Consider the following 461373-nt stretch of genomic DNA (forward strand, 5'->3'; position numbering starts at 1 on the left):
ACAAACTGTTATAGTTTAATTTACTACCAACCAACTGCCAACACCAATTCACATCTTCATATTTACTCTTGATCGTTTGGGATTCTTTATTCAATTTTTCCCATTCCTGCGTATTGGCTTTGTAATTTTCGTCTAATTTTCTTTTACTCCAGCCTTCTTTCGCATGTTGTTCCCATTTTTGTCGGGCAAATTCAAGTGAACTTTTCTTCTTTTGTTCTAATTCTTTTATTTTTTTTTCATCCTCTTGATACTGCTTGATAGTAACAAAAACAGAACCTTCATTATTTAAAATAACAGTTCCGGTTGAGGCATCATATGTCTGCCCTTTTTCTAATACAGGAATTAGGTGTAATTTGTTATCATTCATTTTGTTTACAGATTTGGTATTTGTAATTCCCCAACTTCATCAATACTTAAACTCATTGCCGGATTAATTACCTTGATAACTTCGGGATCAGAATTTTTAATGTTTTGCTTGGTAACTTCACATGTTTGTCCAGGATTTATGATTTCAATACACGCGCTTCCTGCGACAGCACAAGTTGCTTTACTATCTTCTAACAAAGGCTTACCTTTATTACTCAAAGTAATTTTATCATAAAATCCATCCCATTTAGTAATTGCTGGAGAACAAGGGCTGTTATTGGCTTTCGAACAACTTCCAAAAGTATTTTTTTCAAAAGTTTGTCCTATATCTTTATTGGTTGCCGTTAATTTTGATTTCCCCTCCCAATCATTTATATAATGTTTATCTTGAGTTTTTACTTTCAAAGTATCTGGTGCTGTACCAAATTGACACTTGCAAATTGCTCCTTGACAAACTAAATGTATTTCACTCATTATTATAATTTTGATATTAATAAATTTATTTTATGCAAAAATTAAGCTATTCAAGATCTACAATTTTTAACATTCCTGCCTCTTCAATAACACAATCTTGTCCAGAATTAACAATTGATATAAGACCTCCTTGTTTACAAAGCAATACTGATTTTGTTGTAATGTATTTCCCTCCGGTGGTTCCACTATTTGCTGTGTTTTTCCATTTTTTTTCTACCGCCTGAAATTCACATGCCTTTTTATGAAGACTGCAGAAAATAAAATCGCAAATATTTACATTGCTGTCAAGTATAAGATTTTTATCCTCAATCTTAAATCCATGATCTTCTGAATTTAGAAAAGTTGATTCTATACTCCCATATTTGCATTGCATTGTTGCACTATCTACCACTATATAATCTTCCATCTTATATAACAATTTAAAAAGTTAATTTGGTCTTACTTTGTTACATCTGCTAATTACCCCAAAATTCATCCCAAAATCCTCGCTTCGTTATCATCTTTTCATTGATAATTTCGGCATTCCAATCTATTTCTTCCGATGTCCGAGTTTGTACCTCCGTTTTTGGTTCTTTTTTCTTTACTCTTTCATATGTTTCAAATTCGAGAGTAGATATTGTTTTATTATTTTTTCTTGTATTTATAAAGCCAACAATAGAAAATATGCTGTTATTACTATGATGTAGCTTATATTGAAAATCCATATTGTTATGAATTCCTTGATCTAACTTTCCAATTTGAAATTCCGCTTTCTCTAAATTGATTTCTGTATTTTTCGAAGTATGATCATGTAACTGTGAATTTTCGTCAAAATTTACTTTGGATCTTACAACTCCCTTACGCCTAACAAGGATTTTAGATGTTGCGCTCTGAAATTCATCAATACTTTGGAATGTTTCTAATTCAAAATCATTATTTGTAAATGACAAATCAGGTGAGTAATTTTGATATATAGCCGCAAAATAAATAGTGTAAAAAGGATGCTCTACTAAATTTCTCTTCAATCGTGATGCTGATTGAATACTTCTTTCAAACGAAGAAAGCAACTTGGTTATAACATCACCTTTATAATATTCAAGAACAGAAGGTTTCAGTATTTCCCACCTCTTTTGTATAGCTTCAATATTAAGTATTTCATGTATTTCACCATTCTTATTCAAACTCATCACTATTGGATAGAGTACTTTTGAAGTTTTATCTGCTAATTGTTCAATAACCATTTCAGGTTCTTTATTGTTTATATATACCTGATTAATCTGATATTCTACAATAGAAAAATCATTATATCTTTTTAGAAACTCAATTTGTGAAGTAAAATGAAGTTTATTTATTAATCTATTATTTTCTTTATACAGTATAATAGTGCCATATTTCTGCTTTAGACCATTTTCAGCAATTAAGCGTAAACTATTATCTTGACCTAATTTTATTTTTTTTGGAGTACTAATTTCGGATTCCTGAATATCTGAATTGGACTTTAAAGGAGGTAATAATATATATTCTGCTCTTCTTATAGGCAATCCCAATTCTACTAAATCTGACAATTCGCAATATCTATTGTGATAAGCTCTTACATCAAAAGCAGGAATTCCAATCTTTGCTGCAATTATTTCTATTGTCTCACCTTTTTGAACTTTATACTTTCTAAAATTATTCATTTATTAAAAATCGTTGAAAAACAAATGTAAATAATTTATTATAAAACAAAAATAAAATTGACAGCGTATTTCTTATAAAAATTCAAATAAAAATTGTATTAAAAACAAAAAAGAACAGAATTTGTATACAACAAACTCTGTCACTTTCATAAAATTGTAACAATATGGTATATTGATTTGTAGCATCCCAAATCTAACAAGTGTAAAGAAATAAAAACTCTACCTATTCAAGAAGTGAATAATTTAGATAGTAAAATCTTAACCATTAGTTACGGTTTAATTATACATAAGAATTATCTCGAAATTATTTATTGATTAATTTTTCAAGTCTTTTCATCTTTTTCTTTCAGCATACGCTCGTATAAAGCTATTTTTTCTTCATGAAGTGAAATCAATTTTTTAATCGGATGAATATTAATTATTCCGTAATTAAATGAATTACTGAAAACGTGTCTTCCAAGTATTAGAAATAATATTTATTGCTTGCTACTCATCAAAATTCTGAAAAGCTTCAACAGGAATTTTAATGAGTTCGAGATTTGACTTAGTATATCATCTTCAATACTCATCAACATAGTTGTTATTATACACAAACTAGAACAGAAAATATCACTGTTATTATTTCACTTACTCTCCATTGAATTTACATACGCTTTTTTCATAAGTTTTTTAGTTTCTTTATTGTTATTATCATACATATACTCCCAAGCTTTTCTTATCCTATCATTTTGAATTTGTTGCATTTCAATTTCTTTATTATTATCGTTATAATGCATTCCCCATTTGTAAAGATTGCTTAGGGCTACCATTATAGCAAGCCATAAAAACCACCTGCCAAAAACAATTTTATAAAACAGTTTTGCATCCTGTTCTGGAAATAACAAAATCTGGAATTTCCTAACGATACTTTTAGGCTGCCTGCCAATCATATATTTTATGTCTAGAAAACCTTTTTGAAGGATAGCCTCAATTTGCTTAATATCCAATTTTTCTGAAACATTTTTTTCTATTTTATACTCGTTTTTAAATGCATCAATTTTATTCTCTACGTTTTTAACTGCATTAATAAGCGCCTCAATATGCTCATTGTTTGTTTTCTGTTCCAGTGTAAATTCCTCCAGTACTAATTGCAATGTCTCTCTTTCTATATGACCTTTTTTGTCTGTATTTGAATTTATTTCCATACTTTCTATTTTTTAATATCATCTCCTTAATGCTGATTTCTTCTTTTTCTTTTGAGGAATTCTCTGTAATTCAGGATCGATATAATCCGGCTCATATTCAGAATTCATTAATAGTCCCATAACTCCTAAAACCTCTTTAACAACTGTTTCTCCTGGTCTATCTAAACTATAGCCTTGCTTTTCTTTGTTTTGTTTTTCAGTGTTAAAAGAATTAGATATTGACTGACTTTCTCTATCATAATTTTTTTCTTCACCAGCATTTTTCATGGCATACTGTTGTTTCTGATGTAATATCTTTTCAATTTTTATCAATGAAAAACCAACTTCGCTTCCTTTTATTTTTACTTTTTTATCATCTATAAAAGAAATCCCCCTGCCCTTAAGAACTTTATAACCCAACTCCCTCATATGTCTTTCAAATGCTAAATAGGAACTGGCATACTTTAATGTCTGCTCGATATCTTCTGTAAGTTTTTCTTTTCTATTGTCATGGCGAGGCAATAACCTGTCTTTAGGAGAAAGGAATGCTCTTGGACTTAATACTTCTTGAAGACCGTATTTTTTTTCAAGCCGACGACAAAGTTCAGCCATCCGTTTATAGCTATTACTATCATTGGCAACTTTGCCGTCAAAGCCAACTCGATTGGCTGCTATATGAATATGCTGCTCTTTGGTATCCTTATGCAATACACAGATGTATTGGTGGTCTGCTATACCAAACTCCTTGGCGCATTCTCTTCCAACTTCTCTCAATTGTTCTTTGGTCAATGTATCTTCCGGAGCTAAACGTAAGGTCAGATGCAACATTGGTTTCTCAATACGCCTGCTTAATTTACTAACATCCTTAAACTGCTGTGTAAGCTCATACTTGTTGCCGAAGCATTTATTGTATTCCAATACTTCTGCACGACCTTTATGTTGCAAATGGTCTTTCAATTCAAGTGCAAGTTTTTTCTCTTCAGACAATTCTTTTTTATCTTCCAAACAGTAGCTAATGCAATGGTAAAAAGAGTTGCCTATACTTACATGACCTATCATGACATAAAGTTTTTAATTTGGACAGCAAGATCTTTAACCTGCCCCGACTGCACTTTTAATTCTGCCCGTTCAACTGGGTTTAATTCATCATTACTATTTCTCTTTTTAGCTATCTGGTTTAGGTTGGCTGCCATGTGGTTGAGCACTCCGGTAAAGCTTAGAATTTCTTTCGGAAGGGCTTTATTTCTGTAATCAATCTTTGCGGTAAGTCCTATTTCACGAAGGTATTCAGAAACGGTAAGATTCGATTTTTTAGCTTTGGCTTCAATTATTTTACGCTCGTAGAGTGTACATTTAATTGCCATAAGTTGGTCTCTTTTTATCGCCTTTTTCGGTCTACCTCCTCTATTTTTTTTAGTTTCATTCTGCTCTTCCATAGTCTCTTATCATTTATTTTTTGAATGCGATAGCATGAAAAAATTCTCTCAACGAATGCGATAGCATGAGGGGAGCCAGCGTTTTGGTTTTACCAAAACATAGCTGGCTACCACTCGGACGTCATATAAATCTCCTAAAACTATGACCTCGTTTAACTTGCTGTTCCCGGTTTAACCATTCGTTTAAATCTTTCTTTTGCTCATATAAAAAACTTTGATCGGTATATTTTGCAGAATCTCTTTGCAGGGCTTCGCTAGTAAATTTTATACCTCCCGTATCTCTGTCTAAATAAAGATCGACTCTCTCGTGTTTTTCCATTAACTTTAGTGACTTGTTAAAAAAAGATAGGGAATTTAGTATCAGGAAATTTGTTTGTAGTTTAACCGATTTTTGATTCATCATTTTATAAGAGAGGTAGTCAAAAAAGCCTTCAAAAACGACTACTGATTTTGCTTGGGCATTTATGAAAGTGATATCTTTTGGTGAGCTGCTACCTTTAAAATTTTCACTACGCAATTCATATCCTCCTGAAATATTCTGAAATCCAATAGCAGTATACTTTCGATTATTTAAACAAAAATCAACCTCTTTACAATGTTGCCTTGCAATCTCTTGTGAAATGCTTCGTTTGTCTAAATAAGCCATCAATAACTTATTTTCCAATGTGCGTACATCAACAATGACAATTTTATCAAGTGGATTATCTTTCTTTTCATTTGCAATTCTTAGATTTGAAGACTGTCGATTCTCATTCTTAAGTGATAAACTTATACCAGAGGATATACTTTTGCCATTTAAAAGCTGTAAAAATTCGGAAACTGTACATCTAAAATATTCAATCCCAAAATCAACTACATTTCCTCCCTTGCCTAATCCATGGTCATACCATGAATTTAATTTTTGATTCACTTTAAAAGAGGATGTGTTTTCATTTCTGAGTGGCGATAGATACCAATAATCCTGATTTTTTATTTTTGACGGCTCATGCCCTAACGTTTCAAGATAATTGACTAAATCAATTTGATTTGCACTTTTACAATTGAACTTTTCCATAATTGTTTTTTTTAAAATAAATCTTCTATTTGATTTCGTACAAGTCTGTTTTGCTAATGAAAAAAAGAATTATAATTTTTGCTTTTTTTGATGTTTTGATGCAAATCCCACCTAATACATTGATTATATTAAGATTACACTGCATCAATAGCTGCATCAATGCATCACTTTATTTTTGTCCTGCATCAATTTTGCATCAAAAAAGATTGTTTTTTAGTTTGATGCAGGGTTTGATGTAGATCTCTTTACCTCAATTACAAGACTTTACCTTAATTTTGCATCAAAGCATCAAATATTTTATAAAACAAAATCTTTTTGATAGTATAAAAACGTCCTCTTCGATCTACTTTTACATATTCACCATGCGACAATAATTCAATTCCACAATAAGACTTTGTATTATCTTCAGGTGTAAAACCCCATCGTTTGAGAATATTTCTTATTTCATTAGCAGAAATATTTATTCTGTTATTTTGCTTCCTCAGTAGAACGAAAACATCATTAGGAGCTAATTTCAACTCATCCTCTTCCATTTTCTCAAAACACTCATGTATCAATTCAAGAATAAGTATTTCTTCTTTATTTCGATTTACAAGCTTCAGTAAGGAAGCGGTCATAATTTGTTCGGGTTTAAACCACATTCTCGTTTTTTGCTCGGAAAAATAATTTCTCATTTGGAGGTACTTTAAGAAATATGGAATTTCTTTGTTCAGTTTTTTAAGAAAGAATACATCTTCTGTATTTATAGTACGAATTTTACGAATCCAAAAACGGATTTCTTCTTCATCTATTTGGATAAAATTATCTTCATTATTAGAACAAAGAATAAATTTTGCAAAGAATTCAATTTCTTGTCTATCCTTTCCTTTTGCTTCTACTTTATCTTTGTCCGTCGTAGAAAGGTACTTTAAACGTTCTGTAATTTCTTTTTTATCAAAAAAGACTTCATCAATCGCTACAACTAACATGCTCGCCCAATCTGAATTAAACTGCGAACCAAATGAATCGCCTTTTATGTAAGTCATATTCATTCCAAAAATTGCCTTCAACCACTTTATAAAAGAGCTTTTTCCTGTTGATCGCTCTTTGCTTACTAAACAAAGAATTGGCAATGTTTGCGTAGGTTTTTCATATAAAAGTTTTATGTAGTCTAAGCCTAATTCTGCTTGATTGCCAAAAATATGTTGAATAAATTGCAATGAATTCGGAATCAATTTTTCTAGTTCATCTATCGGAAAATCCTTAACGATGGGTTGGTTAGGGAGTTCATGATAGGTATTATAGAAATCATCTACAATTTGCTCGTAACCAAAATGATTAGGAATACAGCAAAAACCATCTAATTTGGATATGTTATTCAAAAATGATTTTCCATGATCCGAAATGATTGTTTCACGATTCCACCGAACCATTACTTTTACTTTATCGCCAGATATTAAAGGTTTATCAATAATTTTGAAATAGGAAGTCCCTACTCTGATATAAGGAATATCTAAGTCCATAAGATTCAAATTATAATCCTTACAATCTTGTCATAAGAATTTGATTAAAAAATAAAGGATTTTTATGCGTTAATTTACGGAAGTTGAGCGGCTTATTTTTTCCACAAAGTAGCATTTGTGTTCTCAAGATCTTCAGTAGTACTAATGATCTCTCCGTTTAAATAATCAAGAAGATCTGCTTTTCTAAAATAGATTTTCTTCTGACCTTTTTTCTTGGAATATCTAATCTTTCGTTGGTGGGTAAGCTGATAAATGTATTTGACCTCTATTGATAAAAACTCGGCAGCTTCTTCAGAGGAATAAACATCTTTATTATTTAAAGATAGTTTCATTAATGCCTTTTTAATAAACGCATCTTGTTTCTTTGCTAGTTCCATTACGATCAATTCCAATCGATCAATTTTGGAAGTAAAATTACTTGCATCCATGTTTCTAATTTTTAAATTATGAAACAAGTTTACGGAGGTTGGGCTATGTAAAAAATCGTGTAAAAACAATTTACATATTTAAAATAACTAATAATAATAAATTCTCAAACAGAACAAATCACTTTAGCTTATTTTATCTTTAAAAAACATATTTGAGTAATCAAATTTTACATAGCGATCAAGGCAATTTTTCAAATAATCGTGTAAAATCGTTAAGGTGTAAAATTTTATCTCCATCATTTATTCTAATATACTTATTAAAAAAATCAATAATTTTGGTGTTAGTTTTATCTTTAATATGTGAATTCCAATTTTTTTGAATATTGAAAAGTGATGTCAATATTTCAATTATGTTCTGTTTTGAATTTCTTTTGTTATTTATTCTTATTGAAATTGATCCTTCTTTTATTTCCATTCCATTGCATAACTTATAAAGATTTTCAATTGAAGAACTATCTCGAAAAATATTAATATACTTCTCTATTATTAGATCAAACTCTCTTTGATGAATCTGCTTAATAATATCTCCATTGGTCAAATTTATGGCATCTTTAAAATTCACACCATTCTGATTCATTGATCCAATTACATCACTTTCTTCAAAAACAACTTCCTTTTGTTTAAATATTTCGCTAGGGTTTTCAAGACAATCTTTTACTATTTTAAAAATACTCCTAGGTGTTTTTATTTCAAACATATAAAACAATAGAAACTGGGTAAAAACAAGCAAAAAGAGATTTAATAAGATTTTGTAAGTTTCTGAAACACTCAAAACTTCTTTACCAAGAATGACTCCTAATAAAAATGATAAAAGGAAAATTAGAACCAAGATCAACAACCTACTTTTATTGATTCCTACATAATATCTAAATTTCTCTTCAAAATATAAATTTACAAATAGAGGTTTAACTATGAAAAACAATCTAAAAAGCAGATATACAGGAATAACAATTCTCGCAAAAATCAGAATAAATGACAAGATGTAGATATAAATGGTCATATTATAATCAATTAAGTTATATAAAAGTAAACAAAACTAATTGATTATAAAACAATTGATGTTCGTCAAATGCTCGTCATACGAAAATAAAAAAGCCTTTACATCACTGTAAAGGCTTGATTTTATTAGTGGTCCCACCTGGGCTCGAACCAGGGACCACCTGATTATGAGTCAGGTGCTCTAACCAGCTGAGCTATAGGACCGGTTTAGAGGATGCAATATTACTACTATTTTTCATTCACTCCAAATATTTTAAGACATCATTTTAATTTAATTTTAAATCTTTCTTCGAATCTCAAAAATGAAATTGATTTTCAACATCTTATTCAAAAATTAAAATGACATCTTTTTATTTAATTTCTTGACAAAGCTCCACCAAAACGCCATTTGTGTTCTTCGGATGCAGAAAAACGACCAATTTATTGTCGGCTCCTTTCTTCGGAACTTCGTTAATCAAAACAAAACCTTCATTTTTTAGACGGATAATTTCAGCTTCGATATCATCAACGTCAAAAGCGATGTGATGAATTCCTTCTCCTTTTTTCTCCAGAAATTTAGCAATCGGACTCTCAGGATTTGTCGCCACCAAAAGCTCGATTTTGTTATTTCCAGTTTGAAAGAAAGAAGTTAAAACGCCTTCGCTTTCAACAGCTTCCATTTTATAAGACGGAACACCAAGCATTTTTTCGAACAAAACATTAGCATCATCCATGTTTTTTACTGCAATTCCGATATGTTCTATTTTATTTACCATCTTGCCAAAATTATTGATTCAAATATGTATTAAAATAACCGCACTCAGCAATTACATCCTGATAATATTTCGTATCCGAATAGTTTTTTCTTAAAGCTTTGAATGAGTTCCAAGCAATAAAATTAACCTTATCATCTTGAATCTCCCAATAGCTTCTTATGTTATTGTATTTTTTATTGTAATAATCATTTCGTTCGCATTTCGAAATTAGATACAAACATTTTGCTTTTTGCTCTTTGTTCGAAGCTGCTTCAAAAGCTTTTTGGTAATACATTTTAGAAACCGAATTATTCGTAATCATGTCTTTCATCGAATCTCTAAATGAATATGGACTTGATCCATAGCCTACAATGCTTATTTCGTAAAAAGTTCTTCCGTTTCCAAAATGAGAAATATTGTAAAATGCATTTCCTAACAAAAGGCTGTTAGTGTAAACATCTTCTTTTTGAGCCAATTTATCTTGCATAGATTTTATTGTCGTCAAGAAATCCATGTAAGTATATTTTTTCTTCTGATATGCAGCGTGCTCACAATCATGGCAATCTTTTATATTTCCGTTAAACGGATTTCCTAAGAATTTAACGTGCTGAACAGAATCTGTTTGTTGCATAAAAGCAATTGCTTCAGGAATTTTGTTTTTGAAAGTTGCCTGAACTGCTTGAAAATTATTAATATCCTTCAGTTTCAAACTATAAATTCCAGCACCAGCTTTCTCAATTTCTGATTTATTAGATTTTTCTAAGAACGATTTTATCGCCAACAAATTCTTTTCATTATCATAATACGCATTTCCATCATTCCAATAGCTATAACGTGATTCACCATAAATTTCAGCCATCACAAAATTGCCGCTTTCTTTATATAAATTTGACAAATAACTTCTGCTCCACGAAGAAGCATTCTGATAGCGAAATTCCTGTCCTCTATAATTTTTAGGAAGCTCATAATACAGCCAGTTCAAATCAGCTATAATTGTTTTTTCATTTCTATCAGTCAGCTTATCGATCTTGCTTAAGTTATTTACAAAACGCAATAATCGAAGTTGCATTCCCGCCAATTCTGTTTTAGGAAGTGTTTTTTCTGCTTTAGTATAATTCTTATCCGCATTGGCATAATCGCCTTTTAACGTTTGAAGATATCCAAGAGCAACATCCCATAAATAGGGTTTATCAGTATTTCCTGCAGCAGAAATTTTCGCAATTAAATCAACAGCGCTATTGTCAACTTTAGCTTTATTTTCTGTTTTATTTTCAGCAACAGTCTGCGGTTTAGGTTTCTGATTTTCTCCTCGCACGTCTACTTGAAACGAATTGTTTATTTTTTGTTCTAGCGAATTCACCAATCTCGTTCCTAAATAATTCAAATGTTCGCTTTTCGGATCTAATTCATAGATTTTTTCAATGGCCTGTTTTTCATCTTTATAATATCCGTGAATTGCCCACAGCGCCGCTTTTTCTTTATTGTTTTTAGCTAATGCCAAAGCCTTAGTCCAATCTGACTCGTTTTTTGGTTTAAAACTATAAGCCGTTACAACACGTAATTCTGGACATTTATCAAAAACTTGCGCATATAAATAATTTGAAGTCGCAAATTTTTTCTGCTTATAATTAATTCCAGCCACGTAAGCCAAAGCACGATAGTACAACGTATTTTTAGGAACAGAACTTTCTGTTTTATTAAAAAAGTCAATTGCTTTTTGTTTGTCATTACTATAAAAACGTGCTTTCATAGTCAAGAACCAATATCTGTTTTTCAAAAACGGATCTGACAACGTATTGTAAACATTCTCTATCGACTGAATCATTTTGGCATCATTGAAGGTTTTTGCCACAACAGGATCGTAGCTCCAATAATCTTCCCCGATAGAAACGGTTTCTATTTTCTGAGCTAAATACAGAAATTCGACAAAGTTTTTCACTTTCTCATCTTTCAGATTAAGCTTTTTGCTCCATTTCTGAGTGCTTTTATTTTCCTTTTTTGTTTTATAATAAAGATGCAAACCTTCAATTTCTTCTTTGTTTTTGATGGCATTTTTATCATCAGAATAATATCTTGGCTTTTCGTCTCCAATCAAAAAATAATTCACCGTAGTTGTGTCGGCTTTTCCTTGAAGATAATCTGCCCAATCTGATTTTATATTTTTATTAAAACGAGAATTATGTTGCGTATCAAAACCAATTCCGTAGAAAATTCCACCCGATAAAAACAAAGGCGAATACGATTTATCAGCAAAAGTTTCTGGAGTAAAATTTGAATTGTAGCCAAAGAAATCCCAGTCGTCTCCTCCGGCACAGGCGTATATAATTCCGAATGCAGAAAGCAAAACGGCACTAGAAGCAAGAAATAATCTGCTTAAAAGTATTTTTTTCATAATTGTTTAAATTGAATTCGTCTAAATCGTAAAATATAATTTCGTTTGGCTTTTCGACAAGATTATCTTGCAAATCTTCTGCCATTTCTTTTAAATCTTCTTGCTTTATTTCTTCTATTTTCAAGAGATCATTTTCTTCATAAAAAACGCCATTTTTATAATTGGATTGTTTTACTCTGAAAAAAATCGGACTTGTTTTTTCGAAATTGGAATCTTTCTCTAGTTCTCTACTATTGATTTTAGAACGAAGTCCGATCACTTTATTATTTCTGATATGAACTCCCCACGAATAAATTGGAAAAGCAAAATCAAGGTGCAGCGGATATCTTTTTAAACTTTTAAGATATCGTTCTGCTACTTTTTTATCATAAATAGAATTTAACGAATCTGGCGCAATCGATCCCATATTGTAATACATCAAAACTCCAGAATCGACATTTGGGATTTTTGTTTTTTTGAAATATTTCACCTGATGCAATCGAATTGTTGCGGAAAGTTTCTTCTTCGAAAGTTTTTTAAAAACCTCTATAAATTTCAAATAATTCCCTTTGCTTTTTAGCGTCCAGTCGCAATCAATTTGAATTTCCTGACACGCAATTTTATTTTTAGAATTAATCTGCTCTATAAAACCAAAAGTTTTTTGAGCCAGATCGTTTATATCCAAATTAGATTGTAGCATGACTTTGTTCTGAATAAAAACAACTGGAACAATAGCATATTCTTTCGGATTTTCTTCAAAACGAACAGGACTGATGGGAATCGGAAAATTTGTTTCCGGATGAAGTCCAATGTCAAAATACCTCACATACAATTTCTGAACATTGTTTTCTTTCAATGTTTCTTTTTCTTTTTCAGAAAACTTAAACATTGTTTTCCAGTAATAAAAGGAGATAACAGGTTTTTCGCTTTTAGTGCATGAAAACATTAAAAAGAGAAACAAAACTGGGAGAAATCGCTTGAACAAAACTTAGAAAAATTACATATTAATTCAAAAGTAAGAAATTATAGCATTTTAAACACTAAAATTTTTGAAGATTTCTAAAATGCCAAATCCTAATAAATGGCTAAAAAATTTCAATTAAAGCAAATATAATCGTTATTTTGTGCAATCAAATTGAAAAAACATTATGTTGAAAAACACTCTAAAATATATTGCATTTATAATTTTAATATCAATGATAAGCTGCGCCAAAAGAGGCAGTATTACCGGCGGTTTAAAAGATACTTTGGCTCCTGTTTTGGTTGGAAGTATTCCAAAAAATTATACTACAGATTTTAAAGGAAATACTATTACTTTATATTTTGATGAATATATCAAACTTAAAAACACAAACAAACAGCTGATTATTTCTCCTCCTTTAAAAAATGAGCCATTAATCACGCCTCAGACTGTCAGCAAATTCATAAAAATTGAACTTCGAGATACTTTACAGCCAAACACGACATATAGTTTTAATTTTGGGCAAGCGATTACAGACAACAACGAGGGAAATGCTTTGAATCAGTTCAAATATATTTTCTCAACAGGATCGCACATTGATTCGCTTAAATTGAATGGAAGAATTAAAGATTCTTACGGGAAATATGTAGAAAATTTCGTTTCTGTAATGCTGTACGAAGTAAATGATAAATTTAAAGATTCTACCATTTACAAAGAATTTCCGCGTTATATCACTAATACTTTGGATAGTATGAGAACTTTTCAGTTTGAAAATCTAAAAGAAGGAAAGTATCTTTTGGTGGCGCTGAAAGACAAGGGATCAAACAATAAATTTAATCCGAAAGATGATAAAATCGGATTTTTGAAAAACTATATCACAATTCCTTCTGACACTGTTTATGAGTTAGAATTATTTAAAGAAACGTTGCCTTTAAAAACCTTCAAACCTATTCAGGCTTCTGGAAACCGTTTGTATCTTCCGTATGAAGGGAAACAGAATTTCAAGAATTCAATACCAAAAGTTGTACTTAAAAACGGTAATGAAATTTTGGAAACGATTATAACGCAATTTCCTAAAAAAGATTCGCTACAAGTTTGGTACAAACCAGTAAAAGCTGATTCGCTATCGATGGATGTTGAAAAAGGAAGTTACAACAAAAAGTTTTCTTTCAAAATTAAAGCCTTGAAAAAAGACACATTAAACATTAAAGCGGTACAAAATGGCCAGATTAATTTTAGAGATCGTTTTACATTGGAAACAGAAACTCCATTAGTAAAATTTGACAATTCTAAAATCAAATTGGTTAATAAAGATTCTGTTGCCGTTCCTTACACAACAGAATACGACGAATTTGACCAAAAACTTTATTTTGATTTCAAAAAAGAGCCTTTAGAAAAATATAGTTTCACTTTCTTGCCAGGCGCTTTGACTGATTTTTATGAAAAATCAAACGATACTTTATCATACAAACTCAGCACTAAAGAGTTTGCCGATTATGGAAATATTATATTGACGCTGAAAAATGTAAAACGCTTCCCTATAATTGTCGAATTGACCAATAAAAAAGGAGATGTGGTTTTGGCTGAAGGATATTCTGAAGGGGCAACTACATTAGAATTTAATTTACTGCAACCCGACGTTTTTACAGTTCGTGTTATTTACGATGACAATAAGAACAAAAAGTATGATACTGGTAATTTCTTAGAAAGAAAATATGCCGAAGAAGTATTTTACAATCAAGAAGAATTTGATGTTCGTGCCAATTGGGATCGAAACGAGACAATTGACTTGAGTATTCCATTTAATCCAGAAGTTGAGAAAAAACAGGACGATAAAAAGAAAAAAGAAGCAGAAAAGAAACGAAAAGCGTTTTAAAGCTTGATTTCAAACTGATCTCTATCGCTTAAAAAGTCTAATTTTTTACGCGTTTCATACATGGTGTTTTTGTCTAATTCAATGACAAAGACACCATTTTTTTCTTGTGGTTCTAATATATAATTGCCTAAGAAATCTATCGCTTGCGAATGGCCGATATGTTCATAATCGTGCGCATCGTTTCCAATTCTATTTACCCCAACGACATAAGAAAGATTTTCTATGGCGCGAGCTTTTAGCAAAGCATCCCAAGCGTTGGTGCGTACTTTTGGCCAATTGGCAACATACAAAATAAGGTCGTAATTTTCTACATTTCGCGCAAAAACTGGAAATCTCAAATCGTAACAAATCTGAAGACATATTTTCCAATCTAAGTATTCGACTATTACTTTTTGATTTCCGCGCGTATAAACCTTGTCTTCGCCAGCTAGAGAAAAGGAATGCCGTTTATCATAATATTGAATTTCGCCTGACGGAAAAACAAAAATCATTCGATTGTAATATTTCTCGTTTTCTGTAATGACAACGCTTCCTGTAATCCCAGCATTTTTTTGTTTTGCTTTCAATTTCATCCATTCAACCGTTTCTCCTTCCATTGTTTCGGCAATCTCAGAAGCATTCATTGTAAATCCGGTCGAAAACATTTCAGGAAGCACAATTAGATTTACTTCCGACTGAATTTCATTGATTTTTGAATCAAAGTTTTCTCGGTTTTTGCTGGCATTCTGCCAAAAAAGATCGGTTTGAATTAAAGCTATTTTCATTTTTAATAGTATGAGAGTCGAAAAAAGTTTGAAGTTAGATTATAACCAAACTTGGAACAGCACTTTTATATGGCTGTAATTTTTCATGAGTTGGCTCTTGTTCGGTAATTACATAATTTAGCTCAGACAAACTCGCAATTTTCATTTTAAGAACGGTATTTAACTTTTCAGTAATGGTTAAAACAGCTGTCTTTTTTGAAGCCTGAATCATTGCTTTTTTTACCTGAACGGTTTCCCAATCAGAATCAGAATAACCGCCATCTACGTCTAGGGCATTTGTTCCTAAAACCAAAAGATCAGCTTTTATATTCGCCAATTGATGAAAAGCTTCTCCGCTCACACACATTTGACTGTAAGAAGAAATACTTCCTCCGATCATAATCGTTTTAATATTTGGTTTATCTAAAAGTTGAACGGCTGTTAAAGCAGTAATCGTAAAAACCGTAAGATTAAGATCGTTTGGAATCAGTCGGATAAATTCTCGAATAGTAGTTCCTCCATCAACGATTAAAACCATTCCGTCATGAAGAAGTCCAACGGCTTTTTCTGCAATAACTTGTTTCGCTTCGACAGCATAAGTTTGGTTAGAGGAAGAATAGTGATACCCTTTGGTCATGGCTCCGCCTTTCACTTTAATTAAAAGCAAATCTGCGTCCAATTCGTTAATATCACGGCGAACAGTGTCTTCGGAAACACCAAGTTTAGCCGAAAGAGTTTCAAAACTCACACGCGTATGCAAGTTGATCTCTTTTAGAATATGATTTTTACGTTCTTCTTTGCTGTAATTTAAAACTTCATTTTCAGTGCTCATGCCAATTGATTTTTACTATTTACAAAAATAAGAATTTAAATGTAGTCCGCGAAGCCGTTAAACCTTAAAAAAGGATTTCACAAACTGATTGTACTTGTTTAAAGAAACAATGAAAGACAAAACAACTTTCAGACAGCTACAACTGAAACCAACAAAAAAACGCATCCAAATTAATGAATGCGTTTTTTCAAATATACTAAATTGTGTATTATCCTTTTAAGCTTGCCGCTAAATACTCACGGTTCATACGTGCGATATTTTCAAGCGAGATTCCTTTTGGACATTCAATTTCGCAAGCTCCTGTATTTGTACAGTTTCCGAAACCTTCTAAATCCATTTGGTGAACCATGTGTAAAACACGGTCAGTTGCTTCAACTTTACCTTGAGGCAATAATGCATATTGAGAAACTTTTGCAGAAACGAATAACATTGCTGAAGAGTTTTTACAAGTTGCAACACAAGCTCCACAACCAATACAAGCAGCAGCATCAAATGATTTATCTGCGTCGTCTTTGTTGATCGGAATTGTATTTGCATCAATTGTATTTCCTGAAGTATTTACAGAAACAAATCCTCCTGCATGCTGAATTCTTTCAAAAGAACTTCTGTCAACAACTAAATCTTTAATTACAGGAAAAGCTTTTGCTCTAAATGGCTCGATAAAAATCGTATCACCATCTTTAAACATACGCATGTGTAACTGACAAGTTGTAACTCCTCTGTCTGGTCCGTGTGCTTCTCCGTTGATGAACAAAGAACACATTCCGCAGATTCCCTCACGACAATCGTGGTCAAATGCAACTGGCTCTTCTCCTTTGTTGATTAATTGTTCGTTAAGAACATCAAGCATTTCAAGGAAAGACATGTCTGGTTCAATTCCATCGATAGGATATTCTACAATCCCTCCTTTATCTTGAGCGTTTTTTTGACGCCATATTTTTAATGTAAGTTTCATAACCTTTTTCGTTTGAAAGTCATAAAGTCGAAAGTCGAAAGTCGCTTGGCACATTTTGCCTTTTGACTTTAAGACTTTGGCTTTCGACCAAATTCTTATTTATAACTTCTTTGAACTAATTTAATGTTTTCGTAATTCAGAGGTTCTTTGTGTAATACTGCATCACTTGGTTTCCCTTTGTATTCCCAAGCTGCAACGTATGCAAAGTTTTCGTCATCACGAAGTGCTTCTCCTTCTTCTGTTTGGTACTCCTCACGGAAGTGACCACCACAAGATTCGTTACGGTGTAAAGCATCTTTCGCGAACAATTCTCCTAATTCTAAGAAATCGGCAACACGAGTTGCTTTTTCTAATTCCTGATTAAATTCGTTAGCGCTTCCTGGCACTTTTACATCTTTATAAAACTCTTCACGTAAAGCAGCAATTTCTTCGATAGCTTCAGCTAAACCTTTAGCATTACGAGCCATACCTACTTTATTCCACATGATTTTTCCAAGTTTTTTGTGGAAGTAATCTACAGAATGTTTACCGTTATTATTGATAAATTTCTCAATTTGATCTTTTACCGCTTTTTCAGCTTCGATGAATTCTGGTAAATCTGTAGAAATTTCACCCATTTTAATATCTGGAGCTAAATAATCTCCGATAGTATAAGGTAATACGAAATATCCATCAGCCAAACCTTGCATTAAAGCAGAAGCTCCAAGTCTGTTTGCTCCGTGATCAGAGAAGTTAGATTCTCCAATTGAGAAACATCCAGGAATTGTAGTCATTAAGTTATAATCAACCCAAGTTCCACCCATTGTGTAGTGAACCGCAGGGTAAATCATCATTGGTGTTGTATAAGGATCCTCATCAACGATTTTGTAATACATTTGGAATAAGTTTCCGTATTTACTTTTCACGATTGCAGCTCCTAATTTAGTTACCAAAGCAGCATCTTTATCATCTAGACCTTTTACATAAGCATCTTCAGTTCCGTAACGTTTAATAGCCGCTGCGAAATCTAAGTAAACTGCTTCTCCGGTTTTGTTAACTCCAAAACCAGCATCACATCTTTCTTTAGCCGCACGAGACGCAACGTCACGAGGTACTAAGTTACCAAAAGCTGGATATCTTCTTTCTAAGAAATAATCTCTTTCTGCTTCAGACAAATCAGTTGCTTTTTTCTTTCCTTCACGAATAGCTTGCGCATCTTCTAATTTTGCAGGAACCCAAATACGACCATCATTACGTAACGACTCAGACATCAAAGTCAATTTTGACTGGTGATCTCCTGAAACCGGAATACAAGTTGGGTGAATTTGTGTATAACAAGGATTTGCGAAAAACGCTCCTTTTTTATGAATTTTCCAAGCTGCTGTTGCGTTACTTCCCATAGCATTTGTAGAAAGGAAAAACACGTTTCCGTATCCTCCAGAACCTACTACTACCGCGTGCGCAGAATGTCTTTCAATTTCTCCAGTGATTAAGTTACGAGCGATAATACCTCTCGCTTTTCCGTTCACGATTACAATGTCTAACATTTCATGACGGTTGTACATTTTTACTTTTCCACGACCAATCTGACGGTTCATTGCAGAATAAGCTCCTAACAATAACTGTTGTCCAGTTTGTCCTTGCGCGTAAAATGTACGAGAAACCAAAGTTCCTCCAAAAGAACGGTTATCTAATAATCCGCCATATTCACGAGCCAATGGTACCCCTTGAGCCACACATTGGTCAATAATATTACCAGAAACTTCAGCTAAACGGTAAACGTTTGCCTCACGAGCGCGGTAATCTCCTCCTTTTACAGTATCGTAAAATAATCTGTAAATAGAGTCACCATCACCTTTATAGTTTTTTGCCGCATTGATACCACCTTGTGCTGCAATAGAGTGCGCACGACGTGGTGAATCTTGGAAGCAAAATGCTTTTACGTTATATCCTAATTCTGCTAAAGTAGCCGCAGCCGAACCTCCAGCCAAACCTGTACCAACAACAATAATATCTAAATTACGTTTGTTAGCTGGGTTTACTAAATTAATATGATCTTTATAATTTGTCCATTTGTCCGCAATAGGACCATTTGGAATTTTTGAATCTAATGCCATTATAATTGATATTAATTATTGAAATGATGAAATAAAGCGATAATTACAAAAGCTGCTGGTACTACAACTGCAAACCAGTAACCAACTTTCGCCAAAAATCTAGAGTATTTGTTGTGCATCCCTACAGATTGAAGAGAAGATGCAAACCCGTGCCATAAATGGAATCCTAAAAGGACAAATGACACACAGTACAATGCCGTACGAATTGGATCATGAAATTTGTGAACTAACTCATCATAATACCTTGTAGCATCTGGCGCTGTACCTGCAATATATTTGTAGGTAACTTCAGGAAACCAGAAATCATAAAAGTGCAATCCTAAGAAAGCCAAAATAACCAATCCAGAAATAATCATATTTCTAGAACTCCAAGAAGCGTTTGCAGCTCCATTGTATTTAGCGTACGCAATTGGTCGTGCCGCGCTGTTTTGAGCCGTAAGAATAAATCCCATTACAAAGTGGAAAATTACTCCAAATGCCAAAACTGGCTGCATTACATACTGAATCAGCGGATTGTATCCCATAAAGTGAGAAGCTTCGTTAAAAACGTCTTTACTAATTATAGAAATAAAATTTAAGGAAACATGTAGCGCTAAAAACGTGATCAAGAATATTCCCGAAAGAGCCATAGCTACTTTCTTTAAGATGGAAGCATTCAATAGTGCAGATTGTGCCATAAGTGTTAAGTAGTTTGTTTTAAAAAATTACACAAAAATAATTCAATTACAAAAGAACTACAACCATTTCGCTGTTATTTATAATGATTTTAAAATAGCTTAATTCTACGTATTTTTACGTACAGAAATTGAGCTGCTAAAAAATAATTCACTATGAAGAACCTCAAAACCCTGCTTTTTAAGCTTTAACGAAAAATTAAGCCCTAAGTAGATTACCAAAAATTTATCATATTGTTATTTTATTCAAAGTTTTGATTTATTTTCTTCAAAAGTGTTCTTCGGCAGAAATTTAGTCTAAGTAAAAAATTGTCATTCCACAACATAGTTTTACCTTTAGCGGCTCAAAAAATAAAGAATGAAAACAGGAATTGATGCTATCTCATTTGATGTAGCAAACATACATTTACCCATAAAAACTTTGGCTGTTGCCAGAAATATTGAACCAGAAAAATTAGAAAAAGGTCTTGGATTGCTAAAAATGACCTTCCCAGACGTTCATCAAGACGCTGTTGTTTTTGGAGCAAACGCCTTAACAAAACTTATCACCGATAATAATATAAATCTAGACGAAATAAGCCGAATTTATGTTGGTACCGAAAGCAGCATTGACAGTTCGAAACCAATTGCTTCTTATTTAATTAGTCTAATGGAGCAAAAATTTGGCGAAGACACTTTGGCTGAATGCGATGTTGTAGATTTTACTTTTGCTTGTATTGGCGGTGTAGACGCGATGCAAAACTGTCTTGATTTTGTAAAATTGAATCCGACGAAAAAAGCAATTGTGGTTACTAGCGATTTTGCAAAATACGATTTAAATTCTGGTGGAGAATACACTCAAGGCGCTGGAGCGGTTGCAATGTTAATTTCTGCAAACCCTAAAATCATTGCTTTTGATGACAATTGGGCAACAAGCACAAAAGGTGTTTTCGATTTCTTTAAACCATACAGAACTATTTCTAAAGAAGAAATTAACAAAAACAGCAACAACGATTCTTGGTTTGACAACTTAGAAGCAGAAATCGAAATTCATAAAGATCAGCCGGTTTTTGATGGCCAGTATTCAAACCAATGTTACATGGATCGTACGCGTAATGCTTACTTTTCATTCAAGAAATTAAAAAATACAACCGAAACTTTATATAATACTTGGCATAGTATTGTAATGCACTTGCCATATTCTTTCCAAGGGCGACGAATGTTGTCTGAAATTTATGCTTTAGACAGTTCCGAAAAGATTATTGCTGATGATATTGCACCTGCTGATTATCAGACAAAAATTAAAGAAGTCGCAAAATCTGAAGATTACAAAACATTTGTAACGGAGAAATTGCAGCCTGCTGAATTAGCATCGTCTTTAATTGGAAACCTTTATACAGGTTCTATTTTCATGGGATTATTGTCGACTTTGGCTCATTTCTATGATACTAAAAAAGAAGTTGCCGGAACTAAATTCGGTTTCTTGGCTTACGGAAGCGGATCGAAATCAAAAGTTTTCGAAGGAACAATTCAACCAGAATGGCAATCGGCTGTAGCGAATGTGAAGCTTTTTGAAAATTTAGAAGAAAGCGTAGAAATTGATTTCAACACTTATGAAAGTCTTCATAAAAAAGAACAGAAAACAAGTTTAAGAACTCCGAAAAACGAATGGGTTTTAGAAAGAATCGAAAAAGAAATTCCTGTTTTAATTGGAGCTCGTTATTATAAATGGGTGGATTAATTAAAATTCCAATAAAAAAAATCCAAATTCCAAAACATAAAAAAACCGAAGCAATTATGCTTCGGTTTTTTTTTATTCTAATGAAATAGTTTGTCATCCTGAGCGAAGTCGAAGGACACAAGCAATTCCGCATGCTAAATCGTCAATCTGTGCAGAGCTACTGACGCGTCCTTCGACTTCGCTCAGGATGAAATACTTAACACATAAAAAACCTTTGCCAAAGTTTAAAATTTTGACAAAGGTGAGGTCAAATAATTTTAACGATTAAAAAGCATTCTCTAATTATCAAATTGTCACATTATCTAATTAAAATCAATCCTTCTTATGCTGTTCGGTATAATTTTGATTTCCTTTAATTCTGGTGTCTTCTGTATGCATTCCATTTGCCATTCCGAGCATGAAAGCGGTCATTATTAGAATTAATTTTCTTTTTAACCAATGAAGTCGTGGCTTAGATTGCTCTAAACCTTTTTTATGAGTTTGTTTATACATTTTAAAATGATAAATGATTAGACATTATGAATCATCTTATGCCATGAACTAGCATAATTGCTCAGAAAAAGAATTTTCTTAAGCTGTGTATAAACTTTCCGTGAAGTTGCTTGAAGTATTTATTTCATTTATAAAAACCGACCTCGCTATAAATAAATTTATATCTTGATAAGTCTTTTTAGAGATTTTCAGAATAACACGAATTTGAAAACTCAAAATTTCTTTTAAACTGAAACGTATTAAAAGAATAGGAAATAAAGTTTTTCCAGCTCTTTTAACTTGATTAAAAACATAAACTCGAAGATTTTTCAGATCTATTTCTTTCCTCGAAATAACAAAAGAGGACTGATAATATTCTGGAGAATTAGATTGAGCATACAAAACACCATCGCCCGCCATTACGACCAAAGCCACAAAAAGAGAAAGCAAGTATTTTAAATGGTTTTTCAAATCTATTTTAGTTTTATAAAATATTCCGCTACAATATTAATTCTTTGTTTTTAATTTCAATTACGTTTAAAATTTTTTCTTTTCCTGATCAAGCAACAATAATCCCAATCCTAAAACAAAAACTGCGCAACTCAACAGCATTAAAGCGCCATTTTTTAAAGCGAAAAAAGAAACCCCAACAGCAACCGCTCCAACAATAACCATCGAAGATTTTATGGTTTCCGTTTTTATAAAAACAAACGAATGCAGCGCCAAACCAAGAAATAGTAAAGACGGCCCAACCGCTATAAAAGGATAAAAAATCAATGGAGAATTAGTGATTTGCTGACTTAACGCCTCTTTTGCAATTTCGTTATCTCCATAACTTGACATTATAAAATCTATTGTACAAAGTCCGATATGCGCAATGACGCCTAAAGTTGTCAAGACAGAAGCAACCTTATTGGTTTTTGTTTTTGGAAAAACATCATTAAAAGACAACAAAAAACACGCGCCAATCAAGTTAAACCAATGTGCAAAATCTATTGAATCGCTAAAACTTGGCAGAAATTTTGAAAAGAATAAATAGCTGATTAGAAAAAATAGTAATCCGATTAAGCAACGGTGTTTTGTTTTCATCTTTCTTTCTTAAATTTTATTGTCTGGAAATCGTAAACTTATTATGGTTTAAAGTAAAACCAAGATTTTCATAAATAGCAACGTTTTCTATTCGCTTTTTTTTGTAATTCATCAATCATTTATCTTCTGAATCTTTTCCACGGTAGTTTTTATCAATAAAAAACTCTTGAATTCATCTTAACTTATATCAGTCAATTTTGAAATTTTTTCGCCCGAAAATTCAAAAACAGACTTTCCTTTCAAATTTAATTCGTCCCCTTTTTTCATTCCGTTTGGAAAATCCATTGCTAGAACCGCTTGATAATCGATTTCTATTTCTGTTTCAGATTCTAAATGATTGAAAGTTGTAATTGTTTGTGTTCGGCTTGAAAAATAATTTTTAGCTTGTTCAGCTTGTTCTTTAAATTCATTTATTCCTTTTAAAGACATATTTACTTCTCCATTGGCTACATTTTCAAAAACAACATTATCGCTAAAATCAGCAATCATTTTTTCAATATTGAATTGATTGTAACCTTCAATGTAATTTCCGATTATTTGTTCTCTTTCGATCATAATTTTAGTTTATAAGTTTCCATATACGGTAATATAATCAGCATATGCCAATTTATCGTTTAGCCATTTTATTGATTCAAAAAGAAATATTTTTTCTTTTTCATTATTCGGTTCAATGCTGCTTATTCTTTCCACAATTAATCTGCTGGTTTTATTATCGAAGAAGTTATGACCCGTTTTATCAAATTCATCTTCGCCGATTCCGTTCCAAGGATTTTTTATTGGAAAAACAGATTGAAATGCCTTCAAAATAATCTCAAAATCTTCTGATGAAATAAAAACATCGTTTCTTTTTTCGGTTTTATAAAACTCTCCTTCTGCATTTTCTGACCATAAAATAAAACCAATTTTTGAATCTGCATTATTACCTGTTGAAATCACAACTGGTTTCTGATTGATTCTTTCAATTGCTTTCGTTACATCGTAATTACAAATCTGATATTCCTTTCTTGCCGTTTCTTCTTCGCATTCTGTTATTTTACAGATTTCGGTAATATTCTCGTTATGAAAATCCTGTTCAGCAAGTGCAACATTCCCATTATTCTTTTTCAGCAATTCCATTGCCTTATTTAATGGAGCGGAAATCCTACTTCTTAGGATTTTTATATTTTCAGTATTCATTCATTTCAAAATAAACATTCAAAGTACCAAGATTACACAATTCTAAATTCAAAACCAATTCAATAGTCAGAAAAATTGTATTTTTACTTCTTGAAATATTTTTATAAATGTATCTCACAAGCAAAGTCTTGTTTTACACCAAAACTAAAAACGTAAAAGATTTTTAAATATCTTTGAACTATGAGCACAGCATTAAAACCAAGACACATTGGGCGAAACATAAGCCGAATTAGAGAACTGAGAGACATGAAGCAGGAAGCGCTTGCACAGGCAATAGGCACAAACCAGCAGGCTATTTCTATCATTGAAGGAAGCGAAACTGTGGATGAAGAAAAACTAAAGAAAATTGCGGATGCTTTGGGAGTTTCATCTGAAGCAATTAAGAATTTTTCTGAAGAAGCTGTTTTTAATATGATTGGAAATATCTACAATGATAATTCTTCTTCTGCAATTAATTTAGGATGTACTTTTAATCCTTTTGATAAACTTTTGGAAGTTATAGATAAAAATGAAAAACTTTACGAAAGATTGGTTGAAGCTGAAAAAGAAAAAGTGGCTCTTTTGGAGAAGTTACTTGATAAGAAATAGAAAATTATTTTTATAAAAGAAAAAACCGAAGCACTCTATTTGCTTCGGTTTTTTTATTGAAGATTTTTTAGCCAATCAACCCATTTTTTTTGAAGAACATTTAAATTTTCTGGAGTTGATTTCATCGAAACCGAACCAAAATTTTCTCCTGTTATTATTGTCAATAATCTATTAGCTCTTCCAGCAATTGTAAATAAATCATCATTTACTAGAAACCCATGCCCGTAGCTTTTTAAATCTCCACTTTCAATTCTTTCATATATGATTAAATCGGCGCTATTCACAAGACCAATTTCTTTTTTATTTGTAATTCTTTCTATTAATTGAGGAATTATCTTTTGGTAGTTAAATACTATCCAATATTCAGCATCAAATAAATAGGAATACTGCTGATTATTATCAATTTTATCTAAAATAAATTCTACTGTATAATTTCCGATCTCTTCTTTGCTACTCTTATAAACCCAATAGGATTTATTTTTTTGTTCATCAATTGCATTTTGGAATTTTTGAGAAATCTTTGGTTCTTTTGGAAACTTCAATTTTAAGACAGCTGTCTGCGCAAATGATATATTTGCGACAAATAATAATATAAGGAGATTTTTCATTCCCAATTAGTTTTAAATTATTATTAGCCAATATACAAAATCGTTTTAAAGATCTTTAATGTAAATCTGTAAAATTTGTGTGAAACGAAATCACCATTCTTTGTGGATTTCCTAGTGCGATTCTTCATTCCTCAGATGACAAAACATTGCGCTGATCCTTCGAATTCGTTCACGAAGACAAAACGAAACTTTGCGTCTTAACGTCTTCGTGGCAAAAACTCAAAACAAATAAGAAAACTTTAATAAATCAATTTCACACGATATATTTAAAATATGTAATTTTGAAATTCGAAGTTCAAAAACGAAATAATTATGAAATATCATCAAATAAACAGCGCTCTTTTTGTGAAGAACCGCAGAAAATTCATGGCAGAAATGAAACCTAATTCAGTTGCCGTGTTCAATTCAAATGACATTTACCCAATTAGTGCAGACAGTACTTTGCCTTTTGCGCAACACAGAGATATTTTTTATCTAAGTGGTGTAGACCAGGAAGAAAGTGTTTTGCTTTTGTTTCCAGATGCTCCTTATGAGCACCAGAGAGAAATTCTTTTCTTGAGAGAAACTAACGATCATATCGCAGTTTGGGAAGGTGAAAAATTGACTAAAGAACGTGCTTTTCAGGTTTCTGGAATTAGAACAGTTTATTGGTTGCAAGATTTTCATAAAGTTTTGAACGAAATGATGACGTATGCAGATACGATGTACATCAATACAAACGAACACTACCGCGCAACTGTTGAAACAGAAACTCGCGAAGCTCGTTTTGTAAAATGGTGGAAAGAGCGTTATCCTGCACACAACGTTGCAAAAAGCAACCCGATTTTACAAAGACTTCGTTCTGTAAAAGAAAGCGAAGAAATCGATTTGATTCAGCACGCTTGTGACATTACAGAGAAAGGTTTCCGCAGATTATTAGGATTCGTAAAACCAAATGTTACAGAATATGAAGTTGAAGCTGAATTGGTTCACGAATTTATCCGTAACCGTTCTAAAGGTTTTGCTTATACGCCAATTATTGCTTCTGGAAACAATGCAAATGTTTTACATTACATTGAAAACAATCAGCAATGTAAAGAAGGAGATTTGTTATTGCTAGATGTTGCCGCTGAATATGCAAATTATTCTAGTGACATGACAAGGACTATTCCAGTTTCAGGACGTTTTTCTGAGCGTCAAAAAGCGGTTTATAATGCCGTTTTAAGAGTTAAAAATGAAGCTACAAAAATGCTTGCGCCAGGAACACTTTGGAAACAATATCATATTGAAGTGGGTAAAATTATGACTTCTGAATTGCTTGGTTTGGGTTTATTGGACAAAGCTGATGTTCAGAACGAAAATCCAGAATGGCCTGCTTACAAAAAATATTTCATGCACGGAACTTCTCACCACATGGGACTTGACACGCACGATTACGGATTGCTTCACGAACCTATGAAAGCGAATATGGTTTTTACCGTTGAGCCAGGAATTTACATTCCAGCAGAAAAATTCGGAATCCGTTTGGAAGATAACGTTGTGGTTCAGGAAAAAGGAGAACCTTTCAACTTAATGCGCAACATTCCTGTTGAAGTAGATGAGATTGAAACTTTGATGAATGAGTAAATAAAAGAAAGCCCTTAATATGACTATTAAGGGCTTTCTTAATTTATAAATCGTTAATTATCCGATTTTTGAAATCTGAACGTCTAATTGGAATTTACCGTCAGCTTCGTTTCCGTTGATTAGTTCGAAAAGTTCTAACGCTCTTCTTGCGTTTTTCTCTTCTTCTCTTTGCTCAGCCACATACCACATCATAAAGTCTTCTGTAGCATAATCATTCTCAGCTCTACATTTTGCGATTACTTTATTGATTGCTTGAGTAACAGCAATTTCGTTTTGCAAAGCAATTTCAAATACTTCTCTAAAAGAAGCAAATTCTTGCTGTACTTCTGGAACAGATGGCGTAATTGCAATCCCTCCCATGTCTGTAATGAATTTGAAAATTTTTAGAAAGTGCTCTCTTTCTTCTTCAGCTTGCTTATACAAATATCCTGCTGTATTTGCAAAACCATTTCTATCCAACCATGCTGCCATAGCTAAATATTTGTTAGAAGCATCGCTTTCTAATTTCGCTTGTAAATTCAATATATTTTCTACGCCTTCAGTTAATGACGTGCTTGTTCTTAGTAAATCTTTCATAACATTAAGTTTTATAATGTAAAATTACAAAAACTTAAGCGAGTAGCCCTAAATGTCTGAAAATTTGGATTTAATCTAAGTAAGAATCTAAATAAGCTCAACATTTACCATGCTACAAAGCATAGAATGCAGATTTAGAGTAAATTTAGTTCCATTTAATAGTTCTCTAAGCTGGACTATTTCGCAGATAGTAAGATTTCTAGAAAAATTTCGTTTGGTAGTTTCAATTAACTGTGCATCAGATTGGTCAGACAAATCATAAAGCATATTAAGAATGTCAACACTATTGACTTTTCTTTGAAAAATCAAAAAATCTTGAACTTTATAACTTGACACCGTATCAACAAAATTGATGATTATACTATTGGTCAAATCACATTGGTAACTATATCCTTTTTCGGTTTCAAATAATACTTTGGTGGTCAAATCACTAACTAATGCCATTCTGATAAAATTATAACGATGCAAAAATATATAATTTAAGGCAAACAAACACGTAATTAAGACTAATTTAAAATAACAAACTTCATTTATATCTTTAAATATCTCATAAGAGCACCAAAAAATGTAACATTCTAAAGCAACATTCGACTAATTCTGAAACAAACCATTTAGAAATTATGCAGGCACACGAAATAGATTATCAGATTTTTGGAGAAGAAATGCAATATGTGGAAATAGAATTAGATCCGCAGGAAATTGTAATTGCCGAAGCTGGCAGTTTTATGATGATGGAGAACAACATCCAGATGGAAACCATATTTGGTGATGGTTCGCAGCAACAGGGATCAGGCATATTTGGCAAACTTTTAAATGCAGGTAAAAGAGTACTTACTGGCGAAAGTCTATTTATGACAGCATTTTTAAACCAAGGCAATACCAAAAGCAAAGTATCTTTTGCATCGCCTTATCCTGGAAAAATTCTTCCGATTGATTTAACGGAATTTCAAGGTAAATTTATCTGTCAAAAAAGTTCTTTTTTATGTGCTGCAAAAGGCGTTTCTGTTGGAATTGAATTTTCTCAGAAACTAGGACGTGGCTTATTTGGCGGTGAAGGGTTTATCATGCAGAAAATTGAAGGAGACGGAATGGCGTTTGTGCATTCTGGAGGAACAATGGCCAAAAAAGAATTGGCTCATGGCGAAGTTTTAAAAGTAGATACCGGATGTATTATTGGTTTTACCAAAGATGTCGATTATGATATTGAATTTATTGGCGGAATTAAGAATTCTATTTTCGGTGGAGAAGGATTATTTTATGCTACTTTAAAAGGTCCGGGAACGGTTTTCGTACAATCATTGCCTTTCTCAAGATTAGCAGATCGTATTATTGCATCGGCTCCAAGATCTGGCGGAAACAGCCGAGATGAAGGAAGTCTTCTTGGAGGATTGGGAAATCTTTTGGACGGCGATAATCGATTTTAAACAATAAGAACTGCTTTCAAAAATGGAGGCTGTTTTTTTTACATCATATAAGTAATATAAGTTCACTTAAATATTAAACTTGATCAATCAATATTTTTAACTCAAATGAACTTATATTTCTTATATGGTTTCTCAATTCCTACCTTTGCACTTTACATTTTAAAACATCATTTTGAAAAATATTCTTTATAAAAACACCAATATCTCTTTTACAGATTCAGGAAAAGGAAATACAATTGTTTTACTTCATGGATTTCTTGAAAACAAAAAAATGTGGTCAGAATATGTGGCTCTGTTTTCAGAAAAATATCGTGTTGTAACAATCGATTTATTGGGTCATGGCGAATCTGATTCTTTAGGCTATGTTCATAAAATGGAAGATAATGCCGATGCTGTAAATTCAGTTTTGGAAGATTTAAAGATTGAAAAAGCTATAATTGTCGGACATTCTATGGGCGGTTATGTTGGTTTGGCTTTCGCCGAATTATACCCAGACAAAATCCAGAAATTAGTTTTACTGAATTCAACTGCTAAAGAAGACAGCGAAGAGAGAAAACTAAACAGAACTCGCGCCATAAAAGCTGTAAAACAAAATTATGTGAGTTTTGTAAGTTTAGCAATTGCCAATTTATTCAGCGAAAACAACAGAACGCGATTGGCAGAAGAAATTGAAAAAGTAAAAACGGAAGCTTTAAAAACACCTTTACAGGGAATCATTGCTTCACAAGAAGGAATGAAAATTAGAAAAGACCGAGAAGAATTGGTCCGCAAAAATTTATTCCCAATTTTATTGATTTTAGGAAAAAAAGATCCCGTTTTGAATTACGAAGAAAGCCTTTCGCAAATCGAAGATACAACAGCAGAATTGGTTTCTTTTGAAGACGGACATATGAGCCAAATTGAAAACAAAGAAGCTCTAAAAACTGTTTTATTAGATTTCTTCGAATAAAAAACGAAACTATCAAAGTCAAAAAAGGCCATTTCTAACCGAGGTTGAAACAGCCTTTTTCTCATTCTTGGGGGCAAATATCGTTATAACTTAGAAGTAATGTCTTTCTTGTATTTAGATAAAGTCGCTCTTGTTAAACCAAGATTTGCTTTAGTTGAATCTACCGCTAAGTAGATAAAATATCTTCCATCTTCAGAAACATCAATGATGTGAATCTGATCAGTAAGTGTAATTAAAATGTCATTAATTTTTTGACTTAATCCTAAAGCATTGATTGCATTTAATTTAGCTTTTACAACTTCTAAATTATAAGCTGAAGCTAATTCTGGATCAAAATCAGATTTTACTGTTAAAGAGCAGTAAGACATACCTGTTTCAACTTCTGTAACAGAAACAGCGATAAATCCGTTAACATTTTCTTTTAAATCGTTTTGGAAATTTTGTAAAAAATCAGACATGTGTATTAAAATATTTGGTTTTAAATTAGTTGTTAAAAACAGAATCCATTCTTCTCAGCAATAGCCCCATTTTACTTAAATCTTTAGAAAGCAACGCGATGCAATCATCATCTTGATTTTTGCACGCTACAACAATTCCGTCGTTGTTTTTGATCATAACTTGTTTTAGATCGCCATTGTTAACATCTTCAGACATTTCAAGGCACATCTTTAAAATCATTCCAATCATTGCAGCAACATTCCCGTCGTATTCTAAATTTACAGACTCGTTTAAGATGCCATCAATATTAAAACTTAGTCCAGACTCTGCGCCAGTCTCTTGCACTAGTGCTTGTAAATCAATCATATTCTTATTTTTGTCATGTTTTGGAAGCGCCAAAGATATTTTTAATAATGGTAATTGCGCGATAAACACTTGTTAAAAAAAGATGCAGTATAACGTACTGAAGCACTTTTGTTTATCACTTAATTATTGCTGTTTTTTTGCAAAAAATATGCAAAAAAAATTAACATAAAAAACAAATAACACTAAAAACATAACATTTTGCTTAACAAAACTCATTTCTAAAATTAACATTTGAAGATTGTTGTATTTGACAAAAGTTTTTCTATAGTTTTGCAAAAAAAAATATTAAAATGAAAACTGTTGACGAATTACGCTTTGACTTAAATGTCAAGCTGGAGAAGTTTAGAAGATTTCGTATTGAAAACGGACACATTAACAACACGACTTCAGAAGAAAAATCTAAAAAGGGTTTCTTCAAAAAAATATTCAGCTAAAAGCATCTGAAATTTGCCGAACTTGTCTTGCACAAGTTCGGCTTTTTACTGATTATCTGACACTTAACTTCACGAAGAAATCTTTAAACTGTTGCAATTACTTATTACTTTTCTATAACTGCAATTAGTCACAACCATCCTTTTCCTTGAGATTTTTCTTTAATTAACTAAAGGAAAATTTTAATCATTTTGGAAGACAAACCACTAAATGATCCATTCAATAATATAAATTCTGGTTGATTAGAGGCACCTCTTTAACTTGGACAAACCATAATTCTTTAAAGCAGAAATCTTTATTTTTTTTAGAGTTAAAAAAGATTTTGCCAAATTGTATACGCAAACAAATTATACTTTTTGTTTATCGATAGATTACAAAAAACATAAAAAATAGAAAAAAAATTAAACAAACTGATTTTGACCCAAACAATTGTTAGATTTAAATAATTCCAAAAGATTATAATTTAATCAAAAACAGACTTAAATTTTCTCTTCAAAAGGAATACTTACATCAAAAATTTCACTCAGTAAATTGGCAATTTCTTCTAAATAAGAATTTAATATTTGAGGCGTTACTATAATATCCAGATCCTTTTCTTCCTTAAAACCAAAAGGCAAAAAACCCGATTTTAAGTTTTTGAATGAAATAATCCCAACTTCTACCGGAAGGCCTCCAGCTTCTTTTTCAAACATAAAAGCATAGGCCAAAACCTGAATGATTTTATCATTTTTAAGCTCTTGTGTCAAGCCGTTCCATGTTTTCAATATAACATTAGCCTTTTCTACTTTTCCTGTCTTATAATCAATAATTCGAATTTTCCCATCGCGACGCTCGATACGGTCGACGTTTCCTTTTATCAAAACAGGAAATGGCAGTTTTGGATGTATAAACTCACGCTGATAAGTCTGTTCTAAAGCAATAATTTGAATCGCCTCGTTGTTCTTCACTGCCTCTAATTCCATTTTTAGGAAGTTTGAAACATTTCGTTTTGCGACTTCAAAAGCCAAAAGATTTCGTCCTTTCTTAATTTCTCCTTCTTTATAAACCAATTTAAACTGCTTAAGAACTTCGTCGTCAAGCAATTTAAAGCAATTTGAAAGATCATCCTCAGAAATGAATTTCCCAATAAAAGGTTCATAAAGCGCTTTTAATGTTTCGTGAATAATTGTCCCTAGAGTATTCAAAGCGATATTCTCTTCTACTTCTTCTACTTCACGAATTCTCAATATCTTCTGAAAATAAAACTCAATCGGATTTCGAATATAACTAGTCAATGCCGATGGAGAAAAACCATTAACAGCAATTTCCTTCAAGCGCTGCATTACCAATTCAGACTTCGGGACAGAAATAGCTTCGTAAGCTGTATTTGGAAGCTCCGGATTATAAATATCAAAAGTAATATTGTGCTTTAATTTCCTTTCGACTTCGAGCTGCGTAATAAAACGGCTTCGTTCTCCGGCATCCAAACCATCATTTTCAGTATTATAGATCAGATAGATATTTTTGGCTCTTTGCAATAAGTGATAAAAGTGATAGGTATAAATAGCATCTTTTTCCTTGAAAGTAGGAAGCCCAAGTTCTTTTTTGACATCATAAGGAATAAATGAATTCTGTGATTTTCCAGCTGGAAATTTTCCTTCATTCATAGAAGTTATGATCACGGTTTCAAAGTCCAAAACACGACTTTCTAAAACTCCCATGATCTGTAAACCACGTAAAGGCTCACCTTCAAAAGAAACTTCTGCCAAATCTATGATCTGTTTGTAAATCGAATGAAGCGTATCGATATTATCAATATGATGATGTTTCGAATAATAATTTATAAGCTTATTAATTACTTTAAAAACTCCATAAACAAACGCTTTAGCAATTTTTTCTTCTTCATTATCATTACTAAAATGTTCCTTAATTGCAATTAGTAAAGCCGAAATATTTTTTAAAACCGCAACAGACCCATTTTCCCATTTTTCAAATAACAAATTAAAAAAAATTGAAGGTTCAGGATGAAGTTCTAAAATTTTGTGATGCGTAATAAAAGTATAATTATTCTCTTTTATAATCCTTACCAATCTATGCGCATTCGCGTATGGCTCAACCAAAGGATGAGTTAAAATATCAAGCACGTCTTTGTAATAAAAGACATAACTGCCGCCTTTTCGGGAAAGCGCATTAGTATGCATTTTAAATAATTTGGCAACAAATATCTGCGACGGATTATTCTTTCCTGAATATCCCATCGTAATATTCAAAGCTCCAACAGACGAAGGAAGCGAATACAAAACTGGAACTAACAAATTCTCTTCGCCAAGCACAACTGCAACTTTATCCAATGATGCATCAGGATTTTGATCTATCAAATTCTCAATAATACTTCCCGCTAGTTTTGCCTGTCCAATTGTTTTTGGAGTTCCGATAATTTGAATGTTTTTCGACTGTGAAAAATCATCCACAATCCATTCAAAAACATTTGACTTATAATGTTTCCAGCTTTCTTTAAAACGCCTTAAAAAAAGTCCTGCATCATGATACGGATCATTCAGAAAACTTTGATCGGCATCCCAGTAAATTCTAGCCTGATCCAAAGCTAGCAAATGCTGTACTATTTTTTCTTCAGCTGCATTCAAAGCATTAAAACCCGCAAAAATAAAAGTGCGGTTTCCAGTAGTATTTGAAAAATGATTAAGATTATTTACCGCTTCTCTATAAATCAAACCTTGATAACCGATCGACTTGAACAGCAAATGATTATACAATGACTCATAGTATAATGGAAGCAACTTCCAGAAGTCAATATAATTCTCTAGAAGTTTAGTTTTTTGGTCCACTTCTAGTCCCCATCTTTTTATATCCTCAATATCTTTTAGATAAGAAAGAACATGAGAAGGATCCAAAAGATACCTATCAATTTCATTAAAGTCTTGAAGAAGGGTCTTTGCCCAATTTGCAAATAATTCAAAAGACTGCTGGTGTTTCTTTTCTGTAATAGATAAATAAACTTCGTAAAATTCAAACAAAAGCTCGATTGAATCAACCGACCGGATTGAGGCAACATTTTGAACAAAATCTTCTATACTTGTAATTTCTGGAGAAATAATAGTTTTTGAAGTCTCTTTTTTAAGAGCTTCAATCAAAAAAACTTTCGCCCTTTTATTAGGGAGAATTATAGTTATTTCAGAAAGTTTATCTGCAAAATCCTGAATTACAACGGAGGCAATTTTTTGAAGAAAAGAAGTATTTACCATAGGATAAAAATAAAAAAAGCCATTCAATTAAGAATGGCTTTTCATATTTATTTAGAAAACTAATTATAGTTTACCTTGGTATTTAGAACCAATGTGTCTAATTTCAGTTCTTCTGTTTTGTGCTTTACCTGCAGCAGTTTTGTTACTTGCAACTGGTTGGCTAGAACCGAATCCTTTAGATTCTAAGTTCTCAGCATTAACACCTCTTTGGATTAAACCGTCCATTACAGCTTTAGCTCTATCCTCAGAAAGTTTTTGGTTTACTTTAGCAGAACCTGTACTATCTGTGTGTCCTTCGATTGAGAATTTCGCGTTTGGATAGTTTTTAAGGATTTCTTTAATAGCATCTAATCTAGCTTGAGTTTCTTTATCTCCAGTTTTGAAAGTAGCTTTTCCTGAGTTGAAGTATACCGCTCTAGCTTGAACTTTAAGATCTTCTAACGCCTCAGAAGTTACTTCTGGACATCCTCTGTTACTAGCAGGACCTGCAACTGTAGGACAGTCGTCATCTTTATCAGCAACACCATCTTTATCAGCATCTAAAACTGGGCAACCACCGTTTTCTTTAGGACCAGCAACTGTAGGACATTTATCGTCTTTATCAGCGATTCCGTCACCGTCAGTATCAGGACAACCTTTTAAAGCAGCTAAACCAGCAACATCTGGACAAGCGTCATCTTTATCAGCAATTCCATCACCGTCTGTATCAGGACATCCGTTTAATGCAGCTAAACCAAATACATCTGGACAAGCGTCAGAAGCATCAACGATTCCGTCACCGTCAGTATCAGGACATCCGTTGAATTGTTTTAAACCAGCAACATCTGGACAAGCATCGTCTTTGTCATAGATTCCATCTCCGTCAGTATCTTTACCACCGAATTTGAAAACTAAACCTGCAGTGTGTTGGAAGTGAGATGGAGCATCTGGAGTACCAGAAGCATCTTCTCTATCCCCACTAACTGACCATTTGTATCTTGTAGCTAATTCAAGACCAATAGCATCTGTAAACCAGAAAGTAACACCAGCACCTGGGTTAACAGTTCCGTAGCTGCTATCTCCGAAGAATGTATAACCACCACCAACAGATAACGAAGGATCAACCACTTTAGATTTGATTAATTCTTGGAAGCTATATTTGATAGTAGCATCAATTCCGTAGTACATTAAGTCACCAGGATTAGACACAACGTTACCTCTTGAATCGTGTCCAGGAGCAGCCGGAGCAAAAGTAACATATTTATCAATTTTGTTTACAGATCCTTGTAAACCAACTGAGAAACCGCTACCTACATATCTTGACACACCAATGTAAGATAAAGAAGGAAGAATATTCCAGTTGTCTTTTACAGCGAATGGCTGAGAGAAGTGCTGATCAAAAAATCCACTACCAGCTCCTGAACTTGTTCTAGTATCCACAGCATTAACCCCGAAAGAGATCGCCCATGGATTGTTACTGTCTTGCGCGTGGGCATTTAAACCCATCGCCATCAATACAGCAACTAAAAGTTTGTTAAGATGTTTCATACTTAATTTTTTTAATTACAATTTAGTTAATTACAAGCAAAAGTAACACCAAATTTTTTAAATACAAAATGAAATGTTAAAAAAAACCTACAAAAATTTAACAGATGTGGTAATTATATAACTTTTAACATTTTACCGACAACTACGAAGGCATTTATAGCTTTATCCAAGTGCTCTTTTTCATGTGCTGCAGATAGCTGTACGCGTATTCTAGCCTTGTCTTTTGGAACCACTGGAAAGAAAAACCCAATAACATAAATTCCTTGTTTTAAAAGTTCGTTTGCCATTGTTTGAGACAATTTTGCATCATACAGCATAACTGGAACAATTGCAGAATCTCCATCAATAATATCAAAACCTGCTTTTTTCATACCCTCTTTAAAATAATTGGTATTCCATTCTAATTTATCACGAAGCGTTGTATCTTTTTCTAATAATTCGAATACTTTTATTGAAGCCCCAACAATAGCAGGGGCTAACGAATTTGAAAACAAATAAGGTCGAGATTTTTGACGCAACAACTCAATTATTTCTTTTTTAGCCGTAGTATATCCTCCCATTGCTCCCCCCAAAGCTTTACCAAGAGTCCCTGTTATGATATCTACTCTTCCCATCACTCCTTTTGCCTCAAGAGTTCCTTTTCCTGTAGCTCCGATAAAACCAGCTGCATGACATTCGTCAACCATTACCATTGCATCATATTTATCAGCAAGATCACAAATTTTGTCTAATGGCGCTACAAGACCATCCATAGAAAAAACTCCATCAGTAACAATTAATTTAAAACGAGCTCCCGCTTCATTTGCTTTTATTAGTTGCTGCTCCAAGTCTTCCATATTGCTATTTTCATAACGATAACGAGCCGCTTTACACAAACGAACTCCATCAATAATAGAAGCATGATTTAAACTATCCGAAATAATTGCATCGTTTTCCCCAAGCAAAGGTTCAAACACCCCTCCATTCGCATCAAAAGCCGCTGCATACAATATAGTATCCTCTGTACCATAAAAATCTGCGATTTTTTTCTCTAATGTTTTATGGATATCCTGAGTTCCACATATGAAACGAACAGACGACATTCCGAAACCATGAGTATCCATAGCATCTTTGGCAGCCTGTACCACTTCTGGATGTGACGAAAGTCCCAGATAATTATTAGCACAAAAATTCAACACTGTTTCTCCAGTAGAAATTGTGATTTCTGCACCTTGAGGAGAAGTAATAATTCGTTCCTTTTTAAAAATTCCGTTTTCTTCAATTGTCTGCAATTCGTTCTGCAAATGTTCTTTTATTTTACCGTACATTTTTTTTATTTATTTAAAACGTTAAAAATTAACAACTTAACCAATATAAAGTTTCGTTTTTTCTTTAACATCTGATTAATTTTTTCACAAATTTACCACTTCGATTTCAGCCCCAATATAAACCAATGCTTTTTTCAATACTGTATATCCTAAATCTTCAATTGCATCCTGATACTCTTGAATCTGCTGCTGATATTTAGCATTAACTGCTCCAGTTTTATAATCCAGCAAATAAGCTTGTTTATTTTCTAAAAATACAACTCGGTCTGGCTTTAAAATTCTTCCTTCTTTTTGAACAATTGTCTGTTCATTTAAAACAATATCTTTTCCATCAAAACAAACATTCAGTTCTACATGATTTACAATTTCTTTTAAAGTCTGCAAAACCTGATCAACTTGATCATAAGTTATCAAACCATTTTCTAGCGCTTTTGTTACCGCCAAATCGATATCAGATTTATCTTTAACGAAAGCCAAAATCTCATGAATAATATTTCCATACGAAATAGCTTCTTGCTGATGTGTTCCCCACATTAAAGCTTCTCGCTGTGCAATTTTAATGTTTTTCGGATTTAAAACTTCCCTTACCGCCGGAATTGATTTTACAGTATCAACTGTTTTCGAAACCTTTGAGAGTCTATTTTTATTCCCAAATTCATAATTCAATTTTTCATCATCATATACCCCTTGACTGATCAAAAATTTAATAAAAAAAGAAGCCATGTTATTTGGGAATTCGCCATCAGTTTTAGCCTTAAGCGATTGAGAAATAACATATAATTGTTCTTCGGCACGAGTTAGAGCAACATAAAGCACATTTATATTATCTAAAAGCTCTTCTTGTTTTTTCAAATTAAAAACTGCCAATGCACTCTCTCCAAAACTTTCAACAGCACTACTGTTATCAACCAAAGCTTTTGGAACTCCTAAATCTATTTCTTCAGTATCGAGCCATAATTTGTCCTTTGGTTTTCGATTATAATCTTCATCTGCAAAAGGCATAATTACGACTGGAAATTCTAATCCTTTGGATTTATGAATGGTCATAATTCGAACGGCATTATTTCCTTCTGGAGACGGAATGCTAAATTTCTCCGAATTTTTATCCCAGAAAACTAAAAAGTCCGCAACACCAGATTGATTTCTAATATCTCTTTCTAAAACAATATCCAGAAAAAACTGCACATAAGCATTTCCTTCAGACGGAAGAATAAATTTAGAAATGATAATTTCCACAGCTTCATACAAAGATTTCTTTCTCACATCTTCAAAGGAAAAAGAAACATCAAAAGTCATAAGCCATTCTTCAAATTCTTTTTCAAATCTGTAGCTCATTCCTTTAGCAATGAAATCATGCACAGGCATTGACAAATCTTTTGTTGAAGAAAGAAAATGCAAAAAATTAGCCTTTGATTCTAAGTCGGCACTATTATTTAAATATCTTAAAAGATGAATAATCAAACGAACTTCTGATGCATTTTGAATCATTAAAGTTTCAGAAGACAATAACGGAATTCCTTGTTCTGTCAAATAATTGGCAATGGCAATTCCCTGACCTCTTTTTCTAGTCAGAATTACAATATCTTTATATTCGAACCCTTGCCTAACTACATCCTGAATTGTATTTAGAGTTGCCAAAACGTACAAATCAGATTTCTCCACAACTTCATCTTCATCTGCAAATTCATTTTTATCAACGCTTGGAAGAAAAGAAACATTTACATAACCGCCTTTTTTCGAATTCGTATTTTGAAAACTATGATTTTCATACAAATCCTTATAATCTTCATTTGAAAATTCAGCTGAAATCAGTTTAAAAAAAGCATTATTAAACTCAATTACTTCACTATAACTTCGGTAATTAGTATTTAAATGTTTGAGCTGTTTGTCTGGATTATTAAAAGGATTTACATCTTTACTTAATTCAATAAACTGTTCTGCCTTGCCTCCGCGCCAGCGATAAATAGACTGTTTGGGATCTCCAACAATCATCAAAGTTCCTTTATTTCCTAAATCATCTAACCCAGAAAGCGAGTTATCGATTAGCGGAATCAAATTCTGCCACTGCATTTCTGAAGTATCTTGAAATTCATCAATAAAGAAATTTCGATAACGCTCCCCCAAACGCTCATAGATAAAAGGCGCTGGCTGATTCTGAATTTCGCGATGAATAATCGCATTGAATTCTGAAATCGACAAAACATTTTGTTCAGATTGAATTTTAGCAAGCTCATTACTCACCGTATTCAGCAAAGAAAGTGGTGTTATATTTTTCAAGAAAGCTTTATAAAAATCTCTTTTTTCGAAATTTTGATAAACCTCTTTCAATATCTGAAGCAGTTCTGGAATAATATTTTCAATCAATGCTCGGTCTTTTGCCGTTTTGTTAATGGCAATGTCATCAAACTCATGAAAAGTTTTATTTTTTGGATTGAATTTTCCGCTTCGAATGCTCTCTAAATGATTTGGAAAAGTTCCTCTCGAAAATGATTTTGGGTCAATTCCGTTTTTATCAATTAATTCAATTGCTTTTGTTGCTAAGCCTTCATTAATTTCCTCCAGCTCTTTGCAAAGCGTTTGCATTTTCTTTTTAATCTCAACAAACTCCTCGATTGTTTTGTCTTGAAAATGCAGAATTTCATTTCGATTATTCTCATTCAAAACCAACCTTCCGGTATCGAGAATCTCGCGCGAAACATCCCAACTTTTGTCATCATCGGTTTTTTCCATTGTAAAATCGATAAGCAATTTGGTTAACGTTTCGTCCTCTCCTGCTTGCGCAATAATGGCGTCAACCGCTTCAACCAATAAGTTTTCGGTATCCAAAGTGACTTCAAAAGTCATCGGAAGATTCAAATCATGCGCAAAAGCACGAATAACTTTATGGGTAAATTTATCAATGGTAGAAATATCAAAAGCAGCATAATTATGAATTAAGTGCTTGATGATCTGTTGCGATTTGGTTTTAATTTTAATAATCGAAAGTCCCGTGTCTCGAGACAAATCTTCCATTAAATCTACTGCTTTTGAAGACGGATCGTCTTTTGCAAATTCAGACAGATTTCCAACAATACGGCTTTTCATTTCATGAACTGCTTTGTTGGTAAAAGTAATCGCTAAAATATTTCGGTATGCATCGTTTTTTGGTGAAGACAGAATAATTTTTAAATATTCTTTTACCAAAGTATACGTCTTTCCTGATCCCGCAGAAGCATCATAAATAGAAAAAGACGGACTTTGCATAGTTTTGATTTTTTATATTGTAAAAATAGCACTTATAGCGCACTATTAATTAAAAAACCAAATAAAATTGAGAAATCGATAAAACTTAGTGTTTTGGAAAAGCTCTTTTATTGAAAACCAAAAGTATACCTACACCTGTAGAAATTGCCACATCGGCAACATTAAAAATAGCATTAAAGAAAGCGAAATGTTTTCCGCCAAAAATCGGCAACCAAGTTGGAAGTTGGCCTTCCCAAATAGGAAAATAAAACATATCCACAACTAGTCCATGAAACCAAGTTCCGTATGGAACTGGAGAAAAGATAGTTGCCAAGTTGTGTGTACTATCATCGAAAATAACTCCGTAAAAAACAGAATCGATAATATTTCCTGCTGCTCCCGCAAAGATCAATGCGATAGCCGCTATTAAATAATTAGAATGACGTTTTTTTACTGAATCACAAAGCCACCAGCCAATTCCGACAACAGCAAAGATTCTGAAAACTGTCAAAATTAATTTTCCGTATTCGCCTGGTATTTTGGTTCCCCAGGCCATTCCTTCATTTTCAATGAAATGAATTCTAAACCAATCGGCAATAACAAACTCTTCACCCAAAACAAAATTTGTTTTGACATAAATTTTAGAAAGCTGATCAACAATTAAAACTAAGAATATAAGGAAATACGCTTTTCGTAATGACATTTTATAATTTTTTGATGGGCAAAAATAACAATTTAATCAAAAAAAACGCTCCCAAAGGAGCGTTAATTCTTTTGTAACAAACTAAACAAGTTTATCTGCTAATCTAAACCTTGTAAAGTTTACTTCTTCACCACGGCTTTTGCTGGTGTTTTTGGACTGTCGGAGAAAAACTCTGAAATGGACTTAAATATCCCTTTGCTTTCTTTTCCGGCCGCCAATTTCTTAGCTTCTCCCTTTTTTACATCAGCTTTAAACTTAACGCGCAGTTTTTCAAAATCTTTCACTCTGCGCTCTACGTCAGAATTTACTTCTTTGAATTTCAATACTTTAGCCATAATGTAAGTTTTTCGTAGTAAATAATTTAAATTATTACTGATTTGGTACTACAATGATACATAATTTAATTTATATTTGTTAATAAAAATTAACACTTGTTTAGCAAAACCAGTAATTATTTTTTAAATCCAAATACCAAATGAACAGAATTTAACATTCCTTCGAAAATCCTACAAAACCATGAACGAAATCACAACTACTCTAAATGACTTTCTTGTCAGCACAAAATCTACCGCTGCTTTAATATTAAACGGAAAAGGCAAATTGATCACCGCATTAAACCTTGATTACGGCGACAGCATAGCCGCTATGAGCGCAGCAATTTTATCTATGAGCGAAAAATTCTTAATTGATTTAGAAAAAGGCTCATTAAAGCAATTATACCTAAAAAGTGCTGAAGGCGTTATTGTTGGAAACAAAATAAGCGGCTCTAACTTCATTGTTGCCTTTTCTAAAGAAGGAAGCAACCTTGCGCTATTAATGCGTTCTACAGAAGAAGTTTCTGCAGAATTAAGCAAAAATTCACTATTGAAATAACATAAAATTCTACTAACAAATACCCAATGAACTATGAGCAATGATTTTTTAAACGTGTTTTTAAATGAAATGAAAACTAACGTAAACGGCTTTATCGCTGTAGCAGTAACAGAAATTGAATCTGGATTAAGCTTCGGAAATTTAACTATCGACCCTAGTTTTGATCCTGAACTTGCCGCTGCTTACAACCTAGAAGTTGTAAAAGCTAAATTAAGCGCTGTAAAAGCATTAAATTTAAACCAAGACATCGAAGATATTTTGATTACACTTTCTAATCAAATTCACATTATCGATATTTCTCCAAACAAAAAATTCATGATTTATTTGGCTGCTGATGCATCAAAAGCTAATTTAGGAATGACAAGAGCTATCTTAAGAAAACACAAAGCTGAAGTTGAAAAAAATCTAGCATAGTTTTTCCTCAATTTTAATTTACTATAAAAACCGTCTTTTAAAAGGCGGTTTTTTTGTTTAAAAAGACACCTAAAAACATAACAAGCCAGACAAAAGGCTCTTACAAAAAACAGAACTCTTTCTTTGAGTTTATTTTGATTAATTATAAATAATTTCTTTCAAAGTATAAATTTAGCAGTAAAACCAAACATAGTCAAATGTTAAACAAAAAAAACGCCCCTAAAAGGAGCGTTTTTTCTCTTATGTATTTCTACGTGAATTTTATCGTTGCAAGTTTTTAGCTTCGATACTCATTGTAGCATGAGGAACGATTTTAAGCCTTTCTTTACCAATTAATTTACCTGTTACTTTGCAGATACCGTACGTTTTGTTTTCTACACGGAATAAAGCATTTTTTAAGTCACGAATGAATTTCTCTTGTCTGATAGCCAACTGAGAGTTTGCTTCTTTTGACATGGTCTCACTTCCTTCTTCAAAAGCTTTAAAAGTTGGAGAAGTATCGTCAGTTCCGTTATTCAAATCGTTCATATAAGCACTTTTAATCAAATCAAGATCTTCTTGTGCTTTTTTAATTTTTGCTTGGATTATTTCTTTGAACTCTGCTAAATCTGCATCAGAGTATCTTGTAATTTCATCTATCATTTTCTACTATTTTGAAATTAATATAATGGTTCTAATGTCATCAAACTCAATTTCTGTGCCGTTTTCTAACGTGTCAGCAAAAACCAGTTCGTCTGTTAATGTTTCAGACTTAATATAGTCTGCGTTTTTTGAAACTGCATTTTCTAAAATACCGTCTCGTTTTATTTGAACTTTAATCTTATCCGTAACCTCAAATCCTGAATCTTTACGGATGTTTTGTATTCTATTAACTAATTCTCTAGCGATACCTTCATTTTTTAATTCTTCGGTAAGAGTAATATCAAGCGCAACTGTTATTCCGTTTGAATTAGCTACCAACCATCCTTCGATATCTTGTGATGTAATTTCCACATCTTCTAATGATAAAGTTACACTATTTCCTGCAATAACAATATCTAGCGTTCCTTGCTTGTCCAACTGGTTGATCTGATCTGCAGAAAAACCCTGTATCTCTTTAGAAATCAGCCCCATATCTTTACCAAAACGTGGTCCAAGCGCCTTAAAATTAGGCTTAATTTGTTTTACCAAAATACCAGAAGCATCGTCTAAAAGCTCGATTTCTTTAACATTTACCTCTGCTTTTACCAAGTCAGAGACAGCTTCGATTTCAGCACGCTGACTCTCGTCAAGTACTGGAATCATTACCTTTTGCAAAGGTTGACGTACTTTAATCATCTCTTTTTTACGTAGTGACAACACCAAAGATGAGATCGTTTGCGCCTTCTGCATTTTGCTTTCCAACGTTTTATTAACAAAGTTTTCGACAAATTTTGGAAATTCTGCCAAGTGAACACTAGCAAAATTCTCGGTTCCCGTAGAAGTTGTTAAATCGCGGTACAATTTATCCATAAAAAATGGAGCCACTGGAGCGCTCAATTTACTGATTGTAAGCAAACATGTGTAAAGCGTTTGATAAGCTGCAATTTTATCTTTTGCATATTCTCCTTTCCAGAAACGACGACGGCATAAACGAACATACCAGTTACTTAAATTCTCCTGAACGAAGTCAGAAATCGCTCTTGTTGCTTTTGTAGGTTCGTAATCTTCGTAGCATTCGTCAACAAATTTTATTAGCGAATGTAATTCAGAAATAATCCATTGATCGATTTCAGGTCTTTCGTTTAACGGAATTTCAGCTTCTTCGTATTTAAATCCGTCGATGTTAGCATATAACGAAAAGAATGAATAGGTATTGTAAAGTGTTCCGAAGAATTTACGTTTAACCTCAGCAATTCCTTCAAGGTCAAACTTCAAGTTATCCCACGGATTTGCATTCATTATCATATACCAGCGTGTAGCATCTGGACCGTTTTCTGCAATGGTTTTAAATGGGTCTATCGTATTTCCTTTACTCTTAGACATTTTAATTCCATTTTTATCCAAAACAAGACCGTTTGAAACTACATTTTTGTATGCTATTTTATCAAAAACCAAAGTTCCGATTGCATGCAAAGTATAGAACCATCCGCGAGTCTGGTCTACTCCTTCTGCAATGAAATTTGCTGGAAAATCTTTGTTGTCATCAATTTTTTCTTTGTTTTCAAAAGGATAATGCCATTGTGCATACGGCATTGCTCCAGAATCAAACCAAACGTCGATTAGATCACTTTCGCGCTTCATTGGTTTCCCTGAAGCTGAAACTAAAGTAAGTCCATCAACTACATTTTTGTGTAAATCGATTAAATCGTAATTTGACTCAGACATATTTCCGATTTCGAATCCTTTAAACGGATTTTCTTTTTGGAAACCTGCTTCAACAGATTTTTCAATTGCATTGTACAATTCTTCAACAGAACCGATAATAACTTCTTCCGTTTTATCTTCTGTTCTCCAAATTGGCAACGGAATTCCCCAATATCTAGAACGAGATAAGTTCCAATCGTTGGCATTTTTAAGCCAATTTCCAAAACGTCCTTCACCAGTAGATTTAGGTTTCCAATTGATAGTTTCGTTCAGGTCGAACATTCTATCTTTTACATCGGTTACTTTGATGAACCATGAATCTAGAGGATAGTATAATAACGGCTCGTCTGTTCTCCAGCTGTGTGGATAACTGTGCACGTATTTTTCAACTTTAAAAGCTTTATTTTCTTCTTTTAAACGAATAGCGATTTCAACATCTACAGATTTCTCTGGAGCTTGTCCTGCATCATAATATTCGTTTTTAACGTATTTACCAGCTAAATCACCTAAATGAGAAGTGAATTTTCCTTGTAAATCTACTAATGGAACTGGAGTTCCGTTTTCGTCTAAAACCAACATTGGCGGAACTTCTGGTTTTGCTTCTTTTGCTACTTTAGCATCATCTGCACCAAAAGTCGGAGCTGTATGTACAATTCCTGTTCCATCTTCAGTTGTAACGAAATCACCTGCGATTACTCTAAATGCGTTTTCAGCATTTTCATAAGGCAATACGTAAGGCAATAATTGCTCATAACGGATTTCTACTAAATCTTTTCCGTTAGCTTCAGTTAAGATTTTGTACGGAAGTTTTTTGTCGCCATTTTTCACATTGTCAAAATCAGCGTCGTCTTCACTTAAGAAAAATCCTTTTCCGAATTGTTTTCCAACTAAGTTTTTAGCCAAAACAACATTGACTGGTTCAAAAGTATATTGATTGAAAGTTTTAACTAAAACATAATCGATTTTTGGACCAACTGTCAAAGCGGTGTTTGACGGAAGTGTCCAAGGAGTTGTCGTCCAAGCTAAAATGTGGATATCTCCAAAACCTTGCAAGAATGAAGGCAAAGTTTCCGGAAGCGTTTTAAACTGCGCTACGATTGTAGTATCAGTCACATCACGATACGCTCCAGGCTGGTTTACTTCGTGAGAAGACAATCCTGTTCCCGCTTTTGGAGAATATGGCTGAATCGTGTATCCTTTGTACAACAAACCTTTATCGTAGATTTGTTTCAAAAGCCACCAAACTGACTCCATATATTTTGGTTTATAAGTCACATACGGATCTTCCATATCAACCCAATACCCCATTTTTTCGGTCAAATCATTCCATACGTCTGTATAACGCATAACGGTTTTTTTGCACGCTTCGTTATATTCTTCGATAGAAATCGTTTTGCCAATATCTTCTTTTGTAATTCCTAATTCTTTTTCGGTACCTAATTCAACAGGCAAACCGTGAGTATCCCACCCAGCTTTTCTTTTTACTTGAAAACCTTTTTGAGTTTTATATCTGCAAAAAATATCTTTAATCGCACGTGCCATTACGTGGTGAATTCCTGGCAATCCATTTGCTGAAGGCGGACCTTCAAAAAATACGAAAGGCTCAGCGCCTTCGCGAGTTGTTACACTCTTTTCAAATATATTTTCTTTCTTCCAAAAATCAAGAACTTCAGACGCTACAGTTGGCAAGTCAAGTCCTTTGTATTCAGTAAATTTTGTGCTCATTTTATCCTTTTCTTAAACGAGGTGCGAAAGTAAGAAATTTTGAACTATTGACCGCCAATTTCCTTAAATTTCACAAACTTTTGTTGAGATAATAAGCACGAAAATATAAAAATTGGTTACTTTCTGACATTATTCTCATTTTTCTGAGCTAATAAAATCAAAAAATAACCAATTCTAAAAATAGCTTTCTATAAGCTTTACATCTTATTTAAACCCTCCGAAATAGACTTCCTTCATAAAAATTCGATTTCCAAAAGCGGGATTTATTTCTACTTTTTCACGTGTTTCCTGATAAATAGTTTCACCGTTAAAATCTTCAATTTCATAATTAATCTTATGAGGAATTTTTCCAGAATTCAATCCTACTATAGGGCGATAATCACCAAATAATTTTCTTTCAAAAAAACTTTTATTACCATTATCAAATTCCGTTTTCTCAGTAGAAACTATATTAAAATTTTCTTTATCAATAAAAACGTGATAATCTGTTTTTGGGATTGTTCTGTTTCCGGAACTTAATGTTTTTTCAAAATAATTTAAGTGATAACATAATTTTCCTTCATACATTTCTTCGCCTAAAACTTCAAAATTATTCCACAAATCAAGCCTTAAATCAGTTAAAAAGTTAACAAGGTCAACATTCTTAGACAAATTGGTATAATCGTATGCCGTTAACTTTGACCATTTGGCATTTACACCAGTTTCACGATCATCATGGCTCCATGCTTCAGCTCCATTCACTATTTCGTAATAAGTTTCAGGCATTTTTTTCTTAAGAAGATAATGTGAAGTTGTTGCCCATTTTTCTTCCGTTTGAGGAATATTTGTTCCTTCTATCGAAATCTTAGAAAGCAAATGTGCTTTTTCTACTTTCTTCAATGCTTGGCTTCCTCCAAGATTATCGATTACTTTTGCCAAAAGAGCTGCATTTAATTGATACGGTACAGAATCAAGCAGATTAAGTCTTTGTGCTTTAATCTTTTCCAGATAAACTTCACGATTAGATTTTTCAATTTCCCATTCAGCGTCCTGCTGTTGGATTTTCTCAAAAAATGCTAACCTTTTCTCTTCTTTTTCTTCTTCTATTTTAAGTCCTAACTTTTTAAGTTCAGCAAAACGATTGGTATGGCTTCTAATTTTTTTATCTGCAAAATTGGCATTATTTACTCTTTCAATAATTGAAGATCCTCTCGAATCCTGTTTATCATTTTCAATTAACAAATTAGCGTAAAGCAATGCTTTTTCTTTATTTTCAAGTAAAAAATAAGTCTCAGCTAAATTATTTGTAACAATAAATCGAATGTTTACGTTTGCAGGCGACGGAGGATATTTAACCAACAGACTTTCCAGATATTGCAAATGTGGCGCCAACAATTTCTCGTCAAGACCTTTTTCGAGCGTTACTTTCTCCATTTGAGCCGTAATCTCCGTTTCGAAAGCCAGCATTTGTTTGTATTCTGAATGCCCTTTTGAAGTTACAAACTCAAATCTTTCTTTCGATTCGTCAGTTGTATATCCAAATTTATAGTTTAGAAAATCCTGAACTCTCCCTGCCGTTTTATAAATAACATTTTCAAAACCATCATCGGTATAATCTGAATCGCTAACTGCTGCCCTGATTTTTTTGTCATGTTCTGAAGCTGCAATTTTCATAGTACCCAAGCTACTTCCAAGACTTATTGAATACGATTCTGAACCTCCAAAATCTTTAGTCAATATCATTTTATCAGCATACTTAACATCTAATCTTACGTTTGTAATATAGTTCGAATGCGCACCATAGATCCATCTATTTTCTTTTTTATCAAAGGTACTATCTACTTGTGTTGTAGTATACCTCGGAAGTGCAAAAGTCAGATAGATTTTCAGCTTTCCATTTGCAGGATCTTTTATGTATCCGTTGATATTAAAATAATGTTTTTTCAGATTGGCTTCTTCTTCTTGCAATGATTTGTCCATCTGATAAAAAGCAGTTTGGGTAAATACATTATCAAGCACAGGAAATTCCGAATACTTAATTACGGGAATATAAAATTTCTTTTTTTTAGAGCTTATTTTTTCTTGCGCCTGAATTGAACCAATTACAAGCAAAGCAATAAGGAGTAGTCTTTTTTTCATAGGCAAAAAAAAGCCATCAGAATCAGATCCTGATGGCTGTGTTTTTTTATTTTACTTTCTTGTTGAAAATCTGTATTGACTTATCAGAAACATAAAAAATGTTCTGAGTTGCAGGGTCAATTTCATAAATTGGCTTGTTGTTGTTGAAAATAATCTTATCAACCTCAACTCCATCAGCTTTACTCACTTTTACAAGAACTTTTTCTCCAGAATCTGCTTTCGAGAAAATATAAGAGAAGTCTCTGTTTTGTTTCATTGCATTAAAACGAGTATTAAATTTAGCCGCTACTACACCAAGAGCCGCAGAACCAGCCGCATAAGCTTGTGCCTGATCTTTATTCGTTTTATCTTCTTTCTTCAAAACTGAAGTTCTCATGTTTCCGCTTTCATCACGATACGTCATTGTCACTTCAGCACCTTTGATATCGCTTGCTACAGAACCAACTCCTAAACCAATGCTTCCAACAATAGCAGCACTTTTTATAAGACGTCTTGTTCCTTCTCCAGGCTGTGAATAAGTAAGGTGGTATTTAACTGTACCATCCATATTAACACCCATTACTTCAAGTGGTCCAGAAAGCACAACTCCCCAAGGAAATTGCTCAATACTGTTTAATTCTTTTTCTCTTTTGATATTTACTTTAGCAAACGGCTCTGGTTTATCGTTGATACTTGGATCAAATTTGTATAATTTCTCATCATTATACACTAAGTAAGAATTTGTAGCTTCGTCATAAGTTGGTAAAACTGGACGGCTTTTTTCAAACTTAATATTACGTTTCCAAAGTTTAACTCCACTTTTATAATCTACCATGTTTCCGTAAGTTCCTGTAAGGTACATTACTTTTTCACCAACTTTTCCTAAGTAGTAAATTGGATCTTCTTTATCATCAGAAATTTCGATGAATTTTTTCCAAAGCTTTTCTCCATCTTTGTTGATCAACATCATTTCGTTTTCTGCAACATATAAGAAATCTTGATCAATTGGAATTACTCTTTTCAAACCATTTCCACGAGCATCTTTTTTCCAGATTTTCTCTCCTGTTTTTAAGTCAAAAAAATTGAAACCGCTATCATGAGCAATTAATAATTTTGTACCCCAATCTTCTAAATAAACAACATATTTAGTTTTAATAGATTCTTTCCAGATACTTTTTCCATCTTCTGTACTCAAAACATTAATATATTCTTTAGTTGAAAGAAGTCCCGCAGAATTAACTACCACAATATTTTTATCATTTTGCGTTTCATAAAATCTTGTGTAATCCTCGTCTGCTTTCCAGTTTAATTTTCCAGTTTCTTTATTAAAAGAATATAATTTTCCGTAAAGTAAATAATAAACGGTGTTACCATTAATTTTTGCTTTATTTGTAAGGCTTGAAGCTTTTAATGAAAAACTGATTAACGATTTTGCTTTATCAACTGTAGTATTCCATTTAATTTCTCCCGATGCCATATCTAGCAATGCAACCGCCATTTCTCCGTCTTTTTTAACAGTAAGAAGATATTCGTTTGTTTCAGGAATAAAATCTGATTGGAAAACCCAAAATGCTTCTTTTGAAGAATTGTAAACAATTTTACCTGAATCTGTATTGATAATCAAGTATTTTGAATTAATATACGCCTCAACGTAAGGACTTCCTGGAACTGTAGACAAATCTCTTTTCTCTTTGAAAATATTTCCAAATTCAGGATCTTTTAAAATATCTTTTGAAGTAATAGTTCCAAAATCATCTTTTGTTAAAGTCCAAATAACTTTTTTTGTTTCGGGATCTAACCCCCTTACTGTTCCGCCTTCTTTAAAGACAACAACTCCTGTGATTTCATTTTGAATCAAGTCTTGAACAGCATTTTCTGTAGTTACTATTTCATCATATTTTCTTTGAGCAATTGATGAAATCGTTACCGACAGAAGCAAAATAATCGAAAACGTAATTTTCTTCATGGTAGATTTTTTTTTTAATTATTGGCAATATTTATTTGTGAGAACGTACTTTCTTACTAAAAAATGGAAAATATTTTTAATAAAAATTTACTGAGCAAATATATAAAAATAGAAATGCGGTTATGAAAAAATTTCTTTCAAAATATCGAGCGATTTAGGTCGCTTAAATCCTTCTAAATGAGAAGAATAGAAGTCAATCAGAACTTTTAACAATAGTTGTCTTTCAATTACATGAAAAACTTTTTGACTGTTATCAAACTTTAAATCAATAAGTTTCTTAAATAAAGCGGTTTCATGTTCGGAAAGTGCTGTCGCAGTGTGGAAAACCGTAAAAATTCCTTCCTTCATTTCAAAAAAAGGCAAATCAATTTCAGAGACATCTGGATAAAAGCCGAGGTACTTTGTAATTTCTAAAAGGAGAATTAAATGGAAGTTAGAAATTTCGTCATGATGATCCAGCCAAGTCAATGCTGTTTCTAAAAAAAGAAAAAGCTGTTCGTTTTTTTCTTCTTCTTGAATGGAATGATGCAACATTTCAGAAAGAAACATTACCATAGTGCTTTTCACAATATCGGTGTGAATAGTCTGAAACGGAACAGCTGTTTTTATTTCCTTGAAATTTTCTAAAGTTCCTTTATTCTTATGAACGGCTTCAATTTCTAAAATAGAAAAAGGCTGAAAATAAGCAATCTTCTGACTTGCCTTCCTGCTAGAAAAAGCATCACGCACAAAATAAGATTTCAGTCCGCTAGAAAGCGTAAAGCATTTTACGATCAAGCTTTTTTCCTGAAATTTTAATGATGAAATTACTATGGCTTTGGTTTTGACTTGCATTTTAGATTATTAGACTTCTTAGATGTTAGACTATTTAGTTTTTCTGGCTTTGACTTTCGACTTTAAAACTTTTGACTAACGTATAATCATCACTTTTTTGACTTTAGTTTCGCCTCCATCTTCTGCAGAAATAAAAACCATGTAAACGCCAGACGCTACTTTATATTTACCAAAAGCGGTTGTATCCCATTCGATTGTTCCTCCAGAAGCTGTTACTTCGTAAACTAAATTTCCTTCAATATCTGTGATTTTAACATTCGCTTTATCAATTAATCCAGCAACTTTAACCGTTCCTGTATACGTTGGGCGCACCGGATTTGGATACACATATACGTTACTCAAATCGTCATTTGCTTCAGTTGCAATTCCGCCAAACGAAACCAATCCTTTGTTGGTCGCTATAAAAACTTCACCCGTTTTAGGATTTATTTTAATATCATTTACATAGTTACTTGGAAGTGGCGAATTATTTATTGTAAAATGATATTTTGTTTCTTGACCATTTGGCGAAACCATAAAAACACCAGAATCTGCAGTTGCGATCCATTTATTATTTGCTCCGTCGACCGCTATAGAAGTAATATATTGTTCATATAATAATTCTTGTGCCAAATCATCTTCTGTTATAATAATTGGGTTTGCTTTTAACTGACTTTCCGATTGAAAACTCGAGACATTAGACAAAACTCTCAAACCTTTTGTTGTTCCTATCCAAAGCTGATTTTTTGTATCTAAAGCGATCGTTCGAACATCAGCAATTGGCAGATTACCAGCATCAACACCTACAGTTATTTTTTTGAATGTACTAGTAGTTTCATTAAATCCAACAACTCCATTTTTGTAGGTTCCAAGCCACTTTACATTATTACGATCTACAACTATACTCGAATAATTTTCTTCTTCTACATCGTCCAAAATTGAAGTCATTGCATAGCTTCCCCATTGTCCATTTGTTTTTAAAACTTTCAACCCGTTTTTGATTCTACTGTTGGTAACCCAGAGATTTCCAGATTTATCAAAGGTTGTTGCATTAATTCTGACATCTATATAATTTGGACCTTCTGTCGTAATCGACTCTAAACCGCTATTCTCTTCATTATATAAAAGAGTTGGAACATCATTTTGAATTTTCAATAATCCAGAAAAAAAGGAACCGGCATAAACCTGCTTTTCATTATTAGGATTTACATATACTCTTGTAATCGATTTTGCATCAAAAACATCAGAATATGGAATATTCAACCATCCAGAAGCATTAAATCGACTCATTCCGTAGCTATCTAAAGGATATGGGTTATACACTGCATCGTAATCTCCATAAACAGCCCACAAAACACTTGTGCCCGCATCTATAGAAAAAATATTGTTGCGCACCGGACCGCTAGGCGTGGTATTTTCGAAAGCCGTTGCGTTGTTTAAAGAAGAAACAAACAAACCTTTTTCTTTTGTTCCAATAAAAATCTGATTTCCTACTGCGGTTGCACAGCTAAAATTCAAAGTATTATCTAAAACCTGAGAATTTGTAATCTGACGATTCAGCACCATCTGATTACTGTATACATAAACCGTATTTGCAGTTGCAACAAATAAATTATGATTTTTTGCTCTTATGTCAACAGCCGCTTGAGGCAATTGCGAAAAACCAACAAATGTGCTTGAATTGAATCGATGAATATATCCAGAATCATTTACCGCAATAAGTTCTGTATCTAAAGCCTCTACACCAGACCAGCTTCCCGCATTTACAACCGACCATTGCTTATAATCTATCAAATTAGCATTTGAACTTTCCGCTCTTCGAATCCCCGTGGATGTTGCTGCAAAAATAAATCCGTTAAATAATGTGGTTTGTCTAACGTTGATTTCAGCTCCATTATCTCCAATAAAATAAGTGTCGCCAAATTGTGAGGTTTTAAGATTAAATTGAACAATTCCGAAATCGCAAGAAACATATATCAATCCATTGTTTTCCATAAAATGATTGATCTTTTTAGTATTTGCTGGTAATTGTTTATTAATGATATCAACCACTTTTACAATACTTCCGTCGACATCATTTATCAAAATCATCAAACCATTTTCGTAACCGATTATTGTTTTTTTGAATGCCTCGCTGTAATAAACAGCAGAAATTGTCTGACCAGACAGTCCGTCAACAGTTGTAGTAGATTTTAGGATGTTTGCAGTTGTGTTTTTTGAAAACAATGCGTTTTCCGAAGCTGCAAATATACTGGTAGTCGATTCTGAAATATCTTTTATTTCATTAAATGAAAAATATCCTTGCCAAGACAATTTGCTCTGCGCCCCGCATAACTGAATTAGAAATAAAAACAAACCGCAGAAAAATACTTTTTTCATCATTTAATGTATTCGAATAGACAAATATAATACAAACGTGATTTTATTTAATTTTTAGCACAAATAAAATACCCTCGATATCTTATGAAGATAAACGAGGGCATTTATAATTATTGTAATTAATCTTAAACTACACCTTGTGCAAGCATAGCATCGGCAACTTTTACAAATCCGGCAATGTTAGCTCCTTTTACGTAATTAACATATCCGTCTTCTTCTGCACCGTATTTTTTACATTGATTGTGAATTCCAATCATGATGTCTTTTAATCTCAAGTCTACCTCTTCACTAGTCCAGTTTAAACGGATTGAGTTTTGAGTCATTTCTAGTCCTGAAGCAGCAACACCACCAGCATTTGCAGCTTTTCCTGGCGCGAATAATACTTTATTGTCTAAGAAAAGTTTAATAGCATCTAATGTAGAAGGCATATTTGCAGCTTCCGTTACACAAAGAACACCATTATCGATTAATTTCTGAGCATCGTCTCCATTCAATTCGTTTTGAGTAGCACATGGAATAGCGATATCTACTTTTACTTCCCAAGGGCTTTTTCCTTTATGGAAAATAGCGTTTGGATATTTCTCTAAATATCTTTCTGCTCTATTATCTCCAGTAGCTCTCATTTCAACCATATGGTCGATTTTTTCTCCAGAAATACCTTCTTCATCATAGATATAACCATCAGGTCCAGAAATAGTAACTACTTTACCTCCTAATTCATTTACTTTTAAAGCAACTCCCCAAGCCACGTTTCCGAATCCTGAAATAGCTACTTTTTTACCTTTAATTTCGTGTCCAATTGTACGAAGCATTTGATCTGTAAAGTAAACTACTCCATATCCTGTAGCTTCTGGTCTGATTAATGAACCACCATAAGCCAAACCTTTTCCAGTTAAAACTCCAGTAAATTCATTTCTAATTCTTTTGTATTGTCCAAATAAGTAACCGATTTCTCTAGCTCCAACACCGATATCTCCAGCAGGAACGTCAAGATCTGGACCAATATGACGACATAATTCTGTCATAAATGATTGGCAGAAACGCATAATTTCAGCATCAGATTTTCCTTCTGGGTCAAAATCAGAACCTCCTTTTCCACCTCCCATAGGAAGTGTTGTCAAACTATTTTTGAATACTTGTTCGAAAGCCAAGAATTTTAAAACAGATAAGTTTACTGAATGGTGAAATCTAATTCCTCCTTTGTAAGGTCCAATTGCAGAGTTCATTTGAATTCTGAAACCTCTATTTACAATAATTTCGCCTTTATCATCCACCCACGGAACTCTAAAGATTATAGAACGTTCTGGTTCTGCAATTCTTAATAGCAAGTTTTTTCCATCGTATTTTTTACGTTCTGAGATAAATGGAATAACTGTTTCTGCAAATTCTCTAACAGCTTGAAGAAATTCTGGCTCGTTTGGATTTTTTGACTCAATTAGAGCCATAAATTCATTTATTTTTTGTTCCATCTTTGAAATAAATTTTCAGATAATTTAGGTTTAATCTTTACTTCTTATAAAAATCACGAAATCACGTTTAAGAAAACGTTTTCGTTTTAACTGACAAAGATATATCAAATAATGATTCGATGTTATATTTTTCACTTTTTTGAAGCGATTTGTGTTTTTTTCAAACATTACAAAAAAACACATTTTACCTGTAGGCGTTTACATTCAAATCACCTTTTAAAAGTTAGTAAATTAAGTATTTTGCTACTTATTTTTCAATACATCAATTTAATATTTTGAATCGATTATGTTTTTTATATATTTGCCGAGATTTGTAAGCCCTAAAAAATGTCTAAACCCCTATTTTTCACATTACTTGCTCTATTTAGCATATCAACTGCTACTATATCGGCGCAAGGATTAGCTCAAGAGATTGGAATCTACGCTGGACCAGTAACTTTACAGTCTGATTTTGGCGAAAGGCACAACTTCGATACCAACGTTGGAAACACCGGTTTTGGCGTCGGCATCATGCACTTTATCAATTTTTCTGCAAATAATAATCGAGAAAATTATTTCACAGAACATTTTAAAGTAAGATCTGATCTATCTTTTAGCAGAACTACCTTAAAACATTTTGGAGAATGGGTTGAGAGAAAACCTAATGCATTATTTGCGCAGCAATTAAAAAACATGCACTCAAGTTCTAGCATATTAGGTTTAGGAGCTCAGATAGAATTTTCTCCTTTTATGAAAATTCACGACTTCGAAAACACAATTGGTAGCTTCAGTCCGTATGGAAGTCTTGGATTTCAAGTAAGCTATTATTCAACAAAAGTTAAATCTGACTTAGGCGACATGACTTTGACTAGCGTAACCCCAGCAAAATACTTAACTCCATCTGATGGACGCGCGCATGGATTTTCTTCAGAAAATGGCGTAGTTTTATCTGCAACAGCCGCTGTTGGTGTTCATTATAAACTGACTACGATGAGTGATTTAATGTTTGAAACTCGTTTCTCAATGTATAGTTCAGATTGGATTGACGGATTAAATCCTAATAAAGACATTTACAAAGAAAACGAATCTAACGACTGGCAGGTTTGGTTTAATTTTGGATACATCTATTACTTAGAATTCTAAATTCAGATAAATTACAATATAAAAAATCCCAAATTCCAAAACATTAATTGGAATTTGGGATTTTTATTTTTTTGGAATATTATTTAAGAAAGTGCCTGTTCTAAATCTGCAATTAAATCTTCTGCATCTTCAATTCCAACGCTTAAACGAACTAAATCATCTGTAATACCAACTTCAGCTCTCTTATCTGCAGGAATAGATGCGTGAGTCATTAAAGCTGGATGGTTAGCCAATGATTCAACTCCACCAAGAGATTCTGCCAATGTAAACACTTTTAGTTTTTCTAAAAACGCAATAGAATCTTCTTTTTTTCCTGATTTAAAATCGAAAGAAACCATTCCTCCAAAAGCTTTCATTTGCTTTTTAGCAATTTCATGAAATGGATGATTTTTTAAACCTGGATAATAAACCGTTTTAATTTTAGGATGGTTACTCAAATATTCAACCACTTTTTCTCCATTTTCACAATGTCTCTGAACTCTTAAAGCCAAAGTTTTAATTCCTCTTAAAACCAAGAAACTGTCCATTGGTCCAAGAGTTGCTCCTGTTGCAAATTGCTGAAAATGTAATTGTTCTCCAAGCGCATCATCTTTTACAATTAACGCTCCAGCAATAACATCAGAATGTCCTCCCAAATATTTTGTTGCAGAGTGCATTACAATATCAGCTCCTAAATCTAAAGGTTTTTGCAAATAAGGCGTTGCAAAAGTATTATCTACAGCAAGAAGAATTTTTTTCTCCTGAGTAATTTTTGCTATTTCCTGAATGTCCGCCAATTTCATCAACGGATTTGTTGGTGTTTCCACCCAAATTAACTTCGTGTTTTCGTTGATTAAACCTTTCAATTTTTCGATATTCGTCATATCAACAAAATGAAATTTAATACCCGAATCTTTGTAAACACGAGAAAACATTCTGTATGTTCCACCATATAAATCATCCATTGCAATGATTTCGTCTCCAGCTTTAAAAGATCTTAAAACGCAATCTGTAGCTGCAAGACCAGAAGAAAATGCCAATCCGCGAGTTCCGTTTTCAATACTAGCCAATGCGTCTTCCAAAGCCGTACGTGTCGGGTTTGAAGCTCTACTATATTCGTAATCTGCCAAAGGTTTTCCTGGACTTGTTTGCACAAATGTTGAAGTTTGATACACTGGCGGCATAACAGCGCCTGTACTTGGATCATGATGCTGACCTCCGTGTATTACTTTTGTATTGAATTTCATATAGTTATAAATTTTATTTCCTTAATTGTTTTACAAATTTACCGCTTAATTTATTTTATCGGGATACAACTGCTTATCTTTGTAGATAATTAACACTTTTTGATATGAAAAATTACATATTTACAATCTTTTTGTGTTTGATTTTTACAAGTTGCAAAAAAGAGCTTTCATTTGAAAGTGAAATGTTTGAAGAGAAATCTGCTGTCCAGTGCAAAAATGATTGCCCTAAAATTACAATAGAAGTTCCAATTGCTAAAAATATTAAAGTAATATCAGACAGCATCAATAAAAAAGTTTTTGCTGTTATTAAAGAGATTGTTTTTTTTGAAGAAGATTCGGTAAAAGTTGATGATTACAAATCATTAGCAAAATCTTTTATTGCTTCATACGAAGAAATGCATCAAAAATTCCCGAATGACACCTTTGGCTGGGAAGCTAAAATAATCGGAAATGTCGAATTTGAATCTGACCAGATTTTAAACCTTAAAATTAACCATTACACTTTTACTGGAGGAGCTCATGGTTATCAAGGCTATCGCTCGTTACTATTCAATAAAAAAACTGGAAAAACGATTTTCAACAATCAGTTATTTAAAAACGAAAACGAATTTAAGGCTTTCGCCGAAAAAACTTTCAGAGCAAAGTATAAAATTCCAGAAACAGCCAATATCAACGCGACAGGTTTAATGTTTGAAAACGATAAATTTCAACTGCCTCAAAACATTTTTTATACTTCTGCAGGTTTGCTTTTATATTACAATTCATATGAAGCCGCATCCTACGCAGACGGCCCAAAAGAATTGTTATTTCCATACGAAGAAGTAAAGAAATATTTGAATTTTCAATAAAAACATATTAATTGATATTCCATAGGAACATCTCGGCTACAGAAAAAAACCTTTGTAACTTTGTAACTCTGAACCTTTGCAACTATAAAAAAACTCAGCATCTTAGAACCTTAGAATCTTAGAATCTTTATTGCACATCATACTTCATTTTACGCAAAACCCTCAGCGCTTCTTTAAACGAAGAATAAATATTTTTATACGGTTTAAGAAGCATTTTTGCATCAATTAGTTTTTGTCTGGCATCTTCAAAACCGTTTAAGTAGCAAATCATGAAAGTTGAAGGCAGATTTTCTAGATCCTTCATTTCGCGTTCAGACAAGGCGATTTCTTTTTGAAGTTTTGCCAATAAAGCCATATTCGAGTTGTAGATATGATACAACATCTTTCTGTTGAATTCTGGCGGCTGAAAAAGCATCTGACGGTCAATTTTATAATAACCGTTATCGAAAAAATGAATGGTTTGTTCTTCTAAAGGGTAATAACTCGTTTTGTCATTTAGTCCCAACGGAACATATTCTGTAATGGTAAAAGTGTCATCATTATATTCGATTGTAACCACATCTTGCGCCGAATAAAAAAGCTTAATCTGTTCGTTAATCAATTCTATATCAACTCGAGAAAGAAAAGTTTTTTCTCTATTTGTTTTTGGAACTCCCGCCCAACAGATTACAAACAATTCTTTGAAAACATAATATTTCGGTGACATATCTTTATGCCTGAAATTCATAAAATCGATAACGCCGTCTAAAGTATACTGAATGCTGTTTCGAGAACTATTTTCGATTCCGATTACCGTTTCGGTGTTTTGATTGTTTTTTTCAACTTCCTCATACTCTTCGAGCGGAATTGAATTACTGCCGCGCCTTATGAAAATACTATTGGCAAGTATAGTGTGAATTCCTTTTTTAAAATAAGAAATTTTACTTTTAGGTTTAATGGTAACCAATCCGATTACTTTATCTTTTGGAAGATTGGGAAAAGGGACATTTTCGTATTGAATTTTTGGAGGATTTTCTAAAAATGCATTCACCAGATTCTGAATTCTACTATCATCAAAGAAATCATCTCCAACAATTTCATTGTCTTGATCTTCGACTCCAACCACGATATAAGAATTATTATTTGGGTTAGAATTGGATAATGCGCAAATGTGTTTTAGAAACTTGCCTTTTCCTTCGCGCGAATGAAGATTCAATTGCCTTTTTTTATCATAAAAACTGCTTTCGTCATTATGAGCGAGGAGATTTTTAATTAAAAGGCGCTTATTAATCATTTGCTTTTAGACTTACTTAGAAAAACTAGATTTTTAGACTTACTTAGAATATCAACTCCGCGACTAAATACTTCTTAGAATTTAGACTTCTTAGATTTATGATTTTCAGATTCCTAAGATAATCTAATGATCTAACTTTCTAAGAAGTCTAAGCATCTATTTTTAAATATTTTTCTTCACAATAGTTGAAGACGCCTGTGCCGTACTCATAACTACCAAATCAGCAATATTGACATGATAAGGTCTTGAAACCACAAAATGAATAATATCAGCAATATCTTCAGCCTGAAGCGGATCAAATCCTTTGTAGACATTTGCCGCTCTTTCGGCATCGCCTTTAAAACGAACTTCGCTGAATTCTGTTGCAACCATTCCTGGATGAATTCCGCCAACTCTAATTCCAAAAGGATTCAAGTCAATTCGCATTCCTGCAGTGATAGCGTCAACCGCGTGTTTAGAACCGCAATACACATTTCCGTTCGGATAAACTTCTTTCGAAGCAGTCGAACCAATATTGATGATATGCCCAGATTGTCTTTCAACCATCTGCGGAATTATTGCTTTTGAAACGTATAAAAGTCCTTTCACATTAATATCAATCATCGCATCCCAATCGTCTAAATCACCATTTTGAATCGGATCTAAACCGTGAGCATTTCCTGCATTATTTATCAAAACGTCGATTGTAGCAAAATCATTTGGTAAAGAACCTATTTTCTGCAGCACATCTTCTTTATCACGAACATCAAATGCCAAAGAATGCACTTCTGTAAAAGCAGAAAGTTCTTTTTGAAGTTCTTCTAAACGGTCTAAACGTCTTCCGCAAAGCACCACTTTATAATTATTTTTTGCTAAAATCTGAGCGGTTGCTTTTCCAATTCCGCTTGTAGCACCAGTAATTAAAACTGTTTTTTTCATTGTAAATATTTTGTTTTAACACATAGAAACATAGTTCAACTTTATCTAAAAAAGGCATTTCATTTTAAATCAATTCAAATAGCTATGTGAAAGTGAAACGCTAAAAAATCTCTTTTTAAAAAACATCAAAAATCTATGTTTCTATGTGTTTATATTTTTTTGCCACAGATTAAAGGATTAAAATGATTTTAAATCTGTGAAAATCTTGTAATCTGTGGCAAAATATTTTTAATTCTTATTTCTCCATTCCTCCAAATTCAACACCATATTGAGCGCTGTCCAAGTTTCTCCATCTACTTCTCTCATGTATTTTTTATCGGGATTTAAAGTAAATCCAACTTTTTCATAACACTTTTGAGCTCCGACATTAAAGTCGAAAACATTCAACTCAATATTTCTTTCTTTCCTGTTTTCAAAAATATATTGCAACAATAGAGCCACCATCTGCTCGCCAATTCCTTTTCCTCTTTGGTTTTCATCCATAATCAAGATTCGACCTAATTTTGCAGAATCATTGTTAAAATAAATTTCGCAATGCCCAATCGTATTACCATTAGAAGTATTAGCAACTCTAAAAGCAATTCTATTTTCATCAGAAAGTGTTTTATCTATTTGATCCTTTGTTAACGGAAAAGTAAATTCTGGCCCGCCAAATTGCATTAAATCTTTTGCATTTTTGACAGAATCGATCAATTCAGAATAATCTTTTTTCTCAAAATTTTCTAAGTGTATCATTTTTTAGAACAGTAAAAATTAAGGCACATCGTCACCCATACTTTCTGTCCAAATTGCAAACCAATCTTCTTTATCCATTTCTAACTCAATTGCTTTTGCTAAAGATTGAATTCTGGCAATATTTACTGTTCCAGCAATCGGAATTATTTTTGCCGGATGTTTTAAAATCCAAGCCAATAAAAGTGTATCTGCACCTAAATGATATTTTTCTAATAAAGTAGAAAACAGTTTTTTCAAACGGCGAGTTTGTTTCGTATCTTCTCTAAAAACAGTTCCAAGCGGATTCCATGATAAAGGACGAATTCCGTTTGTTTGCATGTAATCTAAACTTCCGTCTAGCATTGCGTCGTAATGCGTTGCAGAAAACTGCACTTGATTATAACTAATTTCTGTTTTCTGACGAATTAATTCTGTTTGGGAACTTGTAAAATTCGAAAGTCCAAAATCAATAATTTTTCCTTCTGCTTTTAATTTTTCAACTGCTTCTGCAATTTCATCAGCCTGCATTAGCGGACTTGGTCTGTGAAGTAAAAAAACATCTACATAATCTGTTTTCAAATTCTTCAAAGAAGTTTCTACCGACTTAAGAATGTAGTCTTTAGAATAATCATAATGTTTGATTTTGTTTTCAGGGCGTTTATCAGCAATCATCTGAATTCCGCACTTGGTAATTAATTGTAATTTTTCACGATCAATTTTACTGGCGTGAAAGGCTTTTCCAAAATCGGCTTCGGTCGTATACGAACCGTAAATATCCGCGTGATCAAAAGTCGTAATTTTGTTTTCGATACTTACCTGTATCATGTTTTCCATTTCTTTGGTTGTAAGGTTTTTATCCCAAACTCCCCAATTCATAGTGCCCGAAATTATAGGCGATAAGACTGTTTTGCTCATAATAGTTATGCGTTATTTTTGGTAATAATTATGCTTTCATAAAACATAATCATCAAAGTTCTTAAAAATATAAAAATAGATTCACAATTAGTCCTTAAAATTAGGTCTTTGGTCGAAGTTTTAACCATTCTTTAACATCTTACTTCTCAAAAAATATTCAATTTGCACTCTCAAAAATTAGGCGTAAAAATCAAGGTTTTAAAAATATTTATATGGAAGAAAATACAACGACTTTAGACATTAGAGCGATAAATGAAAAAATTGAGAGAGAAAGTGCTTTTATAGACCTTCTTACGATGGAAATGAACAAAGTTATTGTGGGTCAGAAACATATGGTCGAGCGTCTATTGATCGGATTACTTGGACAAGGGCATATTTTATTGGAAGGAGTTCCTGGTCTGGCAAAAACTTTAGCCATCAACACGCTTTCTCAAGCGGTTCAAGGATCTTTCAGCCGTATCCAGTTTACACCCGATTTATTACCTGCCGATGTTGTCGGAACCATGATTTACAATATTAAAGCAAACGAATTCTCTATAAAAAAGGGACCAGTTTTCGCCAATTTCGTACTTGCGGATGAGATTAACCGTGCGCCTGCAAAGGTTCAGTCAGCGTTATTAGAGGCTATGCAGGAGAAACAAGTTACTATTGGCGACACTACTTTCAAATTAGATCGTCCGTTTTTAGTATTAGCAACACAAAACCCAGTTGAGCAAGAAGGAACGTACCAACTTCCTGAAGCGCAAGTTGACCGTTTTATGTTGAAAACCGTTATTGATTATCCAAAAATTGACGAAGAGCGTTTTGTAATTCGTCAAAATTTAAAAGGAACTTACGAAAAAGTAAATCCTGTAGTTTCTGTAGATCAGATTTTACGTGCTCAGGAAGCTGTTCGTGAAGTTTATATGGATGAAAAAATCGAGAAATATATTCTTGATATTATTTTCGCTACACGTTACCCAGAAAAATACAAATTAGCCGATTTAAAACCGCTTATCAGTTTTGGAGCTTCTCCTCGTGGAAGTATCAACTTGGCTAATGCTGCTAAATGTTATGCTTTCATCAAACGTCGCGGTTACGTAATTCCAGAAGACGTTCGTGCAGTTGTTCACGATGTATTACGTCACAGAGTTGGAATCACTTACGAAGCAGAAGCAGAAAACATTACTTCTGTAGACATTATCAACAAAATCGTTAACGAGATTGAGGTACCTTAAAAATAGTTTTCAGTTTTCAGTCACAGTAAACACATTACGATTAACTGCGACTGAAAACTGCGACTGAAAACTAAAGAAATGGATACAAAAGAGCTTTTAAAAAAAGTACGGAAAATAGAAATCAAGACCAAAAGATTGAGTAATCATATCTTTTCGGGAGAATACCACTCTTCATTTAAAGGACGAGGAATGACGTTTAGCGAGGTGCGTCAATACCAATACGGAGATGATATTCGTAACATCGATTGGAATGTAACCGCACGCTATAACGAAGCTCATGTTAAAGTATTTGAAGAAGAACGCGAATTGACCATGGTTTTAATGGTCGACATTTCGGGTTCGGAATCTTTTGGGTCTAAAAATCAATTCAAGAAAGACATCGTAACCGAAATTGCGGCAACTATGGCTTTTTCGGCTACACAGAATAATGACAAAATTGGTTTAATATTATTTTCTGATACTGTAGAATTATATATTCCGCCAAAAAAAGGACGTTCGCACGTGCTTCGCATCATTCGTGAATTGATCGAATTTGAACCAAAAAGCCAGAAAACAGACATTGCGCAAGCTTTGAAGTTTTTATCTGGAACTCAGAAAAAGAAAGCCATCATTTTTATGATTTCCGATTTTATGTCTGATTCTTATGAGCATACTTTAAAAATTGCTTCTAAAAAACATGACATTACAGGTGTTCGCGTGTACGACATTCGCGAAGAGAAAATTCCAAATTTAGGAATGGTTCATATGCTTGATGCCGAAACAGGAAAAATTCAATTGGTTGATACTGGTTCAAAAGCTGTTCGAATGAACTACGAGAAACATTATCAAGAAAAGCTGAATTACTTTAAAGATACTTTCCGTAAATCTGGAGCAGGAATTGTCAATACCAGAGTTGACGAAAATTACGTTACTAAACTATTAGGCTATTTCAAATCGAGGTAAATATAATTTTAGATTGCAGATTTTAGATTTTAGATTTTTTAAAATTGAGAATTTAAATTCTGATAAATTAATGCCATTAAGCAATCATTTTAGACTAAAATCTGAAATCCAAATCAAATGAAATTTAAACTTTATATATTTTTATTGCTTTTTTCTACTATGGTTTTTGCGCAACAGAAACAAGTAGAAACAAGTATTGATACGACCAAAAACAAAATTGGTGCTGAGTTCAAACTGACGCTTAAAACAGTTGTGTCTTCAACAGCAAAGGTTGAATTTCCTAAACTTAAAAATATAGGTCCGTTAGAAGTTATTCAGTCTTATCCAATTGATACGGTTAAGAAAGATGCCACTAATTACGAACTTATCAAAAAATATGGTTTAACGCAGTTTGATTCTGGACGTTATACAATTCCGAGCATTAAGATTTTAATCGATAAAAAGCCTTTCTACACTGATTCAATTAAAGTTGAAGTCGCTGCTGTAAAAGTGGATACTTTACAACAGAAAATGTATGACATTAAAGATATTTCTTCTGTTGATGAAGGAATGGGAAATTGGTGGATTTATACTTTAATAATTTTAGCAATTTTAGGAATCGGCGCTTTCGTTTATTGGTATGTTAAAAAACGCCAGCTGAAAAAAATCGAAGAAGAAGTTTATAAAACACCTATCGAAAAAGCAACTAGTTTACTTAATAGTCTAGAGTCTAAAGAACTTGTTCAAAAAGGAGAAATCAAAGAATATTATAGTGAATTAACAGATATTGCGAGAAATTATATCGAAGAAGCAATTCACATTCCAGCAATGGAAAGTACAACTTCTGAGTTAATTACAGCAATTAGAGACGCTTCTACCAAAAAGAAAATGACGCTGACACCAGAAACGGTTGAAAATTTAGAGCGTGTTTTACGTCAGGCCGATTTGGTGAAATTTGCGAAATCGAAACCGCTTGATTTTGAAATTACGGATGATAGAAATAAAATTCAGAAAGTAATTTTGACTCTTGATAATGCGATTCCGACTGAAGTTCCAGAAGACATAGAAGATCAGTTATTGAATGAAGCTCAGAGACAAAAACAAATTCAGGCACAGCTTCGTAAAAAACGAAATGCTAGAATTGGTTACGCAGTTGCAGCCGTAGTATTTTTATTAACTGCAACTACAACTTATTTTGTGGTGACAAAAGGTTTCAATTATGTAAAAGATAATTTAATTGGTCATCCGTCAAAAGAATTATTAGAGGGCGAATGGGTAAAAAGCGCTTACGGAAGTCCTGCTGTTATCATTGAAACTCCAAAGGTTTTAAAAAGAATGGACGCTCAAAAAACACTTCCAAAAGAAGCAATGGCACTTATTAAAGAAATGCAGCTTTTCGCATACGGAAGCATGATTGACAATTTTTATGTAACCGTTTCAACATCTAAATTTAAACAGCCAACCGATATTGATTTAAATAAAACCTTAGAAGGCACTATAAAAATTATTGAGGCTCAAGGCGGACAAAATATTATTGTAAAACAAGAAGATTTTCAAACTAACGAAGGTATTCAGGGAGTAAAAGGTTACGGAACAATGACTGTTCTTAATCCTGCAACTAAAACGAGTACAAAAGCATATTACGAGTTATTACTCTTTAAGCAAGATCAAGGTTTACAGCAAATTTTGATTTTACACGAAGAAGGCGATACGTATGCAAATGAAATCACGACCCGAATATTAAATTCTGTTGAACTTCAAAGAGCAGGCAACTAATGAGCAAGATCACTTTTTTAAATCCAGAATTTCTTTGGTTGTTTCTATTAATTCCGATTGCAGTAATTTGGTTTTTCTGGAAACGCAACCAGCAGTCGGCTACTTTAAAAATGAGTTCGACAGCAGGTTTTCAGAACAGCGAATCATTGCTTACAAAATTAAAACCTTGCTTATATGTTTTTAGAATCTTAGCATTAAGCGCGTTAATTATCGCTTTAGCAAGACCAAGAACTGTAGACATCAGCAATCAGACTAAAACAACAAAAGGAATTGATATTGTAATGGCAATTGACGTTTCTGGATCTATGTTGGCAAAAGATTTAAAGCCAAACCGTATGGAAGCTTTAAAAAGAGTGGCAGCAGATTTCGTTGAAGAAAGACCAAACGATAGAATCGGATTGGTTTTGTACGCTTCTGAAGCTTACACAAAAACACCAGTTACAAGTGACAAAGCCATAATACTTGAAGCAATAAAAGGAATTAAATACGATACAGTTTTACAAGACGGAACCGGAATCGGAATGGGATTGGCAACTGCTGTAAATCGTTTAAAAGATAGTAAAGCAAAAAGCCGCGTTATCATTCTGCTAACGGATGGTGTTAACAATGCTGGTTTTATTGAACCAGAAACGGCCTCTGATATCGCAAAACAATACGGAATTAAAGTATACACGATTGGTCTTGGATCTAACGGAATGGCTGAATCTCCATACGCATATGCTCCAAATGGCGGATTTTTATTCAAAATGCAGAAGGTTGAAATAGATGAAAAGCTAATGAGAAGCATCGCCAAAAAAACGGATGGAACTTATTTTAGAGCAACAAGCACAGATAAATTAGCAGAAATATACAAATCAATCAATAAACTGGAAACAACCGAAATTGAAGAATTAAAATTCTACGATTACGACGAAAAATATAGGTTTTTTGTCTTATTTGCAGGTTTAATGTTATTGCTTGAAGTTGGATTAAGAAATACGGTTTACAGAAGCTTTATTTAATATTTTAGTCGCAGTCACGGTTTACAGTTAACAGCTGTAACTGAGACTGAAAATTGAGACTGAAAACTAGAATTAAAAAATGGAATTAGACGAAAAAAAATATTTATATCTCTTATTGCTTATCCCGATTGTGGTGTGTATTTTTCTTTTCAATATGTATTGGAAAAGAAGAACGCAGCGCGAATTTGGTGATTTGGAAATGGTAAAAAGATTGAGCCCCGAAAAATCGGTTTTTAAACCAGTTTTAAAAATTGTCGTGATTCTTTTGGCGCTAACTTGTTTGATTATTGGTTTGGTAAATCCGAAGATTGGAACCAAAATGGAGACCGTAAAACGAGAAGGTATTGATATTGTTTTTGCTGTTGACGTCTCTAAAAGTATGCTTGCTGAGGATGTTGTTCCTAGCCGTTTGGATAAAAGCAAGCAATTGGTTTCGCAAATCATCAATCAATTAGGAAGCGATAGAATCGGAATCGTAGCGTATGCAGGAAGCGCATTTCCAGTTTTACCAATTACATCGGATTACAGTGTTGCAAAAATGTTCTTGCAAAGTATGAGTCCAGGAATGGTTTCGTCACAAGGAACATCTTTAGACGAAGCGATTAAATTATCTTCGACTTATTTTGATGAAAAAAGCAAAACCAGCAAATTATTAATCCTAATTTCTGATGGTGAAGATCATTCTGAAGGTGCGTCGGCTGCGGCAGAAGAAGCCAATAAATTAGGAATGAAAATCATTACCATTGGTGTTGGAACAGAAAAAGGAGGAACAATTCCGTTAAAAGAAAATGGCGTTCTTAAAGGATACCAAAAAGACCAAAACGGAGAAACAGTAATTACCAAATTAAATCAAGAAGGTTTAAAAACTATTGCAAAAGCGACAAAAGGTGGTTATGTTTACGGCGGAAGCACAAAAGAAGTTTTAGAATATGTAAAAAATGCTTTAAACAATATTCAGAAAACAGAATTTGAAGCTACACAAATGGCCGAATTTCAATCGCAGTTTCAATGGTTTATCGGGTTTGCATTTTTATTGCTTTTCCTAGACATTTTCTTGTTGGAAAGAAAAACAAACTGGATCAAAGAGTTGGATTTATTTAATGAAAAGAAATAAAAAAAAGTTAGCCACTAATTGCTCGAATTTACACGAAAACAAATTGCAAAGTTTTGTGAAATTCAAATAATAAGAACCAAATTAATTAGTGCCAATTGGTGAAATTCGTGGCAAACAAAAAACAAAATTAGAATGAAAAATTTAATCCTTTATATTTTACTGACCGTTTCTTTTGCAGTTTCTGCACAAGAAAAAGATAAAGCGTTGCCAGCTGGAAATGAAGAATATAAACAGAATAAATTTGTTGATGCTGAGGCAAACTATAGAATTTCGGAATCTAAATTTACGAAACGATCAACAGCACCTTATAATTTAGGTAATACCATTTATAGGCAAAATCAGGTTTCGGAAGCTAAATTTGCTTACGCGAAAGCAATAAAAAATGCCAAAACAAGACCTGAAAAACACAAAGCTTATCATAATCTCGGGAACGTTTTCATGAAAGAGAAAGATTATACGCAGGCGGTTGAAGCTTACAAACAAGCACTTCGTAACGATCCAACCGACGATGAAACGCGTTATAATTATGCTTACGCGAAGCAAAAACTAAAAGAGAATCCTCCTAAAAACGATCAGAATAAAGATAAAAACAAGGACAAAGACAAGGATAAAAATAAAGACAAAAACAAGGACAAGGATAAAGATAAAGACAAGGATAAAAAAGACGATAAAGGCGACCAGGATAAAGACAAAAAAGATGGTAAAAACGATCCGAAGAAAGATGACAAATCTGACAATCAAGGAGAGCCAAAACCACAACCTGGAGGAATATCAAAAGAGCGTGTTCAGAATTTGCTAGATGCGGTAAACAATGAAGAAAAGAAAATTCAGGACAAAGTAAACGCTCAGAAAGTAAAAACTAATCCTAAGAAAACAGAAAAAGACTGGTAAAATTTGGTTAATCGTTTAACCGTTAATTTGTTTATTTGATCCAAACAATACAATTAAACAAATTAACGGTTAAACGATTACACATTAAAAACAACGATTAAACAAGTAATGAAAAGATATTTAATTCTATTTCTACTCACTTTTCAAGGACTTATGGCTCAAGTGCAATTTGAAGCCAGAGTCAGCAAAAACACACTTGGACTAAACGAAAGACTTCGTATAGATTTCATCATGAATGTCGATGGAGATAATTTCGAACAGCCTGCTTTTGAAGGATTTAAAATGGTTGCAGGCCCAAGCCAGCAGATTAGTCAGTCTTGGATAAACGGACGAAGCTCCTTTCAAAAAATATATTCTTATATTTTACAACCTGAGAGAAAAGGTGCTGTCACAATTAAACAAGCGGCAATAGAATTCAATGGTCAGGTTTACAAAACAAACCCGATAAAGGTTACTGTAACCAATGCCGTGGCTCAAGAAAGAGATCCAAACGACAGACCTCCAGGATCTGGAAATGAACTACTAACTCTTGTTGCCGAAATTTCAAAGACAAATCCGTACTTAAACGAACCGATTACAGCCGTTTATAAATTGTATTTTAACAATATTGGAGTAACTGGCTTCAAGGAAATTGCAAAACCTAAATACAATGATTTCTGGAATCAGAACATTGAAATTAAAAAACTTGAGATTGAAGAAGGAAATTTCCAAGGCCAAAGATGTTATTATGTAATCTTGAAAAAGACCATTTTATATCCGCAAAAATCTGGAAAACTTACTATTGAACCTCTTTCACTAGATATTGGCGTGCAATTGCCAACAAATCGTCGTGATATGTTTGGTCAAATGATTATTACAGAAGACAACAAAATAGTTTCTGCCGGAGCCAAAACAATCAATGTAAGACCGCTTCCTGAAAGCACAAAACCAGAAGGATTTACTGGTGCTGTCGGAAAATTGAATTTTACTGTGACTCCATCAAAAACAACACTTAAAAATGGTGAAGGTCTTGACTTAATCGTTAGTGCGCAAGGAACTGGGAATATGAAGTTATTTACACTTCCAAAACCAGTTGTACCAAATGCACTAGAAATGTACGATCCTGTTCACGACGAACAAGTAACGACTTCGTTAAGCGGAATGTTTGGAAGAATTACAGACAAATACACTATTGTGCCGCAATACCGTGGAAAATATGCGATAAAACCAATGCAGTTTTCGTATTTCGATTTGAGCACTGGCACTTATAAAACCATCACTTCGAAAGAAATTATGGTCGATGTTTTGGACGGACCAACGCCTGCAGAAGCAAATCCAAGCGCATCGGCTTCTAAAAATGCTATGGCAACAGCGGATCATTTCAAAAACATAAAATCCAGAACAGCATTGATTGCAATTGCTAAAAATGATTTTTACGATTCTAGTTTGTATTTAGGATTGTTATTCGCGCCGTTTATTATTATTCCGATTATCATTTTAGCTAGAAAGAAAAAAGAGGCTATGGATAGTGATGTTACTGGAAATAGAATTAGAATGAACAATAAGCTGGCTAAGAAATATTTGTCGCAAGCGAAGAAACATCTTAACAACAAAGAGCCTTTCTATATCGCACTTGAAAAAGCAATGCATAATTTCTTGAAAGCAAAACTGCATATCGAAACTTCAGAAATGAGTAAAGACAATATTAGAGAATTGCTGTTGTCTAGAAATGCAAATCCAGAAACGGTTCAGAATTTTATTGCTCTTACTGAAAACTGCGAATTTGCACGTTATGCACCGGCATCAAGCGCTTCAATTCAGCAGGATTATGATAAAGCTGTTTTGATTATTTCTGAATTGGAAAAACAGATTGTTTAATTTTTTTTACCGCAAAGTTCGCTAAGAAAATTGATTTAGATTGAGTCGAATTTGAGTTCGCAAAGTTGAGAATCTTATTATAAAAGAAAAATGAAAAACATACTATATCTCTTTTTATTAATCTCGCAGGTTTTCTTTGCGCAAGGGCGTTTTGAATCGGCTAATGCGTTGTACCAAAAGGGTCAATATAAAGAAGCAGCGCAGGTTTATGAAAACATCATCACAGAAGACAAATTACATTCTGCTGAAGTGTATTTTAATTTGGGGAACTGTTATTACAAACTAAATCAAGTTGCACCTTCGATTTATAATTATGAAAAAGCTTTGGTTCTAAAGCCAAACGATCCAGAGACTTTAAACAATTTAAAATTTGCCAAAAAACTGACTATTGATGAAATCAAAGAAGTTCCAAAAGTAGGTTTTGCCAAACTGATTCAGAACTTCACTTCTGTTTTTGATTATAATACTTGGGCTAAAATCTCTGTTGCACTTGGTTTTGTATTTTTATTGAGTTTTATTGGGTATTATTTTTCAAATGCTACACTGGCAAAAAGAATTTATTTTGTCGGAATGTTTATCATTTTGGTAGCTTTTGCTTTAAGCATTTCAGCAGGAATCTCTGAAAAAAATCATTTTGAAAACGACCGAGTTGCCATTGTTTTTTCTGAATTAAGCCAAGTTAGACATGAACCTAAAAATTCTTCAAATGGAATTATTTTATTGCACGAAGGAGCAAAAGTTTATGTATTGGAAAGTGTTGCTGGCTGGAAAAAAATTGAATTGACAGATGGAACTCAAGGTTGGATTGACTCTTCAACAATTAAAGAGGTGAAATAAAATCTTAGAAATATTTAAATTTAAAAATCCCAAATTCCAAAACAAGATTGGAATTTGGGATTTTTTATTTTTTAGAATTTAATGATTAATTCACAGCATCAACCAATCGTACAAATTCAGATCTGTAACCTTCTTCGTCATTCGACAAACCAGATTTTGCCAATCTTTTAATGTCCGAACTTGAGCTGTTTGCAATATATTTTGATTCACGCAATTTTAATCCAAACCAAGAAACAGCAGTTGTGAATTTGAAATCTTGAGAACTGTTTTCTAAGTCTGTTTTCCTGTCTGCAATTACATTTACGATTTCAACACTTTTGTTGCCATCAGGTTTTTTATACCTAAACTTTACTGTCGCCAACTCATCGCTATGATTTTCAGCTGATTTCTGCGTTTTAGTGTATTTTAAATCCGAAGGAACGTAATCACTGTCAACTCCAGTCGGAACAATCTCATAAAGAGCCGTAACCGAATGTCCGCTACCTAATTCACCCGCATCAATTTTGTCATTTTTAAAATCTTCAGCTTTTAATTTTCGATTTTCATAACCAATCAATCGATACGCTTGAACATGATTCGGATTAAACTCAATTTGGATTTTTACATCTTTCGCGATAGCAAACATAGAACCTTTAAATTCTTTTCCAAGAAAACGATTTGCTTCTTGAATGTTATCGATATATGCGTAATTTCCGTTTCCTTTATCAGCCAAGATTTCCATTTTGCTGTCTTTGTAATTCCCCATCCCAAATCCAAGAACCGTTAAGAAAACTCCAGATTCTCTTTTTTGTTCTATCAATTTCAACATATCATCATCAGACGAAGCGCCAACATTAAAATCACCATCGGTAGCTATCACTACTCTATTATTTCCTTCTTTGATAAAATTCTGTTGCGCGAGTTTGTACGCTAATTCGATTCCTTCTCCTCCAGCTGTGCTTCCGCCTGCATGCAAATCATCAAAAGCATCTATAATTTCATCTTTATTATCGCCAGAAGTTGGCTCTAAAACTACTCCTGCAGATCCTGCATAAACCACAATCGAAACTTTGTCAATGCTTCTAAGTTCTTTTACTAGAATTTTCATCGATTCTTTCAGCAATGGCAATTTATTTTGCTCATCCATCGAACCCGAAACATCAACTAAAAAAACTAAATTACTAGCCGGCAAATTTGCCATTGGAACGTCTTTTCCCTGCAAACCGATTTTTAGCAATCGACTGTTTTTATTCCAAGGACAATCGCTGTATTCTGAGTTTATAGAAAACGGATGTTCGCCATCTGGCTGCGGATATTTGTATTTAAAGAAGTTGATCATTTCCTCAACACGAACGGCGTCTTTTGGAACTTTTTGTCCTTCATTTATAAATCGGCGAATATTGGTGTACGATGCATTATCAACATCGATAGAAAAAGTAGAAAGAGGTTCTTTTAGCGGAGATTCAAACGGATTTTCTTCTAATTCTGCGTAACTTTCTGTGTTTGGTTCAGCATACATTTCATCTGGAATTGCTTCTATCGAAACAGCCGCAGAATCAGTTGTTTCATAACTTTGGTCTGGCCCATACGCTTTCTTACAGCTGAAAATAGTAAGTACAAGGAATGCCATCATAAAGAAATTAAGATTTCTCATAAAGTAAATTTTTAAAAATTAATAAATAGGTTATTGGCTTCAAATAAGGACTAGCATTCCGGATGTACTAGAGGTGATTATTTGCATTTTTTCGAGTATGCAAAATCGTGCCAAAAACTTTACAAATATTTTTCTTACGAGAAAATAAAATCAAAATCCCTTATTTCTAAAGGCTTTAAGCGGTGAAAATATTTTTTTGATTTTTGTAAAAATGAAGAATGTGAGAAATAAAATGTGGTATTTATTTTGCCACAGATTAAAAGATTAGAAAGGATTAATCATTTTAAATTCTTTAATCTGTGGCATTATTTTTTTCATGCAGAATTATAGATATGCATGCGTTGTCTTTCTACAATATTGAGAATATTAAATAAACTTATAAATTTTCTCAGGCGTTACGCAATAATCTAATTTGATATCCGATTCAAAAACATCATCGATTTGGTTTACAGATTCGAAAAAAGAAAGTCCGATTTTTAAGGTTTCAGGTTTGCATTCGGCAAGGAATTTATCATAAAAACCTTTTCCGTAACCAATTCGGTTTCCAAAAACATCAAAAGCCAAAAGCGGAACAAAAACCACTTCAACTTTAGAAGAAGGAACTTCGATTCCGTCAACGGGTTCTGGAATATTATATTCGTTCTTTCTGATTTTAGTATTATCCGTTAAAAGAAAATGCGTCATTTTTCTAGTATCGAAATCGCTTTTAGAAACTAAAATTTCTTTATCTTTTCCAGAAAGCAAATGCAAAATGTATTCGGTATTGACCTCTTTTTGTTCTTCAATAGGAAGAAAAACATGATAATAGATTTTATCCCAAATTGGCATTTGGATCAATTGATTTGCAATGGCCAGACTCTTCTCTTCTACTTCATCAAAAGAAAGTGCTTTACGGAAATTTTTATATTCTATTCGAAGTTCTTTTTTACTCGTCGGCATTATCGGGAATTTTAGATAAATGATAAATTGCGTCTCCTTCGTAAACAATTGGCGAATGATTGGCATTAATTACATAACCATCGTGCGGCGCTTTGATTTTTTGTTCAAACTTTCCAAACGGATCTGTAATAATGGCTAATATAGTGCCTTTGGTAACAAACTTTCCTATTAAATTAAAATCGTGAAGCAAACCAGAACATTTTGCTCGGATCCAAACCGATTGTTTAATATAAATAGAAGGCGTTAATGCAGGTTCCATGATTTGTTTAGAATCAAGCATTCCTAAATAATGAAGCAAACGTTTTGTTCCTAAAACACCTTGATTTGCAATTTCATTATTGATATCTAAAGATTTTCCTCCTTCAAAAAGCAGCATTTTTACATTCGCGGTTTCAGAGGTTTTTCTAAAAGAACCATTTATATTTTTGGAATAAAGTGTAAAAGGCGCGTTAAAAATATCGGCCAGAACTTTCAATTCAGAATTGTTTTCGGTAATTCTAATTTGCGGAGCATTAAAACGGCTTGCTCCACCGGCATGAAAATCGACAGCATAATCTAAAATCGGCAAAATTTCTTCGACAATATGATAGGCAAATCGGCTGGCAAGAGAGCCTTTTTTACTTCCTGGAAAAACACGATTTAAGTCACGCCCATCTGGAAATTCTCGAGATTTATTCACAAAACCGTACATATTGATTACTGGAATGCAAATTATCGTACCGCGAGCGGGTCTGTTTATTTTTTTACTGATGATCTGGCGAACGATTTCAACACCGTTAATTTCGTCGCCATGAATTCCAGCAGAAAATAAAACTGTTGGGCCTTCAAGCTTGGAACGGCGTACAATAACAGGAATATTCAACTTGGTTGTAGTATGCAGTCGGGCGATTTCGACATTTATGGTTCTGTGTTCTCCCGGCAAAATCGATTCGCCAAAAATAACCAATGGTGTACTATTTTTCATGTAGAATTATAAAATCTAAATATAGAAATTATATTTTAAATTCATACTTTTGGATTTAATACTCAAATTCCTAATAAACAAAAATAATAACCAATTTACCAAAGAATGAAAAAGACATTAATATTACTCGGCGCATTGACCCTTATGGCTTCGTGCATGAGCAAGGAAGAAAAAATGAAAGAAGCGGAAGAAGATGGAAATGAGGCAATTGCTGTAAAATCTAAATTAATCGAAGGTGCCGGAAAAGCGCTTCAGGAACAAGGAAAATCTGCTGCAGAAAGTGCTTCTAAAGGCGTTGGAGATGTCATAAAAGGAATAAATTCTGGAATGAATAAAAGCATCAATCAATCTGATGTAATTGCTGAAGCATCTTTTAAAGCAAATTTTGACGAATGCAAAGCTGAAAAAATTTATGCCTCTAGCGAAGACAAAGAAAAAAAAGTAACTATTTATTTAATTGCTAAAAATGATTTTAAAGGCGATCTAATTTTAAAAGCTTTCAATGCTGATAAAAAAGAAATAGGAAGAAGCCGATTAAATGTCGACATTAAAAAAGATGATGCTAAATATGTAGATTTTACTTTTGACGAAAGAACGCATTTACTTCAAACAGAATATTTTTCAATTAAATAAAAATATCTTTTATAAGGAGTCTTTTACATTTTAAAAGACTCTTTTTTTTTTCGAAGAAGAAACTCAAAAGAATTTTAAACTTTAAGCTCAATAGCTTAATTTTGTAATTATGCAGAGTCCTCTTGAACTTCAAATTATAACGTTACCCGATAATCCTGGGGTTTATCAATATTATGATAAAGACGGGAAAATCTTGTATGTCGGAAAAGCCAAAAATTTAAAAAAAAGGGTTTCATCCTATTTCAATAAAATTCACGATACTGCCAAGACAAATGTATTGGTAAAAAAAATCGTGACCATAAAACACATCGTAGTTCCAACCGAAACCGATGCGCTTTTATTGGAAAACAATTTAATTAAAACACTTCAGCCGCGATACAATGTATTACTTCGTGATGACAAAAGTTATCCGTGGATTTGCATTAAAAAAGAACCTTTTTCGAGAATATTTTCTACTCGAAGAATGGTCAAAGACGGTTCTGAATATTTTGGTCCGTACACAAATTTTAAAACGGTACACACCATTTTAGAATTAATCAAAGAATTATATCCGCTTCGAACTTGTAATTATGATTTGAGCGAATCGAATATCAACTCTGGGAAATTTAAAGTTTGTCTTGAATATCACATTGGCAATTGTAAAGGTCCTTGCGAAGGTTTAGAACCTTTGGAAGAATACCAAAGACAAGTCAATGCAATTCGCGAAATCTTGAAAGGAAATTTCAAAGAAAGTTTAAAGGATTTCAAGAAATTGATGAACAATTATGCGCAGAATTTACAGTTTGAAGAAGCGCAGAAAATAAAAGAAAAGATTGAGGTTCTGGAAAATTATCAATCTCGTTCGACCATTATCAATCCGAAGATTACCAATATTGACGTTTTCTCAATTGTTTCTGATGAAAGTGCGGCTTTTGTCAACTTCCTTCAGATTTCTCACGGTTCGATTATTCGTTCTCATACTTTAGAAATGAAGAAAAAGCTGGATGAAAGCGATGAAGAATTACTAGAATTGGCGATTGTAGAATTGCGTGAGCGTTTTCAATTATTGTCAAAAGAAATTATTGTTCCCTTTGAAATGGATTTGGGCGAGAACTTAAAAGTTACCGTTCCGCAGCTTGGCGACAAAAAACAGATTTTAGATTTATCGATTCGAAATGCCAAATTTTACAGAATCGAACAGCTGAAACAATTGCAAATTGTAGATCCAGATCGTCACGTTAATAGAATTATGGCTCAGATGCAGAAAGATTTACGTCTTCCTTCTGAACCTCGACATATTGAATGTTTTGATAACTCGAACATTCAAGGTACAAATCCTGTTGCGGCTTGCGTAGTTTTTAAAGATGGGAAGCCAAGCAAAAAAGATTATCGCCATTTTAATGTCAAAACCGTTGAAGGTCCAGATGATTTTGCTTCGATGACTGAAATTGTCGGCCGCCGTTATAAAAGATTATTAGAAGAAAATGAGCCATTACCGCAATTAATTATTATTGATGGTGGAAAAGGACAGCTTTCTGCAGCCCTAAAAAGTATTGACGAATTAGGCTTACGCGGAAAAGTAGCCATTATCGGAATTGCAAAACGTCTCGAAGAGCTTTTTTATCCAGGAGATTCGATTCCGCTATATCTGGATAAAAAATCGGAAACTTTAAAAGTAATTCAGCATTTAAGAAACGAGGCTCACCGATTTGGAATCACTTTTCACAGAGATAAAAGAAGTAAATCGGCACTTAATTCTTCTGTAGAAAGCATTCCAGGAATTGGAGAAAAAACAATGCTGGCCTTGATTCAGCATTTCAAAAGTGTTAAAAGATTAAAATTAGCCACAGAAAAAGAGATTTCAGACGTTGTAGGTGTTTCTAAAGCAAAAAAAATTGTCGATTTTTACAAAACCAATTAAAGTTTTTTATGCGTCCATTACAACTGTACATTTCAAATATTTGTTCTAAAGATTTTTTTTCTAAATCTGATAGACAGGTTTACTGGTTCGCATTATCATTTCTATTTTTAACTTCATTTTTCTTTTCGCAAAAATCTTTTTCGCAAGAAATAAAAAAAGACAGCGTAAAAAGACCTAAAATCGGATTAGTTTTAAGTGGCGGCGGTGCCAAAGGTTTTGCGCATATTGGAGTTTTAAAAGTTCTCGAAGAAGCCGGAATCAAAATTGACTATATTGGCGGAACCAGCATGGGATCTGTAATTGGCGGACTTTATGCTTCTGGTTACAATGCTTCTCAAATCGATTCGATTTTTAAACGAACCAATTTTGACGAATTAATAAACGATTATATTCCGCGTTCTTCTAAGAATTTTTACGGCAAGAAGAATGACGAATTATATGCAATCGTTTTGCCTTTCAGTAATTTTAGAGTCGGTATTCCAGAAGCGCTTTCAAAAGGAATGTACAATTATAATTTATTAAGCAGTTTGACCAGAAACGTGCGCCATGTTCGCGATTTTAATCAACTGCCAACTCCTTTTTTATGTATTGGAACTAATATTGAAACAGGCGAAGAAGTTTTATTGAACAAAGGAAATCTTGTTCAAGCCATGATGGCGAGTGCTGCTTTTCCTTCCCTATTTACTCCAGTTGAAATTGACGGAAATTTGCTTGTTGATGGTGGAGTTGTAAACAATTATCCGATTCAAGAAGTTCGCAAACTTGGTGCCGATATCATTATTGGTGTCGATGTTCAGGATGATTTACTGAAAAGAAAAAATCTGAAAAATGCCACGAGAATCTTGGTTCAGATTACCAACTTACAGTCTATTGATAAAATGAAAAGCAAAATAAAAGACACGGATGTTTACATCAGACCAGATATTCGCGACTTTGGAGTTATTTCGTTTGACAGAGGAGAAGAAATCATTAGAAAAGGAGAAGAAGCCGCTTTTGCTGTTTATGAAAAAATCAAATCTTTAAGCAATGAAAACAACTTTTATAAAAAACCAAAACTAAAAGTTGCTACAGATACACTTCATATTGAGAAAATAAATACAGACAGATTAGAAAATTACACCAAAGAATATATTCGCGGTAAACTTCGTTTCAAACCTGAAAGCACTATAACATATGATGGTCTAAAAACTGGAATAAACAATTTGAATGCTACGCAAAACTTTAGCACAATTTCGTATTGCCTTCAGCCAAATGGAGACAAAGATGATCTTGATTTAGTTTTAAAAGAAAATCCAACCCAGACCTATTTAAAACTTGGACTTCATTATGACGGACTTTACAAAAGTGGTATTTTATTAAATCTAACGCATAAAAAGACCTTTCTAAAAAATGATATCACTTCTATTGATATTATTCTGGGAGATAATTTCAGATACGATTTCAATTATTATGTAGAAAACGGTTTTAATATCAGTTTTGGTTTCCGTTCAAAATTGAATCAGTTTAATCGAAATGTAACTACGAGTTTGAGCGGCGTTCTTAATGAAAATCCGAATGTCAATTTGATCAATGTTGACTTTATGGACATCAATAATCAGGCTTATTTCCAGACTATTTTCGTGCAGAAATTTTTAATGGGCGGAGGTTTAGAATACAAATATTTAAAAATCAATTCGCCAACACTTGCTAACGAAGATAACATAATTGACAAAAGCAGTTATTTTAGCGCCTTTGCTTATTTAAAATACGATTCGCTTGATGAAAAATATTACCCAAGTTCTGGTTTGTATTTTTCTTCAGATGTGCAGACTTATATGGCATCTTCAGATTATACCAATACTTTCAAGCCTTTTTCAATTGCAAAAGCCGAAATTTCTTTTGTGAATACCTTATTTAGAAAAGCGACTTTTAAAATTGATGCCGATGCTGGTTTTACTTTCGGAAATAGCAGTGTGCCATTTTTTGACTTTATTTTAGGAGGTTACGGTTATAACAAAATCAACAACTTTAATTATTTTTATGGTTACGACTTTTTAAGTATTGCAGGCAATAGTTATATCAAAACTGGAATTACACTCGATTACGAAATTCTTAGAAAAAACCATATAAATTTATCTGCTAATTTTGCCAATCTTGGAAATGATATTTTCTCTGGTGTTGACTGGGTTTCTATGCCAAAGTATACAGGTTATGCAGTTGGTTACGGCTTAGAAACCATTATTGGCCCTATAGAAATCAAACAATCTTGGTCTCCAGAAATGTCAAAAAGCTTTACATGGTTTAGTATTGGATTTTTGTTTTAATGTTTTAACCGAGAATACTTCAATGAAATCAGGCTATTTTTTTGCTTTGTAAAAATTAAATCAAAAAAATCAGAATATTTTTTAGTTATAAATAATATAATTTTTATTTTTACTTCGAAAAAATTACGACATTTGTTATAATGAAAACAAATTGGACAGGTTTATTAGAATATCTTCAATTCCTCATCAAGAGAAATCCTGAATGAAGCTATCGAATTGAGATAATTAGTCAATACTAAATTGAACTAATTGTCTGTTCACACAATTCAAATTTTTCGAATTATCTAATTCTATAAATTATCTAATTGAAAAGCCATGCCATTATATCATAAACTTGGAGATTTTCCTCAAAAAAGACACACCCAATTCGAAAAACCTAACGGAGGTTTCTACTACGAACAATTGTTTGGTACCGAAGGTTTTCACGGACATTCGTCATTATCGTACCATGTTCACAGACCAACTCAGGTTAAAGAAATTCTAAATTCTTATTCGGTTGAACCCAAAATTGCAATCGGAAAAAACATAAAATCATTACTTTTTAAAGGTTTTGAATTAAAACCTGAAAATGACTTTTTAGACAGCCGAAAAGCCATGATGGTCAACAAAGACTGTATTATTGGTTTGGCTGCGCCGAAAGAATCGCTTCGAAATTATTTCTACAAAAATGCCGATGCCGATGAAATGCTTTTCATCCATAAAGGAAAAGGAAAATTAAGAACCATGTTAGGAAATATTCCTTTTGAATATGGCGATTATTTAATTATTCCACGTGGCATTATTTACCAAATTGATTTCGAAACCGAAGACAATAGACTTTTTTATGTAGAATCGTATTCTCCATTTTATACGCCAAAGCGTTATAAAAACCAATCGGGTCAGCATTTAGAACATTCTCCTTTTTGCGAGCGTGATTTTATTTTGCCAAACGAATTGGAAACGCACGACGAAAAAGGTGATTTTTTAATTAAAATCAAAAAAGAAGGCATGATTCACGAAGTGGTTTATGCAACACATCCTTTTGACGTTGTGGGTTGGGACGGTTACAATTTCCCATACGGATTTTCAATCCATAATTTCGAACCTATAACGGGGCGCGTTCACCAACCGCCACCAGTACATCAAACTTTTGAAACGGCTACTTTTGTCGTTTGTTCATTCTGCCCAAGACTTTACGATTATCATCCGAAAGCTATTCCGGCGCCATACAATCACAGCAATATAGATTCTGACGAAGTACTATATTATGTTGATGGCGATTTTATGAGCCGTAATAATATTGAGCAAGGTCATATTACTTTACATCCAAAAGGAATTCCACACGGGCCAGCACCAGGCGCAATGGAACGAAGCATCGGTCACAAAGAAACTCAGGAATTAGCAGTGATGGTTGATACTTTCCGTCCATTAATGGTTACTGAAGAAGCGATGGGATTGGATGATGGTCAGTACTACAAGTCGTGGTGTGAATAATTAGTGAATGTGGCAATTAAAAAATTAGAAAATGCTCTGAAAACGCATAAATGAAATAATTTCAAATAAATATTGTAATTTAAACCTACAAAAAAATTATCTCATTGACACATTTTCAAATTATCTAATTAAACTAAATGACCTTTAACGAAAAATATAAAGACAACGCTCTTTTGATTAAAACTTTCAATTTCGCCTTAAACATAATTGATTATACTACTGAACTTCAAGAACAGAAAAAGTTTGTTATAGCCAATCAATTATTAAAAAGCGGAACATCAATTGGAGCAAATTCAAAAGAATCGCAAAACGCAGAAAGTAAAGCCGACTTTATACACAAATTAAAAATTGCAATTAAAGAAGCAGACGAAACTGAATATTGGTTGTTTTTGTGTGACGCCCATAAAGATTATCCAAATTGCAAAGAACTGATAAATCAGTTAACAGAAATTTTAAAAATTTTAAATAAAATAATATCAACATCTAAGAGGAATTAGATAATTAGTCAATGTGTCAATTAGAAAATTATTTCAATTGCCGAATTTTCAAATTATCTAATTATCTAATTGACAAATTATCTAATTATGAGTAAGGAAGTAAAATCAGTAGAATACGGATTAGAGAAAATATTTGAAGGAGCTCAAGATTTCCTTCCATTATTAGGAACAGATTATGTAGAATTCTACGTTGGAAACGCAAAACAATCTGCACATTATTATAAAACAGCTTTCGGGTATCAGTCACTGGCTTACGCCGGATTAGAAACTGGAGTTAAAGACAGAGCATCTTACGTTTTGAAACAAGACAAAATCAGAATTGTTTTGACAACGCCTTTAACGCAGGATTCGCCAATTCATGCACATCTTCAAAAACATGGAGATGGCGTAAAAGTTGCGGCACTTTGGGTTGAAGATGCTACAAAATCTTACGAAGAAACGATGAAACGTGGCGCACGTTCTTTCATGGAGCCAACTGTTGAAGAAGATGAATTCGGCCAAGTGATTCGTTCAGGAATTTATACTTACGGAGAAACCGTTCACATTTTCGTAGAAAGAAAAAACTATAATGGTGTTTTCTTACCAGGTTATAAAGAATGGAAATCAGACTACAATCCAGAACCAACGGGATTAAAATATATTGATCACATGGTTGGAAATGTGGGTTGGAACGAAATGAATACTTGGGTAAAATTCTACGAAGATGTTATGGGATTTGTGAATTTCTTATCTTTTGACGACAAACAAATTACTACAGAATATTCAGCTTTGATGAGTAAAGTAATGTCGAATGGAAACGGAAGAATAAAATTCCCAATCAACGAACCGGCTGAAGGAAAGAAAAAATCACAAATCGAAGAATATTTAGATTTCTACGGTGGACCTGGAATTCAGCATATTGCCATTGCGACAGATGATATTATTAAAACAGTATCTCAGCTAAGAGCACGTGGTGTTGAATTTTTATCTGCTCCTCCTCATACTTATTATCAAGCAATTCCAGAAAGATTGGGTGTTCATATGGATATGATGAAAGAAGATTTAAATGAAATTGAAAAGTTAGCAATCATGGTCGATGCCGATGAAGATGGGTACTTATTACAGATTTTTACGAAGCCAGTTCAGGACAGACCGACGCTTTTCTTCGAAATTATTCAAAGAATGGGTGCAAAAGGATTCGGTGCAGGTAACTTTAAAGCTCTTTTTGAGTCAATCGAAAGAGAGCAAGAATTGAGAGGAACGCTATAAAATGTTAATTTTCATATAGAAAACAGTAGAATTCTCCAAAAAACGATGCTTTTTTTGCAAATGTTATGTTAAACTTGACTTTTGCTATTTGATTTTTGAACTTTCTATCTATCTTTGCACTCGCAAATCAGGAAGGGGTGGTTTCCTTCCGAATTGATATAAATTTCATAATTTATAGTTTTTTGGTTAGTTAATAGCATAAAAACTCAGTCATCCTTGACTGAGTTTTTTTGTTTTAGGACATTTGGAATAGAATTTGCATTTGTCTATCTTTATAATGAAATGTAAAGAATGTACTATGAAAAAGATCATCCTCGCTATATTTGCACTAACAATCCTTTCATTCGCGCCTCAAAAAGAAGATGCTTTCGATACTGGAGAATATTTTAAATTTAGAATACATTACGGAATTGTAAATGCCGGATATGCTACTCTTGAAATTAAAGACGCTACAATAAACAACAAAAAGGTATTTCACTCTGTTGGAAAAGGCTACACTACTGGAATGTCTAAATTTTTCTTTAAAGTAGAAGATTTGTATGAAAGCTATTTTGATAAAGAAACAGGAAAACCATATCGCTACGTTAGAAAAATTGACGAAGGCGGTTATACCAAAAATCAAGAAGGTTTTTTCAATCAAAATGAAAATAGGGTTTTAGTAAAAGATTACAAACGCAAATCAGAAAAAACGATTATTGTATCAGAAGACGTACAAGATATTGTGTCTGCATTTTACTTTTTGAGAAACCACCCAAACATCGATAAACTTAAAGCTGGTGAAGCCATTACAATCGATATGTTTTTTGATGATGAAATCACAAAATTTAAGTTAAAATATGTAGGTCGTCAAGATATTACGACTAAATTTGGAACCGTTTCTACGATGGTTTTTAAACCATTAGTACAGACAGGCAGAGTATTTAAAGAAAAAGAGAGCTTAACACTCTGGATAACAGATGATGTAAACAAAGTTCCTATTAGAATAAAAGCAGATTTGGCTGTAGGATCTCTTAAAGCTGATCTCGACGAATATAAAGGATTGCAAAGTCCACTTAAAGTAAAAAAATAATGAACCCTACAGATAATTCTGAAGCAATTTTAAAAGAACTTGATCTTAAATTTCAAGGCATAAATCAAAAAACTGATGTTCAATTAGAAGGATTGCTTTGGGGTAAACCCATCACATATTGGGATTATATTCAAACTGACGCACTTTTGAACCTGCAAATTCAGCGCACCACACTTCCTGATGAGATGGTTTTTATTATGTATCATCAGGTAAATGAATTGATCTTTAAAATGATTCTGTGGGAAATTGATCAGATTGCCGAAACAGAAAACATTCAGGTTGGCTTTTTCAGCGAAAGATTATCAAGAATTACAAGATATTTTGACATGCTTACCAACTCTTTCAGCATAATGGAAAATGGTATGGAAGTAGATCAATACATGAAATTTAGAAACACGCTTACTCCGGCAAGTGGTTTTCAGAGCGCACAATATAGAATGATCGAATTTGCTTCGACAGATGTTATCAATTTAACAGACCGCAGATACAAAGCAAACTTTGACGAAAATACCGATTTAGAAACAAGCTTTGAACATCTTTATTGGCAAGCTGCCGGAAAAGATTATCAAACTGGCAAAAAATCATATTTGCTTAATGAGTTTGAAAAAAAATACAAAGAGCAGTTTTTAAGACAAATGTCTTCGTTTAAAATAAAAAACCTTTGGCAAAAATTCATCCAGTTACCGATTGAAGATCAACAAAATGCAGAGCTAATCGATGCCATGCGCCATTACGACAAAACAGTAAATATTATTTGGGTAATGCAGCACCTTAATACCGCAAGAAAATACATTTTAGAAAGCGGAAAAGGCAATGGTGAAGCGACAGGAGGAAGCGATTGGCAAAAATATATGCACCCAAAATACCAAAGACGCATCTTTTTTCCTAAATTGTGGACCGAAGAAGAATTGTCCAATTGGGGAAATGAAAACGAAGTTTAATTTCTCTACAAAAATTTTAAAGTTTGAAAAAAGCAGTCGTAATTTTAATTGTCTTGTTTTCTATTTTTTCATGTAAAAAAGCAGAAGAAAAAGTAGAAACCAAAATTACTAAACCAGCAACCAAAAAAATAGAATTCGGTTTTAATTACGCAGACTTTAATGTTGTTAATGATACTATTTCAAAAGGAGATTCTTTTGGCTCAATTCTTCAAAGTCAAAACATTGGAGACAAAAAAGTACACGATATTGTTGAGCAGGTAAAAGATTCTTTCAATGTAAGAAGCATGCGCTACAACAAACCTTTTACTTTACTTCGCTCTAAAAACAAAACAAATAATCTTCAGGTTTTCATTTATCAGCCAGATGCTTTAAGCTATTATGTTATTGACTTTAGAGATAGCATCGCAAAAGCATACAAAAAAATAAAACCTGTTACTTTTAAAAGAAAGATGATTGGCGGCGTTCTGAAAAGTTCATTGTCTGAAACTTTAGGAAACGAAAGTGTTGAAACAGCTTTGGCAAGCCGAATTACAAAAGTATTTTCTTGGTCTATTGACTTCTTCAAAATAAAAAAAGGAGATCGTTACGGATTAATTTTTACCGAACGTTTCATTAACGGAAAAACTTATGACGGTGTTGAAGATCTTGAAGCCGCATTTTTTGAATATAAAGGAAAAATCATTTATGCTTTCCCTTTTGAAAGAGATACTACTTCTGGAAAGATTGAATATTACGACAGCGAAGGAAAAACACTGAAAAACTTCTTCTTAAAAACTCCAATCAAATTCAGCCGAATCACTTCACGATTCACAATGAACAGATTTCACCCGGTACAGCACACCTGGAAAGCACACAAAGGAACCGACTATGCAGCTCCAACCGGAACTCCGATTTCGACAACGGCTTCAGGAGTTGTGGAAGCAACTGGATACACAGCAGGAAACGGAAACTTTGTAAAAGTAAAACACAACGGAACCTACTCTACTCAATATTTACACATGTCTAAAATTTTGGTTCGCCGCGGACAACGCGTAACGCAAGGTCAGACAATTGGTTTGGTTGGAAGCACAGGTCTGGCTTCTGGACCTCACGTTTGTTACCGTTTCTGGAAAAACGGAGTACAAGTTGATGCGCTTCGATTGAATCTTCCAACTGGAGAATCTTTAACTGGAAATGACAGAACACGTTTCATGAGCCAGATTGAACCTTTAAAAAGAGAATTGGATAGTATTGGAAATCTGTAAATAATCTATTTTTGAAAATCATTCTGAATTGAAATCATGAAAAATGAACGTCTTAAAACCATTTACCATGAAACTTTTTCTGGTTTAAAATTATTTTACAGAGACACGAATCTTCCTGAAAGTTTAATTTTAAATTATAAAATCGGACAAATCATTCAAGAAAAAGGTTTTACTGATATGACTTCGATTGCCGGAGGACTTTCGGGCAATTGCAGATATTTGATCGCTAGCGCACATGCAAAAGATTTGTCTAAATTCAATCCTGCTTCTGCAAAAAACGGACATTTCCTTTTAGATTCAATCGCTTATTTCAAAGTATTGGACATCCAAAAAATTGAAGACAAAACACAAATTTTTCTTTTGAATATTCCAGACAATTCAATTTCGCTTTTCAAAAATTCATCTTCAAACTTAGAAGAAGAAATTATAGAAAAAGCTCAAAAACGCTTTCGCGAAAAAATCGATGCCACAATAATTCCAGAATTACAAACCGAAGAATGGAAAGAAAGAACAAAACTTCCTCTTGGAATGGACGAAAGCGGAAAATTGTTTTTTGATGATTCTAAAATTAAAACCGAATCGCCAAAAAGAATCGATGTTGATGTAACGAAGAAAATCATCGAAATCAATAAAAAGCCTTGGTGGAAATTTTGGTAATTTCAAAGATATCAATCATAACTTATATATAATTAGTGACTTATTTTTATTTCATAAAATGATCAACATTAAAATAATAGCCAGTTTAATAATTTTATTTTTCTTACAAACCTCATTTGGACAAACAATAAAAGACTGTTCAATATGTAAAACTCAATTAATAAAGAAAGAACAGGTTAAAAATCTAAATATAGATAACGTTAGGCTTTTAACTAATGAAATTTTTGCTAGAAACGGTTATTCATTTGAAAACTCAAGATTTCAAGAATACTTTGGAAGTAAATCTTGGTACAAATCAGCTGGCGACAATAAAAAAGTAGTTTTAAATGATATCGAAAAGAAGAATGTCTCCTTTTTAAAAGACGTTACTAAAACTCTAGTAGACGAAAAAAAAGAACTTATTGTTCAGCTTAAAAATTTAAAGGAGCTAGTTAACCAAGATAAGATTAGCGAATTAAAAAAAACCTATAATTTCAGCTACGAACAAAGAGACAATACTGATGAAAAAAAATTACTAAAAGAGGTTTTTAATAAAATAAACCTCAATGACATCAACTATTACAAAAGCAAAGGAATGTTTAAAACCGTTGAAGACAATGGTTTTGTTCAAATTGCATACTCTGTTTATATTGAAAATGACGAAATTAGAATCTCATATAATTTCATGACTCATTCTCAAATAATTGACGATTTTGACGAATATACCGATTATCATTCTGAAAATGAATACATGTATGAATGGCAATTTAAGTTTACGCAAAACAAACTCAAATTTATAAGACTGGCAGTTGCAGGATAACTTCGCGGAAACGAAATACGACATAAAACGTTTTCGTAACTAATTGTTATATAATCGCAAACCATTCCCCTTTTAAAAGTTATTTCAGTATTTTTGTGTTTCATAGAACAAACTCAATTATAGATAAAATGGCTTTAAACACAACAAACCCAACTGGGACTGAAGCGTGGAAAAATCTACAAAACCACTATAACGCAATTCACGAAACCACAATACAAGAATTGTTTCAACAAGATAGTGCACGTGCTGAAAAATTCAATTTGCAATGGAATGATTTTCTAGTAGATTACTCAAAAAATAATATCAATCAAGAAACTGTTTCTCTTTTATTAGAATTAGTAAGCTCGATCGGACTGAAAGATGCAATTGCGCAATATTTTGGAGGAGAATTAATCAATCAGACAGAAAATCGTGCTGTTTTGCATACTGCATTACGTGCTCCAGAATCAGCTGTTATTAATGTTGATGGAGAAAATGTAATTCCAGAAGTATTCGAAGTAAAAAACAAAATCAAAAATTTTACAGAAGAAGTAATCTCTGGACAAAGAAAAGGATACACAGGAAAAGCTTTTACTGATATCGTAAATATTGGAATTGGCGGTTCTGACCTTGGCCCAGTTATGGCCGTTGAAGCTTTGCAGTTTTACAAAAACCTTTTAAATACACATTTCGTTTCTAATGTTGATGGTGATCACGTAAATGAAGTTATCAAAAAACTAAATCCTGAAACAACACTTTTCGTGATTGTTTCTAAAACTTTTACTACTCAGGAAACACTTTCTAATTCAGAGACTATCAAAGAATGGTTTTTGAAATCGGCTTCTCAAGAAGATATTGCAAAACACTTTGTAGCAGTTTCCACAAACATTCAGAAAGTAACCGAGTTCGGAATTAACCCAAACAACGTTTTCCCTATGTGGGATTGGGTTGGCGGAAGATTTTCTTTATGGAGTGCAGTTGGTCTAAGCATTGCTTTAGCTGTTGGATTTGAAAACTATAACCAATTATTGGTTGGAGCAAACGAAATGGATGAGCATTTTAAATCAGCAGAATTTGACGAAAACATTCCAGTTATTTTAGCTTTATTAAGCGTTTGGTACAATAATTTTTATGGCGCAGAAAGCGAAGCTTTAATTCCATACACACAATATTTACACAAACTTGCTCCTTATTTACAGCAAGCTTTTATGGAAAGTAATGGAAAAAGTGTTGGTCGCGACGGAAAACCTGTTAACTATCAAACTGGAACAATCATTTGGGGAGAGCCAGGAACAAACTCGCAACATGCTTTCTTCCAATTAATTCACCAAGGGACAAAAAGAATTCCGACAGATTTCATCGGATTTGTAAAACCGCTTTATGGCAACGAAGATCATCACGACAAATTAATGTCCAATTTTTTTGCGCAGACAGAAGCTTTAATGAATGGAAAAACAGAAGCACAAGTTCAGGCAGAATTTGACAAGCAAGGACTTGCGGCTGACAAAGCATCTTACTTAAGATCTTTTAAAGTTTTTACAGGAAACAAACCAACAAATACCATTTTGATTCAAAAACTTACACCAAAAAGTTTAGGATCTTTAATAGCATTATACGAACATAAAATTTTCGTTCAAGGTGTTATTTGGAACATTTTCAGTTTTGACCAATGGGGAGTTGAATTAGGTAAGCAATTAGCAAATTCTATCTTGGATGAAATCAATTCTAAGACTGTTAAAGATCACGATAGTTCGACTTCATTTTTGTTAAATCATTTCTTAAAAAATAAATAGAAACATTTACTTAAATATTCTTTAACTTTTAAAACGTCCTAATTATCAGTAAAATTAGGACGTTTTTTACGTAAAATACCGACAAAAAACAGAAATCAACGTTCAATTGCACGACACAACTTACAACCTTGTTCAAATAATTACGTTTTTAACAAAAAAGCCTTGTATAAATTCAACAAACCAATATTTTTTCTAACAAAAAGAGAAAAATTCGTTTTAATGCGTAGCACAAAAAGCAAAACTTATTTTTCTTAACATTTTGATAACACTATCTGAGTTATTTGTTATAATTTTGCCAAAAACAATAAACTCAATAACAAAATGAAGAAAATGAAAAATTGGTTACTGACCGGACTATTCTTTATGATAGTTTCAACCGTATTTTCTCAAGGAAAAGTTACTGGTAAAATTACCGACGGAACAGGTGGTTTACCAGGAGCAAATGTGGTGATCAAAGGATCTACTACAGCAACTTCAACAGATTTTGATGGTAAATTTACTCTTACATCAACATCAAGCACAGGTGAGATTGTTATCTCTTTCTTAGGTTTTGACAGCCAAACTGTGAAATTTAATGTAGCAAATGGTGCAACTACAAACTTAGGAACTATCACTTTAGCTTCTAACTCTAACGAATTAACTGAGATTGTAGTTAAAAGTAGCACTGTAGATATTGCAAAAGACAGAAAAACTCCTGTTGCTGTATCAACAATTAAAGCTTCTGAAATTCAGGCAAAACTTGGAAACCAAGAACTTCCTGAATTGCTAAAAAGCACTCCATCTGTTTATGTAACTAAATCTGGTGGTGGATTTGGAGATTCAAGAATTACAGTTCGTGGATTTAGCCAAAACAACGTTGCGGTAATGGTTAACGGTATGCCGGTTAACGACATGGAAAACGGTTCTGTTTACTGGAGTAACTGGGCTGGTTTATCTGATGTTACTTCTGCTATTCAAATACAAAGAGGTTTAGGATCTTCAAAATTAGCTATCGCTTCTGTTGGGGGTACAATGAACTACGTAACTAAAGCTTCTGATTTAAAACAAGGTGGAACAGTTGGTACTTCTTTCGGTAACGACAACTTCTTTAAATCTAACGTTGCTTACAACACAGGAAAATTAGACAACGGACTTTCTGCTTCTGTTTTATTCAGCCACACTCAAGGTGATGGATATGTTGATGGAACTCAATTTAACGGAGACAACTACTATGTAGCTCTTGGTTATTCTTCAAAAAATAACAAACACGATTTCCAATTTACAGTTACTGGTGCTCCACAATGGCACGATCAAAGAAATACTTTCATCACAATAGCACAGTACCAAAAATATGGTTCAGTATCTGATCCAAACATTAAATATAACTCTGACTGGGGTTACAAAGATGGTCAAGCTTTCAATATGACAAGAAACTACTACCATAAGCCAGTTGTTTCATTAAACTACGATTTCCAAATCAATGAAACTTCTAAATTATCTACTGTAGGTTACGTTTCTTTCGGACGTGGAGGAGGATCTAGAGGAGCAGGTGGTGCTGGAAACAACAACTACGCTAGTGATGTATTTAGAACTGCAGATGGTTTAGTTGACTACGATAAAATCGTTCGTTGGAATACAGGTAACGAAGTTATCAGATTTAACAACACAGACAATACTCGTGCAACAAATGGTGCAAGCGGACAATTCCAAAACAGCTCTAACACAGGAAGAACTGGATCTGGAACAGCAACGTCTCCATACGTTTTCAATAATACTTCAGGTATTTCTCAGATTTCATCTATTAACTCTCACAACTGGTACGGAGCAATTGTTAACTTCAACAAAAAATTCACAGAAAATTTAACTTGGGATCTTGGAGTTGACGTAAGAGGATACAAAGGTCTTCACTACCAAAACGTAAACAACAGATTAGGAGCAGATGCTTACATTGACAATTTTGATGTTAACAATCCTAATAGAGTTTTATACAGCACAAATTCTACATACGCTCCTTGGAATGTATTTAAAGACACTGACAAAGAAGAAAAAATCAACTTCAACAATGATGGTGATGTTAGATGGTACGGTGGATTTACTCAATTAGAGTATTCTAATGACAAATTTACTGCATTCGTTCAAGGTGCTCTTTCTCAACAAGGATTCAAAAGAGTTGATTATTTCAAATATGCTGCTGGAACTCCATTGGCAAGTACAGATTACGAAAACATCTTAGGTGGAAACGTAAAAGGCGGTGTTAACTACAACATCAACGAGCACCATAATGTTTTTGTTAACTCAGGATACTACTCAAAACAACCATTCTTTAATGCAGTTTACCCAAACAATGCATCTCTTGTAAATGGTAACTTAACAAACGAAAAAATCTTCGGTATCGAAGCTGGTTACGGTTTACGTACAAGAATGTTCTCTGCAAACGTAAACTTATACCGTACTTCTTGGAAAGACAGATACCAAAGACAAAATGACGGAGCTGCTGATAACACTGGAGGTTACTATGACTTCGCTGGAATTACAGAAATTCACTCAGGTATCGAGATTGATGGTACTGCAAAAGTAATTGACAAACTTACTATTACAGGTATGTTATCTATTGGAGATTGGCAGTATGAAGGCACAAGTACAAGTAACCGTTTTGACTCTGGAAACAACCCTATTGGAGGAGGAACTCCTACTACATTATACCTTGACGGTGTAAGAGTTGGAGATGCTGCTCAAACAACTGCTGCTTTAGGAGCAACTTACGAAATTTTGCCTCGTTTTACTGTTGATGCAAACTACAACTACAATGATAAATTGTATGCTCAGATTTCTCCAGGAAACTTTACAAAAGAAGATAACAGAGGAGCATTACAATTACCATCTTACGGTACTGCTGATGCTGGTTTATCTTACAAATGGTTAGTTGGTAGAACTAAAAACAACTCTGTAGGTTTCAGATTAAACGTAAACAACGTTTTTGATTATACTTACATTGCTGAAGCAAAAACAAATATTTTTGCTGCTGATGTTCCTACTGTTTCAACATACAAAGGTATTGCTACTACAAACCAAGTATACTTTGGTTTCGGTAGAACTTGGAACTTCGCATTACGTTACGATTTCTAAGAATTTAGAATCTAAATAAATAATAAAACGGCATTGACTTTTAAGTTTAATGCCGTTTTTTTATAGCCTTTTTTGTTATATTTGTTTTAAACAAAAAACACAGTTTATGTATAATTTTCTACAAAAATTTCACTCTGGCTGGGCGTACTTAGCATTACTTCTTTTAGTTATTGCTGTTGTTAATGCTATCATCGGAGTAACTTCAAAAAAAGAATTTACTGGTAAAGATCGTAAAATCGCTTTATTTGCTTTAATCGGTACTCACACTCAATTATTGATTGGTTTAATCTTATATTTTGTTTCTCCGCTTGGAAAAGCAGCTTTTGGACAAATGTCAAATGCAGCACTTAGATTAACTTCACTAGAACACCCTTTAATTAACCTTATTGCCATCGTTTTAATAACTATTGGATGGTCTAAACATAAAAAATTAATCAATAGCGAAGCTAAATTCAAAACGTTTGCTATATTTTACGGATTAGGATTATTGCTTATTTTAAGTAGAATTCCTTGGAACCTTTGGTTCTAAATAACACCAATTAAAGCCCTCCTACAGGGCTTTTTTCATCTCGGCATATTATTTGTACAAACTCCCCCCAAGTCTGAAAAGAAATAACCCATGAGAAATAAAAAAAATATTTTATTCGCCACAATCGCTTTAACCCTAATTAGCGGCTTTACCTATGCTATAAGCCAAACCAAACCTACAACAGAACCTAAAATCATTCAAGATACTGTTAAAAATGTAAAACCAGCTATTATCCCATTACCGGATTCTGTTTTTATAGACAAAGGTTTAAAACTTAGACCATACAAGAAAAACGCTCACGCTTCTTATTATTCAGATAAATTTAACGGAAAAAGAACCGCTAACGGAAGCAGATTTAACAACAGCAAATATACTGCGGCTCACAAAAAACTTCCTTTTGGAACTAGAGTAAAAGTAACAAACGAAGCCAATGGCAAATTCGTTATAGTAAAAATTACTGACCGCGGCCCTTTTGTAAAAACCCGCGAAATCGATTTGTCTAAAAGAGCTTTTATGGACATTACAAAACATAAAGGTGCCGGAGCAATGAAGGTTACCATCGAAACCATAATCGAATAAAAAAATCCCGCTTTAAAAGCGGGATTTTTTTTAAACAAACTTTTTTAGAATCATTATCATTCCTGAATGAACACCTTCATGGTAATTATTAAAATCTAATGCGCTTTCAATATCTTTTAAGACATAACCTCCTCCTAAAGTTGTTTTATATTCTCTGTAATTCACAAACTTATTCTCTTTATAATTTTTAACAGTTTGATCTAAAGTAGTCAACAATAATTCTTTAATTTCATCAACTTCCTTTTGTGAAACAGGATTTTCAGGCTTAGTTCCTTGCCTATACTTCAAAATAAATTCGTCAGAAACAGTGGAAGGAAGTCCAGACAATTTATATACTACGCTTTGCTGAACAGCAATACAATGCGCAACATTCCAAATAATATTATTATTAAAACCTAATGGAACTTTATTTAATTGTTCCAAAGAATGACTATCTAATACATCAACTAAAATTTGTCTAATAGTGTATTGTATTTCAAAAATTGAATTCATATTTCTTAATTAAAATCAACTACAAAAGTAAGATTTTATTTATAAAATTAAACCAATTTTCTTAATGTCATTATAATTCCTGTATGAATTCCTTCGTGATAGTTATTAAAGTTTAAAGCATCGTGTACATTTCGAAGAGTGAATCCCATACTTGTTGTGTATTCATTATAATCAACAAAAAGTCCGCTTTCAAAATCGTTCTGGGTCTTTTCGAAGGTTGATAAAAGAAAAGTTCTAATTTCATCTACTTCGTCTTGAGAGACATCTCCTTCTGGCTTAGTCCCTTTTCTATATTTAGCTATAAAATCTTCAGAAACCATAGTTGGAAGTCCTGATAATTTATAAACCAAAGTTTGCTGTGCTGCTACGCAATGCCCAATATTCCAGATAATATTATTATTAAAACCTTGTGGAATCTTGTTTAATTGTTCTAATGAATGATTGTCTAAAATTTGTAAAAGAATTTCTCTAATTGTTTTCTGTGTTTCAAAAACTGAACTCATAACTGTATTTTTTTTCTAAAATTAGTCATTTTTAAGTTTCAAATGGATTTTCTTTGCATTCTAACAAATCCATAAAATAATGAACAAAATATACTACTTAGCATCATGCGATACTTGTCGCAAAATCATTAAAAGTCTACCAGAAAACGATCTTGTTTTTCAAGACATCAGGCAAGATCCGATTACGGAAGAACAATTGGAAGAAATGTATAAACTTTCTGGAAGCTACGAAGCATTATTCAGCAAGAAAGCTCAATTGTACAAATCAATGGGTTTAAAAGACAAATCTTTGACCGAAGCCGATTTTAAAAAATACATTTTAGAACATTATACTTTCTTAAGCCGTCCCGTTTTTATTATTGACGGAAAAATTTACATCGGCAACAGCCAAAAAAATGTAGCTGAAGTTATAAATGCTTTAACGTAAGAATTAACGCAGATTTTGATCTACAAAACTGATTCACAATTTACAACACAAGGCATCAAACTTTTAATTATCTTTGCGCCTTTATACTCAATTATATGATACAATCTATGACAGGGTTTGGCAAAGCTTCTTTGCAATTGCCTACAAAGAAAATTACCGTTGAAGTAAAATCCCTAAACAGTAAAGGTTTAGATTTGAACGTAAGAATGCCTTCGCTTTACCGCGAAATGGAACTTGGATTACGAACTCAGATTTCGACTAAATTAGAAAGAGGAAAAATTGATTTTGCAATCTATGTAGAAAGCACAGCCGAACAAACTTCAACAAAAGTAAACGTACCTGTTGTAAAAAATTATATTGCACAGTTAAAAGAGGTAAATCCTGATGCAGATGAAACTGAATTAATGAAAATGGCGGTTCGTATGCCAGATACATTAAAAACAGAACGTGAAGAAATTGACGAAAATGACTGGGAGCAAATTCAGGTTATTATTAACGAAGCACTTCAAAATATTTTGAATTTCCGTAAAGATGAAGGTCTTTCTCTTGAAAAAGAATTTAACCTGAGAATTGGAAATATCCGCCAATATATGAACGATACTTTGGCACTTGATCCAGAACGAGTACAAGCTATTAAAGACCGTTTGCAAACTGCTATTTCAGAATTGCAGGTAAATGTAGATGAAAATCGTTTTGAGCAAGAACTAATCTATTATTTAGAAAAATTAGATATCACGGAAGAAAAAGTACGTTTAGGAAACCATTTGGATTATTTCTTGGAAACTTTAAATGGAAATGAAGCTAACGGACGAAAACTTGGTTTTATCACTCAAGAAATGGGACGCGAAATCAATACAATGGGTTCTAAATCGAATCATGCGCAAATGCAGAAATTGGTCGTAATGATGAAGGATGAATTGGAGAAGATTAAGGAACAAGTATTAAACGTTCTGTAAATACTACACAAATTTAAAGCTTAGAGCATATTGCTTGAAGCCTAAAGCATACACAATGAACAAAGGAAAATTAATTGTTTTTTCGGCACCGTCTGGATCGGGGAAAACAACTATCGTAAAACATTTATTAGGCCAGGAAGATTTAAATCTTGAATTTTCGATTTCGGCAGCATCGCGCGCGCCACGTGGTGAAGAAGTTCACGGAAAGGATTACTATTTCATTTCGTTAGAAGAATTCAAAAAGCACATTAAAGCAGAAGATTTCTTGGAATGGGAAGAAGTTTACCGCGATAACTTCTACGGAACTTTAAAATCGGAGATTGAAAGAATCTGGGCTTTAGGAAAAAATGTCATTTTTGACATTGACGTAGTTGGCGGTCTTCGTATCAAACATAAATTTCCAGAAGAAACTTTAGCTGTTTTCGTGAAACCACCAAGTGTTGACGAATTAAAACGACGATTAAAACAACGTTCTACAGAAAGCGAAGACAAAATCAATATGCGTATCGCAAAAGCTTCTGTAGAATTAGCAACAGCGCCTCAGTTCGATGTGATTATTAAAAACTATGATTTAGAGGTTGCTCTTGAAGAAGCACATCAATTAGTGAAAGATTTCATTAGTAAATAATTTTTATTCCACAGAGATACACGAAGAAAAAACGCAAAGATTCGCGAAGTTGAAATAAAACTTTGCGAATCTTTGTGCTATCTTAGCGACTCTCTGCGAAACTATACAAAATGAAAATAGGTCTTTATTTCGGAACTTACAACCCTATACACGTTGGTCATTTAATCATTGCCAATCACATGGCAGAATATGCCGATTTAGATCAGATTTGGATGGTTGTTACGCCTCACAATCCGTTAAAGAAAAAATCAACTTTATTAGACGATCAGCAGCGCTTGCAAATGGTTTTTCTGGCAACAGAAGATTATGCGAAGATAAAACCGTCTGATATCGAGTTTAAATTACCTCAGCCGAGCTATACGGTTATTACGCTCGCTCATTTGCAAGAGAAATATCCAACTCATGAATTTTCTTTGATTATGGGAGAAGACAATCTGAAAACGCTTCATAAATGGAAAAACTATGAGGTAATTCTCGAGAATCATGATATTTATGTTTATCCTCGCATTTCTGACGAACCCGAAAATGTCGAATTAAAATCGCATCCAAAAATTCATGTTATCGATGCGCCGATTGTAGAAATCTCTTCGACTTTTATTCGAAATAATATTAAAGAAGGGAAAAATATTCAGCCACTACTTCCTCCGAAGGTTTGGGAGTATATCGATCATAATAATTTTTATAAGAAGTAAAATTTTTGAATTGCCTCCAGTTTTAACTGAAGGTTTTTTTTATTTTCAATGCTAAAATGGCTTTAGCCAAAATTGCCATAGTTTGGCTAAAGCCGATGTAGAATCATACTTTTACCTCCAGTTAAAACTGGAGGCAATTCATAACCATAGCAACAAAAAAAACTTTTGCCATAGTTTGAAATTTTGACAAAGATTTAAAAAACAATCATAAAAAAGCCTGAATTTTAAATTCAGGCTTTTTGCTATAATTAAGCTTCAACGTTTACTTCGCTTTTTACTCTTGTTCTGATTTCACTTAGCGATTGATCAATTAAAAGTTTTCCGTCTCTGAAAACCTCTTTCAATTCGCCTTGTTTTTCTTCTTCCCAAGAAACATTATCAGTTAAATGGTATTTCCCGTCGATTAAATCGATTTTCATTAATCCTTTAGCCGATTTTTTAGTTCCGTCATCTGTAATCGGATCTTTGAAGATTGCTCTTCCTTCGCCATTCACTTCTCCGTAAGTTGCTTTCATCGCAAATCCGAAAGTATCTCTGGTGTTGTATTGATAAGTGAAAGACCCAATTCCTAAAACAACATTTGTAGAAGCAAATCCTTTTTCTTTTAATCTTTCGCAGATTTGAGTTCCACGCGCTACTGTAATACTATCTCCATAAATCGCTCCGATTTGCGGAACCAATTCTTTAAATCCTTTAGCATTTGTAGTTCCGCCGAAAACATCCCAAAGCAATTCTATAACTCCTTTTTTCTCTTGTTCTGTTTTTCCGTTTGGATTTCCGCAGATGATATCTACTGGATCACCGCTATCAGGACGAATTACAACTTTACCTTCTCTTGAAACAATTTCTTCTTTTAATCTTGGAAGATAATCCGTTAGAACTTTCCATAAATCCCAAGTATCAGAAACGATAGAAACAATACCTTTTGGATAAACTTCTGTAATCAATCTTTTGAAAGTTTCGTACTCGCCTTCTGTCGTTCCCATACACATAACAGAATGTTCTGTCGCTGCCACTGAACCTGCAACAAGTTCTTGATCTGAATTAGCATTGTAATATTCTTCTAAGAAATCAATTGCTGGAATTGTATCAGACCCTGTAAAACTCAACAAGTGCCCTGCCGCAGAAGTTAAAGCTGCTTCGATTCCGCCCATTCCTCTCATTGAGAAATCATGTGCTTGCCAATCTACAAATTCAGGAACAGAAGAAGTTTCTCCTGCATATTTGTCTAATACTTTTCTGTATTCTTTTGCAATTGTTGCAGAGTTACAAGGCAACCAGATTACTGCAGAAAGTAAGGTTTCGAAATAATTTGTCAACCAGAAAAACTCTGGAATCGTGTTATACATTGTAAACATTGGCACTCTCAACGGAACGCTTGCTCCTTCTGGCAAAGCTTTAAAAACCATCGGAATATATCCTAAATCATGTAAATCTTCAATATGTTTAATTCCAACAAGGTTTTCGCCTAAATAATTGTTGATTCTGCGAGAATATTTTTTAATTACTTCTTCTTTTGGCTTTTTGAAAAAATCCTCTTCAAAATCGTGAATGATATATTTTTTAATGAAATACTGCAGTCCGAAAAAGATTACTTCATCAATTGTTTCAATTCTTGATTTTCTTGGTGTCCAGTTAGAATATACAATTGTCGTTCCTTCTGGGTATTGTCTTCTGTGGTCAACTTTGTAACCGTCAGTTAATAGTAATGGGTTCATATATAAGTTATTTATATTTTATTTGATAAGCGTTCTGCTAAATCTTTTATATCATTTGTTCTTGCTAAATTTTCAATCCATTTTTGCGGAATATCATCAAGTCCGTAATAAATTCCTGCCAATCCACCTGCGATTGCGCCTGTTGTATCTGTATCTCCACCTAAATTAACTGCTCGCAATACCGTTTCTTCATAAGAATCGGAATTCAGAAAACACCAAAGGCTTGCTTCCAAACTATGAAGTACATAACCAGAAGATTCAATTTCGCTTTCCACATACAAAATATCGTTTTTCAGAATTCTATCAAACAACTGAATTTCAGCAGGATTAAATTTTTTATCTTCCAAAAATTTTGAAAGAATACTTTTCATATCCTTATAAGCTTCGAATTTATCTTTATCTTTTAAGATTTCCAAACAATATACCACGTAAATAAAACAGGCAAATCCAGAACGAAAATGAGCGTGAGTTATCGACGAAACCGATTTGACTTTTTGGTAAATAACTTCAATATTTTTTTCTTTTTGAAGATAAAAAACCAGAGGCAAAATACGCATTAATGAACCATTTCCGTTATCCTCATCAAAAAAATTACCTGAAAACGCAGCAGATTCACCTTTTACGACACGAAGCAGCGAATGTTTTGTAGTTCCTCCTATGTCAAATACTTTATTATGAGCTCCCCAATAACCTTCCAGCATCCATTTTACGAAAGTCTGAGCCATATCTTCTATATCAAAACCTTTGCATAAACTCTCGGCTGTACAAAATGCAAGCGAACTATCATCGCTCCAAGTTCCTGGAGGCTGATTCCAGCACATAAAGCCCATCATGTCTGTAACAGGATTTTCTTTTAAATATTCCCTTCTTTTAAATTCAACAGGAACTCCCAAAGCGTCACCAACTGCGACACCAAATAAACCCGATTCTATTGTACTTTTCATTTTTTACTTATTTCTTCCTTTTTCATTTGGATAAAACGTCTGTACTACATCGCTTTGCCAAAATTCTTTCGTTTCTATATCGATACACGAAAGTTTTCCGTAAAAACCTGCTCCTGTATCAATATTCCAAACATTACAACCTTGCATTGGAATTTCTACATCATAATGAAGCGTTGGCGTATGTCCGATATAAATTTCATTATAAAGCAATAATCTTTTTGGGTATAAAAGCGAATCTTTTTTAATTCGCTTGTCCATTGTCATTGCCATTTCCCATAAAGTTCTGTCCCAAGAAAAATTGGTTTGGTAATGTTCTTTTTCTGGTCCGTGCATCGATGAAAATCCAGCGTGAATAAACAAATTGTTATTTTCATCGACGAAATAATCTTTCATGTTGCTAAAAAAATCAAGATGTTTCCGCTTTCGCGAAAGATCAAAATCCTGATAACTTTCTATAGTCGATTTTCCGCCGTGCAAAAACCAAATATCATTTATTACATCTTTTTCTAACCATTCTTGACACCAAACATCGTGATTTCCTCTTATAAAAATGCATTCTTGTTTTTGAGATAAATCAATAAGAAAATCAATTACCTGCGCCGATTCGCTCCAGCCATCAACATAATCTCCCAAGAAAATCAATCGGTCATTTTCAGATATAGTAACTCGATCCAGTAATTGAATCAAAGCTTTTAATCCTCCGTGAATATCTCCAAAAACTAGTGTTCTTTTCATCACTTAAATACCATCTTTGAGTTTATACATAATATCACTTCTTAAAACATATTTTATTCCCGAGATCAAAGCCGCACCTTCATGACGCTGGCTGTGTTCAAAAATAAGCGCTGTTCCCGTTTTGGGTGTAATAATTTCGCCCGAAGCAAATTTTGTTTCTCCGCCTTCATAGCTGTCATTCAAATAAATCATAAATGTATAATAGCTAAATTCAGATTCGTTGCGTTTGTAACTTCCGTCAATGTGCATTTTAAAACGTTGCGTCGGATTATATTTGTAAAATCGGAACATCTCGTTTAATCCGATTGCCGTACTGTTTTTTACTTCCGATTTAACATAAGGTTCCAATTTCTGCCATAATAAAGAAGCATATTCATCATCCTGATACATAATACGTTCATTATTGCGTACCATTTTCATCATCTTTTGAGCGCCGTCAACATTTACTCCCGCTTCTTCAAAGCCAATTTGCTCACTTCTTTCTACTAACTCCTTACACTCTTCAATTGTAAGAAAGTTATCGACTGTATAAATTTCCTTTTCTTCACTAATAATGTTTAACATGCTAATACATTTAGGATTACTAAAATTTGTTTTTTGAAAATCTTATGCTTTAAGAAGTATTTTATTAGGATGAGAATTCAATGTATTTCGAAGGAACCTCATCGGTCAACCACACATTATTTTCGGATAAATAAAATTTAAATCCGTCTCTGTGCATCGCTCCGCTTCTAACGGTTAAAATCTGTGGCACTCCTCTTCTACTTCCTACTTTTGTAGCAGTTTCTTTGTCTTTGCTTAAATGCACATGCTGGCGACTCATTTTTTTCAAACCTTCTTTACGAATGTTCTCCATAAATTTTCCAACCGTTCCGTGGTATAAATATTCCGAAGGTTCTGTTTCTGCCAGATTTAATTCAACCGAAATAGAATGTCCCTGACTTGCTCGGATTTTGGTTTTATCTTCATTATAAGCAAAACGCTTTTTATCGTTATTTTCTACAACGTAATCTAAAAGTTCCACATCTAGACGTTGTCCTTTTTTATTACATTTTATAATTAATTCTTCTACATCTGCCCATCCATTTTCGTCTAATTTTAATCCGATAGTTTCAGGCGAATGTCTAAGCACCAGACTTAAAAATTTGCTGACGCTTTTTGCTATTTTTTCATTCATTTTTTTTCTTTTTTACCAACGAAATGTTCCGATGGAACATCTCTGGATTTCTATAATTTATTTGTCTACCGACAATATATTCCTAACGGAATATCTACAAAACACTTTCATAAATCTGATAATTTTCATCATCAAAACAGACAAATAGTACTTTTTCTATTTCTGAAATTCTTTCAAAATTTTTTACAGTTTTTATCGCGATTTCAGCCGCTTTATCTTTCGGAAAATGATAAATTCCTGTACTGATATTTGGAAAAGCAATCGTTTTGATTCCGTTTTCCACAGCAAGATTCAAACTGTTCTTGTAGCAATCTGCCAGCAATTTTGATTTTTCTTCTTTGTCACCATTCCAAACTGGACCAACGGTGTGAATAACGTATTTAGAAGGCAGATTCCCTGCTGTTGTGATTACAGCTTCTCCAGTTTTACAGCCTCCTTGCTTATTTCGAATTTGAATGCATTCATCTAAAATTGCTTTTCCTCCTTTACGATGAATTGCTCCATCAACTCCACCGCCTCCAAGCAAAGAAGTATTCGCAGCATTGACTATTGCATCAACTTGAACTTCTGTTATATCTGCTTTTAATAATTCTAAAATCATTTTCTAAAACTATCTAATTTGTCATTAAGTTCTTTGTTCTCACTTTTCAAAGAATGGTCTGTAAAATGAACATTTATAATCTCAATTTCGTTGACTATATTAGAATTAAAATCAGACAAATCTTCTGAAGGAATCCAAAGTTCATTATGGTTTTTATCTCCAACATTTTGAATTTCGTATTTTTCCAAAAAATCTGTTTTCAATTCAAAAGCAGTTACAATTCCAATAAATCCTGAAAATTCATCAACAGTATTCCATTCAAAAGCAATTTGATCTGCATATTGCTGATTCGTTACTGGATAAAAAATAGGTTGCCATTCTAATCTTGGTGGAAAAGCATTGTATCCAGACGTTGCGATTAATTCCATTTCTTTTAATCCAACTGGGCGATATAATCTTGTTGTTTTCATAATCATTTTACCTCAATTCATCCCTAACTTCCATCAAAGCAAAACCCAAAAGATTCAAACCTTTCCAAGCTTCTGGTTTTAGAATATCTTTATGATCTTCTGCCATTCCGATTCCCCAAATTGGATCGACTGGACTTGCTTCGACAATTACACGTTCTTTAGTATTCAATAAGAAGGTTTTCAAATCAGTATTTTGACTGAATTTGTGAAAGTTTCCTTGTTTTACGATTTCATATCGGTTTTCTAACCAAACCGTATCAACATAATTTTTAACTTCTCTACCTAATTTCTTTGCTTCTGCTGGAGAATCGGCTTCAAGGATTTTTTCTAAAATTTCGTGATCGTTGAATAATTCTGCTTTCTTCGCCATCATCCAGTGTTCTGCGGTTTTGTAAGTTACTTTATCTACTTTAAAAGAACTCAACCACCATTGACTGAAACAGGTTTTAAGAATTTTTCCGTCTTTACTCGGCTGGTGTCCCCAGAAAAATAAAAACTTACTTTCTGGAGCTATGGTATCTATATTGTATTTCATTTTTCTATTTTATTGAAACAAAGAAGTAATGTTTTTGAAATCTTTTGAATCGGGTGAAAATGATCCATAAATTTCATTGAATTCTGCTGTGAGATTTTCAAACTCATAATCTTGCTCTAGCTGATCCATACAAGTTACAACCAAATTTCGTTTTGCCATTGGGCTGTAAGCAGCATCGAGTTTTAGAGCATAATTAAGAAGTTCGTAATTCAAACTTCCAAAGCGTAAATGCTTTTGGTATTCGTTAAAAACACAAGTTTCTTCTTCGTTGTTTTTTAATTTAATTTCTCCTTCATTCGCCATCCAGCCGTGTCCGTGGCGAGTTGAATAACTTCGAGTTACGTAATAAACGGCTACATCTTCAATTTTTAGTTTATTACAAATTTCAATTGCATTTTTTGAAGTGGTATTGGCATAAGTTACATTCGGAAAAACACCATGATCCATATCGAGCAGAATTCCCTGACTGCCTTCAAAAATGAGATTTTCGTATTTTGAAAGGAATGTATAATCAACAATATTCCATTTTATTTTATCGATTGCTTCTAGGTATTTTTCTACTTCTTCGTCGATTTCGCTTTCGTTTAAAAAACCATAATAATAGGCGATTTGGTTTAGTTTTTCTAAAAGCATTTCGCGAGGCGCAATCAAATCGATGGCAAACAATTTATACGGACCTTCATTTCTTTTCATGGTTGAACCAATTCCTTTTCCGCAAGTTCCATTTTCAATGTTTCGCACATTTCCTCTGTTGTGCCAAACGTCAAAAGGAGTTGTGACTTTTGCTAAAGGATGAATGTGCAAGTCCAGATTAGCGTTTTTTTCTTTTAATTCTTCTCTTTCGTTATACAGAAAAAACGGATGAATCGTACAGTGCTCACTGTAATAGGAAGGAAGACCGCGAAGTGCACCGCTTGCAAAACTCGAATGAACGTGTTTTCTATCTTCAATCATAACGGTGTGTGCTGCTTGTTGTCCTCCTGAAAAGCGAATAACTATAGATTCAGGGTTTTGCTTTGCCAGAAAATCTGTTGTTATGCCTTTTCCTTCATCACCAAATCCTAAACCTATAACTATTTTCGCTGTTTTCATTTTTGTTTGATATTATTTTTAACACATAGAATCATAGCTTATTGGAATCTTAAAAAAAGGCGTTTCACTTATTTAAATTCACATCCCGAAGCTTCGGGACTATGTGTTAGAAACTAGTTTCTTTCCATTTGTCTCAAACTCAAAAGAAAAAATCTATGTTTCTATGTGTTTAAAATTTTAAAGCATTTCGATATTGTCTAAACCTGTGTTTGTTGCATCAGATACCGGTATTGTTCCTAAACCAGAACTTTTATGTTTATCGCAAATGATCTTTTTAATTACGTTTGGAATTTCTCTGTGATCTTCGATCGATAAACAGTTTTGTCTCAATAATTCTTTCCATTCAACATCGGCATTTATCGCTTGCCCTGAATGCAGAACACTAATATGATATACATCGTATTTTTTTTGCGCTTCTGCTAATAATTCAAGATGCGTATAAGTCTGTTGTCCTTGACCCATAATTTCTTTAATTGCTGAGGCTGGAAGCGTTTTTAAACCTGGTTCATCACCAACTGTAAACAACAATCCTTTTTGTCCTCTCTTTTCGAAAGCATCTGTTTTGGTGTGAAAAGCCGCAAAATACCACGCTAAAAGGTAACTTTCTCCAGCGTTTCCTCCACCTCCACCTTCAATGTAGGTTCTTGTTAACCACATATCCAATTCTTCGTCACCAGATTCAAACTGACCCACTTGAAGCGGAAATCTGTCGCATTCGTGATCTCCAATTCCTAAGAATAAAAGTGCCGGATCTGGAACGCCTCCTTGAATAATTCCTCCCATTAATTTTGGAAGTCCTTCTTTAATCAATTCGTGTGGAATATGTCCCATACTTCCTGTAACATCCAATCCTAAAATAATCGGAACTGTGTTCGGATGAACATCAGAATCTCTCGCTTCTCTAAAAATCACTCCATTCGGATTCATAGATTCATGAGCCACATGTAATGCGTTCTGTGTAAATATCTCTGCAGCAGATTTGCTAGCGTAACCTACTTTTTTTGCTCTGCTTTCGCGAGCACCGAAATCATATCTTGTACCTCCCATAACTAGAATTTTTTACCAAATAAATATTCAAATCTCTTTTTTGTAACCTCAAACTGGATGTTTAAATTTCTGATTGTCAATGAAAGTTCCATGTCTTTCTGAACAAAGGCTTCCGGCTGAAAATCGGCAAAAGTCAAACTGTTTTTATCCAGCGGACTAATATCAATCAGTCCTTCCTGTTCTCTTTCGAGTCTTTTGATTTTTAATTCGATGTCTTCGACTCTTCTTCTATAAATTAATTCAGAATCTTCACCAATTACTTTGGCTCTGTCTTCTCTAATTTGATCATTGTTTCTTTTTAAAGACTCAATAAATCTTGGTTTTAAATCGTCGCTCATAATTTTTATTGGTTGTTTTTGTTTCAGGTTTTTCTTGTTTCAAGTTTCAAGTTGTGCTGAACTTGAAACTTGGAATTTTAAACTTGAAACGGTTAATAGATTTTCTTTTTTAAGGCTTACAAAACAACTTGAAACCTGAAACTTGAAACATTTTAATGAAACTTCTCCGTTAATTTAAGATCTAAATTGATTAGAAAATCTTTTCCGTACGTGCCGTTTTCTAATTCATCGTATAAAAACTTCGGAAGCGTTTTATCGCAATGCTCTTTTTGACTCAAAATCGCCATACTCAAAGCTGCAACTGTATCGGTATCTCCTCCATAATCTATTCCTGTTTTTAAGCAATCTTGCATAGAATCTGCCTCAGAAACCATTTTGATAACGGCTTGGGTTGTAAAATAACCGTGCATATCAATTGGCGATGTTACTTTATATATTTCTTTTTCTTTTAAAGTATCGTTTACAAAATCGATCAAAGAACTTTTATCTCCTAGTTTATATTTGTAATAATGAACTGCTAAAGCTATTCTTTTAGCACAACTAATTCCTTCTTCTGTTTTGTGAGATGTTTTTGCCTGAATCTCACAAAAATCAAGTATTTGAGGAATATCTTTTAGCAATCCGATTGAGTAAGCTCGCATTGCAGAACCGTTTCCGCTGCTTCTGTTATCAATTATTTTTAGAAAATCAGTTCCGTTTTTACTTGCATCTAATGCATTATAAACTCTATCTGAATAACCTCTCCTTTTATCTCTATGAAAAACCTCAACAAACTTATCGGCTACTTTTACTTCATTCCAATTGTCATCTTCTAACAAAAGTTCTGTTATTGCAATTGCCATTTGTGTATCGTCAGTATATCTTTTATAGATTTCTGTATACATTCCATGTTTGTGATATTGAGTTAAATGATTGTTTTTAATAATATAATCTAACTCCTGAAATTCAAATCCTGCTCCGTAGGCATCACCTATTGCTGCTTCTAGTATCATTTTTTTGGATTTTAAAAATTAAACTAATTGATCTAATCCAATAACCTGAACACTTTCACCTTCAAAATCTTTGAAAGAATTGGTTGTAAAAATTCCGTCAAAGCAATTTAAAACTTCAAAACCTTTATTGAAAATTCCGTGGCTTACTGCTAAGTATAATTTTCCAGCGTTTTTCTTTTTTAGTTCTTCAGCTAATCCTACGAAAGTTCCTCCTCCATCGCAGATGTCATCTACAATTAAACAATCCATTCCTTGCAAATCATCATTGTAAACTTTAAAACCAGATAATTTTCCTGTTTTTACATCACGGCTTTTACTGCATTCTACAACCTCAACACCACCTAAAAACTCAGATACTTTGTAGATTTTTTTCAAAGCGCCTCCGTCTGGAGAAATCAGTTTTACGTTTTCGCCAATTCTATTTAAAACTTCTTTGATAAAAGTATAGTTCGGAATTACAGTACTATTATTCAACAAAGCTGGAGTTACTTCTGAATGCGCATCAAAAACAAAAACTTTGTTCAATTGCATTGCATTAATAATATCAGCATACACTTTTACAGATAATGGTTCACCAGGAATCATAACACGATCTTGTCTTGCAGCAGGAAAATACGGAATGAAAAGATCGATGATTTTAACATCCATTCTTCTTAGCGCATCAACTGTAACACACAACAAACCTAAATCGTTGAATGAATTTAATCGGTGTGTAATCGTAACTTTTCTATTTGGATCAAAATCTGGAGCGATTTTGATGTGTGGTTCTCCTCCTGAGAAAGTAAAACTTTGAAATTTGATTTCTTCCTGATTTTGAAATGGAGCGAATTTTGGGTCGAGATTTAGTATCATAGTTTTTTAGTTTGCGTTAATTATACGCAAATGTAGAATTTAATTTTAAATAAACAATTTATTTTGTGTAAAAATTACGCAAACTTTATTTCGAAGTGAAAGCCTTCATTAATCAATTCATTGTATTTCAACTTATTGAACTTAAATAATTTTGCTGGTCTTCCGCTTCTTATTGGAGAAAAATTGTCGGTTTCTTCTAAAAAACCATAACTCAATATTTTTTTTCTGAAGTTTCTGCGATCAATTTCTTTTTCTAAAATAGTGCAATATAGATTTTCGAGGTCTGAGAATAAAAATTCCTCGGGAAGTAAATCGAAGCCAATTGGTTCGTAAGTCAATTTGGCTTTAAGCCGTTCTATAGCTTTCTTTAAAATCAAATTATGATCGAATGCTAAAGGCGGAATTTCATTAATTTTAAACCATTGTACTCTTTCGGCATCTGTGTCGGCTTTGATTTCTAAGTTTGAAGCATCGACCAAAGCATAATAAGCAACCGAAATAACACGATTTCTGGAATCTCTGTGGATATCATCTCCAAAAGTGTATAGTTGTTCCATAAACGTTAATTGTACATTCGTTTCTTCATGCAATTCACGAATAACAGCATCGCTCAAAGATTCATCATTTTGTACCAAACCTCCAGGCAGCGCCCAATATTTATCTGCAGTACCAAACTTTTGTTCAATCAACAAAGCATACAAACCATTGTTTTTATAACCAAAAACAATCGCATCAACCGCTATTCTAATATTTTGTAACTTTTCCATAATCCTAAATCATATCAAACAAATATAACGAAGAGAGTCAGTTTTATAATCTAATGCGAACACATAAATTATAAAACTGACTCTATTATTTTAATTTTATTTCTTCTAGTTTATCGTAACAGGTCTTTTAATAGTAGATGTACATTCTGATCCACCTGTTTTAATTGTTATTTCGGCAGAAGCATCATAAGTTCCAGCTGCACTGTAGGTATGTGTTACTGTTTCTCCAGTCCCGGTTGTACCGTCTCCAAAGTTCCATTTTACACCAGTTAAAGTTCCACTACCGCTATATGTGGCAGAATAATTCATCAACTTAGGATTAGTGGCATCTGTAGAGTTATGCACTTTTATATAAATTTGCTGTGCAAAACAATCAATGATATCCTCCTCATCTTTTTTACTGCAAGAGTTGCTGGCATAAAATACCAGAGTAAACATTAAAATTGTAGCTATCTTTCTCATAATTGAAAATTTTAGTGGTATATATCCCAAAGATAATTTTTTAGAAAAGGAAAACCGAAACAAACACAAAGAATATTCTTATATTTTCACAATATCTTTTTTATAAGCGATTACCAAAAAACAGTTTTAATTCCCTCGAAATAGTTTCAAAAAAAGAATTCGTATTGTTATTTTTTGAGGTCAGCAAATACACAAATTCTTCTGGGACATGAAAACTATTCCACACCAATTGCAATTTGTCTTCTTTAATAAGATTTCGCGCGTTACAATTCCATGTTACTGCAACTCCTTCGTTTTTAGAAAGCAATCTCAGCATTTCAGATTCTGATGGAATAATATAATTGGGCACCATCGAAGGTCGCTTTTTATTAAAAGCATGCAACCAGAATAATTTTATATGCGGAATTCGGGCATCGTGACTGTACCATTTCTGTTCATTCAGCCATTGTTCAATTTCGGTATAATTGTCTGCTTTTAATTTCTGGCGAAAGTCGGTTATGTCTAAACTTGTCGGAGCAACCATTATGAGTTTGATTTTCCCAACTATCTCATATTTGGTATCGAAAGTTTCATATCCTTTTGTAACGATTGCAAAATCGAGTTTTTTAGAATCGACTAAATCAAAGAGCGTATCGTTTTCTGCAAAAGTAAAATCGATTAATTCAAATTTAGAAATTAAAAGATTGCCAATACAACTGAAAAGGTGCTGTGAAATACCAACCGAAATAAGGCGATTTGCATCTTCAGCTTTTGCTCTAAAACTAGTTTCTACATTTTCAAGCCTTTCCAGCGCGTCTATTATCAAATTATTCAGTAACTTAGCGTATTCGGTCGGCTCTACACCCTTAGATTTCCGATTAAATAATTTATTCCCCACGTGTGCTTCAAGCATTGAAATCTGCTGACTAACCGCAGGCTGACTCATAAATAATTCCTTAGCAGCCACCGAAAAATTACCGTTTTTATAAACTGCTTTAAAAGTTCTGTACCATTCTAGATTTACCATGATATAAATATATTTATATCAAACATAGTTTATTTTATTTTTACTGATATCACATAAGACGTAAATTTGTTCAAAATTTAATATTATGAAGAAAATAGCACTATTCGCAATAACTGCATTTACAGCTGTAAGCATATCTGCTGAGGCTCAAAAATCAAATAAGAAAAGTATGAAAAAGGTATTATTTGTTGTAACCAGCAATGATAAGCTGGGCAATACAGGAGAAAAAACAGGATTCTGGTCAGAAGAATTGGCTGCACCATATTATGAATTATTAGATCAAGGCGTTGAAATTACAATTGCTACTCCGCTTGGAGGACAACCGCCAATTGATCCGAAAAGTGCCGATCCAGCTTCGGCAACTGAAGACACAAAACGTTTTGACGCTGATAAGGTTTTACAAGAAAAATTAAAAAACACTTTAAAACTTTCAACCGTTAATCAAAAAGATTACGACGCTGTATTTTATCCAGGAGGTCACGGTCCGCTTTGGGATTTAGTTGAAGATAGAAACTCAATCGCTTTAATCGAATCTTTTTACACTCATAATAAACCAGTTGCATTTGTATGTCACGCACCTGCTGTTTTGAAAAATGTAAAAGTAAAAGGTGAATATTTAGTAAAAGGCAAAAAAATTACTGGTTTTACAAATGAAGAAGAAGAAGCAGTTGGATTAACAAAAGTGGTTCCGTTCTTATTGGAAGATGCTCTAGCTTCAAACGGAGGAATTTTTTCTAAAGGACCAAACTGGCAGCCATACGCAGTAGCTGACGGACTTTTAATCACAGGTCAAAATCCAGCTTCTTCTAAATTGGTAGCAGGGAAATTGCTACAAGAGTTAAAATAAAAAAAGATACTAAGATTCTGAGTTGCTAAGATTCTAAGTTTTTCTCTTAGGAATTTACAACTCAGAATCTCAAAAGTTAAAAAACAGATAAATTACTGATGCCAAATATCTTAAGAGATTAAGTTCAAAACAAAAAACTTAGAATCTTAGCAACTTAGCATCTCAGAAACTTAAAAAAATGCTAAACTTTGAATTATACAATCCGACAAACTTAGTTTTCGGAAAAGGACAAATTGAGAAACTTTCAACTTTGGTTCCAAAAGGCGCAAAAGTGCTTTTGGCTTATGGTGGTGGAAGTATTTTTAAAAACGGAATTTACGATCAAGTAATCAATAACTTAAAAGGTTTTGAAATTGTAGAATTTGGTGGAATTGAGCCAAACCCAAGATTCGAAACTTTGATGAAAGCGGTTGATGTGATCAAAGCAGAAAAAATCGATTTTATTCTGGCTGTTGGTGGTGGATCTGTAATTGATGGTGTGAAATTTATTTCGGCCGCAGTAAATTTTGATGGAAACCCATTAGACATTCTTCAAAAAAGAATTTTAATTAAAGAAAATGCAATGCCATTTGGAACCGTTTTGACTCTTCCAGCAACGGGAAGTGAAATGAATTCTGGATATGTGGTAACCATTGAAGCGACTCAGGAGAAATTATCTTCTGGCGGAAGCGCTTTATTTCCTCAATTTTCAATTTGTGATCCTACAGTAATTTCGTCTTTACCAAAAAGACAAATCGAAAATGGTGTTGTAGATGCGTACACACACGTTATGGAACAATATTTAACGTATCCAACTGATGCTTTTCTTCAGGATAGAATTGCTGAGGGTGTTCTTCAGACTTTAATCGAAGTTGGTCCTGGAATCGTAGCAAATCCAACCGATTATACTTTGGCTTCTAATTTTATGTGGAGCTGTACAATGGCTTTAAACGGATTAATCCAGAAAGGTGTTCCAAGCGACTGGGCAACGCACATGATTGGTCACGAATTGACAGCACTTTACGAAATTGATCACGCTAGAACTTTGGCGATTATTGGCCCAAGTTTGTACCAAGTAATGTTTGAAACTAAAAAAGGAAAACTGGCACAATACGGAAGAAGAATCTTCAACTTGACAGGTTCTGATGAAGAAGTGGCAAAAGAAGCGATCAACAAAACCGTAGAATTTTTCCATACAATGGGAATGGACACTAAACTTTCTCAATACACAGAAGACTATTCTAACACAGCCGATTTTATCGTAAAACGTTTTGAAGAAAGAGGGTGGAATGGTTTAGGAGAAAAACAATTGGTGACTTTAGATAAAGTAAAATCTATTGTTGAAATGAGTTACTAAAATATAAATTCCAAATTTTAAATATTTCAAATTCCGAGATTAACTAAATTTGGGGATTTAGCTCGGGATTTTGATTTTTTAATTAGAGTTTAAATAAAAAGGCGTTCTTAACAAGTTTAGGAACGCCTTTTCAAAATACTAAAACAAAACTAACTAACTCAATTTTTTTTAAATTCATTAAAATTCTAATTTATAAAGATTTACAACGTACAGTTTTATTTTTTATTGTGTAGTAATAAAAATATTTTTTTTTAGGATTTAAATTGAAATCGTAAAACTGCTTTTTATTTATAGCTTTCATTCATTTTTAGATTCAACATTTCATTTAAATTTTCTATTTCTGTTTTCAAATTTTTCAAATCCACATTCTTTTTTTCTTCCATAAGCTTTCCCTTGTAAAACAGTTTTAAGTCATAAGAATTAGTTTTATCTTTCAGAATCGCCGTTCCAATTTCTGGTTTTTTGTTTTCATTAATTCTTAAACCTGCAATCAGATTTCCTTTGAGTTCATTTCCAAACAACAGTTCAACATCTTTTTCTGAAGAGATTTTTGTTGCAATCAGATTAAAATTTTCTTCAATGGGTTTATTGTGATCTAAATACGAACTAAAGACAGTGCTAAAAATTTCAACACCCCTTCTTTCTCTATCATTTCCTTCTGTTGACTTAAACAACTTGGCTTCGATTGCAGTTGCTGTTTGGTAATACAAAACACTTCCAGATTCTGACGGAATTGTTTCATTAACTTCAACAGATGAACTCGTTACAAGTAGTTTTCCTTCAACACTAAATTTGCCTATGTTTTTATTGTTTGCTTTTTCTAAAACAATTTTTCCTTTTATTTTTTTGCTAAATTCTTCCAATTCAATAGCATTGCCTTTTAATTCAAAATGATATCTATTAAAATAATGCATCGCAAAAACATCAAAATCAAAACTTTTTAGAACACCGTTTTTCCAATTTTTGGTAATAAACTGTTTCTTCAATTTTATGTATTCAGGACCATCAACTATTTTTCCGTCTTTATAAGTCGATTTAATATCATAATTTGGATATTCATATTTTTCGAGATTTTCCAAATAATTATTTGAATACTGATATTTGATCATTCCGTTTTCATAATAATCAACATCATTAAATTCGTTGAAATCTGTTGCAAAATAGCCCGAAAACGGTTTGTCATTTTTATAAATTCCTGTATAAGAATTCTGTTTGTCTGAAGCAATTAAAAAAGATTGATTAACAATTTTTGCTCTTTTTCCGTTTTCAAAATAGATTGTTTTCAGCACATTGCTTTCCGTTTTTTTATCGTATTCACTTCTATAATAAATCTCTTCTGCAATGACTCCTTTTCTATAGATCGTGTTCTTTTTGGCTTCAACAAAATTTCCCTCATAAGGCGCATCATTCTTGTATTCAAGTTTTCCTGTTATTTCTCTATTATCATAAAAAACAGTTTCACCATTTTTAATGTCGTTTGACATAGTATACGTTCTTACAGGATCATCTAAATAGTAATTAAAGATTTTCTGAACGCCATTTTTCTTGTAGTTCGTAACATTAATTAATTCGTTCTGCTCATTTTCGTTTACGATGACAAATGTTCCGTTAAAAGGTTTATTCTCTTTGTAAATCCCTTTTGCAACACTATTTCCTGATTCATCTCTTACAATCGCTTCACCCTCTTTTAAACCATTCACATAATTTTGATTGATGATTAAGTCACTTGCAAATTTCTCATCAAAATTACCTGCAAAAGGCTTTCCGTTTTTATAAATTCGTTTCGCTTTTATCGTTCCGTCAAAATTGTATTCAATTTCATCTCCTTTTATTTCTCCGTCAGAATATTGTACCTTTTTTAAAACATTTCCATTAGGATAATATTGAATTTCCTCTCCAGATTTCATTCCATTTTTATAATTGGTTTTTGATTTTATAGCTATGGCAAAATTATTCTGAAGATAATACGTGTATGTTATTCCATTGACAATATCCTGACCGTAATCTTCTAAATCAAGATCTTTTAAAGTTTGCAACACTTTTCCGGATCGATCGTAATTAATTTGTCGAATAGGACGGAAATTATTGTATTCGGCGTTGTACCAAATTTCCTGAGCAAGTTGTTTCGAGTTGCTCCAGAATATTTTTTTCTTCACTATTTTCTTTGGCAGTTTTTTTTCCGTTTTAGAATTCCCTGCAATAGCATAATCTTCAATCATTACAGGAGCAACTGTTACAGCTTCATTATCTTCAATGATTTCATTATCTGATTCGTTGGTGCGATAATTATCCCATCGGTATACTTCTTCAAAATCCCCTTCTTCTGGTCTTCCTTTTGCATATTTTCCTTTCATCAAAATCGTTCCGTCTTCATGAAAAAGAATCGTTTCTCCCTCTTTTTTGCCGTTTTTATAAGCAACGGTTTTTCTCTTCTCTCCGTTCGGATAATAATAAATTAAAACCGGATTAGTAGTATGATTGTAAAATTGATAAAAAGACTGATCGAATCCGTTTGTATCATACCATACAATATCGCCAGCATAATTTCCTTCGTTATTCTGAAAAGTATATCCTTGAAATTGCGGTTTTTTATTGCTATAAAAATCTTCCAGTAAAACGAGATCATCTAACTTTTTTGATGGCATAATTCGATAATAAGAAGCATTTTCTTTGTTGGTGGTTTTCCACTTTTCATCATAATAAAGTGGCTCCATAATTTGTGAAAAAGAATGAGTTAAAGAAAACAATAAAATAGTTGTTAAAACAAAACGTATCATTTGAAAGAAATTTCTTCAAAAATAAGAATTTTTAATTCATCTGAAATATTTTAAATAAATAAAGCTAGAAATCGTCATGATCTTTCACCTTTAAACAAAATGCTTATGTTATCATTCATAAATTTCTTAAATTAGATTTTGTATTATAACTAATTTATTAAGTACTTTTGTTTTAAATTATTAAAATAATGAGCGAAAATTTAAAATTTGCAGTGATTGGTGGAGGAAGCTGGGCAACGGCAATTGCAAAAATGTTATGTGTAAATCTTTCTGAAATTTCGTGGTATATGCGCAATGATGCTGCTATCGAGCATATTGAGAAATTCAAACACAATCCGAACTACTTGAGTTCTGTTGAATTTGATACCAAAAAACTGAAATTAACCAACAATATAAATGAAGCAATAGAATATGCAGATTATATCATATTTGCAATCCCATCTGCTTTCTTAGATGCCGAATTAAAAAACATGACGGTTTCTTTATCAGATAAAATCATTTTTTCTGCTATTAAAGGAATTGTTCCTGAAACTAGTTTAATTGTTGGCGAACATTTCCATATTCAATATGACATTCCATATTACAACATTGGAGTTATTACTGGTCCATGTCACGCTGAAGAAGTAGCTTTAGAAAGACTTTCTTACTTGACAATTGCATGTGGCGATCCTGATAAAGCATCTATTGTAGCAAAATCACTTTCTGGAAATTACATCAAAGCCAAAATTTCAGACGATATCATCGGAACTGAATATGCGGCGATGCTGAAAAACATTTACTCTATTGCTGCCGGAATTGCACATGGTTTAGGTTATGGCGACAACTTCCAATCGGTTTTAATGAGTAATGCGATTCGCGAAATGAAGAAATTCATTAGAAAAGTACATAGAATGAAACGTAACATTAACGATTCGGCTTATTTGGGCGATTTATTGGTTACGGGATATTCTGTTTTTTCTAGAAATAGAATGTTCGGAAACATGATTGGAAAAGGATACACTGTAAAAAGTGCCATGATGGAGATGAGCATGGTTGCCGAAGGTTATTACGCAACAAAAAGTGCTTATAAACTAAATCAAGGTTACGGAGCAAAAACGCCAATTATAGACGCTGTTTACGCTGTTTTATACGAAGGAAAAGATGCCAAAACGGTTTTCAGGAAATTAACGGAGTCGTTGGATTAGATTTTAGTAAAAAGAGAAAAGAAGCAAGGGGAAAAATTTTTCCTTTTATAAATAAAAAAAGAGCCAAACTGAATTTTTCAGTCTTGGCTCTTTCTTCTTTATTCTATTTTCTCAAAAGCATTCAGTCTTTCCTCTTGCTTCTTTCTTCTTAAAATCTTATTTCACCATAATTCCTTCAACAAACAAAATCGGCACTTCCTCCGTATCGTTTTCGTTGATTAAATTTGACTTGAAAATGAATTTCTTATCGTACAAAGTATTTCCGATAAAGAAAGTCACCATGAATTCATTATTCATAACCAAAAGACTTTTCTCGATCATTTCGATTTTAACGACAGAAACGGCAGGAACTTCAACAAAAGCATGACGCAGAATTGAAGTTTTTTTCATTTCACCATCAATCGTTCCAAACGCTTTTGAAACTACCATTACGCTATCTAAATTAAAGTCGCTATCGTTTACTAAATAAGCGTACCACACTTTTTCCATAAAATCGTCGCTCCATTCCTGCACTGCAGCTAGAAACACGTTTTCAACTTCTGGAATTATTATATCTTTTTTCATATGAGTCAAAAGTTTAAAAGTCGAAAGTCGAAAGTCGAAAGTCAAAAATCCAACTTAGGACTTTTGACTTTCGACTTTATGACTTTAGACTAAATTAAATATTTGCTTTGAACTGCTCTAAGAAACGAACATCATTTTCGTAGAACATACGGATATCTCCAATTTGGTATAAAAGCATTGCAATACGTTCTACTCCCATTCCGAAAGCAAATCCGTTGTATTCATCTGGATTGATATCACAGTTTTTCAAAACGTTTGGATCTACCATTCCGCAACCTCCAATTTCTAACCAACCAGTTCCTTTTGTAATTCTATAATCCGTTTCCGTTTTTAATCCCCAATAAATATCAATCTCAGCACTTGGCTCTGTAAATGGGAAATAAGACGGACGAAGACGAATCTTAGATTTTCCGAACATTTCTTTAGTGAAATAAAGCAACGTTTGTTTCAAATCTGCGAAAGAAACATCTTTGTCGATGTATAATCCTTCCACTTGATGGAAAATACAGTGCGAACGAGATGAAATCGCTTCATTACGGAAAACACGTCCTGGAGAAATCGTACGAATTGGCGGTTTATGATTTTCCATATAACGCACCTGAACCGATGATGTATGCGTACGCAACAACACATCAGGATTTGTCTGAATGAAAAACGTATCTTGCATATCACGCGCTGGGTGATATTCTGGCAAGTTCAACGCCGTAAAGTTATGCCAGTCGTCTTCGATTTCTGGTCCTTCAGAAACGTTGAATCCGATATTAGCAAAAATATCGATGATCTGATTTTTAACGATAGAAATCGGGTGACGAGAACCAATAATTACCGGTTCTGCCGCACGTGTCAAATCTCCAAAAATACCTTTTGATTCTTCTTTGCTTTCAAGTTCTTCCTGAATAACTCTTACTTTTTCTTCAGCAACAGCTTTTAAAGTATTTATAACTTGTCCAAAATCCTTTTTTTGGTCGTTTGGAATATTTTTAAATTCAGTAAAAAGTTCTTTTAATAAACCTTTGCTACCTAAATATTTAATACGAAATTGTTCTAAAGATTCTTTGTTTTTATCATTAAAGGCTTTGGCTTCCTCTATATGTTGTTTTATCTTATCTATCATTTTCATTCAGTTCTGAGAATACAAATTTAAGTATTTTGTTCAAAGTTTAATGTTTAAAGTTCAAAGTTTCCTTCACAACTGCAAAACAGAATCTTTAAATTGCTGTACAACTCCTTAAATCTGTAAAAATTATCTGTGTGTGAGTCTCTTATAAAACTATTTTATTAGACTTAGTTTTTCTTCTATTTTTTTTACTTTTTCATGCCAATAATCTAAACCTTCCTGATTTAGAACGACTTCTTTTTTATAATTAGAAGAAATCCGTCCTAATTCCCGCCAGTTTTTATTTGCATCGCGTTCTTTTTCTTTTTTGGTTGAAGGTTCAACCCTATTACGCCAAAAATCCATATTTTTCAGATAGGTACTTTTCATTTCTTCAAAATACGCTATTAATTTTTCTTTTGAATTTGGAATATAACCTGGGCCGCTACAACCACAGGAATGAAACGTAATTCCAACAGAATATAAACTCTTAATATGTTCCCATTTCTTTAAATCATCTTTTTTAGGCGATTCAAAATCTAGTCCCATACTAGCCATTAATTCACCGCATTGCGGACATTTGGCTTCAAAACCCGATTCTCCAATTTTTATATCTCTAAAAAGCCTTCTTTTAAATGTTTTATGACAATTAAAACAGGCAAAATGAGGTTTATAAATTGTCATTGCGTATCTGCACATATTTTTAAAGTTTTCGGTCTCAGTTTTCAGTCTCAGTCTCGTTACTGAAAACTGAGACTGCGACTGAAAACTAAAAAAACTACTCAATAAGTTTTCTTTCTAAAAAATAACTCACAATCGCTTCCTTCATTAAAACCGATTGCTCGCCTGCTTTTAACGGTGGCAATTGCTCTTTTACTTTATAATGTGGCCAACCTTCTTCATCAAAATATTCGAATTCATAAAAACCGTATGGCTCTAGCAATCTGCAGATCGCAATATGCATAAGGTTTAATTTTTCATCTTTTTTGAATTCACGGTGCAATTTTCCTAATTCTTGAACTCCGATTAGGTAAATTATAGAATCCAAATCTAAATCTTCGCCCTGCGAAAATCGATTAGAAAGTATATCAACGAGCTTTTCCCATCGCTCTTTTAATTGTGTATCTCTAGACATTTTTTATAATTGTGAATTATGAATTGTGAATTATAAATTTCAAAACATAAATTTTTAGTTCGCAAAGATACGCACTTCAAATTCAATGCTCATAAAAATATCAAACACCTACAATATAAACCTTTGTCACTTTGTTACTTTGAACCTTTGCCCCTTTGAAACCTTTGTCACTCAAAAAAAAATCTATCTTTGCGCCTCATTAAACACCAAAACCAACATGAGTTTTTTTGATATTATCGTCGGTGCGCTTTTGTGTTACAGTTTATACAAAGGCATTAAAAACGGACTTTTTGTAGAAGTTGCTTCTTTCATTTCGTTGTTATTAGGAATTTATTTAGCAATTAAATTTTCGTCTTTAATGACCGAAATGATTTCAAAACATGTCTCTTGGAATCCGACTAATATTCAGATCACAGCTTTTATATTAACTTTTATTCTGGTTGTAATTGGGGTTTATTTCTTAGCCAAAATCTTAACCGGAATTGCCGATTTTGCAATGCTTGGCTGGTTAAATAAATTGGGAGGCGGTTTTTTTAGGGTTTTAAAAACCATTCTGATCTTAAGTATTTTTATTGCTTTGTTCGAAAAAATCAATTTCAACAACACTTTTGCCAAACAAGAAACGCTGGATAAATCTATTTTTTACAATCCAGTGAAAAAAGTTGCGGCTTTTGTCTATCCTTCAATTGAAAAATGGTACGAAAGTTTTAAAAAAGAACATTCTCAAAAATCGGAAGAAAAAGAAACTTCTGAAAAAGAATAATTTTGTTTGTCAGGCTGAGCGCCCCGAAAATTCGGGAGAAGCCACGTCCCAATTGGAGCGTCCTTCTCCCGAATTCTCGGGACGTTCACGATGACAATAATTATTAAAAAACAATCTCTTTCTTTTCTCCTTTTTTCAAAAGAACTTCCTGTTTTTTATCTCCGAAAATCAAAGTCGTTTTTCCTCCTTTTTGAGAAGAAACGGTTACTTTTTGTGGTTTTTTATTGCTCCAATTCATCTCAACTTCAAATCCGCCTCGAGCGCAAATTCCTTTTACAGAACCTTCTTCCCAAGCATCTGGCAAGGCAGGAAGCAATCTGATTTCATTTTCTTCTGATTGAACCAACATTTCTGCAACAGCTGCAGCTCCTCCAAAATTCCCATCAATTTGAAATGGCGGATGCGCATCGAATAAATTCGGATACGTTCCTCCTCCTCGTCTTGGTGTCGCCGTTTTTTTCCCGTCTGGATCAACGTAACGCAATAATTCACGGTACATCTTATAAGCACGATTTCCATCCCAAAGTCTTGCCCAAAGATTAATTCTCCAGCCTTTTGACCAGCCTGTAGTTTCGTCGCCTTTTATTTCTAAAGTTTTCTTTGAAGCTTCTGCCAAATCTGGCGTTTTCAAAGGCGTAATATGATCGCCAGGGAAAAGCCCAAATAAATGCGATTGATGGCGATGTTTCGGGTCTAAATCATCCCAATCAAAATACCATTCTTGAAGATTTCCTTTTTTGCCAATTTTATACGGATAAAGTTTTGCCAATGCTTTTTCTAATTTATCTCTAAAAGCTGCATCGGTATTCAGCACTTTTGAAGCTTTTATCGTTTTATCAAAACATTCGCGAATCATCGCTAAATCGGCAGCTCCTCCGTAGAATGTTGCGCCAACAAAACCGTCTGCTAGTTTATATTGGTTTTCTGGCGAAGTTGAAGGCGATGTAATTAGATTTCCGTTTTTATCGGTTACCAACCAACCCAAACAAAATTCTGCTGCACCTTTCATTAACGGATATCCTTCTTTTTTCAAATAATTTTGATCTTGCGTAAAAGTATAATGTTCCCAAATATGTGTACTCAACCACGCTTGTGCCATTGGCCAGCACGCCCACATCGGATCTTCTTTTCCGAATTGTCCAACAGGATTCGTCATAGCCCAAATGTCTGAATTGTGTGCCGCAGCCCAACCTTCATTCACTCCATAAAAAGTCTTTGCCGTAATTTTTCCAGTTACCGAAAGGTTTTTTATAAAACTCAAAAGCGAAGAATGCATTTCTGAAAGATTGGTGTTTTCTGCCAACCAATAATTTTCTTCCAGATTAATATTCATCGTATAATTACTGCTCCAAGGCGGACTCAAATGCGGATTCCAAAGTCCTTGTAAATTCGCAGGAACTCCAAGCGTTCTCGAAGAACTGATTAATAAATATCGTCCGAAATTGAAGTACAAGATTTCTAGATTTTTATCTTCGCTTCCGTCTGCGTAGCGCAACAAACGCTCGTCTGTTGGCAAATCTGGAGCGGTTGTTTTTCCTAGATTTAAGTCAACTCGATTGAAGAATTTCTGATAATCAGCAATGTGATTTTCTTTTACTTTATCGAAAGGTTTTGCGTAAGCTTTATTTAGATTTTGTGCGGCAATTGCCACTTCGTCTACACCTTCGGTTGCTGGATTTTTGTCGAATCCGTTAAAACTGGTTGCAACCGAAACATAAATATAAACTTCAGTTGCATTTTTTATCGTTAAGGCTGCTCTCGAACTTGTTAGTTGTCCGTCTGTTTTTTTGACTTGAAGTAAAGTTGTAAATCTTGTTCCTCTTTCTGGAATCTGTAAATATTTTGCCGGAACTGTATATCCCACATTTTCATGAATCGGAGCGGTTCCATTCATCATCAAAACATTGTTTCGAACTCCAACTTCTGATTTTAATAAACTGCTTAAACTGATGTCGAAGTTTAAAGCACCTTTTTCGCTGCTCGTCAGTTTTACAACCATAACTTGGTCTGGAGCCGAAACAAAATATTCGCGCGTATATTTTACGCCGTCCATTTCATAAGTTACTTTTGATGTCGCGTTGGCAAGATCAAGTTCTCTATGATAATTGGTCGCTTTTCCTTTTTCTGAATTATTAATTACTAATGTTCCTAAAGGCGCATAAGCTTCAGAGTTTTTTCCTTGAACTTTTTTATTTAGCTCTTCGGCTAGTTTATAATTTTCGTTTTTTAAGGCTTCACGAATTGCTGGAATATTTTTGTAAGCTTCCGTATTCATATTAGCATTTACGGGTTCGCCAGACCAAAGCGTAATATCATTCAAATAAATTTTATCTGAATTCACTCCGCCAAAAACAGTTGCGCCCATTTTTCCGTTTCCTAAAACCAAACTTTCTTCAAAGAATTCGGCAGGTTGTTTGTACCACAAAACATTTTTGGATTGTGCCGAAATGGTTGTGCCGTAAAATGTGAGAAGTAAGATGAAAAATGTTTTTTTGATGAAACTTGAATTCATTAGATCGTATTTTAATATTAACATTCAGATGTTCCTACGGAACATTCTTGCGATTCTATTTTTTGATCAACGGATTTCATCCGTTGTTACCGACGAATTGTTCCTAACGGAACATCCTCGTTTTTCCTTTCTTCGCGTGAGGGATAGGAGCTGGCTACCGAAGTAGCGCGGATAGCCCGACCGCATCCCGATAAGTGGGCGAATAAGCGCAAAGATTGTTTGCCCACTTATCGGGATGCGGTCACGCCCAAATATTATTTACTAACGCTGTATTTCTCGTTTGCCGTAATCATTTCCCAATTGTCAGTTCTGAATGGCGATGCAGGGAATTTCTCTTTGTTGAAAAGATTGATTGCCGTATCGTCGTCTGCCCAACCGTAATGCACGGCAACTGGATTTTGAACCTGATCGCTGGAAACGATTATTTTGTTGTCATTAATTATCGCTTTCGCGGAATGAAAAACTTTGTCTGAACCTGCGATTTCGAAGCCTTTTAATTCATCGTTATTAGGCGTTGAAAGTCCGCTGCCGATATTGTCGAAAGTAAGGATAATTTGGTTTCCTTTTATTTCTTGAGATTTATAAGTTGGTCCGCTGTGAACTTGTTTTTTACCATAAATGTCGTTCATTGCGATGGTCGCCAAACGCAAACCGATGTCTTGTTTGTTTGTTGGATGAATGTCTTTTGCGTTTCCGATATCGGTTGTAACGGCCATTCCAGTGTTTGGTAATTTTAAAGTTTCAGATTGTGCTTCGCGAAGTTCTGCCCAACGGCTACCTTTTTGACTGTTTCCACCGAACTCATCAAAAGTTGATAATTGAACAAAATAGAAAGGAAAATTGCCTTGTTTGAATTTCGTTCTCCAATCGTTGATCATTAACGGAAATGCTTTTTTGTATTGTTTTGCTCTCCAAACATTCGCTTCTCCTTGATACCACAAAACGCCTTGCATCGCGTATGGAACCAACGGATTTACCATTGCGTTGTACAATAATGATGGGTAACTGTTTGGCGAAACTTCGATTCTTACTTTGATCACATTGAATTTCCAAAGTCCGTCAAGCGGAAGATTTGAATCTTTAAAATCGATTTTTAAATCTTCTAGATCGCCGTAGATTCCGCCGCCGCCGCTGTAATCTGTAATTCTCACGGCGATTACGTTTGTTCCTTCTTTTAGCACATTTGCTGGAATTTGGTAAATTCTTTTTGCATCCCAAAGATTATTGGTTCCAACTTCTACTCCGTTTACAAAGGTTTTGTCTTCGTCATCTACTTTTGCTAAATGTAAAACGGCTTGTTTTTTGGCTTGCTCAGCTGTCAAAACAATCGTTTTTCTCATCCAGACAATTCCATCGATATTTCCGATTTGTTGGTTTTCCCAAAGTGAAGGCACTTTGATTTCTGGCCAGTTTTTATCTTGGAAGTTTATATTTTTGAATTGATCTTCGTTTTCCATTGAAACATCAAATCCTTGTACTTTTTTCAGATTGTCTAAAACCGACTTTTTATAGGTTTCGAAAATCGCATTGATATCAACCGTTGGTACATTGGCAATCATTGATTTGAATTCGTCGCTTTTTTCGAAAGCTTCACGGCTTGTCCAAGTTTCTACATTGGTTCCGCCCCAAGAAGTATTGATGATTCCGATTGGAATTTTTAGTTCTGAATATAATTTTCTAGCGAAATAATATCCGACTGCTGTAAAGTTGCCTACGTTTTCTTTGTTGGCTACTTCCCATTTTCCTTGTTTTAAATTATCTTTCGGAGTTCCGCTTAAATCTTGCGCCACACCAAAATGACGAATCATTGGATAATCTGCACTGCTAATTTCTTTTTCTGAATTCATAGTTTTGAAAACCTGAAATTCCATGTTTGATTGTCCGCTGCAAATCCAAACTTCACCAACCAAAACATTTTTGATCGTGATTTTATTTTTTCCGATTACGATTAATTCGAATGGTCCACCCGCTTTTTCAGCAGCTAAATTTACTGTCCATTTTCCGTTTTTATCGGCTGTTGTTTTCTTGATTTGTTTATTGAAATGAATCTCTACACTCTCATTAGCATCGGCAAAACCCCAAATCGGAATTTGCTTGTCTCTTTGCAGCACCATTCCATCAGAAAATATTAAAGGCATTCTTATATTAGCACTAGATATCGCACTAATTATCAATAAAATAAAAACTATTGACTTTTTCATTTATTCTAATTTATTTTTTTTAAACCATATAAGTGATATAAGATATTTTAAGCTTTTATTTCACTTTGTACTTAAATTTACTTATATCACTTATATGGTTTTATAACATTTTTCTACTTTAATCCGTCGATTAATGCGTTTAAAGCTTGTGTATCGAAGACGGTATTGTTGGTTCTATTCATGATTCCGAAACCGTTATTTCCTAAGCTTCCTTCGTCCCAATAAAAAGGTAATAAACCGTTTGCTTTTGCTGTTTTCACCACCGTTTTTAAATAATAAGCTCTTGAATTTAAATGTAAAGTCAAAGCATCTTCTGTTAAAGTTGATCTGCGAATTGCTCCAAATTCTCCTAAAAGAACCGGAATTCCTTTATCAACAAACTGCGTTTTCATCAACTTAAAATTCTTTTCTAAATCAGCTTCTTCTCCCCAAGTTGCATTTCGTTCTGGATCGGTTGTAGAATGAAATCCTGCTCCCCAATAATAGAACATTTTGCCCCAAGTTTCGTCTTTGGTTAAACCAGCAAAATTCCACGGAGAATAATAATGTACTTCAACCATCATTCTGCCTGTAACTTTATCTACTGGCAATGTAGTCATTAATTTGTTTGTTTTTTCAATATCTGTCGTTGGTCCTTGAACTACTAAAACACGAGTGGCGTTTTTTCCTCCTGTCGAACGAACGGCATCAATAAAAGTTTGGTGATAAGAAGTTAAAACTGCCATTTGAGTTGCATCTTCAACTGCTGGCTCATTGGCGCTTGCAAAAAGCAAATGCTCGTCGAATCCACGTAAATGTGTTGCGATTTGTTCCCAGAAAGCTTTTTGTTTGGCGTTATTTTCTACTTTTTTGGCTTCTGTAATATTGTTTTCCAGCCAACCGCCGTCCCAGTGAATATTGACCACAACATACATATCGTTGTCTACGCAATATTGTACGACTTCTTTCACACGGTTTAGCCAATCTAGTTTGATTTTTGCTGTTGCAGCATTTTCTAAATTCTGATTCCAAGAACACGGAATTCTAATTGCGTTAAATCCGTTTGCTTTTACGGCATCGATTAAAGCTTTTGTCACTTTTGGATTTCCCCAAGCGGTTTCGCCTCCAGTTGCTTCTAACGTATTTCCGATATTCCAACCTAATTTGATTTTAGCTGCCAATTCAACTGCAGAACTTCCCATTCCAGAAGCATCTGCTACAATTGGATTGGTATTGTAACTCGGATATAAACTTGTCGCTACAGCAGCGGCTTGAGAAACTGAAATTGATGAAACTGGCACATCACTTCCTGTTAAGGTAATCACTGCATTTCGCACTGAACTTGCTGTGTTTTCTAAAGCTGTAATTTTAACTATTGTACTTCCAGAAGGCCCAGAAGTCTGATTCAATTTTATCCAACTAACAGGATTGCTCAAAGTCCAAGCAACTCCGTTAGAATTAACGGTCACTTCAATTGTATTTTCTTTGCTTTCAAAATCTACTTTATCTTTATTGGCACTTAGCATTTTTGTACTTAAAGGTGTATTTTCTTTATCAGAACTGCAAGCTAAAACTCCTAAAAAAGCAAAACATAAAATAAAGCTCAAGAGATAATCTTTGATTGTTTTTTTCATTTGGTTTGGTTTAAGTTTTACAAATAAGCTTTAAAAAAAATTAACCATATAAGCAATTTAAGTTCATTTAATCAAGCTTCAAATTAATCTCGCAAAGACGCTGAGACGTAAAGTTTAAAGCAAAGTTTAAATGAACTTAAATTACTTATATGGTTAAAAAAGACTACTTAATTGTTACTGAAATTTCTTTTTTGATGTCTCTAGAAGAAGTTCCTACTTTTATAGTATATTTTCCAGGTTCAACTGTCCATTTTTTAGCAGCAACATCATAATAAGCAAGTTCTTTTACAGGAACTTTGATTGTAACTGTTTCTGAACCTCCAGCTTTAACGTCAACTTTTTTGAAACCTTTTAATTCTTTTGCTGCACGTGTAATTTTAGAATCAGATTTCGAAGTGTATAATTGTACAACTTCTTTTCCATCTACTTTTCCTGTATTTTTAACTTCAACAGAAACTTCAATTACTTCATTTTGAGCGTACGACTCTTTGTTTGCTTTTGCATTATCTAAAGCAAAAGTCGTGTATGATAATCCGTAACCAAAAGGATACAACGGCGCAACATTTTTAGTATCAAACCAACGGTATCCGATTAAAATTCCTTCTGCATAATTTACCGCTTTGTCTCCAGGGAAACTGTTTGTAGCATGTGCAGGAGAGTCTTTAAGTTGTTTTGGCATTGTCCAAGGTAATTTTCCTGACGGATTTACTTTTCCTAAAATGACATCTGCTAAAGCATTTCCACCTTCAGAACCATTAAACCAGCTCCAAACTAAAGCAGAGGATTTTTGGCTTACTTCATTAATATCAAACGGAGCTCCAGCAATCATAACTACGATCGTTTTTGGATTTGCAGCCACAACTTGTCTAATTAATTCTTCTTGTCCGAATGGCAAGTGTAAATCCCTACGGTCAGAAGCTTCTGTTTCGTAATCACGGTTTGAACCTGCAAAAATGATGGCAACATCTGAATTTTTAGCCGCTTCAACCGCTTCTTTTACTTTAGCATCATCTAATTTATCAATTGTAACTGGTCCTGTAGAAGTAATATTTCCTAAGTTTCCTTTGTTTTTTTCGTCGTAACGCTCTAAATATCCTTCAGCATAATTGATTTTTATTGAAGAAGGAAGTCTGTTCTTTAAACCTTCAAGAGGCGTAACTTCTCTTTTTGTTTTCACTCCAGCTCCAAATCCGCCTAAAGCGTTTTTCTTTGTTGCGTTGTTTCCAATTACAGCGATAGATTTTACTCCGTCTAGTTTTAAAGGCAATGCATTGTTATCGTTTTTCAACAATACAATTGCTTCTGCAGCAATTTTGTATGCGTCTTGGTAATGCGCTTCTGTTGCGATGCTTCCTTTAGCACGCGTTCCACCACCCATTGCTTTAATATGGAATAATCCGCGTAAAATACGTTTTACGTGAAGATCAATTTCTTTTTCTGAAACTTCTCCCGATTTTACCGCAGCAATCAATTTATCAGCCAAGAAAAATTCGTTGAAAGGTTTTGGTGTTCCCATTTCAATATCTAAACCATTTTTCAAAGCTTTTCCTGTAGAATGAACCGCAGCCCAGTCTGAAACGACAATACCTTTAAATCCCCATTCTTCACGAAGGATTTTATTCAGCATATAATCATTTTCACATAAATATTCACCTCTGAATTTGTTGTAAGCTCCCATGATACTGTACGCTTTTCCTTCTTTTACAGTAGCTTCAAAAGCTGGAAGATAAATTTCGCGAAGTGTACGCTCGTCAATTTGCACATCAACAAAATCACGATTTGTTTCTTGATTGTTTGCTGCGTAGTGTTTTACACAAGCCATTACATCTTTTTCCTGTAAACCAACAACCAAAGGCACAGCAATTTTTTTATTCAAAAATGGATCTTCCGACATGTATTCGTAAGTTCTTCCTCCAAGTGGCGTTCTCACCATATTGATTGCTGGAGAAAGCAACATATCTTTATCTCTTGCACGTAATTCTTCTCCTAAACTAGTTCCGAAAGTATGTGCCATTTCAGCATTAAAAGTTGCAGCTAAAGCACCTCCTGCAGGATAATAGGTTGCAAAATCGTTGGTCAAACCAGCTGGAGCCCAATTGTCTCTTGAAATTTCTTCACGAACTCCCAACGGACCATCGGCCATTTTTAATTCTGGAATTCCTAAACGTTTTACACCTGCATTTGCAAACATGCTGTTACCGTGAAGCATTCCGATTTTTTCTTCTAATGTCATTTGCGAAATCAATTTGTCGATTTCTGCATCATGCTCGGTACCTATTTCTTTTCCAACGTATTCTTCGGTCTCCGCCGAATTTGAAGCTATGGTCTGTGCATCATTTTTACAAGAAGTAAAAAATGCAAAAACCAAAGCCGCCGAAAGGTATATCATTTTGTTTTTCATAGATAGTTAGATGTTTTTTGAATTTAAAGATTTTGATTCCTCACACGACATCTTTAAATGCGGTTAATATTATGTTTGTGGTTTTATCTAAAATTATTGCTTAATCAAATTCAGCATTACAACATCATTTTCATTGATTTTGAATTCTCTGCTGAAAGTTCCTTTTCCGTCAATTGTAATTTTTTCTGTTGAAATTGGCGCGCCGGTATTTTTCTCTTTTAATGAATTTACCTGCTCGCGTGTTAACTGACTTGGTTTATTCAATGCGAGATAATCTGCGTAAACGTCATTTACTTTGTAACCAACTTTATATACTTCTAGTACATATTTTCCTTTCTGCATTCCGTCCACTTCAATTTTGACTTTTCCTTTTTCTTTTGATGGAAGATCTTTAATGTAATAGGTCTGATTCAACTCTTTATCGCCAGGATGTGTATTTGTAAAATCCCACAATAAAACCTGTACATCGCCTTTTGCATTTTTAGAAGTCCAAGACGATTTATCTGCATTTTGAAGTTCTGTTTCTCCCAATTTATTCATTAAAAAATAAGAGAAATAAGCCGGTTTTTTAATCCCCTGTGTATTCATCAATCCGAAACCACCGTGAAAAGGTGTAAATCTTGGGCCTGCTTCTTCAAAAATATCTGTAAAAACCCAATATGACATTGAGTTTGCTGCGTTTCCAACTTGTTTTAATTTCTGCAAAATATACGCTGCCGAGTGATAACTGTCGTGAATTGGATCTGCAGGCGTATAAGACGCGCTCCATTCTGTATAATGTAATTCTAAATTCGGTTTAGCCGATTCTGTAATTTGTTTGCGTGAATTTATAACGTCCCCGCTTACACTCGATTCGTCCTTATTTAAGATTGTTCCAGAAGTTCCGAATTCGTCCAAATATCCGTGTTTTACGCCGTAAGTATGTGTCGAAATAAAATCAATTGGCACATTATTTTTTTCGCAAAAAGCAATTGTTTCAGGAACCCAGGCTGCACCAGCAGTTGCAGGCCCTCCAACTTTGTAGTCTTTGTTTACTGCTTTTACTCCGCGAACTGCGTAATCGTATAATTTATAATATTCTTCTTGTGTACTGCTCCAAAAACCAGGTGAAAGATTTGGTTCGTTCCACACTTCAAAATACCATGTTTTTACTTCTTCGTCTCCGTAACGTTCTTTGAAATGTGCCGTTAGATTTCTAATTAAATCTTCCCATTTTTTATAATCTTTTGGAGGCGTAACATTTCCTTTCCACCAAAAAATAGTTTCTTTTCCGCTTGCCAAAGCATTCGGCATAAAACCTAATTCAACAAAAGGTTTCATTTTCAGACTCACAATATAATCGAACAAAACGTCTACATATTGGTAGTTGTATTCTGGATTTCCTTTTTCGTCTTCGCGGTAAATGGCCATATCATCTGTCAATAAACCATGAAAGCGGATGTATTTAAAATCGCATTCTTTTTTTACAATTGCCAATTGCTGCTGCCAATCGGCACGAAGACCTTCATTTGCTCTTCCCGCACCAATGCATTCTTTAAACATCGTGTTCAATTTCCCTGCAGTTTTATTGAAATCGACTTTTATAGTTCGGTTTTCATTCTGTGCAAACGAATTAATTGAAGAAATTAAAGCAACTGTTATTATTAAAAGTTTTTTCATCTGAAAATGGTTTCGTTGTATTTATCTTTTTGCGTTACCAAACCCGACAGGTTTTAAAAACCTGTCGGGTTTAACATCTAACGTCTAACATTTAACTTCTAACCTTAATTACAATTTTTTAAATCTCACTGCTCCACCGCCAGCTCCTCCTAAATTCAATTTTAGAGAGTCTGTAGATTTTACTGTTTTCTTAGAAATCGCTACTGCTTCTGGATTGTGTTTTTGATCTGTTCCTTCCGCATCAACATAAATCTGCGCTTCGTAAGTCGCATTTGGATCTAAAAATGATAATGAAACATTTACGTTTCTTGGGTTTTCATTTGTCAAAGTTCCTAAATACCAGTCTGCGCTATTTCTGTCTTTTCTTGCTGTTGTGATGTATTCACCAATTTTTCCTTCTAAGATTTTTGTGTCTTCCCAATCTGTTGGAACATCTTTTAAGAATTGTAAAGCTGGTTTTCCTTCGTAGTTTTCAGGAAGATCTGCCAACATTTGAATTGGAGAATAAAGTACTACATACAATGCCAATTGCTGCCCAACTGTTCCTTGAATTCTTTTTCCTGGATAACCTTGTTTTACCTCAACATCAAAAATTCCAGGTGTGAAATCCATTGGTCCAGAAAGCAATCTTGTAAATGGAATAATGCTTAAGTGGTTTGGGGGATTTCCTTCGCTCCAAGCGTTGTATTCTTGTCCTCTTGCCGCTTCTCTCGAAACCATGTTTGGAAAAGTTCTTCTTTCTCCTGTATCTTTAATAGACTCGTGGTATAAAACCGCTAAATCGTATTGTGCCGCTTTTTCTAAAATATATCTGAAATAATTTACTCCAAATTGTCCGAAGTGCATTTGTTTCATATTTAATTTAGAACCAACGTGCCCGATTTTTACCGTATGAATTCCTAATTTTTTGTATAAAGCAAAACCTTCGTCAACTTCTTTTAAGTAGTTAATTAAGTTTGAACCCGTTTCATGGTATCCGATTAATTCGATGTTTTTGCTTTTTCCGTAAGCAACTACTTTTTCTAAGTCGAAATTATCAGCGCTTTTCGTGAAGCTGAACATGTGCATACGGTTTTCGTACCAACCTGGCGTCCATCCTTTATTCCATCCTTCAATTAATAAATGGTGGAAACCTTCTTTTGCAGTAAAATCGATGTATTCTTCAGCATGTTTTGTCGTTGCTCCTTGTTTGTCGCTTTCCCAGAAAGTATATTTTCCGATGTGCATTCCCCACCAAATCCCTAAATATTTGTATGGTTTGAAATAGCTATTTGTATTTTTTAATTTGTTTGGTTCGTTCAAGTTTAAAACCAAATAAGAAGTAATCAATTCTCCAGGATTTTCTCCAATTTGAATTGTTCTCCAAGAAGAAGTAAAAGTGTCTTTCACACGAACTTTTATTCCATCAGGCCACGGCACTAAATCAGATTTTAATTCTGTCCCTTTTGTATTTACCAAAGTCATACTCGCAAAATCAATCAAATTTGCTTCGTGAAAACTTAAAGCCAATCCGCTCTTGCTTTCGATTGTTAGCGGAGTTAAAACCGTATCAAGTGTACTTACTGGAGCATCTTTAAATAAATATTCGTCGCGGTTTTCCAAGTTTGCAGGGATCCACCAAGCTTTTCCGTCTTCTTTTAAATTGAAAGTCGTTTTTTCATCTGTAATGAAAATACTGTCTTTTACATTTTGTTTTGGATAAACATATCTAAAAGCAACTCCGTCATCAAAAGCACGGAATTGAATTTGTAATTTACGTTTGTTTCCAGTTTTTTGCTGTAAATCAACAACCAATTGATTGTAGTTGTTTCTAATGTTTTTCTTTTCTCCCCAAACTTGTTCCCAAGTTTCATCAAACGTAGAAGTTTTTGCTCCTTTGATTTCAAAGTTTGTGCTTAAATCTTCGTTTCCTTTCAATACAAATCCCATTTCAGATGGAGAAATCACTTCGGTTTTTCCGTGAGAAACAGCATATTTTGGAGCGTTTTTTACAAGCTCAAATTTGATTTTGTTTTGTCCGTTTGGCGATGCCAATTCGTAAGCGTTCTTGTTTTTCTGACTGTAGCCAACGGTGATTGAAAGCAGTACGGCTGGGAGAATTAGATAGTTTTTCATGTTTTTTGGTATTATGTTTTTTTGTCACTGATTTTTCAAATCTCTGACTATTTTTTGCCACAGATTAAAGGATTAAAAGATTAAAAATCTGCTCAATCTGCAAAATCTGCGAGAGAAAGAAAAAATCCTTTCTAATCATTTTAATCTGTGGCTATATTTTTTATTTTGCCCACTCTGTTTTGAAAGTGGTTTTTCCGTTTAATGGATTTGTTGTTACGTCAAAATTGTTTCCGTTTTTGGTAACTTTTATTTCTTGTAGCGCCTCTCCGTTTGGTAAATAAACTTTGGCTGAAGCTGAAGTTGTTTTATCACTTGCAAATACTTTTAATGTCAATTTGCTCCAATCCATATCTTTTGTCGACTGCGCTAAACCAATGTGTGGGATTACAGTTCCGTCTTTAATCAAAACAATAATCGGAATTTCGCCTGCTTTAATTTTATGCCATCCTGATTGGTATACTTTTTTAGTTTGATAGTCGATCCAAGTTCCTTCAGGAATGTAAACATCTCTTTCTTCAACCTCTTCGAAAAGTGGTGCAACCAACATACTTGAACCAAATAAATATTGATTGTCAACCAACCAAGCTCCCGGATCGTTTGGATATTCTACAAATAAAGCACGCATCATTGGCAATCCTTTTTCTGAACTTTCTTTCGCTTGAGCGTAGATATATGGCATTAATTCGTAACGCATATTATCTGCTTTTCTAAATCCTTCCAAGAAATCTTTGCTGTACAACCAAGGTTCGCGAGGCGGTTCTCCGTGACTTCTTACGTGCGAAGTCAACATTCCGAATGGCGTCCATCTTCTGTAAATATTTTCAGGAGATTTAGTTGCGAAACCTCCAACATCATGACTCCAGAAACTAAATCCGCTTAGTCCTAAAGAAAGTCCACCGCGTAGCTCTGCCGACATTGCACCGTTAGTAGTTTCAGAGTCTCCTCCCCAATGTAAAGGATAACGCTGAGATCCTGCCCAAGTACTTCTCGCCCAGATTAAAGTATAACCTTTTTCTTTCTGAGTGATTTCAGCAACTGCTTTGTTGTAACGTAATGGATATAAATTGTGCTCGTAGAAACCTGTTCTTCCTGAATGATAAATTCCGTCTGCTGGTGCCGCTTCTCCAAAATCTACTTTGAAAACCGCAACTCCTTCATCAAATAATTTTTTTAATTTTCCTTGGTACCAAGAAATTGTTTCTGGGTTTGAGAAATCTAAAACCGCATCTTCATAAGGAAGATTTCCTTTTCTGTCTCTTACCGCCAAATTTTTGTCCATAATTTCTGGGAACAAAGTGTTCTTTGGAGTAAAATATGGCAATTGCCAAAGACAAACTTGGAAACCGTCTTTTTTCAAATCAGACATCATTTTTGTAGCATCTGGGAAACGAGATTTTGCAAACTCGTAATTGTTTCTCCAATCTACATCAAACCAACCTGTATCAAAGTGAATTACGTCTGTTGGAATTTTATATTTACGCAAATCTCTCGCAACTTCACGTCCTTCTTTTTCTGAGAAATACGTGATACGGCTCATCCAGAAACCAAATGACCAAAGTGGTGGCATGGCAGCTTTTCCTGTCAAATCTGTGTATTGATCTAAAATGTCTTTTGGTTCTCCGATGAAGAAAAACAAATCGGCTTCGTCGTCTCCAATGTACATTTCGTTTGCACTTGAAAAATACTTTCCGAAGTCAACTGTAATTGGTGTTGAATGGTGCATGAAAACTCCGTAACCACGGCTACTCATGTAAAACGGAATTGGTTTGTACATCGTTTCATTTTGGATTCCGTTTGCATCATCCGCCCATAAAACTACTTTTGAACCGCGTTTGTTGAATTGTGTGAAAGATTCTCCACAACCAAATATTTTTTCGTCTGGCTCTAAGCTGAACGCAGCGCCCATACTTCTTGAATAATCGCTGTTTCTTCGAACATAAGAAAACGGAAGTGTTGGTGTATACGTGTTTTTAAAATCTGTATCGTGAAGTGTGCTCGTTAAAAGTTTTCCTTTTTCATCGTAGATTTTTACGTGCCACGGTTTTGTCAAAATTTCGACTTTTCCGTGTTTGCTTGTGTAGCTGTGACCTCCTTCAATTTTAGCATATTTCCATAATTCTGGGTGATTCGGAGCAACTCCGTCAACCAACATTAAAGATTCTTTTTGCGGATGAAATTGTGGCCCAGAAGTCGTTTTGATACGAACTGTTCTGTCTGAAACAAACTGAATTTCGAATGGCAAAACTGGAGATTCTGCATATTCTGTTGTTGGGAATTCGTTTGCTTTTTCCACATCTGGCTTCATCATCATGTTGTTGAAAGCCTGACGTGTTTTATAATTATATCGCAGATATTTAATCGTTCCTTTTCCTGTCGCAGGATCAAAAGAAGCTAGCTCATCTGCGAAATAAAAAGTGTTCAGATAATTCTGAAAATCTTTACTGATATCTATCGGAGCATTCAGCACATCTGCATTCTGAATTTGAGCTGATGCTTTTGGCGTCAATACAAATCCAAGCATAAAAGCCGAAAACAATGTGGTTAGTTGTCTGTTTTTCATGAGTCAATAATTCTAGATGTTAGTTCCTGCGAGGTTTTCAAAACCTCGTAGGTATTCTTTTTTACTTATTCAAAATATTATAGATACCTACAAGGTTTTGAAAACCTTGCAGGAACGTGGTATTTTATTCTGCTGTAATTACGATTGTGGCTTGTTGAAGTCCATTCGCTTTAGCGGTCAATTCCAATCTTCCAGATTTATCACCCGATTGTACAATCACCAAACATTTTCCTGCCAAAGCGGTATGCTTAGTTGCTTTGTACGGTTCGTGACTTACTGGATCTCCAGAGCAAACGCCTACAATTTTTCCATTTCCTTTTAATGAGAAGTTGATTTCGTTGTTTGCATTTGGAGCAATTGTTCCGTTGGCATCCAAAATATCTACGGTTACAAATGACAAATCATTTTTGTCTGCTTTAATCGTACTTCTGTCAGCCGTTAATTTTAATTGCGAAGGATTTCCAGCCGTTTTGATTTCTTTTTCTAAAACCACTTTTCCGTCTTTGCTAGAAACGGCTTTTAGCGTTCCTGCTTCGAATGGAATTCTCCACATTACGTGTAAATTATCCCCTTTTTTAGCTCTTTTTCCAACTGATTTTCCGTTTACGAAAAGTTCCACTTCATCTGCATTATTGTAGTATGCCCAAACGTCAACTGTTTGTCCTGCTTTCCAGTTCCAATGTGGGAAAATGTGAAGAACATCTTTAGTTGTCCATTCGCTTTGGTACATATAATATACGTCTTTCGGGAAACCGGCTAAATCGACAATTCCGAAATACGAACTTACCGATGGCCATTCGTATGGAGTTGGTTCTCCGATATAATCGAAACCTGTCCAAACGTACATTCCAGCTAAGAAATCGTGTTTTTTAATGATTTTCCAAGTAGCTTCGTGCGTTGATCCCCAAGGCGTTTGCACCTGATCGTAAGCCGAAACGGTATTTCCTGGATTTCCTCCATCAAATTTTTTATCCCAACTAACCGGCCATTTTTTGATTGTGTCTGAAACGGCATCATAATAACCTCTTGTTTGTAAACCCGAAGTAGTTTCGGTTGCGATGAAAGGTGTATTTGGGAAGTTTTTTAAATGATGTTCGAATGTTTGATGTGCATAATTGTATCCGATTAAATCTAAAACTCCAGATCCTGCAAGCGGATTAACGGAAACATTTTTTTTCTCGAATTGTAACGTTACCGCATCAATATTCATATTTACAGGCGGGTTCATTCCTGCTGTAAGTGGTCTTGTTTTATCGTATTGACGCGTTATTGCGGCTAATTCTTTAGCGATTTCAATTCCCGTTTCATTCCATTGTTCCGGAATTTCATTTCCGATACTCCACATAAAAATACTGGCGTGATTTCGGTCGCGTAACAATTGATCTATTAAATCTTGTTTGTGCCATTTGTCCCAATCATTTGCATAATCGTATTTGGTTTTGGCTTGCTTCCACATATCAAAAGCTTCATCCATGACAATGAAACCCATTTTATCGCAAAGTTCCAAAAGTTCTGTTGCAGGCGGATTGTGTGAAGTTCTGATTCCGTTTACGCCCATTTCTTTCAGGATTTCCAACTGACGTTCGATGGCGCGCGTGTTGATCGCCGAACCCAACGGACCTAAATCGTGATGCATACAAACTCCTTTTATTTTGACTTGTTTTCCATTCAAAATAAAACCTTTGTTCAAATCGAATTTAAAATCTCTGATTCCGAAAGTAGTTTTGTATTGATCAATGATTTTATCGTCAAGCGAAATTTCCGTAACTGCCGTGTACAATTCTGGATTTTCATCTGACCATAATGCAGGATTTTCAACCTCAGCCGATTGGTTCAAAGTTTGATTTCCATTCGCATTGATTGTTATATCTTGAGTAACCGATGTTACTTTTTTGTCTTCTTTAAAAATAGTTGTCGTTACAGTTGCTTTCTTATCTTCCTTGTATTGATTTTTAATTGTAGTTTCAATACTAACCGAAGCTTTTTCAGCCGTAACTTTTGGAGTTGTAATGTAGGTTCCCCATTGTCCAACGTGAAGTTTATCTGTTGTTTCGATCCAGACATTTCTAAAAATTCCTGAACCCGAATACCAGCGTGAATTAGGTTGTTTTGAATTGTCAACCTTAACAATTATTTCGTTGTTTTTTTCTCCGTAATTTAAGTATGGAGTAATCTCATATTGAAAACCGATATATCCGTTTGGACGTTTTCCTAAATAATGTCCGTTTACCCAAACTTCGCTGTTTCTGTAAACGCCATCAAAAGTGATTGAAGTAATTTTTGTGCTGTCTTCTGCAGCAACTTTGAATGTTTTTTTGTACCAGCCTAATCCTCCGTTAAGCGATCCTCCGCCATAACCTGCTGGGCTTTTTTCATCAAATTTCCCTTCGATACTCCAATCGTGAGGAACGTCTAAAGTTCTCCATTTAGTTGAAGTTCCAATGGTGTCTTTATCAACAATACTATCGTTTAAATGAAAACTCCAATCTGAATTGAAAGATATTTTTCGGTTTACAAATGCATCTTCTTTTTTAGTACAAGAATTAAAGAAAAGAATTCCAGCTGCAAAAGCCCATAAACTTAATTTTTTTATGTTTTTTCTGATCTGCATAGGTACTTTTTTGTTTTTTGGAATTTGAAGATAGAAATAAAAAATGATTTCATTTATTTCTTACTAAAATAATTTAAGTCTCAGTCTTAAAGAACATTACAAAATGCTTTTAGGACTGAGACTTCAAAACTAACTAACTTACGATTTTACTTTATAGTGGAATACAATTAAGCAAACTCCTTCACCTTTTCTACTTTTATCACGTATTACTGCTAATCTTAAAGATGTTGCTGTAAGCTCAACCACTTTTACGCTGATCCAGTTGCTGCAGTCTCCATAATAATCTCCACCGTAAAGCATTTCTACTCCACCATTAAAAACTAATTTATTATTTTTAATATCAAACGAATACGTTCCTTTTTTTGTAGTTTGATCGCTGTTTGCAATCGCTGTTTGAGTAACTGTTGTGTTGTAATTTCCATTTAAATCAAAATACATTTGTCCCCAATCTTTATTATCCATTACCCAAGAATTACTTGCATAATCTGGCAACCAGCTCCAGTTATCTCCAGATGCAGCTGGGTAATCTAAACCTGCCCATCCAACTGGATCAACAAAATCTAAAACCCAAGTTTTTCCGTCAACACCATTTGTAAGCATTTCCCATTTTGGATCTCTAAAATAACTTTCGTCATTTTCTGCAATATCTAATACAACCGGAGCAGCTTCTACAGAACCTCCTCTTGTATAAGCTGAGTAATAAATAGTATATTTTCCAGCAAATGGAAGAACTACTTGATCAGTGCTTTTATTAGAATGACCTACTTCATTTCCTAATGCATCAACATATTTCCAAAACGGAATAACCGTTGGGTCATCACTTTTAAGATTTATAAGATTTTTGTTTGTAGCATCTTGCGTTATAGAAAACTTAAGTGTTTCTGGTGTCAAAGTAACTGCTGGAAGGCTTTCGCGATCATCAATTGCTTCACATGAAAATAACAGCGAACCAATTGTAACAGCTGCTATTAAGATATATAATATACGTTTCATAGTCATTTTGTTTAAAATTAATTCCAACCTGGATTTTGAATTATTGTACCATTTGAAAGTACAATTTGAGACTGCGGTAAAGGAAACCATCCTTGAGTTTCTGTTCTAAAAGTAACTGCAAACTGAGAATCTCCCGAAGTGTTATCAATAGCAGCTTTCATTGCAGGCATTCCTTGTCTGATTAAATCAAAATAACGTAATCCTTCCAAAGCCAGTTCTAAACGACGCTCTTCCATAATAACCGCTTTAGTTACAGGAATTCTGTGTGTTGTACTTTTAAATGCACGGTCACGAACTCTGTCTAAATCTGCTTGCGCTAATGCCGCATTAGAATCTAAATTCAATTCTGCAGCCATCAATAAAACGTCAGCAAAACGGATAATTGCGTAATCTTGGTAATTATCAATTTGGAAATTTCCACCATTAGCTTCTACAACAGCAGTTCCTGCTGCGTTTGTAATTGGGCAGTATTTTTTCCAAGAATATCCAGTATATTGACGTTGCTCTCTAGCTTGTGGATCAAAGTTTAAGTTTTCGCCTGCGTAATCAATAAATGAAGCCGCTTTTCTGCTATCTGTAGCATCATAAGCTTCAACTAGTTTAGGATTTACAGGTGCTCCTCCCCATCCAGTTGCATATTTTCCAATAGATCCTCCACGTGGTGCAATGTTTACTTGAAAACGGTTTCCTTCATGAAGATCCCAGTTTCCTTTTCCTGATCCGTTAAAACGAACAGCCCAAACCATTTCTGTATTGTCTTCTCCAGCAAAATTTTCAAAAGAAGCTGCTAACCAAAGATTAGCAAAATCAGCAACTAAACCGTGACCACTATTATTTACAGCATCATTAATATAAGTTGTTACTTCTGCTTTTGAAACTACACCAGCTAAATCTGGTTTGCTGTATGCTCCTGTGTAAAACAAGAAAGTTCTAGCCAAATAAGCTTCTGCAGCCCATTTTGTAATACGACCGTAGTTTGCATTTCCAGCTTGCGAATAGTTTTCTGGCCCTAAGTTGTCTGCTGCAAATTTCAAATCGTTTGCAATTAAAGCATACGTAACTTCTGCTGCTTGTCTTGGCAATTCAAACTCACTTGTTGTCACGGTGTGATCTAATGGAACTATATCTCCAAACATTTTTGCCGCTTGAAAGTGAAAGTGTGCTCTCAAGAAACGAGCTTCAGCTTCGTAACGCGTTTTCAAAGCTGTATCTGATCCCCAGTTTACTTTATCTAAATTTTCTAATAAAATGTTAGCTCTGTAAATTCCAAGATAAGAGTTTGTCCATGTTAAGGCGTTCATATCTTTATCTGTAGTATATTGAAAGCGGTCCCACTGTAAATCTACCGTTGGGTCAGCAATACCAAATCCACCAAAACAGTTATCAGATGCTTGCTCGCTTACGATCAATTGAGTACCGTAAGCTTCTCTTTGCAATATGTCATAAACAGCAACCAAACCTTCAAAAGCATCAGATGGAGTTTTATAAAAATTCTCTGTTACTTTATCTGTATATGGTTCGTTTTCTAAAAAATCCTCCGAACAAGAACCTAAAACAAGTAAGCTTGAAAGGGCAAATAATTTTATATATGTTTTCATCGTTTTCAAAATTTAAAAATTAACATTTAGACCCATCAAATAGGTTCTTGGCTGAGGATAATATCCAACGTCAATTCCTTTAGCCCAAGACTGGTTTACGTTTCCGAAACCAATTTCTGGATCCATTCCTTTGTACTTCGTGAAAGTGTAAATGTTATTTCCTGCCACGTACAATCTGAATTTTGAGAAGAATTTAAGTTTGTCTGTTAACTTCGTTAAATCACATCCAATTGTAGCATTTTTGATTCTGAAGAAATCTGAATCCTGAATGTACAAATCAGAGAATTTAGTATAGTTTCCGTTATCATCTGTTCCGTAAGTTACTCTTGGAATTCTGTTAGAAGTTCCTTCAGTTGTCCATCTGCCTAACACTTCAGTCGTGTTATTTGTGTAAGCACGTGTGTAATCGTGAACTCCAAAAACGTTTTGACCTCCAGCGATACCGTAAGTATTAACAGAGAAATCAAAAGCTTTGTATGATAATTCTAAGTTAACTCCGTAGTTGATATCTGGATTTGGATCACCAATTTGAGTTTTATCATTTGCATCGATTTTCCCATCATTATTTAAATCTACGAAACGAACGTCTCCTGGCACTGCATTTGGCTGAACACCGGCTGCAACTTCAGTAGCATTTTGGAAAATTCCAGCTGTTTTTAATCCGTAGAAATAACCCATTGGTTTTCCAACCTCAACACGGTTCATTTCGTCTAAACCTTGAAATAATACGTTTGATTCTCCGTGAATGATTCCTTCGTTGTTAGCAATTTTCAACACTTCATTTTGGTTACGAGAAAGGTTTGCGTTGATTGCAAAATTCCAGTCTTTTCCAAAACGTGTGCGGTAAGATAAACCAATCTCAAAACCTTTATTGCTTACGTCTCCACCATTAATGTAAGGTGCAGTTGCTCCAGCATAAGTTGGGATAGATGCCAATACTAACCAATCTTTAGTTTTCTTGTCATAGTAATCAAAAGTTAAAGTAAAATTATTAAACAATGTAGCATCAAAACCTAAGTCTAATTGCTCAGAAGTTTCCCATTTTAAGTTACGGTTTGCCAATTGGTCTGGGCTTGAACCTACTAAAAGAGTTTCGTCACCAGTTCCGAAGTGATATGTTTTGTCTGTTGAGTTTACAGTCGACAAATAAGCAAATCTTCTACCAAATTGGTCATTACCATTTTGTCCCCAGCTTGCTCTTAATTTGAAAGTATTTAAAACTTTGTTTTCTTTAAAGAAAGCCTCTTTATCTAAATTCCATCCTGCAGAGAACGATGGGAAAATAGCATATTTGTTGTCTGGACCAAATTCTGATGAACCGTCACGACGAACTGTTGCAGAGAATAAGTATTTGTTGTTGTAATCGTACAATAAACGTCCGAAGTAAGATTGAATCGCGTAATCTTTACGGTTTCCTTTAACCACATTTGATGTCGGATCTTTTGCATTATCTAAATAAGCATGTTCGAAATCATCAAAAATTAAGTTTCTTCCTTGACCTTCCATATAATCAGAAGTATTCTTTTTAGCAGAAGTACCTACTAATACATCAAAATTGTGAGAATCAACAATGTTGAATTTGTATTGAAGTGTGTTTTCAAAAATCCATCCTAAAGATTTTGTTCCACTTTGAGTTACGCTCGAAACCGTGTTATTGTCATTTGAAGAAAGAGAATAAACTGGTCTGAAAGAACGGTAGTTGCTATCTGTCATATCAACACCATAACTTGTTCTGAAAGTAAAGTTTTTTGCAAATTTCAATTCAGCAAAAATATTACCTACATAGCGATTTGTTTTAGTCTGATTGAAGTTGTTATAGTATAAAGATCCAACTGGATTGCTGATATCCTGAGAAATAATAGAACGAGCAAAACCTCCATTTTCGTCATACGCCTCATCAATCGGAGCTGCATTTAAGAAACTTCTAATTGCGTTGCTATAAATTCCATCATCTGCAACACCGCTTGATTTGATGTTTGATAATGTGAAGTTTTCTCCAATTTTCAAATATCCTTTAATAATTTCTGAAGTAGAGTTTAATGTAAAAGTAACACGGTCGTATTGCGATTGATTAGTAGATCCTCCAATCATACCTTCTTGTCCGTAGTAAGATAAACCAGTTGCAATTGTAGATTTTTCGTCACCACCTGTAATTAAAAGAGAGTGATTTTGTTTCATTGCACCTTCGTTGAACAAATCTTTTTGCCAATCGTGGTTAGGAAATCCTGCAATTTGCTCTTTAGAATATAATGGCGCATAACCAGAATTTACACGAGCTTCGTTCATGATTGTAGTATATTCTTGTGTATTCATCAAATCCAGTTTTTTTGCAATCTGCTGAAAACCTGTGTAAGAACTGAAAGACACATTCATTTTACCATCTTTTCCTTTTTTAGTTGTAACTAAGATAACTCCATTTGCCGCTCTTGCTCCGTAGATAGAAGCTGCAGAAGCATCTTTCAAAACGTCAACCCTTTCAATAACAGATGGATCAAGATATCCGATTCCGTTATCTACTACTACACCATCAACCACATAAAGCGGATCGCTATTTCCTGCTGTACCTGCTCCACGAATATTTACCACCATATTCGCTCCCGGCTGACCAGAAGATGAAGTTACAGAAACTCCAGAAGCCTGACCTTGTAAAGCATTTACAACATCAAGAGACGCAACTTGCTGAATGTCTTTTCCAGACACCAAAGAAGTCGCAGCTGTATTTACTTTCTTCTTTTGAGTACCGTAACCGATTACTACAATTTCTTTAAGTTCTGCAGTTTCTGGGTTTAAAACCACATTAACTGTTTTTTGAGTTCCAACCGTAATATTCTGTGATTTGAAACCCACAAAAGTGATCACCAAAACATCTCCAGTTTTAGCTTCAACTTTATATTTTCCGTCAAAATCGGTAACAGTACTCGATTTTGTTCCCTGTACTTGTACAGTTGCTCCTGGAACTCCAAATCCGTCTTCGGAAGAGGTAATTGTCCCACTTACAGTTTTGGATTCTTGAGCAAATCCAAACTGCATCATAAATACGCTAAGCAGCACCGCCATAAAATATGGAAGCTTTGTTGTTTTAATACAATTTTTGCTTTTCATAATAAGAATTGATTAAGTTTAAGTTATAGTTAGTGTTTTTTACCTTAGGAGAAATCCCGGAAAAACTTCCCAAGCAGGTCATGCCAAAAAAGAGGGCCTGAATCTCTTTTCCAACATTTAGTACTTGCAGACTATAAACAACTTCAAAATCGATTCTTTGGGCAAAATTTGATGATGGTAATCTCAACAAAAAGCGATTTAAATCAATTTCTTAAAAAAAACATTGTGGTAAGTTTAAGTTAAGTGTAGCTTTGTTCCTTTTTTTACTTATAGTCAATTTGAATTTATCTTATGGTAAATTTGACTACAAGTGTAAAACAAATTTTCTATATTAACAAAATATTAGGGTTATTTTTTTTTGATTCTGATTAATACTAAGTCATTTTTATCAATGTTGTAAAATCTGAAGTAGAATTGAAATAAAAAATATAGAAAAATCAACGTTTTATAAAATTGACAATCAGCTATTTAAGAAACCCTTTAAAAAAGAGAGGTTTTTTTCACATTTTTAAACACCTGATTATCAAAATTTTGTTTCGTTAAAAAAAATATAAGGCTTTCAAAAAGGTTAATAATGATTTTATTTATTTAATTTGTCAAAATTTATCTCGTATATGGTGGAAAATGAAGAAGACAAAACTGCTCTAAAAAATGAAAACAGCGCGATGAACGCCATCACGATTGACTGTGTTATTTTTGGGTTTGACAAGGGCAGCCTTGAAGTGCTTTTGGTGCAGCATGCCGAAGGTATTAGTAAAGGAAAATGGGGTCTTCCAGGTGGATGGATTTACAAAAAAGAAAGTACCGACAACGCCGCTCATCGTTTATTGAATGAGCTTACTGGTCTTGATAATATTTATCTGGAACAATTGAAAGCATTTGGAGATCCAGATCGTTTTCCGTTGCGACGCGTTATCACAATTGGATATTATGCATTAGTAAAAAGAGAAGATTATAATATTAAAGCAGGTTTTACAGCTTCTGATGCAAAATGGTATAAAATCAATGAAATTCCAGATTTGATTTACGATCACAATGAAATTCTAGATTATAGCATAAAACATCTTAGAAATAAAGTTCGCCAAACACCAATTGGTTTTAACTTATTGCCAGAAAAATTCACTTTATTGCAATTAATGCAGTTGTATGGAGAAATTTTAGGAATCGAAATGGACAAACCAAACTTTAGAAGAAAAATTCTTCACATGAAACTTCTGGTTGCGTTAGACGAAAAACAGCAAGATGTATCGCACAGAGCGGCACAATTGTACAAGTTTGATTCAGAAATTTATGAAAAACTAACTGAAAAAGGATTCAATTTTGAATTCTAATTTTCAATACAAATTAATAATACGACAACAATAAATTGACTGAAATAACTACTAACCATCACAAACCAGCCGTTGACGGAATCACAATTGACTGTGTTTTCTTCGGATTTAACAAAGAGAGTCTCGAAGTTCTCTTGGTTCAGCACGCTCAAGGCGAAAGTAAAGGCAAATGGGGTCTACTTGGCGGATGGCTTCAAATAGATGAAAGTGCCGATAACGCCGCACAGCGTATTTTGCAAGAACTCACAGGACTTGAAGATATTTATTTGGAACAGCTGAAGGCATTTACAAATCCGCAGCGTGTTTTGGAAAGACGTGTTGTGACCATTGGTTATTATACTTTAGTAAATAGAGAAGATTATAATATTAAAGCCAGTTTACGAGTTATCGAAGCAAAATGGTACAAAATAAAAGATATTCCTGAACTGATTTTTGACCACAACGAAATTCTAGATTTCAGTTTGTCACAATTAAGAAACCGTGTGCGTCAGGCGCCAATTGGATTTAATCTTCTTCCAGAAAAATTTACTTTATTGCAATTAATGCATTTGTACGAAGAAATTTTAGGAATCGAATTGGACAAATCGAATTTCAGAAGAAAAGTGCTTCACATGAAACTGCTTACAGCATTGGATGAAAAGCAAAAAGACGTTTCGCACAGAGCGGCCAAACTTTACAAATTTGACCCTGAAATGTATAAGAAATTAACAGAAAAAGGATTCAATTTTGAATTTTAATGCCCTTTTTAATTCTTTACCCTCAACTATCCTATAACTAGATTCCAGAATCCAAAACTTTGCGCTATCTTTGCGCCTTAATAACATGCTTTAAAGCAATTGCTTTAGACTGTTTTATACCCAAAAAATACTTAAACTCGTTATAGAGAACTGATATATACAAATGAAGAAGATACGTAACTTTTGCATTATTGCACACATTGACCACGGTAAAAGTACATTGGCGGACAGATTACTAGGCGCAACACAAACCGTTACAGCTCGTGAAGAAAAAGCGCAATTGCTTGACAACATGGACTTAGAGCGTGAGCGTGGAATCACGATTAAAAGTCATGCCATTCAGATGGAATACACTTACAAAGGTGAAGAATACATTCTGAATTTAATTGATACTCCTGGCCACGTAGATTTTTCATACGAAGTTTCGAGATCTATCGCTGCCTGCGAAGGTGCTTTATTGATTGTTGATGCTGCGCAAAGTATTCAGGCACAAACGATTTCAAACTTATATTTAGCTCTTGAAAACGACTTAGAAATTATTCCAGTTTTAAACAAAGTCGATTTGCCAAGTGCTAATCCAGAAGAAGTTAGTGATGATATTATCGATTTATTGGGATGTAAATTAGAAGATATTATTCACGCATCTGGAAAAACTGGTTTTGGTGTTGAAAACATTTTGGCTGCCATTATCGAAAAAATTCCAGCTCCAAAAGGAAATCCTGATGAGCCATTACAAGCTTTGATTTTTGACTCAGTTTACAATCCGTTTCGAGGAATCGAAGTTATCTTTAGAGTTGTAAATGGTGAAATTAAAAAAGGGCAAAAAATTAAATTCATGGCCACTGGAAATGAATATTTTGCTGACGAAATTGGAACTTTAAAATTAAATCAAGTTCCTAAAAATGTAATTTCTTCTGGTGATGTTGGTTATTTAATTTCTGGAATTAAAGAGGCAAAAGAAGTAAAAGTTGGAGATACGTTAACTGACGCTAAAACTCCAACAACCAATATGATTACAGGTTTTGAGGATGTAAAACCAATGGTTTTCGCTGGAATTTATCCTGTTGATACTGAAGACTACGAAGATTTGCGTTCTTCAATGGAGAAACTGCAATTGAATGATGCTTCATTAGTTTTCACACCTGAAAGTTCTGCAGCGTTAGGATTTGGTTTCCGTTGCGGATTCTTAGGAATGCTTCACATGGAAATCATCCAAGAACGTTTAGAGCGTGAGTTCGACATGACTGTAATTACTACAGTTCCTAACGTTTCGTATTTAGCTTACACTAAAAAAGATCCAGAAACTGCATTTGTTGTAAACAATCCTTCTGACTTACCTGAACCATCTCGTTTAGACAGAGTTGAAGAACCATTTATAAAAGCTACAATCATTACAAAAGCTGATTTCGTTGGAAACGTAATGAGTTTATGTATTGAAAAACGTGGTCAAATTACCAATCAAACGTATTTAACAACTGAAAGAGTTGAATTGAATTTCGATATGCCTTTGGCGGAAATTGTATTCGATTTTTATGATCGTTTAAAAACCGTTTCTAAAGGTTATGCTTCTTTCGATTATTCTCCAATCGGAATGAGAACTTCGAAATTAGTTAAATTGGACGTTCTTTTGAATGCTCAAACTGTCGATGCACTTTCTGCATTGATTCACGAAGATAACGCGTATAACATCGGTAAAAAAATGACTGAGAAATTACGTGAGTTAATTCCGAGACAACAATTTGATATTCCGATTCAAGCTGCAATTGGAGCTAAAATTATCGCTCGTGAAACGATTAAAGCACTTCGTAAAGACGTTACCGCAAAATGTTACGGTGGAGATATTTCGCGTAAGCGTAAACTTCTTGAAAAACAGAAAAAAGGTAAAAAACGTATGCGTCAAGTAGGAAACGTTGAGATTCCTCAAGAAGCATTTATGGCTGTTTTGAAATTGAATGACTAAGTTTTTCTTTAGAGAATAGAAGAAAAAACAAGAATATAGACTAAACCCGATGACGAAAGTTGTCGGGTTTTTTGTTGAATTCTTGTCAGAAATTAAAAAGGTTTAACCTACAAAATTATACAAATTTTAACTTGATAAGTTGATTGTTAACGCGTTTGACTAAACAAAAGGGTTTTTAAAATAAGGAAATATAATTTTAATCTTACAAATCATTAAATATGTAAGATTATGAAAACCAAATTATCAGTTATTTTAGCACTTTTCACCTTTTGTTTTGTAAATGCTCAAGAAGAGCAAGCAGAAACCGAAATGAATTCTGCAAAAGGTGTGACTTTTCAACAAGGCGATATGTTTCTTGAAGGTTCTATAAAAATTAGTACAGGCGGCGAAAATGATTATTATGGCTTTAGCCCAAAGTTTGGCTATTTGCTAAATGATAAATTCGCAGTTGGTGCAAAACTGGATTATTCAAGCAATAAAGAACAAGCAACAGGTATTGAAACCAATGTTTTTGGAGTTGGAGCTTTTGCGCGTTACTACTTCTTAGAATTAGACAAAAAAAGATTTAAAGCTTATGGTGAAGCAGGTTTAGGATTTGGAAGAAACAAAACCGAAACACCGCTTGCTGGAAGTGATACTGACAACAGTTTAACTGCCGATATTAATGTGGGATTAAACTATTTTATCACTAAAAATATTGCAGTAACTTTTGTTTTAGCAAATGTTTTGGCTTACAACAGCGTTTCTCCAGAAAACGGACCATCGTCTGATACTTTCCAATTAAATATCAATTTATTTGAAAATATCTTCGACCAGCCACAATTTGGATTATTGTATCGATTTTAATTTTTTTGCGATTTAATAATCGAAAAGCTGTTTCAATTTGGAACAGCTTTTTTATTTATATAAAGATTAAACCTTTGTAACTTTGAGCCTCTGAACCTTTGAACCTAGAAGAAAAAATGCTTGACGAAACCCCAAAACGATTTGACCGAATTGTTGCTATTCTCATTCAATTGCAATCTAAAAAGATTGTCAAAGCACAAGAATTAGCCGATCGTTTTGAGTGTAGTTTGAGAACTATTTATAGAGATATTCGAACTCTTGAAGCTTCTGGAGTTCCAATTTATAGTGAAGCTGGAGTTGGTTATGCTTTAATGGACGGATATCGCCTTCCGCCGGTAATGTTTACGCGTGAAGAAGTCAGCAGTTTTATTGCAGCAGAAAAACTGATGCAGAAATTCACCGATCCTTCTTTGGGAACACACTACGCGTCGGCGATGTACAAGCTTAAATCAGTATTAAGAAGCAATGACAAAGATTATCTTTCGAACATTGAATCGAGAATTGTAATGCAGGATGCAGAACCGATGTTTAATGATAATTCGCCCAATACTTTGGCTGTTCTTTTTGAAGGAATTGCTGAGAAAAAGCAAATTCTTCTAACCTATAAAACTTTTGAAAAAGAAGAAACTACACAACGAAATCTAGAACCTGTTGGCGTTTTTCATGATAATAATAATTGGTATTTTTTAGGATATTGCCATCTAAGAAAAGATTACCGTCAGTTTAGAACTGATCGAATTCAGGAAATTAAAAAAACAGACCTTGATTTTACAATCGAACACGATTCTCTAGAAACGTATTTAACCAAATCCGAAACGATTCCGACAACAAAAGTTCGAATTTTGGTTCAGAAAAAAATCGCAAGATATTTAGCTACCGAAAGGAAATACCACGGTTTTATTTCACAAAAAGAAATAGGCGATGAAATCGAAATGACGTTTATGTCGCATAGTCTTCAAGACGGTTTTCCGCGATGGTTTTTAATGTTTGGAGATTACGCCAAAATTCTAGAACCTGAGTCTTTAAAAACAAGAGTTTTAGAATTATTAGAAATCAACAGACAAAGACTTTTATAAAAAAACTCCCAAAGAAATTCCTTTTATCTTTGGGAGTTTTTTTTATTATTGATTTGCCTTCACTACATTATAAAAATTATAATCGGTGTTTGAGGCATCTGTGATTCCGACATTACGTCCAATTGTTACAATTTGTCCTCGATGGTAAGTTCCATGATTGATAACTTGAATTAAATATTCAGAAATTGGCAATTCGCATTCAAACCACGGATTTACGATTTTAACTTCTTTCATCAAATCTTCTTCAGATAATGAGTTTATAAGATGTTTCAATTTTGTAGACGAATTTAATAATCCGGCAAATATTTCTTCTTTTGATAATTCGCTTTCTTCTTTCTTTTCAGATAATGAAGATTCGGAAATGACAGAAAACCAATATTCTTCAGTAGACCAGATATGATCGAGCGTTTTCATAATTGTAGAAAAACTTGACGGCACTTCGGCATTAAGCAATTCATCTGATTTCGGCGAAAGCCAATTCACAAATTGCTGATTTACCCATAAATTATAATCTGCATAATTGGACATTATTCTTTTTAAACCCATAATCTCAAATTTTAATTTTTAATTGAATGAAGACCATAAATGCTTATTCTCTTTCCCAGAAAAATGGTGGTTCGATATTTAAAGCTCTTAAATAAACGTAACCTTGCCCACGGTGATGAACTTCATTATCAACAAAATACAAAATATTATGGATAATAGGAAATTCGTACTGGCCAAATAAATTAAAAGTTTCGCTGAAATCTTCAATAGATAATTGTTCCCAATATTTATTGATTTCTTCTGTAGCCTGATCCCATTTTTCAAGATATTGCGCTTTGAAAATTAGTTTTTCTTCAGCCTCTTTGTAGGGCTGAGCATCTCTATTAACAATTCCTTTTAGAGCAGGAACAGCAATTGCTAAAAGTTCGTCAACTAATTTTGAAAAAGGTCGCATTCCTCCAATAGAAAATTCGAAGAAATCTTTTTCTGGAAAAACTTCAATTACGCGACGTGTCAAAGCTCTATGCCCTTGCCAATGTTTTAATAATTCTTCTGAACTGATTACTTGTGCTTCTAATGTTTTCATGGTTTTAAAGTTTAAATATTTTTAATAGTTCAAAAGTAGAATGGGCCGGTGACAACAGTTTGTCAGCAGCAAAAAATAATTTTAAAATATTTTTTTAGCCAGAAAACGTAGACACAAACTGCAATGCGTCTCCATATAATTCGTTTATAAAAAACCTTTGCACCTCTGAACCTTTGTTTCTTTGAAACTTAAAAAGAAAAAACTTAGCCCCTTAGCATCTCAGAATCTTAGCATCTTTAAAAAAGCATCTTTAAAAAAATCCTTTGTACCTTTGCACCTTAATAACTTTGGAACTTAACAGAAATGATTGAAGATAAAAATCAGCAGAGAACTAGTATAGCTCAATTAGGCGAATTCGGTTTAATTGACCATTTAACCAAAAACTTTGATGTTATTCAAGAGTCTACTTTAAAAAGTATTGGCGATGATGCTGCCGTTCTTGATTTTAAAGATAAAAAAGTAGTCGTTTCAACCGATTTATTAATTGAAGGAGTTCATTTTGATTTGGCTTATATGCCTTTGAAGCATTTAGGTTACAAAGCGGTTGTGGTAAATGTTTCAGACATTTGCGCGATGAATGCAAAACCGACTCAAATTACGGTTTCGGTTGCCGTTTCAAATCGTTTTCCTTTGGAAGCTTTAGAAGAATTATTTGCAGGAATTACACACGCAGCAAAAGAATATAAAGTTGATGTTGTTGGTGGAGACACAACCTCATCTCAAAAAGGATTAATTATCAGTATTACTGCAATTGGTGAAGCTGACGAAAATGAATTGGTTTACAGAAACGGAGCCAAACAAACCGATTTATTAGTTGTAACTGGCGATCTTGGTGCGGCTTACATGGGATTGCAGGTTTTGGAACGCGAAAAACAAGTTTTCCAGGTTAACCCAAACAATCAGCCAGATTTAGATCCTTATACTTATTTGGTGGAACGCCAATTGAAACCTGAAGCTCGAAAAGATGTTCGTACTTTGCTTCATGCTTTAGAAATAAAACCAACCGCAATGATTGATATTTCAGACGGATTGTCTTCTGAGATTATTCATATTTGCAAGCAATCTAAAGTGGGTTGTAATTTATATGAAGACAAACTTCCATTAGATCCTCAGTTTATTTCTGCTTGCGAAGAATTTAATATTGACAGTACAACAGTTGCTATAAATGGCGGTGAAGATTACGAACTTTTATTTACAATCGACATCAATGATTTTGACAAAATAAAAGGAAATCCGAATTTCTCTATTATTGGACATATGGCGGAAGAAAATGAAGGAATACATCTTGTAACCCGCGCCAACACAAAAATTGCCTTAAAAGCACGCGGATGGGATGCTTTGGGCGAATAAGTTTAGTATTCAGTCACTGTCTCAGTATTCAGTAACAAAAAAAACACCTAATAGGTTTAAAACTCATTAGGTGTTTTTTTATATCATGATATTTCGCTTTAAAAATCTAAAATCTGAACTCTAAAATCTAAAATTTTAAAAGAGCCCTTTACTTTTTGCTTCTTTCACCAAATCTAAATCAGAATCGTTTTTAACTTTTAGCAATTCTTTCAAATGTTTTTTTCGTTTTTCGATGGCATTTAAAGAAATCGGAATATGCTGCAGCATTTCAGGAATTGAAGTTCCTTTTGCCAAATGAACTAATATCTGCTTATCGTATTGGTCAATTTCGATTGCATTGTGTGTAGATTGATTCAACATTTTTACAACCGACTGGCTATAATATTTTTCGTTTTTCATCACTTTATCAAAAGCCAAAAGCAATTCGTCAAAAGTGAGATCATTTTTTATAATCAATCCGTTGGGCTGAATTGTTCTGATAATCGTTTTAATTTTCAGCAATTCGGTGTACATCGTCAAAAGAATAATCTTGCACGAAGGCATTTTTTTTGAAAGTAATTTTGCTAAATCTTCGCCAGAAAAAATCTCTTTTTCCTCGTAAGGTGGCATACTGATATCTAAAAAAGCTATATCAAAATTAGAAGTGTTGTCGTTTTCTATTATATCATAACCTGATCTGCAATCATGCGCCTGAGAAATTAAAAACTCATATATTTTTGGTTTATAGCGAGTTATAGCATTTTTATATCCTTCAATAATAAACGGATGATCGTCTACTATTAAAATATTCTTTTTGACTAATTGTGGAACTGGGGCGGTTAAATCAAATGTCATTATTATGAAGGTTTGAGTTGGGGTCTATTGGGACTTTTATAATGAGAACTGTTCCTTCTCCCTTGGCAGAATTTATCGTAACTGTACCCTTACATTCTTTTGCACGATATTCTATATTATGCAAACCAATTCCGTTTTTGGTCTTATTAGCATTAAATCCAATTCCATCATCTTCGATGGTCAAAACCAAATTATTGTTTTCGTTTTTAAACTCCACTTTAATAATATCTGCCTTAGCATATTTATTGCAATTTTGAAGTCCTTCCTGAACAATTCTATACAAATTAATTTTTTCAATATTACTTATCAAATCCCATTTAATCTCAGGATCAAAAGCAGTAATCAATTTAGAGCTATATGTATTTCTCTGGTCTTCAAATAGTTTAATCAGCATTGAAACAAAATTATTAATTAATTCTGATTTTTCTCTATTTAAATCATGCGAAATTTCTCTAATATCCTGTTCAACATTTTTCAGCTCAGTAAGATATTTTTTCCTTTTAGAAGCAGCTTCGGCTTCATCGACTTTATCTAAACTATCCAAACTTATTCTAATACCAAACATACGTCCCAAAACGCCATCGTGCAATTCTTGTGCAACTCTTTTCTTTTCTTTTCTTCGCGTAAGCTCAATTTCATTTTGCTGCGAAATCATCAAATTGTAAATATCTTCATTTGCAATCTGCTGTTGCTGTTTAAAAAGCAATTCCCGATTTTTGGCTTGCTGTGTTTTGTAAACGTAAAAAAACAGTCCGAGCAATGTACAAATACTAAATACATAAACCAAAGTTTTATTTTTTTCCTGCAAACTAGAATTTTGGTCTTTTATTTCGTTGGTTTCATACTCAATACGAGAGAATTTTTCTCCCATATTTCGCTCTGCTTTGAGCATTTTATCATTCAATTGAATATATTCTTTTGAATAAATTGAGGCTTTTTTATTGTCTACTATTGAGATTTGTCTAAGCGCATCTAATGTATTCTCTGCGTCATTAGATGTTCTGGATAACACTAAAGCTTCTTTAGCAAATTTTATCGCATTAGTAGTATCTTTTCTCAAAGAATAATACTCAGACAAGTGAATTTTACTTAGCATAACTCCAGAATTAAGCCCTAAGCTGTCTCTTATTGTTAAGGCTCTGAAAAATTCTTCTGGCAGGCTATTAAAATCTCTCGATTTCATTCGTGCATACGCTAAATTGTCTAATGCCATGGCATACAGAGACGTATATTCTTGAAACAATTTTTTTTCATTCAATGCTTTTTTAAAATATATTTTTGCATTGGTGTAATCTTGTTTACTTAAAAAAACATATCCGATATTATTTAAAGAAGAAGCTTTAAGCTGCAATTCGGGCTGAATATCCTTTTGTTCAGAAACAGTTAAAGCTTTATTATGATATTCTAGAGCTTGTGTATAATCTTCACGTTTATTATAAACAATTCCTAAGAAGTTATAACAATCATAAAGCAGGTCATTTACATTTTCTCTATCTTTTAAAATTGTAAGCGCCTTAAAAATAGTAATTTCACTAGCAAACAAATCTCCATGATCAAATTGTAAACTAGCTCTGTTAATATAAGTTCTGGCTAAACTAGATTCTTCCTTAATTCTAGTATAGATTTTCTCAGCCGCAAAATAATTTAAAAAAGCACTGTCTGGAACCGCTTCCATTCTAAAATAATCACCTAGATAAGAATGGGCCTTTGCAATATTTACCGAGTCTTTGCTTTTTAATGCTCTCTGCAAAATAAAATTGGATGTTTGTTTATAAGCCTTCCAATCGCTCATATTATAATATCTATTTGCAACCTTAAAAAGATTAATCTTCTGTACCGAATCATCTTTTTGTTTTACAATAAGATTAAAAGCTTTCTCATTAAATTTTTGTTTTTCTTGCAAAGATAAATTTACATCATTTGATAATGAAAGATAGATTGAAAGACTATCTTGCGATTTATCAGGAATCATATTATTACTGCGTTTTTCGGTACATCCAAAAAATAAAGCAGTTAAAAGAAATAATATAATAGAATTAATTTTCAACACTATGAGAGTTTTCTCAAAAATAGTAAAACTACAAACAAAAAAAAAGCCTTCAAAAAATGAAGGCCTTTTGTAAATTATATAATGTTTTATTTAATCTAGTTTCTTATTTATAATAGATTGGCTGTCTTTAGAAAAACTATTCAAATTATCCTGATTTAGAGTAACATCTACTTTTCTTCTTCCCAAGTTGCCATTCTGGCCTGGATCAATAGAAGCTATAGTGTCTAATTTTGATACATTACCATTTATTTCTGTTGATGCAAAAGAAGTTGCTACTGCTACTAAAGAAAATAATCCGATTGTTAAAGCTGTTTTTTTCATGACTTGAGGTTTTAAGTGATTTGTTTTAATTTTTGGGGCTGACCCGCTTGTCTGCTTGCGAATCAGAGTGTAAAACTAACACCAGTGTCAAAAAAAATTTATACGAAAAATTAGGTTTGTGGTAGATCATACCCAATTGATAGTCAATGGATAGCAAATCAGTGTAATTGTCTAGTTTTTAGACTTCTAGGTAATTTCCTGCTGCAAAATCGGCAATAATTTGCTCTACATTTGCTCTGTAGGTTTTAGAAAAAGGAATCTTTTTAGTAGAGTTTTTTATGTAACAGATTGAGTTTCCGCTATGAATCCTTGAAATGTAATTTCGATTAATTACATAACTGTTATGAATACGAATGAAAGGATAGGTCAAAACACTCTCAAAATGCTTTAACGTTTTAAATGCCGTAATCATTTCGCCCGTATTTAAATAAATATCTGTCGAGTTATTATCGGCTTGAAAATAACAAATATCTTCAGCATTCAAATATCGGTAATCTCCATACGATTTGATACAGATCGTTAATGGTTTTTGAATGTTTTGAGGAATTGTTCCTGCATCTATAACAACAGAAACCGGTTCTTCTCTAAACGGAGCTATTTGAGTATTTAAATTGGCTTTATTGAGTTTTAAAATTGTTTTTAAGAGGTCATTTGGCGCAACTGGTTTTAAAAGATAATCGAAAACGCCATATTGAATCGCATCAAAAGCTTTTTCTTTGAGTTTTGTTGTTACAATAATTTTCGGAATCTGCTGAAAAAAGCGATGAAGTTCGCTAATAAAAGCCAAAGATAAATGGCTTGATAAATTTTGAGGTTCGATTTCGAGAAAAATCAAAGCAGGTTGGTGTTCTAAAACCAAGTTTAAACCGTCCTGAAAATTTGATGCCGATCCCATAAAAGATAATTCTGAAAAACCTGAAGCAGTCGTTTGGGTCTTCAAAATGCTCTCAGCGTCATCATCAATTATAATATATGAATGCTTTTTCAATTTCAGGTCTTGTTGGTTTTCTCACTACGCAATCATAATCAAAAAATACGTTTAATTTACTGTAATGAAGAAAAAAATTGTTCTTACAGATTTTTTAATTTTAAAATTACGGATTTAAATATTTTAAATACTTCAATGTTAACACATTAAGCCAAAATGTTGATACATAATGATGAAATGCAAAAAAAGCCGATAAAATACCTCTTTTAGAAAATAAAAATCCCAAATTCCGTAAAGGAATTTGGGATCTATAGAATGACTTGTAAAGATTACATTTTCATTAACCAGTTTTTCATCGAAACTTCATTTTCGATAATACCTCTTAATTCCGTAATTTTTACACGATCTTGTTTCATTGTATCTCTATGACGAATTGTTACCGTTTCGTCTTCAAGCGTTTGATGATCTACTGTAATACAGAAAGGCGTTCCAAGAGCATCTTGTCTTCTGTAACGACGTCCTACAGCATCTTTTTCATCATAAGCCACATTGAAATCCCATTTCAAATCTTCGATGATTTTTCTTGAAACTTCTGGCAAGCCATCTTTTTTAACCAATGGCAATACCGCTGCTTTAGTTGGCGCTAAAACTGCAGGCAATTTTAAAACTGTTCTTGTAGAACCGTCTTCTAATGTTTCTTCTTTTAATGAAGTTGCAAAAACTGCCAAGAACATACGATCTAAACCAACAGAAGTTTCTACTACATAAGGAACATAGTTTTCATTTAGTTCAGGATCGAAATATTGTAATTTTCTTCCAGAATATTCTTCGTGTGCTTTCAAATCGAAATCTGTACGAGAGTGAATTCCTTCCAATTCTTTAAATCCAAATGGGAAATTAAATTCGATATCAGCTGCTGCATTTGCGTAGTGCGCTAATTTTTCGTGATCGTGAAAACGGTAATTTTCTTTTCCTAATCCTAAAGATAAATGCCATTTCAAACGAGTTTCCTTCCAGTATTCGTATGATTTCATTTCTTCTCCTGGACGTACAAAAAATTGCATTTCCATTTGTTCGAACTCACGCATACGGAAAATAAATTGTCTTGCAACAATCTCGTTTCTGAATGCTTTACCCGTTTGAGCTATTCCAAAAGGAACTTTCATACGACCCGATTTCTGAACGTTTAAGAAGTTAACAAAAATACCTTGAGCCGTTTCTGGACGCAAATAAAGATCCATCGCAGATTCTGCAGAAGCACCTAATTTTGTTCCGAACATCAAGTTGAATTGTTTTACTTCTGTCCAGTTTTTAGAACCCGTTTCAGGATCAGCAATTTCTAATTCTTCGATCAAAGCTTTAACATCAGCCAAATCTCCTGCTCCTAAAGAACGTCCTAAACGCTCTCTAATTTCTCTTTCTTTAGCCAAATATTCAACTACACGAGCATTTGTTGTAATAAACTCTTGTTCGTTGAATGCATCTCCAAAACGAGCTTTTGCTTTTTCGATTTCTTTTTGTGCTTTTTGGTGAATTTTTTCAGCAAAGTCTTCAACTAAAACGTCAGCTCTATATCTCTTTTTAGAATCTTTATTATCAATTAATGGATCATTGAATGCATCAACGTGACCAGAAGCTTTCCAAGTTGTTGGGTGCATCAATATTGCAGCATCAAGGCCGACAATATTTTCATTCATCTGAACCATTGATTTCCACCAATATTCACGGATATTCTTTTTTAATTCGACACCATTTTGTGCATAATCATATACAGCACTTAATCCGTCGTAAACTTCGCTTGACGGAAAAATAAATCCGTACTCTTTTGCGTGCGAAACCACATTCTTAAATAAATCTTCTTGTTTTGCCATAGTGATGCAAAAATATAAAAACTACCTATATAAAAAAGAAAAATTATGAAGATTGAAAGGTTGATTTTGTTATTTTTGTAAATAAAATCTTTCTTTTTTGTGATTAATTACCTAATAAATTTGTTTTTCCCGAAAGTCTGTAGCGGATGCAATGCGCTTTTGCTTCAGAATGAAACCGTTTTTTGTACTATCTGTCGACACGAACTACCTCTAACTTACTATCATTTAGATGCAAAAAATGAAGCAGTAAAAAAGTTTTATGGCAAGATCGATGTTCATTTTGTCTCGGCATTTTTGTATTTTAATAAAAAAGGAATCGTTCAGGAACTCATCCATAATTTAAAATACAAAGGGCATCAGGAAATTGGAACTGTCTTGGGAAGTTGGTATGCAGAAGATTTAAAAGAAATTCAATTCGAAATTCCTATTGATGCTGTAATTCCAGTTCCGCTTCATAAAAGAAAATTTAAGGAACGTGGCTACAATCAGGTTACTACTTTTGGAAAAGCAATAGCATCAGGTTTAGACATTCCTTTTGAAGAAAATCTCCTAATTCGAAAATTATATACTAAAACACAGTCTAAGAAAAACCTCTTGGGAAGATCTGAAAATATCGAAAATATTTTTGATGTGGAATTTAATGAATCAGCCCACAACAAACATTTTTTAATTGTTGACGACGTTCTTACAACGGGCGCAACGCTCGAAGCATGTTCAAAAGCGCTGCTAAAAATACCAGGTATAAAAGTTAGTATAATTTGTATGGCAATGGCTCATTAAGTTTTTGAAAACCGAAGGATTAATTTACCAAAATCTTTTTCACTACTTTTTTCTCTCCATCAGTAACCGTTAAGAAATAAAGCCCAGACGGCACACTCGGCAGTTGAATATCTTGAATAAAATACCCTGACCCTGGAAAAGCCCTGTCATAAACATATTTGCCTGAAATATCATGAACATAAACTCTAATCTCGCTTACAGAATCTCTTTCAAATTGTACCGTAAAAGTTCCTTTGTTTGGATTTGGGTATGCAACAAAATCAATGTTTTCAAAATTTGAATCTCCTAATGTATAGGTTTTAGAACAAATATTTACAGAAGCCGAATTTATTGTTCCTAATGCTCCCACAGTATCATCAAAAACTCTAAAAGTCCAATTCCCTTGAGGATTTTCTCCATTAAAAGCACTCAAGGCAGTTGATGGAACCACAATTTGGCTTGTAGTTGTACGACAATTTAAAGCTGCTCCGCTATCATCAAATTGTAGAGCAAGAGTTGAATTTGTACTACTACAGTCTTTATTAAACAAAGTTACAACTGTTCCTTTCGGACTTATAACTTGCATCGTCAAATCTGAAAATCTCGCATGCGTTACATTTACCAAAAAATTGACATCTGAAATTTCTCCTTCAGAAGCAGGCACAGTAATCGTTCTATTTACATTAACATTATCGCCTGTTGAATATCCTCCAGCAAAATCATAAGACTCACAAGATGTTGAAACCGTATATCCTAAAGCAAATGGCTTACTATTTACAGCATAATAAATATTACCAACCGGCTCTATTAAAAGTCTGCAATTGGTGGAAGCCTCAATTTCGGATGGAACCAAAACTGTTTCTGAACCATCATTTGGAGTATTAGCAACTAAAACAATTGGAAATGTTTGTCCGCCATCCAAAGACAATTTTATATTTACGTTTGATGATCCTTGAAGCGTATTCGTATTATTTACACTCCAAGTAACGTTTTGAGCAGATCCTTTTGCCCATCCCAAATTATTTTCTGTTTGTGAAGTTACTGCAAATGGCCCTGCAGCGGCACTTACAGTTACAACCATTGCAGCTGTATTGGTCTGTGCAGTTCCTTCAGGCGCATTATCTCGACCTGTAAGCGTAAAGTTCATTGTTTTTGCAATAGAAGAAACAGATTCCCAACTCGTTGTCAGCTGATTATTTAGCACAGAGCTCAAAGCCGGCATATAACGAACTGGTGAAGTTGTTGGTGCAAACGATCTAAACATTGGCCCATCAGGTTTTGTCGCGTACGTAAAACTATTCGCGGCAAAAGCTGTTGTTGCACTATCGTATTGCTCCCAACAATAGGTTATAGAATTTCCTTCAGGATCTGAACCAGTTCCCGTCAAAATAAATGGCGTGCTAATTGGAATCGTGTAATTTGAACCTGCACTTATAACAGGCGGATTATTAGTGGTTATAGGTATTGAAATAGGACAAGTTTTTCCTGCCAAATTATTCTGTATCTGATTAATGCTTGCATAAGAAAAATAATCATCAGAATGATCTTGAATATTATATCCTCTTGTTACTCCCGCATATCCCATAATGGTTGAACCACTTCCTGGCTCATAGCAAGCTCCATTACCTTCATTCTGAAAAGAAAAAGTATGCGTGCCTCCAAGCTGATGCCCCATTTCATGAGCAACGAAATCAATATCAAAATTATCTCCTTCTGGTCTTGCGTCTCCTGGTGATGTAAACGCACTACCTTTTCCTATTGGCTGGCTAGTAGTTGGACTCACGCATACGCAACCAATACAACCTGCATTTCCTCCACCGCCAGAAGCTCCGAACAAATGTCCGATATCATAATTGGCTTCCCCTATAACGCTAGTCAATGTAGTCTGAACTTCTTTGGCCCAAGTTCCGCCATCCGCCGCACCTACTGATGCAATAGAATAAGGATCTGTAGAAGCATCTGTATAAATAACATCTAAATTATTGGCAATCAAAACGACTTTTACAGAAAGATCTCTGTCAAAAATACCATTTACTCGAGTTAATGTAGCATTCATTCCTGCTAAAGCTCCTGCTTTTGTTCCGCCAAAATAAGCTGTGTATTCTCCTGTGCAAGATAATGCCAATCGAAGGGTTTTAAACTGTTTTGTATTTGAAGTTGTTTTTGCCGTCGCTGCCAATTTATTTTCAGAAACTACATTGGTCGTTTTACAATCTAAAATCATTTTTGATTCTGCATTGTCAGCCGATTTAAACAAAACGTATTCCGATTTATTCTCCGGATTTTGTTCAATATATTCTGTTGATTTTGCGGTTCTAAAAACCATAGTCTGCATTCCGATTGGAGCAACACTAAAATAGATTTTAGCATTTTTATCGTCTATTCCGCGACCTTGATACGATCTTATTTCTGGATATTTTGCTTGTAATTCCGGATCAAAATTTGAGGATTCCCAAACCGAAAAACGCTCTAAAGTTCCATCAGCATTTGGAATCGTAATTTCAGTTGTTACGCTTTTTGCCGTTTTATTTGATGCCGAAGCCAGTTTAGCACTAAGGAGATCCGCATTTAATTTATAATATTGTTTATTAGAACTTGCACCATCAACTTTACGCGAAAGCGATGAAGAGGTTACTTTCTGCCATAGAGCATCTTGTGCATTAGCATTGGCGAAACAAAAAATAAAAAATATATAAAGTAATTGTTTTTTCATATCCTTAAAATATATTAATCAAAATTAATTCAATTAATTTGAAATCGTATTATCTATACGACAATTATTGCTTTTTAATCGACGAGTCGGCTTATTTTTATAAAAAGATAGATTATCCGTTAAAATTCGATTTAGCATAGTATCAAATTTAAAAGAGAATAGTATAAATTTGCAGCATCTTAAATAATTTGTTTTGAAGCTCTTTCATTCTATAAACGATTTTCAGTCAACCAAGAAAACAATCTTAACTCTTGGTACCTTTGATGGTGTGCATATTGGTCATAAAAAAATTCTGGATCGAATTACGCAGCATACTGAAAATGGAAAATATGAAAGTCTAGTTCTAACCTTTTTTCCGCATCCGCGAATGGTTCTTCAAGAAAAATCAGAAATCAGATTACTAAATACCATTGGCGAAAAAATAAAACTTTTGGAAGCCACAGGCATTGAAAACTTGGTGGTGCATCCTTTTAATGAAAGTTTTTCAAGATTGACTGCTGAAGAATTTGTTCATACAATTTTGGTAGATAAATTTCAGATTCAAAAAATTATCATTGGCCACGACCATCGTTTTGGACGTAATAGAACTGCCAATATTGATGATTTAATTGCTTTTGGAATCGAATACGGGTTTGAAGTAGAGCAAATTTCTGCAGAAGAAATCCAAGATGTTTCGGTTAGTTCGACTAAAATCAGAAAAGCTTTAAATGAAGGAAACATGGCTTTGGCCAATGAATATTTAGGCTACAGCTATTTCTTAAACGGAACAATTGTAAAAGGAAAACAGCTTGGACGAACCATTGGATTTCCTACTGCAAATATTCACATTGAAGAAGATTATAAACTGATACCAAAAATTGGGGTTTATGTTGTAAAAGCAATTGTAAACGAAGAAACTGTTTTTGGTATGATGAATATTGGTTTCAATCCGACTGTTAATGGCGAAAAGCAAACCATCGAAGTTTATCTGTTTGATTTTGATAAAGACATTTACGATCAAAATATTGAAGTTTCTTTGTTGCATTACATTCGCGAAGAGCAAAAATTTAGTTCTTTGGATACATTAAAAGCACAGCTTGCTCAAGACAAAACTGATTCTTTAGCTTTTATTGGCACTTCTTTAAAAAACCAGATCGCATAGTTTTTACTGTTTTTAAATCATCGTAGTTATTTTTTTAGTAAATTTGATAGAACACTGTTTTTCAAATATTTACTATTAACTTCTAAAAAATAACCACTATGAAATTACCTAAAGAAATTACCAACGGGTTTTTGATTTTCCTCGGAATTGGCATTTATTTTTTATTAATGAATGTACTAGGTTTAGCAGATTTATTTTATTTAAGAACACTTAACGTTTTCTTTATATTCTACGGTGTTAACAGGACCATGCAGATGAATCTTCAAGAAGGTGAAACCAATTTTGTGTCTAATGCTGTTTCTGCAATGACAACTTCTGTAGTGGGTGTATGCATGAGTGTATTTGGCTTATTGGTATACAGTTACGCCCGAGGCGGAGATGCTTATGTAAGAACTTTATCTGAAACTTTCATGTTTGGAGGAAATCCATCAGTGCCAACTTATTGCATCTGTCTATTATTTGAAGGAATTGCTTCTTCCGTAATCGTCACTTTAATGATGATGCTTTATTGGAACAATAAATATGCAGCAGATTGATTTTTTAAGATTCTTAATTGAGTCATTTTAAATTCGATTAAAGCAAAAATTTAGCTAAAAGAGTTCATATAACACAATAAGTATTTTTAAATTGCTTATAGCTCAGAGTTATAAGCAATTTTTTTATTTATTAAAAATGAAGTTAAAGCAAATCGAAAGGGTAAAAAAAATCTCAAGAAACGATTTTGTTTCCCAATATGTAAAAAACCAAATTCCTGTTGTTATTGAAGAATTGACCGAAGATTGGCCAGCTTATAACAAATGGAAATTATCTTATATGAAAGAAATCGCAGGAGATTCGATAGTTCCTTTATACGATGACAGGCCTGTAAATCATGAAGACAGATTTAACGAGGCGCACATCACAATGAAAATGAGCGATTATATCGACTTATTAGAAGAAAAGCCTACCAATTACCGCATTTTTCTTTACAATCTAATGAAAGAAGTTCCTTCATTAAAAGATGACTTCTTATGGCCAGACATTGGTCTAAAATTAGTCAAACAAATGCCAATGTTATTTTTTGGGGGACAAAATTCGAAGGTTTTTATGCATTATGATATTGACTATTCCAATATTCTTCATTTCCATTTTCATGGAGAAAAACAATGCATGATTTTCCCTCCTAACCAGTCAAAATTTATGTATAAAGTTCCCCATGCTTTAATTTCGAGAGAAGATATCGATTTTGACAACCCTGATTATGAAAAATTTCCGGCGCTCAAAAATGTTGAAGGCTATATTGCCAATCTCAAACATGGCGAAATGCTTTATATGCCCGAAGGATATTGGCATTATATGAAATATCTAACGCCTGGGTTTTCGATGAGTTTGCGGTCTTTTCCGAAAAACATTCTCAATTTATCTAAAGCCGCTTATAATGTTTTCATCATGCGCCATTTCGATATTATGATGCGAAAAATTCAGGGCCAAAAATGGATTGACTATAAAAATGAAAAGGCGATTACAAATACGCATCAAAATTTACAGCGTATTATTAATTAATAAAAAAAAGCGGTTGAGAATTTTAAGACTCAACCGCTTTTTTATTTTAATGGAATACTATTTTTCGCGTTACTGTTTTTCCGTTATCTACAGTTATTTTTACCAACAAGACTTGAGGCCCTGATTGGAAATTTGGTATGAGCCATTCTCTACTTTCAATTTGATTTTTATTATAAAGCAATTTACCTCCCGAATCATAAATCGAAACTTCTTGGAGATTTTCCTGTTCAGAAATAGATACTAGTTTGATGTTTTTATTTTTAACCGAAACAAAAACTTTCTGACCTTGATTCTCAAAATCTTCGTTGCCTAGCGGTTTGGCCTCATTTGGATTTCTATAACGTAATATAAAACGATCCATAAATGTTCCTGGCGAAGAGTTAAAAGTATATCCTCCAGATTTAAGGTTATGTACTGTATTGGTCACCTTATCTTGCAGATAAATATCATGATTAGTCAAATCTCCATCAGTATCATCTATAGCAATTGTGAAATCGCCTTTTTCGATAGTAGACTTATAGCCTAACGGAATTGTATCTGTTACAACAAAAGGAACGGCTCTTCCTTGAATAACCAATTTTTTGCCTTCATTTATACTATAAAAATCAACATACGGATTTGCATTGAGTGTCGCAGCATCATAATTGAAGTCAAAAGAATTTGTTGCCCCAGTTATATATCCAATTAGCAATTGTTTAAAAGCTCCTTGCGTATTTGTAAAATTCAACCACACACGATGTTTTTGAACTACATTAGTTGTAGCAGATTTATAAAATTGGCTATTATTGTTAGGCACGCGCATTGAGTTTGTAAAAACACCGCTCTGTCCTGTTCTTGATATTGCCAAGAATGCTTGTCCCGCTGCAATATACCCTGCAAGAGGAGCTTGGTTTCCTGGCGATGGCGCACCAACTCCAGTCAAACCACCAACTGTAGTATCTCCTGATAAATTATAAATTGCGAAATCATCATAAGTATAACGATATGTAGTACTTCCTGGGGCGGCTTTAGGAGACGTATTATGCGTCCAAAAATATAGCGTTCCATAAAAATTAGCCGCATTATCATGAATAAATTGGTCTGCATAAATTGCTGAGGGATATGGATTTCCAAAAAAACTATACTTTTCAGCAATCGCTGGAGGCCCTTGAATCGTACCATTATTTGGAACTCCAATAAATTCTCCTGTAAATTCACTAGGTGTTACGGTATCAAAAGATTGTGGTCCACGGATACTATATCCGTTACCCTTTAACATTTCTTCAGTTCCGCCATGAACTGTTGTCCAGCCTCCGGCAGCAGTAAATTTAAAATATTTATCACTTAATGTATTTGGCGAAAAATCGTGCAAAGTAAGAGCTGGGTCACTTGTTACTGGAGAAGACCAATAAGTAAGATCAAATCTTCGAACAGTTGTTTTTCTTCTATACGTTATAACACCAACATTATTTACATCGGCAATTTGAACCAAACTTGCATTATTTTCAAAAATTAAAACCCCAGTGCCAAACACACTTACTTCATTTGTCACGGTTATAGAATTCGTTTCTTCTACAATTAAAGATGCATTATTCTCAATTGTTAATCTACTGACAAAAAAACTTGCATTGGTTCCAGAAATAATAGGATCATTAACTACATTTGGAATATCAACACAATCAGAAGCTATTGGAACTCCCGTTGGAGTCCAGTTTGCGTCATTCGCCCAATTAGCATCAACATTACCATTCCATACTTTAGTGACAAAAGCACTTATCGGAATTATTTTTATTTCTGATTCGCAACCAGTAGCTGTATTTCTTGTTTGGACATTGTAAACTCCAGAAGATAAACCCGTAAATATTCCCGAAGTATTACTAAAATCTAGTCCGTCTATACTATAAGTATATCCTGTTCCTGAGGCAGGTGAAGTAACTGTAATAACACCAGTATTGTTTACACAAGTTGGCTGCTGTGTCACCGAAGCCGTTGGTGCTACTGGAACTGGATTTACAATTAAAGAAACGTTTTGACTTGCCAAACATCCGTTTGAGTTTGTAATAGTCATTATCCCATTATAAGTACCCGAAACGGTATTTGCTGGAACAACCACGTTTATAATATCTCCAGATCCAGAACTAAAAGGAAATGGTGTCGCTCCTTGATCTGTTAAAGAAATCCAATCAATCGCATAACTAATTGGAGATTCAGTTGTAGCATTATAAGCTAAAGTAGTGGTCTGCTCTGAGGAACTTTGACAAACTGAAGCAAAAGCTCCTGCTGTACTTATAGTTGGAAGAGCATTAATAGTTAAAGAAATAGCTTGTGTTGCCAAACATCCATTTAATGTAAAAATTGTCATTACACCACTATAAGTTCCTGCTGCTGTATTTGCCGGAACATTGATGTTATCAATATTTCCTCCGCCTGAATCGAAAGAAAAAGCAGTAGTTCCCTGATCGCTTAATGTTGCCCAATCTATTGAATAGTTTATTGGTGAAGCGGTTGTTGCAGAATAAGGCAAAGAAGCAATTTGTGCAGATGCATTTTGACAAATTGAAATCAGATTTCCCGATGTAGTAATTGTCGGAACTGAATTGATAGTTACAGTAAAATTATTATCTATCGAAATACAGCCATTTGCATTTTTTACAGTTAAAGTTCCAGTATAAGTTCCCGCTGCTGTCCCTGCCGGAATCGCAATGCTGATTGGGGTGGCTGTTAAAATTGCATCAGTGACTGCCACAAAACTATTTGTTGGACTAGCATCCCAAGTGATGCTATAGGTAGTTGGCGCATCCGTTACACCTGTATAAGGCAATGTCACACTCTGCGGATTTGAACTTTCGCACACTGCAGAAGTAGCTCCTAATGTTATAGTTGGCAATGGATTTACTGTTATGGTAAAATTATTGGGCGTTGAAATGCATCCGTTTGCATTACTTACTGTTAGTGACCCCGTATATGTTCCAACAGCAGTTCCAGCAGGAACCGCAATACTGATTGGACTAGTTGTTAATATAGCATTTGTAACTGCTAAAAAGCTATTTGTCGGACTGGCATTCCAAGTGATGCTATAATTTGTTGGAGAATTTGATGTTGCGCTATAATTGAGATTAGCTGTTTGAGCTGAAGCACTAAAACACACTGGAGTTGCTGTACCAAGTGTAATCGTTGGTAGTGCATTTACAGTTACAGTAAAATTATTTGCCGTCGATATGCATCCGTTTGCATTACTTACCGTTAAGGTTCCTGTGTATGTTCCTGGTGCTGTATTGGCTGGTATTGGAATATTAATCGGACTTGCAGGCAATGCCACATTTGAAACTGGCGCAAAAGTATTGGTCGGGCTGGAATTCCATGTGATGCTGTATGTAGTCGGTGAGTTTGCAACTGCTGTATAAGGCAATGTGGTGCTCTGAGCAATTGAACTTGTACAAACTGCGGTAGTCGCTCCTAATGTTATTGTCGGCAATGGATTTACCGTTACAGTAAAATTATTGGCCGTCGATATGCATCCGTTTGCATTACTTACCGTTAAGGTTCCCGTGTATGTTCCTGCAGCTGTATTGGCTGGTATTGGAATATTAATTGGACTTGCAGGCAAGGCCAGATTTGAAACTGGCGCAAAAGTATTGGTCGGGCTGGCATTCCATGTGATGCTGTATGTAGTCGGTGAGTTTGCAACTGCTGTATAAGGCAATGTGGTGCTCTGAGCAATTGAACTTGTACAAACCGCCGTAGTCGCTCCTAATGTTATTGTCGGCAATGGATTTACTATCACAGTAAAATTAGTTGCCGTCGATATGCACCCGTTTGCATTACTTACCGTTAAGGTTCCCGTGTATGTTCCTGCTGCTGTATTTGCAGGTATTGGAATATTAATCGGACTTGCTGGCAATGTAACATTTGAAACTGGTGCAAAAGTATTGGTCGGACTAGCATTCCAAGTGATGCTATAAGTGGTTGGCGCATTAGTTACGGCAGTATAAGGCAATGTCGTGCTCTGCGCAATTGAACTTGTACAAACCGCGGTAGTTGCTCCTAATGTTATTGTTGGCAATGGATTTACGGTAACTGTAAAATTATTTGCTGTCGATATGCATCCGTTTGCATTGCTTACAGTTAAAGTTCCTGTATATGTTCCTACCGCTGTATTGGCTGGTATTGGAATATTGATCGGACTTGCTGGTAAAGTAACATTTGAAACTGGCGCAAAAGTATTGGTCGGACTGGCATTCCAAGTGATGCTGTATGTAGTCGGTGAGTTTGCAACTGCTGTATATGGCAATGTGGTGCTCTGAGCAATTGAATTTGTACAAACCGCAGTAGTCGCTCCTAATGTTATTGTCGGCAATGGATTTACTATCACAGTAAAATTATTTGCCGTTGATACGCATCCGTTTGCATTTCTTACCGTTAACGTTCCCGTATATGTTCCTGCAGCTGTATTGGCTGGTATTGGAATATTAATTGGACTTGCAGGCAAGGCCACATTTGAAACTGGCGCAAAAGTATTTGTTGGACTGGCATTCCATGTGATGCTGTATGTAGTCGGTGAGTTTGCAGTTGCAGTGTAAGGCAATGTCGTGCTTTGCGCAATTGAACTTGTACAAACCGCCGTAGTCGCTCCTAATGTTATTGTCGGCAATGGATTTACTATCACAGTAAAATTAGTTGCCGTTGATACGCATCCGTTTGCATTTCTTACCGTTAACGTTCCCGTGTATGTTCCTGCAGCTGTATTCGCTGGTATTGGAATATTAATTGGACTTGCAGGCAAGGCCACATTTGAAACTGGCGCAAAAGTATTGGTCGGACTGGCATTCCAAATGATGCTATAAGTGGTTGGCGCGTTAGTTACGGCAGTATAAGGCAATGTTGTGCTCTGAGCAATTGAACTTGTACAAACTGCGGTAGTCGCTCCTAATGTTATTGTCGGCAATGAATTTACCGCTACTGTAAAATTAGTTGCCGTGGATGTACATCCCGTTGCATTTTTCACTGTTAAAGTTCCTGTATATGTTCCAACAGCGGTTCCAGCGGGAACTGCTATACTGATTGGACTGGACGTTAATGTGGCATTTGAAACCGGTGCAAAAGTATTTGTCGGACTCGCATTCCAAGTGATGCTATAAGTATTTGGCGAGTTTGTTGTAGCAGTATAATTGAGGTTAGCTGTTTGAGCAGAAGCATTAAAACAAACTGGTGCTGCAGTGCCAAGTGTAATAGTTGGAGGCCCACTTACTGTAACTGTAAAATTATTTCCTGTTGACACACATCCGTTTGCATTTCTTACAGTCAATGTTCCTGTGTATGTTCCTGCAGCTGTATTTGCAGGTATTGCTATATTAATCGGACTTGCTGATAAAGCCACATTTGAAACTGGCGCAAAAGTATTGGTCGGACTGGCATTCCAAGTTATACTATATGTCGTCGGTGAGTTTGCTACTGCAGTATAAGGCAATGTTGTATTCTGTGCACTTGTACTTGTACAAACTGCAGTAGTAGCACCTAATGTTATTGTGGGTAATGGATTTACTATTATCGTAAAATTAGCTGGCGTAGCAGATACACATCCAGCGGCATTACTAACCATTAGTGATCCTGTATATGTCCCAGCGGGAGTTCCAGCAGGAACGCCAATGCTTATTGGACTTGCAGGTAAAGCAGCATTTGTAACTGGCAAGAAACTATTTGTAGGGCTTGCGTTCCATGTAATACTGTAATTTGTTGGTGCACTTGTAACCGCTGTATAAGGTAATGCTACATTTTGCAAACTTGTACTTGTACACACAGCAGTAGTTGCTCCTAAAGTTATGGTTGGCTGAGCACTTACTACTATAGTCACAAAATTAGTTCCACTCATAGTTGAAGTACAGTCTGCTGAAGCCAAAGAAGTAACTGTAATCGTGCTATTTCCTAAATTACTCAATCCTCTTGCTGTAAAACTTCCTGATCCAGCAGTTGTAACTACCATTTGTTCTGTTAACCCTATTGTATTTGGTTGGCTTCTATTATACGTTACTGTATATGTACCAGCTGGCAGACTTTCCGCTGTACCTGTTAGCTGTACTTGCGTGGTAGTCCCTGTACATACATTTGGAGCCGAAATCCCAGTGAAACTATATGGTTTACAAGTATAGGTAATATTTACTCGTCCTCGTGCCCCATCTCCTCCTATTTGTGTTGCTGCTAAAGAAGCCATTCCACCACTTCCACCACCTCCAGGCTCATTACCTGGATTACCAGCACCATTTCCTAACAATAAACTGTTTAATGCTGCACCTCCAGCACCGCTACTTCCTGCTGTATTACCTGCACGACCTCCTGCACCTGAATTAAAAATTGCCCCTATTCCTAAAAGTGAAGAAGCTCCCGGAGTACCTGCAGCTCCCGCATTTCTAGCTGTGACGCCTATAGGTGAAGCCCCACCTGCGCCTCCTGCAGGAGCGCCTCCTGCGATATTGGCTGTACCACCAGTACCACCCGGTGCATATACTATTGTGCTATATGTATCTATATACGACGCACCGCCAGAACCACCATTGCCACTTGTACCAGTAGTTGTTGCTCCCACAATAACGCTCAATGTTTGCGGTGTCGCCGTTGTAATATCCCCTTTTGCATAAGCGCCGCCGCCGCCGCCGCCAGCACCTCTACCTTCTAATAGTGTAGATACCGCACCACCTCCAGCACCACCGGCACCCCAAGCTTCAACTGTAACTAAATTTATACCTGCGGGAAGGATAAAAGAACTATTAGCATTAAATTGATGTGTTCTCGTTTGTGCTTCTAAAAAAGAAGTATAAAAAACAGATAGAATTAAAATCAGAAGAAATTTTAATTTTTTGTGAAGGCAGTTTAATGTTGAATAACTGAAAAAACTCAACCTAGTAAGTAAATCTTTTTTCATCTAGTGGCATTTTAGTAATTGAAAAATAAATTCAAACTCAAAAAAGATTAATTACAAAATCTTAAGAAATATTCCGATTTCACAATCAATCTAAGGCAGATAAAAAACAGTCTGTTAAACTGTAATTTTTTTGAAGAAAAAAAACATTTAAGGCTTGTAGAAAAGTTTTTAGTCGATTTAAAAGTGTATTTAGTCGATTAAATGCAATAACAAGGTACGATTTTATTTACATACAAATTTAGCTTGTAGTATTAAACCCATAATTTTAACACCTAAATCAAGGAAAGTATAAAAAATAAGAAAAAACTGTTAATTTTGAAAATGATCAACACCTAAATATTGATAATCAATTAGTTAAAACAAAAAACCTTTTAAGATATCTATAAAAGGTTTTGTACTAAATGAGTTTAAAATTCGTTTAAAAAATTACTTTTTTTGAAGTTGATTTGCCGTTTTCGAAAATCACTTTTACCAATAAAACCTGATGAGAAGAAAACAAATTTTGGATATTGAGGCTTTTAATTTCAAGCTTTTCTTTTTTATATAATAGATTTCCTGAAACATCAAATATTGCAACCTCTCTTAAATTCTCTTCAAAAGATTCAACATTTATATTATGATTTTTAACCGATATTAAAACGTTTGGAGAATTGTTTTTAAAAGTTTTATTTCCTAAGACTTTATTCGTGTAAACTATAGAAAATCGATCGTTGAAAGTCCCCGCTTCAGAATCAAATTGATAGGAACCTTGAGAAAGGTTATGAACGTTATTTAATTTTTTATCTACTAAAAAAATAGATTTATTGATGAAAAAATCATCTTGATGATCTATTTCAAATTTCAAATTATCTTTAACCGTGGTTTTATAGCCCAAAGCAATTGAATCACTTTCTAAAAATGGCAATTCACGACCCTGAATCACTAGCTTTTTGTTTTCAATTAAACTATAAAAATCCACTGACGTTCCTGAACTTAAATATTCTGCATCATAATCTGAATCCAAAGAATTTGAAGCGCCAGTTGTATACCCTAATAAAAGCTGTTTAAACTCATTTCCGTCATTTCTTATATTTAGCCAAAACCTATGTTTTTCATTAACAGCCTTTAATTTTGAAACTAGAGCTGGTCGATAAAAAGATGTATTTCTATCACGCACTCTCATGCTGTTATTAAATTCTAAATAACCTGTCTCATTGCTTTTTACAAAAAAAGCTTGTCCAGAAGCGATTACGCCATTTGGCGCATCATTATTAACTCCCGAACTTAAAGCTGACCTTGTGCCAACACCTCCCAACAAATTGTAAACTGCAAAATCATCAATAGAATAACGATATGTGGTAGTTCCTGGTATTGTAATTCTAGGCGGCGTATTATGTGTCCAAAAATATAATGCTCCTTTTATTTTTGGAGCATTTACTCTTAAGAAATCATCTGCGCTTATTGAACAAGGGTAAGGATTACCAACTAAATGAAACTTATCGGCGGCGATAAGTTCAACTTTTATTTTACCATTATTTGGAATTCCTTTAAAGACACCTTCAAATATTGCGCGTTCTGTTGCAGAAAAACTTTGTGGTGCTCTAATGCTATACCCATTACCTGCAATCATTGTCATTGTTCCATTCATGTTTGTTTTCCAATACAAAATTGGGTCATGCCAAAAATATTTATCACCAAGTGTTTCAGGCGAAAAATCGAACATTTTCATATCTGCTACAGGCGAAGACCAGTAAGTAAGATCAAATCGAATTACTGGTTTTGTTTTTCTTTTTAAATGAACAATGCCTGTATTTACCATCTCATTATCGTCTTGATACAGACTAGCTGAATCTTCTAAAACGAGTGTACCATCGCCAGTATAGGCAAATTCAATACCGAGTGTGTTTTTTTCAAGTAAGGTCACTGTTTTATCTTTTTCAATATTGCAACCGCAAATGTTAGTTGTCGTTAAATTGGGAAAACTATCTTTAAAATAAACATCCTTACCAGCAGAAGGAAAACCGTTTGACCACGAAACACCATCCCAAGTTGTTGTATTAACGCAAAGTTTTAAACGAGCAATTCTATGTTTTGAAATACCTGAAACGGAATTGAAATTTCCTCCAATTATCAATTTATAGTCTTCACTAAAATTCATTGCATATAGCGTGTTATTTAGCGGTGCTGCAAAAGAATTGTCATAGAACCCCGAAGGCAATAATCGAACCAATCTTGAGGAAGAAATAGTGTTATAGGTCCCCGAAAAAGTTCCTCCAACTAAGATTCTATCATCTGGCTGTACTAAAATAGCACGAACGTCGCCTTTACTAAAACCAGCACCTGAATCGAATGTTCTATCAAGACTTCCATTGCTGTTTAATCGAAGAATCCTTTTTTGTGAAATACCATTGAAATTCAGAAAAGAACCACCCACAATAATTTTATGATCGGATTGAAGTCCAATTGCATAAACATACTTATCAAAGCCACTTCCGATATTAAAGTTTGCATCGATACTTCCATCTGGATTTAACCTTACCAAACCAGCAAAAGGCAATCCATTAAAAGTCTTAAAATGACCTCCAACAAGAATCTTTCCGTCCGATTGTATAATGACGCTTTCTACAGTTCCATCTGCCCCCAAACCAATGTTAAAACTCGGATCTTTTGTCCCATCTGAAAGTATTCTAACAATTCTATTTGCTGTCGATCCGCTATATTTTGTAAATGATCCAGCCGCAATTATTTTCTGATCAGACTGAACTGCTAGTGTATAAACTTGTGCATTAAATCCTTCGCCAATGCCAAAGGAATTATCAATTTCTCCATTTGAAAATATTCTGACAATTCGATTGTATGCAAGGTCATTGTATTTTGTAAAATTCCCTCCTAAGACGATCTTTTCATCAGTTTGCAAAACAGTCGTTTTTATCAAATTATTACTTCCTGAATTTGCCGTATTAAAAGTAGGATCCATCATTCCATTTTCCAATAAACAGGTAATTTGGAGAGCGGCATTTCCATTAAACTTTTTAAAACTGCCCCCTACAATTGTTTTTTTGTTTGGAAGAGGCAAAATAGTAAGAACAGAATTGTTGAAGCCAATTCCAGAAGCGAGATACGAAATATCATGTTCTCCGACATTACTAATTTTTACTAATCTGCCTTGATTTTGACCATTAAAAACAGTAAAAGAACCTCCAGCAAACCAAGATTCTTCTTCATCAAATTCTAAAGCGAGTATCGAAGCAGAGGCAGGTCCAGAACCAATATCGAAATTCGGTTTTACACTTCCATCCGATTGGAGAAAAATTAGCCTTGTTACTTCTGCATTATTGTAAAATCCTGTAAAAGAACCTCCAACCATTATATCTCCATTTTTATTAATTTTGATTGTTTGGACTCCCTCTTTACTAAACCCAGAACCACTTGAAAAACTTTCGTCCTTGGTTCCATCTTCATGCAAACGAATAATTCTATTAGCAATATCATTATTGAAAAGAGTAAAATTACCTCCTAAAACCATTTTTCCGTCAGATTGAATGGCAATTGCGTTGACATCATCGTTGAAGCCTCTACCAATATTCAAACTAGAATCAACAGTCCCATTAGAATTTAGCCGAACTATGTGATTTGCCGAAACGGCATTAAATGCAGTAAAATTGCCCGTGAGAAGTATTTTCTGGTCTGATGAAATTCTTACGTGCGTAACATTTAATGCAGAGCCCGAACCGGTAAGAAATGTAGAATCGAGTGTTCCGTTTGGTAATAATCGCGCTACTCTGTTTACGGTACTATTGTTGTATTTTGTGAAACTTCCTACAGCAATTATTTTTCCGTCAGACTGTAAAGCTAGGTCGTATATAATTCCTGTCGTTACTCCAATTACAGTATCAAAAGTGGCATCGTAAGAACCGTCTGCATTAAGACGAATTATTCTTCCAGCACTAATTCCATCGTAACTTGTAAAACTCCCTCCGACTATAATCTTTCCGTCAGGTTGTAAACAAGAAGCATAAATTTTTCCATTAAAACCTGCACCTGTATTGAAACTTTCGTCTATAGATCCATCGGGATTTAAACGACTCAGATAAGAAACAGATGTTCCATTCAAACTCAAATAATCACCACCTACAATTAAGTTGCCATCTTTCTGTATAAGTAAAGTTCGAACTGTACTATCAAAACCATCACCAATTTGTCCATCGTCTAAAACATTAAATGAACTGTCAACTTTGCCCTGTTGAGGGAAAACTTTTTGAATCGATAGCGATATTATAACTAACGAATAAAATAAACTTCTAATCAAAACTATATAATTAAATTTACAATTGTAAGAATTAGATTAAAATTATAAAGCCTCAATAAGAAATACAATACCAAGATTTAGGGATATTTCATAAATAAAAAAGCCCATTCTTCATGAAAAGAATGGGCTTCTGATACGTATTATTTTATATTAGAGATTAGTAAAAATCACTTTTTTATTTAATGTCGAACCGTTTTCTAAAGTTATTTTAACTAATAAAACTTGATCACTAGAATGCAAATTGTTAATCTGTAATTCTTGAGAATTCACTTTGTTTTTGCTGTATAATAACTGAGCTCCAACATTGAAAACATTTACCTCTTTGATTGTTTCTTTTGAAGAAGTAATATTTACTACTTTATTTTTAACTGAAACTAGAACACTACTTTCAAGATCTTCAAAATCACCTGTTCCTAATGTTTTACTTGTGTAACGAAGAGCAAAACGATCTGCAAAAGTTCCAACTAACGTCTTGAATGTATAATTTTCATTACGTAAATTAATGATCTTGCCTGTTGTTTTATCTTCTAAATAAACTTCTTGCTTATCAAAGAATCCATCTGCGTGATCTATTCCGATAGTGAAATCACCTTCTACAGTAGTTTTATATCCTAAAGGAACTGTATCAGTATTGTCAAAAGGTAAAGCTCTTGCCTGAATAGTCAGTTTCTTAGTTTCATTTATACTATAGAAATCAATATATGTATTACCTGACAACGTCGCAGCATCATAATTATAATCTACACTGTTTGTAGCACCTTCAACATAACCTACTAGTATTTGCTTGAAAGCACCTTCAGCATTTTTAATGTTTAACCAAATACGGTTTCTTTCAAGGCCAGTAGTTTTAGCTGTTTTAAAGAATTCACCATTATTTGTCCCACCTACACGCATTCCATTATTAAAATGTATTTGTGTCGATTTTGGTTTTGCAATAAATCCTTGACCCGCCGCAATAATTCCTGCAAATGGTTTGCTTGTCAAGCCCGTAATATCTGTACTTCCAGCAAGTGTGAAAACTGTAAAATCATTACTACTATAGCGATAAGTATTATCTCCAACAGCTTTTTGTGGAGGCGTAACGTGTGTCCAGAAATAAAGTGGCCCTAATACATCTTTATTAGCTTCCAACAACTCCTTTGCATCTATCGCTGATGGATAAGGATTTCCAAATAAGAAGAATTTATCGATAATAATTGGCATCGTTACAACTCCGTTATTTGGTATTCCAGTAACCGTTATATCTCCGTTATTTGGCACTCCAGTAAATGTACCGGTAAAAGTACTTGGTGTAACTGTATCAAATTCTTGCGGACCTCTAATGCTATAACCGTTTCCAGTTTCCATACTCATTGTTCCGTTCATGTTCGTTACCCATGTAGAACTTGGATTAAAATAAAAATACTTATCTCCAAGAGTAGTTGGCGAAAAATCATGCATTGTAAAACCACCTGCTTTTGTTACTGGGCTTGACCAATAAGTCAAATCGAAACGACGTACTGAGGTTGCTCTTTTGTAAACAATGTTTCCTGTATTGACAGCATTTGTAGTCTGAAGTAAGCTCGAATTATTTTCAAAGATTAACTGTCCGTTTGTTGCTACTATGTTTGTGATATGTAATGTAACATTACTTGGAATTGTCACTACGGCTCCTGAATTAACTGTCAGAGAACATCCATAGATATCCGGGATAGTTGTTGTAAAAGGCTGGGTAGCAGGTACTGATGTTGCTACAGCAATAATAATACTTTTGTTTCCGTCTGGAAGTCCATTAGACCATCCTGAACCATTCCATGTTGTAGAAGAAGTTTGATTATTAATAGTAATCGCTACTACATTTGATGTACAAGTTGTAGCATTATTAGTTACTGTAAAATTATAATTTCCTGCAGCAAGTCCAGTAATGGTTCTTGACCCTGTTGTTCCTGTAATAGTCTGTGGCGCTTGTCCTGTTTGGTTAATTGTCCAGTCTGCTGGTAAATTACTTATTATAACAGTTCCTCCGCTTTCGCAAGTGAAATCTTTGTCTTTTACTGCTGTTGGTGTTGGAAGTGGATTAACCGATAATGTTACATTTCTTGTAAATGTCGAGCTACAGTTTGGAGTTGAACTTGTTGTTGTCACTCCTGTTATCTGTAAAGTCTGGCCATTATTTGCAGAAGTCAATGCTGGTGTAGTGAAACTCGCTGTTCCTGTGCCAGTTGCCACAACAGAAGTAATTGCAGTTTGTGCTACATTATTTATCGAATATGAAATTGTTGATGTGCTTCCTGCCAGTAATCCGGTTAAATTTATTGTTGCCGCAGATCCTGGACAAACCGAAGCTGCCTGAGACGCACCTGTTAATGTTGGTGCAGGATTTACTGCCAAAGTAACATTTCTTGTAAATGACGAGCTGCAGTTTGGAGTTGAACTTGTTGTTGTCACTCCTGTTATCTGTAAAGTCTGGCCATTATTTGCAGAAGTCAATGCTGGTGTAGTGAAACTCGCTGTTCCTGTGCCAGTTGCCACAACAGAAGTAATCGCAGTTTGCGCTACATTATTTATCGAATATGAAATTGTTGATGTGCTTCCTGCCAATAATCCAGTTAAATTTATTGTTGCCGCAGATCCTGGACAAACCGAAGCTGCCTGAGACGCACCTGTTAATGTTGGTGCAGGATTTACTGCCAAAGTAACATTTCTTGTAAATGTCGAGCTGCAGTTTGGAGTTGAACTTGTTGTTGTCACTCCTGTTATCTGTAAAGTCTGGCCATTATTTGCAGAAGTCAATGCTGGTGTAGTGAAACTCGCTGTTCCTGTGCCAGTTGCCACAACAGAAGTAATCGCAGTTTGCGCTACATTATTTATCGAATATGAAATTGTTGATGTGCTTCCTGCCATTAATCCGGTTAAATTTATTGTTGCCGCAGATCCTGGACAAACCGAAGCTGCCTGAGACGCACCTGTTAATGTTGGTGCAGGATTTACTGCCAAAGTAACGTTTCTTGTAAATGACGAGCTGCAGTTTGGAGTTGAACTTGTTGTTGTCACTCCTGTTATCTGTAAAGTCTGGCCATTATTTGCAGAAGTCAATGCTGGTGTAGTGAAACTCGCTGTTCCTGTGCCAGTTGCCACAACAGAAGTAATCGCAGTTTGCGCTACATTATTTATCGAATATGAAATTGTTGATGTGCTTCCTGCCATTAATCCGGTTAAATTTATTGTTGCTGCAGATCCTGAACAAACCGAAGCTGCCTGAGAAGCACCTGTTAATGTTGGTGCAGGATTTACTGCCAAAGTAACGTTTCTTGTAAATGACGAGCTGCAGTTTGGAGTTGAACTTGTTGTTGTCACTCCTGTTATCTGTAAAGTCTGGCCATTATTTGCAGAAGTCAATGCTGGTGTAGTAAAACTCGCTGTTCCTGTGCCAGTTGCCACAACAGAACTAATTGCAGTTTGCGCTACATTATTTATCGAATATGAAATTGTTGACGTGCTTCCTGCCAGCAATCCAGTTAAATTTATCGTTGCCGCAGATCCTGGACAAACAGAAGCCGATTGAGTAGCTCCTGTTAATGTTGGCGTAGGATTTACTGTTATCACAGCATTTCCATTCATATTTAAAGAACAATTTGCGGAATTTTTAGCAATTACTGTATATGTACCTACTACTGTTTTAACACCAAAATTAATTGCAGATCCTGTTGCTGAAACTGCAGCCCCATTATCAACTCCATCTAATTGTAATTGATAAGTAACTCCTGATCCTGATGCTTCTGACCCACTTAAATTAATAGCGACTCCAGTACCTCCTGAACAGTATGCTCCTCCTCCAGTAACATTATAAACCGCTGGAGCAGCTTTTACATTCACATATGTAGTAGAAGGAGCCGAAGCACAACCTCCTTGCGAAGTTACCGTAACTGTTGCATTTTGTAATCCTGATCCAGTAAAAGTTATTGTGGGATTTTTTATATTATTCGAAGAAAATACTGCTCCTGGAGATGTACTAGTCCAAGAATACGTTACGCCAGATGCAGGAACATTCTCCACATCCAATTGAACAGGCACACCTGCACAAGCTTCTAAGGTTTTAAAAGTACCTTTAGGCACTGTTGTCGCAATCGGAACTACTTGAGAACTTGGCAATAAAACGATATTATCTATTATAGAACCATAAGTTGCAGATGGATTTTCGGGATTATAAAATTCAATATCAATTGAAGAAGTTGTCGGTGTAAAATTAAAAGAACCTATTTGAGCAGTAGTACTGATGTTTGTTACATAACTTGTTGATGCAAAATATGATGACCCTAAAACTCTGATATTAACTGCAACATTTTCAGGAGCTCCCGGTCTTTTTGCATATATAAAACTTAATGTATAAGGTACATTTGGAACAACTGTTATTGTTTGTTTCAATGATGCTTCCGAATCTAGTTCTGCTGTATTATCATTACTACCTGTAGTAGTAAAATACGTCCCTTCTTGATTAATTTCAACTCTATCTCCTAATGCACTGGCAAAAGTCCAATTGGCGGCGCCTGCACTAAAATCCCCATTCTTAATTAAATTGCTTACACAATTTGAGATTACAACCTGATCTGTAGATGTACAACCACCGTTACTTATTGTCCAATTCAAGATATATGTCCCAGAAACAGTTGGAGTAAATGTAGCTGTACGACTAGCGCTACTATTAAACTGACTTGTCGATGTATTTGGACCACTAGCTATTGACCATACTCCTGTACCTGCACTAGGCGCATTAGCGGCTAATATAAAAGAACTGCCATTTCCTGTTTGATCTGGACCAGCATTTGATTTAGTTACAGACAAGCAATCCACCCAACCATTAAACGCAAAAGAATCTATTCCATAAGTTCTATTGTTGTTGCCAGCTCCCCAAGCGTAAATTCTAAAAGTAATAGCACTTGTACGATTTTGAAAAGCGGTTCCTAAAATAACATTTCCAGATGAAGTAGTTTCTAAATCAGTATTATATCCATCAATACTAGATCTTACTGCAAAGTTTGACACTGGACTACTTCCAGAACCTACCACACCAATGTATTGAAAACTCGAAACACTTATTGAATAACCAGTATTAGGTGCCAGAATAAATTCAAAATAATCATCTGAAGTTAGAGCTGTACCTGTCCAACGGCTACCAGTAAAAACTCCGTTAGCGGTTGCAGCTGTAACTCCACCTCCCTTTCTGATACCTGTAACAGTAATGTTAGCATTCTTAACTTCTCCAGTATTGTATGCCGCATTGCTATTAACGTTAGTGCCTGTAATTTGGTTGCTCCATATAGATGTCTGACCAAAGCTTGCGGTACATAAGGAAATGAAAAATAAAAACGAGTAAAGTAATTTTCTCATCATATGATTGTAGGTATTTGTTTTAAATTTGTTTTTGGTTTGCTTAAAGCAAAAAGGCATTTCTTCCTAAAAAGAACAAGTTCTTTTGGTAATTGACTGAACCCTAAAATGTTAATTCTGGCATTTTAGGCCGAAATTTTAAAATGTTAAAATTCCGTACAAAAATATTTAAATTAGCCTAATACGCAAGGTTATAATTTATTTCTTTTGAAAAAATATTAACAAATTTCAGAATTAATTTATAACTAATTCACTATTCTTTAATTTAAACGTTAAAAAGCATGAAAAACCCGACGAACAGCACCTTCACCATCAAAGAAGCTTTACAAAAGCTAGAACACTTTTGTGCTTACCAAGAACGCTGTCATAATGAAGTAGTGGCTAAATTATTTAGCCTAAAAATGACTCGGGATGAGATTGACAGTATTGTCGTACAGCTAATTGAGGGAAATTTTCTAAACGAAACTCGTTTTGCTTGTAGCTTCGCACGAGGCAAACACCGAATTAAACATTGGGGAAAAATCAGGATTACAAACGAACTAAAAGTGAGAAATATTTCTTCAACAAATATTACGCTGGCTTTAAAAGAAATTTCTGCTGAAGAATATTATGAAACTTTTAAAAATCTGGCAGAAAGATGCTGGAATAGTATTTCAGAAACCAATCATCTAAAAAAACGTAAAAAATTCTGCGATTATATGCTTCGAAGAGGTTTTGAAAGCAATTTAGTTTATGAAAAAGTAAAAGAATTAGAAGAAAACTAATTTTTTTTTGTCTTCAGAAAAAGGATTTTTTTTTGATCTCTTTTTTAGTTTTTTGAATTTCCTTCAAACCTCATTTAAAGCCTTATAACCAACATAACTGTTAGTTATAAATTATTCTGTTTTTGAAGATTTTATACCAAATCTGACGTTTTTGAGTCTAAAATCGCAAAAAAACACCTCCTAAAACTCCATTTCTTGCGATTATTCCTATACTTTTTTTAACACTTTTATAAGAATAATTGTCGAACATTAAAATTTTTAATGTAGTTCATCGATTATTTTAACAATTCATCGATTATATAGAGGTTCTCAAAACCCTAATAAATTCTAGCTCGTAGATGTATCTATCTTTGCCGCGGTTCTAAAAGTTCTATGCCAGCATAACAAATTGATAGAAAACATTTAACATGAAAAAAACTTTACTTTTACTTTTCTTTTTATTGCCTTTTTTAACGTTTTCCCAAAATGTGGATTTAATCAAATGGGATGCAGCAACACAAAATGACTACAAAAAACCAACGGTTATTAATCCAAGTGTCGCTTCATCATATTTAAGCTCATCTGAAAATCCTTCTGAAATAAAGGTTGAATATATCAGCGGCTGGGAAGCGGAACCATTCTTTCTATGCAGTGGCTGGCCAAATGGCCAACAAAATGAAGGAGAATATGATTCTACAAAGTATGTAGAATTTAAAATCACACCTAATTCGGCTAAGAAATTAGACTTATCTACCTTCAAATTGACATTTAGAAGCCAAGGAGGTGGTGCATCTGAAAAATTCACGATTCTATACTCGAAAGATCAAAAATTTCAGAAAGATGTAAAAGTTTTAGTACCAGAAAGAACAAGTGTTGACAACTGGACAACAATAGAACCAACTTTTTCAGAGGAAATCAATCCTGTTTTGCCAGGACAAATCGTGTATGTACGCCTATATGTTTACAGTTCATATAATAATTTTCATATCAAAACTGGAACAACAAATACTTCAACAACGATTACTGGAGCAATTTCAGACTTTGATCCAAACAAAATCTTGGCCATCAACGATTATGTGAAAGCTATAAAAAATGTAGCTCAAAATATTTCGCCATTAGACAATGATGTAAAAAAAGAAAATGTTACTTCAATTGTACTTTCTTCACTTCCTCCAGCTTCACAAGGAACAGTAACGGTTAATCCTGATAAAACTATAACGTTTAATCCTGCTAATAATTTTACAGGAATATCTTCTTTCAAATACATCATAAAAGATGCTTCAAATCTTTCATCAGAAGCAAAAATACAAGTAACTGTTGGAGAAGACACACCTGAAAATCTAGTAATTTGGTATGGGCGAAATACATCAAACAGATACGACTCAACCGTACTATCGCCTTATATTACTTCAGACGACATTAAAAACTATGGCAATATATCTTTAGGCTATAACAATAATGAAGACGCATTAAATCCGTTTTTTCAAACTGGGAATTGGACAAGTAGTGAAAACGTTAACAATACTCAATATCTAGAATTTAAAATAAAAGCAGACGATAAGCATCGCGTAAATTTAAGCAGTTTTAATCTTGTAGTTAGAAGCCAAGGCGGCAATAATCAAAAATTAAGAATTGATTATTCTACAAATTCAGCATTCACCAATACTAAATCATTACTAGCAGAAACAAGATTTGGTGACGCTTGGACAACTATTAGTGCTCCATTTAGTTCAGATTTAAATTATCTGACACCAGATCAAACCCTGTATATACGCCTATATGTTTATAATACAAACAATGCCTTTCACTTTAGAACCAAATTAAACATTAAAGGAAGTATAAAAGACCCTAATGTATTTGCAGCTTATAGTGATTTTGCGACAATACCATCCAATCAAAACATTTCAATTCCTGTTTTGGCTAATGATGTAGTAGGAAACACTCCTGTACAAAGTATTACAGTTACTCAGCCTACTTCTGGAGGAACAGTAGCTATAAATGGTACAAACATTACGTTCACACCTACTGCAGGTTTTGTTGGAATATCGAATTTTACTTATACCATTTCTAATGGAACGCTATACTCATCTGCAACAGTTAGTGTTGACGTTACCGCTGCTCCTTGCACGCCAACTGGAGATCAAACCGCTTTTGGGTCTGATGAATGGATTGGATATGTTTATAAAATGGCGGATAATGCAAACATGCCCCCAAATGTTTCATATCCAGCATTACCAAATACCAATATTGCAACTTATATCGGAACTGTAACTGAAAGCAAAAACTTTGATAGAAATGTTGGAGGAGGCGCTGTTGCTGGTGCAACTACAAATATTCCGTGTGTCGATGCTCCTGTAGATCGTTTCTTTGTGAGATACCAAATGCTGGCAACTATTACCGAAGCTGGTGTATACAGTTTTGACCTTGGAAGTGATGATGGAGTAAGACTTTATATCGATGATGTAGCAACACCTATAATTACAAGATGGAACGGCCACGGATATACAACGGACTATGCTACGCAAAATTTAAGCGTTGGCAAACATAAATTTGTTCTTGAATATTACGAAGATGGAGGAGATGCAAGAGTATCTTTCTTCTATGGTATGCAAAAAGGAAACCCTACTGAATATGGAAATAAAGTATGGAATGTATACGGCTATGTTAACAATGATATCACATTAAGCAATGTAAGATACGCTGGTTATTATGTTGACCCTAATTTAAATCCTGATTCAGCAAATTTTTGGCCAAAAGATAAATCTCCATCTTCTGCAACAATCTGGCAAGGTTCTCAAATCCCAGACAACAACTTTACAATCGTTTACAAACGTAAAGGGTTTGATTGTGGGCTATATCAATTACGACATGTAAATCATGATGATGCTTATGAACTTTACATTGATGATGTATTGATCTCTTCCGAAAATGGTTGGAATAATGCATCGTATATAATTAATGGCGGACAACTATACCCTTTAAACAGTAATTCTAGAGTAGAAATACGTTTAAGAGAAGATGGCGGCGATGCAAATCTTGCAATTAACTTTACTAAAACTGATGTTATTTATGACGGAACTGGTACTATTCAGGATGGAAGCAGTTTAGTTATCAATAAAGATACTACTTTAAATTCTGACATTAATGTTTGTTCTTGTACCGTTAATCCAAATATTACGTTAACGGTTCCAAAAAATGTTACTTTAACGGTTGATGAAAACATAAACGTAGGAGCAGGAGGAAAATTACTTGTACAATCTGGTGGATCATTATTACAAACTTCTACTAGTAAAAATTTGTTTACCGGAAGCATGACGTCTTTTGAAATACAGAGAACAACCAATATTAATCGCTTTGATTTGACCTATTGGTCATCACCTGTAGACAATCCAAATTTTAAAATGAATACCTTATCTCCAGAAACTTTAGCCGATAAATATTTTTACTGGACTTCTGATTTCAAATGGGCAACCAACATGTATGGAACAATGCCGATGGAGGTTGGAAAAGGTTACAGCATTAGAGGGCCACAGTCTTTTGACAGTCTAATTCGTACTGACTTTACTGGAAAATTCTATGGAGTACCAAACAATGGAGATGTTCCAATTTCAACTACAGTTGACAAATACCATCTTATTGGAAATCCTTATCCATCTGCTATTGATGGGCGCCAATTTATTAGAGACAATGGAAATGTTGGGCCACTATATTTCTGGACACACGTTTCGCCTCCAAAAAAAGAAAATGGCAGCAATACATACAGATACAGTAGCCCTGATTATGCAGTATTAACATTATTTGGATCAACAAAAGCTACAACTGGAGGAGAAGCTCCCGATGGTTATATTGGCGTGGGACAAGGATTCCTTGTAAAACCAAACGTAAACTCTCTTGTATTTAACAATGGTCAGCGTGTGAAAGCAAATAACACACAGTTCTTCAAAACCACAGCAAAAGAAACTGCAATTGAAGTAAACCGTTTATGGTTAAATTTAAGCAATGACGAAGATGGATACAAACAAATGCTAATAGGATATGCAGAAGGCGCAACAAACGGCTTCGATTATAGCTATGATGCTACCACCCTTGGAGCCAATACTTACATTGATTTCTATAGTATAAACGAAACGAAGAAACTTACAATTCAGGCAAGAGCTTTACCTTTTGATAATACAGAAATAATTCCTCTTGGTTATAAAGCAACATCAGAAAGTCAACTTACAATCTCGATAGATCACGCAGATGGATTTTTCAACAAACAAGCTGTTTATCTAGAAGATAAAACTACCGGTATTACAACGGACCTACGTTCTTCTAATTATACTTTCAAAACTGCTATCGGAACTTTTGCAGATCGTTTTGTATTGCGTTACACAAGTAAAACATTAGGTACAGATGATTTTGAAAATGTAGCTGATGGAGTTTTAGTTGCTGTTAAATCAAAAGTAATAAATATAACTAGTGGCATCGAAAACATTAAAGAAGTGCAAATCTTTACAATCGGAGGGCAATCAATTTTCAGCAAAAATAAAATTGAAACAAAAGAACTACAGATTGCTAACTTATTTTCTAGCAACCAAGTTTTATTAGTGAAAGTGATACTTGAAAATAATCATACAGTCACAAAGAAAATCATATTTAATTAATACAAAAACCCATCTTTTTGAGATGGGTTTCTTGTTTTTATTCTTTTCTAAAGCAACGTAAAATCTTTTTATAATTAGAAAATAAAATCTCTAACCAATTCTAGAACTTCATTAATTTCTTCTTTTGAATTGTAACTATGAAGACAAAAACGAAGACGTTCTTGACCTTCTGGAACAATTGGAGAAAGAATAGCCTGCACATCAAATCCTTTGTTTTGTAGTTTCTCCAACAACTCTTTTACATTTTCATTTCCAGGAACAATGGCTGAATGTATGGGAGATTTACTATGGACAAACATAGGTTTTAATCCCAGTAAATTCTTTTGCTGATTGAAAAACACGATATTCTGACGAAGCCTTTCAATGGCTTCTTTTTCATTTTCCAGCTGCTGATATGCCATAAAAATTGTTGCAACAGCATGAGGCGATAAAGCTGTTGTATAAATAAAACTTCTGGCAAAATTGATTAGGCATTCTCTAAGGGCAATGCTTCCTAAAATTGCCGCCCCTTGACATCCTAAACCTTTTCCAAAAGTTACAATTCGAGCAAAAAATTTATTGTGCAATTGCAGATATTGAGTCAAACCTTCGCCTTTTTCTCCGAAGACTCCCAAAGCATGAGCTTCATCAACAATCAAATAGCAATTGTATTTTTCAGAAAGCTGTATCAACTCCTCCAAATTTGGGCAATCTCCATCCATAGAAAAAACTGTTTCAGTCACAATGTAAATTGTGGCATCTGAAAATTTAAGAATATACTGCTCCAAATCTTCAAAATCATTATGGATAAAACGGTATGATTTGGCTTTAGACATGGCAATTCCATCTTTTATTGAAGCATGACATAATTCATCATACAAAACAACATCATTTTCTTGCGGTATAGCGCTAAAAAAACCAAAATTGGCATCGTAGCCCGAATTGAAAATTAAAGCCGCTTCTTCCTCATGAAATTCTGCTATAAAACTTTCTGCAATTTGATAAAGAGAGTGGTTTCCTGAAATCAATCTTGAACCTGTAGATCCATTTTGAAAAATCTCATTTTCTAACAAATAAGCATGAGTATGCTTGTAAATAGTTTCTGATTTAGAAAATCCTATGTAATCGTTAGAAGAGAAATCGATTAGATTATTGAACGCAGGTAATTTTCTAAACAGACCGTCCTGTTTACAATTTTCAATTTTGAGATTAAGGTTTTCTGGCAATTCCATAAAAACAAAGTTAGGCAATTCATTTTAGAATAAAACAAACAGCGAGTTGCTAGAACCCGCTGTCTTTCTAAATTTAAACCACACTAATAAAAGGTGATTCCCTACTGTAATTTGATTCGACCATCTCTTTTACTAAAAACTTCGAAATATCCAATGCTGTAATTTTGTCTCCCAAACAATCTTCAAGATCAACAGAGATCTCAGAACTATCGTCGGAAAAAACAATTAACGGAACTCGAACTTGCGTCCAATCTACTTTGCTTTCAACCAACAGATTATACGTAAATTGTCGGTCTTTCTGAATTTCAGGAAAATTAGTTTTCATCCACTCGGTTGCCATCGTTGTTTTTGGACTTTTTTTATCGAAAGGAGTATCAACATTTAATCCGACCAACAAAACATATCTCCGAATTCCATAATTATTCATGGCACTCAAAACGTTCTTTGTTGTCTGACTTGCAACCAAAGGCTCTCCCGGACGTTGACCAATAGTACTTAAAACTGCTTGACAATCTTTGAGTAATAAGTTTATCGATTCTTCATCAATAGCATCGCCTTTAATGATTTCAATTTTTGAATTTTGAATAATAAAATTGTCTGGATTTCTTAGTAGAAGTTTTACACTAAATCCATTTTCTAATAACTGGTTTACAAGATATTTTCCAGTTCTTCCGCCACCGCCTAGAACGGCAACTTTTGATATATTTTTCATATACACTCTTTATAAAATTTGACATAAATAAGTTATACTCCATCATGCAAGATGAAGCAAAAGCGCAAAAACTTACTGAGTTTTTACAATTGATCAAATATTTTATAAAGAGATTTTGATAGTTCAAAAATAAGAAAATAAAAAAAGCCAGACAAAACTGTCTGGCTTTAAGCTTATTTTGAAATTGTCTTAGTCAACTAATACAATTATCTTATTGTTTTTCATTTCGATTGTTCCTGACTTAATCCCTAAAGTATAAGTTTGGTCATTCACTCTCGTAAATTTATCAGCAACCTCTTTAGAAAAATTGAAGCTTGAAGCTACAATTTTAATTGTTCCTTCTTCTAAAATAGAAACAATTGGCGCGTGATGATTCAAAATCTGAAAGCTTCCATTAACTCCTGGCAATGTAACAGATGTTACCTCTCCTGAAAATAATTTCGCTTCTGGTGATACTATTTCTAAAATCATATTTTTTTAGTTTACAGTCTCAGTTTACAGTCTCAGTACTGCATACTGCGACAGAATACTGAAAACTAGATTATGCTTCAGCCAACATTTTCTCTCCAGCCTCGATTGCATCTTGAATAGAACCTTTCAAGTTGAAAGCAGCTTCTGGAAGGTGATCTAACTCACCATCGATGATCATGTTAAATCCTTTGATAGTATCTTTAATATCAACTAATACACCTGGGATACCTGTAAATTGCTCTGCTACGTGGAATGGCTGAGACAAGAAACGTTGTACACGACGTGCTCTTGATACTGCAAGTTTATCTTCTTCAGATAACTCTTCCATACCAAGAATCGCGATGATATCTTGAAGTTGTTTGTATTTTTGAAGAATTTCTTTTACTCTTTGTGCACAGTCGTAGTGCTCATTTCCTAAAATTTGCGGAGTTAAGATTCTAGAAGTAGAATCTAACGGGTCAACCGCAGGGTAGATACCTAACTCAGCAATTTTACGAGACAATACAGTTGTTGCATCTAAGTGCGCGAAAGTTGTAGCCGGCGCCGGGTCAGTTAAGTCATCCGCAGGAACGTAAACCGCTTGTACAGATGTAATAGATCCTTTGTTTGTAGATGTAATACGCTCTTGCATAGCACCCATCTCTGTTGCCAAAGTTGGTTGGTAACCTACTGCAGATGGCATACGACCTAAAAGTGCCGATACCTCAGAACCTGCTTGAGTAAAACGGAAGATATTATCAACGAAGAACAATACATCTTTACCTTGATCAGATCCAGCTCCATCACGGAAATACTCAGCGATAGATAATCCTGAAAGTGCCACACGTGCACGAGCTCCAGGTGGCTCATTCATTTGTCCGAAAACGAAAGTAGCTTTAGACTCTCTCATTCCTGGCATATCTACTTTAGATAAATCCCATCCTCCATTTTCCATAGAGTGCATGAAATCATCACCGTATTTAATAATTCCTGACTCTAACATCTCACGAAGTAAGTCATTTCCTTCACGTGTTCTTTCACCTACTCCAGCGAATACTGAAAGTCCACCGTGACCTTTTGCAATATTATTGATCAACTCCTGAATCAATACTGTTTTACCAACACCAGCACCACCAAACAATCCAATTTTACCTCCTTTTGCGTAAGGCTCGATCAAATCGATTACTTTGATACCTGTAAATAAAACTTCAGATGAAGTTGACAATTCATCAAATCTTGGAGCAGGTCTGTGAATTGGCAGACCGTTCTCTCCAGTTTTTGGCAATTCGCCTAAACCATCAATGGCATCTCCAACAACATTAAATAATCTTCCATATACATCTGGACCGATTGGCATTTGGATTGGATTTCCAGTTCCAACTACTTCATATCCTCTACTTAAACCGTCTGTTGAATCCATAGAAATGGTACGAACAGTGTTTTCTCCAATATGAGATTGTACTTCTAGAACTAAAATAGTTCCGTCTTTTTTAGTGATTTCTAGTGAATCATAAATTTTTGGAAGTTCAACATCTTTACCGTTGAAAACTACGTCTACTACTGGTCCAATGATTTGAGCAACTTTTCCTATTACTTTTGACATTACTTATGTATTTATTAAATAGCTATTTAGGTTTATCGAAAATACCTCTTTTTTCAGAGCGCAAAGATAATTTTTTAAAATATAAAATCAATTTTTTTTTCATAAAAAATAGCATGATTTTGTTTGATTCATAAAACTTGTCTAAAAAATAACAAAAACAGCATTTTTTTTACCAAAATAAAAAACCGCTTCATTGTTAAAAATGAGCGGTTTTTTAATATTTTATCTCACAATATTATGGAAGCGTTGACGGATATTGAATTGGATAAATCCCTAAATCAACATGACGTAGTGTCGAACCATATTGTGCATTGATAGCATCAATAAAGATATTTGCAATTAAGCCATAACCTCTTGCACTTGGATGCACACCATCTAGAGAAAAAGCCCCACCGGTTGCAAAAGAAGAACTCATTGTGAAATTTCCAAATCTAATTCCTCCATTAGCTAATTGCGTCATCGTTGCTCTTGTATCCACAAACGCAAGACCTTTTTCTTTTGCGACAGCTTCGATTGTTACGTTATAAGCATCTGTAGCTTTTTTAATCTCTGCAATTTCGGTCGGAATCAACACATGCTTATCTTGCAAAGGATAAGATATTCCGAATGCATTTAATGGAGCTGGAGGAGCAATACCAATTCCAGAATTAGCAGCTGTCGGCGCAGTACCAATATCAGGTCTAGTTGTCAATACAACTAAATCTGTAGCTTTAGCTTGTCTCGCTTGTCCGAAAACCGCACCATAAAAAGCCGCGTTCTGCGCTCCTAATGTTGGAGTAAATGCCGCTGTTAGTTGCACTCTCAAATCTGTTAAACTTTCATCTTTTATTAATAAAGGGCTTGCGCCAGTTTCAGAAAGCAAATTAATTCTGTCTCCTGCATTAAAAGCCGTCAAGGCTTGTTTTAGCGGACCATATAATTGCGCATTAAGCGCTTTTATTGAAGCCACACCTACAGCTTCATTATTTTTCCCTATTACTTTAGCCGTAAGCGGATTATAAGGAACTGTGGTAAAGTGAGGCAAAGTAGTAATGTATGGCAAATTTGCTACGACACCTTTTGCTCCTTTTGCCGTTAGAGCAGTAGCCAAATTACTATACACACTAGCAAATACCGCTGGATCTGTAATATCATTTGATCCATAAGCAGCCGGATTAGGATTTCCTGTTTGATCTTTTCCTGTTCCTCCAGAAGTCGCATACGCCAAAACATCATTACCACCAATGAACAAAGAAAAGAAAGTTGGATCTTGCGAAACAGCATCACCTAAAACCGTAGCTGTAGCTGTACTTGAAAATCTTGCATAATATGGATTTGCCAAACCGGCAGCCACGCCAGCAACATTACCATAACCAGCCGCTAATAAATGGTAACTTTTAGCACCAGGAACTCCTAAATTATTAAATGTTCCCGTAAGATGAGCCGTAACTTCTGTAGTTGGTTTCCCTACCACATTTGTCGGAGTCTGAGTTTCTCCAACAAAATACAAACGAGTTCCTGCTATTACATTTCCTCCCAAAAGCAAACCCCCAATATTATCATTCATAAGCGGTTGCGTAAAAGCTCCTCCTCCTGCAGCCACAAATTGCTGCGCCAAAATATTTGGATATGAATTCTCTTGCCCTTTCTTAAACAAAGCATTATCGCTATAACCTGCCGCAAAAGAATCACCAAGCGCTATATATTTTGTAAAAACCGCAGAACCTGGAACCACTGGAACTTCTATAGGAGCATTATTATCATCATTATTACAAGCTGCCATAAAGGATAAAGAAACCAATAACAGCATTTTTATATTTTTTTTCATAATTAGTACTTTTAAATTATCACCTCTTCACTTTCACAAATAACTTCAGAGAAGCTATATCAATTCTACATAAATAATTATTACGGATTGATTGTCCATGATGCAAACCACATTTGACCAATCATACCTGCTCCAATAACCTGAAGATAATCTTTTCCGAAAAGATTTGTTGCGCCAACTTTAACAACCGATTTCCATTTTGGAATCGCATAATTTACTTGAGCATCTAGAACAGTATTTTCTGGAATCATACCATCTCCGAAAGAAGACTCCCATAAGTACTCAGAATTCCATCTTACGTTTACATTAAAACCTAAATTTTTAATCACTTTTGCATTCCCTAAAGAAGCTTTAATTCTATGTTTTGGGGTATTAAAACCAGCAACGAAATCTGGATCATCCTGCTGATCGAAATTAAATTGAGCATAATTATAATTTACACCAACTTCGAAATCCTTATATACTTTTTTAGACAATCCTGCTCCAAAACCAAAAGATGATATCTGAGCAGTTGTATTCGTATAAACCTGATACACTCTTCTATCACCAAACGCAAGAGCTTGATACGTCTGCTGTACTGCAGGGTTTGTTGCATCTGTTCCAACTGTTCCGTAGTAAGGAGAAATAACTCTTGCAGTATTCATAAAATCATTATAAATATTATAATAAACATTCAAATCTACTGATAAGTCATTTTGAATTACGGTACGATATCCCGCCTCAAAAGCCTGAACTTGCTCTGGCTTTACCAAACCAATATCAGCTATTTGAAGATCACCAGGATTAGCTGAAGCAGCAAAAGCTTGAACTGAAGCTACAGTATAAGCATTATGATAAGCATTTTGACCTGACATATTGATAGTTGCTGGCTGCCCCGCTATTGCCTGACCTGCCGCACTTACATTTACTGTTTCTTGAAAACGATCTAAATTTTCTGGAGCGGAACCAATTAAAGCAAAAGGCCCTAAATCTAAACCAATATATTGATCTTGTGTAGTTGGGTTACGGAAACCTGTTTGATAAGACAATCTGAAATTATGATTTTTTGATGCTCCCGCAGAATAAACAAATGAAATTCTTGGCGAAACATTTCCATCAAAATTCTGGCTTTTATCATAACGCAATGATCCTGTAAATTTTAATCTGTCATCTAAGAATTTTTTCTGCAATTGAGCATAAGCACCATACTCTTTATATTCAATTGGCCCATCATAATCTGTGAAGATTGTTCCTTCAGAATTCATAACATATTTTCTCCATGAGCCTCCAACTTGAACTTCTGCCCATTTAATAACATCTCTAAAATTATAATTCACATCTGAGTGATATAATTTTGAGTGATCAATAAATTTAGCTCCTTGAGTCAAATCCGGATTTGCCACTACAGTTGCTAAGGCACTGTTAAATTGCGCGCTTCCTGGTTCAAATCTTGCAGAACCTGTCGGTTTTGGAATGAATGAAATCGCCGCAGGCAACACATTATAATCAGCAAAATTTCTTGCAATTGAAGCAGACTCATTTGCATTTGTCCCCATAACTGCCCCTGCATACTGATAAGCTGTAGCATAATTCGTAAACCATTCTTGATCTGATTTTGCTGCTCTGTTAACATTCCACGCAGCAAATCTCATGTCGTAAGAATCTCCAGCATCTTCACTTGTAAAATAAACTCTTGCGAAAAAGTTCTTGCTTTTCACTTCAAATTTACCTTGCTGCATTAAGAAATCTTTCAAAGCATATCTATTTGCTCCCTGATAAATTGTACTTCCTGTTCCTATTTTATATTGCAAAATAAATTCAGTGTCATCGGCCCAAGGTTTAATATGCGCGCTGAAATCTGCTTTCATACTTTTAACTTTGTTATCTGTTAAGTCTTGCTCACGATAACCCGTTCTACTAACTTGTCCAACATTAGGAATAAAAGTCGTTACCTCGTCTCCATAAATATTCAACCCATCATAATTTTGATTTACCGCGTGACTTTCACCTCCACTAGTCATACTTCTTTTATCAGAAGCAATCCACTCACTTGCTTCCATGTAAGTAAAATTAGCTTTCATTGCAAAATGTTTTGTAAAAGCTTTCGCTGCTCTAATTCCAAAATCATTATAATCATTTGTACCAGCTGCATCCTGACTTGTTTGTCCGTATTTATAATAAACGCTAATTCCTTCATTAGTAAAAGGACTTTTACTAGTCATAAACATAATCCCGTTAAAAGCATTTGCACCATATAATGCAGAAGAAGCACCTGGCAACAACTCAACACTAGCCACGTCAATATCCGATACCCCAATAAGATTTCCTAAGACAAAATTCAAGGCAGGAGAAGAATTATCCATTCCATCGACTAACTGCATGAAACGAGTATTAGCTACCGTTGCAAAACCACGAGTATTTATAGACTTGAAAGAGATACTGCTCGTATTGAAGTTTACCTCTTTCAAATTTTCCAAACCATCATAAAAAGTTGCGGCAGTTGTATTTTTAATTTCCTGAATCCCCATACGCTCAATTGTAACTGGAGACTCAATTACGCGTTCTGGAGTTCTCGAAGCAGAAACTACAATTTCATCCAGTTTAGTTTCTTCATCTTTTAAAATCACATTTACTTTTTGATTCGCTGCTGTTACATTTATCGTTTTTGATTCAAATCCTACAGCAGAAACCTTAATAGAAAAAGGCGGCTTGGAATTCGTAGTCAATTTAAACGATCCGTCGAAATCAGTAGAAGATCCAGTGTTTTCTCCAACAACAACAACATTGGCACCAGGAATAGATTGCTTGTTACCATCTGTAACCGAACCTGTAATTGTATTCTGCGCAAAAGACATTCCGCTGAATAGCAACATAATTAGCAAGTAGACTCTCATTTTGGGTTAGTTTTTCGTTAGTATATATAGCCAAAATAAGAAATATTTTAATATGTATAAAAAAACGTTAAATAAAATTAATATTTATCATCATTTTTTACAATATTTTAACTATTTAATAATTCAATTTATTAAAATAAAAACAAAGAAAACGAGAAGAAAAATCAAAATACTATGCGTACATATAAATTATCGTCAAAAAATTGAAAATTTCATAAAAATACATATCTGTAAAAAAATTATTGGCAATAAAAAAAAGCGAGACGTAAATCTCGCTTTTTTAACATATTTATATTTCGAAAAAATAAACTATTCTACCGTAACCGATTTTGCTAAGTTACGTGGTTGATCTACATTACAACCTCTCATTACAGCAATGTAGTAAGAAAGTAATTGCAAAGGAATTGTTGTAACCAATGGCGACAATGCATCTGAAGTTTCTGGAATTTCAATTACATAATCTGCCAATTCACGAACTTGAATATCTCCTTTTGTAACTACAGCAATAATTTTACCGCTTCTTGATTTAATTTCCTGAATATTACTTACAATTTTGTCATAATGCCCTTGTTTAGGAGCAATAACAATAACCGGCATAAATTCGTCAATTAAAGCAATCGGACCATGCTTCATTTCTGCTGCAGGATAACCTTCAGCATGAATATATGAAATCTCTTTTAATTTCAATGCCCCTTCTAAAGCAACAGGGAAATTGTATCCTCTACCTAAATAAAGACAGTTTGGCGCATCTTTAAAAGCAGCAGCAATTTCTTTAGCTCTAGCATCAGTTTCTAATGCTTCAGCCACTTTCTCAGGAATAATTTCTAATTCTTGAAGGTAAGTATGGAAATCTGTATTTGATAACGTTCCTTTTGCTTTTCCTAAACGTAAAGCAATCATCGTTAAAACTGTAATTTGAGTAGTAAATGCTTTTGTAGAAGCTACCCCAATTTCAGGTCCTGCGTGTGTGTAAGCACCTGCATGGCTTTCTCTAGAAATAGAAGAACCAACTACGTTACAAACTCCAAACACAAAAGCTCCGTTTTCTTTGGCCAATTTAATAGCCGCCATTGTATCTGCAGTTTCACCAGATTGCGAAATAGCGATAACTACATCATCTTTATTGATAATTGGATTTCTGTATCTAAACTCAGAAGCATATTCTACCTCTACAGGAATACGGGTAAATTCCTCAAAGATATATTCTGCTACTAAACCTGCGTGCCAAGAAGTTCCACAAGCAATAATTAGAATTCTTTTTGCATTTAAGAATTTCTCCAGATTATCTTCAACACCAGCCATCTGAACAATTCCTTCATTCGCATGAAGTCTTCCTCTGTAAGTATCTTTAATTACACTTGGCTGTTCGTAGATTTCTTTAAGCATGAAATGATCATACCCTCCTTTTTCAATCTGCTCCAAATTCATTTGAAGTTCTTGAATATAAGGATCTACTAAAGAGTCATCTTTAATTTTTCTAATTTTGATTGACTTATGCAATCTGATATTTGCCATCTCGCCATCTTCTAAATAAACTGCATTAGAAGTGTACTCAATAAATGGAGAAGCATCAGAAGCAATAAAATATTCACCTTCTCCAACTCCAATTGCTAACGGACTTCCTAATCTCGCCGCTACAATTTCGTTTGGATTTTTTCTGTCAAAAACAGCGATCGCATACGCACCAACAACTTGGTTTAATGCAACCTGAACGGCTTTACCTAATTTAAGATTTTCTTTCTTTTGAACTTCTTCTATTAAATTAACTAAAACCTCAGTATCTGTATCCGATTTAAAAGTGTAACCTCTTTTGATAAGCTCTTCTTTCAAAGGCGCATAATTCTCAATAATTCCGTTATGGATTATTGCTAAATCTCCAGAATTAGAAAGATGAGGATGCGAATTCACGTCATTTGGAACCCCGTGTGTTGCCCAACGCGTGTGCCCAATTCCAATATTTCCGTTTATTGTAAAACCTTCATTGGCTTTAGCTTCAAGATCAGAAACTTTACCTTTTGTTTTACAAACTTTAATGCCCGACTCTTCGTCATACAACATAACGCCGGCGCTATCATATCCTCTGTACTCAAGACGCTTTAATCCTTTTATTACAATAGGATAGGCATCTCGGTGACCGATATATCCAACAATTCCACACATATATATTTATTAATTTGGTTTCGTGTAGTAAACCTCAAGTTTCAATCTTTTATCTTCCGGAACAGAAGCTTTTCCGCCATAAATAATTGTACCTAAAGGATTCATAACTGATGTTCTAGGCACCGCAGATATAATCTCATTTTTATTCTTCAACGCATTAAAAGCAAGCATTGCTGAGTTTTGAGAAACAACCAGCCCTAAATCAACATTTTTTGCCGTCGCATCTTTTATCAGATTACGAATATGGCCTGTAATTCTAATTTTATAACTTTTTCCTCTTTTATCAGAACCAACAGTAATTAACCCTCCATAAGTTGAAGAAGCGTCTGTAGAATAATCAACCAAAACAACATTATTTGTCAAGTCATACAAATAAACTCTGTTTGGCTCTTGCGTATCCTTCATTTTTTCAGCATCAATATTAAACACCAAATTAGCTTCATTAACCTTCCATCCTTTAACAACAGCATTACTTCTCATTTCATCCAATTGGTCCGGAACTCCATTAGCACCAGTTACAGGCTCACCAATAGAATTATAACTCAATACATCAGTCGGGTCAAAAAGTTTTACAACTGCTAGAGACCCTTGCCCCCCTTTTAAATAAAGCTTTTCGTCCCCTTCTGTTTTATTAACATTAGTAGTTATGGCACTTAAATAATCAGGATTTCTTACGTCATCAAGAAAATTTCCTGTGCTTGTTGTGGCCGCAGCAACTCCTTTCAAATTCAAAACAAGACTTTTAGCCTCCGTAGTTTCTGGAGCATCTGTTGTCAATGCTGTTTTAGCCCTGTATTTAATTGTAATTTTTCCTTCGGCAAAATTCAACAATGCCATATTACTAGGATTAGATCCAGATTTTTCAACACCAAAATACAAGCCTCTAAAATATTCTTGAAAAAGATCTTCAGTAGAAAGCTTTGATGCTGCCGCATTTAAAATTTTATCTTGAAAAAACTTAGTATCAAGATGCAAAACCATCTGAGGAGCTGTTCTTTCAGTACTAATTTTTACACCTTTATCATCAAGTGAATCTTTTCTGATTTCACTCGCATCAAAGTAGAATTGTTCGTTCTCTATCTTATTCCCTAATTTATCTGTAGTTTCTGAATTATTAAGCAACTGTTTATTTGCGATAGCAAAAAAGTCCTGATTCTGATCTGTATAATAAAATTGTGGCAATTGAGTCCCTCCGCTATAATAGCTGGTTCTCATTTGCATTCCAGATTCATAAACACTAAGCTTTAATTTATAATTAATCCCTTTCCCTCCATAGATAGAATCTAACTCATAAGTACTGTCGCCATTTGCATCGGTTACTTTATTTTTAACAAAGTACGGAATAGTAAGCACAGCACTCTCAATTACAGGAGACTCTCCAATTGTTGGAGAATAAATAACAAGTCCTACCTGAGTAACAAAATTTGCAGTTGTAGTTCCAAAAAGTGGATTTTCAAAAATACCAAGAGCATTTGGCGTCATACCACTTGACTGAATAGGAGTAACTTCTTGATTATATGCTAAAACATCATAATTTTCAGATTCAAGACCAAAATGATCATCACCAACCAAACCTTCACCAATCGCATTAAAATCTTTGTCACAAGAATATAAAAATACAGCCATTACAGCTAAAAGAGTTTTCTTAATAAAAGAAGTTCTATACATGTCTAATAATAAAATTAAAATTTAAAGTCCAAATGTTCTGTAGAAATTTGTATAAGCATCCGCAAATCCATCTTTCCCGGCGAAAGGTAAAAAAGGTTTTCCTGAAGATTCTATAAATTTTGTTAAACTTGGAGAAACATTTTCTGAAGCAATAATCACACCATCAGAATGTAAAATACTAGCTTTTAAAACATTCTCGTAATTTGGCACTTCTAAATCTGACACCGCATCATGAGGAACACCATCAAATTTAACTTTATTTATCATTTCTAAATCTAAGTTTTCATCAAACGATTGTCCGTAAACAGAAGTAATGATTTTAGTCTCAGAAAACAATGCTTCATGTTTATAATAATGCTTCATATAAATAGGAAGCATTGCAGCAAGCCAGCCGTGAACATGTATAATATCTGGAACCCAGTTTAATTTTTTTACAGTCTCAACAACCCCTTTTGCAAAGAAAATTGCTCTTTCGTCATTATCTGGATATAAAGCACCTTCTTCATCTGTAAAAGTTGCTTTACGTTTGAAATATTCATCATTATCAATAAAATAAACCTGAATTCTTTCTTTAGGAATCGATGCTACTTTGATAATCAATGGCATATCTAAGTCATTCACTACCAAATTCATCCCTGAAAGTCTTATCACTTCATGCAATTGATGTCTTCTCTCATTTATATTTCCGTATCTAGGCATGAAAATTCTTATCTGACCGCCTTGGTCATTAATCATTTTCGGAACGTCATAAGACATTAAAGAAACCTCATTTTCAGCCAAGTAAGGCACGACTTCAGATGATACATATAATATCCTCTTATCTTTCATAATAGTATTTTACTTAATTTTGGTAATAAAAACGTCGCAAAATTACAAAATTTTATGCAGTTTATAACTAATATATTATGTTTGCATAAATTTTAATAATACCTCAATGCATATTTTCTACAGTAAAGCAGCGTTGATAGCCTATCTTAAAACTATCAAAACCGCAAATTCAACTATCGGATTTGTACCAACAATGGGGGCTTTACACCAAGGCCATTTGGCTTTAATGCAGCGTTCGCTAAAAGAAAACAATGATACCGTAGTAAGTATTTTTGTCAATCCAACTCAATTTAACAACGCTGAAGATTTAGCAAAATATCCTAGAACACTAGAAGAGGATACTAAGAAAATGCGTACATTAAGTGATAAAATCATTTTATACGCCCCTTCTGTCGAAGATATTTATGAAGGAAATACCGTTTCACAGACTTTTGACTTTGACGGATTAGAAAACCAGATGGAAGGAAAATTCAGACCTGGTCACTTTAATGGTGTTGGAACAATTGTGAAACGACTTTTTGAAATCGTAACTCCAACAAATGCTTATTTTGGAGAAAAAGATTTTCAGCAACTTCAAATTGTTAAAAAACTAGTTGAAAAAACAGGATTGCCTGTAAATGTTGTTGGCTGTCCAATTTTTAGAGAAGAAAACGAGCTTGCCATGAGTTCGCGAAATGAACGCTTGACTTCTGAAGAAAGAAAAGACGCTTCAATTATTTACAAAACTTTGACGGAGGCAAAAGAGATTTTCCAAAATCAAAGTCCGCAAGAAACAATCGAGTTTGTAGAAAATTCTTTCAAAGACAACAAAGAATTCGAACTAGAGTATTTTGTTATTGCTGACGAATCAACACTTTTATCTATCGATCAGAAAGAGAATGATAAAAAATATCGTGCATTTATAGCGGTATTTGTTAATTCTATAAGACTGATTGACACCATTTCATTTAATTAATCTAACTTTGCAGCATGCAAATTCAAGTTATAAAATCAAAAATTCATCGAGTTAAAGTAACCGGAGCCGATTTAAATTATATTGGCAGTATTACTATTGATGAAACTCTACTAGAAGCTTCAAACATTATTGAAGGCGAAAAAGTATCTATTGTTAACATTAATAATGGCGAGCGTTTTGAAACTTACGCTATTAAAGGTGAAAAAAATTCAGGACAAATTACTTTAAATGGTCCTGCAGCTAGAAAAGTGCAAAAAGATGACATCATCATTATCATTTCTTATGCTACATTGGATTTTGAAGAAGCAAAAACCTTCAAACCATGGATTATTTTCCCGAATGAAAATGACAATTCTTTAACCTAAGACTTTCTCTTTCTTACCGAATTTACCTACTTTGTCAAAAGCCGATTTTGCACAAAAAGTTCTTCTTTTGTCTTAATCTAAAAAGATTTTGACGCTAAAATACTCTGCTTCAAATTTTAAGCTACTTAACAAAGAAGCAAATAAAATAGTATATTGCTACACTATTTTCAATACTTTTTTAATTTACTGAAATGCCACAAATCATGAAAAAAGTTTACCTACTATTTTTATTAATTTCGTTTTCTTCGTTTGCCCAAAAAACGTTCGATAACATTAAATCAGAAAAACTAGGAGAAGAGCGTAGAATTACGATCGGACTTCCAGCTTCTTACGAAGCCAACAAAGACAAAAAATATCCAGTTCTCTATTTATTGGATGGCGATTATTTATTTGATCCTTTTTCTGGAGCTGTAAATTATGCGACTTATTGGGATGATATTCCAGAAATGATTATCATCGGAATTCATCAAAATAAAGATGGAGAACGTTATGATGATTCAACGATCGATCAGAATGAAGGGCTTCCTTTTGAAAAAGGAGCAAAATTTTTCGAATTTATCGGAGCTGAATTAATTCCATATATTGAAAAAAAATACCGCACCTCGCCTTTCAGACTTATTGCAGGTCACGATATAACAGCAAGTTTTGCCAATTTTTATTTGTATAAAGAATTTCCGCTTTTTAATGCTTACATCTGTTTAAGCCCGGAGCTTGCCCCAAAAATGGAAGTGCGTATTGCAGAGAAATTTGCTAAAATAAAAAGCCCAATATTCTATTATCTTTCTGCTGGAGAAGGTGATATCAAAAAAATTAAAGAGCCAATAGATAAATTAAACAGTAATATTAAAATTGCTAATAATCCGTTAGTAAATTATAAATATGATGTATTTAAAGGCGCAACACATTATACAGAAGTATTGCATTCTATACCAAGTGCATTGTACAATATTTTTGAAGTATACAGACCTATAAATTCTGCCGAATACAACGACAAAATTGCGGTTCTTGAAACAGGTTATGCAGAATATTTAGAAAAAAAATACGCTGCAATGTCTGAAATTTTAGGAGTTCAAATTCCTGTTCGAATGAGCGATTTTAAAGTAATGGAAAATCTTATTCTAAAAAGAAACGCCTACGATGAGTTAGGAAAAATGGCTGAAATTGGAAACGTAAATTATCCAAAAGCTATGTTAGGAGAATATGAATTAGGTTTGATGTACGAAAAAATGGGCGATCCTAAACATGCTTCAAAAAAATACCAAAACGCTTCGCAAATGGAGCCAATTGGCGATTTGAACAAAGACATGATGTATGAGAAAATTGACGAAATGAATACACTTGCTAAAAAAAGTAAATAATGTCAAAAGTTAAAACTTCCTTTTTCTGCCAAAACTGCGGAACCCAATATCCTAAATGGCAAGGGCAATGCAACGCGTGCAAAGAATGGAATACGATTGCCGAAGAAATAATTCAAAAACAAGACAAGGTTGCTTGGAAAAGCGAATCTGCTCCAACAAGCAAAGCTCCAAGACCTCTAAAAATTAACGAAATTGATTCTGCTCAAGAAGTTCGCATGGACACAACTGACAGCGAATTAAATCGTGTTTTAGGCGGCGGACTTGTTCCTGGATCTTTAACTCTTTTGGGCGGCGAGCCCGGCATCGGAAAAAGTACACTTTTACTTCAAGTTTCTCTAAAATTACCTTATAAAACATTGTATGTTTCGGGCGAGGAAAGTCAGAAACAAATAAAAATGCGTGCAGAAAGAATTACACCAAACAGTGACAACTGTTATATTCTTACTGAAACCAAAACGCAAAATATTTTCAAACAAATTGAAACGATTCAGCCTGAAGTGGTCATTATTGACTCTATTCAGACTTTGCATACGGATTATATTGAATCTACCGCTGGAAGTATTTCTCAGATTCGCGAAACCACAGCAGAATTGATCAAATTTGCTAAAGAAAGTAATATTCCTGTTATCTTGATTGGTCATATTACGAAAGACGGAAACATTGCTGGTCCAAAAATTCTGGAACACATGGTGGATACTGTTCTTCAGTTTGAAGGCGACAGAAATCATATTTACCGAATTTTACGTTCGCTAAAAAACCGTTTCGGATCAACAGCCGAACTTGGTATTTACGAAATGTTGGGCAGCGGATTACGAGAAGTTAGCAATCCTTCAGAAATCCTCATTTCGCATAAAGACGAAGAGCTTTCAGGAACGGCAATTGCCACAACTCTCGAAGGAATGCGTCCGTTGATGATTGAAATCCAATCTTTGGTTAGTACCGCAGTTTACGGAACTCCACAAAGAAGTACGACAGGATACAATGCCAAACGACTAAACATGATTTTGGCTGTTTTAGAAAAAAGAGCTGGATTTCGTTTAGGCGCAAAAGACGTGTTCTTGAATGTTACTGGGGGAATTTCTGTTGATGATCCTGCAATTGACTTGGCGGTTGTTGCTGCAATTTTATCTTCAAACGAAGATATTCCAGTTGGAAAAGGATTCTGCTTTGCAGGTGAAGTTGGACTTTCTGGCGAAATTCGTCCTGTGAATCGTGTAGACCAACGCATTCAAGAAGCTGAAAAACTAGGTTTTGATACTATTTTTGTTTCTAAATACAACAAGATTGCTTTAAAAAATACTGGAATTAAGATTGAACTTGTAGCAAAAATTGAAGATGTTGCAAGCATACTATTTGGCTGATTTTATTTTAGCCACGAATTACACAAATTTGCACGAATTTTTATTTTTTAATGAATTTTATTCGCCCGAAGCTTAATTCGAGAAATTAGTGTAATTCGTGGCAAAAAAAACTTAACTCTATGAATTTTCCAAAACAAAAAATATACAAAGCGCTAAAAATACTAGGAATAGTTATCATATTGCTTTGCATCGGACTTTACTATTTTCGTGACTCCCTTTTAAAACAAGCCATTGCAAAAGTTACACACAAAATGGCAGTGCAATACCAAAGTAACTTTTCTGTAAAATCGGCAACATTTGACGGCTTATCGACCATAAAATTGACAGATGTTGTTTTGGCGCCAATAAATGCTGATACGCTTTGCAAAATTAAAAACATAGAAACCAGCATCAGTTTAAGCAGTTTATTAATTGGGGATGTCCAGGTTGGAACTTTAAAAATTGACAACGGCTATATTCAATTAGTTAAAAAAGGCAAAAAACGAAATTTTGATGCTTTTCTAAGAAGAGATCGCGAAGAAACCGAATCAAACGAAAAACGCAAATATGCTGCTTTTGCTTATAGAATTATTTCTAAAGTATTGAATTTGGTTCCGACCGATATGGATTTGAAAAACTTTCAATTCAAAATCAATGACAACGGGAAAGAAGCTTTTATTGACGTAGACAAATTAGTTTTAAACAACAAACAACTTGAAACCAATCTTCACGTTCAAGCAAAAGATTTTGATCAGCGTTGGAATATTAAAGGATTTGCTGATCCTAGAAATAAAAAAGCTGACATTCGTTTTTTCAACCTAGATACTGGCGCCATTCGTGTTCCGTATTTGGATCAGCGTTACAACTTAAAAGCAAGTTTTGATTCTATTCGATTGAATGTTCAAAACATTGACAAAAGTGGAAGCGAACTTCATATCGACGGTTATACTTCGATCGCCAATCTTACAATCAATCACCCAAAAATCGCGAGCAAAGATGTGGTCATAAAAAATGCCCGTTTTGATTACCGTTTTTTATTGGGAGATAGTTTCATCTCTATTGACAGTTCTTCAACAATGCAGTTGAACAAGATTAAAGTTCGTCCTTACATTTCTTACGATACGGAGAAAGACACGATTTATACTTTGAAAATGGATATTCCAAAAATGAATGCGCAAGATTTTATCGTCTCGCTTCCAGACGGATTATTTACACATTTTCAAGGAATGCAGGCAACTGGAAAATTTGACTATAAATTGGATTTCAAATTCAATAAAAACAAACCAAACACACTTGTTTTTGACAGCAAATTAAACAAAGAAGATTTACGAATTACCAAATATGGCGAAGCTGATTTAAATAAATTAAATGGCGAATTTGTTTATCGCGCTATAATTCAAAATGTATTACAGCGACCAGTTTTAGTTGGAACAGGAAACCCAAATTATACTCCGTTGGATCAAATTTCTCCTTATTTGAGAAAATCGGTTTTAACAACAGAAGATCCATCTTTCTTTTCGCATCGCGGATTTATAAACGAAGCTTTCAAACAATCGATTCTAAAAAATATTAGAACCAAAAAATTCTCTCGCGGCGCAAGTACCATCAGCATGCAGTTGATTAAGAATGTCTTTTTAACTCGTGAAAAAACGCTTTCGCGAAAGCTCGAAGAAATCTTATTAGTTTACATTCTAGAAAACAACCGAATTGTAAGCAAAGAAAGAATGTTGGAAGTTTATTTCAACATTATAGAATGGGGGCCAAACGTATACGGAATTGGCGAAGCGAGTCACTTTTATTTCCAAAAAAGTCCTTCGGCTTTAAATGTGGATGAATGTTTATACTTGGCGACGATTATTCCGAAACCAAGAAAATTCATGTATCAGTTTAACGATCAAGGTAATTTGAAAGATTACGCCATAAAAAACCAAACGTTCTTAAAGAATTTGATGTTTAGAAGAGGACTTTTGGTTCCTGAAGATACGATTGGATTATTGCCTGTTTACATTTCAGGAAATGCGCGTTCATTAATTCGCATTAAAGCTCCGGATTCTACTTTAGTTAAAAAGGATTCTTTAGCTATTGATGATGAATTTGATTTATAATATTCTGCCACAAAGAAACTAAGACGCAAAGTCTATTTAAATAACAGAGCCGCAAAGCATTTATAAAAATACTTTGCGGCTCTTCGACTTTGTGAGATTAATAAAACCTTCGTGCCTTAGTGTCTTCGTGGCAAAAAATTATGGCGCTGGATCAGGAATTATAGCCTGAACAGCATCAATTTCTGCTAAGATTTGTTTAGAAAGAACCACATCAATTGTATCGATGTTTTCTTTTAATTGTTCTAAAGTTGTCGCACCAATAATGGCACTTGTCAAGAATGGTTGTTGCAAAACAAATCCCATTGCTAATTCAGTTAATGTTAAACCGTGTTTTTTAGCGATTTCCTGATATAATTTTGTCGCTTCGGTACATTGATCACTATTATATCGTTTGTATTGCGGAAAAAGGTTAATTCTTGCTTTCGGATGACTTTCTCCAGTTAAGAATTTCCCAGTCAAAACTCCGAAGGCTAAAGGCGAATATCCTAACAAACCAACATTCTCGTATTTTGAAACTTCTGCAGAGTTTACTTCAAACAAACGATTCAATAAAGAATACGGATTTTGAACGGTTTTAATTCTTGGCAAATCGTTGTATTTGCTTTCTTCTAAAAGACGCATCATTCCCCAAGCATTTTCATTAGAAACTCCAATGTGTTTGATTTTACCTTCTTTAATTAATCCGTCAAAAGTTTCCAAAATTTCTCTAAAGTTGTCTTCCCAAACATCATCATGACCGTGAAATGCGCGCGTTCCGAAATTATTCGTTTTTCTTTCTGGCCAGTGCATTTGATACAAATCGATATAATCTGTTTGCAATCTTTTCAAACTATTTTCAACCGCATATTTAATACTAGCAGGAGAAAAATCAAGCTTCTCACGCATATAACCAAAATTCGGATTTGGTCCAGCAATTTTAGATGCTAAAATAACTTTATCTCTATTTCCTGATTTCTTAAACCAAGTTCCAATAATTTTTTCTGTGCTTCCGTAAGTTGCTTCACTCGCAGGAACTGAATACATTTCGGCTGTATCGAAAAAATTCACTCCTCTTTCAAGAGCACAATCCATTTGTTCGTGTCCTTCTGCTTCTGTATTTTGCTGCCCGAAAGTCATCGTTCCAAGACAAATTTTACTAACTTTTATATCGGTGTTAGGTAATGTAGTGTATTTCATTTTTTTCTTTAGGTTCAAAGTTGCAAAGAAGCAAAGGTACAAAGTGATTTTTCAAATAGAAAAATGAGAAAGGTTAAAAAAAGTACAAGATTTTTTTATACCTCCTGCAAGGTTTTAGAAACCTTGTAGGTATTTGTAGTTTCAAATTCAGACCTAAGCTAAACCTACAAGGTTTTGGAAACCTTGCAGGATAAAAAAAGGCTCAAAAGTAAAAACCTTTGAGCCTTTGCACCTTAGAACCTCTGTCCCTTAGTTTTATTTTAAGCTTTTTAATGGATTTTGAAAGGTATTGAAAATCCTAACAATAAAAATAGAATCACCTTTGATTTGATATAGAATTTTAAAATTTCTGACCACAATTCTATGGCATCTATCCTATATCCATCGAGTTGAAATTGCTTAGCAAAAACAATACTATTCGCACTATAAAATAATTCGTCTCTAACTTTTAATGAGGTTTCTTTCGAATATTTACTTTTTAGTTCAAAATAAATATCTTTCAAATCCAATTTTGCATTTTCTGACCAAAAAACTGTTGGTTTATTCATTATCCCAATCTTTCATTTCTTTCGATAAATCTTCACTTGAAATTATTCGATTGTATTTAATATCCTCTAAACCTTCTTCAACTTTATTATGGTAATCAGTCAATGTTACAGGATTTCCTTTCGCGTCATACGAAACCACTTCATTTAAATAATTATCAAATACAGAAGAAACAATTCGCAGAACTCTTTCATCAGCCAAATCCAATTGATTTTTTATTTTCTCTTTTAATTCTGGAAGTCCCATAATTTTTAATTTTATAGAAACCAAAGTTACAAAAATTTAAATTCCAATAATAAAATTCCAAATTCCAAACACTTCAGTAATTGGAATATAAAATATTGAAAAGTAAAAAAGGCTCAAAAGTAAAAACCTTTGAGCCTTTGCATCTTAGAACCTCTGTCCCTTAGTTTATGCTATTCAACATCTCAGCAATCTCGTCTAATTTTGGAGTCAAGATGATTTCGATTCTACGGTTTTTAGCTTTTCCTTCTGGAGTTGTATTACTCGCCAAAGGAGAAAATTCGCTTCTTCCGGCTGCTGTTAATTTTTGTTTGTCAATTTTTGAGTTTTCACTTAAAATTGCAACGATTGCCGTTGCTCTTTTCGTTGACAGATCCCAGTTGTTTGCAATTGGTCCTGAACCCGCGTATGGATCATCATCTGTATGACCCTCGATTAAAACAGAAAGATCAGGATTGTCTCCTAAAACTTTTCCTAATTCAACAACCGCTCTTCTTCCTTCCGCACCAACTGCCCAGCTTCCTGAGTTGAAAAGCAATTTGTTTTCCATAGAAACATATACTTTTCCGTTTTTATGCTCTACTGTTAAACCTTTGCCTTCAAAACCAGTTAATGCTTTAGATAAAGTTTCTTTCAGTTTGCGCATTGCTTCTTCTTTAGCCGCAATCATATCTTCTAATTCTTTCAAACGATTTGCTGTTTTATCTAAACGCGCTTTTTCGTCTGAAAGAGCTTTAGCTTTTGCTTCTAATTGTGCTAGCAAGTCACGGTTTTTAGCCATGTTTTTCTCTAATGCATCGTTGCTGTTTTTCTCCAACGCATTATACGAATCTTGTAAAACCTTGTATTTATTTTGAGCCGCAGCTAAATCTGCTTTTTGTTTTGCCAAATCATCATTAGCACTTGCTAAATCTTTAGTCAGTTTATCACGATCTAATTCTAATTGATTCTTTGCTTTCTTCAAATTATCATTTTCATCGGCAATAGAACGATTCTCTTTCTTCAAATCTGAATATTTTGTTTCTAAATCATTGTAGATTTTCTTAGAAACACACGACGTTGTGGACAAAGCTAATGCTAGTAATCCGATAGAGGCTTTTTTAATCATCTTCTTTAATTGATTTTATTTTAGGCTTTTAATAAATCTAAACTTTTAATTCCACATTTTAAATTACAAATTCCAAAAGCAAGAATCTGAATTCATCTTGAAATCTAAACTGCATTTTACTTTACAAGAACAATACCAAAGATTATTCTATCTCCACTAAAACTGGACAATGATCTGAATGCATAGCGTCTGGCAGTATAACAGCTCTTTTTAATCTTTCTTCTAAAGCATCGCTTACCAAATTATAATCGATACGCCAGCCTTTGTTATTTCCCCTTGCTCCAGCACGGTAACTCCACCAAGAATAATGATGCGGTTCTTTATTAAAATGGCGGAAACTATCAATAAATCCAGATTTCATAAAAGCATCTAGCCAAGCACGTTCTGCTGGAAGAAACCCTGAAACCGTTTTGTTACGAACCGGATCGTGAATATCAATTGCTTCGTGACAAATGTTATAATCGCCACAGATAATAAGATTTGGAATGGTAATTTTCAATTCATTGATATAATTTTGAAAGTCATCCATGAACATAAATTTATGATCTAATCTTTCAATGTTTGTTCCAGACGGAAGATACAAACTCATTACAGAAACATCGTCAAAATCTGCGCGAAGATTTCTACCTTCAAAATCCATGTGATGAATTCCTGTTCCGTAAACAATATTATTTGGCTTTGTTTTAGAAAGAATTGCTACTCCGCTATACCCTTTTTTAGTCGCAGGATAGTAATATTGAAACGGATAACCCGCAGCCGTAATATCATCTACTGGGATTTGATCCTGCGTAGCTTTTATTTCCTGAAGGCATATTACATCAGGATTTGCTTGCTGTAGCCACTCGATAAACCCTTTGTTTATTGCCGCTCTAATTCCGTTTACATTATAAGAAATAATTTTCATCAGTGATTTTTTTAGGATTTCAAATGTAATAAAAAAGTGCAAAGTTTGTCTTGGAAACAATGAAAAGTAGACTTTTTTGTTATCTTTGTTCGCTGTTCTAATAAATTAAAAGTAGTACATGGGTTTAGTTACCGCGAAAGAAGTTGCAAAGGCAATAAATGTTGAAAAGTACGGAGTTTTCGGTACCTTTTCTGGCTGGATTCTTATGAAGGTTCTTAAGATATCAACCCTTAATAAAATTTACGATCATAATAAACACCTAGAAGATGTAGCGTTTTTGAACGGAATTTTGGATGAGATGGAAATCAAATTCGAAATCCCAGAAGAAGATTTAAAGCGTTTGCCAAAAGATGGCGCGTACATTACGATTTCTAATCATCCACTTGGAGGAATTGACGGAATTTTGCTTTTGAAATTAATGCTTGAAAGAGAGCCAAATTTCAAAATCATTGCGAATTTCTTGTTACACAGAATTGTTCCGATGAAAAAATACATTATGCCGGTTAATCCTTTTGAAAATCATAAGGATGCAAAATCGAGCGTAATCGGTATTAAAGAAACATTGCGCCATTTAAGCGATGGGAAACCTTTAGGGATTTTCCCTGCAGGTGAAGTTTCGACTTATAAAGATGGGAAACTAGTAGTTGACAAACCTTGGGAAGAAGGCGCATTGAAATTAATCAGAAAGGCAAAAGTTCCTGTAGTTCCAATATATTTTCATGCTAAAAACAGTAAATTATTCTACTGGCTTTCTAAAATTGATGATACTTTGCGTACTGCAAAATTACCTTCTGAGCTTTTGACGCAGAAAGACCGCGTAATCAAAGTTCGTATTGGAAAACCAATTTCTGTAAGTGAGCAAAACGAAATTGAATCTTTTGAAGAATATTCAGAATTCTTAAGAAAGAAAACGTATATGTTGGCAAATCCGTTTGAGAAGGACACAAAACTTATCGATACGGCTAGCTTAAAAATCACAAAAGCACCTAAGCAAATTGTTACTGCTGCAAATGAAGCAAAAATGATAGCTGAAGTTGCAACTTTGAGAAATAGCGATTGTCGCCTTTTACAAAGTAAAAACTACGAAGTGTTTTTTGCCAAAGCAAAAGAAGTTCCGAATATATTGCATGAAATTGGCCGTCTTCGCGAAATCACTTTCCGTGAAGTTGGAGAAGGAACAAATGAATCTATTGATTTAGATAAATTTGATCAATATTATCATCATATGTTTTTGTGGGATGATGAAACCAAACGAATTGCCGGCGCATACCGCATGGGATTGGGTTCTGAAATTTATCCGAAGTATGGAATTGAAGGTTTTTACCTGAATGATCTTTTCAGATTCGAACCAGAATTACACGATATGATGCATAAATCAATCGAAATGGGGCGTGCATTTATCGTAAAAGAATACCAGCAAAAACCAATGCCTTTGTTTTTATTATGGAAAGGTATTATTCATACAACACTTCGCCATCCTGAGCACAAATATTTATTAGGTGGCGTAAGTATCAGTAATCAATTCTCTGATTTCTCTAAATCTTTGATGATTGAGTTCATGAAATCGAATTACTACGATCCTTACATTGCGCAATATATTCACCCGAAAAAAGCGTATAAAGTAAAACTGAAAGACGCTGACAAAGATTTCATTTTCGACGAAGCTGAATCTGATTTGAATAAGTTTGATAAAATCATTGACGAATTAGAACCAGGAAACTTACGTTTGCCAGTTTTAATTAAAAAATACATCAAACAAAATGCAAGAGTTGTTGCTTTCAATGTCGATCCATTATTCAACAACGCTATTGACGGTTTAATGTACATTAGAATTGCAGATATTCCAGAAAGCACTATGAAACCTGTTATTGAAGAATTTCAGATTGAATTAGAAAAAAAATTATCTGAGAAAGAAGATTAATTGTCTTTTTGATATAAATAGAAAACCCATAAGTTGTGAACTTATGGGTTTTCTATTTATACTTTTCTTTAAACGACTTCTTCTCGTTCCAAATTGAATATTTCTAGGCCAATGTTGTTCAGTTTATCTAATACGAATTGTGCTCCAGATTCTTTCATCATCTGTAATTCTGCACTTGAAACAGGTACAATCCATAAAAAATTGGTTTTTGAATTTCCAAAAGCAGGCACGTTCATCTGAGGAAAGATTTTTAATTTATTAGTTAGAACCGCATATTTAAATCTTCCACTAACAGCTGTTTGAAATTCTATAGTATGTCCTTCTGCAAGAAAAGTGACATAATCCCAAGGTATTGCTGTAGTCCCACTTACAAAACTTGCAACACTATTGATTTGTTCATTTGTTAATCCAGACTTTAAAATAATTCCGAGTTCAATTCTATTTACTTCATTAGGATTTTCAAAATACATTTCAATTTTTGGCTGTGATCTTAATGATACTGCAACGGTTGCAAAAACAATATTTTCCTGACCATCATATACATAAAGTCCTTTTGGAGGCCACTCTGAATTATCAATAGCATAATACTTTTCACTTTTCCCAAATACTTCATCATAACAACCTAAGATTTTCGGTTGCAGTAACTGAAATGGATTTTCATCCTCATCCCATGCTTTCATATAAGAAACTGCGCTTTTAACACGCTTCTGCATTTCATTATCTAGCGATAGTTCCCAGGCAAAAGACCCTTCTCCCTTACAATCACGAGCATATCCATAGAAGCCACCATCGCCTCCCCAACTAGGAATTACACACAAAATTTGTCCGTTTTCCAGCAGTGCTGCTCCATCTCCTTCTTCCAGCCAAACAATTTCTAGATTGCTCTCATTAAGTGCTTCTTGACCTTCAGGAAATTTACAAAATTCCTTAGGCAACATAGGAGAAACACCTTTTTCCATCAATTTCACTTCTATTTCTTCTGGTGCCACAGTTAAATTTCTTACCCAACAGCTTTTTACACCAAAATCTTCATTGTAGCAAAACAAATAAAAATAAGCCACTCTATCATCTTGTTCCACAATTGCAGTTATCGGACAACTTGGACTTCTTAATTCAAGAATTACCTTAGATTTTTCACTCTTCTTATTGTTTCTGCTAAACAAACCCATATTTTTTATTATTATTTTTTAAACATCGAAATTTAGAATGAAGTAACGATTTTAATTTTAAAAACAGTATTTCATTTCAAACAAAATGAAGTTTCTTGTTTCAATATTATATCAAACTAAAAATCCCATTCATTTCTTGAATGGGATTGCTTATTACAATTTTGATTTAAAAAACTAGTTAAGATCCTTACCAATCTCACTAATATCTTCTAATTGGTTTTTAGGGTCAGCACCATATTGATTTCGCCCTTTTTCACCTTCGATAGTACATAAGTAAATATTATAAAGAGGAATTAAAACATACCACCATTCTTTATTAATATCATGCATTCTTCTTACTGCAACTGCAATTGAAGGCACTAATACCGCCAAACTGTAAATACTTGCAATAATAGTTAAACTTGGCGAAATTAATCCCGTAACAAAACCAAGAACAAAGCTTATGATAATATTCACTAAAGAGAACATCCAAAATTCTTGTCTTCTTGCTCTTCCATTAAAATTTGCGTAGTTCCCTAAAACTACTTTTTTGTACATTTCTAACATAATAAATTCATTTAAATTCCCTACTCTTAAGGATTTTCAGTTACTCCATTTCTTATTTTCAACAGAGTGCAAATTTATTCTCAACAAACGCCAACAGCAAGACCAACAGGTTTTTATTATATCAGAATAAGACATTTCAGAAAAACGCATTTAGACAAAAAAAATCCCGTTCATTTCTGAACGGGATTTAAGCAATATATTTCGTTTTCTATTAAAACCAGCCTTTTTTACCTACTTGGTAAGTTTGGTAAAATTCTTCATCTGATTTTGTCAAGTAGATAATTCCTTCAATAAATCCGATTATACCTCCAATTCCGCAAGTAACAACGCTAATTACGATTTGGATAATTCCTTCTTGAGTATAACCTAAGACAAACTTATGAATTCCTAAAGATCCGAAAAGGATACCCATAAGTCCTGCTAATATTTTTTTATTTTCTTGCTTTGGCTGAGACGGGGTATTCCAGCTTTCTGGTTTTGTAGTTTCCATTTTTATATATTTAGTTAATTATTAATTCCTATTTCATCAATTTCTTCTTGAACAGTACTTTTTGGATCTGCGCCGTAATAATTTTCTCCATGTTCGCCTTCCGTTATAAGTAAAACCAGCATCCAAATAGGTCCTGCCAACGGAATTAAAGAAACTAAAACTGTCCAGCCACTTTTTCCAATATCGTGCATTCTTCTAACTGTAACAGCCAAAGATGGGATTAAAGAAGCAAAAGCATAAAGAAAAAATAATCCTGCTGCAATTGAAATGCCTATTGTTGGACCTAAAACTACAGATAGCATCAACGCTATGAACCCAATTGCAAAAAAGAGAACTGTTGTAGCAAGGCGAAAATACCAATATTCACTTCTCCTAGCTCTCCCATTAAAGTTCGCATAGTTTTGGAACATGGCAGTTTTGTACCATTCAATCATAATTTAAGATAATTTGTTTGAGCCTACTCTAAGGATTTTCAGCTTTCTCCGAACCTTACAAAAAATCTATTTAGATTCATTCTTTTAAAATTCGGAAACAATATTATTAAAAAATACGAAATAAAACTAATCTTACCAAATAAAATTTACAAGAAAAAACTCGTTATTAAAACCTAAAGGCTGTAGGCTAGATTTTACCGTAAACCGCTTTAATTTTATCTACAATTACCTGAGCCAAACGCTCATGACTTTCAAAAGTCCAACCTGCAATGTGAGGAGTCAGTAAGACATTTTTTGCATTCATAAGATATTGTAGCGCTTCAGGTGTACTGTTATCCTGAAAAAGTGTTTCAAACGAAAGTTTTTCATATTCCAAAACGTCCAAACCTGCCCCTAATATCTTTTTCGCTTTCATAGCTTCAACTAAATCAGCCGTCACGATGTTTTTACCGCGTGAAGTATTGATGATCCAAAAAGGCTTTTTAAAGGCATTTATAAAGCCGCTGTCAACCATTTTATCTGTTTCTGGTGTCCAAGGAAGATGAAGACTCAAAACGTCCGCTTTTTCGCGTAATTCGTTTAAAGAAACTTGCTTGGCATTTTCGTCTCCAACATTATCTAAAATATCATAGCATAAAACTTCTGTATCAAAACCTCTCAATTTTTTAGCGAAAGCTTTACCCATGTTTCCGTAGCCGATAATTCCGACTGTTTTTAAATCTAATTCGTGACCGCGATTGCTTTCTCGATTCCAATGCCCCGCTTTAACTTCGGCGTCGGCCTGATTTAAATTATTGAATAAAGATAAAATTACGCCAAGCGAATGTTCTGCAACAGCGTTGCGATTTCCCTCTGGAGCAGCAATAAGATGAATTCCTTTCGCGGAAGCATACTCACAATCAATACTTTCCAGACCTGCACCGACTCTTGCAATAAATTGCAACTTTGTTGCAGCATCTAAAAATGTCTTGTCAATCTTGAAACGGCTACGAATTACGATTCCGTTATAGTCTTGAATTTTTGCTTCTATTTCTTCTTTTGAAGATTTGAAATCGGCGTGATTTTCGAAACCAGCTTCCTCCAATTGATTCCAAAGAATTGGATTATTGCTGTCGATATGAAGAATTTTTACACTCATTTTTTACTGATTTTTATAAATACAAAAATACAGGAATTCTTTAAGATTTTGTTTCAAGCTTCGTGTTTTAATCTCAGAGAGACCCGAAGCACCAAAGAAATAATTCAAGACCGAAAAAATATAACGCCTTATGCCTTTGTGCAAACTCCTTTTTTATTGCTTATATTTTTTTAACTTTGAAAGAATAAGAATTTTCAAAATTCTATCTACACTATTCAGAAAAATTTCCAAAATGAAACTAACCAAGACTTTTACAGCCTTTTTTGAAAACGAAAAATCAGGAGGAATTATCTTGCTCTTTGTCACGCTTTTATCCTTATTCCTTGCTAACTCTTCTTTTCAAATTCCTTATGTTGCTTTTTGGGAAAAAGAAATTGCAGGACATTCTATTACACATTGGATCAATGACGGTTTAATGACAATATTCTTTCTTTTGATTGGTTTAGAATTGGAAAGGGAAATTTATCACGGCGAATTATCCAACATAAAAAATGCGTCGTTGCCAATAATGGCCGCTTTTGGCGGAATGCTGGTTCCGGCTGCAATATTCCTGGTTTTGAATTACGGAACAACGACGCAAAACGGTGCCGGAATTCCGATGGCTACTGATATTGCTTTTGCAATCGGAATTTTATCGCTTCTTGGCAGCAGAGTTCCTGCTTCATTAAAAGTCTTTTTAACCGCTTTGGCCGTTATTGACGATTTAGGTGCAATTATCGTTATTGCCATTTTTTACACTACATCAATCTCTTTTCTAAATCTCGGAATAGCGCTTGGAATCTGGTGTCTTCTATTTGTTTTAAATCGAATGAAAATTCACAATCTAATTCCGTATCTCATTGGCGGAGTTATAATGTGGTATTTCATGCTCAATTCTGGAGTTCATGCAACTATTACTGGAGTTATTTTGGCATTTGTTATTCCGTTTGGAGATGGCGGTGAAAAAACGTCTTCTTATAGATTGCAGCATTTTTTACATAAGCCAGTTGCTCTTTTTATCCTTCCGCTTTTTGCGGTTGCGAATACCGCTTTAACAATTTCTAACAATTGGCATGAAGGACTTAATCATGTTAATACTTACGGAATTGTTCTAGGTCTTGTGGTCGGAAAACCTCTCGGAATTTTACTTTTCTCATCCGTCGGTGTAACTTCGGGTTTATGCATTTTGCCAAAAAATTTAAAATGGGCACATATTCTAGGCGCAGGAATGTTAGGCGGAATTGGTTTTACGATGTCCATTTTCATTACCGTTTTAGCATTCAACAACCCTGAAATAATTGTTTTTTCTAAAATAGCAATTCTTATTGCTTCTTTCTTAGCGGGACTTTTTGGATTTGTTTATTTGAAATATACGCTTAGTAAAAATAAAATTCCAATTTCTTAAATTTCAAATTCCAATTATCGCGTTCAAAAAATGAAGAAAAAGAATTGGAGTTAATAATCGAATATTGCTCTAGAGAACGTTATTATTAATTTCTAAAACAAAAAATTCCAAACTCAAACGTAAATTGGAATTTGGAATTTGGAATTTTTAATATTGGAATTTCTTTAGATCTAACCTTTGATCTGTTTCAAAGAAGTTTTGATTCCTTTAATTAATGACGAACTGAAACCATTGTGCTCCATTTCATTCAAACCGACAATTGTACAGCCTTGAGGCGTTGTTACACGATCGATTAATTGTTCTGGGTGCACACGTTCTTCTAAAAGCATTTTTGCAGCTCCTTTTACCGTTTGCGCAGCAATGGCTAAAGCAGTATTAGAATCAAATCCAATTTCGATTCCTGCTTGCATGGATGCACGAATATAACGCAATGCGTACGCAGTTCCACATGCTCCTAAAACTGTTGCCGCATCCATCAATTTTTCGTCAATTACAGGAGCAGTTCCTAAATCTTGGAATAAATCGACAATTGGCGAAGCGTTTGCTGCATATTTTTCTGGGAAAGAAATACAAGTCGCCGATTCTCCAAATTGCGCCGCGATATTTGGCATAATGCGCACAACTGGATATTCGTAGTTTGTTTTAGTTTGAAGCACATCCAAAGACAATCCGCTTACTGCAGACGCAATGGTTTTGTTTTTTATAACTGGCAGAATTTCAGCCAAAACAGTATCTACCTGATACGGTTTTATAGTTAAAATTACAACATCAGCTTCCTCGATGTTGTATTTATTATCGTTAGAAACCGTAATTCCATATTCTGATAAATATTGAATACTCGCAATGTTTCTTCTTGTGACAGTAACTTGGTTGTTTTTCGAGAATTTGGCAATTCCCAAGGCAATAGAAACCCCAAGGTTTCCTCCTCCAATAATGTGTACTTTCATTTTGGTTGGATTTAATTTATTTCTGATTGATAAATAGCTTTTTACGCTTGCAAATTACGCAGATTTTAGAGATCTTAAATCACTGTAATAAACTAATTTGTGGCAAAAATCTAGAATCCTAAAATCAAGTTGGCAACTCCAAAGTAGAGCATAATTCCAAATACATCGTTGGTTGTAGTAATAAAGGGACCTGTAGCAATTGCAGGGTCAATTTTATTCTTATTAAGGAAAAGCGGTACCAAAGTTCCTAAAGTTGCTGCAAAAAGAATAACAACAATCATAGAAATAGAAATCGCAAATCCTACCAAATACTGCTGATACATTACAGAATGATATGCCAATAAAAGCAATGATATTATACTTCCCGATATCATAGAAACGGTAATTTCTTTAGTAAAATAACCACGGCTGAATTCTTTTAAAGTTCCGTTTGCCAAGCCTTGAACCACAATTGCCGATGCCTGAACTCCAATATTTCCTGCAGTTGCAGAAAGTAAAGGCACAAAAATGATTAAAGTAGAATATTTTTGAAATGTTGCTTCGTTTCCTTTCAAAACAAAAGAAGCCACAATTTCAATCACCATTCCGATTAAAAGCCAAGGCAGACGCGCTTTTGTTAATTCGTAAACGCTGTCATTTGACTCAACGTCTTGTGTAATACCCGCTGCTAATTGATAATCTTTGTCTGCTTCTTCCTTGATTACGTCTACGATATCATCAATTGTAATTCTTCCAACCAAACGACCTAATTCGTCAACAACAGGAATTGCCTCCAAGTCATACTTCTGCATGATACGAGCTACCTCAACATCTTCAGTATCGACATTTACAAAATTTAATTTTCTGATATAGACTTCTCCAATTTGAGTTTTTGTCGAAGAAGTCAATAAATCTTTTAGGGACAATCTTCCTTTTAATCGATTTTCATCATCAACTACATAAATAGAATGCACTCTAGAAACATTTTCTGCCTGAATTCTCATTTCTTTAACGCAGGTCAAAACGTTCCAGTTTTCATTCACTTTTACAAGCTCCTTTCCCATCAAACCACCGGCTGTATTTTCGTCGTAGCGCAAAAGATCAACAATGTCTTTAGCGTGTTCAACGTCGACTAATTCCGAGATTACTTCTGCTTTTATTTCTTGCGAAAGTTCGGCAATAATATCGGCAGCATCATTGGTTTCAAGCTCATCAAGCTCTTCCGCGATTTCCTTTGGTGAAAGTCGGCTTAAGATATTTTCACGCAGATCTTCTTCCAATTCAAGAAGAATTTCGGCTGTTTTATCACTATCTAAAACCTTAAAGATGTAAGTCGCTTCGTCAAAATCTAATTCATCTAAGATTTCGGCAATATCGGCATGGTGCAAATCATTAAGTAAAACTTCAAGTTCATTGTCGTTTTTGTTAATGATGTGCTCTTCTAACTGATGTATAAAGTCTTTATCAATTTTGAACTCCATCGGCTTCTATTTTTTGAGTTAGTTCAATAAATTCATCGACGCTTAATTGCTCTGGACGTTTATCAAAGATAGTGTCTTCTCTCAATTTGTCTGATAAATTTAATGTTTTCAAACTGTTACGTAATGTTTTTCGTCGCTGCTGAAAAGCCGTTTTTACAACAGTAAAAAATAGCTTTTCACCACAAGGAAGACTATAATCTTCCTTTCGGGTCATTTTCATCACACCCGATTTAACCTTGGGCGGAGGAATAAAAACATTTTCGTCTACAGTAAACAAATACTCAGTATTATAGAAAGCCTGAGCTAAAACGGATAGAATTCCGTAAGCCTTAGAGCCTTTTTTCTCGCAGATTCGCTCTGCAACCTCCTTTTGAAACATTCCAGAAAATTCCGGAATCTGATCTCTAAATTCTAATGTTCTAAAAACAATTTGAGTAGAAATGTTATAAGGAAAGTTACCAATAATAGCGAACTGCTTATTTTCGTAAACTTGATTTATATTGTATTTCAGGAAGTCTTCTGAAATAATTTTGTCTTTTAATTTTGGATAATTAGCATCCAAATACGCAACAGATTCCGTATCAATCTCAATTACTCGAGTGATAATTGGCTTGTCAAGTAAATATTTAGTAAGCACACCCATCCCCGGTCCTATTTCTAAAACCTCTTCATATCCTTTTAGACTCAAAGTATCTGCAATAGCTTTTGCAATGCTTTCGTCTTTAAGAAAGTGCTGTCCTAAATGTTTTTTGGCTTTTACTTTTTCCATATTCGTTATTTGCTTTCTGCTTTTATTAATTTACTGATGTAATTTTTAATGAGCAGATCCCATGATTGTATTCATAAACATATATTGAAAATGAACAACATCAAATTGAATTCTTTCTAAACCTGTCAGTAGCCCAATATTGGCTTTGTAACCGAATTTATAGTTTAAAAAATCTACACTTTTATTTTCCTTATTTTTGAAGGTTTTATTCGTATTAAATGCTTTTTCATTGTTTTCTTTCAAAGAAGCATAAGGGCCTGGCGACGTAATTACTTTATTTTGTTTGTAAAAATTGTCTATCTTATTTTTTAAAACAGCATATTTTTGTTTTACAAATGCATCATAAAGCGCTGTATCGTTTGTTATAAAACAATCTTCTTCAGAGATTTCTGCTTTAATTTCATCAATGTAATCATTAATTTCATTTCCTGCAGAATAAACTTTTGTTGCAAAACCTGTCATTTCTCCAAATGATTTTGGTGACTCTTCGTTTTTTATTTTAAAACTTCGTATTTAGAAAAGGCAATATTTTTTAAGATTTCTTTCGAAGTACTTTCAATTTCCCTAAACTCATTAAGTTGTAAAACAATAGATTTTGTCGTTTCTTCTTCATTCAATACCTCGTTTTTACTTTGACAACAAACATTTAGACTTAGCAATAATAATAGAACAAGCTTCATTTGTAGGTTTTTCATAAACAAGATAAGTGAACAATCACAATTTTCAGTTAGAATTTAATTTTTTTGCAAATATACTTTTTTTAGGTATTAAGCAGACAGCCCTATTGTGTTTTAATCTACAATTATTATATCCTGTAAAAATTATTCTTTGCTACAGATTCAATTCTTTCCTAATAAAAAATACAACTAAAAAATTAATGCTCTGAAATAACTTCCAATTCTGTTCTGAAAGAAAGCATTTTATCTGCAAATAAACCTAAAGCTTCTCTGTGGAATTCTGGTTCGTCTTCGATATAAAATTTATCTAGAGTTTCTTTGCTATCGGTTACGTATTGTACTGAATATGTAATTCCGCCCATTTCTTCTTCAACCAAAACTTTTACAATCCTTGCCGAAGAAAATTTCTGAGTTGCTAGAATTTCTGGTATGTGTTTTTCCTGCATCCATTTTAGCCATTGGTCGTGAACGCTTTCGTGTATGTTTGTGGTAACGTTGTAAATAATCATTTTTTCTAAGGTTCTGAGTTGCTAAGATTCTAAGGTTCTGAGTTTTTTTTCTGAAACTTAAAAATCAATTCTCATGTTTTTAATTCTTCTTTTTTTCCGAAGCTTCGGGATGGAATTTGCTTTTGAAATTTTACAAATTCTTATCCCCTCTCAATTCGCGGTATTTTTTTCTGGCATCGACAAAGTAAATACTGTCTTGATGGTTAAAAATTACCTTTTCGTACAAAGGTTTGGCCTTTTCTGGATCTTTTAATTCGTCGTTATAAATTTCAGCTGAGAAAAACAGTGCTTCGTCAACATAAATTCCGTCACTATGATTGTCAATAATCTGCTGATATTGGCTTAAAGCCGAAGCAAAATCTTTTTGGCTTTCGTAAACTTTACCTAAACGGAGCAAAGTCACCGCTTCAATTTCTTGTCCTTTATAGGTTTTTAGAATATTCTGAAACTGTGTTATCGCTTCTTGTTTTTTATTCTGATAAATTAAAAAATCTCCTTTTGCAAATTGCTTCAAAGCCACTTGAGTCGAATCTGCTGCGGTGTTATCATTAATTAAAAGAAAATATTCTAAAGCGTCGTTGGCAATCAATTGCGTATTTGCCGCTTTTAATTCTTTAAACTGTTTATTTGCCCATTCAAAATCACCTTTGTAATAACTTGTTTTGGCCGCTTTCAAACTTGCTTCGTGCGCCATGACATCATTCTTTAAATCCAATTGAATTTGCGAATAATAAATCAACGCTTGATTGTACTTTTCTTCCAAAAGCAAAATATCAGCCAATTCCATTTTAGCGTCGGCTTTTTGATATTCGTTTAAATTCAATTCTAAAGCCTTTTTGACCACTCCCTTTCCTTCTTCTGTTTTCTTTAAATTAAAAGCCAGAAAATGAGCTTGAATAATTTGCAAAGATAAGGTAAAAGGATTGATTTCGTAAGTTGCCAACAATTGCTGCAATTCCTGATTGATAACTGGATAATCTTTTTCCTGTGCTTTATCAATTTTAATCTGCATTAAACTCGCATTACTATGAATCAGCAAATCACGGTCTTTAGTATTTTGAAGAATGAAATTCAGAATTTCTTCTGCCGTATCGGTATCTCCTTCATTCATGGCAAACTGACTCAGATTTACGATACTCATCAACGATTCTGGTTCGCGTTTGTAAATGGCCTTTTCCTGAATAAATGCTTTTCCGAATTCTTTCTGCTGTACATAAAACCAGCTCAAATAATGATTCCAAAAAACATCTTGATCTTTTTGAGTTTTTAAGATTAATGCTTTTCGCATCGCATCTTTAAAAGTCGTATTATCCGTTTCGCCATTCATGAATCGAGACAATTGCGTCTGAATCAAATTGGTGTTTTGCGGATTTGTAAATGATTCTGTCAATAATAAATCGATCATCAAATCGGTTTTTCCTAACTGACCGTACAACATTCCGATTTGGAAATTGAAATTGAAGTTCGGCTGAATCTGCATTGCGGTCTGATACGCTTTTAAAGCATATTCTAGCAATACTTTTTTCTCAAACGAAGTTGCAATTCCGTACACATCATTCGGACTTGTTTTTATTTTTTCAATTGCTTGTTCGTAGTAATTTTTAGCCTTTGAATCGTTTTTCTGCAATTGAAAGTTATATCCCAATTCAACTAAAAAAACACCTTGCTTGTAACGATTAAAACGATCTTGAATTGCTTTTTCGGCATTTGCAAATTGCTGCAACTGCTGATAACAATCGACTGTTCTTAAAAAATATTGGGTATTGGATGGCGCTGCTCGTAAAAGCTCTTCGTAACTGATTTTAGCTTTATCGAAATCACCTTTGTCGTAGTAATATTGAGCTAATTGCTCGTTTTGGCCAAACGCAAAACCAGAACATAACAAAACGATACAAATCAATATGTTTCTCATATTTTTTTAGTTTTCAGTCGCAGTCGCAGTTCTCAGTCAAACTGTTACTTTTTAGTTTTTAGTCGCAGTCTCGGTTTTCAGTCTAAGTTTTACTGTAAACTGGGACTTTTTTTCAGTTACTGTAAACTGTGCCTTTTTTAGTTTTCCAAAGAATCAAACCTAAGCCAATTAAGATAAACGGAATACTTAAAATCTGTCCCATATTAATCAGCATACTATTCTCGAAAGCTTCTTGATTTTCTTTGAAAAATTCAATTATAAAACGAGCTGTAAATAATAAAGTTAAGAAAGTTCCAAAGATTAATCCCTGCGCATTTCTAATTTTTTCTGATTTGTACATATAAAACAGAATTCCAAAAATCAATACATAAGCAAAAGCTTCATACAATTGAGTTGGATGTCTCGGAATCAAATCGTCTCTTTGAAAAACTACTCCCCAATTTCCGTTAGTTGGTTTTCCATAAATTTCAGAATTCATAAAATTCCCCATTCTGATAAAAGCGCCCGTTACAGGAACTGCAACAGCCATTTTATCTAAAAGCCCTAAAAATTGAACTTTGTATTTTCGACAATATAAAATCATTGCCATAATAACTCCAATTGAACCTCCATGACTTGCCAAACCTTGATAGCCCACAAACTGATAAACTCCTTTTATTTTTTGAATTGGTAAAAGAATTTCTATCGGATGTTTAAAAAAATAGTCTGGTTCGTAAAAGAAGCAATGTCCAAGTCGAGCGCCTAAAACGGTTCCGACGATGACATAAATAAGTAGAGAATCGAGATTGTCTAAGGAAAGATTTTCTTTTTTATAAATGTTTCTTACGATATAAAACCCGAGAAGAAGTCCGCAGGCAAAAAGAGCTCCGTAATATTTAAGAGGAAAACTATCTGTAATCCAGAATATAACGGGATCAACGTTCCAGTTTAAGATACCGTTTTTCATGTAGTATGAGTTTTTAGTCTCAGTTTTCAGTTTTCAGTCTCAGTTAGCAGCCGAAACTGTAAACTGAGACTGTGACTGTAAACTTAAAACTAGTTTATAATATCAAATCCGCAGTAAGGACGTAAAACCTCTGGGATTACGATTCCTTCTGGAGTTTGGTAATTTTCAATAATTCCAGCTAAAACACGCGGAAGCGCTAATGAACTTCCGTTAAGTGTGTGCGCCAATTGGTTTTTTCCGTCTTTGTCTTTGAAACGTAATTTCAAACGGTTTGCTTGAAAAGTTTCAAAGTTAGAAACAGAACTGATTTCTAACCAACGATCTTGTGCTGTTGAAAACACTTCAAAATCGTAAGTTAAAGCAGATGTGAATCCCATGTCGCCTCCGCAAAGACGTAAAACTCTATAAGGTAATTTCAATTCTTGAAGAATCTCTTTTACATGTTCAACCATTCCGTCAAGCGCAGCATAAGAATTATCTGGATGCTCCACACGAACAATTTCTACTTTATCAAATTGGTGCAAACGGTTTAACCCACGAACGTGTGCTCCGTAAGAACCTGCCTCACGACGGAAACATGGCGTATACGCTGTATGCAAAACAGGAAGATCACTTTCGTTTAAAATAACATCACGGAATAAATTCGTAACTGGAACCTCAGCCGTCGGAATCAAATATAAATCATCAATTGTAGAATGATACATTTGTCCTTCTTTGTCTGGCAATTGTCCTGTTCCAAATCCTGAAGCTTCGTTTACCAAATGAGGAACTTGAACTTCATTATATCCTGCAGCTGTATTTTTGTCTAAAAAGTAATTGATTAAAGCACGCTGTAAACGAGCTCCTTTTCCTTTATAAACAGGAAATCCTGCTCCAGTGATTTTTACACCCAATTCAAAATCGATAATATCATATTTCTTTACCAATTCCCAGTGCGGCTGTGCGCCTTCGTGCAAAACCGGAATATCTCCTTCTTGGAAAACATTCAAATTATCATCTGGAGTTTTTCCTTCAGGAACAATATCTGCCGGAAGGTTTGGCAAAGTGTATAATTTATTGGTTAACTCAACAGCCAAAGCTTCTGCTTTTTCGCCCAGTTCTTTACTTTTTTCTTTTAGTGAAACTGTTTTTTCTTTTAAGATTGCCGCTTTAGCTTTCTCACCAGCTTTCATCAATTCACCAATATCTTTGGACAATTTATTAGATTCTGATAAAGTATTGTCTAATTCCACTTGTGCAGCACGACGATTTTCGTCTAATTGAACCACTTCTTCAACAACGCTTTTAGCATCGATATTTCGTTTTGCTAAAGCCTTGATTACTTTCTCTTGATTTTCTCTAATAAATGCAATTTGTAACATAGCTTGTTTTTTATAACTATTGTATTTTTTATAATGGAAGCAAATTTAAGGAAATGTTTGTTAACAATAGGTCAAAGTTTTGCAGTAAAACCGAAATCTCCTATAAACAGCAAAAGCACTCGTAAAGTGCTCTTGCTATTATTTGAATTTTACAATGTTTTATTCCAAAAAACGATGCCTATCGTCTCGATGAAAAGCATATTCACTACCGTTATACTTAAGTTTTTCTACTTCTTTTTTAATTTTCAAATTGCCGTTTTCTGCGATTCCGTTTTCTGAATGATCTTCAATGGCCTCTTCATAAGAAAAATTTTTGCTTATTATCAAATCAAAATAGCCGTTTGTTTTGTGATCCGAAAAACTCATTCCGGTTTCTAAAGTTTCTATTTCGAAAGTGCCGCTTCCGTTAGAATCTCCATTAGTCAATTTAATAGGATATTCGTATAAAACCTTTTTTATTTCGTTGTCAGCTAAAGTAACCAGCGTAAATTTTTGTTCAGAATACAATACAATTCGGCTGCTGGCATTGGCTTCGGTATAAAAAGCAATCGCTGGTGTTTTTTCGTTAAGATACACCAAGTCCTTTAAAATATGAGATTTTGAAAACTGAATGGCTTCATTATCATAATAACCCAAATTTTCATCGAACTCTTCGGCTATTATACTGCCATCTTCCCGATTTACAAATAAATATTTACGCTGAAAAAAATCGCCTAATTCTTCTTCATCCTCCAATCGAAGCGCTTTTTTCTTATGTTCAACTATAGTCAAAACAAAAAAAGCAGTTTTATCGTCGTAGTTTATAGAACTTGTTTCCTTAATTCGAATATTAGAATATTTAATTTGCAGATTAGATGCAACTTTCGAAAGCAATTCCAGATTTAATTCTTGTGAATCTTCAATTTCATCCAGATTTTTAAAAATGAGCTTTTTTATTGGCTTCTTATTAAGACCAAGATGCGCTTCTGTTTCAGAAAGCAGTTCCTGATACTGAACTTCAGCATCGTTTTGAGGCTTTTCTTTTTTCCCGCAGGAAAACAAAAACATCAAAACGGTGCTTAAAAGAATCGTTTTTTTCATGGATTTAGATTTGTTAGATTTTTTGGGCATTCCAAATATATAGTTTTCTTACAAACCACAGGCAAAAAATAAAAACTTAACCTCTCTTAATTTCGTGTCCAACAAACTCTTCCAGTGTTTTAAACATTTCTTCAACCGAAAGCACTTCTGTATCAGGATGTGATTTTAAGAATGCGGCATTCAATTCTGCCAGATTTTCATCCAATTCAAAATAAGCATTATTATTTAGCAAATCTTTAAAAGCGTTTGGAGCATCATATTTCTCTTTTAGAAATTTTCCCAATTTGATATTACTCTGCAATCGCAGTTTGCGGCATTGTTCTTTAAACAATTCCAAATGTTTCTCTGCACCGATTAAAGCTAGACCTTCTTCGATTAATTCATTTAATTCTTTATTCCATCCTGAATCGTGAACAAACTTCGAAAAATTTCCTTCAGTATATTTTGAAGCATAAAAATCTAAATAGTAACTCATTAAAGAATCTTCGTGAATCAGGTCGTCGTCTATTTTTTCTTCACGCATTAAATTGATTACCGAAATATTTGAATTTACAACGTCTTGAGGGTTTTCGCTATTTGCCGCAGCTTCTGAAATGATGATTTTACCGAATTCCATTTGAATTTGTGTTTAAAGGATTGTGCTGCAAAGTTGGGAGAAATAATAATACAAATCACATTTTTCTGCACGTTCCTTACTTAACGGACTTTAATTTAATTATTACAAAATAGAAAAATCGTATTTTAGCCAGATCTGAAACTCTTCCTCAAGCTAAAAATGGAAAACACGGAACAAGCTCATTTTGAAAAAACATTTTCTTATCTCAAAGAAGTTGGAAAAATATTGCCCAATTCCAAAAGTTGTTTTGATCTTTTAAAAAAGCTGAACTTTCAAACAACAGATTTAGAATCAGACATTTTAATTGAAACCGTACATAAAATACAATTTGCTTCAAACACAAATTCCTATTTTTATTTCTATTTTCCTTTAGTCAGTCATATTTTGCATTACAAACCTCAGTTGGAAAAAGAAGTTTTAAAGTATTTAATAGGTCCGAACTTTGCAAACGGCACATCGGAAGTCAGAGAAATGATCGACCTGATTATGGGAGCGATGAAATACAAACTAAACGAGAATCAATACTACTTGAGCAAAGAAAGTCAAGACTGGATTACCAACGAATTACCAAAATTAGAAAAAGAAATACAACGCGAAATAGCGGTTTGTTGGAAAGAACTTGACGAATAAATTGTGGTCACAAACTGCATAAATCTTTTTTATCATATTTATCCTCAGTATTCACAATCTTTAATCAAAATTAACGTTATCTTTATCTAATAAAAGATGCTGATAAAACTAAACACCTTTTACGCAACTATTTGGATAAAAATGCATCTGTTTATATAGAGAAAACTTTATGCAAAAGTTTTTGAAACCAAAACCAAAACAATGAAACAGATTATCCTAATATTTAGCATTCTGCTTGCTTTAACAAGTTGCGACAATGAAGATTTGCCAAACTCAGATGTGCAATATTCTTTGATTGCTAAGGGAGATTCTTTTTCAAATGAAGAAAGTCTTGCTGCCAGACATATCATTATTAAGGACCAAAAATCTTGGGAAAAATTAATTGCAGAAATGAATGTTTCTACTAATCTATCTGCAGATTTTAAAGAAATCAATATTGATTTTAGCAAATATCAAGTCATTGCGGTCATAGACAAAACTCAAAACACTGAAGGCCACTCGATAGATGTTGTAGAAATTACCGAAAATCGAAATACCATAATCGTAAAAGTCGAAAAACTTAAAAACGGAAATAGCACTTTAAAACTATCAAGACCTTACGACATTATCAAAACAGATAAAACAGACAAAAAGGTTATTTTTGAGCAATAAATCTTTATGTTGAATTGCCTCCAGCTTTAGCTGGTGGTCAGAATAGAACAATATGAAAAGGGCTTTAGCCAAACATACAAATTTTTGGCTAAAGCCCTTTTCTTTTTAAATCCTTAAAACCACCAGCTAAAGCTGGAGGCAATTTATTTTAACGAAATTTAATCTTTGTAAAAGAAAGGCTAATCTTAAATCCCTTTATTCTCTACAAGTAACCCCTTCAATTCATTAGCTTTCAAATAAGCTGCAAAACGTCCAGAAAGCAATAACATTTCTTTTTCTTCGGGAGTTGTTTTCAGTTTGGTTTCAACATGCGAAGCATATTCGTAAAGCATCAAAAGTTCGCTTGCATCAAAATCTTTAAATTTTTCTTTGTCTAAACCAGAAAGCAGCGGTTCGCCATATTTGTCTTTCTTAAAACTGTCTAAACCAAACTTTGTAACCAATTCTGCTTTAAAATCGTCATGAAGTTTTAGCCAATTTGAGGCTTCATCATCGGTATTTTTCAACTGTGTTACTAAATCATCGTATTTCTGGTCTTTTTTTAAGGTTAATAAATGATCGCGCAAAGTTGTAAAACCAATAACCTGATAATTTGAAGTTGGGATTTTGTATCTGTCCAGCACATTTTCTACATCTCTTTCAAAAGTCATATATCGGGTTTGAACCGTGTATAAAGAAGCCGTTTCCAACAAAGAAAGCAATCCGATTTTTCCATCATTTATAAAAGGCGCTTTCTTTCCTTGTCCTAAACAATCAATAAAAAGCGCTTTTTTATTTTTGTCTTTGACTTTAGCATCATTATGAAGCAATTCAATCAAAGTTTCGTAACCCATATTATCCGAAGCGCCGCCATCAATCACACATAAAATTTTATCTTGATTTTTGATTCCGAATTTGGTTTTAGGAAGAACTCCAGGAAAAGCTGAACTTGCCGTAATCGCATAAGTCAGCGGAAAATCGTAGCCATTATTAATATGATTTTCGTCAAGCGAAAGTGACGCTTTATTTGGAGCCAAAGACGAATTGATTTTTAAAGCCCGAATAATATGCGGCATAAACGGAAAACGTTCTCCGTTGTTATAAGCAGTTCCGTTGGCCACCATAATTGGCAATTGCGGATTCAGTTTGCTGTCTTTCGGAATAAAAAAATCAGATAAAAGCATTTGAGTTTTAAACTTGTTCTGATTTTCCGGATTCGTACTATCGTATTGCAAAACTTCCAAATCAAGACGTTGCGCCATCGAGATTTTTTCCCCTTTTTCATTTCTGCTATTATTTAGAAGAGAAAAAATAGTAGCCGATTTATTAACATCCGATTTGAAGGCATCTGCTTTCGAAAAATAGAATTCATTGAAGCTGCAATTGTCATATTGCAGTCTGTTTTTCAAAATCGTCAAGTAATATCCTGCCGAATAACATCCGCCAGAAACGGTTGAAAAATAATCGATTTCATTCAAAAAATTGCGATTCGAATCGTCTTCTTGAATTTCTTCTAAACCCAAAAGAACACCCATGCTAAAAAACTGCGCTCTTGATCCGCCGCCAGAAATAGCAACTCCCAAAGCAATATTCGGATTTTGAAATCGATTGTCACGATCTTGAACCGATTTGTATTCGTTTAAATTGACTACTGGAATGGAGTTGTAATTGATCTCAGAAAAAAGATTAATCTTATTTTGAGCCACTCCTTCATTCATCAAAATAAAAAAAACGAATCCTATCAAAAGTCTTTTAAACATCATAAACGACACCTGTTTTTGAATGTTTAAAATTAACTGAATTAATTCAAACTAAAATGTTTGCCTATTGATTTTTAACTTTTCTAATTCCATTTTTTGATTCAGAAAGCGAACTTTTAATCAAAAAACAATATTAAAATAACCATGAAAAACAAAACGGGTCTATGAAATACAAGAATAAACCGTAATTTTATTCCATTAAGAGTCGGTTTGGATGCAAAATAGAAAAATATGATGGGAAGAAAAAAATTAGAATATTACGTTTTAGACGTATTCTCAAATGAAAGCTATAAAGGAAATCCGCTTTCTGTTGTTTTTACAGAAGGAAACCTGAAACTAGAAACCTATCAGGATATTTCTAAAGAGTTTGGCTATTCTGAAACCTCTTTTGTCTATTATTCTGCAAGAGAAAAAGCACTTGTAGTTCGCTCGTTTACTCCAATCGGAATCGAAATCGATGGTGCAGGCCATAATTTATTAGGCGCAGTCTGCGGCGCTCTCCTAAAGGGAATTCAAATTTTTGATGAACAAAACGAAAGCGAACCTTTTGTGATTATGAATCATTCAGCAATTCCTGTAACGGTAAGTTTTGATCCCGATACTTTATTTCCAGTCGTTAAAATGCATCAAAAATCGGCAGTTATCAAAGAAGAAATACCGACGTATAAAATTGCGGTAGCTTTGGGTTTAAAGATTGAAGATTTGGATGTCAATTCTTTTGTTCCAACAATAGTTAAAACAGAAGTTGCGCATATAATGGTTCCTATAAAAAACAGCCAATTGCTTAATAGCTTTGTTCCAGACAACCAGCTTTTAATCCAAATCTCAAAAGAATACAATTTTGAAGGTTTTTATTGTTTTGCTCCGGCAGATGAAGGTCAAGATCATATAGTCGAAACGAGATTCTTTAACCCTATAATCGGAATAATCGAAGATCCAGCAACCGGAACAGCTGCGGGTCCTCTAATTGGCTTCTTAACGCAAAAGAAATTCACAAAATCCGACAAAGAGTATAAAATCCTTCAGGGCGTAAAATTAAAACAAGCTTCGATAATTGAAGTCATGAATCGAGAAGAAGATATTTTGGTTGGAGGTTCTTCTATCATTACCATGAAAGGCGAACTTTACATATAAAAAAAACCGCATCTGGCAGAATGCGGTTTCAATTATTTAAAACTAGATAACTTCTTAGTTTGTTTTCATTGGCGGTAAATCGAATGCCACAGAATCGTGCTCAAAGTTGTTTCTGTGTGCTCCATCACAAAATGGTTTGTTAGATGAATGTCCGCAACGGCAAAGACCAAGTGCAGATCTTCCTTGTAAACCGTAAAGTGCTCCTTCTGGATCCATAATTTCAAAATCTCCTTCGATTTTGATTGAACCGTTTTTATTGATGATTAATTTAGTCTTGCTCATAACTTTGTTTTTTTTCGGATGCAAAGATTGCGAAATATATTCTCATTTATAAGCGCAAAACGTAGTTTAAACTGGTTCTATTTTATGCTGTTTTGCCACGAAGGCACTAAGACACAAAGTTTTTTACATATAACTGAAATAATCTCGCAAAGTCGCAAAGTTTTGTCAGACTGATTGCGAAGAAGCTAAGAACCATATTTTTTGTTTCGCACAACTTATTAAAAAACTCTTTAATCTGCGGGAAAAAACTTTATTCATTTTGAGAATCAGATTGGCTATCTCTTTTTTGCTGATTCATTTTTGTGATTATAGCTTTCAATTGCAATGCTCTTTCTCTTTTTTCTTCTTGAATTTTAGCTTTTTTCCGATTTAATAATTTGGTGTGTAAAGCCTTATTTTTTGAGTCTTTTTGGGGTCCTTTTGCCATACTTTTAAATCTTACTTAATTACGTTTTGCAAAGATAATTGTTTTTGCTACGTTATGTGTGTTTTTGCCACGAAGGCACTAAGACACAAAGTTTTTTTTACACATAATTAAAATAATTTCGCAAAGGCGCAGAGTCGCAAAGTTTTGTTAGACTGAGCGAAGTCGAAGTCCCGCAAAGATTGGCAAAATTTTATTTAATAAGTTATTCTATTGTCTTATAAACGAAATTTTTAAACTTCACGCTTCCTTTTCCGATAGAACATAACCCAATTCTTAATCCCAAGAAACCGCTCAAAACATTATGATTGTATCCTGAAACTTCTACCGAATTTTCGATTTTTTTCCAATCTTTTCCGTCAAGACTGTAAAACATATCTACGGTATTTTTGATGTTTTTTAGTTTAAGAAAGACTTTTCGCGAATGCGTATTTTTCTCTGTTGGAAACTGCCATCCTCTCAAATTGGCCAAAATATTATTTTGATCAGCCAAAATTCCAGAGTAATATTTATTATCGTAAAAAAGCGTTAATCCCCCAGTGGCGTCGCCTTCTATTTCCATTTCAACTTCAGCAGAATACGAATGTCCGCCTGGAACAACTACAAGTGGGGCACTGTTTCCTACTCCATCACCTTTTCCTTCAATAGTCAAAATATTATTAGCAACTTTAAATCTTGAAGCTTCTACTCCGCTATAAAATTTCCATTGCGGTTTAAGAGCCGAACCTCCGAAATTGTCACTTAAAGAAAATTCAGGAAGTGTTTTCCCTTCTGGTTTTGCGATTGGTTTATCGGTTTGTATGTTATCTGGAATTTTATACCAACCCTCTTTTGTCCATTCAACAGGTTGCAATAAAGTCTGGCGACCTAAATTGTAATAATCTTTTTCGTAAGCATGAAAAATCATCCACCATTTTCCGTTTGCATCTTCAAAAACGGTGCTGTGGCCTTTTGACCACCATGTTTCAGAACTGCTATTCGTTCTCACAACTGGATTATGTGGCGAATTTTCCCAAGGTCCAAAAGGCGATTTCGATCTTGCCGAAATTACCATATGACTTGTCGCTGGTCCTGCAGTTCCGCCTTCGGCAACCGTTAAATAGTAGTATTCTCCTCGCTTGAATAATTTCGGACCTTCCATACAAAAACATTCAATGCTCCATTCGCGCGGAATTTTCCAACCGTCATAAACATGTTTTAATTCGCTTGTAACTGAAAGGCCATCTTTTGATAAAGCAACATAACCTCCGTTACTGAAATACAAAAATCGGTTTCCTTTATCATCGGTCACATGTCCCGGATCAATATTTCCGATTTTTAAATCTACAGGTTCGCTCCATGGGCCATTTATAGAATCGGCTGTAACTACGAAATTGGTGTTATTCGCAGGAAAATAGATGTAATATTTGTTGTTGTACTTTATCAAATCTGGCGCCCAAACGGCTCCAACGTATTTATGAAGTGCATTTGTTACAGGTTCCCAATTCATTAAATCGGTCGAATGCCAGATTAAAAGTCCAGGATAATAATCGAAAGAAGAATGCACTACATAATAATCTTTCCCGTCACGAAGCAAACTCGGATCTGGATAATCGCCAGCAAAAATTGGATTAGAATATTGGTTTTGTTTTAGCTTTTCTGCTGATTGCGATTGAGAATAACCACAAAATGAAAACAGTACTAAAAAGGTTAGATATATTTTTTTCATGTTTTTGATATATTTTCCAAATATAGTCAAAAAGACTATAAGGTTTTAATTGAAGAGAATTTTGTTGGGTTGTTTCGCAGAGATGCGAGGAGCTTTTTATAGTTCTCGCAAAGAGGCAAGGTCGGAAAGTTTTATTCTAAGCCAACTCTAAACGCACTATTTCATTTCGAGGAACGAGAAATCACACTAGAAATTCCGTAAAGAAATTCATCAATCTTTGTCGATTAACGAGTGTGATTTCTCGTTCCTCGAAATGACAAACTAGAACAAAAAACTTTGAGATCTGGCGTCTTTGCGAGAGCTAAATTCAAAAAAATCTTAGCGAATCTCTGCGAAAATACTCCGCGAATCTCTGTGTAATATTAAAATCTCAAATCTATTGCTTATTTTTGCACTCTAAAATTCATATTAATGACACAGAATCCAAAGAGATATACGATCACGGCGGCATTGCCTTACACCAACGGACCTATTCATATTGGTCACTTGGCGGGAGTTTATGTGCCTGCAGATATATATTCGAGATATTTAAGATTGCAAGGAAAAGATGTAGCATTTATTTGCGGAAGCGATGAGCACGGGGTTGCAATCTCTATGAAAGCCAAAAAAGAAGGAATTACACCACAGCAGGTTATTGATAAATATGATGGAATTATCCGTAAGTCGTTTGAAGATTTCGGAATTTCATTCAACAATTATTCTAGAACTTCGGCTAAAATTCATCACGATACGGCTTCGGAATTCTTTAGAACATTATATGATAAAGGAGATTTTATCGAAGAAGTAACAGAACAATTGTACGATGCAAAAGCAAATCAGTTTTTAGCAGATCGTTTTGTTGTGGGAACTTGCCCAAAATGTGGTAATGACGGAGCTTACGGAGATCAGTGCGAAAATTGCGGTTCTACATTAAACGCAACCGATTTGATCAATCCAAAATCGACAATTACAGGAGAAACTCCGATTTTAAAAGAAACAAAACACTGGTTTTTACCTTTAGACAGATATTCTGATTTCTTAACAGAATGGATTTTAGTCGGACATAAAAACGACTGGAAAACGAACGTTTACGGACAAGTAAAATCTTGGATCGACGCAGGATTAGAACCTCGCGCCGTAACTCGTGACTTAGATTGGGGAATTGATGTTCCTGTTGAAGGTGCTGAAGGCAAAAAACTTTACGTTTGGTTTGATGCGCCAATTGGTTACATTTCTTCTACAAAAGAATGGGCTGCTCGCGAAGGAAAAGATTGGGAACCATATTGGAAAGATGAAGAAACGAAATTGGTTCACTTTATCGGAAAAGACAATATTGTTTTCCATTGTATCATTTTCCCAGCGATGTTAAAAGCGGAAGGAAGCTATATTTTACCAGACAACGTTCCAGCAAATGAGTTCTTGAATTTGGAAGGAAATAAACTTTCGACTTCTAAAAACTGGGCGGTTTGGTTGCACGAATATTTAGAAGAATTCCCAGACAAGCAAGATGTTTTACGTTACGCTTTAACATCAAATGCACCTGAAACAAAAGACAACGATTTTACTTGGAAAGATTTCCAAGCTAGAAATAACAACGAATTAGTTGCTGTTTTCGGAAACTTCGTGAATCGTGTTGTGGTTTTAACCAACAAATATTACGAAGGTCTTATCCCGACTCCAAACGAATTTACAGAAGTTGATGAAGCAACTTTAGCAGAATTAAAAGCATATCCAGCGGTAATTTCTAGTTCTGTTGAACGTTACAGATTCCGTGAAGCTTTGGGCGAATTGATGAATGTTGCTCGTTTAGGAAATAAATATTTAGCAGATGAAGAGCCTTGGAAAGTGATGAAAGACAATCCAGAGCGCGTAAAAACTCAAATGTATGTGGCGTTGCAAATCGTTGCTGCTTTAAGCGTTTTAGCTGAACCATTTTTACCTTTTACAGCTGGCAAATTGTCAAGAATCTTAAATTTAGGTGATTTGAAAGAACACTTTAAAGGATTCAGCAAATTCTTGAAAGAGAATCATCCTGGAGCTACAGATGTTATTTTGGATAAAACATTAGGTTGGAATGATATTTCTGAAAACTCAGATTTAATTCCGGCAGGACATAAAATTGGTGAAGCAGAATTGCTTTTCGCTAAAATCGAAGACGAAGAAATACAAAAACAAATAGATAAATTGGAAGCAACAAAAACAGCTAATCTTGCTGAAAACAAACAAGCTGAACCACAAAAAGATTTAATTCAGTTTGAGGATTTTGCGAAAATGGATATTCGTATCGGAACTATTTTAGAAGCTGAAAAAATGCCAAAAGCAAACAAACTTTTAGTTCTTAAAGTAGATACAGGAATCGATGTTCGTACGATTGTTTCAGGAATTGCTGAGAGTTTTTCTCCAGAAGAAATCATCGGAAAACGAGTTTCTGTTTTAGCAAATTTAGCGCCAAGAGCTTTACGTAGTGTTGAAAGCCAAGGAATGATCTTGATGACAACAAATGCAGAAGGTAAATTAGTTTTCGTAAATCCAGATGCTGATGCACCGAATGGAGCTACTGTAAACTAATATTTTGTAATTTATATTTTCAATCATGTATTACAGAAGAAAAATCTTACTATCTTTGATCCAAGTTTTTGAAGGTGAATTAGAAAAAATTCAACTTCAAAAACTATTATTTCTATATACGCGATCTCGAAAAGAAAAAAAAACATATGATTTCGTACCATATAAAATGGGGTGTTTTTCATTTCAAGCAAATGCAGATTTACTTACGCTAAAAAAGTATGGAATAATTAGCGAGAGTGATAAATCTTGGAAAAAAGAAGATGACACAAACTATTTAAATGAATTAACAAAAGAAGATAAAAAAGTAATTACCGATTTTAGAATAATCTATGCTAATAAAACAAGTGAAGATTTAATTAATCTTACTTATAAAAGATATCCATATTTTGCCATAAATAGTATAATTGCAAAAAATCATTTAAGTGCTTCTGAGATTAAAGATTTAGACAATTATCGTTCTTTTGAAGATGAAATTGTTTTATTTACAATCGGTTATGAGGGTGTATCTTTAGAAAGCTATCTTAATAAACTAATAAAAAATAACATAAAGGTTTTATGTGATGTTAGAAAAAATGCGCTGAGTATGAAGTATGGCTTTAGCAAAAGTCAATTAAAAAACGCATGTAATGGTGTTGGAATAGAATATATTCACATACCCGAAGTAGGAATTGAATCGGATCAAAGACAAGAACTTAAATCCCAAGTCGATTACGATACTCTATTTGAGAAATATAAAGCTACAAACTTAAATGAAACTGTAGATAATCAAATAGAGATTTTGAATCTACTTAAAACTAATAAAAGAATTGCATTAACATGTTTTGAAGCGGATGTCTGTCAATGCCATCGAAAACATTTATCAGAAGCAATAACCAATTTAAAAGAATTCAAATATAAACTAGAGCATTTGTAATTATGCCTGTAAAGAAAATTCTAATAACAGTTACTACTTATCCCTTACCATCAAGAAGTTATGATGAGTTGGTTTGTACCGCTGGTATATTAGAAGATGGAACTTGGATAAGAATTTATCCTGTTCCATTAAGTTTTCTTAAACAGGTCAAAAAAGATACTGGATTCAAAAAATATACTTGGATAGAGTTAGATGTAAAAAAACGAACTGATGACTTTCGTCCTGAAAGCCATTCTCCAAATAACTATGATATAAAAATCATAAATACTTTAGATACAAATAATTTTTGGCAAGAAAGAAAATTTTTCTGTTTAAAAAACATTTACACCAACAGAGATAAACTTATTGATGACTCAAAAGCTCCTAAAAATTTATCTTTGGCAACCTTTAAACCAACAAAAATCACGGGTTTTGAAATTGAAAACGATTCGCGTGAATGGAAAAATGAATGGCTCGAGTTAAGAAAGCAAACAAATTTATTCATGGAAATTGATAGTAATCCCGAAAAGATTATTAGAAAAGCGCCATATAAATTTTATTATTTGTTTGAAGATGATGAAGGCAATTCCAGCAGATTAATGATTGAAGATTGGGAAATTTTCGAATTGTACTGGAACTGTTTGTCAGAAGCTCATAACGACGAAAAAATAGCTCTCGAAAAAGTTAGAAATAAATATTTTGATACTTTTTCTAAAGAACATGAAATCCATTTTTTCTTAGGAACAACTATGCAATGGCATAGAAGGAGATCAAACAATCCTTTTGTGATTATTGGTGTTTTTTATCCGAAAACAAAAGCTCAATATTCTTTGTTTGAATAGAAAAAAATAATGTTTTTCTTACTTTGTATTGTGGTTTTCAAATTTATATTTGTAAGTTTGTTCTGCAAAAAATACCCTTAAGGATTTTTAATTAAAACTTTAAGAGAATGATTAAAGAAAATCAAAAACCGACACATCAAGATGTAATGCCTTCAATGGCAAAATTCCTTTCAGATCTTTGGTATGAAGGAGATTTTAGAGAACAGCCCAGTTATCTAACTGAAATTTTCAACCGAATCCTTGAAACAGATTTGGGAGATGACAAAGATTTAAGATCCAAAATGATGGAATGCATCAAAACCAGTGAAATGCTAGCCGAAACACTCAAACCGTTTTCGGATAGACAAATTCATAAAGCATGCAGTAAAATTCTAGTGGCTTAAAAAATAAAAGCGTGAAATTCTTTATTGATTTCACGCTTTTTTTATTCTACAAATACTCTAAAGCACATTTTTCTTTAAAATTAGTTTTCTTACAAAAAAAATGAGATATTAGCGCCAAAAGTTATTCGAAAAACTGAAAATTATGGAGTTATTAGAAAGTTTGCCAACCTTATTGAAGTCTTTTTGGTATATCGCTATTCCAACAAGTTTAATTTTTCTTATTCAATCCATTATTACCTTTTCGGGTATTGACATTGCCGATGGTTTCGATACCGATTTTGACGCGCATTCGCATGATGGCGGAGATTTTCAGTGGTTCTCACTAAGAAACCTAATCAACTTTCTTTTAGGTTTTAGCTGGACCGGAATTTCATTTTATGCTACAATTGGCGAAAAGCCATGGTTTCTTATTACTTTATCTTTTGTTGTTGGAGTTTTGTTTGTGCTTGTGTTTTTCTTCGTAATCAAACAAGTGCAAAAACTAGCCGAAGACAATTCTTTTAAAATCACAAATACACTCGATAAGACTGCCGAAGTTTACTTGACAATTCCAGAAAACAAAAAAGGAAAAGGCAAAATTATGATCAGCGTTAACGGTGCATATCATGAACTGGAAGCGATGACCGAAAATGATAGAATTCCTTCTGGAAGCGCGGTGAAAGTGATTAAAATCGAAAACAACATTTTAATAGTAGAAAACATTTAACATAAATTATAATGATCAACCCAATTATTTTGATTGCAGTTGCGGCAATCGTTTTATTCGTAACCATTTCGGCATTAATCTCGAGGTACAAAAGATGTCCTTCAGATAAAATCTTAGTTATTTACGGTCGTACAGGTGGAACCTCAGCACGTTGTGTACACGGTGGAGGTGCTTTTATCTGGCCAGTTATTCAGGATTATTCATTTCTGGATTTAAAACCGCTTTCTATCGAAGCCAATTTAACTAATGCATTGAGCCGTCAGAATATTAGAGTTGACGTACCATGTCGTTTTACGATTGCAATTTCTACAGAATCTGACAGTATGAATACAGCTGCTGAAAGATTATTAGGTTTATCATCAGAACAAGTTCAAGAACTGGCAAAAGATATTTTATTTGGTCAATTACGTTTGGTTATTGCAACAATGACTATCGAAGAAATCAACTCTGATCGTGATAAATTCCTTGACAATATTTCTAAAAATGTTGATAGCGAATTGAAAAAAATTGGTTTGAAGTTAATCAACGTAAACGTTACCGATATTAGAGATGAATCGGGTTATATTGAGGCTTTAGGAAAAGAAGCTGCTGCAAAAGCAATCAACGAAGCAAAAATTAGTGTTGCAGAACAAGAAAAAATCGGGGAAATTGGTAAGGCTCTTGCCGATAGAGAAAAAGATACTCAAATCGCAGAAACGCACAGAGATCGTGACGTAAAAATTGCGATTACTCAAAAAGATAAAGAAATTAGTATTGCAACCGCTGCTAAAGATGAAACCATTGGTAAAGCTGAAGCTGCAAGAGACACAAGGGTAAAAACTTCTGAAGCCAATGCGATTGCAATTCAAGGGGAAAACGAGGCAAAAATCGCTATCGCCAATTCTGAAGCTATTCGTAGAGAAAAAGAAGCAGAATCTTTGCGTATTGCAATAGCAGCAGAAAAAGTACAACAAGCAAAAGCATTAGAAGAATCTTATCTTGCAGAGCAAAAAGCCGAGTTGGCTCGTTCTGAAAGAGAACGTTCTACACAAATTGCGAACATTGTAATTCCTGCAGAAATTGCCAAACAAAGAGCTATTATCGAAGCTCAAGCGGCAGCAGAAACAATCAGAGAAAATGCAAAAGGAGAAGCCGACGCTATTTTCGCAAAAATGGAAGCAGAAGCAAAAGGTTTATTCGAAATCTTAACCAAACAAGCAGAAGGTTACAAAGAAGTTGTGGCGGCTGCGGGCGGAGATCCAAGCAAAGCATTTCAGCTTTTATTATTGGAGAAACTTCCTGAATTGGTTAAAACTCAAGTTGAAGCCGTTAAAAATATCAAAATTGACAAAATCACGGTTTGGGATTCTGGAAATGGTCAGGGAGAAAACGGAAATTCTTCTACAGCCAACTTTGTTTCTGGAATGATGAAAACAGTTCCGCCATTAAATGATTTATTCAATATGGCAGGTTTAAATCTCCCAACTTATTTGAAAGGCGAAGATGCTGCTCCCGAAGTTCCTCCAACTATTCAAGTTGAAGAAACAAAAGAGTAAAAGGCTTCTTTTTTAAAATAAAAAAAAGCGTGAATCAGATTAACATTTTAATTGATTTGCGCTTTTGCTTTTATAATAACAGAAAGTATTTAGATTTGCACAAAAATCTTTAATACAATACATCTCAAATAATTGCGAATGCCCAAAAAACTATTCCTTGCTGCACTATTACTTTTTAGTTTAATTTCATTTTCACAGGAACTTGTATATTATACATCACTGGAATTAAAAAAGCATCGCGATGTTCTTCCAATTGTAAACAATGATAAAGAAGTGACTTTATTTGTTAGTGATAAGATCAAAGTCAAAGCAATACGCTTAAATGAAAAAATGCAGATTATTGATAGTATTTCTAGCGAAAGACCTGATAAGAAAAAATTTGCCGAAATGATTGGATATAATTCAACCAATTCTAATGCAAGGCTATTTTGGGCATCTAAAGACCGAAGCTTAGTCATTTCTCAATTTTATGATTTTAAAACCCGAAAGATCTCAACACAGGAATTGACTTTACTTATCCAGAACGAGCAGGTTTTGCAAGGTTTTAGTTCCAATGATAAATTTTTTATCTTAACAATAGTAAAAGAAACCAGTACCTTAAAGCTTCATGTTTTTGATCAAGATGGATATCACGAAACAAAAACAATTGACTTAAGCAATTTCCGTTTCTATAAAAAAGACTATACAAAAACGAACCTATACGGTATCTTTGAAGAAAGTGTGCTAGCTTTTGAAGCTCCGTTTTCACTACAAAATATTAATTCAGAAACACCGACTTCTATTACAGACGGAGCCAAAAAAAGAAAATGTTATGTCGATAATGACGAACTGATTATAACACTTGACTCTAATGTAGATTACACACAAATTTTTATAATAGATTTAAAGAACTACACGGCGAAAGAAAAAATCATAAACAAAACCATTATTATGAATGAAAATCGTGCAACTTTAAATTCAAATTCCTTTTATTTTGATAAAAAATTATATCAGATGAAAAGCTCCCCTAATTCTTTTTTCTTTGCGATAAAAGATTTTGACGGAAATGTTCTGAGAGAATATCATGTAACACCAGACACTCCTATTGATTTCAAAAATTCAGAAATCTATCAAGAAGGCGGTGATTTTGGAGGAAAAAGAATTTTAGAAACTAGTTCGCAGTTTATTAGAAAAGTAAACAAACTAAATTCTGGAATTTCATGCTATACTATTGGTGATAATACATTAATCACACTTGGAAGTGTTTCTGAATTAAAACAAGGGAGTTCTCCAATATTTATTGGTGGCGGATTGGTAGGAATTGCCGCTTCGGCTGTTGCTGGGGCAACAATGGCATATTACAATTCGACAATGAATAATTTTAATTCTTATTCAAATAGAAAAGTAGTAAAAATAGAATGTTTGTTTGATAAAGATAATAATCATCTAAAAAATGAATTACAACCATTGGCTTTCGATAAAATCAGAACCTTTTTTGATGACACTACAGACGTTTCTTCTCAAACATTATTCAGAGTGCAATCATCATACTATTTAGGTTATTATGATAATAAAACAAAAGAATACATTATTAGAAAATTTGTTGATTAACCATAACCAACAAAGTCCATATAACTTCGAAAAGCGTGAATCAATTAAACATTTAATTGATTCACGCTTTTTGCTTTAATCTATTTGAAACTTTTAGTATTGATAAAAAAGTAAGATATTCGCTAAAAATATAAAAAATGATTAAATTATATAAATTACTCTTACTCGCTTTAATTTTTCAATCCTGTAATTCAAACCAGCAAACTCCCGAAATAGTTGTTAAAAAACAAGCAACTGTGCTTTCAAAAAATTCCGAATTTGATTTAGCAAAAATTACTTTTAAAGAGAACCCATCTAAACTTTATTCTCAAAACATATTAAACCCAAACGATGTTTCTTATGATGCTAAACGAGATGGGAAATTGACAGATGAAATGCTTCAATATAAAATTAGTACTACAATTACTGATTTTATGGATATTGACATTCCTAAAAATTTTGGATATCTTTATAGAAGCCCAGAATTAGACAGTATCGCAAGATTTGAAAACATTTATTTCAATTCACTTTCTTTACTAACTAATAGTAATAAGAAACCAATAGCATTATACGCTGAAACCACTTTTACAACAGAAAAAGAAAGCAAGAAAAAGCTGGATGAAATAACAAAAAAACTTGGTAATCCCAAACATTCTTATTCTATTGGCAATGATTTCGATCAACGTTCCTACGAATGGGTTTTATCTGATAGAACTATTCAAATTCAGACATCATTTGGTTTTAGCATGTCTGTAAGCTCGGACGGTAATAATAGTAATGGAAAATATTACATATTGGATATATTAATTGTGGAAAATAAAAACAAAGAAGAACTCTATAACGCACACAAATATGAATTCCCGGATAAGATATTATTTGAAGGGAAATATCATAGTTATAAAGAATTTCAATTTGAAAAAAACACTGTTTTCGAAGATAATTTTCTTTTAAACTCAGCTAATGAAGCCAACTTAAAAGTAAAATATGGAATACAAGATATCTCATTAGAAAATGTCGATCAAACAACTACAAAACCAACTGCTGAATTTAACTAATAAAAAATCTTCATAAATTAAAATAGGTAAAGACCATCTGTTTATTTTTGAATATTAAACAGATCAGTTTTTAGAATTTAAAGAACACCTCATGAAACTCACCAAACCAAGATTAGCGCTAATCTGCGGTATACTTTGTATTTCAATTTTTCCAATCTTGGTAAAATTACGTTTAACTCCAGGACTAATTTCGGCATTTTACCGAATGGCTTTTGCAGTTACTTTACTTTTACCTTATGTCATTATTACAGGGAACTTTAAACTTCCAAAACCAAAATTTTTAATTTTAGCAGCACTTTGTGGCGTTATATTCTCGTCGGATGTTGCCGTTTGGAATATCGCCATTCAGGAATCAAGCGCGACACAAGCTTCGCTTTTGACGAATTTATCTCCAGTTTGGGTCGGAATTGGCTCGTTTTTCTTTTTGAAAGTTCGTCCGGCTACTAATTTTTGGATCGGAACTGTAGTTTCACTTTTCGGAATGATCACTTTAGTTGGTTTTGAGTTTTTTGTGGATTTGAACTTTGATAAAGCGTTTCTTTTTGCGGTTTTATCCGGAATCTTATATTCGATTTATCTTTTAATCAGCAAAAATGTTTTATCTCAAGTTGATGTACTTTCGTTTATGACAATCAGTTTAATGGCTTCAAGCATTTATTTGGGAGTTTTATGTTATTCGTTAAACGAACCTTTCACTGGATTTTCAAATACTGGCTGGTTTGTTTTGGTTTTGCAAGCTGTAATTTGTCAATTGTGCGCTTGGCTTTCGATTAGTTTTGCCACACAACACATGCGTGCGACAAGAGTTTCGTTAAGTTTATTAAGTCAAGCTGTAATTACATCGATTTTAGCTTGGTTGTTTTTGGAAGAAAAAATAACTTTACAAATGGTTTTCGGTGGAATCGTTCTCCTTTTCGGAATCCGAATTACTTTTTACGATAAAACTATTTCTTTGAAACGATTATTTTCTAAAAGCTAAAAGAAAGTTTCTCGCAGATTACACAGATTGAGCAGATTTATTTTTTTATCTTAACAGAAATTAATCCGAGTAAAAAAATTAGTGAAATTACTTCATCACTTCTAAAAATCAATTATCTGATTAGCTATAATTCGTGAATTCGTGGCTAATAAAACTTGAAACAAAAAACACCATGTTACATAAAACTAAAATACCAAACCTAAAAGTAATCGCATTTGATGCCGATGATACTTTGTTTGTAAACGAACCATATTTCCAAGAAACCGAACATAAATTTTGCGCTTTGATGGAAGATTATCTTTCGCATCAAGGCATTTCGCAGGAATTATTCAAAATCGAAATCGCTAATCTTCCTTTGTACGGTTACGGAATTAAAGGCTATATTCTTTCGATGATTGAGGCTGCGATGAACATTTCAAACAATACAATTCCGGTTGAAGTGATTGAGAAAATCATTCAATACGGAAAAGAACTGCTTGAAAAACCAATCGAACTTCTAGACGGAATTGAAGATACACTTCAAGCCTTAAAAGGAAAATACAAATTGGTCGTGGCTACAAAAGGCGATTTGAAAGATCAGCACAGTAAATTGCATCGTTCTGGTTTAGGACATTATTTTCATCATATCGAAGTAATGTCAGACAAACAAGAAATTGATTATCAAAAACTGCTTGGCCGTTTAGACATTCAAGCGCATGAGTTTTTGATGATCGGAAATTCATTAAAATCAGATGTTCTGCCAGTTTTAGGAATTGGCGGTTATGCCGTTCATATTCCGTTTCATACAACTTGGGAACACGAAAAAATCAATCATACTATAGAACACGAGCATTTTAGTTCATTTGAAACTATCGCAGAAGTGGTTCCGAATTTATTATAATGAAAACACTTTTAGACTTAGAAAATTGGAATAGAAAAGAGCATTTTGCGCATTTCAAACAAATGGAAGAACCTTTTTTTGGCGCTACTGTAGAAATTGATTGCACCAAAGCATATCAAACTGCAAAAAGCTTGAACGCTTCTTTCTTCATTTTCTATTTGCATAAAACATTGGCGGCAGTAAATGCCATTGAGAATTTTAGATACCGAATTTCAGAAAACCAGATTTATATTAACGATCGTGTCGATGCGTCGGCAACAATTGGTCGGGAAGATGGCACTTTTGGGTTTTCTTTAATTGAATATCATCCCGATTTTAAAACATTTGAGCAAATTGCATTAACTGAAATTGAACGTATTCAAAACACAACAGGACTTTTCACGAGATCTTTTGATGATGATAATCTCATTCATTTCTCGGCAATTCCGTGGTTGAATTTTAGTTCCATCACCCATGCCCGCAGTTTCACCTATCCAGACAGCTGTCCGAAAATTTCGTTTGGAAAAATGATGGTTTCTGAAACTGGAAAAAGAACGATGTCGATGGCTGTTTATGTGCATCACGGTTTAATGGACGGAATGCATCTTGGTCAATTTGTAGATCTTTTTCAAAAGCTTATGAATCAATAAAAGAAGCGGAATAATTTGCAACTAAAACACATGAAACGAATTTTTCTTTTTTTGTTTTTAATCTCCAATACTGTTTTGTTTAGTCAGACAGTATTGACTTCTTATGCAATCGATTTAAAAAACAAAATAGATCAATCGGAAATCATGACTGGCGAAAATACGGTTACCCATGATGTATTTGTTTTTGTAGCCAGCGCAGACAGTCTTTCCATATTAAAATACAATAGCGCTTTATTCTTAAGAGATAAATTTGTTACAAACCGTCAATTTGTAGAGAACAAATCTTTGATGGGCTATAGTTTTAGCGAAGACGGAAATCCTACTTTATATTGGTTTTCGAGAGAAGAAAAATCAATTATTTTGATTAAATATTATCTGGAAAACAAAACTACTAGAGCGCTAAAATTTCCAATTCCGCTTGACGATAAATTTATATTAACGAACTACCAGAAAGACAATAATTTCTATCTGTTAATGAAAGAAAAGACAAAAGAAGCATTGACCGCTTTTGTTTTTAAAAACGGAATCGCTCAAGAGAGGTTTCTAGATTTTAGTTCTTTCAAATTTATAGACCGTAAAACCCAGCCCAAAACATTCAGTCAAATCTTGAATGAAAATCCGATAGAAAAAATGGATTCTGGCGAATATAATCCGCTATACAAAGTAACTGCCAAAAGTAAACTTTACACCCTTCCAAACCGTTTGATTCTAACTTTCGATCAAAGTTTTAGAAAAACCCAATTGTTTGATATTGATTTAGATAGTTTAGGAATAAAAGAAAAAACGTTTATGAAACCTGTTGGAGAGAAAAATCCAAAAACGTCCAACTCTTTTTACCACGAAAATAAATTGTATCAAATCAATGTTAACGCTGACGAACTGTTGTTTGACATTAAAGATTATGAATCTGGCAAATCCGTAAAAACATTTGCCGTTTCAAAAAACGATACAATCCGTTTTAGTAATTCGCCTTTATTGATGCAGATTGAAGATCGTGAACCTCGAAAATTGAAGAATACAGCAAAATTTTTAAAAGCATTGTCTTCTCTTGATTCAGGACTTTCGGTTTATAAAAATCAAAACAATCTTTTTATCACTTTAGGAGGAACGGGCAGCACTTTGAAAACAATGTCTATGAATGGTTTTAATTTTAATGACCCTTTTGGCGATTTCCCTTCAAACAGTTATTACAATGTGGAGAGCAATTATTCTGTGTTTTTTGAAAGTGTCTGGACCAAAAAGTTAGATTTAACCCACGAAACCCACGAACCTTTTACTTCTGATAAAATCTTTTACTTTTTAGATTCTCACAAAGAAACCACTCTCCCAAATACACTTAAACTAAGCAATTACAGCATTTTAAGTTATTATGATATTGTTGCAAAACAACTTGTTCTGCGCAAATTTACCGACGGATTAAATTAAAACAAATTACTTTATTACCCCTATTTTTCAACCTACCCTATTTTAATAGTTTTTTGATCCCTAAAGAAGGTTTTTACTTACAATTTATTGTTGTTTTGAATAAAATTTAAACAGGAAAACAATGAAAAAAGTTGTAATGACTCTCGCATTTGCTTTAGCTTTAACTGGAGTACATGCGCAAACAGAAAAAAATAGCAGTTTTAATAAATGGTCTGTAGATTTAGGCGCAGGTTTTAACAAACCTCAACGTCCATTTAATAATGGATATGTTACTAACTTTTTTAGTCCGTGGACTGGTGATTTAGGTGTTCGTTATATGTTGAACAACAAATTTGGTTTAAAAGTAGATTTTGGATACAACAGTTACACCGCAAAAGGCAGCTCGATTGATTTTGATTCAAAATATTATAGAGCAGATTTACAAGCGGTTGCTAACTTAGGTCGCATCATGAATTTTGAAACTTGGACAAATCGCATTGGGTTATTAGGACATGCTGGTTTTGGATTTGCCCAATTAACAAGCGATAATTTTAAAGAAGAGGATCGAATGGGCAACTTTATTGCTGGTGTAACTGGACAAATTAGATTGTCAGACAGAGTTGCTTTAATCGGTGACTTATCGACTATTCTAAACGCATCTCAAGATCACACTTTTAACGGAACGCCTATTGTAGGTTCTAGAGGTTTTTCTGGATTAGTTTTCAATGGAACTGTTGGTTTAAATATTTACTTAGGAAAAAATGCAAAACATGCAGACTGGGTAGTAATAACTAACGAGAACAGTGATATTTCATTTTTAGAAAACAAAATTTCAGATCTTGAAGCTCAAATCAAGAAGATCCCTGCACAGAAAGAAGTAATTGTTGAAAAACAGATCAATAATACACAACCAGCAGATAATGATTTGATCAAAAAAATGATTAATGATAAATACTACAGTGTGTATTTTGATTTCAATAAAACAACTCCAATCGAAAACTCAACAGCCGCGATTGATGTAGTTTTAACCTACTTAAGAAAAAATCCTTCAGCTTCTCTTGACCTTGTAGGCTATGCTGACCAAGTTGGAAAAGCAGAATACAATGAAAAACTTTCTAATCTTAGAGCAACAAACGTAAAAACTATTTTCGAAAAAGCAGGAATTGCTTCTTCTCGTTTAAATGTTGTTGGGAATGGTGCTGATATATCAATTCAAAAAGATTCTGATGAAGCGAGAAGATTAGCTAGAAGAGTTACTTTTAATGTAAAATAATTACCTTTCATATAACTTGATTCACAAGCTCTTAAGAAAAAATCTTAAGGGCTTTTTTTATGCCAGAAATAGAAGCTTACAGAAAATCTCATAAAATTTGGAATAAATTTTGATGAAATTTCATTTATGAAAAAACTGCTACTCCTTTCTCTCTTGTTTTTTAACATAGTTCTATTTTGCCAAACAGTCTTAAACTCTTTGCCATTAAATCTAAATAATTTGTCAAAGACCCAAATTCTAAATGTTGAAGATGAAAAAAACAAAGACATTTATGCCATTGCATGGGATAATACAGCCATAAACATCTTAAAATACAATAAATCTGTATTCTTAACAAGCAAATTTACAGATTCGATAAGAAACGAAGCAAATCGAAATCTGATGGGATGTACTATTAGTCCAGAAAAAAAACCAACCTTGTATTGGATTTCACCAAACAATAAGAACATTCTAATTAACACATACGATTTGGAGAATAAGACATCTAAATCTTTAAATTTTGATTTCCCAAAAAATCACGATTACATTATAAATTATTTCCAACAGAATAATACCTTTTATGTACTTGGAAAAGAAAAAGACTTTGAGCATCTTCTTCTTTACAAATTTGAAGACCAGAAGTGTGAAATTAGAATGCTTGATTTTTCTTCCTTTGCTTTCACATATCAAGGCAATATAAAGACTTCTTTTAATGCGCTTATCAAATACTATCCAATCAAAAAAATGGAATCGGGTGTTCTTAATCCTCTTGACCTTGCCTCAAAAACAAGTAAATTCTATGTCGTTGATGACCGTCTTATTTTGACATTTGATAATGGTTTAACTAAAACTCAGGCTTATGAAATTAATCTGAATACTGGCGCTTTAAACGAAAAAATCTTTAGCAAGCCTGTTCCCGAAAACCCATTTCAAACGTCCAATTCATTTTATAACGAAAAAAAGCTGTTCCAAATCATGGCAAACAAAGACGAACTTGTCTTGGAAATAAAAGATTTTGATTCTGGAAACACAATTAAGAATTTCACCTTTTCAAAAAATGATAGTATTCCGTTTAAAAACTCTTCTTTCTTTGTTCAAATTAATGATAGAAAACCTCAGCAGTTAAAAACCACTGCCAAATTTCTCAAAAATTTAGAAGGGCTTACTGCTGGAATTTCTATTGTTAAAAACAAAAAAAACAGTTTTATTACTTTTAGTGGCTTTGGAGAAGCTACATCCTACTATTATTACTCTGAAAATCCTAATGATTTTGGAATTCGTGATTATTATACATTGAGTAAAATGGTCTATTTTGATGCTATGCTAAACGAAAATTTAGATTTTATAAGCGACAAACAATCCGAACCATTGGCAATGGATAATTTATTTTACTTTTTAAATACCCATAAAAACATCAAATTGTATGATGCTTTAGATTTAAAGACTTATCGTATTTTGAACTACTATGACGAGACTTCCAAGCAGTTTGTGATGCGAAAATTTATGGATGGTTTTATGATGGGAGATACTGGAAATCCAATTATAGATAAGTCTACATTTTCAAACCCTGCTTCTTTTCAGAAAATTAATTAAATGTCTTTCGGGGTTTCAAAAAAATAAAAATGAATAATTTTTCTTAATTTTACAAAAAAGACACTTATTATGTTAGCAAAAAATATTGAATTGGCTTTGAATAAGCAAATCCGCATAGAAGCAGAATCTTCGCAAACTTATCTTTCTATGGCTTGTTGGGCTGAAGTACACGGATTGGAGGGAATTGCTCAATTTATGTACACACAGTCAGATGAAGAGCGTGCACACATGCTTAAATTGGTTAAGTATGTAAACGAACGCGGAGGACACGCTCAAATTACAGATCTAAAAGCACCTAGAATATCATATTCTACTTTTAAAGAAATGTTTGAGGAGCTTTATAAACACGAACTTTTTGTTTCACAATCCATCAACGAATTAGTGCACATAACTTTTGAAGAAAAAGATTATGCTACGCACAATTTCTTACAATGGTATGTTTCTGAACAAATTGAAGAAGAAGCTACAGCTAAATCTATTTTGGATAAAATCAATTTAATTGGTGAAGATAAAGGTGGACTTTACTTGTTTGACCGTGATATTCAGCAATTAACTGTTACTAGTTCAATCGCTATTAATCCTAAATAAAAAAGTTAAATTTTATTTAGAATATTTAAAAATAACTTTTTTGGTTTATATTTGTCTCTGTTTTTATAATACAGAGGAAAAGTGAGCAAGAAAGAAAAAGACAAGGACAAGAAAAAGGATAAAAAAGACAAAAAAAATAAAGTTATCCTTGATAAAATAAAGAAGATCGAAAATTGTAAATCTTCTTGCTGTGAGAAATATAAGAAAAGTGAAAAGAAACGCTGCTCACGCTGTCCTATGTTTGACTTATTCAAAAAAACTGCTTAACGCGATATAGAAAAACCCATCAGATTTCTCTGGTGGGTTTTTTAGTTTTAAATTGCAGTCCGCTTCTGATTTTAAATTCAATTATGAAAAACAACATTACAATTCCAAAATCAAGTCTTGACTTTTTGGTTGAGCTACAAGAAAACAATAATAAACCATGGTTTGAAGCCAATAAACCACAATATTTAATCGAATTAAATCATATTGAAAATTTTGCAGGCGCTTTATTGAAAGAACTTTCCAAAACAGATGTTTTAGAAAATGCTTCGGGCAAAAAGAGTGTTTACAGAATTTATCGCGATATTCGTTTTTCTAAGGACAAAACTCCTTTTAAACATTATTGGGGCGGAAGTTATACTCGCGCCACTGCTGCTAGACGCGGCGGTTATTATTTTCATTTAGAAAAAGGAAACAGCTTTTTCGCAGGCGGTTTTTGGGGACCAAATGCCGCAGATTTGAAAAGAATAAGAACCGAATTTGCGCATGACCCTGAAACCTTTCAGAAAATACTAAATTCAGAATCTTTCAAAACCAATTTTGGAACATTACAAGGCGAACAGCTTAAAACAAAACCAAAAGGTTTTGATGCAGATCATCCCGCTATCGATTTACTCCGTTACAAACAATTTTTAGTAATAAAGCGTTTTACAGATAAAGAAGTATTGAGTCCACAATTTTTAGAATTGGCTTTGGATGCTTTCAAAAACATGAGACCATTTTTTGATTATATGAGCGAAGTGCTAACTACTGACGCTAATGGGGTTTCCATTATATAAAACTATATTTCTCGACTAATAATAAACAATGATTCATTCCGTAGGAATGTGTCGTCGGTAGAATTCGGTTTAAATTATGGTTCCGTAGGAACGTTTGATTGATGCGGATATGTTATACCGCAAAACAAATGTCCCTACAGGACATTGCTCAAACAACACTATTTTTTTTCTACCGACGAGATATTCCTAACGGAATATTAAAACAGCATTGAACCCGACAGTCCTGATCCCGAGACTTCGGTATTCAGACTGTCGGGTTTCTGCTGAAATTAGCTTTGTCAAAGTTTAAAACTTTGACAAAGCTTCTCAATTTATTTGCTCAAAAGTAAAATTTCATTTACAACTACTTCGGTTATATAGCGCTTTTCACCGTTTTTATCATCATAGCTTCTGTGTGTCAGTTTTCCTTCAACGGCAATTTCTTTTCCTTTCACCACAAATTTTTCGATAATTTCTGCCGTTTTTCCCCAGGCCGTTATTCGGTGCCATTCGGTTTGTTCTACCCTTTCTCCTTTATCATTTTTATAATAATCCTTCGTAGCGATTGAAACGTGCGCTAGCTTTTTGCCGTTTTCTAATGTTTTAATTTCCGGATCATTTCCTACATTCCCAATTAATTGTACTCTGTTTTTCATGGCGTATATTATTTAAATACTATTAGTTGAACTGTTCTTCAAATTCAACATTGCAAAGATGCGAATGCCCAATACCAACAGTCGGTTGTTAACTATTTACTATCGACTGTAACTATTTGTAAGCGTTTGTAATTGGAAATTGTTTTTCGTATATTTGAGATAAACCTTACGATATGCAGACAAAAATTAAAAAAGTTGAGTTAAGAAACCTTGAAATTGAAGACTATAAACAATTAAAAAAATCAATGATAGAATCGTATCCAGAAATGGCAGATTCGTATTGGGGTTCTGACGACATAGAAAGATTGCTTTCTATTTTTCCGGAAGGACAGTTAGTCATTTTAGCTGACGGAAAAGTTGTCGGTTCTGCCCTATCTCTTATTGTTGACGAAAAATTAGTAGAAAAAAGACATAATTACCAACAGATTAGTGGTGACTACACCTTTTCAACCCATAATCCAAACGCTGAAATTTTATATGGAATAGATGTTTTTATTCATCCAAATTATAGAGGTTTGCGTTTAGGGCGCCGATTATATGATGCAAGAAAAGAACTTTGCGAACAATTGAACTTAAAAGCAATTGTTTTCGCAGGAAGAATTCCGAATTATAGAGAACATGCAAAAAAAATGTCTCCCAAGAATTATATCGAAAAAGTTCGTGCCAAAGAATTATACGATCCTGTTCTTTCTTTCCAATTGAGCAATGATTTTCACGTTCTGAAAATCCTTAAAAATTACTTGGAAGGCGATGAAGAATCGAAAGAATTTGCCGTTTTAATGGAATGGAACAACATTTATTACGATGAAAGTCCGAAACTGATTAATCTTAAGAAAAACATTATTCGTTTAGGATTAATTCAATGGCAGATGCGTCCGCTGAATAATGTTGAAGCCCTTTTTGAGCAAGCAGAGTTTTTTATCGATGCCGTTTCGGGTTATGGATCTGATTTTGCCTTGTTTCCAGAATTGTTTACTGCTCCTTTAATGGCCGATTATAACCATTTATCTGAAGCAGAAGCAATTCGTGAATTGGCAAGACATACTGATCCAATTCAAAAACGCTTTCAGGAATTTGCCATTTCATACAACATTAATATCATCACGGGAAGTATGCCTTATATGGATGGCGGAAATCTATACAATGTTGGTTTCTTATGCAAAAGAGACGGAACTTCAGAAATGTATACCAAAATTCATATCACGCCAAACGAAGTTATCCATTGGGGAATGAAAGGCGGATCGCAATTTAAAACCTTTGATACCGATTGCGGTAAAATCGGAATTTTAATTTGTTATGATGTCGAGTTTCCAGAAGTCTCGAGATTGTTAGCCGATGAAGGAATGAATATTTTGTTTGTCCCTTTTTTAACGGATACTCAAAACGGATATACTCGCGTAAAACATTGTTCGCAAGCGCGCGCCATCGAAAATGAATGTTATGTAGCCATAGCAGGTTGCGTTGGAAATCTTCCGAAAGTAAATAATATGGATATTCAATATGCGCAGTCTTCTGTATTTACACCTTCTGATTTTGCTTTTCCAAGTAACGGAATTAAAGCAGAAGCCACTCCGAATACAGAAATGACTTTAATAGTTGATGTCGATTTGAATTTATTGAAAGAACTTCACGAACATGGAAGCGTAAAGACTTTAAAAGACAGAAGATCTGACCTTTACGAAATTAAAAAATTGAATTCATGAAAATATGCCTTGAATGCTCAGCCAAAATTTTCGGCCGTGAGGACAAGAAATTCTGTTCCGATAGTTGTCGAAATGCCTTCAATAATAAAATAAATAAAGATAGTACGAATTTCATGCGAAATATAAACAACAAGTTACGCAAAAATTACCGTATTTTGGCAGAGTTAAATGTAGACGGAAAATCGAAAGCTTCTCGAGACAAATTATTAACAAAAGGGTTTGATTTTGAGTTCTTTACAAACATTCTACAGACTAAGACAGGAAATACATATTATTTCTTGTATGATCAAGGCTATCGTTCCTTGGACAATGATTATTTTATGCTTGTTAAAAAAGAAATATAGTTAGTATTTATTCACCATGAGAAAAAACCCCACCTCAATTCTAGCCATAGTCTGCGTTTTAGCTTTACTTGGCATTATATATGCCACGATGATGCCGCAAGGAATATCGAAAGATGACGAAGCGCTTGCTGAATTTTCGACCGAAAGAGCCTTAAATCAGGTCGAGATTATTGCGCAGAAACCGCATTACGTCGGATCGACCAATCACGAACTTGTTGCTAATTATCTTGTGCTAGAATTAAACAGAATTGGTTTAGAAACGAGTATTCAAGAAGGTTTTACTCTAAATGATAAAGGTCTTTTGGTGAAGTCAAAAAATATTTTGGCTCGAATAAAAGGAACAAACAATACTAAAGCACTTTTACTTCTTTCACATTATGACAGTGCACCACATTCTTTCTCAAAAGGTGCAAGTGATGATGCTTCTGGTGTCGCTACAATTTTAGAAGGTGTGCGTGCCTTTTTATACTCAAAACATCCTCAAAAAAACGATATTATCATTTTATTCTCTGATGCAGAAGAATTAGGATTAAACGGTGCCGCTTTATTCGTAAATAAACACCCTTGGGCAAAAGACGTTGGTTTGGTTTTAAACTTTGAAGCAAGAGGAACTTCTGGACCAAGCTACATGCTGATGGAAACCAATAAAGGAAATCAGGCACTGATTCAAGAATTTACGAAGGCTAAACCTTCACATCCCGTTTCAAATTCGTTAATGTACAGTATTTACAAAATGCTTCCTAACGATACTGATTTAACTGTTTTTAGAGAACAAGCCAATATTCAGGGATTCAATTTTGCTTTTATCGATGGTCATTTCAACTACCATACACAACAGGACGACGTTCAGCATCTAAACAAAACGACATTAGCACATCAAGGCACTTACATCATGCCTTTGATAAAATACTTCTCTAATATTGATTTAAACCAAACCGAGTCTACAGAAGACAATGTTTATTTCAGCGCTCCATTCTCATTCATCAATTATCCGTTTACTTGGGTAATGCCAATGACTCTAATTGCTTTTGGATTATTGGTTATCTTCATTTTTGTTGGAAAAGTAAAAAGAATCATCACTTTCACAGAAATTTTCAAAGGTTTTATTCCGCTTGTTGGATCGATTATAATTGCAGGATTGGTTACTTTTTTAGGATGGAAACTTATTCTAGAAATTTATCCGCAATATTCTGATCTTTTAAACGGATTTACATATAACGGACACGCTTACATTGGCGCTTTTGTTACGTTGAGCATCGCGATTTGCTTTGCTTTCTACCATCATTTTTCTGAAGCCAAAATTACCATGAACCATTTTGTGGCGCCTTTACTGCTTTGGATTATCATTAATGCATTTTTAGCCAATAGCTTAACGGGTGCTGGTTTCTTAATCATTCCTGTTTATTTCGGAATTTTATTATTCGGAATTTTTGTCTTCACGCAGCATTACAGTTTAGGAATGAATTTAATATTCTCTATTCCTGCCCTGGCAATTGTTGCGCCATTCATTGTAATGTTCCCTATCGGCTTAGGGCTTAAAATATTATACGGAAGTGCTATTTTAACCGTTTTATTATTCGGGTTGTTATTGCCAATATTTGGAGCTTTCGCTAAAAAAGGAGCTTGGATCGTAGTTTTCTTTCTTACTTCAATTGTATTTTTCGTTTATGCCGGATATAACTCTGGTTACGAGTACGGAAAAGCAAAATCAAATAGTTTATTATACATTTACAATGCTGAAAATAATTCGGCTGTTTGGACAACTTATGATACTAATTTAGATGAATGGACTAAATCTTATTTGGGCGAAAGCAATCAAAAAGCAGTTGGATTAAATACGCTTCCGCTGTCAAGCAAATACAATACAACATTTACATACAGTGCTATTGCTCCAGTTTTTGAAATTCCGAAACCGACAATTCAGTTTTTAAGAGATAGTGTTATCGGAAACAATAGATATTTGAAAATCAAGATTACTCCAAATAGAAAAGTAAACCGTTACGATATTTATGCTAATCCGAAAATGACGTTTTATAACTTTAAAGCAAACGGAGTAGCAACTTCTGGCGAAAAAGGAAATCGCCTGCAAAGAGAAGACAGCAAAATTTTATGTTACTATGTGGTAAGAAATGAGCCGTTAGAAATGGAATTCTACATCAATAAATCATCAATTTTTGATATGGATTTAATAGAAAGTTCATTTGATTTAATGACGAATCCGTTACTGAAAGTCAAACCAAGAAACGATTGGATGATGCCAACACCTTTTGTTTTAAATGATGCCGTTTTAATACAGCAGAAAATTAAAAGATATACACCTCCAGTAAAACCGATTGAGCCGATTGTGGTAAAAGATAGTTTAGCGGTTCCTAAAGATAGCATAACAGCTCCGGCGGTAAAACCAGTGACTAGTCCTAAATAATCGATACAGATTATTAGACAAATATATTTAATTAAACACCTGTAATATTTTTTATTGCGGGTGTTTTTCTTTTATAAGTTCTCATCTTTACTACACTTTGTTGATGCATTTGACTTGGAGTGAGCATATAATTGGAATAATGTGGTCTTTTGTTATTATAAATGTCAATTGCATTTTTTACTAAAACCTTCATTACATCAAGTTTTAGATTAAACTTGTCAATATTAAATTCTTGTTTTAAAATTCCATTTATTCTCTCAGCTACTGCATTCTCATAGGGATCGGAGTTTTCTGTCATACTGCATTTTATATTGTTTTTATGTAATAGTTTTTGATATTGATCAGAACAATATTGTATTCCTCTATCTGAATGATGTATTAATGTTTTGCCTCTATCTCTGCGTTTTTTTATTGCATTTTTTAAAGCTGTTAAACTACTATGAGCATTCATATTATCTGCGACATTAAAACCCATTATTCGTTTAGAGTAAGCATCAGTTATTAGACTTAAATAACATGGATTCTCTTTTTTTCCAATATAGGTTATGTCTGATACCCAGACTTGCTCCGGCCTGCAGATCTGTAGCTCTAATATTTGATTTTGATGTTTTCTAAATCTATGATGAGAGTTTGTTGTTATATGATAAGAACGTTTTGGCATTATCAGTAAATGATTTGCTCTAAGTATATCTATAAATTTATCTCGACCTATTTTAAGTTGATTCAACTCGCTTTTTAAAAGGTAATACAGTTTTCTTGCTCCAATTCGAGGCATTGTATTTCTAATTTTCAAAACCATATTAACAACTTCTGAAGCCAAAAGCTTCCTGGAGTTACTTTTTTTTACTCGACGATAATAAACCTGCCGGTCAATCCCGAACAAAGTACAGGCAAACATTATTGTTTGTTGGTGTTCTTTTTTAAAATGGTCGATTGTTCGGGTGGTGAGTTTTTTCGAATGTCAATTTGATATTCTTTTTCTGCTATATCAATCATCATATCGAAAATAATAGCTTTTTTATCAGCGACGAAAGCCTGCTGTTCTAAAAATGCTTTTTGTTTTTCTAACAACTTCACTTTGGCTTCAAGTTCCATTATTTTCTGTTCAGGAGATTTTTGCATAATAGAAGGTGTTTGATTGTCCCAATCAAAGTTACCAAATTTTCGCAGCCACTGAACAATTGTTGAACGGGATTGAATAGCATAATCTTTTTTAACTTGAGTAATTGAGGTTCTTCCTTGTTCTATTTCTTGAACAATTTGAAGTTTAAAAGACATACTGTAATCTTTCTGGGTGCGCTTAATATATCGCAATTCTTGATCTTTTTCCATAATGATACTTTTTGTGTATCGCTATTTCAGGACAAGACACAGAATAAAAATAAAAAGGCAGATTTTAAAATCTGCCTTTTTTATTAACCATAACCAAAAAAACCTTTTCAACTCTGTACCTTTGTACTTCTGAACTTCAAAAAATGAAACAAATAAGCATTTTAGGCTGTGGCTGGCTTGGTCTTCCTTTAGCAAAAACATTAATTGCAAAAGGCAATTCAATAAACGGATCAACAACGTCAGAAAATAAACTTTCGATTTTAAAAGATGCTGGAATAAATCCGTTTTTAGTGACGCTTGAAAGCGAAAGTGTTTCTGAAAACATCTTGGATTTTTTAGCGGAAAGCGAAATTCTAATTATTGATATTCCGCCAAAATTGAGAGCTGTCGATCCTAATCCTGAGAAAAAAGCTTTTGTTGAAAAAATCAAGAATGTAATTCCTTTCATAGAGAAATCAAAAATCAAAAAAGTTCTCTTTGTAAGTTCAACATCGGTTTTTGGCGATGATAACAATATAATTACGGAAGAAACGATTCCAAATCCGGAAACCGAAAGTGGCAAACAATTGTTTTTAGCTGAAAAGCTTCTTCAAGAAAATCAAAACTTCGAAACCACAATTCTCCGTTTCGGCGGATTAATTGGTGAAGATCGTCATCCTGTAAAGTTCTTGGCTGGAAAAGAAAACCTAGAAAATCCAGACGCTCCAGTAAATTTAATTCATCAAAATGATTGCATTGGCATAATCGAAGAAATAACAACTCAAAACAAATGGAATGAGGTATTTAATGCCGTTGCTCCTTTTCATCCAACAAGAGAGGTGTATTATTCCCAAAAGGCTATTATAATGAATTTGCCAGAACCAAAATTTAGTTCTGAAAAATCAAACATCAAAAAAGTCATTTCGAGTGAAAAAATCGAAACTGTTTTAAACTATAAATTTATTCTTGGAAATTATTAAACCATATAAGTGATATAAGAAATTTAAGTTTTGATTTAAATGAACTTATATCACTTATATGGTTTAAAATATTTTGCGAACTTTGCGTAAATCTTTGCGCCTTTGCGGTTAAAAATCATGGAAACAGTTTTCATCAATTCGCCTCTCGGAATCACCAAAATTATTGGAGATGAAAACGGTATTTCGGTAATTTCTGTTTCTGATGTTGGTTCAAATGAAATTTCGGAAACTATTCCTGAAGTTTTACAAGAAGCCGTTTCGCAATTAAATGAATATTTCGAAGGCAAAAGAACCGATTTTGATCTTAAACTGAATCCACAAGGAACGGAATTTCAGCAGAAAGTATGGAAAGCTTTATTGGAAATTCCATACGGAAAAACAGTAAGTTACATGGATCAGACCAAAAAACTGGGTGATGTAAAAGCTATTCGCGCCGTAGCATCGGCAAATGGTAAAAATCCGCTTTGGATTGTGGTTCCTTGTCATCGAGTTATTGGCACAAATGGATCTTTAACTGGATACGCTGGCGGATTGTCTCGCAAAAAATGGCTTTTGGAACATGAAAGTCCATCTCTACAACAAAGTCTATTTTAAACTAGACTTTCTTAGATCTTTAAAATATTAGACAATTTAGATTCAAAAATAAAAGTCTACCTTTGAAAAGTAAGATTATTTGTCGTTTTTTACATGAATTAAATTTAAAAATTGAGATTGTGGAATTATTCTGAAAGTCTAATAATCCAAAAATCTAAGAAGTCTAAATATGATTGAAAAAATAAACCTCAATAACATTTTATTTCTTGATATAGAAACCGTTCCTGAAGAAGAGAATTTCAATTCGCTTGACGCGGAAATGCAGTCGCTTTGGGATTTAAAAACCCAATATCAGAGAAAAGACGAGTTTTCTCCAGAAGAATTTTACGATCGAGCCGGAATTTGGGCCGAATTCGGAAAGATTATCTGCATTTCGGTTGGCTTTTTTACTATAAAAGGAGATGTTCGAAATTTTAGAGTGACTTCGTTTTTTGGTGAAGAAAAGAAAATCCTAAAAGATTTTTCGAATCTGATCAACAATCATTTCAAACAACCGCAACATTTAATGTGCGGACATAATTCAAAAGAATTTGATATTCCGTTTATTGCCCGAAGAATGATTATCAATCAAATGCCAATTCCAGATAAACTGAATTTATTCGGCAAAAAACCTTGGGAAATCCCGCATTTGGATACTTTAGAATTATGGAAGTTTGGCGATTATAAGCATTTTACTTCTTTGAAACTGCTCACTAAGATTTTAGGGATCCCATCGCCAAAAGGCGATATTGACGGAAGTCAAGTTGCTCATGTCTATTATGTCGAAAAAGACATTGACCGAATCATTACGTATTGCGAAAAAGATACGATTGCCGTTGCTCAAGTTTTCTTGCGCTTACGCCGAGAAGATTTATTGATTGATGAAGAAATTATTCATGTCTAATTGAAGGGACAAAGGAACAGAGAAACAAAGGGACAAAGTTTTTAAATGAACTTATATCACTTATATGGTTTAAAAAATGACACACGAGGAAATTTCACATTACCGTTTGGTTTCGCAAAAGCTTTATAAAACAACCTCTTGTTCGCCTCAAGAAATTGTGAAACATTTTGGCGCCATGCAGGCTCAGGATTATGCAATGGCAAAGTGGGCAGTTGGTTCCCGTTGTGATGCTGGCGAAAAAGAGATTGAAGACGCTATAAACTCGGGAAAAATCATTCGAACCCATATTTTGCGTCCAACTTGGCATTTTGTTTCTCCTGATGACATTTATTGATGTTGGAGCTCTCTGCGCCACAAGTAAAACGTCTTTTTGCAACAATGGCCAAACAGCATGGTTTTGACGAAAAGAAATTCGATCAGGTCAATTCTGCTATAGAAAAACTTCTATCGGGAAATAATCATTTAACGCGAGAAGAAATCATGCAGGAACTTAACATTCAGAAAAAAGCTGGTGATTTATCTCCTGTAATTGTAATGATGAATGCTGAATTGGACGGCTTGGTCTGCAATGGAAAAATGAAAGGCAAACAAATTACGTATGCTTTGCTTGAAGAAAGAGTTCCTAAACCAAATTCTAAATTAACCAAAGATGAAGCATTGGCAAAACTCGCTTTACGTTATTTTGAAAGTCATGGCCCAGCAACAGTACTCGATTTCTCGTGGTGGTCAGGCTTTCCGCCTACAATTTGCCAAAAAACAATTAACGCAATAGAGTTGCAATTAAACCAAGTTACTATTGATAATCAGCAATATTGGTTTAAAAAAGAGCTTAAACACGAGGATAACTTTCGCGAAAGCGTACATTTTCTTCCGGCTTTTGATGAGATTTTAATTTCATATAAAACACGTGAAGCTTCTTTCAATACGGAACATCAATCAAAAGTTTTTACCAATAATGGCATCTTCAAACCCATAATTTTAGAAAACGGAAAAGTGATCGGAATTTGGAAAAGAACCATCAAAAAAGATCACGCGAAAATAGAAACAGAGTTTTTCAAGGAATTCGAAACCGACAAAAAACAGATTTTATTTGAAGGAATCAAATCTTTTGAAACCTATTTGGAAACTAGAATTGTTATTGAATGATAATTCAAAAAACAAATTCGATCTCAATAATTTTTGATCTAAAGCCCGAAATTGACTTTTGTAATTGTCATTGCAATTGATTTATTACATTTACAAAAAATTACAATTATGGTATTAAGCAGATTTTGGTTAGCGATTTTTATTTCTTCGATTGTTTTTATTGTAGTCAGTTTGTTCACTGCCAACACTTATACCATTGATTCTATTTTAAATGGAAAAAAAGATGATCCTGTTTTGGTTTCTGAAAAATACATTGAAGAACTTCCTGCTTTTTTAAAAGATAGCATTAAAAAAGCGCCAGATCAAACCATGATTATCAATCGTGATACGCTAAATGCAGACACGACGTACGTTTACAAAAACAAAACCGTAAAAATTTATAGCGGACTTCAAAAATCGGATGGTTTATTGCCAACTTGTAAAAGCACTTTGGTTGATTTAATTCTGCCTCTTATCGCTTATTTAGCTTTTTTCTGTGGTTTGATGGAACTTTTAATCGTTTCTGGAGCTTCTGGGAAATTAGCAAAAGCTTTAAGTCCGGTTTTTGTGAAAGTGTTTCCAAGTATTCCTCAAAACCACCCTTCGATATCTTACATGACATTGAATTTTGCTGCCAATTTCTTGGGATTAGATTCGGCTGCAACACCTTTTGGATTAAAAGCCATGGAAAGTTTACAGGAAATAAACCCCGAAAAAGACAAAGCGAGTGATGCACAAATCATGTTTATGTGTCTTCATGCTTCTGGTTTGACTTTGATCGCAACTTCGATTATCGGTTATCGCGCCGCAGCAAACGCAAGTAATCCTGCCGATGTTATGCTGCCTTGTATCATTACTTCGTTTATCGGAACTATTGCTGCTTTCTTGATTGTTGGAATCAAACAAAAAATCAATTTCAAAAGTGCTTCGCTTCTTATTGGTTTAATGGTTTTGATTGCGGCTATTGTTGGCTTATTGATGTATGTAAATCATTTAGATTTAATCGGGAAAAACTATTTTACTTCTAACCTTTCTGGATTAATCTTAATTGCGATTATTGCCTTTACTTTGATTTTCTCATTCCGACATGAAAAGAAATTCAAAGAAGCTGAAACAACTGTTTTCGATACTTTTGTTGTTGGTGCCAATAACGGAGTTAAAACTGGAGTTACGATTTTTCCTTACGTTTTAGGAATGTTGGTTGCGATTTCGTTATTCAGAAATAGCGGTTTATTCGAGATTATAAGCGATGCAATCGGATTTATCTTTTCGAATTTAGGAGTAAGCAAAGAAATTACCAATGCGCTTCCTGTTGCAATGCTGCGTCCATTTAGTTCTGCGGGTTCAAGAGGTTTCTTAATTGATTCGATGAATACTTTTGGAGCTGATTCTCTCACTGCAAGATTGAGCAGTATTTTCCAATGTAGTGCGGAGAGTACGTTCTATGTAATCGCAGTTTATTTCGGATCAGTAAATATCAAAAACACACGTTACGCTTTGGGCACAATGCTTTTAGTAGATTTGATCTGTGTAATTACGGCAATTTTTGTTGCGACTTGGTTTTTTTAAAAAAATATAAAACAATATTTCTGCATTAAAAAATCATTCTAAATATCTTTATCACAAAGAGTAAAGACAAATTAATTAAAGTTTTAAAAGAAGCCATGAAAGGAATTTAACCTATTATTCATGCGCTTCTTTTTCTTTTTTCTTCTAAAAACTCCCATAATTTTATACTTTAGAGGTTTCTCTAGAAATTAATTAAATATCCCCCAAAGATGAAAATCCACACTCTTTTTTTCTGCCTACTTATTTTTATCGGATGTCAAAGAACAAAACCTACAGATGCTGCACCGCCAACAATAGCGGAAATCATTGAACCGCAAGAAACCCTTGAAGTTTCAGCTGATGAGAAGATCATTAAAACTGATACTATTGCCATTTACACAGACGGAACAGAATCTTCTACAGATTATATTCTAGCAAACTTAGTAGACCAGCAAGCAGACAAAGACAGTATTGTTACAGTAAAATATCGATTGGACTTTTATCAGAATAAAACCAAAACGGCATCTTCTAAAGTTGCGATAAAAGGTTTTGAGAAAGGTTCGGAGTGGACAGCTTCTTACGGATTAACATCAGAAACTTCTAAAAATTCTCCATTCATACAAATCACCGTTGGATTTCCGGCTTGTGGTTATTCGCATGACAACTATCTTTATTATTTAAAAAATAGCGGATTACAATTGGTTCACCAATGGAGCTCAATGTCCGACAGCGGCTGGGGAAGCTGGGTTGAAATAGCCAATCCTTCTAACAATTCCGATACAAAATCTTTTTATTGCAAGACTGTTGCGTTTGTACCCGCAGACGAAGATGAAAACATGGATATGGGAATCCTTAAGCACTCAGACTCAATATCTTTCGAATTAAAAGACAGTAAATGGAAAAAGATGTTATTGTCTGCCAAAGACAAACCATATTTTGAGAAAAAAATGACGTTTGATCAATTTAACACTTCAGAATAAAAACATCTTCAGAAGAGTCCTAATTCAAATTCTTTCTTAGGTAAATAATTTCTAAATTTGTAAAAAAACAAAACAATGATTGATTTTATATACCAAGATCCTTATCCGATCTTAAAGGATGATACGCAGTACCGCAAAATCACTTCTGATTTTGTAAAAGTGGAACAATTTGGAGAACGTGAAGTTTTGACGGTTGACCCAAAAGGTTTAGAATTATTGGCTGAAGAAGCTTTAACAGATGTTTCGTTTATGCTAAGAACAACGCATTTACAAAAACTAAGAAAAATTCTAGACGATCCAGAAGCAACTGACAACGATCGTTTCGTAGCTTATAATTTACTTCAAAATGCTTCTGTAGCTGCTGAAGGTCAGTTGCCAAGCTGTCAAGATACTGGAACTGCGATTGTAATGGCTAAAAAAGGCGAAAGCATTTTTACTGGTGTTGATGATGCAGAATGGTTAAGCCGAGGTATTTTTAATACGTATCAAAAAAGAAACTTACGTTATTCGCAGATTGTTCCGATTTCGATGTTTGAAGAAAAAAATTCAGGATCAAATCTTCCAGCGCAAATTGATATTTATGCTAAAAAAGGAACTTCTTACGACTTTTTGTTCATGGCAAAAGGCGGAGGGTCTGCAAACAAAACTTACTTATATCAACAAACAAAATCGTTGCTGAATGAAAAATCTATGGATGAATTCATTCGCACAAAAATCAAAGATTTAGGAACTTCTGCTTGTCCTCCATACCACTTAGCTTTGGTAATTGGCGGAACTTCTGCAGAAGCAAATTTAAGCGCTGTTAAAAAAGCTTCAGCTGGATATTATGACCATCTTCCAACTTCAGGAAACATGGCGGGTCAAGCTTTCCGTGATTTAGAATGGGAAGAAAGAGTTCAGAAAATCTGCCAAGAAAGTGCTATTGGAGCGCAATTTGGAGGAAAATATTTCACGCACGACGTTCGTGTAATCCGTTTGCCACGTCACGCTGCTTCTTGTCCGGTTGGATTAGGTGTTTCTTGTTCTGCTGACAGAAACATCAAAGGAAAAATTACGAAAGACGGAATCTTTGTTGAACAGTTAGAAGTAAATCCAAAACAATTTTTACCAGAAACTGCTCCACATTTAGAAGCTGCTGTAGAAATTGATTTAGATCAGCCAATGGCAGATATTTTAGCTAAATTATCTCAATATCCTGTAAAAACTCGTTTAAAACTAAACGGAACTGTAATTGTTGCCAGAGATATTGCTCACGCAAAAATTAAAGAAATGTTAGATGCTGGAAAACCAATGCCAGAGTATTTCAAAAATCACCCAGTTTACTACGCTGGTCCTGCAAAAACTCCAGATGGAATGGCTTCTGGAAGTTTCGGACCAACAACTGCCGGACGTATGGACGTTTATGTAGATGAATTCCAGAAAAATGGCGGAAGTATGGTGATGCTAGCAAAAGGAAACCGTACAAAACAAGTTACTGATGCCTGCAACAAATACGGCGGATTCTACTTGGGTTCTATCGGAGGTCCTGCTGCGATTCTAGCTCAAGACAACATTCTAAAAGTTGAAGTTGTTGATTTTGAAGAATTAGGAATGGAAGCTGTTCGTAAAATCACGGTTAAAGATTTCCCTGCTTTTATTATTACTGATGATAAAGGAAATGATTTCTTTGCTGATTTGTAATGTTTTTGCTACAAAGGCACCAAGACACAAAGTATTTTATAAAAATAAAGCCATCCTTTACGGGTGGCTTATTTTTTTAGCGTCTTTAAAAATATCTTAGCGTTTTTGTGCCTTTGTGGCAAACAAACCTAAGCGCTCATATCTTGCTTTTCGAAGGCTATAAAATGTGATATTTCGCCTTTTAGATTATAAACTGGTGAGGCCTCGATTTTACATCTGTACGTTTGGCCGTTTTTTCTATAATTTTCGAGGGTTTTGGCAAAAGGTATTTTCTTTTTTACCGCTTCTCTAATTTCGTTTAAATCTTCTCGTGAAGTCGCTGGCCCTTGAAACATTTTTGGAGTTTTTCCTAAAACTTCTTCCTCTTTGTAGCCTGTCATTTTTTTTATTCCGCTTGACGCGAAAACTATTTTCAAATCTAAATCGGTTATCAAAACCACTTCATTTTTGATTCTTTCCTGAATATTAAGCTTTTTTTCATCCCACGTAAATTCATCTGAGATTTTGCTTACCCTTTTCAAATCAACACTCAACGCTTTTAACTCGTTTAGATATTCATGATGAAAATCCCAAGCTAAAATTGGAACTGAACTTCGTTGCTGTAAATCATCAGAATTTCTATTTTTCATATTAATCAATTCAGAAGACAGATAAAATCTTTTTACTCAAAGATAGCAGAAAAATCCTGTTATTCATAATCACTCGCTTATTTTGAACTTTTAAAAATTGTTATTAAAACGTAAATTTCAACTGTACCACAACTGCTTTTTTTACTTCGTTATTCAAATTGCTTAACGAAATTCCAAGCAACCGCACCGAATCTTTCATTTTTTCTTGATACAATAATTCCTCTATGTTTTCCATAATCAAACTTTTATCAGAAATAAAATAAGGCAGGGTCTTGCTTCTAGTTTGTTGAGAAAAATCGCTGTATTTTATTTTGAGTGTAATTGTTTTTCCCGAAAGATTATACCTTTTCAAGCGTTTTTCTAATGATGTTGCAATACGCTCCAATTGTTGCATCATGAAAATCTCCGAAGACAAATTCACATCAAAAGTATGTTCTGCCGCCACAGATTTGGTAATTCGTGAAGATTTTACTTCGCTATTATGAATACCTCGAACAACATGATAATAAAATGTTCCCGATTTTCCGAAGTGTTTTTCTAGAAACTCTAAAGACTTGCTTTTCAAATCGGTTCCTGTAAAAATTCCGAGCTGATACATTTTTTCAGTTGTGACTTTTCCAACTCCATAAAACTTGCGAATGGGCAAATCTTCCAGAAAAACTTCGACTTCATCAGGATTTACTGTTTTTTGCCCGTTTGGTTTGTTATAATCGCTGGCAATTTTGGCAACAAATTTATTGATCGAAATTCCAGCAGAAGCCGTCAATCCGACTTCATCAAAAATCCTTTGCCTAATTTCCTGCGCCAAAAGGCTTGCGCTTGGATTTCCTTTTTTATTTTTAGTAACATCCAAATATGCTTCGTCAAGCGAAAGAGGCTCAACTAAATCGGTATAATCATGAAAGATTTTATGAATTTTGGATGAAATCTCCTTGTAGCGATCAAATCTAGGCCTAACAAAAATAATTTCTGGACAATATTTTTTGGCTAAAACTCCGCTGATGGCACTTCGAACACCAAACTTTCTGGCTTCGTAACTTGCAGCCGAAACCACGCCTCGATTCTCCGAACCTCCAACTGCAACTGGTTTCCCTCTTAATTCAGGATTGTCCATCTGCTCTACCGATGCGTAAAAGGCATCCATATCAATATGAATAATTTTTCGATATGTTGGTGTTTCAGACATTTTGCAAATTTACTGAGGAAAAACAATAAAAAAGGAATGTAAATAGTTATAAATCATATCAATTTTTAAAGAATCTGAATTCGATGAGTTCAAACCAATTATTCTTTCTATTTTTGTTCTTCTACTCGAAAAATTAAATAATGCGAACATTTGTTATAGGTGACATTCATGGCGGATTACTTGCACTTGAACAAGTATTAACAAGAGCCAACGTTACCACAGAAGATACTCTAATTTTTTTGGGCGATTACGTGGACGGCTGGAGTCAGTCTGTTGAAGTAATCGACTATTTAATTGATTTAAAAAGCAAACAAAACTGCATCTGCATAAGAGGAAATCACGACCAGCTTGCTTTGGACTGGCTGGAAAACAGACACGATGATTTTGATGAAGAAACGTGGTACAAACACGGAGGAAAAGCGACAGTTGAGGGTTACGCTAAAATTTCGGAAGAGAAGAAAAGAGCTCATATCGAATTTTTAGAAAATCTTCAGGATTTTTACCTTGACGACCAGAATCGTTTGTTTGTACATGCTGGTTTTACTAATTTAAATGGCGTAAAATGGGAATATTTCTCGAAGCTATTTTATTGGGATAGAACTCTTTGGGAAACCGCTCTTTCATTAGACCCAAAATTAAAAGAAGACGACTTACACTATCCTAAAAGATTTACCGTTTATAAGGAAGTTTATATTGGCCATACGCCCGTTACCCGAATCGGCGAAACGGTTCCTGTAAATAGAGCTTGCGTTTGGAATGTAGATACAGGCGCTGCATTTAGAGGTCCGCTTACGATTTTGAATGTTGACACTAAAGAATACTGGCAAAGTGAACCACTAAACGAACTCTATTTTAACGAAAAAGGTAGGAATTAATCTCTTTAAAAATTACATTTGCTACCCAAATAATTAATATTAAATTTTTATGAAAAAGGTTTTTACACTCCTGTTTTTAGTATCATTCGGATTTATTAATGCACAAAGCGCTTTTACAGGTAAAGGTGACACAAGAGTAAATGTTGGTGCTAATTTACAAGATGGTGGATCTGGAATTCAAGGTTCTATCGATTTTGGTTTAGGAGAAAATTTCTCTGTTGGATTTGTTGCAAATTACTTACTAGGAGTTGACAATTTCAATGGTTTTTACCACGGAAATTCAGGTGCTTACAACAATGCAGAACCAGATTTCTCAGATCGTTTTGATGCAAAAGCAAGAATTAATGCTAACTTATCTAGCGTAATTGGTGTTGAACAATTAGACGTTTATCCTGGTTTAAGCTTAGGCTTACATAATTTTGGAGGACACGTTGGTGGTCGTTATTTCTTCACTGACGGATTCGGTGTTTTCACAGAAATCGGATTCCCAATCGCAAAATACGGAACAAACAATGATCCATTTTACCATTTAAACAATCAGGCTACTTTCAGTTTAGGAGCTTCGTTTAGTTTGTAAATATTTAGTTTCTAAGACACTGAGATTCTAAGTCTCTAAGTTCAAAATAAAAAAACCGCCTAATTGGGCGGTTTTTACTTTTTATAATAATTTTGTTTTTATTTTTTAGCGAATTTCTTAGCGATTCTTTTTGTACCGTTGTTTAATTCTATAACGTAAATTCCCGTACTTAACGCACTTACATCTATAGGGCTTTCAGAAAGTTCACCATTACTAATTTGCTGACCTAAAATATTTATAATTCTAAATGTATATCCTTTATTGTTTAAAAATGAAATATTTAGCTCATTTGCGACAGGATTTGGATATAACGCAAATTCAGGATTTTCATTAGTCTCTGTCAATCCCGCAACAATTTCTTCATTCACAACTGCTCCTGAAGCTGTTATGTTTATAGAATAATCTTCGACTTGTCCATAAGAAAAACTTTCGCAAGATGTTGGAACTCCATTGTATTTCATAGAAACTCTAAGTCTTGTTGTTCCAAGAGCTGCCGTTGCTGGAATTGTAATAGTTCCTGATGCTGAAGTTGCTGTTGATGTAGCTTTTGTCCAAACCGTTTCGCCAGAATCTGCAAAATCACCATCTTGATTATAATCTATAAACACAGCATATCCTTCGCTGTAAACTGTAGATGTCCAGCTCGGTGTGATCGTAATTGTATATGCAGTTCCTCTTGTTGCATTTGTCGAAATTGAAGTATAATTTTCATAACCCGCTGTTCCTGTAGAGGTATTATTTATTGTTCCAAATACAACTTTACCAATTTTTTCATCTGCGGTATTATTTCCCTGAGATGTACAATATGCTATCGCAGCAGAAGTAGTTGTAACATTTACTGCATTACTAGCTGCCGAAACATTTCCTGCGGCATCTTTAGCTTTTACAGTAAAGCTATAAGCTGTTAATGCTGCTAAACCAGTTACTGTATAACTTGTTGTTGTAGACGAACCTTTTAATGTTGTTCCCTGGTAAATATCATAACCTGTAACAGCTACATTATCTGTTGATGCTGTCCAAGACAAATTAGTCGTTGTACCTGTAGTGCCAGAAGCAGCAAGACTTGTTGGAGCGGTAGGCGCAACAGTATCACTAGATCCTACATAGGCAGCACCAATACCTACTGCATAAAATGCATTGGTTGTTGCTATAACTTCAGCTGAACCAGCACCATACAAATCTAATGCAGATTGTATTCCTGATGTTCTTGCGTTTGCATAAGTAGAATTTGCGGTTAAATACACACTCTCTAAACGAAAGGCAATTTTTGCTGCTTTATCAATAGTTATACCTGTCACATTATATGCGCTTCCAATATCATTTGTTCCTGATTTACCAACTGATAAAATGTAAAACCAATGATTCAGAACTCCTGAATTGGTATGAACACCACAATAATCGTTACTGCTAGTTGGTGTACAGCTTTGGCTCACCCAATTGGTTCCTCCATAAGTATCTGGCTGTCCTTCTGATTTTGGGTTACTCATAGAACGCAAAGCAAGATGTCCTGATCTTCTTTCGATATCTTCTCCCACTAACCATGTTGATTTTGTTGGTGCAGCACGATATTCGATACAAGCTCCCCAAATATCAGAGAAACCTTCATTCATTGCTCCCGATTCTTTTTGATAAGCAAGATTTGCTGTATAAGTACAAACCGCATGTCCTATTTCATGGCCAGCAACGTCTATTGAAGTCAAGATATCAAATCCGCCAGTTCCTGTTCCATCACCATAGGTCATAACACTTCCGTTCCAGAATGCATTATTATTATTTGGATATCCAGCGGCCACTAAATTGTAGTGAACATAACTTCTAATTTTTGCTCCAGCATTATCATAACTGTTTCTTCCATGCACAGTAGAGAAATAATCGTATGTCATTTCAGCACCCCAATGTGCATCTAATGCTCCATTATCTTTATTCGTATTATTATACTCAGCCGCTGTCCAATTATTATCAGCATCTGTAAAATTGGTTGTTGGGTACGTCGCTGTTCTCGCAGAATTATAGGTTTGAATTCCATTTCCTCGAGTTCCATCAGATAAAATATAAGAAGATCCACTTAGAGTAGTCTGAATAGTCTGTGTTCCGCTATAGCGTGTCGCTGCATTTGCCGAAACAATCGCAACTTTTGCATTAGATATTTTCTTTTGATTTTCTTTAGCAGATTCCAATTTCGCTCCGTGACTATATTCTCCAAGGTGTTTTATGGTAGCATTGTAAAACAAGACTTTTCCTGTTTCAGCGTCGATATAGAGATCACCTCTGCTTAGCGGATTTGTAGCATAGATATCAAACTTATAAGCCAATCGAACTTTATCTGATTTTCTATCCTCACCTTGTTCTTCCATATCTGGCAATAAAACCAATTCCCCTTTTGGTTTTTCGTAATCCATAGCAGCAGCGTCTTCAGGTTTTTCCCATAAATATTCTTTTGCTCCCGTGTAAGCAATCGCTTTAGCAAATGCATTCTGACTTGATAATTTCGGAGTAGTTTTTACATTGTCAAATGCATAAAACTCACCATTCATAGAAACCAATTTGCCTTCTTTCGAATGCAATGAATAATTGGCAAATTCCACTTTGATTCCTTGTTCATACAACTGAAACTTTTCATGAACAAAACCCTCTTTGTCTGATTCGGTTTTAACTTTCAAAAAAGACTGGTTCTCTTTTAGTCCGAGTTGCTCTTTAAAAACAGTATTGAAATCTGTTTCTTTGTAGGTAGATTTATCACTAAAAGTGATTAGACTTGGTTGTCCATTTTCTGATAAATTTTTCTGACTTACCCGCTTGTCTGTATTTTGAGCAAATGCAGCCGTTGAAAATGTTAGAATAATAATAGCTGACGCCATAATTTTAGGTAATTTTCTTTCCATAATAATGTGGTATTTAAATTTGGTTAAATGGATTACAAACAAAATATTTAATGTAAGTAAATACTTTATTTTTCTGTAAAAATATTTTATTTATGTTATATTATCGATTAAAATTGCCTTTAATCGATAAAATGCAACATTTTTTACATTAATTCCATTTTTGTTTAACAAATTACAACAATCTTGTAATAAAATACACCTAAAAATAATTATTCAATTGATTAATAACCACTTATATTTAAAAAAAAAGCTTTAAATCTTATATTCTTTTAAAACTAATACAAAAAATCCTCTAATTAATTCCTACAAAAAAAGCCAGCTCTTTTAAAAAGCCGGCCTTTGTCTGTTTTTACAAAAAATAAATTTTAACTGATATTCATTTCAGGAATCTCGCCTTCAATGATCAAATCAGCTTCTGTCGATGCGATGATATGCTCGACTGAGACACCTGGCGCTCGTTCTAAGAGCTTAAAACCTTTCTCAGTCACTTCGAGAACTGCAAGCTCTGTTACAACCTTTTTAACGCATCCTACGCCAGTTAATGGCAAAGTGCATCTTTTTAAGATTTTTGATTCTCCTGCTTTGTTCACATGCATCATTGCCACGATGATATTTTCGGCGGAAGCCACTAAATCCATCGCGCCTCCCATTCCTTTTACCATTTTGCCCGGAATCTTCCAGTTTGCGATATCTCCGTTTTCAGAAACTTCCATTGCTCCCAAAATAGTTAAATCTACTTTTTGGCTGCGAATCATTCCGAAACTGAAAGCCGAGTCAAAGAAACTTGCTCCTGGAAGCGTCGTGATAGTTTGCTTTCCTGCATTAATAATATCAGCATCTTCATCTCCTTCAAAAGGAAAAGGTCCCATTCCGAGAACTCCATTTTCACTTTGGAATTCAACTGCTATATCTTCTCGAACATAATTTGCAACTAAAGTCGGAATCCCGATTCCAAGATTCACGAAATAACGGTCTTGTACCTCTTTTGCAATTCGCTTTGCTATATCTTCTTTACTAAGTGCCATAGTTTTAATGTGTCTTTTTTAATGTGTCAATTAGTCAATTCGATAATTAGATAATGCTTCACAATCTTAAGTAATTATCTAATTGCCACATTGTCTATTATCTATATTATCTTCAATGTGTCAATTTGTAAATTTGATAATTAGATAATTCTAAAACACATTGCGAGAATTATCTAATTGTCTCATTTTCTCAATTATCTAATTTTTTCGTAAAATAATCCCAAGTTGCTCTTGTGATATCTGCAATTATCTTTTCTGTGTCTTCTCTTTTCTCTGTAATGTTTTTCAAATAAACCGATAGAATAAAATGTTTTCCGTTTGGAAGTTTTACAATTCCAATGTCATTCATTGCTACTCTCAAATTAGCATCATTAGTTCCAGATATTCCAGTTCTGTGTGCTAATTCAGTATTTTCAGGAAGTCCTGCTTTCATCCAAGTAAGACCTCTTGAAGTTTCAACCATTACTTGATACAAATACTTTGTTGTTTCTTCTTTTAAAACTTCGCCTTTGAAAAACTTCTCCAGCAATTCTGTTGTTGCTAACGGAGTCGTAGTATTGATATAAAGGTTTTTCCAAGTTTTCATCTGATCTTCGTTCATTTTAATAACGAAGTCCTTGATTCCCTGCTCATTTATAAACTTCTGAATATACTTTGTACCTCCGACTAAATTGATCAAAATGTCACAACCGTTATTATCGCTATGCGAAACCGTGTAGCGAAGTAGTTTCTCTAAAGTCAAGTTTACATTTCCTTCAGGATAATCTTCTTTCATCGGGCTCCAAGTATCTTCTTTTAAATCCTTCTTTTTTATAAAGATTTCCTGCGTGAGATTTAGTTTCCCTTCGTCAACCTTATGCAAAACTGCCAAAGCAATATGAAATTTAAACACGCTCATCATTGGCATTTTTAAATTTCCATTTATACTCAAAGTATCCTTATTTTCAATGCCTTTCATAGAAACACCTACAGTAGCACTTTTACCTGAAATGATTTGCTGCAATTGATTTCGAAGTTCATTTGTACCTTGAGAAAAAACCTGAAACGTTAGAAAAGAAAAGAGAACTATACTAAATCTAGTCATAATTTTTAATGTGTCAATTTGTGAATTTGCCAATTAGATAATGCTTTTCGCAATCTCAAGTAATTATCTAATTGCCTCATTTTATCATTCTCTAATTAGAAACGTTTCCTTACAGTTCGTTGTTCAATTCGTTTTTCAAATTTTTCTCCTTGAAAGATACGCTGCACCATAATTCCTGGAATATGAATTTGATTTGGATCTAAAGTCCCAACCGGAACCAATTCTTCGACTTCAGCAATTGTGATTTTTCCAGCGCCTGCCATACATGCATTGAAATTTCTAGCTGTTCCTTTAAAAATTAGATTTCCTGCCTCATCACCTTTCCAAGCTTTTACTATCGCAAAATCAGCTTTAAAAGCTTCTTCCATAATATGCATTTTGCCATTGAATTCGCGTGCTTCTTTTCCTTCGGCAACTTCAGTTCCGTAGCCTGCTGGCGTAAAGAAAGCTGGAATTCCTGCTTGCGCGGCACGACAACGTTCTGCTAAAGTTCCTTGAGGCGTTAATTCAACTTCTAATTCTCCAGAAAGCATCTGACGTTCGAATTCTGCATTTTCTCCTACATAAGAAGAAATCATTTTCTTAATCTGCTTTTTCTGCAACAACAATCCCAAACCAAAATCATCTACACCTGCATTGTTAGAAATACAAGTTAAATCTGAAATTGATGTGTTTACCAAAGCTGCAATTGTATTTTCAGGAATACCACATAATCCGAAACCACCAAACATGATCGTCATATTGCTTTGAATTCCTTCAACAGCTTCCTGAACGCTATTTACTTTTTTTGTTATCATAACAAACTATCTTTATTGCTGAATATTTTTGATAAAAATAAGATTTTTACATGAAATTATAACGATTTCGTAAAAATAAAACCAAAAGAAAAATCCCTTTACTAATCTTTTAAAAAGAGTCGTAAAGGGATTGAAATATAGCTAAATAAGCATTAACGCAATATAGTTGCATTTAATTCTAGCCTACGTTTTTGTTCTGTTTCCAAAGTATCTTTAATAGAGAAACCCTTTACTTTGCAAGAGATTCAGTTTGCATACTCAAATGTTTTTTTATAAGCTTCTTTTGCAATAAACTTTAACTCACAACTAGCATAATAATGCAAACAATTTTTCAAATAGTAGTATTCATCCTCTTTAGAATTTTCACAAATAAGCGGCTTTGGAATGGTTTTAACAAAACCCTTTGCGAGCCTTCTCGTTTCGTTCATTTCATCCAGACTTAAACCCCGTAAGGATTGTAAAGATTTTTCCTTTCCATTTGTAAAACAGCATTGTTCTGGCGACTCTCTTTTAAGCTCCATAAAAACACATTATCTTGAAATGCAGCTATCCAACTATTATTATCCTTGTTGTAATCAAATTTTTGATAACTACTACATGAGCTTAAACAAATCAACAATATTATTATACTTTTTTTCATAATATTAATTACTTTAATTGGAGGTTCAGAAAAATGTCATTCACCTCCACATATTTTTCCTTATTAATTACTCTTCAGGCAAAAGTACAGGTGACCATTTTAGATAAGTTCCGTCATCTTGCTTTATTATTAGATATATCAAAAACTCAGTATTATTTTTAAATAACTCATTCAGATTTCGATAATCACAGTCTAAACTTGACATTCTTTCTGGTTTTTTAGTGTCAAAATAATTAACATAAAAGGTTGGAAGCCTAACATATTCTCTCCTCTTCTGTTTATTCCATTCGTCTTGACGTGCTTTAATTGCTTTCTCTCTTTTTTGCTTCGATTCATATCCATTTACATAAAAGCTTATAGATATTCTAGAAGTATCTTTACTAACCGAATAATGAGCTATCAATGGGTCATCTAAGATCACAAGAAATGGGCGATTATTATTGGGGTTTACGATTTGTGAAGAAATCATATTTGATGATATCATCATAGCACAAATAAATATTTGCTTGATTATTGACATGACTCATTAGTATTTAAAAAGTTTTTATAAATAGACAGAATTTGTAGTCTTTGAGATTGAGGCACATTCTTCCATACAACGGTAGGAACGGGCGGTAATCCAGTCGGGCTATCAACTGAAAACTCTCCTTCTCCCATAAGCCCAATCCAAGCTAATGCATTATAAAACTCATCTGAATGTGCATTACCGTCATATTGCTTTAATACTTGGGCAACAATTTGTCTATAATGTTGTGCCATTAATTCGTGATGCGGATCTGAAATACGCTCATTTTCAGGAACATTATACTTATACCTCATATAGTACTCAAAAAGAGTTGGAAAATCATTTTTTAAATTATTAATGTAAATCTGCCATTGCGAATCTGTCATTTTACCAACATTAACATGAGGCAATCTAGAACAGCTTAATAGTTTTCTATAAATTTCAGCATGAATTAATTCATGAATAAATGTTCTTGCAATATCCAATGCTGGTCTATGTAAACTTTCAGGATTAAATTTTGTTTCAATCAAATAATTAACTGGTGAATAGGTTACCGCATTTGCACGATTATAATTTGGATCTACACCAGCACTAAATTGCAAATTGGCAATTGAAAAACTACCATCAAACTTTTGCAAATATTTTTGATATGTTTGCGCTTGCCCAAGTTTACTATAAACCCCATTCAGGCATTGATTTTCTGTAAATGATTTATCCAAAATTACCCTAAACCAATAATCAACATCACCGCCAGCTTTACGAGTGATAATAGCCTTTCTTAAAAAATCTAATGTTTCTGGAGTGTTTTCTTCCGTTTCATTTAGAACATAATGCACATTGTTAACATCATCAGCATTACGATAATCCATCATCCATAAAAATACAGTTGAATCTATTGTCCCTAATTTTCGAACAATATCTTGAACCTGCATACGCTGGTACTCTGCTTGCTCTTGGCTTGGTACAAAAACAACTATAGGACTGACACCAGCGCCGCTAGAAAATGAGTTCCCATCAGTTCCAACAGAAGAATCTATACTAAGATAAAATTCTCCACCATAAGAACTTCCTCCATTACTGCCAGAACCACCACCATTACTACCAAAATCAATTGAAATATGAATATCACTAAATAACCTTCCTACCCAGTTAAAAAAATCTGACAACCAACGACTTCCTCCGCCACTACAATTACAATCATTTTCATCTGCTGTTTGGTCTTCCAAAATTGTTGTTTTTGATGTCTCTTTGTTTGATGATACCGCAGATGCTTTTGTTGCATTCCCATTTTCAAAATAGAGCGTTCCGTTTAATTTTTTAGTATCATCAAAAAACTCCATCCTTCCACTAAAATTTTTCAATACGAACTTTTTTGTTACATCTTTTGGAAAGTATCTCACAACAACAGATTCATACTTGTCTCCTATTTTCAGAACATGGAGGTTTTCAAAATAATAATCTTCAGTATCACCCGAATTGCCAATTACTGGTATAGTGTAACTCTTAAAATCATCTGCTCCTTCATATTCGATAATATGCTGGAGATCAAGCTGAATTTCATTTTCTTTACTTCCTGAAAATTTGCCAGTTAACGAATTATTAGATTCAAAAGTTTCAATACTTGGCTTTAAAAAAGGAACCTCATTAATGGACAACTTAGTAATTTTTGCTTCTGTAGCTTGCTCTTTGGCTTGTGGTTCTTCATTTGAGTCTTTATCACAACTTTGAAAAGTAAAAGAGACAATTAGAACGAACAGATAAACCCATTTCATTTTTGCATTCATATTAAAAATCATTTTTACCTTTTTATTTTGCATTATGCCGGGCTAAAAGGATTTATTGATTCCCGCTATTTAAAGCGTGGTATTTAATATGTTTTTGGATTTGTCTGTAAAACAACATCGGTAAATATAGGTTTATTTTTACAAAAAAAATAAATTAAATACGTGTTTTATTACTTAAATAATTAAGAAAATATTATCCAAATAAGAAAAACGGTATGGAAATTTACAAAAAAAGGGTCAAATCATTTGTACATGATTTGACCCTTTTTATATGCTAGAAAGTTGTTTCTTTACAACTCAAATTCATCTGTATTTTGTTCCGTTTGCGTAGTGTCTTTTACTATAACTGGTCTTGCATAACAATCTACTTTTATTGAAAGATTAGCCGGACGCTCAAATTCTCCTTTAGAAATTTGAAGGTTTTTATCAGCATAGCATTTTTTCATGTAATAACCCCAAACAGGTAATGCCGCAGTGGCTCCTTGTCCGTAAGTCAAACTTTTGAAACGTGCTGAACGGTCTTCACATCCAACCCAAACTCCAGTTACTAAATTTGGAACCATTCCCATAAACCAACCATCAGATTGATTTTGTGTTGTTCCTGTTTTACCAGCAATCGGATTTGTAAACATATATGGATAACCTGTCCAACGATTGTCTCCACTTCCACCGCCTTGCGTACGTAAACGCACACCAGAACCACTTTCTGTTACCCCTTGAAGCAATTTGATTACGGCGAAAGCAATATCTTTATTTAAAACGTCATGAGACTCCGGAATTGGCTCGTAAATCACCTCTCCGCTTTTGTTTTCAATTCTGCTTAAAAACTGTGGTTTTACATAAACACCTTGATTTGCAAATGTACTGTATGCCGCAACCATGTCTTCAACTGTAATATCTACCGCTCCTAACGCAATTGAAGGCTGAACCGGAATTTCTGTTTTAACTCCTAATTTTTTAGTCAATTCTACAACCGCTTCAGGGCTTGTTCTATCAATTAATTTAGCCGAAACTGTATTGATAGATGCAGCAAGAGCTTGTTTTAGAGTAACCATTCCACGGTATCTGTAATCAGAGTTTCTTGGTTCCCAATCTTCTGTTACGTGGTGACGTCCTTTATGAATCATGAAAGGTCCATCCAAAATAGAATCACAAGGAGACATATTTAATTGTTCGATAGCTGTCGCGTAAACAAATGGCTTGAAAGTAGAACCTACCTGTCTTGCTCCCTGTCCTACGTGATCGTATTGGAAATATTTGTAATTGATACCCCCAACCCAAGCTTTGATTGCTCCTGTTTGAGGCTCCATTGACATTAAACCAGATTGTAAAAAGTGTTTGTAGTAACGAATAGAATCAAGCGGAGTCATAGTTGTATCACGTTCTCCTTTCCATGTAAAAACACGCATTTTTGTTTTTACTTTGAATGAAGCAATGATGTCGTCTTCGCTTTTATCCATATCTTTCATCTGAGCCCAACGAACAGAATTCTTCATTGCTTGCATCATAATTCTGTCTGTCTCAGCTTGAGTAATATTTACGAAAGGAGCATTTTTATTGGTTTTTTGTTCCATAAAAAACTGCAACTGAAGGTTTTTCATATGCGCTGCAACAGCTTCTTCAGCATACGTTTGCATTCTAGAATCTATTGTAGTATAAATTTTAAGACCATCTTTATAAATATCGTAATCAGATCCATCCGGTTTTTTGTTTTCAGCAACCCATTTTTTCATATAATCACGAAGATATTCTCTAAAGTAAGTTGCCATACCTTCACGATGGCTTTCCAATTTAAATTTTAAAGCTATAGGCAATGCTTGGTATTTCTCTTTTTCTTCTTTCGTAATCATTTTGGCTTTAACCATTTGCCCCAATACAACATCACGACGGTTTTTTACTCCAACAGGATTACGAAGCGGATTATAAAGAGATGAATTATTAAACATTCCCACTAAAATTGCCGACTCGTCTATTGTTAAATCTTTAGGTTCCTTAGAAAAATACGTCTGAGATGCAGAACTTACCCCAACAGCATAATTTCCGAAATCATAAATATTGCAATACATCGCTAAAATCTCATTTTTAGTATACTGCCTTTCTAAACGTATAGCGATAATCCACTCTTTTATTTTTTGAACTATTCTAAAAGGCAAAAAGCTAGAACCTCCGCGATGAAATAGCTGTTTCGCCAATTGCTGTGTTAATGTACTTGCTCCTCCATTTGTACCCAAAGAAAAAGCAGCACGTAAAGTTCCGCGTCCATCAATTCCTGAATGTTCATAAAAACGGGCATCCTCAGTTGCAACTAAAGCATCTACCAGATTTTTAGGCAAATCAGAATATTTAAGCTGAGATCTATTGGTTTTGAAATACTTTCCAATTACAACTCCATCAGAAGATATAATTTCTGTGGCAAGGTTTGAATCTGGATTTTCTAAATCTTCAAATGAAGGCATAGACCCAAATAGACCCCAAGAGGCGAATAAAAAGAAAGCCAAAACCCCAAGTAAAGAGTAGGCTAAAACTCGCCAAAATTTCTTTTTATAATAATTAATATCCTTAACGCTTTTGGATTGATTGTTTTTTTTAGCAGCCATAACTATTTTTCTAATCTTTTTGTTCTATTCTAAAACCAACGTCTGTAATTCCTTGTAAAGCTTCAACACCAGGAATTTTACCTGATTGTCTAACAGCTTGTTTGATGTGAACTTTGTATTTTCCTGTAAACTTTACATCATCTTTGTAATATAGTTTACTTTCTTTTATATCAGAAAATCCATTTCCTAATAATGTTCCGTCTGGCTCTGCCATTTGGTATTCTAATGTGTCCACTTTTGTAAATCCGCTTGGCGTTTCAATAGCAACAATCAAAAACAAATTATTGAAAGGGTAATCGTTGTTATCCCTGATGTTTACAAAGAGATTGTACTTTTTTGTAGAATCTAAAACCGGCAGATCAAAGCTTATAATACTGTCTTTGTGCCAAGCACTTCCAACAGATTTATACTCATCAAATACTCTTTTTTTATCGCAAGAAAAAAGGAGTATTGCTGCCAAAAGAAGAATTCCGCTATTTTTTATTCTCATTTTTAGTATTCGTTATTGGTTTTCTAGGTTCAGCAGGTTTATTTTCATTTGAATTTTGCTTATTCGGATTGTTTTTATTCGAATTTGGCTTCTTCTTATGATTTGGCTTGTTCTGATTATTTGGCTTATTTGCATTGCCATTATTCGCGTTAGCATTCGGATTATTATTTCCAGCTGGTTTAGCGTTGTTTACATTTTTTTCCTGCTGTGGTTTTACCGGAGTTGCAACACCAGCAGCTTCTGTAGTTTTACGCTTGCGATTTGGTTTTTTCTTTCTTTTCGGCTGGTCAAAACGAGTTAAACTTTCTTGACCCATTGCATTATTGAAGTCTTTTTCAGGTTCTATAGTTACCTCAACAGCAAAATCTTCTAGAGAAGAAACTTTGTTTTTCTGTTTGTTTTCAGCAATAATTTCTTTTACCTGATCGATTTTTAAAACATGCCAGTTTGCAAAATTGTTTGTGTAAGCAAACCACATTAATCCTTTAAAAATATCTTGTTTCTGACAGATAGCATCGCCTTTTTCTGTCATTAATTTGGTATCGTAATCTGGAAAATCTTTTAAAGCATCCATGTAAGTGTCTAACTCATAGTTCAGACAGCATTTCAATTTTCCGCATTGACCCGCTAATTTCTGCGGATTCAATGATAATTGCTGATAACGGGCTGCAGAAGTATTAACACTTCTGAAATCGGTTAGCCAAGTCGAACAGCAAAGTTCGCGTCCGCAAGAACCAACTCCTCCTAAACGAGCCGCTTCCTGACGGAAACCAACTTGTTTCATCTCCACTCTTGTGCTGAATTCTTTAGCAAAATCTTTAATCAGCATTCTAAAATCGACACGATCATTTGCTGTGTAGTAAAACGTCGCTTTTGATCCGTCACCTTGAAATTCAATATCAGAAATTTTCATTTCCAATTTGTGCTGAATCGCCAATTCACGTGCACGAACTTTCATTGGTTCTTCACGATCACGCGCTACAGACCAAATATCGATATCTTTTTGAGATGCTTTTCTGTAAATTTTTGGAACCTCATTGCTTTCGTAATTCACTCCTTTTTTCTTCATTTGAATTCGTACTAATTCGCCTGTAAGAGTCACAATTCCAATATCATGTCCTGGTGATGCAACAGTTGCTACAATATCACCAATACTTAAAGTTAATTTCTCTGAATTTCTAAAAAATTCCTTACGTCCGTTCTTAAAACGTACCTCAACACAATCAAAAATCGCCTCTCCATTAGACGGGCTCATGTTCGAAAGCCAGTCAAAAACCGTCAATTTATTGCAGCTATCGGTGCCGCAAGTCCCATTATTTTTACAACCTTTTGGTGCGCCACCATCTGAGGTTGAACAACTTGTACATGCCATAATTATATATGTAGTGCTGCCAAAACGCAGCTTAAGTTCATAAACGTTTGATCGGTAAAGATAGTATTTTTTTTATTTTGCTTTTTATGGATTAAAACTAATGGTTTGTTAAATAAAAAACGAATTATTTTCTAAACCAAAACTTTTAGCAAAATACATCTTCAAAAGTGAAGATTTTAAACAAATTTTCTTCAAAATTAGGCATTCGGTCGCTTTCAGACTGTAATTAATCGTTTTTACTTTTTATCCTGAAATATATTTCCGATTTTTATGTTTTATCTTACAGCAGTGTTTGTAAAACCAATAATTACGAACAAAACGGATTTCAAAACTTAAACTTTCATTTTTAAATATATTACAATGCAGACAAACCAAATTGAAAATTTCCTTTTTCAGGGAAAATTTGACGAGGCCAGAGAATGCCTGAATAACGGAGAAAAATTTAACGAGCAGTATCTAAAAAACAACTTTTCGCAGATCACGGCAAAAATTATCGAAGCAAAAGAGCTTGATTTTATCGAAAAATTGATCAAAGCGGGCTTTATTGAAACCGATGTTTACGAACTCGACAATTTTGACCAATCAATTTTTAAACCATTGACATTGTATTTAAAAGACGATGATGAATCGATTGCTTTTTTCAAAGAATTGATGTCGAAAATGGATAATCTTAACGACGAAATCAGCGACAAAACTCTTCTTGGCTATTTCTTTGAAAAAGGCATTTCGCCAAAAATAATTAAAGTTTTAGTTGAGGAATTTAATGCTAACACTCAGTATAAGAACAATGCAGGAGAAAATTTTATCTACACTATTCTAAATACTTACGGACTCGATGTAGAAAAAGTAAAAGAGTATATCAGCATTTTAATTAATAATGGCGTTGACATCAACGAGAAAAATATTGTTGGAACAACTCCGCTAATGTGCGCCGTTAAAAGAAACCAAAAAGAGCTTCTTCCATTTTTACTTGAAAACGGTGCCGATGCCAACGAAACCGATAACCAAAATAATACTGCTTTTTATTATGCTGTAGCCGAACAGCTTTCGTATGATATGTACGATGCATTAGCAACAGTTTCTTCAGCAGATTTTAATATTGTGAATAAAGACGGACGAACTTTGTTTACAAATTTCATTAGTTCACTTTCTGTTTCGCCAAGTAATATTGCTTTTTTAGAAAGATTATTATCTGATGGTGCCGATGTAAATTTCTGTGCACAATATTACGGACAGCCAAAATCAGGAATTGACTTTATTGTAGAAAAGAAATCGGATATTTTGAAATCGGTTTTAGAGAATGCTTCTTTGGATGTGAACGAACAAGACAATCAAGGAAACACAATTTTGCATAAAGTCTGTGCTTACAATGTCAACTACGACGCAGAAATGGCAAAAGAAACGTATCGAAAAGTGAAATTACTTCTAGATCAAGGCGCCGATATTTCGATTACGAATGATAAAGACGAAACCGCTTTGATGCTTGCCTCAGGCGACAACTTGAAAATTAAAACGGTTGAGCTTTTAATGAAACAATAAAACTAAAAAAAAATTATACATGTCAATGTCCTTTATAGTTGCCTGTGAAAACGGCAACAGAAAAATAGCCGAATTGCTTCTTCAAAATAAAGAAGTAGATGTAAAATATACTGACGAACTAGGAAGAACTGCGCTTCATTATGCTGCACACCGCGGTTATCTCGATATTGTAAAAATCTTAACAGAAGATGGTGCCGATATTAACTACGAAGATCATCAGGGAGAAACGCCTTTATACTTCGCTTGTCTTCAAAAACAGAAACAAACGGCGCTGTATCTTTTAGAAAATGGTGCAGAAATCACCAAAAACGACAAATACGGAAATAGCCTGCTTCATTTAGTCGTTCAGACCGCTCAAATCGAAATTGCAACAAAGTTGCTTGAAGCAGGGGTCGACGTTAATTTACTGAATAACAATGGAGAAACTCCGTTATTATTGGCTTCGGCAAAACTAAATCGTGAAATTATTCAATTGCTTTTGGACAAAGGTGCTGATATAAATGTAACCGATAAACAAGGAAATACGCCTTTGCTTTATGCTTGTTATACCAAATCGATTCCAATGGTCACTTTACTTTTGGATAATGGAGCCGATGTAAATCACGTCAATCATTCTGGTGAAAATGCACTTTTGATTGCTTGTTATGAAACCAACCGAATGCTGGCCAAATTATTGGTAGAAAGAGGAGCCAATGTTTTCACATCGAACAATAATGGATATTCTCCGATTTGGTACGCTTGCGCGAATAATCAAAAGGAGATTGTGGCTTTGTTTTTAGAAAATGGAGTTGATGTCAATTACAGTAAACCTGTCGCTGAAGATACTTCTTCAATGAATGATTATTTGGATTGGATCGTGAGCGCAACAAATATTTCGAACGAATCTAGTTTTACACTGAACAGTTCTTACACTTACGGCGGAGAAAGTCTTTTGCACGTTGCAACGAAAAAAGGCAATCTGAGTATGGTGAAATTGCTTATCGAAGCTGGAGCAAACATCAACATTCAGGACGAATCTGGGAATACTCCTTTACACTACAGCGCTGCTAACGGAAAGAAAGACGTTGTAAAATATTTATTGGATAATAAAGCCGATGCTTCGATTGTAAACGTTAAAGAGCAAAAAGCGATTGATTATTCAAACGTAAAAGGTTTCAATGAAATTACAGAATTGATTTTGAAATATGCTCCTTCAGGAACAGTTGTAACGCCAATTCAGAAAGAAGAACCTCAAAAAACAGATTCAGGAAATTCGATGGAAGCCAAGAAAAAAGCATTATTAGATTTAAAAGAACTATTGGATGCGGGAATATTAACTTCGGAAGAATTTGACGCTGAAAAAAGTAAAATTTTAAAAGGATAAATAATAATCAAACTTAAAAAATGAAAAGAATTTTAAATACCATAACTCTATTTTTAGTATTAATCGTTGGAAGTTTAGTTTCAACATCTTGTAATAACCTTTCGCCAGAAAAAACCTTTGGAATCGCAGCTTTAAATTCGAATTTATTGTCTCGTTTTGGAAGTAAAGAAATCAATGAAAAACTGCAATCAGAAGCGATGGTTTATGATGAAAGCCAAAAAAAGATGGTTCCATCTTCTTACTACGATGCTTTTAAATATGATATTACCAATTTAGAAACGCGTTTTCAAACGATTAAAGATATCGCTGAAGATGATGACAACAAAGAACTCCTTCAGGCATCAAAAGACTTATTTTCTTATGCGATTGCCAAACAAAAAGAAGGTTATTTGCCAATTGCCAAACTGAAAGACGAAAAAGCATCGCCAGAACAAATAGAAAAAGCAATTGCCGATTTTGATGCATCAACTCAAAACGAAATAGATGCAAAATTCACAAAATTGATGAATGTTGCTCAAGCTTATGTAGATAAGCATAATATTAATGCTAAAATTGGGATTTAATAAACGTATCTTTCCAAATGAATAAAAGAATCCTATTTTCTAACAACCAATAGGATTCTTGCTTTTTTAAAATATATAGAAAACAAAAAATGAATCAGAAAACATTAGAGGAAAGACATCCATTATTTAAAGAATTATATAATAGAGTTGATGATTTAATATATATCAGTAATCATACAACTTTTAGGTTACTTTCTGATTTTCGTAGAGATGATGGCTCCCCTACTATTTTAGAAATGCACGGAGAATTGCTAAATACTTATCCTAATTTAAAGGATATACCTTTTGCAGAAGAGTTCAATTTTAATGATAATGACAAAGTATTACTTCTGTCTCCTGACAATTCTATTACCTATATTAACCAAAATAAAGACAATAGCTACAAGACAATCGCGACATCGATTGAACAGTTGTTAGCAAAAAACAATATTTCTAAAATTCCATACAGCAATGATGATATAAAGCATGTGGAGGCTATGGGATATAAATATCAAATAATAACGAATAATGAGGTAACAATAGAAGATATTTTACCATCAGACAGATATATTGAATTAGCTGATAATGGATATTACACTATTGATGACTACAAAGAGTTGATATCAAAGATTTTTCTCCTTGATACAGTTTTAGAAGATCGCTATAGAATAAAAATAAATACATTAAAAACTGACGATGATGTTAGGCATGAGATTATTTTGCAGAAAAACCTTAAAATTGACCAATTTGATTTAAATGAATCGGATGAGCCAAACACTTTCAATAGTGATGATGGATTTCTGAGCTACAATTTTATCAAAAAGATCACAGATTATTTTGCCAGTAATAATAACAGAGACTTCTTTTTTAAATTCACCGAAGTTCCTAAAGCTTTTACCAAACACAAAGAATATTTTGTATTTATCAATAAAGCAGAATTTGAGCAATTGGCAAAATACAATTTCCGATTTAGATTTTAATTTGTTGTCCTACGCGAAACAAAGCTTGACACTTCATTTTTTTTAAATGGAAAATCTAAAGCAAATATAAAGGCGAAAAGAAATAGTCTTTCAAACTAATAAGAAACAGCTACAAATTGTAATTGCTCATTTTATTCCACTCTAAGTTTCCTTAACCGTAATAATCTTAACCGGACAAGCTTTTGCAGCCAATTCACAACTCTCTACAATGGCATGATTTGGCGATTTTAAAGTAAAAAAGCCTTTTGCATTCTGCGAATGAAGCAGTACCGATTTCCCATCTTTTTTTGACATTTGAAAATGAGCGGGATCCATTTCAACGCAATAATTACAGCCAATACATTTATCTCTTTGTAAAGTGATAATAACCATTATGCCTCAACGATTTTATATAATTTGTCAGACATTCTGATTCTAAACGGCAATTTGAAAGTACAATCGTCTCCTTTTGTGGCTTTTTCTGTTGCTAGGTCATTCACGAACATTTCGTCAATAATCATTTCCTGAGCGCCTGTGCTTGGACCTGTCACCAAAATTTTATCACCTATTTTAATATCGTAAGCTTCAATTTTGAATTGACCAACTTCTGCTTTTGGAAAATAATGTGTTCCTTTTCCAACATAAACCTTTTTCTGAGTCGCTGCAGATCCAGGAATATCGCTCCACTCTCCTAATTCTTGTCCCAAATAATAGCCAGACCAGAAACCACGATTGTAAACTGTATTTAAAGCTTCCATCCAAACTGCGGTTTTCTCTTTTGAGAAAGTGCCTTCGTAATACGCATCGATTGCTTCACGATAGGTTTTAATAACAGTTGCCACATATTCAGGCGCACGTCCGCGTCCTTCGATTTTTAAAACTTGAATTCCAGAATCTATTACTTGATCTAAGAAATCCAATGTACACAAATCTTTTGGCGACATCATATATTCGTTATCCAATTCGATTTCGAATCCTGTTTCCTGATCAATAACCGTATATTTTTTTCGGCAGTTTTGTTTGCAAGCACCACGATTTGCAGATGAATTATTAGAATGCAAACTCAAATAACATTTTCCTGAAACTGCCATACACAAAGCCCCGTGACCAAAAATTTCGATTTCTACTAAATTTCCGTTCGGACCTTTGATCTGTTCTTTTTCTATTTGTTCTGTGATTTTCTTTACCTGACGTAAACTCAATTCACGACTCAAAACCATTGTATCAGCAAATAAACTGTAGAATTTAATGGTTTCGATATTCGTAACATTCAATTGAGTAGAAATATGAACTTCCATCCCAATCGATCTTGCCATAGCAATTACAGCTTGATCTGATGCAATTACGGCCGTGATGTTAGCTTCTTTGGCTTTATTCAATAATGTTTTCACGACTGATAAATCGTGATCGTAAATAATAGTGTTTAAAGTAAGATAGCTTCGAACATTTTTGGATTCGCAACGATTGGCGATTTCTTTCAAATCTTCGATCGTAAAATTCACTGTCGATCTTGCACGCATGTTGAGCTGTTCAACACCAAAATATACAGAATCGCAGCCATTATCTAAAGCAGCCTGAAGCGACTCAAAGTTCCCAACGGGAGCCATGAGTTCGATTGTATTGTTAATTGTCATTTTTGATTTATTATTCTGATGACCGATTTTTCGAATCTAGCCATCTAACAATTGACAAAAATAATGTGGGTATAAATTGATTTATATGATTTATATCATATTCTATATTTTAAAAATTATTCGTAGCCCTCGGTTTCAACCTTAGGAAACGTATTTTTATGCGACGTTGAGGATGCGCATTGTGCACCCACGGTTGAAACCGTGGGCTATGTTTTTATAGATTGTGTTTCTTTTATGTTTACAAATTGGTTGAATTTCCAAACCCATGCAATTTTACAAATTCGTCAAATTCCTGTTGCGCATTCATTTTGAGATGATGCTGTTTTTGATTTTTGATATAATCAAAAACAATATCCAACTGAGATTCGCTTACCGCGAAAGCCGCATAGCCAGTTTGCCACGCGAATTTTTCAGGAATTAGATTTTCTCCATTTATGCAATGAGAAGAACCTCCTTTCGCTTGACGAATTACATCTGAAATAGATTTTTGCGGATTCAGTAAAAATAAAATATGTACATGGTCAGGCATTCCGTTAATAATTCTAACAGGGCAATTCAATGCAATTAATTCATCGTGAATATAATTGTGTACATTTTTCTCAATTGAAAAATCAATTAGTTCTTTACGATTTTTGGTTGCCCAAATGGCATGAATCCATAATTTGGTAAAAGAATGCGACATTGTAAATTAGGGTTTTTAAAACCGCTAATTTACAATTTTATAAACTTTATCTGACAATCTAATTCTGAAAGGAACTTCAAAAGTTACTTTATCACCAACTTTAGCACATTGAGTTTCTGCACCATCAACGATGAATTTATCTAAAACCAATTCCTGATCGCCAGTTGTTGGACCAGAAATAAGAATTTTATCACCAACGTTTAATTCGTGATTTTCAACCGTAAATTGTCCAACTTGCGCTTTTACATAATAATGCTCTGCTTTTCCAAGAAGTACTTTTTTGATTTTTATTTTCTGACGAATATCAGCTGGCTTTTGTGCTGTTGCTAAAGCTGTTTCTGGCAATTCACCTGAATGTTTGAATTTTAGATTTTCAGATTTTCCTTTTCTGAACACTTTATTCCCAACCTGTTTTCCGGTTCTCAAACGAACTTGGTCAACCAATGGCATATGAACAATCTCCAAACATTCTGTAGAACAACAGTTATCCATTGCTGCTTTACATTCATCACATTGAATGAACAACAAATGGCAACCATCGTTTTCACAGTTGGTATGGTTATCACAAGGTTTTCCGCATTGGTGGCATTGCGAAATGATATCATCTGTAATTCTTTCGCCTAGACGATTATCAAATACGAAGTTTTTACCGATGAATTTGCTTTCTAAACCTTCTTCTTTCAATTGTTTCGCATAGTTGATGATTCCACCTTCTAATTGATATACATTTTTGAAACCTTGGTGTTTGAAATAAGCACTCGCTTTTTCGCAACGAATTCCTCCAGTACAATACATTACTAGATTTTTATCGTCTTTATGATCTTTAAGCTGTTCGTTGATAATTGGCAAACTTTCTCTGAAAGTCTCAACATCTGGAGTAATCGCATTTTTAAAATGCCCTACTTCACTTTCGTAGTGATTTCTAAAATCTACTACAATCGTGTTTGGATCATCAAGGATTTCGTTGAATTCTTTGGCTTTTAAGTGAACGCCAATATCTGTTACATCAAAAGTATCGTCGTTTAAACCGTCAGCAACGATTTTGTGACGTACTTTGATCGTTAATTTTAAAAATGAATGATCATCATGCTCTACAGCAACATTCAAACGTAAGCCTTTCATAAAATCGTATTCTTCCAGCGTTTCTCTGAAAGCTTCAAAATTTTCAGCTGGAACACTCATTTGAGCATTTATTCCTTCGTTGGCAACGTAAATTCGACCTAATGCATCAAGGGCATTCCAGGCTACGAATAAATCATTACGAAATTTTTGTGGATCTTGAATTTTGGCATACGCATAGAAAGACAACGTAAGTCGTTGTTGTCCTGCATCATCGATCATGATGGCTCTTTCTTCTGCGCTCAAAGTGTTATACAGTTGCATGCTATAAACAGTTTTAAGTTAAGAATATATATTTTAGATTTTCTTTAAAATCTGCGGCAAATTTAGGGTTTATTTTGAGATTAAAAATGGTATTACCTTAATTATCTATTTTTTTTAACACCTTAAAGTGTTAACGCAATATTGTTGCTTTGTTGGTTATAGCTTGATTTACAGCACTATTTACTACACTGGATCATAAATAATGAAGAATGTATAATAGGAAAAAAGATAATTTGAAGATTGCTTAAAAATCATTTTCAGAAATATTTATTTATAAAAGGTCAATCTTTTTCTTCCAATAACGCTTTTTTAACTTCATTCAATTCCGCAATTTTTTCTGGACTCACTTTTGGATATTCTAAATCCATTTCGTCTAAAGCATGAATTATGGCAGAAGCAATTGCAATTCGGGCATACGATTTATTATCAGCTGGAATTACATACCAAGGCGATTTTTTGGTCGATGTATTTTTAATCAATTCTTCGTAAGCATGCATATAATCGTTCCAGTAGCCTCGTTCTCTAGCATCGGCTGCGCTAAATTTCCAGTTTTTATCGGGATTGTCAACTCTTTCTATAAATCTCTTTTTTTGTTCGTCTTTCGAAACATTCAGAAAAAATTTAATGACAATCGTTCCGTTTCTAGTGAGGTATTTTTCGAAGTTTCGAATGTCTTCAAAACGATTTTCCCAAATGTCTTTGGTAACTAGTTTTTCAGGAATCTTTTGACCATTCAATATTGCTTCGTGAACACGAACTACCAGCACTTCTTCATAATAGGAACGATTAAAAATTCCAATTCGACCTCTTTCTGGAAGATGCTTTTGGCAACGCCATAAATAATCATGATCTAACTCTTCTGAACTTGGACCTTTAAAAGAAGAAACTTGACAGCCCTGTGGATTTATGCCCGACATGACGTGTTTGATCGCGCCATCTTTTCCAGCGGCATCCATAGCTTGAAAAATAAGAAGAACCGACCATTTATCTTGAGCGTACAAAATATCCTGCATGGCAGCAAGAGCTTTAACTCCCATTTTTAATGCTTTTTGGATTATTGCCTTGTCTTCGTCTCCAGAATAAGATGTGGGTTTGTCTTTTAAGGTAAAATCCTTATCGTCGCCTACACAATATTGTTCAGAAAATTTCTTGGCTCGAAGCAACAATTCCTTCTTGGTTATCTTTTTTAATTCATTGTCATTTTCTTTCTTTTTATTGTGTTTTTTCTTATTATTTTTTGGCATAATTACAAAAGTTATTGAATTATTATTACTAGTATGGGAAATATCGTATTCTTACAAAAATGTAGTTTATCGATACAAAATAGCATTTCACCTTATTTATTGTTACCCACTGATATACAGACAAATAATATTTTAACTAAAATTAACAAAATTTCATCAATATCTGTTCATTTATATAAAAAAACGCTAACTTAGCTCATGCACTTTATTGGTTTTTAGTTAGTTGTAATTAATGAATTTTATCTAAAAGAATTTAACAATGAACAAAATCTACTCCTCCGCAATCTTATTAAGTCTCTTGATGTTTTCTTGCAAAAAAGAAACACCTCCAAGCCCCAAACCGTTAGAAATTTCTGTCACTTCTGTTTTACAGCAAGATGTGCAATTAGAATCGGAATATACGGGACAGACTTTTGGTCAATCTGATATACAAATTAACCCACGAGTTGATGGTATTATCGAAAGCATGAACTTTAAAGAAGGAAGTTTTGTCAAAAAAGGACAGGTACTTTACACAATTGATCCTTTACCGTACAGAGCAAAACTTAATGAAGCCGAAGGAGGTGCCGCAGAATCGCAGGCACTATTATCTAAAACCAAATCTGATTTGGATATGATTACTCCATTAGCAAAAATGAATGCGGTGAGCCAGAGGGAATTGGTTTCGGCAAAAGCAGCATATAATGCGTCGCTTGCTCAAATTAAGGCTTCGAATGCTTCTCTTCAAAATGCAAAAATTGAGTTGGGTTATTGTCAAATTTTAGCGCCGATTTCTGGATTAATAGGCATTTCGAAAGTCCGTGTTGGTGATTATGTTAGACCGGGTGCCGCGTCTATTTTAAATACCATTTCAGATTTGGGAGATGTGAGAGTGCGATTTACCATCAGCGAACAAGAATTTCTTCGTTTATATAGAGAATTCAACAAACCAAATTCTGCTTTAAAAGGTTCTGGAGCAGTAGTTACTATAAAACTATCAGACGGTTCTACATATCCAGAAAAAGGAAAAGTAAGTTTTGCCGATAGACAAATAGATCCTTCTACAGGAGCAATTACATTTGAAGCTCAATTTCCTAATCCAGACAAACTGCTTCGCCCCGGTCAATATGTGAAAGTGGCGCTGCTTACAGACATTCGCAAAGAAGCAATTGTAATTCCGCAACGTGCCGTCATTGAAGTGCAAGGTATTTATCAGGTTTATGTAGTAGGCAATGACAATAAAGTACAAATGCAGATTGTAAAACCAGGTCCGGTCGTTAAAAACGGTTATATCATTGAAGAAGGACTAAAACCTGGAGATAAGATAGCCATGGGAGGTACTTCATTATTGAAAAATGGAAGTGTCATTACTCCTAAAATTGTTCAATGGCAGTTGGTCGATCCAGAAACTGTAGTTGCAAAGTAATCTAAATCACATACTATTATGGGAGAATTTTTCGTCCGAAGACCAATTGTTGCCATTGTAATTAGTATTATCATTGTGATACTTGGATTATTGGCACTACAAAAAACACCTATTTCGCAATATCCGGATATTAATCCGCCCGTTGTAAAAATCACAACTTCTTTTACAGGAGCAAACGCGCTGAATGTAGAACAGGCAGTTGCGACTCCTATTGAGCAAAAAGTGAACGGTGTTGAAAATATGCTATACATGAAATCGATCAATACTTCTGATGGAGCTTGTACTATTGAAGTTACTTTCGATGTAGGAACCAATCTCGACAACGCCAATATGTTGACTCAAAACAGACAAAACCAGTCTGCTCCATTTATGCCTTCGAGTGTAAAACAACAAGGTGTCGTGGTGAAAAAATCACTATCGTTTCCGATGATGTTATTTACCATTACCTCAACCAATCCGAAATATGATGCTAAATTCTTAAACAACTATGCAAGTATCAATGTTGTTGACCAACTGGCTCGTATAAAAGGAGTTGGAGAGGTTACTCTTTTTGGAGGAAGTGATTACTCGATGCGTATTTGGCTAAAAGCCGATATAATGAGTAAACTTGGCGTAACGGTTGAAGATGTCAAAAATGCGCTGAACGCACAAAACATGATTAGTCCAGGAGGGAAATTTGGAGCCGAACCAGCGCCTCCGAATACTGAGTTTACTTACGGCGTAACGCTTCAAGACCGTTTAGTTACCGAAAAAGAATTTGGAAATATTGTCGTTCGAAGTAAAGAAGACGGAGCTCAGGTTTTAATGGGCGACATTGCTCGTATCGAATTAGGAACAGAAAACTATAGCTCAACAGCGAGAAGAAACAGCTCGCCCAGTGCCGTTGTTGCTTTATATCAAATGCCAGGAAGTAATGCCCTTGATGTAGCCGAAGCCGCAAAAACTGCAATGAAAACAATGTCAGAGAAATTTCCTCAAGACATTGTTTATCAAGAATCTTTAGACACAACACTTGCTATTACCGCAGGAGTCGATGATATTGTACACACTCTTTTTGAAGCTATTATATTGGTTATTATAGTGGTATTCATATTTCTTCAAAATTGGCGTGCTACTTTAATTCCGTTAATTACTGTCCCAGTTTCGCTGATTGGTACTATTGCAGTTTTCCCAATGTTAGGATTTTCAATCAATACGCTTTCCCTTTTAGGATTAGTATTGGCAATTGGTATTGTGGTCGATGATGCAATTGTAGTCGTAGAAGCCGTCATACATCACATCGAACATGGCAAAACACCTAAAGAAGCCACAGTTCAAGCTATGAAAGAAGTGTCTGGACCCGTAATCGCAATTGCTTTAATTTTATGCGCTGTTTTTATTCCAGTTGCGATGACTCCCGGAATTACTGGACGTTTTTACCAGCAATTTGCCATAACCATTGCTGTCTCGGTCGCCTTTTCGGCATTTAGCGCTTTATCTTTAAGTCCCGCACTTTGTGCTATGCTCTTAAAACCAACAAAACCTATTGACCAGCAAAAAGGATGGCTTGCAAAATTCTTTGCTGGTTTTAACCGCGTTTTTGAAAATGTAACAGGAAAATACATTAGCGGAGCAACATTCTTTGCAAAAAAAGCAGTCCGTATTGTGATTTTATTGGTCGTAGTATTAGCTGCTACAGCATTGTTAGGGAAGAAAATTCCTCTAGGATTTATTCCAGAAGAAGACCAAGGCTATGTCTTAGTAAATATTGCCTTGCCTCCAGCATCATCATTACAGCGCACCGATGAAATTTCGAAAAAAGTAGACAGTTTTCTTAAAGAAGAAAAATCTATTCTGTCGTACACCACGATAAACGGATTTAGTATGCTTACCAATTCCTATCAGCCAAATAATGCTTTCATTTTCATTTCACTAAAACCTTGGGAAGAAAGAGCGGAAACAGCCAAACAATTTGTAGACCGATTCAATAAAAAACTGGCGACTCAAATTACAACTGCGACTTGTTTTTCGTTTGGTCCGCCTGCGATTCAAGGTTTAGGTGCTTCGGCAGGTTTTAGTTTGATGCTTCAAGACCGAGGAGGAAATACACCGCAATATTTAGCAGAACAAACCCAAAACTTTATTGCGGCTGCACAACAGCGCCCCGAAATAAAACGAATTTATACCACTTTTAATGCTGGTACTCCACAAATTAAATTGGATATCGACAACGATAAAGCCATGAAATTAGGAATACCCGTATCTAAAGTCACCGAAGCACTCGGAGCCTTTTTGGGAGGAAGTTATGTAAATGATTTTAACCGCTTCGGCCGTCAGTATAAAGTTTATGTTCAAGGTGAAGCCGTTAATCGTGTGAAACCAGAGGACTTAAACATGATTTATGTCAAAAATAACAAAGGCGATATGCTTCCTGTTTCAACATTGGTTACAGCAACCAAAGTGTCCGGCCCTGATTTTACAAACCGTCTGAACCTATTCCGATCTGCTGAGATTGGAGGAAGTCCAAATGATGGTTATAGTAGTGCTCAGGCTTTGACCGCTTTAGAAGAAGTCGCCAAACAGACTTTGCCAGCAGATATGAGTTTCGATTACATCAACTTATCATATCAAGAAAAGCATTCTCCAGGAGGAGGATCCGTATTCGTTATGGCTTTGGTATTTGTATTCCTGATTCTTGCTGCTCAATACGAAAGTTGGAAATTACCATTCAGTGTACTTCTCGGAGCGCCTTTCGCAGTATTCGGAGCATTTTTAGGACTTCTTCTAGCAAGATTTGGAAGTGATGCTTATGTCAATAACGTTTTTGCGCAAATCGGACTCGTTCTCCTCATCGGATTGGTAGCTAAAAATGCCATTTTAATTGTCGAATTCGCTAAAGAAGAATATGAAAAAGGAAAACCTCTTTACGAATCTGCAATGTATGCGGCAAGACTTCGTTTTCGTCCGATCTTGATGACTGCTTTTGCTTTTATTCTTGGAGTAGTTCCGTTACTGACCGCTACAGGCGCAGGATCGCAAGCGCGTATTGTAATGGGAATGGCAGTATTTAGCGGTATGTTAATCGCCACCATTTTAGGTGTATTAATCGTGCCTGGTCTATTTGTTATGATTGAAAGAATTGGACACAAGAAGGAGGAAGCAATCGTAACGACAGAAAACAATGTAGAATCAAATACTACAGACCATGAGTAAGAAATATAAAATAATCGTGATTATATTGGTTATTTCCTTATTTCCAGCCGGATGTATGGTAGGACCAAAATATAAAAAACCAGAACAGCTAAAATCAGAGTCTTATATAAATGAGAGAAATCTAGACAGTCTCACTTCGGTGACCAACGTAAAATGGTTTGATTTGTTTAATGATGATGTTTTAAAGGATCTTATAACAAAAGGCCTTCAGAATAATTATGATCTCAAAATTGCAGTTTCAAGAATTGAACAACTTCGTGCAGAGTTAGGTTATGCAAAGGCAGATTTATTTCCAGCTTTCCAATATGGCGCTACCATTAACAGCAATGAGAAATATATTACTCCGTCAACAGCGGGAGCCAGCATGTCTTGGGAACTTGACTTTTGGGGGAAATTTCGCCATGAAAATAATGCGGTAAAAAATGAACTTCTTGCAACTGAAGAAGCTCGAAAAGTGGTATTATCTGAAATTGTAGCCAACATTGCGATAGCGTATTTCCAAATGCGAAATTTTGATAATCAACTCGAAATAACCAAGCACACTCTTGAAACAAGAGAAAAATACTACCAAATCATAAGTGAAAGATTTGCGAAGGGTTACATCTCCGAAGTTGACAAAGCGCAGATTGAACAGCAGGTTGCCATTGCCGAGGCCGCAATTCCTAACATTCAAAGACAAATAACATATTACGAAAATACAATTGCATTGCTTACTGGTCAGCTTCCGTCTCAAATTCCGAGAGGAAAAAGCAATACAGAACTGCAAATTGTAAGTCAAATTCCTTTGTCTCTCCCTTCTGCTCTTCTAGAAAACAGACCCGATGTAAAAGCTGCCGAATTAAGATATGCTGCGGCAAATGAAAGAATTGGTGTTGCTCAGGCAATGCGTTTTCCTTCCATCAATTTAGCTGCCATTGCTGGTTTTGCCAGTGCCGATTTAAGCAACTTATTTTTAGGAAGTTCTTACATTCAAAATGCATCCGGCGGAATTGCAGGTCCTATTTTTGCATTCGGAAAAAACAAAAGAAGGGTTGAAATCAACAGACAACAGGCAGAACAATTCAAATTCATTTATCAAAAAACCTATATTGGTGCCGTTTCAGAAGTAGAACAATCCATACAAAACGTGAGAACTTATCAAGAAGAGTGGAAAGCGCGCAACAGACAAGTTCAGGCGGCTTTAATTAACTACAAGCTATCTCACGAAAGATACGACAGTGGTTACGTTTCATATCTTGAAGTTTTAGATGTAGAAACCAACCTTTTTAATGCCCAATTAAGTCTTGCCCAATTATCAGAAAGACAATTAAGTTCTATGATCGAATTGTATAAAGCATTAGGCGGGGGATGGAATATGTAAGGTACAAAGGTCCAGAGTCGCAAAGGTCCGAAGGTTTTATGCTAAATTTATAAAAAACAAAAAGCACTATTAAAAATAGTGCTTTTTGTTTTATGCTTTGTACCTCTGTACCTTTTGAGCCTTTGAACCTTAACAAATTAACAAAACTCGTTAAACGCATCTTGTAAATTCTCAGCGATTAATTCTGCTGGACGTCCTTCGATGTGGTGACGCTCTAACATGTGAACCAATTCTCCGTTTTTAAACAAAGCCATAGATGGCGAAGAAGGAGGAAATGGGAACATATGTTGTCTTGCAGTATCAACAGCTTCTTTGTCAACACCTGCAAAAACAGTAATTAAATGATCTGGTTTTTTAGCATTATCCAAACTCATTTTTGCTCCCGGACGTGCATTTCTTGCAGCGCACCCGCAAACAGAGTTTACAACAACTAAAGTGGTACCTTCGGCTTTGATAGCATTCTCAACAGCCTCAGCACTATGTAAGTCTTGAAAACCAGCAGCTGTTAATTCAGCCTCCATTGGTTTTACCATTTCTAGTGGATACATATTCTTTTGTTTTAAATTGTACTTTTTGAACTGCAAAGTTACAAAGTTTACTCGCAACTAGTTACTTTCAAGTATAAAGTTTTGTTATAGTTTGATATTAAATTCTATATCAAAACATATTTCTGCTTCTTAATTATTTTCTCCTGTAAAATCTAAACTTTCCTGTTTTGATTTTTTATGAGGAAATTGATAATTATATTGTTTCAAATGACTGTTCCTTCCTCGTACTCTATGCCTAGTAGTTAAAACTGTCTTTTTATTTTCCTCAGAAATTTCAATCGTCGAAAGATAGCTTTTCAAATATTTTTTCAGAGCATTAATGGTATGTATCTCAATAGAATAAATGGTCTTCTTTCCGTGATATTCTATCGAAACCAAATTTGCTTTTTTTAATTCCAGCAGATGTTTGGATATTGTAGATTGTGCCAAAGGAATTAATTCGACAATTTCACCGCAAGTCCTTTTATTTCTTTTCCAAAGGAGCGTCATAATCTGAACTCTCGTTGGATGCCCAAGTGCTTTGCAGATTTCGCCTACTTCTTCTGTTTCAGCATCAAATAGTAAGGGTTTAGCCATTTTCATCATTCATTATCGTTAGTAAGCGATTATATTTTCTATCGTTGAATCAAAATCTGTAAACTCAATTTTGATTCAGCAAATTTAAATACATGAATTATTTCGAGAATGTCTCAATAAGTCATTTTTATAAAAGAATAAGGCACTTTTAATTAATAACGAATCACCAAAAGATCAATGTTTTTAAGGCGTCAACTATCTTTGACGATTTGAAGAGAAAAAATAATGTAAATCTAAATTACTTCAGCAAAACTCTAATCAAAGCCTTTACAAAAGGTAGTTTGGGGCATTTCAGAATCACTTTCAAATCCTCGACTAAATTCGTTTCTTCATCCAAGAATTTAAAAATCAATTTAGGATTTCCTTTTCGAAATAAGGATGAAAAAATAGAACTTCCCAATTCGTTATGACGATACAGAATATCCAAAAGCAATAAATCGTAAAACCAAAACTTAGATTTTTTGTGAAAGTTTTTCATTTCAAAGTCTTTCTTTTGAATAAACTCCACTAAATCCGAAGATTTCTTATCTGCGTTTTTAAAAGTATAACCTGTACTCGCTTTTGTCCAACCGCCTGCCGTACCAATGTTCAATACTCGTTTGGTGTTTTTTTCCCAAAAAGGATAACAAGTCATTGGAATGCTTCCCTCCTCTTTTTCCAGAATTTCGTAATGTTCCGAACCTAATTTCTTCAGATAAAGTTCAATCTCTTTTTCGTATTCTTCTTTTGGAAGCAATTTTTCCGAAAACAAAGTATATTCAACCAAAGCCTCCGTTTTTGAAGTAGGCAAAACATACATAAATCTTGTATTTCCTCTTTGTTCAACCGAAAAGTCCATGAAAGTGACTTCTTCAGGATTGAAAACTTCCTCTTGCGTTTTTACAAACCAGCCTACAAAATGCTGTTGTAAAACGGGATATTTGTTTTGCCTTTCGGCGAAAGCCTTACTGTAAATACTATTGAAAAGATAATTGCAAGTGTATCGATTTTCTTCTGTGCCGACAAAAACATGCGTTTCGAGTTCGTTGATATCAGTTATTTTTTCTTTTAAAAAAGTAATATTGGACTGTTTTAAAATGGCTTTAAAAACAAAATCATAAAAATCTAAACCATTGATTTTATTGTATGAATAAGGCTTTATCGCCAAACTTCGATTAAAACTTTCATTGAAAAATAACGCCGAATCCCATTTTTTTGAAATAACCGAATCCCAAACGCTTTCTTCTTTTCCCCAAAAACACCAAGTTCTGTCATTGATTTTCTTCGAATCTTGATCGAGAAGTAAAATCGATTTGTCGGAGAATTTTTCAGACAAAATCATTTTGTAAACCGTCATCAAAGATGCGAGTCCAGTTCCTGTAAAAATGTAATCGAAATGTGGGATTTGCGAAGAATTCATTCTCAAAAATAAGAAAATTTACTTTTCCAGATTTTCTAATAACACTTTAAAATCTTTTAGCGCCAAATAATTATTGTACTGAAAGATAATTTCATCCTTATCATTCAAAACACATAAAATAGGATACGCCATCTGGTTGTTTATCCTTCCGAGTTCTAAAGCCAATTCGTGAACCCCAACATTATTTCCCGAAGGTTGATATTTAAAAGTATGATTATTGAATCTAATATCTCGTTTTTCTTCGGCATTGAAATCAATAAAATAGAAATCGGAATTTAGTTTTTCAATAATTTCCTGATTTTTAAATGTCGTAGCTTTCATTCTTTGACAAAACTGACACCAATCGGTATGGATGAAAACAATGATTTTTCGTTTTTGGATTTGTTGCAATCTGTCTATTTCTTCAAAAGAGCTGCTTTTTAATTGGCAGATTCCCGTTGAAGTTATTCCGAAGAAAAGAATAAATAGAAGAAGCTTTTTCATTTTTAAAAATTTCTAATTTGAATTCGTTTGTCATCCTAAGCGGAGTCGAAGGGCGCTCCAATTGGAACGGGGCTTCGACTTCGCTCAGCCTGACAAACGAAAAACCTTTTAATCCGTGGCTATTAAAATTACCTAAAAGTATATCGCAATCCTAAAAATCCGCGAATAGTTTGGTTTTGCCCATACACATAAGTCGTATCAAATGTCAAACCATACGGATTACCTGGCGTTACCAAAACTTTTCCGGCCGGATCGTATTGCACATTTTTATCGAAAGGATCATTCGTTCTGGAAATCAAAAACGGATTATTTTGTTTTGGTGTAAAGTTCAACAGGTTTTTGATTCCGCCATAAACTTCAAAATCTTTCCATCCCGAATAGGTAAATTGAATGTTTTGAATACTATACCAAGGCGATTTCGGGCTTCTTGGATCGGTTTCGCTCAACAAAGGCAGTTTCATCGGACTGTAAACATTTCCAGTATAATCCATCGATAAATTCCAAGGTTGAATTTTGTACGAAACACTCCAAGTTCCTGTAAAATTCTCCGTCAAATACGGTCTTTCTGAAATTCCGTTTTCTATATTTTTATTGTCTAAAACCGTGGCGCCAACAATAAATTTTAATCCCGACGGAAAATTAAGATCTACATTCGTGCTGATTCCTTGACTTATCGCATAACCATCAATATTGTCGTAGATGATTTCATTTGGATTTGACTCATAATCTGAAATGATTTTATTGCTGAATCTGGTGTAAAAAGCAGTCGTTTCGATTCCCATAAACGTTCCATTTCCAAAATTGATTTTCTGAATATAATTCAAATTCACATTTACAGATTGTTCTGGTTTCAAATCATTTTTGATAATAACATCTCTAGAACCCGTTAACGCCGCGTGATCTTCAGTAAACAAATTCACAACACGAAATCCAGTTCCAGCATTTAATCTAAAAATTGTGTTTTCGTTGGCTTTAAATCGGTAAGCAAATCTTGGTGTGAAAATAGATCCATGAATCGAATTATAATCATATCGCATTCCCAACAAAACCTGACTTTTTGGAGAAAACGTGATTTCATCCTGAACAAAAATCCCTGGAAGCCAAGTGTTTTCAGCTTCTTTGGTTGCCGGCGTGTTGTCATCATAATACGTATATCGACTTGCAATTCCTGCCAATAAATCATTTCTTCCAATTTTTTTATCCCAAGTCAGCTGTAAAAAACCAATTTTCTGATTAGCTATATAAGATGTTGTTCCGTATCGGCTGTCTTGATAATGAACATTTCCAGAAAACGAAAGCATCAGTTTATCTTCAAAAGGCAATTGGTAACTTCCAATTAATTCGGCTCTTTTGGTGTAAATACTTTCGCCATAGATTTCATCACCGCCTCGGTATTTCTTTTCCCAACGAATGTCTCCACCCCAACGATCTTCATACATTCCACGCGCCGCAATCGTAAAAAGGCGATTATGATTTCGTTTAAAACTCCACTTATTAAAAACTGAAATTCGTTCAGAAAGCGTAACATCGGTAAAGTTGTCTTTGTCTTTATCAATAACCTGATCGTAATTGAAGTAATTTACGCCAATCAGTGAAGTCGCTTTTTTCCCAACATTAAACTTCGTTCCCAAATCGAGGTTGCTTTCAAAATAAGAAGTCGTAAAATAATCGGCTGAAAAAGTCGGCGCTGATGTTGGATTTTTAGTAATAATATTGATTAAACCGCCAACTGCTTCACTTCCGTAAAGCGACGAAGCGGGACCTTTTACAATTTCAATTCGTTCGACCAAAGAATTCGGAATTCCCGATAAACCATAAACCGTCGAAAGACTGCTCACAATTGGCATTCCGTCAATCATAACCAAAGTATACGGACCTTCTAATCCGTTTATGTGAATATCTCCCGTGTTGCAAACGCCACAATTCAACTGAGGACGAACGCCGTTTATGTTTTGAAGCGCATCGTAAATACTTGGCGTTGGATTTTTCTTGAAGAAAACTGGCGAATAAACCTCAACGGGAACGGCACTTTCTAATCGTTTCACCGGTTTTAAAGTTCCCGAAACTACTACTTCGTTCAATTCGTTTTGATCTTCTTCCAATTCAAAATCCAAGTTTAGATTTTCATTTTCTAAAACAGATATTTTTTGAGTTATCGGTTTGAATCCAGTCGAGGTTACATGAATTTTATAAGTTCCTTTTGGAATATTTTGAAACTGATAAATCCCTAAAGAATCGGTTTGGGTTTTAAAGTTTGTATTTAATAAACTAACATTAATATCTTGACTTACATGAATTGATCTTTCTACTTTTCCTTGGATATTTTGCGAATAAAGGCTTTTAGCTGAAATTATTAATATTGTCAAAAATAAATATTTCATCGTTATAAAATTAAATTTAGACAAAACTAAAAATTAAATTTGACATACACTTATTCTTGAAACAAAAATTTTCAAACGGATTGAATTCAATATGTTAGAATTTTGTTTTGAGGCAAATTATTTAAACCATATAAGTTATATAAGTTCATTTAAAAACTAGACTTAAATTATATGATTAAAAACTAAATGCATTTAAAATATGAATTGCGTTCAGCTTTAGCTGGATGAAGATTGATAATGACAAAAAAGGCTTTAGCCAAAAGTGTTAGTTTGGCTAAAGCCTTCTTTTCAAATTCCCACCCCTAGCTAAAGCTAGGGGCAACTCAATAAAAACAAACTTAAATTATCTTATATGACTTATATGGTTTAAAACATTATATAAAATCTTCGTCGATAATCTCTTTATTAATTACCGCTCCAGCGAAAGATCCAGAAGAAACCGCCAACGCCACAGAACGCATTTGAGTCGTCGCATCACCACTTCCGAAAATACCTGGAACGGTTGTTTTTTGCATAAAATCGACTTTCAAATATCCTTGTTCGTTGATTTCGCAGCCAAAATTTTGAGGTAATTTACAATGCTGTTCAAATGGAACTCTTGCATAAATAGCTTTTACGGCAACCTTTTCTCCATTTTTAAAAACGATATCTGAAACATAACCTTCATTATGATTTATCGAATTTATCTCTTCTTCTAAAATCAAAACGCCATGTTTTTGGAGAATCTGCGTTTGCTCTAAAGTCAATTCTGATTTTCCATTGGTACACAAACGAAGGTCTTTTGTCCAATTCGAAATCAATTTTGCAAATTCAAATCCCATTTCGCCATTAGCAATAATCGCTGTTTTTTCATTTTTAACTTCATAACCATGACAATAGGGACAATGCAAAACCGAAATTCCCCAACAATCTGCAAAACCTTCAATTTCTGGAAGTAAATCTTTTACGCCTGTTGCGAATAATACTTTTCTCGCTGTAAAGATTTCTCCAGATTCTGTTTCAATTTCAAAACCTTTTTCTGTTTTAAGTGCTTTTACCGCAAGTCCGTTATAGAATTGAACGGTTTTATAAATATCAACTTGCAATTTGGCTTTCGCCGAAATGACTGGAGGCTTTTCACCGTCTTGTGTTATAAAATTATGAGAATGCGGCGTCTGTCTGTTGCAAGGCAAACCGCTGTCGATAACCAAAACCTGACGTAAAGCACGTCCTAAACTCATTGCTGCCGAAAGTCCGCTATAACTTCCGCCAACGATAATCACTTCAAAATTCTTCTGTTCCATATTTTATTTTAATCTGTTGGGTGAAATTACTTTTAACACATAGAAACATAGCTTTTAGGATTTTGCAAAAGGCGTTTCACTTAGAATAATTAGACATAGGACTATGTGTTAAAGCTTGCTTTTTATGTACTCTTAAAAGAAACAATAAAATCTATGTTCCTATGTGTTTAAATTAAATATACTTTCACCCAATTGGTTATTTTAATGATTTTGTTTTCTATGTAATTTGTAATTGATTAAATGCCCGAAGATCATTCCAATTCCTCCGAAATAAATCAGATCCAGGTGAATTTCCAAAAGAAGTTCTGTCAAAATGTTAATCCAAATCAGCGACATTGAAACAACCAAAATTGATGATACCAAAAGCGATGATTTTTTCATAATTTTGAGAATTGCAAAAAGACCTATCGAAGCAAAGAGTAAATCTATAAATGGGTTATGACTCAATCCTAAAGGAAGGATCGTTAAAAGAGGAAAAATCAAACAGTGAACCAGACAAATGGTCGCGCTTGAAATTCCTAAAATATCGTAAAAGGATGTGCTTATTTTCTTCATTATGTGTACTTTTGCTTAATGCAAATTTGTTGCAAATATATAAAAATTTTATTAAACGCAACATTGTTGCGTTTAATTTTTAATTCCGTAAAAAATGAAAACTACACGTAATACCGCAGCAAAGACGGCTGTTTTAGAGGTATTTGAAAAATCTAAAACTGCTCTTTCGCATACCGAAATTCACAAACAATTAAATGATTTGTGCGATCGCGTTACCATTTATAGAATTCTTGATCGATTAATTAACGAAGACGTAATTCATAAAATTTCGAATTTGGACGGAACGGTAAAGTATGCTAAATGCAATCATTCGCACCAGCGTGTACACATTCATAACCATGCGCATTTCAGCTGTGAAAATTGTCATGAAATTACATGCCTCGAAACGGTAAAACCGAGTTATATCATGCCGCACAATTACAAAGTCAGTGAGATCAATTTTACTTTATCAGGATTATGTCCGAAATGTTTAAATTCTAACATTTAGCTTTTAGACTCGTCTAAAAATATTGTTCCGCGAATATAATTTTTATCTATATTTGTGAAAACAATACTTTTACAATGACTAAATCTTTAGAAGAAGTCCACGAATCGGTTTCTACAGAAAATAAAAAAAAAGGTTTTAGAAAAATTTTAGCCTTCTTAGGCCCTGCATATTTAGTAAGCGTTGGCTATATGGATCCCGGAAACTGGGCGACTGACATTGCCGGCGGAAGCCAATTCGGTTACACTTTAGTTTGGGTTTTATTAATGAGTAATTTAATGGCTTTGCTTTTGCAAAGTTTAAGTGCTCGTCTCGGAATTGTAACACAGCGCGACCTTGCGCAAGCTTCGAGAGAAACTTATTCCAAGTACATCAACTACATTTTATATTTCCTTGCCGAAATTGCGATTGCTGCCTGCGATTTGGCAGAAGTTCTCGGAATGGCGATCGGAATTAACTTGCTTTTCGGAATTCCATTACTCGAAGCAGTTCTTATTACCGTTTTAGACACCTTTTTATTGCTTTTCCTGATCAATAAAGGAATTCGTAAGATGGAAGCCTTCATTATAGCTTTAGTAGCGATTATTGGGTTTTCTTTCATTTTTGAAATGATTTTTGCCGAACCAGAAATGCACAAGGTTTTGGCTGGACTTATTCCTTCTATACCAAATTCGGCTGCTTTATATATTGCCATCGGAATTATCGGAGCAACCGTAATGCCACACAACTTGTATTTGCATTCTTCTTTAGTGCAAACGAGAAAATTCGACAGAACTCCGGCGGGAATCAAACAGGCTTTGAAATACAATTTTATAGATTCTACCATTGCGTTAAATCTGGCCTTTTTTGTAAACGCAGCAATCTTAATTCTTGCCGCCGCGACTTTCCATAAAAACGGAATGTATGAAGTTGCAGAAATTCAGGATGCGCACAAATTCTTAGAACCGCTTTTGGGAACAAAATGGGCACCGGCTTTATTTGCTATTGCTTTAATTGCAGCGGGACAAAGTTCGACCGTAACTGGAACGCTTGCTGGGCAAATCGTAATGGAAGGTTATCTTCATTTTAGAATTCAGCCATGGGTTCGTAGAATTATTACGCGTTTAATTGCCATTATTCCTGCCGTGATCGTGATTTTGATTTATGGCGAAAGCGTGACAGGGAAACTCCTAATTCTGAGTCAGGTTATTTTGAGTTTGCAATTAGGTTTTGCGATTATTCCGCTGATTCACTTTGTGAGCGATAAATCAAAAATGAATGGTTTTCATATTTCTAAAACCACTCAGGTTGTTTCTTGGATTATCGCTTCAATCATTGTTTCTCTGAATGCAAAATTGGTTTATGACGAAATCACTTCTTGGCTGGAAAGTTCAGATCATCCAATGGTTCTTTGGTTTACCGTTGTGCCTCTAGCTTTCGGATTTTCAGCTTTACTCTTATATATTGTTTTCAAACCATTTATTGCCAAATTCAAAGCAAAAACTATCAATCATTCGCCGCATAATCTTCAGCTTCATTTTTCTCCTAAGAAAACGCAAGAAGTCAAAAACATCGCAGTTTCTGTTGATTTTTCGAATGCCGATGAAGCCGCACTGAATCACGCCATCGAATTGGGCGGAATGGATGCCAAATACACTCTTATTCATATTGTAGAAACCGTCGGCGCTTTAATGTATGGAATTCACGTTCACGATCATGAAACTACGATTGATGAGAAATTGCTTTTAGAATACAAAGAAATGCTTTCAGAAAAAGGATTTAAAATAGAAACAGAACTTGGTTTTGGAAAACCAAACAAGACAATTCCAGAAATCATTAATAGTGGCGATTTTGACATTCTTGTCATGGGAACCCACGGCCACACTGGTTTGAAAGATATTCTTTTTGGTACAACAGTAGATAAATTGAGACATAAAATTTCGATACCTTTGTTGATTGTTAAATAAAAGGGGCAAAGGCTCAGAGGAACAAAGGGACAAAGTTTTCCCTTTGAACCTTTGAACCTTTGAACCTTTGAACCTCAAAAAAAATGACTTTTTCAGAAGAAAACTACTTAAAATCGATCTATCACTTGACAGCAACTTCGGAGACGGAAGTGAGCACGAATGCTATAGCGGAAATTATGGAAACAAAAGCTTCCTCTGTAACCGATATGCTTAAAAAGCTGGCGGAGAAAGATTTGGTGAATTATAAAAAATACCAAGGTGTTTCCTTAACTGAAAATGGAAAGTTAGCCGCAAAAATGATTGTGAGAAAACATCGTCTTTGGGAAGTGTTTTTGGTTGAAAAGCTAAATTTTAGCTGGGATGAGGTTCATGATATTGCAGAACAATTGGAACATATCAAATCGGAGCAATTGATTAATCGTTTGGATGATTTTCTTGGAAATCCAACTGAAGATCCGCACGGAGATCCGATTCCAGATGCAAATGGAAGAATCATTAAAATTGAAAAACAGCTTTTATCCGAATTAGAAGAAAATCAAACCGGAGTTTGTGTTGGCGTAAAAGATACTTCTTCGGAGTTTTTGAAATATCTCGACAAACAAGGAATTGCTTTGGGTTCTAAAATCGAATTTTTATCTAAAGAATCTTTCGATTTATCCGTAAAAATTAAAGTGAATGACCGAGAATTGTCTATTTCTAATAAAATCGCTTCTAATTTGTTTGTGAAACTGGTTTAGGAAAGAGCTTTCACAGAGATACACGAAGGTTTTTGACAGATACACAAAACAGAAAAAAAATCCCAAAACTCTAATAAATAAAGTTTTGGGATTTTTTTTATTTCGGTTCGTCCATTTTTTGTTTATCGATAAACTTAACTATGGTTTTACTATTTGTCATTATTAAGTAACCTGAAAGACCTTTTAAAAAATAAAAAATAAGCCATGAAGTTCCAGAATAATCTTTAATAACCTCTTTTTGCTTTACAAATTCATAAATAGTCGAACATAATTTAGGAAGAGCCTCTACAAAAATTATTGCTCCAATAACAACAATTGTTATAGAAAGTATAGTGCGATATGGAAGATTAACATCTAATTTTTCTTGAGAAAAGTTTTTATCAAGCTGCAATTTATTGACTATCCAATCTGTTTTAAAAAGAAAAAATCCTGTTATGAGTAAGTAAATAAAAAGATTTCCAAAAATCACAACCCAAACACTAGTTAACACATTCCAATCTACTCCATTTTCATTGAGTGTAAATGTTGAAGCAAACTGCGGAACTACATAAACGCTATTTATTAAAAGCCATAAACCAATGCCTTTAATAATTATTTTCCAAAAAGTTTTAATTTCCATAAAATTCAACTAACTAAACAATCCCTTTTTCAATCATTTCTAACATAACAGGCGAAGCATTTTTAAACGTTGGTTCTTGTTCGATAATACTTCCAGCGTTCTTTTTATTTACTTTGAATGTTACATCGTTGTCAGTTGTAAAAAGTAAAGCGGTTAAAAATGGCTTTTTTATATAGGTTCCTAATATCAAAAGCGCTTCATCTAAAGTATGAATGCTCTCGATTTCTTCTGTTTTATATCTCGTTGTCAGTGAAATTGAAAACGTATTATCTTCATTCAGAACTAATCTGAAGTAAATGTTTTTGATCTCAGTGTCGCCCATGGTTTTCGCCAAAGTCAGTTTAGCGAAAGTTCCCGTTTGGATACTTTCTTTAACTCGTTCACAAAAAAGGGCAAATATTGGTTCGTACATTTTTTTTAAGGTTCAAAGGTTCTGAGGGACAAAGGGACAAAGGTTTAAATTCTTTGTGCCACTTTGCTAACTCTGTATTTTAATTTTATTTTCCTGTAAATTCGGCTTTGCGTTTTTCTAAGAATGCTGTTGTTCCTTCTTTGAAATCAGCTGTTCCAAAACATTCACCGAATGATTTTATTTCGACATCAAAACCATTTTTACCATCTTTAAAATTAGCATTGATTGCTTTTATTGCTTTTCCGATAGCAAAAGGGGCATTTTTAATGATTTTTTGTGCAATTACATTCGTAAAAGACAAAAGTTCTTCCTGAGGCACAACATAATTTACCAGACCGTAATCTTTTCCTTGTTCAGCACTAATCATCGCTGCGGTCATGATCATTTCCATCGCACGGCCTTTTCCAACCAATTGAGGCAAACGTTGCGTTCCTCCATACCCAGGAATTAATCCTAAAGTAACTTCTGGAAGTCCCATTTTTGCATTGTCTGAAGCAATTCTAAAATGACAAGCCATTGCCAATTCTAATCCTCCACCTAAAGCAAATCCGTTAACTGCCGCAATAACTGGTTTTTTAAGCCCTTCGATTAAATCGAAAAGAGATTCCTGACCTTCAGCAGCCAATTGCGCACCTTCAACAGTGGTATAATTAGCAAATTCAGAAATATCAGCTCCAGCAACAAATGCTTTTTCACCGCTTCCAGTTAAAATAATAACACGGATATCATCATTTTCACCCAATAATTGAATCGCTTTACTAAGATCACCAATTGTAGCTTTATTCAAAGCGTTCAGTTTTGTTGGTCTGTTTATGGTAATTGTCGCGATATTTTCTTCAATAGAAATTAAAAGATTTTCGTAGTTCATGATGGTATATTTTATGAGTTGGTGATAGGGAGAGAAACGGTAAATGTAGTTCCTTTTCCGTAAGTTGACTCAAAGGTAATTGTTCCTTTGTAATTTTCGATGATGTTTTTGATAATTCCGAGTCCTAGTCCCATACCGCTAGTTTTAGTAGTAAACTTTGGTTCGAAAATTCTACTGGTATCTTGCTTCTGAATCCCGATTCCGTTGTCTTTTACGGCAATCTCAACATTATTTTTTCTTCTTTTTACAGATACCACAATCGATTTTTGAAACTGATTTTCCGAAATCGCCTGAGTGGCATTTTTAACCAAATTGGTAATTACACGAATCAATTGCGTACGATCCATTTTCGAGATGATTTCTTCTTCTTCTTTTTCGAAAGAAATATAATCTTCGTTGAAGATATCCAAAGCCAATTCGACAACCTCAACAACATTCAGCGTTTCATTTTGCTGAGCTGGCATTGAAGCAAAGTTCGAAAATGCAGAAGCCACAGCGGTCATCGTATCAATCTGTTGAATTAATGTTTCTGAGTAATCATTCATCTTCTGTTTTACATCTGGAGCAGAAGGATCAAACTTTCGCTGAAAACTCTGAACCGTTAAACGCATTGGCGTAAGCGGATTTTTAATTTCGTGAGCCACTTGTTTTGCCATTTCGCGCCAAGCTTCTTCACGTTCGCTTTGCGCTAATTTGATAGCACTTTTTTCCAGTTTTTCCACCATTCCGTTGTAGGCTTTAATCAGGAAATTGACTTCTTTGCTGTTTGCTTCTAAAACAATCTTCTCATTTTTCTGATCCAGATTGGTTTCTTCTAATCTTTCTGAAATCGTTTTTAGTGATTTTGTGATATACGTTGAAAGGAAATACGCTAACGCGAAAGCCACGATCAACATGAAAGAATACACCTGACTTAAACGAATCAAGAAAGTATTCAGTTCATTGTCGTAATATCCGTCGTCTTCTAAATACGGAAGATTTAAGATTCCGAGCGGTTTAAATTTTTCGTCTTTAATTAAACTGTATGAAGAACGGTTCTTAACTCCGTCAATCGTTTTAATGTCTACAAATCGCTTTTCGATAGAAGAACGAACCAATTTTAGAATATATTCCGGAATTGGTGGCGGCGCTTTATCAACGGCAAAAGACTCTTTTGAAGATTTTAAAAGTTTTCCGTCAAGACTGTAAATATTGATTTCGATTTTATGAATCTGCGCCAGTTCATGAATTTTATCTTTAAAAATCAAATCCAGATTTTGGGTTTTCAGCGGATAAGTAGTTGTAGCCAGAACATAATTGATATGTTCTTTTACCGCATTTTCTTTTCGTTCTAAACGTTCTTGATGATATTCTTTGGCCTCAGTCTTAAACTGAATAATCGAAATCGAAGCCAATAAAAAAGATGCCACAACGATCAATACAATCATCGACAGGAAAATCCTGGTACGAAGCGAAAGCATTGACATTTTAAAGTTGTTAAGCATATATTTAGTATTCGGTCTCAGTCTCAGTCTCAGTCTCAGTCTCAGTCTCAGCAAAACTGAAAACTGTCACTGCGACTGAAAACTTATATTTAGTGTTCAGTCTCGGTCTCAGTCTCAGTCTCAGCAAACTGAAAACTGTCACTGCGACTGAAAACTTATTTCTTTTCTCTGATTCGTTTATAAAATCTGAATCCTAGCATAATTAAAACCGAAAATAAAACAATTCCGATTACGCCATAAATCCAATTGACAGCACTTTTTAAAACTACTAAAAAAACAACGGCAAACAAAATAATCGTTGCGCCTTCGTTCCATAAACGCATGAAGTTGTTGGAATATTTTACCTCATCGTTTTGCAATTGCTTAAAAATCTGATGACATTTTCCGTGATATAAATACAAAAGGAAAACAAAACACAGTTTTACGTGCATCCAAGGCATTTTCATCCAAACGTGACCAGCTTCGGTAAAAAACAACATCCAAAAAGCAAAAATACTCGCCAAAACCGCCGATGGCCATGTAATAATGTACCACAAACGATATGTCATGATTTTGTACTGTGCTTGTAAAATTTCTTTTTCTGGAGAAGGCTTTTCGTTGGCTTCAATTTGATACACAAACAAACGCACAATATAAAACAAACCTGCAAACCAGGTAATTACAAAAATAAGATGTAGTGATTTTAGATAGTTATAATATTCCATCTCTTTTAATTTTTGTTTCCATAAAAGCTATAATTTTTTCGAAGTTCTCATTTCCTACTTCACTTTTTTCAAAAATAAAATTAGAAGCTATATTATTGCTAATTTCCAATATTATTGTGTCATCTATTACTCTAAAGGTTTTAAAAGAGTTCCAATTTATTTTTAAATCAAACTTAAAATCTGCATAACAAAACCAATCTTCTAAAAACTGCCACACATGCATTTGATCGTTTAAAAAATATCCTTTCATATTCTCCTCAACAAGATCAAAATATTTCTTTTTTGATTTTCTATAATGAAAAAGATAGTTAACAAAATTTATGAAATAATGCATTGCACCTGCAATAAAAATATAACCCAAATTGTCGTTACTGGAAACTATTGAAATACCAAATAAAATAAATACCAAACCCATATAAAGATTTAAAGTATTTCTCCTAAGCAAAGATTTCCAATGTAAATCGAACATTAATTTAGATTGTGTTCTTGTTTTTTTCTCATCAAAAGGAATTTCAAAACGCATAAAAGTTTTTTTTCTTTGCTCTTTCTTCTATTTTCTCTATTTAGCCCAATCATTAATCCAATTAGAAACCGTCTGACACCATTCGTCATCGTCATTCAAACATGGAACTGCAAGAAACTCTTCTCCTCCATTTGCTTCAAAATCTTCTTTGGCACGCATAGCGATTTCCTCTAAAGTTTCTAAACAATCTGAAACGAAAGCTGGTGTTACAACCGCTAATTTCTTAATTCCTTTTGCTGGCATATTATCAATTTCAACATCGGTATAAGGCTCTAGCCATTTATCTCCTGCTAAACGAGATTGAAAAGTTAGACTGTATTTATCTTCTGGAATTCCTAATAATTTTATGACTTGTTTTGTCGTTTCGTAACATTGGTGACGGTAGCAAAATTCGTGCGCCGCAGATGGCGTATTGCAACAAGAACCGTCAATTTTACAATGTGACTTTGTTACATCAGTTTTGCGGATATGACGCTCCGGAATTCCGTGGTATGAAAACAATAAATGATCATAATCAAATCCAACCAAATGTTTCTGGATTGAATCTGCTAAGTTTTTGATGTAATCTGGTTTATTGTAAAACGCAGGAACATCTGTAAACTTCATGTGAGGAAATTTCTTCTTGCGAATTTCTTCTGCTTTAACCAAAATTGTCAAAGTCGAAGCCATTGCATATTGCGGATATAATGGAAAAAGCATCACATCAGTAACTCCTTTATCGCTTAATTCCTGAAGTCCTTTTTCGATTGTCATGCTTCCGTAACGCATTGCCAACGAAACCGGAACATTTACTAAAGGTTGCACTTTTTTCTGCATTCTTTCAGAAAGAACAACTAATGGAGAACCTTCTTCCCACCAAATTTTCGCGTAAGCGTGAGCCGATTCTTCTGGTCTTTTTCTTAGAATAATTCCGCGAACCAATAATGCTCTTAACAAATACGGAACATCGATCACGTATTTATCCATTAAAAATTCATCTAAATATGGTTTTACGTCTTTTGGAGTTGGACTTTCTGGAGAACCTAAGTTTACTAATAATACGCCTTTCATTATTGTTTTTTTTGCTTTAGGCTTTAAGCGCTAGGCTTTAAGCTTTTTTATTTGTTTTTAAAAATTTCCGCAAAAGTAAACGCTGTACTTTATTAGAAATATGATAATTATTACTTTTTAATTATTGTTGAATATTCAAAATTGATTTTGTCGCATTTGTGAAATTTTCTCTCGCAGATTCGGCAGATTTAGCAAATTTTTATTTTGTGCTAATTCGTGAAATTCGTGGCAAAAAAAATTTAAACATTCGCATTAATCGACATTAAATACTTTTTAGGAGTTGTTCCGAATTTCTTTTTGAATGCCGCTATAAAGTGACTTCCTGTACTATAACCTATTTTCAATCCTACTTCGTTTACATTATAAGAACCGCTGTCTAAAAGTTTTCGGGCGAAATCCATTTTATAATCAAATAGAAAACCGTAAACCGTATCGCCGTAAATTTGTTTGAAACCCATTTTTAGCTTTTTCAAATTTAAACCAATTTCATCTGAAAGCTCTTGTAATCCGGGTGGTTCAGCCATATTGGCGATGATGATTTCTTTTGCTTTTCTAATTTTCAAAACATTGTCTTCGTCAATCAAAAAAGGACATTGTTCTGCGTTTGGATCTTCCGTTCTATTGAAATACAAACTCAATAATTCGTAACCTTTTCCTTTATAATAAAGGTTTTTTATCGAAGGATGGAGATTATAATGAAACAACTGACTCAACACAATCGCCATTGACGGACTGATATTTCCTTCGTTATAATACTTTTTATCCTTATTATCAGGACTTAAAAACGTAATATAATCTGCTTCTGCAGAAAACAATGCGTGAAATTTCTTGATAGAAACAATTACAGAAATCACCCAAGAGTTTGGAGCGAGTTCTAAATGAAGCGGCAATTCTTTCTGCGGATTGTACAAAAGCAGTGATTTTTCTTCTTTCAATTCTAAAGCATAATTGCCCTGATTGAACAAGAATTTGGCATTTCCTTTTATTCCAAAATGAAATTGTATCAATCCGGTGCCAATCTCGTGCTGTGCATTAAAAGGTTCTGCACTATCGTTTTGAAACCTGATTAGCGTAAAGTCGTCTTCAATCTTTATTTCTTCCTCCATTGTAATTTACTTTATTCAAGTTATAATATCATTTTTGATAAACTCCAATTTGGCTTTCCAAAATTAAATCTTTTTGATGGGTTTATCGTTTACTTGCTTCTAAATTTATAATTTCTTTATTCTTTCAAAGTCTTTTCCTTCTTTTTCTATCAATTTCATTAATTCTATTGAGATCAAACCTTCATTATAAAGAATGTTAATTTACTGATTTCCATCTGATTCATACAAAAAAACAAACATCAATTATTTCCTACGGTATTTATAACTGTTCTAAATTGACGATTCTCTACTGTTTAACAAAACCAATTACCAAAACCGCACGTAAATGATTCTTAAAAAAACAAATCAACAATTAAACAATAGATTTTATGGAAATTAATAAAATAATTAAAAAAGGACTTTTGGCACTATTAATAATGGGAGTGTTATTTTTTGCCATTTTAGTTTTCCACATCATTACAGCAAAGCCAGCCGTTTATGAAAGTCCGAATTTACAAGTAAGCAGAATCGACTTCAAAGAAAATATAGATGCTGCATCTGCAAAAAAGATTTGTTCCGATTTAAGATCTATTAAAGGTTTAACCTCAGATTCTATAATTGTAAAAAGAAATGTAGTGGTTTATTTCCATAATAATAAAATTACCAATTCTGAAAAAGTATACAACGAATTAATGAGCAAAGGAAATTATGATGCTCAACGCTACATTTTACCTGCCACTCTTGCAAGTAAAGAAGTTTGCCCTGTAGATCAAGATAGTTACAGCTACAAACTATCAAAAAAAATAAATCAGTTTTTTAATTAACCTTTAAATATTTATTATGAAAAATTTTTCTAAAATTACCCTGAGCGTACTAATCGCCGCATCGGCATCATTAGCTTCTTGTAGCAATGACGATGATAAACCAGTCGAAAAAGCTACAATCTATGAGAGATTAGGAGGTTCTGCTATGGTTTCAGATCCAGATAATTCAGGACAGATGATCGAAAAAGGACGTCTAAGTTTCCGTAAAGTCGTAAATTCCACTATAGGATTAATCGTTGCAGACATACAGTCAAATGCTTCAGGAAACTTACAAGCGCATTTTGCACCGCTTTTGGCCGAAACTGGAACTACTCAAGCTACAAATATTGCCAAATTATCAGATAATCTTACAGATTTCTTCTCTTTTAATACGGGAGGAACAAATGCTGTAAACGCATATTCAGGATTAAATATGGTTGCTGCACACGATCCTGCAAAAAATCCACGTATGGGAACAAAAGCAAGTACTGCAGATTATACCAAATTTGAAGGTTATGTTGGCGCTGCTGCAAACGCAAACGGGGTTGCTTCTAACACAGAACTTTACACTGATATCGTTGCAGTTTTGGAGTCATTAAGAACTCCAATCGTTCAAAAATAATTTCATTTTCTTGAAAGCGCTATTTTAAAATTTAAGATAGCGCTTTCTTTTCAATATAATATCTTGAATAAAAATAACGTCAATCAGATCGCAAATAATTCCCAAAAATCAAGATTTACTTTCTGAACCCTTAGCGATATTTTTTTTAAGGCAAATTTTATCAATTTGCTGTAAGTTATTTAGAATGGCTCTAAACAAAACATTTCGAACGACTTGAATTTGCTATAAAAGTGCTGATTTTTAAATAAAAAGACCCGATTAGAATCAAAAAAACATACAGCGACATAAAAAGTACTTTTAGCGTTATTTTTATCGATGGTATAGTAATAATTTTGTTGCACTTTATAATGAAGTGAATTTATGGAAAACAATAACGTACCGAAACACCTTTATTTTTATTCAGTTGGTCTGAGTTATAAAAAAGCTGATGCTGAGGTTAGAGGTCAATTTAGTTTGGATGCCGTTGCGAAAACTCGCTTATTGGAACAAGCTAAAAACGATGGAATAGAAAGTTTAATAGTTACTTCAACCTGCAACAGAACCGAGATTTATGGTTTTGCAGAACATCCCTTTCAATTAATAAAATTGATTTGTGATAATAGCAATGGCTCTGTTGACGCTTTTCAAAAGGTTGGTTTTGTTTACAAAAATCAAGAAGCAATCAATCACTTATTTCGTGTAGGAACTGGTTTAGACAGTCAGATCTTAGGCGATTTCGAAATTATATCTCAAATTAAAACCAGTTTTACACATTCAAAATCTTTAGGATTAGCGAATAATTTCATGGAAAGACTGGTGAATGCGGTTATTCAGGCGAGCAAAAGAATTAAAAATGAAACTGAAATAAGCTCTGGCGCAACTTCGGTTTCTTTTGCATCTGTACAATACATTCTTAAAAATGTAGAAGACATTAGCAATAAAAACATTTTGCTTTTTGGAACTGGAAAAATCGGAAGAAATACGTGCGAGAATTTAGTAAAACATACTAAAAACGAGCACATCACTTTAATAAATCGTACTAAAGATAAAGCAGAGAAATTAGCAGGAAAATTAAATTTGATTGTTAAAGATTACTCTGAATTGCATTTAGAACTTCAAAAAGCCGATGTTGTAGTTGTTGCAACAGGCGCGCAAAACCCAACAGTTGACAAAGCGATTTTAAATCTGAAAAAACCTTTATTGATTTTAGATTTGTCTATTCCGAAAAACGTTCATGAAAATGTTGAGGAATTGGAAGGCGTAACTTTAATCCACATGGATTATTTGTCTCAATTGACAGATGAAACTTTGGAAAACAGAAAATTACACATTCCGGCAGCTGAAGCGATCATCGAAGAAATCAAAGAAGAATTTGTAATCTGGATGAAAGGCCGAAAATTTGCTCCAACAATCAACGCTTTAAAAGAAAAACTAAACGCGATCAAAGCATCGGAACTAGATTTTCAAAGCAGAAAAATTGCCGATTTTAATGAAGCTCAAGCTGAAATCATCAGTAACCGAATCATCCAAAAAATCACTACACATTTCGCAAATCATTTAAAAGACGACGACACCATGGTCGATGAAAGCATCGAATGGATCGAAAAAGTCTTCAAAATAAAAGCATCTTAATTTAAACCATATAAGTCATATAAGTCCATTTAAAAACTGTGTTTATTCAAACCGCTTAAATTTACTTATATGACTTATATGGTTCAAAAATAAAAAACAAGTTATGTTCGTTTGATTTACAAGTATGTTTTACCCAAACTGCTTAAATTCAATTATATAACTTATATGGTTCAAAAAACAAAACATGGCTGAAAAAACAATCAGAATAGGAACGCGTGACAGCGAATTAGCACTTTGGCAAGCACATACGGTAGAGAAAAAACTAAACGATTTAGGTTATAAAACTTCAATTGTTGCCGTAAAATCTCAAGGTGATATTATTCTGGATAAACCTCTTTATGAACTCGGCATCACGGGAATTTTCACGAAAACTTTAGACATTGCGATGATCAATGGCGACATTGATATTGCGGTGCATTCGATGAAAGACGTTCCGACGGCTTTGCCAAAAGGTATCGTTCAGGCGGCGGTTTTGGAAAGAGCCAATGTTTTAGATATTTTAGTCCATAAAGGAAATCCTGATTTTACAAATCCAAGCACAATTGCAACTGGAAGCCTGCGTCGTCAGGCACAATGGTTCAATAAATACCCGAATCATACCGTAGTTGATTTACGCGGAAACGTGAACACTCGTATGCAAAAGTTACAAGATAACAACTGGGACGGAGCTGTTTTTGCTGCTGCTGGTTTAGAAAGAATTAATCTGAAACCAGAAAACTTCATCAATTTAGATTGGATGATTCCCGCACCAGCACAAGGCGCAATGCTTGTAGTTGCAATGGAAAATGACAATTATACTTTGGATGCACTTTCTCAGTTAAATCATATCGAAACTGAAATCTGTACATATATTGAGCGTCAGTTTTTAAGAACACTTGAGGGAGGTTGTACCGCGCCAATTGGTTCTTTGGTAACGTATAATGAAGACGAAGATACTTTGCATTTTCAAGGCGTTTTGCTTTCTATTGATGGAAAACAAAAACTGGAAATTGACAAAACAGTCGATATTTCAGAATGGAAAAAATTAGGTTTCCACGCCGCACAAGAGATTTTGAATAATGGAGGTACGGAATTAATGCAGAAAATTAAAGAGTCCTTGAATAAATAATTAGTTTCATGGACAAAGCTTTATTGATAAAGAATATATGTGGATTATTATTGGATGATAAAAAACAAGATTGTGTAGATTTTGCAAATGAAAATTATCCTTTTATGGATAATCTAACTCAAAAGAGACAATATTCTAAATATCAAATGTGTAAAATCTTTTTAAGAGATGGCTTTATTGATCGGTATTCAGGTAATAAATTATTGTTCCCCGGATTGATAAAAATATTAACAATAGAATTTCCTGATATTTTTAAGTATCAAAAAAATTGGAAAAGATCTGAAACACATATAATTTATTGGGATTTATTCCCAACTATCGATCACCATGTTCCGGTAACAAGACTTGGAGAAGATAATGAGAACAACTGGATAACGACTTCTATGATTCGTAATTCAGCCAAAGCAAGTTGGACAATAGAAGAATTAGGATGGGAATTGTTTGAAAAAGGAAAACTTGAGGATTGGGATGGATTAGTAAACTATTTTATAGATTTAACTAACAAAAACCCTGATTACGAAAAAGACAATTATGTCAATCAATGGAAAAAAGCATTGCTAAAGGCATTGAATGAAAAGAAAGAAGAATAAAAAATAATGGCAAAATCAGTTCAAATACTATCTACTAAAATATTATCTCCTCTAAATAAACAAGAGCTGATGAAATATGGCGTCGAATTAATCGAAGCCGATTTCATTAAAACAGAAAACAAACCTTTCGAATTGAAAGACCTCAACGAAAGTTTGATTTTTACGAGTCAGAATGCCGTTCACAGTTTTTTATCTGACCCAAAATCTGAGGAATTAAAAAATAAAAACGTCTATTGCGTTGGACTTAAAACTAAAACGCTTTTAAGCGATAATGGCTTTAACGTTGTGGCTTACACAGGCTACGCTTCAGATTTAGCAGAAATTATTACTTTGATTTACAGCAGCGAGAGTTTTACTTTTTTCAGCGGAAATCTTAGACGAGATACTTTGCCGGAAGCTTTAAAAGAAAACGGAATTAAATTCAATGAAATTGAGGTTTACGAAACGACTTTACATCCTCAAAAAATAAAAGCAAATCCAGAAGCGATTTTATTTTTTAGTCCGTCTGGCGTTAAGAGTTATTTGAAAGACAACACTATAAATAAACAAATTTGTTTTTGCATTGGAGAAACCACTGCGGAAGCTTTATCAAAAATCACCAAAAACATTATCGTCGCAGATCAGCCTACAATCGAGGATGTGATCGAAGATGTAATTCAAGAATATAAATAACAAACGAGATTTCCTGCAAGGTTTTCAAAACCTTGTAGGTATCTATATTAATCAACAACAACACCTACAAGGTTTTGAAAACCTTGCAGGATAAAGAAAATAAGAGATGTTAAAAAACGACCTATTTTTAAAAGCATTAAAAGGAGAAACAGTTCAGCGTCCCCCAGTTTGGATGATGCGTCAAGCGGGAAGATATTTGCCAGAATTTAGAGCACTTCGTGATAAATATGATTTTTTCACACGTTGCGAAACTCCGGAATTAGCTGCTGAAATCACAGTTCAGCCAATTCGCAGAATTGCTCCAGATGCTGCGATTTTATTCTCAGATATTTTGGTTGTGCCACGCGCAATGGGAATTCACGTAGAATTGAAAGACAATTTGGGTCCGATTATTCCAGATCCAATTCGTACGATGGAACAAGTAAATCAAGTTTATGTTCCAGATGTAAATGAAACTTTAGGCTACGTTTTCGACGCTGTAAAATTGACTAAAGAAATGTTGAATGACGAAGTTCCGTTAATTGGTTTCGCGGGTTCGCCTTGGACAATTTTCTGTTATGCTGTTGAAGGAAAAGGTTCTAAAAGTTTTGATACTGCAAAAGGATTCTGCTTTTCAAATCCAGTTGCGGCGCACACTTTATTACAAAAAATCACAGACACCACTATTTTATACTTAAAAGAAAAAGTAAAATCGGGTGTAAATGCTGTTCAGATTTTTGATTCTTGGGGAGGAATGCTTTCTCCTGTTGATTATCAGGAATTTTCATGGAAATATATCAACCAAATCGTTGATGCTTTAGCAGAAATTACACCGGTTATCGTTTTCGGAAAAGGATGTTGGTTTGCGCTTGGCGACATGGGTAAAAGTAAAGCTTCGGCTCTTGGAGTTGACTGGACTTGTTCGGCTAGAAATGCTCGTTATCTTTCTGGTGGAAATATTACTTTACAAGGAAATTTCGATCCGTCGAGATTGTTTTCTCCAATTCCGACGATCAAGAAAATGGTTCACGAAATGATCGACGAGTTCGGAAAAGACAAATATATTGTAAATTTAGGTCACGGAATTTTACCAAATATCCCTGTAGATCACGCAAAAGCGTTTATTGACGCAGTGAAGGAATACGGGAATTAATTTAGTGTTCAGTTTTCAGTCGCAGTTGGCTTTCCTGCAAGGTTTTTAAAACCTTGTAGGTATGTTCGAAAGTTAGATTAAATATGTAGAAGACCTACAAGGTTTTGAAAACCTTGCAGGACGAGAAAATGAATGGGAATATGAAGTTAGAGATTTTAGAGAAGGATTGTTATTATCATATTTATAATCGTGGCATTAATGGCACAACTATTTTTGAAAATGATGCCAACAAACTTTATTTCTTAAAACAACTAGCCAAATATTCAGCTGATAAAATTTCAATTTTTGCCTATTGTTTAATGAATAACCATTTTCACTTGGTTGTTCGGCTAAATACTGAAGAAAAAGAAGTTACTCAAGCATTTTCAAATTTGTTTAATTCTTATGCGAAAGCATTCAATAAACAAATTAAAAGAACTGGAAGTTTATTTGAAAAGCACTTTAAAAGAATAAGACTAAAAGACGAAACTTATTTAAAACAATTGATCGTTTATGTTCATTTGAATCCGAAACATCATTTTGATTTGGATTTTAGAAGTTTCAAATTTTCATCCTACCAGGCTTATTTATCTGATAAGGAAACAAAAATAGAAAGAGATGAAACTTTAGGTTTATTTGGAGATTTTGAAAATTTCATCTTTTGTCATAATCAGAAGAATGATTTTTTAAACGAAACGTATACTTTCGAATAATCTCGTTTCGTCCTGCAAGATTTTCAAAACCTTGTAGGTCTAGATTTTAAAAACGATTTATATACAAAATGTACAATTAATACCTACAAGGTTTTGAAAACCTTGCAGGAGAACGAAAAACAAAAAATGCTCAACAAAGGCTTAAGAGACGAAGAAAAAATTAGAATTGATAACGTACTTAAAACGCTACGAACTCTTATATATGTACCTTATCCTTTAAATGACTTACAAAAATCAGAACTTGAAAACCAGCTCAAAGAATTTGGATTAAACATAGAAAGCCTGGTTGATTATTCTAATGAAGATCTGATAACATTATTAATGCGTGTCCATTTTGATTGGGAACAATTGGAACAGTTTGCTGATATTTTGATGGAACTTTCAAAAGATGAAAATTATAATTTTGAAGATAAAGCTTTGGCAGTCTATCAATATATTCAAGCTGAAAGCAAAGCTTTTTCTTTCGGAATAAATGCTAAAATTTCATCTATTAAAAACAAATAAAATGAGTTTTACAGATTGGAAAATAGACAGAATTGAGAATATTCTTCCTGAAGAATTCTACAGACTTGTTGAGAAGAATAAAACTCACATTGGAAAAACTTTTCCAGTTACACTCGCTAACTCAGATTCTCTAGAAAAAGCACATAATTTTTTATCGCTAAGTAGCGATAAAGAGAAGAACAAAGAAGGTTTTCATTTTTATGCGCGAGACATTCAAACCAATAAATTAATTGGTTATTTATGCGTAAAAACCATCGATTATCGCATTTCTAAATGTGAATTAGGATATTTTACAGATGAAGATTTTCAGGGAAAAGGAATTACTTCAAAAATGGTTGCTGATGCTCTTGATTTTTGTTTCAACGAATTAATGCTGAACAAGGTTTTTATTTGTACTTCAGAAATCAATATCGCAAGTCAGCGAATTGCATTAAAACATAATTTTAAAAAAGAAGGAATTTTAAGGGACGAATTTAGAAATGGAGACGGCACTTTGCAAAACTCTGTTTATTTTGGACTTCTTAAATCAGAATATATAAAATCATGAAAGATAAATTTTACGCCTACATACAACAATTACAAGATAAAATCTGTGCTGGATTAGAAGCTGTTGACGGAACAACAAAATTCCGTGAAGATCTTTGGAAACGTCCTGAAGGCGGTGGCGGAAGAACGCGCGTTATTGAAAACGGTTCTGTTTTCGAAAAAGGCGGTGTCAACATTTCTGCCGTTCACGGAAAATTGCCAGAAACGATGCAAAAAATGTTTGGAGTTGGCGAAGCCGATTTCTTTGCGTGTGGATTAAGTTTGGTGATTCATCCGAAAAACCCGATGGCTCCTACTGTGCACGCCAATTGGCGATACTTCGAAATGTACGACGAAAAAGGAAATGTTATCGAACAATGGTTTGGTGGCGGACAAGATTTAACGCCTTATTATTTGTTTGAAGAAGATGGAAAACATTTTCATCAAACATGTAAAACGGCTTGCGACAAACATAATCCAGAGTTTTATCCAAAATATAAAAAACAATGCGATTCGTATTTCTGGAATGCGCATCGCAATGAAGCTCGTGGACTCGGCGGTTTATTCTTTGATTATTGCAAAGCAAATGAACAAATGTCAATGGAAAATTGGTACGATTTCGTAACCGAAGTTGGAAACAGTTTCCTTGAAGCGTATGTTCCGATTGTGGAAAGAAGAAAAAATCTTTCGTATACTCCAGAACAAAGAACGTGGCAGGAAATCCGTCGTGGTCGTTATGTTGAATTTAATTTGGTTCATGACAAAGGAACTTTATTCGGTTTAAAAACCAACGGAAGAATCGAAAGTATTTTGATGAGTTTGCCTCCGCATGTGCAATGGGTTTATGATCATCATCCGGAAGCGGGAAGCGAAGAAGAAAAATTGATAAACGTATTAGAAAATCCTCGTGAATGGATTTCATAGTTTAAAAATTTATTGAACACATAGAAACATAGATTTAAAGACTTATCTTAGAGCTGAATTTAGAAAATCATAATTTTAAATTATCTAAAAACTATGTTTCTATGCGTTTAAAACTAATTTACGCCATATTCTTCACCAACATTTTGGGGTGTTTTGCACAAAATGATACTTTGCAGAATCCGTATTTTAAATCTTATAGTGATAAAATTACTGCCAGCGTTTATTATTTAGATACTTCCAATAGTTTTGAGATTGCTTCAGATAATCAAGATCCGAAAATATATGTCAATCTAATTCCCAATCGACGAGAACAGATTGGTTTCAACTTAAATTATAAAATTATTGATGTTACGATTGGTTTTGCTCCCAAATTTCTGAGCAGAAACAAGGGCGATTCCAATTCCAAACACTTTAATTTCAACACCCGTTTTTATTATAAAAAATGGATGCAGTCGTTTACCTTCATTAATCAAAAAGGTTTTTATATCAGCAATGAAAACATTACGGCACAATTGCCTCACATGCGAACTACCAAAATCGGCGGATCGACTTCTTATGTTTTCAATGATAAATTCTCCTTTAAAACATTGGTCAGCCAAAACGAATGGCAGACCAAAAGTTCTGGAAGTTTCATTCCCTCCTTCTCTTTTTATTACACCAATCTCGATTTAAACATTCCCGATTCATCTCCTGGAGATATGTATGTATTTACTTTGGCTCCCGCCTATTTTTACAACTTTGTAATCAGTAATCGGGTTTTAATTGGAGCTGGACTTGCTTTAGGAGCAGGAATTAATGATATTGATGGCGAAACCTCAGCTTTATACCAAGCCGATTTCAATTTAAAACTGGCCTACAATAAAGACCGTTTCTTTGGTTTTGCAAGTCTTAATACGGTAAGTTTTGCACAAGATGATAAAGCAGATCCAAGATTGAATGACAATATTGCTACTGTAAAACTTTCTGTTGGCTACCGATTTGATCCTCCAAAAAAAGTAAAGGAAGTCTATGAAAAAGTCAATGAAAAAATAGGTTTGTAAGAAATCTTAACTCGAATTAAAGATAAAGCCGAATTAAAATCCTTAAATTACAGAGATTTATAAAAAACTAAAATTCATTGTTATGAAAAATATAAACAGCGAACAGTTAAATCTCATGCATTCTGGAAAAGGTTTTATCGCAGCATTAGACCAAAGCGGCGGCAGTACACCAAAGGCATTATCGCAATATGGCGTTGAAGAAATTCAGTATTCAAATGAAGAAGAAATGTACACTCTTGTACATGAAATGCGAACTAGAATTATCAAAAGTCCAGCCTTTGACAGTAAATATATTCTCGGAGCTATTTTGTTTGAGAACACAATGGATCGTAAAATCGACGGACAATGGACTGCAGATTTTCTTTGGGAGAAAAAACATATCATTCCTTTTTTGAAAGTTGACAAAGGTCTTGCAGAACTTGCAGATGGAGTTCAGCTGATGAAACCAATTTCTAATCTAAATGAATTATTAGATCGTGCGGTAGAACGCAAGATTTTCGGAACTAAAATGCGTTCCGTTATCAAAGAAGCAAATCAAAAAGGAATTCAGGAAGTTGTAAAACAGCAATTTGAAGTTGGTTTACAGATATTCGAAAAAGGACTTATCCCAATAATAGAGCCTGAAGTTGATATTTATAGTTCGGATAAAGAAAAATCAGAACAGATTTTGAAAGACGAAATCAAAAAACAGCTCAATTCTTTGGATAAAGAAGTAAAAGTGATGCTGAAACTTTCTATTCCGACAGTAAATAATTTTTACAGCGATTTAATGTCAGATCCTCATGTGGTACGTGTTGTAGCGCTTTCGGGCGGATATTCGCGAGAAGATGCTAACCAAAAACTGGCAGAAAACCACGGACTGATTGCGAGTTTTTCAAGAGCTTTATCAGAAGGATTGAGCGCTGGGCAATCTGACGAAGAGTTTAATTCACAGCTTGGCAATTCAATCAAAGAGATTTACGAAGCTTCCATTCAATAAAAAACATAAAAAAATCCCTGAAGTGTTTCAGGGATTTTTGTTTTCAATTATTTAGCAGTCATTTCGTTGGCTAAATCTAAAGTCTGCAAAATGATGTTTTTATCAGACTTGAAAGAGTTTAGTTTAAAAACGAATTTCAATTTATTATCAATTAGCTTTTTAGGCGATTCGATCGAGAAATCTGAGAATTGAGAAGAAATTCTAGTCATTTTATCCAATTCTGAGTCTTTTGCATTTTTACCAAATGTTTTGATTGTTTGCGAAATGTCTAGTTTTCCAGAAATATAGTTTTTGCTCAAATCTTTCTTGGTATTTTTTACAAAAGATCCATTGCCTGCACCAAAATAATCTTTCGTGTTAGAAACAATCACTACATCTTTATCTTTTACAATAAATATATTATCATATTCTTGAGTTCCCACAATTGTATAGAAATTTCCGTTTTGAACTAAGACTTTTTTACGAACGCCCAATTGCAATAATTTATCTCCAAATGTTGGATGCGTAGAGGTAAAAATTACAGAAAACAGCGGAATATTCTTTTTCACTTTTTCTTCTGTTATCTTTTCTTCGTAATTCTCATCATAGCCATATTTTTTAGTCATGACCTCAACTTCTTTCATGTTATATAAAAAAGCGCTTAAATCACCATCGAAAAGCTTTGCTGTTGCTTCTTCATCGACTATTGTCGATATTAAATCTGTAATAAGCGTAATATCTTCTTTTGCAAGTTTTGGGGTCTGAAATAATTCTGTCATCAATGACGGAAAATTTTCAAGGGCTGCTTTTGTATTGGCATGATATGAAATATAACCCAGAGGTTTCTGAGCTGGGAAATAATTAAAGATATTTTTATTGATTTTTCTATTGCTGATTTTGCTCACGACATCGGCAATTTCTGGAGAATATTCTACCACTTCTTCGATTCGGGCATTATCATTATCAAAATAAAAATCAACATTAATTCCTTTTATAAAATTCCCGAAGTTCTTCTGCATTGGCAAGTATTTGTCATAACCTCCAAATAACGAAAGCGGATAATTATACATAGAATACAAACTAGATATCATTCCGCCATAATTTACCCATGACGAAATATCTGCCGAAGCATTTATTTTGACAGAACTCGGCGGTGTAAATCCATTTTCGAATAATGCTTTTATAATTGCTCGCTGTTTCTCTGCTAATTTTCTATCAAACTCCGCTTGTTCTACAGTATATTCTTCATAAGGATTTCCATCATACAAATGATCGCTTTCTGCAGGTTCATCAAATATTATTGGATCCGTATTTTTTGAAGCGGGTTCTTCAATTTTTGGTGGATTTTCAGTCATTGGAACTCCGTAAACTGGTGCATCAACCACCGTTTCTTCATAAGGTTCTGATATTGAAATAGAATCCATTGCTGCTGAAGTTTCTGCAATATCATAAAATTTAGAAGGAAGTCGTTTTGTTAATTCAATAACAACCAAATAATTATCATTCCAAACAAATGATCTTTTTACTCCACTTGGCGTATAAACTTCGTATTTTCCGAAATCTTCAATTGAACCTTTTGTCCCATTCGCTCCCTGCTTTTCAATTAAATATTTTCTAACCGCCTCTTTACTTTTTACTGGAATTGTAACTTGGTAAAAAGGAACAGAATCTAAGAAATTTCCATGAATGGTAATTTTATCATCCAATCTAATAATAGCAGCATATTTGCGAAGATCGAAATCGGGTTTCTTATCGATGTATTTCGTTAAAATCGGATGATTTAAAACCTCATCAATGCTAACTTTTTTAGCAAGCTGGTTTCCGTTAAATTGTACAAAATAGTCGAATTTGTCTGTGTTTTTTTGCCCGAAAGAGAAATACGTGGCGAATAGAAAAATTAAGGTGTAAAAATGCTTCATGATCAAGGCGTTAATTGGATGGTATTATTCATTAATGTCGATTTTTTAAAGACGCTGTACATACTTTGCTTTAAAAAAACCGTCTTTTTATTTGCTGAAATTTTGCTGTTTGCATTATCTACAGCCAAAATGTCTTTATCGAAAGTGTAAATAGAAATAATGCTCGCTTCTTCTAGATCTTTCTTTTTCTTCGGGTCGTTTACTACTTTTTCTGAAATGGGATACGAAGCAATTCTTTCGAAAGTTTTGCCGCTTCCGCTAAAGTGAATCTGATCGCGCTGATTGTTTATCGTATTTACAACGGCATTCAATGCTTTTAGATTCGCGTAATTGAGTTTGATTATAAAAACGTAATTCTGAAAATCGGTTTTGGTAGAAACATTCGAGATTCCGTTAATCTTCAAAGCTTTTTCTTTAAAATCGGAAAGTTTCGCCGTAATTTCCTGTTCGTTCGGAATTTTTACTCCATCAACTTCTTCCAGCCAAATAGCCGATTTGGTTTTAAACCAAGATTTCGAAAAATCAATCATCAAAGTATATTCACCACTTTGATCGTCGTGATGTTTGATTCTTTCTGTAATCTCAAAACAACTCGTTAAGAGCAGACTGCATAATAAAGCGAGAATTTTCTTCATTACACAAATTTAGATGGAATATTCTGAAAAACCATGCATTCATTAAACTCTAATTTAAAACCACAAAAAAATCCAAATTTTTAGATAATATTAACGGATTCTGCAACAAGCTAAACGCCTTATTCTGTTCCTTTTTCTTTAACTTTGCACCGCTTGTAAAAAGCAACACAACTTCAAAAAAAATAAAAAACAACTAGGGTTTTAGAAAAGATTAAATCCAACAGATTAATCTAAAATCTAAAACCTAAAATCTAAAATTATATGTTCCCATTACAAAGAGGCAGAAGATTAAGAGTAAATGAATCAATTCGTTCTTTAGTTCGTGAAACCAGTTTAAGTCCGTCGGATTTTATGTTTCCAATGTTTATTGCTGAAGGCGAAAATGTAAAAGGCGAAATTCCATCAATGCCAGGAATTTTTAGAAGATCAATAGATTTAACGGTTGAAGAAGTAAAAGAACTTTTTGATTTAGGAATTCGCGCAGTTAACATTTATGTAAAAGTTAGCGAAGACCTAAAAGACAATACAGGAAAAGAAGCTTGGAATTCAAACGGATTAATGCAACAAGCTATTCGTGCCATAAAAGTGGCTTGTCCAGAAATGATTGTAATGCCAGATGTAGCTTTAGATCCATATTCAATCTACGGTCATGACGGAATTATAAAAAATGGCGACGTAGAAAACGACAGCACTGTTGATGCTTTAGTAAAAATGGCGGTTTCTCACGCAGAAGCTGGTGCCGATTTTGTTGCGCCAAGCGATATGATGGACGGACGTGTTTTACGCCTTCGCGAAGGTTTGGATGCTGCTGGATTTCAAAATGTTGGAATCATGAGTTATTCTGCTAAATATGCTTCAGCATTTTATGGTCCGTTTAGAGACGCTCTAGATTCTGCTCCAAAAGAAGCTGATGTTGCTGTTCCAAAAGATAAAAAAACGTATCAAATGGATTATGCCAACAGAATTGAAGCCATTAAAGAAGCTTTGTCTGACGTTGAAGAAGGCGCAGATATGGTTATGGTAAAACCAGGGATTGCTTATTTGGATATCGTTCGCGAAATTAAAAATACGGTAAATGTTCCTGTAACCGTTTATCAGGTTTCTGGAGAATATGCCATGATTAAAGCCGCATCTGAAAGAGGTTGGTTAGATCACGATAAGATTATGATGGAACAATTAATGTGCATCAAACGTGCTGGAGCCAATCTTATTTCTACTTATTTTGCTAAAGAAGCGGCAATACTTTTAAAGAAATAAGATGAAAAAGGCCTTATTTTTATCTGCAGTTTTAGCTTTTGCTTCTTGTAAAAAAGAAGGTTCTGAGTCGACAAACGCAGCAACCGAATCTGTTTCTGAAGGAGAATCGGCAAAAGCCAAAAGTCCAGAAGAATTAGGAAAACAGCTTTTTGAAGGTGCTGGAAATTGTTTTGCTTGTCATCAACCAGATCAAAAAGTGGTTGGACCAAGCATTAAAGAAATTGCCAAAATCTACAAAGACAAAAATGGCGATATCGTAACTTTCTTAAAAGGAAATGCAGAACCAATAGTTGATCCGAGTCAGTTTGAAGTTATGAAAACCAATTTTGCAATTACTAAATTCATGTCTGATGAAGAATTGAAAGCAATTGAAACATACATTTACAGTCAGCTGAAATAACCGCACTATGTTCTGTAGGAACATTTCATCGGTAGTAAAAAACAAACATATAGCAAAGGAGCGGTTCCGAAATTCGAAACCGCCCCTTTTTCATTATTAAAAATTAATTACCAGATTTTAACACGTTTTTCTGGTTCAACATACATTTTATCTCCTTTTTTGATATCGAAAGCTTTATAGAAAGCATCAACATTTTGAATTGGCACATAAGCTCTGTACATTCCCGGCGAGTGCGGATCTGTTTTTACCTGACTTTTAATTGCTTCGTCTCTTGTTTTTGTTCTCCAAACGGTAGCCCAAGAAATAAAGAAACGTTGTTCTGGAGTAAATCCGTCAATTAAACCTGGATTTCCATGTTCCTTCAAATACAATTGAAGACCATCATAAGCCGCATTGATTCCGCCTAAATCTCCAATGTTTTCACCTAAAGTAAATTTACCATCAACAAAAATTCCTGGAAGCGGTTCCAAAGCGCTGTATTGTGCAGCAAGTTCTCCTCCAAGAGTTGTAAATTGTTTTAAATCATCAGCTGTCCACCAGTCTACTAAATTTCCTTGAGCGTTGTATCTTGCTCCTGAATCATCAAAACCATGAGAGATTTCATGACCAATTACAGCACCAATTCCGCCATAATTTACAGCTTCATCTGCTTGATAATTGTAGAACGGCGGCTGTAAGATCGCAGCAGGAAATACAATTTCGTTGTACGAAGGATTAAAATAAGCGTTAACCGTTTGCGGAGACATTCCCCATTCTGTTTTATCAACTGGCTTTCCTAATTTGTCTAAACTTTGAGCATATGACCATTTTGATATGCTTTTCATATTCTCAAAATAAGTTCCGCCTTCATTTACATTTTTAAGTGCTAAAGCCGAATAATCTTTCCATTTATCAGGATATCCGATTTTAACCGTCAGTTTATTTAGTTTTTCGATTGCTTTAGATTTTGTTTCTGCAGACATCCAGGGCAACGCATTGATTCTGTTTTCATAAGCCCTCATGACATTCGCAATCATATTCTTTGCTTTGTCTTTCGCTTCAGCAGGAAATAATTTCTCTACATAAAGTTTTCCTAAAGCTTCTCCCGTTGTTCCATTCACAACTTGCAAGGCCACTTCTTCACGCGGACGTTGTTTTAAAGCTCCTGTTAATGTTTTTCCGTAGAAATCAAAATTAGCATTTTCGATATCTGTACTTAAAGAAGATGCTGAACGGTTTATTACAGACCATTTTAAATATTCTTTCCAAGCCTCTACTTTTTTCTCTGTGAAAGTTTTTTCCAAAGCAATCATATAACGCGGCTGTGCAACATTCACCGTATCCAGTTTTGTCATTCCAATTCCTGTGAAATATTTATCCCATTGAATAGACGGCGTATTCTTTTTCAAGTCGGCAATTGCGGTTGGATTGTATTGTTTTCTGCGGTCTCTTCTTTCAACTCGATCCAATCTTGGCGCAGACATTTCAATTTCTAAAGCCACGATCTGCTTTGCGCTTTCTTTTGCTTTCGCTGGAGATTCGCCAATATATTGCAACATTCTAGCAACGTGAACTTCGTATTTTTCACGTTTTTCTTTAGAATCTTTATCATCAGCATTGTAATAATCTTTGTCAGACAATCCTAAAGTTCCCGGACTTAATGTTACCGAATTTTTATTACTGTTTTTAGCGTCGGCACTTACGTAAACTCCAAAAAAGCCAATACCGTTGCCTTGCGCTTGCATTTCGGTAAGAAAGTTTTGCAAATCAGTTACATTTTTAATCGCATCAATCTTTTTTAAAGTCGGCTGAAGCGGTTTTACTCCTAACTTATTTCTGCCAATAGTATCTAAAACCGTATTATACAAAGCAATCGCTTTTCCTTGATCGGTGTTTGATTTGTACTTTGGATTTTTTGAAGCTTCTTTTAAAATAGCCAACGAATTGTCATCTGTTTTCTGACGCAATTCATTAAAGCTTCCCCAAGAAGTTCTGTCGCTTGGGATTTCTGTCTGATCCAGCCAAGTTCCGTTTACATATTGAAAGAAATCCTGACTCGGACTAATTTTTGCATTCATGTACGAGACATTAATGCCTGGTTCTTTTGGCGTATTTTGGGCATTCACGGCAGTTATAGAAAACATTGCAGATAACACACCAAACACTGGTTTAGCTAATTGTTTTTTCATAAAAATTTATGGTTTAATGGAAAATACAAACATATTGTTATTATTTTGAAAATTGTGTTAAAATTGTAACTGTAAACTCTCAAATAAAAAGAAATTTCACAAATACAAATCACAAACCGATTTCATTAGTCATCAAATTGATTCTAAAAGTTACAAAAGGCTGTTAAAAAAATAATTCCGTAAAGCTTTTAAAAACTCCTTTTCGTATTTTTGCGCCAAATTATTTTTATGAAATCGCTTTTATATAAATACCGCAAATTCTTTATTGTTCTAATAGTATTTTCGGTTGTTACAATATCTTTGTTTTACTCGGCTTTAAAACCTAAAAAGACACTTCCAATTTACAATCCAGCCGATGTAAATCCTGAGTTGGTTGACAGTACTGTTCAATATAAAAGCAAATACCACACAATTGCGGATTTTTCATTTGTAAATCAAAACGGCGATACGATTACCCAAAAAAATTACGAAGGAAAAATCTATGTTGCCGATTTCTTCTTTACCACTTGCGGATCGATTTGCCCAAAAATGTCTACCAATTTGGTTGATGTACAGAAAGCAGTTTTAAACAATCCGAAAGTGATGTTGCTTTCCCACACCGTTTTTCCTGAAGTTGATAGTGTTTCTATTTTAAAAGCTTACGCCATAAAATATGGAGTTGTAGACAGCAAATGGAATTTGGTTACTGGCGATAAAAAAGAAATCTACACGATGGCCAGAAAATCATATTTGGCTGTGAAATTGGGAAGACCAGATCAGCTTTATGATATGGTGCATACAGAGAATTTTGTTTTAGTTGACCAAAAACGCCGCGTTAGAGGTTTTTATGATGGAACAAATAAAGAAGATGTAAAACGTCTTTTGGATGACATCGAATTCCTTTCTCAAGAGTAAAATCCCTTATTTTTAGAAAGTTTTAGCATTTGTCCAACGGTTAAATGCCTTTCAATAAATAATAATTGCCTATTTTTGCAATCTAAATTCAATCTAAATAAGCTTGCAAAATACAATACACACTCTGAAAAAAGGCGAAAAAGCCATTATCAAAGATTTTGATATCGATCTTATTCCACTTAAATTATTAGAAATGGGTTGTCTGCCTGGTAGTTTAGTTGAATTGCTGCAGGTTGCTCCTTTTGGTGATCCTTTATATTTAGATATTAATGGTTCTCATGTTGCAATTCGCATTGAAACAGCTCGTGAAATTGAAGTTGAACTTATCAAAACCAATTTGTAATGAGCGTTCAGAATATCAATGTTGCCCTTATCGGAAATCCAAATACCGGAAAAACTTCCGTTTTTAATCAATTAACAGGTCTTAACCAACAAGTCGGGAATTACCCTGGAATTACGGTTGAGAAGAAAATCGGATTCTGCAAATTACCTAATAACATAAAAGCTAATATTCTAGATTTACCTGGAACTTATAGTTTGAATGCAAGTTCGATGGATGAAAGCGTGGTAATCGAGCTTTTATTAAACAAAAACGATAAATTATATCCAGATGTAGCAGTTGTTGTAACAGATGTTGAAAATCTGAAACGAAATCTACTCATCTACACTCAAATAAAAGACCTTGAAATTCCGACGATTTTGGTCATCAACATGTCAGATCGTATGGAACGCAAAGGGATTTCTTTGGATATTCCGTATTTAGAAGACAAACTAAAAACAAAAATTGCTTTAGTCAGTTCAAGAAAAGGTTTAGGAATTGAAGAATTAAAAGAATTGATTGTTTCTTATAAAACGATCCCGCACGAACCATGTTTGAATGCTTCTGTAATTGATCCTGAGTATTTTGAAAAATTGCAAAAAGCTTTTCCAAACCAATTGATGTACAAATTGTGGCTGGTAATTACGCAAGATGTCAATTTCTTGAATTTAGATCGAAATGAAATCAGAAGCACTTTTACCAAATCGCATTCTGAATTAAAACGTTTACAGCAGAAAGAAACCATCAAAAGATATCAGTTTATCAATGATGTTTTAAAAGAAGGTTTGAAAGTTGATGCTTCAATGGCAAAAGACATTCGCGCCAAAATTGACCGCGTTTTAACGCACAAAGTTTTTGGTTACGTTATCTTTTTTGCGATTTTGTTTTTGATTTTCCAATCGATTTTTAGCTGGTCAACCATTCCGATGGATTTCATTGACAGCACTTTTGCTTCTTTAAGCAGTTGGGTTGCAAAAGAACTGCCAAGCGGTATTTTAACCGATTTGCTTTCGCAGGGAATTGTTCCGGGAATTGGTGGAGTTATCATTTTCATTCCACAAATTGCATTCTTATTTTTATTCATTTCGATTTTAGAAGAAAGCGGTTATATGAGCCGTGTCGTATTTTTAATGGATAAAATCATGCGCAAATTTGGGCTTTCAGGAAAAAGTGTTGTGCCTTTGATTTCAGGAACCGCCTGTGCAATTCCGGCAATTATGGCAACAAGAAATATCGAGAACTGGAAAGAACGCCTTATTACGATCTTAGTAACGCCATTCACGACTTGTTCAGCAAGATTACCTGTTTATGCCATTATTATTTCGCTTGTCGTTCCGAGTAAACGTGTTTTTGGATTTTTAAATGTTCAAGGATTAACATTAATGTCACTTTACGTTTTAGGCTTTTTTGCAGCAATTTTATCTGCTTATATTTTGAATAAGGTTTTAAAACTTGATAATAAAACGTATTTCGTAGTCGAAATGCCTAGTTATAAAATGCCACTTCTTAAAAATGTTGGGATTAATGTGGTTGAGAAAACAAAAGCATTTGTTGTTGGAGCTGGAAAAATTATCCTTGCGATTTCGATTATTTTATGGTTTTTGGCTTCTTACGGTCCTGGAAAGGAATTCAATGAAGCAGAAACTATCGTAAAAGAAAGATTTGCGAATACAACTTTGGATGATACGCAGTTTGAAAATGAAGTTAATTCTCAAAAATTAGAGAATTCATATATCGGATTAATGGGGCGTGCGATTGAACCAGCCATTCAGCCTTTGGGTTACGACTGGAAAATCGGAATTGCCTTAATCAGTTCGTTTGCAGCGCGTGAAGTTTTCGTTGGAACTTTAGCGACTATTTACAGCGTTGGAGATGCTGATAACGAATCGACCATAAAAAGCAAAATGCAGGCAGAAGTCCGTCCAGATACTGGCAAGAAAGTATTTGACTTTGCAACTGGAATTTCATTATTGCTCTTTTATGCTTTTGCCATGCAATGCGCCAGTACATTGGCCATTACAAAAAAAGAAACCAATTCATGGAAATGGCCTGCCATGCAGTTAGTTTTCATGAGTGGATTGGCTTATTTTACTGCATTAATCGCTTATCAGCTATTAAAATAAAAAGTTATGTTTCAAGAAATTATAGCCTTCGCCATATTAGGATTAGCAGTTGCTTTCCTTATTAAAAAATTCTTTTTTAAATCTAAAAAGAAAAAAGATTGCGGCAGCGGAACAGATTGCGGATGTTCTTAGTTTTATTTAAAGGAAAAAAGGTGGTAAGGTACATGGGTACAAAGGGGAAAAGCTTCAAATAGAAATTAAAATCTATTTGAAGCTTTTCTTTTTCAAACCTCAGAATGTCTTATTTTGATATTTTTAAAGCCAAAAGTAACCCGTTAGTATATTTTTCTTAAATTACCTTTGCTTTTTAAATTCATCGCAAATGACAAAAGAAGATAAAATAGAAATAGTAAGAGACAATAGAGTTGCTCGCTTGCTTTGGTTTGCAGTAGGTTTTTTCTGTGCTACAATTATTACTTATTTGATAATGAAAAACAATCAATAGTTTTTTGTCTAAAGTTTTAGCATGATAGATTAAAAATGAAATACTTATAAAATTGAGACTAAAAGCCGAAAGTTAGAAAATGTCTTATTCTGATACTTAAAAAACCTCCTGAAACATAATTGTTACGCTTGTTCAAATTACTTTTGAAAATATTCAAAATACATTCAACATGACAAAATTTGAAAAAAGCGAAATCATTAGAGATAATAACGTTACAAGGTTGTTATGGTTTTCAATTGGATTTTTATGCGCTTTTGGAATAATGTGTATTCTAGAATCCAATTTGTAATTGTACCATTACTAATAATTTATAATCGACCTTGAAAACAAAACGGCTCTACATTGGAGCCGTTTTTATTTTATCTCTTAAAGGTTTTAGGCTTTTAAGATGAAAGATTTATACTGCGACCAAATACTAAATTAAAGAAGAGACAAAAAATTCAGATTGAAACTGTAAACTGAGACCGAGACTGAAAACTATTTTAACCCTTCCCACTCGGCATAAAACTGCGAAAGAAATGTTTCCATAAAACGATGTCTTTCCGCTGCGATTTCTTTTCCTTTTTGGGTATTCATTTTGTCTTTTAGCAATAAAAGCTTTTCGTAGAAATGGTTTATCGTTGGAGCATTATTCTTTTTATACTCCTCTTTTGTCATATTGGTTACAGGAGCAATTTCTGGATTATATAAAGCTCGATTCTTAAATCCGCCGTAATTAAAAGCTCTTGCAACACCAATTGCACCGATCGCATCTAAACGATCTGCATCTTGTACAATATCTAATTCGACCGAAGAGAACTTTCTTTCGAAATTTCCGCCTTTATAAGAGATATTTTCAATGATATTGACAACGTGGGTAATTATCTCCTCAGAAGCATTTTGATCCTCTAAAAAAGCTCTTGCAGTTTTGGGTCCAATAGTTTCGTCTCCGTTATGAAATTTACTATCAGCAATATCGTGCAATAAAGCTCCCAATTGTACTACTGTAAGATCGCACTCTGTTTCTTTTGCAATCAAAAGTGCATTTTTAAAAACGCGTTCTATATGAAACCAATCATGTCCGCCTTCGGCATCATTTAATTTTTCTTTAACAAAAGCAATGGTTTTAATAATCAGTTGTGAATCGCTCATACAGAAGTTTTTACGTTTTATAAAAAAAGTTGATTGTTAAAGATTTTAAACCTTCAACAATCAACAAATATATTCTTTTTAAACCTAAAGCAATTTTGTTGCATTAGGCAAAGTTTTTAAATTTCAATTCTATTTTATGTCTTCCTGAGCGAAGTCGAAGGACACAAAGAATGGATTTAGCATGAGATCCTTCGACTTCGCTCAGGAGGACAAGCTTTGGGTAAAATTATTCACTTAAAATTAAATCTAAAATCTACAATCTCGCAGGTTCCACCCATTTAAAGATGTGGCCTTCTGCTGGAATAACTAATCTTTCAGAAATTCTAGCCATACGAGCTGGCAATTTCATTAAATAATCACGTGCTTTTTCAGCCTCGTCTGTAAGGTTTGTTACTTTATCAATTTCCCATTTGTTGATTAATTTCTGCATAATATCAACATAATCGTTTGCTGTGTAAACACCTATACGCTGTGCAGAATCAGAGAACTGTTCAAAAGCTGTACTGATTTTTTGGCCAGATTCTCTCAAGAAGTGAGCCGGCATAACGATTTTTTGTTTCATCATGTATTGAAACGCCAACATCATTTCGCTTGGATCTACTTGGAAAATTCTAGTAACAAATTCGCTATATGCGTGGTGGTGACGCATTTCATCACCTGCTATCATTTTACACATTTTAGAAAGCTTGTTATCTCCAAATTTCTTTGCGATCTGCGCTACTCTATTGTGCGAAACGTAAGTTGCTAATTCCTGAAAACTAGTGTATACAAAATTTTTGTATGGGTCAGTTCCAGTTCCAATATCAAAACCGTCGTTGATTAGGTGCTGTGTAGTCATTTCGATTTCGCGCATGTTTACACGACCTGACAAATACAGATATTTATTTAAAAGATCTCCGTGGCGGTTTTCTTCTCCGGTCCATTGACGGATCCATTTAGACCAACCGTTTCCACCGTTTTCTATCTGGTCAATTCCTTCAACATCCATTAACCAAGACTCATATGTAGGCAAAGCTTCTTCAGTGATTGTGTCACCAACAAGCGTAACCCAGAAATCGTAAGGAAGTTCTTTAGCAATTTCGCGCAATTCTTTTACCTCTTCAAAGAAATTTTCTCCTTCAGAATTCGGTAAAAAATCAGACGGCTGCCAAATTTTTTCCACTGGAATTAAATACTGTTCAACGAAGCTATCAACGTTTTTTTCCAAAAACTGCATTACTTCTAATCTAATGTTTTTTATAGACATTACTTATTATAGATTTGGGTTTTACATTTTAGCTCGGTACTAAAACTTAAACCTGTTTATATTCATTTATTCCTTCTTTAACTGCTTTTTCAGTAATCTCCATCAGCTCTTCAAATTTGTAATCTTTGACAGCCAAAGCTGGATGAGCTGTAAATTTCAGGTGATTTCCTAAACCAACAGGAAAAAAACCAAATTTCACCATTTTCCAAGAATTATTGATACTCACGGGTACAACATACGCAGATGGCGCATATTTGCACAAAATTTTTAAACCGCTTTGCGCAAATTCCTTTGGTACACCCGTTTTACTTCTTGTTCCTTCTGGGAAAATAACGGCAGATCTTGTGTTTTTTTCGATATATTCAGACAAGCCTTTAATAACTGGTATAGCTTGTTTAGGGTCTTTTCGGTCAATAAGCACCGATCCTCCGTATTTCAAATTATAAGAAACACTTGGAATTCCGCTACCTAACTCCTTCTTACTTACAAATTTACAATGAAATCGTCTAAAGTACCAAATCATTGCCACGATATCGTACATACTTTGGTGATTTGCCACAAAAATGATCGGCACGCCTTTCGGAATTGTATCTCTATTTTCAATTGTATATCTCGTTCCCACAAGATTCGTACATCTTAAAAGGAAAAAGTTTAAATAATCAACGCTTTTTTTGTGAGCCTGGTAACCAAATACATTTAAACAAATCCACTGAATTGGGTGAAAAACAACCAAACATAAACCAAATAATAAATAGTAAATTACCGATATAGGATAAGATATAATTTTTTCCATGCTTCAAAAATTAATGCGCAAAAGTAATAAATATATTTTTAGACTTATTAAAATTGAAAACAATAACTCTTTTTATGGTTTAATTGTACCTTTGTACCAAAATTTGCAAATTTTTTCTGAATTAAATGAACTTTACTTACCCTAAAAACGAGCGTTTAAAGAGCAAAACTACAATTGGATCACTATTTTCTGACGGAAAATCGGTGTCTAAATATCCGCTTCGTTTGGTTTACCGTCAAGCGGAAGAAAATTCAGAAGAACAAACCAAAATTGGCGTTTCAGTTTCAAAGAAATACTTCAAAAAAGCTGTTGATCGAAATTACTTCAAAAGAGTTTTGAGAGAAACGTATCGTTTAAACAAACAATTGCTTTTGGACAATCTGGATCAGCCGTATTCGATAATGCTTTTTTATCAAACCAAAGACCGTTTGTCTTACGAAGAAATCAATACCAAAACGATTCAATTGTTTGAGAAATTCACCGCTCAAATCAACAAACCTCTCGATTCTGAAACAAAAACAGAAGCGTAAATTTCAAAACGTAAGATTATTAATCAAATTAGGCAAAAAAATCGTAGTTTTAGCTCTAAATTGAAATTTTATGCGACATATTTTCTTTTTATCATTCTTATTTTTAATTCTTTCTGGATGTAGTAAAGCTGGAAGTGCCAATGAAGAAGCAATTTCTATACAAGCAGTAAAACTTCCTGCAAAAGCAGAAGCTGGCTCTGATCATAAGAATTTTGATCCTGCCGCTCCACCAGCTCCAAAGGTCAAACAACAAATTGAACAAAAGATTATAAAAGAAGCCACTTTACGTTTTGAAACCGATAATTTGGAAAATACTTTCAATCAAATTCAAAAAGCGGTTACAAATAGTAAAGCAAGAATCATTAACGATTCTGAGGGAAAAGATTATGGAACCATTTCTAGAAATCTAACAGTAAAAGTTCCGAGCCAAAATTTTGACCGTTTTATAAATGACGTCTCTAAAGGTGTTTCTTACTTTGAAGTCAAAAATATTTCAGCCGAAGATGTTACAGAACAATACATCGACCTGACTTCTAGATTAAAAACAAAGAAAAAACTCGAAGAACGTTATCTTGAAATTTTGAAGAAAGCCAATAAAGTCAGTGAGATTTTAGAAATTGAAGAACAAATCTCGACAATTCGCGAAGAAATCGAATCGAAAGAAGGTCAATTGAAATATTTAGAAAGTCGCGTTTCTGAAAGCACAATTACCATTGCATTTTATAAAATAATACCTGAAAAAGAAGGTATCAAAATATCTTACGGCTCCAAACTTTGGAATGCCATTGAATCTGGATTCTATACTTTATCCGATTTATTGCTTTCCTTATTAAGCGCTTGGCCATTTGTCATTTTATTTGTTGTATTTGCCTATTTTATTAGAAAAAGATTAAAAAGAAGAAAAAAAGAATAATCATGTATCCGTATTTCAAGAAGAAATTTATTATACCAGTCGCTGCGGCGGGAATGTTGTTTGTTGGAACCAGTTTTAAAGAAGATTTTTTTGAAATTGCCAAACAGATCGAAATTTTTACAACTCTGTTTAAAGCCGTAAACACCAATTATGTTGACGAAACCAATCCAGGAGATTTGATGGATAAAGCAATCAAAAGCATGTTGGGAAGTCTGGATCCGTACACGGTTTACTTCAATGAACAAGATGTTGTCAATTTCAAAATCAATAATACTGGAGAATATACTGGAATTGGTGCTTTGATTTCTAGAAAAAAAGATCGTCTGATTGTTCGCGAACCTTATAAAAACTATCCAGCAGATAAAGCCGGACTTAAAGCGGGAGACGAAATCATTCAAATTGGAGATGTTTTGATCGCCGATTTTAAAGACGACGCTTCGCAATTATTGAAAGGAACAAAAAACACCAAAATCAATATCAAATATCTTCGTCAAGGAAAACCAAACACTACTGTTTTGGTTTTGGATGAAGTAGATATTAAATCGGTTCCTTTTTATGGAAAAATTGATGATAAAACCGGTTATATCGTTTTGGCGCATTTTAGTAGAAAAGCTTCGGCTGAAGTAAAAGAAGCTCTTGAAAAACTAAAAGCAGACGGAGCAACGCAAATTGTTTTGGATTTACGCGGAAATCCTGGAGGTTTATTAAACGAAGCCATTGATATCTGTAATTTATTTGTTCCGAAGAATGAAGTAATTGTGACGACTAAATCACGAATTGAAAAACACAATAACACTTATAAAACGCTGAAAGAACCGATTGATACTGAAATTCCGTTAGCAATTTTAGTAAACGGAAGAAGTGCTTCGGCTTCTGAAATTGTTTCGGGTGCTTTACAAGATTTGGATCGTGCCGTAGTTTTAGGAAGCAGAAGTTTCGGAAAAGGTTTGGTGCAGCGTTCTGTTGATTTAACTTATGGAACTCAATTGAAAGTAACCATTTCAAGATATTACACGCCTTCTGGAAGATGCATTCAGGCTTTGGATTATGCGCATAAAGACAAAAACGGTGTGGCACAAAAAACAGATGCTAAAAATTTCAATGCCTTTAAAACCAGAAAAGGAAGAACGGTTTATGATGGCGGAGGAGTTTTGCCAGATATCGAATTGGAAGAAACCAAAACTAGCGCTATAGCAACCGCTTTAACCAAAAATGACGGAGTTTTTGATTACGCTACGACTTATTATTACAAAAATCCAAATTTGGGCGATAAGATTCCAACTATTTCAGATGCAGATTATGCTGCTTTCAAACAATATTTAAAAACCAACAAAATCACTTTTGATACAGAAACAGAAGTGGCTTTGAAAAATACTTTAGCTGCAGCTAAAAAAGAAAAAATAGACGAGACCATTACTGCCGAATATCAGCAATTGTTGAATGCTTTAGAAAAAAGCGAAACGACTTTACTGGATAAAAACCAAAAAGAAATCAAAAACATGATTTTGGAAGAATTGATTAAAAGATATCAATATCAAGAAGGTTTGTATCAGTACTATCTAAAAAACAATTCAGAAATTAAAAGAGCAGTTAGCGTATTAAATAATCAGACAGAATATAAAACGATTTTAAAAATGTAGTGAATGAAGACAACTTTAGCCTTGATTGTTTTTTCATTTTATACGGTCAACGCACAGCAAAAACCTGTTGAAACTCTTTATTTTGAGTTTGACAGGTACGATTTGACAGATAAGCAAATCGGCGTTGTATCGAATTTTGTAAAAAATATAGACACTGCTAAAGTAGAGTCTATACAGATTTATGGCTATTGTGATGATCGCGGAAACGATGAGTATAACTTTAGATTATCTAATAATCGAGCCAATACAATTCAGAATCTATTGATCGGAAAAGGATTCAACCGAGGTAAAATTGTTATTCTAGAAGGAAAAGGGCGTGTTGTCGTAAAAGCAGATACGGTAGAAAATCTGTACGAAACACGTCTCCGAAATCGGCGGGTCGATTTGATCTTGGTAAAGAAAAATAGTTTCGGAAAAGGAATTCGCACTTCTTTCAAAGACGATCTAAAAGTCGGGGATAAAGTTTGCCTCGAATCTATTTTATTTGAAATCGGAAGTGCCAAACTAACGCCTACTTCAAAAAGAGAACTTGACAAAGTTGCCATAACACTTCAAAATCATAGAAGTTTAAAATTTGAAATACGCGGGCATGTCTGTTGCACGCCCGAGATCTACAACGACGGAATTGATCGAGCAACTAAAGAAAGAAGACTTTCTTGGAACCGCGCCAAAACTGTTTTCCATTATTTAATGTCCAAAAAAATATCAAAAAGCCGCATGACCTATATGGGCTGCGGCAATAAATATCCTTTAGGCCGAGGTGATAATTACGATCGGCGGGTGGAGTTTCTGATTACTAAAATTTAGTTTTTTAAGATGCTGAGATTCTGAGTTACTAAGATTCTAAGATTTTAACTCTCTGATCATTTCGATATGCGGAATATCATCTTCTAAATACATTTCGCTGGTTTGTACAAAACCGTGGCTTTCGTAGAATTTCTTCAAATATAATTGTGCGCCAATGGTTATTTTATCTTTTCCAAAGTTCGATTTAATTTCAGCAATGGCTTCACGCATTAATTCATGTCCCCATTTTCTATCGCGATAATTTTGATCTACAGTCACTCTTCCTATCGAAGCGTTATCGAAACTAATTCCAGCATCGAATAAACGCGAATAGGCTACAATTTTACCCTCAAACTCTCCGATTAAGTGCAATGCTTTCTTGTCTTTGCCATCAAGGTCTAAATAAACGCAATTTTGCTCCACAACAAAGATTTCACTTCTCAATCTGAGCAAATCATATAACTCATGAGCAGTTAATGCCTCAAAAGGCTTTATTTTCCATTTTAATTCCATCCTTTCTTTAAGTTTTGCCGCGAAGGCACAAAGGCGCTAAGTTATATTATTTTTTTGGCTGCGCTAAAGTTTCTTTTAGAAATCGCAAAAGACACAAAGTTATATCCAATAGAAATAAAAACTTTGTGCCTTTGTACTTTGCATCTTTGCCCTTAGAAAAAACTACTTTTTCTTCATTACAATTTCCATGCTTTTATATTCTGATCCGTTTTTTACATCGAACATTTCCATTTTTCTAGTTTTCGGATCAACGATTGTATAGACTTCTCTATATGGTGATTTTTCTCCGTTGACAGGATTTACCATTTCGCCTTTAAATTCCATACTTTTTGCGGCTTCATTGTATTTTCCCATGGCAACCATCATTCCGGTTCCCATATTATCGATAAAAGTTGTGGTATATTCTTCACTGGCATTATTATAAGCCAAAGTACTTTTTCCTTCAAAAGGCTGTCCCATCATTGTTCCTTTATAAACAGATTCTTGATAACGCCCGCCCAAAACCATTTTGATTTCCGCAGTGGTAGTTGATTTTTCGGGTTTACCATTTGGTTCTGCCCAGAATGTCATATCGCAGTTCCAAGTCCCAACTTCGTCAGCCATCATTTTATGAGGGGTTCCTGGTGTCGCGTATTCCTGCCAAGCTTTCATTTGTGCCGCAGAATCTACTGGCTCTTCAATAAGAGGTTCTTCTGTTTTAACAGCTAAAGAGTCTTTTGTGATAGCGGTCTCCTCTTTTACTTCTTTCTTACACGAAACAAAACACAGGGTTATTATTGCCAAGGTTGTGGTTAATTTTTTCATAACTATTTGTTTTAATGTTTGTTATGAATAAAATTACGAAAATTTTGTTTCAAGTTTCATGTTTTATGTTTCAAGTTTGATATGCTTTGGCTATTTAACCGCAGAGTTCTCAAAGGGTTTGGGCAAATGAAAGCAAAGTTCTCGGAGAACTTGAAACCTCAAACTTGAAACTTGAAACAACAAAATATCCTATCGTTTGTCGATTCTTACGGTTTTTATGATGGCTTCAAGATTTAACATTAGATCGCGTTCTTGATGAGATGGCGAATAAGAGAATCCTTCTATCACTAGAACACGATTGAAGGTTGGGTCTAATATCGCGTAATTTATAAACGGTCCAGTCATGAAGTCGTTTTTGAGCTCCCAAGTTCCTTTTGTCTCAAAAGCTTCTTTATTGTCTAATGCTATTTTTGAGAAATACGGAGCGTAGGCTTCGCTCGTAATCATTTGCGTATTAGGTTCACGGCCTTTAATATATTTGCCTATGGAATCGCGCATTTTGACGATTGCGTTTACAATGTCTTTTTTCTTTTTGAAATTTCTAAGCGGAATTTGGTAAATCAATAAACTGGTATTACCGCTTATGATTTCTTTTTTAAGCCAAATGAATTTCTTTTTATGCAACATGTATTCATATCCTGTTGGAATCTGAATATTGATATGGAATTTGTTTTTTATGATGGCTTTATTCAGTAAAGAAGTACTATTATCTTCCTGAATTTTTTGAATTTCAGCATCATGAATAATTTTTATTATTTCTGCCGAATTCAATTCAATGCTACAGATAATATCGTCTACTGATTTTCCGTAAATGCGAAAAGTATTGTGTGGAAGAGTTTTACTTCGAATGATTTCGAATTTTTCTGCTGCTGTTTTTTTAACCACTATAATGCTTCGGCTATCTGTAACAAAGCCTTCAAGCAATCTTGCGGGATATTGGTTAATGGTAAAAAGCGGTTCTTCTTGAGTAAGTCCAAGAACCGGTGAAGCAAATTTATTTCTGATACTATCGCCTACTTCACCATACCACAACTGATCGTCAATAATGACCGAAATGGTATTTGTTTTTCCAGAAACTGTTCCATTTTGTTTTTCGCTTTTGAAACAAGAGATCAGGAAAAATGGAACTAATAGCAATAAAAAATGGGTTTTATTCATTTTTTTAATTTATGAAATAAAACCCAAATTTAATAAGATTTTTCTATTATCCGTTTATTTTAAGTTTCATTCCCGGTTTAATATCTTCATCTTTAATATCATTCCATTTTTTAATATCTGAAATTGTCACTCCAGGATATTTTTTTGAAATACTATATAAAGAATCTCCTTTCTTAACGTAATAATCTTCACTAACGTTTTTAGAAATTGCTTTTTTCTTGAATGTATCAACCGAGTTTGATGCAATTGCTGTTGAAGCCGGCTCTTCTATAACTATTGCTGCTTTAGAAATAATGATTGTTTTTCCTAAACCAATGTTATTTGAAGTTAAATTGTTAAGTTCTTTTAACTCCGCAATAGTCGTACCGAACTTCTTTGCTATGCTTCCTAAATTATCTCCAGCTACTACAACATAGTCCATATCAATAGCTGTTGACTTTTCTTTTTCATCAGCAGAAGCAATTGCTTCTTCTTTTTTGTCTATAACTGCATTTGCTTTTATAGCTGAAGGCTCTTCAGGTTTAATCTTTAAGCTTCGGCCGATTGCAACGGCATTTGTTTTTAAGTTATTCCATTTTTTAAGCTCGCTAATGCTAACATTGTATTTAGAAGCGATTGCGCCTAAGTTGTCTCCTTTTCTAACTTTATAAAATTCGAAATCGCTATTGTTAATCTCTGCTGGCTTAACAATCGACTTTGCAGCAGGTCTAGCTTTTGGAGTATATTTTACAGCCAATCTAGAATTAGTTGATCTGAACTCTGTATTGTGTTTTACGTAAGCATAAATTTGCTCTTCGTTTGATACAAAAGTTGCTACTTTATCTTTTGGAAGACGAATAAAATGCTGTTCTCCTTGATAAAACGGAACAACTCCCATTTTGTATGACGGATTTAAAAGCTGGATTTGTGATTGTGGCATGTCTAATAAATCGGCAATCTGTTTGAAAGACATTTGATTTTTTACACAAACGGTATCCGTTTCGAAGTTTTTAACTACTGCTCTTTCTGGATTAATACCGTGTTCTTTATGGTATTCGAAAAGATACATTGTTGCTAAGAAAGCAGGAACGTAACCTTGAGTTTCTTTTGGAAGATAATTGCGAATGTCCCAGTATTTTGTTTTTCCGCCAGAACGACGAATTGCTTTGGTAACATTTCCTGGACCTGAGTTGTAAGAAGCTAATACCAGTTCCCAGTCGCCAAAGATATTGAACATTTTGCTCATGTATTCTGAAGCTGCGGCTGTAGCTTTAAGAGGGTCACTTCTTTCATCGATATAAGAATCGATTTTTAAAGTGTATTGTTTTCCGGTTCCGTACATAAACTGCCAAAGTCCCGTGGCGCCCATTTTAGAAACTGCTTTAGGATTTAAAGCAGATTCTACAACGGCTAAATATTTTATTTCCAAAGGAACGTTTTGTTTTGCGAAAGCATCCTCAAAAATTGGGAAATAATATTCTGATAAAGCCATTAATCGAGAAAACGATTTTTTACGGTTCTTAAGAAATGACTTTATTATATTTTCTAAACCTTGATTGTATTCAATTTCAAAAGGTGATTTCTGATTCATCGCCGCCAAACGCTGTTTTAGCAATTCGGTTGGGAGTTCTTCATCGACAGTAACATCTTTATTGATGGTTTGAATGTCTTTGGTCAGATCATCATAAATATCTAGACTTACTAATTCGTTCATCCAAAGACTGTCAACTTTTGTAGCCAAATGGTCTTTTTTGAATGTGCTTTTAATAGAATCTAAATATGATAACTTAACCTCTGGCTTCAGTTCTGTGTCTGTCTTTGCCGTTTCCTGCGCACAGACAGCTAACGAAAAGAATGCGGAAACCACTAGTGATAATTTTTTTACAATCATATAACATTATTTTAAAATTCTGTAATTCAAATAATTACAAGAGTTGTATTTTTGCAAATCTAAGCCCTTTATTGAAGAAAAGTGTTTAAAAAAATGTTAATTGTGATATTTTAGTCTAAAATCGCAGCGATTCCAGGTAAAATTCTTCCTTCTAACATTTCAAGCATTGCCCCACCACCAGTAGAAACATAGCTCATTTTGTCTTCAAATCCGAACTGTTTTACTGCTGCAACAGAATCTCCACCACCAACTAATGAAAATGCTCCATTTTCTGTAGCTTCTGCTATATAATCTCCTAATGCAATTGTTCCTTTAGAGAAAGTTTCCATTTCAAAAACTCCTAATGGACCATTCCAAAGAATCGTTTTAGAACCTAAAATTACTTTTTTGAAGTTCTCTAAAGATTTTGGACCTGCATCTAAACCTTGCCATCCGTCAGGAATTGCAGTTACGTCTACAACCTGGGTATTTGCACTGTTTGAGAAATCGTCTGCTGCAATAACATCAACAGGAATGTGAATCTGAACGCCTTTCTCTTTTGCCAATCTTAAAATTTCAAGAGCTAAATCTAATTTGTCATCTTCGCAGATAGACTCACCGATTTTTCCACCTTGAGCTTTAATGAATGTAAAAGTCATTCCGCCTCCAATAATCATGTGATCTACTTTATCTAAGATGTTTTCGATAACGGTGATTTTAGAAGAAACTTTAGAACCTCCAAGAACTGCAGTTACAGGTTTTTCACTGTTTTTAAGAACTTTATTTAAACTGTCAATTTCTTTTGCCAATAATGTTCCAAAAGTTTTATCGTTTGGAAAAAATTGAGCGATAATTGTAGTCGATGCGTGTGCTCTGTGAGCCGTACCAAATGCATCGTTTACATAGATATCTCCTAGAGAAGCTAATTCTTTAGCGAAAGCTACATCTCCTGCTTCTTCTTCAGCGTGGAAACGTAAATTTTCTAATAAAAGAACTTCGCCTGGTTTTAAATCTTTTGCTGCTGTTTGAGCTGGTTCTCCAACACAGTTTTCAGCAAATTTTACTTGAACTCCTAAAATTTCAGAAGCTGTTTTTAAAATATGTTTTAGAGAGTATTTCTCTTCTGCTCCTTTTGGTCTTCCTAAATGCGACATTAAAATCACACTTCCGCCTTGAGCTAAAATAGCATCAATTGTTGGCTTTGCTGCTTCAATACGTGTTGTATCTGTTACATTAAAATTCTCATCTAATGGCACGTTGAAGTCAACACGGATAATTGCTTTTTTATTTTTAAAATCGAAATCGTTTAAAGTTTTCATCTGCTTGTTTTTTAATTTTTTGAAAGAATAACAAATATATGACTTTTAGAGTACTCTAAATTTCAAAAAAGCAAAAATAATCCATTAATAAAAACGAAAACGTTGTAAATTATGAAAACCAACAAAATAATTCTTAAAGATGATAAAAATTACTTGCTTAATCGTGAACTGGACTTTGTGTACAAGGACAGTTACTGATTGATCCTAAGAAGTCAAATCCGATTGTGATTGAATGTGTTCCTGAATTATAAGATCCAAGTCCATTAAACATTAACTGGTAAGAGTATGCAAAATAGAATTTAGATTTCATAAAACCGGCCATAGGTCCCATTGCCAAAGGTTTTGGGAATTGGTCATTTAAGAAACGGTAAGAAACACCAACCCAATAGTAATCTTCGTAACGATTGTAACGTCTGTATTTGAAGTTAAAATCGGTTGTAGAACGCTGGTCATTTGCAAAGTACTGCAAGAAAACCGATGGTTCATATTCGATACGTCTATTTTCAGCATCTTTAAAAGTAAATCCAGTATATACTTGGAAGTTTGATAAAAGATCTGGTTCGTTTACACGTTCAAGGCTAATATTCTTTTTCAATACGTTATTGGCATTGAAACTCAAATAAAATCCTCTGTTACGATACAATGCACTAATATCAAAGTTATTATTACCGCTATAGCGATTGTCAGTAGGCTGTTGTCCACCAACTGGCGGGTTACCATTACTGCCATCATTAAAATTTCCAGTTTCAATACGGAAACTATTAAAGTTGTAAGATATACCTAAAGATAAATACTGCTCTGTACGATAATCCAAAATCAAGTGGTGCGCAAATGAAACTTTGGCTCCAGTTTGTCTTGTATTACCATTACTATCATTATACAATGAGATACCAACTCCAGAACGATCTAAAACACGAAAATCTGCATACAATGATTGGTTATCTGGCGCGTCTTTAATTCCGACCCACTGTGTTAAACCATTGGCTCTAATACGAAGATTATCTCCAATACCAGCATAAGCAGGAGAAAGAATAAAAGGGTTATCAGCTAAATACTGCGTGAACACCGGTAGGTTTAACTCTTGGCTGTAACTTGTTGTTACAGCCATGAGTACTAAGGATAAAATAAACTTTTTCATTGTAATAATATTTTTAGACAACATCATTGGGGCTATAATTTTGTTATCTGTATAAAGTGAAATGTCCAACAAATTCTCTAGGATCTTTCGGATCATTTAGTTTAAGAACGTACCAGTAATCACCTGTTGGCAATTCATTTCCGTTATATATACCATTCCATTTTCCACCTACGCGATATTTGGCAACTACTCTACCATATCTATCATAAATATCAAACGTAAGCTCTTTGTATGCTAATGCTCCACAATCAGGACCAATTGTTGTACCTGTACTACCGTTTGGAGTAAAGTAGTTTGGCATACAGAAGTCATAGAATGTACCATGAACTGTTATTGTAGCCTCACAACCATTTTTATCTCTTACGATAACCACATAATCACCTGTTTTGTAGATTCTATAGCTATTAGATGAAGAGAATGGTTCTCCATTGAAACTGTATTCGTAAGGAGCAACTCCACCAGAAGCTTTAACAACAATTGTGTTGATGTCTTTACTTTGGTTTGTTACATCTATTACAGAAACTGGATCAACCGTAGCAACAGTAAAGATTGCAGTTGGCACCTCACATCCATTAGTATGTCTTGCAATGATGAAGTGATCACCAGCAGGAACATTTGTGAAAATGTTACTTGGTTGGAATACTCCATTATTGTCTAGAGAGTAATCTACCTCCGCAGGGTTTGAGTTAGAAGCATCAATTGATACTACTACCATGTTTGCCTGTGCATTGTTAACACAATCGTATGTTACTTCTGCAGTTGGGTTAAGAATTACCGCATCTGGCATATTCATTACAAAATCAATCGGACAGTTGTTTGCATCTTTCACATAAACTGTATGCGCTCCACCTTTAAGGTTTGTAAAGTCAAACACTGTTTGTGTTGCTGTACCTAAAGTAAATGGTCCGTTTGGAACATCTAAACTTACGCTGTAAGGTAAAGTACCTCCTTTAATTTCGATACTAAATGCACCATCTTTATCTCCGTCACAAACTTCTGGAATCATTGAGTTTGGAAGTTCAGTAACGATTACAGGGTTTGGTTGTGAGATTGTGAAATCATACAATACAAAACATCCGTTTTCGTCTTGAGCTATTGCTTGGTAATCACCAGGCGCTAATTTCTCAAATAATACTTTAGAATCAAACTGGTTCAGATTTGGAGAAATCGCATATTTAATGATTCCTGTTCCACCTGAAGCTATTATCTGAAGTTTACCATTGTTGTCACCGAAACAAGTAACATCTGTTGGTATAAATTGAGCTTGTAAAGCTAGATTTGGTTCTTTAATTTCAACCAATTCTGATATGTCATCACAATCTACACTATTAACAGATACTCTATATTTTCCGATTGGAAGATCAGCAAATATTCCATTGTCTTGAGCAGGACGAACAACTCCTCCAGTTCCGTTTAACAATGTATAAGAGTAATGGCCTAAACCACCTACTGCTACTGCAGTAATTACTCCTGTCGATTCTCCAGTACATTTTACAACTGCACTTGAAATATCAAGTTTAATATCTAATGGAGTTAAAGCATTGATTACAACTGAATTCGAGATAACACTTCTACATCCATTAGCATCAAAAACAAAATATTTATGAGAACCTACTGGTACATCAAATGAAATTGACGATTGGAAATTACCTAATATGTTAGTTCCATCTGCGCTATAAGTATAAGGTGGCGTTCCGCCTTCTGCACTTAATGTAAGCTGCGTTAAAGTCTGACAAGTTTGTGCTCTTGACTGAACTAAAGTCGCTAACACAATTGTTGGATCTTTAATTTCAACTTCGTTAGTTGTAAACTCGCAAGAGAATCCATCAGTTATTGTTACACTATATCTTCCTGCACCTAATCCAGAGAAAACTCGAGATGTGAATGGTCCTGATGAAATTACAGGATTTTCAGAAAGTATATTTAATGTATACATATAGTTGCTTCCTTGACCACCTGTTGGAGGAGTAACAGTAACTATACCTGATTTATCTCCAAAACATGGTAAAATATTAACATTTGCACTTGCTATAGCATTAATAGGCAATGGCACTATTAAAGTCTGACTTGTAGATGTCTCACAACCTTTAGCGTCTATAACATATACGGTATAAACACCTGCCGTTAGTCCTGTAAAGTTTGTCTTATCTGAGTAAGGTTCTACAATTTCAGATGTACCTCTTACTAATTGATATTGGTAAGATGTGTTCCAACCTCCTGTTGCACTAACAGAGATTTCACCGTCATTATTGCCAGCAACACATGTGATATCAACTTTCGTTGATGTTGCAACTAATGCTTCGTTTGGCTGACTGATAGTAAATAGTGTTTCTACTGGACAAGTAGGAGGACCAACTAAAGTAGCCACTACTTTGTATGTACCAGCTCCTAAATTAGAAATTCTTTCTGGACCTGCATTTAATGATTGGCTTGAAGCTACTACTGCTGTACTTGGCAACGGACCAGTAACTACATAGTCAAATATACCTGCATCGTCTGTAGGATCTGTTTCATTGTCAACAAAAGTTAAATCAACGCTATCAGTATCTCCGAAACAAATGTCTCCTTTTACTGGTACTGCCTTAATACTGAATGTATTTGGATCATACACACGGTGAACTTTTTGTAATAAACAGCCAGTATCTTTATTAAGAACTTTTATAATATATTCACCTATTCCTAAATCTGTAAATACTCCATTTGCGTTTGGCGCATTACCTGGTACAGCAGCACCAGAAGAATAAGCGATTGAATATTCTAAGTCGGTTGGCGTACCACCTGTTGTAACTACCGATACTGTAATGTTTTCTTTAGTAGGACAAGTGATTGCATCATCAACTCTTACTTTTACTTCATCTAAACGGATGAATGGGTAAATCTCTACTGATGAGTATGTTCCAATACATCCATTAGGATCATAAACATTTATTATGAAAGTTCCACCTGTATAATCTGTTTGAGTATATACATTGCTTGGTCCTTTGACAATGCTTACACCATTTTTGATAAACTCATATTTATAATTAGCAAAATCTTCAGAACCTCCAGTAACACCAGTTACTGTAATTGTTGCATAATTACTAGTGTTATTGCTAGTACATAAGTACTGAACAACATCTGGTCTAGGAACGACAATTGCTTTAGGTCCTCCTACAGTTACAAGTTTAGAAGCAGGACAACCTCTTCCTGATAATACTTCAACAAGATAATCTCCAGCTGCTAATCCTTCAAATACACCACTTTCTTGAGGTGTACCACCATTGATACTATATCTATATACCGGGTTATCATTTGTTCCTGCGGCAATGCTTGCTGTAATTTTACCATCAGTATAACTAAAACAAGTAACCGGAGTAGCAATTGCATCAAAACCATCAATTTTAGTTGGTGGAATTATGTTCACAGTAGTTGAAACTGGACAATTAGTAATTGTATCAATCACATCAATTGTGTGATTACCAGAATTTAAGAACTCAAATATAGCTGGAGTAGTTGTAACTGGAGCTCCACCATCAATTGAATAACTGTAATTTCCTGAACCACCTGTTGCTGTAACGCTAATTCTTCCGTCACCTTCAGCACATGTTGTGTAATCTAAAATTTTAGCATCCAATTCTAAAGGCTGTAAAATGGTAACCAACGCTGGGAAATCAGTCTCACAACCAAATTTATCGCGTACTGTGATGTCGTATGCTTTTGCAACGTTCACAATAAATGATTTAGAGATTTGGAATCCTCCACCAATACTGTATGTAAATGGACCTACTCCAGTTGCAGCAGAATCGTCTACTACAATTTCATAATTTCCATTGTTATCAGCACAATGAGATGTAACATTTGCAGTAAAGTTACCTGGTAATGGATCAGTTATAATGTTTACTGTTATCGGTTGAGAGATACATCCGTTTTTGTCTTTTGCATATACATACCAACTAGGCGTAAGTGGATTTAATTCTCTTGTAGCCTCTGGTTCAAATGCTCCATAAGGTGTACCCGCTGGAACGAAAGAATAGGTATAATCACCAGCTCCTCCGTGACCTTGAACTGTAACTACAGCACCTGTGTTACAATTAGCATTAACATTACCTTCTTCTGTAACTGTTACATCAATAGGATCTTTAACCTCCACATTGAAAGTTGTTGGGCAGTTTGTTATATCATCAACAACACTAATCTCATAAACTCCTATTGCTAAGTTAGCTAAAGTCACCTCTGTATCAGAAGTTGTAAGTGGTCCAACAAAAGCAGCACCATCTTTAGTTACTGAATAAGTGTAAGTTCCTTTGAAATCAGACATTGTAAAGACTACTTTTCCGTCGTTATTACCGATACAAGATTTCGCGAAAGCGTCACCTGTAGCTTGAATTTTAACAACATCTTTTATAGTCAATATATCAGTGAAAGTACAACCATTGCTGTCTTTTACTTCAAATTTGTATTCCCCGAAAGGTAATCCTGTAAACACCGCTGGAACTGCGCTTCCTGCAGTTGTTACTGTAGCATAAAGCGTTGTTGGAGCTCCGTTGAATTCTATAATATTAAATTCTAACGCACCTACACCGTTTGTAGCAGTTACTGTAACATTACTACTCAATGCTTGACAAGTAATTGCAGTTGCAGAGAATGCTAAAGCAGTCGGTTTGTTTAATGGAACAATCGGAACTGTTACTGGAGCTGTTTCACATCCATTCTCATCTTTAACAGTATATGTAACTGATAAAACTGAACCATCGTTAGGTACTGAAATACGATCTAGAGAATCATATCCTTGTCCATTAAAGTTATATTGGTAAGTTCCTTTACCACCTTTACCTACAACTACTATTTCAGTAGATGTACTACAGCTTCTGTTTCTTGTGATTGAATACTCCTCTTCTAATAAAGGCGGCTCAACAATTGTAATATCTACTTCAGCAGTACAACCTTTAGCATCTGTTGCCACAACTTTGTAATCACCTTGAGGTAAACCAGTATAAATACCAGTTGCATCTCCTGAGTTGTTTGCACCAGGACCTGTACTTGTAAGTACAAATGTATATGGAGCAGCACCACCAGATGGAACAACAGTTAAACTTCCGTTACTTTCTGTAAAACATACTACATCAGTTTGAGATGGCGTAAGAATAATTGTTCCTGGTTTACTAACTGTTACAGGAACCGTTGTAAATGTACATGGTACGTTACTGTCTGAGATTTCAAAAGTGTAATCTCCATCAACAGTTACAAATTCTGTAAAGTCACCAGTAGCTGGTTTAGCAGGACCCACTGGCGCACCGTTTAAGTACATTTGATAAGTGTAGTCTTTTTTACCACCCTTAACTTCAACAACAATTTTTGCCGCTTCATTACCTACTTCACAGTAAAGATCTTTCTCTACTGTTGCAGCAGCTGTTAAGCGCTCTTCAATAATGTAAATTCGCTCTGCTGTACATCCGTTATCATCTGTTAAGACGATTGTGTATGTTCCTGCTTTTGTAAATGTCGCAGGACTAGTTGTAGCAACTCCATCAACTGTAAATGATTTTACGTTGTTGTACGTTGTAGCAAGAGCATCAAGATCTACCGTTAAATCTGCACCTACAAAACATTGTTGTGCTGGCATATTAAGCACTGGTGCGGCATCGTAAATAATAGTTACGTTTTCTGGTCCAGCGATACATCCGTTTGCATCTTTAACATAAACATCCCAAGATAAGTTAGTTAAACCTGTACTAACTGTTGCTGGTGCACTGATAGCATATGGGAATGTTGTTGGCGCAATAGCAGTACCTCCTGGCACAACCGCGTAAGTGTATGGAGATGTACCTCCAACTACACTTGTCACCGTAATTTGAGAATCAGTATTTGTACAATAAACTTTTGTACCTGACGCTGCAATTACTATTGGCGCTGGCATTGTAATGATAACATCAGCAGATTCTGAACAATTTGTTGTGTTATCTCTTACTGTTACCGTATAAGTTCCTTCAACAAGACCTCCAACCGTAACGATATTACCTGCCGTTGTTGGTGCGTTGAAAGGTAACGCTGCCGGAGTACTTGTAACTGTAACTGTGTAACCAGTCGCGCTAAAGTCAGAAACTGTGAAAGTTGCTGTTCCGTTATTGTCAATTCCGTTCGCTGAATTACAACTTACATTTGTAAATGCTGTACGTATAATATCAATTGGAGCGATTGGATCTAATTTATAAGGTCTCTCGATTGAACATCCTTTAGAATCAGTAACTCTAAAGATGTAATTAACGCCTGGTTGTATATTATTAAATACAGCTACAGTTCCGTTATCAATACTTGTAGGAGAAACCATTTCGTATTTGGTAATTGGTGTATTACCACCGTCAACCGTTAAAGTGATTGTTGCAACATTTAATGGACAAGTTGGAGCCGTCGTTAAAGCGAAATCAATATCATTTAATTTCACGAAAGGATCAACCGTAGCTGTACCATTAGTTTTACAACCATTTTTATCTATTACATAGTAGTTGAATGTTCTTGGAGTTGTACTATTATCATCACTTACTAACAATACATTGTTATCGTAATACTCAGTACCTCCATCAAAATTATATTTGTATCCAGGAGTACCTCCTGAAGCATTTACTGTTATAACAGCTGCTCCTGGCGTTGCGCTGCCAGTTGCACAAGCATATTGAGTTACTAGAGGAGCATCAGCCCTTAATTCATCTACTGGTTCACCAACTATATAATCTTTATATAGAGAACACAATCTCTTAGATGTTACAGTAATTCTATAATTTCCTACTGGAAGATTGCTAAATACATTATCTGTTTGTACAATACCTACTGGTAAAGGTGCTCCTGATACTAATGCTATTACGTAAGTATACGCAGGTTCATTATTACCTGGAAGTAAGTTTACTTTAATACTTCCTGTAGCATCACCTTTACAAGCTACGTTTACAACTTCAGCATCAAAAGTAACAGCTGTTCCTCTTGGTAATGTAATTTGAGCTGATGTACTACACGCAACATTCAAATTATCACTATTCGTATTATCCGTCATGGTTACTGTATAAGTACCATCTGGTAAACCGCTAATTGTATTTCCAGCGATTACAACGCTTGGATATGTAGGCGAAATAGTATATGTAAAATTACCTGAACCACCTGATGGCGTTAAAGTAATTGAACCATTATTAACTCCACAGTCTGGCAATGTACCAAGTTGTGGCACAACTTTGATAGGCGCATCAATTGTAATTGATTTAGAATCAATACAACCATTTGCATCTTTAATGTAAATTGTGTGAGAACCAGAATGCAATCCTGTTACATTATAAGGTAATGTAGCACTTGCGTATGCGTTATTACTGTCTATACTAATAGAATAAGCTCCTGTACCTGCTGTCGTTTCAGTAACTCGTATTGTAAAGTTGTCCTCAGCAGCACATTTGTTAACTACACTTAATGCAATTACTGGACTTGGATCTTTTGCAATAGTTACTTGCAATGGGAATGTACAGCCATTAGCATCTCTAACTATAATATTCCAAAGTAAATTTGTTCCCGCAGCTCCTGGATCTAAATCTAGTACATTTCCTGAAGCAAATGAACTAGGTGTTCCTGGTGCTAAAGCATAAGCATATGTATATGGTCCTGTTCCTCCAGTTGTTTTTAAAGTAACTTGAGCAGGATTATCACAATTTGCATTTTTAATAGACTGTACGCTTGAGTTAAGTCCTTGAATTGGTTGAGTAATTTGGAATTTTTGAGAAACATTACATTCTGTTCCATCAAATTCTTTTAAATATAAAGTATAATTACCTGCTGGAAGTCCTGTTACAGTTCCAGAAGCTGGTGCTCCTGTTAATCCTGTAAGAGCTCCACTCATACCAGGAACTAAAACATTTGTCAATTCATCACGAACCTCATATCTGATTTCTGATACTAAAGCTCCGTAGTTTCTAACAGTAAAGTCAATTTTACCTGAATTATTTCCAAAGCAAAGTATATCTTCTTTAACAATTGGATCTAATGAAATAGAAGAAGGAGATGGAGGTGTTGTAACTTCAACAATTGTGAAACATCCACCATTATCAATTACTTGGAACTGATATGTTGTACCATGATCTAATCCTGTAAATGTATGTGAAGGATTTGCAGTTGGGCCAAATGCAGTTGCAGGTTGTCCAAAAATTGAATACGTTACTGGGAAAGCAGCTGTTAATACATTAATTGTAACAGATGCACCACCAACACAAGTACCAGAAGAAGCTACACCTGTTGCTTCAATATATGGATTTGTTTCAATACGTGTTTTTGCACTTTTAAATTCACACCCATTACTATCAACAATCGTAACATAATAATCACCATAAGTCAGTATTCCTGGAACTAATGGATCTCCTCCAAAAGTTACTGAAGTTGCACTCGTTACAACAGGAGGCATTACTTGCGTAAATGCATTGTTATAAACTGTATAAGTAAAAGGAGCTACACCACCTGCAGTAATATCAACTTTGATACTACCTGGCTTGTTATCGTTACATTCAATAATACTTGGAGTAACATCTGCATCAATTTTAACAGGGTCAAATAATGTAATGTTTTGAGATGTAGAAACACATCCTTTAGCATCTCTAACTTGATAGCTGTAAGTACCCGCTAATAATCCTCCAAATACAGATTTTGTACCGAAACCACCACCATTGAAATTATATTCGAATGGAGCAACTCCCGCAGTAGCTGTTATTTCGACAGAACCATCATTAAATCCATTACAAGTAGGATCTACTTTGGCTGCTGAAGCAGTAACTGTCGCTGGTGTATTTGTAGTAATAACTTTAGTAAAAGTTTTACAAGGCACACCATTAGAATCTGTAATTTCAAATTCGTATGTATTTCCAACTAATGAAGTTGGGTAATAAGGGAAGCTATTCCCAACAAAAGCAATTGGTGTTCCGCTGTAAATTCCAGCACCAATTTTAACTCTATATGCGAATGGTGCTTTTCCTCCAAATACTTCGATATCAATTCTAGCTTCAGCTGGTGAAGAACAAGTAATATCTTTTTGTGGAGTTGCAACGGCAGTTAACGGATCGTTAACCGTAATTACTGTAGTTGCAGGACAACCATTAGCATCTTTTACTGTAATTGTATATGTACCTGCAGGAACAGTAAATGTATTTGCAGGACTAGGTGTAACACCTGTGTTAATTGTATATGTGTAAGGAGCAACTCCGCTTGTTGCAGTCGCTTCAATTATGAAATTACTTCCTGACGCAGTACATTGGTTTGTAACTTCTGCAGTTACTGAAGGCACTGGATCTGTAGTAATAGTAACATCTACTTTTTCAGTACAGCCATTAGCATCTTTTACCCAAATATCCCATTGCGAATTAGTTGTTGGATTTAAATCTGCTGAAGCTAATAAAATATAGTCTGCATCAGTTGGAACAACATTATTCTGCATGTAAGCATATTTGTAATCAGGTGTACCTCCACTTGCAGTAACCGTAACTTTAGAAGTCGATGTTCCGCAATTAGCATTTACCTGAGCTACAATAGCAGATACTTTCGTAGCTGGCTGGTTAATCGTAATTGATCTAGTAATTGTACATAAAGTAGTGTCATCTGTAAACACTACAATGTAATTACCTTGTGCTAAGTTAGACAATACAAATGAAGAAGCGGTTTGGTTTGCTCCTGTTGCTACTCCATTTACTGTATAACTGTAAGAAGTGAAATCACTTAAATCATATTTAATACTTCCTGTATTTCCATTGAAGCAATAAACATCATTTTGTTTTGTTGCTGTAGCTTTAATAGAAACTAAAGCAGGAATATTTTTAGAAAAATCATCATAACAACCATTTGCATTTGTTACTCTGAAAACATAATCACCAGCCGTAAGACCACTGAAGATTCCATTTGTTGCTCCTGTATTGTTAATTGTTGGTCCTGAAACAATTGTATAAGTTCCAGATCCTTTTGTCAATGTAATTGTAGCTGTACTAGTTCTGCTAGCAACTGGATCACAATAAATAGGCGTTACATCTACTTTTGCAATCTCTGGCAAAATAAGCGGTACTATAGAAATAGTTCCCTCAGGGCTTAAACAACCATTACTATCTTTTACAGTAAATCTTACTGTTTGTGCTGCTTGATTGTCTTTAACCTCAAATTTATTGCTAGCTTCAAATGAACCACCATTAAAACTATAAGTGTAAGGACCTACTCCTCCACCTGCTGTAACGGTAACATCTTTAGACTCCTTAACATTTGAAGTATTACATGTAAACGGATCTACAGTTGCAGATGCAGTTACCGCCGCAGACTCAGTAATTGTAACCGAAGCCGTTGCTGGCGAAGCACAACCTAAAGCATCTGTAACCACAATACTATATGTACCTGCAACTAATCCAGAAGGATTATTTACAGTGTAATTTGTAAATGGTGCAGCAGTCAAAGTAATACTATAAGTATAAGGCGCTTTTCCTGAAGTTGGTGTAACTAAGATACTTCCTGTAGAAGCACCGTTACATTTTACATCAACTTTACTTGTGTTTATTGTTAAAACCGTAGGTTTTAGAGTAACTGGAATATCTGCTGTATAAGCATAACAAACTGGGTTTGCTGTATCATTAACTCTAAATTTATAAGTTCCAGCTGCAGTTGCAGTGTAAGGACTTGTTACAGTTGTGTAAGCTCCTCCATTGAATGAAACAGCATAAGTACGAGTTCCTGTACCTCCTGCAGAAGTTAGGGTGATAGTTGTATTTGGTGTACAACTAACAGCATCTTCTACTTTTGGAGTAATTGTTAATTGCTCAGGAACGATAAAAGTCTTAGAATCAATACAGCCGAATTTATCTTTTACCGTTAATTGATAAGTTCCAGGCGTTAAATTAAATGTATCAGCAGTTCCAAAATTAGTACCGTCTTTACTAAATGTTGCTGGCAACGCATATGTACCTGTAATTTTTACAGAAATAGGAGTTCCTGGGTAACATTGTGCCGCAATAGGATTCATTATTGGAGCATCCTCTGTTGCAATAGATACTGTTTTCTTAGTGTAACAGTTATTTACATCCTTAACATAAACATCAATAGTTGTAGTTAATACAGCTGTATCAACTGTTAAAGTTGTTCCATAAGCTGTAGTTGGAATAGTAGAACCACTTGGCGCATAAGCATAGCTATAAGAACCATTTCCTCCTGTTAAACCTGTTATTGTTAATGTTGCAATTTTATTATTACAACTAATTTTTGATGCAGTAACTGTAAAGTCAATTGCAGTAGCTGCACCAACTGTTACTTGTTTGCTGTCAGAAACACAACCTGTTGTACGATCTGTAGCAACGAAAGTATATGTTCCAGGCGCTAAATTTGTATAAGTAACTTTGTTACCATTAACATTTGGTGTACCTGTATTAGGTGTGAAAGTATAAGTAAAGTTACCTGTACTGCTCACGTCAGAAACAGTGAATGTAGCGCTACCGTTTTTAGAGTCCAAACATAACTCATCTGTTTTTGCACCTTCAGCTTTAATTTTAACTGCTTGGTCAATAGTTTTTGCTCCAGTAGCAGTACAACCTCTTGCGTCTGTTACTTTAAATTCATAACTACCAGGTGTAAGACCAGTAAATGTAGCCGTATTTCCAGTTTGTGCTGTTGGCATAACTGGTCCTGAAGTAACTTCATATGTATACGGAGCAATACCACCAATAGCTGTTAATGTAAGACTTGTTGATGTTGTATTACAAGTTACAACTGCTGGTGTAGAAATTGTAATTCCTGTTGGCGGGTTAAATGCCGGAACTTTAATTTCATTTTCAGCTGTACATCCATTAATATCTTTTACATAGAATTTAATAGTTTGTTCAGCATTTGTTAAGGTAACTGTCTTAGTAGTTACCCCATTATAATTTGTACCACCATCAAAGTTATACGTATATCCTCCTGCTCCTCCTGCACCAACAATTGTAATTACTGTTGTAGAACTACATGTAGTGTTAGCTGGGAAGCTACCAGAAACTGTAACCTGTGTAGGATTTGTTAATGTAACATCGTAAATAATTGAAAGACATCCTTTACCGTCTTTTACTTGATATGTGTAAGTTTTTGTATTTGTTGAACCAACAAAAGCATCCAAATTAGAATATGTAGCAGATGTACCAAAAGTACCTCCGTTAAAACTATATTCGTATGGTCCACCATTTCCGCCCGCTGGTATAACTGTAAAACTTCCATTGTTACCATTGTAACATTTAGGGTTTATTGGCGTAGTAGATCCTGTTGGCGTAAGTTTAGCATCTACAGTTACTGCAGTTGTTAATGCCGGACATCCTTTAGAATCTGTTACTCTAAATACATAAGATCCCGTTGCTGATGCTGGGTATACATTAGAAGCTATCGATGCAAAAGGATCACCATTAAATGATACTTCATAAGTATAACCTGGTGTTCCGTTTTGAGCAGTAATTGTAATCTGCGCGTTTGGCGAATTTGTACAATCTAATGGTTTTGTTACCTGTGCAGATGCTGTAACTTGAGTTCCTATCGCAATATTTGTGATTGGAGTAGCTTTACAACCGTTTGCATCTCTAACATAGATAGTATATGTACCTGCACCTAATCCTTCAAATTTCTCTGAAGTTTGGTAATCCACGTCATTTAAGCTGTAATAGTAAGGTGCTTTTCCACCGCTAACACTTACAACCAAAGTTGCTTTATTTCCACTATCATAACAAAGATCTGATGCTGCATCTAAAGTCGCTGTAGGGGCTACCGCTCCAACAACGTTTACGATATCAGAATCTCCTGAAGAACAATCTCCAGAATCTTTTGCTACTACTACAAAGTCACCTGTAGCCGTTAATGGTAAATTGAAAGTATCATCAGTCTGGAATGCAATTACTATTGTTCCGTCTGGACGTTCTAATTGATATTGATAATTTGGTGTTCCACCAGTTGCAGAAGCCTTAATTACAGCTCCGTCCACACATGTTGGCTGAATTGTAACACTAGCAACAGCTGTAACAGCTGATGGAGCAGTTACACTTCTTGTATAAGTAGTAGAACAATTCCCAGCTAAATCATACTGTATTTTTACAGTATAACTTCCTGCAGTTAAATTATCTAAAACAAGAGGAGATGCACTTGTATTTTGTAAAGTTCCACTGTTTACTGAGTAATAATATCCTGTCGCAGTATTAAAGTTGCTAATAGGAATTGAAATTTTTCCGTCAGCTTTATCAATACATGTCAAGTTACCAATAACTGGGGTATCAGCAACAAAACCTTTATTATCTTCTATGATAACCGTAAAATCTTTCTCTGCGTCACAAGTTTCAGGAATCTGACGTACCCAGATATCATCAATCAATACGTCATTACCATTAAATTCGTTACTGTAAGATCTAATAACAAAACTTAAATTATTGTAAGCTCCAGGGTTTAATGACAATTCTTTATATTCCCATTGCTCGCTTTTTGGAACTCTCCAAGGGTTTGATGTATCTGTAGTCGCAACAATAGTTTCTGTACCTCCAACACCATTTAAGTTGTTAACTAATTGGATAGTTAATTTTGGATCATCATGAGTAGTTGATGTTTTAACAATAAGGTTTTCTGCCCATAGCGAGATAATAACTGGTTGATTTACGATAACATCTCGAATTGGTTTACTATATAAAATTCCTCCAATACCAGCTGTACCTCCAACGTTAACACATAAAAATCTTCCTAATGCATTGGTAGGTGTTGTATGATCTTTGGCTACTATCCAAGAATCGCTAAATCTAGTTCTAATTGAACTTGCCACTGCGTATTCACCATCATTTATCCATTCATCTTTATTACATTTATAATCTGGAGCTAAATGTGTTGATGTTTCATCCTCAAAACAATAAGCTGGGTTAATTCCTGGTGTTGTAGTATAAGTACCAATACCAAAATCTTCTCTTAATAAGTTACTATAACTAGGAACTTTGGTTACTGTGTACTTAACTTTAATTGTATGATTTCCTGATGGAATGTTTGTAAATACATTATTGGTTATAGGTGTATTAGGTGTTCCATCAATATAATACTCATAAGTATAATTTGTATTTTGAGGATTTCTTACTGTTACAGTTGTAGAAGCTTTACCATCACAACCATATACCGTAATAGGATCATCAATTGTTGGGTCTGCCGGTTTAGGATCTAAAATAATTTTATCTGTTATTGTATAAATACATCCTACGTTATCTTTTACTCTTAAAGTATAACCTGTAGTATTTGGCATAACATTAGCCTCATTTACATTTACCCATCCTTTTCCATCACCAAAATCATATTGATATGGAGGTACTCCTCCCTCAACATTGTTAATTCTTAATTTTCCTCCTTGATTATCACCATTTCCATCTGGCAGAGTACATCCTGCTAAAGCTGCTACACCTCCAGATGCAGTAAGTGCTGAAGCTGGACCTGTAATAGTTATATTAATTGTATCACTAAAGCAATCTTTTCTTACCTGAGCATTGTTAACAGTATAATTTACACTGTATCTTACTTTAACTTTATAAACACCTGGACTCAAGTTCATGAAAATAGGGTTTGCTGAATAAGTAAGTCCATCGTTAATACTATAGGCCATAATGTTACCATTAGGTACAATATTTTCGATTCTGATAGAAGAAGTTCCATCATAACAAGCACTACTTGTAGAATTTACATCAAAAGTAGGTTTTGAAACTTCAGGAATAACAATAGAAGTTTCTGCAGAACAACCTGCATCATCAACTACTTTAATGTTATATGTTGCTGCGCTTGTAATAATAACCGGATTACCAACAACACGTGTTGCAGATCCGTTGATAAAATAAGCATAAGGCTCTTTTCCTCCTGAAGCTGATAATAGCATTTTACCATCACTACAAGCTGTTAAAGGTTCTTGCAAACTTACAAATGCTTTTAACTGACTTGCAGGTGGTGCTATTCTAAAGTAATAAGATACATCACATTTTGGTGCTGGAGTCTGATTTATAGGACTGCTTGTAACTCTAATTCTATAATTTCTTCCCCAAGTTCCGTAGCTTAAAGAGTCGAAACTATAGTCTAAACTTGTAACAGGACCTTCTTGTTGTTCAATTTGTCCAGATTCTTCATTATAAAGATAGATATAATATGGCCCTTCAAAATTTTGGATTCCTACACTTGCACTTCCTAAATCTGTTGAACAGATAGGATCTACTTTCTTACCATCCAATGTTAGGTCTAATCTTCTTATTAGGATATTAGGTATTTTGAAAATACATGGGTTTGTTGTTACCCCTTTTTGTCTAATAAAAATTGTATACGAATTTGGATTGTAGATAGGAAAAGTATTACTGTCCTGCCATTCCCAATCTTGGATAGTTGCCGTTGGATCAGTTTTAATTGCATATTGGTATCCAGCAGGAACGTCACGTACTGTAATACTTCCACTGTTACCGCAAAGCATATCAACATGTTCTTCTGTTGGTGCTAATGGGTTAGTGTAAACATTAAAGTAAAAACGGTTGAAACAGCTACCTGAATAGTTAATTGTTAAACGGTATTGTCCAGCGTCTTTAGCATTAAAATCTGGACCTGTACTTACTTGTATCCATTTACAATCTGTGCTTTCGTTCGCACAATTCTCATTTGTTGGCGCTTTACAGCTGCTTGTGTCAAGTCTTTCCCAAACAATATCAGAACTATCATTAATTCCTGTCTTGATCAGTCTTGATGCATTTGCCCCACATAAAAATATTTTTGGTAATTTTTTACCATCATTAGGACAAGTTACAATTTCATCTGCTTCAGTCAGAACTGGATTCTCAGCTGTGTCACCAAATCTTACAACAGTAAATTGCTCAAAAATAGATCTACAAGGTGCTGGTGCTTCATTATAAACATAATAAGTTCCAGGATCTTTAACAGTAAGAGTCTGCCCTTTTCCTATTTCTTTTGTTTTTTCCTTATCGCTGTACCAAGTATATGTTGAGTAACCATTTGCTGCTGTAATAGTCGTCGTCTCTGTACACAGAGTACGTCTTCTATCATATTGGCAACCTTCTACGCCTACTAAGAAGTTGGTTGCTTTCGGTACCAAAATACATCCTGTATTACTGTCCACACTTGGATCATCAGTAATTAAGAAAGAAGTATTTTGAGAACCTTTATAAGTAGCATATGCAGAGTTATCAATACTGTTTGAACAAGCTTCATCTAGCATTGTACAATCAGGGATTACCTGTACTTTGAATTTGATTGTTTTTTCAGATAAACCAACTTTTGCAATATCGTTGCGAACATCAAAAACAATATTTCTTGTAGTAGGATTATAACTTTTTACTGTTACACCATCAGGTAATGGCAATAAATCTGCTGGGTAATTAAAAATAATATTAATAGGCAATTGATCGCGAATTGTAAAAGAGGTCGCATCATCATTACCTGTATTTTTAAAACCAATTTCATAATTTAATTGCTGACCTAAATTTACAGTTTGCCCTCCAATATTATCTCCTTGTGAGTTTTTAACAATTTTGGTAAGAACAATTTTAGGTTCAATAATTTCAACCGAAATTGCAGTAAAGAACATAAAATACGAATCCTGCGAAGTATTAATTCTTAGCGTAGCACTCGTCTCATTATTTTGAATAATGGCATTGTTATCATTTATAACTTTAACAACTCCAGCATCATAACCTAATGTATTTTTACTTGCAGGGTTACGTCCCGCCAAAATTACATCTCCGTCTGTAATCGTACTATTGAAGAAGTTTGGCTTTTCTGGTGATCCTGCGTTCCCTCTAGAAGGAGGAACTGCTGGCGTAATTGGTCTCGCTAATGAAGATACAGGTCCAAAATCAGTTGCTTTACCACCTTTAAATTGTAATCCGTCACCTTCTAAAGAGTTATCACCTTCTAAGGCACTAAATCCTAATTTTACATTTACATTTCCAACAGGATTTGTTGTAAAGCCACTAATCGGAATATCCACAGGAGGATCAGTACTTCTGATCATACTAAAACCATCAAAACTAGTAATATACTTACTAGGAAGTTTTGGATCTTTATAAATTACATAAATAGTCCATCCTGCAGAGTTTCCTCCTCCAGGATTAAGTGATCCTTGAGAAGCAACTATGTCTGCTAAAGTATAAAGACCTGGTCCAGCAGCCTTAACTTCTGCCGTAATTTCTTTAAAACAAGCATAAGGCTTTGAAAGATAGGCATTGTTTACACCTGTTCCTCCTTCATCCCAAATGATAGTTCCTGTTATAGGTTTATAAGCACTAGTACCAGTTTTTAATTTAACCTTATTGATATTGCTTCTGTCAGTTCCTTGATAAGTTCCTGACCAATATAAAGCAGCATAAGCTATTTCGTAACAATCTCTACTAGTTTGAGGAATAGTTAACGTTGCCGAACTAGAATTAAAAGTTGCTGCATCATTATCTATGTCGATATACTTCATATCCAAGTTATCGTTCGCCGTAGTACCGGTACCTTGAGAATCAAAAGCATCATTTGGACGTTGGTTTCTTCCGCCATCTCTATTCAAGATATTGTTACCAATAACCAAAATATCTCCTTTTAAACTAGTAGTATATCTTGGATCAAAATTCTTTCTTACCTGAGCGTAAGAAGAAATACCGAGCAAGATAAATACAGCTGCAATAAATACTTTAAAAATAGTAGGTTTTTTCATAGTCTTCATTTTGTTGTGGCCTTTTTTTAATTTTTTAAGGGGCATTAAAAAATAAATCATAGCATTCTTAACATTTTATTTTATGTCCTTCTGAAACCTCAGAAGGACTAACTTATCTATATATTTCTATTAATTCTCAACTTTTACGACAGCCATTCTACCGTTATATGGCTTGCTCCCTTTTGCTTCCAAAGCTTTTGTAGCTTCTTGTAAACCGTCGTATTTTTCATAATAGATGTAATATTTACTTGTCGTCACATTATAAAAGAAATTCACATCTGTAAGTCCTGCAGATACTGCTTTAGTCAAAAACTCATCTCGTTTCTCAACACTGCTGTGTACTGCAATAATCAAGTAAAATCCGCTATCAGAATTTTTAATATTCTTAATAATCTGCATATTTGATTGCTCTTCACCAAAATCAAAATCACTTGGTTTTAGCGGTGTGCTACTTACTTTTGTTGTCTCTTTTATACGTTTAAGAGCGGCAACGTCCTGCGCATATCTTCCTTCATCATTCTCATAAGCTGCACGTTTAATTCTACGTTTGCGCTCAATTTCAGTTTCTGTTTTAATACGCTCCAAATCGGCAATTAATGCAGCACCATCTCTTTCCATTTTCAACTGAGCCGCTTTCAATTCGTTTATCTTTTCTAGATAAGCTCTATTCAAAGGATCATCTTTAGGGAACTTTTTAGCTCTTTCGTTATAAAGATTTGTCAACTTCGCAATCTCATTTTTCATGCTGTTATTTGCATCAGCAATCTGAACTTTCAATGCCTCAATCTGACTGTTTTCTGCTGCTACACTCTTGAATGGTTTTGGCTCTCTATAAATACCTTTTTCACTTAAATCATTTTCCTCTTTCAAGTCGTTCAAGTCTTTTTGCTTATTCGCAACCGTTGCCTTAAACTGATCTAGTAAATCCGTTTGAATTTTACTTGTACTTTCAACTGATTTTGTCAAGTTTTCAATAGCTTTTCCAGTTTCATCTTTCGCCTTAGCCGCTAATGCTGCAGCTTCCGCATCTGCCTTCGCTTTTTCTGCTGCCAATATTGCCTGACGCTCTTCTTCTTCTTTCAATCGTCTCGTCTCTTCATCAGCTTTCAATTTTTCATTTGCTTCTGCATCGGCTTTCGCTTTTGCATCTGCTAAAAGTTTAGCTTGAAGAGCTTCAGCATCTGCTTTTGCTTTTGCGTCTGCAGCCAATTTAGCTTGGCGAGCTTCTTCTGCTACTCTAGCTTTTTCTTCCGTTGCTTGTTTCGCTTTCAATGCTTCTGCATCAGCTTTTGCTTTTGTCTCTGCCGCTAATCTTGCTTTTTCTGCTTCAGCGTCTGCTTTCGCTTTCGCATCTGCAGCAAGTTTAGCTTGAAGAGCTTCAGCATCGGCTTTCGCTTTTGCATCTGCTGCTAATTTAGCTTGACGAGCTTCTTCTTCCACTCTAGCTTTTTGTTCTGCAGCTTGTTTCACTTTTAACTCTTCCGCATCAGCTTTTGCTTTTGCGTCAGCAGTCAATTTAGCTTGACGTGCATCTTCCTCTTCTTGCATTTTTTTAGCTTCTGCATCGGCTTTCGCTTTTGCCGTAGCTTCCGCGTCTGCTTTTACTTTTGCATCAGCTAATAATTTTGCTTGAAGCGCTTCCATATCCGCTTTTGCTTTAGCATCTGCTACAAGTTTAGCTTGTAATGCTTCTGCATCCGCTTTCGCTTTAGCATCTGCTGCCAATTTAGCTTGACGAGCTTCCTCTGCTACTTTAGCTTTTTCTTCAGCTGCTTGTTTAACTTGTAATGCTTCTGCATCGGCTTTCGCTTTTGCTTCAGACGCTAATCTTGCTTTTTCCGCTTCAGCGTCTGCTTTTACTTTCGCTTCTGCTGCCAATTTAGCTTGGCGAGCTTCTTCTGCTACTCTAGCTTTTTCTTCAGCTGCTTGTTTAGCTTGTAATGCTTCTGCATCGGCTTTCGCTTTTGCTTCTGACGCTAATCTTGCTTTTTCCGCTTCAGCGTCTGCTTTTGCTTTCGCTTCTGCTGCCAATTTAGCTTGGCGAGCTTCTTCTGCTACTCTAGCTTTTTCTTCAGCTGCTTGTTTAGCTTGTAATGCTTCTGCATCGGCTTTCGCTTTTGCTTCTGACGCTAATCTTGCTTTTTCTGCTTCAGCGTCTGCTTTTGCTTTCGCATCTGCAGCAAGTTTCGCTTGACGAGCTTCTTCTGCTACTCTAGTTTTTTCTTCAGCTGCTTGTTTAGCTTGTAATGCTTCTGTATCGGCTTTCGCTTTAGCTTCTGACGCTAATCTTATTTTCTCTGCTTCGGCGTCTGCTTTTGCTTTTGCCTCTGCTGTTAATCTTGCTTTTTCTGCTTCAGCATCCGCTTTTGCTTTGGCATCCGCTGCCAATTTAGCTTGGCGAGCTTCTTCTTCAACTCTAGCTTTTTCAGCTGCAACTTGTTTAGCTTGTAATGCTTCAGCATCAGCTTTTGCTTTAGCTTCTGACGCTAATCTTATTTTTTCTGCTTCGGCATCAGCTTTAGCTTTTGCTTCTGAAGCTTGTTTCACTTTTAGGGCTTCTGCGTCTGCTTTTGCCTTCGCATCTGCGTCTAATTTCGCTTGACGAGCATCTTCTTGTTCTTGTAATTTCTTCGCTTCAGCATCTGCTTTTGCTTTAGCTGTTGCTTCAGCATCTGCTTTCACTCTAGCATCGGCAATTAATTTAGCTTGTAAAGCTTCCATATCTGCTTTTGCCTTCGCATCTGCTGCCAATCTTGCTTTTTCTGCTTCAGCGTCTGCTTTTGTTTTCGCTTCTGCTGCTAATCTAACTTTTTCAGCTTCTGCATCAACTTTTGCTTTTTCATCAGCTTCTAATTTTGCTTTAGCAGTAGCTTCTCCATCCGCTTTAGCTTTTGCATCTGCTACAAGTTTAGCCTGTAGCGCTTCTGCATCTGCTTTAGCTTTAGCTTCTGCAGCCAATTGTGCTTGACGAGCATCTTCGGCTTGTTTTATTTTAAGTGCTTCGGCATCTGCTTTTGCTTTTGCTTCTGAAGCTATAAGTGCTTGTCTTGCTTCGGCGTCTGCTTTTGCTTTGGCATCTGCAGCTAATTTTTCTTTAAGAGCAGCTTCTTCTGCAAGTTTTGCTTTTAAATCTGCCGCCGCTTTTGCTCTATTAGCAGCATCAATAGATGTTTTTGTTTTTGCTTCAGCTGCCGCTTTTGCTTTTGCTTCTGCAGCTAATCGTGCTTGTAAAGCATCTGAATCTGCTTTTGCTTTTGCATCTGCTGCTAATATTGACTGCATATCTGCAGCCTCAGCTTTCGCTTTCGCATCTGCTTTACGTTTAGCTTCTACAGCATCTGCTTTTGCTTTATTATCGGCAATTAATTTTAATCTTGCTGCTTCTGCATCTGCCTTCGCTTTTTCTGCAGCTGCCAATCTTGCTTGTCTTGCTGCTTCTGCATCTGCTTTTACTTTTTCAGCGGCCGCTAATCTTGCTTTTGCCGCAGCTTCTGCATCTGCTCTTGCTTTATCTGCTGCCAATTGTGCTGCCGTTTTTTGTGGCTCTGGAGCAGTTTTCGCTGCCTCTGCTTTTGCTTTAGCTGCTGCTTCAGCATCCGCTTTCGCTTTTGCATCTGCCGCTAATTTCAATTTCATTGCTTCAGCGTCTGCTTGTGCTTTATCAGCTGCTAATTGTGCTGCCGTTTTTTGTGCTGTTGGAGCTGTTTGCGCTGCTTCAGCTTTAGCCTTAGTCGCTGCTTCTGCATCGGCTTTAGCTTTCGCGTCTGCGGCTAATTTTAATTTCATTGCCTCTGCATCGGCTTTTACTTTATCAGCAGCCAATTGTGCTGCCGTTTTTTGTTCCGCTGTTGCTGTCGGTTTGTTTGCTACTGCTTGCGCTCTCGCTGCTGCTGCTGCGTCAACTCTTGCTTTGTTCTCTGCGGCTAATCTAATTCTACGCTCTTCTGCATCTGCTCTTACTTTATCAGCAGCTAATTGTGCTGCCGTTTTTTGTGTTGTAGCAACGGCTCTGTTTGCTGTTGCAGTTTGTGTTCTCGCCGCCGCCGCCGCATCTGCTTTTGCTTTTGCCTCAGCAGCTAATCTTAACTTAACAGCTTCTGCATCTGCTTTAGTTTTATTATCTGCATCTAATTTTGCTTTCGCTACAGCTTGAGCATCAGTTCTAACTTTTTCTGCTGCTGCTAATCTTGCTTGTTTCGCTTCAGCTTCTACTTTTGCTTTTGCTTCCGCATCAGCTCTAACTTTTTCTGCTGCTGCTAATCTTGCTTGTTTTGCTTCAGCTTCTATTTTTGCTTTTGCTTCTGCATCAGCTCTAACTTTTTCTACTGCTGCCAATCTTGCTTCTTTTGCTTCAGCATCTGCTTTTGCTTTTGCTTCTGCAGCCAATCTGTTCTTTTCAGCAATTTCAGCTCTGTCAACCTGAGTTGCTTGAGATTTTGGCTTAGCTGGAACTGGTTTTGGCTTTGAAGGATCAATTAAAGAACCTTCTTCGTCATCTCCGTAATAGTAATTTCTATTTTTGAATTTGTAGGCAATGGCAAATTCATGAGAACCGCCTAGGTTAGAGAAATTACCCATTCCTCTTTCGTAATTATATTCAATAGCAATACTTGGAGTAATATTAATTCCAAGTCCTGCTGAAACTCCGTATAATGTGTTATAACCTGCTTGCGCCCAAATTCCTTGTTGAAGTGAAAGCATTCCTAAACCTGAAATAACTGTTTTATCTTTTTTAATTTCTGTTCTAACAATTCCAGAAAATTTACTTCTGTCAAAAAAGCCATAACTGTCAATATATCCTGTATACATGGCGTGCAATTGAATTGCTCTTTCTGGATCCTCTTTTACCACACCAGATCCAAAATTATACAGCACTAAATTGTTAATAGATAATCCAAAATCTAAAAAGGCAGTACCGTAGTTAACTCCTGGATTAATCGTTAACATAGTGCTTTTTGGAAATTCTCCAGTTAAAATACTTGAATCATCTGATATAATTTTTCCAGTATTTAAACCGCTTTGATAAACGCCTGCATTTAAACCAAAAGTCAAATTGCTATCTTCCTCAAGAACGATATTGTGAGCGAAATTGGCAACTCCGCCAAAAACAGTCATTAATCCATAATTTTGTTGAAATAGACCAATTGCAAATGCTTCATTTTCTCTAAAACGTCCAGAATAATTGGCCAAGTAAGTTTGCGGAGCATTTTCAAACTGAACCCATTGTCTTTTATTATAGAAACTTACATAAGGATTTGACTCTCTAACAAAGCTAAATGTCGGGTTAATTAAATATCTATTGAACTTCAAAGAATTTCTAATAGGTAATGAAAACGAAACAACTCCATCCTCACTTGCGTTTTGAGAATAGAGTAAATTAGATAAACCGTAAAATAACGTGATGAATAGTAAAAGTTTCTTCATATTATTTTATAACAGTTATTGATCCTTTTTTTTCACCTGTGTCGGATTTAATGACATAGTAATAAACTGGATTTACATTCTTAAAATCTATATTGTTTTGAGGCCAATCGCCTTGGTAATTCGTTACATCCAAAACCATATCTCCGTTTGAACTAATGATCATTACCTTTGTATTTGCATTTTTATATTCATCTGGAATATTCCAATAAGGGTTCATTCCGCTTAATTTAATAATGTTTGGAATAACGCTTGATGGACCAGATTCTCCATTAATTCTAAATGAAAATTCTTTAGTAGCAACGCATCCAATTGCCTGAGATACTACTACTTTATAATTACCTTTAACAGCTACAACATAAGATCTAGTTGTTTCGTTAGGAATTAAATTATCGTTCAAATACCACTCAAAAGTTGGTTCAGAAGCAGCTGTTGTTACGCTTACAGTAATCGTTTCTCCTTCGCTTAATTTGTATCCGTCTTGGGCGTCAATGCTTGCGTCAAAACTATTGCTTTCAAGATTAATACTTCCTGTAGCTTTACATCCGCCAAAATCAACTTCAACAGAATAAACTCCAGATTCGTTTGTAGAATAGGTACGATTAGTAGCTCCTGTTATCGGATTACCGTTCTTTATCCATTGATAGCTATTTCCAGATGTTGCAGTTAAAACCGTTCCTGTACCACTAGCACAGAACGGGTTTCCTAAACTTGAATTAATTGTCACATTAGATCCGCTACTAGAAGAAGTAACATTAACACGATTAGAGCTAAAATTCACATCCGAACATTGTCCGTAATCAATCTCTGCATAATATCTTCCTGTACTATTAACCACAATTCTTCTATCTGATTGCCCTGCAATTAGAACATTATCTTTATACCATTTATATTTGATATTGGTGATATTAACTGGAGAAGGAGTTTCTTCACTAACAGAAAGAGTTAAACTACCGCCAGAACATAACATAGCCGTATCATTCTTATTATTGATAAAAAATGATGTTTCGTATGGTTTGAAGTATGCAGGAAATGAAGTATTGCCTAAAGAATTTCTGAATCTTGTACTTGTAACGCCTGTTGAACTTTTTACTCTAAGAGCATATGTATCAGAACCTACTAAATTTGTCGGTACTGCATATTTAATTGTTTTTTGAGTCGCTGAAACATCAACGGTTTGAAGTAAAGTTGTGGCAACAGGAGTAGTAAAATTTCCCGCAGCGTCTGAAAGCTCAACTACGAAGGTAGTACCTGCGGGAAAATCTATATAACTAAAGGTAGCATAAAACTCGTTGAAAGAATTACCAGCACAAAGTTTTTCTAGTCCATCAAATGTTTGAGGCACTATGGTTTGGGCATATGAATTCGATCTAGCAAATAGTAAAATGCTAAATAATATTAAAACTTTAAAAAAAGATAAAGTAGTTTTTTGAATCATATATTGCGTGTTCTTGCTAGATCTATACGCTCAAAAAACAATATATCTATGAATGTTTCTGAAAAATCATACTTGTAGTTTTCGATTACTTCTTTTGCTAGAATTGAAGTAGCCGTAACTGATGAATTCTCTTCACAATCGTTTGATAAACTATTTGATTCAACCGCTATAGTAAGGCTGTCCTTGGGGGTGGACATCCCTACTATAAACTGATTTAAATTGCCGTTTTCAATAACAGCATTAGTATTGTTGTTTTGGTTATTGCAAGCCAAAGTTAAACCGCACGCAGAATCAGCAGCCTTAGTAGGTTTTTCTGCTGTATTCTGTGCATATAGAGTTAACGATATAGGCGAAACCAAAAATATTATATATAAAAAATATTTTTTCGTAGATACCATTATGTTTTGATCTTTATTTAGGCCCGTAAGACGATACATAAATTGTGTCTGGGGACTTAATTAATTAAATTTACGCGTGGGAAATAAAAATCGAAACTATTTATCTATTACCGCTTGAAGCTGTGATTTTACCTAATTGTAATCTAAAATCTGGTTTTTTAGGGTTGAAGATGTCAATGAATGTTTCTTTGTTGTCGCTTTTTGAGTAAACGTTAAAGAAAACACTGTTTCCATACCAGCTCTCTAAATCTTCATTATTAGCATTGTACTCTGTAAAGATGTTTCCATTACATAAATTGAAGTACATTTCCTCAAATTTGATTTTTTTAAGATTAGCATCATTGATTTCAGTTTTGCTGTCTAATAATACTGCAGGGCTAAATCCAGAGATTACACTTCTTTTCATTTCAAGAGAAGCATTTTCAGCTACATAAATAGCCTCTTTTACTAAACCTGCTTGAATGTCTGCGTTAATGTTTTCACTGTCATTAACCATTGTAACATTGCTTGCAACAACTAAAGTTTGTTTTTTTGTAAAATCAGTTTCACTTTTCTTCTCAAAAGATCTAACTTCCATACAACGAGATCCGTCTTTAGTACTTGAGAAGTAAGAAGATCTAACTGCTAGAGAGTTGAAGAAACGACATTGAACTCCTTGAGTAAATTTAAAGTCGTCATTAACTGATTTATAAGAAACGAATTTTGTAGCATTTAAGTCACCACCTAAGATTCCGAAAGAATCTCCACCAGCGTAACTTACCATGATATTTTCAAGTACCGTTTTATTTCCAACACCTGCAAGAGTCAAAGCGTTGAAAGTATCTGCACCTTTTACTTTTTTACCGGCAAATTCAACTCTTACGAATCTTAAAACTCCAGAATTTGAAGCTACGTTGTCTCCTCCGTAAGTCGTCATTGAAGGATCAAGATCTAGGTTATAAGAACCTACATTTCCGAATTTGTTAATTGGCGCATCTCCAAGGATTACGATTCCACCCCAATCTCCAGCTTTTTTCATGCTGCGGTTTGAAGTAAATACGATTGGATCTGTTTCTAAACCATCAGCCACTAATTGTGCACCTTTAGTAACTACCAATGTTCCTTTTGTTTCGAAATCACCAATAATTACAGTTCCCGGTTCGATAGTTAAAACTGCATTGTTTGTAACATAAACGTTTCCTTGCAAAACGTAAATATTTCTTTTTAGCAACTTAGTATTAACAGAAATGTTTCCTGCTAAAATTTGGTTTGCTTCTCCATAGTCAACTTTATTAGGCTTAAACTCGGTCCAATTGTTTAACCAATTGGTGTAGCCCATAATTCCTTTCTCTTGTTGAGCACTCATGCTCGTAACTGTCAAAAGAACGCAAATCAATTGAGTAATTTTTTTCATGATAAGGGGGGTATTACGGTTAATAATAAATTTGGGTATGCGTAAATGAAAAAACTCCTCTCGAGTTTCTGAAAATTTTCAGAACCCTCGAGAATGAGTTGTTTTTTATTTTGTTTTTAAAGAATGTCAAAGCAACTATTTGATTTGACTTTCAAAAAAAAGATTTTAAAAAAATTACTTTATTACATTTCGTTCAAATCGTTGAACTCGTGTAAAGATTTCAATGTACTTTCGTAGAACAAAATTGCAGCGATTAGATTTCCTTTATCAGAGTAAGGCATCATCTTTCTTTGGAATTCTACTGTAGTATCCAAAAATGTTGAAGTACCTACTGCCTGAGCATCTAATACTTTTTTGTGTTCAGAATCGTCTGGAATACCTAAGTCTGCCATAGTAACACCCGGTTTAGTAACCAAAGCGATGTAAGGGAGAGTTTTAACTAATACTTTGATACGCTCGATGTACAATTCCAAAAGTTCTCCCTTTTGCATACCACTTAATTCTTTTTGATCATGGTATTTTCGGATAAGAGCAGTTGTACTAATAATACTTCTCGGTGCGTTTTTAGCTTGTGCTGAAACAGCCGCAGTAGTTAAGATAAAAAAAGCACTAAATAGAATAATTTTCCCTTTCATAGATTCTTATTTTATAATTGGTTGTTGATAAAAACAAAAATATATAAATTAACTTAATTAACAACTGCAACTCCTTTTTTTTTCAAAAAAAAACCTTAAAAAAACCTTAAAAACCAGTCTTATGTCGGGAAAATGTGCGTTTTAACGTGCTTTTTGTTAAAAATGTTAATTAAAAAATCGTAAGATATTAACTATAAAAGATTAAAAATTGACTCATTAAATAATCAAAAAAAACCTACGTTTGTCGGATTTCGAAAAAAAATATTAACAAAAACATCTTGATATTTACTCACTTGGAGATATTTATTAACAAAAATTTTGCAAAATTGCTCCAAAAAAAATCCAAAAAACGTTCCAAGTCTTCGTTGCAAAATTTTAAAAATAAAGCTCCGAAATAATCTCATTCGGAAAATTTTAGACTACACATTTTCTTCTATCTTTGCGCAATGCAATTTTCTCAAATTTTAGGTCAAGATTACATCAAAAGCCACTTGATAAAAAGTGCTGCTTCTGGTAGAATTCCTCATGCACAATTATTCGTTGGTCCAGAAGGAAGCGGCACATTAATAACCGCCATTGCTTATGCCCAATATATTTTGTGCAGCAATACCGGAGATGAAAATTCAAACGGAAACGATTCCTGCAATCTTAAGTTTGACAACCTGTCTCATCCCGATCTGCATTTTATTTACCCAACCGTTACAACCGAAGATGTAAAAACAAAACCAAAAAGTTTAGATTTTATTCAGGATTGGCGAAGCTTCATTCAAGAAATGCCCTACGGAGGTTTATTCGATTGGTATAAAATTCTGGGAGTTCAAAACAAACAAGGAGAAATTCGTGTTGAAGATGCGCAGGAAGTTTTAAAGTCGCTTTCGCTAAAATCTTATGAAGGCGGTTACAAAATCATGATTATTTGGATGGCTGATAAAATGAATATTGCAGCTTCCAACAAACTCCTAAAACTTCTGGAAGAACCTTCAGACAAAACGATGTTTATTCTAATTTCTGAAAATGAAGAAGATATTATCCAAACCATACGTTCGCGCTGCCAGGTAATTCACTTTAACGGACTTCCGGAAAAAGTAATCGCCGAAGCTTTGGTCGCCAAAGAAAATATAGATCCAAATCTGGCAAAAAAAATTGCGCATCAAGCGCAAGGAAATTTTAGTAAAGCGCTTCATCTCTTAAAAGAAGACGATGATGATCTTCCGTTTGAGCAATGGTTTGTTAATTGGGTTCGCGCCGCTTTTAGAGCAAAAGGAAATGCCGCAGCTATTCAGGATTTAATTTCGTGGAGTGAACAAATTGCTGGTCTGGGTCGCGAAAGCCAGAAAAAATTTATTCAGTATTGTATTGAAATGTTCCGACAAGCTTTAATGCTGAATTATCAAACGCCAAGTTTGGTTTATATCGAACCGAAAGTGGATAAATTTAAATTGGAGAATTTCGCTCCTTTCGTAAATGGAAATAACATTCACGAAATATTTAAGGAACTTTCAGATGCAATGTATCATATTGAAAGAAATGGAAATGCAAAAATAATCCTAACAGATTTATCGATCAAATTGACTCGTTTAATTCATAAAAAATAATTCATAATGAACAATGTTGCCTCAATTTTACTTTTAGCTTTTCTGGCTTTAACTTTTTTACAATCGGGTTACGAGAAAATTTTTTACTGGAAAGATAATGTAGCTTGGCTAAAAGAACACTTTGCCAAAACTCCATTAAAAAATCAGGTTCCGCTTGCACTTATGCATTTATTAATTTTGGAATTAATTTCTGGAATTTTATGTGTTGTTGGAGGAATTCAATTATTTACAAATAACGGAAGAGATTTTGGTTTTTACGGAGCCATATTTTCATGTATCTGTTTGCTAATGATGCTTTTCGGACAAAGACTTGCAAAAGATTACGATGGTGCGAGAACCATTGTTATTTATTTTATACCAGCTGTTATGGCTGTTTATTGGTTGAACTAACAATCAATTTTTTTTTAAAAAAGCTACTAATTTCACTGAATAAAAGGATTAAAAAATCTTTGATAATTATTGAAATCTGTGGCAAAAAATAAATTTATTATTCAAAAAAATGAATCCAAAACATCCTTCAGAATCTTTAACTATCTTAACTGATTTAGTTTTACCGAGCGAAACAAATCCTTTAAACAATCTTTTTGGCGGTGAATTATTGGCCAGAATGGATCGTGCAGCAAGTATTGCAGCCCGCAGACATTCGCGCCGAATTGTAGTAACAGCTTCTGTAAATCACGTTGCTTTCAACAGAGCAATTTCGCTTGGAAGCGTTGTAACTGTAGAAGCAAAAGTTTCAAGATCATTCAAAAGTTCGATGGAAGTTTTTATTGACGTTTGGGTTGAAGACCGCGAATCTGGAAACAGAACAAAAGCCAACGAAGCCATTTACACTTTCGTTGCTGTTGATGATACCGGAAGACCAGTTGAAGTTCCAGCAATTGTACCAGAAACCGAACTTGAAATTCAGCGTTTTGATGCCGCACTTCGTCGCAAACAGTTGAGTTTACTGCTTGCTGGAAAAATAAAACCTTCTGATGCTACAGAATTAAAAGCTTTATTTTTATAATAAAAGTTGTGACAATTTGGAACAATCAAACTCCAAAAAAAGAACTAATTTTACAAAATCTAAAAAAGGTAAATATATATAAAGAAGTTTTTTCTTACTTTTGGTTGGGTAACTAAAAAAATAATAATTAAGATAATTAATATAAAAAGATGAGTTCAGACAAAGAAGCCAAATTAAAAGCGCTACAATTAACGCTTGATAAACTTGACAAAACCTACGGAAAAGGAACCGTAATGAAAATGGGCGATAGAGCCATTGTAGAAGTAGAAACGATTTCTTCTGGCTCATTAGGTGTAGACTTAGCTCTTGGAGTAAACGGATATCCAAAAGGAAGAATTATCGAAATATATGGTCCAGAATCTTCTGGAAAAACAACTTTGACGCTTCACGCCATTGCAGAAGCTCAAAAAGCAGGTGGTATTGCTGCGTTTATCGATGCGGAACATGCATTTGATAGAAATTATGCCGAAAAATTAAATGTTGATATCGAGAACTTAATCATTTCTCAACCAGACAACGGAGAGCAGGCTTTAGAAATTGCTGAAAACCTTATTCGTTCTGGAGCTATAGACATAGTTGTAATTGACTCTGTTGCAGCTTTAACTCCAAAAAGTGAAATTGAAGGCGAAATGGGAGATTCTAAAATGGGTCTTCACGCACGTTTGATGTCTCAAGCTTTGAGAAAACTTACTGGAACTATCAGCAAAACAAATTGTACCGTTTTCTTTATCAACCAGCTTCGTGAAAAAATTGGTGTTATGTTCGGAAATCCAGAAACTACAACTGGAGGTAACGCACTTAAATTTTACGCTTCTGTTCGTTTAGATATTCGTCGTTCTTCTCAAATAAAAGATGGTGAAAATGTAATTGGAAACAGAACTAAAGTTAAAATTGTTAAAAACAAAGTAGCACCGCCTTTTAAAACTGCAGAATTCGACATTATGTACGGAGAAGGAGTTTCTAAAACTGGTGAAATCTTAGACCTTGCTGTTGAATTTGATGTTGTTAAAAAAGCAGGATCTTGGTTTAGCTACGGCGATACAAAATTAGGTCAAGGTCGTGATGCTGTTAAAGCTTTAATTAAAGATAACCCAGAACTTGCTGATGAACTGGAAGTTAAAATTAAAGACCATATAAAAGAATTGGCTAACGCCTAAAATACAAGTCATAAAAAGACTATTAAAAAGCCGAGAGAATTTACATTCTCTCGGCTTTTTTTGTTTTTTAAAATAAAATGAATTTTTAACGCAACCTTTTTACCAAACATTCATCTATTAAAAAAAACAGTTTTCAATTTGGTACTGCCATATATCAATTTGGATTTTTTTTTAGAATTTACATTGGTTGGTTATTTGATTAAAAACCCGTTAGCATTCTTCATCTGACGGGTTTTATCAAATTTTTTTAAATTTTGACGCAACCTTTTTAAATTTCTACATCTATAATAATGTGACATTAACTTGAGTTTATTAAACTAAACTCTTTATTATCAACCATTAATATTTTAACCATGAAAGAAAAAATGGAATTGTTGTACAGTAAAAACCGAAGAAAAACCAAATTAAGATTTAAAAAAGTATTGCGTTTTATTTCAGAAAAGATAATTCACAGATAATAACTTTTGAATAAAAATAGGGGGTTTTTAATTCAAAGAAAAGCCGGTAGATTTAATCAATTTACCGGCTTTTGTATTTTACATAATGTTTTTATGGTTATTTCTTAAAATCTACTAAACCATTGTAAATTATTTCTCTAACTTTTTCCCTTAATTCTTTTCTATTATCGCTTGTCAAACCATTTGTTTCTATAAATGGTAAAATTCTAACGCGCATTTTTCCTGGACTTCCGCTCAAAAACGTGTATGAAAAACGTTCTTTGTTGTCTGGAAAAACAATTGGCACAATCGGAATTTGATGATCTATAGCCAAACGAAAAGCGCCATCTTTAAATTCATCCAACAAAATGCTTTCATCGTCTGGAACTCCTCCCTCTGGGAAGATACAAATACTTAAACCTTGATTTAATCTGCTTTGAGCTCTTTTAAAAACCTCATTTTTACTCTTAGACGAATTTCTGTCCACCAAAATGCAAGTTCTTTTATAGAAAAAACCAAAAAGTGGAATCTTAACCAATTCTTTTTTTCCAACAAAAACAAAAGGATTTTTAATTAAAGCCAGCATAAGCATGATATCCGTCATTGAGGTATGATTGGCCACTATCATGTAACTTTTGCCTTTAATGAGCTTCTGATCGCGTTTAACGATGTAATAAAACCCCATTCCTAAAAGGATAAATTTTGCCCAAATACGAGCCATTCTAAAAAAATACGGGTATCCTTTCTCTGACAAGATAGAAATAACGAGAAAAGGAAACATAATCAGTATCGGAATTGCCATCAAAATGTAAAACCAAATACGCCAAAGAATCCAAAAAGCAATTTTAAATATTTTCATAGTTTCAAATGTAAGAAAGAGAAATCAATTCTGATCAAATAATTTTTATGGCACATATAAAAATATCTGTAAGCTATATTACGCGGAGATCGCTGAGTTTTTTTCGCAGAGGTCGCTGATAATTTTTGAGAAAATACTTTGCATGAGTTCACAAAGATTCGACTTATTTCTATTCTCATTTGGCCTTTAAAATTTTACGGAAAAAACTCTGCGAACTTTTGCGCAAAGTTATTATTTTTGAATGAAAATCTGCGTTAAAATTTTAAATTCGCTCAGCAATCTTCAAAAAAACTGAAAACTCAGCTATCTCCGCGAAAAAAACTCAGTGCCCTCCGCGTAACTAACAAACAATAAACATTCCTATAAAAAATTTCTTCACGTTACTTAGCCGTTAAAAAAAACATTCCGACATTTGCATTTCAGAAAAAACGAGAATGGCAAAAATACTTACTGGTGTTCAAAGTACAGGAACACCGCATTTAGGAAATTTATTAGGAGCAATTATTCCGGCAATTGAGTTATCAAACAATCCAGCAAATGAATCTTATTTGTTTATTGCCGATTTGCATTCAATCACTCAAATTAAAGATGGGAAAACTTTAAGAGAAAACACTTATAGCACCGCCGCAGCTTGGCTTGCTTGTGGTTTAAATCCCGACAAAGTTACTTTTTACAGACAATCTGATGTGGTTCAAACTACAGAATTAACTTGGTATTTGAGCTGTTTTTTTCCATTTCAAAGATTGACATTAGCGCATTCTTTCAAAGATAAAGCAGATCGTTTAGACGATGTTAACGCTGGACTTTTCACATATCCTATGTTAATGGCGGCTGATATTTTATTGTATGACGCCGAATTTGTTCCTGTTGGAAAAGATCAGTTGCAACATTTGGAAATCACTCGTGACGTTGCGGCTCGTTTCAACCACCAAATGGGCGAAACTTTTGTTCTTCCTGAAGCAAAAATTGAAGAAAACATCATGTTGATTCCAGGAACAAACGGAGGAAAAATGAGTAAATCTGCCAACAACATCATCAATATTTTCTTGGACGATAAAACTTTGCGCAAGCAAGTTATGAGTATCGAAACGGATAGTACTCCGCTAGAAGATCCAAAAAATCCAGATACTTGTAATGCTTTTGCAATTTATTCTTTGTTAGGAACAGAAGAGCAAATCGCAGAAATGAGAGCGAATTATCTTGGCGGAAATTACGGTTACGGCCACGCAAAACAAGCTTTGTTTGAATTGATTACAGAAAAATTCAAAACTGAAAGAGAAAAATATAACTACTACATCAACAACCTTGAAGAGGTAGACGCGTTATTGAAAAAGGGCGCTTCAAAAGCTTCTGTAATTGCTGATGGTGTTTTGGCGAAAGTTAGAGAAGTTCTAGGATTTTCGAAATAATAAAAATCTTTAGCTTTAAAATATAGAAACGCTGATCAAATTCTGGTCAGCGTTTTTTTATAAATTATAATTGTTTTGTTCTTATTAAATTTTGTAACTTAAACTATATTAATAAGTTAAACTATAAAAAGATGGATAAGTATATTGAAGATTATAATGTTTCACCGTATTTGTTTCAAATCCTGAATATCATATTCGGCTTATTACTGATTTATATTTTATACCGATTGTACAGGCATTTTAAAAGAAAATAAATATATAAGATTTTCTGCGTTAAATTGATTCAAAAAGTTTTCCAGGAAGTGGCCTTATAACGCCTTTTAACTCCATTCCAATCAGAATTCCAGAGAGTTTAAAAATTGGGATTTCACATTCAATTGCAATTAGATCTAATAATTCCTTTCCGTTTTTCTGAAGAAAATCATAAACTTTTTGTTCCAGCGGTTCCAATTCCATAAAAAGCTGTTTCTGAATGTTTTTGGGTTTTTCTTTGATATCCCAATTCAGCATATAAATCAAATCGGCTGCACTTGTCAACACATTTGCTTTCTGAGTTTTAATCAAATTATTACAACCTTGACTGTACTTATCGGTCACTCTTCCAGGAACTGCAAAAACGTCGCGATTGTATTCGTTGGCCATATTTGCGGTTATTAAAGATCCTCCTTTATCGGCAGATTCAATGACAATTGTCGCTTCCGTCATTCCCGCGACTATGCGATTTCGGCGAACGAATTTCTCTTTATCCGGATTTGAATCACTCCAAAATTCCGTAATAAATCCGCCATTTTCTTCCATTTTTGCCATGTACTTTTTATGCGTTCGAGGATAAATCTGATTCAGTCCGTGAGCCAAAACTCCTATAGTCTGCAAATTATGATCCATAGCTGCTTGATGTGCTACTATATCAACGCCATAAGCAAATCCGCTAACTATTATTGGATCTAAAGGAGCTATTTCTTCTATCAATTTTCTGCAGAAATCTGTTCCATAAGAAGTAATCTGTCTAGTGCCGACAATGCTAATTACCTTTTTGTTTTTAAGATCAAAATTTCCCGCCGTAAAAAGTAAAATTGGAGCATCAAAACAATGTTTAAGGCGTTCTGGATAACTTTCATCCTGAAAAAAAGAAACCTGAATCTTATTGTTTTTAATGAAAGATAATTCTTTGTCCGCTTTTTCAAAAATAGTTTTGTCCTTCAAATTCTTCAATATAACGGATCCAATGCCATCAACGGCAGCCAACTGAGAATTTTTAGCCTTAAAAATATCCGAAGGACATCCAAAAGAATGCAATAATTTTTTGCCTAAAACATCACCCACTCCATCAACTTTCAATAAGGCAAGTAAACTAAATAAATCCTGATCGGTCATATTTTTAAAACATTATGTAAAATAGAAAAAATAATTTTACTTTTTTGAGGCGCAAATATCATTAAAACAAAGTAATTTCTTAATAAAATTAAAGTATATTTTTCAAGCATCAGAGAAATCAACGAAAAGAAAAGAGTTAAATAATTGAAAACGAATTGTATAAAAATAATTCTCGATTGTTAATAAAAATTGTGAATAAAATTTTGATAACTATACACGTTGCATAACTTTGTTGATATGAAAATCGAAGTATATATCTCACAGTTATTGTATCGTTATCAGTGTGTAACGGTTCCAGGATTTGGTGCATTTTTAACCGAAACTCACTCGGCGCAGCTAAATGAAAGCACTAATTCGTTTTTTCCTCCAAAAAAGACCATTTCTTTCAACAGTCGTATCAAAAATAACGACGGTTTGTTGGCAAATCATATCGCTCAAGCTGAAAAAACATCTTACGGTTTTGCAGTTAGCGCAATTGCTTTTGAGGTTTTGAATTGGAAAAAAACGTTGGAAGAAGGAGGCGTAATCCTTTTTAAAAATATTGGAGAATTGCGTTTGAATTCTGAGAGCAATATTATTTTCAAACCAAACGATCAGACAAATTATCTTCCAACTTCTTTTGGTTTAAGCCCTTTCGTTTCTCCGATGGTGAAAAAAGAGGTTTTCGAGAAAAAAATCGAAAAGATCGCAGCAAAAGAAAAAGATGCTGTTTTAATATACGAAAATGAAGAAGAAAATAAATCTTCAAATCCGTTCTTGCGCTATGCTGCAATTCTAGTTTTAGGACTTGGAATTACAGGAAGCATCGGTTATCCTTTATACCAAAATCAAATTGATAATCAAACACTTGTTGTAGAAAAAGCAGTTCAGAAAAAAGTGCAAAACAAAATTCAAGAAGCAACATTCTTTATCAAGAGTCCGCTTCCAGCTGTAACTCTTTCTGTAGATTCTGTTGCTGTTGAAACTGAAGAACCAACAATGCCTTATCACATTATGGCAGGTGCTTTTAGAAGTGAACAAAATGCAAAAAAGGCTTATGACCAATTGATAAAAGATGGTTTCAAAGCTAGAATGCTAAAAGAAAACAAACACGGTTTATTTCCTGTTTTGTACGGAAGTTTTGCTACAATGAAAGAAGCCGAACAAGCTCAAAAAGAAATACAAAAAGGCGAAAATCCACAAGCTTGGATTCTGGTCGAAAATCTATAAGATACTTTTAATCCTGTTCGAAAGAGCAGGATTTTTTTTTGTCTTATATTGATATTTAAATAGCTTTCATAAGAAATAAATCATGTGCTTTAAGTTTACTTTTGTCTAAATTTTTAATTATGAAAAAAGAAGAAAATTTCGATAACTTTCCCCAAATAGGTGCGGTTTTGGCATCCAATATGATTTTTGATGAAAACATGTTACCTAGATTTTTATATCGTGAAAAAAGATCTAGACCAGAAGACAGTGGCTGGCGAATTTTTACAGGTTTTGAATCTGAAGAATATACCGCCGATTCTAATAATATTGGCATTTACAATCCATCAACAATATTAAAAGTTGATCCCTCATTAGCAGATATTTTTATGAAAGGAATAGGTTCTGTATTTGAAAAAAAGGAAGATAATTCAGAGTGGTATAAAGTCAATGATTTTGAATTAGAAGACGACTACATGACATCCCATAAATTAACCGAGGAATGGAAAATTGAAATCAATAATCTTTTTGAAAGATCAATTGAAGAAGACGGAACTTTGTACTATACAACTGGCGATAAATCTATTAGAATTTCTATTTGGAATTCTGATCTAAATAGAGAAGCTCTTTTTCAAAAATATAAAAAAGACGTTGAAAATCGAGATCAGACAAAATCTGAAACATTGAAACAATTTGAATTTTGTGATTCTGAAGTCTCTAGAATTGGATATTTAATAGAAGAAACTGGTGGAGATAAAACTTATAATTTGATTTTTGGTTTTTCTATAGTAGATCTAGAAGTAATACAAACTGCATTTTATTTTGATGAGAAAAGTGATTTAGAATGGGCAATTTCTACCTGGAAAAATATTAGTTTCAACGGCTAAAATATTGTAATAGAAATTGTTCCACGTAAAACCTTTTTATTAAAAGTTGGTATTTTCATCAAATAAGCTTTTTGTCTTATTCTATCATTCTTAAAACTTTTTCGTCCATTATTTGAAAATTTATTCAAATACATTAGTCGTTTAAATTTAAGCAATCATGAATAGAATCTTTAAAAACTTAGCTTTTGTCTCACTAATATTAACTTCACAAGCTTTTTTCGCCCAGCAGACACAAAACAATTCAGATCAAGAAATTGAATGGAAAAAATCTCAAATTCAAGTACAACAAATTCTAAAAGAAAATCATAAAAAATTGGATGATAGAATTGATATTCTCAAAAGAGAGCAAAAGGAATTAGAAATCAAAAAGAAAAATTTATCCAAAGCTGAAAGCAATTTAAAATCAACAAAAGAGAAAATTGAAAAGCTGGAAATAATTAATCAGAAAATCGAAAACAAAATCGTAACAAATTCATTTTCTGAAGAAGAGCTTCAAAAGCAAAAGATAAAAACCAAAGAGAATGAAGTTGCTATTCAGAAATTAAAATTGACGCAAATGACTCAAGAAAAAGAACTTGATAAAGCTCTTTCTGCCATTTAAAACAAAAAGCCCGATTCTAAACGAATCGGGCTTTTTGTTTATCGTGAAACAATTTTGGCTTTCTGAGATAAGATTTCTTTTCCTGATTGATAAACCATCAAAATTGCGGGCGGAGAATCTTTTTCTCCTAAAAGGATGAAATGACATTCGTATTTGAAATTTCCCTTTTTAAATTCATAGTGATGATTTCCTCCTGTTCCGTCAGCAACGAAGACGCCTTTTTCGATTACAAGATCTGGAGTTTCTGTCATTTTTTGTTTGATTGACCACGAAGCATAACGATAATTATCATTTCCTAAATCGTCAATTCTAATTCTAAATTTTGAAGTTTCAAGAATTGCGACAGGTTCTTTAAAATTTGAAAGTGAAGCATTTACACTTTTTTTCTGGTTCGCGATTAATTGGTTTTTCAACTTCAGCTCTTCCTCCGATTGGTTATTGATGCTGATAATTCTTCCATCTATGTCGATCCACATGTCGCCTCGATTTAGCATGATGCCGCGCCAACCTACTTCAGACCAGTCTTTTGCAGGATCTGATTTTGTTATCTTTTCAATCAAAACTTTATCAAAAATTTGATTATATCTTTTTACAAAATCTGCTTTATCCTTAACCGAAGGAATTGGATAATCTCGCTTAAACGGAAATTTTATGCGTTTTGCAATTGCTTCTTTATCGCCGGTTTTTACTTCAAGAATAAATTTCGAAATAAACTTTTGATATTCTGGTCTCAAATCTTGCGCATTCAGAAACGAAGAACTAAAAACCAAAACTATCAGCAATATTTTAAATATTTTCATGTCAGAAATAATTTAATGTGTTAGTAATTAGAATTTTGAAAAAAGAAAACAATGTTTCACGTAGGACGTACAAAAAATTAATTGATACTTGCTTTGAACATTTTTAGCTCATCCCAAGTGAATTCATCTCCATATTTTTCTTTCAAGGGACCCAAAGATTCTTCTTGATAAAACTGGAACGCTTCTCTCAAAGCCAAAATTTTATCGTAAGGCAGAACATCGGTAATTTCGATTTTCTTCGATTGAATCAATTTTATTAAATGTCCCTCAATAGTCGGAACACTTAATTTACGCATTCTTGCAATATCTTCAACCGAATTTTTATCCATCCACAAATCGTATGTTTCTTCGACTGTCGTTTTTTTAGCCGTTTTTAGCGCGTTTTTCTCTGTCTTAGGTGATTTGTATCGAACAACAGGTTCTTCTGTTCTAAAAATGTCTGTATTTGTTGTTTTAAGCTCCTCCCGAATCCTTTCTGCTTTGTTGCTTTTGTAATTTTTAATATTTGACGACGTCAACTTTTCTTTACTGATTTCTTCGCCAGCTACAACAACTTCGATCAATAATTTGGCTTTCATCAAACGCAAAACGGCTTTGGTCTGAAGATCTTCCAAAAAATTAAGTTCTTCATAAAACTCTTTTACTTTTTTAAATTTCTGAATTTCAGCTATTTTATAAATCAAATCATCCACCAATTTGTCCATCGCTTTGAAGAAATAATCGTAGGCCGCATCTACCCTTTCTTTCACAAAAAACAAATCGACCGTTTCTTTGATGAAAATTTTATTGAGTTGCGCAATGAATTTCTGTGAAGGATCTAAAAGCTGTTCGATAATTTCCATTCGCTTATTTGCCCAAGCAACATACTTCGTTTTTTCTGAACCTGCCGCATTTTCGTTGTAACTAAAACGATGATTTCTCCATTCTTGCGCTAATTCACCCCAATTAAAACTGTTTATCAAATAGTTGTGAATAAAATTTTTGGTTTCGAAGTGAAGCGCCTTCTCTAAAGTTTCTTCCGTTGCTCTGTTCAAAGCGTAATCCATCACATCTTGATCGTTGGAAATACCATTCATTCGCATCGGAGAAAGCAAAATAAGCCCGTCTAACGAACGCAAACGCGAAAGTGCCACATAGGCTTGCCCCGGCAGAAAAACTTGCGATACATCAAGCGCTGCTTTATCAAAAGTTAAACCTTGGCTTTTGTGCACTGTAATTGCCCAGGCAAGTTTGATCGGATAATGTGCAAAGGTTCCCAAAACTTCTTCTTCGATGTCTTTTGTTTCTTCGTTGACTTTGTATCGAATGTTTTTCCATTCGTACTTTTCAACTTCAAGCGTCATGTTTTCTTCTGGAAAGTGAACAAAGATTTCTTCGTCAGAAAGCGACTTGATTAAGCCCATTTTTCCATTGAAATATCTTTTCTCAAAAGACAGATCATTTTTGACAAACATGATTTGCGCTCCGACTTTCAATTTCAATTCTTCTTCAACAGGAAAAATCTTTTCGGGAAAGTCTCCAACTACAAACGGCGTATAAACGTATTCTTTACCATCTAAATCATTGATTGATTGTGAGTTGATAGAATCTGCCTTTGCATTATGTGTCGTCAGCGTGATATACCCTTTGTTCTCTTTGAAGTCAAAATCAGGCTTAACATACTGATTTAGAATAGTTATATCCTCTGAAGTGATCTGATTATTTCTCAAATTGTTCAAAACCGAGATAAAGGCATCATCGGTCTGTCGGTAGATTTTTGACAATTCGATATAAATCGGCGGATACGTTTGGAGAACATGAGAATGGAAAAAGAATTTTCCGCGGTAATAGTTTTTCAGCGTTCGCCATTCTTCATCACGAATAACCGGCGGCAACTGAAGTAAGTCTCCAATAAACAAAACTTGGACTCCGCCAAACGGCTGCGTATTTCTTCGAACGGTTTGCATCATGAAATCGACTGCATCCAACAAATCGGCACGCATCATACTGACTTCGTCAATAACCAGAAGCTCCATGTTTTTGATTACATTTCGCTTGACGTTATTCATTTTGAAATGACGGCGAAGCGATTCTTTGTTTTCAAACTTTACTGTTTCTGTAAATTGCGCACTCGCATCGTACGACGGAATAAACGCAGAAAACGGAAGCTGGAACATGGAATGAATAGTCACGCCACCAGCATTCAAAGCTGCTATTCCAGTTGGTGCTACGACCACAGTATTTTTATGCGTTGTCGCGATAATTTCGCGTAAAAGTGTAGTTTTTCCAGTACCTGCTTTTCCCGTAAGGAAAATAGATTTCTGAGTCTGATTGATGAATTGTAAAGTATAAGCTGCCGCTTCTGAAACGTTCTGCATTGGGCTTGTATTAAAAAAATAAAATTACCGCATTTTTATAAAAAGAAAAAACCTAAATCGCAGTGGATTTAGGTTTTCAGTAATTTAGTTAGTTTGGTAGTTTTATTTTTTAGCTTCGCCTTCTTTTGTTTCAGCTGCTGGTTTTGCATCTGTTTTTGGCTCTGCTTTGTATTTGTCGTTTAATGCTTTTACAATCTCTTTTGTGATATCGTATTTCTCTTCAGCATACAAGATTGATGCAGCATCTCCAGTTCCGTAGATGTAAGAGTAACCGTTTTTCTTTCCGTAGTCTTTAATGAATTTTTTAACTCCACTAACAAGAGAATCCATTTCAACACCACTTTCTTGTTGCAATTGTTGTGCTAATGCTTGTTGTGCATAACCTAATTGCTGCTCTTTTTTTTGCAATTCAGCACCTTTTTGCTGTGCCCAAGCTTGACCGTTTGCTTGTGCTTGACTTTGAAAATTAGCAGCCTCTTGTCTAAAACGTGAAATCTCAGCTTGTAATTGTCTACCTTTTTCTTCCGCTTGAGCTTTGTACTTTGCCTCTAAATCTTTTGCCTCAGTGTATTCTTTCATCAAAACCGAAGTATCCACGTAAGCTGTTTTTACTTCCTTTACCTCTGCTGTTTTGTTACAAGAAACTGCGAAAACTGAAAGTGCGATAATAACTAATGCTTTTTTCATTTTTTTTAAATTCTATTTTTTAAGTATTGAAGACAAAAATATAAAAAAATCAATAGCATCAGCATAAAGTTTAAAAAATGCGCAAATTTTATGATATTGTTTTTATTTATCGAAAAAATAATAGCAATAATTCAACTTTATAGCAAATTTTAAGCTGTTTTTTTCAACTTTTCAAATCAAAAAAAGCTATTTCTTCATAATTTGAAGAAATAGCTTTTTGTTAGATTATTTTCAGCCTATTTGTTTTTAAGAACGTAAATATGCGATGAATATTCTTTTGTACTTTTTGCTTTCCAATTTGATTTTAAACCGATGAAAAAAGCTTTGATATAATTCATTTTTCCTGTTTTGTATTTTTCAGATAAAAGGCTCACATAAAACGAATCGAACTTCATTGGAAGTATCTTTTCCAATTTCATATCTACTCTTTCAAAAAGCAATTGAATCGATTTTTTTGAAAAATGCCAAAAGTGAATTGGCACATCATAAGCGGCCCAAAAAGTTTGATAATGATTTGCATCAAACGATTTGTAGTTTGGAACCGCAATAATTAATGTTCCAGTTGGTTTCAATAAACGCTTCAATTCTTTGATTTGATTTTCTAAATCTGGCACATGTTCCAAAACATGCCACATTGTAATCACATCCAAAGAATGATTTTCTAAAGCGCTAATTTCTTCTACAAATGAAATTCCTTTTTGCTTTGCAATATTTTTTGCACGATCGCTTGGTTCTAATCCAATTGTTTCCCAACCGTCATTTTTTGCAGTTAAAAGAAAATCTCCAGTTCCAGCACCAATATCTAAAATTTTACCTTTTTGCTGTTGCTGGCTATTGATTAAATTCAATTTATTTTGAAGCGCAATATTTTTTACGAAATGATAGGCTTTTTCAAATAACGAACGTTTATTGTCTGTATGCGAAATATAATCTTCGCTTTCGTAATATCTTCCCAAATTTTGAAGTTCGGGTTGTGGAGAAGTAATTAGCATATCCAATTCTTCATCGTAATACAAATCAAAAATTTCTTTTGAAACAGAATGGTCTTTAACCGTAAGAAAATGTTTTTTATTTAAAACGTTCATTTTTTAATTTTATAGATATTGGGTTTAATTTATAGCAAATCCTAAAAACGAAATTTTATCGCTTTTAGGATTTTTTTTCTTTCTTGTTTTTTTTCTCTTTTTATCAAAATTTAAATAATCTAACATTTTTGCAAATCATTATTTTGATCAAAATTTTAAAATAGTTTATTTTCAGTTTACATTTCCACTTTCGGAACGACTAAGAATGATATATTATTATCTAAAATCATTTCATTTTTCAGAAAAAGGTTTCACGTGGAACATTATTAGTTTACGGTCGCAGTTATCAGTCACAATTGAACTGCATACTAAAAACTGCGACTGTAAACTTTTTTATCTTCCCATATAAATCAAAAGCACGGAAATATCACTTGGTGATACTCCGCTTATTCTTGAAGCTTGGGAAATAGTTACAGGACGAATCTTGCCTAATTTCTGTTTTGCTTCGATAGACATTGATTTGATTTTATTGTAGTCGAAATTTTCAGGTATTTTCACATCTTCTAAGCGATTCAACTTGTCGGCATTATTTCTTTCCTTTTCGATATATCCAGAATATTTTACCTGAATTACGGCTTGTTCTACAATTTCTTCATCAAGATCGTTTTCTTTGATATATTCAGAAACTTTTTCAAATTTCAACATATCTTCCAATTCTACTTGCGGACGAGAAAAAATCTTAAACATTTTATCTCCTTGTGAAATTGGTGCAGATTCTTTTGCTTCCAAAATCGGATTTGTTTCTGCAATGCTTACACTTGTTTCTTTGAAGAATGAAACCATCTTTTCAGATTCATTTAATTTTCTTTCCATTCTTCGTAAACGATCTTCAGACGCTAAACCAATTTCGTATGACATTGGAGTCAATCTGAAATCGGCATTATCTTGACGCAACAATGTTCTATATTCTGCTCTTGATGTAAACATACGATATGGTTCTTCTGTTCCTTTCGTAATCAAGTCATCAATTAGAACTCCGATGTATGCTTCATCACGTTTTAAAATTAATGGATCTTTTTCATGAACTTTCAAGTGTGCATTTATTCCAGCCATCAAACCTTGAGAAGCTGCTTCTTCGTAACCTGTCGTTCCGTTGATTTGTCCAGCGAAATATAATCCTTCAACTAACTTCGTTTCTAAAGTATGTTTCAATTGTGTCGGTGGAAAGAAATCATATTCTATAGCATAACCTGGTCTAAAGAATTTTACATTCTCAAAACCTGCTACCGAACGAAGCGCTTTAAATTGAATATCTTCTGGAAGTGAAGTTGAAAATCCGTTTACATAAACTTCGCAAGTATTCCATCCTTCTGGCTCAACAAATAATTGGTGACGCTCTTTATCTGCAAAACGATTTATTTTATCTTCAATGGAAGGACAATATCTTGGCCCTAAACTTTTGATTCTTCCGTTGAACATTGGAGAACGATCAAAACCTTCTCTCAAAATATCGTGAACATTCAACGACGTGTACGTCATGTAACAAGAACGTTGATGCGTTAACGGAGAAGTCACATCTGAATAAGAAAATTTATCTGGCTTAGCATCTCCTTTTTCTTCGTTCATTTTAGAATAATCTAAAGAACGTCCATCTACTCGAGGTGGCGTTCCAGTTTTCATTCTTCCAGCTTCAAAACCTGCTTTAATCAAATCTTCAGTAATTCCGGTTGCAGCACTTTCTCCTGCTCTACCTCCACCAAATTGTTTTTCTCCGATATGAATCAAACCATTCAAAAAAGTACCATTTGTCAAAACCACAGATTTGGAACAAATCTCCACACCAAGTGAAGTTCTAATTCCTTTTATCTTTCCGTTTTCAATAATTAACCCTTTCACCATTTCTTGGTAAAAATCTAAATTTGGAGTTCCCTCCAACATCATTCTCCATTCTTCTGCAAAACGCATTCTATCACTTTGAACTCTTGGCGACCACATTGCAGGTCCTTTTGATTTGTTCAGCATTTTGAATTGGATCGCAGTCTTATCTGAAACGATTCCTGAATATCCTCCAAGCGCATCGATTTCACGAACGATCTGTCCTTTTGCAATTCCTCCCATCGCAGGATTGCAAGACATCTGTGCAATGTTTTGCAAACTCATTGTAACCAATAAAGTTTTCGATCCCAAATTTGCAGCCGCTGCCGCAGCTTCAGAACCAGCATGGCCTGCACCAACCACAATAACATCGTATTCTTCTAAAAACATTTTTGTTTCATTATTCTCCAAAAACCGCTTACGCAGTTTTTAGAATTACATTTATATTTTCTTTGTTCCACGTGGAACGTGTATTTTTTTGTTTCAGGTTTGAAGTTTCAAATTTTAAGTTCAAACTGGAATCTTCAAACTGGAATCTTCAAACTGGAATCTTCAAACTGGAATCTTCAAACTGGAATCTTCAAACTGGAATCTTCAAACTGGAATCTTCAAACTGGAATCTTCAAACTAGAATCTTCAAACTAGAATCTTCAAACTAGAATCTTCAAAAGTGTTTCACGTGAAACACTTCTAACTCTTATTCTGAATTTTCATTCTGAATTTCCATTCAAAACTTCCATTCCAACCTTCCATTCTAAACTTCCATTCTAAACTTCCATTCTAAACTTCCATTCTAAACTTCCATTCTAAACTTCCATTCTAAACTTCCAATCTGAACTTCCAATCTGAACTTCCATTCTAAACTTCCATTCTAAACTTCCATTCTAAACTTCCATTCCAAACTTCCATTCCAAACTTCCATTCCAAACTTCCATTCCAAACTTCCATTCCAAACTTCCATTCCAAACTTCCATTCCAAACTTCCATTCCAAACTTCCATTCCAAACTTCCATTCCAAACTTCCATTCCAAACTTCCATTCCAAACTTCCATTCTAATCTTCCATCCTGAGCTTCCATCCTGAACTTCCATTCTGAACTTCCATTCTAAACTTCCATTCTAAACTTCCATTCTAAACTTCCATTCTAAACTTCCATTCTAAACTTCTATTCTAAATTTCCATTATGAACTTTCAAATCAGAAATCAAACTCATGTTCCACGTGAAACGTTTTAAATTTCCATCCTTAAAATATCAATTTCAAGAATCGTTCCACGTGAAATATCTTCATTATTTCATTAAAATTCAAACCTAAAAAATCGTTCCACGTGGAACGATTTAATCTTTATCCGAATTTTTTATATAACGTTCCACGTGGAATGTTATATAATTACTTTGTTTTTCTAGGTATGTTTCACGTGGAACGTTGTGAAAAATGAAATACTAAAACGTTTCACGTGGAACATATATATATTTTAGAAAGATAATTAATTACTGTTCCACGTGAAACATCTTCATCTTTTCTTCTTCTTTAGCTCTCATTAATTGAGCATCTTCATCTGTCTTATCCTTGTATCCACAGTAATGAAGTATACCATGAGACAACACTCTTTTAAGTTCCTCAGCAAATGAAACATTGAAGTCTTTTGCATTGTCTGCAACACGCTCAACAGAAATAAAAATATCTCCATTTAACTCGTTACCAACAGTATAATCAAAACTGATAATATCTGTAAGTGTATCGTGATCTAAATATTCAACATTAATCTTATGAAGATATTCATCATCACAAAATATGTAATTGATCTCTCCTTCATTCTTCTTCTCAGAAACAATTATAGCACTTAGCCAATCGCTATATGCTTGTTCATCTCCTAACTCAAAATCTGTTTCGTAATTAAAATTTATCATTTTGTATTAAAGTATTCTTGAACTTTTTGATTAAAATTCGAGCGCAAAGGTAGTGATTGTCTGTTTAATATCTCCACACTGTTTAAATATTCCAATAGTGAACTCGGTAAAGCATTCGAACGATTTGTAAATTCAGCCTTATTTGTTTCAGATTGTCTTTGTGTATCTTGCCCTTGTTGCTGAACTGCATTATTCAATTTCCATAATTCTTGTTGGATATTTAGTATACGCTGTAAATTCTCATTCTTAAATCCTTTATTTAAAATCTGCTTTTCAGATTGCTTCATTTGATCAATCACAGATTTACCTTGAGAGTCCAAACCTTTCTTTGCTAATTCTTTTTGCAATGCTTCTCTTAGTTTGACTTGCTCTTTGTAAATCTCCATGATAGCTTCTGCATCTCCTTCCCCATCTTCACCTTCATTTCCGTTCTTCTCGCCTTTTCCACTTTTCCCATCTTTACCAGAAGAACCTTTATCTCCACTTTTGTTTCCTTGGCCTTCTTTACCCTGACCATCTTTTCCTTGACCACTTTGTCCTTGTTCAGACTTTCCATCTTTTCCTTCACCAGGTTTATTACCTTGTTGTTGTCCAGATTTCATTCCGTCTTTCATCTTATCTGCAAGACCTTTTTGCTTCTGAATAATATCTGGCAATTGCATTCCTTGTCCGTCACCTGGTTTTGGTTTTCCCATTCCTGGCTTAGGCAATGACATCTGCATATTATTCAACATATCACTTAAAAAATCTGCAAGTTTATTAGCAGATGAAACTGCATATTGCTGGTGTGAAACTCCTCTAGGAATCTGAACATCGGTTAACGTTTCAATTGCCTTATCCATGTTGTATTGTACGTTTCCAATTTCTTTGGTCACATCTTCTGCCACCTTTGGGTTACGTAATGAAAGTGCAAACAAACTATCATCAACATGTCTAAACTGTTGTTTCAAATTCTGCTGAATCTTGATGTTCTTTGTAAATGTAGATGAACCTAATTTCATTGCTTTGAACTGTTTCATCACATCTTCTTGCGATAAAGAATAAGCTAAAAGGTTATCTAGAATCTGACGAAGCATTGCCACATCTTCTTCTAATTGTTCTTGTTCTCCACCTTCCATTTCACTCTGCATTTCCTGAGCCATGCTCTTCATTTTCTTCGCCGCACTTTTCTGTTTTGGCTTAGCTCCAGAAGTATTCTTTTTACTCAATTCATCAGAAGCTTTATTCAAATCATTGTCTACATCTTTCTCTTTAGAAGCATCAGAAGGAATATCCAAAGGTTTCTTTAAAGTCTTATTCTCCTCTTTCAAATCTTTTAAATCTTCTTGAATCTTATCAAAAGATTTATTTATTTCATCTTGCTTCTCTTTAGTGTTTTCTTTTTCTTTATTAGATAACTGTTCCTGTTGTTCTGACAGTTTGTTTAGTTTCTCAGCAACTTGTTCTGCTTTCTTTGAAACATAAAAACGCTTGGTCAACTCAACCAATTGTTCTAGATTACGAGATTGGTTTTTACTGATTTGTTTGAACTTTTCCATCTTATCAAACAGATCATCATTGTTCAATTTTTCATTCAAGTTCTTTAATTCGTCTAATAATTTCTGATTATTTTCTAAATCTTTCTGAGCATTATCTAAACGCTTTTGTAAATCTTCAGCTGTTTTATCTTTCTTATCATCTTTAAACTTGTCTAGATTCTGATTCATTTTCTCAGAAAATTGTTTCATCATTTCGTCTTGTTGTTTCTGACGTTTGATAAAATCATTGATCTTCTGCTGATCTTTAAACTCTAAATTGTCTTTTTCTTTTCCTGTATTTTGAAGCTTGTCCATTTCAGAAATTTGCTTCGTTTGGTTCTTCAAAGATTTAGATAAACTATTGATATTATTATTTTGCTGTTGTAATTCTTGATCTTGAATTTCATCTGTTGTTGCTACGCGATCTGTAAACGTAGAAGACTTTGTACTCTTAAATCCGTGTGGTGCATCGTTATCAAAAACTTCAAAATAGTATTCGTATGAAACACCTTCTTCAACTGGAAGGTTACTTGGAAAATTAAAAACGAATTGATCAAATACTCCAGCCTTCACAGGAATGTTTCCACGCTTAGCAGACTGAGGTTTGTTACGTTCGTAGTATACAATTTGTAGTTTAGAAAGTCCGTTGTCATCACCTAATCTTCCTAAAATATAGTTCTTATCTAGCTTCAAACTGTCTGGTGCAGGCCCCACATTAATGGTTGGATACTGATCTTTGATTACAGACAGCTGATAGTCTAATTTTTCGTAGTTTTTAACCTTATCATTTGACGTAAGAATTTGATATTCTGTATTTTGACTTATATTTTTAGCCAATTTAAACTCATTTTCTACCTTATTAAACTTGAATACTTCATTATCTCTTTTCCATGTTACTTCTTGTGTAGATTTCGTGTTCATTTTCCAAGTTACAGTAGTTCCTTCAGGTACAATTGCGTTTCCAGTTCCTTGAATTGTTTCTGATTTTTTCTTTAGATAAGAAGGAAAATTCAAAACCATTTCGAAGTTTGCAATAGATGGAACAGTTACCACTTTCAAATCATATTCTTCTGAAAGAACTGAATTTCCTTCAAAAGAAAAACGGATATCTTCTGCTGGTTTCTCCACTTTAAACTCAAACTTTCCAGGTTGAGAAGATTCCATAAAATAACTTTCGTCACCAATATGAATCATCACATTTTCTGGAACTACGTTTCCAACAGATTCCATTTTGATCACAAAATCTTTGTTTTGTTCAGCTTGTAAATTAGTATTCAAAACCACAAATTTGAAAGGAGCTGGTGGTAAAAATGCAGCATTGAAATGCACTACTCTATTCAAACTTTGAGAAATTACATTGCTATTTCCTGAAATATAAAACACCGCAAAAAGCAAAATCGGAACTAAAGCCAATGGCAAATATTTTTTATTTGCTTTAAAATTGATTGCATTTCCAAACGGAATTGGTTGCAATGAATTTGCCTTTTGCTCAATTGAAGCTAAAACTAATTCTGAACTTTCAGCATTATTTTCTGAAGACAATTGTAAAAAGTTCGTCAGCTTATCGCTCACTTCAGTGAAATGATTTCCGATAATTTTTGAAGCTTGGCTATAATCGATTCCTTTTTGAAGTTTGAATAATTTGAATAATGGAAACAGAATTAAACGAACCAAAAGGAAAACTTCAACAGCAATAAAAATCCAAAAAAGGAAAGTTCTTCCTAGTGGTTTTAGCCATAGAAAGTACTCTACAAAAAGCGTAAACAAAAAATATAATAGACCAAAACCGGTAAAAAGTAAGATCCCTTTTATCAATTCGTTGGTGTAATATTTCTTAATGAAAGCTTCTAGCTTTTGATATATTGCAGATGATGTTTTCAAAATAAATCTGTTTTAATTATAACCTATAAAAGTAGTAATTATTAATTAGATAATATTCAATTAGAAAATTAGTCAATTAAGCTTAAAACAAGAAATTATCTAATTTTCTCATTACCTAATTTTCTAATTCAGAGTCGTATCTTTGCATCAAAATTTAAACAAAATGTCAAAGCAAGTTCGTGTGCGTTTTGCACCAAGTCCGACTGGACCATTACATATTGGCGGAGTTCGTACTGCCCTATTTAATTATTTATTTGCAAAAAAACATAACGGAGTTTTCTATCTGAGAATTGAAGATACAGATCAGACTCGTTTTGTTCCTGGTGCAGAGGCTTACATTATGGAAGCTCTTGAATGGTTAGGAATTGCTCCTGAAGAAACTGTTGGAAAAAATGAAAAATTTGGTCCGTACAGACAAAGCGAACGTAAAGATTTATACCAGCAATATGCCGATCAATTAATAAATTCAGGTTGGGCATATTATGCTTTTGATACTCCGGAATCTCTTGATACTTTGAGAAAAGAGCAAGAAGCTGAAGGAAAAACATTTATTTACAATCATACAAATCGTGAAAAATTAGATACTTCATTAGTAATTTCTGCTGAAGAAACGGCTAAAAGAATTGCAAATGGAGAACATTATGTAATCCGTTTCAAAACTCCGGTTGATGAAACTTTACATTTAAAAGATATCATTCGCGGTGATGTTAAGTTTGAAACGAATCTTTTGGATGATAAAGTTTTATTCAAAAGTGACGGAATGCCAACTTACCATTTAGCAAATATTGTGGATGATCATTTGATGGAAACTTCACATGTAATTCGTGGTGAAGAATGGTTGCCATCTATGCCACTTCACGTTTTATTATACAGAGCTTTTGGTTGGGACGCTCCAGAATTTGCACACTTGCCTTTGATTTTGAAACCAGTTGGAAATGGTAAATTATCAAAAAGAGATGGAGATAAAATGGGATTCCCTGTATTTCCTTTAGAATGGAAAACAGAAGAAGGTATTTCATCTGGCTACAGAGAAAAAGGATTTTTCCCAGAAGCAGTTGTAAACTTCCTTGCTTTACTTGGATGGAATGATGGAACTGATAAAGAAATATATTCTCTAGAAGAATTGGCTGCATCTTTTGACTTGAATAGAGTTCACAAAGCTGGAGCTAAATTTGATCCTGAGAAAAACAAATGGTTCAATCACCAATATTTAGTAAAACAAAATGATGCTGATTTAGCAAAAACCTTCTCTCCTATTTTAGAAGAAAAAGGTTTCTCTACTCCTATCGAAGTGACAACTAGAATTGTTTCTTTGATTAAAGAAAGAGCCAATTTCGTTTCTGATTTTTGGGAGTTAACAGATTTCTTTTTCCAAGCGCCAACATCTTATGATGAGAAAGCAAGCAAAAACTGGAAAGAAGAAACTCCAGCTTTAATGCAAGAATTGATTTCTGTTTTAGAAAATATTGAAGATTTTACTTCAGCAAATATTGAAACAATTGTGAAAGATTGGTTAACTAAAAACGAAATCGGAATGGGTAAAGTTATGCAACCTTTCCGTTTAAGTTTGGTTGGAGCTTTGAAAGGTCCTCACCTATTTGACATTGTAGAAATTATTGGAAAAGAAGAAACTATTTCTAGAATTCAGAAAGCAATTTCAACGCTATAGTTTTAAAAATATAAACTAAATATTAAACGCTAAGAAACATCTACAAAATGTTCTTAGCGTTTTTTTAATGTTTGATAATTTTATTTTAGAAGAATTTTCGTAATTTACCAAAATCATAAATATAAATTAATATCACCATGAACACAGCATTAATTATCTTTTTAGTATTGGCATTCTTCATTTTTATGTCGTCTTTCTTTACTGTAAAACAACAATCTTCTGTAATTATCGAACGTTTTGGAAAATTCCAAAGTGTAAGAAATTCAGGATTACAACTTAAAATTCCGATGGTTGACAGATTGGCCGGAAGAGTAAATCTTAAAATTCAGCAACTAGATGTTATCATCGAAACTAAAACTAGAGACAACGTTTTTATCAAAATGAAAGTTTCAGTTCAGTTTAAAGTAATTCAAGATAAAGTTTACGAAGCATTTTATAAGTTAGAATATCCGCACGATCAGATTACATCTTATGTTTTTGACGTAGTTCGTGCCGAAGTTCCGAAACTAAAATTGGATGATGTTTTTGAAAGAAAAGATGATATTGCTGTTGCAGTAAAACGTGAGTTGAACGAAGCAATGTCTACTTACGGATATGATATCATCAATACTTTGGTTACAGATATTGATCCAGACATCCAGGTAAAAAATGCGATGAACAGAATCAACGCTGCTGATAGAGAAAAAACTGCTGCAGAATTTGAAGCTGAAAGTTCAAGAATTAGAATCGTTGCAAAAGCAAAAGCCGAAGCAGAAAGTAAACGTTTACAAGGTCAAGGTATTGCAGATCAACGTCGTGAAATTGCAAGAGGTCTTGTAGAAAGTGTTGAAGTTTTGAACAATGTTGGAATTAATTCTCAAGAAGCTTCTGCCCTAATTGTAGTTACTCAACATTACGATACTTTGCAAGCAATTGGAGCTGATGCAAATTCAAACTTAATTCTTCTTCCAAATTCTCCACAAGCTGGAAGCGACATGTTGAATAATATGGTTGCTTCTTTTACAGCTTCTAACCAAGTTGGAGAAATGATGAAAAAGACCAATAAGAAAATTGAAAAACCAAAACCAACTCACAGAGAATCTGGTTACGAAGATGACATTCAACCAGATATTCAACAATAATTTGAAAATAAAAAAGAGGCTTAATTGCCTCTTTTTTTATTCATAAACCAATTGATCACAAATGGTAAAATGGATTGTAAAATTTCTGGGAATGATTTTCTAACATAACCTGTATAAGATGAAACAAAACCATTTACAATATTTTGCGGTGTAATGCTTTCTTTAGTTTTCTGAAAACTTAAAACCAATTTCTGATAATTGATCTCTTTCTCGAGTTTCAGAATTTCCAGATCTCTTTCAATCTCAGCATACGAAGAGTATTTTTTTCTTTCCATAAATTAATCATTAAAAAAGATTTCTGAAAATTTCTCCAAAATTGGTCCTTCAACAAACTTGTCTTTTACAAAGAAAAGTAAAATTGTAAAGAAAAGATAGATCCCTCCTACTGCCAAAAATCCGAGAGCATTACTTTCAAACAAAGAACCAAAAGCATAAGCTGCGGCGAAAGATCCAAAAATCATAACCATACTGAAACATAATAAAATCAGCGTAAACTTAAAAATCAAAGTTGTCGATTTCATTGCAACCTTAAAACCCCAAAGTTTGTAATACGCTAAATGACTTTCAATATATTCTTTAGCCTGATCTTGAACTTTATCAGTGTTTTCTTTTAATTCTTCAAAAGCCATAATTATAATTTTAAAAAAAAAAGCACAAAACTACTTATAAAATAAGTCAGTAATGTGCTTTATGTAATTGTTATTATTTTTGAAGTTTAGCGTTCTGCGCTTTTAAATCAGCAAGTTTAGTTTCCAAAAAAGTAATTACTTCTTCGGTTTTATGACTAACATTTGAAAGTAACTCTGTTAATGTCCCGTCAAGATTATGAGTTGCACTTGTAAATTTTTCACGAAGAACTTCAGAACTAGCATCAAAAGAATCTTTGATATTGTGCTTAGCATCATCAATACCTTCTTTAAGTTTTGATCGAGTTTTAGATCCTTTATCTGGTGCAAACAAAATTCCGATTGCCGCTCCCGCAGCTGCCGCAGCTAGAATTGCCGCTGCTGTATTTAAATTCTTAGACATGATGGTTACAATTTAAAATTATTAATTAAAGATACTGATTTTTAAAACGATAAAACTTTGATAAATTGTAATTTACAAAAAATTAACAGTCTTATTAATACACATAAGCCACAGCTTCATACTTACCATCTCCTTTTTCGACAATGCTAACAAAAGGATAACCATTTGAAGCTGATTTAGTTTTAATTCTCATAGCAGTCTGATTCTGATTTGCAATTGGCGGTTCGCCTTTTGTCCTAGTCGATACACCTGTAAAACTAGCAACTTGTTTCAGTCCTATTGTTTTTTCTTGTGGCAAAACAGTTACCATTTTGTAATCGTCTTTTGAATCAACTACTATTTTATCAGAAACTTTCTGAGTTTGTTTTGATTGCTTATTTGTAATTGATGAAACAGCGTGTTTACTAATTTTGATCTCTTCAAAACTTCCGTTTAAAGAATAATAAACAAAACCGTTTTCAGTTTTAATAAAATTTACATCAAGTTGCTCTCCATTGTGTTTTGTAATTTGATGTGTTTGCGAAATTGCTACGTTAGCAAATAATAAAGCTAGTGCGAAATATAAAATTTTCATGATAATTAGATTTAAATTAAAAATTGTCAGACTTTGAAATTTAAAAACTAAACTTTCACACAAATTCAACATTATGGAATTTTGCACATTATAATCTAATTTGAAAAATATTTTTTAGGCAAAATATTATCAAAATTACATCATAATAAAAATCAGAACATAAAATTGTCTTTTTGGGAAATCAGTTTTGAAAATCTATTATTATAAAAATTACGAGTTTCTAAAAACAATAAATTTCAACTTAGATTCTTTACGGCAAATTTTAATTTTTACAAAAATCATCTCTGACTTTTGATATTGAGTTAAAAATAGCAGTTTTATAAACAATTGTATGTTAACAAGCCGTTAAACTGACTAAAATAACAGTAAAAATCAAAATAAAGACCGTAAATAAACAATCATTTAAAAAATGAGTAATATATCTATTAAGTTTAAAAAACGTCTTAAAATCAATTTATGGAGGTTAAAATCAATCTATAAAAACTATAAATTTTAGTTTTTTAATCATTTTTATAAATAATAGATAAAATTTTAGTTTTATAAAAATCAATAATAATATCTTATACTTTAAAATTGAAGTCAAAAAAATAAAATATAAGAAAAAACTTAATTTAAAATTTCAAGAAGAAATAAAGAGTCTTAGCAAATGAAAAACAAAAATGATCTTCTCTACTCTACCATTTTTATTTTAATGTGAACATAATTTATCAAGATTATTTTATATCAATGAATCAAATCAAAATTTTAAATAAAATAGGTTTTATAAATAATAAATAGTATTAAATTAAAAAAATAAAGTAATAGATTTTAAAAATAATAATCATATATATATATAAAATAAAATTTAAATAGATTATATTAATAATAATAAATATTAATATAAAATTAAAATTATATAGATTTAATTAATAATAAATACTATTGATTTAAAACATTAAAATAAATAAATTTATCTTATGAATTTGAAATTTATAGCAAAATTGGAAGTCAAAAAATAGAAAAACTTAAATAAAAGGTTTTAAGAAACTATAATTTAAAAAATGAATTGGTTATCAAACAAAATTTATTTTTACATTAAAATCAATTTATGAAAGCTATTTTTAATATATAAAATAAATTAAAAATATAAAATTGATAGATTTTATAAATAATAAATTTTTATAATTAAAAATACAAAATTACATCAATTAAAGTTATAATATCAAATTTGATAGTAAAATCGGGAGCTGAAAAAGTATAAAATTAAAATAAAGACTTCTAATAAACTGAAAATTAAAAAACGAATTAGTTATTCAATTAAATTTATTTTTCTATTAAAATCAATTTATGAGAGTCACTTTTAATATATAAAAATTATAAAATTTTAAATATTGATAGTAAATCTATATAATAAAAAAAAGCGCTTATAAAAGCGCTTTTCATAAATTTAGTTGATATTACTTCTTCACCATTTCAGAAAGAATTTCATTTTCTCTTTCCGAAGCATTTTTTGGTGGATTTGAATATAATTTCAAAATTTCGTCATCATATTGATTTCTAAAACTTTCATTTTCAATATCTCTTAAGTTTAAAAGTGCTTTTGATCTCACATAAGTCGATTCACTTTTTAAAGACATTGAATATAATTTCTTAATATCTTCTTCTTCAAAATCTGTAGATTTCCAGTTAGAATATTTCAAAATAAACTGAGAAAACAACAGCGAAGCCTTATTATTGTTGATATTTTTCTTTAATGAATTCTGAATCAAAGAGAAACTTGAAACATTTTTGATGTTCTCCCCTATTGCACTTTCAATTGCAATTCGTTCAGGTTTAGTTTCAACTTTGAAGTATTTGTTAATATCTTTCAAAGAATTATTAAGGCTATTTTCCTCTTTTTTACCTTTTTCTTCCCAAGCATCTTTCAATCCAACAGTTTTGTTAAATACTAATTTTGAAGGAGTTGAGTCTTTATCAACAGTAAAATATCCTAAACGTTGAAACTGAAATTTATCTTCATTTTGAGCTGTTGATAAACTTGGTTCAACAAATCCAGTAACGATTTCTAAAGAATTTGGATTCACAAAATCTAAGAAATTTTTCTCTTTATAACTGTCTGGAGCTTCATCTGTAAACAGACGATCGTACAAACGAACTTCTGCTTCAACTGCATGTTGAATAGAAACCCAATGCAATGTTCCAGACACTTTTCTTTGACTTGCTTCTGTCCCGCTTCCGCTTAAAGAATCGGTATCATACGTCACATGAATTTCTGTAATGTTTCCTTCAGCATCTTTTATAACTGATTCTCCTTTAATAATATATGCATTTTTAAGGCGCACTTCTTTTCCTAAAGTCAAACGGAAATATTTAGCTGGAGCTTCTTCTAAAAAGTCTTCTCTTTCAATGTATAATTCACGAGAAAAAGGCACTTTTCTGAAACCTGCATTTTCATCTTCCTGATTATTTTCAGCTTCCAACCACTCTTCTTTTCCTTCCGGATAATTGGTAATTACCACTTTTACAGGATCTAAAACTGCCATTACACGAGGTGCAATTTTGTTCAAATCTTCACGAATACAAAACTCTAAAACTGATACATTTATTAAATTATCACGTTTTGCAATTCCGATTGTATTAGCAAAATTACGTAAAGAAGCAGCTGTATAACCACGTCTTCTTAATCCTGAAATTGTTGACATCCTTGGATCATCCCAACCGTTAACATGCTTTTCTTTAACTAGTTGCTGTAATTTTCTTTTACTAACAACGGTATGTGATAAGTTACGTCTTGCAAATTCTCTTTGCTTTGGACGTATGTTATTTTCATCTAAAATCTGATCTAAAAACCAATCGTATAATTCACGGTGAGGCAAGAATTCTAGTGTACAAAATGAGTGTGAAATAGCTTCTAAATAATCACTTTGTCCATGCGCCCAATCGTACATTGGATAGATTTTCCAGGCATCGCCCGTTCTATGGTGATGTTTGTGTAAAATTCTGTACATGATAGGATCACGCATCAACATATTGGTTGATTTCATGTCAATTTTTGCACGAAGAATATGTGTACCAGCCTCAAATTCACCGTTTTTCATTCTTTCGAATAAATCTAAATTTTCTTCTACAGAACGATTTCTAAACGGACTATCTGTTCCGGTTGTTGACGGAGTTCCTTTTTGAATCGCCATATCTTCAGAAGATTGACTATCAACATACGCTTTATCTTTTTTAATTAATAAAACGGCCCAATCATACAATTGCTGAAAATAATCTGACGCATAACGTTCTTCTGCCCAGGTATAACCCAGCCATTCAACATCTTTTTTAATAGCATCAACAAATTCCTGTTCTTCTTTTTCTGGATTTGTATCGTCAAAACGTAAATTTACAGGTGACTGATAATCAATACCTAAACCAAAATTTAATGCAATAGAACTTGCGTGCCCAATGTGTAAATAACCATTTGGTTCTGGTGGAAAACGAAAATGAAGTTTATTTTGTGAAAGACCTGATTTTAAATCTTCCTCTATGATTTGTTCAATAAAATTGAGTGATTTCTCTTCTGATGCCATTATTTTATACTAATTTTAGCAAAGATAAAAAAAAGGTTTCAGGTTTCAGGTTTAAAGTTACTTAAGTGGCGCAAAACCTGAAACTTTAAACCTGAAACAATAAAAAAATGGGAGTTATTAAACTAAAAAATGTCCGTACTTTTTCATACCACGGATGTTTAATTGAAGAAGGAAAAATAGGATCTGATTATACTGTTGATCTAAAAATTAAAACCAATTTACAGAAATCAGCACAAACTGATCATCTTTTAGATACTGTTGATTACGTTCATTTGAACAAAATTGTAGCTGAAGAAATGGCAATTCGTTCGCATTTATTAGAACATGTAGCCAAAAGAATCAATATTCGAGTGCTGGCAGAGATAGAAACTGTAGAAAAAACAACAGTTTGGGTTTCTAAAATTAATCCTCCTATTGGTGGTGATGTTGAGTCAGTTACTATAAAAATGACGGAAATTAGAAAGTAATCATTCAAATTAAATCTGTATTTTTTTAAAATAGTTTAGTTGAAACTTTTGAAATCTAAAGATTTTAGTTACTTTTGCCATCCGTTCAAGTAATGGCGTCGTGGCCGAGCGGCTAGGCTGGGCTCTGCAAAAGCTCCTACTCCGGTTCGAATCCGGACGATGCCTCAAAAACCTTCAAAGCAATTTGAAGGTTTTTTTATGCCTAATTTTTATAAAAAATTAATTAAAATATATTGGTTCGAATCCAAACGATAAATCAGAAAGAGATACAGAAATTTGTCTCTTTTTTTTATATCTAATTTTTCACAATCTTGTCATTTTTATGAAGGAGAAATGATAAACTGAATCTGTAAATAGCCAACTTGTCAAAATTTTAAACGAACGTTATAAACACAAAAAAGCCTCTGAAAATCAGAGGCTTTTTTGATATAATTTGAGTTATTAACAACTACTTCTTCTCTATTCTTTCGAATGCGTTTTTAACCATTTCTTTCTCTTTTGGAAACCAGCCTTGAATTACTAAAGCAAATCCGAAAATCATTAAAACAACACTAATTCCTTTTTTTATTTTTACGATATTAGTTGGAGTCATTTTTGATTTTAACTGTTTGGCTAATAAAATTTTAGCACAATCAATTAATAAATAAGTGATAATTACTGCAGTAAAAAATGTCATCATTCTTGAAGTCTGCATATCTAATTTTGGTCCTACAGAAATAATTACTGCCAACCAGAATCCTAAAACTCCAATATTAATAACATTCAGTAAAAAGCCTTTTACAAACAAACTTCCATAGTTTCTTTTTAAAATATCACGGTCGATTTCTTCATCGTTTATTTTTTCTTCTTTTTTTAGTTTTACAAACGAAATAATACCATAAGAAAGCATAACAATACCGCCAAAAATAAAAAGAGCTGGATCATCTTTTAAACTCGCAATCAATCTGTAACTTCCTAAATAAGCGATAGCAATAAAAAAAATATCGCCTAATACTACGCCTAAATCAAAAACAATTGCAGATCTAAAACCTTTTGTGATACTGGTTTCTAATAAAACAAAAAATACTGGTCCTACCATAAAGCTGAGAACAAGTCCCCAGGGAAGCCCCGCTAGAATATCATTAATCATCAATTACGAATTGTTATTTTACTTCTTCAATTTTACCTCCAAAAACTGTTTTTTGGTTTATTTGTTTTGGTTTTCCATAAATGTAAATAGAGCCTCCTGCGCTCACTTTTGCTTCAACAAGAGTAGAAGCATTAACATCTGCTTTTCCTCCCGCAGAAACGCTTACAGTAGTCTGAGAAGTACTCAATTTACTTGCTAGCAAATAACCTCCAGCTCCTAAACTAGCATCTTGATTTGACGCTTTACCCGTTAATGTAATTGAACCTCCTGATACTGAGCTTACTTTCAGTTTATCAACATCTAAATCAACATTAATGACTGCACCTTCTTGTGCACTTACTTTAAACGAAGTTGCTTTAATAACTTCATTGCTTGTTACAGTTGCTCCTTCATTAGCATCAATCAATTCTATATGTTTGTAATATAAAGTAATATCAAGATCATTTCCTGATAGAAGTTTTGGAAAAGGCATTCTTAGTTTCAAAATACCATTTTTATTAACAGCTTCTAGTTCTGCTTCTCTTGCTCCTTTTATAACAATTTTATTTTCAGAACCTTGAACTAATTTTACGCTTAATTTATCAAACACTTTAACGGTATCAAAATCACCCAACTCTTTGGTAACCTGACCAAAAGACATTTGTACAAATAAAATTGCTGCTCCTATAATTAGCTTTTTCATACTTTTATTTTTAAATTAATTATTTTATTCTGCTCTTCGTAAAAAGTGAAAATCTAGTTGTTTTTTAACTAAATCAGCATTTTTTACCTTCACATAAATTTCATCTCCTAACTGCAATAAACGGTTAGAATTAGCTCCAACCAAAGCATATTGTCTTTCGTCAAAAGTATAGTAATCCTCTTTTATCTCTCTGATTCTCACCATTCCTTCACATTTGTTAGAAACGATTTCAACATAAATTCCCCATTCAGTAACGCCAGAAATAACTCCAAGGAATTCTTCGTCCTGATGATCCTGCATGTATTTAACCTGCATGTACTTAATACTATCTCGTTCAGCATTAGTAGCTAAACTTTCCATGTTGGAACAATGCAGCGATTTTGTTTCGTAGGTTTCTTCATCTACAGAAGCTCCTCCATCCAAATAATATTGCAACAAACGGTGTACCATAACGTCTGGATAACGACGAATTGGCGATGTGAAATGGCTGTAGTAATCAAAAGCTAAACCATAATGACCAATATTTTCAGTCGAATATTTGGCTTTACTCATACTTCTAATCGCAAGAGTATCAATAAGATTTTGTTCTTTCTTACCGTTTACTTCTTCCATTAAAGCATTCAGAGATTTTGAAATATCGCCTTTGTTTCTAAAATCAATTTTATAACCAAACTTTGCAATTACAGTCTGCATCGCAATCAGTTTGTCTTCATTTGGTTCGTCGTGAATACGGTAAACAAAGGTTTTCTTTTGTTTTCCAATGTATTCAGCCACTTTTCTATTGGCCAAAAGCATAAATTCTTCAATCAGATGATTGGCATCTTTTGATATTTTGAAATAAACGCCTTCAGGTTCTCCTTCTTGATTCAGATTAAATTTCACTTCAACTTTATCAAAAGAAATCGCGCCTTGCTGCATTCTTTTCTTTCTTAAAATCTTCGCTAATTCATCTAGTTTTAAAGTCGCTTCAACAATCTCATCTGAAACTACATAAGAATCTCCAGTAATAGAGATATCAACAGGAATAGTATTATTTCCTTTTGTTTCGATAATATGTTGCGCTTCTTCGTAAGCAAAACGCTGATCTGAATAAATTACAGTTCTTCCAAACCATTGGTTAATAACTTGAGCTGTTGGAGAAACTTCAAATACTGCAGAGAAAGTATATTTCTCCTCATTCGGACGTAATGAACAGGCAAAATTCGACAATACTTCAGGAAGCATTGGCACTACTCTATCAACCAAATAAACTGAAGTTGCTCTTTGATACGCTTCATCATCCAGAATTGTACCTTCTTCTAAGTAATAGGAAACATCGGCAATGTGAATACCGATTTCGAAATTTCCGTTTTCTAACTTTTTGAAAGACAAGGCATCATCAAAATCCTTTGCATCTTTCGGATCTATCGTAAACGTAAGTGTATCACGCATATCTCGACGTTTTGCAATCTCAGATTCCTGAATTGAAGTATCCAATTTTTGTGCAAAAACCTCCACTTCTACTGGGAAATCAGATGGCAAACCATATTCTGCTAAAATGGCATGAATCTCTGTATTGTGTTCACCAGGTTTTCCAAGTACTCGAATTACAGATCCAAACGGACTATCAGCTCTTTTTGGCCAATCTTCTATCTTAACTAAAACTACATCTCCGTTTTCTGCTTCACCAATTTTATCCTTTGGAATAAAAATATCGGTATACATTTTAGGATTTGCAGTAGAAACAAAAGCAAAATTTGGCTGCATATCTAATACACCTACAAACTCTGTTTTATCTCTTTCGATAACTTCAATAACTTCACCTTCAGGTCTTTTTCCTTTTCTTCTGTTATAAACGTAAACTTTTACTTTGTCTTTGTCTAATGCACGATTCAAATTATTGGTCGGAATAAAAACATCTTCTGAAAAATCAGGACAAACAAAATATGCCGTTTTTCTGCTCGTCATATCTATTGTTCCTTCGTAATAATCTTGGCTAACTGCTTTGACTAAATACTTTCCAGGTTCTGTTTCTATAATCTTCTTTTGAGCTGCAAGAATCTTTAAATCTTTTATAATCTGATTTCTGCTATTGGTATCGTCTAATTCTAGCTTAGCTCCTATTTGTTTGTAATTGAAAGGTTTATTAGCATTTTGCGATAAAATCTTAAGTATTTTTCCAGAGAAATCTTTCTCTTTTTTTATCGGCTTTCTAATTTTCTTACTCATATATCTTTTCTAATAAGGCTTAAAATTACAAATAAGATATCAGATAATACTTTTTAGCAAATAGAATTATTAAAAATATAACTTTTCGTACATTTACAAAAAGACCTAAAATGGAAAGCTTTAAAACGATCGCCGTATTCAATTATCTGCACGAAACCGTAGTTCTCAAACACTTACTGGAACAAGAAGGAATCCCTTATTTTTTCGAAAATGAAATGACACTCTCCGTTATGCCGTTTTACTCCAATGCGCTCGGTGGCATCAAACTCAAAGTTCATCCAAACGATTTCGATCAAGTTCAAGAAATTCTTGACAATCTCAACAATCCTCTCAAAATCGTCTGAAATAAAATTCAAACAAACTCAAAACAGAGTAAAATTCAATTCAAAAAAATTTTTTTTCCTTTTCAACCTTTTTTAGTTTTCAACATATATTAAATACAACAAAAAAGATTTTTAAAAATTTAAAAAAATTTGTTGGTTATTATAGTGTGTTAATATGTCGAATAAATTTATTTTTAAAAGTATTGAAATGAAGTTTCTCTTAGTTATTCTGAGTTATCAACATAGTTATTTTTGGTTAAATGATTAATTTTTAAGACTTTTTGTATTTTAATTAACAACGGTTGACAACCAAAAATGAATTCATTTTGTAGATAAGTTCATATGTTGATTTCTGTTGAAAATGGTATTTTTAATATTGATAACTTTTCCAAAAATTCACGAAACTTTTCTTGCATATTAAATTCCAGTTTTGGATTAGGTAATTTTTTGAAACAACCAAAAAAAACTTCTTATTTTCTTTTCGAACTTATTAACATTTTCTGTTAACTTAAAGTTAATTGAATATCAACGAATTACGAACTGCTATTAACACCTCAAAATTTTAACAAATATTCTGAATATTATTTATTGATTATGAGATACTTATGAAGTTATTAAAATTGTTAATAACCCTATAATTAATTGAAAACAAGATAGTTGTAAAACTAACATTTTATGCAACGAATTTTACGAATGTACACGAATTATAAGTTTAGATATTGATATTGTTCAAAACTCTCGATTTAAAAAGAAATTAGTGAAAATTGGTGTAATTAGTGGCGAACATATATTAATTGAGTAAATTTGCAATACACAACTTAATAGTATTAAAAATGAAAATTTCAATAGGAAACGATCACGCAGGGCCAGAATACAAAAAAGCAATTGTTGAGATGCTGAAAGCTAGAGGTTATGAGGTAACTAACTACGGTACAGATACTGATGCTTCTGTAGATTATCCAGATTTTGGACATCCAGTTGCCAATGATGTATCTGAAGGAAAAGCTGATTTTGGAGTCGTAATCTGCGGAAGCGGTAACGGAATCGCAATGACTGTTAATAAACATCCGAAAGTAAGAGCTGGGTTATGCTGGACTAAAGAAATCGCGTATTTAACACGTTTACATAATGATGCAAATATTGTGAGTATTCCAGCAAGATTTACATCGATTCACCAAGCTGTTGAAATCGTTGAAACTTTCCTTGATACCGCTTTTGAAGGTGGAAGACACCAAAATAGAGTGAATAAAATCGCTTGTGCGTAAAAAGTCAAAAAAAAATTCGGTGCTTCGCACCTATAAATAAACACACCGGGCCGATTTTTAAATTTGTCCGGTTTTTTATTTAACTAATTATAATTCAGTTATTTAAATTGTTTCGAAAACACTATTTTTTGAGTTATCAACAATGTTAATATCTACTTTTTATATTTTAGAAAGGCAATTATAAGTGCTGCTTGAATTGCTAAAATCACTACAAACTTCACAATAAAAGAAGTTTTACTCGTTTTATGTTTAAAGAATAACATCGCTGTTAATAACCCTGGCGAACCTCCAGTTAAAGCCATGAAAAACAAGGTTTTTTCAGGAATTCGTCTGTTATTTTTTCGGGCTTGAGATTTGTCATATCCAGCGAAAATAAAAACTAAGACATTTATAATTAAAAAATAAAGTAATAAAATCCTCATAAATTATTAATAAAATTCGCACAAAGATATTATTTTAGTTCCATCAAAGTATGAACAAAATTTAATTATAATCAATATGAGTCCAGTAAAATTATTTGAAGAAAAAAAGGTAAGAAGTCATTATGATGCTGAAAATGAAATTTGGTATTTTTCGGTAATTGATGTTATTCAAATTTTAACTGATAGTGCCAATCCAAGAGATTATTGGTATAAAATGAAAATTAGAGTTAAAACAGATGATGGACTTGAACTGTCGACAAAGTGTCGACAGTTCAAAATGCTCGCAGAAGACGGGAAAAATCGTCTCACAGATACGGCAGATACTGAAACCTTATTGCGTTTAATTCAATCTATTCCTTCGCCAAAAGCAGAACCGTTTAAGCAATGGCTGGCAAAAGTAGGTTATGAAAGGATTCAGGAAATTGGAGATCCGTCGCAAAGTGTAGATCGCGCTCGTGAAAACTGGCAAAATATGGGACGCAGTGAGAAATGGATTCAACAACGAATGACAGGGCAGGAGACTAGAAATAAACTAACAGATTATTGGAAAGAATCTGGTGTTGAAGGAAAGGATGAATTTGTATTGTTAACAAATATTATTCATCAAGAATGGACGGGATTATCTGTTAAAAAGCATAAAGAAGTAAAAGGATTAGAATCTCAAAATTTACGAGATCATATGTCTGAAGCTGAATTAATTTTTACGGCGCTGGCAGAGCTTTCTACACGTCAGATCGCTGAAAGTGATGAAGCAAAAGGATTAGTAGAAAATGCTCAAGCGGGAAAAAAAGGAGGAGCAATTGCTAAAAATGCACGAATAGCTCTAGAAGATAAAACAGGTAAAAGTGTGGTAACAGGGGAAAACTTTTTGCCTCCAAGTAAAAAAAATCTAGACTAAAATAGAATTAAAACTTTTAAAAGATTTATATTAATTTTGATTAGTATAAAACAACAATATATCTAAAAAACGCTGCAAAAATTATAAAACACTTTTGCATCTTTGCTATTCAAAATAAAATAAGAATGACCAATATTCAATTCATTGCCAAGTCTGTTCAGGCGCCCGCAGTTAGTATTCAAAACACAGTAAAATTATTAGAGGAAGACTGTACAATTCCTTTTATTTCGCGTTATCGAAAAGATACTACAGGAAATTTGGATGAAGTTGTAATTGAGCAAATTGCAAAACTTCAGAAAGAATACGATACACTGATAAAACGTAAAGAAGCAGTTCTAAAATCGATTGAAGAGCAAAAAGCACTTACGCCAGAATTGAAGAAAAAGATTCAAGATAGTTTTGATTTACAAGAAATTGAAGATTTCTACCTTCCATATAAAAAGAAGAAAAAAACAAAAGCCGATGTGGCGCGCGAATTCGGTCTTGAACCTTTAGCAAAACTGATTATAGCTGAAAGTGATGCTGATATCGATTTTATTTCGACACAGTACATTAATGAAAATGTTATTAATGAAGAGGCGGCTATTCAAGGCGCAAGAGATATTGTAGCCGAATGGATCAATGAGAATATTTATGTTCGTAAACAGCTTCGTAGATTGTTTCAGCGAAAAGCAACTATTGCTACAAAAGTTGTTAAAAAGAAAGCTGAAGAAGAAGGAGCGAAAAAATTCGATCAGTATTTTGATTGGGAAGAGCCTTTGACAAAAGCCCCTGCGCACCGTTTGTTAGCAATGCTTCGTGCAGAAAATGAAGGTTTTATAAAAATGAAAATTGATGTTGATATCGACGATGCATATGATGTAATTGACGAAATCATCATTAAAAAACAAAATAATTCAACGGCACATTTACAGCTGGCGATCGAAGATAGTTACAAACGTTTGTTGAATCCAGCGATTGGAAACGAAACTCTACAGGAAGCAAAAGCAAAAGCTGACGCGAATTCGATTCAGGTTTTTGCTAACAATTTAGGTCAGTTATTATTGGCGCCGCCGTTGGGAGAAAAACGTATTTTGGCAATCGATCCAGGATTTAGAAGCGGTTGTAAAGTAGTTTGTTTAGACGAAAAAGGCGATTTATTATACAACGAAACGATTTATCCGCATGCGCCTCAAAATGAGGAAACAATGGCTATTAAAAAAATCCGTTCGATGGTAAATGCGTATCAAATTGATGCGATTTCTATCGGAAATGGAACGGCTTCGCGCGAAACTGAATTTTTCATAAAAAAAATCGCGTTTGATAAACCAATTCAAGTATTTATCGTTTCAGAAGCGGGAGCTTCGGTATATTCTGCTTCAAAAATTGCGAGAGAAGAATTCCCTAATTATGATGTAACGGTTCGTGGTTCGGTTTCGATCGGAAGACGACTTTCAGATCCGTTGGCCGAATTGGTAAAAATCGACCCAAAAGCAATTGGAGTAGGACAGTATCAGCATGATGTTGATCAAACGAAATTAAAAGAAGAATTAGATAACACGGTAATTCGCTGCGTGAACTCGGTTGGAATTAACATCAACACGGCTAGTAAACATTTACTAAGTTATGTGAGTGGAATCGGGGAGAAGCTGGCGGAAAACATTGTACAATACCGTTCTGAAAACGGACCTTTTGAAGATAGAAAACAGCTTAAAAAAGTGCCTCGTTTAGGAGATAAAGCCTATCAGCAAGGAGCAGCATTTATTAGAATTACAAATGCTAAAAATCCGTTGGATAATTCGGCGGTGCATCCGGAAGCTTATCCAGTTGTTGAAAAGATGGCGAAAGATTTGAATATTTCGCTAAATGACTTAATTGCCAACAAAGAGAAAACAGCGCTTATTAAGGCTGAAAAATATGTAACACCTGAAATAGGTTTATTAACCCTAAAAGATATCATTAAAGAGCTTGAAAAACCTGGATTAGATCCGAGAAAATCGGCTAAGGTTTTTGAATTTGATGCAAATGTAAAATCGATCAAAGATTTAAAAACAGGAATGATTCTTCCAGGAATTGTTAATAACATCACCAATTTTGGTTGTTTTGTTGACATCGGAATCAAAGAAAGCGGTTTAGTGCATATTTCACAGTTAAAAGCTGGTTTTGTGAGCGACGTAAACGAAGTGGTAAAATTACACCAACACGTTGATGTGAAAGTAACTGAAGTTGATGAAGATAGAAAAAGAATACAATTAACAATGGTTTTGTAAAATTTTAATTAGGACAATATAGAAAACGCCCAAACTTTTGAAGTTTGGGCGTTTTCAGTTTAAATTATATAAGTGATTTGTATTTTATAAAAACTTTTGATAATGAATGTATTAAGCTTTATTATTGATTAAATATAGGTAGTGAGATTTTATTCTTAAAATAATTCTTACCTATTCAACTATATTTGCCCGAAATTAAAACCCCGAAAATACCCATGAAAAAAAACTTTTTAATTCTGATAGCATTGTTATGCTCAACTGTAGGACAAGCAAAATTTCTTAAAGCAGTTTTGTACTTTACTGATGGAACTAATAAAACTGGCCTAGCAAAACTGGTTGAAGACGATGACTCAAAAGTTACTTTTAGAGCTAATGAAGATGCAAAATCTGAAAAAATACCTAGCACTGATCTTACTACAATAGTATACACCACCGAATCAGGTAGTATATTTACAATGGAACATCTTTATTTAACAAGCGCTGGTGTTTTTTCAGGAAAATTTTCTAATTCGAAAAAAAAGCATTGGTTTGAAATTGTATATACTAAAGAATTTAAAATAGGTAAAATTTTTGATAAAGGAGACGCTAGAAGAAATACTTTCAGATCAGCTAGTTCGTCTTATTTTTTTGGAAAAAAAGATACAGATCATTTAGTTTTTGGCTACAATACTATGGGTAATGTAGTAAAATCATACGGAACAGACGCGACTATGAAAAAAATGGCGAAGCAAGAATTTGCAGATTGTACTAAAATAAGCAAAGCAATTGAAAAGGAAACTTTTGAACATGATAAAGTATTGAATCAGATTACGGTTATTTTTGATAAAAATAAGTGTAAATAATAAATACGATTATCTTTTAAAAAAACGCCCAAATTACAATTCGTAATTTGGGCGTTTCTATTTTGAGTTATTTCAAAATCACTTTTTTGGTGATGTTTTTAAAATCATCATTGGATATTTTCACAAAATAAACGCCACGTGATTGGTTAGCTAAATTTATTTCTGTCAATTCTGAAATTGTTTTCTGTTGATGAATAACACTTCCAGTAGGAGAGATTATCGAGATAGTAGATTCCCTAGGCGCGTTAATTGTGATTCGATCAGCACTCGGATTGGGGTAAAGCGTAACTGTAGATTTTTCAATTTCGAAAGTATCATTAGACAATGTGGCGTTTATAGGTAAATAGAAATTACCTGTTAGTAAAAGGGAGTATAATGTTCTTAATGTTTGATTAAAATAATTATTTTGATCGTTGAGACTTTGAAGATCGACATAAGAAGCATTCAAATGTGCCTGATTTTCACCGCCCATTGCAGCACAAGCAAAAGCCCCCACAAATGTAGAATTATGCCATTGTCCGATCACAGTTCCATTTTGGTTATAACCATCTTTTATATTGAGAGTACCTCCAAGATTTACTCGTACAAAATCTGAAGATTTTTTAGAATAGGCTTTAGCCTCTGGAGTTCCATACCAAAGATAATCGACCGCTATTCGCCAAGGAGTTCTAGCAGCATCATAAGTATATGTTTTGCCAGCATTATTATAACTTCCAGCTTGAGAAGAATAAGCTCCAGAACCATCACACCAGTCAGAAACCAAACCGCCAACGGCATTATTTACTTTCAAATTGTTATTGAGAATCGTATAAGCTTTAGTTGCAACTTGATTCCAAAAGGCAGTATCGTTTGTAAAAACACCAAAAGCTCTGTAATAAGCAGGAGAGAAGTAGGATATATTGGTAATTTGGCTTCCGCCGAATTGATCTCCAGGTTTTAAAACATACGTATTAGCTTCAACTTCATAATTTTTAATGGCAGAAATAAGAGCTTTTGCATCACTTTTGTAATTAATGCTTCCAGCACTTGCCCATTGAAAATCGGCAACAATCAAAGCGAAAGCGGCATCTAATTCTGCATCTGTAGCTCCGTTTTCACCAGCTTTTCCTCCGGAACAACCGTTTATTTTCCAGTTCATTACTTTGTTAGCATTTACATTGTCTTTGTAATAAAGCCAAAAACCATCAAAAAGTGTTTTATCGGCCATGTAAACAGAAAGCAGCATTCCGTATGCAATACCTTCAGAAACAGTTTCGCCTGGATTGTCAAATTTTACTCTGTACCGGCCATTGTTACATTCTTCTACAAAATTGATTTTCCAAGTTTTGTAATTGTTTTCTGCATCTAGACTATTTTTTGATGCAGCCATAATTCCGTTTCCATACACTTTATTAGCAGGAAAGGGTTGTGTTTGTGATCTGCTTTCTGCTGCGAGCAGAAAAACCATCACGAAAAGTAAGTTTTTCATATCTAAAAATTTGGGACCATAAAAGTAGGAATTTTTAGATACAAAAAAAATCCCAAACTACATTTGTAATTTGGGATTCAATAAATTTTTCGAATTTCTTATTTTGTTTCTTCTTCTTGTTTCTTTGAAGCAGCAGGTTGATCGTCTTTAGCAGCGTTTTTAAATTCTTTAATACCACTTCCTAAACCTTTCATTAATTCTGGAATTTTTTTACCTCCAAAAAGTAAAATCACAATACCTACTATTACAAGGATTTCTGTTAGACCTAATCTTCCCATGATTGTATATTTAATGCCGAAGCAAATTATTATCTTAATTATTCCGCAAAGGTATATAGAAATATACGAAATAGAAGTGTTTTTAGTTTAAAATATTTGTATCAGACCACGTTAAATATTTTATAAAATCGTAAATTATAGCTCGTCATGAAATTTTAAGAACAAATTTGATGACGATTAATTACTATATTTGCTAGCATAAAGAAGCAGAATGACTAAGAAAAAGAAAAAGAATTTTAGGAAAAAACTATTCATTAAAAACCGATTAGTAATTTTAAATGAAGACACTTTTGAAGAGATCTTTTCTTTTAAACTTACTTTAATGAATGTATTCGTAACGTTTACTTTAGGCGGAATATTTCTAATTTCGGTTACTACTTTCATCATTGCATTTACACCACTTCGCGAATTTATTCCTGGATATTCTTCGACTGATTTAAAGAGAAATGCTACAAGATTGGAAATTAAATCAGATTCTTTAGAAACGGCTTTGAAACAGAATGAAATTTATATAAAAGGAATTCAGAAAGTTTTAAAGGGAGAATTAGAATATTCAAAATTTAATAAAGATTCTATACTAACAGAATCTGTTGAAGATGCCTCAAATGTAAATATGAAAGCCTCAGATGCCGAAATAAAACTAAGAGAAGATGTTGCTGAAACTGAAAAAGAGCTGAAGGCAAAATCTCAAGACAAAAAGAAAAGTGACAAAAAATAATATCAAAAAAAATGTCAATTAAGTCAATAGCGGCAAAATTTTTTGCCCGAAAAATATATAAACAAACGCTTAGATGGGCTAACAAACCAGTTGAAACCCAGCAAAAAGTTTTTAAAAGTTTGATCGAAAATGCTCAAAACACCGAATTTGGAAAAGATCATCATTTCAATCAGATAAAAACTTTTGAGGATTTTCAGAAACGTGTGCCTGTTAGAGATTATGAAGATTTAAAACCGTATGTTGAAAAAGTTGTAAAAGGCGAAGCAGATATTCTTTGGAAAGGAAAACCATTATATTTTGCTAAAACTTCGGGGACAACTTCGGGAGCAAAATTTATTCCGTTAACGAAAGAATCGATGCCATATAATATAGAAGCGGCTCGAAATGCTATTCTACATTATATTAACGAAACTGGAAATGCCGATTTTGTTGACGGAAAAATGATTTTTTTGCAAGGAAGTCCCATTCTGACCGAGAAATACGGAATTAAATTTGGAAGACTTTCCGGAATTGTGGCGCACTTTGTCCCGAAATATCTGCAGAAAAACAGAATGCCATCTTGGGAAACCAATTGCATTGAAGATTGGGAAACCAAAGTTGATGCTATTGTAGACGAAACAATAAAAGAAGATATGTCTGTTATTTCTGGAATTCCGTCTTGGGTTCAGATGTATTTTGAACGTTTACAGCAAAAAAGTGGCGGAAAAAAGATTAATGAAATTTTCAAAAACTTTAATCTGTTTATTTACGGAGGTGTTAATTACGAGCCTTACCGTGCCAAATTTGAGCAAATGATTGGCAAAAAAGTAGACAGTATCGAATTGTTTCCTGCTTCTGAAGGATTTTTTGCCTATCAAGACTCGCAGAAAGAAAAAGGAATGCTGTTGCTTTTGAATTCTGGCATTTTTTATGAATTTATAAAAGCAGATGAATTCTTTAACGAAAATCCGAAAGTCTATACAATTGGCGAAGTTGAGGTAGGAGTAAACTACGTTTTGATTATTTCTACTAATGCGGGACTTTGGCGTTATAATATTGGTGATACAATTCAATTTACATCTTTGGCTCCGTATCGTGTTATAGTTTCTGGACGTATTAAACATTATATTTCGGCTTTTGGAGAACACGTCATTGCCAATGAAGTCGAAAATGCGATGAAAGAAGCTGTAAATTCAACTAATATTGTGATTAACGAATTTACTGTAGCGCCGCAAATCACGCCAGCCAGCGGATTACCTTATCACGAATGGCTGATCGAATTTGAAAAAGAGCCTGAAAATATGGAAGTTTTTGCCGAAACAATCGACAATTCAATGCGTAAGCAAAACATTTATTACGATGATTTAATTACTGGAAATGTTTTAAGAAAAGTGGTTATCACGAAAGTTCCAAAAAATGGATTCCAAGATTACATGAAATCGCAAGGAAAACTGGGCGGACAGAATAAAATTCCGAGATTATCAAATAATAGAGATATTGCGGATAATCTTACAAATTAAGATAATATTTCCAAGATTAAACAGTTATTTATCCAATGAATTTAGATGGATAAGTAAATGAAAATTAATGGTCAAGGAAAGTTTCAAAATAAATATCGTATTTCTTCAATAAGAGCGCAATGGTGGGATTATGGCTGGAATGGAGCATATTTTATAACAATTTGTACACAGGATAGAAAACATTATTTTGGAGAAATTCAAAATAATAAAATGGTTTTATCAGGAGTTGGCATTATTGCCGATTTATTGTGGCATCAAATTCCAATACATCATCAAAATATTGAATTGGGAGATTTTGTGGTCATGCCAAATCATATTCACGGAATTTTGATTATTGATAGACAATTGAATATTGATGATTCAGATAATATTGTACAGACAGGGCATGCCCTGTCTCAACAGCCTAAACCCCAACCGCCAGGTTCGCAACGTTTTCAAAACATTGGAAAAAATACCATTTCGTCTATTGTTGGATCCTATAAATCTGCTGTAACAAAACATGCCAACAGATTAGGATATCCTCATCAATGGCAAAGATTATTTTACGACAATATCATTAGAAGCAATGATGATTACCAAAAAATTTCTGATTATATTGTTTCAAATCCAGAAAATTGGGAAAAAGATAAATTTAAAAAAGAAGATAAATAAAAATGATTTTTTAAAAAATAATAGTGTAGATACATGGCATGCCGTGTATTTCCTTACATTTGATTTATAAATAAAATAGAATGAAAGAAACTAAACATATATCAAGATCTAGAGCGCAGGAATCTTCTGCGGCGATAGAAAAAATGTACATTACAATGCGCCATTTATTCAACCGTGGTTTTTACAAACCAATGGGAGTTTCGGGCGATAGTTTAAGAGAATCATTATTAGCGTTGCGTCCTGAAATCTATGGGAATATCGCTGAAGAAAAAGTAGAACTTAACGGACTTTTATACGTTATTGAGCGTCTTCCAATCGGAATTGAACAATGCCGTTTTATCAATTTAACTTCAGACGAAGGCTATTCTAAATCGCATTTTCAAGCAATTGTTCCTCCAAAAAGAAGAAGAAATTGCTACAGAATTGACGAAGAACAAATGAATGTTGAAATCACTCGTGGACGTTCAGACATTTATGATATTCTTACTCACTTAACTTTTATTTTCATTGAATCTCATAAAATTAAAAATAGAGTTTTAGTAGACGATGGAGGAGAAGTTTCTCGCGATTGGCAGAAACTGGAGCAAGCGGTTATGCAAACCAAAAAGCTTTCTTTGGTTGAAAAAGAAAAAGCAATTTCGCATGTTGCGAATATTTTAGCTAGAACTTTCGAGGAAGTTTTAGATATCTACGATGCATTTGGTTCAGAAACTGCGCCAGATCGTTTCTTGCATGTTATTTACTGGTTAGGAAAATTAGCAATTGAAGAAATTGTTGAAAATAACAAACGTACAATAACATTCAGTCCAGTTTTACGTGAGCGTCTTGGGCACCATATTCACGGAGAAATTTGGGCAACCAACATCAAAGAAGTTTTAAAAGCAAACGATTTGTTGAAAAGACCAATTCACGTGATCAGTGCTAATATGCACAGTGTAATGAATTCGATTTTTGCGACGCCATTGTTAAAAACAAAATTTAAAGGAAAAACGGATTTCTTTATTTATGAAGAATTAAGCGGTTCGGGTTCAAAAGAAATTAGAGGTTATGTAGAAGATTTGGCTTTAAAAAACGGAATGATTTCATTACCAGATTACTCAGGAACCAATATTGATGTTCAGATTTTTGATACAGCTAAAATTGACTGGTCAAAAACGGCATTTTCGCACGCTAATGTAGGTGAAGAGAAACCAGTCATTATAGTAATGGATTATGCTTTTGGTGAGCAGGCTTACGAAACAATCGACGAACTTTTAAAACCGTTTAAAAAAGAAACCTTGCTAAATGTAAAATCGGTTTCTATTATGGGTAAAGCTGGAATTCTAGAAGGTGGTAAAGGAGATATCATGATTCCAACGGCACATATCAACGAAGGAACAGCAGATAATTATTTCTTTGAAAATGAACTTACAGGCTCAATGTTCGAAGGAAATGATATTGATATTTATGAAGGAGCGATGGTTACTGTTTTAGGGACTTCGTTGCAAAACAGAGATTTACTGAAGTTTTTTCACGAATCGACTTGGGGCGTAATCGGACTTGAAATGGAAGGTTCTTACTACCAAAAAGCAATTCAGTCGGCATCAAAAATTCGAAAAAGTGTACCGCACGATATTAAAGTTCGTTACGCTTATTATGCATCAGACAATCCTCTTGAAACTGGTAGCACACTAGCTTCTGGCGGATTAGGAACAACTGGTGTAAAACCAACTTATTTGATTACCATTAAAATTTTAGAGCAGATTTTCAATATAAAATAAATTGTAAATGAGTACAAAAGTACCGCAAGATAATTCAGATCAGGAGATTGATATTTTTCAGCTTTCAAAAAGTATTGGTGGTTTTTTCGACAGAGTTAATGCTACGATTTTTCAATCTATTCATTTTTTTGTTCGAAACTGGATTATCGTTTTAATTTTAATTGTTTTAGGATTTGGACTGGGTTGGTTTTTAGATACAAATAAAAAAACGTTTGAAAATCAAGTTATTGTAGCTCCAAATTTTGGCAGTGTAGATTATCTTTATTCTAAAATAGATTTGATCGAATCAAAAATTATTACTGGAGATACTGCTTTCTTGAAAAACGAAGTTGGAATTAATAAGCCTAAATTGATCTCAAAAATTGAAATTAAACCAATTGCCGATGTCTATAAATTTATTGAAGACAACGAGCAAAATTTTCAATTGATCAAATTAATGGCTGAGGTTGGAGAAGTAAAAAAAGTATTAGAAGATAATGTGACAAGTAAAAACTATACTTTTCATTCGATAACTTTTGCGACAAACAAAACAACTGATGAAAAGGATATTGTAGAGCCATTATTAAAGTACTTAAATAGCTCAGAATATTTTAATGCGCTTCAAAAAATAGGTTATAAAAACCTTGCAGATCAGATTGTTAAAAACGATACTATTATTAGTCAAATTGATCAAGTGTTAAATGGTTTCTCTAGCACTGTAAAAAATGGAGCAAAAAACGATAAATTGGTTTATTACAATGAGAATACTCAGCTGAATGATATTATTAAAACAAAACAAAATTTAATTTTAGAGCAGGGTAAAAACAAGCTGAAATTAGTTAATTATGATAAAGCAATTAAGGAAATAAATTCAACTTTAAATAGAAATAATACTAAAATTACAAATGGAAACTATAAATTTTTATTTCCTGTATTATTCCTTTTTCTTTTTGTTTTAATTCATTTGTTTCAGAAGTTTTATCGTAATCAGCTTTTGAAATCTCAGGTAAATAAAATTTAAAAAAAGCGATTTTTTATTTGTAACTATGACTAAATCAATTGAAAACAAATATTTTTTTTGATAAAATCAGTAACAATTCTTTCTTAAAAAAAGGTATTGTTACTTTGTTTTTGAGGATTTCTGGAGCAGCTCTCTTATTTGGTTTTACTGTTTTTTTGACAAAATCTTTTAGTCCTAAAATTGTTGGCCAATACGATTTTGCACGTACTTTTCTTTTGGTTGTTGGGAGCATTTGTTTGTTGGGTTTTGATCAGTCTATTTTATATTTTAAAGGAATACTAACCAGCAAAAAATCTTTAGAAGAATTAAAAAACATATACAGCAAAATGGTTCTGATGTTATTTTTGGCATCATTAACGGCTTTATTAATTATTCTGATAATTGATAAAGAAACGATTAACAATTATTTTTCAGACAACGAAGTTTATCCAATAATTTTAAAATCAGCTATTGCGCTATTTTTTTCTGGAATATCGATGTTAAATACAGAGATTTTTAGGGCATTAGATAAATTAATAGTTGCCGAATTATTCAGAAATATAATTAAATACGTTCCATTAATTTTAGGTGCAACAATTTTGTTTTATTATCAAAAAGAAACCTATTTGGTAGATGTTTTTTTAATTGGATTTGTTGCTTTGGCAATTATAAGTTCAATTTTTGTTTTTGTCTATTTTAAAAAGATAAAAAAGCAAGATTTGACAGAAAACATATCTCACAAAGAGATATTTTTTAAATCGTATCCGATAGCAATTAGCGGAATGGCGCTGTTTTTATTAATGAGTTTTGATATTTTGTTTTTAAAAAAATACCAGAATGACGAAACAGTTGCTTTTTACTCGGTTGGTTTTAAAATAATGACAATTGTTTCGATTATTATAATTACAATTAACATTACAATTTCATCCAAAATTTCAGAATATTTTTCAAGCAATAACAGAGAAGAATTAGCGAAGATTTTAAAAAATAGCTCGCGCACCATTTTTAGCATAACGGTTCCGATAATTATTCTTTTGAGTGTTTTTTCAGATTATATTTTATCTTTTTTCGGCGAAGGATACATAGCTGCAAAACAAGCTTTTTTGATTTTAATAATCGGCCAAGGAGTTTGTTCTGCGTTTGGTTCCTCTTCTGTTTATTTAAACATGACAGGGAGGCAGCATATTTATCAGATAATTTTAATCATTGCTGTGATAATAAACTTTGTATTGAATAGATTTTTAATTCCTGTTTACGGAATGACTGGAGGAGCTATTGCTTTTGTTTCGAGTACTTTTTTCTGGAATTTTGTTTCGGCAATAGTTATTTACAGAAAGGATAAAATGAAAGTTTTTTTGAATTAATTTTTTTAAATGAGGATATTGCAAATTATAAATAGATTTGATTCTGGAGGAGCTGAAAAGTTGCTTTTAGAAACAATTCCTTTATATAATTCTAAAGGTATTCATGTTGATCTTTTATTGCTTAACGGTAAAGATTTGCCTTTTTTGAAAGTTTTAAAAAATTTAAATTGCTGTACAATTTATTCTTTAGGATTTTATTCTGTATATAACCCGATTCATATTTTTAAAATTATTCCTTTTTTGAAAAGATATGATACTGTTCATGCACATTTATTTCCATCTCAATACTGGATAGTTTTTGCAAAATTATTTTCATTTTCGAGAATAAAAATTGTAGTTACAGAACACAGCTCATCAAACCCTCGAATTAATAATTTTTTCATTAGTAAAATAGACAAATTTATATATAAATTCTACCAAAAGGTTATTTGTATAACCGATGACGTTTATCGAATTATAAGCAAGCATACTAAATTGTCCGATACTAAATTTGAAGTTATTGAGAATGGTGTAAATTTGAAGATAATTGAAAATGCTGAACCGTATCCAATTAAGGAAATTTCAAATTTGCTTACAGATCAGGACATTTTATTAATTCATATTGCTAGATTTAGTAAACATAAAGATCCTCAAACAGTTATAAGATCAATGAAATATTTACCAGATAATTTTAAATTGATTTTTGTTGGAGATGGAGATACAAAAGAAGAAAATGAAAATTTAGTTAAAAAACTTGAATTACATAAAAGGATTATATTTTTAGGTGCTAGGACAGACATTCCACGCTTGTTAAAAACAGCCAATATTTCCATTCTTAGTTCAAATGGAGAAGGATTTGGTTTAGCAGCAATTGAAAGTATGGCTTCTGGAATACCTTTTATAGCTTCAGATGTTATTGGATTATCTGCTTTAGTTGGCGGTACAGGTGTTTTATTTGAAAAAGGAAACGAAATTGACTTAGCTTTTAAGATTAAAAAACTTGTTAGTGATAATAATTTTAAAATAGAAGTTATAAATGCTTGTAAAGAAAAAGCTAAACAATTTGATATAGAATTGATGGTTGAAAAACATATTAGTTTGTATAAATCGATGTATGACAATGCAAGTTTTAATTAAAAAAAGTACAGCAGCATTTTTACTTATTGCGACAGCCAATTTGGTTATTGCTTTTAGTACTTTTTTTGTTTTGCCACCCAAATTCTTTTACGATTCTGCAATTATCATTTACGACAAATACAATGAAATAGGCTATTTGGGCAGTTATCCATTAACTATTTTATTTTATAAAGTTACGGGTCTGCGCTATCTCCCTTTTCCAGTGATTGCACTTATACAATTTCCTATTTTGATGTATGCTCTATTTAAAATAGGAATTCCAGATTCATTCGAAAAAGTGAATGTAAAAAATGGCATTGCCTATTTAGGGATTTTCATGATTGCTATTTTCATTTCAATGCCTTCGAAAGAGTTTATTACCTTTTTATACATTACCCCAATTATATTTTTGTGCAAAAACAGAAAATATTCTTTTCAAAAAACAATTCTATTGTCAATATTCCTTTTAATGCTTTTTGGAGCTTTATACAGGCCATATTTTGCTCTGATTCCTATAATTGCTGGCGGTATGTACTTAATAAGTTTTATCAATTTTAAGAACAAGACGCTAACAACGATTTTTTACGGATTATTAATTGCCTTTTTCTTATCCTTGAGTTATGGTATTTTAAAAGGAGAATATTTTTCTGAAGTAAGCCGTGAGTTGGTTAATAAAGATCGTATAGGTTCTGCAGATGCAAATTCTATGATTACTCCGCCTTTAAAACCAGATACTTGGTATGGTGAAGCCGTTGCAATTTTTTATGGTTTTTTTACCGTAAATCTTCCCATAAATGGGCTTAAACATATTTTATCTCCTCAAATTATATTATTTATTATTTGGCAGCTTTTGCTATTTTATATTTTGTTGGTTCGCTTTTCTAAATGTTTAAAACAGAGGCAATATTACAGATATGAACTTTTAATTTTCTTTGTATTGTTTTCTTTTTTTATTGTTCAAGGAGTTTTTGAGCCAGATTTAGGATCAGCGATTAGACATAAAATAGGCATTTTTCCGTTAATTTATTTTGCATTATATCATGAATATCTCCGAAAAGAACTTCAATAAAATCTTCAATGTTTTTTTGTGTCTGATTGCCATTTTGATGATCTTTAGAAAAACATGTTCAATACTGATTGTAGTATTTGCGGTGTTTAATTTAATATTTTACAAAAAATTAAATTTTACGAAAAAGGTTCTGATTTTTACAGCTTGCATTGCTTCTCCAGTTCTATTAGAGCTACTACTTTTCTGGAATAATGATTCTTTGGCAAAAGGCTTAAAAGCAATAGAAAAAAGCACTTCATTAGTAATTTTTCCATTGTTTATAATAGGAAATTTTCAACGGGTAAATTTTTTTAAAATATTGCAAATCTACACATTAGGTACAACTTTGGTTTTACTTTTTTTCTTTATTCGTTTTAATGTTTTGTTTCCTGAGTTAATGTATAAATACTTAAACGGTATTCACTTATGGGAAATGGGATATCAATTTGGAAATAGTCTCGGAATACATGCTCCGGCATTAAACATGCATTTGGCTTTTGTAACCGTTACTGCTTTTTATTTTGTGATTAGAAGTTTTAAAAATCATGAAGAACTTAAATACAAGATTAGTAGAACTTTAATTTTTATACTTTCATTTTTCTTTGTATTGTTCGTTAATACGAGAATGGCTTTAGTAAACGTTTTTATAGGATTTTTGATCGTTCTTTTTTATGCCGTTAAACAAGATAATTTAAAAAAAATTGCTTCAAGGGGATTACCTTTGTTAGCTTTGCTGGCAATTGTTTTATTCTTATTTGTTCAGAAAGATCCATATATGAAAGAAAAATATTCAAGCGTTAGTTTTGCTTATATGGACAAAGTTGGAAAGCTTGATGAAATTGATCATCCAGAGGTTAAGGTTTTTAATTCTTTCGTTACAAGAGTTTCTATTTGGAAATCTGCATGGGAATTGTCTTTAAAAAATCTGCCTTTTGGAGTAGGAGCTTCTGATGGAAAAGCGGAATTAAACAAGTATTATAAGGAAACCAATCAGAAGTTTTTGGCTAAATATGAATTTCCTACTCACAATCAGTATCTTGATTTTTTATTGAAGTTTGGAATTCTGGGACCTCTGGTAGTAATTTTTTATATTTCTATAATTGGATATTTAGGATTTGATCTAAAAAATGCAGTTGTAATTTCATTTTTCGTAATCTTTTTTACCTCAAATTTAATGGATGATTTTTTGCTTCGTTTTGATGGAATTGCCTTCAGCGGGTTTTGGATCTCTATTTTTGCAAGTTATTGGATACAGCAAAAATCAGCTCTTGTAGATCGCAGATAATTCCTCGAAATTTTTGTTTTTGTCGAATAATTTGGAACATCTTTCGAAAGCTTTTTTAGCAAAAACGCTTCGATTTGTGGCACCACTTAGGATTTGGAAATAGGGTTCAAGTTCTGAAATATCATTAAATAGAAATCCTGTTTCGTTGTGCATTACAATATCTTTATTACCAATTATATTTGTGGCAATAACAGGTTTTTCTAAAACCACAGCTTCTAAAACAGCGATTGGTAAGCCTTCCCACAAAGATGTTTGCAGATAAACATCAATAGCATTTAATTCTTTTAAAGTACTTTCACGATCAAAAAACCACCCTGTAATTCTTATGTTGGGAGCTGTAAGCAAAGAATTCAGCTCACCATCTCCAATCCATACAAAGTTATAATCTGGAAAATTGAGAGCTATTTTATTGAAAAGACTTGGATTTTTTTGATAGGTGATTCTACCTAATATTCCTATACTAAGTTTATCATTTTTATTTTCAGATAAACGCTGGTGTATTGTATCAATGTCAACACCGTTTCGAACTAATTTAGCAGAACCTAATTTTTTTGCAATTTCAAATTCAGTATCTCCACAAGCAATTGTAGTACCCCCAAATAAAGCTTGTGTATACTTTTCGATTATCCAATACACTTTTCGAATGGGTTTTGAAATATCTGTTCTAAGAAAAGAATAACCATGAGGAGAGTAATAGAGTTTCTTTTTTTTGAACAATAAAAAATAGGCAACTCTTCCTAAAACACCTGCTTTTGAAGAATGGAGATGAATAACATCAGGATTTATTTTCTTCAGCTCTTTTCTTAACTGAATTACAGATTTTAAATCTTTTAAAGGAGAAAAATTTCGTAACATATTAATTTCTAATAAATTGATGTTACTCGAAAATTCAGATTTAATTTTATCTCGGTTTATTTCCTTTCGGTTTCCGCTATAAATTATTGTAGTCTCAATGTGTTTTTTAACTTCATCATCACCAAAATAAGCTGATAAATCATTAAAATAGGTATAAACGCCTCCTCCGAGGGCTTCAATAACATGTACGACTTTCAAAAGGATAGGATTATTTTGTCGCAAAAATAGATAATTAAGATTAATATTGATTTGAAATGAGTTAACTTATTTTAAAATTATGGTTTATGTTATTCTTTAAAAAAGTGCCATATTTTATTACATTTGCAAGGATATCTTAAGTTATTTTGCTAAGAAATTGATTTCAAGATGTTTAACAGAACAGTTTATGAAAAGAGTACTTATTACTGGAGCAGCAGGATTTTTAGGATCGCATTTATGTGACAGATTTATCAAAGAAGGTTACTTTGTAATTGGAATGGATAATCTGATTACGGGAGATCTTAAAAATATTGAACATTTGTTCAAATTAGAAAACTTCGAATTTTATCATCACGATATTACAAAGTTTATTCATGTTCCAGGCGATTTAGATTATATATTGCATTTTGCGTCACCGGCAAGTCCTATAGACTATTTGAAAATTCCGATTCAGACTTTGAAGGTAGGATCTTTAGGAACACACAATTTATTAGGATTAGCAAGAGTTAAAAAAGCCAGAATTTTGATTGCATCAACTTCAGAAGTTTATGGAGATCCTTTGGTGCATCCTCAAACAGAAGAATATTACGGAAACGTAAATACAATTGGTCCGCGTGGGGTTTATGATGAAGCAAAACGTTTTCAGGAATCGATCACGATGGCATATCATACTTTTCATGGTGTAGAAACTCGAATTGTACGTATTTTTAATACTTACGGACCAAGAATGCGATTAAATGACGGACGTGTAATTCCAGCTTTTATTGGACAAGCTTTACGCGGAGAAGATCTAACGATTTTTGGCGACGGAATGCAGACACGTTCTTTCTGTTATGTTGATGATCAGGTAGAAGGTATTTACAGATTATTGCATTCAGATTACGTTTACCCAGTAAATATTGGAAATCCTGATGAAATCACAATCAAAGATTTTGCAGAAGAAATTATAAAATTGACAGGAACTAATCAGAAAGTTGTTTATCATCCACTGCCAGTAAACGATCCATTACAGCGCCAGCCAGATACAACAAAAGCAAAAGAGTTGTTGGGTTGGGAAGCAAAAGTAAATCGTGCCGAAGGAATGAAAATCACTTATGATTATTTCAGGTCATTATCTCCAGAAGAACTTTCAAAAGAAGAGCATAAGGACTTTTCTAGTTATATAAAATAAACTTCAGACAGCTCGAATTTGATTCAAATTCGGGCTGTTTTTTAATTAATTTCCCAAATCAACCAGTTTAAATGAGCGAATTAGTTTCTATTATTGTCCCAACCTATAATACTGAAAAGTTCATTAGGCAAACAATTGAATCTGTTCAAAAGCAAACCTATCAAAATTGGGAAATGATTGTGGCTGATGATGCTTCAACCGACCAAACGGTTTCTATAATTGAAGAATTTGCTCAAAAAGACAACCGAATAAAGCTCTTCAAATTACCAGAAAATCGCGGAAATGGTTTTGCCAGAAACGCTGCTTTAGAAAAAGCAACCGGAAAATATATTGCCTATTTAGATGCCGATGATCTATGGTTTCCTGCGAAATTAGAAAAGCAAATTCAGTTTTTAAAAGCAAATGATTTGCACTTTACTTTTAGTTTTTACGATTCTATTGATGAAGAAGGAAATGATTTAAACAGAAGAGTTGAATCACCAAATCCGTTAACTTATAAACAATTGTTTTTCTGCAATTATGTAGGCAATTTGACAGCCATTTACGATGCAGATTATTTCGGAAAAATTATTCTGGAAACCACGCAAAAACGTCAAGATTGGAGAATTTGGCTTACAATTTTAAAACAAATTAAAATCGCAAAACCAGTTCCAGAACCTTTAGCTTTTTACAGAATTAGAAAAGATTCTGTTTCGTCTTCAAAATTTAAATTGATAAAACACAACTTTGGCGTTTACAGAGAATTCCATGAATATAATTTTGTGTTTGCTGTTTTACTGATGATGAGGTTTTTATATACTCAGTTGATAATCAAACCAAAATATATAAAGAAAATTTAAATTCATCTTGAGGTCACAGTTTGTGACCTCAAGTTTCAAGGTCGCAAATTGCGACCTTGAAGAATGTTGCTCAGAATTGGAGATCACAAATTGTGATTTCCATTCTTTAAGGTACAATTTGTGACCTTAAAGAATTACTTTTTATATCCAATTTTTATTCGTTCAGTTTCATTTTCTTTTTTCTCAGTTAATTCATCCAAATAAGAAAAAACCAATTCTATATTTTTATCATGATTCTCTAACTTCTTCTGAATCTGAAGAATATCAACTTTGATTTCAGTTGTATCCAAAAGCATTTGTCTCACTTTCGTGAAAATCCTCATAATTTGAATATTGGTTTGGATTGCTTTGTCGCTTTTTAAGACGCTTGAAAGCATTAGAACTCCATGTTCTGTAAAAGCCATTGGGGCGTGACGTAAACCCATCTTATCAGAATTGGAGGTCACAATTTGTGACCTCCAATTTTCAAACTCTGATTTATTAAGTTCAAACATAAAATCTTCCGGAAATCTAGAAATATTTCTTTTTACAGATTGTTTGAAAACTTTAGTTTCTATTCCATAAAGTAAAGCCAAATCACGATCCAGCATCACTTTTTGCCCGCGAATAAAGTATATTTTGTCTGAAATTGTTTCTTCAGAAAGTAAAGATTGATCGTCCATAAGTTTTTAAATAAAAAAACAAATGTAGGATTTTATTTATATTATAAATAAGATTTGAATTGTTTTAGTTTACCGCGATTAGTTCTTTCTAAAACTGTTTTTCGGGTGAAAGTGAAGTTTAGATTGGGTTCTAAATACAAATCAATTGCTTGTTTTATTTTTTCGATTTGTTCTGAAACTAATTCTTTTTCAGAAACATATTCAATTTCGAAAGTGTCTAATTTGATTTGCTTGATGATGAATTCTTTTACATTTCCATCGTCTTCTATAATGCTTTTGGTTACATAATAAAAGGTCAAACCAGGCGATTTTTTACCGCTTGGCAAAATCGCAACATCGTTGGTTCTCCCGATAAGTTTTTTCAGAATTGGTTTTTGCGGAGTACTTTTTTCATCGAGAATTCCAATGTCGCCAATTTCATATCGAATGAAAGGATTTGCTTTGTTGAATAAAGAAGTAATCACAATTTTTCCTTCCGTTCCATGTGGAACAGGATTATTGTTTTCATCTAAAATTTCAACGAATAAAGTTTCAGCATTTACCTGCCATTCTCCATTCGGATTTTCAAAAGCAATTAAATCCAATTCAGACGCTCCATATTCACTGATAATCGGAATGCCAAATTGTTTTTCCAGCAATTTTTTATCCATTTCAAAAAGCATTTCCGAAGTAACAAAACAGGCTTTTAAAGTTGGACAGATTTCTTTTAAAATGATATTTTTTTGTTCTAAAAATTTAGCAAATAAAACAATAGAACTGGTATATCCGTTGAGGTAATCGAATTTTTTGGATTTGAATTTCTGCAGAAATTTCTCCAAAACTTCATCAGATAAATCAAAAACTGGAAAACGAAAACGATGCGTCAAAAAATCCTTGAAACGCTCTTTTTGATATCCAATAAAATCCATCGGAATTCCGTAAAAACGCGCTTGATACGAATTATTAAAATCAATTCCGAACCAGCCGAAACGCATAATATTAGAAGCCCAAGTCAAAGCATGAGAATATTTGTCTTTAGCAAAAACAAAAGGAGTTCCGCTAGATCCAGATGTTTTGTTGAGGTAAACAGATTTTTTAGAATAACCTTTTGAAAGCCTTTCTTCTAAAGGTTTTTGTAAATTTTGCTTATTTAATATCGGAAGATTTTCCCAATTTTGAGCGGTTGCGTTTCCTGCTAATGCTGCGTAAAAAGAGTTGTTTTTAAGATGAAAATCAACAATTTCTGCTTTTTTATTTTCAAGAAATTCTGCAAATTCTTCTTCAGAAAAATGAACAATTTTAGCTAATTCGGCTTTGGCTTCCTTTATAGGAAAACCATTCAATTGAAGCGTAATATCAAAAAGGCGGATCATTTTCAGAAAAATTTTCGTCAAAAATAAGGTTTACGAATTACTAACCGTATAGAACCAACAACTTTTTGAAGATTTAATTATTTTTTACGTCCAAAAGCAAGTATTTTTGCACCACAACTAAATACAACAACACCATGACAATTTTATTATTGGGATCAGGCGGAAGAGAGCATGCATTTGCTTGGAAAATGACTCAGAGTCCGCTTTGCGAAAAACTTTTTGTAGTGCCTGGAAACGCAGGAACTGCTGCAATTGCTGAAAACGTGGCAATCTCTGCGACAGATTTTGAAGCCGTAAAAGCATTAGTACTTAAAGAAAATATAAGTTTAGTAGTCGTTGGACCTGAAGATCCGTTGGTAAAAGGTATTTACGATTATTTTAAAAACGACGAAAGTTTGCAACATATTCCAGTGATCGGGCCATCTCAATTAGGTGCTCAATTAGAAGGAAGTAAAGAATTTGCGAAAGAATTCTTGATGAAACACAACATTCCAACTGCAGCTTACGACAGTTTTACTGCCGAAACAGTGGAGAAAGGATGCGAATTTTTAGAAACTTTACAACCGCCATACGTTTTAAAAGCAGACGGATTAGCAGCTGGAAAAGGAGTTTTGATTATTCAGGATCTTGAAGAAGCAAAAACGGAATTAAGAAACATGTTGGTTCATGCAAAATTCGGAACAGCAAGTTCAAAAGTTGTTATTGAAGAATTTTTGGACGGAATCGAATTAAGCTGTTTCGTTTTAACCGACGGAAAAAATTATAAAATTCTTCCAACAGCAAAAGATTATAAAAGAATTGGAGAAGGAGATACAGGTTTAAACACAGGCGGAATGGGAGCAGTTTCTCCAGTTCCTTATGTTGATGCGGTTTTAATGGAAAAAATTGAAACTCGTATTGTAAAACCAACAATTGAAGGTTTTCAAAAAGACGGAATCGAATATAAAGGTTTTGTTTTCATCGGTTTGATCAATGTTAAAAACGAACCAATCGTTATTGAATATAACGTAAGAATGGGAGATCCTGAAACTGAAGTTGTAGTTCCGAGATTGAAATCTGATTTAGTTGAATTGTTTTTGTCTGTTGCAGATCAGAAATTGGGAGACTTTAATTTAGAAATTGATCCAAGAAGTGCAACAACTGTAATGGTAGTTTCTGGCGGATATCCTGAAGATTTTGAAAAAGGAAAAGTAATTTCCGGTTTAGAAAATGTTACTGATTCGATAGTTTTTCACGCGGGAACAAAATTAGATGGAGAAAATGTCGTTACTAATGGAGGACGTGTAATTGCAGTAACATCATACGGAGATAATTTCCAGGAGGCCATAAAAAAATCTTACCAAAACATAGATAAACTAAGCTTTGATAAGATGTATTTTAGAAAAGATATCGGTTTCGATTTAATCTAAAAATAAATTCACAAGCCCTTTTTAATTAAAGGGTTTGGTTTTTTATTTTAAAAATGAGTGAGCCGTTGTATCTTGGTTTTCTGTTCCAGCATCATCAAAAAGGCGTAATTGTTTAATCCAATAAACGATTGCACATGCACAGATGATCATAAAAATCCAGTTAATAGTGTTTGCACCAAACCATGTAATTAATTCCAAACGACGTAAAAAGTCAAGAGGAGCAAACAAAATGTTAACGAATAGGTATTGAATTCCTTCAAAAAAAGCTGTCATAATTTTAAAAATTATATGTTATTATTGTTGTGTAATGCCTTGAAGATAAAATTCGGTAAACCAAATCTTTTTTCAGCTTGTTAGGTTTTTCCTTTTAAACAAGTAGTATCTTTACAATCACAAAAGTATAAAATATCCTTATGATAACAAGTGTTTTTAAAAAATCTACGCCATTAAATTATTCATTGGTTGTAATTTTAATACTGGTTCTCTTTTTTATGTTCCAAATTAAAGACCCATCTTGGGTTACTTCTTATTTTTTGGCTTTTCAAAAAGTGAGTTCGTTGTGCTTTATTTTGGCTTCTTTTTTTATGATTAATTTCATTGTAAAAAAGAACGGACTCAGTAAAGACAACGGTTACGCGATACTTTTTTACTTGTTGTTTATTTTGTTTTTCCCAACAATATTTAATGATTCAAGTGTTATCTATGCCAATTTTTTCATTTTATTGGCACTTCGAAGATTGATTTCGCTGCAATCTCTAAAATCATCAAAAGAAAAAATATTTGATGCTGCATTTTGGATTTTTGTAGCTTCTTTATTTCAATTTTGGAGCATTCTGTTCTTAATATTGGTTTATATCTCGATTATTTTTCACGTTTCAAGAGACTATAGAAACTGGGTTCTGCCTTTTATTGCACTTTTGGCCGTAATGATTTTATTCTATATGACATCATTAATTTTAAATATTGATGCAGTAACTTTTATCCAAGAAAGAGCAGTAATCGATTTTAGAATTGATTATTTTAAGAATAGTTATGAAAATGCAGCGCTTTCAATATATACTGCTGTAGCATTATTTTTCGTTACTTCGATGTTAATGACACTGTCAAACAGACCGCAAATTGTACATTCTTCATACAAGAAAATTGTGGCATGTTTTTTTATCGCCGCTTTTGTCTACATCATTTCACCAAATAAAAGCAATGATTTATTATTGTTTAGTATTGCACCATTAACGATTATGGCGACAAGCCATGTTGAATATATGCAACAGAAACTTAATAACGAAATTGTTTACTATACCCTGATTGTGTGTAGTTTATTTACTTTTTTCTCTCAATTATAATTTACTTCCGTAAGCAAGATCGCCAGCGTCGCCCAGACCAGGAACAATGTAGTTTTTCTCATTTAGTTTTTCGTCTAAAGAAGCAACCCATAAATGGCAGTTTTCTGGAAGATTTTTTTGTAGGTGAGCAATTCCTTCTGGAGCAGCTATAACAACAACAATGTGAATTTCTGTTGGAGCAGCATTTTCGATTAATTTTTTATGTACCGCCACAATCGATTGTCCAGTGGCAAGCATCGGGTCAAGAAGCAGAATGGTTTTGTTATTTAAGTCCGAAATAGCCTGATATTCAACTCGAATTTCGAATTCATCATCATTATTTGGATGATATCTGCAGGCAGAAACAAAACTGTTTTCTGCGTGATCAAAATAATTTAAAAAACCATTATGCAGAGGTAGTCCAGCTCTTAAAATAGGACATAAAACTAAATCAGTGTCAATTTCTGTGGTCTTCTTAATTCCGAGAGGCGTCTGAATTTCTACTTCTTTATAAGGTAAAATTTTGCTCAATTCATAAGCCATAATCTCGCCAATACGTTCAATGTTTCTACGAAAACGAAGACTGTCGTTTTGAACATTTACATTTCGGATCTGACCTAAAAAATGATTTAATACACTGTTGTTTTCAGAGATATAATGGATTTTCATAATATTTTTTTAGAAGATCAATTGTTTATTAAGAATAATTGAAAAATTAATGTTTTTTTTCAAAGTATAAAAGTATAAAAAGTATCTTTGTTTTATAAAAAAATAAAAACATGTTTTCAAAACTAGCATATTCTGTTTTCGAGCAAAGTATTAAAGATTATCATCAGTTTGATAATGTTGATCAGCCGATTAATAATCCTTATCCAAAAGATAAGTTCGAGCATTTGTTATATCTAAAAAACTGGATTGACACCGTTCAATGGCATTTTGAAGATATTATCCGTGATCCGCAGATTGATCCAGTTGCGGCATTAACTTTAAAAAGAAGAATTGATGCATCAAATCAGGAACGTACTGATATGGTGGAATATATAGATGGCTATTTTTTACAAAAATATAGTACTGTAAAAGTAAAAGATGGAGCAAAAATCAATTCTGAAAGTCCTGCTTGGGCTTTTGACAGATTGTCGATTTTGGCTTTAAAAATTTATCATATGCATGAAGAGGCTAATCGTGCTGAAGCTTCTCAAGAACACAGAGATAAATGTCAGGAAAAATTAAATATACTTTTAGAGCAAAGAACAGATTTATCTACAGCAATTGAAGAATTATTGACAGATATCGAAAACGGAGATAAATTCATGAAAGTGTACAAACAAATGAAAATGTACAACGACGACGATTTGAATCCAGTTTTATATCAAAATAAAAAATAATAATTTGGCAGACTTGTCTAGCAAAATTAAGCATATAGCCGTCATGAGACTATCCGCAATGGGAGATGTCGCCATGACGGTTCCTGTTTTACGCGCTTTTGTAAAACAATATCCGGAGATAAAATTGACCGTTATATCTCGTCCTTTTTTTAAACCTTTTTTTGACGGAATTCCTAATCTTGAATTTTTTGTTTTTGATGAAAAAGAAAAACACAAAGGATTTTTAGGACTTTTACGTTTGTTTAAAGATGTGAAAAAACTGAAGGTTGATGCATTTGCAGATCTTCATAACGTTTTGAGATCTAAGATTGTGGGTTTGCTTTTCGCTTTAAGCGGAAAAAAAAGAGCAATTGTTGATAAAGGCAGAGAAGGAAAAAAAGAATTGACTCGTGCAGAAAATAAGATTTTCAAGCAATTACCAACCATGTTTGAAAGACATGCAAAAGTGTTTGAAGAACTTGGTTTTCCTGTAGATTTATCTCAACCTGAGTTTCCTAAAAAAGCAGTTTTAAGTGCAGAAATTACCGATGTAATTGGAGAAAATTATCAAAAACTAATCGGAATTGCGCCTTTTGCCCAATATGATTCTAAAGTTTATCCTTTAGATTTAATGAAGGACGTAATTAAGAAATTAGCTGAAAATAAGGATTATACGATTTTACTTTTTGGCGGAGGAAAGAAGGAAATCGAAATTTTAGATTCTATTTCTGAGCCTTTCAAAAATGTAATAAACGTAGCCGGAAAAATTAAATTTCAACAAGAATTAAAATTGATAAGCAATCTAGACGTAATGCTTTCAATGGATTCTGGAAATGCGCATATCGCAGCAATGTTGGGAGCAAAAGTGGTAACGCTTTGGGGCGCAACACATCCGTATGCAGGATTTTTGCCGTTTAACCAAAAGATGGAAAATGCTTTAACTTCAGACCGAAATCAATACCCGAAATTGCCAACTTCTGTTTACGGAAACAAAATCGTTGAAGGATATGAAGATGCGATGAGAACGATTTTACCAGAAGATGTTGTTTCTAGGATAAATTCCAATATCTAAATTTCAAAATTGAGAATAAGCATAGCATTCTCGTTGTCAAAGTCTTATAAAACTAAAATTCCAAATCCCAATTTAAAATTTGGAATTTGGAATTTTTTTCTTGGAATTTTAGCTAAAGCTAAATCATCATAAATTTAGAAAAAGATATCCCAAGACTTTCTTTTTGTTTTTGTCAACGACCACTTCAACAAATTGGTTTTCTTTTTCGGTGGTTAATAAAATGTGCTCAAAATCTTCGGTTGAATTTCGGTAAACTTTATGCACCAAATCAGATTCTTTGATTTTTTTCGATAAAACTTTGGCCGCTTTTAATTCGCTTACATAAGGCCAAATATTAAAAAAACTATCAGAGATTGCTATTTCTTTCATTCCTCCACTCATTGAAGAATTATATTTTTCGTTTGAAAGCAGTTTAGGAGCTTTTCTGTTTTTTCCTCTTCTAATTATAAAGTAGGTGCAGAATAGAGCAGTTATTACAAAAAGTAATATAAAAGTTAGACGGAGGTAATGATGCATTTCCATGATATTTAATGTTTTAAGTGTGTTAACAATTAAAGTATCCTTTAAAAAGATATAAGATGTATCAATTTTGAGCGTACTACTAATTTAGTAAATTTTCGGCATATTTTTTAAAAAATATTTAAAGAGACAAATGCTTTTTTATACATTTTTAAATCAGAAATTGTATTTCTAAAAGTATAGAACAAAAAAAATCCAAATTTCAACAGTAAAATTGAAATTTGGATTTTATATTTTAAGATTTTTTATCGATTAAACATCGTCATAATCAACATAAATAGTTTCTGAAGTTGGGTGTGCTTGACAAGTTAAAATTAAACCTTCAGCAATTTCTCCATCAGTTAAAATAGAATTCTTTGTCATTTCTGCACTACCTTTTGTAACACGACCTAAACAGCTGCTGCAGATTCCGCCTTGGCAAGAATAAGGAGCGTCAACACCTTGTTTTAGAGCAGCATCAAGAATCGTTTGTTTTTTAGACATCTCAAAAGTAGTCTCTTCGTCATCAACTAAAACAGTGATTTTTGTATGCCCTTCTTGAGAACCCTGAATTTCATGTTCCTCAGAAGAAGATGTAAATAGCTCAAATTTAATAGCAGATTCTTTTACATTTTTCTCTTTCAAGACATTAGAAACGGTGTTAATCATTTCTTCTGGTCCGCAAAGGAAAAATTTATCAAATTCAAGCTCTTTGTGTTTGTTGTTTAAAACAAAATTCACAGCCGATTTTTCAATTCTTCCAAACAAAGCATTTTCAGCTTTTGCCTGACTGTACACATAATGCACAAAAAATCTGCCTACATATTGTAACTGCAAATCGTGAAGTTCTTGATAAAAGATTGTACTTTCAGGAGTTCTGTTTCCATAAACCAATACAAATGAACTTTTTGGTTCATTTTTCAAAACCGATTTTATAATAGAAAGAACCGGAGTAATTCCGCTACCTGCAACAAAAGCTGCATAGTTTTTTTGTCTTTCAGCATCTGGTTCAAAAGTAAATTTACCTTCTGGATGACCTACTTCAAGAACATCTCCTGATTTTAATGTAGTATTGGCAAACTGAGAAAAAAGACCATTTTTTACTGCTTTTACAGCAATTCTTAATTCGCCGCTGTCTGGTGCAGAGCAAATAGAATAGGCGCGTCTAATTTCTTGATTATCAAGAGTTAGTTTTAAATTTATATATTGGCCTGCTATAAATTTATAGTCAGATTTTAGTTCTTCGGGAACATTAAAAAGAATAGAAACAGCATCTGCAGTTTCGCGTTTAACCTCTTTAATTATAAGTTTTAAGAATGAAGGCATGATAGAATTTTTATGCAAAAGTAGCAAACCACTATTAAAATTTTAGCACGAAATTATTTTTTTTAACTTTTTTTGTAACGTTTTCCTACATTTGGTCTCTCACTACAAAAATACTAAAACCATAAATCATGATTAAGAAGTTTATTTATCTCGAATGGAAGGCCTTTATCAGGTCAGCATCTTTCGGTAAAAATCTGACAATGAAAATTATAATAGGTTTTTTGATGATCTATTTTTCATTAATTTTTATTGGTATGGGAGTAGGCGTATTTTATGTTCTTAAGGAAATGAATTTAGAACCGCTGGCAACTTTAAACAAATTTCTAATCTATTATTTTCTTGGCGATTTAGTAATTCGATTGTTGTTACAATCAATTCCTGTAATGAATATCAAACCTTTATTGGTTCTTCCTTTAAAAAAAACAACCATTGTTCATTTTTCTCTAGGTAAAACGGTTTTATCTTTTTTTAACTGGATTCATGCATTATTTTTTATTCCGTTTACGGTTGTACTCATTTTAAATGGTTACGATGTTGTTCAAATCATTTTCTGGCATTTAGGAGTAATGTCTATTATTTACATTAACAATTTTCTGAATATTATTTTAAGCAATATCGACAGATTATTTGCTCTTTTTCTACTGCTGATTATAGTTCTAGGAAGTGCGCAATATTACCAATTATTTGACATTACACTATTTACAACTCCGTTTTTTCAAAGTTTTTATGAAATAGACGGATTATTCTTGATTCCGATTCTACTATTAATAACACTGCATTATTTTACTTTTAAATACTTCGAAAGAAATTTATATCTCGACGCGGGACTCTCTGTAAAACAAGATGTTGCTTCTACAGAAAATCTTGCTTGGCTGAATCAGTTTGGAACTTTAGGAACATTTTTGAAAAACGACATTAAACTCATCAAAAGAAATAAAAGGTCAAAAACGACTATAGTAATGAGTGTGATCTTTTTATTCTACGGGCTGATTTTTTTCGGAAACACACACCAGCCGCCAGCCATGCAAATTTTTGCTGGAATATTTGTTTCAGGAGGATTTCTATTTGTTTTCGGGCAATTTGTACCAAGTTGGGACAGTTCCTATTATCAATTAATGATGACGCAGAATATTCCGTATAGAGGTTACATCACTTCAAAATGGTGGCTTATTGTAATTGCAACTTTCATCTCGACGATACTTGCTTCCTTTTATCTTTTGTACGGATGGGAAACGTATTTAATTATTGTGGTTGGAGCGATTTATAATATAGGAGTTAATTCGCATTTGGTTCTTTTAGGCGGAGCATTTACCAAAACACCAATCGATTTGAGTAATGCTGGCGGTGCTTTTTCAGATAAAAAAGTATTTAATGTGAATGCGATGCTATTGTCTTTGCCAAAAATATTTCTGCCATCATTGTTGTATTGGCTTGGACTTCATTTTGCAGATAAAACAGTTGCATTAATATTAGTTGCAGGGGCAGGAGTCTTGGGTTTTATCTTCAAAGAAAAAGTATTTTCATTAATAGAAAAGAGATACAAAAAAGAAAAGTATAGTACCATAAGTGCTTACAAACAAAAGAGTTAATTTGATAATTAGAGAATTTGCCAATTAGAAAATTAATCTAAAAATTAAACTCATAAAACATAAAATTGCAATGATACAAGTACATGAGCTTTCTAAAATATATAACGAAACAACAGTTTTAAATATCAGTAATCTTGAAATTCCAAAAGGACAGAGTTTTGGTTTGGTTGGAAACAACGGAGCAGGAAAAACAACTTTCTTCAGTTTGCTTTTAGACCTAATCCAGCCTTCAACAGGATATATAAAAAGTAATGACATTCAGGTAAATACAAGCGAGAGCTGGAAATCTTTTACGGGATCATTTTTAGATGAAAATTTCCTTATCGGATATTTAACACCAGAAGAATACTTTTATTTTATTGGCGATTTGCGCAATCAGAATAAAGCAGATATTGATGCATTGCTGGCAAAACATGAAGAGTTTTTTAACGGAGAAATTTTAAAGAACAAAAAATACCTTCGAGACTTATCAAAAGGAAACCAGAAAAAGGTAGGTATTATTGCAACGCTTATTGGAAATCCAGAAGTTGTAATTTTAGACGAACCTTTTGCAAATTTAGATCCAACGACAGTGAGCCGATTAAAAAAAATTATTAACGAATTAGCCGACGATCCAAATGTAACTGTTTTGGTCTCAAGCCATGACTTACAGCACACTGTAGAGGTCTGCAATCGAATTGTTGCTCTTAATAAAGGCGAAATTGTGAAAGATATTCAGACCTCAAAAGAGACCTTACAAGAACTAGAATTATTTTTTGCCGTGTAAGAATTTCTATATTTAAAAAAGAAGCGTATTTTTACAAATAGAATATACTAAAACCAATTTTTAGTAGTTATCTGTTTTAAACTCTTTTCTATTGAAAAAGAATACTCTTAAATATAGTTTTACTTTCCTTTTTTTACTCTTTTTGATAGCTTGTTCTACCAAAAAAAATACTTTTTTGGCTCGAAGTTCTCACTCAATCGGGACAAAATATAATATTCTTTACAATGGAGGAATTGGTCTAGAAAAAGGGTTGAAGTCTATTCAGACCAATAATGAAGATAATTTTTGGAAACAGCTGCCAATTGAAAAAATGCAGTTTGATGAAAATTTTTCTGAGGAAGAAAAAGCTAAAAATCCTGATTTCGAAATAGCAGAAACAAAAGCTACAAAAGCCATTCAGAAACACTCCATGAATATTGGAGGAAGAGAAAGAAACTGGCAGATTGACGAAGCTTATCTTATGCTTGGAAAAGCAAGATATTACGATCAGCGTTTTATTCCGGCAATTGAGGCATTCAATTATATTTTATACAAATATCCAGAAAGCAACAATATTTATATAGCAAAAATCTGGCGCGAAAAAACGAATATGCGCTTAGGTAACGATGCGATTGCGCTTAAAAACATCAAAATTTTACTTAAAAAAACAGATTTAGATAAACAAACTTATGCAGATGCCCACGCTCTTTTGGCAGAAGCTTATCTGAATCTGGAAGAAAAAGATAGCGCCGTTGCTAAACTTAGAATTGCGGAAGAATTCACAAGAAATAACGAAGAACGCGCGAGATATCGTTTTATCCTTGGCCAAATGTATCAGGCAGAAGGTCAGCGTGACAGCGCCATTTATTATTATGATGCTGTTATTCATTTAAACAGAAAAGCAGATCGTAAGTACATGATGCATGCTTACGCGAAAAAGGCTCAGATGTTTGATTATGGGAAAGATAATGATACGATTTTCTTAAAGACATATAATAAATTGGTTACTGATCGTGAAAATCGTCCTTACTATGATGTTCTTTTTTATGAAATGGGAGTTTATTATGACAAAAAGAAAGATCAAGAAAATGCTTTATTATTTTATAATAAATCTTTAGGAAGAAAATCTAAAGATTCGTATTTGATGGCTTCTGCTTACAGAAACATTGGAAACATGTATTTTAAAAACACAGATTATTCGATGGCTGCAAAATATTATGACAGTACTTTGGTAAAAATGAATCCTAAAACCAGAGAATACACTTATATCGAAAAAAACAGAAAAAATCTTGACGACGTAATTAAATACGAAGCAATCGCAAAACGTAACGATAGTATTATTAAGGTATACAATCTGCCGCCAAACGAAAAGAAAGATTATTTCGAAAATTATATCGCCGAACTTAAAAAGAAAGATGAAGCTAAAAAGCTTTTAGAAGAAAAAGAAAAAGAACGATTAGCGAATATCGATCGAAATTCTCAGGCAGAAATTTCAGGTAATGGAGCCGTAAATCCTCAATCATTGGGTAAAACATCAGAACCAGAAGGAATAGGCATGCCTCCAGGTGCAAATGATAATGTAAGTACTTTTTATTTTTATAATCCGACAACTGTTGCTTACGGAAAACTTCAATTTAAAAAAATGTGGGGTAGCAGAACCATGGCAGGAAATTGGAGATTGGGAGGAATAAAAGGGGCTAATAACGAAACTTTGAATGATTCGATTGCTACTAAAGAAGTTGCCAACGCACTGAATGATACAATTGTACCAGAAAAATATACGGTTGCCTATTATGTAAAACAGCTTCCGTCTTCGCAAACAGCGATGGATAGTATTGGTAAAGAACGTAATTTTTCATACTACCAATTAGGACTTATATATAAGGAGAAGTTTAAAGAATATAATTTAGCGAGCAACAAACTAGAACAATTGCTTCAGAATAATCCTGAAGAAAAACTGGTTCTGCCATCGATGTATAATTTGTACAAAATTTATCAAATTACAAATCCGGCGAAAGCAGAAGCCATAAAAACAGAGATTTCTTCGAAATACCCAGATTCGAGATATGCTCATATTTTAAATCATAAAGAAGACGATCCAAATTCTAGTCCAGATAAAGAATATAAAAAATGGTATAAACTTTTTGAGGAAGAGCATTTTGACGAAGTTTTATTAAATATTGATAATTTGATTAACCAATATTCTGGAGATGATATTGTTTCGAAATATGAATTGCTAAAAGCCAACGTATCAGGAAAAGTATATGGTTTAGAAGCCTATAAAAAAGGACTTGAAAATGTGGCAGATAATTATCCGAATAGCGAAGAAGGTAAAAATGCGAGAGAAATTCTAGAAAAACAAGTTCCTGTTTTAGAGAAACTTAACTTTACAACAACAGACACTAAAAACTGGAAAATAGTATATCGTGTTGCTAATACCGATACAAAAGCAGTTAAAAGAATTGAAGAAGCAATTCGAGTATTTTTGTTAGTTGAAAATTACGAAAGATTGACATCATCTTTGGATAAATACAATAAAACTGAAAGTTTTGTAGTTATTCATGGTTTAAAATCTGAAGCTTATGCAAATGATATTGCAGGAGTTTTTAGAGAAGATAAAAAATACAAAATCCCAGATCAGGCAATAATTATATCAAATGATAATTATAAAATTGTTCAGATTAAAAAGAATTTAGACGCATACTTGACCCCGAAAAACCCTTAACCGCCATGTTTGAAAAAGTAAAAAAAAACGGAACTGAACAATTAGGAAAAACAAATAGAATTGTAGAAGGAACATCCATCGTAGGAGATATAGTCTCTAAAGCCGATTTTAGATTAGACGGCGAATTGATTGGAAATTTTACTTCACAAGGCAAAATTGTTATTGGGGCAAAAGGATCTGTTAAAGGAGAAATTATCTGTAACAATGCAGATATCGAAGGAGAATTTCACGGAAAAATAAAAGTTCTTGAAACGCTTAATATTAAATCGACTGCCATAATACACGGAGAAGTATCAGTAGGAAAACTGTCGATAGAACCAGGTGCCGACTTTACAGCAACTTGTACAATGCTTGCACATTCTAATCAGGTTATAATGTTAGAAGATGGAAAAGGAACCGAACAATAATAGGAGAAATAAATGGTTGGCATTTATTAATATTCCTTTTCAAATGGGAGTAATCATTTTTGTGTTTTCTTATTTCGGCACTTGGCTCGACGAGAAACATCCAAGTCCAAAAGTATATTATAATACCATTTTTGTATTAGTTGGTGTCGGAGTTGCATTATATAATGTAATCCGACAAGTAAATGATATCAACAAAACAAAGTAGTTTGTAAATAAAAATGTCTTGAGATAAAAGTTGCATCTTTGCACAAAAATTATTTTCAAATGCTTTCAAAAAATTACAAACCGTTTTTTTATTTGTTATGTCTTGCTTTAGGAACTTACATTATTCATAAAGCAGTTTTTTTCTTTAGTGAAATTGGTACGGAGAACTTTCATTACAGTTTAGAATTACTGTATTTTTCTTTCTTCGCGATTTCGTCTTTATTATACCTTATATTATTAGTAGTAAAAAAGAAGAATTTTGAAATCGTCGGAATGGCGTTTTTATTTGGAACGTTTACACAAATGCTATTAGCCTATTTAGTTTTGCAGCCGATCTTAAAAAATAAAACGGAAGCAAGCGATGTTGAAAAAGTTAGTTTTTTTATAACATTTGTGCTGTTTTTGTTATTTCAGACGCTTTTAACTGTCCGATTATTAAATCAAAAGCGTTAAAATAACAATTCTTTAAAACAAGGTTTAAAAATAATTTTTCATATCCTTTTGAATATTAATAAAAAATGTACCTTTGCACCAAATTTTAGAAACGTAAAAAAATAAGATTTTCCACGATATGGTGATTTCAAACAAACCACTCAGCTTTATTCTTGCAGCTTTTGTAGCTTCACTACCTATTATGGGTTTTGCAAATCAAGAGAATGATTCGACGCATGTACAAACTGAAACTGCTCACGAAGAGAAAGTAGTTTCACATAATGCTCATGAAGAAGGAGAGCATGTTGCTCTAGATCCTAAGGCAAAAGTGGATGCATTTATTGATCACCACTTACAAGATTCTCATGACTTTGTTTTCTTTCAAGACGAAAAAGAAAACAAACATTTTGGTTTTCCATTACCAGTTATTTTAATTGATGGTGGTTTAAAAGTTTTCTCTTCTTCAAAATTCCACTTCGGAGAAACAGTTGCAGAAGTTGACGGAAGCTTTTACAAATTAGTTCACGGTAAAATTTACAAAACAGATGCAGCCGGAACAATTACTTTTAATGAGCACGGTCATCCAGAAAATGAAAAGCCATTAGATTTTTCAATTACAAAAAATGTTGTTTCAATGCTTTTCGTATCAGTACTATTATTCTTTATGTTTACTGGTTTAGCAAAATCATATAAAAAAGGACCAATCCCAACAGGATTTGGTAGAGTTTTAGAACCACTTGTAATTTTCATCAGAGACGAAATTGCAATTCCAAATATTGGAGAGAAAAAATACCGTAAATATATGGGTTACCTATTAACTGTATTTTTCTTTGTTTGGGTTTTGAACTTATTAGGAATGACTCCACTAGGAATCAACGTAACAGGAAACATCGCTATTACAGTTTGTTTAGCAGCTTTCACATTTATCATTACTCAATTTAGTGCAAACAAAGATTATTGGGGACACATCTTCTGGATGCCAGGAGTACCAGTTCCAATGAAAATCATATTAGCTCCAATTGAGATTTTAGGAACATTAACAAAACCATTCGCATTATTAATTCGTTTGTACGCAAACATTACTGCAGGTCACGTAGTAATTATGAGTTTGATCGGAATGATTTTCGTTGGTAAAAACTTAGCAGCAGATTTACCAATCTCATTAGGATTGACATTGTTTATCTCTGTTATTGAAATTTTAGTTGCCTTTTTGCAAGCGTTCATCTTTACAATGTTATCATCATTGTTTATCGGTATGGCAGTTCAAGATCATGATCACGCTCACCACCACGAAGATGAAACAGCAATTATTTAATTTAGAAGTTTAATTTTATATATATAAATAGTTATGGGAACAATTCCAACTTTAGTAGGTGCTGGTTTAGTAGTAATCGGTGCAGGTTTAGGTTTAGGTAAAATCGGTGGATCTGCTATGGACGCTATTGCTCGTCAGCCAGAAGCTGCTGGTAAAATTCAAACTGCGATGATTATTATCGCGGCTTTATTAGAAGGTTTAGCATTTGCTGCTTTAATCTTAGGAAAATAATAAAGAGAGAAATAACAGCATCTTTAACGGTTGGTTAAAGATGTTGTTACTTTTAAAAAAGAAATTAAATATTTAATATAGTTATATAAAATGGATAAGTTAATTAACGATTTTTCATTCGGATTATTCTTCTGGCAGGCTTTAATCTTGGTAATATTAATTTTGCTTTTAGTAAAATTTGCTTGGAAACCAATTATGGAATCTATTACTGCAAGAGAAGAAGGTATTAAAAATGCATTGCTTTCTGCTGAAAACGCAAAGAGAGAAATGGAAAATTTACAAGCTGACAATCAAAGAATTTTGAATGAAGCTCGTGCAGAACGTGACGCGATGTTGAAAGAAGCTCGCGAAATGAAAGAGAAAATGATTGCTGATTCTAAAAACGAAGCACAAGAAGCTGGTCAAAAAATGATCGAGCAAGCTAAAGCTGCTATCGAAAGCGAAAAAAATGCTGCAATGGCAGAATTGAAATCTCAAGTTTCTTCTCTATCATTGAGTATTGCTGAAAAATTATTAAAAGAAGAATTATCTAACAAAGAATCTCAAACTAAATTAGTTGAGAAAATGTTGGGTGATGTAAAGTTAAACTAAGATTATGGCAGGTACAAGAGCAGCAATTCGTTATGCAAAAGCAATTCTGGACTTAGCAAACTCTAAAGGTGTTGCCGAAGCTGTAAATAACGATATGAAGTCAATTGCAAATGCAATTGAAACGAATCAAGAATTGAGTACATTTATTCTAAACCCAACTACAAAAGCTGAAGTTAAGGAAAGTGCACTTTTAGAAGTTTTCTCAAGTGTAAATGGAGTGACAAAAGGATTATTCCGTTTATTATACGAAAACAAAAGATTTGAAATTCTAGATGCAATTGCATTAGGATACAATAAATTATTTGATGAAAATCAAGGAGTTGAAGTAGCAAAAGTTACTACAGCAATTCCTATGGATGCTGATTTAGAAGCTAAAGTTTTGGCTAAAGTTGCAACTTTATCAGATAAAAAAATTACAATTGAAAATATAGTAGATCCTTCAATTATTGGCGGGTTTATTTTGAGAATAGGAGATAATCAGTACAACGCTTCAGTTGCTAACAGATTACAAGTATTAAAAAGAGAGTTAAGTAATTAGTTTTATAACACAAAAAGTGTCTAAATTATAAATTAAGATGGCGGAAATTAAACCTGCTGAAATTTCAGCAATATTAAGAAAGCAAGTAGAAGGTTTTGAATCTGGCGCTACGCTAGAGGAAGTAGGATCAGTACTTCAAGTTGGAGACGGTATTGCTCGTGTTTACGGGCTATCTAATGTACAATATGGAGAGTTAGTAGAATTTGATAACGGTATGGAAGGTATCGTATTGAATCTTGACGAGGATAATGTTGGTGTTGTATTATTAGGACCTTCAACAGGAATTAAAGAAGGATCTACAGCAAAAAGAACTCAACGTATTGCTTCTCTTAAAGTTGGTGAGCAAATGGTAGGACGTGTTGTTAACACTCTTGGTTTTCCAATTGATGGAAAAGGACCAATCGGTGGTGACTTATACGAAATGCCTCTAGAAAGAAAAGCTCCTGGAGTTATCTTCCGTCAACCAGTAACTGAGCCATTACAAACAGGTATTAAAGCTGTTGATGCTATGATCCCAGTTGGTCGTGGACAACGTGAGCTAGTTATTGGTGACCGTCAAACAGGTAAATCAACTGTTTGTATCGATACAATCTTAAATCAAAAAGAATTTTACGATGCAGGAAAACCTGTATTCTGTATATACGTTGCAATTGGGCAAAAAGCTTCAACTGTAGCAGGAATTGCAAAAATGTTAGAAGAAAAAGGAGCAATGGCTTATACAGTTATCGTTGCTGCTAATGCTTCTGACCCAGCTCCAATGCAAGTTTATGCTCCTTTCGCAGGTGCTGCAATTGGAGAATACTTCAGAGATTCTGGTCGTCCAGCTCTTATTGTTTACGATGATTTATCTAAACAAGCTGTTGCTTACCGTGAGGTTTCTCTTTTATTAAGAAGACCACCGGGACGTGAGGCTTACCCTGGAGACGTTTTCTACTTACACTCTCGTTTATTAGAGCGTGCTTGTAAAGTAATCGCGGATGATGGTATCGCTAAAAACATGAACGATTTACCAGATTCTATTAAGTCTATCGTAAAAGGTGGTGGTTCATTAACTGCATTACCAATTATTGAAACTCAAGCTGGTGACGTTTCTGCATATATCCCAACAAACGTAATTTCTATTACAGATGGTCAGATTTTCCTTGATGGAGATTTGTTCAACTCTGGGGTTCGTCCTGCAATTAACGTAGGTATCTCTGTATCTCGTGTTGGAGGTAATGCTCAAATTAAATCAATGAAAAAAGTTTCTGGAACTTTAAAATTAGACCAAGCTCAATTCCGTGAATTAGAAGCTTTCGCTAAATTTGGTTCTGACTTAGATTCTGTTACTTTAAACGTAATTGAAAAAGGAAAAAGAAACGTTGAAATCTTGAAACAAGGTTTAAATGATCCTTATACAGTTGAAAACCAAGTAGCAATTATCTACGCTGGTTCTAAAAACTTATTAAGAAATGTTCCTGTAAGTAAAGTAAAAGAATTCGAAGCAGATTTCTTAGCTTACTTAAACAGCAAACATAAAGATACACTTAACGCTTTGAAAGCTGGAAAATTGGATGACGCTATTACAGATGTTATCGAGAAAGCAGCAAAAGAAGTTTCAGCAAAATATAACTAATTAGATAATTGGTAAATTAGATAATTAGAAAATGTACAAGCATTATTCTAATTATCTAATTTTAAAATTGTCACATTTTCTAATTAATAGATGGCAAATTTAAAGGAAATCCGTAATAGAATTACTTCCGTTTCATCGACGATGCAAATTACATCGGCTATGAAAATGGTTTCTGCTGCAAAGCTGAAGAAAGCACAAGATGCAATCACTGCAATGCGTCCTTATGCCGAGAAATTGACGGAGTTATTGCAAGATCTTTCTGCTACACTTGAAGGTGAAGTTGGAGGAGATTACACTACACAACGTGAAGTAAAAAAAGTATTGTTGGTAGCTGTAACTTCAAACAGAGGTTTATGTGGTGCTTTCAATTCAAATATTATTAAAGAGATTAAAAATCGTACTGAGTTTTATGCTGGTAAGCAAGTCGACGTTTTTGCTATTGGTAAAAAAGGAGGAGATGCTTTAGTTAAAACACATAAAATCCACGGTCATCATAATGCAATTTTTGATCATTTGACATTTGAAAATGTTGCTGGAATTGCAGATGATTTAACTCAAAAGTTTTTAACTGGAGAATACGACAGAATTGAGTTAGTATACAATCAGTTTAAAAATGCTGCGACTCAGATTGTTCAAGTAGAGCAATTTTTACCTTTAGCACCTATTGCTACTGATGCAGCAACTTCTACTGGAGATTATATTTTTGAACCGGGGAAAGAGGAAATTGTATTGGCTTTAATTCCTAAGTCTTTAAAAACACAATTGTATAAAGGTATCCGTGATTCATTTGCTTCTGAGCATGGAGCACGTATGACTGCGATGCACAAAGCAACAGATAATGCTACTGAGTTGAGAAACCAATTAAAATTAACTTATAATAAAGCACGTCAAGCTGCTATTACAAATGAAATTTTAGAGATTGTTGGTGGAGCAGAAGCTTTGAACGGATAAAAAATATTTTATTGAATTATATTAAAAGAGCTAACATTATGTTGGCTCTTTTTTTTATTTCAAAGATTTTCAATCAAAAACGAGAATTTAAATTAAGTGTAAAAAACCTACAATAAATTGTTGTTTTTATAGATTAATCCAATTTTTATTAACTATTTTTGAAATCTTGTTTTTTACAGAGATAAAAATACGTGGATAAAAAACATTATATTTTTTTAAATTTTAGATGATAATTAACTGACCTAAGATTAAATAGTTACATTTTTAATTGTAAAAAGTATATATTTATGCCTTTCAAATTAGTAACTTTTTAACACTTTCTTCGTATAACATTTAACAACCAAAAAGGTATAAAAAAATTGATTAACTATAAACATGGCAAAAGAAAGTTTTAATTGGAAAAGTCTTTTCATCAATGATGAGACAAATAACTCAGAAGGTACGGCTCCAGTTCAGCCGGCAGCGCCTATTTTACCAAAATCGGATACTAAATTTCCAGATCATGCTGCAGAATCAGTTCCAGCTGGCGCATTGACAAATCCTTTTTTAAATGAAATCTTCGAGGTTTATGACAAAGGTTTTGAATCTTTGAATGAAGCAGGTTTTGATTTTTTTGAACTTTATAAATCTGTGGTGGCAGTTGGAGTAACAAACCCACAAAGTTACCAGATGGCTTTTACTATGGGTAAGTCTATAAAACCAGACTTAACGAAGGAATTTCTTTTGCAAAAAGGAAGTTTTTATATCTCAGAAATTGAAAAAGTTTATGCCAAATATGATACAGTTGGTAAAACAAAAAAAGCTGAATTAGATAATACGATTACTAAAGATAAATACAATTTATCTAAAAGCATTGCCGATTTGGAAGCAAAAATCGTTGAACTTCAAAAAGAATTAGATGCGAAAAAAATAGAACTTCAAAAAATTGATCCGATAAATATGGAACAGCTTTCAGAAATTCAATTAAAAATGGAAGCCAATAATTTAGCAAAACAAAAAATATTAACCTCAATCAATACTGTAATTACAGGAATTAATCAATATTTATAATGGATAAATTCGCACAAGAAAAAAGCACTCTTTTAACATTGCCAATACTAAAACATTTTGACGAGTCAAAAGGTGAAATTGCTTTAAAATCTGGAGTACTTAAAAAAGGAGAAAAGTCATTGTTTTTGGCTTTAGCATTAGGACTATTAGGAGTTGGAGGTTATTTGGTCTGGACTTATATTATCCCGCCATTATTTACTATGCTTGGTCAGGCAATTGCCTTATCTGCAACGGGCGTTTTTTTAGTTTTTTTGGTGATGATGGCTCCTGTGATAATGAAAGCATTACGTTTTGCAACAAAAAACATTCATAAAGCATTAATACAAAGTAATCCTTTTAATGAATTGGAAGAGCAAAAACAAAAGATGATCAAAAACCGTGAAGTTTTTAAGAACACTAAAGCAAAGTTGAAAGGTCTTAAAAATGAAATGGAAATTGAGGCCAATAAATCTGAAAAAGAAGCAAAGCAATTTCAAGAAGATGTATTGAGTTTGCAACGTCAGTCTGAAAGATTAAAATCTGCGATGGATGAAATGGTTAAGATTAATGGTGTTGCTGCAAAAGATACAGACGAGTATGTAGCTTTACAAAGTGAGTTAGCCAGAAAACTTAGTGATTCTCAAAGAGTTTCAACGCAATACGAGCAAAGCAAAAGTTTCATCCAAAAATATGGAGTTCGTGCGAATGTTTTAGGTAAAATGGATCGTAAACTAACTTTAGCAGGAACAGCTATTGACATTAAAATTGCTGATTTTGATGTGACTGTGAAAATGCTTCAAAAGGAATATGAATTTGCAAGAAACGCTAAAGAAGCAACTGAAAGCGCAAAAAGTGCTATGTTGTTTACTAAAGATTGGGAATTAGAATATGCTCTTGAAGTAGTAACTTCTACAATTGCACAGGATATTGCTAAAACTTCTGAGAACTTGATCGATATTGATGCCTTGACTTCTAAATATTCTGTTGATAACGATGAGCTTTATTCAAGATTAGATTCATTGGCAGATGAAATCAAGACAGGCGATAATACAATTCCGGATTCAACAAAATATACAAGTCCAAACTACAAAATGACCAAAGAAGATAAATTATCTAGTGGTGGTTTTGGAGATATTTTTTAATACAATAATTTTAATTTTATAAATAAAAATGGGAAAAATTTTACGTACGGAAAAGTTAACAACACTTTCTGAATTACTAATCGTTATTGTTGGAATCGGGGTAATTTTAGGAGGAGTTTACTACCTATCTCCAGGTATTAAAACAGCGGTTTCAAAACAATTGGATGGTATTGAGTTAAATCAGACTGATGTTAATAATGTTACTAATGCGGCTAAAATTCCGCTTCCATCAACAGAACTTTCTTCAGAGGTTGCAAACAAACCTTTAGTTAGAATTGGTGCGTATGCTTGGAATGCTCAGTCAGGAATTATAGTTTCTAATGGTGGTCCAAAAACAACAAAAGGGTCATTAATGGAAAAAAACGGAGTTAATCTTGAAATTATTCGTCAAGACTGGCTTTCTGAATTGCGTAATATGCAGATGAAATTTATCGAAGAATTTGATAAAGGAGAAGCTTTTCCATCTTCAGAGAAAAGTGTTTTTGCAGTTATCATTATGGGTGACGGTGCGCCATTTTACATTAGTTCTGTTCAAAAATCTCTTGACGAAAAATACGGAAAAGATAAATACCACCTACAAGTAATGGGAGCAGTAGGTATGAGTTATGGTGAAGATAAATTGATTGGACCTCCAAGCTGGAAATCAGATCCAAAATCTATGAAAGGTTCGGTTATTTCTGCAGTTCTTGGAGATGGTGACTGGGTTACAACAGTTAACTATTGTTTTGCAAATGGATTAAAAGTAAATCCTGATCCAACAACTTATGATGCAGATGCAGTAAATATTTATCCTTCAGAAAATGATGATTATATTAAATCGGCAGAAGAATTAATTAAATCTCAGACAACTGGCTGGACAGTAACTTTGAAAGAAGTTGTAGATGGGAAATTAACTGGAAAGTCGGTTAACAGAAAAATCGATGGTTGTGCAACTTGGACTCCTGGAGACAAAACGGTTTTTGATAAATTGACAGGTTTTGTTGATATCGTTTCTACAAAAGAGTTTAATAACCAAATGCCAACTACAATTATTGGTGTAAAAGAATGGGCAGTTAAAAATCCAGATATCGTTTCAAATATTTTGAAATCGGCATTGACGGCTTCAAACCAAATGAAAAATTATGAAGATTGGAAAGTAAGAGCTTCAGAAGCGGTTGCTGCAACGTATAAACTTGAAACTCCAGAATATTGGTATAAAATGTTCAAGGGACAACAAGGAACAAAAGGCGGATTGACTTATAATATGGGGGGATCAAAAGTATTTAATTATGCTGATGCAATGCAATATTATGGTTTGTCTGATGGTGTAAACAGATATAAATCAGTTTACAATCAAGTTTCAGGATATTTGACAGAATTGAATCCGTTTGGATTTAATGAAAACGTTGGCGCAGTTGTTCCTTACGATCAAGCGGTAAACCTATTTTTCTTGAAAAACATCAATGATATTGAATCAACGTCTGCAGATAAAGCAGATTATAGTGTTCAGGCAACTGAAGTTGTAGCTTCTGGAGAATGGAAAATTAATTTTAATACAGCAAGCGCGGAAATTTCAAACTCATCTAGTAAAGAAGTTGAAAAAATCTACAATCTTTTAGTTCAGGCAGAAAACACAAAATTAACTGTTGTTGGACATACGGATAATGTTGGAAATCCAGCTTCTAATTTAGCTTTATCAAAAAGTAGAGCAGAGGCAGTTGTAAATTATTTGAAACAAAAAGGTATTCCTGCAAATCGTTTCCAACTAGTTGATGGAAAAGGTCAGAATGATCCTCTTGGAGATAATAATACTGCTGCAGGAAAAGCATTAAACAGACGAGTTGTGATTACTTTATTAAAATAAAAAACAATAAAAGGCTATCTGTTTATAGATAGCCTTTTGCAATTAATATGATAAAATTTTTAACTCCCTTTGAAAAAATATCAAAGATGAACAGAACGCTTATTTTAATAGGCTGGTTACTTCTTTTGATTGTTATTTGGTTTGTGGCAACAGCTGGTGAAAAACATCTTTTTCCTTCTCCTTCTCAGGTTTTAACAGGTTTTCAAGATTTGTATCGAGAAGGTTTGGTCGTACATATTTTCAATTCATTGTCTTTATGTTTCATTTCAATTTTTTTAGCCACAATAATTTCTTTATTATTTGCATACGTATGGCCAATCCCGTTATTAAAGCCAGTGTCTGAATTTATTACAAAATTTAGATTCTTACCTTTTACCGGACTTTCATTTTATATCACAATGGTAGTGCATGATGCGAGATCAATGCAGGTTTGGATTTTAGTAATTTTCCTGACTACTTTTTTGACAACATCATTAATTGCAGTTATTAAAGATATTCCACAAGAAGAATTTGACCATGCTAAAATGTTAAAATGTACAAGATTAGAAGTGTTGTGGCAAGTTATCATTTTAGGAAGAATAGATTATGTAATCGATGTTATAAGACAAAATCTTGCCATTACTTGGATGATGCTTGTAACGGTTGAATCGATTGTAGTGGCTTCTGGAGGATTAGGTTTTTTAATTAAAAACTCTGATAAATTCATGAATACAGGACGAATTATTGCACTTCAAATAATCATTTTATTAATTGGTCTTGGCTTAGATGCAGGAATAAATTTCTTGAGAAAAGCAGTATTTAGATATTCAAAAATATAATCATGAAACACGAATATAAAGAAACGCTTTTGTATGTTGAAAATCTTAGCGTTGCCTACGACGATGCTGTTATTATAAAAGATATAAATCTTGTAGAAAAAGACGTAGTTCGCGAAGGAGAAGATTGCACTGGACAAGTTATTGCTTTTGTAGGAAGATCAGGAAGAGGAAAATCAACTTTTTTTAAAGCTTTGACAGGATTGATTCCTACAACTTCAGGAAAAATATTAATTAGAGATTTTGAAAATAAAGAACCAAACGCAGCTAAATCTGTAAAGGAAGGCGATATTGGTTTTGTAGATCAAAAGTATACTTTGTTTAGACACAAAACAGTTACTCAGGCTTTGAAATTTTCATTAAGAAAAACGTCACTTTCGAATACTGAAAAAGATGAAAAAATTAAAAAGTATTTAAAAGAATGGGGTTTAGAAAATTGCAAAGACAAATATCCTAACGAACTTTCTGGCGGACAAAGACAAAGAACTGCGATTATAGAACAATTGTTTTCATCTGATCAGTTTATTGTATTAGATGAGCCTTTTTCTGGATTGGATGTTGGAAATATTCAAGAAGTAAAAAAATCTTTCGAGCTGTTAGGTAAATCGTCAGAATATAATACCGTTATTTTTTCTACGCACGATATTGAATTAGCAATAGAATTAGCACAAACTATTTATGTTATTGGGTATCCGACAATTAATGGAAAACAAGAACATTACGGAACTATTGTTGCGAAATATGATCTAAGAGACATGGGATTATCTTGGAAAGAATATTGCGACGATCACTTAAAATTATCAAAAGAAATTATACATCAAATGATGAATTCTTAAAAAGTTTATGGAAAATAAAAAGAATCCAATATCGATTTTAGAAGAATCATTCTTGTCTCTAAAAAAATATTTAGAAACTAATATTGCTCCAAATGAAGCCGTTTTTACGGCTTCGTTTATTATAGAACTGAATAAAGAAACGAAGCAGATTTTAGAAATTTGCGATGCCTTAAATCGGGATACAACTTTTATTCAAAAAATAAATGAAAAGGTAGATCCTGCTTTTTCAAGAGGTTTGTTACTCAAAGCCGAGCATTTTTTTCTTTCGGATGCAATTGATATTTATGAAAGAGAACGAGAGAAAAAAAGCGAAAAGCAAGAATTTGTTTTGGCCTATTATTATGATGCATTGCGCAACAAACATTTTGCAAACGAAAATTCTGTAAAGGAATTGAATCAGCTGATTTTTACAGAAAACTTCAAAAACCATCTGATTAAAATTAAAAAAGAAAACAAAATAGTATTTTCAAATTCGAATGAAAATCAATATTGGCTTGCGAAAATAGCATCTGAAAACAAAAATATTTATTTAGAAGGAATTCTGTTTAAATATCAAAATTTCATTCATTTTGCATTTGATAAAAAGTTTGAAAACACAAAAGATTTAACTGCTTATTTTGGTTTGAATTTAAAAGACACCAATACAGATAAAAAAGGAATTGACGATCTGCCAGAAAAAGACACTTTAGAAAAAGTGCTTCAAGAATTAAACGGTTTAGTTGGTTTAGAGGAAATTAAAAAAGACGTTTCGGAACTTATTAATTTGCTGGAAATACAAAAAAAGCGTTCCAAACAAGGATTGAAAAACGTTGAAATTACTTTGCATACTGTTTTTCTTGGACCTCCAGGAACTGGTAAAACAACTGTGGCGAGACTTTTAAGCAGAATTTTTAAACATTTGGGTTTTTTGTCAAAAGGACAGATGTATGAAACAGATAGAGAAGGTTTAATTGCAGGGTACGTAGGACAAACAGCTCCAAAAGTTGATAGTGCCGTTGAATCAAGTCTGGGCGGCGTTTTGTTTATTGATGAAGCGTATGCCTTAACACAAAATGCTTTTGGAAATGATTATGGAGCAGAAGCGGTAAACACATTGCTGAAACGAATGGAAGATCATCGCGATGACTTAGCAGTTGTGGTTGCCGGATATACTGAGCCAATGAAGATTTTTATAGAATCTAATCCTGGACTTCGTTCTCGTTTTAACAGGTATTTTTATTTTAGTCATTTTACACCTGCAGAATTATTTCAAATTTTTGAAGCATTTTGCTCAAAATCGGATTTTATTGTATCTCAAGATGCAAAAGAAAAACTGATTGATACTTTTGAATTGCTATACGAAACTAAAAATGAGAGTTTTGGAAATGCACGAGTAATTAGAAATTTATTTGAAAAATGCATTCAAAATCAAGCCAATAGAATTATAAAGTTAAAAAAAGTCACCAATAAGGATTTGAAAACCCTTACCGAACAAGATATCCCCGAACCTAAAGAAACCGAACGAAAGGTTAATTTTGAAATAAAGGAGAAGTAAATAAAAAGAAAAGCCAGCTAAATTGCTGGCTTTTCTTTTTATTGGAAGTTTTATTCTTTCTTTAAATAACTTTATAAAATGGTGATTCTCAATTTACAATTAAGTTGAGAATCACTACCATTTTATAAAAATAGACAGATAAATCTGCGTGCTTTGTCTTTCTTGGGAACAAACTAGCTTTATTAGTCCCACGGCTCTGTTTTTTTAAGGGTTACATTTCAGCAGAATCAATCCCTGTGCTTTGTCTTTTATGGGAACAAACAAGCTTTATTAGTCCCAGTGCTCTGTTTTTAAAGGGTTACTACAGCTGAATCAATCCCTTGTGCTTTGTCTTTTATGGGAACAAACAAGCTTTATTAGTCCCAGTGCTTTCTTTTTTTAAAGGGTTGCATTTAGCTTTCTCATTCCCTTTGAAGCAAATTTAATAGAAGTGTGTAAAAAAAATGTTACACAATTTTTAACTAAATTTTATATATTTCACATGTTGTATTATGAAATAATTTTATAATGG

At 33.7% G+C, this 461373-nt stretch carries 388 protein-coding genes, 2 tRNA genes and 1 pseudogene (1 of these 391 only partly in view); 179 read left to right on the top strand and 212 right to left on the bottom strand.

What is annotated here, in order from left to right; all coding sequences use genetic code 11:
- The 16 genes and pseudogenes from QLQ96_RS03310 to QLQ96_RS03385 form a co-directional block, all read right to left on the bottom strand.
- Nucleotides 1–367 carry the beginning of a hypothetical protein gene (locus tag QLQ96_RS03310; protein ID WP_482494654.1) on the bottom strand. Its footprint begins 2210 nt before the window's first position, so only the first 367 of its 2577 coding nucleotides appear in the window; the start codon lies at nucleotides 365–367; its stop codon lies beyond the left edge, outside the window.
- Between the two features lie 5 nt (nucleotides 368–372).
- On the bottom strand, nucleotides 373–840 hold the full coding sequence (locus tag QLQ96_RS03315) for a DUF4280 domain-containing protein (protein ID WP_482494655.1): 468 nt from the start codon (nucleotides 838–840) through the stop codon (nucleotides 373–375).
- 46 nt (nucleotides 841–886) lie between these two features.
- On the bottom strand, nucleotides 887–1246 hold the full coding sequence (locus QLQ96_RS03320) for a PAAR-like protein (RefSeq protein WP_482494657.1): 360 nt from the start codon (nucleotides 1244–1246) through the stop codon (nucleotides 887–889).
- A gap of 49 nt (nucleotides 1247–1295) precedes the next feature.
- On the bottom strand, nucleotides 1296–2498 hold the full coding sequence (locus tag QLQ96_RS03325) for a hypothetical protein (protein ID WP_482494659.1): 1203 nt from the start codon (nucleotides 2496–2498) through the stop codon (nucleotides 1296–1298).
- A 323-nt stretch (nucleotides 2499–2821) separates the two neighbouring features.
- A pseudogene (locus tag QLQ96_RS03330) lies at nucleotides 2822–3061 on the bottom strand (XRE family transcriptional regulator); the annotation flags it as partial.
- A gap of 60 nt (nucleotides 3062–3121) precedes the next feature.
- Nucleotides 3122–3682: a hypothetical protein gene (locus QLQ96_RS03335; RefSeq protein ID WP_482494660.1), complete on the bottom strand. Its 561-nt coding sequence runs from the start codon at nucleotides 3680–3682 to the stop codon at nucleotides 3122–3124.
- Nucleotides 3683–3700: 18 nt separating this feature from the next.
- Entirely contained in the window at nucleotides 3701–4720 is a 1020-nt protein-coding gene (locus QLQ96_RS03340; protein ID WP_482494661.1) for a relaxase/mobilization nuclease domain-containing protein, read from the bottom strand.
- A complete protein-coding gene (locus QLQ96_RS03345; RefSeq protein ID WP_482494662.1) occupies nucleotides 4717–5097 on the bottom strand; it encodes a plasmid mobilization protein in 381 nt (126 codons plus the stop codon). Before QLQ96_RS03345 ends, QLQ96_RS03340 begins: the two co-directional genes overlap by 4 nt.
- A gap of 121 nt (nucleotides 5098–5218) precedes the next feature.
- Nucleotides 5219–6151, bottom strand: coding sequence for a toprim domain-containing protein (locus tag QLQ96_RS03350; protein ID WP_482494664.1), 933 nt, complete (start codon nucleotides 6149–6151; stop codon nucleotides 5219–5221).
- 269 nt (nucleotides 6152–6420) lie between these two features.
- On the bottom strand, nucleotides 6421–7653 hold the full coding sequence (locus QLQ96_RS03355; protein ID WP_482494666.1) for a primase-helicase family protein: 1233 nt from the start codon (nucleotides 7651–7653) through the stop codon (nucleotides 6421–6423).
- Nucleotides 7654–7745: 92 nt separating this feature from the next.
- The gene (locus QLQ96_RS03360) at nucleotides 7746–8081 is read right to left on the bottom strand and encodes a helix-turn-helix domain-containing protein (protein ID WP_059117393.1); all 336 of its coding nucleotides are present in this window, start codon (nucleotides 8079–8081) and stop codon (nucleotides 7746–7748) included.
- 178 nt (nucleotides 8082–8259) lie between these two features.
- Entirely contained in the window at nucleotides 8260–9081 is an 822-nt protein-coding gene (locus QLQ96_RS03365; RefSeq protein WP_482494667.1) for a hypothetical protein, read from the bottom strand.
- Nucleotides 9082–9210: 129 nt separating this feature from the next.
- Nucleotides 9211–9284: transfer RNA gene (locus QLQ96_RS03370), tRNA-Ile, on the bottom strand.
- A 146-nt stretch (nucleotides 9285–9430) separates the two neighbouring features.
- On the bottom strand, nucleotides 9431–9835 hold the full coding sequence (gene mce, locus QLQ96_RS03375) for a methylmalonyl-CoA epimerase (protein ID WP_290962919.1): 405 nt from the start codon (nucleotides 9833–9835) through the stop codon (nucleotides 9431–9433).
- 10 nt (nucleotides 9836–9845) lie between these two features.
- Nucleotides 9846–12206 (bottom strand): hypothetical protein, encoded by a 2361-nt coding sequence (locus QLQ96_RS03380; protein WP_482494669.1) that lies wholly within the window; start codon nucleotides 12204–12206, stop codon nucleotides 9846–9848.
- The gene (locus tag QLQ96_RS03385) at nucleotides 12166–13074 is read right to left on the bottom strand and encodes a hypothetical protein (protein WP_482494670.1); all 909 of its coding nucleotides are present in this window, start codon (nucleotides 13072–13074) and stop codon (nucleotides 12166–12168) included. The genes QLQ96_RS03380 and QLQ96_RS03385 overlap by 41 nt, the downstream gene beginning before the upstream one ends.
- A 259-nt stretch (nucleotides 13075–13333) precedes the next feature.
- On the opposite strand from QLQ96_RS03385, the gene QLQ96_RS03390 reads away from it, so the two are divergent.
- Nucleotides 13334–15022: an Ig-like domain-containing domain gene (locus QLQ96_RS03390; protein WP_482494672.1), complete on the top strand. Its 1689-nt coding sequence runs from the start codon at nucleotides 13334–13336 to the stop codon at nucleotides 15020–15022.
- Here the strand turns inward: QLQ96_RS03390 and QLQ96_RS03395 are convergent.
- The 5 genes from QLQ96_RS03395 to QLQ96_RS03415 form a co-directional block, all read right to left on the bottom strand.
- Nucleotides 15019–15786 carry an amidohydrolase gene (locus QLQ96_RS03395; RefSeq protein WP_482494674.1) on the bottom strand — a complete coding sequence of 256 codons (768 nt, stop codon included), beginning with the start codon at nucleotides 15784–15786 and terminating at the stop codon, nucleotides 15019–15021. The genes QLQ96_RS03390 and QLQ96_RS03395 overlap by 4 nt on opposite strands.
- Before the next feature lie 34 nt (nucleotides 15787–15820).
- Entirely contained in the window at nucleotides 15821–16597 is a 777-nt protein-coding gene (locus QLQ96_RS03400; RefSeq protein ID WP_482494675.1) for a DeoR/GlpR family DNA-binding transcription regulator, read from the bottom strand.
- A 208-nt stretch (nucleotides 16598–16805) separates the two neighbouring features.
- The gene (locus tag QLQ96_RS03405; RefSeq protein ID WP_482494676.1) at nucleotides 16806–17552 is read right to left on the bottom strand and encodes a succinate dehydrogenase/fumarate reductase iron-sulfur subunit; all 747 of its coding nucleotides are present in this window, start codon (nucleotides 17550–17552) and stop codon (nucleotides 16806–16808) included.
- 95 nt (nucleotides 17553–17647) lie between these two features.
- A complete protein-coding gene (locus QLQ96_RS03410) occupies nucleotides 17648–19648 on the bottom strand; it encodes a fumarate reductase/succinate dehydrogenase flavoprotein subunit (protein WP_482494678.1) in 2001 nt (666 codons plus the stop codon).
- An 11-nt stretch (nucleotides 19649–19659) separates the two neighbouring features.
- Nucleotides 19660–20325: a succinate dehydrogenase cytochrome b subunit gene (locus QLQ96_RS03415; RefSeq protein WP_482494680.1), complete on the bottom strand. Its 666-nt coding sequence runs from the start codon at nucleotides 20323–20325 to the stop codon at nucleotides 19660–19662.
- Between the two features lie 355 nt (nucleotides 20326–20680).
- Here QLQ96_RS03415 and QLQ96_RS03420 point away from each other — a divergent pair, with 355 nt between their 5' ends.
- Nucleotides 20681–22042, top strand: coding sequence for a hydroxymethylglutaryl-CoA synthase family protein (locus QLQ96_RS03420; protein ID WP_482494682.1), 1362 nt, complete (start codon nucleotides 20681–20683; stop codon nucleotides 22040–22042).
- A 312-nt stretch (nucleotides 22043–22354) separates the two neighbouring features.
- Here QLQ96_RS03420 and QLQ96_RS03425 read toward each other — a convergent pair whose 3' ends face one another.
- The 5 genes from QLQ96_RS03425 to QLQ96_RS03445 all read right to left on the bottom strand — a co-directional run bounded on the left by QLQ96_RS03425 (nucleotide 22355) and on the right by QLQ96_RS03445 (nucleotide 24778).
- Nucleotides 22355–22534: a hypothetical protein gene (locus QLQ96_RS03425; RefSeq protein WP_482494683.1), complete on the bottom strand. Its 180-nt coding sequence runs from the start codon at nucleotides 22532–22534 to the stop codon at nucleotides 22355–22357.
- A gap of 78 nt (nucleotides 22535–22612) precedes the next feature.
- Entirely contained in the window at nucleotides 22613–22984 is a 372-nt protein-coding gene (locus QLQ96_RS03430) for a hypothetical protein (protein ID WP_482494685.1), read from the bottom strand.
- A gap of 66 nt (nucleotides 22985–23050) precedes the next feature.
- Nucleotides 23051–23602: a hypothetical protein gene (locus tag QLQ96_RS03435; protein WP_482494687.1), complete on the bottom strand. Its 552-nt coding sequence runs from the start codon at nucleotides 23600–23602 to the stop codon at nucleotides 23051–23053.
- Nucleotides 23603–23779: 177 nt separating this feature from the next.
- The gene (locus QLQ96_RS03440; RefSeq protein ID WP_482494688.1) at nucleotides 23780–24157 is read right to left on the bottom strand and encodes a nuclear transport factor 2-like protein; all 378 of its coding nucleotides are present in this window, start codon (nucleotides 24155–24157) and stop codon (nucleotides 23780–23782) included.
- Between the two features lie 9 nt (nucleotides 24158–24166).
- Nucleotides 24167–24778 carry a hypothetical protein gene (locus QLQ96_RS03445; protein ID WP_482494690.1) on the bottom strand — a complete coding sequence of 204 codons (612 nt, stop codon included), beginning with the start codon at nucleotides 24776–24778 and terminating at the stop codon, nucleotides 24167–24169.
- A 180-nt stretch (nucleotides 24779–24958) separates the two neighbouring features.
- On the opposite strand from QLQ96_RS03445, the gene QLQ96_RS03450 reads away from it, so the two are divergent.
- Nucleotides 24959–25366: a helix-turn-helix domain-containing protein gene (locus tag QLQ96_RS03450; RefSeq protein ID WP_482494692.1), complete on the top strand. Its 408-nt coding sequence runs from the start codon at nucleotides 24959–24961 to the stop codon at nucleotides 25364–25366.
- Between the two features lie 53 nt (nucleotides 25367–25419).
- Here the strand turns inward: QLQ96_RS03450 and QLQ96_RS03455 are convergent, their stop codons facing one another.
- Entirely contained in the window at nucleotides 25420–25980 is a 561-nt protein-coding gene (locus QLQ96_RS03455; RefSeq protein ID WP_482494694.1) for a hypothetical protein, read from the bottom strand.
- A 306-nt stretch (nucleotides 25981–26286) separates the two neighbouring features.
- Between QLQ96_RS03455 and QLQ96_RS03460 the strand changes: the two genes are divergently transcribed.
- Nucleotides 26287–27579, top strand: a complete 1293-nt coding sequence (locus QLQ96_RS03460; protein ID WP_482494696.1) for an aminopeptidase P family protein — start codon at nucleotides 26287–26289, stop codon at nucleotides 27577–27579.
- A 57-nt stretch (nucleotides 27580–27636) separates the two neighbouring features.
- Here the strand turns inward: QLQ96_RS03460 and QLQ96_RS03465 are convergent, their stop codons facing one another.
- Entirely contained in the window at nucleotides 27637–28155 is a 519-nt protein-coding gene (locus tag QLQ96_RS03465) for a ferritin (protein ID WP_331139082.1), read from the bottom strand.
- 87 nt (nucleotides 28156–28242) lie between these two features.
- Nucleotides 28243–28599: a hypothetical protein gene (locus QLQ96_RS03470; RefSeq protein WP_482494698.1), complete on the bottom strand. Its 357-nt coding sequence runs from the start codon at nucleotides 28597–28599 to the stop codon at nucleotides 28243–28245.
- Between the two features lie 176 nt (nucleotides 28600–28775).
- Here QLQ96_RS03470 and QLQ96_RS03475 point away from each other — a divergent pair, with 176 nt between their 5' ends.
- Together QLQ96_RS03475 and QLQ96_RS03480 are read left to right on the top strand one after the other, a co-directional pair.
- Nucleotides 28776–29579 carry a TIGR00266 family protein gene (locus tag QLQ96_RS03475; RefSeq protein ID WP_482494700.1) on the top strand — a complete coding sequence of 268 codons (804 nt, stop codon included), beginning with the start codon at nucleotides 28776–28778 and terminating at the stop codon, nucleotides 29577–29579.
- A 172-nt stretch (nucleotides 29580–29751) separates the two neighbouring features.
- Nucleotides 29752–30528 (top strand): alpha/beta fold hydrolase, encoded by a 777-nt coding sequence (locus QLQ96_RS03480; protein WP_482494702.1) that lies wholly within the window; start codon nucleotides 29752–29754, stop codon nucleotides 30526–30528.
- Nucleotides 30529–30611: 83 nt separating this feature from the next.
- Here QLQ96_RS03480 and QLQ96_RS03485 read toward each other — a convergent pair whose 3' ends face one another.
- Entirely contained in the window at nucleotides 30612–30986 is a 375-nt protein-coding gene (locus tag QLQ96_RS03485) for a hypothetical protein (RefSeq protein ID WP_482494704.1), read from the bottom strand.
- A gap of 25 nt (nucleotides 30987–31011) precedes the next feature.
- Nucleotides 31012–31332 (bottom strand): roadblock/LC7 domain-containing protein, encoded by a 321-nt coding sequence (locus QLQ96_RS03490; protein WP_482494706.1) that lies wholly within the window; start codon nucleotides 31330–31332, stop codon nucleotides 31012–31014.
- Nucleotides 31333–31622: 290 nt separating this feature from the next.
- Here QLQ96_RS03490 and QLQ96_RS03495 point away from each other — a divergent pair, with 290 nt between their 5' ends.
- A complete protein-coding gene (locus QLQ96_RS03495; protein ID WP_198855343.1) occupies nucleotides 31623–31766 on the top strand; it encodes a hypothetical protein in 144 nt (47 codons plus the stop codon).
- Nucleotides 31767–32243: 477 nt separating this feature from the next.
- Here QLQ96_RS03495 and QLQ96_RS03500 read toward each other — a convergent pair whose 3' ends face one another.
- From QLQ96_RS03500 to QLQ96_RS03525, 6 genes are all read right to left on the bottom strand, one after another.
- Entirely contained in the window at nucleotides 32244–35006 is a 2763-nt protein-coding gene (locus QLQ96_RS03500) for a PD-(D/E)XK nuclease family protein (protein ID WP_482494708.1), read from the bottom strand.
- A gap of 63 nt (nucleotides 35007–35069) precedes the next feature.
- Nucleotides 35070–36533, bottom strand: a complete 1464-nt coding sequence (locus QLQ96_RS03505; protein ID WP_482494709.1) for an OmpA family protein — start codon at nucleotides 36531–36533, stop codon at nucleotides 35070–35072.
- 113 nt (nucleotides 36534–36646) lie between these two features.
- Nucleotides 36647–37840, bottom strand: a complete 1194-nt coding sequence (gene kbl / locus QLQ96_RS03510) for a glycine C-acetyltransferase (protein ID WP_482494711.1) — start codon at nucleotides 37838–37840, stop codon at nucleotides 36647–36649.
- Between the two features lie 84 nt (nucleotides 37841–37924).
- Nucleotides 37925–41083 carry a UvrD-helicase domain-containing protein gene (locus tag QLQ96_RS03515; RefSeq protein WP_482494712.1) on the bottom strand — a complete coding sequence of 1053 codons (3159 nt, stop codon included), beginning with the start codon at nucleotides 41081–41083 and terminating at the stop codon, nucleotides 37925–37927.
- A gap of 85 nt (nucleotides 41084–41168) precedes the next feature.
- Nucleotides 41169–41765: a lipoprotein signal peptidase gene (locus QLQ96_RS03520; RefSeq protein WP_482494713.1), complete on the bottom strand. Its 597-nt coding sequence runs from the start codon at nucleotides 41763–41765 to the stop codon at nucleotides 41169–41171.
- A 119-nt stretch (nucleotides 41766–41884) separates the two neighbouring features.
- Nucleotides 41885–42100: a hypothetical protein gene (locus QLQ96_RS03525; protein ID WP_482494715.1), complete on the bottom strand. Its 216-nt coding sequence runs from the start codon at nucleotides 42098–42100 to the stop codon at nucleotides 41885–41887.
- Nucleotides 42101–42281: 181 nt separating this feature from the next.
- On the opposite strand from QLQ96_RS03525, the gene QLQ96_RS03530 reads away from it, so the two are divergent.
- Together QLQ96_RS03530 and QLQ96_RS03535 are read left to right on the top strand one after the other, a co-directional pair.
- Nucleotides 42282–42638, top strand: a complete 357-nt coding sequence (locus QLQ96_RS03530; RefSeq protein ID WP_482494717.1) for a roadblock/LC7 domain-containing protein — start codon at nucleotides 42282–42284, stop codon at nucleotides 42636–42638.
- Between the two features lie 33 nt (nucleotides 42639–42671).
- On the top strand, nucleotides 42672–43052 hold the full coding sequence (locus tag QLQ96_RS03535) for a hypothetical protein (RefSeq protein ID WP_057115205.1): 381 nt from the start codon (nucleotides 42672–42674) through the stop codon (nucleotides 43050–43052).
- Between the two features lie 261 nt (nucleotides 43053–43313).
- On the opposite strand, the gene QLQ96_RS03540 is transcribed toward QLQ96_RS03535, so the two are convergent.
- The 7 genes from QLQ96_RS03540 to gdhA all read right to left on the bottom strand — a co-directional run bounded on the left by QLQ96_RS03540 (nucleotide 43314) and on the right by gdhA (nucleotide 55826).
- A complete protein-coding gene (locus tag QLQ96_RS03540) occupies nucleotides 43314–43694 on the bottom strand; it encodes a TraR/DksA family transcriptional regulator (RefSeq protein ID WP_110307084.1) in 381 nt (126 codons plus the stop codon).
- Between the two features lie 6 nt (nucleotides 43695–43700).
- The gene (gene ileS, locus QLQ96_RS03545; RefSeq protein WP_482494720.1) at nucleotides 43701–47102 is read right to left on the bottom strand and encodes an isoleucine--tRNA ligase; all 3402 of its coding nucleotides are present in this window, start codon (nucleotides 47100–47102) and stop codon (nucleotides 43701–43703) included.
- A 204-nt stretch (nucleotides 47103–47306) separates the two neighbouring features.
- The gene (locus QLQ96_RS03550; RefSeq protein WP_482494722.1) at nucleotides 47307–49220 is read right to left on the bottom strand and encodes a hypothetical protein; all 1914 of its coding nucleotides are present in this window, start codon (nucleotides 49218–49220) and stop codon (nucleotides 47307–47309) included.
- A 46-nt stretch (nucleotides 49221–49266) separates the two neighbouring features.
- On the bottom strand, nucleotides 49267–51165 hold the full coding sequence (locus QLQ96_RS03555; protein WP_482494724.1) for an outer membrane protein assembly factor BamB family protein: 1899 nt from the start codon (nucleotides 51163–51165) through the stop codon (nucleotides 49267–49269).
- 120 nt (nucleotides 51166–51285) lie between these two features.
- The gene (gene recO, locus QLQ96_RS03560) at nucleotides 51286–51999 is read right to left on the bottom strand and encodes a DNA repair protein RecO (protein WP_482494726.1); all 714 of its coding nucleotides are present in this window, start codon (nucleotides 51997–51999) and stop codon (nucleotides 51286–51288) included.
- 75 nt (nucleotides 52000–52074) lie between these two features.
- Nucleotides 52075–54360, bottom strand: a complete 2286-nt coding sequence (gene porZ / locus QLQ96_RS03565; RefSeq protein WP_482494728.1) for a type IX secretion system anionic LPS delivery protein PorZ — start codon at nucleotides 54358–54360, stop codon at nucleotides 52075–52077.
- Between the two features lie 122 nt (nucleotides 54361–54482).
- A complete protein-coding gene (gdhA, locus tag QLQ96_RS03570; protein ID WP_482494730.1) occupies nucleotides 54483–55826 on the bottom strand; it encodes an NADP-specific glutamate dehydrogenase in 1344 nt (447 codons plus the stop codon).
- 327 nt (nucleotides 55827–56153) lie between these two features.
- Between gdhA and QLQ96_RS03575 the strand changes: the two genes are divergently transcribed.
- Entirely contained in the window at nucleotides 56154–56948 is a 795-nt protein-coding gene (locus tag QLQ96_RS03575; RefSeq protein ID WP_482494732.1) for a THC0290_0291 family protein, read from the top strand.
- Between the two features lie 83 nt (nucleotides 56949–57031).
- Here QLQ96_RS03575 and QLQ96_RS03580 read toward each other — a convergent pair whose 3' ends face one another.
- Nucleotides 57032–58174 carry a cystathionine gamma-synthase gene (locus tag QLQ96_RS03580; RefSeq protein WP_482494734.1) on the bottom strand — a complete coding sequence of 381 codons (1143 nt, stop codon included), beginning with the start codon at nucleotides 58172–58174 and terminating at the stop codon, nucleotides 57032–57034.
- Between the two features lie 104 nt (nucleotides 58175–58278).
- On the opposite strand from QLQ96_RS03580, the gene QLQ96_RS03585 reads away from it, so the two are divergent.
- Entirely contained in the window at nucleotides 58279–59022 is a 744-nt protein-coding gene (locus tag QLQ96_RS03585) for a DUF3298 and DUF4163 domain-containing protein (RefSeq protein WP_482494736.1), read from the top strand.
- Nucleotides 59023–59149: 127 nt separating this feature from the next.
- On the opposite strand, the gene QLQ96_RS03590 is transcribed toward QLQ96_RS03585, so the two are convergent.
- The 4 genes from QLQ96_RS03590 to QLQ96_RS03605 form a co-directional block, all read right to left on the bottom strand.
- Nucleotides 59150–60295: a DUF5929 domain-containing protein gene (locus QLQ96_RS03590; RefSeq protein ID WP_482494737.1), complete on the bottom strand. Its 1146-nt coding sequence runs from the start codon at nucleotides 60293–60295 to the stop codon at nucleotides 59150–59152.
- Nucleotides 60296–60457: 162 nt separating this feature from the next.
- Entirely contained in the window at nucleotides 60458–61213 is a 756-nt protein-coding gene (locus tag QLQ96_RS03595) for an SDR family NAD(P)-dependent oxidoreductase (RefSeq protein WP_482494739.1), read from the bottom strand.
- Nucleotides 61214–61441: 228 nt separating this feature from the next.
- Nucleotides 61442–61948, bottom strand: a complete 507-nt coding sequence (locus QLQ96_RS03600; protein WP_482494741.1) for a GNAT family N-acetyltransferase — start codon at nucleotides 61946–61948, stop codon at nucleotides 61442–61444.
- 18 nt (nucleotides 61949–61966) lie between these two features.
- Nucleotides 61967–62842 carry an aldo/keto reductase gene (locus tag QLQ96_RS03605; RefSeq protein ID WP_482494743.1) on the bottom strand — a complete coding sequence of 292 codons (876 nt, stop codon included), beginning with the start codon at nucleotides 62840–62842 and terminating at the stop codon, nucleotides 61967–61969.
- A gap of 212 nt (nucleotides 62843–63054) precedes the next feature.
- Between QLQ96_RS03605 and QLQ96_RS03610 the strand changes: the two genes are divergently transcribed.
- From QLQ96_RS03610 to QLQ96_RS03645, 8 genes are all read left to right on the top strand, one after another.
- Nucleotides 63055–64059, top strand: a complete 1005-nt coding sequence (locus tag QLQ96_RS03610) for an AAA family ATPase (protein WP_482494744.1) — start codon at nucleotides 63055–63057, stop codon at nucleotides 64057–64059.
- A 78-nt stretch (nucleotides 64060–64137) separates the two neighbouring features.
- On the top strand, nucleotides 64138–65001 hold the full coding sequence (locus tag QLQ96_RS03615; RefSeq protein WP_379696545.1) for a DUF58 domain-containing protein: 864 nt from the start codon (nucleotides 64138–64140) through the stop codon (nucleotides 64999–65001).
- A gap of 117 nt (nucleotides 65002–65118) precedes the next feature.
- Entirely contained in the window at nucleotides 65119–66756 is a 1638-nt protein-coding gene (locus QLQ96_RS03620; protein WP_482494746.1) for a hypothetical protein, read from the top strand.
- The gene (locus tag QLQ96_RS03625; RefSeq protein WP_482494748.1) at nucleotides 66756–67757 is read left to right on the top strand and encodes a vWA domain-containing protein; all 1002 of its coding nucleotides are present in this window, start codon (nucleotides 66756–66758) and stop codon (nucleotides 67755–67757) included. Before QLQ96_RS03620 ends, QLQ96_RS03625 begins: the two co-directional genes overlap by 1 nt.
- A gap of 79 nt (nucleotides 67758–67836) precedes the next feature.
- Entirely contained in the window at nucleotides 67837–68871 is a 1035-nt protein-coding gene (locus QLQ96_RS03630; protein WP_482494749.1) for a vWA domain-containing protein, read from the top strand.
- Between the two features lie 132 nt (nucleotides 68872–69003).
- On the top strand, nucleotides 69004–69762 hold the full coding sequence (locus tag QLQ96_RS03635; RefSeq protein WP_482494751.1) for a tetratricopeptide repeat protein: 759 nt from the start codon (nucleotides 69004–69006) through the stop codon (nucleotides 69760–69762).
- A 108-nt stretch (nucleotides 69763–69870) separates the two neighbouring features.
- Nucleotides 69871–71619 (top strand): BatD family protein, encoded by a 1749-nt coding sequence (locus QLQ96_RS03640; protein WP_482494753.1) that lies wholly within the window; start codon nucleotides 69871–69873, stop codon nucleotides 71617–71619.
- Between the two features lie 90 nt (nucleotides 71620–71709).
- Nucleotides 71710–72456 carry a tetratricopeptide repeat protein gene (locus tag QLQ96_RS03645; protein WP_482494755.1) on the top strand — a complete coding sequence of 249 codons (747 nt, stop codon included), beginning with the start codon at nucleotides 71710–71712 and terminating at the stop codon, nucleotides 72454–72456.
- Nucleotides 72457–72541: 85 nt separating this feature from the next.
- Here QLQ96_RS03645 and QLQ96_RS03650 read toward each other — a convergent pair whose 3' ends face one another.
- From QLQ96_RS03650 to QLQ96_RS03660, 3 genes are all read right to left on the bottom strand, one after another.
- Nucleotides 72542–74089: a vWA domain-containing protein gene (locus tag QLQ96_RS03650; RefSeq protein ID WP_482494757.1), complete on the bottom strand. Its 1548-nt coding sequence runs from the start codon at nucleotides 74087–74089 to the stop codon at nucleotides 72542–72544.
- Nucleotides 74090–74455: 366 nt separating this feature from the next.
- Nucleotides 74456–75028 carry a 5-formyltetrahydrofolate cyclo-ligase gene (locus tag QLQ96_RS03655; protein ID WP_482494758.1) on the bottom strand — a complete coding sequence of 191 codons (573 nt, stop codon included), beginning with the start codon at nucleotides 75026–75028 and terminating at the stop codon, nucleotides 74456–74458.
- On the bottom strand, nucleotides 75015–75992 hold the full coding sequence (locus QLQ96_RS03660) for a succinylglutamate desuccinylase/aspartoacylase family protein (RefSeq protein WP_482494760.1): 978 nt from the start codon (nucleotides 75990–75992) through the stop codon (nucleotides 75015–75017). The genes QLQ96_RS03655 and QLQ96_RS03660 overlap by 14 nt, the downstream gene beginning before the upstream one ends.
- Before the next feature lie 105 nt (nucleotides 75993–76097).
- Here QLQ96_RS03660 and QLQ96_RS03665 point away from each other — a divergent pair, with 105 nt between their 5' ends.
- From QLQ96_RS03665 to QLQ96_RS03735, 15 genes are all read left to right on the top strand, one after another.
- Nucleotides 76098–76625 carry a hypothetical protein gene (locus QLQ96_RS03665; protein WP_482494761.1) on the top strand — a complete coding sequence of 176 codons (528 nt, stop codon included), beginning with the start codon at nucleotides 76098–76100 and terminating at the stop codon, nucleotides 76623–76625.
- A 109-nt stretch (nucleotides 76626–76734) separates the two neighbouring features.
- Nucleotides 76735–78525: an excinuclease ABC subunit UvrC gene (uvrC, locus tag QLQ96_RS03670; RefSeq protein ID WP_482494763.1), complete on the top strand. Its 1791-nt coding sequence runs from the start codon at nucleotides 76735–76737 to the stop codon at nucleotides 78523–78525.
- 8 nt (nucleotides 78526–78533) lie between these two features.
- Nucleotides 78534–80828, top strand: coding sequence for a patatin-like phospholipase family protein (locus QLQ96_RS03675; RefSeq protein WP_482494765.1), 2295 nt, complete (start codon nucleotides 78534–78536; stop codon nucleotides 80826–80828).
- A gap of 315 nt (nucleotides 80829–81143) precedes the next feature.
- Nucleotides 81144–82301 (top strand): homogentisate 1,2-dioxygenase, encoded by a 1158-nt coding sequence (locus QLQ96_RS03680; protein ID WP_482494767.1) that lies wholly within the window; start codon nucleotides 81144–81146, stop codon nucleotides 82299–82301.
- Nucleotides 82302–82438: 137 nt separating this feature from the next.
- A complete protein-coding gene (locus QLQ96_RS03685; protein WP_482494768.1) occupies nucleotides 82439–82798 on the top strand; it encodes a four helix bundle protein in 360 nt (119 codons plus the stop codon).
- A gap of 87 nt (nucleotides 82799–82885) precedes the next feature.
- On the top strand, nucleotides 82886–84046 hold the full coding sequence (hppD, locus tag QLQ96_RS03690; RefSeq protein ID WP_482494770.1) for a 4-hydroxyphenylpyruvate dioxygenase: 1161 nt from the start codon (nucleotides 82886–82888) through the stop codon (nucleotides 84044–84046).
- Nucleotides 84047–84344: 298 nt separating this feature from the next.
- Entirely contained in the window at nucleotides 84345–85115 is a 771-nt protein-coding gene (locus tag QLQ96_RS03695) for a DUF3108 domain-containing protein (RefSeq protein WP_482494772.1), read from the top strand.
- Nucleotides 85115–86056, top strand: a complete 942-nt coding sequence (locus tag QLQ96_RS03700) for a tryptophan 2,3-dioxygenase family protein (RefSeq protein WP_482494774.1) — start codon at nucleotides 85115–85117, stop codon at nucleotides 86054–86056. The genes QLQ96_RS03695 and QLQ96_RS03700 overlap by 1 nt, the downstream gene beginning before the upstream one ends.
- A gap of 23 nt (nucleotides 86057–86079) precedes the next feature.
- Nucleotides 86080–87300, top strand: a complete 1221-nt coding sequence (locus QLQ96_RS03705) for a peptidoglycan DD-metalloendopeptidase family protein (RefSeq protein WP_482494776.1) — start codon at nucleotides 86080–86082, stop codon at nucleotides 87298–87300.
- A 36-nt stretch (nucleotides 87301–87336) separates the two neighbouring features.
- A complete protein-coding gene (locus tag QLQ96_RS03710) occupies nucleotides 87337–87957 on the top strand; it encodes a hypothetical protein (RefSeq protein WP_482494778.1) in 621 nt (206 codons plus the stop codon).
- A 58-nt stretch (nucleotides 87958–88015) separates the two neighbouring features.
- Nucleotides 88016–88756: a YARHG domain-containing protein gene (locus QLQ96_RS03715; RefSeq protein ID WP_482494779.1), complete on the top strand. Its 741-nt coding sequence runs from the start codon at nucleotides 88016–88018 to the stop codon at nucleotides 88754–88756.
- 128 nt (nucleotides 88757–88884) lie between these two features.
- Entirely contained in the window at nucleotides 88885–90528 is a 1644-nt protein-coding gene (gene pgi / locus QLQ96_RS03720) for a glucose-6-phosphate isomerase (protein WP_482494781.1), read from the top strand.
- A gap of 321 nt (nucleotides 90529–90849) precedes the next feature.
- Nucleotides 90850–93633: a TonB-dependent receptor gene (locus QLQ96_RS03725; RefSeq protein WP_482494782.1), complete on the top strand. Its 2784-nt coding sequence runs from the start codon at nucleotides 90850–90852 to the stop codon at nucleotides 93631–93633.
- Nucleotides 93634–93739: 106 nt separating this feature from the next.
- On the top strand, nucleotides 93740–94162 hold the full coding sequence (locus tag QLQ96_RS03730; RefSeq protein ID WP_482494784.1) for a hypothetical protein: 423 nt from the start codon (nucleotides 93740–93742) through the stop codon (nucleotides 94160–94162).
- Between the two features lie 90 nt (nucleotides 94163–94252).
- Entirely contained in the window at nucleotides 94253–94741 is a 489-nt protein-coding gene (locus QLQ96_RS03735) for a septal ring lytic transglycosylase RlpA family protein (protein WP_482494785.1), read from the top strand.
- Between the two features lie 30 nt (nucleotides 94742–94771).
- Here QLQ96_RS03735 and QLQ96_RS03740 read toward each other — a convergent pair whose 3' ends face one another.
- Both QLQ96_RS03740 and QLQ96_RS03745 read right to left on the bottom strand, forming a co-directional pair.
- Nucleotides 94772–95233 carry a DinB family protein gene (locus QLQ96_RS03740; RefSeq protein ID WP_482494786.1) on the bottom strand — a complete coding sequence of 154 codons (462 nt, stop codon included), beginning with the start codon at nucleotides 95231–95233 and terminating at the stop codon, nucleotides 94772–94774.
- A 47-nt stretch (nucleotides 95234–95280) separates the two neighbouring features.
- Nucleotides 95281–95736, bottom strand: coding sequence for a DinB family protein (locus QLQ96_RS03745; RefSeq protein ID WP_482494788.1), 456 nt, complete (start codon nucleotides 95734–95736; stop codon nucleotides 95281–95283).
- 79 nt (nucleotides 95737–95815) lie between these two features.
- Between QLQ96_RS03745 and QLQ96_RS03750 the strand changes: the two genes are divergently transcribed.
- The 4 genes from QLQ96_RS03750 (at nucleotide 95816) to nadD (ending at nucleotide 98439) form a co-directional block, all read left to right on the top strand.
- Nucleotides 95816–96163, top strand: a complete 348-nt coding sequence (locus QLQ96_RS03750) for an arsenate reductase family protein (protein WP_482494790.1) — start codon at nucleotides 95816–95818, stop codon at nucleotides 96161–96163.
- A gap of 95 nt (nucleotides 96164–96258) precedes the next feature.
- Complete coding sequence (locus QLQ96_RS03755) at nucleotides 96259–97119, top strand: YicC/YloC family endoribonuclease (RefSeq protein ID WP_482494791.1); 861 nt, start codon at nucleotides 96259–96261, stop codon at nucleotides 97117–97119.
- A gap of 55 nt (nucleotides 97120–97174) precedes the next feature.
- Nucleotides 97175–97747: a guanylate kinase gene (gmk, locus tag QLQ96_RS03760; RefSeq protein ID WP_125718070.1), complete on the top strand. Its 573-nt coding sequence runs from the start codon at nucleotides 97175–97177 to the stop codon at nucleotides 97745–97747.
- Nucleotides 97748–97857: 110 nt separating this feature from the next.
- Nucleotides 97858–98439, top strand: coding sequence for a nicotinate (nicotinamide) nucleotide adenylyltransferase (gene nadD / locus QLQ96_RS03765; RefSeq protein WP_482494793.1), 582 nt, complete (start codon nucleotides 97858–97860; stop codon nucleotides 98437–98439).
- Nucleotides 98440–98687: 248 nt separating this feature from the next.
- On the opposite strand, the gene QLQ96_RS03770 is transcribed toward nadD, so the two are convergent.
- The 16 genes from QLQ96_RS03770 to QLQ96_RS03845 form a co-directional block, all read right to left on the bottom strand.
- Nucleotides 98688–100157 carry a nicotinate phosphoribosyltransferase gene (locus QLQ96_RS03770; RefSeq protein ID WP_482494795.1) on the bottom strand — a complete coding sequence of 490 codons (1470 nt, stop codon included), beginning with the start codon at nucleotides 100155–100157 and terminating at the stop codon, nucleotides 98688–98690.
- Nucleotides 100158–100168: 11 nt separating this feature from the next.
- A complete protein-coding gene (locus tag QLQ96_RS03775) occupies nucleotides 100169–101101 on the bottom strand; it encodes an ADP-ribosylglycohydrolase family protein (RefSeq protein WP_482494797.1) in 933 nt (310 codons plus the stop codon).
- A 3-nt stretch (nucleotides 101102–101104) separates the two neighbouring features.
- On the bottom strand, nucleotides 101105–101836 hold the full coding sequence (locus QLQ96_RS03780; RefSeq protein WP_482494799.1) for a metallophosphoesterase family protein: 732 nt from the start codon (nucleotides 101834–101836) through the stop codon (nucleotides 101105–101107).
- A gap of 3 nt (nucleotides 101837–101839) precedes the next feature.
- On the bottom strand, nucleotides 101840–102400 hold the full coding sequence (locus QLQ96_RS03785) for a prolyl hydroxylase family protein (protein ID WP_482494801.1): 561 nt from the start codon (nucleotides 102398–102400) through the stop codon (nucleotides 101840–101842).
- Between the two features lie 64 nt (nucleotides 102401–102464).
- On the bottom strand, nucleotides 102465–103013 hold the full coding sequence (locus QLQ96_RS03790; RefSeq protein ID WP_482494803.1) for an RNA 2'-phosphotransferase: 549 nt from the start codon (nucleotides 103011–103013) through the stop codon (nucleotides 102465–102467).
- Nucleotides 103014–103107: 94 nt separating this feature from the next.
- Entirely contained in the window at nucleotides 103108–103614 is a 507-nt protein-coding gene (locus tag QLQ96_RS03795; RefSeq protein WP_482494805.1) for an O-acetyl-ADP-ribose deacetylase, read from the bottom strand.
- Nucleotides 103611–104024 (bottom strand): ADP-ribosylation/crystallin J1, encoded by a 414-nt coding sequence (locus QLQ96_RS03800; protein WP_482494807.1) that lies wholly within the window; start codon nucleotides 104022–104024, stop codon nucleotides 103611–103613. The genes QLQ96_RS03795 and QLQ96_RS03800 overlap by 4 nt, the downstream gene beginning before the upstream one ends.
- Before the next feature lie 7 nt (nucleotides 104025–104031).
- Nucleotides 104032–104559, bottom strand: coding sequence for an NADAR family protein (locus QLQ96_RS03805; protein ID WP_482494809.1), 528 nt, complete (start codon nucleotides 104557–104559; stop codon nucleotides 104032–104034).
- 9 nt (nucleotides 104560–104568) lie between these two features.
- Entirely contained in the window at nucleotides 104569–105651 is a 1083-nt protein-coding gene (locus tag QLQ96_RS03810; protein ID WP_482494810.1) for an adenylosuccinate synthetase, read from the bottom strand.
- A gap of 177 nt (nucleotides 105652–105828) precedes the next feature.
- Complete coding sequence (locus tag QLQ96_RS03815; RefSeq protein WP_482494812.1) at nucleotides 105829–106698, bottom strand: hypothetical protein; 870 nt, start codon at nucleotides 106696–106698, stop codon at nucleotides 105829–105831.
- Nucleotides 106699–106700: 2 nt separating this feature from the next.
- A complete protein-coding gene (locus QLQ96_RS03820) occupies nucleotides 106701–107036 on the bottom strand; it encodes a hypothetical protein (protein ID WP_144216898.1) in 336 nt (111 codons plus the stop codon).
- A 152-nt stretch (nucleotides 107037–107188) separates the two neighbouring features.
- On the bottom strand, nucleotides 107189–108028 hold the full coding sequence (locus QLQ96_RS03825) for an ADP-ribosylglycohydrolase family protein (protein WP_482494814.1): 840 nt from the start codon (nucleotides 108026–108028) through the stop codon (nucleotides 107189–107191).
- A gap of 18 nt (nucleotides 108029–108046) precedes the next feature.
- Complete coding sequence (prs, locus tag QLQ96_RS03830; RefSeq protein WP_248728611.1) at nucleotides 108047–108880, bottom strand: ribose-phosphate diphosphokinase; 834 nt, start codon at nucleotides 108878–108880, stop codon at nucleotides 108047–108049.
- A 74-nt stretch (nucleotides 108881–108954) separates the two neighbouring features.
- On the bottom strand, nucleotides 108955–109647 hold the full coding sequence (locus QLQ96_RS03835; RefSeq protein WP_482494816.1) for an NUDIX hydrolase: 693 nt from the start codon (nucleotides 109645–109647) through the stop codon (nucleotides 108955–108957).
- A gap of 105 nt (nucleotides 109648–109752) precedes the next feature.
- The gene (locus tag QLQ96_RS03840) at nucleotides 109753–110109 is read right to left on the bottom strand and encodes a PKD domain-containing protein (protein ID WP_482494817.1); all 357 of its coding nucleotides are present in this window, start codon (nucleotides 110107–110109) and stop codon (nucleotides 109753–109755) included.
- A 100-nt stretch (nucleotides 110110–110209) separates the two neighbouring features.
- Complete coding sequence (locus tag QLQ96_RS03845; RefSeq protein WP_482494819.1) at nucleotides 110210–111115, bottom strand: LysR family transcriptional regulator; 906 nt, start codon at nucleotides 111113–111115, stop codon at nucleotides 110210–110212.
- Nucleotides 111116–111200: 85 nt separating this feature from the next.
- Between QLQ96_RS03845 and QLQ96_RS03850 the strand changes: the two genes are divergently transcribed.
- Together QLQ96_RS03850 and QLQ96_RS03855 are read left to right on the top strand one after the other, a co-directional pair.
- Nucleotides 111201–111962: a type 1 glutamine amidotransferase domain-containing protein gene (locus QLQ96_RS03850; RefSeq protein WP_482494821.1), complete on the top strand. Its 762-nt coding sequence runs from the start codon at nucleotides 111201–111203 to the stop codon at nucleotides 111960–111962.
- Nucleotides 111963–112140: 178 nt separating this feature from the next.
- Nucleotides 112141–113298, top strand: a complete 1158-nt coding sequence (locus QLQ96_RS03855; protein WP_482494823.1) for an iron-containing alcohol dehydrogenase — start codon at nucleotides 112141–112143, stop codon at nucleotides 113296–113298.
- Between the two features lie 284 nt (nucleotides 113299–113582).
- On the opposite strand, the gene QLQ96_RS03860 is transcribed toward QLQ96_RS03855, so the two are convergent.
- Nucleotides 113583–116012 carry a toxin-antitoxin system YwqK family antitoxin gene (locus tag QLQ96_RS03860; RefSeq protein WP_482494825.1) on the bottom strand — a complete coding sequence of 810 codons (2430 nt, stop codon included), beginning with the start codon at nucleotides 116010–116012 and terminating at the stop codon, nucleotides 113583–113585.
- A 251-nt stretch (nucleotides 116013–116263) separates the two neighbouring features.
- Here QLQ96_RS03860 and QLQ96_RS03865 point away from each other — a divergent pair, with 251 nt between their 5' ends.
- Entirely contained in the window at nucleotides 116264–117259 is a 996-nt protein-coding gene (locus tag QLQ96_RS03865) for an NAD(P)H-dependent glycerol-3-phosphate dehydrogenase (protein ID WP_482494827.1), read from the top strand.
- Between the two features lie 156 nt (nucleotides 117260–117415).
- Here QLQ96_RS03865 and QLQ96_RS03870 read toward each other — a convergent pair whose 3' ends face one another.
- The 4 genes from QLQ96_RS03870 to QLQ96_RS03885 form a co-directional block, all read right to left on the bottom strand.
- Nucleotides 117416–117823: a hypothetical protein gene (locus QLQ96_RS03870; protein WP_294786256.1), complete on the bottom strand. Its 408-nt coding sequence runs from the start codon at nucleotides 117821–117823 to the stop codon at nucleotides 117416–117418.
- 94 nt (nucleotides 117824–117917) lie between these two features.
- On the bottom strand, nucleotides 117918–118937 hold the full coding sequence (locus tag QLQ96_RS03875; RefSeq protein ID WP_482494829.1) for a phenylalanine--tRNA ligase subunit alpha: 1020 nt from the start codon (nucleotides 118935–118937) through the stop codon (nucleotides 117918–117920).
- A gap of 156 nt (nucleotides 118938–119093) precedes the next feature.
- Nucleotides 119094–119603, bottom strand: coding sequence for a hypothetical protein (locus QLQ96_RS03880; RefSeq protein ID WP_482494831.1), 510 nt, complete (start codon nucleotides 119601–119603; stop codon nucleotides 119094–119096).
- A 94-nt stretch (nucleotides 119604–119697) separates the two neighbouring features.
- Nucleotides 119698–120054: a hypothetical protein gene (locus QLQ96_RS03885; protein WP_482494833.1), complete on the bottom strand. Its 357-nt coding sequence runs from the start codon at nucleotides 120052–120054 to the stop codon at nucleotides 119698–119700.
- 217 nt (nucleotides 120055–120271) lie between these two features.
- Here QLQ96_RS03885 and QLQ96_RS03890 point away from each other — a divergent pair, with 217 nt between their 5' ends.
- A complete protein-coding gene (locus QLQ96_RS03890) occupies nucleotides 120272–120817 on the top strand; it encodes a CvpA family protein (protein WP_482494835.1) in 546 nt (181 codons plus the stop codon).
- A 103-nt stretch (nucleotides 120818–120920) separates the two neighbouring features.
- Here QLQ96_RS03890 and QLQ96_RS03895 read toward each other — a convergent pair whose 3' ends face one another.
- The 11 genes from QLQ96_RS03895 to QLQ96_RS03945 form a co-directional block, all read right to left on the bottom strand.
- On the bottom strand, nucleotides 120921–123329 hold the full coding sequence (locus tag QLQ96_RS03895; RefSeq protein ID WP_482494837.1) for a glycoside hydrolase family 95 protein: 2409 nt from the start codon (nucleotides 123327–123329) through the stop codon (nucleotides 120921–120923).
- Between the two features lie 254 nt (nucleotides 123330–123583).
- Complete coding sequence (locus tag QLQ96_RS03900; protein WP_482494839.1) at nucleotides 123584–125530, bottom strand: sialate O-acetylesterase; 1947 nt, start codon at nucleotides 125528–125530, stop codon at nucleotides 123584–123586.
- A 113-nt stretch (nucleotides 125531–125643) separates the two neighbouring features.
- Nucleotides 125644–127143, bottom strand: coding sequence for a cellulase family glycosylhydrolase (locus QLQ96_RS03905; RefSeq protein WP_482494841.1), 1500 nt, complete (start codon nucleotides 127141–127143; stop codon nucleotides 125644–125646).
- 163 nt (nucleotides 127144–127306) lie between these two features.
- Entirely contained in the window at nucleotides 127307–129544 is a 2238-nt protein-coding gene (locus tag QLQ96_RS03910; RefSeq protein ID WP_482494842.1) for a glycoside hydrolase family 3 C-terminal domain-containing protein, read from the bottom strand.
- Between the two features lie 93 nt (nucleotides 129545–129637).
- Entirely contained in the window at nucleotides 129638–131203 is a 1566-nt protein-coding gene (locus QLQ96_RS03915; RefSeq protein WP_482494843.1) for a GH39 family glycosyl hydrolase, read from the bottom strand.
- A gap of 108 nt (nucleotides 131204–131311) precedes the next feature.
- The gene (locus QLQ96_RS03920) at nucleotides 131312–133318 is read right to left on the bottom strand and encodes a glycoside hydrolase family 97 protein (RefSeq protein WP_482494844.1); all 2007 of its coding nucleotides are present in this window, start codon (nucleotides 133316–133318) and stop codon (nucleotides 131312–131314) included.
- 160 nt (nucleotides 133319–133478) lie between these two features.
- A complete protein-coding gene (locus tag QLQ96_RS03925; protein WP_482494846.1) occupies nucleotides 133479–135878 on the bottom strand; it encodes a glycoside hydrolase family 31 protein in 2400 nt (799 codons plus the stop codon).
- A gap of 124 nt (nucleotides 135879–136002) precedes the next feature.
- Nucleotides 136003–138489 (bottom strand): glycoside hydrolase family 2 TIM barrel-domain containing protein, encoded by a 2487-nt coding sequence (locus QLQ96_RS03930; protein ID WP_482494848.1) that lies wholly within the window; start codon nucleotides 138487–138489, stop codon nucleotides 136003–136005.
- A gap of 138 nt (nucleotides 138490–138627) precedes the next feature.
- Nucleotides 138628–139482: a hypothetical protein gene (locus QLQ96_RS03935; RefSeq protein WP_482494850.1), complete on the bottom strand. Its 855-nt coding sequence runs from the start codon at nucleotides 139480–139482 to the stop codon at nucleotides 138628–138630.
- A 17-nt stretch (nucleotides 139483–139499) separates the two neighbouring features.
- Nucleotides 139500–141080, bottom strand: a complete 1581-nt coding sequence (locus QLQ96_RS03940; RefSeq protein WP_482494852.1) for a RagB/SusD family nutrient uptake outer membrane protein — start codon at nucleotides 141078–141080, stop codon at nucleotides 139500–139502.
- A 12-nt stretch (nucleotides 141081–141092) separates the two neighbouring features.
- Nucleotides 141093–144182 carry a SusC/RagA family TonB-linked outer membrane protein gene (locus QLQ96_RS03945; RefSeq protein WP_482494854.1) on the bottom strand — a complete coding sequence of 1030 codons (3090 nt, stop codon included), beginning with the start codon at nucleotides 144180–144182 and terminating at the stop codon, nucleotides 141093–141095.
- Between the two features lie 614 nt (nucleotides 144183–144796).
- Between QLQ96_RS03945 and QLQ96_RS03950 the strand changes: the two genes are divergently transcribed.
- From QLQ96_RS03950 to QLQ96_RS03970, 5 genes are all read left to right on the top strand, one after another.
- Nucleotides 144797–145513 (top strand): NUDIX hydrolase, encoded by a 717-nt coding sequence (locus QLQ96_RS03950; RefSeq protein WP_482494856.1) that lies wholly within the window; start codon nucleotides 144797–144799, stop codon nucleotides 145511–145513.
- Nucleotides 145514–145548: 35 nt separating this feature from the next.
- Complete coding sequence (locus QLQ96_RS03955; protein WP_482494858.1) at nucleotides 145549–146250, top strand: NUDIX hydrolase; 702 nt, start codon at nucleotides 145549–145551, stop codon at nucleotides 146248–146250.
- Nucleotides 146251–146413: 163 nt separating this feature from the next.
- Nucleotides 146414–148210, top strand: a complete 1797-nt coding sequence (gene lepA / locus QLQ96_RS03960; protein WP_095953833.1) for a translation elongation factor 4 — start codon at nucleotides 146414–146416, stop codon at nucleotides 148208–148210.
- Nucleotides 148211–148438: 228 nt separating this feature from the next.
- Nucleotides 148439–149056: an outer membrane beta-barrel protein gene (locus tag QLQ96_RS03965; protein WP_482494860.1), complete on the top strand. Its 618-nt coding sequence runs from the start codon at nucleotides 148439–148441 to the stop codon at nucleotides 149054–149056.
- 116 nt (nucleotides 149057–149172) lie between these two features.
- On the top strand, nucleotides 149173–150132 hold the full coding sequence (locus tag QLQ96_RS03970) for a helix-turn-helix transcriptional regulator (protein ID WP_482494862.1): 960 nt from the start codon (nucleotides 149173–149175) through the stop codon (nucleotides 150130–150132).
- A 45-nt stretch (nucleotides 150133–150177) separates the two neighbouring features.
- On the opposite strand, the gene QLQ96_RS03975 is transcribed toward QLQ96_RS03970, so the two are convergent.
- Both QLQ96_RS03975 and QLQ96_RS03980 read right to left on the bottom strand, forming a co-directional pair.
- Nucleotides 150178–150678, bottom strand: coding sequence for a DinB family protein (locus QLQ96_RS03975; RefSeq protein WP_482494864.1), 501 nt, complete (start codon nucleotides 150676–150678; stop codon nucleotides 150178–150180).
- A 43-nt stretch (nucleotides 150679–150721) separates the two neighbouring features.
- Nucleotides 150722–151204, bottom strand: a complete 483-nt coding sequence (locus tag QLQ96_RS03980) for a DinB family protein (protein WP_482494866.1) — start codon at nucleotides 151202–151204, stop codon at nucleotides 150722–150724.
- A 303-nt stretch (nucleotides 151205–151507) separates the two neighbouring features.
- On the opposite strand from QLQ96_RS03980, the gene thiL reads away from it, so the two are divergent.
- A complete protein-coding gene (gene thiL, locus QLQ96_RS03985; protein ID WP_482494867.1) occupies nucleotides 151508–152554 on the top strand; it encodes a thiamine-phosphate kinase in 1047 nt (348 codons plus the stop codon).
- A gap of 135 nt (nucleotides 152555–152689) precedes the next feature.
- On the opposite strand, the gene QLQ96_RS03990 is transcribed toward thiL, so the two are convergent.
- The 5 genes from QLQ96_RS03990 to QLQ96_RS04010 form a co-directional block, all read right to left on the bottom strand.
- Nucleotides 152690–153388 (bottom strand): response regulator, encoded by a 699-nt coding sequence (locus QLQ96_RS03990; RefSeq protein WP_482494869.1) that lies wholly within the window; start codon nucleotides 153386–153388, stop codon nucleotides 152690–152692.
- Entirely contained in the window at nucleotides 153378–155435 is a 2058-nt protein-coding gene (locus QLQ96_RS03995) for a tetratricopeptide repeat-containing sensor histidine kinase (RefSeq protein ID WP_482494870.1), read from the bottom strand. The genes QLQ96_RS03990 and QLQ96_RS03995 overlap by 11 nt, the downstream gene beginning before the upstream one ends.
- A 93-nt stretch (nucleotides 155436–155528) precedes the next feature.
- Nucleotides 155529–155759 (bottom strand): hypothetical protein, encoded by a 231-nt coding sequence (locus QLQ96_RS04000; protein ID WP_482494872.1) that lies wholly within the window; start codon nucleotides 155757–155759, stop codon nucleotides 155529–155531.
- A 178-nt stretch (nucleotides 155760–155937) separates the two neighbouring features.
- Entirely contained in the window at nucleotides 155938–156747 is an 810-nt protein-coding gene (locus QLQ96_RS04005) for a LytR/AlgR family response regulator transcription factor (protein WP_482494874.1), read from the bottom strand.
- A 269-nt stretch (nucleotides 156748–157016) separates the two neighbouring features.
- Entirely contained in the window at nucleotides 157017–158558 is a 1542-nt protein-coding gene (locus tag QLQ96_RS04010; protein ID WP_482494875.1) for a glycine--tRNA ligase, read from the bottom strand.
- Nucleotides 158559–158657: 99 nt separating this feature from the next.
- Between QLQ96_RS04010 and QLQ96_RS04015 the strand changes: the two genes are divergently transcribed.
- Nucleotides 158658–159338, top strand: a complete 681-nt coding sequence (locus QLQ96_RS04015) for a ComF family protein (RefSeq protein ID WP_482494877.1) — start codon at nucleotides 158658–158660, stop codon at nucleotides 159336–159338.
- Nucleotides 159339–159357: 19 nt separating this feature from the next.
- Here the strand turns inward: QLQ96_RS04015 and QLQ96_RS04020 are convergent, their stop codons facing one another.
- Entirely contained in the window at nucleotides 159358–162030 is a 2673-nt protein-coding gene (locus tag QLQ96_RS04020) for a zinc-dependent metalloprotease (RefSeq protein WP_482494879.1), read from the bottom strand.
- A gap of 193 nt (nucleotides 162031–162223) precedes the next feature.
- Between QLQ96_RS04020 and QLQ96_RS04025 the strand changes: the two genes are divergently transcribed.
- From QLQ96_RS04025 to QLQ96_RS04035, 3 genes are all read left to right on the top strand, one after another.
- The gene (locus QLQ96_RS04025) at nucleotides 162224–163171 is read left to right on the top strand and encodes a bifunctional riboflavin kinase/FAD synthetase (RefSeq protein WP_482494880.1); all 948 of its coding nucleotides are present in this window, start codon (nucleotides 162224–162226) and stop codon (nucleotides 163169–163171) included.
- A gap of 98 nt (nucleotides 163172–163269) precedes the next feature.
- Nucleotides 163270–163707, top strand: coding sequence for a hypothetical protein (locus tag QLQ96_RS04030; RefSeq protein ID WP_482494882.1), 438 nt, complete (start codon nucleotides 163270–163272; stop codon nucleotides 163705–163707).
- 136 nt (nucleotides 163708–163843) lie between these two features.
- Nucleotides 163844–164713: a cupin-like domain-containing protein gene (locus QLQ96_RS04035; protein WP_482494884.1), complete on the top strand. Its 870-nt coding sequence runs from the start codon at nucleotides 163844–163846 to the stop codon at nucleotides 164711–164713.
- 46 nt (nucleotides 164714–164759) lie between these two features.
- On the opposite strand, the gene QLQ96_RS04040 is transcribed toward QLQ96_RS04035, so the two are convergent.
- From QLQ96_RS04040 to QLQ96_RS04050, 3 genes are all read right to left on the bottom strand, one after another.
- Nucleotides 164760–171608: a T9SS sorting signal type C domain-containing protein gene (locus QLQ96_RS04040; RefSeq protein ID WP_482494886.1), complete on the bottom strand. Its 6849-nt coding sequence runs from the start codon at nucleotides 171606–171608 to the stop codon at nucleotides 164760–164762.
- Between the two features lie 418 nt (nucleotides 171609–172026).
- Nucleotides 172027–175896 carry a T9SS sorting signal type C domain-containing protein gene (locus QLQ96_RS04045; RefSeq protein WP_482494888.1) on the bottom strand — a complete coding sequence of 1290 codons (3870 nt, stop codon included), beginning with the start codon at nucleotides 175894–175896 and terminating at the stop codon, nucleotides 172027–172029.
- A gap of 150 nt (nucleotides 175897–176046) precedes the next feature.
- Complete coding sequence (locus QLQ96_RS04050) at nucleotides 176047–181266, bottom strand: T9SS sorting signal type C domain-containing protein (RefSeq protein WP_482494890.1); 5220 nt, start codon at nucleotides 181264–181266, stop codon at nucleotides 176047–176049.
- 278 nt (nucleotides 181267–181544) lie between these two features.
- Between QLQ96_RS04050 and QLQ96_RS04055 the strand changes: the two genes are divergently transcribed.
- Both QLQ96_RS04055 and QLQ96_RS04060 read left to right on the top strand, forming a co-directional pair.
- Entirely contained in the window at nucleotides 181545–182027 is a 483-nt protein-coding gene (locus QLQ96_RS04055) for a regulatory protein RecX (protein ID WP_482494892.1), read from the top strand.
- A gap of 407 nt (nucleotides 182028–182434) precedes the next feature.
- The gene (locus QLQ96_RS04060) at nucleotides 182435–186652 is read left to right on the top strand and encodes an Ig-like domain-containing protein (protein ID WP_482494894.1); all 4218 of its coding nucleotides are present in this window, start codon (nucleotides 182435–182437) and stop codon (nucleotides 186650–186652) included.
- Nucleotides 186653–186726: 74 nt separating this feature from the next.
- Here the strand turns inward: QLQ96_RS04060 and QLQ96_RS04065 are convergent, their stop codons facing one another.
- The 9 genes from QLQ96_RS04065 to QLQ96_RS04105 form a co-directional block, all read right to left on the bottom strand.
- On the bottom strand, nucleotides 186727–187863 hold the full coding sequence (locus QLQ96_RS04065) for an aminotransferase class I/II-fold pyridoxal phosphate-dependent enzyme (RefSeq protein WP_482494896.1): 1137 nt from the start codon (nucleotides 187861–187863) through the stop codon (nucleotides 186727–186729).
- Between the two features lie 73 nt (nucleotides 187864–187936).
- Nucleotides 187937–188575, bottom strand: a complete 639-nt coding sequence (locus tag QLQ96_RS04070; protein WP_482494898.1) for an NAD(P)H-binding protein — start codon at nucleotides 188573–188575, stop codon at nucleotides 187937–187939.
- A gap of 189 nt (nucleotides 188576–188764) precedes the next feature.
- A complete protein-coding gene (locus QLQ96_RS04075) occupies nucleotides 188765–189046 on the bottom strand; it encodes a FoF1 ATP synthase subunit delta/epsilon (RefSeq protein ID WP_482494899.1) in 282 nt (93 codons plus the stop codon).
- Nucleotides 189047–189116: 70 nt separating this feature from the next.
- Nucleotides 189117–190628 (bottom strand): F0F1 ATP synthase subunit beta, encoded by a 1512-nt coding sequence (gene atpD, locus QLQ96_RS04080; RefSeq protein ID WP_482494901.1) that lies wholly within the window; start codon nucleotides 190626–190628, stop codon nucleotides 189117–189119.
- A 235-nt stretch (nucleotides 190629–190863) separates the two neighbouring features.
- A complete protein-coding gene (locus QLQ96_RS04085) occupies nucleotides 190864–192435 on the bottom strand; it encodes a G-D-S-L family lipolytic protein (RefSeq protein ID WP_482494903.1) in 1572 nt (523 codons plus the stop codon).
- A gap of 80 nt (nucleotides 192436–192515) precedes the next feature.
- Nucleotides 192516–195308, bottom strand: a complete 2793-nt coding sequence (locus QLQ96_RS04090; RefSeq protein ID WP_482494904.1) for a TonB-dependent receptor — start codon at nucleotides 195306–195308, stop codon at nucleotides 192516–192518.
- 309 nt (nucleotides 195309–195617) lie between these two features.
- Nucleotides 195618–197468: a glutamine--fructose-6-phosphate transaminase (isomerizing) gene (gene glmS / locus QLQ96_RS04095; protein ID WP_482494906.1), complete on the bottom strand. Its 1851-nt coding sequence runs from the start codon at nucleotides 197466–197468 to the stop codon at nucleotides 195618–195620.
- A gap of 9 nt (nucleotides 197469–197477) precedes the next feature.
- Nucleotides 197478–199136 carry a BamH family beta-barrel-assembly machinery protein gene (gene bamH, locus QLQ96_RS04100; protein ID WP_482494907.1) on the bottom strand — a complete coding sequence of 553 codons (1659 nt, stop codon included), beginning with the start codon at nucleotides 199134–199136 and terminating at the stop codon, nucleotides 197478–197480.
- A 21-nt stretch (nucleotides 199137–199157) separates the two neighbouring features.
- Nucleotides 199158–199964, bottom strand: a complete 807-nt coding sequence (locus QLQ96_RS04105) for a glycogen/starch synthase (RefSeq protein ID WP_482494909.1) — start codon at nucleotides 199962–199964, stop codon at nucleotides 199158–199160.
- A 106-nt stretch (nucleotides 199965–200070) separates the two neighbouring features.
- Between QLQ96_RS04105 and panC the strand changes: the two genes are divergently transcribed.
- The 5 genes from panC to QLQ96_RS04130 all read left to right on the top strand — a co-directional run bounded on the left by panC (nucleotide 200071) and on the right by QLQ96_RS04130 (nucleotide 206087).
- Complete coding sequence (gene panC / locus QLQ96_RS04110; protein WP_482494911.1) at nucleotides 200071–200919, top strand: pantoate--beta-alanine ligase; 849 nt, start codon at nucleotides 200071–200073, stop codon at nucleotides 200917–200919.
- A 14-nt stretch (nucleotides 200920–200933) separates the two neighbouring features.
- On the top strand, nucleotides 200934–201284 hold the full coding sequence (panD, locus tag QLQ96_RS04115; RefSeq protein WP_482494913.1) for an aspartate 1-decarboxylase: 351 nt from the start codon (nucleotides 200934–200936) through the stop codon (nucleotides 201282–201284).
- Between the two features lie 203 nt (nucleotides 201285–201487).
- Nucleotides 201488–202642: an alpha/beta hydrolase gene (locus tag QLQ96_RS04120; RefSeq protein ID WP_482494915.1), complete on the top strand. Its 1155-nt coding sequence runs from the start codon at nucleotides 201488–201490 to the stop codon at nucleotides 202640–202642.
- Nucleotides 202642–204003 carry a DNA repair protein RadA gene (radA, locus tag QLQ96_RS04125; RefSeq protein WP_482494917.1) on the top strand — a complete coding sequence of 454 codons (1362 nt, stop codon included), beginning with the start codon at nucleotides 202642–202644 and terminating at the stop codon, nucleotides 204001–204003. Before QLQ96_RS04120 ends, radA begins: the two co-directional genes overlap by 1 nt.
- A 119-nt stretch (nucleotides 204004–204122) precedes the next feature.
- Nucleotides 204123–206087: a transglycosylase domain-containing protein gene (locus QLQ96_RS04130; protein WP_482494919.1), complete on the top strand. Its 1965-nt coding sequence runs from the start codon at nucleotides 204123–204125 to the stop codon at nucleotides 206085–206087.
- Between the two features lie 138 nt (nucleotides 206088–206225).
- Here QLQ96_RS04130 and QLQ96_RS04135 read toward each other — a convergent pair whose 3' ends face one another.
- The 5 genes from QLQ96_RS04135 to QLQ96_RS04155 form a co-directional block, all read right to left on the bottom strand.
- Complete coding sequence (locus QLQ96_RS04135; protein ID WP_482494921.1) at nucleotides 206226–207263, bottom strand: aldo/keto reductase; 1038 nt, start codon at nucleotides 207261–207263, stop codon at nucleotides 206226–206228.
- Between the two features lie 269 nt (nucleotides 207264–207532).
- Nucleotides 207533–207811, bottom strand: a complete 279-nt coding sequence (locus QLQ96_RS04140) for a hypothetical protein (RefSeq protein ID WP_482494922.1) — start codon at nucleotides 207809–207811, stop codon at nucleotides 207533–207535.
- Nucleotides 207804–208055, bottom strand: coding sequence for a hypothetical protein (locus QLQ96_RS04145; RefSeq protein WP_276171721.1), 252 nt, complete (start codon nucleotides 208053–208055; stop codon nucleotides 207804–207806). The genes QLQ96_RS04140 and QLQ96_RS04145 overlap by 8 nt, the downstream gene beginning before the upstream one ends.
- A 160-nt stretch (nucleotides 208056–208215) precedes the next feature.
- Complete coding sequence (locus tag QLQ96_RS04150; protein ID WP_482494923.1) at nucleotides 208216–209160, bottom strand: OmpA/MotB family protein; 945 nt, start codon at nucleotides 209158–209160, stop codon at nucleotides 208216–208218.
- Nucleotides 209161–209302: 142 nt separating this feature from the next.
- Complete coding sequence (locus QLQ96_RS04155) at nucleotides 209303–210064, bottom strand: exodeoxyribonuclease III (protein WP_482494924.1); 762 nt, start codon at nucleotides 210062–210064, stop codon at nucleotides 209303–209305.
- A 118-nt stretch (nucleotides 210065–210182) separates the two neighbouring features.
- On the opposite strand from QLQ96_RS04155, the gene QLQ96_RS04160 reads away from it, so the two are divergent.
- Complete coding sequence (locus QLQ96_RS04160) at nucleotides 210183–211985, top strand: GNAT family N-acyltransferase (RefSeq protein WP_482494926.1); 1803 nt, start codon at nucleotides 210183–210185, stop codon at nucleotides 211983–211985.
- A 68-nt stretch (nucleotides 211986–212053) separates the two neighbouring features.
- On the opposite strand, the gene QLQ96_RS04165 is transcribed toward QLQ96_RS04160, so the two are convergent.
- The 5 genes from QLQ96_RS04165 to QLQ96_RS04185 form a co-directional block, all read right to left on the bottom strand.
- Nucleotides 212054–213154 carry a suppressor of fused domain protein gene (locus QLQ96_RS04165; protein WP_482494928.1) on the bottom strand — a complete coding sequence of 367 codons (1101 nt, stop codon included), beginning with the start codon at nucleotides 213152–213154 and terminating at the stop codon, nucleotides 212054–212056.
- A gap of 174 nt (nucleotides 213155–213328) precedes the next feature.
- Complete coding sequence (locus QLQ96_RS04170) at nucleotides 213329–213700, bottom strand: DUF805 domain-containing protein (RefSeq protein ID WP_482494929.1); 372 nt, start codon at nucleotides 213698–213700, stop codon at nucleotides 213329–213331.
- Nucleotides 213701–213911: 211 nt separating this feature from the next.
- Complete coding sequence (locus QLQ96_RS04175) at nucleotides 213912–214190, bottom strand: TM2 domain-containing protein (RefSeq protein ID WP_482494931.1); 279 nt, start codon at nucleotides 214188–214190, stop codon at nucleotides 213912–213914.
- Between the two features lie 14 nt (nucleotides 214191–214204).
- Nucleotides 214205–214624, bottom strand: a complete 420-nt coding sequence (locus tag QLQ96_RS04180; RefSeq protein ID WP_482494933.1) for a DUF805 domain-containing protein — start codon at nucleotides 214622–214624, stop codon at nucleotides 214205–214207.
- 187 nt (nucleotides 214625–214811) lie between these two features.
- Entirely contained in the window at nucleotides 214812–215762 is a 951-nt protein-coding gene (locus QLQ96_RS04185; RefSeq protein WP_482494934.1) for a 2-hydroxyacid dehydrogenase, read from the bottom strand.
- A 232-nt stretch (nucleotides 215763–215994) separates the two neighbouring features.
- On the opposite strand from QLQ96_RS04185, the gene nhaA reads away from it, so the two are divergent.
- Complete coding sequence (nhaA, locus tag QLQ96_RS04190; RefSeq protein ID WP_482494936.1) at nucleotides 215995–217146, top strand: Na+/H+ antiporter NhaA; 1152 nt, start codon at nucleotides 215995–215997, stop codon at nucleotides 217144–217146.
- A 170-nt stretch (nucleotides 217147–217316) separates the two neighbouring features.
- Here the strand turns inward: nhaA and proC are convergent, their stop codons facing one another.
- The 11 genes from proC to QLQ96_RS04245 all read right to left on the bottom strand — a co-directional run bounded on the left by proC (nucleotide 217317) and on the right by QLQ96_RS04245 (nucleotide 227423).
- Nucleotides 217317–218093 carry a pyrroline-5-carboxylate reductase gene (gene proC / locus QLQ96_RS04195; protein ID WP_482494937.1) on the bottom strand — a complete coding sequence of 259 codons (777 nt, stop codon included), beginning with the start codon at nucleotides 218091–218093 and terminating at the stop codon, nucleotides 217317–217319.
- 110 nt (nucleotides 218094–218203) lie between these two features.
- Nucleotides 218204–219553 carry a magnesium transporter gene (gene mgtE / locus QLQ96_RS04200; RefSeq protein ID WP_482494939.1) on the bottom strand — a complete coding sequence of 450 codons (1350 nt, stop codon included), beginning with the start codon at nucleotides 219551–219553 and terminating at the stop codon, nucleotides 218204–218206.
- On the bottom strand, nucleotides 219537–220322 hold the full coding sequence (gene rsmA, locus QLQ96_RS04205) for a 16S rRNA (adenine(1518)-N(6)/adenine(1519)-N(6))-dimethyltransferase RsmA (RefSeq protein ID WP_482494941.1): 786 nt from the start codon (nucleotides 220320–220322) through the stop codon (nucleotides 219537–219539). Before rsmA ends, mgtE begins: the two co-directional genes overlap by 17 nt.
- Nucleotides 220323–220367: 45 nt before the next feature.
- Complete coding sequence (locus QLQ96_RS04210; protein ID WP_482494943.1) at nucleotides 220368–220784, bottom strand: hypothetical protein; 417 nt, start codon at nucleotides 220782–220784, stop codon at nucleotides 220368–220370.
- A gap of 32 nt (nucleotides 220785–220816) precedes the next feature.
- Entirely contained in the window at nucleotides 220817–221002 is a 186-nt protein-coding gene (locus QLQ96_RS04215; protein ID WP_482494944.1) for a hypothetical protein, read from the bottom strand.
- A gap of 194 nt (nucleotides 221003–221196) precedes the next feature.
- Entirely contained in the window at nucleotides 221197–221508 is a 312-nt protein-coding gene (locus QLQ96_RS04220) for a DUF4286 family protein (protein WP_095952990.1), read from the bottom strand.
- Nucleotides 221509–221638: 130 nt separating this feature from the next.
- Nucleotides 221639–223420, bottom strand: a complete 1782-nt coding sequence (locus QLQ96_RS04225) for a tetratricopeptide repeat protein (RefSeq protein ID WP_482494945.1) — start codon at nucleotides 223418–223420, stop codon at nucleotides 221639–221641.
- 112 nt (nucleotides 223421–223532) lie between these two features.
- A complete protein-coding gene (gene lgt, locus QLQ96_RS04230; RefSeq protein WP_482494947.1) occupies nucleotides 223533–224366 on the bottom strand; it encodes a prolipoprotein diacylglyceryl transferase in 834 nt (277 codons plus the stop codon).
- An 89-nt stretch (nucleotides 224367–224455) separates the two neighbouring features.
- Nucleotides 224456–225727: a serine--tRNA ligase gene (serS, locus tag QLQ96_RS04235; RefSeq protein ID WP_482494949.1), complete on the bottom strand. Its 1272-nt coding sequence runs from the start codon at nucleotides 225725–225727 to the stop codon at nucleotides 224456–224458.
- 159 nt (nucleotides 225728–225886) lie between these two features.
- Nucleotides 225887–226807 carry a hypothetical protein gene (locus QLQ96_RS04240; protein WP_482494950.1) on the bottom strand — a complete coding sequence of 307 codons (921 nt, stop codon included), beginning with the start codon at nucleotides 226805–226807 and terminating at the stop codon, nucleotides 225887–225889.
- A 76-nt stretch (nucleotides 226808–226883) separates the two neighbouring features.
- On the bottom strand, nucleotides 226884–227423 hold the full coding sequence (locus tag QLQ96_RS04245) for a DMP19 family protein (RefSeq protein WP_482494951.1): 540 nt from the start codon (nucleotides 227421–227423) through the stop codon (nucleotides 226884–226886).
- 159 nt (nucleotides 227424–227582) lie between these two features.
- Between QLQ96_RS04245 and QLQ96_RS04250 the strand changes: the two genes are divergently transcribed.
- Nucleotides 227583–228053, top strand: a complete 471-nt coding sequence (locus QLQ96_RS04250) for a hypothetical protein (RefSeq protein WP_482494953.1) — start codon at nucleotides 227583–227585, stop codon at nucleotides 228051–228053.
- A 201-nt stretch (nucleotides 228054–228254) separates the two neighbouring features.
- On the top strand, nucleotides 228255–228704 hold the full coding sequence (locus QLQ96_RS04255; protein ID WP_482494955.1) for a protease complex subunit PrcB family protein: 450 nt from the start codon (nucleotides 228255–228257) through the stop codon (nucleotides 228702–228704).
- Between the two features lie 185 nt (nucleotides 228705–228889).
- Here QLQ96_RS04255 and QLQ96_RS04260 read toward each other — a convergent pair whose 3' ends face one another.
- Nucleotides 228890–230446 carry a patatin-like phospholipase family protein gene (locus tag QLQ96_RS04260; RefSeq protein ID WP_482494957.1) on the bottom strand — a complete coding sequence of 519 codons (1557 nt, stop codon included), beginning with the start codon at nucleotides 230444–230446 and terminating at the stop codon, nucleotides 228890–228892.
- A 228-nt stretch (nucleotides 230447–230674) separates the two neighbouring features.
- On the opposite strand from QLQ96_RS04260, the gene QLQ96_RS04265 reads away from it, so the two are divergent.
- Nucleotides 230675–231577, top strand: a complete 903-nt coding sequence (locus tag QLQ96_RS04265; RefSeq protein WP_482494958.1) for a PhzF family phenazine biosynthesis protein — start codon at nucleotides 230675–230677, stop codon at nucleotides 231575–231577.
- A gap of 54 nt (nucleotides 231578–231631) precedes the next feature.
- Here QLQ96_RS04265 and QLQ96_RS04270 read toward each other — a convergent pair whose 3' ends face one another.
- The 3 genes from QLQ96_RS04270 to QLQ96_RS04280 form a co-directional block, all read right to left on the bottom strand.
- The gene (locus QLQ96_RS04270) at nucleotides 231632–231859 is read right to left on the bottom strand and encodes a CDGSH iron-sulfur domain-containing protein (protein WP_194140648.1); all 228 of its coding nucleotides are present in this window, start codon (nucleotides 231857–231859) and stop codon (nucleotides 231632–231634) included.
- 250 nt (nucleotides 231860–232109) lie between these two features.
- Nucleotides 232110–232286, bottom strand: a complete 177-nt coding sequence (locus QLQ96_RS04275) for a hypothetical protein (RefSeq protein ID WP_482494960.1) — start codon at nucleotides 232284–232286, stop codon at nucleotides 232110–232112.
- A 202-nt stretch (nucleotides 232287–232488) separates the two neighbouring features.
- Nucleotides 232489–233991 (bottom strand): family 43 glycosylhydrolase, encoded by a 1503-nt coding sequence (locus tag QLQ96_RS04280; protein ID WP_482494961.1) that lies wholly within the window; start codon nucleotides 233989–233991, stop codon nucleotides 232489–232491.
- Nucleotides 233992–234402: 411 nt separating this feature from the next.
- Between QLQ96_RS04280 and metG the strand changes: the two genes are divergently transcribed.
- From metG to QLQ96_RS04365, 17 genes are all read left to right on the top strand, one after another.
- The gene (metG, locus tag QLQ96_RS04285; RefSeq protein ID WP_482494963.1) at nucleotides 234403–236538 is read left to right on the top strand and encodes a methionine--tRNA ligase; all 2136 of its coding nucleotides are present in this window, start codon (nucleotides 234403–234405) and stop codon (nucleotides 236536–236538) included.
- Nucleotides 236539–236563: 25 nt separating this feature from the next.
- On the top strand, nucleotides 236564–237451 hold the full coding sequence (locus QLQ96_RS04290; protein ID WP_482494964.1) for a DUF488 domain-containing protein: 888 nt from the start codon (nucleotides 236564–236566) through the stop codon (nucleotides 237449–237451).
- A gap of 2 nt (nucleotides 237452–237453) precedes the next feature.
- Nucleotides 237454–238272 (top strand): hypothetical protein, encoded by an 819-nt coding sequence (locus QLQ96_RS04295; RefSeq protein WP_482494966.1) that lies wholly within the window; start codon nucleotides 237454–237456, stop codon nucleotides 238270–238272.
- Nucleotides 238273–238379: 107 nt separating this feature from the next.
- Nucleotides 238380–238655, top strand: a complete 276-nt coding sequence (locus QLQ96_RS04300; RefSeq protein ID WP_482494967.1) for a hypothetical protein — start codon at nucleotides 238380–238382, stop codon at nucleotides 238653–238655.
- Between the two features lie 142 nt (nucleotides 238656–238797).
- Nucleotides 238798–239361 (top strand): NfeD family protein, encoded by a 564-nt coding sequence (locus QLQ96_RS04305; RefSeq protein WP_482494968.1) that lies wholly within the window; start codon nucleotides 238798–238800, stop codon nucleotides 239359–239361.
- Nucleotides 239362–239372: 11 nt separating this feature from the next.
- The gene (locus QLQ96_RS04310) at nucleotides 239373–240896 is read left to right on the top strand and encodes a flotillin family protein (RefSeq protein ID WP_482494970.1); all 1524 of its coding nucleotides are present in this window, start codon (nucleotides 239373–239375) and stop codon (nucleotides 240894–240896) included.
- A gap of 138 nt (nucleotides 240897–241034) precedes the next feature.
- Nucleotides 241035–242486 carry a hypothetical protein gene (locus tag QLQ96_RS04315; RefSeq protein WP_482494971.1) on the top strand — a complete coding sequence of 484 codons (1452 nt, stop codon included), beginning with the start codon at nucleotides 241035–241037 and terminating at the stop codon, nucleotides 242484–242486.
- Between the two features lie 137 nt (nucleotides 242487–242623).
- Nucleotides 242624–243520, top strand: coding sequence for a hypothetical protein (locus QLQ96_RS04320; RefSeq protein ID WP_482494973.1), 897 nt, complete (start codon nucleotides 242624–242626; stop codon nucleotides 243518–243520).
- A gap of 91 nt (nucleotides 243521–243611) precedes the next feature.
- Entirely contained in the window at nucleotides 243612–244499 is an 888-nt protein-coding gene (locus tag QLQ96_RS04325; RefSeq protein ID WP_482494974.1) for a DMT family transporter, read from the top strand.
- Nucleotides 244500–244671: 172 nt separating this feature from the next.
- Nucleotides 244672–245379, top strand: a complete 708-nt coding sequence (locus QLQ96_RS04330; RefSeq protein WP_482494976.1) for an HAD family hydrolase — start codon at nucleotides 244672–244674, stop codon at nucleotides 245377–245379.
- Nucleotides 245379–246008 (top strand): CatA-like O-acetyltransferase, encoded by a 630-nt coding sequence (locus QLQ96_RS04335; RefSeq protein WP_482494977.1) that lies wholly within the window; start codon nucleotides 245379–245381, stop codon nucleotides 246006–246008. The genes QLQ96_RS04330 and QLQ96_RS04335 overlap by 1 nt, the downstream gene beginning before the upstream one ends.
- Before the next feature lie 30 nt (nucleotides 246009–246038).
- Nucleotides 246039–247433, top strand: a complete 1395-nt coding sequence (locus QLQ96_RS04340; RefSeq protein WP_482494979.1) for a hypothetical protein — start codon at nucleotides 246039–246041, stop codon at nucleotides 247431–247433.
- Nucleotides 247434–247554: 121 nt separating this feature from the next.
- A complete protein-coding gene (locus tag QLQ96_RS04345; protein ID WP_482494981.1) occupies nucleotides 247555–248685 on the top strand; it encodes an OmpA family protein in 1131 nt (376 codons plus the stop codon).
- A gap of 219 nt (nucleotides 248686–248904) precedes the next feature.
- Nucleotides 248905–250257 carry a hypothetical protein gene (locus QLQ96_RS04350; protein WP_482494982.1) on the top strand — a complete coding sequence of 451 codons (1353 nt, stop codon included), beginning with the start codon at nucleotides 248905–248907 and terminating at the stop codon, nucleotides 250255–250257.
- A gap of 69 nt (nucleotides 250258–250326) precedes the next feature.
- Complete coding sequence (locus QLQ96_RS04355) at nucleotides 250327–250845, top strand: ferritin (protein ID WP_482494983.1); 519 nt, start codon at nucleotides 250327–250329, stop codon at nucleotides 250843–250845.
- A gap of 81 nt (nucleotides 250846–250926) precedes the next feature.
- Complete coding sequence (locus QLQ96_RS04360) at nucleotides 250927–251112, top strand: hypothetical protein (protein ID WP_111284913.1); 186 nt, start codon at nucleotides 250927–250929, stop codon at nucleotides 251110–251112.
- Nucleotides 251113–251195: 83 nt separating this feature from the next.
- Nucleotides 251196–251888: a DUF2461 domain-containing protein gene (locus tag QLQ96_RS04365; protein ID WP_482494985.1), complete on the top strand. Its 693-nt coding sequence runs from the start codon at nucleotides 251196–251198 to the stop codon at nucleotides 251886–251888.
- 311 nt (nucleotides 251889–252199) lie between these two features.
- Here QLQ96_RS04365 and QLQ96_RS04370 read toward each other — a convergent pair whose 3' ends face one another.
- Nucleotides 252200–252523, bottom strand: coding sequence for a single-stranded DNA-binding protein (locus QLQ96_RS04370; RefSeq protein ID WP_379699530.1), 324 nt, complete (start codon nucleotides 252521–252523; stop codon nucleotides 252200–252202).
- Nucleotides 252524–252696: 173 nt separating this feature from the next.
- Between QLQ96_RS04370 and QLQ96_RS04375 the strand changes: the two genes are divergently transcribed.
- From QLQ96_RS04375 to QLQ96_RS04385, 3 genes are read left to right on the top strand one after another with little or no spacing between them, the layout of a single operon-like run.
- On the top strand, nucleotides 252697–254226 hold the full coding sequence (locus QLQ96_RS04375; protein WP_482494987.1) for a GNAT family N-acetyltransferase: 1530 nt from the start codon (nucleotides 252697–252699) through the stop codon (nucleotides 254224–254226).
- The gene (locus QLQ96_RS04380) at nucleotides 254223–254570 is read left to right on the top strand and encodes a hypothetical protein (RefSeq protein WP_482494989.1); all 348 of its coding nucleotides are present in this window, start codon (nucleotides 254223–254225) and stop codon (nucleotides 254568–254570) included. Before QLQ96_RS04375 ends, QLQ96_RS04380 begins: the two co-directional genes overlap by 4 nt.
- A 16-nt stretch (nucleotides 254571–254586) precedes the next feature.
- On the top strand, nucleotides 254587–256992 hold the full coding sequence (locus tag QLQ96_RS04385; RefSeq protein WP_482494990.1) for a M28 family peptidase: 2406 nt from the start codon (nucleotides 254587–254589) through the stop codon (nucleotides 256990–256992).
- A 31-nt stretch (nucleotides 256993–257023) separates the two neighbouring features.
- On the opposite strand, the gene QLQ96_RS04390 is transcribed toward QLQ96_RS04385, so the two are convergent.
- Both QLQ96_RS04390 and QLQ96_RS04395 read right to left on the bottom strand, forming a co-directional pair.
- Nucleotides 257024–257890: an IS3 family transposase gene (locus tag QLQ96_RS04390; RefSeq protein WP_482492323.1), complete on the bottom strand. Its 867-nt coding sequence runs from the start codon at nucleotides 257888–257890 to the stop codon at nucleotides 257024–257026.
- Nucleotides 257890–258324 carry a transposase gene (locus tag QLQ96_RS04395; RefSeq protein WP_482490792.1) on the bottom strand — a complete coding sequence of 145 codons (435 nt, stop codon included), beginning with the start codon at nucleotides 258322–258324 and terminating at the stop codon, nucleotides 257890–257892. The genes QLQ96_RS04390 and QLQ96_RS04395 overlap by 1 nt, the downstream gene beginning before the upstream one ends.
- Nucleotides 258325–258467: 143 nt before the next feature.
- Between QLQ96_RS04395 and QLQ96_RS04400 the strand changes: the two genes are divergently transcribed.
- From QLQ96_RS04400 to QLQ96_RS04435, 8 genes are all read left to right on the top strand, one after another.
- Nucleotides 258468–259283: a Rossmann-fold NAD(P)-binding domain-containing protein gene (locus tag QLQ96_RS04400; RefSeq protein WP_482494992.1), complete on the top strand. Its 816-nt coding sequence runs from the start codon at nucleotides 258468–258470 to the stop codon at nucleotides 259281–259283.
- A gap of 117 nt (nucleotides 259284–259400) precedes the next feature.
- Entirely contained in the window at nucleotides 259401–259877 is a 477-nt protein-coding gene (locus tag QLQ96_RS04405) for a methylated-DNA--[protein]-cysteine S-methyltransferase (protein ID WP_482494994.1), read from the top strand.
- A 169-nt stretch (nucleotides 259878–260046) separates the two neighbouring features.
- Nucleotides 260047–260760, top strand: coding sequence for a 3'-5' exonuclease (locus QLQ96_RS04410; RefSeq protein WP_482494996.1), 714 nt, complete (start codon nucleotides 260047–260049; stop codon nucleotides 260758–260760).
- 76 nt (nucleotides 260761–260836) lie between these two features.
- Nucleotides 260837–261094 carry a DNA glycosylase AlkZ-like family protein gene (locus QLQ96_RS04415; RefSeq protein WP_482494998.1) on the top strand — a complete coding sequence of 86 codons (258 nt, stop codon included), beginning with the start codon at nucleotides 260837–260839 and terminating at the stop codon, nucleotides 261092–261094.
- Nucleotides 261095–261138: 44 nt separating this feature from the next.
- Nucleotides 261139–261906, top strand: coding sequence for a winged helix DNA-binding domain-containing protein (locus QLQ96_RS04420; RefSeq protein ID WP_482495000.1), 768 nt, complete (start codon nucleotides 261139–261141; stop codon nucleotides 261904–261906).
- Nucleotides 261907–262014: 108 nt separating this feature from the next.
- A complete protein-coding gene (locus QLQ96_RS04425; RefSeq protein WP_482495002.1) occupies nucleotides 262015–263454 on the top strand; it encodes a nucleoside recognition domain-containing protein in 1440 nt (479 codons plus the stop codon).
- A gap of 209 nt (nucleotides 263455–263663) precedes the next feature.
- Nucleotides 263664–264413 carry a hypothetical protein gene (locus QLQ96_RS04430; RefSeq protein ID WP_482495003.1) on the top strand — a complete coding sequence of 250 codons (750 nt, stop codon included), beginning with the start codon at nucleotides 263664–263666 and terminating at the stop codon, nucleotides 264411–264413.
- 75 nt (nucleotides 264414–264488) lie between these two features.
- Nucleotides 264489–266093: a fumarate hydratase gene (locus QLQ96_RS04435; protein ID WP_482495005.1), complete on the top strand. Its 1605-nt coding sequence runs from the start codon at nucleotides 264489–264491 to the stop codon at nucleotides 266091–266093.
- 128 nt (nucleotides 266094–266221) lie between these two features.
- Here QLQ96_RS04435 and QLQ96_RS04440 read toward each other — a convergent pair whose 3' ends face one another.
- Nucleotides 266222–266722: a PAS domain-containing protein gene (locus tag QLQ96_RS04440; RefSeq protein WP_482495006.1), complete on the bottom strand. Its 501-nt coding sequence runs from the start codon at nucleotides 266720–266722 to the stop codon at nucleotides 266222–266224.
- A 103-nt stretch (nucleotides 266723–266825) separates the two neighbouring features.
- On the bottom strand, nucleotides 266826–267908 hold the full coding sequence (gene dinB / locus QLQ96_RS04445; RefSeq protein WP_482495008.1) for a DNA polymerase IV: 1083 nt from the start codon (nucleotides 267906–267908) through the stop codon (nucleotides 266826–266828).
- Nucleotides 267909–268048: 140 nt separating this feature from the next.
- Between dinB and QLQ96_RS04450 the strand changes: the two genes are divergently transcribed.
- Together QLQ96_RS04450 and QLQ96_RS04455 are read left to right on the top strand one after the other, a co-directional pair.
- Nucleotides 268049–268783 (top strand): metallophosphoesterase family protein, encoded by a 735-nt coding sequence (locus tag QLQ96_RS04450; protein ID WP_482495010.1) that lies wholly within the window; start codon nucleotides 268049–268051, stop codon nucleotides 268781–268783.
- Between the two features lie 49 nt (nucleotides 268784–268832).
- A complete protein-coding gene (locus QLQ96_RS04455) occupies nucleotides 268833–269360 on the top strand; it encodes a DUF6646 family protein (protein WP_482495012.1) in 528 nt (175 codons plus the stop codon).
- A 98-nt stretch (nucleotides 269361–269458) separates the two neighbouring features.
- Here the strand turns inward: QLQ96_RS04455 and QLQ96_RS04460 are convergent, their stop codons facing one another.
- The 10 genes from QLQ96_RS04460 to QLQ96_RS04505 all read right to left on the bottom strand — a co-directional run bounded on the left by QLQ96_RS04460 (nucleotide 269459) and on the right by QLQ96_RS04505 (nucleotide 282536).
- The gene (locus tag QLQ96_RS04460; RefSeq protein ID WP_482495014.1) at nucleotides 269459–272242 is read right to left on the bottom strand and encodes a M4 family metallopeptidase; all 2784 of its coding nucleotides are present in this window, start codon (nucleotides 272240–272242) and stop codon (nucleotides 269459–269461) included.
- 365 nt (nucleotides 272243–272607) lie between these two features.
- Nucleotides 272608–273267, bottom strand: coding sequence for a 3-oxoacid CoA-transferase subunit B (locus QLQ96_RS04465; RefSeq protein WP_482495015.1), 660 nt, complete (start codon nucleotides 273265–273267; stop codon nucleotides 272608–272610).
- A 190-nt stretch (nucleotides 273268–273457) separates the two neighbouring features.
- Nucleotides 273458–274351: a class A beta-lactamase, subclass A2 gene (bla, locus tag QLQ96_RS04470; protein WP_482495017.1), complete on the bottom strand. Its 894-nt coding sequence runs from the start codon at nucleotides 274349–274351 to the stop codon at nucleotides 273458–273460.
- A 95-nt stretch (nucleotides 274352–274446) separates the two neighbouring features.
- Nucleotides 274447–275148: a CoA transferase subunit A gene (locus tag QLQ96_RS04475; protein ID WP_482495019.1), complete on the bottom strand. Its 702-nt coding sequence runs from the start codon at nucleotides 275146–275148 to the stop codon at nucleotides 274447–274449.
- Nucleotides 275149–275393: 245 nt separating this feature from the next.
- On the bottom strand, nucleotides 275394–275669 hold the full coding sequence (locus QLQ96_RS04480) for a hypothetical protein (protein ID WP_482495021.1): 276 nt from the start codon (nucleotides 275667–275669) through the stop codon (nucleotides 275394–275396).
- A 186-nt stretch (nucleotides 275670–275855) separates the two neighbouring features.
- The gene (locus tag QLQ96_RS04485) at nucleotides 275856–276308 is read right to left on the bottom strand and encodes a hypothetical protein (protein ID WP_482495023.1); all 453 of its coding nucleotides are present in this window, start codon (nucleotides 276306–276308) and stop codon (nucleotides 275856–275858) included.
- The gene (locus tag QLQ96_RS04490; protein WP_482495024.1) at nucleotides 276299–278110 is read right to left on the bottom strand and encodes a hypothetical protein; all 1812 of its coding nucleotides are present in this window, start codon (nucleotides 278108–278110) and stop codon (nucleotides 276299–276301) included. Before QLQ96_RS04490 ends, QLQ96_RS04485 begins: the two co-directional genes overlap by 10 nt.
- 257 nt (nucleotides 278111–278367) lie before the next feature.
- Entirely contained in the window at nucleotides 278368–280674 is a 2307-nt protein-coding gene (locus QLQ96_RS04495) for a penicillin-binding protein 1A (protein ID WP_482495026.1), read from the bottom strand.
- A gap of 10 nt (nucleotides 280675–280684) precedes the next feature.
- Nucleotides 280685–281164, bottom strand: a complete 480-nt coding sequence (locus QLQ96_RS04500; RefSeq protein ID WP_482495027.1) for a gliding motility lipoprotein GldH — start codon at nucleotides 281162–281164, stop codon at nucleotides 280685–280687.
- Entirely contained in the window at nucleotides 281148–282536 is a 1389-nt protein-coding gene (locus QLQ96_RS04505; protein ID WP_482495028.1) for a PSP1 domain-containing protein, read from the bottom strand. The genes QLQ96_RS04500 and QLQ96_RS04505 overlap by 17 nt, the downstream gene beginning before the upstream one ends.
- A 360-nt stretch (nucleotides 282537–282896) precedes the next feature.
- Between QLQ96_RS04505 and QLQ96_RS04510 the strand changes: the two genes are divergently transcribed.
- The 4 genes from QLQ96_RS04510 (at nucleotide 282897) to QLQ96_RS04525 (ending at nucleotide 286960) form a co-directional block, all read left to right on the top strand.
- Nucleotides 282897–284075 carry an ankyrin repeat domain-containing protein gene (locus QLQ96_RS04510; RefSeq protein ID WP_482495030.1) on the top strand — a complete coding sequence of 393 codons (1179 nt, stop codon included), beginning with the start codon at nucleotides 282897–282899 and terminating at the stop codon, nucleotides 284073–284075.
- A gap of 19 nt (nucleotides 284076–284094) precedes the next feature.
- Nucleotides 284095–285438: an ankyrin repeat domain-containing protein gene (locus QLQ96_RS04515; protein ID WP_482495032.1), complete on the top strand. Its 1344-nt coding sequence runs from the start codon at nucleotides 284095–284097 to the stop codon at nucleotides 285436–285438.
- Nucleotides 285439–285458: 20 nt separating this feature from the next.
- Nucleotides 285459–286001 (top strand): hypothetical protein, encoded by a 543-nt coding sequence (locus QLQ96_RS04520; protein WP_482495034.1) that lies wholly within the window; start codon nucleotides 285459–285461, stop codon nucleotides 285999–286001.
- A gap of 89 nt (nucleotides 286002–286090) precedes the next feature.
- Nucleotides 286091–286960, top strand: coding sequence for a hypothetical protein (locus tag QLQ96_RS04525; protein ID WP_482495036.1), 870 nt, complete (start codon nucleotides 286091–286093; stop codon nucleotides 286958–286960).
- 141 nt (nucleotides 286961–287101) lie between these two features.
- Here QLQ96_RS04525 and QLQ96_RS04530 read toward each other — a convergent pair whose 3' ends face one another.
- The 5 genes from QLQ96_RS04530 to QLQ96_RS04550 form a co-directional block, all read right to left on the bottom strand.
- Entirely contained in the window at nucleotides 287102–287332 is a 231-nt protein-coding gene (locus tag QLQ96_RS04530; protein ID WP_482495038.1) for a ferredoxin, read from the bottom strand.
- Entirely contained in the window at nucleotides 287332–288573 is a 1242-nt protein-coding gene (locus QLQ96_RS04535; protein ID WP_482495039.1) for a peptidase U32 family protein, read from the bottom strand. The genes QLQ96_RS04530 and QLQ96_RS04535 overlap by 1 nt, the downstream gene beginning before the upstream one ends.
- 238 nt (nucleotides 288574–288811) lie before the next feature.
- Nucleotides 288812–289255, bottom strand: a complete 444-nt coding sequence (gene tnpA / locus QLQ96_RS04540) for an IS200/IS605 family transposase (protein ID WP_482495041.1) — start codon at nucleotides 289253–289255, stop codon at nucleotides 288812–288814.
- A gap of 24 nt (nucleotides 289256–289279) precedes the next feature.
- The gene (trhO, locus tag QLQ96_RS04545; protein WP_482495042.1) at nucleotides 289280–290638 is read right to left on the bottom strand and encodes an oxygen-dependent tRNA uridine(34) hydroxylase TrhO; all 1359 of its coding nucleotides are present in this window, start codon (nucleotides 290636–290638) and stop codon (nucleotides 289280–289282) included.
- A 281-nt stretch (nucleotides 290639–290919) separates the two neighbouring features.
- Complete coding sequence (locus QLQ96_RS04550; protein ID WP_482495044.1) at nucleotides 290920–291882, bottom strand: polyphosphate kinase 2 family protein; 963 nt, start codon at nucleotides 291880–291882, stop codon at nucleotides 290920–290922.
- A 259-nt stretch (nucleotides 291883–292141) separates the two neighbouring features.
- On the opposite strand from QLQ96_RS04550, the gene QLQ96_RS04555 reads away from it, so the two are divergent.
- Genes QLQ96_RS04555 through QLQ96_RS04565 form a run of 3 tightly spaced genes read left to right on the top strand, consistent with a single transcriptional unit; the run spans nucleotide 292142 to nucleotide 297839 of the window.
- Nucleotides 292142–293287, top strand: coding sequence for an efflux RND transporter periplasmic adaptor subunit (locus QLQ96_RS04555; RefSeq protein ID WP_482495046.1), 1146 nt, complete (start codon nucleotides 292142–292144; stop codon nucleotides 293285–293287).
- 18 nt (nucleotides 293288–293305) lie between these two features.
- Nucleotides 293306–296479, top strand: a complete 3174-nt coding sequence (locus QLQ96_RS04560; RefSeq protein WP_482495048.1) for an efflux RND transporter permease subunit — start codon at nucleotides 293306–293308, stop codon at nucleotides 296477–296479.
- Nucleotides 296472–297839 carry an efflux transporter outer membrane subunit gene (locus QLQ96_RS04565; protein ID WP_482495049.1) on the top strand — a complete coding sequence of 456 codons (1368 nt, stop codon included), beginning with the start codon at nucleotides 296472–296474 and terminating at the stop codon, nucleotides 297837–297839. The genes QLQ96_RS04560 and QLQ96_RS04565 overlap by 8 nt, the downstream gene beginning before the upstream one ends.
- Before the next feature lie 137 nt (nucleotides 297840–297976).
- Here the strand turns inward: QLQ96_RS04565 and QLQ96_RS04570 are convergent, their stop codons facing one another.
- The 7 genes from QLQ96_RS04570 to QLQ96_RS04600 form a co-directional block, all read right to left on the bottom strand.
- Nucleotides 297977–298387, bottom strand: a complete 411-nt coding sequence (locus QLQ96_RS04570; protein WP_482495051.1) for a BrxA/BrxB family bacilliredoxin — start codon at nucleotides 298385–298387, stop codon at nucleotides 297977–297979.
- 129 nt (nucleotides 298388–298516) lie between these two features.
- Entirely contained in the window at nucleotides 298517–298963 is a 447-nt protein-coding gene (locus QLQ96_RS04575) for an ArsR/SmtB family transcription factor (RefSeq protein ID WP_482495053.1), read from the bottom strand.
- A 238-nt stretch (nucleotides 298964–299201) separates the two neighbouring features.
- Nucleotides 299202–300362, bottom strand: a complete 1161-nt coding sequence (locus tag QLQ96_RS04580) for a lycopene cyclase family protein (protein ID WP_482495055.1) — start codon at nucleotides 300360–300362, stop codon at nucleotides 299202–299204.
- 18 nt (nucleotides 300363–300380) lie between these two features.
- Nucleotides 300381–300845: a thioredoxin family protein gene (locus QLQ96_RS04585; protein WP_482495057.1), complete on the bottom strand. Its 465-nt coding sequence runs from the start codon at nucleotides 300843–300845 to the stop codon at nucleotides 300381–300383.
- Nucleotides 300846–300973: 128 nt separating this feature from the next.
- Nucleotides 300974–303226 (bottom strand): TonB-dependent receptor, encoded by a 2253-nt coding sequence (locus tag QLQ96_RS04590; RefSeq protein ID WP_482495059.1) that lies wholly within the window; start codon nucleotides 303224–303226, stop codon nucleotides 300974–300976.
- A gap of 374 nt (nucleotides 303227–303600) precedes the next feature.
- On the bottom strand, nucleotides 303601–304509 hold the full coding sequence (locus QLQ96_RS04595; RefSeq protein ID WP_482495061.1) for an NAD(P)/FAD-dependent oxidoreductase: 909 nt from the start codon (nucleotides 304507–304509) through the stop codon (nucleotides 303601–303603).
- 201 nt (nucleotides 304510–304710) lie between these two features.
- Nucleotides 304711–305064 (bottom strand): MerC domain-containing protein, encoded by a 354-nt coding sequence (locus QLQ96_RS04600; RefSeq protein WP_482495063.1) that lies wholly within the window; start codon nucleotides 305062–305064, stop codon nucleotides 304711–304713.
- A 94-nt stretch (nucleotides 305065–305158) separates the two neighbouring features.
- On the opposite strand from QLQ96_RS04600, the gene QLQ96_RS04605 reads away from it, so the two are divergent.
- From QLQ96_RS04605 to QLQ96_RS04615, 3 genes are all read left to right on the top strand, one after another.
- Nucleotides 305159–305551 carry a Fur family transcriptional regulator gene (locus tag QLQ96_RS04605; protein WP_482495065.1) on the top strand — a complete coding sequence of 131 codons (393 nt, stop codon included), beginning with the start codon at nucleotides 305159–305161 and terminating at the stop codon, nucleotides 305549–305551.
- 74 nt (nucleotides 305552–305625) lie between these two features.
- Complete coding sequence (locus QLQ96_RS04610) at nucleotides 305626–307494, top strand: Nramp family divalent metal transporter (RefSeq protein ID WP_482495067.1); 1869 nt, start codon at nucleotides 305626–305628, stop codon at nucleotides 307492–307494.
- 83 nt (nucleotides 307495–307577) lie between these two features.
- Nucleotides 307578–308231 carry a metal-dependent transcriptional regulator gene (locus tag QLQ96_RS04615; RefSeq protein ID WP_482495069.1) on the top strand — a complete coding sequence of 218 codons (654 nt, stop codon included), beginning with the start codon at nucleotides 307578–307580 and terminating at the stop codon, nucleotides 308229–308231.
- A 97-nt stretch (nucleotides 308232–308328) separates the two neighbouring features.
- Here QLQ96_RS04615 and QLQ96_RS04620 read toward each other — a convergent pair whose 3' ends face one another.
- The 8 genes from QLQ96_RS04620 to QLQ96_RS04655 form a co-directional block, all read right to left on the bottom strand.
- The gene (locus tag QLQ96_RS04620) at nucleotides 308329–308850 is read right to left on the bottom strand and encodes a hypothetical protein (RefSeq protein ID WP_482495071.1); all 522 of its coding nucleotides are present in this window, start codon (nucleotides 308848–308850) and stop codon (nucleotides 308329–308331) included.
- 13 nt (nucleotides 308851–308863) lie between these two features.
- On the bottom strand, nucleotides 308864–309262 hold the full coding sequence (locus tag QLQ96_RS04625; protein ID WP_482495072.1) for a hypothetical protein: 399 nt from the start codon (nucleotides 309260–309262) through the stop codon (nucleotides 308864–308866).
- An 85-nt stretch (nucleotides 309263–309347) separates the two neighbouring features.
- The gene (locus QLQ96_RS04630) at nucleotides 309348–310130 is read right to left on the bottom strand and encodes an enoyl-CoA hydratase/isomerase family protein (RefSeq protein ID WP_482495073.1); all 783 of its coding nucleotides are present in this window, start codon (nucleotides 310128–310130) and stop codon (nucleotides 309348–309350) included.
- An 11-nt stretch (nucleotides 310131–310141) separates the two neighbouring features.
- Complete coding sequence (locus tag QLQ96_RS04635; protein WP_482496914.1) at nucleotides 310142–311557, bottom strand: ATP-binding protein; 1416 nt, start codon at nucleotides 311555–311557, stop codon at nucleotides 310142–310144.
- Nucleotides 311558–311769: 212 nt separating this feature from the next.
- Nucleotides 311770–312318: a CopD family protein gene (locus tag QLQ96_RS04640; protein WP_482495075.1), complete on the bottom strand. Its 549-nt coding sequence runs from the start codon at nucleotides 312316–312318 to the stop codon at nucleotides 311770–311772.
- Complete coding sequence (locus tag QLQ96_RS04645) at nucleotides 312305–312841, bottom strand: hypothetical protein (RefSeq protein ID WP_482495077.1); 537 nt, start codon at nucleotides 312839–312841, stop codon at nucleotides 312305–312307. Before QLQ96_RS04645 ends, QLQ96_RS04640 begins: the two co-directional genes overlap by 14 nt.
- 36 nt (nucleotides 312842–312877) lie before the next feature.
- On the bottom strand, nucleotides 312878–313891 hold the full coding sequence (gene hemH, locus QLQ96_RS04650) for a ferrochelatase (RefSeq protein ID WP_482495079.1): 1014 nt from the start codon (nucleotides 313889–313891) through the stop codon (nucleotides 312878–312880).
- 239 nt (nucleotides 313892–314130) lie between these two features.
- Nucleotides 314131–314997 carry a helix-turn-helix domain-containing protein gene (locus QLQ96_RS04655; RefSeq protein WP_482495080.1) on the bottom strand — a complete coding sequence of 289 codons (867 nt, stop codon included), beginning with the start codon at nucleotides 314995–314997 and terminating at the stop codon, nucleotides 314131–314133.
- A gap of 368 nt (nucleotides 314998–315365) precedes the next feature.
- Here QLQ96_RS04655 and QLQ96_RS04660 point away from each other — a divergent pair, with 368 nt between their 5' ends.
- The 13 genes from QLQ96_RS04660 to QLQ96_RS04720 all read left to right on the top strand — a co-directional run bounded on the left by QLQ96_RS04660 (nucleotide 315366) and on the right by QLQ96_RS04720 (nucleotide 326178).
- Nucleotides 315366–315800, top strand: coding sequence for a hypothetical protein (locus tag QLQ96_RS04660; protein ID WP_482495082.1), 435 nt, complete (start codon nucleotides 315366–315368; stop codon nucleotides 315798–315800).
- A 16-nt stretch (nucleotides 315801–315816) separates the two neighbouring features.
- Entirely contained in the window at nucleotides 315817–316401 is a 585-nt protein-coding gene (locus tag QLQ96_RS04665; RefSeq protein WP_482495084.1) for a hypothetical protein, read from the top strand.
- Between the two features lie 360 nt (nucleotides 316402–316761).
- Entirely contained in the window at nucleotides 316762–318012 is a 1251-nt protein-coding gene (gene hemA / locus QLQ96_RS04670; protein WP_482495086.1) for a glutamyl-tRNA reductase, read from the top strand.
- A gap of 184 nt (nucleotides 318013–318196) precedes the next feature.
- On the top strand, nucleotides 318197–319120 hold the full coding sequence (hemC, locus tag QLQ96_RS04675) for a hydroxymethylbilane synthase (protein WP_482495088.1): 924 nt from the start codon (nucleotides 318197–318199) through the stop codon (nucleotides 319118–319120).
- 8 nt (nucleotides 319121–319128) lie between these two features.
- Nucleotides 319129–319710 (top strand): hypothetical protein, encoded by a 582-nt coding sequence (locus QLQ96_RS04680; RefSeq protein ID WP_482495089.1) that lies wholly within the window; start codon nucleotides 319129–319131, stop codon nucleotides 319708–319710.
- A gap of 6 nt (nucleotides 319711–319716) precedes the next feature.
- Complete coding sequence (locus QLQ96_RS04685) at nucleotides 319717–320382, top strand: uroporphyrinogen-III synthase (RefSeq protein WP_482495091.1); 666 nt, start codon at nucleotides 319717–319719, stop codon at nucleotides 320380–320382.
- 106 nt (nucleotides 320383–320488) lie between these two features.
- Nucleotides 320489–321514, top strand: coding sequence for a uroporphyrinogen decarboxylase (hemE, locus tag QLQ96_RS04690; RefSeq protein WP_482495093.1), 1026 nt, complete (start codon nucleotides 320489–320491; stop codon nucleotides 321512–321514).
- A 140-nt stretch (nucleotides 321515–321654) separates the two neighbouring features.
- A complete protein-coding gene (locus QLQ96_RS04695; RefSeq protein WP_482495095.1) occupies nucleotides 321655–322206 on the top strand; it encodes a transposase in 552 nt (183 codons plus the stop codon).
- A 126-nt stretch (nucleotides 322207–322332) separates the two neighbouring features.
- On the top strand, nucleotides 322333–322710 hold the full coding sequence (locus QLQ96_RS04700) for a hypothetical protein (protein WP_482495096.1): 378 nt from the start codon (nucleotides 322333–322335) through the stop codon (nucleotides 322708–322710).
- A 1-nt stretch (nucleotide 322711) separates the two neighbouring features.
- Complete coding sequence (locus tag QLQ96_RS04705) at nucleotides 322712–323257, top strand: GNAT family N-acetyltransferase (RefSeq protein ID WP_482495097.1); 546 nt, start codon at nucleotides 322712–322714, stop codon at nucleotides 323255–323257.
- On the top strand, nucleotides 323254–324159 hold the full coding sequence (hemF, locus tag QLQ96_RS04710) for an oxygen-dependent coproporphyrinogen oxidase (RefSeq protein WP_482495099.1): 906 nt from the start codon (nucleotides 323254–323256) through the stop codon (nucleotides 324157–324159). Before QLQ96_RS04705 ends, hemF begins: the two co-directional genes overlap by 4 nt.
- A gap of 101 nt (nucleotides 324160–324260) precedes the next feature.
- Nucleotides 324261–325199 (top strand): DUF4421 family protein, encoded by a 939-nt coding sequence (locus QLQ96_RS04715; protein ID WP_482495100.1) that lies wholly within the window; start codon nucleotides 324261–324263, stop codon nucleotides 325197–325199.
- A 91-nt stretch (nucleotides 325200–325290) separates the two neighbouring features.
- Nucleotides 325291–326178, top strand: a complete 888-nt coding sequence (locus QLQ96_RS04720) for a fructose bisphosphate aldolase (protein WP_482496916.1) — start codon at nucleotides 325291–325293, stop codon at nucleotides 326176–326178.
- 47 nt (nucleotides 326179–326225) lie between these two features.
- Here the strand turns inward: QLQ96_RS04720 and QLQ96_RS04725 are convergent, their stop codons facing one another.
- On the bottom strand, nucleotides 326226–328076 hold the full coding sequence (locus QLQ96_RS04725; protein ID WP_482495101.1) for a hypothetical protein: 1851 nt from the start codon (nucleotides 328074–328076) through the stop codon (nucleotides 326226–326228).
- Between the two features lie 2 nt (nucleotides 328077–328078).
- Complete coding sequence (locus tag QLQ96_RS04730; protein ID WP_482495102.1) at nucleotides 328079–328711, bottom strand: hypothetical protein; 633 nt, start codon at nucleotides 328709–328711, stop codon at nucleotides 328079–328081.
- 261 nt (nucleotides 328712–328972) lie between these two features.
- Here QLQ96_RS04730 and hemB point away from each other — a divergent pair, with 261 nt between their 5' ends.
- Nucleotides 328973–329968 (top strand): porphobilinogen synthase, encoded by a 996-nt coding sequence (gene hemB, locus QLQ96_RS04735; RefSeq protein WP_482495104.1) that lies wholly within the window; start codon nucleotides 328973–328975, stop codon nucleotides 329966–329968.
- A gap of 1 nt (nucleotide 329969) precedes the next feature.
- Nucleotides 329970–330368, top strand: a complete 399-nt coding sequence (locus QLQ96_RS04740) for a c-type cytochrome (RefSeq protein WP_482495106.1) — start codon at nucleotides 329970–329972, stop codon at nucleotides 330366–330368.
- 107 nt (nucleotides 330369–330475) lie between these two features.
- On the opposite strand, the gene QLQ96_RS04745 is transcribed toward QLQ96_RS04740, so the two are convergent.
- Complete coding sequence (locus QLQ96_RS04745) at nucleotides 330476–332536, bottom strand: M13 family metallopeptidase (protein WP_482495108.1); 2061 nt, start codon at nucleotides 332534–332536, stop codon at nucleotides 330476–330478.
- 228 nt (nucleotides 332537–332764) lie between these two features.
- On the opposite strand from QLQ96_RS04745, the gene QLQ96_RS04750 reads away from it, so the two are divergent.
- The 5 genes from QLQ96_RS04750 (at nucleotide 332765) to QLQ96_RS04770 (ending at nucleotide 336317) form a co-directional block, all read left to right on the top strand.
- Entirely contained in the window at nucleotides 332765–333430 is a 666-nt protein-coding gene (locus tag QLQ96_RS04750) for an SCO family protein (protein WP_482495109.1), read from the top strand.
- A gap of 103 nt (nucleotides 333431–333533) precedes the next feature.
- Nucleotides 333534–333773 carry a FeoA family protein gene (locus QLQ96_RS04755; protein WP_008465698.1) on the top strand — a complete coding sequence of 80 codons (240 nt, stop codon included), beginning with the start codon at nucleotides 333534–333536 and terminating at the stop codon, nucleotides 333771–333773.
- On the top strand, nucleotides 333773–335872 hold the full coding sequence (feoB, locus tag QLQ96_RS04760) for a ferrous iron transport protein B (RefSeq protein WP_482495111.1): 2100 nt from the start codon (nucleotides 333773–333775) through the stop codon (nucleotides 335870–335872). The genes QLQ96_RS04755 and feoB overlap by 1 nt, the downstream gene beginning before the upstream one ends.
- A gap of 6 nt (nucleotides 335873–335878) precedes the next feature.
- Nucleotides 335879–336004, top strand: a complete 126-nt coding sequence (locus QLQ96_RS04765; RefSeq protein WP_286972067.1) for a FeoB-associated Cys-rich membrane protein — start codon at nucleotides 335879–335881, stop codon at nucleotides 336002–336004.
- A gap of 190 nt (nucleotides 336005–336194) precedes the next feature.
- Entirely contained in the window at nucleotides 336195–336317 is a 123-nt protein-coding gene (locus tag QLQ96_RS04770) for a hypothetical protein (RefSeq protein WP_482495113.1), read from the top strand.
- 477 nt (nucleotides 336318–336794) lie between these two features.
- On the opposite strand, the gene QLQ96_RS04775 is transcribed toward QLQ96_RS04770, so the two are convergent.
- The 3 genes from QLQ96_RS04775 to QLQ96_RS04785 form a co-directional block, all read right to left on the bottom strand.
- Complete coding sequence (locus QLQ96_RS04775; protein ID WP_482495114.1) at nucleotides 336795–337448, bottom strand: HD domain-containing protein; 654 nt, start codon at nucleotides 337446–337448, stop codon at nucleotides 336795–336797.
- Between the two features lie 253 nt (nucleotides 337449–337701).
- A complete protein-coding gene (locus QLQ96_RS04780) occupies nucleotides 337702–338694 on the bottom strand; it encodes an acyl-ACP desaturase (RefSeq protein WP_482495116.1) in 993 nt (330 codons plus the stop codon).
- A gap of 46 nt (nucleotides 338695–338740) precedes the next feature.
- Nucleotides 338741–339487: a lysophospholipid acyltransferase family protein gene (locus QLQ96_RS04785; RefSeq protein ID WP_379701619.1), complete on the bottom strand. Its 747-nt coding sequence runs from the start codon at nucleotides 339485–339487 to the stop codon at nucleotides 338741–338743.
- 125 nt (nucleotides 339488–339612) lie between these two features.
- Here QLQ96_RS04785 and rnpA point away from each other — a divergent pair, with 125 nt between their 5' ends.
- The 4 genes from rnpA (at nucleotide 339613) to QLQ96_RS04805 (ending at nucleotide 343377) form a co-directional block, all read left to right on the top strand.
- Nucleotides 339613–340017 carry a ribonuclease P protein component gene (gene rnpA, locus QLQ96_RS04790; protein ID WP_482495118.1) on the top strand — a complete coding sequence of 135 codons (405 nt, stop codon included), beginning with the start codon at nucleotides 339613–339615 and terminating at the stop codon, nucleotides 340015–340017.
- Between the two features lie 70 nt (nucleotides 340018–340087).
- A complete protein-coding gene (locus QLQ96_RS04795; protein WP_482495120.1) occupies nucleotides 340088–340930 on the top strand; it encodes a DUF4349 domain-containing protein in 843 nt (280 codons plus the stop codon).
- A 2-nt stretch (nucleotides 340931–340932) separates the two neighbouring features.
- On the top strand, nucleotides 340933–342570 hold the full coding sequence (locus tag QLQ96_RS04800) for a S41 family peptidase (RefSeq protein ID WP_482495122.1): 1638 nt from the start codon (nucleotides 340933–340935) through the stop codon (nucleotides 342568–342570).
- A gap of 3 nt (nucleotides 342571–342573) precedes the next feature.
- Nucleotides 342574–343377: an OmpA family protein gene (locus QLQ96_RS04805; protein WP_482495124.1), complete on the top strand. Its 804-nt coding sequence runs from the start codon at nucleotides 342574–342576 to the stop codon at nucleotides 343375–343377.
- 36 nt (nucleotides 343378–343413) lie between these two features.
- Here QLQ96_RS04805 and QLQ96_RS04810 read toward each other — a convergent pair whose 3' ends face one another.
- From QLQ96_RS04810 to QLQ96_RS04865, 12 genes are all read right to left on the bottom strand, one after another.
- On the bottom strand, nucleotides 343414–343869 hold the full coding sequence (locus QLQ96_RS04810; RefSeq protein ID WP_482495126.1) for a GNAT family N-acetyltransferase: 456 nt from the start codon (nucleotides 343867–343869) through the stop codon (nucleotides 343414–343416).
- Nucleotides 343870–344031: 162 nt separating this feature from the next.
- Complete coding sequence (locus QLQ96_RS04815) at nucleotides 344032–344673, bottom strand: DUF1579 domain-containing protein (protein WP_482495127.1); 642 nt, start codon at nucleotides 344671–344673, stop codon at nucleotides 344032–344034.
- Between the two features lie 189 nt (nucleotides 344674–344862).
- The gene (locus QLQ96_RS04820; RefSeq protein ID WP_482495129.1) at nucleotides 344863–345831 is read right to left on the bottom strand and encodes a DUF4837 family protein; all 969 of its coding nucleotides are present in this window, start codon (nucleotides 345829–345831) and stop codon (nucleotides 344863–344865) included.
- 46 nt (nucleotides 345832–345877) lie between these two features.
- Nucleotides 345878–347701, bottom strand: a complete 1824-nt coding sequence (locus QLQ96_RS04825; RefSeq protein ID WP_482495130.1) for a LysM peptidoglycan-binding domain-containing protein — start codon at nucleotides 347699–347701, stop codon at nucleotides 345878–345880.
- A gap of 110 nt (nucleotides 347702–347811) precedes the next feature.
- A complete protein-coding gene (locus tag QLQ96_RS04830) occupies nucleotides 347812–348999 on the bottom strand; it encodes a phosphoglycerate kinase (RefSeq protein ID WP_482495132.1) in 1188 nt (395 codons plus the stop codon).
- A 157-nt stretch (nucleotides 349000–349156) separates the two neighbouring features.
- Nucleotides 349157–350137: a PorP/SprF family type IX secretion system membrane protein gene (locus tag QLQ96_RS04835; RefSeq protein ID WP_482495134.1), complete on the bottom strand. Its 981-nt coding sequence runs from the start codon at nucleotides 350135–350137 to the stop codon at nucleotides 349157–349159.
- A gap of 43 nt (nucleotides 350138–350180) precedes the next feature.
- Nucleotides 350181–367826 (bottom strand): T9SS type B sorting domain-containing protein, encoded by a 17646-nt coding sequence (locus tag QLQ96_RS04840; RefSeq protein ID WP_482495135.1) that lies wholly within the window; start codon nucleotides 367824–367826, stop codon nucleotides 350181–350183.
- Nucleotides 367827–367955: 129 nt separating this feature from the next.
- Nucleotides 367956–373250 carry a PorP/SprF family type IX secretion system membrane protein gene (locus QLQ96_RS04845; RefSeq protein ID WP_482495137.1) on the bottom strand — a complete coding sequence of 1765 codons (5295 nt, stop codon included), beginning with the start codon at nucleotides 373248–373250 and terminating at the stop codon, nucleotides 367956–367958.
- Nucleotide 373251: 1 nt separating this feature from the next.
- The gene (sprC, locus tag QLQ96_RS04850) at nucleotides 373252–374685 is read right to left on the bottom strand and encodes a gliding motility protein SprC (RefSeq protein WP_482495139.1); all 1434 of its coding nucleotides are present in this window, start codon (nucleotides 374683–374685) and stop codon (nucleotides 373252–373254) included.
- Nucleotides 374682–375083: a hypothetical protein gene (locus QLQ96_RS04855; protein WP_482495141.1), complete on the bottom strand. Its 402-nt coding sequence runs from the start codon at nucleotides 375081–375083 to the stop codon at nucleotides 374682–374684. Before QLQ96_RS04855 ends, sprC begins: the two co-directional genes overlap by 4 nt.
- Before the next feature lie 100 nt (nucleotides 375084–375183).
- The gene (locus QLQ96_RS04860) at nucleotides 375184–376476 is read right to left on the bottom strand and encodes a hypothetical protein (protein ID WP_482495142.1); all 1293 of its coding nucleotides are present in this window, start codon (nucleotides 376474–376476) and stop codon (nucleotides 375184–375186) included.
- A 182-nt stretch (nucleotides 376477–376658) separates the two neighbouring features.
- Nucleotides 376659–377111, bottom strand: coding sequence for a hypothetical protein (locus tag QLQ96_RS04865; protein WP_482495143.1), 453 nt, complete (start codon nucleotides 377109–377111; stop codon nucleotides 376659–376661).
- A gap of 446 nt (nucleotides 377112–377557) precedes the next feature.
- Between QLQ96_RS04865 and QLQ96_RS04870 the strand changes: the two genes are divergently transcribed.
- From QLQ96_RS04870 to recA, 4 genes are all read left to right on the top strand, one after another.
- Nucleotides 377558–378706, top strand: a complete 1149-nt coding sequence (locus tag QLQ96_RS04870) for a DNA polymerase III subunit (RefSeq protein WP_482495145.1) — start codon at nucleotides 377558–377560, stop codon at nucleotides 378704–378706.
- Nucleotides 378707–378712: 6 nt separating this feature from the next.
- The gene (locus tag QLQ96_RS04875) at nucleotides 378713–379096 is read left to right on the top strand and encodes a DoxX family protein (protein WP_482495147.1); all 384 of its coding nucleotides are present in this window, start codon (nucleotides 378713–378715) and stop codon (nucleotides 379094–379096) included.
- Nucleotides 379097–379205: 109 nt separating this feature from the next.
- The gene (locus QLQ96_RS04880) at nucleotides 379206–379715 is read left to right on the top strand and encodes an acyl-CoA thioesterase (protein WP_111284243.1); all 510 of its coding nucleotides are present in this window, start codon (nucleotides 379206–379208) and stop codon (nucleotides 379713–379715) included.
- A gap of 149 nt (nucleotides 379716–379864) precedes the next feature.
- A complete protein-coding gene (gene recA / locus QLQ96_RS04885) occupies nucleotides 379865–380872 on the top strand; it encodes a recombinase RecA (RefSeq protein WP_482495149.1) in 1008 nt (335 codons plus the stop codon).
- A 555-nt stretch (nucleotides 380873–381427) separates the two neighbouring features.
- On the opposite strand, the gene QLQ96_RS04890 is transcribed toward recA, so the two are convergent.
- On the bottom strand, nucleotides 381428–382168 hold the full coding sequence (locus QLQ96_RS04890; protein ID WP_482495151.1) for a lysophospholipid acyltransferase family protein: 741 nt from the start codon (nucleotides 382166–382168) through the stop codon (nucleotides 381428–381430).
- A 434-nt stretch (nucleotides 382169–382602) separates the two neighbouring features.
- Between QLQ96_RS04890 and trpS the strand changes: the two genes are divergently transcribed.
- Nucleotides 382603–383577, top strand: a complete 975-nt coding sequence (gene trpS, locus QLQ96_RS04895; RefSeq protein ID WP_482495153.1) for a tryptophan--tRNA ligase — start codon at nucleotides 382603–382605, stop codon at nucleotides 383575–383577.
- 273 nt (nucleotides 383578–383850) lie between these two features.
- Here the strand turns inward: trpS and dprA are convergent, their stop codons facing one another.
- Entirely contained in the window at nucleotides 383851–384951 is a 1101-nt protein-coding gene (gene dprA / locus QLQ96_RS04900) for a DNA-processing protein DprA (protein ID WP_482495155.1), read from the bottom strand.
- Between the two features lie 237 nt (nucleotides 384952–385188).
- On the opposite strand from dprA, the gene QLQ96_RS04905 reads away from it, so the two are divergent.
- The 3 genes from QLQ96_RS04905 to QLQ96_RS04915 all read left to right on the top strand — a co-directional run bounded on the left by QLQ96_RS04905 (nucleotide 385189) and on the right by QLQ96_RS04915 (nucleotide 387624).
- On the top strand, nucleotides 385189–386160 hold the full coding sequence (locus tag QLQ96_RS04905; RefSeq protein ID WP_482495157.1) for an HU domain-containing protein: 972 nt from the start codon (nucleotides 385189–385191) through the stop codon (nucleotides 386158–386160).
- Nucleotides 386161–386279: 119 nt separating this feature from the next.
- Complete coding sequence (locus tag QLQ96_RS04910; protein ID WP_482495159.1) at nucleotides 386280–387023, top strand: DUF2185 domain-containing protein; 744 nt, start codon at nucleotides 386280–386282, stop codon at nucleotides 387021–387023.
- A gap of 157 nt (nucleotides 387024–387180) precedes the next feature.
- Nucleotides 387181–387624 (top strand): hypothetical protein, encoded by a 444-nt coding sequence (locus QLQ96_RS04915; protein ID WP_482495161.1) that lies wholly within the window; start codon nucleotides 387181–387183, stop codon nucleotides 387622–387624.
- A gap of 38 nt (nucleotides 387625–387662) precedes the next feature.
- Here QLQ96_RS04915 and QLQ96_RS04920 read toward each other — a convergent pair whose 3' ends face one another.
- The 5 genes from QLQ96_RS04920 to mnmG all read right to left on the bottom strand — a co-directional run bounded on the left by QLQ96_RS04920 (nucleotide 387663) and on the right by mnmG (nucleotide 394758).
- Nucleotides 387663–388424 (bottom strand): hypothetical protein, encoded by a 762-nt coding sequence (locus QLQ96_RS04920; RefSeq protein WP_482495163.1) that lies wholly within the window; start codon nucleotides 388422–388424, stop codon nucleotides 387663–387665.
- A 77-nt stretch (nucleotides 388425–388501) separates the two neighbouring features.
- Nucleotides 388502–390781: a helix-turn-helix domain-containing protein gene (locus QLQ96_RS04925; protein ID WP_482495165.1), complete on the bottom strand. Its 2280-nt coding sequence runs from the start codon at nucleotides 390779–390781 to the stop codon at nucleotides 388502–388504.
- Nucleotides 390782–390883: 102 nt separating this feature from the next.
- Entirely contained in the window at nucleotides 390884–391468 is a 585-nt protein-coding gene (locus QLQ96_RS04930) for an OmpH/Skp family outer membrane protein (RefSeq protein ID WP_482495167.1), read from the bottom strand.
- Between the two features lie 236 nt (nucleotides 391469–391704).
- A complete protein-coding gene (locus QLQ96_RS04935) occupies nucleotides 391705–392553 on the bottom strand; it encodes a class I SAM-dependent methyltransferase (protein ID WP_482495169.1) in 849 nt (282 codons plus the stop codon).
- 333 nt (nucleotides 392554–392886) lie between these two features.
- On the bottom strand, nucleotides 392887–394758 hold the full coding sequence (mnmG, locus tag QLQ96_RS04940) for a tRNA uridine-5-carboxymethylaminomethyl(34) synthesis enzyme MnmG (RefSeq protein ID WP_482495170.1): 1872 nt from the start codon (nucleotides 394756–394758) through the stop codon (nucleotides 392887–392889).
- Nucleotides 394759–394857: 99 nt separating this feature from the next.
- On the opposite strand from mnmG, the gene QLQ96_RS04945 reads away from it, so the two are divergent.
- Nucleotides 394858–395013: a UBA domain-containing protein gene (locus tag QLQ96_RS04945; protein WP_482495172.1), complete on the top strand. Its 156-nt coding sequence runs from the start codon at nucleotides 394858–394860 to the stop codon at nucleotides 395011–395013.
- 239 nt (nucleotides 395014–395252) lie between these two features.
- On the opposite strand, the gene QLQ96_RS04950 is transcribed toward QLQ96_RS04945, so the two are convergent.
- The 3 genes from QLQ96_RS04950 to QLQ96_RS04960 all read right to left on the bottom strand — a co-directional run bounded on the left by QLQ96_RS04950 (nucleotide 395253) and on the right by QLQ96_RS04960 (nucleotide 399675).
- Complete coding sequence (locus QLQ96_RS04950; protein ID WP_482495174.1) at nucleotides 395253–395459, bottom strand: hypothetical protein; 207 nt, start codon at nucleotides 395457–395459, stop codon at nucleotides 395253–395255.
- A gap of 398 nt (nucleotides 395460–395857) precedes the next feature.
- Complete coding sequence (gene ybeY / locus QLQ96_RS04955; RefSeq protein ID WP_482495176.1) at nucleotides 395858–396277, bottom strand: rRNA maturation RNase YbeY; 420 nt, start codon at nucleotides 396275–396277, stop codon at nucleotides 395858–395860.
- Nucleotides 396274–399675, bottom strand: coding sequence for a coiled-coil domain-containing protein (locus QLQ96_RS04960; protein WP_482495177.1), 3402 nt, complete (start codon nucleotides 399673–399675; stop codon nucleotides 396274–396276). The genes ybeY and QLQ96_RS04960 overlap by 4 nt, the downstream gene beginning before the upstream one ends.
- 163 nt (nucleotides 399676–399838) lie before the next feature.
- On the opposite strand from QLQ96_RS04960, the gene gltX reads away from it, so the two are divergent.
- On the top strand, nucleotides 399839–401344 hold the full coding sequence (gene gltX, locus QLQ96_RS04965; protein ID WP_482495179.1) for a glutamate--tRNA ligase: 1506 nt from the start codon (nucleotides 399839–399841) through the stop codon (nucleotides 401342–401344).
- Nucleotides 401345–401481: 137 nt separating this feature from the next.
- Entirely contained in the window at nucleotides 401482–402465 is a 984-nt protein-coding gene (locus QLQ96_RS04970) for an SPFH domain-containing protein (protein WP_482495181.1), read from the top strand.
- A 20-nt stretch (nucleotides 402466–402485) separates the two neighbouring features.
- Here the strand turns inward: QLQ96_RS04970 and QLQ96_RS04975 are convergent, their stop codons facing one another.
- The 5 genes from QLQ96_RS04975 to QLQ96_RS04995 all read right to left on the bottom strand — a co-directional run bounded on the left by QLQ96_RS04975 (nucleotide 402486) and on the right by QLQ96_RS04995 (nucleotide 407622).
- Nucleotides 402486–402740 carry a DUF6327 family protein gene (locus QLQ96_RS04975; RefSeq protein ID WP_482495183.1) on the bottom strand — a complete coding sequence of 85 codons (255 nt, stop codon included), beginning with the start codon at nucleotides 402738–402740 and terminating at the stop codon, nucleotides 402486–402488.
- A 3-nt stretch (nucleotides 402741–402743) separates the two neighbouring features.
- On the bottom strand, nucleotides 402744–403094 hold the full coding sequence (locus QLQ96_RS04980) for a competence protein (protein WP_482495185.1): 351 nt from the start codon (nucleotides 403092–403094) through the stop codon (nucleotides 402744–402746).
- Nucleotides 403095–403167: 73 nt separating this feature from the next.
- The gene (locus QLQ96_RS04985) at nucleotides 403168–403494 is read right to left on the bottom strand and encodes a YtxH domain-containing protein (RefSeq protein ID WP_482495187.1); all 327 of its coding nucleotides are present in this window, start codon (nucleotides 403492–403494) and stop codon (nucleotides 403168–403170) included.
- Between the two features lie 94 nt (nucleotides 403495–403588).
- The gene (locus QLQ96_RS04990; RefSeq protein WP_482495189.1) at nucleotides 403589–404068 is read right to left on the bottom strand and encodes a hypothetical protein; all 480 of its coding nucleotides are present in this window, start codon (nucleotides 404066–404068) and stop codon (nucleotides 403589–403591) included.
- A gap of 1436 nt (nucleotides 404069–405504) precedes the next feature.
- Nucleotides 405505–407622, bottom strand: a complete 2118-nt coding sequence (locus QLQ96_RS04995; RefSeq protein WP_482495191.1) for a glutamine--tRNA ligase/YqeY domain fusion protein — start codon at nucleotides 407620–407622, stop codon at nucleotides 405505–405507.
- A 107-nt stretch (nucleotides 407623–407729) separates the two neighbouring features.
- Here QLQ96_RS04995 and folB point away from each other — a divergent pair, with 107 nt between their 5' ends.
- Complete coding sequence (gene folB, locus QLQ96_RS05000) at nucleotides 407730–408089, top strand: dihydroneopterin aldolase (RefSeq protein ID WP_482495193.1); 360 nt, start codon at nucleotides 407730–407732, stop codon at nucleotides 408087–408089.
- A gap of 94 nt (nucleotides 408090–408183) precedes the next feature.
- Nucleotides 408184–408254: transfer RNA gene (locus QLQ96_RS05005), tRNA-Cys, on the top strand.
- Between the two features lie 283 nt (nucleotides 408255–408537).
- Here QLQ96_RS05005 and QLQ96_RS05010 read toward each other — a convergent pair.
- The 3 genes from QLQ96_RS05010 to rnr are packed head-to-tail and all read right to left on the bottom strand — an operon-like array spanning nucleotide 408538 to nucleotide 412108.
- A complete protein-coding gene (locus QLQ96_RS05010) occupies nucleotides 408538–409218 on the bottom strand; it encodes a LysE family translocator (RefSeq protein WP_482495195.1) in 681 nt (226 codons plus the stop codon).
- 13 nt (nucleotides 409219–409231) lie between these two features.
- The gene (locus QLQ96_RS05015; protein WP_482495197.1) at nucleotides 409232–409900 is read right to left on the bottom strand and encodes a head GIN domain-containing protein; all 669 of its coding nucleotides are present in this window, start codon (nucleotides 409898–409900) and stop codon (nucleotides 409232–409234) included.
- Between the two features lie 24 nt (nucleotides 409901–409924).
- Entirely contained in the window at nucleotides 409925–412108 is a 2184-nt protein-coding gene (rnr, locus tag QLQ96_RS05020; protein WP_482495199.1) for a ribonuclease R, read from the bottom strand.
- 110 nt (nucleotides 412109–412218) lie between these two features.
- On the opposite strand from rnr, the gene QLQ96_RS05025 reads away from it, so the two are divergent.
- Complete coding sequence (locus tag QLQ96_RS05025; RefSeq protein ID WP_379700984.1) at nucleotides 412219–412452, top strand: putative signal transducing protein; 234 nt, start codon at nucleotides 412219–412221, stop codon at nucleotides 412450–412452.
- 812 nt (nucleotides 412453–413264) lie between these two features.
- Nucleotides 413265–413696: a ribose 5-phosphate isomerase B gene (rpiB, locus tag QLQ96_RS05030; protein ID WP_482495200.1), complete on the top strand. Its 432-nt coding sequence runs from the start codon at nucleotides 413265–413267 to the stop codon at nucleotides 413694–413696.
- Nucleotides 413697–413848: 152 nt separating this feature from the next.
- Here the strand turns inward: rpiB and QLQ96_RS05035 are convergent, their stop codons facing one another.
- On the bottom strand, nucleotides 413849–414118 hold the full coding sequence (locus QLQ96_RS05035) for a DUF1294 domain-containing protein (RefSeq protein ID WP_482495202.1): 270 nt from the start codon (nucleotides 414116–414118) through the stop codon (nucleotides 413849–413851).
- Nucleotides 414119–414194: 76 nt separating this feature from the next.
- On the opposite strand from QLQ96_RS05035, the gene QLQ96_RS05040 reads away from it, so the two are divergent.
- The 3 genes from QLQ96_RS05040 (at nucleotide 414195) to QLQ96_RS05050 (ending at nucleotide 418107) form a co-directional block, all read left to right on the top strand.
- On the top strand, nucleotides 414195–415016 hold the full coding sequence (locus tag QLQ96_RS05040) for a BRO-N domain-containing protein (RefSeq protein WP_482495204.1): 822 nt from the start codon (nucleotides 414195–414197) through the stop codon (nucleotides 415014–415016).
- A 125-nt stretch (nucleotides 415017–415141) separates the two neighbouring features.
- Nucleotides 415142–417265, top strand: coding sequence for a Tex family protein (locus QLQ96_RS05045; protein ID WP_482495206.1), 2124 nt, complete (start codon nucleotides 415142–415144; stop codon nucleotides 417263–417265).
- Nucleotides 417266–417480: 215 nt separating this feature from the next.
- Entirely contained in the window at nucleotides 417481–418107 is a 627-nt protein-coding gene (locus QLQ96_RS05050; protein ID WP_482495207.1) for a hypothetical protein, read from the top strand.
- A gap of 67 nt (nucleotides 418108–418174) precedes the next feature.
- On the opposite strand, the gene QLQ96_RS05055 is transcribed toward QLQ96_RS05050, so the two are convergent.
- On the bottom strand, nucleotides 418175–419575 hold the full coding sequence (locus QLQ96_RS05055) for a glycosyl hydrolase family 8 (protein WP_482495209.1): 1401 nt from the start codon (nucleotides 419573–419575) through the stop codon (nucleotides 418175–418177).
- A gap of 98 nt (nucleotides 419576–419673) precedes the next feature.
- Entirely contained in the window at nucleotides 419674–419853 is a 180-nt protein-coding gene (locus QLQ96_RS05060; RefSeq protein WP_008465789.1) for a Sec-independent protein translocase subunit TatA/TatB, read from the bottom strand.
- A 211-nt stretch (nucleotides 419854–420064) separates the two neighbouring features.
- Between QLQ96_RS05060 and QLQ96_RS05065 the strand changes: the two genes are divergently transcribed.
- From QLQ96_RS05065 to QLQ96_RS05105, 9 genes are all read left to right on the top strand, one after another.
- Entirely contained in the window at nucleotides 420065–420571 is a 507-nt protein-coding gene (locus QLQ96_RS05065) for a peptidase (RefSeq protein ID WP_482495211.1), read from the top strand.
- An 11-nt stretch (nucleotides 420572–420582) separates the two neighbouring features.
- Nucleotides 420583–422070: a GH3 auxin-responsive promoter family protein gene (locus QLQ96_RS05070; protein ID WP_482495212.1), complete on the top strand. Its 1488-nt coding sequence runs from the start codon at nucleotides 420583–420585 to the stop codon at nucleotides 422068–422070.
- Between the two features lie 57 nt (nucleotides 422071–422127).
- Nucleotides 422128–422721: a transposase gene (locus QLQ96_RS05075; RefSeq protein WP_482495214.1), complete on the top strand. Its 594-nt coding sequence runs from the start codon at nucleotides 422128–422130 to the stop codon at nucleotides 422719–422721.
- A gap of 80 nt (nucleotides 422722–422801) precedes the next feature.
- Nucleotides 422802–424481: a DUF6909 family protein gene (locus tag QLQ96_RS05080; protein WP_482495216.1), complete on the top strand. Its 1680-nt coding sequence runs from the start codon at nucleotides 422802–422804 to the stop codon at nucleotides 424479–424481.
- Between the two features lie 7 nt (nucleotides 424482–424488).
- The gene (locus QLQ96_RS05085) at nucleotides 424489–425481 is read left to right on the top strand and encodes a hypothetical protein (RefSeq protein WP_482495218.1); all 993 of its coding nucleotides are present in this window, start codon (nucleotides 424489–424491) and stop codon (nucleotides 425479–425481) included.
- A gap of 38 nt (nucleotides 425482–425519) precedes the next feature.
- The gene (locus QLQ96_RS05090) at nucleotides 425520–426824 is read left to right on the top strand and encodes an MATE family efflux transporter (RefSeq protein ID WP_482495220.1); all 1305 of its coding nucleotides are present in this window, start codon (nucleotides 425520–425522) and stop codon (nucleotides 426822–426824) included.
- Nucleotides 426825–426842: 18 nt separating this feature from the next.
- Entirely contained in the window at nucleotides 426843–427940 is a 1098-nt protein-coding gene (locus QLQ96_RS05095; protein WP_482495222.1) for a glycosyltransferase family 4 protein, read from the top strand.
- Nucleotides 427918–428988 carry a hypothetical protein gene (locus tag QLQ96_RS05100; protein WP_482495224.1) on the top strand — a complete coding sequence of 357 codons (1071 nt, stop codon included), beginning with the start codon at nucleotides 427918–427920 and terminating at the stop codon, nucleotides 428986–428988. The genes QLQ96_RS05095 and QLQ96_RS05100 overlap by 23 nt, the downstream gene beginning before the upstream one ends.
- Before the next feature lie 298 nt (nucleotides 428989–429286).
- Complete coding sequence (locus QLQ96_RS05105) at nucleotides 429287–430252, top strand: O-antigen ligase family protein (RefSeq protein WP_482495225.1); 966 nt, start codon at nucleotides 429287–429289, stop codon at nucleotides 430250–430252.
- On the opposite strand, the gene QLQ96_RS05110 is transcribed toward QLQ96_RS05105, so the two are convergent.
- Nucleotides 430229–431305 (bottom strand): glycosyltransferase, encoded by a 1077-nt coding sequence (locus QLQ96_RS05110; RefSeq protein ID WP_482495227.1) that lies wholly within the window; start codon nucleotides 431303–431305, stop codon nucleotides 430229–430231. The genes QLQ96_RS05105 and QLQ96_RS05110 overlap by 24 nt on opposite strands.
- A 187-nt stretch (nucleotides 431306–431492) precedes the next feature.
- Here QLQ96_RS05110 and QLQ96_RS05115 point away from each other — a divergent pair, with 187 nt between their 5' ends.
- On the top strand, nucleotides 431493–432476 hold the full coding sequence (locus tag QLQ96_RS05115) for a UDP-glucuronic acid decarboxylase family protein (RefSeq protein ID WP_482495228.1): 984 nt from the start codon (nucleotides 431493–431495) through the stop codon (nucleotides 432474–432476).
- A gap of 71 nt (nucleotides 432477–432547) precedes the next feature.
- A complete protein-coding gene (locus QLQ96_RS05120) occupies nucleotides 432548–433315 on the top strand; it encodes a glycosyltransferase family 2 protein (RefSeq protein ID WP_482495229.1) in 768 nt (255 codons plus the stop codon).
- 134 nt (nucleotides 433316–433449) lie between these two features.
- Here QLQ96_RS05120 and QLQ96_RS05125 read toward each other — a convergent pair whose 3' ends face one another.
- On the bottom strand, nucleotides 433450–433977 hold the full coding sequence (locus QLQ96_RS05125; RefSeq protein WP_482495231.1) for an ORF6N domain-containing protein: 528 nt from the start codon (nucleotides 433975–433977) through the stop codon (nucleotides 433450–433452).
- A 41-nt stretch (nucleotides 433978–434018) separates the two neighbouring features.
- Nucleotides 434019–435329 (bottom strand): phenylacetate--CoA ligase family protein, encoded by a 1311-nt coding sequence (locus QLQ96_RS05130; RefSeq protein ID WP_482495232.1) that lies wholly within the window; start codon nucleotides 435327–435329, stop codon nucleotides 434019–434021.
- Between the two features lie 134 nt (nucleotides 435330–435463).
- Here QLQ96_RS05130 and purD point away from each other — a divergent pair, with 134 nt between their 5' ends.
- A complete protein-coding gene (purD, locus tag QLQ96_RS05135) occupies nucleotides 435464–436738 on the top strand; it encodes a phosphoribosylamine--glycine ligase (RefSeq protein ID WP_482495234.1) in 1275 nt (424 codons plus the stop codon).
- A 42-nt stretch (nucleotides 436739–436780) separates the two neighbouring features.
- On the opposite strand, the gene QLQ96_RS05140 is transcribed toward purD, so the two are convergent.
- On the bottom strand, nucleotides 436781–437011 hold the full coding sequence (locus tag QLQ96_RS05140; RefSeq protein WP_482495236.1) for a DUF6341 family protein: 231 nt from the start codon (nucleotides 437009–437011) through the stop codon (nucleotides 436781–436783).
- A 140-nt stretch (nucleotides 437012–437151) separates the two neighbouring features.
- On the opposite strand from QLQ96_RS05140, the gene QLQ96_RS05145 reads away from it, so the two are divergent.
- Nucleotides 437152–438081 carry a DUF6427 family protein gene (locus QLQ96_RS05145; RefSeq protein ID WP_482495238.1) on the top strand — a complete coding sequence of 310 codons (930 nt, stop codon included), beginning with the start codon at nucleotides 437152–437154 and terminating at the stop codon, nucleotides 438079–438081.
- Here QLQ96_RS05145 and upp read toward each other — a convergent pair.
- Nucleotides 438076–438729: a uracil phosphoribosyltransferase gene (gene upp, locus QLQ96_RS05150; protein ID WP_482495240.1), complete on the bottom strand. Its 654-nt coding sequence runs from the start codon at nucleotides 438727–438729 to the stop codon at nucleotides 438076–438078. The two genes, QLQ96_RS05145 and upp, sit on opposite strands and share 6 nt — an antisense overlap.
- Nucleotides 438730–438839: 110 nt before the next feature.
- Here upp and QLQ96_RS05155 point away from each other — a divergent pair, with 110 nt between their 5' ends.
- A complete protein-coding gene (locus QLQ96_RS05155) occupies nucleotides 438840–439445 on the top strand; it encodes a DUF4254 domain-containing protein (protein ID WP_482495242.1) in 606 nt (201 codons plus the stop codon).
- 43 nt (nucleotides 439446–439488) lie between these two features.
- The gene (locus QLQ96_RS05160) at nucleotides 439489–440496 is read left to right on the top strand and encodes a glycosyltransferase family 9 protein (protein WP_482495244.1); all 1008 of its coding nucleotides are present in this window, start codon (nucleotides 439489–439491) and stop codon (nucleotides 440494–440496) included.
- Between the two features lie 126 nt (nucleotides 440497–440622).
- On the opposite strand, the gene QLQ96_RS05165 is transcribed toward QLQ96_RS05160, so the two are convergent.
- Together QLQ96_RS05165 and QLQ96_RS05170 are read right to left on the bottom strand one after the other, a co-directional pair.
- Nucleotides 440623–441018, bottom strand: coding sequence for a hypothetical protein (locus QLQ96_RS05165; protein WP_482495246.1), 396 nt, complete (start codon nucleotides 441016–441018; stop codon nucleotides 440623–440625).
- Between the two features lie 249 nt (nucleotides 441019–441267).
- A complete protein-coding gene (locus tag QLQ96_RS05170) occupies nucleotides 441268–442320 on the bottom strand; it encodes a 2Fe-2S iron-sulfur cluster-binding protein (RefSeq protein ID WP_482495247.1) in 1053 nt (350 codons plus the stop codon).
- Nucleotides 442321–442448: 128 nt separating this feature from the next.
- On the opposite strand from QLQ96_RS05170, the gene QLQ96_RS05175 reads away from it, so the two are divergent.
- The 18 genes from QLQ96_RS05175 to QLQ96_RS05260 all read left to right on the top strand — a co-directional run bounded on the left by QLQ96_RS05175 (nucleotide 442449) and on the right by QLQ96_RS05260 (nucleotide 460862).
- Nucleotides 442449–443909 carry a DUF5687 family protein gene (locus QLQ96_RS05175; RefSeq protein WP_482495249.1) on the top strand — a complete coding sequence of 487 codons (1461 nt, stop codon included), beginning with the start codon at nucleotides 442449–442451 and terminating at the stop codon, nucleotides 443907–443909.
- 70 nt (nucleotides 443910–443979) lie between these two features.
- Complete coding sequence (locus tag QLQ96_RS05180; RefSeq protein WP_482495250.1) at nucleotides 443980–444675, top strand: ABC transporter ATP-binding protein; 696 nt, start codon at nucleotides 443980–443982, stop codon at nucleotides 444673–444675.
- A 91-nt stretch (nucleotides 444676–444766) separates the two neighbouring features.
- Nucleotides 444767–447379, top strand: a complete 2613-nt coding sequence (gene porW / locus QLQ96_RS05185; RefSeq protein ID WP_482495251.1) for a type IX secretion system periplasmic lipoprotein PorW/SprE — start codon at nucleotides 444767–444769, stop codon at nucleotides 447377–447379.
- 5 nt (nucleotides 447380–447384) lie between these two features.
- Nucleotides 447385–447786, top strand: a complete 402-nt coding sequence (locus QLQ96_RS05190; RefSeq protein ID WP_482495253.1) for a bactofilin family protein — start codon at nucleotides 447385–447387, stop codon at nucleotides 447784–447786.
- Nucleotides 447764–447991 carry an AtpZ/AtpI family protein gene (locus tag QLQ96_RS05195; protein ID WP_125718565.1) on the top strand — a complete coding sequence of 76 codons (228 nt, stop codon included), beginning with the start codon at nucleotides 447764–447766 and terminating at the stop codon, nucleotides 447989–447991. The genes QLQ96_RS05190 and QLQ96_RS05195 overlap by 23 nt, the downstream gene beginning before the upstream one ends.
- Nucleotides 447992–448050: 59 nt before the next feature.
- Nucleotides 448051–448443, top strand: a complete 393-nt coding sequence (locus tag QLQ96_RS05200) for a hypothetical protein (RefSeq protein ID WP_482495255.1) — start codon at nucleotides 448051–448053, stop codon at nucleotides 448441–448443.
- A 118-nt stretch (nucleotides 448444–448561) separates the two neighbouring features.
- Nucleotides 448562–449737, top strand: a complete 1176-nt coding sequence (gene atpB, locus QLQ96_RS05205; RefSeq protein ID WP_482495257.1) for a F0F1 ATP synthase subunit A — start codon at nucleotides 448562–448564, stop codon at nucleotides 449735–449737.
- Nucleotides 449738–449770: 33 nt separating this feature from the next.
- On the top strand, nucleotides 449771–449968 hold the full coding sequence (gene atpE, locus QLQ96_RS05210) for an ATP synthase F0 subunit C (protein ID WP_008465835.1): 198 nt from the start codon (nucleotides 449771–449773) through the stop codon (nucleotides 449966–449968).
- A 90-nt stretch (nucleotides 449969–450058) separates the two neighbouring features.
- On the top strand, nucleotides 450059–450559 hold the full coding sequence (locus tag QLQ96_RS05215; RefSeq protein ID WP_290963757.1) for a F0F1 ATP synthase subunit B: 501 nt from the start codon (nucleotides 450059–450061) through the stop codon (nucleotides 450557–450559).
- 4 nt (nucleotides 450560–450563) lie between these two features.
- Complete coding sequence (atpH, locus tag QLQ96_RS05220; protein ID WP_482495260.1) at nucleotides 450564–451097, top strand: ATP synthase F1 subunit delta; 534 nt, start codon at nucleotides 450564–450566, stop codon at nucleotides 451095–451097.
- 37 nt (nucleotides 451098–451134) lie between these two features.
- Nucleotides 451135–452712, top strand: coding sequence for a F0F1 ATP synthase subunit alpha (gene atpA / locus QLQ96_RS05225; protein ID WP_482495261.1), 1578 nt, complete (start codon nucleotides 451135–451137; stop codon nucleotides 452710–452712).
- Nucleotides 452713–452802: 90 nt separating this feature from the next.
- Nucleotides 452803–453663: an ATP synthase F1 subunit gamma gene (gene atpG / locus QLQ96_RS05230; protein WP_482495262.1), complete on the top strand. Its 861-nt coding sequence runs from the start codon at nucleotides 452803–452805 to the stop codon at nucleotides 453661–453663.
- A 375-nt stretch (nucleotides 453664–454038) separates the two neighbouring features.
- A complete protein-coding gene (locus tag QLQ96_RS05235; protein ID WP_482495264.1) occupies nucleotides 454039–454713 on the top strand; it encodes a hypothetical protein in 675 nt (224 codons plus the stop codon).
- Nucleotides 454713–455834 (top strand): hypothetical protein, encoded by a 1122-nt coding sequence (locus QLQ96_RS05240; protein WP_482495266.1) that lies wholly within the window; start codon nucleotides 454713–454715, stop codon nucleotides 455832–455834. Before QLQ96_RS05235 ends, QLQ96_RS05240 begins: the two co-directional genes overlap by 1 nt.
- A gap of 28 nt (nucleotides 455835–455862) precedes the next feature.
- Entirely contained in the window at nucleotides 455863–457677 is a 1815-nt protein-coding gene (locus QLQ96_RS05245; protein WP_482495268.1) for an OmpA family protein, read from the top strand.
- 86 nt (nucleotides 457678–457763) lie between these two features.
- Nucleotides 457764–458495, top strand: a complete 732-nt coding sequence (locus tag QLQ96_RS05250) for an ABC transporter permease (RefSeq protein WP_482495270.1) — start codon at nucleotides 457764–457766, stop codon at nucleotides 458493–458495.
- A 2-nt stretch (nucleotides 458496–458497) separates the two neighbouring features.
- Nucleotides 458498–459328, top strand: a complete 831-nt coding sequence (locus tag QLQ96_RS05255; protein ID WP_482495272.1) for an ATP-binding cassette domain-containing protein — start codon at nucleotides 458498–458500, stop codon at nucleotides 459326–459328.
- A gap of 7 nt (nucleotides 459329–459335) precedes the next feature.
- Nucleotides 459336–460862, top strand: coding sequence for an AAA family ATPase (locus QLQ96_RS05260; RefSeq protein WP_482495274.1), 1527 nt, complete (start codon nucleotides 459336–459338; stop codon nucleotides 460860–460862).
- Nucleotides 460863–461373 lie beyond the last annotated feature (511 nt).

This window comes from Flavobacterium sp. B167r (genome assembly GCF_056824315.1).

What these genes read in the sequence shown, in the direction of transcription:
- QLQ96_RS04640 (WP_482495075.1), bottom strand. Translation starts at nt 312,318, where the DNA reads ATGGAATATTATAACTATCTAAAATCACTACATCTTATTTTTGTAATT.
- QLQ96_RS03550 (WP_482494722.1), bottom strand. Translation starts at nt 49,220, where the DNA reads ATGAAAAAAAGACTACTCCTTATTGCTTTGCTTGTAATTGGTTCAATT.
- glmS (WP_482494906.1), bottom strand. Translation starts at nt 197,468, where the DNA reads ATGTGTGGAATTGTTGGATATATCGGTCACCGAGATGCCTATCCTATT.
- QLQ96_RS04170 (WP_482494929.1), bottom strand. Translation starts at nt 213,700, where the DNA reads ATGTTAGAAATGTACAAAAAAGTAGTTTTAGGGAACTACGCAAATTTT.
- QLQ96_RS03365 (WP_482494667.1), bottom strand. Translation starts at nt 9,081, where the DNA reads ATGACCATTTATATCTACATCTTGTCATTTATTCTGATTTTTGCGAGA.
- QLQ96_RS03620 (WP_482494746.1), top strand. Translation starts at nt 65,119, where the DNA reads ATGAAATTTAAACTTTATATATTTTTATTGCTTTTTTCTACTATGGTT.
- QLQ96_RS04280 (WP_482494961.1), bottom strand. Translation starts at nt 233,991, where the DNA reads ATGAAAAAAATATATCTAACCTTTTTAGTACTGTTTTCATTTTGTGGT.
- QLQ96_RS04555 (WP_482495046.1), top strand. Translation starts at nt 292,142, where the DNA reads ATGAACAAAATCTACTCCTCCGCAATCTTATTAAGTCTCTTGATGTTT.
- QLQ96_RS03385 (WP_482494670.1), bottom strand. Translation starts at nt 13,074, where the DNA reads ATGTTTAAGTTTTCTGAAAAAGAAAAAGAAACATTGAAAGAAAACAAT.
- dprA (WP_482495155.1), bottom strand. Translation starts at nt 384,951, where the DNA reads ATGACCGATCAGGATTTATTTAGTTTACTTGCCTTATTGAAAGTTGAT.
- atpG (WP_482495262.1), top strand. Translation starts at nt 452,803, where the DNA reads ATGGCAAATTTAAAGGAAATCCGTAATAGAATTACTTCCGTTTCATCG.
- QLQ96_RS04635 (WP_482496914.1), bottom strand. Translation starts at nt 311,557, where the DNA reads ATGATTGTATTGATCGTTGTGGCATCTTTTTTATTGGCTTCGATTTCG.
- QLQ96_RS05055 (WP_482495209.1), bottom strand. Translation starts at nt 419,575, where the DNA reads ATGAAAAACTTACTTTTCGTGATGGTTTTTCTGCTCGCAGCAGAAAGC.
- QLQ96_RS03390 (WP_482494672.1), top strand. Translation starts at nt 13,334, where the DNA reads ATGTTGAAAAACACTCTAAAATATATTGCATTTATAATTTTAATATCA.
- QLQ96_RS03680 (WP_482494767.1), top strand. Translation starts at nt 81,144, where the DNA reads ATGCCATTATATCATAAACTTGGAGATTTTCCTCAAAAAAGACACACC.
- QLQ96_RS03945 (WP_482494854.1), bottom strand. Translation starts at nt 144,182, where the DNA reads ATGAAAAGCAAAAATTGTATTAAAACAACAAAGCTTCCATATTTTATG.
- QLQ96_RS04665 (WP_482495084.1), top strand. Translation starts at nt 315,817, where the DNA reads ATGAAAAATTTTTCTAAAATTACCCTGAGCGTACTAATCGCCGCATCG.
- QLQ96_RS04875 (WP_482495147.1), top strand. Translation starts at nt 378,713, where the DNA reads ATGAACAATGTTGCCTCAATTTTACTTTTAGCTTTTCTGGCTTTAACT.
- QLQ96_RS03885 (WP_482494833.1), bottom strand. Translation starts at nt 120,054, where the DNA reads ATGTCTAGAGATACACAATTAAAAGAGCGATGGGAAAAGCTCGTTGAT.
- QLQ96_RS03460 (WP_482494696.1), top strand. Translation starts at nt 26,287, where the DNA reads ATGAAATATCATCAAATAAACAGCGCTCTTTTTGTGAAGAACCGCAGA.
- QLQ96_RS04055 (WP_482494892.1), top strand. Translation starts at nt 181,545, where the DNA reads ATGAAAAACCCGACGAACAGCACCTTCACCATCAAAGAAGCTTTACAA.
- QLQ96_RS03855 (WP_482494823.1), top strand. Translation starts at nt 112,141, where the DNA reads ATGCTAAACTTTGAATTATACAATCCGACAAACTTAGTTTTCGGAAAA.
- atpE (WP_008465835.1), top strand. Translation starts at nt 449,771, where the DNA reads ATGGGAACAATTCCAACTTTAGTAGGTGCTGGTTTAGTAGTAATCGGT.
- QLQ96_RS05235 (WP_482495264.1), top strand. Translation starts at nt 454,039, where the DNA reads ATGGCAAAAGAAAGTTTTAATTGGAAAAGTCTTTTCATCAATGATGAG.
- panC (WP_482494911.1), top strand. Translation starts at nt 200,071, where the DNA reads ATGCATATTTTCTACAGTAAAGCAGCGTTGATAGCCTATCTTAAAACT.
- hemB (WP_482495104.1), top strand. Translation starts at nt 328,973, where the DNA reads ATGTTCCCATTACAAAGAGGCAGAAGATTAAGAGTAAATGAATCAATT.
- QLQ96_RS05125 (WP_482495231.1), bottom strand. Translation starts at nt 433,977, where the DNA reads ATGGACGATCAATCTTTACTTTCTGAAGAAACAATTTCAGACAAAATA.
- QLQ96_RS04460 (WP_482495014.1), bottom strand. Translation starts at nt 272,242, where the DNA reads ATGGAAAGAAAATTACCTAAAATTATGGCGTCAGCTATTATTATTCTA.
- QLQ96_RS03930 (WP_482494848.1), bottom strand. Translation starts at nt 138,489, where the DNA reads ATGCAGATCAGAAAAAACATAAAAAAATTAAGTTTATGGGCTTTTGCA.
- serS (WP_482494949.1), bottom strand. Translation starts at nt 225,727, where the DNA reads ATGTTACAAATTGCATTTATTAGAGAAAATCAAGAGAAAGTAATCAAG.
- QLQ96_RS03715 (WP_482494779.1), top strand. Translation starts at nt 88,016, where the DNA reads ATGATCAACATTAAAATAATAGCCAGTTTAATAATTTTATTTTTCTTA.
- QLQ96_RS04730 (WP_482495102.1), bottom strand. Translation starts at nt 328,711, where the DNA reads ATGAAGAAAATTCTCGCTTTATTATGCAGTCTGCTCTTAACGAGTTGT.
- QLQ96_RS03515 (WP_482494712.1), bottom strand. Translation starts at nt 41,083, where the DNA reads ATGCAAAGTCCGTCTTTTTCTATTTATGATGCTTCTGCGGGATCAGGA.
- QLQ96_RS03965 (WP_482494860.1), top strand. Translation starts at nt 148,439, where the DNA reads ATGAAAACCAAATTATCAGTTATTTTAGCACTTTTCACCTTTTGTTTT.
- QLQ96_RS03650 (WP_482494757.1), bottom strand. Translation starts at nt 74,089, where the DNA reads ATGAGAAATCTTAATTTCTTTATGATGGCATTCCTTGTACTTACTATT.
- QLQ96_RS05165 (WP_482495246.1), bottom strand. Translation starts at nt 441,018, where the DNA reads ATGGAAATGCATCATTACCTCCGTCTAACTTTTATATTACTTTTTGTA.
- QLQ96_RS04750 (WP_482495109.1), top strand. Translation starts at nt 332,765, where the DNA reads ATGAAATCGCTTTTATATAAATACCGCAAATTCTTTATTGTTCTAATA.
- QLQ96_RS03940 (WP_482494852.1), bottom strand. Translation starts at nt 141,080, where the DNA reads ATGAAAACATATATAAAATTATTTGCCCTTTCAAGCTTACTTGTTTTA.
- QLQ96_RS04250 (WP_482494953.1), top strand. Translation starts at nt 227,583, where the DNA reads ATGGAAAACACGGAACAAGCTCATTTTGAAAAAACATTTTCTTATCTC.
- kbl (WP_482494711.1), bottom strand. Translation starts at nt 37,840, where the DNA reads ATGTACGGTAAAATAAAAGAACATTTGCAGAACGAATTGCAGACAATT.
- QLQ96_RS04935 (WP_482495169.1), bottom strand. Translation starts at nt 392,553, where the DNA reads ATGAACGTTTTAAATAAAAAACATTTTCTTACGGTTAAAGACCATTCT.
- QLQ96_RS03335 (WP_482494660.1), bottom strand. Translation starts at nt 3,682, where the DNA reads ATGGAAATAAATTCAAATACAGACAAAAAAGGTCATATAGAAAGAGAG.
- QLQ96_RS03325 (WP_482494659.1), bottom strand. Translation starts at nt 2,498, where the DNA reads ATGAATAATTTTAGAAAGTATAAAGTTCAAAAAGGTGAGACAATAGAA.
- prs (WP_248728611.1), bottom strand. Translation starts at nt 108,880, where the DNA reads ATGATACTAAATCTCGACCCAAAATTCGCTCCATTTCAAAATCAGGAA.
- QLQ96_RS04745 (WP_482495108.1), bottom strand. Translation starts at nt 332,536, where the DNA reads ATGAAAAAACAATTAGCTAAACCAGTGTTTGGTGTGTTATCTGCAATG.
- QLQ96_RS04800 (WP_482495122.1), top strand. Translation starts at nt 340,933, where the DNA reads ATGTATCCGTATTTCAAGAAGAAATTTATTATACCAGTCGCTGCGGCG.
- QLQ96_RS03475 (WP_482494700.1), top strand. Translation starts at nt 28,776, where the DNA reads ATGCAGGCACACGAAATAGATTATCAGATTTTTGGAGAAGAAATGCAA.
- hppD (WP_482494770.1), top strand. Translation starts at nt 82,886, where the DNA reads ATGAGTAAGGAAGTAAAATCAGTAGAATACGGATTAGAGAAAATATTT.
- QLQ96_RS04890 (WP_482495151.1), bottom strand. Translation starts at nt 382,168, where the DNA reads ATGAAAATATTTAAAATTGCTTTTTGGATTCTTTGGCGTATTTGGTTT.
- ileS (WP_482494720.1), bottom strand. Translation starts at nt 47,102, where the DNA reads ATGAGCACAAAATTTACTGAATACAAAGGACTTGACTTGCCAACTGTA.
- QLQ96_RS04600 (WP_482495063.1), bottom strand. Translation starts at nt 305,064, where the DNA reads ATGAAGAAAATAAGCACATCCTTTTACGATATTTTAGGAATTTCAAGC.
- QLQ96_RS03600 (WP_482494741.1), bottom strand. Translation starts at nt 61,948, where the DNA reads ATGATACACTTAGAAAATTTTGAGAAAAAAGATTATTCTGAATTGATC.
- gltX (WP_482495179.1), top strand. Translation starts at nt 399,839, where the DNA reads ATGTCAAAGCAAGTTCGTGTGCGTTTTGCACCAAGTCCGACTGGACCA.
- QLQ96_RS03435 (WP_482494687.1), bottom strand. Translation starts at nt 23,602, where the DNA reads ATGAAAACAAAACACCGTTGCTTAATCGGATTACTATTTTTTCTAATC.
- QLQ96_RS03625 (WP_482494748.1), top strand. Translation starts at nt 66,756, where the DNA reads ATGAGCAAGATCACTTTTTTAAATCCAGAATTTCTTTGGTTGTTTCTA.
- QLQ96_RS04340 (WP_482494979.1), top strand. Translation starts at nt 246,039, where the DNA reads ATGAAACGAATTTTTCTTTTTTTGTTTTTAATCTCCAATACTGTTTTG.
- QLQ96_RS04485 (WP_482495023.1), bottom strand. Translation starts at nt 276,308, where the DNA reads ATGTCAATAATCAAGCAAATATTTATTTGTGCTATGATGATATCATCA.
- QLQ96_RS05140 (WP_482495236.1), bottom strand. Translation starts at nt 437,011, where the DNA reads ATGACAGCTTTTTTTGAAGGAATTCAATACCTATTCGTTAACATTTTG.
- QLQ96_RS05075 (WP_482495214.1), top strand. Translation starts at nt 422,128, where the DNA reads ATGAAAATTAATGGTCAAGGAAAGTTTCAAAATAAATATCGTATTTCT.
- QLQ96_RS05215 (WP_290963757.1), top strand. Translation starts at nt 450,059, where the DNA reads ATGGATAAGTTAATTAACGATTTTTCATTCGGATTATTCTTCTGGCAG.
- QLQ96_RS05130 (WP_482495232.1), bottom strand. Translation starts at nt 435,329, where the DNA reads ATGATCCGCCTTTTTGATATTACGCTTCAATTGAATGGTTTTCCTATA.
- QLQ96_RS03815 (WP_482494812.1), bottom strand. Translation starts at nt 106,698, where the DNA reads ATGGGAGGTACAAGATATGATTTCGGTGCTCGCGAAAGCAGAGCAAAA.
- porZ (WP_482494728.1), bottom strand. Translation starts at nt 54,360, where the DNA reads ATGATGAAAAAAGTATTTTTCTGCGGTTTGTTTTTATTTCTAATTCAG.
- QLQ96_RS03530 (WP_482494717.1), top strand. Translation starts at nt 42,282, where the DNA reads ATGAACGAAATCACAACTACTCTAAATGACTTTCTTGTCAGCACAAAA.
- QLQ96_RS04575 (WP_482495053.1), bottom strand. Translation starts at nt 298,963, where the DNA reads ATGGCTAAACCCTTACTATTTGATGCTGAAACAGAAGAAGTAGGCGAA.
- QLQ96_RS04325 (WP_482494974.1), top strand. Translation starts at nt 243,612, where the DNA reads ATGAAACTCACCAAACCAAGATTAGCGCTAATCTGCGGTATACTTTGT.
- nhaA (WP_482494936.1), top strand. Translation starts at nt 215,995, where the DNA reads ATGAAACTAACCAAGACTTTTACAGCCTTTTTTGAAAACGAAAAATCA.
- QLQ96_RS03910 (WP_482494842.1), bottom strand. Translation starts at nt 129,544, where the DNA reads ATGAAAAACAAAATGATATACCTTTCGGCGGCTTTGGTTTTTGCATTT.
- QLQ96_RS04975 (WP_482495183.1), bottom strand. Translation starts at nt 402,740, where the DNA reads ATGGAAAGAAAAAAATACTCTTCGTATGCTGAGATTGAAAGAGATCTG.
- QLQ96_RS03970 (WP_482494862.1), top strand. Translation starts at nt 149,173, where the DNA reads ATGCTTGACGAAACCCCAAAACGATTTGACCGAATTGTTGCTATTCTC.
- QLQ96_RS04810 (WP_482495126.1), bottom strand. Translation starts at nt 343,869, where the DNA reads ATGGAATTAAAATGGAAAATAAAGCCTTTTGAGGCATTAACTGCTCAT.
- QLQ96_RS03825 (WP_482494814.1), bottom strand. Translation starts at nt 108,028, where the DNA reads ATGATACTAGAAGCAGCAATAGGTGATGCCTACGGAGCAGGATTTGAA.
- QLQ96_RS04740 (WP_482495106.1), top strand. Translation starts at nt 329,970, where the DNA reads ATGAAAAAGGCCTTATTTTTATCTGCAGTTTTAGCTTTTGCTTCTTGT.
- QLQ96_RS04480 (WP_482495021.1), bottom strand. Translation starts at nt 275,669, where the DNA reads ATGGAGCTTAAAAGAGAGTCGCCAGAACAATGCTGTTTTACAAATGGA.
- QLQ96_RS05155 (WP_482495242.1), top strand. Translation starts at nt 438,840, where the DNA reads ATGTTTTCAAAACTAGCATATTCTGTTTTCGAGCAAAGTATTAAAGAT.
- QLQ96_RS04995 (WP_482495191.1), bottom strand. Translation starts at nt 407,622, where the DNA reads ATGGCATCAGAAGAGAAATCACTCAATTTTATTGAACAAATCATAGAG.
- QLQ96_RS04770 (WP_482495113.1), top strand. Translation starts at nt 336,195, where the DNA reads ATGACAAAAGAAGATAAAATAGAAATAGTAAGAGACAATAGAGTTGCT.
- QLQ96_RS03450 (WP_482494692.1), top strand. Translation starts at nt 24,959, where the DNA reads ATGAGCACAGCATTAAAACCAAGACACATTGGGCGAAACATAAGCCGA.
- QLQ96_RS05085 (WP_482495218.1), top strand. Translation starts at nt 424,489, where the DNA reads ATGAGTACAAAAGTACCGCAAGATAATTCAGATCAGGAGATTGATATT.
- QLQ96_RS04660 (WP_482495082.1), top strand. Translation starts at nt 315,366, where the DNA reads ATGGAAATTAATAAAATAATTAAAAAAGGACTTTTGGCACTATTAATA.
- QLQ96_RS04775 (WP_482495114.1), bottom strand. Translation starts at nt 337,448, where the DNA reads ATGAGCGATTCACAACTGATTATTAAAACCATTGCTTTTGTTAAAGAA.
- QLQ96_RS04365 (WP_482494985.1), top strand. Translation starts at nt 251,196, where the DNA reads ATGAAAAACAACATTACAATTCCAAAATCAAGTCTTGACTTTTTGGTT.
- QLQ96_RS04070 (WP_482494898.1), bottom strand. Translation starts at nt 188,575, where the DNA reads ATGAAAAATATATCAAAAGTTGCCGTTCTAGGCGGTGGCGGAAGAACT.
- QLQ96_RS04465 (WP_482495015.1), bottom strand. Translation starts at nt 273,267, where the DNA reads ATGGCACTTAGTAAAGAAGATATAGCAAAGCGAATTGCAAAAGAGGTA.
- recO (WP_482494726.1), bottom strand. Translation starts at nt 51,999, where the DNA reads ATGCAAGTCAAAACCAAAGCCATAGTAATTTCATCATTAAAATTTCAG.
- QLQ96_RS05065 (WP_482495211.1), top strand. Translation starts at nt 420,065, where the DNA reads ATGACTAAGAAAAAGAAAAAGAATTTTAGGAAAAAACTATTCATTAAA.
- QLQ96_RS04595 (WP_482495061.1), bottom strand. Translation starts at nt 304,509, where the DNA reads ATGGAACAGAAGAATTTTGAAGTGATTATCGTTGGCGGAAGTTATAGC.
- QLQ96_RS03590 (WP_482494737.1), bottom strand. Translation starts at nt 60,295, where the DNA reads ATGATTAATAAGCGCCTTTTAATTAAAAATCTCCTCGCTCATAATGAC.
- QLQ96_RS04160 (WP_482494926.1), top strand. Translation starts at nt 210,183, where the DNA reads ATGGGTTTAGTTACCGCGAAAGAAGTTGCAAAGGCAATAAATGTTGAA.
- QLQ96_RS03890 (WP_482494835.1), top strand. Translation starts at nt 120,272, where the DNA reads ATGAGTTTTTTTGATATTATCGTCGGTGCGCTTTTGTGTTACAGTTTA.
- QLQ96_RS04950 (WP_482495174.1), bottom strand. Translation starts at nt 395,459, where the DNA reads ATGGAAGTTCAGGATGGAAGCTCAGGATGGAAGATTAGAATGGAAGTT.
- QLQ96_RS04020 (WP_482494879.1), bottom strand. Translation starts at nt 162,030, where the DNA reads ATGAAAAAACAATTACTTTATATATTTTTTATTTTTTGTTTCGCCAAT.
- QLQ96_RS04295 (WP_482494966.1), top strand. Translation starts at nt 237,454, where the DNA reads ATGCCTGTAAAGAAAATTCTAATAACAGTTACTACTTATCCCTTACCA.
- QLQ96_RS04495 (WP_482495026.1), bottom strand. Translation starts at nt 280,674, where the DNA reads ATGGCTGCTAAAAAAAACAATCAATCCAAAAGCGTTAAGGATATTAAT.
- QLQ96_RS04490 (WP_482495024.1), bottom strand. Translation starts at nt 278,110, where the DNA reads ATGCAAAATAAAAAGGTAAAAATGATTTTTAATATGAATGCAAAAATG.
- mgtE (WP_482494939.1), bottom strand. Translation starts at nt 219,553, where the DNA reads ATGGAGTTCAAAATTGATAAAGACTTTATACATCAGTTAGAAGAGCAC.
- QLQ96_RS04240 (WP_482494950.1), bottom strand. Translation starts at nt 226,807, where the DNA reads ATGAAAAAAACGATTCTTTTAAGCACCGTTTTGATGTTTTTGTTTTCC.
- QLQ96_RS03745 (WP_482494788.1), bottom strand. Translation starts at nt 95,736, where the DNA reads ATGAGTTCAGTTTTTGAAACACAGAAAACAATTAGAGAAATTCTTTTA.
- QLQ96_RS03710 (WP_482494778.1), top strand. Translation starts at nt 87,337, where the DNA reads ATGAAAAATGAACGTCTTAAAACCATTTACCATGAAACTTTTTCTGGT.
- QLQ96_RS03595 (WP_482494739.1), bottom strand. Translation starts at nt 61,213, where the DNA reads ATGAAAAAAACAGTTTTAATTACTGGTGCTACAAGCGGAATTGGAAAA.
- QLQ96_RS03850 (WP_482494821.1), top strand. Translation starts at nt 111,201, where the DNA reads ATGAAGAAAATAGCACTATTCGCAATAACTGCATTTACAGCTGTAAGC.
- QLQ96_RS05040 (WP_482495204.1), top strand. Translation starts at nt 414,195, where the DNA reads ATGAGTCCAGTAAAATTATTTGAAGAAAAAAAGGTAAGAAGTCATTAT.
- uvrC (WP_482494763.1), top strand. Translation starts at nt 76,735, where the DNA reads ATGCAGAGTCCTCTTGAACTTCAAATTATAACGTTACCCGATAATCCT.
- QLQ96_RS04570 (WP_482495051.1), bottom strand. Translation starts at nt 298,387, where the DNA reads ATGTATCCACTAGAAATGGTAAAACCAATGGAGGCTGAATTAACAGCT.
- hemF (WP_482495099.1), top strand. Translation starts at nt 323,254, where the DNA reads ATGAAAGATAAATTTTACGCCTACATACAACAATTACAAGATAAAATC.
- mnmG (WP_482495170.1), bottom strand. Translation starts at nt 394,758, where the DNA reads ATGTTTTTAGAAGAATACGATGTTATTGTGGTTGGTGCAGGCCATGCT.
- panD (WP_482494913.1), top strand. Translation starts at nt 200,934, where the DNA reads ATGCAAATTCAAGTTATAAAATCAAAAATTCATCGAGTTAAAGTAACC.
- rnpA (WP_482495118.1), top strand. Translation starts at nt 339,613, where the DNA reads ATGAACTTTACTTACCCTAAAAACGAGCGTTTAAAGAGCAAAACTACA.
- QLQ96_RS04620 (WP_482495071.1), bottom strand. Translation starts at nt 308,850, where the DNA reads ATGGAAATTAAAACTTTTTGGAAAATAATTATTAAAGGCATTGGTTTA.
- QLQ96_RS03520 (WP_482494713.1), bottom strand. Translation starts at nt 41,765, where the DNA reads ATGTCATTACGAAAAGCGTATTTCCTTATATTCTTAGTTTTAATTGTT.
- QLQ96_RS04765 (WP_286972067.1), top strand. Translation starts at nt 335,879, where the DNA reads ATGTTTCAAGAAATTATAGCCTTCGCCATATTAGGATTAGCAGTTGCT.
- QLQ96_RS03920 (WP_482494844.1), bottom strand. Translation starts at nt 133,318, where the DNA reads ATGAAAAACTATCTAATTCTCCCAGCCGTACTGCTTTCAATCACCGTT.
- radA (WP_482494917.1), top strand. Translation starts at nt 202,642, where the DNA reads ATGTCAAAAGTTAAAACTTCCTTTTTCTGCCAAAACTGCGGAACCCAA.
- QLQ96_RS03665 (WP_482494761.1), top strand. Translation starts at nt 76,098, where the DNA reads ATGAAAAAGACATTAATATTACTCGGCGCATTGACCCTTATGGCTTCG.
- QLQ96_RS04335 (WP_482494977.1), top strand. Translation starts at nt 245,379, where the DNA reads ATGAAAACACTTTTAGACTTAGAAAATTGGAATAGAAAAGAGCATTTT.
- QLQ96_RS05240 (WP_482495266.1), top strand. Translation starts at nt 454,713, where the DNA reads ATGGATAAATTCGCACAAGAAAAAAGCACTCTTTTAACATTGCCAATA.
- QLQ96_RS04845 (WP_482495137.1), bottom strand. Translation starts at nt 373,250, where the DNA reads ATGAAGAAACTTTTACTATTCATCACGTTATTTTACGGTTTATCTAAT.
- hemA (WP_482495086.1), top strand. Translation starts at nt 316,762, where the DNA reads ATGGAAAACAATAACGTACCGAAACACCTTTATTTTTATTCAGTTGGT.
- folB (WP_482495193.1), top strand. Translation starts at nt 407,730, where the DNA reads ATGGGAGTTATTAAACTAAAAAATGTCCGTACTTTTTCATACCACGGA.
- QLQ96_RS03870 (WP_294786256.1), bottom strand. Translation starts at nt 117,823, where the DNA reads ATGAAAAAAGATATAATAATTCCAGAAGTTGAAAACGTGTTTCTAGCT.
- atpD (WP_482494901.1), bottom strand. Translation starts at nt 190,628, where the DNA reads ATGTCAAAAGTAATAGGAAAAGTTGCTCAAATCATTGGACCAGTAGTA.
- QLQ96_RS03770 (WP_482494795.1), bottom strand. Translation starts at nt 100,157, where the DNA reads ATGAACCCATTACTATTAACTGACGGTTACAAAGTTGACCACAGAAGA.
- QLQ96_RS04420 (WP_482495000.1), top strand. Translation starts at nt 261,139, where the DNA reads ATGGCCAAACAGCATGGTTTTGACGAAAAGAAATTCGATCAGGTCAAT.
- QLQ96_RS04825 (WP_482495130.1), bottom strand. Translation starts at nt 347,701, where the DNA reads ATGATTGTAAAAAAATTATCACTAGTGGTTTCCGCATTCTTTTCGTTA.
- QLQ96_RS03840 (WP_482494817.1), bottom strand. Translation starts at nt 110,109, where the DNA reads ATGAGAAAGATAGCTACAATTTTAATGTTTACTCTGGTATTTTATGCC.
- QLQ96_RS04530 (WP_482495038.1), bottom strand. Translation starts at nt 287,332, where the DNA reads ATGGTTATTATCACTTTACAAAGAGATAAATGTATTGGCTGTAATTAT.
- QLQ96_RS04075 (WP_482494899.1), bottom strand. Translation starts at nt 189,046, where the DNA reads ATGATTTTAGAAATAGTATCACCAGAAGCGAAATTATTTTCAGGAGAG.
- QLQ96_RS04220 (WP_095952990.1), bottom strand. Translation starts at nt 221,508, where the DNA reads ATGATTATTTACAACGTTACCACAAACATACACGAAAGCGTTCACGAC.
- QLQ96_RS04300 (WP_482494967.1), top strand. Translation starts at nt 238,380, where the DNA reads ATGATTAAAGAAAATCAAAAACCGACACATCAAGATGTAATGCCTTCA.
- QLQ96_RS04415 (WP_482494998.1), top strand. Translation starts at nt 260,837, where the DNA reads ATGACACACGAGGAAATTTCACATTACCGTTTGGTTTCGCAAAAGCTT.
- QLQ96_RS03555 (WP_482494724.1), bottom strand. Translation starts at nt 51,165, where the DNA reads ATGAAGAAAATTACGTTTTCGATTATTTTGCTTCTGTCGGTAACGATT.
- QLQ96_RS03630 (WP_482494749.1), top strand. Translation starts at nt 67,837, where the DNA reads ATGGAATTAGACGAAAAAAAATATTTATATCTCTTATTGCTTATCCCG.
- QLQ96_RS04510 (WP_482495030.1), top strand. Translation starts at nt 282,897, where the DNA reads ATGCAGACAAACCAAATTGAAAATTTCCTTTTTCAGGGAAAATTTGAC.
- QLQ96_RS04550 (WP_482495044.1), bottom strand. Translation starts at nt 291,882, where the DNA reads ATGCCAAAAAATAATAAGAAAAAACACAATAAAAAGAAAGAAAATGAC.
- QLQ96_RS03395 (WP_482494674.1), bottom strand. Translation starts at nt 15,786, where the DNA reads ATGAAAATAGCTTTAATTCAAACCGATCTTTTTTGGCAGAATGCCAGC.
- QLQ96_RS03695 (WP_482494772.1), top strand. Translation starts at nt 84,345, where the DNA reads ATGAAAAAGATCATCCTCGCTATATTTGCACTAACAATCCTTTCATTC.
- QLQ96_RS03465 (WP_331139082.1), bottom strand. Translation starts at nt 28,155, where the DNA reads ATGAAAGATTTACTAAGAACAAGCACGTCATTAACTGAAGGCGTAGAA.
- QLQ96_RS04725 (WP_482495101.1), bottom strand. Translation starts at nt 328,076, where the DNA reads ATGAAGCATTTTTACACCTTAATTTTTCTATTCGCCACGTATTTCTCT.
- QLQ96_RS04145 (WP_276171721.1), bottom strand. Translation starts at nt 208,055, where the DNA reads ATGGGACTTCCAGAATTAAAAGAGAAAATAAAAAATCAATTGGATTTG.
- QLQ96_RS03610 (WP_482494744.1), top strand. Translation starts at nt 63,055, where the DNA reads ATGGAAGAAAATACAACGACTTTAGACATTAGAGCGATAAATGAAAAA.
- QLQ96_RS03735 (WP_482494785.1), top strand. Translation starts at nt 94,253, where the DNA reads ATGAGAAATAAAAAAAATATTTTATTCGCCACAATCGCTTTAACCCTA.
- QLQ96_RS03440 (WP_482494688.1), bottom strand. Translation starts at nt 24,157, where the DNA reads ATGATCGAAAGAGAACAAATAATCGGAAATTACATTGAAGGTTACAAT.
- QLQ96_RS03655 (WP_482494758.1), bottom strand. Translation starts at nt 75,028, where the DNA reads ATGCCGACGAGTAAAAAAGAACTTCGAATAGAATATAAAAATTTCCGT.
- QLQ96_RS04135 (WP_482494921.1), bottom strand. Translation starts at nt 207,263, where the DNA reads ATGAAATACACTACATTACCTAACACCGATATAAAAGTTAGTAAAATT.
- QLQ96_RS04785 (WP_379701619.1), bottom strand. Translation starts at nt 339,487, where the DNA reads ATGGAAAAAATTATATCTTATCCTATATCGGTAATTTACTATTTATTA.
- QLQ96_RS04345 (WP_482494981.1), top strand. Translation starts at nt 247,555, where the DNA reads ATGAAAAAAGTTGTAATGACTCTCGCATTTGCTTTAGCTTTAACTGGA.
- QLQ96_RS03860 (WP_482494825.1), bottom strand. Translation starts at nt 116,012, where the DNA reads ATGGAGCCACTTTATTATGATGAAAAGTGGAAAACCACCAACAAAGAA.
- QLQ96_RS05015 (WP_482495197.1), bottom strand. Translation starts at nt 409,900, where the DNA reads ATGAAAAAGCTAATTATAGGAGCAGCAATTTTATTTGTACAAATGTCT.
- QLQ96_RS04920 (WP_482495163.1), bottom strand. Translation starts at nt 388,424, where the DNA reads ATGAAAATATTTAAAATATTGCTGATAGTTTTGGTTTTTAGTTCTTCG.
- QLQ96_RS03405 (WP_482494676.1), bottom strand. Translation starts at nt 17,552, where the DNA reads ATGAAACTTACATTAAAAATATGGCGTCAAAAAAACGCTCAAGATAAA.
- QLQ96_RS04815 (WP_482495127.1), bottom strand. Translation starts at nt 344,673, where the DNA reads ATGAAAAAATTAACCACAACCTTGGCAATAATAACCCTGTGTTTTGTT.
- QLQ96_RS04630 (WP_482495073.1), bottom strand. Translation starts at nt 310,130, where the DNA reads ATGAACTACGAAAATCTTTTAATTTCTATTGAAGAAAATATCGCGACA.
- QLQ96_RS05245 (WP_482495268.1), top strand. Translation starts at nt 455,863, where the DNA reads ATGGGAAAAATTTTACGTACGGAAAAGTTAACAACACTTTCTGAATTA.
- QLQ96_RS03835 (WP_482494816.1), bottom strand. Translation starts at nt 109,647, where the DNA reads ATGGAAAAGTTACAAAATATTAGAATAGCGGTTGATGCGATTGTTTTT.
- QLQ96_RS04980 (WP_482495185.1), bottom strand. Translation starts at nt 403,094, where the DNA reads ATGGCTTTTGAAGAATTAAAAGAAAACACTGATAAAGTTCAAGATCAG.
- QLQ96_RS04520 (WP_482495034.1), top strand. Translation starts at nt 285,459, where the DNA reads ATGAAAAGAATTTTAAATACCATAACTCTATTTTTAGTATTAATCGTT.
- QLQ96_RS05175 (WP_482495249.1), top strand. Translation starts at nt 442,449, where the DNA reads ATGATTAAGAAGTTTATTTATCTCGAATGGAAGGCCTTTATCAGGTCA.
- QLQ96_RS03400 (WP_482494675.1), bottom strand. Translation starts at nt 16,597, where the DNA reads ATGAGCACTGAAAATGAAGTTTTAAATTACAGCAAAGAAGAACGTAAA.
- QLQ96_RS03905 (WP_482494841.1), bottom strand. Translation starts at nt 127,143, where the DNA reads ATGAAAAAAACAATCAAAGATTATCTCTTGAGCTTTATTTTATGTTTT.
- QLQ96_RS03785 (WP_482494801.1), bottom strand. Translation starts at nt 102,400, where the DNA reads ATGTTAAACATTATTAGTGAAGAAAAGGAAATTTATACAGTCGATAAC.
- QLQ96_RS03615 (WP_379696545.1), top strand. Translation starts at nt 64,138, where the DNA reads ATGGATACAAAAGAGCTTTTAAAAAAAGTACGGAAAATAGAAATCAAG.
- QLQ96_RS04245 (WP_482494951.1), bottom strand. Translation starts at nt 227,423, where the DNA reads ATGGAATTCGGTAAAATCATCATTTCAGAAGCTGCGGCAAATAGCGAA.
- QLQ96_RS03795 (WP_482494805.1), bottom strand. Translation starts at nt 103,614, where the DNA reads ATGATTTTAGAATTATTAAAAGCAGATATAACAGAAGTTCAAGTTGAT.
- QLQ96_RS04905 (WP_482495157.1), top strand. Translation starts at nt 385,189, where the DNA reads ATGAAAATCGAAGTATATATCTCACAGTTATTGTATCGTTATCAGTGT.
- QLQ96_RS04830 (WP_482495132.1), bottom strand. Translation starts at nt 348,999, where the DNA reads ATGAAAACTTTAAACGATTTCGATTTTAAAAATAAAAAAGCAATTATC.
- QLQ96_RS04120 (WP_482494915.1), top strand. Translation starts at nt 201,488, where the DNA reads ATGAAAAAAGTTTACCTACTATTTTTATTAATTTCGTTTTCTTCGTTT.
- gdhA (WP_482494730.1), bottom strand. Translation starts at nt 55,826, where the DNA reads ATGGAACAAAAAATAAATGAATTTATGGCTCTAATTGAGTCAAAAAAT.
- QLQ96_RS03790 (WP_482494803.1), bottom strand. Translation starts at nt 103,013, where the DNA reads ATGAATGAAAAAATAGCAAAAAGCGTCAGCAAATTTTTAAGTCTGGTG.
- gmk (WP_125718070.1), top strand. Translation starts at nt 97,175, where the DNA reads ATGAACAAAGGAAAATTAATTGTTTTTTCGGCACCGTCTGGATCGGGG.
- QLQ96_RS04180 (WP_482494933.1), bottom strand. Translation starts at nt 214,624, where the DNA reads ATGATTGAATGGTACAAAACTGCCATGTTCCAAAACTATGCGAACTTT.
- QLQ96_RS04680 (WP_482495089.1), top strand. Translation starts at nt 319,129, where the DNA reads ATGGACAAAGCTTTATTGATAAAGAATATATGTGGATTATTATTGGAT.
- QLQ96_RS04990 (WP_482495189.1), bottom strand. Translation starts at nt 404,068, where the DNA reads ATGAAAATTTTATATTTCGCACTAGCTTTATTATTTGCTAACGTAGCA.
- QLQ96_RS04855 (WP_482495141.1), bottom strand. Translation starts at nt 375,083, where the DNA reads ATGGTATCTACGAAAAAATATTTTTTATATATAATATTTTTGGTTTCG.
- QLQ96_RS03380 (WP_482494669.1), bottom strand. Translation starts at nt 12,206, where the DNA reads ATGAAAAAAATACTTTTAAGCAGATTATTTCTTGCTTCTAGTGCCGTT.
- QLQ96_RS05250 (WP_482495270.1), top strand. Translation starts at nt 457,764, where the DNA reads ATGAACAGAACGCTTATTTTAATAGGCTGGTTACTTCTTTTGATTGTT.
- QLQ96_RS04655 (WP_482495080.1), bottom strand. Translation starts at nt 314,997, where the DNA reads ATGGAGGAAGAAATAAAGATTGAAGACGACTTTACGCTAATCAGGTTT.
- QLQ96_RS04580 (WP_482495055.1), bottom strand. Translation starts at nt 300,362, where the DNA reads ATGAATTCTTCGCAAATCCCACATTTCGATTACATTTTTACAGGAACT.
- QLQ96_RS03925 (WP_482494846.1), bottom strand. Translation starts at nt 135,878, where the DNA reads ATGAAAAACAGACAACTAACCACATTGTTTTCGGCTTTTATGCTTGGA.
- QLQ96_RS04390 (WP_482492323.1), bottom strand. Translation starts at nt 257,890, where the DNA reads ATGTTTGCCTGTACTTTGTTCGGGATTGACCGGCAGGTTTATTATCGT.
- QLQ96_RS03935 (WP_482494850.1), bottom strand. Translation starts at nt 139,482, where the DNA reads ATGAAACGTATATTATATATCTTAATAGCAGCTGTTACAATTGGTTCG.
- QLQ96_RS03485 (WP_482494704.1), bottom strand. Translation starts at nt 30,986, where the DNA reads ATGTCTGATTTTTTACAAAATTTCCAAAACGATTTAAAAGAAAATGTT.
- QLQ96_RS04605 (WP_482495065.1), top strand. Translation starts at nt 305,159, where the DNA reads ATGAAAACTACACGTAATACCGCAGCAAAGACGGCTGTTTTAGAGGTA.
- QLQ96_RS04255 (WP_482494955.1), top strand. Translation starts at nt 228,255, where the DNA reads ATGAAACAGATTATCCTAATATTTAGCATTCTGCTTGCTTTAACAAGT.
- QLQ96_RS03490 (WP_482494706.1), bottom strand. Translation starts at nt 31,332, where the DNA reads ATGATTGATTTACAAGCACTAGTGCAAGAGACTGGCGCAGAGTCTGGA.
- recA (WP_482495149.1), top strand. Translation starts at nt 379,865, where the DNA reads ATGAGTTCAGACAAAGAAGCCAAATTAAAAGCGCTACAATTAACGCTT.
- QLQ96_RS04430 (WP_482495003.1), top strand. Translation starts at nt 263,664, where the DNA reads ATGAAAATCCACACTCTTTTTTTCTGCCTACTTATTTTTATCGGATGT.
- QLQ96_RS03755 (WP_482494791.1), top strand. Translation starts at nt 96,259, where the DNA reads ATGATACAATCTATGACAGGGTTTGGCAAAGCTTCTTTGCAATTGCCT.
- QLQ96_RS03975 (WP_482494864.1), bottom strand. Translation starts at nt 150,678, where the DNA reads ATGGGTTTAAAAAGAATAATGTCCAATTATGCAGATTATAATTTATGG.
- trpS (WP_482495153.1), top strand. Translation starts at nt 382,603, where the DNA reads ATGGCAAAAATACTTACTGGTGTTCAAAGTACAGGAACACCGCATTTA.
- QLQ96_RS03345 (WP_482494662.1), bottom strand. Translation starts at nt 5,097, where the DNA reads ATGGAAGAGCAGAATGAAACTAAAAAAAATAGAGGAGGTAGACCGAAA.
- QLQ96_RS04225 (WP_482494945.1), bottom strand. Translation starts at nt 223,420, where the DNA reads ATGAGAAACATATTGATTTGTATCGTTTTGTTATGTTCTGGTTTTGCG.
- QLQ96_RS04000 (WP_482494872.1), bottom strand. Translation starts at nt 155,759, where the DNA reads ATGAAAAAAACAGCTTTAACAATCGGATTATTTTCTTTAGTAGCAGTA.
- QLQ96_RS03900 (WP_482494839.1), bottom strand. Translation starts at nt 125,530, where the DNA reads ATGAAAAAGTCAATAGTTTTTATTTTATTGATAATTAGTGCGATATCT.
- QLQ96_RS03575 (WP_482494732.1), top strand. Translation starts at nt 56,154, where the DNA reads ATGTCTAAACCCCTATTTTTCACATTACTTGCTCTATTTAGCATATCA.
- QLQ96_RS03675 (WP_482494765.1), top strand. Translation starts at nt 78,534, where the DNA reads ATGCGTCCATTACAACTGTACATTTCAAATATTTGTTCTAAAGATTTT.
- QLQ96_RS04030 (WP_482494882.1), top strand. Translation starts at nt 163,270, where the DNA reads ATGAAATTACCTAAAGAAATTACCAACGGGTTTTTGATTTTCCTCGGA.
- QLQ96_RS04260 (WP_482494957.1), bottom strand. Translation starts at nt 230,446, where the DNA reads ATGATGTTTAAAAGACTTTTGATAGGATTCGTTTTTTTTATTTTGATG.
- mce (WP_290962919.1), bottom strand. Translation starts at nt 9,835, where the DNA reads ATGGTAAATAAAATAGAACATATCGGAATTGCAGTAAAAAACATGGAT.
- QLQ96_RS04150 (WP_482494923.1), bottom strand. Translation starts at nt 209,160, where the DNA reads ATGATTAAAAAAGCCTCTATCGGATTACTAGCATTAGCTTTGTCCACA.
- QLQ96_RS04535 (WP_482495039.1), bottom strand. Translation starts at nt 288,573, where the DNA reads ATGACAATTAACAATACAATCGAACTCATGGCTCCCGTTGGGAACTTT.
- QLQ96_RS03915 (WP_482494843.1), bottom strand. Translation starts at nt 131,203, where the DNA reads ATGAAAAAACTTTTAATAATAACAGTTGCTTTAATTTCTTCAATTAAT.
- QLQ96_RS05100 (WP_482495224.1), top strand. Translation starts at nt 427,918, where the DNA reads ATGACAATGCAAGTTTTAATTAAAAAAAGTACAGCAGCATTTTTACTT.
- QLQ96_RS03780 (WP_482494799.1), bottom strand. Translation starts at nt 101,836, where the DNA reads ATGAAAAGAACACTAGTTTTTGGAGATATTCACGGAGGATTAAAAGCT.
- QLQ96_RS04010 (WP_482494875.1), bottom strand. Translation starts at nt 158,558, where the DNA reads ATGGCAAAACAAGAAGATTTATTTAAGAATGTGGTTTCGCACGCAAAA.
- QLQ96_RS05260 (WP_482495274.1), top strand. Translation starts at nt 459,336, where the DNA reads ATGGAAAATAAAAAGAATCCAATATCGATTTTAGAAGAATCATTCTTG.
- QLQ96_RS03805 (WP_482494809.1), bottom strand. Translation starts at nt 104,559, where the DNA reads ATGAAATACAATATAGATACCATAGCTCCAGAAAGTAAGTTTTTATTT.
- QLQ96_RS04625 (WP_482495072.1), bottom strand. Translation starts at nt 309,262, where the DNA reads ATGTACGAACCAATATTTGCCCTTTTTTGTGAACGAGTTAAAGAAAGT.
- thiL (WP_482494867.1), top strand. Translation starts at nt 151,508, where the DNA reads ATGATTGAAGATAAAAATCAGCAGAGAACTAGTATAGCTCAATTAGGC.
- QLQ96_RS04970 (WP_482495181.1), top strand. Translation starts at nt 401,482, where the DNA reads ATGAACACAGCATTAATTATCTTTTTAGTATTGGCATTCTTCATTTTT.
- QLQ96_RS03355 (WP_482494666.1), bottom strand. Translation starts at nt 7,653, where the DNA reads ATGGACTTAGATATTCCTTATATCAGAGTAGGGACTTCCTATTTCAAA.
- QLQ96_RS03895 (WP_482494837.1), bottom strand. Translation starts at nt 123,329, where the DNA reads ATGAATTCAAGTTTCATCAAAAAAACATTTTTCATCTTACTTCTCACA.
- QLQ96_RS04880 (WP_111284243.1), top strand. Translation starts at nt 379,206, where the DNA reads ATGAATCCAAAACATCCTTCAGAATCTTTAACTATCTTAACTGATTTA.
- QLQ96_RS03315 (WP_482494655.1), bottom strand. Translation starts at nt 840, where the DNA reads ATGAGTGAAATACATTTAGTTTGTCAAGGAGCAATTTGCAAGTGTCAA.
- QLQ96_RS03360 (WP_059117393.1), bottom strand. Translation starts at nt 8,081, where the DNA reads ATGGATGCAAGTAATTTTACTTCCAAAATTGATCGATTGGAATTGATC.
- QLQ96_RS04165 (WP_482494928.1), bottom strand. Translation starts at nt 213,154, where the DNA reads ATGGGTTTGTTTAGCAGAAACAATAAGAAGAGTGAAAAATCTAAGGTA.
- QLQ96_RS03350 (WP_482494664.1), bottom strand. Translation starts at nt 6,151, where the DNA reads ATGGAAAAGTTCAATTGTAAAAGTGCAAATCAAATTGATTTAGTCAAT.
- QLQ96_RS03605 (WP_482494743.1), bottom strand. Translation starts at nt 62,842, where the DNA reads ATGAGCAAAACAGTCTTATCGCCTATAATTTCGGGCACTATGAATTGG.
- QLQ96_RS04450 (WP_482495010.1), top strand. Translation starts at nt 268,049, where the DNA reads ATGCGAACATTTGTTATAGGTGACATTCATGGCGGATTACTTGCACTT.
- QLQ96_RS03640 (WP_482494753.1), top strand. Translation starts at nt 69,871, where the DNA reads ATGAAAAGATATTTAATTCTATTTCTACTCACTTTTCAAGGACTTATG.
- QLQ96_RS04400 (WP_482494992.1), top strand. Translation starts at nt 258,468, where the DNA reads ATGAAACAAATAAGCATTTTAGGCTGTGGCTGGCTTGGTCTTCCTTTA.
- QLQ96_RS04615 (WP_482495069.1), top strand. Translation starts at nt 307,578, where the DNA reads ATGACTTTTTCAGAAGAAAACTACTTAAAATCGATCTATCACTTGACA.
- QLQ96_RS03950 (WP_482494856.1), top strand. Translation starts at nt 144,797, where the DNA reads ATGGTGGAAAATGAAGAAGACAAAACTGCTCTAAAAAATGAAAACAGC.
- QLQ96_RS04060 (WP_482494894.1), top strand. Translation starts at nt 182,435, where the DNA reads ATGAAAAAAACTTTACTTTTACTTTTCTTTTTATTGCCTTTTTTAACG.
- QLQ96_RS04310 (WP_482494970.1), top strand. Translation starts at nt 239,373, where the DNA reads ATGATCAACCCAATTATTTTGATTGCAGTTGCGGCAATCGTTTTATTC.
- QLQ96_RS03685 (WP_482494768.1), top strand. Translation starts at nt 82,439, where the DNA reads ATGACCTTTAACGAAAAATATAAAGACAACGCTCTTTTGATTAAAACT.
- QLQ96_RS04385 (WP_482494990.1), top strand. Translation starts at nt 254,587, where the DNA reads ATGAGAAAAAACCCCACCTCAATTCTAGCCATAGTCTGCGTTTTAGCT.
- QLQ96_RS04050 (WP_482494890.1), bottom strand. Translation starts at nt 181,266, where the DNA reads ATGATGAGAAAATTACTTTACTCGTTTTTATTTTTCATTTCCTTATGT.
- QLQ96_RS04925 (WP_482495165.1), bottom strand. Translation starts at nt 390,781, where the DNA reads ATGCAGAACGTTTCAGAAGCGGCAGCTTATACTTTACAATTCATCAAT.
- QLQ96_RS05160 (WP_482495244.1), top strand. Translation starts at nt 439,489, where the DNA reads ATGAGACTATCCGCAATGGGAGATGTCGCCATGACGGTTCCTGTTTTA.
- QLQ96_RS04265 (WP_482494958.1), top strand. Translation starts at nt 230,675, where the DNA reads ATGATGGGAAGAAAAAAATTAGAATATTACGTTTTAGACGTATTCTCA.
- QLQ96_RS03320 (WP_482494657.1), bottom strand. Translation starts at nt 1,246, where the DNA reads ATGGAAGATTATATAGTGGTAGATAGTGCAACAATGCAATGCAAATAT.
- QLQ96_RS04780 (WP_482495116.1), bottom strand. Translation starts at nt 338,694, where the DNA reads ATGTCTATAAAAAACATTAGATTAGAAGTAATGCAGTTTTTGGAAAAA.
- QLQ96_RS04930 (WP_482495167.1), bottom strand. Translation starts at nt 391,468, where the DNA reads ATGAAAAAAGCATTAGTTATTATCGCACTTTCAGTTTTCGCAGTTTCT.
- QLQ96_RS05200 (WP_482495255.1), top strand. Translation starts at nt 448,051, where the DNA reads ATGCTTTCAAAAAATTACAAACCGTTTTTTTATTTGTTATGTCTTGCT.
- QLQ96_RS04585 (WP_482495057.1), bottom strand. Translation starts at nt 300,845, where the DNA reads ATGAAAAAGCTTCTTCTATTTATTCTTTTCTTCGGAATAACTTCAACG.
- upp (WP_482495240.1), bottom strand. Translation starts at nt 438,729, where the DNA reads ATGAAAATCCATTATATCTCTGAAAACAACAGTGTATTAAATCATTTT.
- QLQ96_RS03470 (WP_482494698.1), bottom strand. Translation starts at nt 28,599, where the DNA reads ATGGCATTAGTTAGTGATTTGACCACCAAAGTATTATTTGAAACCGAA.
- QLQ96_RS05195 (WP_125718565.1), top strand. Translation starts at nt 447,764, where the DNA reads ATGGAAAAGGAACCGAACAATAATAGGAGAAATAAATGGTTGGCATTT.
- QLQ96_RS05010 (WP_482495195.1), bottom strand. Translation starts at nt 409,218, where the DNA reads ATGATTAATGATATTCTAGCGGGGCTTCCCTGGGGACTTGTTCTCAGC.
- QLQ96_RS04705 (WP_482495097.1), top strand. Translation starts at nt 322,712, where the DNA reads ATGAGTTTTACAGATTGGAAAATAGACAGAATTGAGAATATTCTTCCT.
- QLQ96_RS03525 (WP_482494715.1), bottom strand. Translation starts at nt 42,100, where the DNA reads ATGGCTAAAGTATTGAAATTCAAAGAAGTAAATTCTGACGTAGAGCGC.
- QLQ96_RS03415 (WP_482494680.1), bottom strand. Translation starts at nt 20,325, where the DNA reads ATGGCACAATCTGCACTATTGAATGCTTCCATCTTAAAGAAAGTAGCT.
- dinB (WP_482495008.1), bottom strand. Translation starts at nt 267,908, where the DNA reads ATGTCTGAAACACCAACATATCGAAAAATTATTCATATTGATATGGAT.
- QLQ96_RS04870 (WP_482495145.1), top strand. Translation starts at nt 377,558, where the DNA reads ATGCAATTTTCTCAAATTTTAGGTCAAGATTACATCAAAAGCCACTTG.
- QLQ96_RS04440 (WP_482495006.1), bottom strand. Translation starts at nt 266,722, where the DNA reads ATGAAAAATAGAAATTCTGATGATTTACAGCAACGAAGTTCAGTTCCA.
- QLQ96_RS03635 (WP_482494751.1), top strand. Translation starts at nt 69,004, where the DNA reads ATGAAAAATTTAATCCTTTATATTTTACTGACCGTTTCTTTTGCAGTT.
- QLQ96_RS05080 (WP_482495216.1), top strand. Translation starts at nt 422,802, where the DNA reads ATGAAAGAAACTAAACATATATCAAGATCTAGAGCGCAGGAATCTTCT.
- QLQ96_RS04370 (WP_379699530.1), bottom strand. Translation starts at nt 252,523, where the DNA reads ATGAAAAACAGAGTACAATTAATTGGGAATGTAGGAAATGATCCGGAA.
- QLQ96_RS04985 (WP_482495187.1), bottom strand. Translation starts at nt 403,494, where the DNA reads ATGTCTAAGAATTTAAATACAGCAGCGGCAATTCTAGCTGCGGCAGCT.
- QLQ96_RS03535 (WP_057115205.1), top strand. Translation starts at nt 42,672, where the DNA reads ATGAGCAATGATTTTTTAAACGTGTTTTTAAATGAAATGAAAACTAAC.
- QLQ96_RS03880 (WP_482494831.1), bottom strand. Translation starts at nt 119,603, where the DNA reads ATGACAATTTATAAACCTCATTTTGCCTGTTTTAATTGTCATAAAACA.
- QLQ96_RS05255 (WP_482495272.1), top strand. Translation starts at nt 458,498, where the DNA reads ATGAAACACGAATATAAAGAAACGCTTTTGTATGTTGAAAATCTTAGC.
- bla (WP_482495017.1), bottom strand. Translation starts at nt 274,351, where the DNA reads ATGACTAGATTTAGTATAGTTCTCTTTTCTTTTCTAACGTTTCAGGTT.
- feoB (WP_482495111.1), top strand. Translation starts at nt 333,773, where the DNA reads ATGAGCGTTCAGAATATCAATGTTGCCCTTATCGGAAATCCAAATACC.
- QLQ96_RS04275 (WP_482494960.1), bottom strand. Translation starts at nt 232,286, where the DNA reads ATGGCAAAAGGACCCCAAAAAGACTCAAAAAATAAGGCTTTACACACC.
- QLQ96_RS03730 (WP_482494784.1), top strand. Translation starts at nt 93,740, where the DNA reads ATGTATAATTTTCTACAAAAATTTCACTCTGGCTGGGCGTACTTAGCA.
- nadD (WP_482494793.1), top strand. Translation starts at nt 97,858, where the DNA reads ATGAAAATAGGTCTTTATTTCGGAACTTACAACCCTATACACGTTGGT.
- QLQ96_RS04380 (WP_482494989.1), top strand. Translation starts at nt 254,223, where the DNA reads ATGAAAATATGCCTTGAATGCTCAGCCAAAATTTTCGGCCGTGAGGAC.
- rsmA (WP_482494941.1), bottom strand. Translation starts at nt 220,322, where the DNA reads ATGGAAAAAGTAAAAGCCAAAAAACATTTAGGACAGCACTTTCTTAAA.
- QLQ96_RS03980 (WP_482494866.1), bottom strand. Translation starts at nt 151,204, where the DNA reads ATGAAAACATTAGAAGCACAAGTAATCAGTTCAGAAGAATTATTAAAA.
- QLQ96_RS04375 (WP_482494987.1), top strand. Translation starts at nt 252,697, where the DNA reads ATGCAGACAAAAATTAAAAAAGTTGAGTTAAGAAACCTTGAAATTGAA.
- sprC (WP_482495139.1), bottom strand. Translation starts at nt 374,685, where the DNA reads ATGATTCAAAAAACTACTTTATCTTTTTTTAAAGTTTTAATATTATTT.
- QLQ96_RS03505 (WP_482494709.1), bottom strand. Translation starts at nt 36,533, where the DNA reads ATGAAACATCTTAACAAACTTTTAGTTGCTGTATTGATGGCGATGGGT.
- QLQ96_RS03800 (WP_482494807.1), bottom strand. Translation starts at nt 104,024, where the DNA reads ATGAAAACAACAAGATTATATCGCCCAGTTGGATTAAAAGAAATGGAA.
- QLQ96_RS04685 (WP_482495091.1), top strand. Translation starts at nt 319,717, where the DNA reads ATGGCAAAATCAGTTCAAATACTATCTACTAAAATATTATCTCCTCTA.
- QLQ96_RS05145 (WP_482495238.1), top strand. Translation starts at nt 437,152, where the DNA reads ATGATAACAAGTGTTTTTAAAAAATCTACGCCATTAAATTATTCATTG.
- QLQ96_RS04505 (WP_482495028.1), bottom strand. Translation starts at nt 282,536, where the DNA reads ATGGCATGTACAAGTTGTTCAACCTCAGATGGTGGCGCACCAAAAGGT.
- QLQ96_RS04105 (WP_482494909.1), bottom strand. Translation starts at nt 199,964, where the DNA reads ATGAAAGATAAGAGGATATTATATGTATCATCTGAAGTCGTGCCTTAC.
- QLQ96_RS05190 (WP_482495253.1), top strand. Translation starts at nt 447,385, where the DNA reads ATGTTTGAAAAAGTAAAAAAAAACGGAACTGAACAATTAGGAAAAACA.
- QLQ96_RS04215 (WP_482494944.1), bottom strand. Translation starts at nt 221,002, where the DNA reads ATGAAGCTTGTTCTATTATTATTGCTAAGTCTAAATGTTTGTTGTCAA.
- atpB (WP_482495257.1), top strand. Translation starts at nt 448,562, where the DNA reads ATGGTGATTTCAAACAAACCACTCAGCTTTATTCTTGCAGCTTTTGTA.
- QLQ96_RS04435 (WP_482495005.1), top strand. Translation starts at nt 264,489, where the DNA reads ATGATTGATTTTATATACCAAGATCCTTATCCGATCTTAAAGGATGAT.
- QLQ96_RS03500 (WP_482494708.1), bottom strand. Translation starts at nt 35,006, where the DNA reads ATGGTAAATACTTCTTTTCTTCAAAAAATTGCCTCCGTTGTAATTCAG.
- QLQ96_RS04455 (WP_482495012.1), top strand. Translation starts at nt 268,833, where the DNA reads ATGAAAAAGGTTTTTACACTCCTGTTTTTAGTATCATTCGGATTTATT.
- lepA (WP_095953833.1), top strand. Translation starts at nt 146,414, where the DNA reads ATGAAGAAGATACGTAACTTTTGCATTATTGCACACATTGACCACGGT.
- QLQ96_RS04565 (WP_482495049.1), top strand. Translation starts at nt 296,472, where the DNA reads ATGAGTAAGAAATATAAAATAATCGTGATTATATTGGTTATTTCCTTA.
- lgt (WP_482494947.1), bottom strand. Translation starts at nt 224,366, where the DNA reads ATGAAAAACGGTATCTTAAACTGGAACGTTGATCCCGTTATATTCTGG.
- bamH (WP_482494907.1), bottom strand. Translation starts at nt 199,136, where the DNA reads ATGTATAGAACTTCTTTTATTAAGAAAACTCTTTTAGCTGTAATGGCT.
- QLQ96_RS03875 (WP_482494829.1), bottom strand. Translation starts at nt 118,937, where the DNA reads ATGATAGATAAGATAAAACAACATATAGAGGAAGCCAAAGCCTTTAAT.
- QLQ96_RS03810 (WP_482494810.1), bottom strand. Translation starts at nt 105,651, where the DNA reads ATGAAAACAGCGAAAATAGTTATAGGTTTAGGATTTGGTGATGAAGGA.
- QLQ96_RS04405 (WP_482494994.1), top strand. Translation starts at nt 259,401, where the DNA reads ATGGAAACAGTTTTCATCAATTCGCCTCTCGGAATCACCAAAATTATT.
- QLQ96_RS03445 (WP_482494690.1), bottom strand. Translation starts at nt 24,778, where the DNA reads ATGAATACTGAAAATATAAAAATCCTAAGAAGTAGGATTTCCGCTCCA.
- trhO (WP_482495042.1), bottom strand. Translation starts at nt 290,638, where the DNA reads ATGCAACTGTATAACACTTTGAGCGCAGAAGAAAGAGCCATCATGATC.
- QLQ96_RS04715 (WP_482495100.1), top strand. Translation starts at nt 324,261, where the DNA reads ATGCGTTTAAAACTAATTTACGCCATATTCTTCACCAACATTTTGGGG.
- QLQ96_RS03425 (WP_482494683.1), bottom strand. Translation starts at nt 22,534, where the DNA reads ATGTATAAACAAACTCATAAAAAAGGTTTAGAGCAATCTAAGCCACGA.
- QLQ96_RS04155 (WP_482494924.1), bottom strand. Translation starts at nt 210,064, where the DNA reads ATGAAAATTATTTCTTATAATGTAAACGGAATTAGAGCGGCAATAAAC.
- QLQ96_RS04320 (WP_482494973.1), top strand. Translation starts at nt 242,624, where the DNA reads ATGATTAAATTATATAAATTACTCTTACTCGCTTTAATTTTTCAATCC.
- QLQ96_RS05025 (WP_379700984.1), top strand. Translation starts at nt 412,219, where the DNA reads ATGGAAAGCTTTAAAACGATCGCCGTATTCAATTATCTGCACGAAACC.
- QLQ96_RS04805 (WP_482495124.1), top strand. Translation starts at nt 342,574, where the DNA reads ATGAAGACAACTTTAGCCTTGATTGTTTTTTCATTTTATACGGTCAAC.
- QLQ96_RS04175 (WP_482494931.1), bottom strand. Translation starts at nt 214,190, where the DNA reads ATGGAAACTACAAAACCAGAAAGCTGGAATACCCCGTCTCAGCCAAAG.
- QLQ96_RS04305 (WP_482494968.1), top strand. Translation starts at nt 238,798, where the DNA reads ATGGAGTTATTAGAAAGTTTGCCAACCTTATTGAAGTCTTTTTGGTAT.
- hemC (WP_482495088.1), top strand. Translation starts at nt 318,197, where the DNA reads ATGGCTGAAAAAACAATCAGAATAGGAACGCGTGACAGCGAATTAGCA.
- QLQ96_RS03700 (WP_482494774.1), top strand. Translation starts at nt 85,115, where the DNA reads ATGAACCCTACAGATAATTCTGAAGCAATTTTAAAAGAACTTGATCTT.
- QLQ96_RS04290 (WP_482494964.1), top strand. Translation starts at nt 236,564, where the DNA reads ATGTATTACAGAAGAAAAATCTTACTATCTTTGATCCAAGTTTTTGAA.
- QLQ96_RS04700 (WP_482495096.1), top strand. Translation starts at nt 322,333, where the DNA reads ATGCTCAACAAAGGCTTAAGAGACGAAGAAAAAATTAGAATTGATAAC.
- QLQ96_RS04475 (WP_482495019.1), bottom strand. Translation starts at nt 275,148, where the DNA reads ATGATAACAAAAAAAGTAAATAGCGTTCAGGAAGCTGTTGAAGGAATT.
- QLQ96_RS05060 (WP_008465789.1), bottom strand. Translation starts at nt 419,853, where the DNA reads ATGGGAAGATTAGGTCTAACAGAAATCCTTGTAATAGTAGGTATTGTG.
- QLQ96_RS03540 (WP_110307084.1), bottom strand. Translation starts at nt 43,694, where the DNA reads ATGATAGATGAAATTACAAGATACTCTGATGCAGATTTAGCAGAGTTC.
- QLQ96_RS04035 (WP_482494884.1), top strand. Translation starts at nt 163,844, where the DNA reads ATGAAGTTAAAGCAAATCGAAAGGGTAAAAAAAATCTCAAGAAACGAT.
- QLQ96_RS03990 (WP_482494869.1), bottom strand. Translation starts at nt 153,388, where the DNA reads ATGACATTTGATTTAACCGCCCCAGTTCCACAATTAGTCAAAAAGAAT.
- QLQ96_RS03660 (WP_482494760.1), bottom strand. Translation starts at nt 75,992, where the DNA reads ATGAAAAATAGTACACCATTGGTTATTTTTGGCGAATCGATTTTGCCG.
- QLQ96_RS04315 (WP_482494971.1), top strand. Translation starts at nt 241,035, where the DNA reads ATGCCCAAAAAACTATTCCTTGCTGCACTATTACTTTTTAGTTTAATT.
- QLQ96_RS03740 (WP_482494786.1), bottom strand. Translation starts at nt 95,233, where the DNA reads ATGAATTCAATTTTTGAAATACAATACACTATTAGACAAATTTTAGTT.
- QLQ96_RS04140 (WP_482494922.1), bottom strand. Translation starts at nt 207,811, where the DNA reads ATGAATAAACCAACAGTTTTTTGGTCAGAAAATGCAAAATTGGATTTG.
- QLQ96_RS03725 (WP_482494782.1), top strand. Translation starts at nt 90,850, where the DNA reads ATGAAGAAAATGAAAAATTGGTTACTGACCGGACTATTCTTTATGATA.
- QLQ96_RS03495 (WP_198855343.1), top strand. Translation starts at nt 31,623, where the DNA reads ATGAAAACTGTTGACGAATTACGCTTTGACTTAAATGTCAAGCTGGAG.
- purD (WP_482495234.1), top strand. Translation starts at nt 435,464, where the DNA reads ATGACAATTTTATTATTGGGATCAGGCGGAAGAGAGCATGCATTTGCT.
- QLQ96_RS05180 (WP_482495250.1), top strand. Translation starts at nt 443,980, where the DNA reads ATGATACAAGTACATGAGCTTTCTAAAATATATAACGAAACAACAGTT.
- QLQ96_RS05115 (WP_482495228.1), top strand. Translation starts at nt 431,493, where the DNA reads ATGAAAAGAGTACTTATTACTGGAGCAGCAGGATTTTTAGGATCGCAT.
- QLQ96_RS04795 (WP_482495120.1), top strand. Translation starts at nt 340,088, where the DNA reads ATGCGACATATTTTCTTTTTATCATTCTTATTTTTAATTCTTTCTGGA.
- QLQ96_RS05070 (WP_482495212.1), top strand. Translation starts at nt 420,583, where the DNA reads ATGTCAATTAAGTCAATAGCGGCAAAATTTTTTGCCCGAAAAATATAT.
- QLQ96_RS03580 (WP_482494734.1), bottom strand. Translation starts at nt 58,174, where the DNA reads ATGAAATTCAATACAAAAGTAATACACGGAGGTCAGCATCATGATCCA.
- QLQ96_RS04040 (WP_482494886.1), bottom strand. Translation starts at nt 171,608, where the DNA reads ATGAAAAAAGATTTACTTACTAGGTTGAGTTTTTTCAGTTATTCAACA.
- rpiB (WP_482495200.1), top strand. Translation starts at nt 413,265, where the DNA reads ATGAAAATTTCAATAGGAAACGATCACGCAGGGCCAGAATACAAAAAA.
- QLQ96_RS04515 (WP_482495032.1), top strand. Translation starts at nt 284,095, where the DNA reads ATGTCAATGTCCTTTATAGTTGCCTGTGAAAACGGCAACAGAAAAATA.
- ybeY (WP_482495176.1), bottom strand. Translation starts at nt 396,277, where the DNA reads ATGATAAATTTTAATTACGAAACAGATTTTGAGTTAGGAGATGAACAA.
- QLQ96_RS04130 (WP_482494919.1), top strand. Translation starts at nt 204,123, where the DNA reads ATGAATTTTCCAAAACAAAAAATATACAAAGCGCTAAAAATACTAGGA.
- QLQ96_RS04560 (WP_482495048.1), top strand. Translation starts at nt 293,306, where the DNA reads ATGGGAGAATTTTTCGTCCGAAGACCAATTGTTGCCATTGTAATTAGT.
- QLQ96_RS03845 (WP_482494819.1), bottom strand. Translation starts at nt 111,115, where the DNA reads ATGGTAAATCTAGAATGGTACAGAACTTTTAAAGCAGTTTATAAAAAC.
- QLQ96_RS03775 (WP_482494797.1), bottom strand. Translation starts at nt 101,101, where the DNA reads ATGAAAAGTACAATAGAATCGGGTTTATTTGGTGTCGCAGTTGGTGAC.
- QLQ96_RS04860 (WP_482495142.1), bottom strand. Translation starts at nt 376,476, where the DNA reads ATGAAAAAAATTACTCAATTGATTTGCGTTCTTTTGACAGTTACGAGC.
- QLQ96_RS04410 (WP_482494996.1), top strand. Translation starts at nt 260,047, where the DNA reads ATGATTGAAAAAATAAACCTCAATAACATTTTATTTCTTGATATAGAA.
- QLQ96_RS04210 (WP_482494943.1), bottom strand. Translation starts at nt 220,784, where the DNA reads ATGACAGGTTTTGCAACAAAAGTTTATTCTGCAGGAAATGAAATTAAT.
- atpA (WP_482495261.1), top strand. Translation starts at nt 451,135, where the DNA reads ATGGCGGAAATTAAACCTGCTGAAATTTCAGCAATATTAAGAAAGCAA.
- tnpA (WP_482495041.1), bottom strand. Translation starts at nt 289,255, where the DNA reads ATGTCGCATTCTTTTACCAAATTATGGATTCATGCCATTTGGGCAACC.
- QLQ96_RS04525 (WP_482495036.1), top strand. Translation starts at nt 286,091, where the DNA reads ATGAATCAGAAAACATTAGAGGAAAGACATCCATTATTTAAAGAATTA.
- QLQ96_RS04835 (WP_482495134.1), bottom strand. Translation starts at nt 350,137, where the DNA reads ATGAAAAAGTTTATTTTATCCTTAGTACTCATGGCTGTAACAACAAGT.
- QLQ96_RS04090 (WP_482494904.1), bottom strand. Translation starts at nt 195,308, where the DNA reads ATGAGAGTCTACTTGCTAATTATGTTGCTATTCAGCGGAATGTCTTTT.
- QLQ96_RS04590 (WP_482495059.1), bottom strand. Translation starts at nt 303,226, where the DNA reads ATGAAATATTTATTTTTGACAATATTAATAATTTCAGCTAAAAGCCTT.
- QLQ96_RS04500 (WP_482495027.1), bottom strand. Translation starts at nt 281,164, where the DNA reads ATGAGAATAAAAAATAGCGGAATTCTTCTTTTGGCAGCAATACTCCTT.
- QLQ96_RS05050 (WP_482495207.1), top strand. Translation starts at nt 417,481, where the DNA reads ATGAAAAAAAACTTTTTAATTCTGATAGCATTGTTATGCTCAACTGTA.
- QLQ96_RS03340 (WP_482494661.1), bottom strand. Translation starts at nt 4,720, where the DNA reads ATGATAGGTCATGTAAGTATAGGCAACTCTTTTTACCATTGCATTAGC.
- QLQ96_RS05045 (WP_482495206.1), top strand. Translation starts at nt 415,142, where the DNA reads ATGACCAATATTCAATTCATTGCCAAGTCTGTTCAGGCGCCCGCAGTT.
- QLQ96_RS04820 (WP_482495129.1), bottom strand. Translation starts at nt 345,831, where the DNA reads ATGAATAAAACCCATTTTTTATTGCTATTAGTTCCATTTTTCCTGATC.
- QLQ96_RS03820 (WP_144216898.1), bottom strand. Translation starts at nt 107,036, where the DNA reads ATGAGCGACGATTTAAAACCAAGATTTATTGAGTCTTTAAAAAGAAAC.
- QLQ96_RS04695 (WP_482495095.1), top strand. Translation starts at nt 321,655, where the DNA reads ATGAAGTTAGAGATTTTAGAGAAGGATTGTTATTATCATATTTATAAT.
- hemH (WP_482495079.1), bottom strand. Translation starts at nt 313,891, where the DNA reads ATGAAAGGCGTATTATTAGTAAACTTAGGTTCTCCAGAAAGTCCAACT.
- QLQ96_RS04065 (WP_482494896.1), bottom strand. Translation starts at nt 187,863, where the DNA reads ATGGAATTGCCAGAAAACCTTAATCTCAAAATTGAAAATTGTAAACAG.
- QLQ96_RS03645 (WP_482494755.1), top strand. Translation starts at nt 71,710, where the DNA reads ATGAAAAACATACTATATCTCTTTTTATTAATCTCGCAGGTTTTCTTT.
- QLQ96_RS04865 (WP_482495143.1), bottom strand. Translation starts at nt 377,111, where the DNA reads ATGAAAGGGAAAATTATTCTATTTAGTGCTTTTTTTATCTTAACTACT.
- QLQ96_RS04610 (WP_482495067.1), top strand. Translation starts at nt 305,626, where the DNA reads ATGACTAAATCTTTAGAAGAAGTCCACGAATCGGTTTCTACAGAAAAT.
- pgi (WP_482494781.1), top strand. Translation starts at nt 88,885, where the DNA reads ATGGCTTTAAACACAACAAACCCAACTGGGACTGAAGCGTGGAAAAAT.
- QLQ96_RS03410 (WP_482494678.1), bottom strand. Translation starts at nt 19,648, where the DNA reads ATGGCATTAGATTCAAAAATTCCAAATGGTCCTATTGCGGACAAATGG.
- QLQ96_RS04085 (WP_482494903.1), bottom strand. Translation starts at nt 192,435, where the DNA reads ATGAAAAAAAATATAAAAATGCTGTTATTGGTTTCTTTATCCTTTATG.
- QLQ96_RS04910 (WP_482495159.1), top strand. Translation starts at nt 386,280, where the DNA reads ATGAAAAAAGAAGAAAATTTCGATAACTTTCCCCAAATAGGTGCGGTT.
- QLQ96_RS04395 (WP_482490792.1), bottom strand. Translation starts at nt 258,324, where the DNA reads ATGGAAAAAGATCAAGAATTGCGATATATTAAGCGCACCCAGAAAGAT.
- QLQ96_RS04355 (WP_482494983.1), top strand. Translation starts at nt 250,327, where the DNA reads ATGTTAGCAAAAAATATTGAATTGGCTTTGAATAAGCAAATCCGCATA.
- rnr (WP_482495199.1), bottom strand. Translation starts at nt 412,108, where the DNA reads ATGAGTAAGAAAATTAGAAAGCCGATAAAAAAAGAGAAAGATTTCTCT.
- hemE (WP_482495093.1), top strand. Translation starts at nt 320,489, where the DNA reads ATGTTAAAAAACGACCTATTTTTAAAAGCATTAAAAGGAGAAACAGTT.
- QLQ96_RS03420 (WP_482494682.1), top strand. Translation starts at nt 20,681, where the DNA reads ATGAAAACAGGAATTGATGCTATCTCATTTGATGTAGCAAACATACAT.
- proC (WP_482494937.1), bottom strand. Translation starts at nt 218,093, where the DNA reads ATGAAAGTACACATTATTGGAGGAGGAAACCTTGGGGTTTCTATTGCC.
- QLQ96_RS05170 (WP_482495247.1), bottom strand. Translation starts at nt 442,320, where the DNA reads ATGCCTTCATTCTTAAAACTTATAATTAAAGAGGTTAAACGCGAAACT.
- QLQ96_RS03585 (WP_482494736.1), top strand. Translation starts at nt 58,279, where the DNA reads ATGAAAAATTACATATTTACAATCTTTTTGTGTTTGATTTTTACAAGT.
- QLQ96_RS04185 (WP_482494934.1), bottom strand. Translation starts at nt 215,762, where the DNA reads ATGAGTGTAAAAATTCTTCATATCGACAGCAATAATCCAATTCTTTGG.
- QLQ96_RS04645 (WP_482495077.1), bottom strand. Translation starts at nt 312,841, where the DNA reads ATGCGTTTTGAAATTCCTTTTGATGAGAAAAAAACAAGAACACAATCT.
- QLQ96_RS04915 (WP_482495161.1), top strand. Translation starts at nt 387,181, where the DNA reads ATGAATAGAATCTTTAAAAACTTAGCTTTTGTCTCACTAATATTAACT.
- QLQ96_RS04425 (WP_482495002.1), top strand. Translation starts at nt 262,015, where the DNA reads ATGGTATTAAGCAGATTTTGGTTAGCGATTTTTATTTCTTCGATTGTT.
- metG (WP_482494963.1), top strand. Translation starts at nt 234,403, where the DNA reads ATGACACAGAATCCAAAGAGATATACGATCACGGCGGCATTGCCTTAC.
- QLQ96_RS05035 (WP_482495202.1), bottom strand. Translation starts at nt 414,118, where the DNA reads ATGAGGATTTTATTACTTTATTTTTTAATTATAAATGTCTTAGTTTTT.
- QLQ96_RS04840 (WP_482495135.1), bottom strand. Translation starts at nt 367,826, where the DNA reads ATGAAAAAACCTACTATTTTTAAAGTATTTATTGCAGCTGTATTTATC.
- QLQ96_RS05120 (WP_482495229.1), top strand. Translation starts at nt 432,548, where the DNA reads ATGAGCGAATTAGTTTCTATTATTGTCCCAACCTATAATACTGAAAAG.
- QLQ96_RS04270 (WP_194140648.1), bottom strand. Translation starts at nt 231,859, where the DNA reads ATGAGCAAGACTAAATTAATCATCAATAAAAACGGTTCAATCAAAATC.
- QLQ96_RS04330 (WP_482494976.1), top strand. Translation starts at nt 244,672, where the DNA reads ATGTTACATAAAACTAAAATACCAAACCTAAAAGTAATCGCATTTGAT.
- QLQ96_RS03865 (WP_482494827.1), top strand. Translation starts at nt 116,264, where the DNA reads ATGAGCGAAAATTTAAAATTTGCAGTGATTGGTGGAGGAAGCTGGGCA.
- atpH (WP_482495260.1), top strand. Translation starts at nt 450,564, where the DNA reads ATGGCAGGTACAAGAGCAGCAATTCGTTATGCAAAAGCAATTCTGGAC.
- QLQ96_RS03750 (WP_482494790.1), top strand. Translation starts at nt 95,816, where the DNA reads ATGAACAAAATATACTACTTAGCATCATGCGATACTTGTCGCAAAATC.